Consider the following 461,373-nt stretch of genomic DNA (forward strand, 5'->3'; position numbering starts at 1 on the left):
CCTCCCCTGGGGGCGCGAGTCCAGGATCCGACGGCCTCGGCCAGCACGTCGGCGGCGGCGGGGTGCACCTGCCAGAAACCGTGGGGGTGGACGCGCCAGTCGCGACCAGCGGCGCGCTGCACGGCCACTCCGTCCCCGGCGATCCGGCGCGAGGTCGGGCGCGAGCCGCGCCCCGGCCGGAGCTCGCTGACGTGCACCTGCTCGTTGGCGTCGACGGTCACGTCGAGTTCGATACCCGGCCGCCAGCGCCGTCCCAGCAGCCCGTCGACCATGCCCGGCACGGACAACGGGCATCCGGTCGCCGCGACCACCCGGTGACTGCGGTGGGCCCGGAACCCGGCGACCCCGGCGTCGTCCACGGCCAGCCGTACCCGGCTGCGCCACCCGAGCACACCACCGGGCAGTTCCTCCACGACCACGGAACGGTCGACGCCGGCGATGCGGCGCAGCTGCTCCTCCACCACTCCGGCCTTGATCGCGCGCTGCCGCTCCGGGCGGACGTGCTGCCAGTCACAGCCGCCGCACCCGCCCGGACCGGAGAGCGGGCAGCTCGGGGTGACCCGGTCCGGGGAGGCGGAGTGCACGGTGACGGCGTCGGCGCGGCAGTAGCCGCCGCCGTTGTCCTCGGTCACGAGGGCGGTCACCCGCTCCCCGGGCAGGGCGTGCCGGACGAAGACCACTCGGCCCTCGTGCCGGGCAACGCAGAAACCACCGTGTCCGGGAGGGCCGACCTCCAGATCGATCCGATGTCCTGTCCAGTCCGGTCGCTGGCTCGGCGCAGAGGTGCTCACCGCGGGACGGGGTCCTTTCCGACATCAGGGAAACGCTCGTACCCAGCGTAGCCCCAGCCGGGCCGGAGGAACGGGCAGCGGAGGTGCCGCGCCGGCGGGGCGCCCGGTCGCCGCGGCCCCCTGGCGGGACGAGAACGGACGGACGGGCCCGCGCACCGCGAAGGGGGCCACGCCCCCACCGCCGGCACCCCGACAACGACACACCAGTCTTTCAGGGGAAATCGGCGACGGGGACCCGACAGCGGAGGATATCCCTGACCCTTTGTTCCGACAATCAGGGGAATGATCCGGAAAAAGCTCCACTTCGCGACACCAGACCCCACCTGAACAGGCATTACCCCGCATATCGCGATCGCTTTTATCATTCGGTGGTGCTCGAGCACGGAGGGTCAACGCCTTGACAGGTGATATCGGGAATGTCGAGCGGAAGGGTCCACTTTCGCAGCAAGATCCGCTGATACGGTCCGACGCGGTGAACACGGAAAACGACTCCCGGCGGCGCGGGCCGCCCACTCTCCCTTTCTGGGGAGTCCCCTCGTAACCGATGGAGAAGGGTTGTCCAGGTGAAGACTCCTGACGAGAAAACCTCCTGTTCGACCGTCCGCCGCCACGCACGCGGCGCGACGGCGGCTGTGCTCGGCGCCGCGGTCGCCGCCGGCGTCCTGCTCGTTCCCACGGCGTCGGCCGACCAGGACGAGGGCAACGCGCGGCTGCTGCCCCGACCGCTGAACTCACTGCTCGACACGACCCAGGAACGCTTCCACGCCCAGGTCGTCGTCAACGGCGAGGTGGTGTGGGAGCAGACGGGCGAAACCTCCGACTGGACGATCTCCTCCACCGAGGACAACGTCGTGGTGGGCGGGCCCGTGCACGACGCCGCGCAGTGCGACAACGAGGTGTCACCGACCAGCCGCCTCTCCCTCCTCCAGGGAGTGTGGACGCTGGCCGACTTCCTCACGGGCCTCACCACGCTGATCTGCCAGGAACTCGACTCCGGCACGGCGGAGGGGACCGACCCCGCGACGGCCGGGGAGACCACGACCCTGCCGGAGGACGCCCCCGGGCGGTGGTGGCAGAACTCGGCCGGCTGGGACCTGCCCTGGTGGGCTCGGACGCCGGACGCGGAGCGACGGCCCGAGGACACCGGCTCGTCCACCACGCCCGAACGGGACGCGGAGGAGGACCAGCGGGGAACGGCGGGTCCGGTCGAGGACGGCACGACGACGCGCGTCGGCTGAGCACCGCCGCGGACGACGAGGGGCCAGCCGTGGCTGGCCCCTCGTCGTCCACCAGGACATGACCAGGGCGGTGGGGAGCGATCCAGGGCCGGCCGCTCGGCGACGGCGATCACGCCGGGTGATCCAGCCGATCCAGCCCGACAGCGGGGCCGGGTCGGCGAACTCCGCCGCCTCGGGGACGACGGCTCAGGGACTCCCAGGTGAGCGGCTGTCCCGTGCGGAGGCGGGGGAGGCCTCCGGTTCGCTCATCGCTCCGCCGGCACCCACCTCGTCCGGAGCCGAGGACGGCCGGACGTCGGCGGTTCCCCCGGCTCCCGCCGGCGACGGGGATTCGGGCGCCGCCCGCGCCGCCTCCTCCTCGACGATCCGGTTCGCGCGGCGCACCGCCCAGATCGTGAGCAACAACGCGACCGCCGTCAGCGGGGTGCCCATGCTCAGGCGCGCCACGCCGAGCCAGCCGGCCTCGTCCGCGTCGTAGAGCCACTGCTGGACCACGAACCGGGAGAAGAAGAACACGGTCCACAGGGCGGTGGCGAGCTGGTAGGCCGCCCGCGCGCGCGGTACCGACCGCCAGGCGAAGCCGGAGCCGTTCAGCCCGGCCCAGATCACCCCGACCAGCGGCCACCGCGCCACCATCGAGACCAGGAAGGCGATGCCGAAGACGAGGCTCGCCCAGATCCCGTACAGGTAGAAGCCCCGCTCGGAACCGGTGCGATAGGCGATGAAAGCGCACAGCAGGACGCCGAGCACACCGGAGACCGCGGGTTGGAGCGCCTCCTTGCGCACCAGGCGCCAGACCGCGATCAGCACCGCGCCGCCGATGGCGGCCCACAGCGCCACCTGCCACTCGGTCAGCGCGCTGACCGAGACGAAGAGCACCACGGGGATCACCGACGCGATCAGCCCGGAGATGCCCCCCATCTGCTCGAGCAGGGTGGGTGCTGGCGGTTCCGCTGGGTCGGCGACGTGTGCCGCGGCGTCCGTCGGCGACACCGCCGGACCGGTCGGTTCCGGCTCGGGTTCCGTGTGCGTAGTTCTGGGTTCGCTCATGCCGTCGTCCGCAACTCGTCCTCGGCGTGTGGGGTCAGGACCCGGCCCGTCGACACCACCGCGTCGAGCGTTCCGCGTGGGCGCCGACCAGCCGGGAACTCGCCGTCCGCCCACGACCACTGTAGCCCCGGCACCCGTTCACCCCGAACGGTCGATCACTGAGCGGAGGCGAACGTTCTCGGAACGGTGAGGACGGGCACCCTCCGTCGTCCGTTCCCTCCCCACACCCGACGACGCCCATCCGTTCGGGGCGGATGACTGGTCGAGGAGGAGCCGTCGCCCTGACGGGAGACCGGGCAACGGCACGGACGACGGGTCAGCGCGCGGTCTGCCTGCGCTGCGTGATCGCCGCCTGGGCGTCACGCACCTTCGCCTGGCCCTCCTGCTGGGCACGAGCCTGTTCGAGGTGGGCCTCGACCTGCTTGGGGAGCTTGATGGGCAGTGGGGTGCGCACCGGCAGCGGGTTGGTACCCCGCACCACGATCGTGTCCCGGACGACGTCGCGCAGCAGGGTGGCCAGCGCCTCGCTGTGCTCACTCGGCCCGGCGGCGACGCCGCGCAGCAGCCAGCGGGGACCGTCGACGCCGAGGAAGCGCAACGTGACCTTCGGGGAGGTGGACACCAGTTCCGTGTCCCACTCCCCCGGTTCCTTCCGCACGCGGGCCCCGTCCTTGCCCAGCTGCTCGGCGAGCTCGGTGCGGATGTCAGCCCACAGGCCGCTCGACCGGGGAGCCGCGAAGGCGCTGACGGTCAGCCTCCCCACCTGGGTCACCAGGTGCACGGCCCGGACCGGCCCCGAGGGGTCCACCTCGACCTGGAGCTGGGACCCGTTGGGCACGGGCAACCGGACCGAACCGAGGTCGAGCCGGCTCAGCTTGTCGTCCGGGGCCTCGTTCTCGTCGAACGGCCCGACGACCTCACCGCCGGATGCGGCCTCCTCCTCGGTAACACGGTCCCGCTCGGAACGCTGACGTCGGCCCCATCCGAACATCCGTCACACCTCCGTCTCTGCCGCCAGCGACCCCACCGGGCCCGCCGCACCTGCTGTGTCGCCCGCCACCGTGGTCGGACCGGAGCCCACCACCGCTGCCCCCGTGTGATCCAGAGTGGCATGACCTCCGGTGGAACCGTAGCCACCGGAACCACGCTCGGACGGCGGCAACTCGGCCACCTCGTGGAATTCCGCCTTTTCGACCCGTTGGACCACCAGCTGGGCGATGCGGTCCATCCGTTCCAGTCGGACGGGCTCCCTCGGATCGTGGTTGATCAGACAGACCCGGATCTCCCCGCGATACCCGCAGTCGATCGTGCCCGGCGTGTTCACGACGCTCAGGCCCACCCTGGCCGCCAGCCCGGACCTCGGGTGGACGAAACCCGCGTACCCGGGGGGGAGGGCCACGGCGATCCCCGTTCCCACCACCACACGTTCTCCCGGAGCGAGTTCCACGTTGCTGGTCGTGACCAGATCCACTCCAGCGTCGCCCTCACGCGCGTAACTGGGAAGTGGAACCGCCGGATCCAGCCGGGTCAACAACACCTCGACGCCTACCACGAGCGGCGAGACTACTCTGACCCACGTGACTGACAGTACGGGCACGGCACCCACGCCGAACGTCACCACCGGCTCCGCCGGTCCCCAGGGCGACGTGTCGGGGCTCCCCCGCACGCGGCAACGCCTCTACGTGCCGTGGTGGGGGTGGCCGCCAGCGCTCGGCGCGGCGGTTCTGCTGGGTGTCCAGATCCACATGGGCTACCCGGGCCCCCGGGCCTGGATCCCCTACGTCGTTCTCGCCACGGTGATGGTCGCCGTGCTGGTGTGGCTCGGCCGGGCACGGGTCGAGGTCGGCGGTGGCGACCTGGTCGTGGGGCCCGCCCGGATTCCCACCCGGTTCGTGGGAGAGGTCGAGGTCGTCGACAAGGCCGACAAGGGCCGGGCGCTCGGACGGGAACTCGACCCGGCGGCCTACGTCGTCCACCGCGCCTGGGTCGGGCCGATGGTGTGGGTGGAGATCACCGACCCCCAGGACCCCACGCCCTACTGGTTGTTCAGCGCCCGCCGCCCGGAGGAGGTCAGGGACGCGTTGCTCGCCGAGAAGGAGGCGTCAGCCGACGCCTGACCCGGCTGGGCGGGTCGGTCACCCGACGTCGCGGGCACCCACTCCGAGCACGGACGCGGGGGCACGGAGCCGTCCCGAGGGTTCCGCGTCGTCGTGGCCGGAGCCGGGCACCCGTCCGGCTCCCCGGCCCACTGTCCTCGGAGCTCTCAGGCAGCGCAGTCGCGGCAGACGTAGCGCCCACCGCGCTCCTCGGCCAGCCGGCTGCGGTGGTGCACCAAGAAGCACTGCGAGCAGGTGAACTCGTCGGCCTGCTTCGGGAGCACCTTGACCGTCAGCTCCTCGCCGGACAGGTCGGCCCCGGGCAGCTCGAAGTTCTCTGCGTTCTCACCCTCGTCGACGTCGACGACCGCAGCCTGGGCCTCGTTCCGCCGTGCCTTCAGCTCCTCTAGCGAATCCTCAGCGAGGTCGTCCGCCTCGCTTCTGCGCGGAGCGTCGTAGTCGGTCGCCATCGTGTTCACCCCTGCGATCAACGGAGACTGTGTTTCGTGCCGCTGGACAACGTCCGAGCACCCGTGTTTGTGCCCATCCCCGACGTGACGGAGGTCTCGTCCGCACCTCGGGCCGCGGATCCGGCCACCAGCGGGAGCCAGTAACCGTGTCCGGGGCGGGGCGAGGGTAGCTCACGAACGCGGACCATGAGCGTCGGGTCACCCGGTCGACGTAACGGAGAGGACACGGCCGCTCGCACACGCTGTTCCCTCACCTCCACCTCAACCCACGAGTTGTGACAAACATCACAGTTAGCAACCCGGAGTGATCATTCCGACGTCTGGAGAGGTGCGGGGTACGCCGGCTGGCAGGGTTCCTCCCGGCCACCCGGAGTCCTGTTCGTCGACGCCGAGGCGAGCCAGGGCGGTCGTCCCGGCCGCCGAGGACGCCCGATCACCTCTGGCGACCCCGCCCCGGGAGCCCGGAGTGGCCGGTCGACGATCACGAAGGCGCCACCATGCCTGCCACTGCCCAGCACGAAGCTGGGTGACCGCATAGGCTAAAACAACCTGCCCGGCTGTCAACCGGGTCATCCAAAGCTTGAGTCGGGGGAGGCTTGCAGGACGTGGGTGCCCGGAAAGGAACACCACAGAACACCGTGCCGAGGTACCGGCGCCGCAAGCCCCTACCGGCGTTAATCCTGATCGCCGTGCTGGGGGGCGTGGCCGGCTGGGTGTGGACCGGCGTCTTCGACAACATCGAGACCATCGAGGAAGCCACGAGGTGCTCGCCGCCCTCGGTGCGCACCACCGCCCCGGACGAGGAACCGCCACCGGAGCCCGGTGAGGCGATGCCGAGGGACGCGCTGGACCGCACCGACCCGGCCCCGCCCTCCCAGGTGATGGTGACGGTGCTGAACGCCAACGGCGTCCGAGGCCAGGCGACGATGATCGCCGAGGAACTGTCGGCGCTGGAGTTCGAACAGGCCTACCGGCCGAACAACGACCCCGTGTACGCCGACCAGGACATGGACTGCCACGGCCAGATCCGGTTCGGACCGAACAGCGCGGCGATGGCCAGGACCCTGAGCCTGGCGGTTCCCTGCGCTGAGCTGGTCAGCGACCAGCGGCAGGAGGCGACGATCGCGCTCGCGCTCGGCTCCAAGTTCGACGAGGTCAAACCGAACGCGGCCGCCAAGGAGATCCTGGAGCAACTGGCGGCCTGGGGAACCGACCAGCCGAGCCAGCAGGGCGGCCAGCAGTCCGACGGTGGCGACACCGCCGGCCCCGCCCTCGACGAGGAGATGCTGGCGGCCGCCCGGGACGTGAGCTGCTGACCCCTCCGGGGTCGCCGCCCGCGCCGCCCCGGGGGCCGCGCCGACCACTCCCTCAGACGGATCCGAAGCCCGCCCCCGGCAACGCGGACCAGAGCGCGTCCGCGATGCCGGGGGCGGCGACGAACGTGAGGTCACTCCCGTGGCTCCCGGGAGAGCCGCCCAGGTCGGCCGCCACGCCGGGCTCCGACCCCGGCAGTCGGACGACGGCGCCAGCCTCGGCCGCGATCAGGGCACCGGCTGCCCAGTCCCACCGGTGCAGCCCGTGCTCCGCGTAGGCGTCCACCCACCCGGCGGCGACCGCGCAGAGGTCCAGTGACGCCGCTCCGGCCCGGCGCACGTCCCGGACCACCCCCAGCAGCGAGCTGACCGCGGACGCCTGCCGGCTCCGGCGGGCTGGGTCGTAGGCGAACCCGGTCGCAACCAGGGTCGTGTCCAGCTCCCTCCGGTCCGACACCGAGAGGGGCATGTCGTCCAGCGTCGCCCCCAGGCCCTGCCCCGCGCTCCACACCCGCCCGCTCGCCGGTTCGACCACCGCGCCCGCCACCGACGTGCCGCCGTACTGGACGGCCACGGAGACGCCGTACCAGGGGTAGCCGTACAGGTAGTTCACCGTCCCGTCGATCGGGTCGACGACCCAACGGGGGGCGTCCGGCCCGGCCTCCTCCTCCCCGCCGCCCTCCTCGCCGAGGACCGCGTCCCCTGGCCGGAGCTCGGCGAGGCGCTGGCGGATCAGCCTCTCCGCCGCGTGGTCGGCCTCGGTGACGACGTCCGTCCTCGTGCTCTTGGTGTCGACACCGCCCTGGTAGTCCCCCAACGAGCCCCGGCGTTCCCGTACCAGCTCGGCCGCCTCACGGGCGAGCGCCACCGCCGTCGAACGGAGTTCGGCCACCTCCTCACCGGCGAGCGCGGGTCGGGAGGACAGGGGGGACGTCGACTTGTCTGCTGCCACCCGTCCATCGGATCACAGGGTGGGAGTCCCGACCATCGCGCGGGTAACACAGCTCACGCTTTCCCACCGGGATGACCTATGGTTCTGCACACCATTAGCTGAATCGAGTAGGAAGGACCACGGGATGGGCGCTACCCGGGGCTTCGGCATCGACATTGGCGGTTCCGGCATCAAGGGGAGCCTGGTCGATCTGGGGGCCGGAGAGCTCGCCGCCGACCGGGTGCGTATTCCCACCCCCCAACCCTCCAGGCCCGACGCGGTCGCCGACGTCGTGGCCGAGATCACCAAGTCCTTCGGGTGGGACGGAGCGGTGGGCGTCACCCTGCCCTGCGTGATGAGCCAGGGCGTCGCGCACACCGCGGCCAACGTCGACGACGCGTGGATCGGCACCGACGCTCAGAACCTGTTCGCGGAAAGGTTGGGACGCCGCCGCGAGGATGTCGTGGTGCTCAACGACGCGGATGCCGCCGGCACCGCCGAGATGACCTACGGGGCCGGCGCCGGCCGTGGCGGGCTGGTGGTCGTCCTCACCTTCGGCACCGGGATCGGCAGCGCGATGTTCCTCGACGGCAAGCTGATCCCCAACTCCGAGCTGGGTCACCTGGAGGTGGACGGTCACGACGCGGAGAGCCGGGCGGCGGCGTCGGTGAAGGACGACGAGAAGCTGTCGTGGGAGGAGTGGGTGGTCCGGGTCAACCGGTACGTCCACGCGCTCGAACGAGCGTTCTGGCCGGACCTCATCATCGCGGGCGGCGGTGTCAGCAAGAAGGCCGACAAATGGCTCCCACTCCTGGACATCAGGACGGAGATCGTGGCGGCCAAGCTGCGCAACGACGCCGGGATCGTCGGTGCCGCCGCGGCCGCGCGGGCCGTCGGGAGCACATGAGGAACGGGGCGCACCGGCCGCTGACCAGGGTGAACCCCGGGCGGCGGCCGGGTACCCGCCGGGGATGGGCGGCACGTCGCACTCGGGCGGGGAACGCCGGTACCGGTGAGATCGTTCCCCCGAGAGGGCCTCGCGGGGGGTTCGCACCCACGGGCTGTCGTTACAATGGAACGCGCCCCCTCCGATCAATCGACCAAATCGGCTGGCGGGTAATTCCCCGAACACGTGGCGGCCGAGGTGTGCGACCTGCGGCTTGCCGTGATCGATCGTCGCGAAAGGGCGTACGTGGCAGCCGCAAACACAGCAACCCGACGCTCCAGCTCCGTCGCCGCGGGCGGCGCCAAGTCGACGACGGCCACCCCGGCTCAGGCGGCCGCCAAACTTGACGCAGAGACACCCGCGAAGAAACCGGCCTCGCCGCGGAAGACCTCCGCCAAGAAGCCGGCGGCCAAGGGCCGGGGCAGGAAGAGCGAGAAGGGCACGGCGGGCAAGTCTCAGACCAAGGCCAAGAAGGGCCTCGAGTTGGACGAGGCGGTGGAGCTGGAGGCCGCCGCCCCCGGTTCCGACGACCTCGCCGACGTCGCGGTCGACCTGACCGAGGAGACGCTGGCCGAGACGGACACGCAGGAGGAGGAAGCCGCCAAGGCTAGTGGCGACTTCGTCTGGGACGAGGAGGAGTCGGAGGCGCTCCGCCAGGCGCGCAAGGACGCGGAGCTGACCGCGTCGGCCGACTCCGTCCGGGCCTACCTGAAGCAGATCGGCAAGGTGGCCCTGCTCAACGCCGAGGAGGAGGTGGAGCTCGCCAAGCGGATCGAGGCGGGTCTCTACGCCGCCGAACGCGTCCGCAAGGCCGAGGACGAGGGCGAGAAGCTCTCCCCCCAGCTCGGCCGGGACCTGCGGTGGATCGTCCGGGACGGCGAGCGGGCCAAGAGCCACCTGCTGGAGGCGAACCTCCGACTCGTGGTCAGCCTGGCCAAGCGCTACACGGGCCGCGGCATGGCGTTCCTGGACCTCATCCAGGAGGGCAACCTCGGCCTGATCCGCGCCGTCGAGAAGTTCGACTACACCAAGGGCTACAAGTTCTCCACCTACGCGACCTGGTGGATCCGCCAGGCCATCACCCGTGCGATGGCCGACCAGGCGAGGACCATCCGGATTCCGGTCCACATGGTGGAGGTCATCAACAAGCTCGGTCGCATCCAGCGTGAGCTGCTCCAGGACCTGGGCCGCGAGCCCACTCCCGAGGAGCTCGCGAAGGAGATGGACATCACCCCGGAGAAGGTGCTGGAGATCCAGCAGTACGCCCGGGAGCCCATCTCGCTCGACCAGACGATCGGTGACGAGGGCGACTCCCAGCTCGGTGACTTCATCGAGGACTCGGAGGCCGTGGTGGCGGTGGACGCCGTGTCGTTCACCCTTCTCCAGGACCAGCTCCAGTCGGTGCTGGCCACCCTGTCCGAGCGGGAGGCCGGCGTCGTGCGGCTCCGCTTCGGGCTCACCGACGGCCAGCCGCGCACCCTGGACGAGATCGGCCAGGTGTACGGCGTGACCAGGGAACGGATTCGGCAGATCGAGTCCAAGACGATGTCGAAGCTCCGCCACCCCTCTCGCTCCCAGGTCCTGCGGGACTACCTGGACTGAGCCGAGCCGGCCCCGGCGGTACGACGACGCGAACGGGCGTCTCCCCTGTGGAGGCGCCCGTTCGCGCGTCCCCGCGCCTCCCCGATGAACCAGGCCCATGCCGTCCGGGGTCGGGAACAGTGGCGGGTGCGCGGTGGCACTCGTCCTCCCACCTGGTTGCCCTGCCCTGTTCGCGCCCTCCCGACCAGCCCTCCCACCGACTAGCATCCCTCCTCGGCGGCCGCCTGGGCCGACGTGGGGAGGATGGCGGGACATGAGGCGAAATGTGACGGTCATCACTGGTGGTTCCCGAGGCATCGGGGCCGCGACGGCCCGCCTGCTCGGCGCCGAGGGTCATCACCTCGTCGTGGGGTACCGGCGGGATCGGGACGCCGCCGACCGGGTCGTGGCCGACGTCGTGGCCGCCGGAGGACGGGCGGTCGCCTGCGCGGTCGACATCGCGGACGAGGACGCCGTCGACCGCCTCTTCGAGGTGGCCTCGGAGCGGTTGGGCCCGGTGACGGGCCTGGTGAACAACGCCGCGATCACCAGCAGGCTGGGTCCGCTCGCCGACTCCGACACCTCGGACCTCCGGTCGGTCGTCGAGGTCGGGGTGATCGGCTACCTGTTGTGCGCCCGCCGGGCCGTCCGCGCGATGTCCACCTCACGGGGCGGCGGGGGCGGGGTGATCGTGAACGTGTCCTCGGCGGCGGCCACTCTGGGGAGCCCGGGCGAGTACGTGCACTACGCGGCGAGCAAGGCCGCGGTGGACGCGATGACGGTGGGGCTGGCCAAGGAGGTCGCCGCCGAGGGCATCCGCGTGAACGCGGTGGCGCCCGGGACCGTGCACACCGAGATCCACGCGTCGTCGGGGGACCCGGACCGCGCGACCAGGGTGGCGACACGCATCCCGCTGGGCCGCGCCGGGCAGCCCGAGGAGATCGCGCACGCGATCAGCTGGTTCCTCTCACCCGGAGCCAGCTACGCCAGCGGGGCGGTCCTGCGGGTCGCTGGGGGCAACTGACGGGCCCGGGCGGCCAGCCTCCCTCGGCGCCGCTGGCGGGCCCGCTGGAGGCTCGCTCGGGTCTCGCGCGGACGCCAGGGGCGCGAGACCGCTTCCACACCTCGGGTGGCGCCCGGTCAGCCGGGTTCGGGTGGCGGGCCGGCCGGCTTGTCGTCCCGGGTGCGCAGCGCCACCGCTCCCACCACGCAGAGGATCCCGACGGCCTCCAGCGGTGCGGGCACCTGGGCGAGCACGACGAGGCCGGTCACCGTCGCGGTGACCGGCAGGAGCGCCAGCAGCAGCGCGAACCGCGCCTGACCGACCCTGCGCAGGACGATCTGGTCCAGCAGGTACGGCACCAGCGTCGAGAGCACCCCCACCCCGACGGCCAGCACCAGCAGCCTCGGTGAGCCCCACACCGGCCCGGTGCCCACCGCGAGCGGGCTGAGCAGCACCGCCGCGACGGTGAAGCCCACCGCCATGTCGTCGAAGCCGTTGCCCCCGGTGGCGACCCGCTTGCCCAGCACGATGTACGCCGCCCAGAACGCCGCCGCCAGCAGGGCGAAGAGCACGCCGAGGGGACTGCCGCTCAGGCGGACGTCCGCGATGAGCAGCACACCGAGCACCGCCAGGCCCAGCGCGCCCACGTCGCGCCGGGTCCTCGTCCCCAGCGCCGCGACCACCACCGGCCCCATGAACTCCACGGCCACCGCCGTGCCCATCGGGAGCCGGGCGATCGCCTCGTAGAAGGCGATGTTCATCAACGCGGTCGCCGTCCCGAACAGCCCGGCCAGCAGCAGACGGCGGCCCCGCCACGCCTCCCGTCCCGGACGCCGCCAGGCCAGCAGCACCAGCGCCGCTCCCACCACCCGTAACCAGGCCACCGCCCAGGGGGAGATCTCCTCGAACAGCCAGACGGCGATCGCGGCCCCCACGTACATGGAGAGCCCTCCCGCGACGAACAGCGCGGGCGCCGGCGGCGGGGTGAGCGGACGTGATCGGCTCAGGAACGACACCGCCCCATGGTGCCTGTGCGGGTGTCGAGCCGGTGGGGTACCCAGGGGATGAGGACGGGCGGGGACGGCACCGTCGCCGTCGGTACTCCGATGGGACGTCCGGGTCGGGACGACTGCTGCAACCGGGTGGTTGGGCGTGACGAGGCTCGCGACTCGGACCGGGAACACTGACGGATGCTCGAACGTCTGAAAGAGTGGTACCGCGGAACACCGCGGCCCGGTCCTCGACCGGACGATGGTGGACCGTGGTAGGCCCCAACGGTGTCGGATACCCCGGCCCCGGGACGGAGGGAGATGGAAGATGACCGGAACGCTCACCCGCCCCGAGCTCCGCGCTTCAGACCGCTGCGACCGCTGCGGGGCCGCCGCGAAGGTTCGTGCCGTACTCCCTTCCGGTGGAGAACTCCTCTTCTGCGCTCACCACGCCCGTGAGCATGAGGCGAGACTCCGTGAGCTGGCTGCCGACCTCCAGAGCTGATCATCTGGGCGGACAGCCTCGAGACGCACCACCACGACGTCAGTGAGACCCGCGAAGCGGGTGGCCGGGAAGTTCCCGACCACCCGCTTCCGCGTGTGTGGCGTGGTGTGGGCGGCGGGGGACCCGCCGTGTTGGCGGCTGGCTCCCCTCAGCGCCCGACCGCCGCCGCCCGGCGGCGGGAGACGGCGTCGACGCTGGCGGCGAGGAGCAGGACGACCCCGGTGACGATCGACACGACGGCCGCCGGCTGCCCCAGGAGACCTAGCCCGTTGTCGATGGTGGCGATCACGGTGCCGCCGATGACGGCGTCCCGCAGCCGGCCGCGACCTCCGAACAGGGAGGTGCCCCCGATGACGGCCGCTCCGACGGCGAAGAGGAGGGTGTTCCCGCCTCCGGCCTGGGGGTCCACCGACCCCACCTTCGAGGAGTAGATCACCGCGCCGATGGCGGCGACGGTGGAGCACACGACGAAGACGCTCATCCGGATCTTCACGACGTCGATCCCGGCGCGCCTGGCCGCCTCCCGGTTCCCGCCCACGGCGTAGATGTGACGGCCGTAGCGGGTGCGGTCCAGGACGAGGGTCCCCAGGACGAGCAGGACCAGGACGATCGGCACCACGTAGGGGACGCCGGCGATGACGGTCTGGTCGTTGGGCGAACGGTTCAGGGTGAGCAGCCAGGTGCCCACCAGGGCCAGCAGGACCACCGCCCCCAGCTTGCCCAGCACGAGCGGGGTTGGCGCGGTGACGACCCCGGCCCGCACCTGGCGCAGGTGACGTCCCCACCCGAGCGCGACGTAGCCGAGGACGGCGACCAGCGCGAACAGCCAGCTGCCCCACACGGGAAGGCTGCCGTTGGCGACGGCGAAGAGCACGTCGTCCCGCAGTCCCAGCGTCCCGCCGACGCCGACGAACTGGAGGACGACCCCGCCCCAGGCCAGGAACAGGGCGAGCGTCACCACGAACGCGGGTATCCCGACCCGGGCTACCAGGAAACCGGTCAGGCACCCGATGGCCGTACCGACGCACACGGCCAGCAGGATCTCCAGCCACGGGTTGGCCGGGACACCCAGCACCACGAGCAGCAGCCCCAGGGTCGCCAGGCCCGCGCCGATCCACAACCTGGCCATCAGGGCCAGGACGACGGCGAGGACGATGGCGCCGCAGAAGAGCAGGAAGACCGCGGTGCCCATCGCCCCGAGGAGGTTGCCGTTGTTCACCAGGTGCAGGGCGAGCACGGACGCGGCCACCCCGGAGGCCGTGCCGGCGGAGAGGTCGATGTCGCCGAGCAGCAGCACGAAGACGAGGCCCATGGCGATGACGACGATCCCCGCGCCCTGGCCCAGCAGGTTCGCGAGGTTGCCCAGGGTGAGGAAGCGATCGGAGAGGACCGTGAACACGACGAAGAGGGTGAGCAGGCCGAGGAGCGCCGGCAGCGCGCCCAGCTGCCCGCCACGCAGCCGGGCCACGTAGTCGCCGAGCGCCTCCCGGGTGGTGCGGCGGGTGGTGTCGATGGCGAACCCGTCGGTGGGTTCCGTTCGCTCCTCACCGGAGGAGGAGTTCGGGGAGAGCTGGGTCATGGCCGTCCTCGCGGGCTGGGTGAGGCTGCCCGAGGTCACCGGAGCCCCTGGGCATCGGAACTGGTGGGGGGGTCGTCGGGTTCAGAGCGCGACGTTCTCCGCTCGGGGAAGCCCGAGGTCGCCGGACCGGCCGGCGGTGATGAGCTCCACCACCTGGGCATGGGTGGTGTCGCGGGTGGGGAGTTCGGCGACGAGCCGGCCGAGGTAGAGGGTCGCGATCCGGTCGGCGACCTCGAACACGTCGTTCATGTTGTGGCTGATGAGCACCACCCCCAGGCCGCGTTCGGCGAGCCGCCGGACGAGGTCGAGGACCTGCCGGGTCTGGGCGACGCCGAGTGCGGCGGTGGGCTCGTCGAGGAGGACGACCCTGCTGTTCCACAGGACGGCCTTGGCGATCGCGACTGTCTGGCGCTGCCCGCCGGAGAGGGCGGAGACGGGGGTCCGCACCGAGGCCACGGTGCGGACCGACAGCGAGGCGAGGGTGTCCCTGGCCGCCCGCTCCATGTCCGTCTCGTCCAGCAGACCGCCCCTGGTGCGTTCGCGTCCCAGGAACATGTTCTGCACGATGTCGAGGTTGTCGGCGAGCGCAAGGTCCTGGTAGACGACCTCGATGCCGAGGTCCGCCGCGTCCTTCGGGCTGGTGATGCGGACGGGCTCCCCGTCGAAGTGGATGCTCCCACCGTCCACCGGGTGGATGCCGGCGATGCACTTGACGAGGGTGGACTTCCCCGCTCCGTTGTCGCCGACCAGCGCCGTCACCTCACCGGGGCGCACGGCGAGGTCGACGTCGTGGAGGACGTGCACCGGCCCGAAACTCTTGTTGACGCCGCTGAGCCGCAGCACGGGTCGCACCGGCTCGGTCGGGTCGGCGGGTGACCCCGCCCGCTGGTCATTCACCGGGTCCTCCTCCACCGCCGTCCTGACGGGAATCAGTTGATGCCGAGTTCCGCGCAGTGCTCAGCGACCGCCCCGTCGCAGAGCCGGTCAGCGGTGACCCAGCCGTCGTCGACCACGTCGGCGACGTTGTCCCGGGTCACGAGGACGGGTTCGAGCAGCACGGCGTTCACCTCGCGCTCGCCCACCTCGTCGGCGACGGTGCCACTGACCTGCTCCTCGGCCGCCCCCTCGTCACCTCCGGCGAGAGCGAGCGCGAGGTCCACCAGCGCCTGGGCTTCGAGGGAGACCGGCTTGTAGACGGTCATGCACTGTTCGCCCAGCAGGATCGACCGGAGAGCCTCGGGGTCGGCGTCCTGCCCGGTGACGGGCACCGTCCCCGCGAGCCCGCTCTGCCGGAGGACGTTGATCACCGCCCCGGCGAGCCCGTCGTTGGCGGCGACGACTCCGTCGACGTTCCCGCCGTTGGCGGTCAGGATCTGCTGGAAGGTCGTGCCGCCACGCTGGTTGTTCCACTGGTCGATGGGTTGGCTGTCGACCAGCTCGTACTCCCCGGAGTCGTAGAGCGGCTGGAGCACCTGCCGCTGCCCCTCCTGGAAGAGGCTGGCGTTGTTGTCGGTCGGGGAGCCCTGGATCTCGATGATCTCGGCGCCCTCGGTGTCACCGAGGCAGTCGACGAGCCCTTCGGCCTGGAGTTCGCCGACCCGCACGTTGTCGAAGGAGATGTAGTAGTCGGCCTCCCCGCCGAGGGTGAGCCGGTCGTAGTCGACCGTGGTGATGCCGGCGGCCGTCGCCTTGCGCTGGACGGTCGCGCCGCTCTCGCTGCTCAGGTTGACGGTGGCGAGGACGTCGACGCCGCGTTGGATCATCTGGTCGGCGATGGTCGAGAAGCGTTGGATGTCGCCCTGGGCGTTCTGGATGTCGGCGTCCACCCCGGCCTCCGCGAAGGCCTGTTCGAGGTAGGGCTTGTCGAAGCCCTCCCAGCGCGCGGAGCTGCGCGTGTCGGGCAGGATCACGCCGACGGACAGTCCGCTCGCTCCGTCGCCCCCGGTGGCGTTGTCCTCCTCGGGTGCGTCGGCCGCCTGGTTGGCTCCGCACGCGGAGAGGGCCAGGGCGGCCCCGGTGACCATCACGAGCAGGGTCCTGCTGCGCATTGCCGTCCCCTATCGACTTCCCGCCGGGCGTGGCCCAGCCCAGCGACCCACGTTGGTTGCTGACGGCAACAAGGTAGTCACCGGAAGGAGGGAGGTGGAACAGCGAGAACGAGGATGGCTCGAATCCTGTCCGGTGAATGACACGGATTGCGACGACCGCAGCAACCCGGTGGGCTGGTCAGCTCCGACGCGATTCGGCGATCGGCGGCAGGACGGCGCCGCCGTTCGCCGCGTCCGACAGGACGAGTCCGCTACGCCATCGACGACGTTCGACAGCGCCGGGCGGCCGGCGCCGCTCGCGGTGTCCCGGACGGGGCCGGCGGCTCCGGAGCCCTCGTCGGCGCGGGGCCGGTCACCCGCTCCCAGGTGCGACGAGCCCCGTCTCGTAGGCGACGATGACGGCCTGTGCCCGGTCCCGCAGGCCGAGTTTGGCGAAGATCCGGCCCACGTGGGTCTTGACGGTCGCCTCGGCGACGAAGAGGTCCTGGGCGATCTCCAGGTTGGACCTGCCTCGGGAGATGAGGCGGAGCACCTCCACCTCCCGCTCGGTGAGGTCGTTGAGCCTGGTCCGCGAAAGCGACCCCGGGCGGGGGTTCGCGGCGAAGCGTTCGACCAGCCGCCGGGTGACGGAGGGCGCGAGCAGCGCGTCCCCCGCAGCGACGATCCGGACGGCCGCGACGAGGTCCTCGGGTTCGGCGTCCTTGAGCAGGAAACCGCTCGCCCCGGAGTGCAGGGCCTCGTACACGTAGTCGTCGATGTCGAAGGTGGTCAGCATCAGCACCCTGGGGAGGGGCGCGGCGGCGGGGGAACCGGCCGGCGGGTCGAGGATGCGCCGGGTGGCCTCCAGGCCGTTCATCTCCGGCATCCGCACGTCCATCAGGACGACGTCGGGGCGGGTCGCCCTGGCCTCGCGGACCGCCTGCTCGCCGTTCGCCGCGACACCGACCACCTCGATGTCCTCCTCGTCGTCGAGGAGGGCGGCGAAGCCGGCGCGCACCATCGACTGGTCGTCCGCGATCAGGACCCGAATCACCTGTTCTCCCCCTCGTCGGCTCCACTACCCGGCTCCGCCAGCGGTAGGACCACGGTGACCAGGAAACCACCGGCCGGTGTCGGACCGATCATCGTCTCCCCACCGAGCAGGGCCACGCGCTCGCGGATGCCGAGCAGGCCGTAGCCGTCGCCGGACTTCGCCACCCCGGGGCGGTCGGCCGGCGGTCGATCGTTGCGCACCGACACCACGAGACCTCGGCCGTCCCCGCGCACCTCCACGCTGCTCGTCGCACCCGAGGCATGCCGCACCACGTTGCTGAGCGCCTCCTGCACGGTCCGGTAGGCGGTGAGCTGCACGAGATCCGGGACGTCCTCCGGCAGGTCACCGAGGTCGAGCGAGACCGGGGTGCCCGCGCGCCGGGTCGCGTCGACGACCTCGCCGAGCCGGTCCAGGTGCGGCTGCGGTTCCGTCTCCGGTTCGCTGTCGTCGGCGCGCAGCACCGAGAGCAGCCGCCGCATCTCACCGAGCGAGGTCCGGGCGGCGGCGGCGATGGAGTCGAACTCCTCCCGGGCCTCCTCGTTGATGCCCTTGCGCCGGCGGGACACCGTGGCCGACTGGACGGCGATCACCGACATGTGGTGGGCGACGACGTCGTGCAGCTCCCTGGCGATACGAGCCCGTTCCTCCAGCAGTTCCCGCCGGCCCCGTTCGGTCGCGCTGAGCCGCTCCTGCTGGTGGAGCTCCGCGCTCGCCTGCCGGCGCAGCCGCACGTTGTACCCGACCAGCAGGGCCACTCCCGAGAGCACGGAGAACCATCCGAGGGAGGGGACGGAGGTGCCGGTGAAGGCGCCCGCGACCGCCCAGGCGACCAGCGGCCCCACCGCGAGCATGGTCATCCAGGCCGTGATGGCCACTCTTGGGGGTCGGTGGGCGGCCACCTGGTACTGGACCACGAGGTAGACGGCGACGGCCTGCGGTAGCCACGGCCAGACGGCGTACTCGTTCACGGGTTGCGCCAGCAGGGGGACGACCACGCCCACCAGGGAGAGCGACCAGGCCGTCATGGGTCGGTAGCGGCTGACGACGAGGGGGGCGCACACGAGCGCCGCGACGAGCAGCCGGGGAAGACCGTGGAGCAGTTCGAGCGCGCCCTTGCTGTAATGGTCGGACGTGTAGAAGAACACCGTGACCCCGAGGATCCCCGCCAGGAGGGTCAACAGCGTCCAGACGACGCGCCCGGCGCGACCCGGTGGCGGTGGCCTTTCCTCGGTCCAGAACTCCCGGAACCGCGAACCCGCCGCCGTCCGCCAGCGTGCCAGCTGGTCGCGGGGGTCCTCTCGCTGCTTCATGCGACGAGGCTAGGGACCGGCGGCGGCGGCGCGCGTCCACCTCGCGGTGGGCCCGCTCCTCATCCCGTGGTCGGAGGTTGCCGGCGGCGGGCGACGCGAGGGCGAACCGGCCTGGACCGGGTCTGCGCCGGGGTGGAGGGGCGTGACCCGCGGTGATGCACAGCGGTCCCCACCGAGGATGCCTACCCGACCACCCGGCTCCGCCTGGAGGAGCACCGAGACCTGGTCCCCGGGCCTGACGACTCCCACCTCTCCCCGTGCCTAGCGTCCCGCCGGGTCGGCGTCCGGTGCCGACCAGGAGGAGGGGCGATGACGGTGGCGACGACGCGGGACGTGGTGGCGGGGCGGGGTCCTGCTTCGCTGGCTCCTGCCGGGGAGGACGCGGCGAGTGGGCGCGCCGGCGGGAGGCCGGGCTGGCTGGTCCGGGCGCGGGGCTGGGTGTGGACGGCGGTGGGGTCCCGGTGGTCGGTACCGGTCGTGTGGGGTTCGTTCGCGCTCATCGCGCTGGCCACGCTCCTGGTCACGTCGTCGCCCGCCCACCGGGTGTGGGCGGCAGGGGCGCTGCTCGGGTACGGGACGGCGGCCCTGGTCACGGCGGGCTGGACCTGGTGGTCGGCGAGCACGTACGGCGGACCCGATGGCCCGGCGGGGCCCCGGCCGGGCGTGCCGGGTGTCGCGACGGGGTGCGCCGTCCTCGGCTCGGTCGTGGCGCCGCTTCTGGTGTTGACCGTCTCGGGGGTGACGCAGCCCGAGGTCCGGGTCACCGAGGACGCGGGGCGGCTGCTGGTCACGACCGGCACGCCCTACCTGTCCGACCCCACCGAGGTGTACGACCACAACCCGCACCTGCCCGCGCTGGCTGTCTTCGGCCTGCCCCGGGTGCTGCTCGGTCCCGGTGTCGCGGGTGATCCCCGCTGGTGGTTCGCGGTGTTCCTCCTGATCGCCTGCCGACCGGAGGTCATGCGCGCGGCGCCACGGCGGCCACCCGCTCCGGCCGCCGCCCAGCTCCGAGGCACCGGGCCGCACGCGCGTCCCGGTGCGGGGACCGGCGTTCGACAGCCGCTGAGCTCGCTGGGGGGCGAGGGCTGATGGGCCGGACACTCGTCGTCACGAACGACTTCCCGCCCCGTCGGGGTGGCATCGAGACCTTCGTGTACGAGGTGGTGCGGCGGTTCCCCGGCGGGTCGGTGGTGGTGCTCACCTCCCGCGCCGAGGGTGCGGCGGAGTTCGACAGGGCACTGCCCTTCCCCGTGGTCCGCTCGCCGGCGAGGACGTTGCTGCCCACCCGGGCGGTGGCCCGACACGCGGCGGAGGTGGCCTCGTCCCACGGCTGCGACCGGGTCTGGTTCGGCGCCGCCGCTCCCCTGGGGCTGCTGGCCGGCCCGCTGCGCGCCGCGGGGATCCGCCGACTGGTCGCCTCCACCCACGGGCACGAGGTGTGGTGGGCCTCGCTGCCAGGGGCCCGCTCCGCGCTGCGGCGCGTCGGGGACGGGGTGGACGTGGTGACCTACCTCGGTGACTACACCCGGCGGCGCATCGTCCCGGTGCTCAGCGCGCGGGCCGCGGCGGCCGCCCGCCGGCTGCGGCCCGGGGTGGACACCACAGTCTTCCGCCCGTCGCCCGAGGGCCGGGTGGTGCGGGACCGCCACGGGCTGGGCGAGCGCCCGGTGGTCCTCTGCGTGTCCCGGCTGGTGCGGATCAAGAACCAGCGCGCGCTCGTCCAGGCGCTGCCGCTCGTCCGCGAACGGGTGCCCGAGGCCACCCTGCTGGTGGTGGGAGGCGGGCCGGAGGAGGCCCACCTGCGCGCGATCGCGGCGGCTCGGGGAGTGGAGGACGCCGTCGTCCTCGCCGGCTCGGTGCCCCACGGCGCGGTGGCGCCGTACTACGCCGCCGCCGACGTCTTCGCGATGCCGTGCCGCACCCGCCGGCTGGGCCTGCACCCGGAAGGTCTGGGGATCGTGTTCCTGGAGGCCGCCGCCAGTGGGCTGCCGGTGCTGGTCGGCCGTTCCGGCGGGGCGCCGGACACGCTCGAGGACGGCCGGACCGGCCACCTCGTCGACGGTGGGGACGTGTCCGAGGTGGCGGGCCGGTTGGTGGACCTGCTGGTCGACCCGGAGCGCGCCGCCGCGATGGGGCGGGCCGGCAGGGACTTCGCGCGCCGACACTGGAGTTGGGACGACTCCTTCGGGACCCTCGCCGAGCTGCTGCGGCTCTGAGGGCGGGGCGGGCCGCCGTACTCGACCGCCCGGTGACGTGTTGACCGCCGCGCCACCCGGGTACGCCTGGGAGGTCAGGCTGAACAGCACCAGTGACGAACAGAGGGAGGCCCCTGATGGTTGCCGTTCGCGAACTGATGCACCAGGGCGCCGAGTGCGTCGGTGAGAACCAGACCCTGTCCTACGCGGCGCGGCGGATGCGGGACCTCGGCGTGGGCGCGATGCCGGTGTGCGGGAACGACGACAAGCTCCACGGCATGGTGACCGACCGCGACATCGTCGTGAAGTGCGTGGCCGAGGGGCACGACCCGACGCGGGCCAGTGTGTCGGACCTGGCCGAGGGCCGGCCCTTCTGCGTGCGCGCCGAGGCCGACGTGTCGGAGGCGATCGACCTGATGGAACGGCACCAGGTGAAGCGCCTCCCCGTCATCGACGACCACCGGCTGGTGGGGATCGTCAGCGAGGCGGACCTGGTGGGCCATGTCAGCGCCGAACAGCTCGGCGAACTCATCGAGGCGCTGAAGGCGCCCTCCGCCGCCTCGGCGTGAACCCGCTCCACCGAGCTGGCCGGGCGCCGGGACGGTAGGGCCCGGCGCCCGAGGCTCACCAGGACCGCAGGGTCGCGATCCGCTCCTCCAGCTGTTCCACGGTGGCCATCGCGGTGGGCGGTCCGCCGCAGTGGCTCCGCAGCGCGTTGTGGATCGCCCCGTGGGGTTTCCTGGTCCGGTGGTGGTGGAGCGCCACGAGGGTGTTCAGCTCCTTGCGCAGCGCCGTGAGGTGTTCGGAGACGTTCCTCGGCCGTGCCTTGGGCTCGGGTGGTTTCGCCGCGGCCTCGGCGTCCGCCGCGGCCTTCCTGCGGGAGGCCTCGGCGAGTTGCTGGTCCTGCCGTTGCCGGAGCAGGGCCCGCACCTGGTCGGGTTCGAGCAGTCCCGGCAACCCCAGGTAGTCCTGTTCCTCCCCGTTCCCGGCGAAGGCGGCGGTGCCGAACGAGGAACCGTCGTAGATGAGCTGGTCGAGCTCCGCGCTGGCCTCCAGGGCGGTGAAGGCGCGTTCGTCCTCGCCCGGTTCGTCGCGCTGCCGGTTCGCCTCGGCGAGGAGTTCGTCGTCCCACCCCTCCTTCTCCCGGTGCGGCTTGCCCAGGACGTGGTCGCGTTGCGCCTCCAGCTGGCTGGCGAGCTCCAGCAGGACGGGCACGCTGGGCAGGAAGACGCTCGCCGTCTCCCCCGGTCGCCGCGACCGGACGAAACGCCCGATGGCCTGCGCGAAGAACAACGGTGTCGAGGCGCTCGTGGCGTAGACGCCCACCGCCAGCCGGGGGACGTCGACCCCCTCGCTGACCATCCGGACGGCCACCATCCACGGCTCGTCGGAGTCGGAGAACTCGGAGATCCGCTTGGAGGCCGTGGGGTCGTCGGAGAGCACCACGGTGGGCGCGCTCCCGGTGTCCCGTTCGAGGATCTTCGCGTAGGCCTTCGCGGTGACGTGGTCCGAGGCGATGACGAGCCCCCCGGCATCCGGCATCCCGGCCGCGCGGAGCTGGTGAAGTCGGGTGTTGGCGGCGGCGAGCACCGACGGTATCCACTCCCCGGACGGGTCCAGCGCCGTGCGCCACGCCCGGGTCGTCTCCTCCTTGCTGAGGGGCTGCCCCAGCCTGGCCACGTACTCGTCGCCGGCGTTGGTCCGCCAGCGGGCCTCCCCCGAGTAGGCCAGGAAGAGCACGGGCCGGACCACGCCGTCCTTCAGCGCGTCCGAGTAGCCGTAGGAGTGGTCGGCGCGGCTGTGCAGCACCCCGGCCCCGTCCGGCTCGTAGGGGATGAACGGGATGGGCGTGTCGTCGCTGCGGAAGGGCGTCCCCGTCAGGGCGAGCCGCCGGGTGGCGGGGGTGAAGGCCTCCCGCACGGCGTCCCCCCAGGACAACGCGTCCCCCGCGTGGTGCACCTCGTCCAGGATCACCAGCGTCTTGCGGCGCTCGGTCCGGACCCGGTGCAGGTTGGGGTGCGCGGCGACCTGCGCGTAGGTGACGGCGACGCCCTGGAAGTCCTGGGAGTGGGCGCCCGCCGCGTTGCGGAAGTGGGAGTCGATGGCGATGCCGGTGCGCGCCGCGGCCTCCGCCCACTGGTGCTTCAGGTGCTCGGTGGGCGCGACGATCGTCACCGCCTCCACCTTGCGGTCGGCCAGCAGTTCGGAGGCCACCCGCAGACCGAAGGTGGTCTTGCCCGCCCCGGGGGTGGCCACCACCAGGTAGTCGGCGGGCCCGGTCGCCAGGTACCGGGTCAGTGCCCGTCGCTGCCAGGTCCGCAGCGGGCGGGCGGGCGGTGGCTGCTCCGCCGCCGGTGTGGAGGCCGGAGTACCGACCCCGATCTGCGACTCGGTCACCAGTGTTTGGCACCCCTTCCGGTGGACGGGCACGAGGCCGGGCGCGGACACGCAAAAGGCCCTCACACGACGGTGCGCACCAGGGACGCGGTGAGGGCCCGGACAGCTTACCGGCCGACCCGGGCTCCGCCGTGGCGCGACGCGGTGGGCGGCGTTCGACCGGGGTCGCGACGCGGGCGGACCGTCGCATAGCGCATCCTTGACCGACGATGGGTCCTCAGAGCAGTCACGACGCCACCAGCACCCCGACCCCCCGGCGGGGGCCGTTGCGGCTGATGGGCAGAACCGTGTCACGTGCCTGGAACGACAACATCTTCTCCGAGGCGGCCGAGGCGGCCTTCTGGACGACGCTGTCGCTGCCCCCGCTGCTGCTCGGCCTGCTCGGGAGCCTGGGCTTCCTCGGTGAGTGGTTCGGCCAACAGCTCGTGGACAACATCCACGGGAAGATCATCACGTTCAGCGAGACGATCTTCAGCGACAACGTCGTGCAGCAGATCATCGCTCCCACGGTGGAGGACGTGCTCACGCGAGGCCGGGGGGAGATCGTCTCCCTGGGCTTCGTCATCTCGCTGTGGGCCGGGTCCTCGGCCATCTCCTCCTACGTGGACGCGGTCACCGTCGCCTACCGGCAGTACGACGTGCGGAACGCGGTGTGGCAGCGGTTGTTCTCGCTCCTGCTGTACCTCGCCGGCCTCGTCGTCGCCATCATCGGGCTCCCGGTCGTCGCGCTGGGCCCCGACATGCTGCCGCACCTGTTCCCGGAGAGCTGGCGGCCGACGCTCGTGGAGGTCCTCGGTTACTTCTACTACCCGGTGACCGGTGTCCTGCTGGTCATCGCGCTGGCGATGTTCTACAAGGTGGCGCTGCCGCACAAACTGCCGTGGCACCGGGGGCTGCCGGGAGCGCTGCTCGCGATGGCGGTCTTCCTGGTCTCGAGCGCCGGGCTCCGCTGGTACATCACCTGGGTCACCGGCACCGGCTACACCTACGGGGCGCTCGCGACGCCGATCGCGTTCCTGCTGTTCGCGTTCTTCATCGGGTTCGCCATCGTGTTGGGCGCCCACTTCAACGCGGCGATCCAGGAGATGTGGCCGGCGAAGATGACCCACCGCGAGCGGCGCCGGTGGCGGCGGCTCGGGATGGAACGGGTCGCCGAACAGCTGCGCCGCGAGGAGAGCCAACGCCGTTGGCAGGTCCAGCACGGGACCTCGGGCGACGCGGACGGCCCGCCGGCGGGCTCGGGCGAGGCGGGACCAGCCGCCGACCTGGTGGAACTGGAGGAGGAAGCGGGGCGGCCGGTCGACGCGGGCGGAGCCGCGCGGCCCGCCACGCCACCGGGGGAGGCGGCTGGTCAGCCCGAACGGATGGGCGGCGGACGCCACCGGCGGGTGGAGGACGACGGGGACGAAGGGCGCCGGGGCTGACCGGTCCCCACCGGAACCACCCCCGGCTCGTGGCCCGGGCCCGTCGGTGGGGCCGCGCTCAGCGGCGCGGCCGCCGCCGGATCAGCTGTCACCGCCGCCGGGCGGGAGCGACTGGTAGATCTTCTTGCAGTCCGGGCAGACCGGAGCGCCCGGCTTGGGCGACCGCGTGACGGGGAACACCTCGCCGCAGAGCGCCACCACGTGCGTGCCCATGACCGCGCTCTCGGCGATCTTGTTCTTCCGCACGTAGTGGAACATCTTCGGCTCGTCGCCACCGGTGTCCTCGGTGTGCTCCGGCCGCGTGTCAACATCAGGCAGAGTCTGGGTCGGCGTACTCACATGACCCATGATGCCCCATGGTTCGACCAGGGGTGAACGAGAACAGGAGGCGGAGCGTGGTCAGCTCCATGCGCACGCGGGCGAGCGAGGAGGTCGCCACCGCGGTCCGGGAGGGCCGGCCGGTGGTGGCGTTGGAGAGCACACTGCTCGCCCACGGGCTTCCCCCAGGTCACAACCGGAAGGTGGCGGCCAGGCTGGAGGCCGTGGTCCGGGAGCGGGGCGCCGTCCCCGCCACCATCGCGGTGCTCGACGGGGTCGCCCGGATCGGGTTGTCCGACGACGAGCTCGACCGGGTGTGCGATCCCGACGCCGGGCTCGTGAAACTGTCCCAGCGTGACCTGGGTCCCGTGCTGGGGCTGGGGCTCAGCGGGGCGACGACCGTGGCGAGCACCTGCGCCCTGGCCCACTCGGTGGGCGTGGGCGTCTTCGCCACCGGAGGTCTGGGCGGTGTCCACCGGGGGGCGGCGACCAGCTGGGACGTGTCGGCTGACCTGGGGGTCCTGGCCGGCACCCCGGTGGTGGTGGTGTGTTCCGGGGTCAAGTCGGTGCTGGACATCCCCGCCACCCTCGAGGTGCTGGAAACCTACTCCGTCCCGGTGCTGGCGTACCGGACGGACGCGTTCCCCGCCTTCTACCTGCGGGACTCCGGGCTGCCGGCCCCGTGGCGGGTGGACACCGCCGACCAGGTCGCGGCGACCGTGCTCGCCCACCGGACCGAGGTCCCGGGCGACTCCGGCGTGCTGGTGGCCAACCCGGTGCCCTCGGATGTCGAGATGGACCGGGACCTCCACGACCGGCTGCTGCGCGAGGGTCTCGACCTGCTCAGGAGCCGGGACGTGCGGGGCAAGGACGTGACACCGGTTCTCCTCGAGCACTTCCACTCGGGCAGCGGTGGCGCGAGCCTCGTCGCCAACGAGGGCCTGGTGGTGCACAACGCCGAGGTCGCCGCCGACGTCGCCGTGGCCATCTCCGAGCGGTCCGGACCGGTGCGGGCATGACGGGCACCGCGCCGCCGGGGAACGGCACCCCGACCGTGGTGGTGGTCGGCGACGCCGGTCTCGACGTCGTGGCCAGGCACCGCGACCCGCTCGTCACCGGAGGGGACACCCGGGCTCGGATCAGGATGACCGCCGGCGGTGCCGGTGCGAACACCGCCGCCTGGCTGGCCAGGGAGGGGGTTCACCCCGTGCTGGTCGCCCGCGTCGGGGATGACGCCGCGGGCCGGCAGACCGAGACGGAGTTGGAGGCCGCCGGCGTGCGCTGCGCCTTCGCCGTCGACCCCGACGAGCCCACGTGCTGCGTGATCGTCCTGGTCGATGGCACGGGGCAACGGACGATGGTGCCGGACCGGGGGGCGAACGCCCGGTTCTCCCCGTCGGACGTCGACCCGGCCGTCATCGACGGCACCGCCCTCGCCGGGACGCCCGGGTGGTCCGCGCCCCGCCACCTCCACCTCTCGGGGTACGTGCTGCTCGACGCGAGTTCCCGGGACGCGGGTCTGGCCGCGTTGCGGGGGGCCAGGGCCGCCGGGCTCACCACCTCGGTGGACCCGCAGGCGGCCGTGCTGCTCACCAGGGAGGGCTCGGAGGACTTCCTGGAGGCCGTGCGCGGGGTCGACCTCCTGCTGCCCAACCAGGACGAGCTGTTGGCCCTGACCGGTTCGGCCGACCCCTCGTCGGCCGAAGGGCTGCTGGACCTGGTGGGCGCGGTGGCGGTGACCGGCGGCGCCGAGGGCGCCTGGTGGGTCGACCGGGACGGTGTGCGGGGGGTGCCAGCGCCGCGGGTGGAGTGCGCGGACTCCACGGGGGCTGGCGACGCCTTCGACGCCGGCGTCGTCGCGGCCTGGCTGCGGGGCGCCTCGGCACGGGAGGCGTTGGCCGCCGGGGTGCTCGCGGGTACGGAGGCGGTGCGGCACGTCGGGGCGCAGCCCCCGTCGGCGACCCCGCCGGTCATCCGGTCGCTGCCCGAGGCCGTCGGTTCGGCCTGAGTCCCGCCGGGTGGGGACCGGTTCCCGCCTCCCCACCCGGAGCGCCCGCCCCGCCTGGCGCCGGACGGCCCCGGCGGGGCGGGCTCGGCGAGCTACTGGTCGATGACGGTGTGCTCCCGCGACTCGAGACGCCGGTGGTCGCGCTTGAACCGGCTCACCCGCTCCGCCTTCTTCGGCGGTCGGTCGTTGGCGATGAGCACCGCCATCCACGGCAACGGCACCGACAGCGCGACCAGCAACAACGCCAGCCACCAGATCTGGTAGCAGAGCACGCCGGCGATCACGCAGCCACCTCGGACACACATCATGATCATGTACTTGCGTTGACGCGCCGCGAGCTGGTCGTCCTGCGACGGCGCGGCCTCCGTGATGAGCACGGGCCGTGACTGCGCCGGTGAATCGGCCACGAGACCACCTCCGCTCCCATCGTCTCACTGTCGGCGACGGCGCCCCTGCCGGCGCCGGGTACGGTCCGGACATCCTCGGGGACGGTCCTCGTGGTGGGGAGGTGCCCGGATGCGAGCGGTGGTGTCCAGGGTCACCCGGGCCCGGGTGCGGGTCGCCGGGAGGACCGTCGGCGAGATCGAGCGCCCAGGACTGCTGGTGCTGGTCGGCGTGACGCACGAGGACGGCACGGACCAGGCGCGCGCGCTGGCGCGGAAGGTGCACGAACTGCGGGTGCTGCGGGACGAGGAGTCCTGTGCGACGAGCGGGGCACCCCTGCTCGTCGTCAGCCAGTTCACCCTCTACGGGGCCACCCGGAAGGGGCGCCGGCCGTCCTGGACCGCGGCGGCACCACCGGAACGCGCGCGGCCGTTGGTCGAGGAGGTGGTACGCGACCTGCGGGAGAGGGGAGCGACCGTCGCCACTGGCCAGTTCGGGGCTGACATGGCGGTCGAGAGTGTCAACGACGGCCCCTTCACGGTGCTCGTGGAGGTCTGACGTCGTCGGATGGGCCAGCCGTCCCCGTCACGAGACCCCACTCCCGAGTAACGCCACTACTCCCTTCGGGTGACAACGCCACTTCTGTGACGTGCACGACCGCGTTTTGGCAACGGAACGGGAACGAATCCGCGATCCACCGCGTTGAGCGGGTAGCAAACGTCGAAAACGGCCTGGGAACCCGGCAGCGGTGGCGCGAATCCCCGGGCCTCCGCTGACGCGTCGCGCCCGCCGACGCGGCGCTCCAGCATCCCGACAGGGAGGTAAGTCAATGACCGTCCCGCAGACCGTCCCTACTTCGGAAGCTTACGCCGAGGCGGACATCGATGCGCAGGGCCCGGCCGCTGATCTTGTTCGGGTCTACCTCAACGGGATCGGGCGTACCGCTCTGTTGACCGCTCAGCAAGAGGTCGACCTCGCCAAGCGTATCGAAGCCGGTGTGTTCGCCGAGCACGTGCTCGACACCGACCCCGAGCTGTCCCCTGGTCGTCGCTCTGACCTGCGCGCACTGGTGCGGGACGGGCACCGGGCCAAGAACCACCTCCTGGAGGCGAACCTCCGGCTCGTGGTCAGCCTGGCCAAGCGCTACACGGGCCGGGGCATGCCCCTGCTGGACCTCATCCAGGAGGGCAACCTCGGACTGATCCGCGCCGTCGAGAAGTTCGACTACACGAAGGGCTTCAAGTTCTCGACCTACGCCACCTGGTGGATCCGGCAGGCCATCACGCGGGGCATGGCCGACCAGGGGCGGACCATCCGCCTCCCGGTGCACCTCGTCGAGCAGGTGAACAAGCTCGCGCGGATCAAGCGTGACCTGCACCAGCAGCTGGGGCGGGAGGCCACGCACGAGGAGCTGGCCAACGAGTCGGGGCTCCCGGTGGGCAAGGTGTCCGACCTGCTCGACCACTCCCGTGACCCGGTGAGCCTGGACATGCCGGTGGGCGCGGAGGAGGACGCCCCACTGGGTGACTTCATCGAGGACGGCGAGGCCACCGACGCGGAGAACGCGGTGATCTCCGGCCTCCTCCAGGACGACCTCCGCCGGGTTCTCGCCACTCTTGACGAGCGCGAACAGAACGTCATCCGCCTGCGGTACGGGCTGGAGGACGGTCAGCCGCGCACGCTCGACCAGATCGGCCGCACCTTCGGGCTCTCCCGGGAACGCGTCCGCCAGATCGAGCGCGAGGTGATGGCGAAGCTGCGGCAGGGCGACCGGGCCGAGCGGCTGCGCGCCTACGCGTCCTGACGCCGAGGACCCACCCGGGGTCAGGACGAGTCGGCCTCCCACCGCCCCGGCGCCACGCCGACGGTGGACCCACCTCGGCACCGGACCAGGCCGGGCCGCTCCGGTGGCGGCCGCTACGCGGGCACGCGGCGCGAACACCGAGCCGTCCGCGCCGGGGCACCCAGGCCGACGACCGCGGGCGACATCGCGCGCGGTACCGAGTCCCGGGCCTCCCCACCTCGTCACCGGGCGTCCACGCGGTCCGGGAACTCCGCGCCCGTCCCGACGTGGGACGGGCGCGTCACCACCTCGGCGCCCGCCCGGGGACGGCGCGGGCCCCCAGCACCCAGCCCCCACGGACGAGAAAAAACCTGGCACCGAGGCAACCCGCCGGACCAGCGGGTCCGTCTCCTGAGCATGAGACGCCTTACTACCGCAGTCGGCGCCGGCGTCCTGTTCCTGGGGATCTCCGCCTGCGCCGACTCCAACGAAGACAGTGGTGTCGGGCTGGGTGGCCAACCGTCCCAGGCACCTCCGACCAGCAGCGAGCAGGAGGCCCCGCCCAGCGCGGAGGAACCCGAGACGCGCCCGGCCGAGGCGGTCGACGTCCCCGAGGAACAGGTCGACACGGCTGCCATCGACGAGGGCTACCCGGTCGAGGTCTGGACCCTCGACGAGGGAGCGGTCCTCGGGGCGATGGGCCAGGAGGGCGGATGCGGCACGGTCAGCGCCTCCGCGACCGAGGACGAGGAGTCGGTGACGCTCCTGCTCACCGAGGACATCCCGACCTCCGGCCCCTGCACGATGGACATCCGGTTCCGCGCGGTCAGCGTGGACCTGGACCAGCCCCTGGGCGACCGAACCGTCGTCCTCGAGACCGAGACCGTCGGACCGCCCTCCTCCTGACGGACTCGGCCCCACCCCGGGGACCCGGCCGGTGACCGCCGGCTCGCGGTCCCCGGGGTGTCGTGGTCCGAGGACCCCCGACGCCAGCGCGCCCGGAACGGTGTCCCCGGGGGCCACTCCGGGCCCCTCAACTCAGCGCAGCCGCCGGGGCCCGGTGTCGGTCCGGGTGGGAGGCGGCCCGATGGTGAGGGTCGCGCTGGTCACGAACGCTCCCGCCGAGGACGCCAACACGGGCTCCAACCTCAGTTCCCGGAGCTCGGGCACGTCCTCGGCCAACGCCGCCACCCGCAACACCAGGTCCTCGAGCGCGTCCAGCCGCGCCGGCTCACCCCCGCCGTAGCCGGTGAGCAGCGGGGCGGCGCGCGGGGCTCGGACCAGCTCCGACGCGTCGACGTCCGAGAGCGGCACCGCGCGGTAGGCACGGTCGCCCAACAGGTCGGTGACGATCCCCGACAGCCCGAACGAGAGCACCGCGCCGAAGGAGGGGTCGTCCTGGACCCCGACCACGCAGGAGATGCCCTTCGGCGCCATCCGCTGCACGTAGACCTCGGAGGAACCCGACAGGTCCCGCAGCGCCCGGTGCGCGGCCCGCACCGAGTCGGCGCTGTCGAGGTCGAGCCGCACCCCGACGAGGTCGTTGCGGTGCCGCAACCGCCGGTCCGGTGACTTCAGCACCACCGGGTACCCCAGTTCGGCCGCCGCCCGCACCGCCGCGCCAGAACCGCGGACCCGGCGGAAGTCGACGACGTCCACCCCGTAACAGCGCAGCAGGCGCACCGCCTCCTCGTCGGGAAGCCGCCATCCGCCGTCCGCCTCCTCGGCACTGCCCTCCGGCGGATCCGCCATCCACCCGTCCACCACCGACCTCGCCTGGTCCGTCCGGACACCGGCCGGGGTGACGAAGTCACCCTGCGGAGCCGACCGCCACCGCGCGTACCTGGCGATCCTCGCCAGGGAGCCAACGGCCCGTTCCGGGCTGGGGTAGGAGGGCACCGAACCCCAGCCGGGTGCCGTGCCGTCGGCTCCGCCCACCGCGAGCTCCTCCGGGACCCCCTCGGCGGCGAGGAAGGTCGACACCACGGGTTTCGCGGCCGCGAGCGAGTCCTCGAAGACGACCGCGCGCAGCGCGCGCGCGTACTCGGCTCCCGACACGGCCAGCGGGGGCACGAACACCGCGACCACCGCGTCGACGTCCTCCCGCCGCACCGCGTCGCGCACGGCCGCACCGAACTCCTCCGGGCCCGCCCCCGCCCCGACGTCGACGGGATCACCGGCCACCCTCATCCCCTGGGCGAGCGCGACGTCGGCGGCGAGCACCCCCAGGGCCGACGCGTTGCCGACCACCGCGACCCGGTCGCCCGAGGGGAGCGGTTGGTTGGCCAGCACGAGGGCGGTGTCGAAGAGCTGGGCTAGGGACTCCACCCTGATCACCCCGGACTGCTCGAACAGCGCCTGCACGCTGGCCTCGTCCACGGGGACCGAGGTGGCCCGCAGCGCGGGACTGACGGCGTGTCGACCCGACTTGACCGCGACGATGGGTTTGGTCCGTCCCAGCCGGCGCGCCAACCGGGCGAACTTGCGGGGGTTGCCGAACGATTCCAGGTAGAGGAGGACGACGTCGGTCGCCGGATCCGTCTGCCAGTACTGGAGGAGGTCGTTCCCGGACAGGTCGGCCCGGTTGCCCGCCGACACGAAGGTGGACAGTCCGAGTCCCCGGTTGGCGGCGGTCGCCAGGATCGCCACTCCCAGCGCCCCCGACTGGCAGAAGAACCCCACCCTCCCCCGGCCGGGCAGGCGCGGCGCCAGGGTCGCGTTCAGCCGCACCTCGGGGTCGGTGTTGACCACGCCGAGCGCGTTCGGCCCGATCACCCGCATCCCGTGCGCGCGGGCCTCGCGGACCAGGCGGCGTTCCTGCGAACGCCCGTCCTCACCGGTCTCGCCGAACCCGGAGGTGACGACGACCAACGCCTTGACGCCCTTGGCGAGGCAGGCGTCAAGCACCTCGTCGACGCGGGCCGCGGGTACGGCGATGACGGCGAGGTCGACCTCGTCGGGGATGTCCAGCACGGAGGCGTAGGCGCGGACACCCCGCACCGACCGGTGTTCGGCGTTGACGGGGTAGACCGGCCCCGCGAAGTTGGCCGCCAACAGGTTCGCCAGCACGGCGTGCCCGACCTTGGCCTGGTCCGCCGAGGCGCCCACCACCGCGACGGAACGGGGGTGCAGGACGTTGTGGACGCTCCGGGCCTCGGCGGCCTGCTCCCGCGCCCTGGCCACCGCCACCGAGCGCTCGGTGGGGTCGACGTCGAACTCCAGGTGCAGGATGCCCTCCTCCACCTCCCGCCGCACCGAGTAGCCGGCGTCGCGGAAGACGCGCAGCATCGGACCGTTCTCCGCCAACACCTCGGCCTCGAAGCGGCGCAGCCCACGCTCCCGCGCCGCGGCGGCGAGGTGTTCCAGCAGGATCGAACCCAGCCCTCGGCCCTGGTGGGCGTCCTCCACGACGAAGGCGACCTCGGCGGAGCTGGTCGACGGCAGCCGGTCGAACCGGCCGACGGCGACGATGTCGTCGCCGAGGAACGCGCCGAAGGCGACCCGGTCGTGGTGGTCGACGGTGCTGAACCGCCGCATGTCCGCCTCGGGCATCCTCGGGTAGGCCCCGAAGTACCGGAAGTACCGTGTCCGGTCGCTCATCCTGGCGTGCAGCTCGACCAGTCGTGGCCCGTCCGCCGGGCGCAGCGGCCGCAGGTGCACGGTGCCGCCGTCGGCGAGCACGACATCGGCCTGCCAGTGCCTCGGGTAGTCCGCCGCCGCGTCTGCTCCGAGGTCCTCGACCGGATCGTCGCCGCCCGCACGCTGCCCGTCGTCCACCGTCATCACTCCGCCCTGGGCCGCCTGCCTGACACGTCGCTCCGAACCGCCTCATGATTACCCGTCCCGGGCCGGGGGTGGCGCCACTCACGCACCAGGTCCGCCCCGGTCTCAGTCCCGCCGGTCATCCGCGTCGAGCCCGAGCAGGGGGAACACCGCCCGTCGCGTGGCGAGCAGCGCGTGGTCCACCGGGGTGTCGACCGTCCCGTCCCACGGCTGGTAGCCGGGGTCGACCCCGTCGCTCAGGGTGGCGGGGAGGGCGTCGCCCCCCGCGAACGGGGTGGCGTAGCGAACCCACTCCCCCGGCACGCCGGTCCCCGGGGCGAGGTCGCGGTCGAGCACCGTCGCGATCAGGTGGGTCCAGGAGCGCGGCACCACCCGGGCGAGCGCGTACCCACCCCCGCCCAGGGCGAGCCAACGCCCCTCGGCGTACGTCTCCGCCAACTCCCGCAACCGCCGGTAGAGGGCCCGATGCCCGTCGACGGTGAGCCGCAGGTCCGCCAACGGGTCCTCCCGGTGGGTGTCGGCGCCGCACTGGGTGACCAGCAGCTGGGGGCGGAAGGCCGCGAGCGCCGCGGGGACCACGGCCTCGAACGCACGCCGCCAGCCGGCATCGCCGGTACCCGGGGGCAGCGCGAGGTTCACCGACGTCCCCTCGGCCGCGCCCGTCCCCAGCTCCTCGGGACGTCCGGTGCCCGGCCACAGGGTCGCGGGGTGCTGGTGGACGGACACGGTCAACACCCGGGGGTCGTCGTAGAAGGCGGTCTGGACCCCGTCTCCGTGGTGGACGTCGACGTCGAGGTAGGCGATCCGTTCCACGCCGTGGTCGAGCAGCCAGGCGATCGCCACGGCGCAGTCGTTGTACACGCAGAACCCGGCGGCGTGCCCCGGCATGGCGTGGTGCAGGCCGCCACCGATGTTGATGGCACGGGAGGCGCCGTCCAGGATCGCGCGCGCCGCCGCCAACGATCCTCCGGCGATCAGCGCCGCGGCCTCGTGCATCCCGTCGAAGACGGGGTTGTCGACCGTCCCCAGTCCACGCAGGCCGACCGAACGACGGCCGGCGCGCACCGCCTCGACGTACCCGCTCTCGTGGACCCGGGTGAGTTGCGCGCTCGTCGCCTCGGGCGGCCGGAGGACGCTGACATCCGCCAGTAGCCCGAGCTCTCCGGCGAGGCGCATGGTCAGGTCGAGTCGACGCGGGTTGAGCGGGTGGTGCTCCCCCAGGTTGTAACCGAGATATGACTCGTCCCACACGACCACGGCGTCCATGCGGCCGACCGTACCCCGCACGGCGCTCGCCGAGTCGCCCGTTCGGGTCAGTCACGGCTGGGGCGCACCGGCCGCCAGCTGACCGACGAACCGGCACGGTCCTCGCCGGTAGGGGCGCTGGGCGCACCCGGGGCGTCGGGGATGCCACCGGCACGGGCGACGGGACCGGCGCCGCCTCCCTGGCCGACCGGCGAGTCCGCCGGCTGGGCGGCGGAACCGGCCCCTCGCCGGTGCGACCGGCGGCCAGCCGCGCGACGTCAGCTGAGATTGGCGAGCAGGCGCTGGCACGCGTCGGCGCACCGCCGGCACGCCTCCGCGCACACCCGGCAGTGCCCGTGCCGGCCGGCGTGCCGCTGGCACTCCTCGGCGCAGGAGACCGTGGTCGTCGCGCAGGCCCGCGCCAGGGTGCGGCTGATGTTCACGTCGTACCCGGTGTGCCGGGAGAGCACACGCGCGGTGGCATCGCAGACGTCGGCGCAGTCCGCGCAGGTCCGCACGCACTTCCGCAGCATCGGCAACTCGTCGTCGGGTTCGGCCAGGCAGGCGTCGGCGCACGCGGTGCAGGCCTGGGCGCAACGCTGGCACTCCTCGACGCATTCGCCCAGGGCCGTCCGGTCGACGGCGCCGAGACCGGCCGGATAGGTGTTCAGCATGTCCGTCACGGTGCTCATGGCCGCTCCTCCTGCTCCTGCCGTGGTCCTCCGCGACTTCGCCCGGCCACCCGGGCCGCCGCGCGGTTCGCGTCCTCCACCCGCTCGGGTACCCCGTCGCGGCATGACTCCTCGCCGCGAAGGTCCCGTCGAGGGGCGACGTGGAACGCCGGGTCACCGGCCCCCGAGCCCCACGGTCCGCGATGTGCGGGCCCCGCGCGTCGCCGACCACGCCCGGCCGGTCGGCGGCTCCCCCCTGGGCCACGGGGTTGGGGCGCCTGCCGGCACCCCCGCGTGGTGACGGAAACTGTTGGTGACGGCGCGCGCCTGGGGGCGGCCGGAACGTGGACGGTGGGTGACAGGGTGGCGCTGACGGACTCGGCGATCGAGAAGATCAAACAGATGATCATCGACGGGGAGCTGCGGCCGGGCGACCGGCTCCCCAGGGAGGCCGACCTCGCCGCTCACCTCGGCCTCTCCCGGAGTTCCCTGCGTGAGGCCGTGCGCGCGCTGGCCCTGATCCACGTCCTCGACGTCCGGCAGGGCGACGGCACCTACGTCACCAGCCTGGACCCGGCGTTGTTGCTCGACGCCGTGGCCTTCGTGGTCGACTTCCACCAGGACGAGAGCGTTCTCCAGCTGTTCGAGGTGCGCCGCATCCTGGAACCGGCGGCAGCGGCGATCGCGGCGCAGGTGATGCCCGACGAGGACGCCAGGGGCCTGCTGCCCCTGCTCGACGAGGTCACCGACCACACCGACATCGAGCAGCTGGTCGCCAACGACATCGAGTTCCACCGGCGGGTCGCGGAAGGCACCGGGAACCAGGTGCTCTGCTCACTCGTCGACAGCCTGTCCAGCTCCACGCACCGGGCTCGCGTGTGGCGGGGGTTGACCCAGAAGGACTCCGTCCGCCGGACTCTGGACGAACACCGGGCGATCGCGGAGGCCATCATCAGTCGCGAGGCGGAGGTCGCGCGGTCCTGGGCGACCGTTCACGTGGCGGGCGTGGAGCAGTGGCTGCGCACCGCGCTGTAGTGGCTACGGCCCGACCGGACGAGGCGACTCGGGCGGTCGGCTCCACGACGGGGTGACGGGACCGGGACCGCTCGGACAACCTCCTCCCGCAGGAGGGACACCTTCGCCTCCACCCCACCGGCACCGCCCTTCGCGTGCTCCTGACCGATTCGGATGCCGATGATCACTCCTCTGGGTTAGCCTCTGCCGTCAAGCGGACCTCGCGGGAAGCACACGGGCGTGGTGCCACGCCACGCGTGGCGAGGCCCCTCGGTCCAACCCCAGCCGTCGCCTTCGACGCCCGCCGGCGATCGTCGCGACGGCCCGTGCCGTGGAAAGGCGGGCCCTCATGACGAGGCGAACCTGGAACGCCGTCGGCGCTCTGCTGCTGGCCGCGGGGCTGAGCGCGTGCGCCACCGAGGTGTCCGGAACCGCGATCCCCCTCGGCGCGGCACCGGACCAGGGGCAGACCGGGTCGTCGGACGCACCGGCCCCGCCGGCCACCGAACCCGCGTTCCCCGGCACCGACGACGAGGCCGACCTCGGCTTCGACGGGGTCCCCCAGGTGCCCACCGGCGAGGTGAGCACCGTGAAGACCTCCGAGGGCGTCGTGGTGTGCGAGCTGCTGAGTTCTGACGAACTCCGCGAGCTGCTCGGCGCCGACGCGGTCGAGATCGAGGCGGGCGGCGACGAGTTCCCGGACGAGTGCAAGTGGGAGATCTCGCTCGACGGCGCGAGCCCGTGGACGAAGATGCAGTTCACCGGGTTCGGCCCGAGCGTGGTCGAGGACTACACCTATTCCGACGTGGCGCCGATGACCATCGCCGGCAACAGCGCCTTCAAGCTGTACAACCCCGGCCGCTGCGACATCTCCGTGCAGATCGCCACGGACGGCGCCCCGGACGCCCTCCGGTTCGACCTGGACTCCCTGGGGATGCTTGACGGGGACTACTGCGCGCAGGTGGAGAACGCGATCAGCATCGCCGTCGAGCGGCTGCCGGCGGGCTGACCGGTGTCGGGGCCTGTCCCGCTCAGCGCGGATCCGGCCCCAGCACCGCCGGCCGGGCCGGGTCGGACGACCACTCCGACCAGGACCCCGGGTAGAGCGCCGCCGGCGCGCCAGCCTCCCGGACCCCGGCGGCTTCCAGGGCCAGCACCACCGAACACGCGGTCACACCGGACCCGCAGTAGACACCCACCTCCTGGCCCGGCCGCACGCCGAGGCCGGCGAAGTGGGCGGCCAGCTCCTCCCGGCTCCGCCACCGCCCCTCCTCGGTGACGTGGGCGCCGAAGGGCGCGTTCACCGCGCCGGGCACGTGGCCTGGCCTCGGGTCGACGGGTTCCACCTCCCCCCGGTACCGCTCCGGGGCGCGCGCGTCGAGCAACAGGCCCGTCCCGGCCAACGCGCCGGCCTCGGTCGCGCCGAGCACCGGCATCGACCCGGGGACGACCTCGAAGTCGCCAGGGCGTGCCGCGGGCACCTCGGTGGTGACCGGGTGACCAGCGCCGACCCACGCGGCGTACCCCCCGTCGAGCACCGCCACCTCGGGATGGCCGGCCCAGCGGAGCAGCCACCAGGCCCTGGCGGCGGCGGACCCGTCCACCGCGTCGTACACGACCACCGGTCGACCAGCGCCGACCCCAGCCGCGCGGAGCGTCGCGCCCAGGCGCTGCGCGTCCGGCAGCGGGTGTCGTCCTCCTGCACCGGGCGGTCCCGCGAGCTCGGTGTCGAGGTCGACGAAGACAGCACCAGGCAGGTGGCCGGCGTCATACGCCTCCCGCCCGGGCGGTCCGGTCAGGCTCCACCGGACGTCCAACAGGGTCGTCGGTCCGGCGGCGCCGAGCCGTTCGGCCAGTTCGTCGGGGGTGACCAGTGGCCCCATGTCCCACCTCTCTCGTCCGCGGATCGCCGCGCGCGGGGTGAGGCGCGCGACGGTCGGGGAATGTCGTTGCCGTCCGATACGGTTCCAGACTCCGCGCGGTCCGTCCCCGGCGGCTGTCAGGGGGAACAACACTGTGTGAACAGACGACTAGAATGGCGGCGGGCTGGTTACCGTGAGTCGGGTCACCCGGAGTCCGGTCAGCATCGCCTCGCGCGATCAGGACGGTCGAGGAAGCACCTCATCGAACAGGCAGCCCCCGCTAGTCCGCCTCTGATGCCTCTGGCTCCGAAAACGTACAGGAGAGCTGGCGTGAACGACCTAATCGACACCACGGAGATGTATCTCCGGACGATCTACGAGCTCGGAGAGGAAGGCGTCGTCCCGCTGCGCGCGCGTATCGCCGAACGCCTCGGGCAGAGTGGGCCCACCGTCAGCCAGACCGTGGCGAGAATGGAGCGGGACGGCCTGTTGGTGGTGGCCGACGACCGGCACCTGGAACTGACCGAGACCGGCCGGGAACGAGCGATCGCGGTCATGCGGAAGCACCGGTTGGCGGAACGGCTGCTCGTGGACGTGATCGGCCTGGAGTGGGAGCACGTGCACAGTGAGGCGTGTCGGTGGGAGCACGTGATGAGCGAGGCCGTCGAACGCAAGCTGGTAGCGCTGTTGGACCACCCGACCACCTCCCCCTACGGGAACCCGATTCCGGGGCTGGACAAACTCGGGGTCGGCGACGCCGCCCCGCCGGCCGACGCCGACCTCCGCAGGCTCGACGAGGTCGCCCGGCAGGGCGGGGGCCTGGTCCGGGTGAGCCGGATCGCCGAGCACGTGCAGCTCGACCCGGTCCTGATGGCCGACCTGAAGGCGGCCGGCGTGATGCCGGGCAACGACGTCAGGGTGGAGGCGAGCACGTCAGGCCAGCCGGTGAAGGTGGAGGGCGTCGCCAGCGCGGAGATCGTCTCCAGCATCGCCCACGCCGTGTTGGTACGCACCCGATGACGCCGGGGAGACGGGCGGCCCGCACCTTCCAGGAGCTGCACGGGCGGGCTCCGGAGGTGGTGTGGTCCGCCCCGGGTCGGGCGAACCTCATCGGGGAGCACACGGACTACAACGGTGGTCTGGTGCTGCCGTTCGCGTTGCCCTACCGCATCGCGGTGGCCGCCTCGCCCCGCGAGGACGGGCTGGTCGGGATGACCACCGTCGATGATTCCGGGCACGCGCGAGCGGCGGCTCCGGTGCCGTTGGCCGAGGTGGAGCCCGGTGACGTCACCGGGTGGTCCGCTTACCCGGCCGGGGTCGCCTGGGTCCTCCGGGACGCGGGCCTCCAGCGGGAGGGCGTGGAACTCGTCATCGCCGGCGACGTGCCCAGCGGAGCCGGGTTGTCGTCCTCGGCCGCCCTGGAGTGCGCGGTCGCGCTGGCGCTGTTGGACCTTGCCGGCAGGCCCGTCACCGACGACTCCGACCGCGTCCAGGTGGCTCGCTGGGCGCAGCTCGCCGAGAACGACTTCGTCGGTGCCCCGACCGGCGTGTTGGACCAGATGGCGTCGCTGTGCTGCCAGGAGGCCCACCTGCTGCTGTACGACGTGTCGACGGAGGAACGGGAACAGGTGCCCTTCGATCCCGCATCGGAGGGGCTCGAGGTGCTCGTCATCGACTCGGGCACCCGCCACGAGCACAGCGAGTCGGGTTACGCCGACCGCCGCGCCGGCTGCGAGCAGGCGGTCAAGCAGCTCGGGGTGACCTCGTTGAGCGCGATCGAGCCGCGCGAGCTGCCCGAACGACTGTCCCAACTCGACCCCGCGCTGCGTCCGCTGGCACGCCACGTGGTCACGGAGAACCAGCGGGTCCGCGACACCGTGGCGTTGCTGCGGACCGGCCGGACGTGGGAGGCCGGCGCGCTGCTGACGGAATCCCACGTGAGCCTCCGCGACGACTACCGCGTGTCGTGCCCGGAACTCGACCTGGCGGTGGACGTCGCGGTGGAGGCCGGCGCCGCCGGGGCCCGCATGATGGGCGGCGGTTTCGGTGGCTCCGGCATCGCGCTCGTCGAGACCGAGCGCGGTCCGGCGGTGCGGCGCGCCGTCACCGACGCCTACCGCGCTGAGGGACTGACGGACCCCAGGTTCTTCTCGGCCGTACCGGCGGCGGGCGCGGGTCGGGACCTCGACCGCTGAGCGGGACCCCGCCCCGGCACCCGGAGCTCCGCGGCTCCGGGTGCCGGGGCCTCGGCCACCCGCCGTGACCGGGCAGAATGGGCCGCCCAGTCCCGACCGCCGTGGGCGGGACGCGGCGAAAGGGAAGACACCATCGTGAAACTGCTGGTGACGGGTGGCGCGGGCTATGTGGGAAGCGTGTGCGCCGCCCGCCTGGTCGAGGGCGGACACGAGGTCGTCGTGCTGGACGACCTGTCCACCGGTCATGCCGACGCGGTGCCGGACGGGTGCCGGTTCGTGCGAGGTGACCTCGCCGAGGTGGCCGGGGACGTGCTCTCCGAAGGCTTCGACGGGGTCCTGCACTTCGCGGCCAAGTCGCTCGTCGCCGAGTCGATGGCCGACCCGGCCAAGTACTGGGACGGCAACGTCGTCACCTCGCTCCGCCTGCTGGAGGCCATGCGGGAGCACGGCACGCCACGGCTGGTGTTCTCCTCGACCGCCGCGACCTACGGACAACCCGAGGAGGTGCCGATCCCGGAGTCCGCGCCGACCCGGCCGACCAACACCTACGGCGCCAGCAAACTCGCGATCGACTACGCCATCACCTCCTACGCGCGAGCGCACGGGCTCGCCGCCGTGAGCCTGAGGTACTTCAACGTCGCCGGGGCGCACGGCCAGTACGGCGAGCGGCACACCGTCGAGACCCATCTGATCCCGCTCGTGCTCCAGGTCGCGCAGGGCACCCGGGAGCACATCCAGATCGCCGGGGAGGACTGGCCCACCGAGGACGGCACCTGTGTGCGCGACTACATCCACGTCACCGATCTCGCCGACGCGCACGAGCTGGCCCTGAGCCACGCGGTGGGCGGTGAACACCGCATCTACAACCTGGGCAGCGGGCACGGCTTCTCGGTGCGTGAGGTGATCGACGCCTGCCGGCGGGTGACCGGCCACCCGATCCCGGCCGTGGTGGGCCCTCGCCGGCCCGGTGACCCGGACCGGCTCATCGCCTCCAGCACCTTGGCCCGCGCCGAGCTGGGGTGGACACCGGAGCGCACCGACCTGGACAGGATCGTCGCCGACGCGTGGGCCTTCGCGTCTCGCTGACCTGGTCACCAGGCGTCCTCGCCGTCCGACTCGATCGCCAGGCGGGCCTCCTCCGCTCCGTCCGCGACCACCCTTCTCACTCGGTCGGGTGGAAGTCCGGCGGCGAGCGCCCGACCGAGCAGCCGGGCCAACGCATGCTCGGGCGCCGCGGCCCGGCTGGCCTCCAGGGCGAGCCCGGCGAGCGCCCCGTCGCCACGCAGGTAGGCCGTCACCGCAAGCAGGGCGGCCGGTTCCGCACGGTGCGGCGGCGGGGTCGCCCTGGTCAGGACCAGCCACAACCGCTCGGCGGCCGCGGAACGCGGTCCCGAACTCCAGGACATGCAGGCGTCCCGCACCCGGGTTTCGGACAACGCCACGGCGATCCTCGCCACGTCCTCGTCAGTCACGACGAACGTGCCTCGCTCAACCTGTTCCAGCGCCCGGTGCACGGCGGACAGGTCAGCGCGGGCGGCACGACCGGCGTCGAGGGCCCGCTCCAGGTCCGCTGTCTCCTCCACCGGCCCGAGGAGTTCCGATCTCCGGTGGAGATCCGCCGGCGGATCGGGGTCGAGGAGCCTGGCCAGCGCCGCGCGGTCGGCGAAGGTGACGAACCCGGCGAGTGCGCTGGCCGCCGCCGTCACGGTGCCCGCCGGATCGGGAACGCGGCCGGAGCAGGCGTCCTCGTCGTAGCAGAACCACCGTTCGTCCGCCGAGGTCGCCGCCACCCACACCGAGTGCAGGCAGGCGACCCCGGCCTCCGCTGCCGCCCGCTCGACGGCCGTGACGAGGGCGCGGCGGGGCGGTCCGCCGCGCCGACCTCGGGCGCCGCCGCCGACCACGACCAGCAGCACGCCCGAGGCGCGCTGACCGCGCAGCGGCGGCAGCACGTGGTCGAGGACGGCGGTCTCGTCCTCGCGGGGTGGGAGGTCCAACCGGAGGCAGAGACCGACCCGGGACCGCCGCTCACCCGTGAGGCAGATGACCACCAGGGACTCCTGGGGATGGAAACCGAGCAGGTGTGGGACGGCGGCCACGACCTCACCGGGGTCGTGCAGGCGGACGCAGGAGGCCAGGGCGGGCGGCGGTGTCGGGGTCATGGCCGCCACTGTTCACCTCGGCATGCCCGACCAGCCATCGCCGCCCCGCTGACCTGTGGACAACCACGTGGCTGTGGACAACCGGGGCGCGGACCGGCCGCGCCCCGGCTCCGCGGGTCTCAGCGCGGCAACGCCGCCGCGACCGCGTCGGCTCCGCCCACCACGGGAAGGACCAGCCTGGTGTCCGCGAGGTCCACGGCGATCCCCGCCCCCGGGGCGGGCCGCAACGTGTAGTCGCGGTCGCTGGAGAGCACGACGAGTCCCAGGGAGTGCCCGGTGGGCAGGACGTGGTCGTGCGCCTGGAGTTGGACATCGACCCGGTAGAACTCCCCGGGGGTGATCGGAAGCGTGCTGGCGATGTCCTCCCGGTTCTGCGGGTCGACCCAGCCCCGGGTGATCGCCCGGTTCGTGCCGTCCGGCGCCCGGTCGACGAGGACGACCGTCAGGTTCGCCGCGGGACGGGCGAACGCCGCGCGCAGCTCGACGCGGGGTGTTCCGCTCAGCCGCATCGGCTCCCTGACGGGGGCGCTCGTGTAGGAAAGCCGGTTCCCGGACCTCGGCGCGTCCACGAGCTCGGCTGCCGGCCGGGTCGCGTCGTCCACCAGGCGTTCGACCGTCGGTCCGCCCGGCACCGCTCCCCGGGCGGTCACGGTCCCCACCGCGCTGCCGCCCGGCCACGGGTGCAGCTCGACCGGCTCGGTGCCGGGGGCCGGCCAGTCCGCCTCCTCCACCCAGCTCCCGTCCTCGCGTTGCAGGACGGCCCTGGGCTGGTCCGCCACCCCGTTCGGCACCTTGTGCAGGTAGTTGGTGAACCACCGGTTGAGCGCGTCCAGCCACTCCTCCCGGCGGAGGCCGAGTGGGTCGACGTGCCCGGACTGGTGCAGCCAGATCTGGCGGGGGACGTCGTGGCGGGCGAGGGCCTCGTACCACTGGGCCACGTGCCTGGTCTTCACGTTCCAGTCGTTGAGCCCGTGGACGGCGAGGACGGCGGCCTCGACCTGGTGAGCGTTGTTCACGTAGTTCCGCTCGTCCCAGAACTCGCTGTAGTCACCGGTCACCCGGTCCTGCCGTTCGGTGAGCTCCGCGATGACCTCGCGACAGATCTCCCGGTCGCTCCTCGTGTACACGTACTCGGCGAGCGAGTCCAGATCCTCGCCCTGGTAGCCGCCGGGCGCCACCACCGCGCCGTCAGCGCGGTAGTAGTCGTACCAGTTGGAGATGGCGGCGATGGGGACGATGGCGTCCAGCCCCTCGACCCCGGTCGCCGCGACCGCGTTGGGCAGGGTGCCGTTGTAGGACACGCCCATCATCCCGACGCTCCCGGTCGCCCAGTCCGCCGTCACCGCGTTCCCGTCGGCGTCGACACCCTCGGCCCGTCCGTTCAGCCAGTCGACGACCGCCCGCGCCCCCACCGTCTCGTTCTCACCCCCGCTGGTGGGGCACCCCGTCGACTGGCCCGTGCCGAGGGACTCCGCGTAGACCACGCCGTATCCCCTGGCCAACAGGAAATCCTCGTAGGCCGAGCGGATCCTCGGAGTGGTGGCCGCGGTGCGCGCGGCGCCACCGGTCCGCGGCGCCACCCCCGCCGACTCCGCGCCGTCGACGTCCGGCACGTACAGCTCCACGTCCACGTCGTGGAACTCCATCGGGTTGCCGCCGGAGAAGTAGGGGCTGACGAAGTAGACGACGGGGACCTGGAGACCGTCGGCGGTGCCAGCCGGTCGCACCACCTCGACGTACATCTCGTCGTCGACCCCGTCGCGGTCGCTGTCCACCGGAGCCCGCACGTGGAGGCTCTCCCGAAGGGCGTCCGCGGGGTCGAACACCGGCTGGGCGACGCCGTCGCGGAACACCGGGACGATCCCGTCACCCGCCGCGACCGGGACGTCCGCGTCCGGGCGCTGCCCCGCGTTGGCTGGTAACGCTCCCGCCAGGGGAAGCGCGACCGCCGTCGCGAGCAGCACGGCGCGTCCACACCGAACGAGTGTTCTCGATGTTCCCAGCCCCACGCGCGCTCCCCGTTCCCGAACCTCGGCCGGTGCGATCACGTGCGGTGTCGACGCCGGCGCTCCCTGTCAGGAGAACCTTCACCAGTGGTGTGGCCACTGTCAAGATCGGAGCGCCGGCGGCGACTCGCCCGGGAACCGGTGGGCGGCGTCAGCGCCCGGCGCGGGGACGCCGGCAGACGTAGGTGAGCGCCGGCGGGAAGTTGCGCCACACCACGCGCGTGGGCATCACCTCGTCGAAGGTGGCCTCCAGCAGGGCCCGGAACCGGCGGGCGCCCCCCAGCGGGAGGGCGTGCAGGTAGGCGAAGGTCGTGAAGACTCCGTGCTGCCCGAGGCTCTCCGCGCTGCGTCGCAGGATCGCCCGTTGCGCGGAGAGCGGGATGAGCGACCAGGGCAGTCCTCCGACGACCGCGTCCACCCGGTCGATGTCACGCTCGGCGAGCAGTTCGTCCAGTCGGGCCGCGTCCGCGTTGACCACCTCCACGCGGGGGAACCGGCGTGCGAGGTGGTCGGCGAGCTGGGTGTCGACCTCGATCGCGAGGTGGCGACCGCGGTCCCCGAGCCGCCGGCTGATCGTCTCGGTCACGGGCCCCGTTCCCGGGCCGAGCTCCACCACGACGGGCTCGCCCTGACCAGGCACGACGGCGGCCAGCCGCCGGGCGAGCAGCGGGGAGCTGGGGACGAGGGCGCCAATCACGGCCGGCCGCCGGACCACGGCGTTGAGGAAGACGGAGAGGCCACCCCGGGAAGCAGTCATCCTGACAGCTTGCACCCATCACGGCACGCAACCACCAGCGGCCGAACGAGTGTGTTCCGGCTCACTTCGCCGGGTGGGTGCTGGCACCGCGCCAAGCCCGGCGGCGCTCCCCGCCGCGCCGCACTGGATTCCCCGTTCGCCCAGCGCGGGGAGGTTCAGGCGGCATCCCGGGGGTACCACCAAGGCATCGGAGAGAGGAGGAGCTATGGCTGAGGCACACATGTCACACCAGCCGGCCGGACGGCCCGCCGGCGGCGCCGTGTTGCACCGGGACGGCCGGGAGGGCACGGGCCAGGGCTGGGTTCTCTTCGCGGGGATCTTCATGATCCTGCTCGGCGCGTTCCACGTGATCCAGGGGCTGGTGGCACTACTGCGGTCCGACTACTTCCTGGTCACCGAGAACGGCCTGCTGGTCCAGTTCAACTTCACCGCGTGGGGCTGGATCCACCTCGTGCTCGGCGTGGTGGCCGTCCTCGCCGGGCTCGGCATCATGACCGGAGCCCAGTGGGCGAGGATCACCGGCATCGTGTTGGCCGGTCTCAGCGTGCTGGTCAACCTGGCGTTCCTCGCCGCCTACCCGTTGTGGACGACGCTGATCATCGCGTTCGACATCCTCGTCATCTACGCCCTCGCGGTGCACGGGCGGGAGGCCCGGACGACGGCCTGACCTCAGGGTCGCCCGGTCGGTACCGCATCCGTCACGGCGGGGTGAACCGGGGCCGGAGGCCCCCTCCGGCCCCGGACGCGCACCGATGCCGCGGCGGCCACCTCCCGCGCGGGCGCGCGGGACAGGGCATCGACCGGGCACCGGGTGGGTCAGGAGGAGCGCCGCGACTGCCTGTTGAGCATCGCCCGGACCGACGCGGTCGTGATCCCGCCGTCCGGGTGGCGGTCGAGTACCCCCCGCAGCGCCAGGTCGTGCACCTCCCGGCGCCCCAGGCCCATCATCGCCGCGGCCACGGGGTAGGAGACGGCGAGCGCGGTCGGGTGCCCCACCGTGCGAGCCACCGCCTGCCCGAAGGGCGTCCGCCACCACGTGGCGGGCGGGTCGAAGGGGCCAGCCCCCGGGTACAGCGCGAACACCAGCCGCACCGCCGTGGACCTCGCCGTGTGCTGGTCCTCCCCGAGTAAGTCATCCGCCCACCTGTCCACCTCCTCCCGCATCCGGGGCGCCAACCGCTCGTCGACCTCCTGGCGGCCGAGGAGGGCGGCCAGCGGATCGAGAAGAGCGCTCTGCACGACCCGGGACAACTGGTCCACCAGAGCGTCCCGAACCGCGACCATGTCGGTCATCACCAGAGTCCCCTCGTCCATGCCGCCCCTCCTGATGCGTGCCGGTGGGGCCGTCAACGAGCTCGGCCCGTGTTCATCTTCCCGGCAGGGCGGCCAGCCCGACTCACCCGACCGAATGGCTGAACGGCATCCGGGTTCGTGGGCCATGTCGAGGTGGAACCGTTGACCTCCAGGTCAGCCCCGGCGGCGGAAAGCGTGCTGTCGGGGGTTGGCGGCCTCGAACCGCCGGGGCTGGCGGGTCATCGCCTGCCCCCCTCGCTGAGCGCGTTCGGTCGGGTTCTTCGCCGAACGTCGACGCTCGGCGCGGTTGCGGGGCTGGTCGGCGTCGGTCACGGGTTCCTCCGAGCTGGTGTTGGTCGTCTCCGGGGGGAGGGCCAGGGGTGCGGACGGGCGGGCGGGCAGCACCGCCCGGTCTCGGTCCGTATCGCTCAGGTCGGGTTGGTCGTGGGAAGCGGCCATGTGGGGGGCCTCCGTTCCTGGGATGTCACGGGGCGCCGGCGCGCCGGTGGGAACCGTGCGAGCGGTTCGGGGACGCGGGCGCGACGGAACCCCGTCGCACGGGAAGGTGTGCGCGGCACGGTGACCGATCCACGTTCCGGCGGGGAACGGGGTCGTCAACGGTGCGCGGGGAAGCCGCCCGTCAGAAGGGCGACCGAAGCGGCGGTACCACGCTGGAACAGCGGGTCACTCGGGTCTCGCTCTCAGATCACGAGGGTGACCGTAGCAAGGGGCGGCACCGCCCCGCACCTCCTTTTCCAGCGACCGACCACGGGAGGAGGTCCTCGGCGCTGAACCCGCCTGGAGGAGCGGTGCGGACCTCCCGGGTCGGGGGACGCGCCCGCGCCCTCAGTCCCAGGCAGCGGCGAGGCGCGCCAGCTCGTCCCGGTACTCGATGCGCCCGGCCCAGTCCGCCGGCCAGGCGTCCATCCCGAGCGCCGCACCGGCGAAGGCACCCGTCAGGCACGCGATCGAGTCGGAGTCCCCGCTGGTCGTGGCCGCCCTGGCCAACGCGTCCACCGGACTTCCCTGGTGGAGCAACAGGCAGTGCACGGCCGTCGCCAGTGCCTCCTCCGCCACCCAACCGGCCCCGGTCCGCTCACAGGGGTCACGAGACGGATCCGGCGCGGCCACCGCCTCGACGAGCCGGTCGATCGCCGAGCGGCACTCGTCCCAGCCGAGGGCCATGTACGTCGCGGGGTCGGGCACGCCCGGCCGGTCCCAGAGGTCGCCGAGCCAGTCGTGGTGGTAGACGGACCGCTGGAGACGGCAGTGTTCCCGCAGTGCCGCCGGGAGGTCGGCCGGCGCCATTCCGTCGGCCAACCAGCGCACGGCCAGCGCGGTGAGCTCACTCGCCGCCAGTGCGGTGGGGTGGCCGTGGGTCAGCGCCGCCTGGAACTGGGCGAAGGCGGCTCGCTCCTGGTCGGCCAGTCCCGGTGCGAGACCCGCGGGCACGACGCGCATGTTCGCGCCGCACCCCTTGGACCAGTCGTTGGTGGCCTCACGCCACGGGAGCCCGTCCGCCAACCTCCCGCACGCCTCCAGGCAGGTCATCCCGGGTGCCCTGTTGTTCTCGGGGCTGCGCGACCACTCCACGAACCCGGACCGCAACAGCGGTTCCACCCGCTCCGCGCTCAGGGCGGGAGGAGTCGTCACGCGCAGCAGGGCCTCCCCCACCGGCAGCGTCATCTGGGTGTCGTCGGTGACGAGGGCCGGGTCGCCCCGCAGGTCACGCGGCCCGCCGGGGCCGTGCTCCGCGACGATCTCCGCGACCGTCCTGAACTCGGTTGCCGCTCCGAGCGCGTCCCCGTACGCCAGGCCGAACAGTGCCCCACTCGCCCGTCGCCGTCCCATGCCGCCCCCAGCCTCACCCGTTCAGCGGAGCTTAGTCCTCGCCGACCAGGGCCGGCCCGGCGCGGCCAGGCAGTCGGCGAACCCCTTGCCCGGCATCTTGATTCAGGGGAACATCGTCAGACGGCCACCCTGAACGTGTGACGAGGCACAAGGATCAGCACACCGAACCACCGCCGGGCGACCGACAGACGTCTATATTGATCTTCGAAAGCCAGACCGGGGCTACTGAGCTGGCCGCATCCTGAATGAACGCAGGCGTTGTCGCCCTCCCACGACGAAGGAGGAACCCTCGTATGAGGGACAGAGCGAGAGCGAACCCATCCATCCGCGAAATCGTCGACTACTGGTCGGCACGGAAAGACGAAAGCGACCTCGCGGTGGATTGGAGTGAAGCGCACGAACGCTGTTGGCGCTGCGGCTACCGGTCGAAGTTGCAGAAATGCCATGTCATCCCCGGCGCACTCGGCGGCCCCAACACGGCTGAAAACCTGGTTCTGCTGTGCGGACGCTGCCACCACGAGGCGCCCAACCACCAGGATCCGCAGTACCTGTGGGCCTGACTCCGGGCAACCTGCGTGTCGTTCTACGACACCTACTGGACCTACCGAGCTCACGAGGAATTCGAGACGATGTTCGGGAGAAAACCCTTCTCCTGGGTCGTTGGCACCAGCACTCTCGACGAGGAAGAGTTGCACGATCAGTACCGCACCCTGTTCCGAAGCGAATACGACCGCGTTGTCACCCATTTCGGCCAAGGACGCCTCAACCCAGCCACACTCGCCTGCCTCATCGCGGAGATAGAACGGGCGATCGCGTCACAGCACGGCGTGGCGCTACCGGCCTCATCGGAGCGGCATATGAACAACCGCTTTTTCCAGCTCGTCACCACCGGCACCTGACGAGGTCGAAAAGGAGGCAGGAGGGGTGCCGTTCCTGACGACTACTTCTCCCGGCACTTCTGGGTTCCGAGTCCGCGGCGGACCGGGCTCTCCCACCTGCCGCCGACGGCCGGTGGGAGAGCCCGCTCGTGCCCTTGGTCAGCTGCAGCCGGAGGTGGAGCCGCAGCCCTCGCAGACGTAGCAGGACCCGGCGGGGCGCATCTTGGTGCCGCAGGTGAAGCACAACGGCGCGTCCGCCTCCTTGCCCTGCCGCAGTTCGAGGAGCTCGGTCGAACTGCCCGCACCGCTCGTCGGGCGCTCCGGGGCCTGCCCGGCCTCCACGGTGGAACGCATCCCCTCCAGATCGACCGGCTCGGTCCCGTCACCGCTCTCCCCGGCGACCTGCGCAGACCGCTCGGCCACGCTGAAGATGCCCAGCTCGGCGCGCTTCTCCAACGGCAGGTAGTCCAGGGCGAGGCGGCGGAACAGGTAGTCGAGGACGCTGGTGGCGATCCGCACGTCCGGGTCGTCGGTCATCCCCGCCGGTTCGAAGCGGAGGTTCTGGAACTTGGACACGTAGAACTCGAGGGGGATGCCGTACTGGAGGCCCACCGAGATGGACATGGAGAAAGCGTCCATCACGCCGGCCAGGGTCGAACCCTGCTTGCCCAGTTTCACGAAGATCTCGCCGAGGCCGTCGTCCGGGTAGGAACCGGCGTGCAGGTAGCCCTCGGCGCCTCCCACCGTGAAGGACACGGTCTGACTCGGCCGCTTCTTCGGCAGCCGCTTCCGGACGGGCCGGTACTCGACGACCGGTTCCGGGGCCTCCTCGGCGGCGGACTTCGACTTCCCCGCCGACAGCGGCTGGCCGACCTTGCAGTTGTCGCGGTAGATGGCCAGGGCCTTCAGACCCAGCCGCCAGCCCTCCCGGTAGATCTCGGCGACGTCCTCGACGGTGGCCCGTTCCGGCAGGTTGACGGTCTTGGAGATGGCACCGGAGATGAAGGGCTGGACGGCGGCCATCATCCGGACGTGGCCCATCGGGGCGATGGCCCGCTCCCCCATGGCGCAGTCGAAGACCTCGTAGTGCTCCGGGCGCAGCCCGGGAGCGTCCACCACGTGCCCGTGCTCGGCGATGTACTCGACGATCGCCTCGCTCTGCTCCTGCTGGTAGCCCAACGCCCGCAGGGCGCGGGGAACGGTCTGGTTGACGATCTGCATGGACCCGCCGCCGACCAGCTTCTTGAACTTCACCAGGGCCAGGTCGGGTTCGATGCCCGTGGTGTCGCAGTCCATCATCAGGCCGATCGTGCCGGTCGGCGCGAGGACGCTGGCCTGCGCGTTCCGCCACCCGTGGCGGGCACCGACCTCCAGGCCGCGCTGCCAGGCGGTGGTGGCGCGGGCCTGGATGGCGGAGTCGTTCTGGTTGTGGGTGCGGATCAGGTCGTTGGCCGCGGCGTGCTTGCGCATGACGCGCTGGTGGGCGTCCGCGTTGCGCGCGTACCCCTCGTAGGGGCCGACGATGCCGGCGAGCTCGGCGGACCGCCGGTAGGACACCGCGGTCATCAACGAGGTGATCGACGCGGCGAGCGAACGTCCGCCGTCGGAGTTGTACGCGTGTCCCGTCGCCATCAGCAGCGCGCCGAGGTTGGCGTAGCCGATGCCCAGCTGGCGGAACTTCCTGGTGGTGTCGCCGATCTCGGGTGTCGGGAAGTCCGCGAAGCAGATGGAGATGTCCATCGCGGTGATGACCAGCTCGACCGACCGCTCGAACAGGTCGGCGTCGAAGACACCGTCCTCGCCGAGGAAGCGCATCAGGTTCAGCGACGCCAGGTTGCAGCTGGAGTTGTCGAGGTGCATGTACTCGGAGCACGGGTTGGAGGCCGTGATGCGGCCGGACTCCGGGCAGGTGTGCCAGTCGTTGATGGTCGTGTCGTACTGGATGCCGGGGTCGGCGCACTCCCAGGCCGCCCTGGCGATGCGGTCGAAGAGCCGGCGCGCGTCGACCTCCTCCACGGTCTCGCCGGTGGTGCGGGACCGCAGGCCGAAGTTCGTGCCCGACTCCACGGCCCGCATGAACTCGTCGGAGACGCGGACCGAGTTGTTGGCGTTCTGGTACTGCACGCTGACGATGTCGTCGCCGCCCAGGTCCATGTCGAAACCGGCGTCGCGCAGCGCCCGGATCTTCTGCTCCTCCCGGGCCTTGGTCTCGACGAACTCCTCGATGTCGGGGTGGTCGACGTCGAGGACGACCATCTTCGCCGCGCGCCTGGTCGCGCCGCCGGACTTGATGGTGCCGGCGGAGGCGTCCGCGCCGCGCATGAACGAGACCGGGCCCGAGGCGGTGCCGCCGGAGGACAACAACTCCTTGGAGGACCGGATGCGGGACAGGTTCAGCCCCGCGCCGGAGCCGCCCTTGAAGATCAGCCCCTCCTCGCGGTACCAGTTCAGGATCGACTCCATCGTGTCGTCGACCGCCAGGATGAAGCACGCGCTGACCTGCTGCGGGGAGGAGGTGCCGACGTTGAACCACACCGGGGAGTTGAAGCTGAACACCTGGTGGAGCAGCATGTGGGTGAGCTCGTGCTCGAAGATCTCCGCGTCGGCGTCGGTCTCGAAGTAGCCGTGCTCGACCCCGGCCGCGACGTAGGTGCCCACGACCCGGTCGATGAGCTGGCGGAGGCTGTTCTCCCGGTGCTCCGAACCGACCGCTCCCCGGAAGTACTTGCTGGTGACGATGTTCACGGCGTTGACCGACCAGAAGTCGGGGAACTCGACGCCCCGCTGCTCGAAGTTGACCGACCCGTCCCGCCAGTTGGTCATGACCACGTCGCGGTGCTGCCAGTTCACGGCGTCGTAGGGGTGGACGCCCTCCGTGGTGTGCACTCGGCCCACCCGGAGCTTCGCTCCCGCCGACCGGGATCCGCCGGTGGTGGACTTCGCCTTGCCCCTGGCTCGTCCGGTGGCGCTCCCGACGGTTTCAGTCATGCCGCTCTCTCCTCGTCCTGCTGGTGTGGTTCGTCCGCCACTCGGGCGGTTCCGGTCGTGGTCAACCCGCGGTGGGGCTGCCCTCCGGGCAGCCGTCAGCCCCGTCACGTTGCCGGGTGTGGGTGTGGGCCGTCGTGGCCCCGAAGTCGGATCCGCTGACGCCCTCAGGGGGCCTCGGCTGGCTCCTCCCCGTCCGCCTGGACGGTCCGCAACTCGGCGATTTCCTTTTCGAAGTCCTCCACGGAGGAGAACGCCCGGTAGACGCTGGCGAAGCGCAGGTACGCGACCTCGTCGAGGTCCCGGAGTGGTCCCAGGATGGCCAGACCGACCTCGTGGCTGGCGATCTCGGCGGAGCCCGTGGACCGGACGACCTCCTCGACGCGGTGCGCGAGCTGTTGCAGCGCGTCCTCGTCCACCGGCCGTCCCTGGCAGGCGCGCTGGACGCCTCGGACGACCTTGTTCCGGCTGAACGGCTCCGTCACTCCGGAGCGTTTCACGACGGCGAGCACTGCTTCCTCAACCGTGGTGAACCGGCGACCACAGCCCGTGCACGACCTCCGACGCCGGATGGCCTGTCCCTCGTCGACCTCCCGCGAGTCGACGACGCGGGAGTCAGAGTGTCGACAGAACGGACACCGCACGATCCACCCCTTAACTCGGTACGCACTGGTGGGACCGGCATCGCCGCGCCCGGTGACCAGGATACTCGGGCATCGTTCACCAAGCTCACCCGAACCCCAATCTGTAGAGCGTTCCCGGCACTCCGACACTAGATGTTGGGGTCCAAACCTAGACACGCGGCCGAAGCGGGTGCAAGCAACGACACGGGTGAACCCCGACTTCGCCCTGACGGGTGGGCCCGACCTGGCCGTACGCCGCTCCGTCACGGCGCGCGCACCCCAGGTGACGTGCCACCCGCCCCCGCCCGAACCACCCCCACCCCGAGCGGGCACCCCACCCGACACCCGGCCCGAGCGCGCGCCGAGCGCAGCCGCCCACGGGGCGATCGGAATGGGCGGACGATGCGTGCGGTGGACGTCGAACAAGGAATTGCGACGCGATCCGAACCGAACAGACGTTCGATTTCCTTCGTCCTTTCCGGCACTCGGGGAACCGGGGCGACGGGGGGACTCGCCCATTCGAACAGGTGTTTGATCTTCACGTATGTTCGCGTTACCGTGGACATCTCGACAGTCCCGGCGGAGTGGGGCGGACGACGGTCGGCGCGATGTCGATACCGCCACTCCCTCCGCGGCAGTCCCGGGTGATCCACGCGTGGACGGCACGATGATCACGGATCATCTGGTTGCGCGGGAATCACGACGGTGACCGGAGCCGAACGTCGTCACGACGTCGGTGCGACGAGGGCGACAGCCCAGGAGGACAGGAGATGGCACGCAGGACCGAGCCGGATCTGGGCCCCGACCGCGCGGCGGCCGTGTCCGAGGTGCCCTCGACGGGCGCCGCGTCCCCTCCGAACGGCGCGCTGACCAGCCGCCAACAACGGGTGCTCGACGTCATCAGGCAGTGGTTGGACGAGCACGGCTACCCACCCAGCATCCGGGAGATCGGAGAGGCGGTCGGTCTGACCTCCACCTCCTCGGTGGCGCACCAGCTGCGCACACTGGAGCGGAAGGGGTACCTGCGCCGGGATCCCAACCGGCCGCGCGCGGTCGGCGTGCTCCCGGTCGACGTGGTCGTGCCAGCCACGGAGGAGCCCACTACCTCGGCGCCCGCCTACGTACCCCTGCTGGGCCGCATCGCGGCGGGAGGTCCCGTTCTCGCGGAGGAGGCGGTGGAGGACGTCTTCCCCCTCCCCAGGGAGATCGTCGGTGAGGGTTCCCTGTTCCTGCTCCGAGTCACGGGTGACTCGATGGTGGAGGCGGCGATCACCGACGGCGACTGGGTGGTGGTCCGGCAGCAGCCCGACGCCGAGAACGGCGACGTCGTCGCCGCGATGCTGGAGGGCGAGGCGACGGTCAAGACCTTCCGCCGGCGCGAGGACCACGTCTGGTTGATGCCGCACAACCCCGCCTTCGAACCGATCCTCGGCGATGACGCGACCATCCTCGGCAAGGTGGTGGCGGTCCTCCGCCGGCTCTGACCACCCCGCCGCCGCGCTGGGGAGGGAGGCGGGGCCGCACGTCGCCTCGGAAGGACGTGGGGGTGCCCTTCGGCTCCCGCCCCGGTCGCGGAGCTGGGACCGCCGCGCGGGGGCCCGCCACCACGTTGCCGAGCGAGGAGCGGCAGTGGCGGGAGCTGGCGCCGGCTGCGCCGGGAGTGCGGACCACCCACCCGCGCCGGTCCCCACGGCCCTCGTCCGCCCTCGGCCGGAGTTCGGCATGGCGACGGCGCCGCGGCCGGGTCACCACTCCCCGGCCAGGGTGTGGGCATCCCGCAGGAGGTGAGACCCCCGGACGCGCGGCACTGGGAACGGACGGGTCGGCTGGGGCGCCCTGTCCGTCCCGCTCCAGCGCCCCTCGGCCTCCCGCCCGGCCGCCCCGGGGTCTAGGTGGCCCGCCGCGAACGGCTCACGACCCAGGTCAGGAGCGCCGCGAGCAGGCCGGCGATCCCCAGGGCCTGCCAACCCGGCATCCCCTCGTCGTCAGCACTGAGGGCGGCGTCCTCCCCGTGGTCCCGCCCGGCTTCGCCGCGGTCCTCCTCCTCGGACGGGACCTCGCCGCTCGCCGTGGACCCCCGGGAACGTTCCGCCTCGGCGAGCAGCTCGACGGCGCCCGGGTAGGCCCGGATCGGCTGGTTCTCACCCTCCGAGGTCGAGAGCAAGGTGCCATCCGGCTCGAGGGCGACGGCCTCCCCCTGCGGCTCGTCCGGGATCGGGATGTTGACCGGTTCTCCGGCCAGGGCCTCCACCACGTCGCCGTCGGGGGCGCTGAACAGGTAGGCCTCGGTGTAGGTGCGCAGCGCGACCACGGTGCCGTCCGCGCTGACCGAGCCGCCCGTGACCGCCACCGACCCCACCATCTCCGGGATCGGCCCCCCTGGCGTGGTGGTGCTCCGGAACCGCACCGAGCCCACCTCCTCCAGGGGCACCGGCCCCGGGGTGCGCAGCGGCTCCGCCGGTCGGTACACGTAGGCGGTTCCGAAGATCTCCTTCGTCACGATGTGGGGTACGCCGTCGCGGTCCAGCAGCAGTGCCTCGGCGTCGTGCGGACCACGCGGGTAGGTCATCCGGTGCAGCGACGCCACCCCGTCCGGGGTGATGCGGACGAAGGCGACGTGCTCCCGCCGCCGGCGGTTGTCGCCGGTCTCGGCCACCCAGATCGTGCCGTCCGGGGCGACCGCGACGTCCCCGACGTCGTAGTGGTCGATGCCGGTGGTGATCACCCTCGCCACCGAGCAGTCCCGGTTGAGGACGAACACCTGGACCTGCGGATCGTGGTCGTTGACCACGTACCAGTGCGTGCCGTCCGAGGCGATGCCGGAGACCATCGTCAGCCGGGGGTCGCTCATCCTGCACAACTCCACCGGCTCCGGCGGTCGCACCTCCGCCGCCGCCGGAACCGAACCGAGGACGGTGAGCGCCACGACCCCCAGCACGGCCGACGCGACGGCCATCAGTGGCGCGCCGGCACGTCCACGGCGAACTCCCGCAGCGCGGCGGCGAGGTTCGGCCACACACGGGCCCGCAACCGGGTACCGGTGTCGGTGTGCTCCTCCTCCAGCACCTCCCCCTCCTCGTGCACGCGAGCGACCAGCTCACCACGCGAGTAGGGCACCAGGGCGTCCACCACGTCGCCCGGGCGGGGCAGGGCGTCGGAGATGCGCTGGCGCAGGTCCTCGATGCCCTCTCGGGTGTGGGCTGACACGAAGACCGCGTCGGGGAAGAGGTGCCGCAGTTCCGCCAGCACGACCTCGCTCGCCTGGTCGATCTTGTTGACGACGAGCAGCTCGGGTGGCATCGGGTTCTCGCGGTCCTCGGTGATCTCCCGCAGCACGTCCCGAACCGAGGACACCTGCCGGGTGGGCACCGCGTCGGAACCGTCCACCACGTGCACCAGGAGGTCGGCGTCGGCCACCTCCTCCAGCGTCGACCGGAAGGCCTCCACCAGCTGGTGCGGGAGGTGGCGGACGAAGCCGACGGTGTCGGTGAAGGTCAGGGGCCGGCCATCGGGCGTCACACCACGACGGGTGGCCGGGTCGAGGGTCGCGAACAGCGCGTCCTCCACCAGCACCCCGGCGTCGGTGACCGCGTTGAGCAGGCTGGACTTGCCGGCGTTGGTGTAACCGGCGATCGCCACGTTGGGGGTGGTGCTGCCCAGGCGCCTGCTCCGCTTCGTCTGCCGGGCCTGTCCCATCAGGTTGATCTCCCGGCGCAGCTTGGCGATCCGCTTGTGGATCCGTCGCCGGTCGGTCTCCAGCTTGGTCTCACCCGGCCCCCTGCCGCCGATACCGCCGCCCGCCAGCCGTCCACCGGCCTGCCGCGACATCGCCTCACCCCAGCCCCGCAGGCGGGGCAGCATGTACTGGAGCTGCGCGAGCTCGACCTGCGCCTTGCCCTCCCGCGAACTCGCGTGCTGGGCGAAGATGTCCAGGATCAGCGCGGTGCGGTCGATCACCTTGAGCTTGACGCGCTCCTCCAGCTGGCGCAGCTGGCTGGGGGACAGCTCACCGTCGCAGATGATCGTGTCGGCGCCCTGCGACACCGCCAGGTCGCGCAGTTCGCGCACCTTGCCCGAACCGATGTAGGTGGCGGGGTCGGGACGGGGGCGCCGCTGCACCAACCCGTCCAGCACCTCGGAGCCGGCTGTCTCGGCGAGCCGGGCCAGCTCGGCCAGCGAGGCCTCCGCGTAGGCGCTGTCACCGTCGGTCCACACGCCGACGAGCACCACCCGCTCCAGGCGGAGCTGCCGGTACTCCACCTCGGTGACGTCGGTGAGTTCCGTGGAGAGGCCGGCGACCCTGCGGAGGGCCACCCGGTCGGCGAGGGCCAGGTCACCCGTCGACGGAGTCTCTTCTTCGACCAGTTCTGGGTCGGACTCGAAGTTCGTCATACGCGTCCATCATCCCACGGTTGGCCACCCTTTTTCCGCTCCCGAGGAGGGTTGGTGCCACCGGGCGTGGGGGAGGACGGCTCCGGAGGGCGCGGCAGGGGCTCGGGGGCCGGCGCCCCAGGGCCGGGGACGGACGGGCGGCGGCCCAGCCGACACCAGCCCCGGCCCGGCCTCGCCGCCGCCGGTCGGTCGGTCGTCCTCGTTCCGGGCGACGCAGCCGTCGCGGCGGCGCGAACCGGGTCCCGGTCGGCGCTGGGCGAACTCGTCAACCAGTCCGAGGAGCCCCTCCCCGCAGCCCTTCGAGTGGAAGGCCGCCGACCTCGATGTCGACAGCCGCTCCCGGTCCCCAAGACCCGGCTCCGGGCCCACGACGGCCGGGCGGACGCCGGTGGGCACCGCCTCGGGCGCGCTCGCCCCCGGCCGAGGCCGGCACCAGGGAACCCGCCTTGGCGGGACTCCGGGCGGGTGGAGCAGCGAGGTCGGGTCCTCGACGGGCCGTTCCCGCCTGCTCCTCGTCGGTGAGCTCGCGCCCGTGCGGGCGGTCCGACGGTGCGGCGGCGCCGAGCGGGCGAGCGGCCGCCCGCTTCCCGCCCGCCGCGCATTCCGCGCCCACCTCGGCCGGCCCGCCCTGTCGACAGCCTGGCCGCGACCTCGCGTCCACGGAGCCGCCGCTCCGCCCAACGGACGAGGTGCCAGGCGAGGACAGGTGGTTGACCGTCACCCGGAGGAGGGGAAAGATCGCCCCGCGTGAAGGGGAGCAGCCTCTGGCACCACCACGACTTCCGGCTCCTCTGGGCCGGGGAGACCACGGCCCAGTTCGGCAAGGTCATCGGGACAGTCCTGATACCCCTGGTCGCGGCCACGGCCCTGGGAGCCAGCCCCTTCGAGATGGGCCTGCTGACGGCGGCGAGCACCAGTGCCTTCCTCGTGCTCGGTCTCCCGGCTGGTGCGATCGTGGACCGGGTACGGCGACGGCCACTGATGATCCGCTGCGACCTCGCTCGGGCCGCGCTCCTGGCCACCGTGCCGTTGGCCTGGTGGTGGGACGCGCTGACCTTCGGTCACCTGCTGGTGGTCGCGCTGCTCGTCGGGGTGTGCACGGTCTTCTTCGACGTCTCCTACCAGTCGATCCTGCCCTCGTTGGTGGGCAGGAGCAGGCTCGTGGAGGGCAACACCAAGCTCCAGGCGAGTGAGTCGGTCGCCCAGGTCTCCGGCAGACCGGCGGCCGGCGGCCTCGCCCACCTCGTGGGGGCCGGCGGCGGGGTGGTCGTGACGGCGGCCTGCTACCTGGTCTCGGCGGTCTCGCTGAGCAGGATGCGCGTCGTGGAGGAACCTCGTCCCCGGCCCCAGGGGCAACGGCTGCGCACCGAGGTCATGGAGGGGGTGCGCTTCGTGTTCGCGCATCCCGTGCTGCGCGCGCTCGCCCTGTGCACCGGGACCGCGAACCTCTTCGGCGGGGTCTTCCAGGCGGTCGTCATGCTGTTCCTGGTCCGGGAGGTCGGTCTCGCCCCTGGCCCCCTCGGACTGCTGATGGCGGCGGGCAGCCTCGGCGGTGTCCTCGGCGCGCTCAGCGCGGGCTGGTGGGTGGCACGGGTCGGACAGATCCGGACCTGCTGGCTGTCGCTGCTGCTGACCACTCCGTTCGGGCTGCTGTGCGCGTTCGCCGAGAAGGACTGGCGGCTCGGGCTCTTCGCCCTGGGCGAATTCGTCTTCAGCTTCGGCGTCATCGTCTACAACGTCGCCCAGGTGAGCCTCCGGCAGTCCATCACCCCGGACCACCTCCTCGGCCGCATGAACGCCTCGCTCCGGTTCCTCGCCTGGGGGCTCATCCCCCTCGGCGGGCTCCTCGGCGGGGTCCTCGGGGAATGGCTGGGCGTGCGGGAGGCACTCGTGGTCGCGGCGGTCGGGCAGTGCCTCGCGATCGCCTGGGTGGTCCTGTCGCCCCTCTACCGGGACCCGGCGTCGGTGCGCGCGATGGTCGAGTTGACCGCGACCGAGCCGCCTGACGGCGATCCGGGTGTGCCGTCCCGTACCTGACGCCCGCGCCGGGCATGGGCCGGCCGGGCCCTGGTCCCCAGGGGTTCCGCTGGTCCGGGCGCTGAGGCGGCCGGCCGTTCGCCACGCCGCGCCACGCCGATCGGCGGCACCGATCAGCCCAGCCGAAGCAGCCCCACCTTCCGACGTGCGATCTGACCGCTCACCGTCCTTGCGCCGCGCGAACCGTTGACCGGTGCTCGGCGGTTCGGAAAGCGTTCCCTCGTGATCGTCGAACCCGGTGCCCCGAAGCCGGCACTGTCGAGGGACTTCCGCCTGCTGTGGTCGGCGGACTTCTCCAGCCAGCTCGGCAACGCGGTGCAGTTCGTCGCCTTACCCCTGATCGCGGCGACGGTGTTCGGGGCGGGCCCACTGGAGATGGGTCTCCTCGCCGCGGCTGGCACGGTGCCCAACCTGGTCATCGGCCTGCCGGCCGGTGTCTGGGTCGATCGCCTGCGGCGCCGCCCCCTGCTGCGGTGGACCGAGCGCGGCCAGGCGCTGGTGCTCGCCTCGGTCCCCCTCGCCTGGTGGGCCGAGATGCTGACGATGGCCCAGCTGTACGTGGTGGCCGTCCTCAGCGGTACCCTGTTCACCCTGTTCGAGGTGGCCAGCCAGTCGTACCTGCCCGCTCTCGTGGGCCGACGCCTCCTGCCGGACGCCAACTCGCGACTCCAGACCACCCGCCAGGTCATCCAGTTCTCGGGTCGTCCGCTCGGCGGGCTGCTCGCCCAGATCCTCGGCGCCACCAACGCCGTGGTGGTGTGCGTGCTGGGCTTCGTGGGGTCCACCACCCTGCTCGGCAGGATCAGGGACGAGGAGGTGCCACCGGAACGTGCTCGGGGCGGCCGGTTGTCCGTCGAGGTGGCGGCCGGGCTCCGGTTCCTCTTCCAGCACTGGTTGCTCAGACCGACCTCGCTGTGCGTCACGGTGCACAACTTCTTCCTGAACGTCTACGTGGCCGTCAGCGTGCTGTTCCTCGTCCGCGACCTCCAGCTCCCCGAGGGGGTGGTGGGTCTGCTCATCAGCGTCACCGGCGCCGGTGGGATCCTCGGCGGCCTGACGGTGCGGCGCTGGGCGACCCGCTTCGGCAAGGTGCGGGCGCTGATCCTCATCATGGTGGTGACGACGCCCTTCCGCCTGCTGGTCCCCTTCGCGGACACCGGGTGGGCGCTGTCCCTGTTCGTGCTGGGTGTCCTCGGCGGCGGTTACGGCACGATCGCGTTCCAGGTCCTGGCCGTGAGCCTGCGGCAGACCGTGTGCCCGGACGACCTGCTCGGCAGGGTCAACGCGTCCGCCCGGTTCCTGACCTGGGGCGTCATCCCCCTCGGCTCCCTCGCGGGCGGGGCGCTCGGGGAGCTGGTCGGGCTGCGGCCGACGATGTGGGTCGCCGGGGTGGGGATGGTCCTGTCGACGTCGTTCCTGCTGGTGGCGCCGATGCGCCTCCTGCGGGAGGCCCCGGAGGAGTTCGTCGGTCAGGAACTGCGCCGGGACGCGGTGGAGGAGGACCGGCCAGGGACGTCGGACGACAACTCCCCCCAGGGCCCGGCCGGCAACCCCCGGCCGGTGTCCTGAGACGCGGCAGGTCTGTCTTGGGAGGCGGGTCAGGAGGAACGTGCCACTGCCGGCTCCCGGCCCGCCTCCCGCCACCAGGACTCGGCCAGGCGGCCGGACGCGACGAGCACGGTGGGGCCGGTGAGGGTGCTCGTCATCTCCTCGATGGTCACCGTGAGCAGCCCCCCGGGCGTCTCGACCAGCACCGTTCCGGTCCGCTGGTGGGACTCTCCCAGTGCCGCCGCGACGGCGGCGACGGTCCCCGTCCCGCACGAGCGGGTCTCGCCGACCCCCCGCTCGTGGACCCGCATCCGCACCCGCCCCGGAGCGAGGGTGCGGACGAACTCGACGTTCACCCCGTTGGGGAAGACCTGGGCGTCGTACCCGGGGGCGACGCCTAGGTCGAACTCGTCGAGCAGGTCGCCGGCCGACGCGTCCAGCACGCACGCCAGGTGCGGGTTGCCCATGTCCACGCAGACCCCGTCGAAGACGGCGTCGCCGACGACCGCGCTCGACCGCCCGGTCACCACCGCGCGGCCCATGTCGACCGTCACCGTCGCGTCGTCGTGCACGACGACGCGACGGCCGCCGGCGCGAGTGCCGACGACGAACTCACCGGGCGGTTGGAGGCCGTGGTGGACCAGGTAGCTCGCGAAGACTCGGACCCCGTTGCCGCACATCTCCACGGCGGACCCGTCGGCGTTGCGGTAGTCCATGAACCAGCAGGAGTCCGCGGTGTCGGCGGGGACGAGCTGGTCGGTTCGGGAGGAGCGGACGACCCGTAGCACGCCGTCGGCGCCCAGCCCTTCGCGTCGGTCGCACAGCGCGCGGACCCGGGCGGAGGTCAGTTCCAGCGCGTCACCTCGGTCGGGCAGCACGACGAAGTCGTTCTGGGTGCCGTGCCCCTTGGTGAACTCCACTCCACTCACCCATCCAGCCTAGGCCAGCGGCAGCCGGGGGCCTCGACGCGGTGCCGTCCTCGGCCGCCCCGCCAGCCATCGGAACGCCCCTCGACCTGGCGGCCCGTCGCTGGTCGACGACCGCGGTCAGCGCAGCAGGGCGAGCACCTCGGGCAGCGGGTCGGAACGCCCCGCGTCGACCCAGTGCGTGCGGCGGTCGCGGCGGAACCAGGACCGTTGACGTCGGACGAAACGCCGGGTGGCCCGTGCGGTGTCCTCGGCGGCCCTGGACAGGGCTTCCCGACCGCCGCCGGCGTCCAGCGCCGCCAGGACCTGCTGGTAGCCGAGAGCGCGCGCGGCGGTGCGCCCCTCGCGCAGGCCGACCGCGTCCAGGGCGCGGACCTCGTCGACGAGGCCGGCGGCGAACATGTGGTCCACCCGCCGGTTCACCCGCTCGTCCAGTGCGGCCGGGTCGCGGTCGAGCCCGACGAGGACCGCCCCGTACCGGGCCGGGCCCGGTACGGGCATGGACGCCGAGAAGGGGCGGCCGGTCAGTTCGATCACCTCCAGCGCGCGGACGACGCGACGGCCGTTGCTGGGCAGGATCGAGGAAGCCGCCGCCGGGTCGAGGGCGGCGAGGCGCTCGTGGAGGACCGAGGAGCCGGCCGTGGCCAGCTCGGTCTCCAGTCGACCGCGGATCGCGGGGTCGGTGCCGGGGAACTCCAGGTCGTCGATCACCGAACTGACGTAGAGCCCTGACCCCCCGACCAGGATCGGGGTGCGACCCGCCGCGAGCAGCGTCTCCACGATCGCCCTGGCCCGCCGCTGGTAGGCGGCCACCGAGGCCGTCTCCGTCACGTCCAGCACGTCGAGGAGGTGGTGGGGGACTCCGGCCCGTTCGGTGACGGGAAGTTTGGCCGTTCCGATGTCCATGCCCCGGTAGAGCTGCATCGCGTCGGCGTTGATCACCTCGCCGTCGAGGGCGGTCGCGAGCCCGAGCGCGAGATCCGACTTTCCCGTGGCGGTCGGGCCCGCCACGACGAGGAGGCGGGGCCTGGAGGTGGTCACCGGCCAACCCTAGGACGCCCGACCACCGGCTGGTGCGCCCCCACCGTTCCGCGCCGGGGCCGGGGCCGGGCCGGGGTTCGCGTCCTCCGAGCGCCACAGGGCCAGGTGGTAGCCCACGCCCAACCCACGATCCGTGTGGCTCTCCAGCACATGCCAGCGCCGCTCGGAGGCGGCCACCACCCCGGCCAGGACCTGCCAGCCGACCCTGCCGGTGGCCTGTTGCTCGTCCGCCGCCCTGGAGGTCATCCGGAGCAGCGCCTCGTGGTCGCCCGCCGCGAACGCGGCGGCGACGGTGGCGTCGAAGTCGGAGGCGGCGGGGTGGGGCGGCGCGGGCGAATGCTCACCGTGGCGGATGGAGCCGTCCCCCAGGACCACCAACCCCACCGGTCGGTCCCCCGCCGCCTCCGAGGGGGCCGGGTTCGTCGGGCGCCCGTGCCACAGGTCGACGCCGAAGGCACGGCTCCGTTCCGGGCTCAGGTCGGGCGGCAGCAGCAGGGTTTCCGCCTCCTCCGCGTCGACGGCCCCGCGCAGCCACCCGGCGATCAGCGCGGGGAGCGGCAGCATCGGGTCGGCCGGATCCCTCGGGGGTCGTGAGGAGAGCGAGACCGGGACGTCGACGCCGTAGGACGCGAAGGTCCCGGTGGCGGCGGCCGGCACCGTGCGGGGGCCGGCGGGATCAGCGGCCACCGCCCACCAGATCGGGGTGATCCCGGCGAGTCCGGCGGCGATCGACAGGCAGGTGGCCCGGAGTTCCTCCGTTCGTCGCACCGCACCACCCACCAGCTCCGGGACCAGCAACGGGGGTGTCGGCAGGACAGCGGCGGCGACGATCATCCGGCCCAGGTTAGCGCCTACCGATTGGCAGATCCTTCCGCTCAGGACGGCACTCGCGGTACCACTGGGCACGTTCACCTGTTTGAATGCGCCCACGGGTGTTCACCGTGGGGTGGACGCTCGCGTTGCTTCGGCCCCGGAAGTACCCGGGGCGCCCGTGACCTTCACGGGCATCAGGCGGGCATTCAAGGAGGAGCCGGCGATGACCGAGCACGAGACAACACCGGAGACCGTGGCAGCGGAGCGCCCCGCCGGCGAGCCGGAACCGCGCCCGCGACCTTCGGTTCCGGCGGCCTCGGCCGATCCTGGTCGGTGGGGACGGGTCGACGACGAGGGCACCGTCTACGTGGTGACGGCGGACGGCGAACGTGCCGTGGGCTCCTGGCAGGCGGGGGCCGCGCGGGACGGCCTGGCGCACTACGCCCGCCGGTTCGACGACATCGTGACCGAGGTCGAGCTGTTGGAGGCACGGGTGGCCTCCCGGGCCGGCGACCCGAGGCAGAGCCTGGGGAGTGCCACCCAGCTGCGGGACGGCCTGGCCGAGGCCGCCGTCGTCGGGGACCTGGCGGCGCTGGGCGCGCGGATCGACCACCTGGTGGAGGTCGCGGAACGGGCGGTGGAACGGTCCAAGGCCGACCGCGAGCAGGCCAGAGCGGACTCCGTGGCCAAGAAGGAGGCGCTGGCGGCCGAGGCGGAGAAGATCGCCGAGGAGTCCACCCAGTGGAAGCCGGCCGGTGACCGGCTCCGGGCCATCGTCGACGAGTGGAAGCAGATCCGTGGCGTCGACCGGAAGACGGACGAACAGCTGTGGCGACGCTTCGCCAGGGCACGGGACTCGTTCAACCGCCGGCGCGGTGCGCACTTCGCGGAGCTGGACCGGCAGCGGCTGACCGCCAAGTCGCGGAAGCAGGAGCTGGTCGCCGAGGCGGAGAAGTTGGCCGACTCGACCGACTGGTCCGGTACCGCCGAGCGGTACCGCCACCTGATGGCGGAGTGGAAGGCCGCCGGTCGTGCCCCTCGCGACGCGGACGACAAGCTGTGGCAGCAGTTCCGGGCGGCGCAGGACTCGTTCTTCGGACGTCGGTCCGAGGCCTTCGAGGAGCGGGACGCCGAGTTCGCCGAGAACGCCGTCAAGAAGGAGGAACTGCTGGCGGAGGCCGAGCAGATCGATCCAGCCACGAACCTGAAGGCGGCTCGGGCGCACCTGTCCCGCATCCAGGACCGGTGGGACGAGATCGGGAAGGTGCCCCGCAACCGCATCCGCGACCTGGAGTCGCGGCTGCGGGCCGTGGAGGAGCGGGTGCGCAACGCGGCGGACGCGAAGTGGCGGCGCACCGACCCGGAGGCGGAGGCCAGGGTCGCCCAGTTCCGGGACCGGGTCTCCCAGTTCGAGGCGCAGGCGGAGAAGGCCAGGGCCTCGGGTGACAAGCGCAAGGCGCAGGAGGCGGACCGGCAGGCGGCGCAGTGGCGGGAGTGGCTGACGGCCGCGGAGCAGGCGCTGGCCACCCGCTGAGAGGACCCGTCGGTGCGTGGCGGCCACCAGGCTGCCACGCACCGGCGTTGACCCGGATCAGGTGTCCGGCCGGCCGACGCCCCCTCGGGCGGCGCGCCCGGCCCACGTCCCCGTCCCGGGTGTTCCGCGCCCGCTGGCGGCAGCCGGGTCCAGCCACGGGAGGGGAGGATCCGTTCTGATCCGTTCCGCGCCGGGTCCCGCCACGCCCGGTCCGAACTCCGAGAGTCGCCCGTTCATCCGCCACGCGATTCGGGGCGCGGCAGCCCCCGGTCCCTCGCAGGGCACCCGGGGGTCGTGGGACGCCAGCCCTGCCGCCCGCGTCGCGGGGTCGGGCTCGATCAGTCCCTCGACCAGGCGATCTTCACCCACTGGAGGGTGATGACGAAGATCGCGAGCACGGTGATCAGCAGACCGATCCCCGGGCCGGGGGCGCCCGGCGCGGTCTGGCGGGTCCAGATCGCCAGCATCCCCTCGAAGATCGAGTGCCCGCACCCGATGAGGCTGAGCCACGCCAGCCCCCAGCGACGCACGGCCAGGGCCACACCGCTGACGACCAGGCCGAACAGCAGCACGGTCACGGCGAAGACCTGCGGCAGGATCCCGACCCCGAGCTCGGGTGGCACCCGGCTCAGCAGGACGTCGATGCCGTTGGAGTCACCGGCCCAGGGCAACACCACGCCCAGGACCAGCAGCAACATGCCGGCGCCGATCACGGCCGCCCGGTGCCCCGGCTCGAAACTGCGACGAGCCCGGTGACCGGCCTCGTCGATCTCCGTCCGGAGCGCGGCCACCTCGGGGCTCTCCTGGTCGGTCGGGCTCGACTCGCTCATCGGACCTCACATCCGCCGACCGGGGCCGGCTCGGTCGCTGGCCTGCCGAAGGACGGCAGGCCGAGGCTCACACCAGAGGTTTTGGGACGCACACCCGCTTCCCAGTGGTCACCGGCGCGAGTGCGGCGGTGCGCCAGCGGCTCACCATCGGCGACGAGGTGGTGCGGGGCCGCGTGCGTGACGAGCGTCCGCACCAGGTCGCCCGGCCGGACCTCCCCGTCCACTCCTCCCCCGACCGGGGAGAAATGGACGAGCCGGCCGTCCCTGGCCCGCCCGCTGAGGCGACGGGTCTCGGCGTCCTTGCGCCCTGCTCCCTCGGTGACCAGCACCTCGACCTCGGTGCCCACCAGCTCCTTGTTGAGGTCCCAGGAGATGTCGTCCTGGAGCCGCACCAACCGGTCGTACCGCTCCTGCACGACCTCCTTGGGCACCTGGTCGTCCATCTCCGCGGCCGGGGTACCGGGACGCTTGGAGTACTGGAAGGTGAACGCCTGGGAGAACCGGGACCGCCGCACCACCTCCAGCGTCTCCTGGAAGTCCTCCTCGGTCTCCCCGGGGAAGCCGACGATGATGTCGGTGGTGATCGCGGCGTCCGGGATGGCCGCCCGCACCCGCTCCACGATGCCCAGGAACCGCTCGGCCCGGTAGGACCGCCGCATCGCCCGCAGCACCCGGTCGGAGCCGGACTGGAGGGGCATGTGCAGCTGGGGGCAGACGTTGGGGGTCTCGGCCATCGCCTCGATGACGTCGTCGGTGAACTCCCTCGGGTGGGGTGAGGTGAAGCGCACCCGCTCCAGGCCCTCGACGGAGCCGCAGGCGCGCAGCAGCTTCCCGAAGGCGTGCCGGTCGCCGAACTCGACTCCGTAGGCGTTCACGTTCTGCCCCAGCAGCGTCACCTCGCTGACACCCTCCGCGACGAGCGCCGACACCTCCGCGAGGATCTCACCGGGACGGCGGTCCCGTTCCTTGCCTCGCAGGGCCGGGACGATGCAGAACGTGCAGGTGTTGTTGCAGCCGACCGAGATCGACACCCAGCCGGAGTGGGCGGAGTCCCGGCGGGCGGGCAGCGTCGAGGGGAAGACCTCCAGGGCCTCCTCGATCTCCACCTGGGCCTCCCGGTTGTGCCGGGACCGTTCGAGCAGCGTCGGCAACGAGCCGATGTTGTGGGTACCGAAGACGACGTCGACCCAGGGGGCCCGGCGGACGATCTCGCCCCGGTCCTTCTGCGCGAGGCACCCACCCACGGCGATCTGCATGCCCGGGTGGGAGTCCTTGACGGGACGCAGCCGGCCGAGGTTGCCGTAGAGGCGGTTGTCGGCGTTCTCCCGGACCGCGCACGTGTTGAACACGACGACGTCCGGCGTGGCCTCGGCCCCCGACCGCACGTACCCGGCGTCCTCCAGCAACCCGGCGAGCCGCTCGGAGTCGTGCACGTTCATCTGACATCCGTACGTGCGGACCTCGTAGCTTCGCTGCACCCTGCACCCCTTTCCGCTGACCAGGGTACGAGCTGGTCCGTGGCCGGTTCATCGGGGCGGGGCCACCGGCGGTGATGACCGGGTTGATACCCCCAGGTACCGGTGCGGTTACAGACCTCGCCGAGGTGGGGACGCCACTCCTCCGTGCGGTTATGGTGTGCGGCCATGAGCGCAACGTCCGGGCAGCCACCGATGATCAGGATGTCCTCGGTGGACAAGTTCTTCGGTCCGCTGCACGTGCTCAAGGACATCAATCTCGAGGTCCCCCGGGGCCAGGTGGTTGTCGTCCTCGGGCCGTCGGGTTCCGGCAAGTCGACCCTCTGCCGGACCATCAACAGGCTGGAGCCGATCAACTCCGGTGTCATCGCCATCGACGGCAAGGACCTGCCCGCCGAGGGCAAGGCCCTCGCCGGGCTGCGCGCCGACGTGGGCATGGTGTTCCAGCAGTTCAACCTGTTCGCCCACAAGACGATCCTGGAGAACGTCACGCTCGGCCCCCTCAAGGTGAGGAGGACCGAGAAGGCGGAGGCGGAGCAACGCGCCCGGCAACTGCTGGAGCGGGTTGGCATCGCCAACCAGGCAGACAAGTACCCGGCCCAGCTCTCGGGTGGTCAGCAGCAGCGCGCGGCCATCGCCCGAGCACTGGCGATGAAGCCGAAGGTCATGCTCTTCGACGAGCCGACCTCGGCGCTGGACCCGGAGATGGTCCAGGAGGTCCTGGACACGATGACGGACCTGGCCAAGGAGGGCATGACCATGCTCGTGGTCACCCACGAGATGGGCTTCGCCCGCAAGGCCGCCGACCGGGTCATCTTCATGGCGGACGGCGAGGTCGTGGAGGACTCCACGCCCGAGGACTTCTTCAAGGCTCCGAAGTCCGACCGGGCCCGGGACTTCCTCGGCAAGATCCTCACCCACTGACCGGCCCGCCGGCACCAGCCCGCGGCGCGTGCGGCGCCGCACCGAACAGAACACAGGAGACGACGATGAGGAACCGCTCCCTCGCCGCGAGTCTGCTCGTCGGCGCGCTCGCGCTGACCGCGTGTGGACGCGAGGGCGGCCCGGCCGACGAGAACGCCGAGCCGGACTCGGTCGAGCAGTCGGTGCAGGCCGACGTCGAGCTGGAGGGCTCGCCGACCTTCGACCGCATGACCGAGCGCGGCAACGTGATCATCGGGGTCAAGGACGACCAGCCCGGCCTGGGCTACCGCGACCCGACGACCGACGAGTACTCCGGCTTCGACATCGAGATCGCTCGGTTGATCGCGGCCCAGCTCGGTTTCGACCCCGCGTCGGACATCGAGTACAAGCCGATCGCCTCCGCCGCCCGCGAGCAGGAGATCGCGAACGGCAACATCGACTACTACGTCGGCACGTACACGATCAACGACGGCCGCAAGGAGCAGATCGACTTCGCCGGCCCGTACTACATCGCCGGCCAGGACCTGCTGGTGCGCGGGGACGACGACTCGATCAACGGGCCGGAGGACCTCGAGGGCAAGAAGGTCTGCTCCGCGCAGGGCTCCACCCCGATCCAGCGGGTTCGGGAGGAGGGCCTGACCGAGGAGAGCAACATCGTCGAGTTCCAGGGCTACTCCGACTGCGTGACGCAGCTGCTCCAGGGTTCCGTCGACGCGGTCACCACCGACGACGCGATCCTGCTCGGCTACGCCTCCGTCGAGGAGGAGGGCTCGCTGCGGGTCGTCGGCGAGACGTTCTCCGACGAGCCCTACGGCATCGGCCTGCCCAAGGGCGACGACGCGCTCCGCGAGCGGGTGAACGACATCCTGGACGAGGCGCGGGACAACGGCGGCTGGCAGGAGATCTACGACGCCACCCTGGGCAAGAGCGGCAACGAGGCCGAGCAGCCCGAGGTCGACCGGTACTGAGCAGGGACTGACGGCCGGCGGCACCCAGCTCCGGGGCCGCCGGCCGTCGTCACAGGCTGGTAAGGAATCGTATGGACGTCCTGCTGGACAACTCCGATCTCTACGTTCGCGGCTTCGTCACCACGCTCCAACTCTTCGCGCTCTCCGCGGTGGGGTCGCTGGTGTTGGGTGCGTTCCTGGCGATGCTGCGGGTGAGCCCCGTCCCGGTGTTCCGGTCGGCCGGGTCGCTGTACGTGACGGTCGTGCGGAACACCCCGCTGACCCTGGTGTTCCTGTTCTTCGCGTTCGCGTGGAACCTGTTGGAGATCGTGCGCATCTCCTTCTTCACGGCGGCGGTCACCGCGTTGACCGTCTACACGGCCGCCTTCGTCTGCGAGGTGTTCCGCTCCGGCATCAACACCGTTCCGGTCGGCCAGGCCGAGGCCGCGCGGGCCATCGGGCTGACCTTCGGGCAGACGCTGGGGCAGATCATCCTCCCTCAGGCGACCCGCTCGGTGTTCCCCCCGATGGTCAGCACCCTGATCGCATTGCTGAAGAACACCACGATCGCGGCCGGCTTCTCCGTCTTCGAGGCCGGTGGCATCCGGCAGAACCTGTCCGAACGGGGTGAACCGGTCCTCGAGGGCCTGCTCTGGGTGGCGGCCATCTTCGTGCTGCTGGTGATCCCGCTGACGCTGCTGCAACGCGCGTTGGAGAAGCGCTGGAGCGTGGCCCGATGAGTTCTGTCCTGTTCGACGTCCCGGGCCCGCGCGCCAGGGCCCGCAACCGCATCCTCGGCGTCGTCGGGGTGGCGGCGCTGGTCGCCGCGGTCGGGTACGTCCTGTACCGGTTCTACGACACCGGCCAGTTCGACCCGAGGCGCTGGGAGTGGCTGCTGTACAAGCAGGTCCAGCTGGACCTGTTGCAGGCCTTCCAGTTCACGATGCAGGCCTTCGCGCTGGGCGCGGTGGGCGCCCTGCTGTTCGGGGCCGTCTTCGCCGCCGGGCGGCTCTCCGAGCACGCCTGGTTGCGGGTCCCGGCGACGGTGGTCGTGGAGTTCTTCCGGGCGATCCCGCTGGTCATCCTGATGTTCGTCTTCTACTTCGGCACCGGGGTGAGCTCCCTGGTGGCGGTGGTGGTCGGCCTGACCCTCTACAACGGCTCGGTGTTGGCCGAGGTCTTCAGGGCCGGGGTGCTCGCGCTGCCCAAGGGGCAGTCGGAGGCGGCCTACGCGATCGGGATGCGCAAGACGCAGGCGATGACGAACGTGCTGCTCCCGCAGTCGTTGCGCGCGATGCTGCCGACCATCGTCAGCCAGCTCGTGGTGTTGCTGAAGGACACCTCGCTGGGCTTCCTCATCACCTACAACGAGCTGCTGCGCTACGCGCGGGTGATGGGGAGTGACCCGAACTTCGGGCGTCCGCAGATCCCGACCGCGATCGTCGTGGCGATCATCTACATCGCCCTGTGCCTGCTGCTGTCCTGGCTGGCCAACTACCTCGGCCGCCGCCAGCAGCGCAGCAAGCTGCGCCCGGAGGCCGCCATGCCGGCGGCGACCGGGAAGGCGGACGGCGAAGCGGAACCGGACGGGCTGGCTGGCCCAACCGCACCGGGTGACCGTCCAGGGAAACTCGGCGCCGTGGGCGACTGACCACGGACCGGGGACGACGAAGGGGCATCCCGCCACGCGGGGTGCCCCTTCGTCCGTTCGGCGCCGGGCACCGGCGGAGACACCGGCGGCGGGACGGCTGGATCGGGCGGCCGAGCGACTCCCGTGCCCGGCCCCGGCCACTCGCGGACGACCGACGGGACGCTCGTCGGCGGATGGCGGTCAGGAGGGGCGCACCGCGACCACCCGCAGCCGCCGGTAGTCGGCGTACCAGCGGCCCTCGCGGCCCAGGGTGCCCCGCAGGCGGCCCTGGAGGGCGTGGAGGAACGCGTCGGGATCGGGCACGCCGGCGAGCAGGTGGCCGCCGAACATGCGGACCCAGGTGGCGAGCCCGTCGTCCCCGTCGAGGGGGGTCGGTCGCTCGAAGTGCCAGGCGGCCCTGACCTCGAAGCCGGCCGTCTCCAGCACGAGGGCCCACCCCGCGAGCGTGGGGAAGTACCAGGGGGAGTCGGCGGGCGGCAGTCGTTCGTCGGCGCGGAGGCGTTCCGCCTCGGACACGATGGTGGCGACGTTGCCGGCGCCTCCGAGCTCGGCCACCAGCCGTCCCGCCGGGCGCAGCAGTCGGAACAACGCCGCCGCGGCCTGGGGGGCCTGGGGAATCCAGTGCAGGGTGGCGTTGCTCAGGATCGCGTCCGCTCCGGAGCCCGGCAGCGGGGCGAGGTCCTCGGGCCGGACGCCGAGCAGGTCCCCGGTGACGAAGTGGAGGGCCGGGTACTTGCGCCTGGCACGCCCGACCATCTCGGGGCTGCTGTCGAGACCGACCGCGTGCGCTCCCCGCCCGGTCAGCGCGGCGACATGGTCACCCGTACCGCAGCCGACGTCGAGGACGTGCTCGCCTGGCTGGGGGTCCACCAGGTCGAGCAGCTCCCTCCCGTGAGAGGAGACGAACCCGTGCCGCTCGTCGTAGAGGGCGGCGTTCCAGGCGGTGTCGGGCATTCCGCCACCCTAGGCCCCCGTCCGCCCGTCGGGATCGGGTTCCCACCGCGCGGTCCGGAGTCCGCTGGCCCCCGAAGCCCGCGAGCTACCCCGGCCGCGGCGACGTGCTCCCCGGTACGGCGTTCGTCCCCCGGTCGCCGGCTCGGGCGCCGGCACCACCACCCCAGCCGGGGTGATCCCCTCGGTAGGCGGGTGCGCGCGCGACGATCCGGACGAGACGGCGACCGAGCGCCTCGCTCACCGGGCCAGGGCGGCTGGCTCGGCACTCACCCCCTCCTGGCCTCGCGGTGGCGGGGCACGCACACCGGGCCGGGGACGAGCACCGCCACCCGGCCTGACCTGCCCGATCCCGGTTATCAACCATTCGGGTTCTGAATCGATTCCTGGATCGATAATGGATTCCCGAGCTTCTTTCGCATACGCTGCACCCGAATTCAGCGACGCGGGCGCCCACGTCGGACGGGTGGCCGTCGACTAGGAGAAGGAGCCAGCAGCGTGGACAGCGCAGCCGCCGATCGGACCACCACTCCGCATCCCGTGGTCGCCGCGGTGACCCGCCGCATCGTCGAACGCAGCAGCCAGTCCCGGGCCGCCTACCTGGCCCGAACGCGGGCGGCCGCGAGCCAGGGCCCGGTCAGGATGGGGTTGCCGTGCAGCAACCTGGCACACGGCTTCGCCGCGTGCTCGGGCTCGGACCTGCTGGCGTTGCGCGGTGCGGTCAAGCCCGGCGTGGCGATCGTGTCGGCCTACAACGACATGCTCTCGGCCCACCAGCCCCTGGACGAGTTCCCCGCGTGGATCAAGGACTCGGTGCGCCAGGCCGGCGGGGTGGCGCAGTTCGCCGGTGGGGTGCCGGCCATGTGCGACGGCATCACCCAGGGCAGGGACGGCATGGAGCTGTCGCTGTTCAGCCGGGACGTCATCGCGATGTCGACCGGCATCGCGCTCTCCCACGACATGTTCGACGCCGCTCTGCTGTTGGGGGTGTGCGACAAGATCGTCCCCGGTCTGGTCATCGGGGCGTTGTCCTTCGGACACCTGCCGGTGATCCTGGTACCGGCGGGCCCCATGCCCTCCGGGCTCCCGAACAAGGAGAAGGCACGGGTCCGCCAGCTCTACGCGGAGGGGCAGGCCAGCCGCGATGACCTGCTGGCCGCCGAGGCAGCGTCCTACCACTCGCCCGGCACCTGCACCTTCTACGGCACCGCGAACTCCAACCAGCTGCTCATGGAGGTCATGGGCCTCCACCTCCCGGGGTCCAGCTTCGTGCAGCCCGGCACCCCCCTGCGACAGGCGCTGACCGAGTACGCGGGCCGGCGCGCCGTCGCGCTCAGCGCCCTGGGCGACGAGTACACACCGATGGCCGAGGTCGTCAACGAACGCACGATCGTCAACGGCGTCGTGGCCCTGCTGGCGACGGGCGGGTCCACCAACCACACCATGCACCTGGTCGCCATGGCGGCGGCCGCGGGGATCACCCTCACCTGGGACGACTTCGACGAGCTGTCCTCCGTGGTCCCGCTGCTCGCCCGGGTCTACCCCAACGGTCCGGCCGACATCAACCACTTCAGCGCGGCGGGCGGCGTCCCCTTCCTCGTGCGCGAACTCCTCGCGGCCGGTCTGCTCCACGCCGACGTTCCCACCGTGGCCGGGCACGGCCTCGAGCGCTACCGCCAGGAACCGTTCCTCGTCGACGGCGAACTCGTCTGGCGGGACGGCACCGACACCAGCCTGGACCCCGAGGTGCTCCGCCCGGCGACGGATCCCTTCGCCGGCGACGGAGGCCTCCGCGTGCTGCGCGGCAACCTCGGTCGGGCCGTCATCAAGGTGTCCGCCGTGGCGGCCGAACACCGCACCGTCATCGCCCCGGCCAGGGTCTTCGCCAGCCAGGAGGCGTTCACCTCGGCGTTCCGCGCGGGCGAACTCAACACCGACCTGGTGGCCGTCCTGCCCAACCAGGGTCCGAGGGCCAAGGGCATGCCCGAACTGCACGGCCTGACCCCCGCGCTCGGGTCGCTGCTCGACCACGGCCACCGGGTCGCCCTGGTCACCGACGGCCGCATGTCCGGTGCCTCCGGGAAGGTCCCGGCCGCCATCCAGGTGTCCCCGGAGGCCGCCGTCGGCGGTCCGCTCGGTCGGATCCGGGACGGTGACCTGGTGCGGGTGGACAGCGAACGAGGCAGCCTCGAAGTCCTCGTCCCCGACGAGGAGCTGGCGGCCAGGGCCGTCACCGACCTGCCGCCGACCCAGGCAGAATGGGCCGGCACCGGACGGGAACTGTTCGGCGCGTTGCGGGGTTCCGTGGGCCAGGCCGAGCACGGCGCGAGCGTCTTCGCGCCGTGGGGAGCGGAGGCGGCCAGCCCCGCTCCGAGCGAAGTGGAGGCACACCAGTGAGCCAGCCCGGCACCGCGACCGACCTGCTGACCGTCGCGCCCGTCGTCCCCGTCGTGGTGCTCGAGGACGTGGAGCACGCCGTTCCCCTGGCCCGCGCGCTGCTCGCGGGCGGGTTGCCGGTCATCGAGCTGACGCTGCGCACCCCGGCGGCGCTGGAGGGCGTGCGGCGGATCGCCGACGAGGTACCCGAGATCGCCCTCGGAGTCGGCACCGTCACCACGCCGGAGCAGGCTCGGCTCGCCGCCGAGTCGGGCGCCGGGTTCCTCGTCACGCCCGGCGGCACCGAACGGTTGCTCGACGCCGTCGAGGACACCGGGCTGCCCTTCCTCGCGGGGGTGAGCACCGTGTCGGAGGCCCTCCGCCTCGCGGAACGTGGGCACCGGGCGATGAAGTTCTTCCCGGCGGAGGCGGCCGGCGGTGCCGCCTACCTGAAGTCCCTCGGTGGGCCGCTCCCGGAACTCCGCTTCTGCCCCACCGGGGGCATCACGACGCGGACGGCCGCCGACTACCTCGCCCTCCCCAACGTCGGGTGTGTCGGAGGCTCCTGGTTGACGCCCAGGGACCTGCTGGCCGCCGGCGACTGGACTGGCGTCGCCGACCTCGCCAGGGCCGCGGCCAGCCTGCGCACCGCCTAGACGGGCGACGAACGAACGGAACCGACCACCGGACCCGCACCGCCTCCGGGTCCGGTGGTACGGAGCTGGGACGCCCACGCCCCTGGTGACGCCCCGGCTCCGGCAGGACCTCGCGGGCCGTTGGGGTGGCCGCCCCGCAACGGGGGTCCGGGCGCGGAACGCGCCCGACCGTGCCGGGCCGTCCTCGCGCTCGTGGTCAGGTGCCGGACGTGCTCGCGGCGGCTGACCGTCGCCGGCGCCTCCGGGTCGGCCTCCTGGTTCGGACGCGAGGACAGGTGACGGTGCCCGCCCGCCGGAGCCCTGGTCAGTCGACTTCCGCCGCCCCCGTCCACACCCGTTCACCGTCGACGACATCCTCGGTGGGGGTGAGACCGGCCGCCATCGCCACCCGTTCGGAGGCGCGGTGGGCGGGGTGGATCGTCGCGGAGAAGCGCCGCACCCCCTGCCGGGCGAGCCAGCGGGTCATCGCGCGGGCGGCCTCGGTGGCCAGCCCCCGGCCCTGCCAGGGGACGGCGGTGGTCCAGGCGAGCAGCGCGGTCGCCGGTCCACCCGTCTCCCACCGCACCGTCGCCTGCGCCCAGCCGACGATCCGCCCGGTGCCCCGGTGGCGGGCCGCCCAGTTGCACCAGGCCTCCCCCGGTTCCTCCGGCCCGGCGTTCATCCGGAGGCACCGTTGTCGCCACCGAGCGGCGTCGGCGGGCTGTCCCCCGGTGTACTCGTGCAGCCGGTCGTCGGCGAGCGCCTCGGCCAGCTCGTCCGCGTGGCGGCCGGCGAGCGGTTCCAGGTCGAGGCGCGGGGCGCGGATCGCGCTGGCCACCGGTGCGGCTTCCACCAGGGATCACCCATCTCCTCTCGGGGACGCGTGCCGTCGGGAGACGGCTGGCGTCAGGGGTGGCACCACGGGGAGCCGGACCGGCGCTGCGCGGGGCACCCGGGCCGGTAGGACGGTAGCCGGGAGATCGCGGAACGCGCACCCGGTTTCCCGGTAGGGAGAGGTCGCGAAGGGTGCTGGCCGAGCGCTCGGCTCTCGGTGGCCTCCCCCGCCGGCTCAGCTGGGGACGAGCCGCACGCCCGGGGTACGCGCGAGCGCGGCGGCCTCCGCCAGTGTGTCGGCGACCGGGTAGCCGGTGGCCAGGAGCCGGTCGGGCGCCGTCATCCCGGTGGTCACGAGCACGCACCCCGTTCCCACCTGCCCGGCGGCCGCCGCGTCGTCCAGGACGTCGCCGACGAGCACCACCTCGGAAGGCGGCAGGTCGAGTTCCCGCAGGTGGCGTTCGAGGTGTTCGGCCTTCGAACCGCCGCCGACGTCGACCCGCAGCCCGTCGACCCGGCTGAAGTGCTCGACCAGCCCCAGCTTCGTGATCAGCGGGACCAGGTCGGTGTGGAACCACATGGACAGCAGCGACTGGCTCCGCCCGGCGTCACCCCAGGAGCGGAGCACGTCCCGGGCTCCGGCACCGAGTTCGCAGGTGTGCAGCAACTCGTCGTAGGAGCGGTGGTAGAGGGCGTCGAGTTCCGCCCACTCCACCGGCGACAGCTCACGACCGAGCAGACGCGCGTAGCACTCCTGGAGGGGCCGGGAGAAGACGTCACGCCAGTAGTCCAGTTCGATCTCGTCCCGGCCGTAGAGCCGGCAGACCGCGTTGACGCCGGCCATCACCGCGTGGTTGTCGTCGAGCAGGGTGCCGTTCCAGTCCCACACGATGTGCCGGGTGCCGGTCGTCTCCACCGTCCGCGTCACTGCCGCCCTCCTCGTGGCGTCGTCCTGCTGCTGTCCCGGAACGCGACCCGGCCGAGGCGCGTTCCAGCCGCGTTCCACGCGCCGGGCCGCACGCTACCGGGCTGGCCGGCGCCGCTGCCAGGTCGCGGGCCCTCCCCAGCAGTTCCGGTGTTCGGTCTCACAGCGCCCGCCGGCGGCCCCGACCCAGGCAGCTGGCTGCCCGCTCGTCCGGGCCGCCGGCCTGGCACGTCTCGCTGGGTCACCGGAGCTCGGCGCGTCCGGCTCCGGGGAGGGCACCGGGACGGCCGGCCGGCGGGCAGCGCCACCGGTCCGGCTCGCCGCCCCCCGGGCCGGTGTTCTCGCCGTCGCCGACTTCCGACGACGCGGAGCCGCCGGCCAGGCCGAGCCACGAGGGGGACGTCCGCCGCGTCGGCCCTGGCCGGCCCGCTGGCCGTGCCCGGAAATGCCCGGCAGCGGGGGCATGGCCTCGTGGCCCGTGCTCGGGACGACGGGAGCACCGGGCGGAGCCGGACGAGCGGCGATCAGAAGCGGTCACGCAGCTCGTCGAGCGCCTCCTCCTCCGTTCCCTCCTCAGCCAGCTCCTCGCGCACCACGCGGAAGGCCAGCCCCTGGGAGTAGCCCTTCCTGGCCAGCATCCCGACCAACCTCCGGACCCGGGCCTGGACGTCGACGCCACCCGTGGATCGCATCTTCCGACGCACCAGCTGGCGGGCGCGCTCCTCCTCCGCCTCGCCGTCCACGGTGACCAGCGCCTCCTCGGCGACCTCGGGGTTGACCCCCTTGCGCCGCAACTCGCTGAGCAGTGCCCGCCGGCCCAACCCGCGTTGGGTGTGCCGGGAGTGCACCCAGGCTTCGGCGAAGGCCGCGTCGTCCACCAGGCCAACCTCGTCGAACCTGTCCAGGACAGCGTCCGCGACCTCCTCCGGCACGGCACGCCGGAGGAGCCGGCTCCTGAGCTCGGCCTTGCTGTGCGGCCTGGACGTGAGCAACCGGAGGCAGAGTTCCCGCGCCTGGGCCTCGTCCGGGGGAGGTTCGGCCTGGCGATCGGTAGGTGGTTCGTCAGCGGCGTCGGGACCGCCGACCGTGGGGCCACCCATGCTCAGAAGTCGGCCGAGACGGGGGCTTCCTCAGGGTCGTCGAGCTTGGGACCGATCCCCAGCTTCTCCTTGATGCGCTTCTCCAGCTCGTTGGCGACGTCACCGTTCTCCCGCAGGTACCGGCGGGCGTTCTCCTTGCCCTGGCCGAGCTGGTCACCCTCGTAGGTGTACCAGGCCCCCGACTTCCGCAGGATGCCGTGCTCCACCCCCATGTCGATGAGCGAGCCCTCCCGGCTGATGCCGTGCCCGTAGAGGATGTCGAACTCGGCCTGCTTGAACGGAGGCGCGACCTTGTTCTTCACGACCTTGACCCGGGTGCGGTTGCCGACCGCGTCGGACCCGTCCTTGAGGGTCTCGATCCGCCGGACGTCCAACCGGACGGAGGAGTAGAACTTCAACGCCCGCCCACCGGTGGTGGTCTCCGGGGAGCCGAACATCACGCCGACCTTCTCCCGGAGCTGGTTGATGAAGATGGCGGTGGTCTTGGCGGTGTGCAGCGCGGAGGTCAACTTCCGCAGGGCCTGGCTCATCAGGCGCGCCTGGAGGCCGACGTGGCTGTCCCCCATCTCGCCCTCGATCTCGGCGCGGGGGACCAGGGCCGCGACCGAGTCGATGACCAGGATGTCCAACGCGCCGGAGCGGATCAGCATGTCCGCGATCTCCAGCGCCTGCTCGCCGGTGTCCGGCTGGGACACCAGCAGCGAGTCGGTGTCGACGCCGAGGGCCTTGGCGTACTCGGGGTCGAGGGCGTGCTCGGCGTCGATGAAGGCCGCGACCCCGCCGGCCCGCTGGGCGTTGGCCACCGAGTGCAGGGCGACCGTGGTCTTACCGGAGCTCTCCGGGCCGTAGATCTCGACGACCCTGCCCCGGGGCAGGCCGCCGATGCCGAGGGCGACGTCGAGGGCGATGGAACCGGTGGGGATGACCTCCATCGGGGCCCGGCCCTCGTCCCCGAGACGCATCACCGACCCCTTGCCGAACTGCTTGTCGATCTGCGCCAGGGCCAGCTCGAGCGCCTTCTCCCTGTCGGGTGCTGCTGGTGCCATCGGGAATCCACCTCGGGTCGAGTCGTGCGTGGGGTCGTCTTGGGGGCGTGCCACGGCTGCCGGAACCAACCTCCGTGCTTCCGGCTGGCGTGTCCCAGGCTGGCGCCGCCGCTGTCCGCCGGTCGGCGGCCAGGATGGGTCAGCGGTCGGCTGGACGGCTCCGCTCCGCGTCGCGCCGAGCGGCGGCCGAGCGGGTTCCACGCTAGCTCCCGGGTCCGACAACCGTGACGGTCGCGGTGGAGGCGAGCGGCCCGACCAGCACGGCCCAGCCTAGCCGAACAGGTGTTCGATCAACCACAGGAACACGCCATCGAGTGATCGTGGACCGCGCCGCCGCTCCCGAACCCGCCGGCCCGGTGCGCTCGGCCGGCCACCGCCTCCCGCTCGCGTCCCCCACGGGATGCGTCGTCACCCGGACGGGCGGACACTGGGGGCAGCCACCACTGCCTGGCGCTGTCCGCGCACGTCATGAGGAGGCCGCCGTGAGAATGAGCCAGTACCTTCCGGCCAACCACCCCCTGAGCAAGGTGTACCGGCTCGGGGCCGCGCTCGTCGGAGTGGTGATCATCGTGTTCGGTGTCCTCGGCCTGGTGAACCGACTACCGCTGTTCACCACGGAGGGCCAGGACTTCCTGGGACTGTCCAACAACGGGCTGTTGTCGCTGATCTCCCTCGTGGTGGGCGCCGTGCTCATCGGCGCCGCGGTGCGCGGCGGAGCGGTGGCGTCCACGACCACGGCGGTCATCGGGGCCCTGTTCCTGCTGTCCGGGCTGTTGAACCTGGCGGTGCTCAACACCTCGCTGAACCTGCTGGCGTTCAAGATCCCGAACGTCCTCTTCAGCGTCGTGTGCGGGATCCTGCTGCTCTCGCTCGGGCTCTACGGTCGGCTCAGCGGCGGTCTCCCCGAGGACAACCCGTACGTCCGCGCCCGCCACCACGAGCCGCCGAACGCCGACCACTCGAGCGAGATCGCGGCCGATCGCCACCGCCTCGCCCAGATCGACGAGATCGCCAGGGCCGAGGCCGCCCTGGCCAACGGGCACGCCTCCCCCGAGCAGGAGGCGATGGTGCGCGAGGACTCGCGGCACCGGGCCGAGGAGGCCCGACGGGAGGCCTACTCGCACTACCTCGAACACGAACGGGTCGAACGGCAGCGGTTGCTCCGATACGGGCCGCACCGCACCGGCCGACACCGGGCCGGGCTGACCTGACGGAGGTCCGCCGGAGCGGTCAACGGCGCTCCGGCGGCACGTCGAAGGCGTCGCACACCGCCCGCCACGCCTCACGGGGGTTGACGCCGGCTTCGAGCGCGTCGTCGACGGTGCGGCCCCCGAGGGCCGACAGGACGTGGTCGCGGGCCAGCATCTCGGCACGGATCCGGCCGAACTCCTCGGCCATCTGCCTGCGGAAGACGGTGTGTCTCATCCAGCCCAGGTTACCGCCGGGCCAGGTCCTCCCCCCGGGACCGGGTGACGGACCGGACGAACACGACGGATCTGACTTCCCGCCCGGCGGCGGCTAGCCTGGAGGCCGTGTTGGCACTGTTCCAGGGAGACCCGACCGGCCTGTCCTCTCCGGTGACGCAGTTGCTCCTCATCGGGGCGCTCGTCACCTCGATCACGCTCGCCGCCCGGTGGTGGTGGCAGCAGCGCAAGCGCTGACCCACCGCCGGGGATCCCACCCCCAACGCCGGGTGTGGCGCGCCACCGAGCCTCAGGTGTGCCGCAACGAGACGACGACGGCCGTGACCAGCAGCGGCAGCGTGGCGATCCCGACGAGGACGCCGAGCATCGCGAAGGACGCCGCGCTCACGACCAGACCCGCGACGACGGCACCCACCACCCCCGACATGTTCATCATCGTGTCGGACAGCCCCTGGAGCAGGGGGCGGAACTCGCGCCTGGTGGCCTGGGTCAGCGCGAGCGACGCCGACACCAGCAGCGCCGACCAGCCCATCCCGAGCACGGTCAGCCCCGCCGCGAGCTGGGGCGCCTCGTGGTCCGGTACCATGCCCGACAGGCCCACCCCGGCGACCAGCATCGCCGCTCCCAGCCCCAGCACCGGCACCGCGCCGTGCCGGTCCACCAGCCAGCCGAAGAGCGGGCTGAACGCGTACATCCCCAGGAAGTGGGAGCTCAACACCGCTCCGACCCCGCTCAGGGAGGCGCCGCCGTGGTAGAGGTGCACCGGGGTCATCGTCATCATCGCGGTCATCGCGCCGTGCGCCGCGACGACGGCGCCGAGGGCCAACAACCCTTCGGTGGGCAGCCTCCGGAGCTCGACCACCCAGTCCGCCGCGCGTGGCCGCGAGCTGACGCGCACCCCTCCGCTCCCCTGTCCCCCACCCTCGGGTAGGGGACGCACCCCCGCCGGGAGGGAGTCGGGCCGCAGCCAGCGGAGCACTCCGAGCCCCGCCAGGGCGAAGGTCACGGCGACCAGCAGGAAGGGGCCGGCGTCACTGGGCAGGCCGCCGGCGGCGGCCGCGTTCTCGCCGAGGACGGCGAGGTTGGGTCCCACCACCACGCCGCCCGCGGTCGCGAAGACCATGACGGACAGTCGCCGACCTCCGTTGCCGGGTGACGCGGTACCGCCGGGGTCGACGACCGCGTAGCGGGCGGCGAAGTTCGCCGCCGTTCCCGCCCCGAGCAGGAGCATGGCCCCGACCAGGAGCGGCCAACTGCCCACTCCGACGGCGAGCGCGGCCACCACCGCCCCGAGCGTTCCCACCCCGTACCCGGTGGACAGCGACCACCGGCGTCCGCGCCGCGTCGCCATCCGCCCCAACGGCAACGCGATGAGCGCTGCCCCCAGCAGGGTGGTGGCCTGCGCCAGCCCCGCCAACGCCTCGGACTCGGCGAGCCGCAGCGTGGCGACGCCACTCGTGGTCACCCCGATGGCGACCCCGACTCCGGAGAGGATCTGGGTGACCACGAGCACGACCAGAATCCGCCGATCGGCGGGCACGGCTCCTCCTTCGTCGCCGCCGAGCGAAAACCCCTGATGACAGCTCATCAGCCCGCACCACCCGCCATCGACCGACACACGACTACCGACCGCACCCGGGGGATGAGGTGGTACTACTCGATCGTGTCAGCGGCCGTGATCTGGGAACACGTCCGGCTGTGCGAAGCGGTGGGGCCAGCCGAGGGATCATCCGGAGCGGCTGCGACTACTCCGAGCGACCACGACCGTCGATGGTGGGGACCACTGCCGGCGGACCGGCGGGTCAGGGCTCCAACCCTGGTTGAACGTGGTCCTCGAAGTAGTCGGCGAGCACGTCCGCCGACAGTGTTCCCGGGTCGGCGCTGGAGGTGAGCAGCACACCGACCACCGGGCGGTCGTCGACGGTGAACACGAGCCGACCGACCGACTCCTCGACGGTGGCCCGGTAGCGCCCGCTCAGGCCGTTGCCCGTCCAGTCCGCCTGGACCAGGTCCCCGTCGGAGCCGCCGAGCCAGAGCGTGGCGGTGTTCTCGGCGTCCTCGGTGGAGGGCGCGTGGTTGTAGGCGAGGGTGTGGCTCCGCGTCCCCTCGGCGAACCGGCAGGTCACCAGGACCCCGTCCGGCTGCCCCTCGTCGGTCCCGCTCCCGGGTTCGCACCGGCCCGGGTGGTCGTCGGGTACGGAGCCCGCCAGTTGGCGCATGCACTCGGTGAACCCGTCGTCGTCAACGGGACCGGGCTGGTGGCAGTCGGCGGCCGAGGGCAGGTCCTCGCCCCGGGTGAGGACGACGGCGGCGGTGGCTCCGCCGACCACGGCCACCACGGCACCCAGCGCGAGGAGGACGGTGCCCCGGCCCCGACGTCTCGGGGGCGGTGGTGCGACCACCGGCGGGGGCGGCCCGGGGAGTCCGGGCCCGACCGGCCCGATGGGACCGGCCGGTGGGGGGACGGGGAAACCACCGGTGGGCGGGCCCAGTCCCGGGGCCGGGTGGGGAGCGGTCGGGAGACCCGTGCTGGCGGGTGGGGCGACGGGTGGGGGCGCGGGCACCTGCCCGCCGGGGCGGACGCGGAGGGCTGGTGCCTCGGTGCCCGGCACGTCCCGGGCACCGAGGGCGACGGCTGTCTCCGGCTGGTCGAGGCTGACCGGCAGGACGCCGGTCCGCTCGGTGATGAGGGTGGCGACGAGCGGGATGCGGCTGGATCCTCCGACCAGGTAGATCCCGGCGAGCTCACCGGCGGTGTGCCCGCTGGCTGTCACGGTGTCGACGAGCACGGTCGCGCTGCGCAGGAGGTTGGCCCGCATCAACGCGTCGAGTTCCGCCCTGGTGACGAGGACGTCCGGGAAGGGCTCCGGGAGCGGGACCTCGGTCTGGGAATGCCGCGACAGCGCCTCCTTCGCCGCCCGGACGTCCTCCCGGAGCATCCGCTGGGCTCGTCGGTCGGACGTCGTCCCGGGGCGCAGCAGCCGCTGCCACCGCGCCGGTTCCTGATGGGAGACCTGGCTCCCGACGTGGTCGAGCAGCACCTGGTCCACGTCGAGACCACCGAGGTTGGGCAGCCCGTTCTCGGCGAGGACAACGAACCCGTCCTCGGTCGCCGCCACCACCGCGCAGTCGAAGGTCCCCGCCCCCAGGTCGTAGACGGCGAGCGCCTGCCCCGATGCGAGCGAACGACCGGGGAACGAGGTGAAGTGCGCGGCGGCGGCCACGGGCTCCGGGACCAGCACCAGCCGGCACGTGAAGCCGGCGAGCCGGGCCGCCGAGAGCAACACCGTCCGCCGGTTGGTGCCCCACCTCGCCGGATGCGTGAGCCGCACCTCGTCGAGCTCCTCCCCGCCGAGTTGGCGGCTGGCCTCCTCCGCCACCCTGCGCAGCACCGCGGCCAACGCGTCGGTGACGGTGACGACGGTCGTGCCCAGCAGGAGGGTGCCCTCGTCGACCCGCCGTTTGGGGTTGGGTTCGAACCGGGCCGGGTCGAGCCGGGCGCGGCGCTCGGCGTCCCGTCCGACCACGAGTGCCCCGTCCTCGTCCGCGTACACGGCGGAGGGCATGGTGGCGGAACCGTCGAGTTCGACGACCCTCGGTTCCCGGCCGTGCGCCGAGAGCACGGCGACCGTGTTCGAGGTGCCGAGGTCCACGGACAGGACTCGCACTGCGACTCTCCTCGGTGTTCCAGCCGGTCCAGCGCGGGCTGGTCCGCGTCTGGTCACCCACCCCCTGAGATCACTCGACCAGGGGACGGATCGGGCTCATGCTGCCATGTCACGAGCCGTCCCCGGGGCTGGTGGCCGGGATTCGCGCTCCACGGGTGCCGTGCCCGCTCCCCGCGCCGGACCCCCGGTCCAGGGGTGCTGGTGTCGGTCGGGTCGGTCAGGATGGCAGCGTGCGCGACGGCGAGGACGGAACGACCCGGGGGGCCAGCGGCGGACCGGGCGGGAGGGCGGACGTGCTGGACGTCTTCTCCCCGGCGACGGCCGGCTGGTTCCGCGCCGCGTTCGCCACCCCCACCTCGGCGCAACGGGAAGCGTGGACGGCGATCTCCCGGGGGGAGCACACGCTCGTCGTCGCCCCGACCGGTTCCGGGAAGACCCTGGCCGCCTTCCTGTGGGCATTGGACACGCTGGCCACCTCGCCTGGCACCGCCGACGAGGGGGCGGCCTGCCGGGTGCTCTACGTGTCGCCGCTGAAGGCGCTGGCCGTGGACGTGGAACGCAACCTGCGCACCCCGCTGGCCGGGATCGGGCAGACGGCCCGCCGGTTGGGTCAGGACCCACCGGAGATCAGGGTGGGCATCCGGACCGGGGACACGCCGCAGGCGGAGCGGCGGGCCTTCGCGCGCCGTCCCCCCGACGTGCTGGTCACCACCCCGGAGTCCCTGTTCCTGCTGCTCACCTCGCAGGCCCGGGAGTCGCTGCGCGGCGTCACCACGGTCATCCTCGACGAGGTGCACGCCCTGGCTGGTTCGAAGCGCGGCGCCCACCTGGCGCTGTCCCTGGAACGCCTCGACGAGCTGCTCCCGGAACCGGCGCAGCGCATCGGCCTCTCCGCGACGGTCCGGCCCACCGAGGAGGTGGCGGCCTTCCTGGCGGGCGGGCGGCCGGTCCAGGTGGTCACGCCCGGCGACCCGAAACGGATCACGGTGACGGTCGAGGTGCCGGTCGCCGACATGACCGAGCTCGACGGCGGCGGACCAGCCCCGGCTGGCCGCTCCACCCCCGAGGCGGGGGAAGCCGGCCCGGTGGAGGGTTTTCCCGGGCTGGGGGACGACTACCCCGGCGCCGGTGACGTCCGGGCCGCAGGGCCGGTCCGCGGCACCTCCATCTGGCCCTCGGTGGAACGGCGGGTCCTGGACCTGGTGGAGGAGCACCGATCGACGATCGTGTTCACGAACTCCCGACGGCTCGCCGAGAGGTTGACGGCGCGGCTCAACGAACTCGCGGCGGACCGCGCGGCGGAGGCGGGCGGTCCGGTCGAGCCCCAGCCCACGACCCCGGTGTTCCCCGCCGAGGCGGTGGGCGGGTCCGGGATCACCGGCGGGGCACCACCGACGGTGGCCCGCGCGCACCACGGGTCGATGTCGAAGGAGCAGCGGGCCGGGGTGGAGGAGGACCTGAAGGCGGGGCGGCTGCCGTGCGTGGTGGCCACCAGCTCGTTGGAGTTGGGCATCGACATGGGCGCCGTCGATCTGGTCGTCCAGGTGGAGGCGCCGCCGAGCGTCGCGTCCGGCATGCAGCGGGTGGGGCGGGCCGGCCACCAGGTGGGGGCCGTCTCCGAGGGCGTGGTGTTCCCGAAGTTCCGGGGTGACCTGGTCTCGTGCGCGGTGGTCGCCGAGCGGATGCGGGCGGGGCTGATCGAGGCTCTGCGGTATCCGCGCAACCCGCTGGACGTGCTGGCCCAGCAGGTGGTGGCGATGGTGGCGATGGAGCCGTGGACCGTCGAGGCGCTGGCCGGTGTGGTGCGCCGTGCCGCCCCGTTCTCCGCGCTCCCGGACTCCGCCCTGCACGCCGTGCTGGACATGCTCGCCGGCCGGTACCCGAGCGAGGAGTTCGGCGAGTTGCGGCCGCGGATCGTGTGGGACCGCGTCCACGGCGAGCTCCGGGGACGGCCCGGCGCGGGGAGGCTGGCCGTGACCTCCGGCGGCACGATCCCCGATCGGGGGCTGTTCACCGTCACCACCCCGCCCAGCGAGGACGGCAGCGGGTCGAGGGTGGGCGAACTGGACGAGGAGATGGTCTACGAGTCCCGGGTGGGCGACACGTTCCTGCTCGGGACCTCCGCGTGGCGGGTGGAGGACATCACCCACGACCGGGTGATCGTGGTGCCCGCGCCGGGCCAGCCGGCCCGGATGCCGTTCTGGAAGGGCGACACGCCCGGTCGCCCCCTGGAGCTGGGGCGGGCGATCGGCTCCTTCGTCCGGGAACTCGGGGCGGCCGGAGAGGTGGGGGCCAGGCGGCGGGCCACCGAGGCGGGGCTGGACGGGTGGGCCGTGGACAACCTGCTCGCCTACCTCCGTGAACAGCGGGAGGCCACCGGGCACGTACCGGACGACCGCACCGTCGTCGTGGAACGGTTCCGCACCGAGCTCGGCGACTGGCAGCTGGTGGTGCACTCCCCCTTCGGAGGTCAGGTCAACGCGCCCTGGGCACTGGCGATCGGCGCCCGACTGCGGGAGAGGTACGGCACGGACGCCCAGATCGCGCACTCCGACGACGGCATCGTGCTCCGGGTCGTGGACGCGGTCACCGAGGACGGCGCCGAGGTCCTGCCCACCGCGGAGGACGTCCTGTTCGACCCGGCCGAGATCGACGACGTCGTCCGGACGGAGGTGAGTGGTTCGGCCCTGTTCGCCGCCCGGTTCCGGGAGTGCGCCGCGCGGTCGCTGTTGCTGCCGCGCCGTGACCCCCGTCGCCGCACCCCCTTGTGGCAGCAACGCCAGCGGGCCGCCCAGCTGCTGGGGGTGGCGTCGGCGTACGAGCGGTTCCCCGTCGTGCTGGAGACCATGCGGGAGTGCCTGCGGGACGTCTACGACCTGCCGGGGCTGACCGATCTGCTGACGGGTGTGCGCGACCGGCGGATCCGGGTCGTGGAGGTGGAGACGCCCTCGGCGTCGCCGTTCGCCCGCAGCCTCCTCTTCGGGTACGTCGGCATGTTCCTGTACGAGACGGACGCCCCGCTGGCGGACCGGCGCGCCGCCGCGTTGAGCCTGGACTCCGGTCTGCTCGCGGAGCTCCTCGGGTCGGAGGCGATCCGGGAGCTGCTGGACCCGGACGTCCTGGCCGAGGTCGAGGCGACCCTGGCGCGCACCGCGCCGGACCGCCACGTGCGCGACGTCGAGCAGACCGCCGACCTGGTGCGGGCGTTGGGCGACCTGACGGAGGCGGAGGCCGCCGCCCGGGGTGCCCGGCCCGAGTGGCTGCGGGAGTTGGAGGAGCAGCGGCGGGTGATCCGGGTGCGCCTCGCCGGGGAGGAACGGTTCGCCCCGGTGGAGGACGCGGGCCGCCTCCGGGACGGCCTGGGTGTCGCGCTTTCCGTCGGGATCCCGACCGCCTTCACCGAACCGGTGGCCGATCCGGTCGGCGACCTGTTGTCCCGCTACGCGCGGACCAGGGGTCCGTTCACCGCGCTCGCGGCCGCGACCCGGTTCGGGCTGGGGGTGGCGGTGGTGACGGGGGTGTTGGAGCGCCTGGTCGGCACGGGCCGCCTGGTGCGGGGCGAGCTGCGCCCGGTCTCGCTCGAACCGCCGGACGCGGGCGGCTACGGCCAACCAACCGAGTACTGCGACGCTGAGGTGCTCCGCCGGTTGCGCAGGGCGTCGCTGGCGCGGCTGCGCGCGGAGGTCGAGCCGGTGGAACCGGCCGCGTTGGGGCGCTTCCTCCCGCACTGGCACGGCATCTCCAGCCGACCGGGTCGGCGGCCAGCCGGCGCCGAGGACGTGCTGGCCGTCGTGGAGCAGCTGGCGGGGGTGCCGGTGCCGGCCAGCGCCGTGGAGTCCCTGATCCTGCCCGCGCGGCTGCCCGGTTACGTCCCCGCCCTGTTGGACGAGCTGACGGCCTCGGGCGAGGTCACGTGGTGTGGCGCCGGTGCGTTGGCTGGTGGTGACGGCTGGGTCGCGTTGGCACCCACTGAGATCGCGGACCTGGTGTTGCCACCGGTCGCCGAGGAACCGCCCGACGCTCCGGCGCACCGGGCGCTGCTGTCCGCCCTGTCGGGGGGCGGGTTGTTCTTCCGGCAGGTGGCGGACCGGGCGGCGGAGATCCTGCTCGCCGAGGGAGAACCGCTGCCCGACGAGGCCACCCTGGTCTCGGCCCTGTGGGACCTGGTGTGGGCGGGGTTGGTGGGCAACGACACCCTGGCGCCGGTGCGCGCCCTGGTGTCCGGTGGCGGGGCCCGGCACCGGCAGCGGCGACGGGCTCCCCGTGGCCGGTACGCCTCCCTCCGGGCCGGCCTGGCCGGCTCCTCGGTGCCGGCCAGGCCCGGACTGCCCTCCCGCTCGGGGCCCCCTTCGGTGGGGGGCCGGTGGGCACCGGTGCCGGTCAGGGAGGCCGATCCGACTCGTCGGGCCCATGCGAGGGCGGAGGTGCTGTTGGAACGCCACGGCGTCCTGACCAGGGGGGCGCTGGACACCGAGCGGATGCCGGGCGGTTTCGGGGGCATCTACCGGGTGCTGCGCGCGATGGAGGAGGCGGGCCGGTGCCGGCGGGGTTACGTGGTGGAAGGGCTGGGAGCGGCGCAGTTCGCGGTTCCCGGCGCCATCGACCGGTTGCGCTCCTTCTCCCGTCCTGCCGGGGAGGAGCCCGCCGACCGGTCCGTCGTCGTGCTCGCCGCCACGGACCCGGCGCAGCCGCACGGCGCGGCTCTTCCGTGGCCGTCCGTCGTCGGGGAGGGCAGGCACCGGCCAGGGCGCAAGGCCGGGGCCCTGGTCGTGCTCGTCGACGGGGTGGCCACGCTCTACCTGGAGCGGGGTGGGCGGTCGCTGTTGGCCTTCACCGAGGACGAGTTCCCGCTGCGGGCCGCGGCGGGTGGCCTGGCCGGGGCGGTCCGCGCCGGCTGGTTGGACCAGGTGACCGTGTCACGGGCGGGAGGTGAGGCCCCCTGGGGTACCCGGCTCGCCGATCTCCTCGGGGAGGCCGGTTTCCGGGCCACGCCCCAGGGGATGCGGTTGCGGGGCTGACCGGCGGGCGTTCCGCGCCGGGAGCGTGGTGGCCAGTGGGAGTGGCCGTTCCGGCGCTGCCACCCGGCCGGTTCCGGCCAGCGTCGGGAGCGGCGCACCACGTTGCTCCGGACGGCCCTGTCCTGCCCCCCTGCCCCCGGCGCATGGTTGATGCCGCTACCCGCGACATCCGGGACCGGCCGCCGGGCGGCCCGCGCCGGCCCGGCGGGGGCCGCCCGGCGCGACGACGCGCCCCGGCGGTCGCGGTGGTCACACAGCGCAGTTCCCGTCCCGTTCCCGTCCTGTCCGACCCAGGAGGTCACGAACGTGCCCACACAGCGGAACGCTACGCTGCACCCACGGAAACAGCAGCTCACGACACTTTTTCACGCAACGATCCAGCGCTCCCCCAGCAGGGTCGCCCCGATGACGAACCCGGGCACCGGGAGTGATCGGTCGCGGCGCGTCGCCGGCACCGGGAGCCGCATCTGGGGGAGACGATGAGCGTCATCGGCGACGACGGTTGGCACCTCGCCAGGGCGGGCACCGGAGATGCCGCCCAGGGTCCACAGGGTCAACTGCTCACGACCACGATCAGCCAGGAGATCTGCGGAGCCAGCCAGCTCGGCGCCGGCCTCGTGCACATGCCCCCCGGGCACCACTCGCGGGCCCACCTGCACCGGGACGCGGAGTTGATCGTCCACGTGATCGAGGGCAACGCCGTGACACTGCTGGGCGAACGCCTCGAACGGGTGGTCTTCCACGACCCCGGCGACACCCTGTTCATCGCTCCCGGCGTGCCCCACGCGGCCGTCAACCTGTCCCGCTCGCATCCGATCCGAGCGATCGAGGTTCGCGGGGACCAGTGCTTCAACGCGGACGTCGTTCCGCTCCCCGAGCTCGACGAGATCGTCGGCCACGCGGCCACCCGGCTCCAGGACGAGTTCGCCGGGGACGCCCGTCCCACCGAACGGTGAGCTGACCGACCACCTCGCGGGGCCACCGCCTCGGCGGCGTCCCTCGGTGGGACTCCGAGGGCGCCGCGGCGGGGTCAGACCGCCCGCACCCCGTCGAGGGCACCGTGCGGGTCCAGCACGTACTTGCGGCTGGCGCCCCGGTCGAACTCGGCGTAGCCGCGCGGTGCGTCGTCCAGCGGGATCGGGGTGGCGTTCACCGCCTTCGCGATGTGCACCCGGTCGTGCAAGATCGCCATCGCCAGTTGGCGGTGGTACCTCATGACCGGGCACTGCCCGGTGTGCAGGGTGTGGCTCTTGGCCCAGCCGAGCCCGAGGCGGATGCGCAGCGAGCCGTGCCGTGCCTCGCTGTCGACGCCGCCGGGGTCCTCGGTGACGTAGAGACCCGGGATGCCGAGGCTGCCGCCCGCCCTCGTGACCTCCATGACCGAGTTCAGCACGGTGGCCGGTGCCTCACCCGCTCCCGCTTCCTGCGCCTTCGCCTCGAAGCCCACCGCGTCGATCGCCGAGTCGACCTCGGGGACGCCGAGGAGCTCGGCGATCCTTTCGCCGAGTCCACCCTGGGTGAGGTCCACGGTCTCGCACCCGAAGCCGCGGGCCTGCGCCAGGCGCTCGGCGTTGAGGTCCCCGACGATGACGACGGCCGCGCCCAGCAACCGCGCGGACGCGGCGGCGGCGAGGCCGACCGGACCCGCACCGGCGACGTACACCGTGCTGCCCACACCCACGCCCGCGGTCACCGCTCCGTGGAAACCCGTGGGGAAGATGTCGGAGAGCATGGTCAGGTCCAGGAGCTTCGCCAGGGCCTGGTCCCGGTCGCGGAAACGCAGCAGGTTGAAGTCGGCGTAGGGCACCATCACGTACTCGGCCTGCCCCCCGACCCATCCCCCCATGTCCACGTAGCCGTAGGCGCCTCCAGGGCGGGCGGGGTTGACGTTCAGGCAGATGCCCGTCTGGCGTTCCTTGCAGTTGCGGCACCGCCCGCAGGCGATGTTGAAGGGGACCGAGACGATGTCGCCCGGTTGGACGAACTCCACGTCCCGGCCGGCCTCGATCACCTCGCCCGTGATCTCGTGACCGAGCACCAGGTCACGGGGGGCGGTGGTCCGACCTCGGACCATGTGCTGGTCGCTGCCGCAGATGTTGGTCGCCAGGACCTTGAGCACCACGCCGTGCTGGCACTGGCGGCCCACGTTCGCGGGGTCCACCCCGGGGCCGTCACGCAGTTCGAGAGCGGGGAAGTCGATGTCCTGCACCTCGACCTGGCCGGGTCCGACGTAGGCGACCGCTCTGTTCGCACTCATCGTTCTCGCCTCCAACCATGCGGTGGAAGGGGGGCGGCGGAACCACCTCCCGACCTCCAGTGTCCGCCGAGGAGCCGGGTGCGGAGGCGGGCTGGTTCGTTCGCCCGCGTCGTCGGGCCGCCACCGACGAGTCGCGAACAGCGACCCACGAGTAGTCCGAAATATCGGACACCGCGCTTGGCGACCATCTACGGTAAGCGTTTTCAGCGGACTGGTCAAGGGCGGGCCCTCGGCTGGTGAACCAGGTACGCGAGGGAGACACCGGGACGTTGACCAGGGAAACGAGCCTGATTACCGTATCCGAAATATCGTATGACGTCCGTAGAAACTCCGCATCAACTCGGATACCGACGCTCCCCGTTCCGCTCCAACACCGCCGGCGGGACCTCCCTCCCCCGGCTCCGCCAGCTCGAGGTCAACGTCGACGGAGGTGGCACCTCGCATGCCCGGCACAGCACACGGAGGCCCCACCCTCGCGGTGATCGCCAGGGAGGCAGGGGTCTCCGTACCCACGGTCTCGAAGGTCGTCAACGGGCGCGAGGACGTCGCCCCGCACACCCGGCGGCGGGTCAGCGAGGTCCTGGAACGTCGCGGCTACATGCGCCGTCCGGTGGTCCGCGCTCCCCGGGACGGGGTCGGAGGTCCCATCGACGTGGTCATCCACGGCCTGGGCGCCTCGTGGGCGACGACGATCCTGAGCGGGGTGGAGGACGCCGCCTACCGGGTGGGGCTGGACATCGTCGTCTCGGCCGCCCGGACCGGCACCGGGCATACCGGCCGGGGCTGGTTGGACCGGGTGGCCGACCGGGGGACCGCCGGTGTGCTGCTCGTCCTCGTCGAACCCACGCCCTCGCAACGGGAGTGGCTGCGCCACCACCGCATCCCCTACGTCGTGCTCGACCCCGTGTCCGTACCGCCACCGGGTGTCCCCTCCGTGGGAGCGACCAACTGGGCTGGTGGTGTCAGCGCGACCGAACACCTGCTGCGGGCCGGTCACCGGCGCATCGCCGTGGTCAGCGGGCCCGAGGACAGGCTGTGCGGCCAGGCCAGGCTGGCGGGCTACCGGTCGGCGATGGCGGCGGCGGGGTTGCCCGTCCTCCCCGAGCTGATCGCCGTGGGGGACTTCACCCTGGAGAGCGGGCGACGGCGGGCCGGCGACCTGCTCGACCTCCCCGAACCACCGACCGCCGTGTTCGCCTGCACGGACCAGATGGCGCTGGGCGTCTGCGACGCGGCCCGGGAACGGGGGCTGACCGTACCCGAGGACCTCAGCGTGGTGGGTTTCGACGACCTGCCCGAGGCCAGGTGGGCACGACCGGCGCTGACCACCGTGCGCCAGCCGCTGAACGAGATGGCCTCGGCGGCCATCGGCCTGCTGGTGCGCCTGATGCGGGGCGAGACCGCCGAGGCGGACCGCATCGAACTGTCCACCTGCCTGGTGGAACGCGCGAGCACCTCGGCCCCGTCCCTCGGTTTCCCGGCTCCTCGCCGGGGAACCCCGACGGGATGATGGTTTCGGTACTGCGGGGCGCGGCGGCCGGCGCTGCCGGGACGACCGCGCTGAACGGCGTCACGTACCTGGACATGGTCCTACGTGGACGCGGCCCCAGCTCGGCGCCTGAGGAGACGGCGGAAAGGCTGCTCGGCCACGCCGGGGTGGCCGTGCCAGGGAGGCCGGCGAACCGCCGCGACCGCCTCAGCGGTGCCGGCGCCCTGCTGGGGATCCTGACCGGAGTCGCGGTGGGTGCCGCCGCCGGCGCGGCGCGCCGGTTCGGCTGGCGACCATCCCGCACGACCGCCGTCCTGACGACCACGGCGGCGGCCATGACCGCCTCGGACGTCCCGATGGCCGCCCTCGGGGTGTCCGATCCCCGCCGCTGGCGCCCGCGCGACTGGGCGAGCGACGTGCTCCCGCACCTGGCCTTCGGCCTGGCGACCACCTGGACGCTCGACGCCACGTCCCGGGCCTGACCACCGCGCGGCGCGCGGGCCGGCACCAGACACGACCGTGACGACCCGTCAGGAGGGTGCACCCGACATGGCAGACCAGACATTCCGCCACGAACTCGCCCAACAGCTCCGGGTTGACTCGGTGCGTTCCAGCGCCGCCGCCGGGTCTGGCCACCCGACCTCGTCCATGTCGGCGGCCGACCTGATGGCCGTCCTGCTCGACGGCTACCTGCGGCTCGACTTCACCGACCCCGGCAACCCCCACAACGACCACCTCGTCTTCTCCAAGGGCCACGCGTCCCCGCTGTACTACTCGCTGCTCAAGGCCGCCGGAGCCATCGACGACGAGGAGCTGCTGTCCTTCCGGGAGTTCGGGAGCAGGCTCGAGGGCCACCCGACACCGCGCATCCCGCCGACCGACGTGGCCACCGGCTCCCTGGGCCAGGGGCTCCCGGTCGCGGTGGGACTCGCCCTGGCGGGGGCGCGGCTGGACCGGCTCCCCTACCGCGTGTGGGCGCTGTGCGGTGACTCGGAGATGGCGGAGGGCTCGGTGTGGGAGGCGTTCCAGCACGCCGCCTGGTACGGCCTCGACAACCTGACCGTGCTGGTCGACGTCAACCGGCTGGGGCAGACCGGGGAGACGATGCTCGGCTGGGACATGGACGGGTACGCGGCCCGCGCTCGCGCCTTCGGCTGGCACGCCGTCGTCGTGGACGGCCACGATCTCGCGGCCGTGGACGAGGCGTTCGCCGAGGCGGTGGCCACCACCGGGCGTCCCACCGCCGTCCTCGCGCGCACGGAGAAGGGCCACGGCGTCCGGGCGGTGGCTGACCAGCCCGGACGGCACGGCAAGCCCCTCGACGATCCGGAGGGTGCCGTGCGGGAACTGGGCGGTGAGCGGAACCTCGGCGTCCGGGTCGCGGCCCCGGAGAACACCGGGACTCCGCACCGCTTCCCCGTCGGGGAGGCGACCCCACCTCGGTGGGAGGTGGGGGAGGAGGTCGCGACGAGGCTCGCCTACGGGGAGGCGCTGACGGCTCTCGGCGCGGCCAGGGGCGACGTCGTCGCGCTCGACGGTGAGGTCTCCAACTCCACCCATTCCGAGCTGTTCGCCCGCGCGCATCCCGACCGCTACTTCGAGATGTTCATCGCCGAGCAGCAGATGATCGCCGCCGCCGTGGGGATGCAGGCTCGGAACTGGGTGCCGTTCGCCTCCACCTTCGGCGCTTTCCTCAGCCGGGCGTACGACTTCGTCCGCATGGCCGCGGTCTCGCGGGCCGACCTGCGGCTCTGCGGCTCGCACGCCGGCGTCTCCATCGGGGAGGACGGTCCCTCGCAGATGGCGCTGGAGGACATGGCCGCGCTGCGAGCCGTCCACGGGAGCGCCGTCCTCCACCCCTCCGACGCCAACCAGGCAGCCCGCCTGGTGGAGGCGATGGCCGACCGCCCCGGCATCAGCTACCTGCGCACCCTGCGTGGGAAGACACCGGTGCGGACGCCGCCGGACGAGGAGGTCAGCATCGGCGGTAGTCGGGTGGTCAGGGCCACCGACCACGACGATCTGACGATCGTCGCCTGCGGTATCACCGTCGACGAGGCCGAACGGGCCGCCGACGTGCTGGAAGCCGAGGGCGTGCTCGCCAAGGTCATCGACTGCTACTCGGTGAAGCCGATCGACACGGTCACCCTGGCCGCGGCGGCATCGGAGAGCAGGGCGGTGATCACGGTGGAGGACCACTGGCCGGAAGGCGGGCTGGGCGAGGCGGTCCTCAGCGCACTGGCGGGAGTGGCCGACCGGCCACCGGTCCGCGTTCTCGGTGTGCGCGACATGCCGGTCTCAGGCAGTCCGGCGGAGCTGACGCACGCCGCGGGCATCGACGCGGACGCCGTCGTCGCGGCGGCACGTCACCTGCTCCGCAACCCGAGCCCCACCGTCGTGGGCTGACCGCCCTGAGCGCGGGGCCCCTCAGCCGCTCCGCCTGCCGACGAGTGCCTCCGCCACGCCGATCAGCAGCACCGACGCGACGACCGCGGCGATGAAGCCGAGGATGTTGAGTTCGAAGATGTCGCCGGTGCCCAGCAGGCTGGCGATGGTGCCGCCGATGACCGAGCCCACCAGTCCGAGTCCGAGGGTGGCCAACAACCCGAGGTTCTGCCTGCCCGGCTTCACGAGCCGGGCGAGGGCTCCGATGATGAGGCCCGCCACCAGGAAACCGATCATGGTCCGCTCCGTCCCACGTCCTCGCGTCACGTGACGTGCCGCTCCTGCGGGGGCAACGGACCAGGACCACGTCTGGTTCCGCCCGGACCCCTGCTCGGACGGAACCGCGCCACCAGGAGGGGCACCCGGGAGTCGGGCGGGAGGACCACCGGGGCCCTCGGCCCGGGGCCGGCCCGCCGAGGTCGCCCCTGCCCGGCCTCGGGCGGCCCGTGACGGGCGAGGGAGGTCCCGGTGGCCACCGCCGGGGCGCGTTCCCGCCCTGGGCGGACGCCACCCCCGGTGTCCGGCGATTAGCCGGGGTGGGCGGCGGGAACCCCGAGGGCATGGGCAAACAGATGGAAGGCGACAACACCCAACGCCGGAACCGGGCCCGCCAGGCCAGGGCCGAGGGCACCACGCCGAGTCATGCCCAGGTCACCTTGGGGGCGTCCAAGGCATCGGAGCACCTGCCGCACCACACCGGGCACGCGGAGCGGCAGCGGTCCCCCGAACGGGGGAAGCAACGCAGTGAGGTGGACCGGGGCCTCCGCAAGCGCGCCCGCTGACCCGCTCCCCCGGAGGTCGCGGCGGAACCCGGGGCTGGTCGTGGTCACGGCCCGGTTCGGACTACTCGGCGGCAGGAACTGCGGCGACCGCCTCGACCTCCACGAGTTGGTCGTCGTAGCCCAGGACCGCCACCCCGAGCAGCGTGCTCGGCGGGTCGTGCTGGTGTTCGGCGAAGGAGTCCCGCACCACCTCCCAGGCGGTCACCAGGTCCTCCTGCCGAGTGGAGGCCACGTAGACGGTGGTGCGCACGACGTCGGCGAGCCCGGCTCCGGCCTCGCCGAGGGCGGTGGCGAGGTTCGCCATCACCCGCCGGGCCTGCCCGGCGTAGTCGCCGACGGCCACGGTGCGGCCCTCGGCGTCGAGCGGGCAGGCGCCCGCCGTGTAGATCAGTTCGGTTCCTGGAGCGACGGTCGTGGAGTAGGCGTACTCGGCCACGTCGGAGAGGGTGGACGAGCGGTTCAGGCGCAGGTGTGCTGGCACGGGCGAACCCTAACCGCCCCGGCGCGGCTCCCGCGACCGGATTTCGCCCGAACCGGACCTCCGACGCGGATCGGCGTCCCCCCGCGCGGCGAAGGCCACCCGGGCGGCGCCGAGGAGGCCGCCGTCGCGCGAGACCTCACCCGCACGCACCAGGAGTCCCCGGAGGAAGGGCAGGCGGGCGTAGCCCGCCAGGTGCTCGCGCAGCGGGGCGAACAGCAGCGGCCCGGCCTGGGCCACGCCGCCTCCCACCACCGCGACCCGTACCTCCGTCAACGCGGCGGCGGACACGATGCCGGCGGCGAGGGCGCGAGCGGCGCGGTCGAAGGCCGCGACCGGGATCGGCTCGCCGGACCGCGCCGCTCCGGCGAGGTCCTGGGCGGTGGCCGTCCCCGGTCCGGACCACCCCTGGTCCCGGGCCCAACGCACCATGGACGGCCCACTGGCGATCGACTCGACGCAGCCGACCGAGCCGCAGGCACAGGGGTCGCCGTCCACGTCCACCACGACGTGCCCCAGGTGGCCGGCATTGCCCGAGGGGCCGGGGAGCAGTCGCCCTCCCGAGACCAGCCCGCCGCCGACTCCGGTCGACACCACCAGGCAGATCGCGTCGTCGAACCCTCGAGCGGCCCCGAGCCAGTGCTCCGCGGCCGCGTAGGCCGGGCCGTCCCCGCACAGCAGGACCGGGCGGCGGCCGCCGAGCAGTGACCGCACCCGGTCGACCAGGGGGAACCGCCGCCAGGCCGGGATGTTGACCGGGCTGACCGCTCCCTCCGCCAGGTGGACCGGCGCGGCGCTGCCGATTCCGACGACCTCCACCCTGTCGGCGTCCGGAAGCGCGAGCAGCCGCCGCACCAGTCGCTCCACCGCCTGGAAGACGTCGTCGGCGTCGGCCCTGGCCCCCGGGGTGTCCTCCCGGTCGGTGGCGAGTACCGCGCCGTCGCCGGTCACCAGGCCACCGGCGATCTTGGTCCCTCCGACGTCGAGCGCCAGCGCCACCTCCCCGCCGCCGTGCCGGTCCCCGTCCGCGACGAGCAGCGTGTCCCCCACCGTTGTCGCCTCCTCGCTCGCGGCCTCCGGACACGCCCCGTCGCCCTCGGGAAGGCCGTTGACATCGTTGTCGGTTCCGGTTCGCCCCCTGCCCTCCGGCGACGGCCCGGGGCCGGAACGCGACCGAGCCTAGGGAGGCCCGACGGGAACCGGCAAGGCGTCCGCCGGACCCGGTGGCGGACCCGGCGGACGCTGGGGCGGCCGGCACGCCTCCCCGGGTGTGGCCCCGCCGGGCGGGGGAAGCACGCCGCGGCCCTCCGGGAGGGTCGGCGGCCGGTGGGGCGGGGGCGGTGGTCGGTCACCGTGGCGGTCACCGCCGGCGGACGGAGGGGTCACCACCACCCTCCGTGCACCGGGCACAGGGGACGGTGGCGGTCGACCAGCGTCCACCCTGGACATCCCGGTCCACCGGCACCGCCTTGACCGGCCAAGACTCGCGCCCGTACGCTGGTCGCGGGATACGGTTCCGTTCCTTGGGTGGCGCTGTCGAGCGCGACGCGGCCACAGGGGGTCATCACATGTCGCAGCGTGCCGTCGTGTCGGCAACCCTGGTCGACGTCGCGAAGGCGGCGGGCGTGTCCTTGGCGACCGCGTCCAGGGTCCTCAGCGGAAGCCCCCGCAAGGTCCGGGAGGACCTGCGGGAGAGCGTGGTGCGCGCCGCCCACGAGCTGAACTACACGGCGAACGCCCAGGCCCAGGCGATGGCCCGGGGACGCACCGACGTCGTCGGGTTGATCGTGCACGACATCGCCGACCCCTACTTCTCCTCCATCGCCGCCGGGGTGATGCGCAGCGCGGAGGAGAATCAGCTGATCGTGACGATGTCGAGCACGATGCGGCGCCCGGAACGGGAGATCCAGTACCTCTCCGCGCTCCGGGGCCAACGCGCCAGGGCGGTGGTCCTGGCCGGCAGCCGGGTGACCGACCGGGGCCTGGTGGAGCGGCTCTCCGCCGAGCTGGAGAAGTTCCAGGCCATCGGTGGGCGCGTCGCGCTGGTCAGCCAGCCCCGCCTCCAGGTCGACACCGTGGTGTTGGAGAACCGCGCGGGTGCTCGCTCGCTGGCCGGGGCGCTGCACGAACGCGGTTACCGCCGGTTTGCGGTGCTCGCCGGTCCTCGCAACCTCGTCACGGCCCGCGACAGGCTGACCGGGTTCCGGGAAGGCCTCACCAGGGTCGGGGCGCCGCTCGCTCCCGACCACGTGATCCACGGCGACTTCACCCGCGACGGCGGGTACTCGGCAGCCGAGGAACTCCTCGCCACCAGGGCAGAGGTCGACTGCGTCTTCGCGGTCAACGACGTGATGGCCGTCGGCGCGATGGTCGCGCTCCGGGACCACGGTGTGCGCCTCCCGATCGAGGTCGGGGTGGCCGGTTTCGACGACATCGCCACCCTCCGCGACGTGACCCCGGCGCTGACCACCGTCCGGGTGCCCCTGGAGCGGCTCGGCGCCACGGCCGTGGACCTGGTGCTCGACGAGCAGCAGACGGACCGGCCGCGGGTTCGACGGGTACGGGGCGAGGTCGTCCTGCGGGACAGCACCCCACCCCGGTCGGTGGGCTGACCCCTTCCCGCCACGAGGGCCCTCGCCCGGTGCCGGGACACGACCGGCGCGGTGCCACCCCACGCACCGCCCGCCGCTGGAGCCGGGGACCGGTCGGCGGCCTCGGGCCTCCCACCGGGGGCGAGGAGCGACCGGGCACTGGGCGGCCGGGCCGGTGAGCGTTGTCCGACCGTCGGCCCCGGGTTACGGTCCCCCCGTTGTCCCACTTGACGATCGAAGGGTGCCGATGAGAGCCGAAGCCGTCTCCGACCCCGTGACCCACCACGGCGAGGGGCCCGTCTGGAACCCCGCGACTGGCCGACTCCACTTCGTGGACATGCTCGCCGGCGACGTCCTGACCCTGGCGGCCGACGGCGGGATCACCCGGACGAGGGTGGGCTCGGTCGCGGCGGTGGTCCGCCCGAACCGGTCGGGTGGTCTCGTGCTGGCCATCGACCGGGGGTTCGCCGTGCTGCCCGAAGGGGCGGACGAACCGTCGCGCCTGCCCGAGCTGTGGTCGGACCCGGGAGTGCGGATGAACGAGGGGGGCTGTGACCCGCAGGGGCGTTTCTACGCCGGCTCGATGGCCTTCGACGCCACACCGGAACGGGGCACGCTGTGGCGTCTGGACCCGGACGGCGGCACGCACCGGGTGCTCACCCCGGTGACGATCTCGAACGGGTTGGTGTGGAGCCCGGACGGGCAGCTCGTGTACTACGTCGACACGCCCACCGGCCGGGTCGACGTCTTTGACTTCGACGCCGCCCGAGGTGAGTTCCTGAACCGCCGGCCGCTGGTCGAGATCCCGGAGGAGCACGGGTCGCCGGACGGCATGGCGATCGACGCCCACGGCCGGTTGTGGGTGGCGATGTGGGGCGGGTCGGCGGTGCGTTGCTACTCGCCGGAGGGCGAGCTGGAGGCCGTCGTCGAGGTCCCGGTCCGCCAGGTGACGGCCTGCGCCTTCGGCGGCCCGGACCTCGACCAGTTGTACGTCACCACCTCCCGCGACGGGCTGGCGGACCCGGAACCGGCCGCTGGCGCGCTCCACCTCGCCGACACCGGGGTCCGAGGCCTGCCCGTCCACTCCTTCGCGGGCCTCGACGAGGGTGTCCTGCCGGGCTGAGGGCGGTCGGCCCCCGGGGCGCGTGGGCGGTGGCCAGGAGGGGCACCGCCCACGCCTCCCGCTCAGCCGGCGGTGTCCCGCTTCTCCCAGCCCTCCTTGAACAGGTTGAAGTTGGCCTGCTGGCGCGGGTGTTCGGCCACCGCGTCCAGATCCAGTTCCACGCCGAGACCGGGCCCGGTGGGCAGGGCGAAGTAGCCGTCCACCACCTCGGGGTTGCCCGGCGCGACCTGCTTGACGAAGGAGTCGGCGAAGTCGTTGAAGTGTTCCTGGATCTTGAAGTTGGTGGTGCAGGCCGCCAGGTGCAGGTTCGCGGCGGTGAGCACCGCTCCACCGACGTTGTGCGGGGCGATGAGCACGTGGTGCGTCTCCGCGGTGGCGGCGAGCTTCTTGGTCTCCAGGATCCCGCCGAAGTGGGAGATGTCCGGCTGCACGATGTCGGCGGCCTGGAGCGCGAACAGCTGGCGGAACTCGTGGCGGGTGTGCAACCGCTCGCCCGTGGCCACCGGGGCGTTGGCCCGCGCGGCGAACTTGGCGAGCGACTCGATGTCGTCCGGCGGGACCGGCTCCTCCAACCAGGCCGGGTCGTAGGGCTCGAGGAGCCGGGCGAGCCGGGAGGCGGTGGCCGCCGTGAAGCGGCCGTGCATCTCGACCAGCAGTTCCACGTCCGGGCCGACTGCGTCGCGGACGGCCTCGACCAGGGAGACCGACCGCATCGTCTCGGCGTGGTCGAGTTCCATGGTCCCGGGGCCGAACGGGTCGAACTTGAGCGCCCGGTACCCGCGCTCCACCACGGTCCTCGCCGCGGCGTGGAACTCCTCGGGGGAACGCTCGACGGTGTACCAGCCGTTGGCGTAGGCCTTGATCCGGTCGCGCACGGCTCCACCCAGCAACCGGTAGACGGGCTGGCCGAGGGCCTTGCCGACGATGTCCCAGCACGCCATCTCGACGCAGGCGATACCGGACATCACGATCTCGCCGGCCCGCCCGTAGTCCAGGTTGTACATCCGGTGGACCAGGGACTCGATGTCGAAGGGGTCGGAGCCCACCACGTGGTTCGGCGCGGCCTCGGTGAGGTAGCCGATGAGCGCGTCGGTGTGGTTGAGCATCCGGGCCTCGCCGACGCCGGTGAGGCCCTCGTCGGTCTCGACCACCACGTAGGTGAGGTTCCGCCACGGCGTGCCCAGTACCACGGTGCGAATGTTGGAGATCTTCACTGTGCCGTCCCTGTCATCCTTGCCGTCCTTGTCATGGGGTTCACCCCGCCGTCCGCGCCTGATCGCGGGATCACTCGGGCGCGGGCAGACGGGTCAACGGGCCGATGTCGCGGGCGCCGCGCGGTGACGCCTCGGCCAGGAGCCCGTGGCGGTCCAGCAGGGCCATGCCGAGCTCCGCGCGTCGGACCCGTTCCCTGCCGCTGCGCACCGCCACGTCCCGCAGGTGTTCGCCAACCGGGTAGATGTCGGGCGCGTTGCGGAGCCCGAACTTCAGGTACACCGGCGCCACGGTGCGGACGAGTTCCGGCGCCTCGAAGTGGCGGACGAAGCCGCCGAGGTTGTCCGGGGACTCCACGTAGAGGTCGATGGCGGCGCGTCCGGCGGCCCGGATCGACGCCAGCTGCGCCAGGCTCAGGTCACCTGGCACGTTGATGGAGTCGGCCCCGATGCCCTCGAACAGGGCGAAGGACGCCGGGTTGGCCGGTCCGATCAGGGCGGACACCTTGAACCGGGTGTCGGCGGGGAGGCTGCCAGCCAGGCGCAGCCGGTGCAGCGTCCACAACACCCCCTCGTCGCCGACCAGGAGCGAGCGGACGCCGAGCTCCACGGCTCGCAGGGCGTCGTCCACGCAGTAGCGGAGCTGGTCGCCGCCGCGCGCCCGGGTTCCCAGCCCTCCGGCCGAGGTGTACCGGCCGGCTCCGGTGTCCCAACTGGCCCTCGGGCCGAGGAAGAGGCACAGTTCGACCTGGGCGCGGTCGCACATGTCCAGCATCTCGGTGATCTCGTTGTCGCTGAGCATCATCACGCCGCTGCCCTGGCTGACGCGGTGGACGAGCAGCCCTCGTGCCTCGATCTCGTCGAGCACGGCGGCAAGCGGCCCCGGTCCCTCCACCGAGGGAATCTCCACGCGGAACGCGCCGCCATCGGGGAACCGCACCGGGGAGGCGGGCGGTGCGGGTTCACCCGCACCGAAACCCAGCCCCGCGACCAGCGCTCGCCCCGCCGAACCGTGATCTGCCGGTTGTCCCTCGTTCGCTGCCACCACACCATCCCGTCGGTCTTGTGCCGTCCTCGCACGCCGGGTCGCGCCGCAGGATCCGGCGCCCGTCGGACCCGTCGGGGAGACCTCTTCGGGCGGCCCACACTCGACGGTTGTCCGAAATCACGTACACACTCCGTATCTACGAACAAAAACTACGGCCTCGTTATCAGTACCGTCAAGAGTGGCCCCGGTCGGGAAGTTCGCGAGTTCGAGCAGATATTTCGGCAGGAAGTGGCCGGTCGATCCCCCTCCTCCACCCCCTCTCCCGGTGTTAGGGTGAACGGAGATTCCCGATAGCGTCCAGCATTTCGGATATCGTCCGGCGGGAAACGACACGATGTGGCCAGACTCGGCAGGGAGGAAGTCCGAGGTGACCGAGGCGAGTACGGCGGAGTCGGCGACCTGGCCAGGAGGGAGGCCCCCCACCGTCGCGGTGGAGGTGCTCGGGCCCGGCCAACACCGGCTGATCGAACACGCGCCGCCCGAGCCCGGGCCGGGGGAGGCGCTCGTCGAGGTGGCGGCCGCGGGCATCTGCGGATCCGACGTGGAACTCTTCGAAGGTCGCCGACCGGCCGAGATCGTGCGTTACCCCGTCATCCCCGGCCACGAGTGGGCCGGTTCGGTGTTGGCGGTCGGCCCCGACGTGCGGCACGTCCGCCCCGGCGACCCGGTGATCGCCGAGGGGTTCAGGTCCTGCGGTGTCTGCGCCCGGTGCAGGGCGGCGGAACCCACCCTGTGCACCGCGGAGTACGCGGAGACGGGTTTCACCCACCCGGGCGCCTTCAGTCACCGGGTGCTCGTGCCCGCGCGGCTCGTCCACCGCCTGCCCGACCCCTTGCCGCCGGGAACCGAACTCGAGCACTGCGCGCTGCTGGAGCCCGCCGCCTGCGTGGCCGCCGGGCTGCTCGCCGCACCTCCGCTCGCCGGCGGCCACTTCGCCGTGCTGGGCACCGGCACCCTCAGCCTGCTGGCGGTGCAGATGCTCGCCGCCCACCGGCCGGCCTCGCTGACCGTCGTCGGCCGCCGCGCCCACCAGTTCCCCCTCGCGGAGCGGTTCGGCGCGACCCGCTGCCTCCTGGGCGAGGAGGTGTCCTCCGCCGCCGGCACCGCCGACCTCGTCTTCGAGGCCACCGGGGCCGCGAGCGTCGTCCCGACGGCCTTCGACCTCGCTCGTCGGGGCGGCACCGTGGTGTTGGAGGGCATCGCCGGCACGGGCGAGATCGCGATGGACCCGGACGTGTTCGCGTTGAAACAGCTGACGGTCCTGGGCGTGTTCGGTGCGAGCCCGGCAGCCTGGGCCCACACGATCGGCCTGTTGGCGGCGGGTGTGCTCGACCTGGCCCCCCTCGTCTCGCACCGCGTGCCGCTCAGCGGGTACGAACGCGCGCTGGACCTGCTGCAACGACGACCGCCGGGCCTGGGCAAGATCCTGCTCGTGCCGGACGCCACGGCCTGATCCGCGACCAGACGCACCGCCCCGGAGCGGAACCCCGCGCCGGGCGACTCCAGGCTGACCGGACAGCCGCCACGGAGCACCCATGTCGACAGCGCACGAACTGAGGAGGACGACGATGCCGAGCACCCGCGCGCTCACCGGTGCCAACCTCATCGCCGGTGAGGAGAGCACCGAAGGGCCGGCCGATCTGCGGCAGACCCGCCCGGCCACCGGTGAGCAGGGCCCCGCCTTCCACCAGGCGACGGTGGCCGAGGTGCGTGCCGCGACCGCAGCTGCGGCCCTGGCCGCCCCGGTGTACGCCGCGACCCCGGCGACGACCCGGGCCGAGCTGCTGCGGCGGATCGCGACCGGGATCGAGGGGGCCGCCGACGAGCTGGTCGCCGCGGCGGACGAGGAGACCGCGCTGGGCGAGACCCGGTTGCGCGGCGAACTGGCCAGGACGAACGCCCAGCTCCGCATGTTCGCTGACCTGATCGCCAGCGGCGCCCACCTGGACGCCACCATCGACACCCCTGACCCCTCCGCGATCCCGCCGCGCCCCGACCTGCGCCGCCTCCAGGTCCCGCTCGGGCCGGTGGCCGTCTTCAGCGCCAGCAACTTCCCGTTCGCCTTCTCGGTCGCCGGCGGTGACACCGCCTCGGCGTTGGCGGCGGGCTCCCCCGTCGTGCTCAAGGCGCATCCCGCGCACCCGGCGACCTCCGAGCTGACCGGGCGGATCGTCGTCGAGGCCGTCGCGGACTCGGGTCTCCCCGCCGGTGTCTTCGCCCTGCTGCACGGTGCGGGTCCCGAGGTCGGGCAGGCCCTGGTCATCGATCCGGCCGTCAAGGCCGTCGGGTTCACCGGGTCGCTCCGGGCCGGCCGGGCACTGCACGACGCGGCGGCGGCGCGACCGGAGCCGATCCCGGTGTACGCCGAGATGGGCAGCACCAACCCCGTCCTCCTCAGCGAGGCGGCCGTCGCCGCGAGGGCCGAGGAGATCGCGGCCGGGCTGGCGCAGTCCTTCACGATGGGCAACGGGCAGTTCTGCACCAAGCCGGGGATCGTGCTGCTCCCCGCCGGTGCGGCGGAGTTCGAGTCGGCCTTCACCTCCGCCGCCCAGCAGGTCAGCCCCGGCACCCTGCTCTCCCCGCAGATCCAGCGGGGGCTGGCGGCCCAGCTCGCCGAGACCCGGGACCTCGACGGGGTGGACGTGCTGACGGAGGTGGTCGCCGACGGAGGGGGCCTGCGCTCCCCGGTGGTGGTGCTGCGCACCGACGTCGCCGGCTACCTGCGCCACGAGCAGCTGCGCGAGGAGCACTTCGGGCCCGTCGTCGTCCTCGTGGAGTACGGCTCCACGGAGGACGTCCTCGCCGCGCTGGCCGAGGTGCCCGGCAGCCTCACCGCGACGGTGCACGCCGAACCCGGCGAGGAGGACCGGCTCGCCGAGCCGATCGCCCGGCTGGTGGCGCTCAGCGGTCGCCTGGTCTGGAACGGGTTCCCCACCGGAGTGGCGGTCAGCTTCGCCCAGCAGCACGGCGGGCCGTACCCGTCGACGACCGCCGCCTGGTCGACCTCGGTCGGCACCTCGGCCATCCGCCGTTTCCAACGACCGGTCGCCTACCAGGCCGCGCCGGCGGCGGTGCTCCCCTCCGCCCTGCGGAACGAGAACCCGGACGGCATCGTCCGGCTGGTCAACGGGCGGGTCACCACGGACCCGGTGACCGCCGAGTAGCCTGTCCCGCGCGAACACCGCTGGCTCCCGGCACTCGAACCGTTCCGTGCCGGGGCCGGCGGCGGCCGAGGTCCGACGGTCCGGGCACCGGACCCCCGGTCCGCCCACCGTTCGATCCCGGGTCGCCGGCGGAGCGGTCCCGCTCCGGCCCACCCCCACAGCCACGAGGAGACCAGCGGCGATGCCCCGACTCGTACCGGCGGTCATGCGCGCCGCCGATGTCCTCGAACTGTTCCTCGGAGAACGAAGCTCGCTGTCCGCGCCGGACATCGCCGCCCGGCTCGGCCTGCCGAGGTCCACCGCGCACGAACTGCTCAACACCCTGGTCAGCCGTGGCTACCTGGCCAGGCGACCGGGCAAGGACGGGGTGTACAAGCTGGGGCCCCGGCTGTTGGAACTGGGTGCCCGCTACCAACAGGACCTGGACCTGGCCGTGGAAGGCGAGGCCGTCACCCGGCGCGTGGCCGCGGAGTGCGACGAGACCGTGCACGTCGCCGTGCTGGACGGCGCGGAGGTCGTGTACGTGTGCAAGATCGACTCGACCCACTCGGTCCGGATGATCTCCGCCGTCGGGCGGCGGCTGCCCGCGCACTGCACCGCCGTCGGCAAGGTGCTGCTCGCGGGACTGCCGGCCGACCGGCTCGACCAGCTCCTGCGGGAGCAGGAGCTGGTCGCCCTGACGCCGAGGAGCATCACCTCGGCCGCCGCGCTCCGCGCCCAGCTCGGCGAGGTGCGCCGGACCGGCGTCGCCTACGAGATGTGCGAGTCCAACCCCGATGTCGGATGCGTGGCAGCGCCGGTGACCGACTACTCGGGCGAGTGGGTGGCCGCGATGAGCATGTCGGTGCCGACCATCCGCCACGGCGAGGCCGCCTGGCAGCGGTGGGAGAAGCTGATCCGCGACGGTGCGACCGAGTTGTCCCGGCGGCTGGGCAGCGCGGTCCGCTGAGGGGTCCGCTGAGGCGGGCGGCACCGGACCCGCGCCAGGGCCGACCGTGGAGCCCACCGGAGGCCGTCGGCCCCGCTCGGGTCAGCACCGAGGGCAGATCATGCCCCCGCCGCCCTGCACGGGGATCATGGGTCCACCGCAGGTGGGGCAGAGGCTGTCGCCGTGCCAGCGGCAGTGACCGCCGCCGGGGCACGGGCAGGGGGTGCGCTCAGCGGAATCCATCTCACTCCTCAGTGGTCGAAGGGGCACTGGTCCGCGGCGACCGCGTCCACGTACACCGTGGTGCGCCCGCCTCCGACCGCCGGCCAGGAGCAGATGATCGAGTCCCCCCGCTCGGCGACCTTGAGATCGCGGAACCACGCGACGTCGAGGAACTCGGTGTCGGTCGTGCGAACCCACCGTTCGCCGAACCGGACGAGTTGGGGTTCGCCCTCCGCCGCCCGATCCCGGATCCACTCGGCCACCTGCTCGGGGCTGCGGAGCACCTCCCGGGGCGGCAGGTCGGAACGGTCGAGGCACAGGGACCCCGCACCGAGGTAGGCGTGCCAGTGCAGTCCCCTCTCCTCCCATTCCGTGCCCGCGAGCATGTCCTCGAACCTCACGACGGGATACCTCCAGGTGTGCGGACACCGGTCGCCGGCGCCCGACGGGGACCCGCGTGGACCTCCCACCGGACCGGCATCACGGTCGCGGTTCGCATGGGCCCGAGCGAAACGGGCGGCGCTCGTCGTGGTGCCCACCGAACGCCCCACATCATGTGCCGTACCCCATTCCTGGTTCACATCGGGGTGAGGATTCGGCCGCGAGCGGTCACCGAAGCGCAAGTGGACAATTCAACGACAAACGTGGACGTCGTCGTCGCCCCAGCGATCGCGAGCGCGGGAGCACGGGTCGGCAAGGAGAACACGAATTCCTCTCGCCCACCGGAGCCAGCCGATCGTCACGCGGACACCCTGGAGAGCGGTTCCGCGCGACCGTTTCCGCGCGGCCCGCGAGGCCCCCGTGCCGCCTCGTCCTGGAACGCTCGGGGCCGATCCGACCCCGAGCCGGAATCCTGGAGCCCACTCCAGGGCACGAGGCCCCTGACCAGGTAGGATTCACCCCGTCGCCATGCTCGTCGCACCCCCCGGCACGCCGGACCGCCACGACCCCACCGCCCGCCGGCGACCCGGGAAACGGTGGCGCCACACCCCTCCCCCGCGGTGCGACCGGAATGCGAGGTACGGGGATGCGCCATTACCGCCGCGCGACGCGCCAATGCCCACCAGCAATCGGAGGCACTGGTTCGGAGCATTCGACACCGCCGATCGGAAACCCTCCCCGGGGCACGGCGGATCACGCCGACGAAGGACTTCCGCTGGCCGTCAGCGCCGCGCACCGCCGTCAACGGGGCATTTCGGGAGCAGCATTTTCGTCCGCTCGGGGGAAAGCCCCGAATTCACGTACGTGACTTCCCGACGACAAGGGCGCCGGCGAGAGCACCCGGCTCCAGGCAGGTCCCGCGACGGCGCCCCGGGCAACGGCCGGGACGAGGTGCCCGCGCCACCCACCACGACGACCCGAGGAGAACCGGCCAGTGACCGGATCCCGCCGTGGCGCATCACCCACGCCGCCGAGAAGCCCGGGTCATCCCGCCCCTTCCCCGCCCGAGAGTGGTGCCCTTCCCTGGCCCCGCCGGCCCGCTTCCCCGCCCACCGGCACCGCTGGACGCCTGTTCGGCGCCCCGGATCCGCAGGCCGTGGACCGCTCTGGGGACCGGTTCGGCCCTCGGCTCAGCCAGGCGCCCCGGTCGAGCCAGCCACCGGCCCCGCCGCCGGCACTTCCGCCGCCAGCCGTCCCCGCGTCGAGGCGGGGACGGTCGTCAGCGCAGCAGTCCGCTCTCCCCGATCCACGACTCGACGCGCGGATCACAGCCGGCCGTCATCGCGGCGAAGGCACGGCGGGCGAGGCAGCCGGGTGGAGCGAGGAACGTGATCATCCGCTGGCCGGACTCGGGCAGGCCCAGGACGGCGTAACTCACCCGGCCCGCCTCCGCCAGCAGCTCCCGGGGCGGTGCCGAGTCGGGAGGAGGCGGTGGGGCGTCGGGATCCTCCGGGGCCACCTCGAAGTCGTCCGCCCCCTCCTCCAGGTCCGGATCGGCGAACAGCTCGTCGGGAGCGGCCGGAGGCGGGTCGGGCCGAGCCCCCGGCTCGCCGAACTCGGACTCGGACTCGGCGAGCCTGACGACCTCGCCCACGCCACGCCGTTCCACTCCCTGGTGGCGGATCCGCACCGATCCCCACCCAGGTTCGACGAAGCGGTGGCGCGGCCAGATCTTCCGGAAGACCGCACTCGAACCCGCCAGCCGACGAATCACCCGTTCGAGGGCCGGATCGAGCCGTTCCGCGTGGGCCCGCAGACTTCCGACGAGTTCGGTGCCCATCCGGTCCGCGTCGACGGGGTCCAGGAGCTGGCGCAGACCGGGGTCGCAGAAGAGCAGCCAGAGCAGGTTGCGCTGTTCGCCGGGACGGTCGACCAACCCGCCGAAGAGCGTGTCGGCCGGCCCGTTCCACGCCAGCAGGTCGTAGCGCCGGTCGACCACGACGGCGGGAGCCCGGTCCATCGTGCCGAGCAGCAGCCGGGCGCGGTCGTCGAGGGGTTCGCTCTCCGCCGGCTCGTCGGAGGCCTTGAGGACCAGGCGGTGCAGGTAGCCGTGCTCCGCCTCCGTGAGCAGCAGCGCCCTGGCCAGCGCGGCCAGCACGGCCACGGTGGGTCGTCGTCCCCGGCCCTGTTCCAGTCGGGCGTAGTGGTCGACGGAGATGCCGGCTCGGCCGGCCACCTCCTCACGACGCAGCCCGGGCGTGCGGCGCCGAGCGCTGGAGGTCAGGCCGACGTCGGCCGGACGCAGCTGTTCCCGACGGTGCCGCAGGAAGTCCCCGAACGTGTTCTCCGGCATTCCCCGATGGTGCGCCCTCCGAGCCGGGTTAGCCAGGGATGCGACGGCAGGGGCACGGGCCGCCAGGTCAGGGCGGGACACGGGTCCGCATCGGCCTCGTGCCGAGCGGCCCGGGCCCGTCCGCTGGCGCGGCGGCGGGGAGGTCGGCGGCGGCGGCCGGTGGGTCACCTCCCGGTTGCCGCCTCGCCGCCGGGACTGGTCGGGGTGTCCGACTCCTGCCACTTCTTGGTGATCTGCGGGAGCTCACCGCGCAGGAACTCCCAGAAGCGGGCGCTCTCCCGCAACCGCCCCCCGGCTCGCGTGCCGTCCCCGACCACGTGAACGCCCTCGTTGAGGAGGTCCTCGAGCTGCCGCAGGAGGTCGGTCCGGCGCACGAGGGTCAGGTACCAGACGTTCTCGTCGACCCAGTAGCGGTCCCGGCGCTGACCGGGCTCCCGCTCGCGTTCGAGGATGCCGACCCGCCCCAGGTAGCTGACCGCGCCGGAGATCGCCGGCGCGCTGGCCCCCAGCTCCTCCCCGAGTTCCGCCGCGGTCCGGCTCCGGTCGGCCACCAGCAGGACGATCAACACCCGGGCGGCCATCCGGGGCATCCCGAGGTCCCCCATCTGGCGCGCGAACCGCTCGACGTACCGGTCGAACTCGGCGCCGCGCTCGTTGATCCGGGACATCCGCACACCCTTCCGCCACCGATGGTCGGCACAGCCTAACGACACTAAAGCACTTCATAAAATTCACGAAATTCGTGAAAATTGGGTACGATCACCCCCACGTCACCGACCCGGCACGCTCCGCCCCGAATCCACCCGTTCGGAAGGGACCGAGAGATGACCGATGCGACACCCGTCCCCCAGGGCCTCCCCATGGAACGGCAGTGCCCCTTCAGCCCACCGCGCGGCCTGGTCGAGCTGCGCGACCAACGACCGGTGAGCCGGATGACCTACCCCGACGGCCACGAGGGGTGGCTGGTCACCGGTCACGCCCAGGCGAGGGAGGTGCTGGCCAACCCCCGGTTCAGCTCCCGAGGCGACCTCGCCAGGGCCCCGATCCCCACGGGACCGATGGCCGAGGGAACGAGGCGCTTCATCCCCCGGGGAGCTCTCACCCGGATGGACCCTCCCGAGCACACCCGGTACCGCCGCTTGCTGACCGGGGAGTTCACTGTGCGCCGGATGCGCCTGTTGGAGCCGATGATCCAGGGGATCGTCGACCACCAGTTGGACCTGATGGCCGGCGGTGACCAACCAGCCGACCTGGTCGCCGACTTCGCGCTTCCCGTCCCCTCCCTCGTCATCTGCGCGCTGCTCGGGGTCCCCACCACCGACCGGCCCCTGTTCGAACGGGAGACGAGGACGCTGTTCAGCCTCGACACCCCCGTCGAGGACCGCAACGACGCGCTCCGGAGCCTGGGCGCCTACCTGGGCCGGCTCGTGGCGGACAAGCGCGCGAACCCGCGGGACGACCTGCTCAGCGGCCTGGTGGCGGGGGGCCAGCTCGACGACGAGGAGCTGGCGACGATGGGCATGGTGCTGCTGGTCGCGGGCCACGAGACGACGGCGAACATGCTGGCCCACGGCGTCTTCGCGCTGCTCCGGCACCCGGACCAGCTCGCCCTCCTCCGCTCCGACCCCGCCCTGCTGCCCGACGCGGTGGAGGAGCTGCTGCGCTACCTGAGCGTGATCCACGTGGGTCCGCTCCGAACCGCCCTGGACGACATCCAGCTGGACGGCCAGCTCATCCGAGCCGGGGACAGCGTCACCGTCTCGGTACCGGCGGCGAACTGGGACCCCACCCGGTTCCCCGAGCCGGACCGGCTCGACATCACACGGCGATCGACCAGCCACCTCGCCTTCGGCCACGGGATCCACCAGTGCCTCGGCCAGCAGCTCGCCCGGGTGGAGATGCGGATCGGTTTCGGCTCCCTGCTCGGCAGGTTCCCCGGCCTCCGGCTCGCGGTCGAACCCGACGCGGTCCCCCTGCGGTCGGACATGGGGATCTACGGCGTCCACCAGCTCCCCGTGGCCTGGTGAGCCCCGTGCGAGTGGCGGTCGACCGGGAACGGTGTTGCGCGGCGGGCATGTGCGCGCTGGTCGCGCCCGCGACCTTCTCCCAGGACGACGAGGACGGCAGGGTGGTGGTACTCGAGGAACGCCCTCCCGAGGGTGAGCGGGCCTCCGTGGCCGAGGCCGCCGCGATCTGCCCGTGCGGGGTCATCAGCCTCCTGGAGTGATCCCGCACGGAGCCGGGGATGACGAGCCCCCGGCGGCTGGCCCGCGGTAGGCCTCCGCCGCGCCCGGGTGGGCCGAGCGGGGCCGGCGGACGTGCCGCCCGGAGGACCGGGCGAACAACACCGCCCGGTCCTCTGAGGTCCCGCCACCGTTGGCGGCCCTCGCCTCCGTTCCGGCCGGGGTGGAGCGGTCAGGGCCTGCCCACCCGGTGCTCCTGACGGCGGAGCGCCAGGAGCAGAGCCACCCCGGCCAGCGCCACCACGACCGCGCCCGGCACCTGGAACGGGGCCGGCAGGTGGCTGACGAGCACCCAGCCGGACGGCTCACCACGTGCCACCAGGAACAGCGCCACCACGCCCTGGGGGAGCAGCAGCAGGAACCCCACCACCCTGGCGATCTCCCGTGCCGCCTTCCCCACGGACGACGGGGGTGCGTCGCGCGGCCCGGCCGGACTCGGCGCGTCCGGCCGGGACACCGGGGCCGTCTCCGCACCCCGTGCCCCGACAGCCGGCCGGGCCGAGGGCACGTCCTCGTCGGAGGGCTCGGACTGGAACAGGGTGGAGTACAGCGGGCCGGCGACCAGCCAGATCACGAGCACCACGGTGAACCGGATGGCCCACCCCCACAGGGCGCCGACATCGCCCCCCGGCGGGGACAGCGCGATCAGCAGGAGCAGCACCAGGCAGGAGATCCCCCAGGCGAGCACGAGCTTCCGCCACTCCCGCCACTCGTGCCGCACCCGCAGCGGGCCACGGCGCGGCGGACGCACCGGCGGGGGACCACCCGCGAAGCGGTGGGCGAAGCGCTGGTCCGCCCACCGCACCATGCTCGGACCGAAGGCGACGCTCACGCCGAGGTACACCGCCGCCAGGCCGTGCACCGCCCCGGGATCGCCGCCTCCCCGCAGGTCCACGACGGTCAGGACGAGGATCACGACGTCCACCAGCGGGACGGACGACAACATCAGCCAGCTGAGACGTCGTCGGCGCAGCACGTACCGCACCGCGAGGCCGGCCAGGATCAACAACCAGAAGAGGATCTCAGCGGCCGCGATCGCCGCGACCAGCGGATTCTCCCGCAGCGCTTGCCAGAGGTCGGTCACGGCACCCAGCCTGGCCGAGGCGGTCCCAGCCGCGCGTCGGCGATCTGGTCCGGTCCTCGTCCTCCCGGGGGAGGACTTCCGCCGCGCCGGGGTCCGTCGTCGGGATGACGTGCCGGGCGGCCCGCCGTGCTGTGATGTGGCGGTGTCCGGTCCGCTCCGTTCCCTCGCCGCCTGGGCCCGCCCGCCCTGGCGCGACCCGCTGATCGCGGTGGCGCTGTTCACCTTCGGTGCGGTGCTCTACGAACTCCAGGACCCGACGGCACTGCCGGGGGTCGTCGACCAGCCGCAGCAGTGGGCTCGCCTCCTGGTGCTGGGGGTCTGCTGCTCCGGGACCCTCCTGCGCGCCCGCCGGCCCCCGCTGGCGCTGGCCATCGGTCTGGCCGGTGCCGGAGTGGACTTCGTGCTCGGGTTCAGCGCGCCGGTCCTGTTCGTCCTCGCGGACCTGATGTTCGCCGCCGTGCACTACGGATCCCGCCGGTTGGCTCGCGCGATGGTCGCGTTGGTCCCGGTGGCGTTGGTGGGTTCCCTCGTGGTCACCGTGGCCACGACCGGGCTGCTCGCCCTCGCGTTCCTCACCGCGGTCCAGGTGGCCGCGGTCGTCCTGATCCCCGTGTGGTGGGGCATGAACGTGCGCCAACACCGGGACGCGGCCGCGGCCGAACGCGAGCGCGCGGAGCAGGCCACCAGGATCGCCGAGCTCGACCGGCGAGCGGTGATCGCGAACGAACGCGCGAGGATGGCCAGGGACCTGCACGATGTCGTCGCCGGCCACCTCTCGGCGATCGCGATCCAGTCCGAGGCCGTGCTGTCGATGGCCGGCGGGGGTGACCAGGCCACCGTGCGCACCGTGCTCGCATCGATCAGGGAGAACAGCGTCCGTTCCCTCACGGAGATGCGGGCGATGATCGACATGTTGCGCGGCGACGAGGAGGGCGTCCGCGAGGTCGCCGCCCCGCCCCGGCTGGCCGAGGTCGATGGCCTGGTGGACTCGGCGCGGGCCTCCGGTCTCCGGGTGGCGGTCCGGAACGCCCTGGGGGCCGCCGTGGGCGAGGGGGCTCCCGGGCCCCCGGCTGGACCGCCCGCGGCGGTGGAACTCGCCGCCTACCGCATCATCCAGGAGGCGTTGACCAACGCCGTCCGGCACGCCCCCGGGAGCCGGGTCGACCTGGTGCTGGAGCGGACGGTGGACGGTGTGCTGGTGACCGTCACCAACACCCTGCCCGACCGCCTCCCACCGAGTGGTGGAACCGGGCACGGCCTGACGGGCATGCGAGAACGAGCGAGGGCGACGGGCGGCACCGTGACGGCCGGGGTGGTCGACGGCCGGTGGCGGGTGCGCGCGGCGTTGCCGGTGAGGGGAGACGACAGGTGAGCATCAGGGTTCTGGTGGCCGACGACCACGCCGCCATCCGGGCGGGACTGGTCCTCATCCTCTCCGGGGCACCGGGGATCGAGGTGGTGGGAGAGGCCGGCGACGGAGCCACGGCCGTCCGCCGGGCCGTCGACCTGCGGCCCGACGTCGTGCTCATGGACATCCGGATGCCGGGCACCGACGGCATCGAGGCGACCAGGCGGCTGGTCGGCGCCGGGACCTGCGAGGTGGTGGTCCTGACCACCTTCGACCTGGACGAGTACGTCTACGGTGCGCTGCGTGCCGGCGCGGCCGGTTTCCTGCTCAAGTCGGTCGAGGCTCCGGCGCTGATCGAGGCGGTGCGCCTGGTCGCGGCGGGAGAGGCGGTGCTGGCGCCCCAGGTCACCCGCCGGTTGCTCACCGCCTTCGCCGACGCCGCCCCGGCACCGCCCCCCACCCGGAACCTGGACCAGCTCACGGACCGCGAACGGGACGTGCTGGCTTGCCTGGGCGAGGGCATGTCGAACCAGGAGATCGCGCGCCGACTTCACATCGGGGAGACCACGGTGAAGACCCACGTGTCCCGCGTCCTGGCGAAGCTCGAGCTGCGGTCCCGCGTCCAGGCCGCGATCGCCGCCCAGGAGGCGGGGCTGGCCGGCCGGTGAGACGGGCGGCCCGGCGGCCGGGGAACCGTCGGCGTTCGCTGTCAGGCTCGGCCGGTGACGACCACTGATCTCACCTTGTTGCGGCGGGCTCGGGACAGGATGGACCGCGAGTACTGGCTGCCGCTGAACGTCCCCGTGCTCGCCCGCACCGCCCTGATGTCCACGTCGCACTTCTCCCGACGCTTCCGGCAGGTCTACGGGGAAACGCCGTACCAGTACCTGATGACACGTCGTATCGAACGCGCGAAGGCGCTGCTCCGCACGGGCGCCCTGTCCGTGACCGAGGTGTGCGTGGCCGTCGGCTGCACCTCACTCGGCTCGTTCAGCAGCAGGTTCACCGAACTCGTCGGGGAGAGCCCGAGCGCCTACCGGGCACGGCCACGTCCAGCCCTCGTGCTCCCCGGCTGCCACCTCCGCGCCCTCGCCAGGCCGAGCAGAAACCGAGAAGCACGTCGGAGGCGCCTCGCCCTACCGTCCTCGGTATGAATCTGACCTTGTCCCACACCTTCCTCTTCGTCGACGACCAGGACGCGGCGCTGGCCTTCTACCGCGACGTCCTGGGCCTGGAGGTGCGCTCGGACCACACCTTCGACGACGAGTTCGACAACATGCGCTGGCTGACGGTCGGCCCGGCCGGGCAGCCCGACCTGGAGATCAACCTCTACGCCGGCAGTGCCCTCGTCTCCGAGGAGGACAACCGCGTCCTCCAGGACCTGACGGCCAAGGGAGCGATGCCGGGGGTCATCTTCCTCACCGACGACCTCGACGCCACGTTCGAGCGCGTGCGCGCCTCGGGAGCCGACGTGATGCAGGAGCCGACCGACCAGGCCTACGGCGTGCGCGACTGCGCCTTCCGGGACCCGGCCGGGAACATGGTGCGTTTCTCCGCCCGCGCCCGGGACTGATGTCGTGGGCACGGGGCTGACCCTGCTCGCGCTCCACGATCAGGGGATGATGCCGCCCTCGGCGCGCAGGTTCTGCCCCGTGACCCAGGCGGCGTCCGGTCCCACCAGGAAGGCGACGACGTTGGCGATGTCCTCGGGCCGGCCGAGCCGACCCAGCGGCGTGGAGGCGGCCAGGGCTCCCAGCGCCTCCGCCGAGTTGGCCTGGCGGAGCATGTCCGTCTCGGTGGCCCCCGGCGAGACCGTGTTGACGGTGATGCCCCGTTCGCCGAATTCCTTGGCCGCCACCACGGTGAACTGTTCGAGTGCCGCCTTGCTCCCGGCGTAGAGGGCCACGGTCGGTGATCGCACCACGGTGTTCACCGAGGACACCGTGACGATCCGCCCGCCGTCCCGCAGGCGTCGGCCGGCTTCCTGGATGGCGAAGAACGGGCCCCGCACGTTGGTGTCGAACACGTGCTCGTAGTCGTCCTCGGTCGCGTCAGCGAAGATCGGCGCGCGGATCGTCGCGGCGTTGAGCACGACGATGTCCAGTCCGCCGAGCCGTTCCTCCGCCTGTTCGAAGAGCAGGCGGACCTCGGTGACCCTGGCCTGGTCCGCGCGGAGGGCGTGGGCCAGGCCCCCCTGGGAGCGCACACCGTCGACCACGTCGGCGGCCGCGGCGGCGTCGGACCGGTAGCTGAGGACGACCTCCGCACCGTCCACCGCCAGCCGTTCCACCACGCCCCGACCGATTCCCCGGGACCCGCCCGTCACCAGCGCGGTCCTACCGTCGAGCGCGCCCACCTGTCCTCCTGGCCATCCGGGGAAGTGCCACCGACGTTAGTCAACCGACAGCGGGCTGGCACACTCCGGCCGGACGAACCCCGCCGGCGGCTGACGGCCACCCGCCCGATCTCCCGCCCCGAGGGACCGGCGGTGGAGATCCCTCTCCCTGGCCGCGGCTCCCGCTCCTCGGCCCCGCCCCGGCACGCGCGCCGCACCGCCCGTCATGCCGGGGCGGCGGCGGGTACGGACGCCCCGCCACCCGCTCACGTCGGGCGTCCCGCCGTTGTCGCCCCCGGACTCCGCCCCGAGTACCGCGCCCGCCCGGTCCGAAGCCCCCGGAAGCCCGGTCTGGGCTCCGCCCCGCCGTACGGCGCCCCTCACCCGGTGCCCGCCGCCAAATGTCCCCCGTTCGGAGGACTCAGGCGCCGCTCGTCGCAGGGGGAACACAGGTCGGCGCGAAGCCTTCCGCTCGGGCCCCCTCGCCGGAGTGACGCCGCTGCTCCTTACGTCGTCTCCCGCCGATGAGGTGGTTGTCAGCAGCGCTCCTCGGCGGGGAGCGGACCGGCGCTCCCACCCGCGAGGACCACGAACCAGGAGACACGTGATGGCCCCACCGACGACCGACCATCTCCCCGTCGCCGGAACACCGACCGCCTGCCCCCCGCAGCCGGCCTCCCCCACCAGGAACCCAACCCCCCAGCCCACCCCGACGCCCGATCGGGCCAGCCGTCTCCGGGCGGAGCGGTCATGACCGGCGAACCGGACGTCCGCGTCCACGGCAGGGAACTGCTGTGCGAACGTTCGCGACTGGTGACCGTGCGCCCCGACCGCGCGGGGAGCCGGGTGTTGCTGCACGTGGGGACCACTCCGCACGCCGGCCTCATCCAGCTCACGCCGGAACTGGCGCGGAGGGCCGCGGACGCGATCAGGTTGGGCTCCACCACCGAGCTGGAGGGCACCTGCCTCACCGGACGACGGTGGTTGACGATCGAGCACACCCGATGGCGGATGTTGACGGGCCTGGCGGTACGCGGCCCTTACACGAACGAGGAGCCGATCGGCGTCGAACGCAGCCAGGCCGGTCTGCTGGCGGACGCGCTGGAACGCGTCGCCGGCTCGATCGTCTCCCACCGCGCGCACCGGGCGGCCCCCGTGGGGGACGACCTGCTGTGGGTGCGCCGGCACGGCCGGTGGCTGCCGCCGAGGCACCACACCGAGGAACGCTGCTGGCAGCTGTGGCTGGACGCCGTACCGGCGGGCTCCCCCTTCGCGACCCTGGCACCAGGAACCCGGTACGGGGTGTGCGACGGCCACCGGGCGCGCACCCGGCGGATTCGGCAACTCGTCACGGTGAACCGGGTCCTGCGCTGCGCCGTCAGCACCCCGGAGCAGGCCGAGGCGGAGCTCGCCGCCTTCCTCGGCGCGGTGGGGCGTGACCTGACGGTGGAGAGCTGGCAGCGGGAGGCCCACGCGCACCGCTTCACGGTCGACCGGCCCTACCAGCTCTGCGCGTGGACGCACGGGGACCCCGAGACCGTGAGCCTCGCACTGCCGGAGGGGTCGCGCTTCTCGCCGAGCGGCTGGTTGCGGATCAGCGGCTCCCAGCTGACCGAGGACTGAGTGGACGGGCAGCGGGGTCACCGCTGGTGCCGGCCGCGGCCAGCCCCCGCCCGCACGCGTCCCGTCGCCGCCCTGAGGACGGCGCACCCGGTCAGAGAGGGAGCCGCGCCGTTGGCCGTGACCGTCGCCGGGGGGCGGGGCCTGGCTCGTCGCCGCGCTCGGGCCACGGGGATGCCGCCCGGCGGCGTCGACCCCCGACGACGAGAGTTCTGACCACCTCCGCCCGCGCGGCGCACCGGCTAGTGTGCGGGGGCCGAACAGAGGACGCCGCCGCCCGGCGGTGGCTTGGTCGAGAGGACTTCGCCATGAGCGCCGTCGTGGCCGTCAGCCGCAGTGCGACCCACACCTTCACCAAACCCGCGCAGCGGAGCATCCGCCTCCTCACCGGATTGGGGGTGGAGGGCGACGCGCACGCCGGAACCACCGTCCGCCACCGGTCGAGGGTCGCGAAGGACCCGACCCGGCCGAACCTGCGGCAGGTCCACCTGATCAGCCAGGAGTTGTTGGGGGAGTTGGGGGAGCTCGGCTACCGGGTCGGGCCCGGCGAGCTCGGGGAGAACGTGACCACCTCGGGGCTCGACCTGGTGGCGTTACCGACCGACACCCTGCTCGTCTTCCCAGGGGGCGCCGCCGTGCGGGTGACCGGTCTCCGCAACCCCTGCCACCAGATCAACCGCTTCCGCCCCGGTCTGCTGGGCCAGGTGATCGGCAGGGACGACCGCGGCGAGGTGGTGCGGCGGGCGGGGATCATGGGTGTGGTCATCCAGGGCGGGGAGATCAGGCCTGGGGACACCATCACCGTCGAGCTGCCCACCGCCCCGCACTCCCCGCTGGTCGTCGTCTGATCGGCTCCCTCCCGGAGGGGATCAGCCGAACTCCGCGCGCAGCGCCGGCAACAGCTCGCCCTCGGCGAACCGGAAGAACTCGTCCTGCCGGTCCGCGCCCGCCTGCACGAGCGCGACGTCGGTGAAGCCCGCCTCGACGAACGGTCGGACGGCGTCCACGTGGCGCGCGACGTCCGGCCCGCAGGGGATGGTCGCCGCGACGTCCTCGGGGCGGACGAACTGGCTCGCCGCGGCGAAGCCGGCGGTGGAGGGGATCTCCGAGTTGACCTTCCACCCACCGCCGAACCAGCGGAACAGCCGGTGCGCCCGCCGCACCGCCTCCTCGCGGTCCGGCCCGTAGGCGAGCGGCTGCTGGCCGATCTTGCGGCTCGTGGCCCGCCCGGGTCGGGCCTCGTCCCACATCCGCACCAGCTCGGCCTTGGGCTCGGTGGCCACGAGGTGGTCACCGAGCGGGCCGAAGACCGTGCACGACTGGCGGCCGGACACCGCCATCGCCAGCGGGACCCGCTCCTCGGGCAGGTCCCACAGCTTGGCCGAGTCGACCCGGTAGTGCTCGCCGACGTAGTTGACGTAACCGCCGTCGAACAGCGCCGAGATGATCTCGCAGGCCTCGGCGAGCATCTCGTGCCGCACGTTCACCGGCGGCCAGTCCAGGCCCACCACGTGCTCGTTGAGGTTCTCCCCCGCTCCCAGCCCGAGGGTGAACCGGCCCTCGGAGAGCAGTTGCAGGGTCGCGGCCTTCTGCGCGACGACCGCCGGGTGGTACCGGATGGTCGGGCAGGTCACGTACGTCATCAGCCGCATCCGCTCGGTGGCGTGCGCGACCGCCCCGAGCACGGCCCAGCAGTACGCGGAGTGCCCCAGCTCGTCCAGCCACGGGAAGTAGTGGTCACTGCTGACGGCGAAGTCGAAGCCGGCTCGTTCGGCCGCGACCGAGTCGCGGACCAACTGCCGAGGATCTGCCTGCTCGGTGAAGAGCGTGTACCCGAAGTCAACCACCCGACGACCGTGGCACGCATCGGGTGGTCCCGCAGGGTGGCGCCCCCGCGTTCACCCCGCCGATGCCGCCCTCGATCCGGTCCCGACTCGACGGGCCACGGTCACCGGCACGGTTCGGAGGGCGGGCGGCGCGCGTGCCCAGGCCCGAGGTCAGCGGGTGCAGACGCGCAGCAACGCCCACAGTTGCGCGATGGCGTCGAAGTCCCCGTCGACCGTGACCGCCCGGTCGGGGAGCCGGCCCCACAGCCAGAGCAGGACCGAGGAGGGGTCACCGGACACCGTGGCGTCCACGGCGCCTCCCGGACCAGGCCCGACCCGGCGGACCCTCGATCCTCGGGCCCCGGCCGAGGCGTGCCAGGTCCGTCCGCCGGCGCGGACCGCGACCACTGCCTCGCGGGAGGCCGTGATCGCGAGTTCGGCGAGCCGGTGACCGAAGTACAGGAAGAGGATCTCGTCGATGCCGTCCACGGCGATCGGGGACTCGACGGGCCCGACGTCGACGAGGGAGGCCGCCTCCACGTCGACCCGGTGCACCGTGGTCTCGTGGGCCATCCTCCGGTACCAGAAGCCGCAGCGCGGGTCGGCGGGCCACAGGGTGGGGCAGGGTTCCGCCGGTTCCCTGGTGGCGAGCACCGCCATCAGTTCGGCCAGGCCGCCGTGGACGTACTCGGCGAGCTCGGGACCTCGGGTGGGGACCGGATGCGCGGCGCCGTCGCCGCCGGCGCCGCGCAGGCAGCGGGCCACCTCCCGGTGCACCCTGCCGACGTGCCGCGCCGTGTCCCCCAGGGTGCGGCCCGGGCAGCCAGGGACCTCCCCGCCCGGGTCGGCGGCGGGCAGCGCGCGAACCAGCGCGGCGCCCTCCGCGCCCACGGTGGTGAACAGGTTCTCGTAGTCCACGAGTGGAGCCGTCGTCACGCTCCCACCTTCCCCGTGCCCGGCCGAAGCCGCAGTGTGGAATCGATCAGGGTGAGGAACTGGTCGGTGCGGCGGAGGAGTTCGTCGGCGACCCGTTGGTGGGCCAGGCGGTGCACGCCGGCGTCCACCGCCGCCCGCCGGTCCGAGCACGACTGGAAAAACGTGGCCCACTCCCCGAGTTCGGGGGCCGCGTCGGCGAGCAGCACCCAGACGCTGGTGGGGCCTCGTGCGGCCGACGGCCGCGCCCGAGCCGCCACCAGCGCCGCGGCGCCCTGCACCGCCGCCAGGTACGCCGAGGAATACCTGCGGTCGGCAGCGGACGCGCGGGCGGCCTCGCCCAGCGCGGACCTCGCGCGGCGCAGGAGCTGCTCCGCCGCGAGGGAGGTCGGGGCTTCGGACGGGGTCGGGGTGTCCGGGAGCGAGGCGGACCGGAGGCCCTGCTCGGACGACGTGCCCGGCGCCGATCCTGGTACGAGGTCGGTAGGCCGGTGCGGAGAGGTGGACATCGGACTCCTCCCGGGTGGTGCCGTGACGGCTTCCGAGAACGCCGTCCCGGTGGTCGGGGTGCTTCCCCCACCCCGACCACCGGGCGGACGGAGAGGGCCGGGGCGGACCCCAACCCTTGATCGAACAGATGTTCGAACAGGGCCACCCTAGCCCGCCAGATCCCCCTCGCTCAAGTCGTGGTCTGATGGTCCCCGTGAACTCGGTGACGCACCCAGGGGTCATGGCCGTGGTCGACATCCTCCGGTCCACCGGAATGAGCGGCTGCGCCGACGGGCTCCGGTTCCTGGACTCCGACGTCCGGACGGCCGCCCAGGCCGCGGCCCAGGTGGGTGTCGAGGTGGGAGCGATCGCCAACAGCCTCGTGTTCGACGCCGACGGGGCACCGCTGCTGGTGATGACCTCCGGAGCGCACCGCGCGGACGTGGCCACGTTGGCCGGTCTCGTCGGCGCCACCCGGGTGGGCCGCGCCACGCCCGACTTCGTCCGACGTCACACCGGTCAGGCCATCGGCGGGGTCGCCCCCGTCGGCCACCCGACCCGCGTCGCCACCCTCGTCGACACGTCCCTCCGCCGCCACCCGGTCGTCTGGGCCGCGGCGGGGCACCCCCGTTCGCTGTTCCCCATCACGGTCGACCAACTCGTCGCGGTCACCGGGGGGAGGGAGGTCAGCGTCACGCGGGCGAGTGCCGCCCCGACTCCCGAACAGGAGGACGCCCCGAGGTGACCGTGCTCCCGGAGGCCTCCGGGCCGGATCGGATCGTCGCCCTCGACCCGGAGGGGATGCGGGCCAGGCTGACCGAGGCCCTCGGCATCTACGTGTCCGCCATGCGGTACCCGCCCAGCGCCGTGCACCAGCGGGCGTCGACCTGGATGTCCCACATCAGCCGGCCGGGCTGGCGGGCGGTCGCCGCGCTGCGGGGCGAGGACATGGTGGGCGTCGCCTACGGCTACCTGGGTGGTTCGGGCCAGTGGTGGTACGAGCAGGTGTTGCGCGGACTCACCGGGACCGGGGAGCACCAGGCGGCCGCCGAGTGGCTGGCCGACTACTTCGAACTCACCGAACTCCACGTGTCCCCGGCGGCACAGGGGCGGGGAACCGGGGAACGTCTGTTGCGGGCACTGCTCGGCGACCTGCCCTGCTCACGCGTCCTGCTGTCCACGCCAGAGGGGCCGAGTCGCGCGTGGCGGCTCTACCGGCGGATGGGCTTCGAGGACGTGTTGCGCCACCACCGGTTCGCCGGCGACCCGCGTCCCTTCGCCGTGCTGGGACGCGCACTGCCGATCTGAGGCACCACCCGGTTCGAGGCACCGGACCCGTCGCGGGTCCGGTGCGCCCGCCGTCCGCGTCAGAACGAGCTCAGCTGCCGGCGGAGCACGTCCAGCCCCAGCCCTCCGAGCTCCAGCGCGCGGCGGTGGAAGGCCTGGAGGTCGAACTGGTCTCCCTGCCGCTGGCGGACCTCGTCCCTGGCCCGCAGCCACAGCCGCTCACCGAGCTTGTAGGCGGGCGCCTGCCCCGGCCACCCCAGGTAACGGTCGATCTCGTCCCGCACGTTCGTCGGGTCCTCGATGGTCCGGGTGAGCATGAACTCCAGGCCCAGCTCCGGGGTCCACCGCTCGCCGTCGTGGAAGCCGTGACCGGCGGGGATCTCCAGCTCCAGGTGCATCCCGATGTCGACGATGACCCGGGCGGCCCGGAACAGCTGCGCGTTGAGCATCCCCAGCAGATCCCCGTCGTCGGACAGGTAGCCGAGCTCCCGCATCAGGCGCTCCGCGTACAGCGCCCAGCCCTCCCCGTGGCCGGAGGTCCAGCACATCAACCGCTGCCACTGGTTGAGGTTCTCCGACTGGTCCACCGCCGTCGCGACCTGGAGGTGGTGGCCGGGGACGCCCTCGTGGTAGACGGTCGTCACCTCACGCCAGGTGGAGAACTCCTCCTTGTCGGCGGGAACCGACCACCACATCCGGCCTGGCCGGCTGAAGTCCTCGTTCGGACCGGTGTAGTAGGCGCCGTTCCCCCCGCCGGGGGGAGCGATCCGGCACTCGAGGTCCATCAACCGGTCCGGGATGTGGAAGTGCTTGCCCCGCAGCTCCGCGAGCGCGGCGTCCGACAGCTGCTGCATCCACCGCTGGAACGCGTCCTGCCCGTGCACCCGGTACCGGGGGTCGTTGTCCAGTGCCCCGGCCACCTCGGCGAGGGTGCCGCCCGCCTTGATGCGGCCAGCGACCTCCTTCATCTCGGACTCGATGCGGATGAACTCCTCCCAGCCCCACTGGTAGGCCTCCAGCAGGTCGAGCTCCGCTCCGATGAAGTAGCGGGACCACAACTGGTAGACGTCCCGCCCCACCGCGTCCTTCCTCGGGGCGAGCGGGGCGAGGTCCTCACGCAGGAAGCGGGCCAGCTCGCCGTAGGCCTCCGAGGCCGCGCGGGCTCCCTCGGCGAGGTCGGACCGCAGCGCGTCGCTCGTGCCCGGCACCGCGTCGGCACCCGCCACCAGCGAGCCGAAGAAGGAGGGCGTTCCCCGCTGGCCGGCCCAGGTCTCGCACTGCTCGGCGGTCCTGGTCACCTGCCGGAGCGCCGACACCCTGCCGTCCTGGGCGGCCTTCGTCAACGAGGCCCGCAACCCGGACAGCGTCTCCGGCACCGCGCTCAGCCGCGCCGAGATCATCGCCCAGTCCTCCGCCGTCGCGGTCGGCATCAGGTCGAACACCTGCCGCACGTCCTGCACCGGGCTCGCGGTGACGTTGAGGGCGGACAGGTCCAGCCCGGCGTCGTGCAGTTCGACCTGGAGGCCGACCCGCTCCTCGAACGCCTCCTTGGCGACCCGTTCCCCCGCGTCGACCGGTTCCGCCGCCCGCACCGAGGCCAGCGCCGCCCTGGCCAGCTCGCCCCGCCGCTCGTAGCCCTCGGGGGAGAAGTCCGTCAACCTGTCGTCGTGGCCGCCGACGCCCATGAAGGTCGCCTCGATCGGTTCGAGCGCGGCGTGTTCCTCGACGTACCTGTCACTGAGCCGGTGCACACCCTGCGGGCTGGAAGACATGGCTGGCACGCTACCGCGCGACCCCGGCGTTCCCCCATCCGGTTTGCACGTGACGAACACCCTCCGCGAGCGGCGAGCATCGTTCAGGCGACACCCTGGCGGGATTGGGAGACGCGCCGCCGGCACCCTGTGGGGGACGGTCCACAGCGCGCGGACCCCCGGGGGTAGCTGGCACGATGACGCAATGAACCCGGTGCCTCGATCCTCGCTTGCCCGATCGGGACGGCTGCTGACCGCCGCGGTGTTGGCGCTGGTTGGCCTGGTTCTCACCGGTTGTCTCCGGGTTGACGTGTCATTGGAGGTCTCCGAGAACGCCAGGGTCTCCGGGCACGCCGTGGTGGCCGTGCGTCCCGTGCAGGTCGGCGACGTCGGGCCGCAACTCCAGGCGCCCGCCAAGCTGGACGCCAAAGTGGAGTCGGAGCCCTACGACGCGGACGGTTACGTCGGAACCCGACTGACCTTCTCCGAGCTGACCACCGAAGAGTTCCGCCAACTGGTGGAAGGGGGCCCGTGGGCCGACCGGTACCGGCTGACCGTCCGGCAGGTGAACGAGACCCTCTCCGTGCACGGCTCCCTCGACCTGACGCAGATCCCCCGGGAGGAGGCGGACCTCGCGGTGGTCGCCGAGTTCCCCTACGAGGTGGGCCGCACCGACGGTGACGTGGAGGGCACCCGGGTCAGCTGGTCGCCGGAACCAGGTCGCGTCTACAACCTGAACGCTTCGGTGCGCTCCTCCGGCCAGGACTCGGTGTGGACCCAGGGTGTGGTGATGATCGGCGGGCTCACGGGGAGCGCGACGGTGTTCGTGCTGATGATGGCGTTGATCTCCCGGCGCCGCAGCAGGATGCTCCCGGCCGGCGAGACACCGTTCTGATCCGCCCCCGGCTCCGGGGCGTCCCTCCCGGGCCGTTCGGGTTCGCGCGTCGGCCCGCGCGCACGTCGCCTCAGACCCGGGTGGGCGCCAGTCCGAGTCGGCCGATCACCTCACGGGTGGCCGTGGACCTGTTCAGGGTGTAGAAGTGCAGACCCCGCACCCCCTCGGCCAGCAGTCGTTCGGACAGCTCCGTCACCACGTCGATCCCGGCGGCGCGGAACGCCTTCGGGTCATCCCGGTGGGGGGCCAACCGGCGTTCCAGGGACGGCGGGACTCCCGCACCGGACAGCTCCACGGTCTTGTCCAGGGTCCGGACGGTGGTCAGGGGCATGACACCCGGCAGCAGCGGGGCGTCGCAGCCCCGGCTGGCCAGCCGGTCGCGGAGCCGGAGGAAGTCGTCGGCCTCGAAGAACAACTGGGCGATGGCGAAGTCGGCGCCCGCCCTGATCTTGCCCACGAGGTGGTCGGTGTCGGTGTCGAGGTCACCCGACCTCGGGTGCCCGTAGGGGAAGGCGGCGACGCCGACGCAGAAGGGGCCGAGCGAACGCACCAGCCGCACCAGCTCCGAGGCGTAGGTGATGCCCTCCGGGTGCGCGACCCACTCGCCGAGGGGATCACCGGGCGGGTCACCTCGGACGGCGAGGACGTTGTGCACCCCCACCGCCGCGTACCAGCCGACCACGTTCCGCAACTCGGCCAGCGAGTGGTTGACGCCGGTGAGGTGCGCCATCGGGACCAGCGTCGTCTCCTGCGCGATGCGGCCGGTGGTGCGGATGGTCCGGTCCCTGCTGGACCCGCCCGCCCCGTAGGTGATGGACACGAACGCCGGGTCGAGTGGCTCCAGCTCCCGGACGGCGCGCCACAGCTGCCGCTCGCTGGCATCATCCCTTGGGGGGAAAAACTCCACCGAGAACACCGGCCTGTCCGTACGGAGCCGATCCACCACCGCCGTCATGACTCTCAGGTTACGGATTCACGACTAGGCGTGGTACCCGTCGTCGCGCTCGTCCGCATGGTGGGAGCGCCCTGTTGGCGGGCCACGAAGGCCCTGATCGGTGGAACGAGGGAACGGCCCTCGCGTACCAGTACGTGGACTCCCCTGCCCCACCGCCACCGCGCGCGGTGAACGCGCCGCCCGGGTCCACCCCCCAGGTTCGTCACCGTCGTGGCCCCTCGCGGAGGATGACCGGGTGCAGCACTTCAGAAACGGACGGGACGAGTCCGGTCGAGACCTGATCACCGCCGTCCACGGCGCGCTGGAGGAGTTCCTCCACGACAGGAGGGCCACGGTCGCGCTGGCGTCCGCGGAGTTCGCCCAGGCGGTGGACGCGCTGTCCGGGCTGGTGCTCGGAGGCGGGAAACGGGTCCGCCCCACCTTCGCCTGGTGGGGCTGGCGGGCGGCGGGCGGCGACCTCACCTCACCGGGCACCGAGGCCGTGGTGAGGGCGGTGAGCAGCCTCGAACTCATCCAGGGCTGCGCGCTGGTGCACGACGACCTGATGGACGACTCCCCCCTGCGTCGCGGCCGGCCGACCGTGCACGTGTCCTTCGCCGACCACCACCGCCGGGAGGGCTGGCGAGGGGCTCCCGAGCGGTTCGGGATGGCCAGCGCCGTGCTGCTGGGGGACGTCGCCCTCGCCTGGGCCGACGACATGTTCTTCGGATCGGGCCTGTCGGCGGAGGCCCTGGCCCGATCGCTGCCGGTGTGGCACGCGATGCGCAGCGAGATGCTGGCCGGCCAGTACCTGGACATGCTCAGCCAGGTGCGCGGCGACGAGGACGCGGAGACGGCCCTGCACGTCAACCGGCTCAAGTGCGCCGCTTACACGGTCGAGCGGCCGTTGCACCTCGGCGCGGCGATCGCGGGCGCGGAGCAGCCGGTCGTGGACGGGTTGCGGCGGTTCGGAGCCGACATCGGCATCGCCTTCCAGCTGCGGGACGACCTGCTCGGGGTCTTCGGGGACCCCGAGGTGACCGGCAAACCAGCCGGGGACGACCTCCGCGAGGGCAAGCGGACCCTGCTCGCCTCCGCCGGCCTCCGGCTGGCGGAGGAACAGGGGCGGACGGACGCGCTGGCCGAACTGCGGGGCGTCATCGGCGACCCCGAACTGGACGCGGACCGGGTCGCGGCGACCCGCGCCCTCCTCCTCGAACTCGGCGCGGTCGACGAGGTGGAGGCCCGCATCGACCAGTACACCGACTCCGCCCTGCGGGCGCTGACGGACACCTCCGTCACCGAGGAGGCCAGGGGTCGGCTGACGGAACTGGCGGTGTCGGTGACCAAACGGGACCAGTAGCCGGCCCCCGCTCCCGCTCGCTCGGCCCGCACCCGGGGGTGCCGTGGGGAACGCCACGCGGCTGGTCCTCGCCCGCACGGTTGCGGCGCCGAGGGGAGGTGCCTACCGTCGTCGCCGCACGTGAGGAGCACCCGGCACGGCTGCTGCGGCCGGCGGCACCCCTGCCGTGGTCGGCGGGCCGGCCGCCGCCGGGACGCCCTCACCGGGGACACCGCGACGGGGAGGGAGTCGATGGGCGCGGGCCGACGGCCGAGCAGGCTGGGCCAGTACGGGATCCGGCGACGTCTCCGCGCGGTGCCCACCTGGCTGGGGGCCGCGCTCCGGGGGGCGGGTCCGGAACGGGACGTGCTCGTCCAGGCGGCGAAGACCGCGCTCGCCGCCACCCTCGCCTGGGTGATCGCCGAGCACTGGCTGAACCTCCCCCAGTCGTTCCTGGCCCCGTACGCCGCGATGTTCATGGTGTCGGCCACCGTCTACCGCTCGGTGACCGGCGCGCTCCAACAGGTGGCCGCCGTGGGCCTCGGCCTGGTCCTGGCCTTCGTCGTCGTGCGGCTCGTCGGCCCCGAACTCGCGGCCCTCGCGGTGATGGTCGCCGTCGGCGTCCTGCTCGGCCGCTGGCGCGGGTTCGGGGAGAACGGCCAGTGGGTCGCGGCGACCGCGCTCCTGGTCTTCACCTACGGCATGGCCGCCGACGCGACGATGTTGGGGATCCGGCTGGCGGAGACGGCGGGCGGGGCCGCGCTGGGGGCGCTCATCAACATACTGATCCTCCCACCCGTCCACCTCAGGGACGCCAGGACCGCCATCGAGTCCCTCGCCTCCGCGATGGCCGACCTCCTGGAGGAGTTCGCCGGAACCCTCCACGAGGGCGGGTGGCGGTCCGGCCAGGTGGACGACTGGTGCCACCGGGTGGACGGCCTGGACCGCCGCATCCGCCGGGCCGAACGGGCCGTCTCCTGGCAACGGGAGAGCACCCGGTTCAACCCCCGGCCGAGGATCGGTCGGCGACGGCGCTCCGAGCCCGTCCCACCGGACCTCACCTCCGTGCTGTCCACCCTCCGCCACCTGGAGTACCCCCTGAGCGAGCTGGCGGACATCGCCCCGTCCGTCGGGGACCGGGACGCGGACCCGGGCCCCGGTTCGGCGCTCGCGGAACCGTGGGGCGACGCCGTCGCGGGTGTCGCCGAGGCGGTGCGCCACCTCGCGGACGGGGGCTCCTGCGGGACCCGGACCGAGGAGTGCGCGGTGCGGCGAGCGGTGGACCGCGCGCACGCCCTGGCCGAGCGGCTCGACGACCAGCCGCCACGGCCCCGGGTGTGGGCCGGCACCGGAGCGCTGCTGCACGCGGTGGACCGGATGATCACCCAACTGGAGCCGCACTGCCAGTGCGAACGGCCGGACGAGGCCGGCCGTTCGCCGCTCGTCACCCGGGGCTGAGCCCTTCCCGGAAGGCCGGCGCCCGCACCGCCCGGGCACCGCGCCCCGGCGGCCTGCCTCGGGGGCGTGCGTGCGAGCCGACCAGGAACGATCACATATCGGTCAGATCGCGCAACGGAGCGATACCCCGCTGTGGGAACATAAGCCGAAATGTCCACGCCATCGTTGCCCCGATCCAGCCCCGCGCCCGACACCTCCGCGGCGGCTGCCCAGCCTCCCCTACTCCGGCGCCGGAGCCCGGATCCCGAGGCCACGCGTGACTCCCCTGACCGGCCCGAACGGCGTTCGCTGGGTCGGCGGCTCCGCGCCTTCCGCAAGCTGCTGCCGCTGCGCATCGTGCTCCTGGGAGTGCTCGGCTCCGTGGCGATGGCGCTCGGCGCCGTCGGCGCGGCCGGCGTGCTGCACCACGACCCGCTGCTGGCCAACTCCGGGTGGAGCTGGGTCCGCTTCGGTCACGGCCAGGACCTGGCGAACGCCCTCCTGTACGTGGGCCTGGGCCTCGCGGTGTGGGCCTGGGTCCGGTTGGGCCGCGAGGTCCGCATCGAACGGGTCGGCTCGCACGGTGTCCTGGCGGCGGTGATCGCCTGGACACTTCCGCTGGTCTTCGCGCCACCGCTGTTCAGCCGCGACGCCTACAGCTACCTGGCGCAGGGCAACCTGGCCGCGCACGGCCTCGACCCCTACCAGGAGGGCCCCTCCGCGCTGCCGGGTCCACTCGCGGAGAACGTCAGCTGGGTCTGGCAGAACACGCCCGCGCCCTACGGTCCGCTGTTCATCCTCCTCGCGAAGATCATCGTCATCATCACGGGCGGGAACCTGATCCTGGGTGTCATCGCGACGAGGCTCGCGATGATCGTCGGCCTGGCCATGATCTGTTGGGCGGTCCCGGGGTTGTCCCGCCACCTCGGTGGGCGGACCGCCGTGGCGCTGTGGATCGTGGCGGCCAACCCGCTCATGCTGGTGCACCTGGTCGGTGGACCCCACAACGACCTGTTGATGGTGGGTCTCCTGGCGGCGGGTGTGCTGCTGGTACTCGACCGGCGCCACCTGACCGGGATCGTGGTGGTGACGCTGGCGGCCGCGGTCAAGGCCACCGCGGCGATGGCGCTGCCCTTCCTCGTCTGGGTCTGGGCCCAGCGGCTGTCGGGGTCGTTGCGGGTCAACTTCGTCAAGACCGCCCTGGCCGGCGCGAGCGCCTCGATCGCGACGTTCACGGTCTGCACCCTGGTCGCCGGGGTGGACCTGGGCTGGATCAGCGCGCTCCAGACCTCGTCGATCATCGTGAACTGGTTGTCGATCCCCACGGCGGTGGCGCAGCTCGCCCACCTGGTGACGGGGTGGTTCGTCTCGGTGCCGCTGGGACCGTTCCTGGCCGTCACCCGGACGGTGGGCATGGTGACCCTGTTGGCGGTCGTCGTGTGGCAGTGGTGGAAGGCGCGGGTCGGCGGGTCGGAGGCCATCCGCCGGGCGGCCCTGACGATGCTGGCGGTCGCGGTGCTGTCCCCGGCGACCCTGCCGTGGTACTTCAGCTGGCCACTCGTGCTGGCGGCGGGCCTGGCGTGGACCGGGGCGGGGATGGTCGCCATGGTCTGCGCCTCGGTGTGGCTGCTGCTCGTGACCTTCCCCGACGGTGACACCGCGCTGTACTCGTGGCTCTACCTGCTGGGAGCGCTGGCGGTGTCGGTGTTGGCCGCGGTGTCGCTGGTACGGCCCGACCCCCTGCGGCTGTCGACGAAGCGGCCGGACGCGATGCCCAGGACCCCCTGACCGGACCGGAGCCCCGCCAGGGTGGCGGGGCCGGTCACCGGTGCGGTGCGGACCGGTCAGAACGCCATGGCCTGCGCCCGGCGCTTGACCTCGCGGCCCCGGTTGCCGCGCAACGCCTCGATCGGGGTGCCGGGCAGGGTGTCGTCCTCGGTGAACAACCAGCGGAGGATCTCCTCCGAGGAGTAGCCGCCGTCCCGGAGCACCGTGACAGTGCCGGGCAGCCCCTTCACCACGCCCTGGTCGTCGACGAGGGCGGCGGGTACCACGGCGATCCGGTCTCGGCGCAGGGCGAGCAGGTGACCGTCGCGCAGGAGCTGGTGCACCCGGGTCACCGGTACGCCCAGCCGCTCCGCGATGTCGGGCAGCGGCAGTGCTTCGACCTCCGGCGCGAGAACGTCGGAGGCGGTGGGGAACTCACTCACGGGAGCAACCCTGCCATACCCCCACCGTGATGCCCTGCGTTGGTTGCTCCCGTCCCCTCCGTACGATCGGGAGTTGTGAACCAACGGGGGGTGGATCTCACCGGGGCGACCCTGGAGGGCCGTTACCGGGTGGAGAGCGTGCTGGCCCGCGGTGGCATGTCCGTGGTCTACCGCGGTGTGGACACCCGGCTGGAGCGGCCGGTGGCGATCAAGGTCATGGACCACCGCTTCTCGGCGGACCGGACCTTCGTCGAACGCTTCGTGCGGGAGGCGCGGGCGGCCGCGCGGCTGCACCACCCCGCCATCGTCTCGGTGCACGACCAGGGGGTGGACCACAGCCCCACCGAGGACCACGTGTTCCTCGTGATGGAACTGGTCGACGGTGGCACCCTGCGGGAACTCCTCCGCCAGGACGGGGAGCTCCCGGTCCCCCTCGCGTTGAGCGTCCTGGAACCCGTGCTGAGCGCGTTGGGAGCGGCCCACGGGGCCGGGATGGTGCACCGGGACGTCAAGCCGGAGAACATCCTCATCGGACCGAACGACGCGGTGAAGGTCGCGGACTTCGGTCTGGTGCGAGCCGTGTCGGACGCGAAGCTCACCAGCGACAGCACCATCCTCGGCACCGTCGCCTACCTCTCGCCGGAACAGGTGGAGACCGGGGTCACCGACTCCCGGGGGGATGTCTACTCGGCGGGCATCGTGCTCTACGAGATGCTGACGGGGCGGCCCCCCTACACCGGCGACAGTCCGCTGTCGGTGGCCTACCGGCACGTCAACAGCGACGTTCCACCTCCGAGCGAGGCCGTGCCCGGGATCCCGCCCGCGCTCGACGAGCTGGTCCTGCGGGCCACCAGCCGGGATCCCGCCCGCCGACCGGCGGACGCGACGGCGTTCCGGGACGAGCTGCTCCGGGTGCGGGACGCGCTGGGCGTGCGGCGGGTACCCGTGCCCGTGCCCACCGCCGTGTGGACGCCCCCGCCGACGATCTCGACGGCGACCCCCTCCTCGGACGGTGGCGCGCCCCCCTCACCCGACGGCCCGCCCACGGAACGCATCCCCGTCACCCCTCCCGCCGGTCAGCACACCCAGCCCGGCCCGCCTCCCCCGCCGCATCCCGGGCCGGCTGGCGGCGGTCCGATCGGCCCCCAGGGGACCCGGGCGCTGAGCCGGGACGAGTACGCGAGCGGCCAGTACGGCCGTCCGCACGGCGCGGAGCACGCCGGCCACCCCACCGCCCCACCGACTCCCCCCGGCGGTCAGCGCCGCGGCCCGGTCCAGGACCCGTACTCGACCCAGCGCCGCCGGTCCCGGCGGTCCTTCGTGATCTGGATGGCGATCGTCACGGTCCTGGCGCTCGTCATCGGCGTCGCGGCGTGGTGGTTCGGGAGCGGGCGGTGGACCAGCGTTCCCGACCTGCGAGGGATGTCCCACGCCGACGCGGTCGCTGCCCTGGAGGAAGCCGATCTCGTGCCCAGTCTCGACCACCAGTTCCACGACTCGGTGGAGTTGGGCCAGGTCTTCGACACCGGTCCGGAGGGCGGCGCCGAGGCGTTGCGCGGCAGCCGGGTGCGGGTGCTGGTGTCCAAGGGGCTGCCGGTGGTTCCCGAGGTGGCGGTGGGGATCTCCCTCGACGAGGCCAACGAGCTGGTGGAGGACGCCCGGCTGACACCGGTGAGGGACGAGGGCCTCGACCAGTTCAGCGAGGAGATCGCCGCCGGGGATGTCCTCGGCCTCGATCCCGAGGCGGGCACCGAGATGGCGATCGGCGGCGAGGTCCGGGTCGTGCTGAGCAAGGGTCCCCCGCCGGTGCCCGTCCCCGACGTCACCGGCCAGACCAGGGACGAAGCCGTGGACACCCTCACCTCGGCCGGTTTCGAACCGGACGTGCGGGAGGAGTTCGCCGAGGGCGTGGAGGCCGGGCGCGTCATCCGCACCAGTCCGGACCCGGGCACCGAGATGCTGTTGGGCGAGGACAACCGGGTCGAGGTGGTGGTCTCCAACGCCGTCCAGGTACCGGACGTGACCGGGCGCCGTGTCGACGAGGCACGGCGGGACCTGGAGGACGCCGACTTCGCGGTGGAGGTCGACTCGTGGTTCGGCGAGGAACGGGGCCGGGTCTTCGGGCAGTCCCCGCCCGGTGGGGCGTGGGTCGAGCCCGGGTCGACCGTCACGCTGAACAACTTCCCGATCTTCTGATCGAGACCGGATCGGTGTGGAAAACGGCAGTTGACAGGAGGTACACCCCGTATGCTCACCGAGAGCACACGGCGTTTCGAGGCAGGGAGCGCATGATCGGTAACCGTGGTCGGGTGACGGGCAGGATCGGTCCCGGACTGGTCGGTGAGGTCATGATCCACGTCCGGGGTGGCGTGGAGGCCTTCTACGCCTACCCCGCGCGGCCAGACGCGGTGATCGAGCCGGGGAACCAGGTCCTCGTGGTCGACTTCCAGCCACCACGCAACGTGTACGTGGAACCCTGGCAGTCGATCGGCTGAGGGTGACCTGCCGGCCACCCCACGATGTCGGCAACCGATCGCCGCGCCTCCACGTCTCATCCACGCCGTGCTCCGCTTGGCAGGGAATCGTCGTTCGAGACATGGGGGTGAGCCAGTCGTGCAGGAACAGGTCCTGTATTCGGTGGCCGCGGTCGTCATCGGTCTGCTGCTGCTGTTCGTGCTGTTCCGGGTGCTGTGGAAGGTGGCGGAGCCGAACGAGGCGCTGATCATCTCTGGCCTCGGGACCGGGGGGAACACCAAGTCGCGCCCGGACAGCATGGGATTCAAGATCATCACGGGCAAGGGGACCCTGGTCATCCCCGGTTTCCAGACCGCGCGCCGGTTGTCACTGGACACCCACGGCGCCAACCTCCAGGTGTCCTGCGTGACCCAGCAGGGGCTCCCGGTGACCGTGCGCGCGGTCGTCATCTACAAGGTGGGTGACGACTTCGTCTCGATCGCCAACGCGGCGCGGCGGTTCCTGGACCAGCAGAGCGGGATGAACAACACCATCCACGAGCTGTTCGCCGGTCACCTGCGTTCCATCTGCGGCGGCCTCACCATCGAGGACCTGATCCACAACCGCGACGCGCTCACCGGAGCCGTCCGCCAGTCCTCCGCGGACGAGATGAGCAAGCTCGGCCTCGTGGTCGACTCCCTCCAGATCCAGGAGATCGACGACGAGTCGGGCTACATCCTGAACCTGGGCAAGCCGCACGCCGCGGCCGTCGCGGCGTCCGCGAGGATCGCCGAGGCGCAGCGGGACCAGGAGGCCACCGAGGCGGAGCAGGCCGCCCAGGCCCGCAAGGCCGCCGCCGTGCGGGAAAGCCAGATCCAGCAGGCTGGGTACCAGGCGGAGGTCGACCAGGCGAGGGCGAAGTCGGGGCAGTCCGGCCCGCTGGCCGAGGCCACCGCCCGCCAGGAGGTCGTCGTCCAGGAGACCCGGGCGGCCGAGCTGGAGGCGAACCTCTCCGAGCAGCGGTTGCTCTCCGAGATCAGCAAGCCGGCCGACGCCAAGGCCTACGAGACCAGGACGATCGCCGACGCCGAGCGGGACGCGCGGATCGCGCGGGCCCAGGCCGAGGCGAAGGAGACCGAACTCCGCGCCGCGGCGGACGCCACCAGGGTGAAGACCGCCGCCGCCGCGCAGGCCGAGGCGACCAGGGCCCGGGGTGAGGCGGAGGCCGCCGCGACGAAGGCGACCGGTGAGGCGGAGGCGGCCGCCGCCCGCGCCAAGGGCCTCGCGGACGCCGAGGCCGCGCAGGCCAAGGGGCTCGCGGAGGCCGAGGCGATCAAGGCACGCGCCGCCGCCCTGGCGGAGAACCAGGAAGCCGTGGTCGCGCAGCAGCTCGCGGAGAACTGGCCGGAGATCGTCCAGGCCGGGGCGACCGCCTTCGGCAACGTGGACCACATGGTGGTGCTCAACGGCGCCGAGGGCGTCGGCGACATGTTCGGGAAGGCGCTGTCGCTGGGCGGCACCGGTCTCGGGCTCGCCCGCACGCTGATGCGCGCCATGCAGGACGAGGACGGCAAGGCCGAGACCCCCGTTGTCGGTTCCGACGGCGCGACGGCGGGCGGTTCGGTGCAGAACATCCCGGTGGACCGGAGCCCGGTTCGGCACACCGACTCCTGAGCACACCGGTCGTCCCGCACCGGCGGTGGCCCCAGCCACCGGCCCGAGCGGCGGGTCGGCCTCCCGGGTCGGCCGGCGCGGCCGGTCCCACCTGGGCAGCACACGCGGGCGCCCCCGGAACCTCCCGGGGGCGCCCGTCGCCGTTGTCGACGGTCCTCACTCCGACGTGTCCCGCCGGGGACGCTCGGTCCGCTGCACCTCGGTCAGGGCATCGGGGTCGTCGTCGGCGGGCGGCTCCGCCTCCAGTGCCTCCTCGGCCCTCGTCGGGCGGTTCGCCTGCATCATGCTCCTGGTCTCCGCCTTCAACTCCTCGTCCCGCTTCGGTCCGTGCCGGTCACTGCCCCGTTGCATCAGTGGTCCTCCTTGTCGGGGTCGCTCACCACGTCGGTGAGCGAGACGGGCGCTGGTCGTTCACCGCGCCGCGTAGCGAAGCAGTCCTCCCACCTCCGTCGGTACCGTCTCGTCCTCGTCGAACAGGTGCACGTGGGCGCCGGTCAACGCCGCCGCCGCGACCACCGCCGCGTCGGCGCGTTCGGTGGTGACCTCCTCCTCCGGCAGACCGAGCTCCTCCCGGTCCACCGCGACCTGGCTGTGCTCGGGGCCCACGTACACCCGCTGCTCCAGCCCGGTGGACCGGAGCAGGACCGTGTCCATCCGGCCCTCGCGCAACGCGGTGAGCACGGGACGGAGCCCGGACAGCGCCCGGCCGCTCCCCCGGCCCAGCTCGGCGCGGAACTCCTCCAGGGCGTCCCGGGTGTCCTGGGCGACCCTTTCCCGCAGCAGTGCGCGGATCTCGTCCTCCAGGGCCTCGGTGTCCGTACCCTCCGCTCGGCCGCCGACCTCGGTGCTGACGGCGCGCTGTTGGCTGTTGGGGGGCAGCGCGGCGAGGACCTCGTTCCTGGCCCGCACCTCGCCGGCGACGAGGACCAGCCCGGCGCCGCTCCGGCGCACGAGGCGGTCGATCTCCTCGGCGATCTCACCGGCGTTGCGGGCGGCGGTGTCCTCGACCCGCTGTTGGGCCCGGTGGTGCGACCACCCCAGGCCCCGCACCTTGTGCACGGGATGGGTCTCGCCCTCCACCGTGTGCTCCGCCCGCAGCGTCGCGTTGCGCTCGTAGAGCCGCAGGTCCGCGCCGATCCGGTCGACCACCGCCACCACGAGCGGGGCCCCGGGGGCGGAGTCGGCGAGCACGGGCAGCACCTGGGGCAGCGGGGACCACCGCGCGTAGGGCAACGCCGGCGGCTCACTGACCTCCTCGTCCAGCAGCACCTCGCCGTCCGCCGCCACGAGCACCCTGCCCGCGGCGCCGACCGCCGGCTGGGCGGTGCGCAGCGCCTCCTCCAACGCGTCGATCGTGGGCCTGTCGGCCAGTTGGTCCTCCAGCTCCTCCCGGGCCTCCCGCCACCGCAGTTCGATCTCCTGACGTGCGTTCTCGGTGCTCCTGGTGACGTCCAGGTACACCGACGCGACCGGCCCCTCGGCCTGTGCCAACTCGCGAACCAGGCCTGTCTCCATGTTCACAACCTCCTCGGCGCGGGCGTCCGTTCGTCCTGCCGAGTGGGGTGGTCCGTTCGCGGTGCGACACCGCGCCGGTCCGACCCACACCCCTTTCCCGACGCCTACCCCGTCCGGCCGCCACTCACACGCCCGGTTGCCGCGCCACCGGGACACCCCGCCCCGAGGGGAGGGCCCTGAGCAGGGGAGAACCGACCGAACGGCGGTGCCGAGCCCGGCCAGCCGTCGCGGAGCGTGCCAGTTCCGCCCGCTGGGTACCCCGCTGGCGAACGGGCCGACGCGGCTGGACGGGAGGACACCACTCGTCGCGCCCGGCGGACCTGACGAACCACGAGAGGGAGACATGATGAGCGCCAGCGCTTCGGAGGAGCCGTGGCAGGAGATCCCCGACGTCCACCAACCGGGCCCGGACAACGACGAGCCGCTGAGCGTCAGCGAGCAACTCGACGAGGACGACCTCGACGTCGACCCGCTGGAGGAGGGCGTGGAACCGCCGGAGGACTGGTCGGAGGCGAACCGCTTCGGCACGACGCCGAGTGAGCAGCGGGCCGGGGAGGGGTTGGACGCCCGGCTCAACGAGGAGGTGCCGGACGTCGGACCGGTCGACGCGCCCGACCGCGGCCGCGCGGAGACACCGGCGGAGGAGGTGGACGAGCTCCCCCCTGACGACGAGTTCCCGGACGAACCCGCCCAGCGGGAAGGCGTGGTGCTCCAGGGGGACGTCGTCGACGACAACGGGTTCGCCGCCGAGGACGTCACCGGACGGACCGCGCAGCGGACGGACGCCACCGAGGAGGGCGCCATCCGGGTCGAGCCCGAGGAGTAGGGCCAGGCGCGCCCCGTCCCCGGGGCCCCTGGTGTGGGTGTGGGCGCGCTGGGTACGAGGAAAGGACAAGTGGAGGAACGCATCGCGAGTGTCCCCCGGCGTGGCGGGCGCCCCCGGACGGGTGTGGCGCGCGATGCGGGTGAGGACCGGGAGGGAGTGGCAGGTGAGCCGACTCGGACAGCCAGAGCAGGAACAGGACTTCCCCGGCAGCTCGGAGGCGATGGAGCCCGGGCCGAGGGACCGCATGGCCGACTACGTGGGACGAGGCCTGCTCGCCGGGCGCAAGGCGCTGATCACCGGCGGCGACTCGGGGATCGGCCGGGCGACCGCCGTGGCCTTCGCCAAGGAGGGCGCCGACGTGGCGGTGGCCTACCTCTCGGAACACGAGGACGCCGAGGTGACCCGCCAGCTCGTCGCCGACGAGGGACGCCGCTGCGTGCTGTTCCCCGGGGATCTGGCCGACCCGGCGCACTGCCGGGAGACCGTCGAGCAGACGGTCCAGCACCTGGGTGGCCTCGACCTGCTCGTGAACAACGTGGCCGAGCAGGAGCCGGTGGACTCCCTGGAGGAGATCTCGGACGAGGCGTGGCTGCGCACCTTCGCCACGAACATGCACAGCTACTTCCACGTCACGAAGGCGGCGCTACCGCACCTGCGTGAGGGCAGCGCGATCATCAACACCGGGTCGGTCAACGGGCTGCGGGGGAACGCGACGCTCATCGACTACGCCGCCACCAAGGGGGCCATCCACGCCTGGACCCGGTCGATGGCCCAGTCCTTGGTCGACCGGGGCATCCGGGTGAACTGCGTGGCGCCCGGCCCGGTGTGGACGCCGCTGATCCCGGCCACGCTCGGTTCGGAGCGCACGGGATCCTTCGGGGGGCAGGTGCCGATGGGGCGACCCGCGCAGCCTGACGAGATCGCGCCGTCCTACGTGTTCTTCGCCGCCCCCGCGCTGTCCTCGTTCTACACGGGGGAGGTCCTGGCGCCGCTCGGTGGGGAGATCATGCCGAGCTGACGGGCTCCCCGGGCACCGGCTGGCGGCCAGCGGCCGCCAGCCGGTGTGGTGTCAGGGGTCAGTTCCGGCCCAGCACCTCGAGCAGCACCTCGGGGTGGTCGGTGATCACGCCGTCGACCCCGTGGGAGACGGCGGTGCGCATGTCCGCCTCGTCGTTGACGGTCCACACGTTGATCGCCATACCCAGTTCGTGGACCCGGTCGACCAATGCGGGATCGGTGTCCCGGAAGCGGGGGTTGGCCTGCTCGGCCCACCTGCTGGCCGCGACCAGCTCGGCCTCGCTGGGACGCGAGCCGAAGAGCAGCCCCACCGGGACGACACCGAGCCGCTGGTGGAAGGCCCGCATCTGCTCGTGGTCGAAGGACTGCACGACCAGGGTGTCCCCGCGCACCGCACTCCACAGGTAGTCGGGCATCGACCGCAGCTCGCGGGCGATGTCCGCGCCCAGCCCCTCCACTCCCTCGCAGACCTTGACCTCCAGCAGCAGGCCGGTGCCCGGGTCCAGTTCGCGGACGGCCTCCCGCAGTGTGGGCACCGGCTCCCCCGCGAACTCGGGCCCGAACCACGAGCCGGCGTCGAGCCTGGACAGCTCGGCCAGGGTGAGGTCGGCGACGGCGTAGGAGTCGCGGTCCGGGAAGACGTCCGCCGCGTCGGTGGTGCGGTCGAGCGTGCAGTCGTGCATGAGCACGATCTCCCCGTCGGCGGTGCGCTGGACGTCGATCTCCACGTGGTCGGCGCCGATCTCGTCGGCCGCGCGGATCGCGGCCAGGGTGTTCTCCGGTGCCGTCCCGGACGCTCCCCGGTGCGCGACGACCTCCGGGCCAGCCGTGCCGGGCACGGTCCCGCCGGGGAGGTGGGCCGGGTCGGCCGCCGCGGCCGAGGTGGGGGCGAGCAGTGCCGCGCCGACCAGCGCGGCGACCGCGACCAACCCGCCACGGCCCGCCGTCGAGCGGCGTGGCGCGGCGGAGTCCCGGTCCCGCCGGGTGTCGTCGCCTTCGGACAGCCAGTACGCCATGCGATCCCTCCAGGAGTGCGGTGGTCTCGGTGGATGGTCACCGTCCGGGGTAACCGGAAAGTGATCGCGACCCTACCGGCAGTTGACCATCGCCTCCCACCTCCAGTGGATGCTCGCCGAGCCGGGTGGGTGCGCCCTCCCACGGACGGCACCCGGCCGGCTGGTCCCGACGGGGACCCGGCCCCCGGCCGGGGGACCGAACTCGGCGCCGTTCGGGCGTGGTCGGGTCTGGCCGTGCCCGTCGGCGGGATCGGGCACGCCGGTCCAGGACTCGCCGGCGGGGACTCGGCGGGCGGAAGGGCGCGCCGGGCGGGAGCTCCCGCGCGGCGGTCTCAGGCCTCGGCGACCAGGCGGCGCAACTCGTCGAAGCTCGGGAGGAAGGCATCTCCCGGGCACTGCGTCACCTTCCAGTCACGGTGACCCGAGATCACCGGCATCCCGCGCACCGCGCCGGTCACCGGGTCCGTCCAGTTCGTGGTGCCCAGCGGATCCAACGAGCACCAAGAGCACAGGGCGGCGAGCACCCGCACGAGGCTGTCGACGGCGTCGCGCGCGGGAGCCGAGGCGGAGAAGTCCCCGACCAGGCAGACCCCGACGTTGCCCCTGTTGTAGCTGGCGACGTGGCCCGCCGTCACCGCCAGGGGCGCGCCGAGCTGGGGGTCCCGGTCGAAGACGGGGAAGCCGTCGGTACCGGACACCCGTCCCTCGTAGATCCGGCCCTTCGGGTCGATCAACAGGTGGTAGCCGATGTCGCCCCACCCGTTGCTGACGGCGTGCAGCCGGTAGACGTGCCGGATGTCGGCGGCGTGGTCGGCGGAGGGCGCGATGGCGGTGTGGTGCACGGTGAGCACCTGCGGGCGGGTGAACTCCTGCTGCCACAGTTCCTCCCCGCCGGCGCCGAACCGCAGGCTCTCGTCCGCTCCCCACCCGGCACGGCTGACCACGCCCAGGCTCGGGCCCGCCTCCCCGGACAGCGTCAGGTCCTCGACCGGATCGTCGCGCCCCTCGACGCCGCCCTCGAAGGCCAGCACCGTCGCGGCGTGGTGACCGGCGGGCAACCGCACCTCCACCGACCGGGTCGTCGGGGGCACCGCCACCAGCGTCGAGGTGCGGGGTGGCAGCTCGTCCCGCCCGTCCTCCACCACGGCCAGCTGGCGCCAGTCCCCCGAGGGGAGCGGGCGAACGGCCCCGGCGTCCGTGCCGGTCAGCGGCCCGTCGAAGAGCAGGCCCACCCGGCTCGTGCCCTCGGTGAGGGGCACCCGCTGCCCGTCACCCACCCCGGCCAGGGCCGTGGGTGGTGGGGCCGCGTCCCCACCGGTGGCGCCCAGGGCACGCGGTACCCCCAGCGCCATCGCGCCCGCTCCGAGCAGCACACCGGTCAGCAGATCACGTCGTGTGGCCATGACTCTCCTCAGGACGGCGTTCGTCCGGGCGAGCAGTCCCGAACCCCGGGTATCAGAGTCAACGACGAGCGGCGGGCTCCCGCAAACGCGCCACGACGGGCTTAGACACGAAAGAGGGATGGGACGTCGGTCCGTGTCGGACCGACGTCCCACCCCTCGCGGTGCCGCGCCGGCGTCCGCACCGCCGGCGCCAGGGCACGGGATCAGGCGCGCAGCATCTCGGCGATCAGGAACGCGAGTTCCAGTGACTGCTGGGTGTTCAGGCGCGGGTCGCACGCCGTCTCGTACCGGCCCGCCAGGTCGGAGTCGGAGATGTCCTGGGCACCGCCCAGGCATTCCGTCACGTCCTCGCCGGTCAGCTCGATGTGGACGCCCCCGGGGTAGGTGCCCAGCGCCCGGTGCACCTCGAAGAAGCCCTGCACCTCGTCGACCACCCGATCGAAGTGCCGGGTCTTGTACCCGGTCACGGACTCGACGGTGTTGCCGTGCATCGGGTCGCACTGCCAGATCACCTGGTGACCGGTGGCGGTGACCTTCTCCACGATCGCGGGCAGCACCTCCCGCACCTTCGTGCTGCCCATCCTGCTGATCAGGGTGAGCCGGCCGGGCTGGTTCTCCGGGTCGAGCCGCTCCACGTACTCGACCGCCATCTCCGGCGTGGTGGACGGCCCGATCTTGAGGCCGATCGGGTTCGCCAGCAGCTCGGCCAGGGCGATGTGCGCGCCGTCGAGCTGCCGGGTGCGCTCACCGATCCAGAGGAAGTGGGAGGACAGGTCGTAGAGCTTGCCGTTGTCCAGCCGGAGCAACGCCCGCTCGTAGTCCAGCAGGAGCGCCTCGTGGCTGGAGAACACCTCCACCGTGTGCAGGTTGGTGTCCCGGACGCCGCAGGCGGACATGAACCGGAGTCCCCGGTCGATCTCGCCGGCCAGCGCCTCGTAGCGCTCGCCGGCCGGGGAGTTCAGCACGAAGTCCTTGTTCCAGTCGTGCACCCGGTGCAGGTCACCCATTCCGGCGGAGGTGAGGGCGCGGACCAGGTTCATCGTCGCCCCGGCGTTGGCGTAGGCGCGGATCATCCTGGACGGGTCGGGTACCCGGGCCTCGGGCGTGGCCCGGAGCGAGTTGACGATGTCACCCCGGTAGGAGGGCAGGCCCAACGCGTCGGTCGGCGAGGACCTGGGCTTGGCGTACTGGCCGGCGATGCGGCCGACCTTCACGACCGGCAGGCTCGCGCCGTAGGTGAGGACGACGGCCATCTGCAGCAGGGTGCGGATGTTGGCCTTGATGTGTGGTTCGGTGTTGTCCGCGAAGGTCTCGGCGCAGTCGCCGCCCTGGAGCAGGAACGCCTCGCCCCTGGCCACCTCGGCCAGGCGCTGGTGCAACAGGTCGACCTCGGCGGCAACCGTGATGGGCGGCACACTCTCCAGCACCGCCCGCACCTGGCGGACGGCCTCGGGATCCGGCCACTCCGGCTGCTGGGCGGCCGGCCTGGCCAACGCGGCGTCCAGCTGGTCGCGCAGCTCGGCCGACAGCGGCGGGAGCTCGGGCAGGGTCTCCACCGGCACGTCAACGGTCCAATTCACGGCAGCCAGCTTAGCGGCTACCGACGGTGGCCCGTCCGGACCGAGACGGCGGTGGGGGGAACGGTCGGTGAGCCCGGCCACGCCCAACCGGCCCGGGAGGCACCACGAGCACGGGCGGAAGCCGGACGACCACGTCGCCTCTCCCACCCGTGCTCGGCGATACCACCCGAAAGGGCTAGTTGCCCTTCAGGATCAGCCGAAGAACACCTCGGCCTCGGCGTAGCGCTCCGAGGGCACCGTCTTCAGGCTCTCGGTCGCCTCGGACAGCTTCACCCTGACGATGTCGGTCCCGCGCAGCGCGACCATCACGCCGAACTCGCCGTCGGTGGCGGCGTCCACCGCCTGGAGGCCGAACCGGGTGGCGAGCACCCGGTCGTAGGCCGTCGGGGTGCCGCCGCGCTGGACGTGGCCCAGCACGACCGCCCGGGACTCCTTACCGGTCCTGGCCGCGATCTCGTCGGCCAACCAGGTACCGACGCCGCCGAGCCGGACGTGCCCGAAGGCGTCCTTCTCGCCGGTCTGGAGCACCTCGGCGCCGCCCTCGGGCATCGCGCCCTCGGCGACCACGATGATGGGCGCGTACTCCCGCTCGAAGCGGCGCTCGACCCAGCCCACGACCTGGTCGACGTTGAACGGCTTCTCCGGCACCAGGATGACGTTGGCCCCGCCGGCGAGCCCCGAGTGCAGGGCGATCCACCCGGCGTGCCGGCCCATCACCTCGACGACGAGCGCCCGGTGGTGGGACTCGGCCGTGGTGCGGAGCCGGTCGATCGCCTCGGTCGCGATGTGCACGGCGGTGTCGAAACCGAAGGTGTAATCCGTGGCGTTCAGGTCGTTGTCGATCGTCTTCGGCACGCCGACCACGCCCACACCGTCGTCGGTGAGCTTCTTGGCGACCCCGAGGGTGTCCTCGCCCCCGATGGCGATCAACGCGTCCACCCCCTCCTCGGCCAGGGTGCGCTTGATCGCCTCGACGCCGCCGTCGACCTTGTAGGGGTTGGTCCTGGACGACCCGAGGATGGTGCCGCCCCTCGTGAGGATGTCCTCGACCTCGTCCAGCCCGAGCGGTTTGGTCAGCCCCTCGATCGGACCCTTCCACCCGTTGCGGAAGCCCACGAAGTCGTGCCCGTGGACCTCGACGCCCTTGCGGACGACGGCCCGGATGACCGCGTTCAGGCCCGGACAGTCGCCGCCTCCGGTGAGCACCCCGATGCGCATTTGCTCGACTCGCCTCCCTTGAAGACCCGGCGACGGGCCCGCCCGGTCTCCTGCTCGAACGCCCGTCGCCGGAAGCTGTGCGGCCACGCTGCTACCGCGTGGCTGACATCACTACGGGAGAGAGACTGCCATGCGCTGGATCGGTGCAGCAACGGGGCTTGGGGATCTTCCCGGTCCCCGCCGACGTCCTCGGGGCCCACCGGGGCCGCAACGGGGACACCGCCCGCTCCCGGGCGGCGAGCCGGGACGCCCGCCTCCCAGGGCGGGGACGGCGGTGTCGGGCGGTGCCTGGTCGGTTTCGGACCGTCAGGGGTGGGCCGGGGCTCGGTCAGCTCGCGCGGCGGCCCACGAACGAACGCCACCGCTCGTCGATGACCCGCCACCGCTCCCGGTTGTGCCGGGCGTCGGCGAGGGCGTCGTGCGCGTCGTCCGGGGGTGCGGGCAGCCGGGGACGGCCGACGTCCTCCCACCGCTGCCGCAGGTCCCTCGTGAAACGGGGGAGCTGAGGGGGCAGGGCCGGCATCGCACCCCAGAGCTGGGCGAGGACGACGTGGTCGTAGGCCGCGTACCAGGCCCACAGCTCCACCTCACCCGGCCCGGACTCCGGGCCGGTCAGGAACTCCAGCAGCTCGGCCCGGATGCGGGAGCGGTCGCGCCACACCGGGCTGGCGGGAGGCGGCAGCTTCGACAGGACGTTGTTCCGGACCCAGGTACCGGCCCGTCCTGGGTCGAACTCGGTGGAGACGGCGTAGAACTCACGACCGTTCTCATCGACCACCCCGATCGACACCAGGTCGATGGTGACCCCGTCCTCGATGAACTCGCAGTCGTAGAAGTACCGCACCCGCCCACCCTAGGCGGGCCCTTACCCGATCGGGGCGAGGGGGCGGAGACGCCCGGGCCCCCTCGAACGCCGGGTTCGGGGTCCACCCCGAGGCGTGGAGGGGGCCGGGGACGTCCGCCCGCGCACCAGCGGCGGGCTGGTCAGCTCGCCTTCGACTGGGGGAGCCTGTCGACCTCGGTCGCGGGGACGCGGGGCGGGACCGGGAGCGTGCCGCTGGCCAGCTCCTCCTTCGCCTTGGTCGCGTAGATGTCCACGTACTCCTGCCCCGACAGCTCCATGAGCGCGTACATGATCTCGTCGGTGATGGCCCGTTCGACGAACCGGTCACCCGCCAGTCCGTCGTACCGGGAGAAGTCGAGGGGCTTCCCGACCTTGATGCGGATCGGGTGCGGCCGCCACATCTTGGAGCCGATGGGGTTGGCCTTGTCGGTGCCGAAGACCACGACCGGGATGACCGGGACCTTCGCCTCCAACGCCATCCTGGCCACACCGGTCTTGCCCTTGTACAGGCGCCCGTCGGGTGACCGGGTGCCCTCCGGGTAGACCCCGAGCAACTTCCCCTCGTTGAGCAGGCGCACCGCGGTGTCCAGGGCCGCCTGCGCGGCCGAACCACCGGAACGGTCGACGGGCACCTGGCCGACTCCGGTGAAGAACACCTTCTTCAGCCACCCCTTGACGCCCTTCCCCGTGAAGTACTCCCGCTTGGCGAGGAAGGTGACCCGTCTCGGTACCCGGAGGGGCATGAAGAAGGAGTCGGCCACCGCGACGTGGTTGCCGGCCAGGATGGCGCCGCCGGTGCGGGGGATGTTCTCCGCGCCCTCGATGCGCGGCCAGAAGAACAACCGCATCAGCGGGCCCATGAAGATATTCTTCATCAGCCAGTACATCACTGTGGCTTGCGCCTCCCTCAGCTACGAACCCGGAACCCCCTCGGCGACCGGGAACCGGCGGCCGGAGCAAGCACCAGCGTAGCCAGTCGGGCCGCGACGCACCCCCCGCCAGTGGCCCGTCCCGCGTGCGACGATGTGCCGGGTGCGCCCGTGACCGATCTCCCGGAGGAGGCCGCAGTGCCCGTGCTGCCCGGCGCCGAACCGTTCGAACACGACGGCTCGGCCGACGTCGGTGTCCTGCTGTGCCACGGCCTGACCGGTTCCCCGCACAGCCTCCGCCCCTGGGGCGAACGGTTGGCGGCGGAGGACTACTCGGTGCGCTGCCCCCGGTTGCCCGGTCACGGCACCCACTGGCGGGAGGTCGCCAGGACGCGCTGGCAGGACTGGTACGAGTGCGTCGAACGGTCCCTGGACGAGTTGCGGGATCGCTGCCGCACCGTGTTCGTGGCCGGCCTGTCGATGGGCGGCACGCTGGCCCTGCGGCTGGCGGAGCTCCGCCAGTCCGACATCGCGGGGCTCATGCTGGTCAACCCGTCGGTGATGACCCGGCGCCGGCTCGCGGCCCTCACCCCCTGGTTGGCCCACGTCATGCCCACGACCCGGGGTATCGCGGGCGGCATCGCCAAACCGGGGGTGCGCGAGGTGGGCTACGACCGCCTGCCGCTGCGGTCGGTGGCCACCCTCGCCGAGCTGTGGCGGCTCGTCCGCGCGGACCTCGGCAGAGTTCGGCAACCCGTCCTACTGTTCCACTCAGTGGTCGACGAGGTCGTCGAACCGGTCAACTCGCGAATCGTGCTTGACTCGGTGCGGAGCACCGACGTCACCGACGTCGTGCTGACCGACAGCGGCCACGTGGCCACCCTCGACTACGACGCGGACATCATCTTCAACCGGAGTGTCGACTTCGTGCGGCGGGTGCACGCAGCTCAGGCAGGAGACCGGCCATGACCCGAAGCCCGGGTGGGGCGGACAACCCGGAGGACATCGACGCGGCGTTCGCCGAGATCATCGAGGGGCTGCGCCGGGACACCGGTGGCAGCCCACCCTGGCCAGGGGAGGAGGACGGCCGCCAGCGCCGCCGGGACGCCACCTCGGACGAGGAGGAGCGGGAACGCGAACGCCGCGACCGGGAGGACCGGGAGGAGTCCGCCGCGGCAGCGCTCGCCGAGGAGGAACGGGAACGGGCCGCTCGCCAGGCGGCGGAGGAGGACGAGGGGCACTTCGAGCCCCCCGAACCGCCGCCGCTGCCCCGCCCGAAGCGGAGCACGGTGGGGGCGCTCGCCCTGATGGGCCTGGGCCTGTTGCTGCTGATCTTCCCCTCGCTGCTCGGTCTGAGCCGGGATGTGGCGCTGCCCCTCGGGCTGCTGGTGATCAGCGGAGCGGTCGGGCTGCTCCTGCTCAAACTGCGGCAGGGACCGCCCCCGGACTCGGGCTGGGACGACGGGGCCCGGCTCTGAGGCTCCGGGCTCCACGACCACGGAGCCGGTCGACCACGGAGCCGGTCGTCGGTAGGCCGCATGCCGAGATCATCGGGCGCCCTCGGCTCACGCCTCCCGTGCCGCGCTGACCGACCTGCCGAACCGGGCCCTCCAGGGGCGCGCCTCCGGCCGGGACGACGGTGGCACCCGGCACGTTCCGGTCCGGCCGGGTGCGGCTGCCCGGCGGAGGTGCGCACGGGGACCACGCCCGGACCCGCCCGGCTCACCGGGTCGGAGTCGCCCTGAGGGTGCTCTCCCGCCCCACCAGGTCGTCACGGGCCAGCTCGGCCGCTCCCACGATGCCTCCCCGACCACCCAGGGCGCTCACCCCGACGCTGGCCAGCGGGCGGTGCCCGGTCCCGGTCGCCGCGCGGGTGTAGTGGTCGACCGCCGAGGCCAGGTACAGCTCGGACGACGCGGCGACACCCCCGCCGAGGACGATCAGTTCCGGGTCGAGGACGTCCGACACCAGGGCGAGGCCTCGTCCGAGCCACCCGGCGAACTCGTCGAGCCCGGCCGCCCCCAACGGGTCACCGGCGACGGCGGCCTCGGCCACCCCCTCGCCGGTCAGTTCCCGCCCGGCCGCGAGTTCGGCCGCGAGACCGGAACCGGGCCACGACCGGTCGGTGGCCAGCTCGACGACGGTGTCCACGAGTGCGGTACCGCTGCAGTAGCGCTCCCAGCACCCGGTCTTGCCGCACGGGCAGGGGCGCCCACCCGGCACCAGGGAGAGGTGCCCGAGCTCGGGGGCGACGCCGTGCGCTCCCCGGTAGAGCCGCCCGTCGACCAGCAGCGCGGCCCCGATACCCGTGCCGACCGCGACCATCGCGACGACCCCTCGGTCCCGGGCCGAGCCGAAGCGGTACTCGGCCAGTGCCGCCGCGTTGACGTCGTGCTCCAACACGACGGGGGTCCCCAGGGCGACGGACAGCCGGTCCCCCACCGCCGCCCCCTGCCACGGGAGGTGCGGGGAGAAGCGCACGAGGCGGCGGTCCTCGCTGATGAACCCGGCCACGGCGAGTCCCACGGCGGAGACGGGGTGCCGTTCGCCCAGCTCGCGCACCACCCGGACCACCGCGGCGTCCAGCTCCGCCTCGGTCCGGGGAGTCGGGGTGGTCGCGAGGTCCACCACCCGGCCCGTCGGGTTGACCACGCCCGCGCGGATGCTGGTACCCCCGATGTCGATACCGACGGTCAGCACCCGTCCTCCCAGCGGACGGCGATGGGGCGCACGCGTGGCGCGTCCGCCGGCGGGGAGGGGCTGGGAGCGACCGGGTCGCCCGCCGTCGCCTCGTCGGGACGCGGAACGGCGCCACTGGTCGACGCCGACTCGGGCACCGGGTCGGCGTGGTCGACGTCCAGGACGTCCTCGTGCCCGTCCGGTGCCGCTGGCGGGTCCTCGCGGTCCCGCCCGCCCGTCGACGGTTCCTGGGCGGTTCGGTCCCCGGTCCGGTTCTCCCGGGCACCGGCCGTCGCGCCCGGGGCCGGGCTGGTCTCGTCCAGCGCGCTCCGCACCACCGCGAGCAGACCGAGCAGCTGGTCGGCCACCTTCACCCCGAGATCGGGGCGGTCCCCGCGCACCAGCCCGGAAACGGCGCAGACCGGGCACCCCACGCAGGAGGGGCCGTGCCGCTCCCCCTCCTCCGCGCGCCCGCGCAGCTGGGCGGCCCAGGGTTCCGCCCGCCGGTGGACGGTGTCGAGGAGCTGCCCGAGCTCGTCGAGGAGCCGCCTGCCAGCCTCCGGAAGACCGTCGTCCGGCCGTGGGTCACTCATCTCTCACCGCATCCACAGTCGGGGGTCGGGGCGGAAACGCACGGTCAGCCCACCGGGCCCCGCCGAGGCCGACACCACCTGGCAGCGCCGCAGCACCGATGGCAGGTCGACGAGCCGACGACGACCGTCGACGGTGACCACCAGCTCGTCTCCGACCCTCGCGAGGTCCAGCGCCGCCTCGGCGGCGAGGGGAACGGCGAGGCGGAGCAGGTAGTCCCCCTCGTCATCCTCGCGCCACACCGAGATCAGCCTGGTCGGTGGAGCGCCGGCCAGCGGGTCGTCCGCCCCGTACAGGGCGAGCGCCAGCTCACCCAGTCTGGGCAGGCCGACCGGCTCGTCGGCGACGTGCGGCACCACCCGCACCGGTACGTCGGTCGACTCGCGCACCTCGGTCAGGACCGCCTCCTGCTCGGCACGCCGCCGCCGCAACCAGTCGGCGGCCGTTCCGGTCTCGTCGCCGACGTCGGGCACGAGCCGGTTCACGACGACACCGTCGACGCGCACCCCCTGGAGGGCCAGCGCCGTCAGTGTCCGACGGGTCTCGGCCGCGACCACCCGCTCCGGGGTGAGCACGAGCCGTACGCTCGTCCGTTCCTGGTCGAGCAGCAACTCCCGCAGTTCGGCGAGCCGGTCGGCCAGCGCCCCCAGCTCGCGCCCGAGGCTGTCCCAGCGCTCCAGGCCGCCACCCGCGAGTCCGCCGAGCAGCCCCCGGACGGCTCGGCGGTGCGCCGGGAACAGCCGCTCGAGGTACCCGGCCAGCGCCTCCGGCAGGGCGACCAGCCGGAGGGTCTCCGCCGTCGGCGCGCAGTCCACCACGACGGTGTCCCACGGACCGGAGGCGGCCAGCCTCGCGACCTCGGTCAACGCCAGGATCTCCTCCACCCCGGGCAGGACGGTCAGCTCCTCGGCGTCGAACTCGTCGAGGCCGGCACCGGAGAGCAGGGTCCGCAGGTGCTCGCGCAGTCCGGCCCACGCACCGTCGACCAGCGAGCGGGTCTCGATGTGGGCGGCGGAGAGGCCGTCGTCGAGTTCGGCCACCCCGTCCCCGACCGGGACGCCCAGCGCGTCACCGAGCGAGTGGGCCGGGTCGGTCGACACCACCAGCACCTTGCCGCCGAGCGCGGCGAGGCGGGCGGCGCTGGCCGCGGCGAGGGTGGTCTTGCCCACCCCGCCCTTGCCGGTGAACAGCAGGAGTCGCACGGGGACCTCGTCAGGGAAGAAGGAGCGGGTGGGTGCCGGGGGGCCGGGCCAGCGGTCAGTCCCGGCCCTCCACGCGGCGCCTGAGCCCCTTGAGGGCGGTGTCCATCACGACACGTTCGGCCTTCCGCTTGAACAGCCCGATCATGGGGATGGTCAGGTCGACGGCGAGCGTGTAGACGACCTCCGTCCCACCGGGCACCGCCCGCAGCTGGTAGCTCCCGCGCTGCGACTTCTGGGTCTGCCCCTCCACCAGCTCCCAGCTGACGGACAGGCCGTCGGCCGCCCAGTCGTACTGGAGGACGTAGGTGTCCTTCACGATCCCGGCGTCCAGGGTGAACCGGACCCGCTCGGCTCGCCCGTCGTCCCGGGCGGCCAGGACACTGGTCTCCTTCAGCCCACCGGCCCACTCCGGGTACGCCGCGAAGTCGGCGATCACCGCCATGACCTCGGCTGGCGCCGCCTCGATGTGGATGGACTGGGTGGACTGGTCGGCCATGCTCGGCAGGTTACCGTGCCAGCCGAGGTCACCAGTGCAAGACGTAGGGGCTGGCCGTGCGCTGGAAGTGCCCCACGTTGACGCAGTCGGTGACGCCGATGCGCGCCCTGGCGGACCACGGTTGGTGCACGTGGCCGAACAGCGCCCACCGGGCCCGCTGGGCGCGGATCCGGTCCAGCAGCCCCTCCGAACCGATCTCGACGCGGCGCGCCACGACGTCGTAGCAGAGTTCGTCGAGCGCGGGGGGCACGTGGGTGCACCAGACGTCCACCTCGCCCAGGGCGTCGAGGGCGAGGGCGAAGTCCTCGGGGGTGCGCAGGTAGGCACGCCAGGGGGCCGGCCCCGTCAGTGGCGGGACCCCGGGGGGCAGCACCGCGCCGCCGGCGAACCCGAACCGCAGTCCGCCGAGGTCCACGCTCTGCCCGTCGAGCATCACCAGGCCCTCCCTGGCGTACTCGGGCCAGAGACGGGGGGAGTCGACGTTGCCCGGGGTCGCGTAGGTGGGCGCGTCCAGCGCGCCGAAGAGCACGTCGTACTGCTCCCGGACCAGCTCGTCGACCGACCCCGCCGGGTCGGCCAGCTCCCCCCACAGCGAACGGACGTAGGCGGCGGCCCGGCGCCCGTCCTCACGCCGCAGGCGCGCGAACGTCCGGACCCGGTCCGGTCCGAAGAGGCGGCCCAGCACGCCACGCTCGTGGTCGTGGTAGTCGACGATGTCGAGCAGATCACCGAGCACGACCACCGCGTCGGCCCCCGCACTCGCCCTGGCGAGTGCCTCGGCGTTGCCGTGTACGTCCGAAACCACGTGAACCCGCACGCCCCGAAGGTACCCACTGGCTGGTCGGGTGACCCCGGGATGTCGTCGACCCTCGGTGTCCCGGCGGTGGGAACGCCCCCGCGTTCAGCCCCGCTCCCGCTGGGCGCCGCCCCCGGTCCGGCGGGCCGGGTCGACCCCGGGCGGCCGGGTGCCGTCGAGCTCACCGCGTACGGCGAGGGCCACCGCGCGCCCCCGGGTCCGCCACCGGTTCCGGGCGACGGCGTGCGCCAGTGGGAGCAGTGCGGTGGGCCACCAGGACGGCACCACCGGGTCGGCCCGCAGGAAGTAGTGCAGCACGGTGCCGTCGAGCACGGGTTCCAGCCACACCTCCATCGTGCCGACCAACGGCCCGTCGACCCGCCACCGCACCCCCTCCGCCCCCCTGTCCTCCTCCACCCGCAGCAGGAGACCGGGCCACCAACCGGCCCAGCGCCGCTCGTCACCGAGCGTCGAGGCGGCCACCTCGGGCGGCACGGCGAGGAAGGTGTCGTCGGCGATGTCGACCACGGGCATAGTCGGACAGCGTGGCAGAAGCGGGCCCGGTGCGGGGTTCGCCCCGGCATCGGCCCTCCTCGGCGGAACGGCAGAATGGCCGTGCGGCCCACCCGCCGGACGAGGTGACCTCGGTCGGAGCGGGGAACCGGGCGAGCCGACTCCCGTCGGGTCGCGGTTGACGGGCGAGAGCACGAGCCCGCGAGGAGGCACCTGTGCGTGAGTTCACCGTCCCCGCCAGCTCCACCGTGCAGGAGGAGGAGAACCTCACCGACGTGGTGTGGGCCAACGCGGACCGGTTCGCCGGCGCGGTCAGCCTGCGCCGCAGGGTGCGGGGGGCGTGGGTGGACGTGACCGCCGCCGAGTTCGCGGCCGAGGTGCTCGCCGCCGCGAGGGGGCTGGTCGCCACCGGCATCCAGCCCGGTGACCGGGTCGCGCTGATGTCCCGCACCCGGTACGAGTGGACCCTCTTCGACTTCGCGGTGTGGGCTGCCGGGGGCGTGGTGGTCCCCGTGTACGAGACCTCGTCCCCCGAGCAGATCCGGTGGATCCTCTCCGACTCGGGGGCTCGACTGGTGGTGGTCGAGTCCGACGACCACCTGGACCGGTTGGAGGAGGTACGGGCCGACCTGCCCCAGCTGGTGTCCGTGTGGCGGTTCGATGACCCGGCGGCGGCCGGCGACGCCCCCGCCCCGCCATCTCCGACGGCCGCGGTCGGCGTGGACGGCCTCGTCACCGCCCTCGTCGACGGCGGCGGGGCGGTCCCCGAGGCGGAGGTCCACGCCCGCGCTCGGGCGGTGCGGGCCGACGACCCGGCCACCGTGATCTACACCTCGGGCACGACCGGGCGGCCGAAGGGGGCCGTGCTCTCGCACCGCAACCTGTTGGCCCAGGCCAGGGCCGAGATGGCCTGCGCTCCCGAACTGCTGCGGCCGGGCAATTCGCTGCTGATGTTCCTCCCCCTCGCCCATGTCCTGGCCCGGGCGACCTCGATCGCCGCCATCCACTCCAGGACCACGCTCGGGCACAGCCCGGACACCAGGGACCTCATGAGCGACCTGCGCACCTTCCGCCCGACGGTGATGGTCGGGGTCCCCCGTGTCTTCGAGAAGATCTACCAGGGCGCCCGCGAGCGGGCCAGGGCGGCGGGCCGCACCAGGATCTTCGACCTGGCCGCGGAGACGGCCGTCGCCCACAGTCGGGCCCGGGACCGCGCGGGGGTCCCGCTGGGGCTCCGGCTGCGGCACGCGGTGTTCGACCGGCTGGTGTACCGGAGGCTGCGCGCCGCCCCCGGGGGGCGGTGCCTGGCCGCGATCTCGGGAGGAGCCCCCCTCAACGAGCGGCTGGTCCACTTCTTCCGGGGTGTCGGCCTTCCCGTGTTGGAGGGTTACGGGCTGACGGAGACCTCGGCCGCGGCCAGCGTCAACACCTTCGGGGCGACCCGGGTCGGCTCGGTGGGCCGCCCGCTTCCTGGCACGACCATCCGGGTGGACGACTCCGGCGAGATCCTGGTGCGCGGCGAGATCGTCGCCGAGCGCTACTGGAACGACCCCGAGGCGACGCGGACGGCGTTCGGCGACGGCTGGTTCCACACCGGGGATCTCGGCGAACTGGACCAGGACGGGTTCCTGCGGATCACCGACCGCAAGAAGGACATCATCGTCACCGCCGCGGGCAAGAACGTGGCCCCCGCCGTCCTGGAGGACCGGTTGCGCGCCCACCCGCTCATCGCGGAGGCGCTGGTGGTCGGGGAGGGACGCCCGTTCGTCGGAGCGCTGCTCACCCTGGACGTCGAGGCGCTCCGCGCCTGGTGCGAGGAGCACGGCGTGGCCGGGGAGGACCGGGCCGGGCTCATCACCGACCCGAAGGTGCGGGCGGAGGTGGGACGCGCGGTGGACGAGGCGAACCGCGCGGTCTCGGCCGCGGAGTCCGTCAAGAAGTTCACGCTGCTCGACGTCGACTTCTCCGAGGCGGGCGGTGAGCTCACCCCGAGCCTCAAGGTCCGGCGGGCCGTGGTGGCGGAACGCTACGCGGCCGAGATCGAGGAGCTGTACCGGCGCTGACACCCACCGCGGGTCGACGCCCGGCGCTCCCCCGGCCGGCGGTGCCCGTCCGCGCACCGCGCCCGCCGCGCCACGACAGCTCGGCGACCGCCTCGGTCACGGTCGATCACCCCCGGATGAGCGAGGTCAGCCGTCCCGCCAGGGCCTCCCACCGCCAGTGGGTGACCGTCCACCGCCTACCGGCCTCCCCCATCGCCCTGGCCCGCTCCGGGTCGGCGAGCAGGTCCCCGACCCTGCCCTCGACGGCCGCCAGGTCGCGCCCGTCGACGACGTGCCCGGTGACTCCGTCCCGCACGGTCTCGGGCGCGCCGCCGGAGTCGCCGGCCACCACGGGCAGCCCGGTCGCCGACGCCTCCAGGTACACGATGCCCAGCCCCTCGACGTCCAGGCCGCGACCTCGGGTGCGGCAGGGCATGGCGAAGACGTCGCCGGCCGCGTAGTGCGCGGGCAGTTCCGCCCAGGGCACCGAACCGGTCAGCACCACGTGCTCGTCCACCCCGTGCCGCGCGGCGAGCCCGCGCAGCCGGGCCTCGTCGGGGCCACCCCCGACGATCAGCAACGCCGCACCGGGAACGCGCCGCCGGATTCCGCGCAGCGCGCCGACGAGCACGTCCTGCCCCTTGCGCCGCACCAGGCGGGAGACGCAGACGACGACCGGGCGGTCCCCCAGGCCGTAACGGGAGCGGATCTCGGCCCGGGCCGCCGGGTCGGGGCGGAACACCGTCGAGTCCACACCGGACGGGAGGTGTTCGAGCGCGGCCCACCTCCCGAACGCGGCGGCGAACCGGGACCTGGTGTACCGGCTGACATAGGTGATCACGTCCGCGCCGTCGCCGATGCGGCGGAGCGCCTGCCGGCTCCCCGGGAGCATGGACCAGCCGACCTCGTGCCCGTGCGTGCTGGCCAGGACACGGTGCACCCCGGCCTCCCGCAACGACGGCCCCAACAGGGCGAGCGGGGCCGCCGCTCCGAACCAGGCCACCTCGCAGCCCCGCGCACGAGCGATGTCCCTGGCCCGACGCGACACGTCCGGCGTGGGCAACATCAGCCCGCCGGGGTGGCGCACCACCTCGAAGGGCTGGCGGGCGTCGAACTCGGTGGCGGACTCCCCCGGGCCGCGCCACGCCGGTGCGTAGACGACGAGGTCGTCCGGGGGGAGCGCGCTGGCGAGGGCGTGCAGGTAGGCCTGGATGCCACCGGGGCGGGGCGGGAAGTCGTTGGTGACCAGCAACGTGCGGCGCACCGGGCGAGGGTACACGGCGGGCCGGGCGGCCAGGGCCGGCGCGCGGAAGGCGGGCGGGACGTCCGGGAGCGGCCCGGGCCACGCCACGTTCGCGCGCTCCCACCCCTCACCCGCGTGACAACGCCAGGCCACGCCGCGAAGATCGGCTACCGTTGGTGCATGGGAGCGCTTCGGAGGCTGTGGGGGAAGCCGGAGCGGACCGCCCCGAGCCGAACCAGGCGGGAGTACCCGCTGTGGTGGCTACGGCCGCACGACCGCCCGGTGCGGCACGGGATCCTGCCACACCACATCGGACGCCCGACCGAGCCAGAGGGCTACCGCGCGATGTGCGGCGACGTGGTCTGGCCCGCCCCATCGGACGCCAGTCCCCACGTCCCCCGCTGCGCCGCCTGCGTGCGGTGGGCACTGGCCCACGCGGACGAGACGCCGCCGCAGGCCCCGTACCTCGGTGACGACGCGGACGACGACTGAGTCCTCGCGGCTCGCCCGGCGGGACGTCCCGGGCTCACCGGTCGCCGTCACCCTTGCACCAGGGACACGTGACCGCGCCCTCCCTGGTGTGGATCACGCCGGAACCGTTGCACGGACCGCACATGATCGCGAGCAGCATCGACATCAGCATCAGCGCCCCTCCCTACCCCCGGTCGCGCTGCCGCCGGGGAACGCTCCGACCACGCCGAGGCCGCCCCGAGAGTAGCGACTCTCAGTGACACTGAGGTACCTCTGCGCTGTCACTTCGGCCCGGTTGTCGGTGGGCGGCCGATCTGGCGCGACGAAGTGCTTCCCCAGTCGATCAGTAGGACCAAACCCTGCTCCGTTCGGCTCCGAATCATCAGGGGTTCGGCCGCGCGCCAGGGACGGCGTGGGGGCGCACGACGCGGGAGCGAACCGACCCGTGGGCGGGCGGGCACGGCGCCGGAGGAGGGACGGCCCGGCGGGAGCGCCGGCCCCGGCCGGCACGACTCCCTACCGACCCAGCGGTTCGAGGGCGGCCAGGACCACCTCACCCCGGATGCCCAGCCCCCGCACGGCGGTGGGGCGCGGGAGGAAGACCTCCCGCGCCCCACCGGACTCCACCGCCGCTCCGCCGGGAGCGGCTCGCGCTCAGGCGACCCGTCGCATCGCGGTGACGGGACTGCTCGACGCGCGGTCGATCGGCACGACCTTCACCACGTCGCCCGTGGTGGGGGCGTGCACGACGTTGCCGCCGCCCACGTACATGGAGACGTGGTGCACGGGGCTGCCGTAGGCGATGATGTCGCCCGGGGCCAGCTGGGCCCGCGACACCGGAACACCGGCCGCCGCCTGCGCCCTGCTGTTGCGGGGGACGCCGATGCCCACCTGGGCGTAGGCCCACTGGACGAGACCGGAGCAGTCGAAGGTGCCCGGGCCGGTCGCGCCGTACACGTACGGCGTGCCCTGCTTGCCCAGCGCGACGTTCGCCGCCTGCGCCCCGGTGCCGCTTCCCGGCGGCACCTGCCCGTAGTCGGTCTGGCCCTCGCCGACGCCAGGCATCTGGACCTGGAGCTCCTCGGCTTCCTTCTGGTCGATGAAGGACTGGACCTCGGCGATCTTGGCGTCCATCGCCTCCTGCTTGGCGCCCAGCTCGGACTCGATCCGGACCGCCTCGGCCTCGGCCTCCTCCGCGGCGGCCCTGGCTTCGTCGGCCGCCTGCTCGGCGTCGCTGGCCTGGGTCACCACGGCGGAGAGGCGGTCCATCGCCCTGCGGTTGCCGTTGGCGAGGACGTCGAGCGCGGAGAGCTGCTGGAGGAAGACCTCCGGGTCGTCGGCCACCAGCAGGGCCGACAGCTTGTTGAACCGGGCGCCCTGGTAGGAGGCGCTCGCCAGCTGGTCCACCTCGTCGCGGAAGGTCTCCTGTTCGGCCAGCGCCTGCTCGGCCGTCCGGGTCGCCTGCTCGGCGTCCTCGGTCGCCTCACGCAGCTCCTCGCGCCGGGCCTCCAACTCGTCGTTGGCCTGGTGCAGCTCCTCCGTGACGGCGACCGCTTCCTCGTGGAGTTCCTGGAGCCTGGCTACCGCCTCGTCCTTGGTGTCGAAGTCCTGGGCGAGAGCGGGCGTGGGGAAGAGGCTCAGAGCCACCGCGACCGCGGTGGCGGCTAAGGCACCGCGCATCGTGCGGTTCCGTCGATGCGAAGCCACGTCGCACGCAACTCCTTTACGTTGTCTGACCGCCGACCGGAGATGTCCGCGGCATCGGTCCTCATCCGGCCCGGACCGGCACTCGATGCCCGGTCGGACCCGCCGACGCGCGAGACCGGCTCAGCTCCCCGACTCGCTGATGTGGCGGTGACCAGCAGAGCCGCCCTTCTGGGCGGCTGCCCGCCGCTAGGTCTCGGATAGGCTACGAGGCCCCGCGCCCTGAGTCCACCATCGGACAAGGGAAATCGTGAAAACATGCACAAGATCCGGAACGGGTGAAGATCGACCACGGTCCGTTCCGATGATCTTGGAAGTGTGACCTGGGCGTCCGCGTCGCTCCACACATCAGGCGACGACCACGACGAATCGCCCTGTGTGCATTGTCACCGGCACGCAACCCGCGCGCCCGACACGGACCGTGGCGAGCGTGGTGACCACGGGTACGGCGAGTGTGGTGACCACGCCGGCCACCTCACGGCACCGGCCCCCGCGTCCACGCACGACAGCTCCGGACACGTCGACCCGATCGCCGGAACCCGGTGCCGGTCGACCGGCCCACCCCCGCCGGGTGCCGAACCCTCGGTCGGTCGGTCCACCTGGGACGGGTGGGCGGAGCGGGCGGGTCAGATCCGGTTCAACCGGGCCAGCAGGACCGAGGAGGGCACCGGGTGGGCGCCCCGACGCCGCACCGAGTCGGCGACGGCCCGGTCGGAGGTGACCACGACCACCGGGCGCCCCTCCGGCTCAGCCGCCACCAGTGCCCGGATCACGTCATCGGCCAGGACACCGGGGTCGCTGAAGAGGACCCGCACCCCGCGCGCCGAGGCGACCGGCACCGCCACCACACCCGCGCCGTCGAAGACGACGGTGACCTCCGCTCCCGTCCTGGCCGCCAGCGCCCCCAGCTGGCCGTTGAGCCGATCCCGTTGTTGCGCCAGGGAGATGTCGGGGTAGCCGGTCTTGGTCACGTTGTAGCCGTCGACCACGACGTGCACGCTCGGCAACGCCAGGAGCCGGTCCAGGGCGGCGGGGTTCTCGACCCGGCCGACGCCCTGGGCCTGGCTCGCGCCGCCGACCAGGTCAGCGGGGCGAGGCCCGCTGCCACCCAACGCGAGTTCCCTGCGCAACCCGGTGACCGCACCGTCCAGGGTGTCCACCAGGAGCGCCAGTCGGACCTCGTCGGCCTGGCGGGCCTCCCGCGCGGCCTGACGAGCGGTCTCCGCGTCGGTCACCGCCCGGTCGGCGCGGACCCGTTCCGCCGCCGTCCGTTCCCGTTCCCGTTCCAGCTCCGCGGACATCCGCTCCACGGCCGCGGAGGCGTCCCGGCGGGCCTGGTCGGCCTCCTCCCGCGCCACGAGGGCCTCGTCCCTCGCCGCGCGCAGGTGCGTTCCCTGCTCCCGCAGCCGCCGACGCAGCCGGTCCAGATCCGACTCGCTCGTCGCCCGCGCCGAGCGAACCGCTTCCTCCGCCTCGTCGAGAGCCGCCCGCACCCTCTCCAGTTCGGCGGTGAGACGTTCGATCTGGTTCAACGCCGCGTCGCGTTCGGTCCGCAGCTGGGCATCCTCGACCCGCCGCGCGACCTCCTCGACATGCCTGGTCGCCGAGGGATCCCCCACCAGCAGGCCGGCCGCGGCCGCGGCCGCTGGTTCCTCCGGGCCCACGTCCAACAACTCGGGTTGGTTGCGGCGGGCCCAGTTCGCGACCGCCGCCCGGAACGCGGGGCTGGCCCGCACCGTCGCGAGCAGGGGCACGGCGCCCAGCCGCGCCCGTTTGGCCGGGGTGAACCTCGCCACCGGACGGAGCTGGTGGGGGACATCGGCGAGGGAGAGCCCGCCGAGCGCCGATGCGGAGATCTCGGCGAGGCGGAGCCGCACCGGTTCGGGCAGACCCTCCCAGTCGACCTCCGGCTCCCCGTTCTCCTCGGCGGCTGTCCCGTCACCGTCCTCGTGCTGACGCGCGCCGGCCTCGGCGGGCTGCTCGGGGTCGGACGGATCGCGTGGATCGGTCCCTGCGGTGTCGGCCGGCATCACACCAGGCTAAGGCGTCCGGCCAGTCACCCCAATTCCACGGCCCCCTTGTGACCGGCCGTACGGCGGGTCGCGCCTCCCGGGGTGTCGCGGCGGGCTCCGGGTGCGCCGGACCTCGGTCAGGTCCGCCGGAATCCCGAGGAGGTGGTGGGGAACTCCTGACCGGACCGCCGCGCCCTATCAGGGGCGGCGGTTAGCCTCCTGCCGGTGAGCACCAGGCACCCGCTCCTCGGCGCACCCCCCACCGGTCCCGGGGCGAACACCGCCCCGCAACTGTCCTTCGACGAACTGGGGACGCCGCTGCGCGAGGTCACCTTCGTCGTCCTCGACTTCGAGACGACCGGGGGGAACGCGGAGGCCGACCACGTCACCGAGATCGGGGCCGTGAAGGTGCGGGGCGGCGAGGTGCTCGGTGAGTTCGGGACGCTGGTCGACCCCGGACATCCCATCCCGCCCGCCATCACGGTGTTGACCGGCATCACCCAGGCCATGGTGACCGGCGCGCCGAGCCTGGGAACGGTGCTGCCCGCGTTCCTCGAGTTCGCGTCGGGGGCCGTCCTGGTCGCCCACAACGCCTCCTTCGACGTCGGCTTCCTGCGGGCGGCGTGCCGCCGCCAGGGCTACGACTGGCCGAGGCACACCGTCGTGTGCACCCTGCGCCTGGCTCGACGGGTGCTCACCCGAGGCGAGACCCGCGACCACAGGCTCGGCACGCTCGCCGCGCACTTCCACGCCGCCACCACACCCACGCACCGCGCCCTGGACGACGCGCGGGCCACCGTGGACGTGTTGCACGGACTCCTGGAGCGGGTCGGGGGACTGGGGGTGCGGTCCCTGGAGGAACTGCTCGACTACACCCCCGAGGTGAGCCCGGCGCGACGGCGGAACCGGGAACTCGCCGCCCACCTGCCGCACGCGCCCGGTGTCTACCTCTTCCGGGGCCCCCGCGACGAGGTCCTGTACGTCGGGACCGCGAGCGACCTGCGCCGGCGGGTCCGGCAGTACTTCACCGCGTCCGAGACCAGGACCCCGATCCGGGAGATGGCGGCACTCGCGACCAGGGTGGACCACGTGGAGTGCTCCCACCCCCTCGAGGCCAGGGTCCGGGAACTCCGGCTGCTCGCGGCACACCGCCCCCGGTACAACCGGAGGTCCACCAGGCCGGACAGCACATGGTGGTTGGCGCTGACCGACGAGGCCTACCCCCGGCTCAGCGTCGTCCGACAGCCGAGGCCCCTGGCGTTCGGCCCGTTCCCCTCGCGCCGGGCCGCCGTCACGGCGGTCGAGACCCTGTGGCGGGTGTCCCCCGTGCGGCAGTGCACCCGACGCATCCCCGCCGGTGGGCAACCAGGAGGACAGGCCTGCCCGCTCCTCGACCTCGGCCGGTGCGCGGCACCCTGCGTCGGCCGCCAGGACGTCGACGCCTACCGCCCCGCCGTCGACGAGCTGCGGGAGCTCTTCGCCGGCCGGGACCGGCGGCTCCTCGACACCCTCTCCGAACGCATCGACCACCTCGCCGGGGAACGGCGCTTCGAGGACGCCGCACGCGCCCGGGACCTCACCGCGCGGTTGGCGGAGTCACTGGACCGGGGCCAGCGGTTCGCCGCGCTGGCCGAGGTCGAGGAGCTCGTCGCGGCGGCGCCGGACGGAGCGGGCGGGTGGCACTTCGCCGTCGTGCGCCACGGTCGGCTCGCCTCGGCCGGCTCCGCACCGCGGGGCGTGCCACCGATGCCGGTGGTCGACCTGCTCGTCCGCTCGGCTGAGACGGTCATCCCGGAGGACGGCCCGCTGCGGGGAGCACCCGCGGAGGAGGTCGCCGCCCTCTGGCGGTGGTTGTCCACCCCGGGAACCCGGATGGTGCGCTGCTCCCGGCCGTGGACCGAACCGGCCTGGTCAGCGGGGGCGTGGCGCGAGTGGGTCGGCAGGGCCGCCGCCGGCCGGGCCGCCCAGGCGCAGCCCGACTGACCAGGCCAGGGCGCGAGCCTCCCTCAGTCGCCGTTCTCGAGGCCGAGGGAGAAGGTGGCCTCGATGTCCTGGCGCGAGTAGCTGCGGAACGCGATGTGCGTGTCCGTGTCGACCACGCCAGGAACCCGGCCGATCCCACCCGGGATGATCTCGGCGAGCCGCTCGTGCTCCCCGACGCGGATCATGGCGATCAGGTCCACGTCCCCGGCGCACGAGTACACCTCGGTCACCCCGTCGAGGTCCGCGATGGCCTGCGCGGCCTCGGGGATCCGGTCGGCCTCGGCCTGGATGAGCACGATCGCGGTAATCACGGAACCTCCCGGAGACACACCCCACTGCTGTCCCGCAGTCTAGGAGCCGCCAACCCACCGGACCGCGCCGGTGCCCCACCCCCGGCTCCCCCGCCAGCCCGGAGACGACGACGGGGGCGGTCACCCGTGGGTGACCGCCCCCGTCCGACGTGGTGCCACGTCGTCACCGCTTCTTCGGCGACTCCTCGTTCGTGGCGCCGCCGATGCCCTCGTCGTCGCCCTCGCCCTGGCCCGACTCGTCGGCCCGACGGTTCTCCCCGCCGAGCAGGTTGACGTTCTCGCCGTGCGCGTCCCGCAACGACCGGGTCTCCTCCGGCGGGTCCGGGGTCAGCAGGCTCCCCTCGACCGGGTGGCCCGCCGAGCCCAGCTGGTTCATCCGCTTCGGAACCGCGGCGCCCTGGTAGGGCAGCGGGACCGCGTGACCGTGGTCGTCCACCCCACCCAGGGGCTGGTGGACCTCGATGAACTCACCGTGCGGCAGCCGCCGGATGATGCCGGTCTCGATGCCGTGCTCCAACACCTCGCGGTCGTGGTGCTGCAGGCCGAGGCAGACCCGGTAGGTGATCAGGTAGGCCAGCGGCGGCAGCAGCAGCAACCCGATCCGACCGGCCCAGGTCATCGCGTTCAACGAGATGTCGAACTGCTCGGCGACGATGTCGTTGGCACCGGAGATGAGCAGCACCATGAAGAAGGTGATGGCCATCATCCCGAGCCCGGTGCGGACCGGGGCGTCCCTCGGACGCTGCAACAGGTTGTGGTGCGCGTCGTCCTTGGTGAACTTCTTCTCGATCCAGGGATAGGCCCCGGCCACCGTGAAGATCAGCCCCATGCCCACGACCGTCGGCCAGAACACCGCCGGGATCATGTAGTTCCCGAGGTAGATCTCCCACGACGGCCATAGTCGCGTCATGCCGTCGGTCCAGATCATGTACCAGTCCGGTTGGGACCCCGCGGACACCTGCGACGCGTTGTACGGACCGATGTTCCAGATCGCGTTGATCTGGAAGATGCCGCCCATCAGCGCCAGCACACCGAAGACCACCGCGAAGAAGCCACCGGCCTTGACCGCGAACACCGGCATGATGCGGACGCCGACGACGTTGGTCTCCTTGCGCCCCACGCCCGGGAACTGGGTGTGCTTCTGGTACCAGACCAGACCGAGGTGGATGGCGATCAACGCGAGGATGATGCCGGGCAGCACCAGGATGTGGATGGTGTAGAAGCGCGGGATGATCTCGTAGCCGGGGAACTCCCCGCCGAACAGCGCCCAGTGGACCCAGGTACCGATCACAGGGATCGACAGCACGATCCCGGAGGCGATCCGGAGGCCGGTGCCGGAGAGCAGGTCGTCCGGCAGCGAGTAGCCGGTGAAGCCCTCGAACATGCCGAGGACGAACAGCAGGATGCCGATCACCCAGTTCAGCTCACGCGGCTTCCGGAACGCCCCGGTGAAGAACACGCGGAGCATGTGCACCACGATCGCCGCCATGAACAGCAGGGCCGCCCAGTGGTGGACCTGCCGGGCGAAGAGGCCACCGCGCACCTCGAACGAGATGTCCAGCGACGAGGCGTAGGCGCGGGACATCTCGATGCCCCGCATGTTCTCCAGCACGCCCTGGTACTCGACGTGCTCCATCGACGGGTCGAAGAACAGCGCCAGGTAGGTGCCCGTCAGCAGCAGCACGATGAAGCTGTAGAGGGCGATCTCACCGAGCATGAACGACCAGTGCGTCGGGAAGACCTTGTTCAGCTGCCGCCGCATGCCCTTGGCCATGTGGAAGCGGTCGTCCGCCCAGGTGGCGCCCGCTGCCGCCGCCCGAGCCGCTGCCCCCTGGGGACGGGTCGGCTTGGTGTTCAGCGTCGTCATGACTTGCGCTCCCAGAAGCCGGGGCCGACGGGTTCGATGAAGTCGCCCTGGTTGGACGTGTCCTGGTTGGTCACCAGGAACCCGTCCTCGTCGACCATGATCGGCAGCTGGGGCAACGACCGGGTCGCGGGGCCGAAGATGGGCTTGGCGTAGCTGTGCACCACGTCGAACTGCGACTGGTGGCAGGGGCACAGCAGCCGGCCGGTCTGCTGCTCGAACAGCGAGGTCGGGCAGCCGAGGTGGGTGCAGATCTTCGAGTAGGCGTAGTAGTCGCCGTAGTTGAAGGTCTCCTGGCCCTTGCGCTTGGTCGGTTCCGAGCCCGGCCGCAGCCGGATCAGCATGACCGGGTTGTCCGACTTGCGCAGCGCCTTGAAGAGCGCGTGGTCGTCACCCCGCTCGGACTCGCGGAACGGGAAGACCGTCTCGAAACCACCGGCCTTGAGGTCCTCGGGGCGGACCAGCGAGATCTCGTGCGGATCTCCGGTGTCCCGGCGGAGGTAGACCTTCTCGCCGTCGTAGGAGCGCCACCCGGTGTGCCAGAGGGAGTCGGGGCTGTCGCTGTGCGCCCACGGGTTCCTGACCAGCCCGCCGAGGGCGAAGACCCCCAGTCCGACGCCGAACACGCCGGCCCCGGCAAGCCCGGTGCGCTTGATCAGCGAACGCCGGGCGAGGCCGCTGCGCTGACCGGAGTCCGCGAGCAGGGCGGCGGTCGTCCGCTTGTCGACCTCCGAGGACCCGCCGTCGTGGCGCTGCTGCACCGCCATCTCCTCGGGCACGAACTTCTTGGCGTAGGAGATGACGCCGATGCCGACCGCGAGGATGGACAGGCCGAGGGTGATGCCGATCAGGGGCGTGTACAGCGAGTACAGGAAGTGCCCTTCGGAGAAGGGGCTCTCGTACTGCCACGGCCAGACGACGTACAGGACGATGAAGGCCAGGCCCGAGACCGCGGCGAGGATGAACCACGCCGCCACCTGCCGCTCGGCGCGCTTCTCCGCCCTGGTCCCCTTGACCGGCCACCGGTCCTTGTACTTGACCAGCTCGACGTCGTCCAGTTGGACGCCGAGGCGCACCAGCTCGTCCTGGCTCATGTCCGCGAGCTCGGCGTCGCTCGGGACGCCCTTCTCCTGCCCGCTCATTGCTTGGCTCCGATCCACATGGTGATGCCCACCAACGCGCCGATTCCGACGACGAAGATGATGACGCCCTCCACCGCCGGGCCGAAGCCGCCGAGCGCGGTGAGTCCGCCCGGGCTGTTGTTGCCGTCCGACACGGACTTGACGTACGCGATGATGTCCTGCTTCTCCTCCGGGGTGAGCTGCCGGTCGGAGAAGACCGGCATGTTCTGCGGCCCCGTGAGCATCGCGGTGTAGATCTCGTCCTCGGTCACCCCGTCCAACGCGGGGGCGAACTTGCCCGAGGACAGCGCTCCACCACGACCGGTGAAGTTGTGGCAGGACGCGCAGTTCAGGCGGAACAGCTCGCCACCGCGAGCCGGGTTCTCACCTCGCAGCGCCTCGCCGGTGGCCTCCGGCGTCTCGGGGCCGCCCCCGTTCGCCTGGATGTACGCGCCGAGGGCGTCGACCTCCTGCGGGGAGTACTTCGACGGCTTGCGCTGGGCCTGCGCCTCCTGGCGCGCCATCGGCATCCGGCCGGTGGAGACCTGGAAGTGGACGGCGGCCTCACCGACGCCGATCAGGCTCGGCCCCCGGTCGGTGACGCCCTCCAGGTTGCTCCCGTGGCAGGTGATGCACGCGTTGTTGTACAGCCGCTCGCCTTCGGCCACCAGTGAGGCCTGCTCGCTGGCGGTCGCGACGTGCGGAGTGGGCACGAGGGCGCTGTAGAGCGCACCCGCTCCGAACAGCGCGGCGCCCAGCACGAGTACGCCGGAGATCCGGCGGCGCAGCTTGGAACGGAACCCGCTCCGCCGCTTAGCGGTGGTGGTCATGTGTGCGGCAACCCTTGCTGTCGAGTTCAGGCACGGACGGAAGAGATCAGGGGACCAGGTAGATGCAGGCGAACAGCCCGATCCACACGATGTCCACGAAGTGCCAGTAGTACGACACGACGATCGCCGAGGTCGCCTGGGCAGGCGTGAACTTGCTCATCCTCGTCCGCATGAGCAGGTACACGAACGCCACGAGTCCACCGATCACGTGCAGCCCGTGGAAGCCGGTCGTCATGTAGAAGACCGTGCCGTAGGCCGAGGAGGCGATCGTGGTGTCGTGGTGGACGATCATCGTGTAGTACTCGCCGGCCTGACCCGCGACGAAGATGGCGCCCATGATCAGGGTCACCATGTACCACCGACGCAGTCCGAAGACGTCGCCCCGCTCCGCCGCGAACACACCGAGCTGGCATGTCACCGACGACAGGATCAGGATGATGGTGAACGGCGCCGCGTAGGCGAGGTTCAACTCCGCCGGAGGCGGCGGCCACGGCCCATCGTTCTGTGCCTTCACCGTGAAGAACATGGCGAAGAGCCCAGCGAAGAACATCAGCTCGCTGGACAACCAGACGATGGTGCCGACACTGACCATGTTGGGTCGGTTCAGCGTGTGCACGCGTTGGCTGATGGAGGGCGATGCCGTTGTCACGCGACGCATTATTACTTGGAGGAACTCCGCTCGCCCGGTCGGGTCCCGGGTCCGGCGCGGCGACGGGTCGCCATCGTGGACGGCCGAGCCGCTCGGGCGGCCCCGTTCGGGTCATGCGGTTGCCGCGAGCGGACCAGGTTCACGCCCGTCGCCCCCCGGGGAGACGATCTCGGGCGTGACCTGCCGAAGGGCCAGCACCTGCCACGGCCACCGGCCGGGGTCGGCGGGGGGAGAGGACACCGGGACATGACCACCGAACGCGGCGGGTTCTGGCGGCGGTTGGGGTTCGGCCGCCGTCGTCCGAGCCCTGACCTCGATCCCGACGACCCCCGGCTCGTGGTGGTCGTCACGGCTTTCGACGACACCGAGGCCGCCTCGGCGAGCCTCGCCAGGGGGACGAGGTGGCGGCCCACCGAGCCCGCGTTGCTCCGGCACCACCTCGTGCTGCCACCCGATCGCGTCGCGCGCGCGGTGGAGTCGGTGACGGCCGAGGGCTACGCGGCGCGCACGGGGACCGAGGCCGGTCCGGACGGGCGGGTCACGCTCACCGCCACGCGCACCCAGCTGCTCGACGCGCTGCACTGCTCCCAGGAGCGGTCGCGGATGGCGGGCCTCGCGCAGCGGCTCGGCGGCGACGCCCGGGGCTGGGAGGCCCTCCAACCCGAGGTCGGTTAACGGATAGCATCAGCGGGCATCGCTCGCGATCCCGCTGGAGGTTCAGGCGCAGATGAGCACGAACATCACCAACGTCCTGGTGTTCAGCCACCGCCCCGAGGTGCGGGACGCGATCATGACCGCCGTCGGCCGGCGCCCCGCCCCGGACCTGGGCCGGGTCAGGTACGTGGAGGCGGCCACCATCGACGAGGTCGTGTCCGTCGTCGACGAGGGTGGCGCCGACCTGCTGATCCTCGACGGTGAGGCCCAGCCGACCGGTGGGATGGGCATCTCGCGGCAGCTCAAGAACGAGATCGCGGCCTGTCCCCCTGTCGTGATCGTGGTCCGCCGGCGGGACGACCGGTGGTTGGCCACCTGGTCCCAGGCTGACGCGGTGCTGGTGCACCCGCTCGACCCGCTGGCGGCGGCCGAGACGGTCGCCGAAGTCCTCCGCACGACGGCGTTGCCGGTCGTGCACGGCTGAACGGAGCCGCCGTGTCCGACACCGTCCAGACCTGGCCCGGTCTGCTGTCGAGGCTGACCGCGCGCGTCGACCTGTCCCGAGCGGACACCGCGTGGGCGATGGACCAGATCATGAGCGGCACGGCAACCGGAGCGCAGATCGGCGGCTTCGTCGCCGCGTTGCGCGCCAAGGGCGAGGTCGCCGAGGAGATCGAGGGGCTGGCCGAGGCCATGCTCGGGCACGCCCGCCGGATCGAGGTCGGTGCCGGGGCGGTCGACGTCGTCGGCACCGGCGGGGACGGCGCGCACACCGTCAACATCTCCACCATGACCTCGATCGTGGTGGCCGCGGCCGGGCTCCGCGTGGTCAAGCACGGCAACCGGGCGGCCTCGTCCAAGTGCGGGACCGCCGACGTGCTGGAGAGGCTCGGCGTCGCGATCGACCTCACACCCGAGGCCGTCGAGCAGTGCGTCCGCGACCTGGGCATCGGCTTCTGCTTCGCGCCGACCTTCCACCCGGCGATGCGGTACACCGGCGCGGCCCGTCGGGAACTGGGCATCCCCACCGCCTTCAACGTCCTCGGTCCGTTGACCAACCCCGCCCAGCCGTCGGCCGGGCTCATCGGCTGCGCCGACCCGAGGATGGCGCCGGTGATCGCCCGTGTGCTGGCGGGCCGGGGGAACTCGGTGCTGCTGGTCAGGGGTGACGACGGTCTCGACGAGTTGACCACGACCACCACCTCGACGGTGTGGGTCATCCACGACGGCCAGGTCCGGCAGGACGTCGTCGACCCGGACGCGCTCGGCGTGCCACTGGGCACGGCCGAGGCGCTGCGCGGCGGTGAGGCCGACTTCAACGCCGAGGTGGTGCGTGAACTGGTCGCGGGGCGCGCCGGGCCGGTGCGCGACGCCGTCCTGCTGAACGCCGCCGGCGCGCTGACCGCGCACGACGGCTTCCGGGGGCCGTTGGCGTCCGGCATCCGGGGCAATCTCGAGCGCGCGGCCGCGGCGATCGACTCCGGTGCCGCCGCCGAACTGCTGTCCCGGTGGATCGACCACTCGACCGCGCTGCGCTCCCGGTTCCGGTGACGGCCGGACGCTGACGGCCCGCCATCCCGGCGACGGCTCCCGACCGGGGGCGGCGCACAGGGGGCCCGCCGGGCGGCGCCCATCGAGACCTCACGCGTTCCTCACCGACCCCGTACCGCCGCTGAGCTGATCGCTGCGCGCCGCGCGGGCCGGCCCCCGGGGGATCTCACCCCCGTCGGGATCCGCGTCGCGAGGGAGCCGCGCCGGCGCCGAGCGAACCGACCTCGGCCCCCGTCCCCTGGCATCCCCCACCGCGCCGGTGGGACCGGCACCGCCGCGTCGTCCCCGGCGCGGCCCGAGGTCCGCGCTCGGCCCGTGTCCGTCGAGGTGGTGCCGAGGACGGGCGAGGCACCTCGGGCTGGACCCCAGGGGGCTTCGCGCGCCGCTCGGTTCCCGTGGCCCGACCATCCCGCCGTGGGAGGCGGGAGGACGGACCGGCACCGAGAACACGACGAAGGCCCGGATCGGTGATCCGGGCCTCCATCGACTACCTGGGCCCGCGCGTCGCGGGCGGTACCGTCACTCGTGCTCGGGACCCCGGTGGTACTCGAAGAGCAGACCGCCCACCGTCAGCAGCACCGCGACGGTCCCGGCCACGATCAGGTACATGTGGAACATCGCCAGCCCGACGCCGGTCAGGGCGCACGCCCCGGCCAGGCCGAGCGGCCAGTAGCTCCCGGGGCTGAAGAAGCCCAGCTCGCCGGCGCCGTCGCTGATCTCGCCGTCCGGGTTGTCCTCGGGGCGCTCGTCCAGCCGCCGCGCGATGAACCGGAAGTAGACGCCGATCATCAGCGACAGCAGTCCGGTCAGGAACAACGCCGTGACGCCGACGGGCTCGCCCGCCCAGAACAGGTAGACAACCGCCACGACGATGCAGAACACCGCCGTCAGCTCGAAGATCCTGGCTTCGACCTTCATCGAGTCCTCGCTCCCAAACTCCGCTGCGCCGACGCGGTCAGTTGCCGTCCCGCGTGCTGGCCTCGCGGGCCGTGCGGTCGGTCTCGAACGGGTAGGTGGTGACTGCCTGCGGGGCGCAGAGCTCACCGCAGTCCATCTCGGTCAGCGCCTCGGCGGCCGTGTAGGGCGCACCCGTGGTCGGGTTGTCCTGCGTCCGCAGACCCATGTACTGGTCGAAGAGGTCGGTCGGCAGCGCGCGGACCTCGAAGTTCATCATCGCGTGGTACGAGCCGCACAGCTCCGCGCACCGCCCGACGAACGAACCGGAGCGGTCGATGGTGTTCTGGAAGACGTTGTCCTGGTTGTTCGCCTCGGGGTTCGGGATGTTGTCCCTCTTGAAGAGGAACTCGGGAACCCAGAAGGAGTGGATCACGTCGTTCGAGTACAGCTCGTACTGGATCACCTGGTCGGTGGGCAACACCAGCAGCGGGATCTCGTCGCTCGTGCCGATCGTGCTGACCTCGTCGCCGTCCGGGGTGGTGTAGCCCTGGTAGCGGAACTCCCAGTTCCACTGGAAGGCCACCACGTCGACGGTGACGTCCGGATCATCCTCGGTGTTGGTGACGTAGTTCTGCGTCACCGCCGTGAAGTAGAAGAGCACGGAGATCATGACCACCGGGATGACCGTGTAGACGATCTCCAGCGGAACGTTGTACTGCGTCTGCCTCGGCATCTCGTCACCGCGCTTGCGGTGGAAGATGACGGGCCACAGGATCAGGGCCCAGACGATGACACCGACGACCAGGGCGGCGATCACCGACCAGGTCCAGAGCTGGCGCATGTCGGTCGCCTGCGGGGTGATGCCCTCGGGCCACCCGAAACGAAGTACGTCCCCGGCTGAGCATCCGGTGGTCGCGATGGCGACCAGGCCGAACAAACCGCTCAGCTTGGTCAGCCGTGCTGCCTTCGGACCCACTACTCGACGCCTCCTCGCTCAGACTTTCCGCCGTGGCGGTACCGCGTCGCCGCCACGTCCAGCGCGCGAGCAACGCCGCCGGATCTCGTGCGGAAGCGTAGCCCAGCAACTTGTGCACCGCCGTCCCGGGGTGAGCCGCGACGGACGGCCGCCGCCCCCGGCATACTGGCCAGACGTCCCGACGGACGTCAGAACTGCAACCCGATGCGGGAAGGTGCGGAACGGCGTGTGTGGCCTACTGGGTCTGGTCTGCCCCACTGAGAACGACGCCACGGCGGCTCGCGCCTCCGTCGCGGAAGCGATGCGCTGCCAGCGTCACCGCGGTCCCGATGAGACCGCGACGCTCCAGCGGGACGAGGTGGTCTTCGGCTTCAACCGGCTGTCGATCATCGACGTCGAGCGCTCACACCAACCGCTCACCTGGGGGCCACCCGAGTCCCCCGAGCGCTACACCATCATCTTCAACGGCGAGATCTACAACTACCTCGAGCTCCGCGCGGAGCTGGTCGAGCAGTTCGGTGCCCGGTTCGGCACGGACGGCGACACCGAGTCGATCGTGGCCGCCTACCACTACCTCGGCCCGTCGGCGGTGGGTCGCCTGCGCGGCATGTTCGCCTTCCTGATCTGGGACTCCGAACGGCAGGTCGTGTTCGGTGGCCGTGACCCGTTCGGGATCAAGCCGCTGTACTACATCACCGGGCCGCACGGGGTGGCCTTCTCCAGTGAGAAGAAGAGCCTGCTGCACCTGGCGCCGTCCCTGGGCCTCCAGCCCGCGCTGAACCAGAGCGCGCTGCAGTACTACCTGACGCTCCAGTACGTCCCCGAGCCCGCGTCACTGCACCACGGCATCCGGCGGATCGAGTCCGGCACCTCGTTCACGATCGAGCCGGGCAGCCAGCCGGTGACCGAGCGGTACTTCACCCCCACCTTCGCCCCCCGCCCGACGAAGGGGCCGGCGGACTCGAACCGGCTGTACAACGAGATCGCCGACGTGATGCGCGACTCGGTGGCCAAGCACATGCGGGCGGACGTGACGGTGGGTTCCTTCCTTTCGGGGGGCATCGACTCCACCGCCATCGCGGCGCTGGCCAAGCAGCACAACCCCCAGCTGATCACCTTCACGACGGGCTTCGAGCGGCAGGGCTACTCGGAGGTCGACGTGGCGGCCGAGTCCGCGGCGGCGATCGGCGTCAAGCACGTCGTCCGCACGGTGTCGGCGGACGAGATGATGGAGCACCTGCCCTCGGTCGTCTGGTACCTCGACGACCCGGTGGCCGACCCGGCGCTCGTCCCGCTGTGGTTCATCGCCAGGGAGGCTCGCCAGCACGTGAAGGTCGTGCTGTCCGGCGAGGGCAGCGACGAGCTCTTCGGCGGCTACACGATCTACCGGGAGCCGCTGTCGCTGGCGCCGTTCGAGAAGGTGCCCGGCACGCTGCGCAAGGTCATGGGCCGGGTCTCGGCGAAGATCCCGGAGGGCGTCCGGGGCAAGGACCTGCTGCGCCGGGGTGCCCTGTCGTTGGAGGAGCGCTACTACGGCAACGCCCGGATCTTCCGCGACGACCAGTTGCGGCGGGTGCTGCGCACCTTCGACCCGGTGCTCTCCCATCGTGACATCACCGCGCGTGCCTACCGGGAGTCCGAGAGCTGGGACCCGGTCACGAGGATGCAGTACGTCGACATGTTCACCTGGCTGCGGGGCGACATCCTGGTCAAGGCCGACAAGGTGACGATGGCCAACTCGCTGGAGCTGCGGGTGCCCTTCCTCGACCCCGAGGTGTTCCGGGTGGCCTCCCGCATCCCGCTGGAGGAGAAGATCACCCGCGAGACCACGAAGCACGCGCTGCGGCAGGCCCTGCGGGACATCGTCCCGGCGCACGTGCTCAACCGGCGCAAGCTGGGCTTCCCGGTGCCCCTCCGGCACTGGCTGCGGGACGAGATGTACGCCTGGTCGCGGGATGTCGTCCAGCGTTCGGACACCGACAAGCTGATCGACAAGAACGCGGTGCTCGCCATGATGGAGGAGCACCGGAACGGCTCCATCGACCACAGCAGGCGGATCTGGGCGCTGGTCGTGTTCATGCTGTGGCACGGCATCTTCGTGGAGGGGCGGATCAACCCCGAGATCCCCGAGCCGCACTACCCCGTCCGGGTGTAGGGCGACCCCGGCCGCGAGCGGGGTGTCGGTCACGCTCCATAACCGGCACCCCACCCAGTCGAGTGAAACCCGGTCAGGGGGGCCTCGCGGGCGATGTTACTGGCCAGTAGCAGTGGGAACGGCCCGTGCGGCTGCCTACCGTCTGCGGTGTGGACACACCAGGCAGGATTGATCCGGCCTCGCTGCGCGAACTCATCGTCGACGGCGGCCAGGTCCCCGTTGACCTGCTGAGATCCGAGGCGGAGGTGCCCGCTCCACGGCCCGCCCCCGTCTGGGAGGTCGACGACGAGTGCGTTGACCAGGTCGGTGGGTTCCCCAGCGTGGGCGACTGCGGCTGACCGAAGGCGGTGGCGGGCCGGCTGCGACCACGCAGCGGCACGCCTTCACCGCCCGGATGAGGAACACCACGCCCGGCAGGGGCCCCACGGGCACCACCTGGTCCCGCCCAGCCACCCGTACGCGCGGCCCCCACCACCACGACGAGGGGCCACCGGCCGGGCGGCGGACGGCACCGCCGGTGGGGTGGTCGGGCGCGCTCCACCCGTCCCTCGTGCTCCGGGTGCCACCGCGCGGCGACCCGCGCCGCTCCCCAGCCGAGCCGCCACCGGCCCCGGCCGGGTGGCAGGGACGGTCCCGTCCGCGAGCACGACCCGACCGGCGCTCCGGCACGAACTCACGACCTGGTTCCCGTGTCCCCCGTGGCGCTGGGGCCTGCCACGCTCCGCTGGTGCCGCCTCGCTGGCACCCGGAAGCCAGCGGCCGCCCCACCGGGCGCCCTGACCCACCACGCCAGCCCGCCGCCCCCGAGGGGCGGAACCGCCCCGGTCGGGCGGGGAGCTTCGCTCGCGTTCCCGCGCCCCTCGCGACCGTCGCCGTCCGGCCACCGACCGGACGCGGTCGGGCGCTCCGGGGCACCGGAGGTGGCGGTGGACGTCGGCGCGCCTGCCGGAGCGGCTGGTTCACCTACCCCTTCGTGCGACTTCCTTGGTCATTTTCCGCGCCCTACGGTGGTGAAACGACGAGAAAGTGCGACCGCAGACCCGTGTCAGCCGACGCCCGCCTCGCACGGAAGGTCAAGGCCATGTGGAGTAACCCGTTGTCGATCATGACTGTGCTGGGCGTCCTCGGGGTGGTCAGCGGCGGCTGGACGATGTGGAACACCAGGCGGTCCCCCCGACCACGGCACCCCTCGGCCAGGGAGATGGACCGGATGCGGGCGAGTCGGGTCCGGCTCCGCCGCGAGCGCTACTCGGTGCAGGCGATCCTGGACCGGTGCCAGGAGGTACGACCGGTGGGCAGCGCGCCGCCGAGGAGCGCCCGGGAGCGGGCGGCGGGTCCGCTCGGCCTGACGGGGTGGCCTCCGCTGCTGGCCGGGATCACGGATGCCGCGGCGCCGCTGGGCGGGGAGTTGGGCAGGGTTCGGGTTGACCTGGCATCGCGCCCGGTGGCCCGGGCCCGCCGGCTGGCGGGAACGGCTGGTTCGACGCGGCGGGCCGGCTGATGGCCGGTGATGACGAGCCTTCGGCGCGGCGGGCGTGCCGGGCGTGGTGACGATGACCGATCCCTCCCGCCGACCGGTGCGCCGGTACTGGGCCTTCGGCCTGACCTTCCGCTGGGTCGAGAACGACGGCTTCGTCGTGGTCAAGAGGGGGTATGTCGACGAGGGGAGCACCGTGATCCAGGTGCACTCCCGCCAGTTCCCCGTGCAGGACCGACCGGGCGAGACGGCGGGGCACGACCAGGCCAGTTGGTTGGCGACGATTCCCACGCCGGCCGCGCGCTGGTACGAACCCACCGCGCTGTCGGAACTGGCGGCGGCCTGGGCGGCGGCGCACTCCCGTTCCGGTGCCACCGGCACCTCACGAGCGCTGGGGTGAGGCCCCCGACCGGACGAGGACGGGCCGGGCAGAGGCGGGACGTCAGGCGGGGTGGCGGTCAGGTGTCGCGGAGCCGCACCCCCGGCCCGACGCCGGGGGACCGCGCCAGGGGACAACGAACGGCCCGTGCCCGGTCGAGCCGGACACGGGCCGAATCCTCCCGCTACCTGGGTGCCCCGCGCTGGCGCCCGTCAGTGGAACGAGTCGCCGCAGGCGCAGGAACCGGTCGCGTTCGGGTTGTCGATGGTGAAGCCCTGCTTCTCGATGGTGTCGACGAAGTCGATCACCGCCTCCTGCACGTAGGGCGCGCTCATCCTGTCGACGACCACCTTGAGCCCGTCGAAGTCGCGGCTCGCGTCGCCGTCGAGCATCCGCTCGTCGAAGAACAGCTGGTAGCGCAACCCTGCGCAGCCACCCGGCTGGACGGCGATCCGCAGGTGCATGTCATCGCGGCCCTCCTGGGCCAGCAGCGCCTTGGCCTTCGTGGCTGCCGAGTCGCTCAGCGTGACGCCGTGGGTGGCGGGCTCCTGGGTGGCAGTCTCCTGGGCGGTCATGGCTCTCCCTCAAAGTCCTGCTGGTCGGGGCGAGCTCGGCCCCGTGTCTCGTGCGGGAGCCGATCGGGCTCCCGCGTCCATACTGACACAGGAGGGCGGGAGGGGGACACGTGCGCGCACCCGCTCGGGGCGTCAGCGCCCTCCCCACTGGCGGGCGACGTCGGCGGCCAGCGCCGTGAGGGTGGGCGCCGGCTCGGCGAGGGCGGCGTCGACCGATCCGGCGTGCTCGGCGACGGAGAAGGCGCGTTCCACTCCCACGGCCGCCGCCTCACGGCGGCCGACGGCCACCTGGCCGGCGAGGACGAGGCAGGGGACGCCCCGGTCGGCGGCGGCCCGGGCGACGACGGTGACCAGCTTGCCGCGCAGGGACTGCCAGTCGAAGCTCCCCTCGCCGGTGAGCACCAGGTCGGCGGTGTCGAGGGCCTCGTCGAGGCCCGTGAGCGTTCGGACCAGACCGGCGCCAGACTCGGTCGTCCCACCGAGCGCCAGCAGCCCGGCTCCCAACCCGCCGGCGGCACCCGAGCCGGGGACATCGCGGACGTCCAGCCCGGTGGCGGCGGTGAGGGCGTCGGCCCAGCGGGTCAGCGCGGTGTCCAGGGCGGTGACGGTCCCGGCGTCGGCGCCCTTCTGCGGGCCGAAGACGGCGGCGGCGCCGTGCTCGCCGACCAGCGTGTGCTCGACGTCCGAGGCGAGGACCACGCGCATCCCGTCCAGGTCCGCGGTGCCCCTGATCCCGGCGCAGCCGGTGAGGGCGAGCCCACCGGGTTCGAGGGGAGCGCCGTCGTCCCCCACCGGGACGGCGCCGAGGGCGGACAGCATCCCGGCGCCGCCGTCGGTGCTCCCCGAACCTCCGAGGCCGACCACGGCCGTGGCCACGCCGGCGTCCCTCGCGGCCGCGAGGAGCTCCCCGACTCCTCTCGTACCGGCGCGTCCCGCGTTCTCCGGGGTGCGCCGCGGCACCAGGTGCAGGCCGCAGGCCTGGGCCGACTCCAGGTAGGCGGTGCCGGAGCGGCGGCCGGTGGTCGCCCGCTCCGAGCGCACCTCGAGCCACTCCGCCTCGACCGGGTCGCCGAGTGGCCCGCTCACCCGCCTCCGGTGCACGGTGCCGCCGAGCGCGGCGCGCAGGACGTCGACGAAGCCGGGGCCGCCGTCCGCGACCGGGCGGGCCACCAGCTCGTCGCCGGGGCTGCCGCGCCGCCATCCCTCGGCGATCGCCTCGGCGGCCTCCGGGGCGGTGAGGGTGCCGCCGAAGCAGTCAGGTGCAACCAGGATCCGCATGGCGGCCAGCCTACGAAGGTCGACGGGGCCGGGGAGCGCCGGCGACGGCGGATGGCCCGTTCCGGCAGGATGCGGACGGGACCGACACTCCCGTCCGCGACATCGCGGCCTCATTTAGGCTGGTGTGTGTGAGGTTCCTTCGCCGCAAGACGAACGCTGACAGCCCCACCGAGGACAGCCAGACGGTTCTGGTGGCGGAGGAGGCTGCCGAGACGACGCCCGCCGGCTACACGCCGGGCAAGGGGCGGCCCACTCCCAAGCGCCGGGAGGCGGAGGCACGCCGCCGGGGTCCGGTGGCCCCTCCCCCGAAGACCCAGCGCGAGGCGATCCGCAGGATGCGGGGCAACAAGGAGGAACGGCGTCGCGCCACCGCCGAGCGGCGGGAGCGGATGATGTCGGGGGACGACCGCTACCTGCTGCCCCGGGACCGGGGGCCGGTGCGCGCCTACGTGCGCGACCTGGTCGACTCGCGCCGCAACCTGATGGGCCTGTTCATGCCACTGGCCCTGCTGGTGTTCGTCTCCCTGGTCGCGATGCCGATGGAGGTCCAGCAGTACTCCGGCCTGGTCACCTCCGCCATGCTGATCGTGATGATCGTCGAGGGCGTGAGCCTGGGCCGGATGATCGTCAAGCGGGTCCGGCTGAAGTTCCCCGACTCCACCGCCCGCGGGTTCGGCCTCGGTTGGTACGCCTTCACCCGGGCGACCCAGATCCGCAAGCTGCGCGTGCCCCGCCCTCGGGTCACGCCCAAGGACGCCAAGCGCATCTGGAGCTGACGACGCGGCCGCCGGTCGAGGGCGACCGACACCGGCCAGCCGTTGCGACCACGAACTCGTTAACGAGGCAAAAGACCCGGGTACGATCCCGGCATGGAGTTCCGTCGCCTGGGCCGAAGCGGCCTGTCCGTCAGTGAGATCTCGTACGGCAACTGGCTGACCCACGGCTCGCAGATCGAGGAGGAGCAGGCCAAGGCCTGCGTGCACGCGGCGCTGGACGCCGGGATCACGACATTCGACACCGCCGACGTCTACGCCGGCACCAAGGCCGAGTCCGTCCTGGGGCGCGCGCTGGCCGGGCAGCGCCGCGAGGGCCTGGAGATCTTCACCAAGGTCTTCTGGCCGACCGGGGACGGCCCCAACGACCGCGGCCTCGGCCGCAAGCACATCATCGAGTCGGCGAACGCGTCGCTCCGCCGGTTGCGGGTGGACTACGTCGACCTGTACCAGGCCCACCGCTTCGACCGGACGGTGCCGCTGGAGGAGACCTTCCTCGCGTTCGCGGACCTGGTCCGCCAGGGCAAGGTCCTCTACGTCGGGGTGTCCGAGTGGACCGCGGAGCAGATCGCCAGGGGTGCCGAGCTCGCCCGCGAGCTCGGGGTCCCGCTCATCTCCAACCAGCCCCAGTACTCGGCGCTCTACCGGGTCATCGAGTCGCAGGTCGTGCCGACCTGCGAGCGGGAGGGCATCAGCCAGATCGTCTGGTCCCCGATCGCGCAGGGCGTGCTGACCGGCAAGTACCTGCCGGGGCAGCAGCCGCCCGCCGACTCGCGCGGGTCGCACGAGTCGACCAAGAGCATGGTCTCCCGCTGGCTGCGGGACGACGTGTTGGAGCGGGTGCAGCGGCTCAGGCCGGTGGCCGAGGAGGCGGGGCTGTCCCTCGCCCAGCTGGCCGTGGCCTGGGTGTTGCAGAACACGAACGTGGCCTCGGCCATCATCGGCGCTTCCCGTCCCGAGCAGGTGACGGAGAACGTCAAGGCGGCCGGCGTGACCCTCGAGCGGGAACTGCTCGACCGGATCGACGAGATCCTGGGTGACGTCGTCGAGCGCGACCCGATGCTGACCGTCTCCCCCTGATCAGCCGCGCGGTTCACCCGCCCCCGGCCTGGCGCCACGGCGGGGGCGAGTGGACCGCCTCAGACGCAGGACGCCGCCTCCTGCCAGCCGTCGTCCCCCTCCCTGGGGTCCTCCGGCCCCCAGCTCACCGAACTGAGCCTGGCGGCGACCTCGCCGGCCGCCGTCAGCGTTCCGCGGCCGTCGAGGCTGGTGGTGGCCCACATCCCCGTCTCGTTGCCCACACCGCGAACCCCGATCGGCACCGCGACCAGGTAGACGTGCCGGTAGGAGGAGGACTTCACCGCGGCTCCCGGCCCGGCGACGAAGGCCTCCTCGGTGAGGACGGACCGGATGCGGTCCATCACCCCGTCCGGCACCTCCTGGCACCGGTCGGACGGCTCGGCACACGCGCCGGTGAGCGAGCTGGCGAGCACGCTGATCATTCCGGTCACGAACATCATTCGGGCCGCGCGCACGGACGTGTCCCCTCCCCAGGAGTCAGCTTCGGCCGACGGGCGGAGCGGCGGACGCGCCGCGCGGGGCGGCGTGGTCGCGCTCTGGGCGCCCTGACCAGTCGCCGGGTTCCCCCGATCCCGCTCGGCTAATCCGGCGGGCCGGCCCGCCGTCAACCAGACGAGTTATCGGCCGCCGCCGGGACCGCGTTGAGGCCCGGCCCCACCCGCACGGCGCGGCCCCCGAGGCCAGTCCCGTCGGAACGTCAGCCCCGGCGGCGACGCAGCAGCACGGCCGCGCTGATCCCGGTGATCGCCATGATCGCGACGCCGATGGCCGAGGTCACCGACATCCCGTGCACGAAGGCCGCCCTCGCGTTGTCCATCAGCGTGGTGGCCAGCTCGGTGGGCAGGCCGGCCGCGGCGCTCTGGGCACCGGCGATGGTCTCGCGGGCGGACTCGGCATCCTCCCCCGGCACACCGGTCGGCACGACGAGGTCGCGTTGGTAGACGGCGATGAGCACGCTGCCCAACACCGCCGTGCCGAGGGCGGCACCGAGTTCGTAGGCCGTCTCCGAGATCGCCGCCGCGCCGCCCGCCCTGGCGGGCGGTACCGCGCCGACGATGGCGTCGTTGGTCAGCGTCTCGGCCAGGCCGACACCGGCGCCCAGCACCGCGAAGGCGAGCACCAGCCGGGCGGCTCCGCCGTCGACCGGCAGCCCGACGGCGATGACGTAGCCGAACGCGGCGGCGAGGAGTCCGGCGCTGATCAGGATCGGCACCCGGATGTGGCGGGCGAGCAGGACGGCCAGCAGGGCCGCCGCCACCTGGGCCAGCAGCCCTGGCAGCAGGCGGACGCCGGCCTCGACCGGGCTCAGACCGAGCACCAGCTGGAGGTACTGCGAGACGAAGAACAGGAATCCGACCAGCGCGAAGACGCTGAGGAGGTTGCTGGCCACCGCGACGCTGAACATCCGGTCCCGGAACAGCCTCAGGTCGAGCAGCGGGGTGGGCCGCCGCAGCTGCCGCCGCGTGAACAGCACCGCGAAGAGCACACCCGCCACGAGGCAGAGCAGGGCCTCCGGCGAGGCGCCGGACTTGGCCAGTGCCTTGACGCCGTAGACGACCGGCAGCATCGCCGCGAGGGAGAGCCCCACGCTGACGAGGTCGAAGGGACCGGGCGCGGGATCGCGGGACTCGGGGAGCAGCAGCGGGCCGAACACGAGCAGCAGGACCATGACCGGCACGTTGACCAGGAACACCGAGCCCCACCAGAAGTGCTCGAGCAGCCAGCCGCCGAGGATCGGGCCGAGCGCGGCGCCGCCGGCGAAGGCGGAGGACCAGACCGCGATGGCCAGCCTGCGCTGGCCGGGGTCGAGGAAGATGCTCCGCAGCAGGGAGAGGGTCGAGGGCATCAGCATCGCCCCGAACACACCGAGCAGGGCCCTGGCCGCCACCAGCAGTTCCGGGCTGGTCGCGTAGGCGGCGAGGATCGACACCAGGCCGAAGCCCGCGCCGCCGACGAGCAGGAGCCGGCGACGGCCGAGCCGGTCGCCGAGCCCGCCCATCGTGACCAGGAGCCCGGCCAGCATGAGGGAGTAGATGTCGACGATCCAGAGCAACTGGGTGCCCGAGGGGGCGAGTTCCAGGCTGAGCGCGGGCACCGCGAAGCTGAGAACGGTGTTGTCCACCGCGACGAGCAGAACGGGCAGCATCAGCACCGCCAGTGCCGCCCACTGGCGGGTCCCCGCCCTGGGGGCGGGTCCGCCCTCGCGGATCGCCGGCTCCACCGCGCCTGACATGATTCCCTCCTCATCAACTGTACCGTCCGGACGGTACACCCCGAAGGGGGAGCCGTGCCACTGAGTAAGGTGCTGCCCATGAGCGCCGCCCGCGACCGCATCCTCGACGCCCTGGAGAGCCTCCTCATCGACAAGGGGGTGCTGGCCGCGACGCTCGACGCGGTCGCTTCGGAGGCCGGGGTGTCCAAGGGCGGGCTGCTGTACCACTTCGGCAGCAAGGAGGCCCTGTTCACCGGGATGTTGGAGCGGCTGCGGGCGCGGGGCGTCGAGGACGTCCAGCTCATGCTCCAGGCCCCGGGCGGCCCCACCCGCTACCACCTGGAGACCTCGATGGTGGAGCGGGGCGATCCGCTGCACCGCTCCTTCGTCGCGGCCACCCTCCTCGCCCAGTCCACCGGGGGGCAGGCCAGGGATGTCATCGTCGAACTGAACGAGCGCTACCTGCGGGCGCTCCTCACCGAGATCGACGACCCGGAGCTGGCCAGGATCGTCCAGCTGGTCGGGGACGGCCTCTACTTCAACCTGGCGATCGACGCCCAGCACCCCTCGGAGGTCGCCCCGGTGCTCGAGCGGGTCCGGCGGCTGGTCAGCGAGGCGGACCGCCGCTGACCAGCCGTGGGCGCCGTCAGTTCCTGGCGTCCTCGAGTTCCCGTTCCGGCGTGGGCCGCCGGACGAACGGTGCCCGGAGGGTGGCCACCAGGTGCGCCCGGTTGCGGACCACGGCGATGGTCGCGAGGACCGCGTACACCCCGGAGATCACGTACCTGGCCTCCTGGCCGGGGAAGAGGAACTGCACCAGGAAGAGCCCGAGCAGCGTCCACGCCGCCCACCGGGGGAAGCGGAGGGCCAACAGCACCGCGACACCGAGCATCGTCTGCGTCGCGGTGAGCACGAACTCCTCGATCTGGCGCCCGTCGAGCTGGAGCGCGGCGGGACCGCCGCCGATCAGGTAGGCGATGGGCAGGCTCCCCACCAGGAGGGTCCACTGGTTGACCTTCGCCGAGACCAGGGTGCCGATCGCGATCGCCCCCTTGCCCCGGAGCGCGAAGAGGATGGCGACGATGAACTCCGGCGCCTCCGAGGCCAGGGGGGCGAGCCACTGCACCAGGAGGAACTCGTCGATCCCCAGAACGGAACCGGTCGCGACCAGGGCGTTCGCGAAGGGTTCCGCGCACAGCAGGATGACGGCCGCCGACACGACGAACAGGCTGACCACCAGCGGACGGCGTCGACGGGCCGGGAGCGCGCCGATGACCGCGGCCGGCCCGACCAGCTCCGCCTCCGGGGTGTCCACCCGGGACACCCGCCAGAGGTAGAAGAGGAAGAACGCCAGGAGCGCGATCCCCAGCACGAGGTGGATCTGCCCGGTCAGCGGGATCACGAGGGCGACGACCGAGGCGATCGCGAGGAAACCCAGCTCCACCCGGTAGCCGGGGTGGAGGACGAGTTCCCGGATCGGCTTCCCGGACCTGCGGCGCGCGACGAACAGGGCCACCAGCACCACCACCGACCACCCGAGCCCGAGCAGCAGCCGGTTGGACCCGGTCATGTTCGCCGCCGCGTAGGCGACGTGCTCGGGGTTCTCGGCCGCGGTGTAGGCGAAGTAGAGGTCGACGGCGTACTCCGGGAGCACCGCGATGAGCGCCAGCAGGGCGATCGCGAGACCACCGGAGATGTCGACCTCGGCGGCCTCGGCGGCCCAGGCGAGCACGAAGGCCGACGCGACGACCGCGGCGCCGAACACCGCGAGGGACAGCACCGGGGGTGTCTCGACACCACCGAAACGCACCACGAGCGCGGGCAGCGCCAGCAACAGGCAGATCCCCAGCGGCCGGAACAACCTGGCAAACATCGAACCCTTCCCCTCAGCGGGTCCGGCCGGTTCGCCACGGGGACAGAACTCCGGCCAGACGTGAGTCATGGCCGAAGGTCTCGTTCACCCTGACCTGGTCAGGGCCTCGCCGCCGGAGGCCTGGGCCCCAGTGTGTCGACGACGAGCTTGCGAACTACTCCCCTTCGGAGGCCCACAGCCTGGCACACGTTTAGACGTTTTCGCAAGTGTGGAAGTTTTGATCCGGCATCGATCCGAAACCGGACACGACCGGCCCAGGCGCCGCCACCTCGCGACGAGGACAATGGGAAGGACCATGAACGACAAGACCGCGGCGCGCACGAGACCGCCAGAAGCGTCCACCGGACCCACGACGGCTCAGCTCGCGTCGGCGGCCGGCACCTTCGACCTGCTGTCCACGCCGACCAGGCTCCACCTGGTGTGGCTGATGTCCCAGGGAGAACACGACGTCGGGACCCTCGCGGCGCGCGTCGGGGTGAACATCGCCACGGTCAGCCAGCAGCTCGGCAAACTCCGGCTGGCCGGCATCGTCACCTCACGACGCGAGGGCCGCCGGCACATCTACACCGTGGAGGACCCGCACGTCCTCACCCTGGTCGAACAGATCTTCGAACACATCGCACCGGACGGCTCGCTGGCGCCCGACCCGCCCCGCCAGCCCTGAGGCACCGGCAGCCCGCCGGACGGTCGGGCGCTCCGGCCAGGCCGCCCGGCCACCGACCGAGGAACGACCGGCGCCGTCCGGGGCGCCGGCCGGCCCGCCCGCTCAGGACTCCGGGCTCAGGCTCATCGGGCCGTAGACCTCGGCGTCGTCCCGGAGCAGCGTGACCGAGGCGACCCCGGCCGCGCGCAGCGCCGGCCACTCGTCCTGGAACCACTCCTCGGCGTCCTCCTGCTCGCCGAAGACCATCTCCGGGCCCGCCACCTCGGAGCCCGTCGCATCCTGGTAGCGCCAGCGGTAGCTCACTCTCGTCTCCCTCACTCGCCCGTGCGAACGGTGCGACCGTAGCCAGGACACCCCCGGCCGGACCAGGTCGTCCCGCCGTCCGGACGCCGGGAGGAGTTCCCGCCCGCTACTCCGCGCCGGCCGGCCGCCCGGCGAGGTGGTGGCCGTCCCCGTTGGTCCGGGCCCGCCCGCCCCTCTGGCAGGCTTGGCGCGGACAGGTCAGCCGACGCGTCGAGGCCAACGGAGGAAACACGTGTCCAGTGCGGAGCCCAGCATGCGGGACGTCGAGTTCCCGGAGGTCCCCCGGCCCGACGAGCAGGCCCGGCGACAGGCGGTCGCACGACAGGAGAGCCTGACCAAGCCCGTCGGTTCCCTCGGCCGTCTCGAGGAGCTGGGAGTGTGGATCGCCGCCTGCCAGGGCACCTGCCCGACACGGCCGTTCGCCCGCCCCCGCCTCGTGGTCTTCGCCGCCGACCACGGCGTGGCCGCCAACGGGGTCTCCGCCTACCCGCCGGAGGTCACCGCGCAGATGGTCACCAACCTCCTCACCGGCGGAGCCGCGGCCAACGTGGCGGCGGCCAACGCCGGCGTCGGGGTCCGGGTGGCCGACATCGCCGTCGACGCCGACACGCCGGGCCCCATCGCCGGCCACAAGGTCCGTCGCGGCTCCGGGGTGATCGGGCGGGAGGACGCGCTGACCGAAGCCGAGGTCGTGGCGGCGGTCCAGGCGGGGCGGACCATCGCCGACGAGGAGGTGGACGGCGGCGCCGACCTGCTGGTCGTCGGCGACATGGGGATCGCCAACACCACCGTCGCCGCCACCCTGGCCGCCGCGCTCACCGGCATCGAGCCCGTCGCGGCCGTCGGCCGGGGCAGCGGCGTCGACGACCGGGGATGGATGCGCAAGACCACCTCGATCCGCGACGCGCTCCGCCGGGGTCGCCCGGCGGCGCACGATCCGCTCAACCTGCTGCGCGTCTCCGGCGGGGCCGATGTCGCGGCCCTGACCGGATTCCTCGCCCAGGCCGCCGTCCGCCGCACCCCCGTGGTGCTGGACGGCCTGCTCACCGGCGTGGCCGCCCTGCTCGCCGAGGACCTCGCTCCCGGCGCGGCCCGGTGGTGGGTCGCCGGGCACCGGTCGGCCGAACCGGCGCACGACGCCGTCCTCCGACAGCTCGGCAAGGAACCGCTGGTCGACCTGGGTCTCCGGCTGGGTGAGGGCACCGGCGCGTTGGCCGCGTTACCCCTGCTGACCCTCGCCGGGCGGGCGCTCGGCGAGATGGCGACCTACGAGGAGGCCGGGGTGTCCGGTCCCGTCATCGCTCCCCCGCCACTGCCGGGGGCCGTCCGCGACTGAGGTCGTCAAGGCGTTCCTCCCCGTGACCGCGCGGGGCCGGCCCAGCCGGACCCCGCGCCGCGCGCTCACAGCCCGTCGACGGTCGACAGGAGCAGCACCGCCGCCACCAACCACCCGAGGCCGCAGAGGACCAGCAGCGGATGCCACCGCCGCCGAGGCCGCTGGTCGACCAGCAACCAGCCACCCGTCCCCAGGGCGGCCGCGGTAGCGAGAACGAGACCGGTGATCGCCAACCACTGTCCAGAGTCCACCGCGTCATGGTGCGGGTCGCGGGGCGAGGACCGCACGGCGCGGGGCCGGCCGCGCCGGGAACGTCCCCGCAGCCGGCGTCGCCGTGGCGGCGACGCCCCCTCGACCGGCGGGAGGGCGGCACCGCGCACGGTCCGGCGGGATCGCCGGGACCGGCCACGACAGGACCACACCGGCGGAGAACGCGTCGACGAGGTACCCGCCGTCAGCCGGTCGTCCGCGCGCCACCCGTCCAAGGCCGACCGTTCCCGAGCCGTCCTCGTGGCCGGCCGGCGCACGAGGACCGCTGCCCGGGAACGGCGGGGCCGAAGCCTGGCTCCCCGGAGTCAGGCCAGCGTGCGCATCCAGCCGTGCGGGTCGGGCGACAACCCCCGCTGCAACGACGTCAGCCGGTCCCGCAGGCGAGCCGTCACCGGACCGGTCCCCCCGTCACCGACCACGAACTCACCGCCAGCGTGCCGCACCCGGCCCACCGGGGTGATCACGGCGGCGGTGCCGCACGCGAAGACCTCGGTGATCTCCCCCGACGCCGCCCCTGCCTCCCACTCCTCGGTGGAGATCCGCCGCTCCTCGACGGGAAGGCCCAGGTCGGAGGCGAGTTCGAGGAGCGAGCGGCGGGTGATCCCCGGCAGCAGGGTGCCGGTCAGCGCCGGCGTCACGAGTCGCGCCCCCGCCCCCTCGCCGAAGACGAAGGCGAGGTTCATGCCGCCCATCTCCTCGATCCAGCGGCGCTCCACGGCGTCCAACCAGACGACCTGGTCGCAGCCCTGCGCGGCCGCCTCGGCCTGCGCGAGCAGCGAGGCCGCGTAGTTCCCCGCGAACTTCGCGGCGCCCGTCCCCCCGGGGGCGGCCCGCACGTACTCGGTGGACAACCAGACGCTGACCGGTTTCACCCCACCCGTGAAGTACGCCCCCGCCGGCGAGGCGATCAGCAGGTAGGAGTAGCGGTTCGCCGGTCGCACGCCGAGCCCCACCTCGGTGGAGATCATGAACGGCCGCAGGTACAGCGACTCCTCCCCGCCGAGGGGAACCCAGTCGCGGTCCACGGTGACGAGTTCGGTGAGCGACCCGAGGAACAGCTCGTCGGGGAGTTCGGGCATCGCGAGCCGGCGGGCCGAGGCCCGGAACCGCTCGGCGTTCAACCCGGGGCGGAAGGTGGCGACCGAACCGTCGGGCTGGTGGTAGGCCTTGAGCCCCTCGAAGACCGCCTGCCCGTAGTGCAGCACCATGCTCGCGGGGTCCAGGGCCAGGTCCTGGTAGGGCAGCAGCGCCGCGTCGTGCCACCCGAGGTCCTCGTCCCAGTCGACGCGCACCATGTGATCGGTGAAGAACCGACCGAAACCCGGGTTCTCCAGTACCTTCGCCCGCTCCGCGGCAGAGGCCGGTCGGTCGGTGAGGGTCCTGGTGAAGGGCGTCTCGGGCGTCATGGCGTGCAGACTAGTACTTTCTCCCCTCTCCGAGAATCGAGTCTCGGAGTGTCGGAGGTCCGAGTATCCCGTCGTGCCCCGAAGGCGCTGGTCACCGCCCTGGTGCGGCTCAACTCGGCAGCGGGTCCACCTCCGGGGGGCACGTCCACGCCGGCAGCTCGGGACGGGGCCAGTCCGGGTCGGGCGGATCGAGGTGGCTGCCGTCGAAGGGGAACGCACCGGCCTCGGCGAGCGCGATCATGCGTTCGCCCTCCGCCCGCAGCAGCACCGCCTGCTCCTCGGTCACCCGCCCCGCCGCGAGGGCGGCGACCAGTTCGTCCTCGTCCTTCCACTCCCACGTCCGATCCGGTCGGACGAAGACGTCGAGCACCCCGTCGAGGCGGTCCACGCCGAACGGCGTCCGACCACACGGGATCTCCAGGTTCACGTACCAGCCGAGGAAGTCGCCGTCAGGGCCGAAGAACCACCACACCGAGGCCCACTGGCCCTCCGGTACCCAGCGGAGGGTGGAACTGCCCGTCCAGTGCGACCGGCAGGGACGCCGACCCAACACGAAGCGCTGCTCGAGCGGCGCCTCCCGCACCAGCCGGCCGTCCGGCAGGCGGGTCGCGACGATCTCGGTGCCGCCGAGGACCCAGCAGAGCACGGCGGCACCGTCGTCGGAGACGACCCGGGCCGGGTGCACCGCGCTGACGGTGCCGTCGGGGCGCAGGAAACGGAACAGGATCTCCGCGCCGGCGGCCCAGCGCGTACCCGGCCCCGGTCGTCCCTCGTTCGTCCTCATCGGACGTGGGACGGCACGAACGGAGGCTTGACCACCTCACACGGCAGCGGGCGGCCCCGAACGTCGACCACGACCTCGGCACCGAGGTCGACACCGGCGGCGGAGTCCACCAACGCCAGGGCGATACCGACCCGCAGGGACGGGGAGAAGGTCCCCGACGTCGTGCGGCCGATCACCGCGCCCTGCCCGTCCAGCACCGGCATCCCCGAGCGGGGGATGCCCCGACCGGTGGCCCGGAGTGCCCGCAGCCGGCGCCTCGGCCCCTCGGCCTTCTCCCCGAGCAACGCCTCCCGCCCCCAGAACGCGTCCTTCCGCCAGCCCACCGCCCACCGGGCACCGCCCTGCAGCGGGCTGATCTCCCGGGACAGGTCCTGGCCGTGCAGCGGGTAGCCCATCTCGGTCCGCAGCGTGTCCCGCGCGCCCAACCCGCAGGCCCGGCCGCCCTCCTCGCCGGCGGCGGCCAGCAGGGCCTCGAAGAGGTCGGAGGCCCCGTCGCTGTCGACGACCAGCTCGTAGCCGTGCTCCCCGGTGTAGCCGGTGCGGCAGATCCGCAGTCGCCGGCCCCCGTGCTCGACGTCGACGAAGGCCATGTAGTCCAGGTCGGCCGGCAGGCCGGTCGCCTCCAGCACCGCCCGCGAACGGGGCCCCTGCACCGCGAGGACGGCGAGGTCGGTGTGCTGGTCGGTCACGCTGATCCCGTCGGGGGCGACCCGGCGCAGCCGGTCGGCGACCTCGGCGGTGTTGGCGGCGTTGGGCACCAGGAACACCTCGTCGTCGTTCACCAGGTAGGCGATCAGGTCGTCGACGACCCCGCCGTCCTCGGCGCAGCACAGGGTGTACTGGGCCTGCCCCGGTCCGATCCGGCCGAGGTCGTTGGTCAGGCACGCGTTGACGAAATCCGAGGCCCCCGCGCCGGCCACGGTGGCCTTGCCCAGGTGGGAGACGTCGAACACGCCCACCGCCTCGCGGACCGCCGTGTGTTCGGCGACCACCCCGCCGTCGGCGTACTGGATGGGCATCTCCCATCCGCCGAACGGGGCGAAGGTCGCGCCCCGCCGCTCGTGGTTGGCGTGCAGCGGCCCCCTCCTGGGCCCCCGCGCTGAGTGCGTCCCGGCGGGCTGGCCGGTGTCGTCGGAACGGGACTCGGGCGATGGTGTTGGCGAAGTCACGGGCCGAACGCTACCCGTGGCGCGCCACGCGGCGCCTCCCCCGGAAAGTCGAAGGTCGTGTGACCGCGGAGGTGCGTCACGGGCTCCGGTGCCGCCACCTCGCCCACAGGGCGAGGACGGCCGATCCCCCCAGCAGCACCAGCCCGCTCGTCACCAGCGCCACCACCGGAAGGCTCAGCGCGAGGATGACCGAACCGAACATGCCAGTGCAGGCGAGACGCATCGGCCAGTTCCGCTCATCGGCCATGAGCACCCGTGCCGCGGCGTTGACGAAGGCGTAGTGGACGAGCAGGAGGCACGCGGCCACCGCCATCGAGATGGCCGGGTCAAGGACCAGCAGCGGCGGTAACACCAGGACCGCCACGGCGAGTTCGGGAGGCCGAGCGGCGCCACCCCGCCCCCGCCCCGCCAGGACCAGGGGGAGGTCCCGTTCGATGGCCAGCACCCGCACCCCGTCCCGGAGCCGGCGCAGCACCGGGACCAGGACGGCCAGTGCCGCCAACGCGGCGGCCAACCGCACGAGACGGGACAGGGGCGTGGCGTCGGACGCGACCAGCAGGTCGAGCAGCGGAGCGGGCGCCAACGCCAACCGGTCCGCGCCGAGCTGGTGCAGCGCCCCGGCCAGCACCGCCGCCTGGACCAGCCCGACCACCCCCAACCCGAGGGCGACCGCGCCCCTGCCCGGCATCCCGCCGCCGAGGACGGATCCCTCGTCCTCGGGGCCGGACGGGCCGTCGTCCCGCCGCTCGGTGGAGGGAACCACCCGGTCGAAGCCGGCGATGGCGAAGAACCACAGCCCCGCCGCGCCCGCCACCCCGCCGAGCAGCGAGTCGTAGTCCCTCCCGACCACCGTGGCCGAACCGGACGCCACCGGGTCCACCCCCACGGCGGCGGCCACCACCAGGCCGAGGACGCCGACCACGAACAGCGGGAGACCCCAACGCACCCCCCGGGGCCGTTCGAGCCGGGCCGCGACTCCCGACAGGGCCGCCACCACGAGGCCCGCCGACGCGATCAGCGGCCGCTCCGGCCAGACGTACCGGCCCGCCGCGCCGGCCACCGCGGCTCCGGCGAGGCCGTACCCGACCAGGAAGGCGACGTTGCCCAGCCGGGACGGCACCTCCCCCAGCTGGTCCCGGGTCGACAGGTAGTCCCCCGAGGAGTGGGCCACCGAGGCCCGCATGACCAGGGCGGAGGAAGCGCAGCACAGGGCCACCAGGAACGCGACGGGCAGACCGGCCAGCGCCCACCACCCGGCCGCGCCGGCCAGCGAGGCGACACCGAGCAGGGCACCGGCCCCGACCGACGCCGCCACGAGGTCGGCGACCACTCCGGGCGAGCCCCACCGCCGGCCGGAGCGACGCCGCGACCTCGTCCCCGCGTCCACGGCCCCACCCCCTCGCGCCTCGCGGTCCATGATCCCCACTCCCCCACCGTTCTCGTCGGCAACGGTCTCACCAGCTCACGGCTGGTCCGGCGCTAACATTCGCAGATCCGCCGGCCGGCGCCCACGGCGCCGACGGCGGATGACCAAGACGACAAGCGAAGGAGCCGCCGTGACCGCACCCACGCTCGCCATCACCGACAGTGACCCTATCGGTGCCAGTGCCGACGCCCTGATCATCGGGACGCTCGCCGGACCGGACGGGCTCACGCTCGCCCCGGGTTCCGCCGAGGTGGACTCGGCCTTCGGCGGTGGACTGGTGGACCTGTTGGCCGCGGTCGGCGCCAAGGGCAAGGCCGACGAGGTCGTCAAGATCCCCGCGCGCGGCGCGGTGCCGGCCACGGTGGTGGTGGCGACCGGTCTCGGGTCGTCGTCGGGGCCCGAGGAGCAGGTCACCGCCGAGCAGGTGCGGCGGGCGGCCGGGGCGGCCGCCCGCGCGCTGGCCGGCACCGGCCACGCGGTCAGCCTGCTGTCGCTGCTGGACCTCGGGGCGGCGGCGCAGGGCACGCTGCTCGGCGCCTACCGCTTCACCCGGTACCGCACCGAACCGGGTGATGGCCCGGTCGGGCGGGTGGAGTTCGCGCTCCCCCCGGGCGTCGAGGGTGACCCGCAGGCCACGCTGAAGGCGGCCACCGCCATCGCCTCCGCCGTGAACACCGCCAGGGACCTGGTGAACACCCCGCCGAACGACCTGTTCCCCGAGTCGTTCGCCGAGCGGGCCGCCGACCTGGCCAAGGAAGCCGGGGTCGACATCGAGGTCCTCGACGAGAAGGGCCTGCGCAAGGGCGGGTACGGCGGCATCCTCGGCGTGGGCGGCGGCTCGACGCGCGGGCCGAGGCTGCTGCGCCTGCGCTACGCCCACCCTCGGGCCGTGAAGAAGGTCGCGCTGGTCGGGAAGGGCATCACCTTCGACAGCGGCGGCATCTCCCTCAAGCCGCCGGCGGACATGGACCAGATGACCTCGGACATGTCCGGCGCCGCCGCCGTGGTGGCCAGCGTCGTGCTCGCGGCGCGGTTGAGGTACCCGCTGGAGGTCATCGCGCACGTCCCGCTCGCCGAGAACCTCCCCTCCGGCACCGCCTACCGGCCCGGTGACGTGCTCACCATGTACGGCGGCAAGACCGTCGAGGTGCTCAACACCGACGCGGAGGGACGCCTTGTCCTCGCCGACGCCATCACCCGGGCCGCCGAGGACGACCCCGACTACCTGATCGAGACCTCCACCCTGACCGGCGCGCAGGTCGTGGCCCTCGGCAAGCGCACCCCGGGCGTCATGGGCGAGGACGAGTTCCGCGACCGGGTCGCGGAGATCGCCAGGGCCACCGGTGAGGGCGGGTGGGCGATGCCGCTGCCGGAGGAGCTGCGCGGGGACCTCGACTCCAAGCTCGCGGACCTGGCGAACGTCACCGGCCACCGCTGGGGCGGGATGCTGTCCGCCGGCCACTTCCTCCGGGAGTTCGTGAAGGACGGCCTGCCCTGGGCGCACATCGACATCGCCGGCCCGGCCTTCAACGACAAGGGCCCCTGGGGCTACACGCCCAAGGGCGGCACCGGGCTGCCGGTGCGCACCATCGCCGCCGTGCTCGCCGACATCGCCGAACACGGCTGACCCGACCCGCCGGCGGCACGCCCGGGGTCGCGAAGTTGAGCCAGATCACTTCGCGACCCCCGCCACCCGCCGCGTGGTCGTCCCCTCGGGGTTCGGGAGGGCGGACCGGGCGTTCAGTCGGTCCGCCCCTCCCGCTCGGATCGCTTGCGTAAGGCGCGCTGCCGGGCCGTGTAGTCGCGCATCCGCTGCGGATACCCGACGAGGGCCACGTCGTAGACCGGCATGCTCAGCTTCCTGGCGAACTGCTTCGCGCCCTCGGGGCCGTCGATGCGTCTCCGCGTCCACTCCCCGTCGTGCGCGATCAGGACCACGGTCGTCTCGGTCACCGCCGTCCTCGGCTCCACGTACGCCTCGACGCCGCGCCGGGACGCCGCCCACTCCTCCAGGTGGCTGGTGTCGGCTTTGGACGAGGTACGCAGCGTCCCGGGACGCTGGCGACGACGTCGGAACCGATCGAAAAGACCCACAACGGACACCTCCTGTTCGCTTGTCCCGATCCTGCCAGCAGGGCTCGGGCCACGGGTCCCTCCTCCGCAACGGTTTCGGCGGACGGCCCGTTCCCGTCGACCACCACGCGCACGACCCGGCGCGTGCACCCTGGGTGATCTGATCCCGCCGAGGGGGGCCGCCCAGCCGGACCCCTTCGCCAACTGGCGATACGTGGTGACAAGATGGCACCGGGTACCCCGCCGACCGGCCTAGGGTGTATCCGTAAGCGATTCGCCAACCTGCCTGTCAAGGAGATCCCGTGACTGACACCTCCGCCGATCTGGTGATCCTCGGCGGCGGCTCCGGCGGCTACGCGTGCGCGCTGCGCGCGGCAGAGCTGGGTCTGTCCGTTGTCCTGGTCGAGAAGGACAAACTCGGAGGAACCTGCCTGCACCGCGGCTGCATCCCGACCAAGGCGCTGCTGCACGCCGCCGAGGTGGCCGACTCGGCCCGGGATGGTGATCAGTTCGGCGTGAAGAGCTCCCTGGAGGGCATCGACATCGCCGGGGTCAACTCGTACAAGGACGGTGTCGTCAACCGCCTCTTCAAGGGCCTCCAGGGCCTGGTGAAGTCGAGGGGCATCACCTACGTCAACGCCGCCGGCACGCTGACCTCCCCGACCACCGTCGAGGCGGAGGGCGTCACCTACACCGGCCGCCACGTCGTGCTCGCCACCGGTTCCTACGCGCGCAGCCTGCCCGGCCTGGACATCGGCGGCCGCGTGGTCACCAGCGACCAGGCGCTGAACCTGGACTTCGTGCCGGAGCGGGTCGTCGTGCTCGGTGGCGGGGTCATCGGCGTGGAGTTCGCCAGCGTGTGGCGGTCCTTCGGCGCCGAGGTCACCGTGGTCGAGGCCCTGCCCCGCCTGGTGCCCAACGAGGACGAGTACCTCTCCAAGCAGTTGGAGCGCGCGTTCCGCCGCCGGGGGATCACCTTCAAGACCGGGGTGCGCTTCACCGGGGTCACCCAGGACGACACCTCGGTGTCGGTGAACCTGGAGTCCGGGGAGCAGCTGGACGCGGACCTGCTGCTGGTCGCCGTGGGGCGTGGCCCCAACAGCGCGGGTCACGGCTTCGAGGAGGTCGGCGTCGCGACCGACCGGGGCTTCGTGGTGACCGACGAGCGCCTGCGGACCAGCGTGCCGGGCGTCTTCGCCGTCGGCGACCTGGTCCCCGGTCTCCAGCTCGCGCACCGGGGCTTCCAGCAGGGCATCTTCGTCGCGGAGGAGATCGCCGGGCTGAACCCGTCCACCATCGACGAGGCCGGTATCCCCCGGGTCACCTACTGCGAGCCCGAGGTCGCGTCCGTCGGGCTGACCGAGACCGCCGCGAAGGAGAAGTACGGCGAGGTCCAGACCCTCGTCTACGACCTCGGCGGCAACGGCAAGAGCCAGATCCTGAAGACCTCCGGGGCCGTGAAGCTGGTCAAGGCCGGCGCCAAGGGCCAGGACGGTCCCGTGGTCGGCGTGCACATGATCGGCGCCCGGGTCGGCGAACTGATCGGCGAGGCACAACTGATCTACAACTGGGAGGCGTTCCCCGGCGAGGTCGCCGAGCTGGTGCACGCCCACCCCACCCAGAACGAGGCTCTCGGGGAGGCACATCTCGCCTTGGCCGGTAAGCCCCTGCACGCGCACGGCTGAAGCCGGAGCGAGGAACTAAGTCCCACGAGCGACTAGCACGAGGAGTCAGCGAAAAGATGGCCTTCTCCGTCCAGATGCCGGCGCTCGGTGAGAGTGTCACCGAGGGCACCGTCACACGGTGGTTGAAGAAGGAAGGCGACCGGGTCGAGGTCGACGAGCCCCTGCTCGAGGTCTCCACCGACAAGGTCGACACCGAGATCCCCTCCCCCGCCGCCGGAGTACTGCGGCGGATCATCGCCCAGGAGGACGAGACCGTCGAGGTCGGCGCCGAACTGGCCCAGCTCGACGACGGTTCGGGTGAGGAGCCGGCTTCCGCCCCCGCCGCCCAGGAGCAGCCGGCCGAGTCCCCAGCGCCGACTCCCCAGCCCGCCGAGCAGCCCGCCCCGGCCCCGCAGCCGGCGGCGTCCGGGGCCGGCAACGGCGGCGGCTCCGCCGAGGGCACATCGGTGGAGATGCCCGCACTGGGTGAGAGCGTCACCGAGGGCACCGTCACCCGGTGGCTGAAGAACGTCGGGGACAGCGTCGAGGTCGACGAGCCCCTGCTCGAGGTCTCCACCGACAAGGTCGACACCGAGATCCCCTCCCCGGTCGCCGGCACGCTGCTGGAGATCGTGGCGGGCGAGGACGAGACCGTCGAGGTGGGCGGACGACTCGCGGTCATCGGGTCCGGCGCGCCGGCCCAGGCCGCCGCCCCGGAGCCCGCCCCGGCGCCCGTTCAGGAGGCCCCCGCCCAGGAGGCCCCCGCCGAGGCACCGGCTCCCGCCCCTCGGCCCTCGGCCCCGTCGGAGGAACCCGCTCCGGCGCCCGCTCCGGCCGCGCCGCAGCAGGCGCAGCCGAGCGCGGACGGCGGGGGGAACCCCTACGTCACCCCGCTGGTGCGCAAGCTCGCCAACGAGAACGGCATCGACCTGAACACCCTCCAGGGCTCGGGTGTCGGTGGCCGGATCCGCAAGCAGGACGTGCTCGCCGCCGTCGAGGCCAAGAAGGCCCCCGCGCAGCAGGCGCCCGCTCCGGCCACGGGCTCCGCGCCCACGCCGGAGCCCGTGCGGGAGAGCGAGCTCCGGGGCCGGACCGAGAAGCTGTCGCGGCTGCGGCAGGTGCTCGCCACCCGCATGGTCGAGTCGTTGCAGACCGCCGCGCAGCTCACCACCGTCGTCGAGGTCGACGTCACCCGGATCGCCCGGCTGCGGGCCAGGGCCAAGGCGGCCTTCGCCGCCCGTGAGGGCGTGGGCCTGTCCTTCCTCCCGTTCTTCGCCAAGGCCACGGTGGAGGCGCTCAAGCAGCACCCGCAGCTGAACGCCTCCATGAACCTGGAGAAGAAGGAGGTCACCTACCACGGTGCCGAGCACCTGGTGATCGCGGTGGACACCGATCGCGGCCTGATGGTCCCGGTGGTGCACAACGCTGGTGACCTGAACCTCGCCGGGCTCGCCCGCAAGATCGCGGACGTCGCCGAGCGGACCAGGACGAACAAGATCACGCCCGACGAGCTCAGCGGTGGCACCTTCACGCTGACCAACACGGGCAGCCGGGGCGCGCTGTTCGACACGCCGATCTTCGCCCAGCCGCAGGTCGGCATCCTCGGCACCGGGGCCGTCGTGAAGCGGCCCGTCGTGGTGAGCGACGAGTCCGGCGGCGACACCATCGCCATCCGGTCGATGGTCTACCTCGCGCTGTCCTACGACCACCGCCTGGTGGACGGCGCCGACGCCGCCCGGTTCCTGGCGACCATCAAGCAGCGGCTGGAGGAGGGCGCGTTCGAGTCCGACCTCGGTCTCTGACGCCGCCACCCCCGCTGACCCCGGGCCCCGCCACCACCGGTGGCGGGGCCCGGCGCCGTTCGATGCCGGGACGGCGGGAGGGCCACCCCGACGCTGTGCTCCGACAGCGGTCGACCGGTTCGCCTGCCCACCACGATCCCGTCGCTCCCTCCGTGCCCGCCGGCGGGGCGACCGACCGGAGCGGGACGGAGTCGCGTCGACGACGCCGATGCGTCACGATCAAGGAATGCGCGTCGTGGTCGCTGGTTCCTCAGGTCTTGTCGGCTCCGCCCTGGTCTCCGCTCTCGAGGACACCGGTCACGAGGTGGTGCGCCTCGTCCGCCGACCGGCGAGGGCGGCCAGCGAACGGAGTTGGGACCCGCCCGCCGGCCACGTGCCCCACGACGCGCTGGAGGGCGCCGACGCGGTGGTGAACCTGTGCGGGGCGTCGATCTTCGGGCGCCGGTGGAACCACGCCAGGAAACAGGTGCTGCGTGACAGCCGGCTCGTGCCCACCGAGGTCCTCAGCACCGCCGTCGCCGAACACCGGATCCCGGTGCTCGTCAACGCCTCCGCCGTGGGCTACTACGGCGACACCGGGGACCGCGCCGTGGACGAGACCGCCCCGCTCGGGTCGGGGTTCCTCGCGGAGCTGTGCCGCGACTGGGAGGACGCGGTGCGCCCCGCGCGGGAGGCCGGCGCCCGCGTCGTCCTGGCCAGGAACGGCATCGTGCTCAGCTCCGGAGGTGGACTGCTCGGCACGCTGCGGCCGCTCTTCTCCCTGATGCTGGGGGGCCGGCTGGGCAGCGGCGGCCAGTACCTGTCGTGGATCGGCATGGACGACGAGCTGGCGGCGCTCCGGTTCGTACTGGAGACCGACGGCCTCGACGGCCCCGTGAACCTCACCGCGCCCGCGCCGGTGACCAACGCCGAGTTCACCCGCGTGATGTCGACCGCGTTGGGGCGCCCGGCGCCCTGGGTCGTTCCCGGGGTGGCGCTGCGCGCCCTCCTGGGCCAGATCGCCGACGAGTTGGTGCTCACCGGCCAGCGAGCCGTGCCGAAGGCCCTCTCCGAACACGGGTTCCACTTCCACCACCCCGCGCTGAACTCCGCCCTCGTGGCCGCGTTGAACGACTGAGCCGGGAACGCGGTCGCACGTCCTCGCCTGTGGCGTCGCGCGCACCACGCCGGCCACGCCGGCGACCCGCGCGCGGCCGGGCGTAGGGTCAGGTCCGTGCGCAGCAACGACGAACCCCTCCGCTCCGCCCCGTCCACCTCGTGCCGGTCGGCGAGCGACCAGGTGGTCGTGCGGCATCTCGGGCTCATCGAGTACCAGCGGGCCTGGGACCTCCAGCGCGAACTGGTCGCTGCCAGGCAGGCCGGTGACGGGCCCGACACCCTCCTCCTGCTCGAACACCCCTCCGTGTACACGGCGGGCAAGCGGACCCGGCCGGCGGACAAACCGCAGGACGGCACCCCGGTCATCGACGTCGACCGGGGCGGGATGATCACCTGGCACGGCCCCGGTCAGCTGGTCGGCTACCCGATCGTCGAACTCGCCGAACCGGTCGACGTCGTGGACTACGTCCGGAGGTTGGAGCAGGCGCTGATCTCGGTGTGCGACCAGCTGGGCGTGCGCACCGGGCGGGTCGAGGGCCGCAGCGGCGTCTGGGTGCCCGCCGACGAGCGGGGTGGCGAACGCAAGATCGCCGCGCTCGGCATCCGGGTGCAGCGGGGCGTGACCATGCACGGCCTGGAGATCAACTGCGATCCCGACATGTCGGCGTGGGACCGCATCGTGCCCTGCGGGATCAGCGACGCGGGCACCACGTCCCTGACCGCGGAGCTCGGGCGGACCGTGACCGTCGCCGAGGTCCTGCCGCTCGTCGAGCGGGCGGTGCTCGACGCGCTGGAGGGCGCGCTGCCGGTGACCCACCGACCCGCCCGGCCGGAGCCGGCGGAACCGGCCGGGGCCGGAGCGGTCACCTTCGCCCTCGACTCCCGGATCCAGTCCGCCGGCTGAGGCGGGCCATCACCCGAGCTGGGGCGCCACCTCCGAGGCGACCACCTCCAGGTGGTCGAGGTCAGCCAGGTCGAGCACCTGGAGGTAGAGCCGACGGACACCGGTCCGCTCCCGCCACTGCCCGATCCGGTCGACGATCTCGCCCGGCGTGCCGGCGAGCCCGTTCTCCCGCAGTTCCGGCACCTCCCGGCCGATCGCGGCGGCGCGGCGGGCCACCTCCGGCTCGTCCCGGCCGACGCACAGCACCAGCGCGGCCGACCGGAGGATGTCGCCCGCGCGCCGCCCGGCCGCGACGGCGGCCCGGTCCACCCGTTCGAACTGCTCCGCCGCCGTCTCCATGTCGACGAAGGGCAGGTTGAACTCGTCGGCGAACCGGGCGGCCAGCTCCGGCGTGCGCTTCTTGCCCTTCCCGCCGAGCACGAGTGGCGGCCGTGGCCGCTGCACCGGCTTGGGCAGCGCCGGCGAGTCGCTGATCTGGTAGTGCCGTCCCTCGTAGTCGAAGGTCTCACCCTCCGGCGTGCCCCAGAGACCGGTGATGATCTCCAGCTGCTCCTCGAAGCGGTCGAACCGTTCGGCCAGCGGCGGGAACGGAACACCGTAGGCGGCGTGCTCCTCGGCGTACCAGCCGGTGCCCAGGCCCAGGTCCACCCGGCCGCCGGACATCTCGTCGACCTGGGCGACGGTGATGGCGAGCGGACCGGGCAGGCGGAAGGTCCCGGCGGTCACGAGGGTGCCCAGCCGGATCGTGCTGGTCTCCCGCGCGATGCCGCCCAGGGTCACCCAGGCGTCGGTGGGGCCGGGCAGGCCGGAGACCGAGCCCATCTTCAGGTAGTGGTCGGAACGGAAGAAGGCGCCGTAACCGGCCGACTCGGCGCACCGCGCGACGCGGAGCAGGTCGGTGTAGGTGGCGCCCTGCTGGGGTTCGGTGAACACCCGGAGTTCGATGCGATCGTTCACGGGCTCCAAGGGTGCAGGGCGACCGGAGCGAGGGCCAACCGGGGGCCTCGACACGGCGGAGGGCGCGGTCCCGGCACGGCGGTGGTCTCCGGTGCCGGGCCGCCGTGGCACCACGGATCGCCACACGGTAGTTGTGAGCTATGTCCAGATGGAGCGCAACCCAGATCCCCGACCAGACCGGCCGCAACGTCCTGATCACCGGAGCGAACTCCGGGTTGGGGCGCTACTCGGCGGTCACCCTCGCCAGCCGTGGCGCACGAGTGTTGTTGGCCTGCCGCTCGGCCGAACGCGGGCGGCCGGTGGTGGACGAGATCCGCGCCGCCGGCGGTGAGGCCGAACTGGTCGAGCTAGACCTCGCGGACCTGTCCTCGGTGCGGCAGGCCGCCAGCACGGCCAGGGCGCTCTGCCCGGAGGGCATCGACATCCTGATGAACAACGCGGGCGTGATGGCGCCGCCGTTGACGCGGACCCTCGACGGGTTCGAACTCCAGATGGGGGTGAACCACCTGGGCCACGCCGCGTTGACCTGGTTGCTGATGCCCAGCCTCATGCGGCCGGGGGCGCGGGTCGTGACCCTCAGCTCCATCGCCCACCGCGCCGGTTCCCTCGATCTGAGCGACCTGAACTACGAGTACCGCAAGTACAACGCGGGCCGGGCCTACGGGCAGTCGAAGCTCGCCAACCTCCTCTTCGCCTTCGAGCTGGACCGCCGTGCCAGGGCGGCTGGCCTGGACCTGCTCAGCGTGGCCGCGCACCCCGGCATGACGGCCACCGAGCTCGGCGGGAACATGGCCAGGGCCCGGGGCAGCTCCTGGATGGAGAAGGGGTGGGGGCTGGTCAACCGCGTGATGACCCAGCCCGTCGCCGACGGGGCCAGCCCGCAGCTGTACGCGGCGACGATGCCGGACGTGCGGTCCGGTGACTACTACGGGCCCGACGGCCCCGGCGAGGCCAGGGGCGGTCCGAAGAAGGTGTCCTCCACGGCGGCGGCCCAGGACACTCGGGTCGCGGCCGAGTTGTGGGACCTCACGGCGACGCTCACCGGAGTGACGCCCGATCCACGCTGAGCGCACGCCTGGTGCCGGGTCCACGTCCTCCGCCGGGATGCCCGACCGGATGGCGTGGACCACAGCACGACGACGCGTAGGGTGGGCGTGTGACGGTCGCACCGGAGGGGCGCAAGCTGTTGCGACTTGAGGTCCGCAACAGCCAGACGCCCATCGAGAAGAAGCCATCCTGGATCAAGACGCGCGCGCGCATGGGTCCGGAGTACCGCGAACTGAAGGGCCTGGTGCGGCGCGAGGGCCTGCACACGGTCTGCGAGGAGGCCGGCTGTCCCAACATCTACGAGTGCTGGGAGGACAGGGAGGCCACGTTCCTCATCGGCGGTGACCAGTGCACCCGCCGATGTGACTTCTGCCAGATCGACACCGGGCGGCCGGCGGCGCTGGACCGCACCGAACCGCGCAAGGTCGCCGAGTCGGTCCAGGCGATGGGCCTGCGGTACTCCACGGTCACCGGAGTGGCCAGGGACGACCTGCCCGACGGCGGCGCCTGGCTGTACGCCGAGACCGTGCGCCAGATCCACGAGCTCAACCCGGGGACGGGTGTCGAGCTGTTGATCCCGGACTTCAACGCCGACCCGGACCAACTCGCCGAGGTCTTCTCCAGTCGTCCGGAGGTCCTCGCGCACAACGTGGAGACCGTTCCTCGGATCTTCAAGCGCATCCGGCCGGGCTTCCGCTACGAGCGGTCGCTGCGGGTCATCACGGAGGCGAGGAACGCGGGTCTGGTGACCAAGTCGAACCTGATCCTCGGCATGGGCGAGGAGCCCGACGAGGTGACCGAGGCGCTCCAGTCGCTGTACGACGCGGGTTGCGAGATCATCACCATCACGCAGTACCTGCGTCCCAGCGTCCGCCACCACCCCGTGGAGCGGTGGGTCAAGCCCGAGGAGTTCGTGGCGCACAGCAGGACCGCCGAGGAGATCGGCTTCACCGGGGTCATGGCCGGCCCGCTGGTCCGCTCCTCCTACCGCGCCGGTCGGCTGTACGCGGGCGCGGTGCGCCGCCGAGGCGAGGAACTGCCCGAGAACCTGAGCCACCTGCTCAGTGAGAGCCCCGCCGCGCAGGAGGCCAGCGCCCTGCTGGCGCGGTGAGAACCCTGGCCGCCCCCGTGCCGCACGGGGGCGGCCCGTTCCGGGCCGGCTGAGGGCGAGGCTCCGGTCCCGGCTCGGCCGTCTCCCCACGGGCGGCCGGCCGCGACCTCCCCCGTATCCTGGTCGTATGGCCCCCAAGCAGGAGAAAGCGGCTGGAAAGCCGGACAAGGCGGCCGCCAAGGAAGCGTCCAAGGCGGCGAAGAGCGCCCGGCGGCAGGCATCGAGGGAACGCCGCAAGCAGATCTTCGAGGCGTTCAAGATGCAGCGCCGCGAGGACAAGCGGCTCATCCCGTGGATGCTGGTCGCCTTCCTCGGCACCGCGCTCGTCGTCTTCGGCCTGGGCTTGCTGCTGGGGCTGCAATGGTTCTTCCTGCCGGTCGGCATCGCCTTCGGCGCCCTCGCCGCGGTCATCGTGTTCGGCCGCCGCGTCCAGCGCACCGTCTACCAGCGCGCGGACGGGCAGCCGGGTGCCGCCGGCTGGGCGCTGGAGAACATCCGCGGCCGCTGGCGAGTGACGAACGCCGTCGCCGGCACCACCCACCTCGACGCCGTGCACCGGGTCATCGGGCGCCCCGGCATCATCCTGGTCGCGGAGGGCGCCCCGCACCGCGTGCGGGGACTCATCGCACAGGAGAAGAAGCGCGTCGCCCGGGTGGTGGGCAGCACTCCGATCTACGACTTCACGGTCGGTAACGGGGAGGGGGAGGTCCCGCTCAAGAAGCTCCAGCGCCACCTCATGAAACTCCCCCGTAACATCAGCGTCGCGCAGATGGACGTGTTGGAGACGAGGCTCGCCGCGCTGGCCAGCAAGGGCAACGCCATGCCCAAGGGGCCGATGCCCCAGGGGGCGCGGATGCGGAACATGCAGCGGGCCATCCGCCGCCGCTGAGCTCCTCCAGCGGGCCAGGGCCACGCATCGAGGCGGGGAACGCCCTCCGGACCAGGTTCCGGGGGGCGTTCGACCGTCTGGAGGGGCCGACGTCCCTCGCGCGCGGGAGAGGGACCCGGCGACGAACCGGGGCGGCCTCCTCGGACGGCCTACGCGGGCACGTGCGGAACCGACCCGTGGAGCGCGATCGGCGCGGCCTCCTCGACGGCCCGCCTCCGAACGACTCGACCGAGCCGGCGCGTCAGCGAGCCCGCGGTCGCGGGGACGGACGATGTGACAGGTGCGCGGCGGTCGGCACCACCGGTCCCCCGGACCCGGTCCAGGACGCCCCAGGGGAGGCGGGACGCTCCGTCGGCGCCCGGGTCACGACCACAATGACATCGGCCGGACGACCAGGTCAGCGGGTGTTCACCACGACCGTGCCCAGTGCCCGGTCGTGCAGACCCCGGTAGTCGAGGTCCCACACCACGGCGGGGATCAGGAAGAAGATCATCACGGTGCGACCGGCGGCTCGGGGCAAGCCCACCCGGGCGGCCCCACCGAGCCGAGCGACCCGGATGCCCAGCAGCGCCATGCCCGGCGTGAAACCGGCGACGGCGACCGGGACCACGGTCAGCAGCACCCAGGCCAACAGGCTCCAGTTCCGGGGCAGTTCGGGGGCGGTGAACAGACCGGCCACGAGGGCTGCCATGATCAGGTCGACGAGCAGCGCCGCGAGCTTGCGCCGGGGTCGGGCGACGGAGCCCGGACCCGTCTCGGGTAGGCCGAGGCGCTCGCCGCGCCACCGCTGGTTCTCTGCCTCCGCCGCGGCCCGCCGACCCTCCGGGTCGAGCGCCGCGCTGGGGCCGGACAGCCACGAGCCGGTCCACCTGTTCACGGACCCCAGCGTAACGACCGATTCGCGGCGTTTCGGTCCGGGGCCAGGTCAGACGGCCGCACATATCATGTCAGTCACATCCTGCTGTGTTAACAGCCGCGAAACATGCGGTTGATGGCAGGGCAATACGTCCCACTTAGCGTCGCTGGCGCACTGCTGCTAGCGACCGGTGATGGCTTCCGCCAACTGGGGGCCACTCGATGTGTCTGACCCGTGTAAGGAGCCAGCGAGGGTGTTCAAAAACTCCGACGAGGTCCTGAAGTACCTCTCCGACGAGGACGTGAAGTTCGTCGACATCAGGTTCTGCGACCTGCCCGGCATCATGCAGCACTTCACCGTGCCCGCCGCGGCGTTCGACGCGGACACCTTCGCTGACGGCCTCGCCTTCGACGGTTCGTCCGTCCGCGGCTTCCAGTCCATCCACGAGTCGGACATGCTGCTGCTCCCCGACCCGTACACCGCGCGCCTGGACCCCTTCCGCGCCGAGAAGACCCTCATCGTCAACTTCTTCGTGCACGACCCGCTGACCCGCGAGCCCTACAGCCGGGACCCGCGCAACGTCGCCCGCAAGGCCGAGGAGTTCCTCGCGGCGTCCGGCATCGCCGACACCGCCTTCTTCGGCCCCGAGGCGGAGTTCTACGTCTTCGACTCGGTGCGGTTCGACACCACCGCGAACGCCTCCTTCCACGAGATCGACTCGGAGGCCGGCTGGTGGAACACCGGCGCCGACGAGGAGGGGGGCAACAAGGGCTACAAGGTCCGGTACAAGGGCGGCTACTTCCCGGTGTCACCCACCGACCACTTCGCCGACCTGCGCGACCGGATCTCCCTCCAGCTCATGGAGTCCGGTTTCACGGTGGAGCGCGCGCACCACGAGGTCGGTACCGCCGGCCAGGCCGAGATCAACTACAAGTTCAACACCCTGCTCCACGCGGCCGACGACCTGCAGCTCTTCAAGTACATCGTCAAGAACGTCGCCTGGCAGGCCGGCCGCAGCGCGACCTTCATGCCCAAGCCGCTGTTCGGCGACAACGGCTCCGGCATGCACTGCCACCAGTCGCTGTGGGCCGGCGGCAAGCCGCTGTTCCACGACGAGTCCGGGTACGGCGGCCTGTCGGACACCGCGCGGCACTACATCGGCGGGCTGCTCCACCACGCGCCGAGCCTGCTGGCCTTCACGAACCCGACGGTGAACTCCTACCACCGCCTGGTCCCCGGCTACGAGGCCCCGGTCAACCTGGTCTACTCGCAGCGCAACCGGTCGGCGTGCATCCGCATCCCGATCACCGGCAGCAACCCGAAGGCCAAGCGGGTCGAGTTCCGCTGCCCGGACTCCTCGGGCAACCCCTACCTCGCCTTCGCCGCCATGCTGATGGCCGGCCTCGACGGCATCAAGAACAAGATCGAGCCGCCGGCCCCGATCGACAAGGACCTCTACGAGCTGCCGCCCGAGGAGGCCAAGAACGTCCCGCAGGTGCCGGCGACGTTGTCCGAGGTCATCGACAACCTGGAGCGGGACCACGAGTACCTGCTCGCCGGCGGGGTCTTCACGCCCGACCTGATCGAGACCTGGATCTCGCTGAAGCGGGAGCAGGAGATCGACCCGATCCGCCTGCGGCCGCACCCCTACGAGTTCTCGCTGTACTACGACGTGTGACGGGAGGGGGTGTCCACCACCCGCGTGGTCGACACCCCGTCCCGTGGATCGCCGGCTGAGGGCCGGGTGACCGCCGTGGTCACCCGGCCCTCGCTGTCGTCGGCCCCGGGCCGGCTCCCTGGTGACCGAGCTCCACCTCGGTCCCCGTGGCGGAACCGAGAGACGTGCCTTCCTCCTAGGCGAGACGATCGGACATCGCACCAAGACCTTGAACGGTTCCGAGTCTCGGTACGTTCGGATTGACTCGTCCCATGACAGCGAAAACGATCCTGGTGCTCGGCGGTACGGGGAAGACCGGCCGCCGGGTCGCCGCGCAGCTGACCGAACGGGGCCACACCGCGCGCGTGGCGTCCCGCGGCGCCCCCACCCGATTCGACTGGAACGACGACACCACCTGGCCGGCAGCGCTGCGCGGCGCCGACGGCGTGTACGTCGTCCCCGACGACGCCGGGCCGCTCAGCCACTTCGAGTCCTTCATCAGCCTCGCCACCCGGGAGGGGGTGCGCCGCCTCGTGCTGCTGTCGGCGCGGGAGGGGATCGAGACGTCCAACCCAGCGGTGATCAGCCGGGAGGACACCGTGCGCGGGTCCGGCGTCGAGTGGACGCTGTTGCGCCCGGTCTGGTTCGCCCAGAACTTCAGCGAGGAACCGTTCCTGGCCGAGGGCGTGCGCGAAGGTGAGGTCCGCTACGGCACCGAGGACGGTCGGCACCCGTTCATCGACGCCGAGGACATCGCTGCCGTCGCCGTCGCCGCCCTCACGGAGGACGGGCACGCCGGCCGGGTGTACACGATGTCCGGTCCTCGGGCCCTCAGCATCCCCGAGGCGCTGGACACGATCGCGGCGGCGACCGGGCGCACGATCCGGCGCGTCCCCCTCCCCCTCGACGAGTACGAACGCCACCTCACCGACCGCTACTACCCGGCCGGCGCGGCGCGGGCGGTCACCGGTCTCAGCGAGCTGGTCCGCCGGCATGCGGACGACCACCTCTCCGACGGAGTGCGGGAGGCGCTCGGCCGGGAGCCCCGCGACTTCGCCGACTACGTCGCCACGACCGCCGACGCCGGCGGCTGGGGATGATCACGGCCCGTCCCCCCGCCACGGCGGGGGGACACCCGTGCCCATCCGGCGCCCCGCCGCTCCCCACCGAGGCGAACTCCCGTAAAACGCCGACCCACCATTCCTGGACGACGGTCGTGTGCTTCTCCCAACCGGTCCGGAAACGGTTCAACGGTGGTTCACGCCAATCAGTGCACTAGTGGTTCACCATTTTATCGACGCGTTTTCCCCCGCGTTCTCCAGTAAGCTGGCGTCCCGTTCACGTGCACGGGACAACGGGGGATGCATGGCGCTTCGCGACCGGGTCCGCGCGGTGGTGGAAGCCAGGAGATTCAACCAGTTCATCATCACCGTCATCCTCGTGAACGCGGCCGTGCTCGGGATGGAGACATCCCCGTGGCTGACCAGCCGGTACGGCGAGACGATGCTGCTCATCGACCACACGGCGGTCGCCGTCTTCACCGTCGAGCTCCTGGCCAGGCTCTACGTGTACCGGACCGGCTTCTTCCGCAGCGCGTGGAACTGGTTCGACCTGATCGTGGTGAGTGTGGCCCTCGTCCCCACCACGACGTCCTTCAGCGTCTTGCGGGTGCTGCGCGGTCTGCGACTGATCTCCGCGGTCCCCGCCATTCGTCGGATCGTCTCCGCGTTGTTCAGCGCCGTCCCCGGCCTGCTTTCCGTCCTCTCCCTGCTGTTGCTGGTCCTCTACATCAGTGCCGTGATCAGCGTCCACCTCTTCGGCGATATCGCCCCCGAACTCTTCGGGCACCTCGGTATCGCCCTGTTCTCGTTGTTCAAGGTGCTGACCACCGAGAACTGGCCGGACATCGCGGACACCGTCATGGTGGACCAACCGATGGCGTGGATCTTCTTCGTCTGCTACATCGTGTCCACCACCTTCGTCGTGCTCAACCTGCTGATCGCGGTCCTCGTCAGCGCGGTGGAGATGCAGCTGTCGGCCGCCAGGTGGGCGGAGGACCAGAGCCTGGAGGCGGTCCAGCACGCGGCGGTCATGGCGGAGCTCCGCGCGCTGCGCGGCGAGCTGGCCACCCTGCGGGCCAGCACCGGCCCCGGGACCGCTGCTGGCACCAGCGCTCCCGCCCAGGGCGCACCGGACGGCGAGCCCCCGCCCGCGCCACCCGCGCCACGACGGCCGGAAGGGGACGGGACCCGCGCCGACGAGCCCGGGGGCCCGGGTCAGCCCGTTCCGTAGAAGACCCGTTCCATCACGGCCCTGGCCCGCCGCGTCACCCGCCGGTAGTCGTCGACGAACACCCCGGGGTCCTCGGAGACCGAATATCCCAGCGTCCTGGCTACCGCCGCGAGGTCCCGACCGTGCCCCGGCAGCTGGTCCGACGCCTTGCCCCGGACCAGCGTTGTCGCGTTCCGCGCCTGGCTGGCCATCGTCCACGCGGCCCGCAGCGCCTCGGCGTCGGCCTCGTCCAGCAGTCCAGCCGCCGCGGCGCTCCGCACGGCTCCCAGGGTCGAGGTCGTGCGGAGCCCCGGCACCTCGTGCGCGTGGCCGAGCTGGATCAGCTGCGCGGTCCACTCCACGTCGGACAGCCCGCCCCGGCCGAGTTTGGTGTTCGTGGTCGGGTCGATCCCCCTGGGCAGGCGTTCGTGCTCCACCCGAGCCTTGATCCTGCGGATCTCGATGGTCGAGGCCTCGTCGAGACCGCCGGCCGGATACCGCACGGGGTCGATCAACTCGGTGAACCGGCGGCCGAGCTCCTCGTCCCCGGCCACCCGTCGTGCCCGCAGCAGCGCCTGCGCCTCCCAGGTGTCCGACCACTTCTCGTAGTACATGCGGTACGACTCCAGCGTCCGCACCAACGGGCCACTCCGGCCCTCGGGACGCAGGTCGGTGTCGACGTGCAACGGGGGGTCCTGGCTGGGTGCGCTGAGGAGCCGGCGCAGCGTCTCGGCCACGGCGGTCGCGTAACGCACGGCGTCGTGGTCCTCGACGCCCTCCACGGCCTCGCACACGAACAGGACGTCCGCGTCCGAGCCGTACCCGAGCTCGTCACCCCCCAACCTGCCCATGCCGATGACTGCGACCCTGGCCAGCGGCTCGGGACCGAAGCGGGGCGCGACGGCGCCCGCCGCGGCCCGCAACGCCGCCTCCAGGACGGCGGACCAGATCCGGGACAGGGCGTGGGACACCGACGGGAGTTCCATCAGCCCCAGCAGGTCCGCGCACCCCACCCGCAGCAGCTCGTGCCTGCGCAGCGACCGGGCGGCCAGCACCGCCTGTTCGGGGTCGCCGTGCCTGGCGACGGCGCTGCCCAGCGAGTGCGCCACCTCCTCGGGGTCCCGCCCCACCAGCTCCGGGGTGTCGACCAGCAGCCGCAGCACCTCGGGCGCGCGGACCAACAACTCGGGGACCATCCTGGACGTCCCCAGCAGGAAGGCCAGGCGTTCCGCGACCGCGCCCCTGTCCCGCAGCAGCCGCAGGTACCAAGGAGTGTCCGTCAACGCCTCGGACACCCGGCGGTAGGCGAGCAGGCCGCCGTCGGGGTCGGTGGTGTCGGCGAACAGGTCGAGCAGCACCGGCAGGAGCGCCCGCTGGATCGACGCGCGGCGCGACACCCCCTCGGTGAGCGCCCCGATGTGGCGCAACGCGCCCTCCGGGGAGGTGAACCCGAGGGCGGCCAGCCGGGCGGTCGCCTCGTTCGGGGTGAGCCGCAGCGCCTCCGACGGCACCCGGGCCACCGCCTCCAGCAGCGGGCGGTAGAACAGCTTCTCGTGGAGTCGGCGGACCCGGGCGGCGTGCCGGCGGAACTCCGACAACAACACCTCCCCCGGACCTCGCCGACCGTCCGAGCGCAGGCCGGCCGCCCTGGCCAGCCAGCGCAGGCCGGCGACGTCGTCGAACGCGGGGAACAGGTGGGTGCGCAGCAGGCGCTGGAGCTGGAGCCGGTGTTCGAGCAGCCGGAGGAAGCAGTACGACTCGGTGAGTTCGGCGGCGTCGACCCGCCCCACGTACCCGCCGGACCCCAACGCGCCCAGCGCCGGCACCGTCCCGGGAACCCGCAGTTCCTCGTCCGAACGACCGTGCACCAGCTGGAGGAGCTGGACGGCGAACTCCACGTCGCGCAACCCGCCGCGCCCCAGCTTCAGCTCCCGCTCGGTGAGCTCGGCCGGCAGGTTGTCCTCCACCCGCCGGCGCATCTCCTGGACGTCGGAGACGAAGTCGTCCCGGTCCGCCGCCGTCCACACCATCGGCGTGACGGCGTCGAGGTACGCCTTGCCCAGCGCGGCGTCACCGGCCACCGGCCGAGCCTTGAGCAACGCCTGGAACTCCCAGGTGCGCGCCCACCTCCGGTAGTAGCTGAGATGCCCTTCCAGGGTCCGCACCAGGGCACCGGCCTTCCCCTCCGGGCGCAGCGCGGCGTCGACCTGGAAACATGCCTCACCGGCGATCCGCATCGCCTCGGCGGCGACCCTGGTGGCGGTGGCGAGCGCCCGGTGCGGCGCTGCATCCCCCTCGTCCCCCGCACTCCCGGCGTCCACGTCCTCCGCCGGGGGGCGCGGTTCCGCGACGAAGACGACGTCGACGTCGCTGACGTAGTTCAACTCGCCCGCTCCGCACTTGCCCATCGCGATGACGGCCAGGCGGAACGGCAGCTCGGCGTCCGACGGGTCCTCGTCCTCGGAGGGTGGGCCCAGCACCTCCGTCACCGCGACCGCGAGCGCGGCACGCAGCGCCGCGACCGCCAGGTTGGACAGCGCGCCGGCGACCAGGCGGTACCGCTCGGGTTCCCAACCGGTGCCGCGCTGGCTCAGGTCGGTGGCCGCGATGTCGAGCATCATGCCCCGGTAGGCGGTGCGGAGGGCGCGGACCGCCTCGATCCCGACCAGGGTGGAACGTACGGCCCCGGCACCCGCTCCCCACGCGGGTGCCGGGTCCCCCGGGTCCTCCGAGCGGGTTCCCGGCCCCACCGCCCCGACGGAGGACCACAACTCGGTGGTCAACTCGCGCTCGCTGGGTGGGTCGTCGAGCAGTTCACCGTCGAGGCGCCGCCACTCCGCCGGGTGAGCCACCAGGTGGTCGGTCAGGGCGGTGCTGGCGCCCAGCACCGCGAACAGCCGCACGGCCAGGTCGTGGTCCGTGCGCAACGCCTCGTCCAGCTCGGGCCAGTCCGCGCCGAGGGACTCCCGCAGCCGGTCCAGACCGCGCAGCGCGAGGTCGGGGTCGGCGGAGGCGGACAACGCGCCCAGCACGGGCTCCAGCCCGGGGGGAACGCGGTCGGCCTCCCACCACCCCGCCGCCGCGAGCATCGGGTGGGTTCGGGCGTCGGTCAGCCCGAAACGGCCCAACCAGGGTGCTGGTCGCGATTCCTCCGCCATCACAGGTCCTCCAGACTGCCGTCCCGCCGGATGCCACGTCCCGGGGCTCCGCCGGTTGTCCTGCACTCGGGATCGGGCGGCCTCGGTGTGCCGGCGGCCCCGCCGACACCGGCGCGCGGCCGGGAGCACCGAGGCCCGCTGTCCTCCGCCACCTCCGGGTCCGCCGTCAGACCAGCGGGAGGCGACGCGGGCCCGGCTCCCGGGGTTCCAGTCCGGCGCGTCGCGCGGCGATGCGGACGAACCGGGTGACGATCGGCTTCCAGGTGGCCTCGATCTCCTCGTGCGCCTCGGCGAGCGCGGCGGTGGAGTGCGCCCGGGCCGGCGCCGCGGCGGCCAACTCCGGGTCGGCGTCGAACCAGTCGCGGATCATCTCCGGGGTCGTCTCGATGTGGAACTGCGTGCCCCAGGCCGCCGTTCCCACCCGGAACGCCTGGTGTGGGCAGTTCGGTGAAGCGGCGAGCAGCGTCGCCCCGGGAGGGAGGCGGGTGACGATGTCGCGGTGCGCCTGCACGACCAGGGGCATCAGGACGAGGTCCTCGAACAACTCGTCCTCGACGGCGGCGTCCCGCTTCGCGACGAGCGTCGGCCCAGCCGCCGGGCCGGTGGGGCTCGCCTCCACCCGGCCACCGGCGGCAGCCGCCAGGAGCTGAGCGCCCAGGCAGACCGCGAACGTCGGTAGCCCCTTCCCGACCGCGGTGGTCAGCCGGGCCCGCACGTCCAGCAACCACGGGTGCGCGATGACGTCCTCGGCCTGAACCCGCCCTCCCAGGCACACGAGGGCGTGGTACTCGCCGAGTTCGGGCACTTCCTGCTGATCCGGGTGGATGATGTCGAGTTCGGCACCCGCGGAGCGCAGCCACTCACCCAGGCGGGCGGGCGGATCGGACGGGTCGGGTTGCAGAACAAGAACTCGCACACTCGTCACGACGACGATGCTATGCCCGACGGCCCCGAGAACGCCGCTGCCCCCGACGCCCTCCACCACATCGAATTCAGAACGTTGCCGTCGTGGGACGAGCGAGCGGTCCAACCGCCCGCCGAAAGCCCGTCGAGAAGCCGCACCCGCCGCGAACGAGGGACCACCGCGTTCCCGGCCCCGGTCGGTGGCGGGTGCCCTGGGCGCACAAAAAAAGTGGGTGGAGGAGAACCGGGAGCACCCACCAGGTGCTCAACCACATTCCCCTCCACCCACCGGTGAAAGAAAGTTCGGCGGCGTCCTACTCTCCCACACCCCCACAGGTGCAGTACCATCGGCGCTGAAAGGCTTAGCTTCCGGGTTCGGAATGGGACCGGGCGTTTCCCTCTCGCTATCACCACCGAAACACTCTAACCAACACCCCACCCCAACCAACCCCAGGGCAGGGAGCCAGTTGCACTCCCAGAATCACACAGTGGATGCGTAACACCTTCGTAGACAAGCCCTCGGCCTATTAGTACCGGTCAACTCCACACGTTACCGTGCTTCCATCTCCAGCCTATCAACCCAGTCGTCTACTGGGGGCCTTACCCCAACAAAGTGGGTGGGAGACCTCATCTTGGAACAGGCTTCCCGCTTAGATGCTTTCAGCGGTTATCCCTTCCGAACGTAGCCAACCAGCCATGCACCTGGCGGTACAACTGGCACACCAGAGGTTCGTCCGTCCCGGTCCTCTCGTACTAGGGACAGCCTTCCACAAGTCTCCAACGCGCGCGGCGGATAGGGACCGAACTGTCTCACGACGTTCTAAACCCAGCTCGCGTGCCGCTTTAATGGGCGAACAGCCCAACCCTTGGGACCTACTCCAGCCCCAGGATGCGACGAGCCGACATCGAGGTGCCAAACCATGCCGTCGATATGGACTCTTGGGCAAGATCAGCCTGTTATCCCCGGGGTACCTTTTATCCGTTGAGCGACACCGCTTCCACCAGCCAGTGCCGGATCACTAGTCCCGACTTTCGTCCCTGCTCGACCCGTCAGTCTCACAGTCAAGCTCCCTTGTGCACTTACACTCAACACCTGATTGCCAACCAGGCTGAGGGAACCTTTGGGCGCCTCCGTTACCCTTTGGGAGGCAACCGCCCCAGTTAAACTACCCACCAGGCACTGTCCCTGAACCAGATCATGGTCCGAGGTTAGACACCCAGTACGACCAGAGTGGTATTTCAAGATTGACTCCACGACCACTAGCGTGACCGCTTCCCAGTCTCCCACCTATCCTACACAAGCCGAACCGAGCACCAATACCAAGCTATAGTAAAGGTCCCGGGGTCTTTCCGTCCTGCCGCGCGTAACGAGCATCTTTACTCGTAGTGCAATTTCGCCGGGCCTGTGGTTGAGACAGCGGAGAAGTCGTTACGCCATTCGTGCAGGTCGGAACTTACCCGACAAGGAATTTCGCTACCTTAGGATGGTTATAGTTACCACCGCCGTTTACTGGCGCTTAAGTTCTCAGCTTCGCCCCGAAGGACTAACCGGTCCCCTTAACGTTCCAGCACCGGGCAGGCGTCAGTCCGTATACATCGTCTTACGACTTCGCACGGACCTGTGTTTTTAATAAACAGTCGCTTCTCCCTGGTCTCTGCGGCCACACAACGCTAGCCCGCGAAGGGCTTCACGCCACACGGCCCCCCTTCTCCCGAAGTTACGGGGGCATTTTGCCGAGTTCCTTAACCACAGTTCACCCGATCGCCTTGGTATTCTCTACCTGACCACCTGTGTCGGTTTGGGGTACGGGCCGCGTAGACACTCGCTAGAGGCTTTTCTCGGCAGCATGGGATCACCCTACTTCGCCTCATTCGGCTATGCATCACGTCTCACCATTAACAGAGAAGCGGATTTGCCTACCTCTCCTGGCTACACGCTTACACCAGTACTACCACTCACTGGCGGGGCTACCCTCCTGCGTCACCCCATCACTTGGCTACTACCAGCTCAGATCCCGCGCATGGCCACCACCCCACCCGAAAGCAGGACAGCACCACGGGCGGTTAGTATCACCAGCCTCGCCAGGGACGCATCCACACGGGTACGGGAATATCAACCCGTTGTCCATCGACTACGCCTGTCGGCCTCGCCTTAGGTCCCGACTTACCCTGGGCGGAATAACCTGGCCCAGGAACCCTTGGTCATCCGGCGGCAGAGTTTCTCACTCTGCTTTCGCTACTCATGCCTGCATTCTCACTCCCACACCGTCCACACCCGCTCACGCGACTGCTTCACCCAGTGCAGGACGCTCCCCTACCCATCCACACACCTACACCCACCCCCCAAAAGGAGACAGATGGAGCTCAACATGTGAATGACACGGCTTCGGCGGTGCGCTTAAGCCCCGCTACATTATCGGCGCAGGACCACTTGACCAGTGAGCTATTACGCACTCTTTCAAGGATGGCTGCTTCTAAGCCAACCTCCTGGTTGTCTGGGCGACCCCACATCCTTTTCCACTTAGCGCACACTTAGGGGCCTTAGCCGGCGTTCTGGGCTGTTTCCCTCTCGACTACGAAGCTTATCCCCCGCAGTCTCACTGCCGCGCTCTCACACACCCGCATTCGGAGTTTGGCTGACGTCAGTAACCTTGTCGGGCCCATCGGCCATCCAGTGCTCTACCTCGGATGAGAAACACACGACGCTGCACCTAAATGCATTTCGGGGAGAACCAGCTATCACGGAGTTTGATTGGCCTTTCACCCCTACCCACAGCTCATCCCCCAGGTTTTCAACCCTGGTGGGTTCGGGCCTCCACGCGGTCTTACCCGCGCTTCACCCTGGCCATGGGTAGATCACTCCGCTTCGGGTCTAGGACACGCGACTCTGACGCCCTGTTCAGACTCGCTTTCGCTACGGCTACCCCACCCGGGTTAACCTCGCCACGTATCACTAACTCGCAGGCTCATTCTTCAAAAGGCACGCCATCACCCCACAACGGAGGCTCTGACGGATTGTAGGCACATGGTTTCAGGTACTATTTCACTCCCCTCCCGGGGTACTTTTCACCTTTCCCTCACGGTACTAGTCCGCTATCGGTCATCAGGGAGTATTTAGGCTTAGCGGGTGGTCCCGCCAGATTCACAGCAAATTCCACGAGCTCGCTGCTACTTGGGATCCCCTCCAGGAGACACAGTGCTTTCACGTACGGGAGTATCACCCTCTACGCTGACGCTTTCCAGACGTCTTCCGCTAACACCATGTTTTCTGACTCCTCGCCGAGATGGCAGCCTCGACCGGTGGGTCCCACAACCCCGCATACGCAACCCCTGCCAGGTATCACACGTACACGGTTTAGCCTCATCCGCTTTCGCTCGCCACTACTCACGGAATCACGGTTGTTTTCTCTTCCTACGGGTACTGAGATGTTTCACTTCCCCGCGTTCCCTCCACACACCCTATATATTCAGGTGTAGGTGACCAGACATGACTCTGGCCGGGTTTCCCCATTCGGAAATCCTCGGATCACAGCTTGGTTGACAGCTCCCCGAGGCCTATCGCGGCCTCCCACGTCCTTCATCGGCTCCTGATGCCCAGGCATCCACCATGTGCCCTTACTTACTTGACCACAAAGATGCTCGCATCCACTGTGTAATTCTCAAAGAACAACCGGCCACCACCCCCACACCAGCACCACCAACCCCGCACACCCACCAGGGGCACGCCAGACGGTATGGCACTCGGGGACAGCACCACCAGAAGACCCACGCACCACGCGTGTTCCCTCAGGACCCAACAGTGCACCGACCACACCACCACCCCACCACACAGCAGCTTTCCCCACCCCCACCCGAAAGCAGGAGCCGTACTCACCACCACACAGCAGAACAGCCATGCGGGTAACCAGCAGTCCACAATTCCACTGAGCAGTCACCCCCAGAACACACGCCTGAGACAGTGACCACCCCACCACCGAAGCAGTGGGATACATGCTCCTTAGAAAGGAGGTGATCCAGCCGCACCTTCCGGTACGGCTACCTTGTTACGACTTCGTCCCAATCGCCAGTCCCACCTTCGACCGCTCCCCCCACAAGGGTTGGGCCACGGGCTTCGGGTGTTACCGACTTTCATGACGTGACGGGCGGTGTGTACAAGGCCCGGGAACGTATTCACCGCAGCGTTGCTGATCTGCGATTACTAGCGACTCCGACTTCACGGGGTCGAGTTGCAGACCCCGATCCGAACTGAGACCGGCTTTAAGAGATTCGCTCCACCTTGCGATTTCGCAGCCCTCTGTACCGGCCATTGTAGCATGTGTGAAGCCCTGGACATAAGGGGCATGATGACTTGACCTCATCCCCACCTTCCTCCGAGTTGACCCCGGCAGTCTCCCATGAGTCCCCACCATTACGTGCTGGCAACATGGAACAAGGGTTGCGCTCGTTGCGGGACTTAACCCAACATCTCACGACACGAGCTGACGACAGCCATGCACCACCTGCACACTGACCTTACGGAAACCCCATCTCTGAGGCGATCCAGTGCATGTCAAACCCAGGTAAGGTTCTTCGCGTTGCATCGAATTAATCCACATGCTCCGCCGCTTGTGCGGGCCCCCGTCAATTCCTTTGAGTTTTAGCCTTGCGGCCGTACTCCCCAGGCGGGGCGCTTAATGCGTTAGCTACGGCACGGAGGACGTGGAAATCCCCCACACCTAGCGCCCACCGTTTACGGCGTGGACTACCAGGGTATCTAATCCTGTTCGCTCCCCACGCTTTCGCTCCTCAGCGTCAGTATCGGCCCAGAGACCCGCCTTCGCCACCGGTGTTCCTCCTGATATCTGCGCATTCCACCGCTACACCAGGAATTCCAGTCTCCCCTACCGAACTCAAGTCTGCCCGTATCGACTGCACGCCCACAGTTAAGCTGTAGGTTTTCACAGTCGACGCGACAAACCGCCTACGAGCTCTTTACGCCCAATAATTCCGGACAACGCTCGCACCCTACGTATTACCGCGGCTGCTGGCACGTAGTTAGCCGGTGCTTCTTCTGCGCCTACCGTCACTTTCGCTTCTTCGGCGCTGAAAGAGGTTTACAACCCGAAGGCCGTCATCCCTCACGCGGCGTCGCTGCGTCAGGCTTTCGCCCATTGCGCAATATTCCCCACTGCTGCCTCCCGTAGGAGTCTGGGCCGTATCTCAGTCCCAGTGTGGCCGGTCGCCCTCTCAGGCCGGCTACCCGTCGTCGCCTTGGTAGGCCATTACCCCACCAACAAGCTGATAGGCCGCGGGCCCATCCTGCACCGCCGGAACTTTCCACCCACCCCCATGCGGGGGAAGGTCGTATCCGGTATTAGCCCCGGTTTCCCGAGGTTATCCCAGAGTGCAGGGCAGGTTGCCCACGTGTTACTCACCCGTTCGCCGCTCGTGTACCCCGAAGGGCCTTACCGCTCGACTTGCATGTGTTAAGCACGCCGCCAGCGTTCGTCCTGAGCCAGGATCAAACTCTCCATAAAGGTTTGATTCTGTTACATTCGACGCATGACACTCACACCCACCCCGGAGGGCAGGGAATGCCACCGTCACTCAAAGGAACTCCTCTAACGAGGGTTCATATTTAGCTCTACTGGCTATTATATCGGTACACTGTTGAGTTCTCAAAGAACACACGCCACACCAGAACCCCACACCCACATCGTGGGCCCGTCGTCCTGGGACGCACTCTTCTCGTATCTGAAGCTTGTGTCCGGTAACCCCCACCACCACGTTCCCGTGATGTCCCATCCGGTGTTTCAGGGAGTTCCCGTTTTTCGCTGGAACCAGCTTAGCATTTCCGTTTCCACCGGGTCAAATCCGGGGTTTCCGTGGAAACCGCCGTTTTCTCAGCGGAACCGGAATCACCGTTGACCACCCTTCCGGGAAGCCGTCGCTGTTTCCGTCGTGTTGTGTTGTCAACGCTACCAGACCGTGTTTCCGGTGTTTCCCGGGGGGTGTCGGTGTCACCGTGGTGAACCGTGCACCGTTTCCGGTGGACCGGTGTTTCTTTCCGGTCTGGCCGTTCCACCGTATCGGTCGGTGTTTCCTGGTGTCAAATCCGGTGTTCACCGGGTTTGGCCTGGTCACGACCGTTTCCGAATATCGTGGAACTGTGTTGTCAATGTGTGGTTCCGGGCAGCACCGTGTGTGCGGTGTTTTCCGGTTCCGGGTCAACGTAACCGATCTTCGTTCGTTCCGTCAACTCGGCGCTTTCGACCGGTTGGCGGTGAACTCCTGGCTTTGTTGTTGTCAATGTGGAGCGTACTGGGCTGCTTTTCCCTGTCGCGTTCGGGGGCCGCGTCTTGGCCTCGCCAGATCCGTGTCAGGTCCGAGCTGCTCAGTGGTGTTGCTGTTTTCAACGCCCGGGAACGCTACCAGGCGGAGATCCTCACCCCCGATGGGGGTGGCCCCTCCTCCGAGTACCGCACCCGACGAGTAGCACCGCTCACGCGATGTCCTCGCACTGGACGAGATACGCCAGTCAGGTGGACCACGCATGACGATCCCGTCCCTGTCGAACCTTGGGAGTGGGAGTCGCCAGTCCGTGCTCATCCCACGACTACCGTCGTGGTCCCTGCCTGGCTGCCGCGCAACAATACCGGGTCCGTGATCGCGATGTCAACCCGCTCGGCCCCAGTCGCTCGTCGCCGTCCTCGCCAGGCTCCGAAGTCCTGTTCCGTCCGACGCGTTCGCGGCGTGGGCAAGACTAGCCAGCCAGCCCACTCCCCGTCAAACCGACCGCCGCTCCGACCGCCTCCCGGCCGGTCGGAGCGGGTCCCGGGGCAGCGCGTGCCCCGGGACCCGCTCCCCCTCACACGCCTGGTGCCCGCGTCTCCCGGGGACGCAGCAACAGGCGAACCCGGCCGCCGGCCTCCCGCCCCCAGCGGAGCACCTCCGCCGGTTCCAGCGCCGGGCCACCGTCCAACCGGGCCAGCTCGTACCCCCAGGACCGCATCTCGTCCAGGGCGGCTGCCGGGTCGTCTCCCAGCTCGCTCCCGTCCACGACCGACATCGAGCAGACGACCGAGGGGTGGTCCCGCCGGAGCAACCGCGACAGCCCGCGCAGCGCGCGCCAGGTGCTGCCCGGGGTGTCGACCCGCACCACCGACAACCGGCCGTGTTCGAAGGCCTGGAGACCGACCAACTCCTCGTCGAGCCGCACCCCGCGCACGGTCTCGGGGACTGGCACCGCACCGGGAGCCGTGGTCCCGGTTCCGTCCGGAGTGGACGCGGGGCCTTCGGCGGGGAACCCGTTCTCGTCCCGCTCCGGGTCGCCCGGTGAGGTGGTCGGCACCCCGTCCGCCCCGGAGCGCACGCGCAGCCCCCCGCCCGGGTCGGGCTCGGCGACCAGCCGCGTCGCCTGGTCCCACGCCGCCGCCTCGACGACCGTCAGCCTCCCCGCGTTCTCCGGCACGATGTTCAGCTCCACGTTGTGCCGCAGGAGCGCGCCCGCCTCCGGGCAGGGCTCGACCGCCACCACCCTCCCGTTCGCGCCGAGCCTGCTCAGCACCCTCGTCGTCTGGTACCCGACGTGCGCTCCCACGTCGAGGAACACCCCGTCGGGTTCGAGCAGCCCGTCCAAGGCGGTGGAGACGTCCGGTTCCCACACGCCGTGGCTGGACAGCCACGGCAGCATCACGCCGTCGTGGGCGGGCAACCGGAACAGCCCGGCGTCGCAGAGCACCATCGAGGTGGCGCCCTCGACGGGTGCGGGGTGTTGCCGCTGGTGCTCGCGCACCACCACGCGCCGCAACGCGTCCGAGGTGCGCACGGCGTGGTCGACGTGGCGCATCCGGGACTCGAGGCGACCGTCCCGGTCCCGCATGGCCTCGGTCAACCGCGCCTCGACGGCGTCGATCCGGTCCAAGGTCCGGTCGAGGACCCCGGCCAGCCCGTCGAGGCGTTCGGCGAGCAGCTCCACCTGGCGATCGCGGCGCTCCGAGTCGGTGGTCACCGCCTCCTCCACGACACGCAGCCGCTGCTGCTGGGCGGCGAGGTCGGCCCGCGCGCGCACCACCGCGTCGTCGGCGCCGACGAGGTGCTCCGCGAGGTCGCCCTGCCGGCCGACGACGGTGGCGAGCTCGGCGCGCAACGCCTCGACGTCGACGGCGTTGGTGTCCCGGTCGGCGTCGTCCTGCCGGGCGACGAGGTCGCGGGCCGTTCGCTCCACCCCGTCCACCAGCGCCGTGAGCAACTCCCGCATGTGGGTGTCGTAGTGGTGGAGCACCCGGAGGACCGCCTTGCGGAGGGCCGGGGCGATCGGGACCTTGCTCGTGGTCCCCCCGACGTCGACGGGACGCAGCAGCGCGTGGCGCGCGACCACCAGCGCCCGCAGCGGGTCCTCCGCCACGACCGGCGCCTGTGCCCGGCCCGCCCGCCACGCCCGGTAGGTCTGCTCGACCATTCCCCGCACGGCCTCCCCCGTCGGGTGAGCCCCGTACCGGGCGGTGACGTCGGAGCGCCCAGCCTGGCCCAGTTCCACCCGGACCTCGGGGCTGTCCGCGAGGTGCCGGAGCAGGTCGGCGGCCGACCGGCCGTCCGGCTCGGCCCCGCCGTCCAGGCAGGGCACGAACGCCGCGCTCCGCCGGCCCAGCTGCTCGGTGGTCGCGCCCTGGTCGGTGCAGACCACGGGCACTCCTCGGGCCGCGACCCCCAGGAGCCAGGCGGCGACCGCGTCGCCAGCCCCGTCGCCACCGCCCCGGTGCAGGGAGACGACGCAGTCGGCGATGTCGACGAGGTCGTCCGCGGTCAGGTCCGCCGCCGCGAAGAGGAGGACCCTGGGATCGTTGGCGGTGGCCAGCCGGAGCCGTTCGGCGGACTCGGGGAAGTCGGCCGCGCCGGACACCCGGAGCACCAGACGGACGTCCCTGCGGTCCGGGAAGGCCGCGAGGAAGGCCGCGACCACGCCGAGCGGGTTGGTCCGCCGTTCGTCGGCGTGGTCGGCCGACGAGCAGAACACGGTCCCCTCGGGGATGCCCCACCGTGCCCGGGCCGCGGCGCGGGCCGTCTCGTCGATCTCCCCCCGGTCGGCGACGGGGAGCACGACCGTGCGGACGGGCCGGTTCGTCCCCCGGGCGGCCAGCCGGCGGGAGGCTTCGGAGAGCACCCACAGCTCGGACACCCCAGGGGCGAAGGGCGCCCCGTCCGCACTGATCCGGATGACCGAACGGTCCGAGGGGACCGGGGCGTCCGGCCCGCAGGCCAGCACCACCGGGTACAGGGGTTCGTCGGCGGTCGGCAGGCCGGAGTGCTCGACCGCCAGCCGCACGCGGTCGGCGAGTTCCCCCGCACCGAGGACGCACACCCCGAGCTGGTCGAGCAGCGTCGGACTGGCGCCGGCCCCCGACGCGGGCAACACCTCGGGGTGGATCCGCCCGGCCGCGACTCCCGGCCCGGCGCACCAGTCCCGGTAGGCGGCGCGGTCCGTTCCGCAGGGGTCGGGGAAGTCAACCTGGAGTCGGCGGTCGGCGAGCCAGACCGCCCAGGTCCACCGGCTGACGCCCGAGGTGTCGCGGCGTCCCGTCCGGTCGTCCGGCTCGGGGGGCTGGGCGGCCCACCGCAGGAACGCGGTGGCAGCGGCCACTCCGCCGCTGGGAGCGCCGAACGCGGGTGGTGGGGCCTCACCGCCGGTGGCCAGTGCCCGTCGCCAGCACTCGTGGAACTGCTGTCGCAGGTGTGGCGGGATCTCCAGCCCGCTGCCGTCCGGCACCTCCCGGAACCCGAGGTGCGCCTCGGCGGGATCGGCCGCGCGCACCAGGCGAGCGCGGTAGGTGGCGCACAGCGCCGCGAGTTCCGGGTGTTCGGAGAGGAGGACCCGGGGCCGGTCGCCGAAGACCGTGGACAGCAGCCAGGGGCGGTGCGGGTCGAACCCTCCGAAGTGGATGGTCCGCAGTGGTCGCCCGTCCACCGTCACCCGGCCGTCGATGTCCCGTCCCAGCGGTCGACGGTCCGCGTTCCACACCGACAACCCGATGCCCCGGTCGCGCAGTACCCGGTGTTCGACGAGTCCGGGTGCCGCGTCGAGGGCGCTGGACGCGCCCGGCACCGCCCGAAGCTGCGCGGCCCAGTCGGTCAGGAACCGTTCGGCGCCGGGACCGACGGCCACCAACCCCGGGTCGAAGGTGCCCGCGGAGGCGAACTCAGCCGGGGTGGGACGGAGTCCGTCCGAGGGCACTGGGTCCAGGGTCCTGGGCACGAGCACCACCGGGCGCTCCGCGACCGCCTCGGCCACCGCGTCGAGCACCGGGCCCACGACCAGCACCCAGGGGTCGAGGCACAGCACCGGTTCGCCGCCGCGCACCAGGTGGGCGAGCAGGCGGGGCCGGAGCACGGCTCGCAGCTGCTCGGGATCGCAGGACGTGGCGAGGCGGTGGAACTCCTCCACGCCGAGTCCGATGTCGGTGGGGGTGAGCACGGGGTCGTCGCCGGTCTCCGGTGGGGCCGTGGAGATCGTGAGGGTGACGAACCGGGCCTCTGGGTGGTGGTCCCGAAGGGAGTCCCGGAGCACGCTGGCCGCCGCCCGCTCACCGGGGAGCGCGACCGTGCACACGGTGACGGGACGTCGTGGCGTGTCCCGGGGGCGGTCCGCGGGTTGCTCGGCCAGTTCGAGGCTGTCCTCCGTGGAGTCGTCCTGGGAGTCGTCCAGGGAGTCGACGTCCGCCGGCGGCCACCGGCGCAGCATCTCGGTGCGGGGTTCCGGTTCGGAGCTCACCTGCTCCGGCTCGGGCGGCCGGGTGTCCTCGGTGGGCACCGGTCCGGCCGCTGCGCCGGCCGAGGGCTGGGCGGGCTGGGCGTCCCGCCCCTGCCCGTTGCCCGTCGTCCCCTCCCGGGGCGCGGGGGGTGGGGCCGGCTCGGCCTGGTGCGGCGCGGTGGCGCTCGGTCGCGGTGCCGCCGGGGGCGGCGGGGTGGGCGGCACCGCCCCGGTGTGCGGTGGGGTGGCGGGTGCCGCCGTCGCGTTCGTCGGAGCTGCCGGTGGAGCCGCCGGCGGCGCGTTCGTCGGAGCGGCGGCGTCCGTCGTCGCCGCGGGTGGCGCGGCCGACGCTGCCGGTGGCGGTCCAGGCACTGCCGGTGGCGCGGCGGGGCGCGCAGTGGGCTGGGCGCCCGGGGTGGCCGGCGTGGCGCCGCCGGGACCAGGGCGCGGTTCGGTGTTCCTCGGCGCGGGAGGGGCGTGTTCCTCCCTGGACGGTGGGGGGACCACCGGCGTCGGGGGGAAGGCGGGCAACGGCTCGGTGGGAGCCGTTCCGGTCGCCAGCGGTGGCTCCGGGCGCCGCGCACCCCGTTTGGGCAGCGGCGAGGTGACGGCGTCGGGCGGCGGTTCCACGGGGGTGGGCGGCCGGGACGGCGGACCGGCCGGGGCTGGCCCCGGTGGCCGACCCGCCGCGCGGGCCGGTGGGGCCTGCTGGGGCGCGGGACCGGGTGGGGCGGGCAGCCCAGGCCCCGGAACGGTGCCGGGCGGCGGGGGCATGGGCGGTCCGTCGACGGGCATCGCCGGGGTGAACAGCGAGGACGTCCGCTGCTCCTGCCTGGGATCACCGCCCTGCTGGTCGGCGGGTGGGCGCGGTGGCAGGGTTCGTCGCAACGCGCCGAAGGCGTTGGGCGGTGTCCCTGCCGGCCCCCGGTGCGCTCGGTCGGCTGCGGGTTCCCCGTTCGGAGCGGTCGAGTGGTCGAACCAGGCCGCCGACTCGTCGTCCGTGGTCGGCTGGTCGGCGGGCACGGGTGACGCCGAGGGCGACGCCCCGGCGGGATTCTTGCCGTTGGCAGGGAGCTCGCTCACGGCGCCGAATCTATCGTCCGCGCGGGACCGTTGGTCGTGCTGAGCCGGTTTCCCCTGGTCCGCCCCTCACAGCACCGGCAACAACGTCCTCAGCTCGTAGGGGGTGACGTGGCTGCGGTAGGCGTCCCACTCGGCGCGCTTGTTCCGGAGGAAGAAGTCGAACACGTGCTCGCCGAGCGTCTCCGCGAGGAGTTCGGAGGACTCCAGCTCGCCCAGGGCCTCGTTCAGGTTCTGCGGCAGGCTGGCGTAACCGGCCGCCCGGCGCTCCGACTCCGTCAACGACCACACGTCGTCCTCGGTGGCCGGTGGGAGCTCGTAACCCTCCTGGATGCCCTTGAGCCCGGCGGCGAGCGTCACCGCGTAGGCGAGGTACGGGTTGCACGCCGAGTCGAGGCTGCGGATCTCCACCCGCCGGGACGAGGCCTTCCCCGGGGAGTACATGGGGACGCGGACCAGCGCGGAGCGGTTCGCGTGCCCCCAGCAGACGGCGGTCGGGGCCTCTCCCCCGGCGACGAGCCGCTTGTAGGAGTTCACCCACTGGTTGGTGACGGCGGTGATCTCCCTCGCGTGGCGGAGCAGCCCGGCGACGAACGCCTTGCCGGTGCCCGACAGTTCGTAGGGGTCCTCGCTGTCGTAGAAGGCGTTCCGGTCACCCTCGAACAGGCTCATGTGGGTGTGCATCCCCGAGCCCGGGTGCGCGGTGAACGGTTTGGGCATGAAGGAGGCGCGGACCTGCTGTTTGATCGCGACCTCCTTCACCACGTAGCGGAAGGTCATCACGTTGTCGGCCATGGTGAGCGCGTCGGCGTAGCGCAGGTCGATCTCCTGCTGGCCGGGTGCCGCCTCGTGGTGGCTGAACTCGACGGAGATGCCCATGTCCTCCAAGGCCTCGATGGCGTGACGCCGGAAGTGGGGGGCCGCGTTGTGGCTCGCCTGGTCGAAGTAGCCGCCCGAGTCGGCGGGGACGGGCTCGTTGCCGTCGTCGGGCAGGTCCTTGAGCAGGTAGAACTCGATCTCGGGGTGGACGTAGCAGGTGAAGCCGGACTCGGTGGCCCGGGACAGCGTCCGGCGCAGGACGTGCCGGGGGTCGGCCCAGCAGGGGGAGCCGTCCGGCATCGTGATGTCGCAGAACATCCGCGCCGAGTAGTGCTGGCCGTCGGCCGTCTCCCAGGGCAACACCTGGAAGGTCGAGGGGTCCGGCCTGGCGACCATGTCGGACTCGTACACCCGGGCGAAGCCCTCGATGGCCGATCCGTCGAAGCCGATGCCCTCGGCGAAGGCTCCCTCGAGCTCGGCCGGCGCGATCGCGACGGACTTGAGGAAGCCCAGCACGTCGGTGAACCAGAGCCGCACGAAGCGGATGTCGCGCTCCTCGAGCGTCCGCAGCACGAAGTCCTGCTGGCGATCCATGGGGGCAGCCTAGGCAATGGCGGTTACCCGGGTGTTGCGCCCCGCCGAGTCCGGCGGGGCGGCACCCGGGTCAGCAGGTGACGTCCTCGGCGGGCGCGTCGAGGTCGACCAGGTAGTCGGTGGCGATCTCGTCGACGCAGTCCGACCCCTGGAGGACGACGCCGTGCTGGTTGCCCTCGTAGGTGAGCAGTCGTCCGCCCAGGGCGTCGGCGAGTTCGACCCCGGCCTCGTAGGGGGTCGCCGGGTCACCGGTGACCGAGACGACGAGCGTGGTCGGGAGCCGCTCGGCGTCCGGGGCGGGCGGGGCCTCGTTCGGGGGCACCGGCCAGAACGCGCAGGCGTCCCGCAGCGGGCCCGGCTCGCCACCGTCGTCGAGGAACGGGGCCGCCTCCCGAGCGCGCCGGTCGAGTTCGGTGAGGACCTCGTCGTCGATGATCGGCGGGTCGTCCACGCACCGCACGGCGGTGAACCCGTCCATCATGGTGCTGTAGGAGCCGTCCGTCGGCGATCGCCCGTTGTAGACGTCGGCGAGCAGCAGCAGGGTGCTGCCGTCACCGACGGAGAGCTGCATCAGCCCCTGGTTCAGCACCGGCCAGAAGTCCTGGGCGTACAGGCTCTGGATGGTGCCGGTGATCGCGTCGGGGTAGGACAGCAGCCGCTCGCCGGCGGCCGCGGGTTGGTCGGCGAGCGGGTCCACCAGCTCCCGGAACACCTCGACCGCCTGGTCGGGGTCGGAACCGAGCACGCACGGGCTCTGCTCGGCGCACCAGTCGGCGAAGGCCTCGAAGGCCAGTTGGAAGCCGGCCTGCTGGTCCACGCGCTGTTCGACCGGGTCCGCGTCGGGGTCGAGGGCGCCGTCGAGGACCAGGGCGCGCACGTTGTCCGGGAAGAGGGCGGCGTAGGTGCTGCCCAGCCGGGTCCCGTAGGAGTAGCCGAGGTAGGTCAGCCCCTCGTCTCCGAGGGCGGAACGCAGGACGTCCAGGTCGCGGGCGACCGTGGTGGTTCCGAGGGAGGCGAGGAACTCGGCGCCGTTGCGCTGCTCGCAGGCCTCGGCGTAGGCGCGTTGGTCGGCGTCGTTGCGGGCGACGGCCTCCGGGGAGGCGTCGGCCACCTGGTCGACCCGGTAGGCGTCCCGTTCCTCGGTGGTCCAGCACTGGAGGGCGGGTTCGCTGGTGCCGAGGCCTCGCGGGTCGAACCCGACGAGGTCGAAGCGGCGTCCGAGTTCGGTGTCCGCGATCTCGGGGGCCAGTGCGGCCGCCGTCGGGACCCCGCCCGCGCCGGGGCCGCCGGGGTTGACCAGGAGCGACCCGATGCGGGTGCCGGGGTCCTCGGCCGGCCGCCGCAGCACCCCGAGGCGGATCTCCTCGCCCTCGGGGTCGTCGTAGTCCAACGGCACCCGCAGGTGGGCGCACTCGAGACCGTCCGCGCCGACGGCGGTCTCCTCCTCCGGGCTGGTGGCGAAGTCCTCGCAGCCCCGCCACTCGACCGGCTGGCCGTAGTAGTCCTCGAGGCCGTCGGGCACCGCTCCCGCCGGGCCCGGCTGCGCGGCCGAGGGCTCCGGCGTCTGGTCGTCTGTCGGCTGGCTGGTGCACGCGACGCACACCGCCGCCAGGGCTATCGCGCCCCATGTCCGGATCTTCCCCACCCGGCTCATCCTGCCAGGGTGGCACGCACGTCCACTGGCGCGGCGAAAGGTCCACTGGCCCCCGATGTGACGACGACGGACCGTGGGACCGTCGAACGGACGAGCCGGCCATGAGGTGGGCCACTCCTCGCCGCCCGGTAGGCCGGCCGTCCCCCGACTGGCGGAAGATGAACGCATGGCGCAGCTCCGGATAGCCCTGGCTCAGGTGAACGCTCAGGTCGGCGACGTGACGGGTAACGCGGAATTGGTCCTCGACTGGTCCCGCCGGGCGGTGGCGGCCGGCGCCCACCTCGTGGCCTTCCCGGAGATGGTCCTCACCGGGTACCCGGTGGAGGACCTGGCGTTGCGGTCCTCCTTCGCCGCCCGCTCCCGGGGCGAGCTGGACCGGCTGGCCGTCCGGCTGCGGGAGGCCGGCTGCGGCGAAGCCCTGGTGGTCGTCGGCTACCTGGACCGCGACGAGGAGGGGCCGAGGAACGCGGCGGCACTACTGCACGGTGGTGAGGTCGTGGCCCGCTACGCGAAGCACCACCTGCCCAACTACGGCGTGTTCGACGAGTTCCGGTACTTCCGCCCAGGCCGCCGACTGCCGGTGGTGCGCTTCCACGGGGTCGACCTCGGCGTCGTGATCTGCGAGGACATCTGGCAGCGCCCCGGACCGGCCGACGCCCTGGCGGCCGAGGGCGCGGACCTGGTTGTCTGCGTCAACGGCTCGCCCTACGAACGCGCCAAGGGGGACGCGCGGGGGGACCTGGTCTCGGGCTACGCGAGCAGGACCGGCGTCCCGATGGCCTACGTCAACCTCGTGGGCGGTCAGGACGAACTGGTCTTCGACGGTGACTCCCTGGTGTGCGGTGGGGACGGCGCCGTGCTCGCCCGGTCCCCCCGCTTCGAGGAGGACCTGCTGGTGGTGGACCTCGACCTGGCCAGCAACCCCGGAGGGGGGCCGGACGGGGAGGGCTTCGAGGTCGTTCGCCGGGTGATCGGCGACGACCCGCTCCCCCCGTACCCGGCGGCGGCCGCCCCCACCCCCGCGGCGCCCCTCTCGGAGTCCGCCGAGGTGTGGGGCGCGCTGGTGACGGGCCTGCGGGACTACGTGGAGAAGAACGGGTTCCGCACCGTCCTGATGGGGCTCTCCGGCGGGATCGACTCCGCGGTGTGCGCGGCGCTGGCGGTCGACGCGCTCGGCGCCGACCGCGTGCACGGCGTCTCCATGCCCTCCAGGTACTCCTCCGGCCACTCGAGGGACGATGCCGCCGACCTGGCTGAGCGCACCGGCCTGCACTACTCGTCGCAGCCCATCGTCGACAGCGTCGCCGTCTTCGTCGACCAGCTCGGCCTGACCGGGCTCGCCGAGGAGAACGTGCAGGCCCGCTGCCGAGGGGTCACGCTGATGGGGCTGTCCAACCAGGACGGCCACCTTGTGCTCGCGACGGGCAACAAGTCCGAGCTGGCGGTCGGCTTCTCGACCATCTACGGGGACGCGGTCGGCGGCTTCGCCCCGATCAAGGACGTCCCCAAGACGATGGTGCGGCGGCTGGCGCTGTGGCGGAACGAGGAGGCGGAGCGCCGGGGGGAGACCCCGCCGATCCCGCCGAACTCGATCAGCAAGCCGCCGTCGGCGGAGTTGCGCCCCGGCCAGGTCGACACCGACTCGCTGCCCGACTACGAGCTGCTGGACGCGGTCCTGGAGGGCTACATCGAGGGCGATCGGGGGCTGGCCGAGCTGGTGGCCGACGGGTTCGACGCCGAGCTCGTGGAGCGGGTGGTCCGGTTGGTGGACCGGGCGGAGTACAAGCGGCGCCAGTACCCGCCGGGGACGAAGACGACCTTCCGGGCCTTCGGTCGGGACCGGCGGCTACCGATCACCAGCGGCTGGCGGGAGCCGCTGCCGAACGGGTCCTGACCCGGATCGGCCCCCTGCACGGGTGGTGGGTGGGGAGGGCGGGCGGCTGCCCGGTGGCCGCCAGTCACTCCCCGACCGTGCCGTCCAGGGCCTCGCGGAGCAGGTCGGCGTGGCCGTTGTGCCGGGCGTACTCCTCCACCACGTGGACCAGGATCCAGCGCAACGAGACCTGGCGGCCGTCCCCGGGCGGGCACTGACGGAGCGCGTCGAGATCGGTCGCCTCGACCAGGGACCTGGCGTGGTCGACCTCCTCCCGCTAGGCGGCCCACGCGCGCTCCACCTCGGCCTCGGTGACGTTCTCCGGGGTGATGTCGAGGAAGTCCCCGTCGCGGTTGGCGGTGGAATAGAAGCGCGCGGGCAGGTCCTGCTGGCCGAGGACGCGGCGGAACCAGTACCGCTCGACGTCGGCGAGGTGGCGGACCAGGCCCAGCAGGGACAGCACCGAGGGCGGGGCCGAGCGGGTGGCCAGCCGATCCGGGCTCAGCCCGTCGCACTTGAGCCGCAGGGTCGCCCGGTGGAAGTCGAGGAACTGCGTCAACAGCTCCCGGTCGGTACCCGATTCGGCGGGGTCCTGCCGGTCGAGGGTCACGTGTCCTCCTCTGACGTGCGCGGAGGGGCCCGCCCCGCCGCCGGGGACACGAGGCTAGTCGCACGGACCGTCCCCGGACGAGGCTTTTTCCCCTCCCCTTCCTGCCCGGGTCGACCCGTGCTGTGAGGTCCCTCGCAACCCGGGCGTAGGGGGCGCGCGCCCGTGCCACCCTTCGGGGGAACCACTTCGCGACGACCCAGGGACCCGTGGTGGCCTTGAGGGAGGACGGTCGACGATGACTGCTGTTCGTGATTCGGCGGAGCGGGAGCAGCCCGCTCCGTACGGGACGGGCGCCGGCGCCAGGAGCAGGCCCCACCGCCGGGTGCGCATCCACCACCTGCGGGAGATGAAGGAGCGCGGCGAGACCTGGCCGATGCTCACCTCCTACGACATGTACACCGCCCGGATCTTCGACGAGGCGGGTATCCCGGTGCTGTTGGTGGGTGACTCCGCGGCCAACAACGTGTACGGGTACGAGAGCTCCCTCCCGGTGAGCATGGAGGAGATGCTGCCCCTGGTCCGGGCCGTCACCCGCTCGGTGAGCAGGAGCCTGGTGGTGGCGGACCTGCCGTTCGGGACCTACCAGGCCTCGCCGGAGCAGGCGATGTCCAACGCGACCCGCCTGATGAAGGAGGGCCTCGCCCACGCCGTCAAGCTGGAGGGCGGCCGGCCGTTCGTCCGCCAGGTCGAGGCGCTCGTGGCGGCCGGCATCCCCGTGATGGGACACCTGGGCTTCACGCCGCAGAGCGAGCACGGCCTGGGCGGCTACCGGGTGCAGGGCAGGGGCGACGGCGCGGAGGAGCTGCTGGCCGACGCGCTGGCCCTCCAGGAGGCCGGGGCTTTCGCGGTCGTCCTCGAGATGGTGCCGGCCGACGTCGCGCAGCGGATCACCAAGGAGCTGGCCGTGCCCACCGTCGGCATCGGCGCCGGACCGCACTGCGACGGCCAGGTGCTGGTGTGGCAGGACATGGCCGGCCTCAACCAGGGCCGGAAACCCCGTTTCGTGAAGCGGTACGCGGACGTGGCCGGGGTGCTGGGTGGCGCGGCGGCCGAGTTCGCCGAGGAGGTGCGCTCGGGGCGGTTCCCGGCGGAGGAGCACTCCTTCTGACGTCACGTCCCGGTCCTCGGGCCTGGCCCCCGTCCGGGCCCGGGGACGGCACCGCCGTCCCCGGCTGGCCGAGGCGGCCAGCGGCGGGCGCACCGGGGCCAGGGGCGCCAGGTCACGGCCGAACCGCCGTCAGATCAGCGAGAGCCCGGTCGGCGGGGTGCCCTCCCCGAAGGGCGTGCCGCCGAGGGAGGCGCGGCCGTGGGGGTCGTGCCAGCGGGTGAGGTCGGGCCCGGCCGGCACGATGCGGTTCGGGTTGAGCTGCTCGTGGGTCTGGTAGTAGTGCCGCTTGATGTGGTCGAAGTTCACCGTCTCGCCGAACCCGGGGGTCTGGAACAGGTCCCTGGCGTAGGCCCAGAGCACCGGGAGCTCGCTGAGCTTCTGCCGGTTGCACTTGAAGTGGCCGTGGTAGACGGCGTCGAACCTGACCAGGGTGGTGAACAGCCGGATGTCGGCCTCGCTGATCGAGTCACCCACGAGGTAGCGCTGGCCGAGCAGCCGGTTGGACAGCCGGTCGAGCTCGCCGAAGAGGTCGTGGAAGGCGGCCTCGTACGCCTCCTGCGAGGTGGCGAACCCGCAGCGGTACACCCCGTTGTTCACGTTCCGGAAGATCGGCTCGCTCACCTGGTCGATCTCCGCGCGGAACGGCGCGGGGTAGAGGTCGGGCGCGCCGGGCCGGTGCAGGTCCCGCCACTCGGTGGCGAGGTCCAGGGTGATGCGCGGGTAGTCGTTGGTGACGACCTGGCCGCTGCGCACGTCGACCAGGCAGGGCACGGTCACCCGCCCCTGGAATTCCGGGTCGGTGGCCAGGTAGGCCTCGGAGAGGTACTCGATGCCCAGCACGGGGTCGCGGCCCCCCTCGTCCAGGCTGAAGCGCCAGCCCCGCTCGTCCCGGATCGGGTCCACCACCCCGAGCGAGATCGCCTGTTCGAGGCCGAGCAGGCGACGCACGATCAGTGCCCGGTGGGCCCAGGGGCAGGCCAGGGACACGATGAGCCGGTACCGCCCCGCCTCGACCGGCCAGGGGGACGAACCGTCCGACGTGATCCGGTGGGTGAACCTGTTCGGCTGACGGACGAACTCGCCCCCGGTCGAGGTCTCCGCACCGAATTGCGCACGCGCCATGTCCTCACCTTACGTTCGCGCCGGTGGGAACGCTGGCGGCAGCTCCGGTCGCACCCCCGCGACCAGGAGCTCATCACCACTGGTCAGCAGCGGTCACTCTCCGTTCGCGGGGTGGCGCTGCGCCGGCCGGGCGCGGCGACCACCACCGCTCGGAGCAGCGCGCCCGCGCGATCGACGGTCGTCGGCCCGCCAGCCGGAGCAACCGGGTCGCCCGCACCGCGCTCGTCCGGTTCGCTCGGGGACGCCGTCGCGACCCCGGCGCGGCGGCGCGCCAGCCAACGGCCGGCTCCCGATCGCGGACCTCGGCGGGGCCGGCGGACCCCGGGGGCGTCCGCGACGGCTGGCACCCCGGGGCGTCGTCCGGCGGCTGGACCCCGGCCGTGCCCTCCGGCAGAGCCCCCAGCACGCCCGTCGCCGTCCCGAGAACGGCGTCGCGACCTGGCGGCCTCCTCTGACCGCCACGCCAGGGGTCGGCGGCGAGCCACGCCGTCCTCGCGGGCGACCGCGACCAGGAGGCCCGGCTGCGGGAGGAGCGCGGGGGCAGGTGCCGCGGGTCGCCAGGCCGCGTTCGGTGCGCGAGCCGAGGGGACTCGGCCACGACGACGCGGAGCGGGCCACCGAGGCCACCACCCACGAACCGTCGTCCCGGCCACGGGGACCCCGTCCCGGCGGAGCGCCAGCTCCTCAGCGGCCGGCGGCGGCGAGCTGGTCGAGCAGGACGTCCGGTGCCTCGACCAGCGAGGGCCCGTACCAGGTCAGGTGGCGTCCCGACACCAGGGCGCTCGGCACCCCGGGGAAGGCCTCCGGGCCGTCCGTTCCGGTGAACCGGTAGGGCTCGTCGGGCAGCACCAGCAGGTCGGCGGCACCGCTGTCGAACCGGGCGACCAGCTCGGGCAGCTTCGGCCGGGGATAGCGGTCGGCCAGGTCCGCGTAGGCGTTGGCGACGCCGAGCCGCCGGAGCACGTCGGTGGCGAAGGTGCGACCGCCCAGCACCACCCAGGGACGTCGCCACACCGGTATGACGGCGGTCCAGCGGCGGACGAGCGTGCCCTCCCAGCGGGACGCCGCCTTCCACCACCAGTCCGGCACCCCGAGCCCGAGGCAGTCCACCAGGACCCGGCGGAGGGACTCCAGTCCGGCGGGCACGCTCTCCGGCGCGGCGGTCACGAAGACGGGCACACCCCGCTCGCGGAGGCGCGCGACGTCGTCGGGGCGGTTCTCCTCGGCGTTGGCGAGGACCAGGTCGGGGGCCAGGGCCAGCACCGACTCCACCACCGGGTACTTCGACCCACCGACCCTGCTCACGTCGAGGTCGGCCGGGTGCGCGCAGTACTCGGTGGCCCCGACCAGCCGTCCCGGCGCGCTGACGGCGACCGCCTCGGTGATCGAGGGGACCAGTGACACGACTCGGCGGGGCGGGCCGGTCAACGGCACCTCGGCCCCCAGTTCGTCACGCACCCGCCGCCCCCTCCGCGCCACCCGTCGGCGTACCGGAGCCGGGCGGCTCAGTCCTCGTCCTCGTTCCAGGCCCGGTCCGCCTCGTCCGCCTCCTCGGTCCGGCGGCGCGCGATCTCCAGGGCGTTCGCGGCGCTCGCCGCGTCGGGGTACGGACCGAGTCGGTCCAACGCGCGACACCCGGCGCCGCGCTCCACGTCACGGTGCTTCAGGCAGTAGTACCAGCCCTGCGGATCCACCACGCGCTCCAGCGTGGCACGGGCGGAGCCGGTTGTCAGCCGACGCACGGCCGCCCGCCGGGCAGCGGGCGGCTGGACGGGCGCCCCGCGTCGCGGCGGGGCGCCGGTCACCAACCCGCGGCGGGGGCGTGGTCGCCCTGTTCCGGGATGCCCCCGGCCGGCGTGGCGGCCCCTCGCCCGGGGGCCGGTCGGCCGGAGGTCAGGGGGTCCGGGCAGGCGACGAGGACCTGCTGCTGCTCCGGCTCCTCGATGCGACGCCCGTTCCGCTCGCGGTAGACGATCTCACCGACGGCGTCGATCTCGACCAGGGCACCGATCTCGGCCAGTTGCTCCTCGTCGAGATCCACCAGCCGCTCCGACCGGGACGGCACGACCCGGTAGAGCGGCCAGGGGCGGTGCCCGGTGGCCTGGTGGAACTCGGCGAGCAGGTGGACCATCTGTTGTTGCCAGGGCAGGGGCATCGACTCCACCAGGACCCGGGGCAGCACGGCGTAGGCCGGGTCGACCCCGGTGTTGGCCCGGGCCTGCGTCGAGGCCAGGTAGTCCCGGAGCGGTGAGCTCGACGCCGGCGGGCTCGGCGGCCGGGACAGGGGATCGGACGGGAACATGCGCCTCCTCCAGTCAGGTGCGATTACACAAGGGACACGTTCGGCCCGGGACGGATGGCGGTCGCGACGAGCTTGCCGCCGTCCCAGATCTTGGCCCGCTTCACCACGTCACCCGGCTGCGGGGCGTGGATCACCTCGTCGTTGCCGATGTAGAGGGCGACGTGGTCGATGCTGGAGGGCTGCCGACCACCGCCCCAGAAGATGAGATCGCCCGGTCTGGCCTGGTCCAGCGGGATCTTGGTGCCGCCCTGGAAGTACTGGCTCTGCGAGTACTTGGGGATGGTGACCCCGGCGGCCTCCCAGGCCCGCATGGTGAGCCCGGAGCAGTCGAAGGTGTTGGGGCCGGCGGCACCCCACACGTAGGGCTTGCCGATCTGGTCGACCGCGTACTGGATGGCCAGCGTGGCCCGCTCGTCGGCGGGCGGGAGTTCCTCGCAGGTGGAGATGTCGTCCACGCCGCCGAGCTGGTCGATCAGGAAGACGGCCATCGACTCCCAGCGGTGGTACTTGTCCGGGTAGGCGGATCGTTCGACGGCCTGCGCGGCGTCACCGGGGCGCATCGCCTCCCACCGCTCGACCCGCTCCAGGGTGTCGTAGAACCAGGTGATCTGCCAGGCGATGTCGAGCCGGTCCTCCAGCGACCCGTGCATGCCCCGGATCTGGAAGATGCCGACCGAGTCGCGGTCGCCGTAGGTCAGGTTGCGCAGCCGCGACTCCTGCATCCCGGCCTGGATCGCGATCTGCCAGGCCCGGGGGGAGAGGTCGCGCTGCTTGCCCATCGTGATGATCTGACCGGTGATCGTCAGCGACTCCTCGGTGAGACCGGCGGCGTCCCGCTCACCGAGGCCGGCGTCGGTCCCGCCCCAGGTGCCGAGCGCGGGACCGCAGTAACCGTAGGTGCCGGCCTGGGCTGCGATGTTCTGCCGCATCACCGTGTTCAGGCCGTACACGACGACACCGGCCGCGATGACGACGACGGCCAGCAGGGAGATGATCGCGGTCTTCATGTCACTCCACCGGGTTGTGGCCGGACACCCGCCACCCCTGGTCCGTGGTCATCAACAACAGTTCGACCTCCCCGGCGTCGGTCGGCACCCGCACCCGCATCGAGGTGGTCGTGGACTCCACCGGCACCGGGTCCCCGGTGACGGCGTCCGCGGGCACGCTGTCCGGATCGGACAGACCGACGATGGTGAGGTACTCGTCGGTGGTGTACTCCTCCATCCCGGCCAGCCACTGCTCGGTGGTGTCCCCGGGTGCGTGGGTGACCCAGGCCCGCATCCACGCCTCGGCGACCGCCAGCCCCTCGGGGTCGGGAGCGGCTGACTCCGGGGGCAGGTCCGGCACGGAGATGCTGGGGGGCTCGGCGCTCTCCCACGGCGTGGTGGTCGTCGTGGCGGGGGGCTCGGCGGTCCCGATGCGGGTCGGGAACGGCCCAGCGCCCGGTTCCTCCCCGGCCGGCGGGGTCGGGCTGGCTGAGGGGCCGGCCTGCCCCTGGTCGGCGTCGCCGGCGAAGGGCATCCCGTCGGAGACGACCACCCCGACACCGACGACGGCGGCCAGCAGCAGGACGACGGTCGCCGTCAGGTGGCGGGGTGACCGCAGCGGCCACCCCCACAGCTTGCGGTAGACGGCGGCGCGGCCGCGGTTGGTGCGGATGGGCACGGTCGCTCCTTCCTCAACTCGGGTGACTGCCGCCGTCGTCCCTGACCTCCAGTCCTCTGGACGGGCGGTAGACGACGAACACCGGGCGCCCCGCGACCATCTCCATCTCCGCCCGGCGGGGCTGGCGGGCGGCGGGCGAGGTCGGGTGGGTGGGTCCGGGGCTGGTCGGGACCTGCGAGGGGATGATCACCGCGTCCTCGCCGACCCGGTCCCAGCCGCGGTCGGTGACCGGGGAGGTGTCGGTGATCCGGCTGCGCCGCCCCGGTGGCAGCGCCGGTGAGCTGGTACTGGCCCGGACTCCTCCCTCGGGGGGGACGTTCGGGTCCGCGCGCGCCGCCGTGGCACCCACGGGCAGGGCCGCGGCAGCCGCCCGGCGGTCCAGCCGTTCGACGGCGGCGTTGACCGGGGGCACGGTCCCCTCGGGACGCACCCGTCCACGGCCCTGGACTGGCCCCGGCGTGGCGTCGTCCTCGCCTTCCCTGACCTGTTCCCAGAACCGGTCCTGCGGAGTGGTGTCCGGACGTTTGCGCCACCGGGAGAGGAGCCCCTGGGGGGCGCCGGGGACACCGGCGCCCACGGCCCCGGCGGAGAGCTCGATCATCTGCCAGATCCGCCGGACGGGTTTGGCGATCATGAACAGGACCAGGGTGATCAGGCCGGCCAGCAGCATCTGGGTGAGCAGGTCGAACCCTCGGGCCGGGCTGAACAGCCAGTTGAGCACCATGGTGTGCAGGCCGGCCAGCGCGGCCACGACCACCACGTTGAGCAGGGTGGCGCCGGCGGCGCGTCCGATCCGCCGGAGGATGTCGTGGTGGATCATGGCGACGAGACCGATGATCGGCCCGGCGAGGATGAGCACCCGCAACAGCACCTGGGCGAGGAGGATCGCCGCCTTGGCCAGCAGTTGGAACAGGGCGTAGGCGACGGACTGCACCATCGCCAGGAACCCGGCGCCCATCCGGCTGCCGTCCACGCCCTGGAAGTAGCCGTAGGTGCTGCCCATCTGGGTGGCCAGTTCGTGGAACTCGGCCTTCTTCTCGTCGGGCGAGCCCGCGTCGAGGTTCTGGGCGACCTCGTCCTTGGTCCAGGCCTGGGCCCGCACCAGGTCCCTTCCGAGCTCCTCCGCCTGCGGCGCGTCGTTCGCCCCGAACTCCCCGCGTAGCCAGTTGTCGTAGATGACGTGTTGGTGCAGCACGCTGGGCAGCGCGTTGCGCTCGTCGACCCCGACCTCCTCCAGGAAGCCGCCCTGGATGGCGGAGGTGCCCTTGATGAGCAGGTCGTCGAGCAGGTGGGTGTAGATCAGCGGGGTCAGGTAGGTGGCGGCGGCCAGCCACATGCCGGCCAGCGCCCAGAGCCCCCGTTTGCTGATCGTGGCCAGTTCGCCCCGCCAGATGTACCGGAACAGCAGCACGCCCAGCACGACGGCGACCAGGCCGAACCAGGGGGTGTAGACGGTGTTGTAGAGGGCGTTGGTCCCGGTGACCACGAGGTCGTCCAGGGGGGCCATCATGGTGCCGGTGAGCAGGGCGTAGTGCAGGCCGATGGTGGCGCCGACGATGTTCTTGCCCACGTTGAAGAGCTGGTTGCCCGCCCAGGTGTCGATGACCGCGTTCGGGTTGCGCATCCCCTCCGGGCCGCAGCCGAGGTCGTAGGTGTGCCAGACCAGACCGGCGTAGCCGACCTCGTCGTAGACCGTCCCGGGAACGCCTCGCCCGATCGGCGCCGGGTCGAGGGCGCCCACCATGCCGGCCCCGGGCCGCTCCGGGTTGGGGGCGATCCGGCAGCCGCTGTCCTGGGCGTGGGCCTGGCCACCCAGCACGACCTGCCCGGCGAGGATGAGGACGACGACGCCGAGCACCCCCCGACGGCGTCGTCCGGTGCGCCGTGCCAGCACTTCCTCCGGGGCCGGTGCGGTCGTGCCCGGCGGCGGGGCCTCCGCCCGCCGCGTGTCCCGTGCCCGCGTCCGCAGGGCCGCGAGGGCGACCAGCGCCCCCACGACCGCCAGCACGAGAACCGCCGTCACGTCGGATCCCCCCGGTTGTCCCGGCGGGGCCGGCTGCCGGTGGACGGGGAGCCACCCGCGCCGACTCCGTTGAAGTACATGCTGTCCAGGCTGTCGTCCGCTCCGCCCGGCACGGTCGGGTCCAGGCCGTCCGTCTCGACCGGGTCCACCGCGGGTCGCGCCGCCTTCGGTTCCGCGGTGTGCCCCGGCGTGGTGTCCAGGGCGTCCCGCAGGTGCGCGAGGTGGGGGCCGGAGAAGTCGATGCGGATGCGCTCGACGCCGCCGGCACCGTCACCGAAGATGAACTGCCGGGGCGCCTGGTCCCGTTCGGTCGCCATCCGCTCGCCGCCGGGCCGGCGGCCCAGGCTGGCGACCACCTGCTCGTAGCCGGCTCCCACCGGCACCTTGAGCAGTCGCAGGGCGTCGGCCTGGGCGTCCTCGTCGTCGAGCCGTCCGATGAAGACGGAGTCCAACAGCGAGACGAATCCCTGGATCTTGAGGAAGTCGCCGGGGATCTGGCTGGACAGCAGCACCCGGACGTTCCACTTGCGGGAGTCCCGGGCGAAGCGGTTCATCAGCACGCGCCCGGTGGGCACCTCGGAGAGGAAGAAGGCCTCGTCGATCCAGACGCCCTTCCGTTCGGCCTTGGGGCGGTCGTAGATCGAACGCTGGGTGAGCCAGGCCGCGAGGTTGAGCAGCTCGACGCCGAGTGCCTCGGCGTCGGTCCAGTGCTCCCGGCCGACCCCGTCCTTCGGCATGGTCAGCCCGGCCATCGTCAACACGGTGAGCCGGTCGTCGCGCTGGTGGGAGTAGGGGTCGTCGTCGTACTCCGGGATCAGCAGCGACATGCGCTCACGCATCTCGTCCAGGAAGTCCGCCACGGCGAGGGCGTGTTCGCGGTGTTCGGTGGCGTCCCGCCGCAGGGCCTCGAAGACCAGGCCGGGGTGGGCGTCCGGCCGGCCGCCCACGTTCCGGACCGCGCGCAGCAGCACGATCCTGGTCTGGGCCAGGCGGGACACCTCGTAGGGCAGCAGTCCGGTAAGGACGTCCAGGACGAGGCGCCGCCTGGTCGCGGCGGACAGCGCGCGTTCCCTGCGCCAGGCCCGCTCCGGGTCGTCCTCGTCCGCGAAGTGTTCGAGCTGCGGCTCCGCGACCACCCGGTAGGGGTTCAGGATGCCGGGCTGGGCGTTGAGCAGGTTGATCGGCCGGGCGTACGGGCGCAGCTCGGGGAGTTCGCAGAGCGCCGCCAGCGGCCCGGACGGGTCCAGCAGGGTCCAGTGCGCGCCGGCGCGGAGCGTCTTGTAGACGACGCCGCCGCCCAGGAAGGACTTGCCGCCGCCGAGCCCGGCGACCAGGGCGGACAGCCCGGAGCCGTCCCGCACCTCCTGGGCCATCCAGGGGTCCCAGGCGACGGGGCGGCGGGTCGCCGTGCAGGTCTCGCCGAGCAGGATGCCCCGGCGGTCGCCGACGTCGGCGGTGGCGGCCGGGACCGCCGAGGCCGCCCAGATGACCGAGCCCCGGCGGAGGTAGGCGCTGGAGGCCAGCGGTTCCCCGGGGATGAACTCCCTGGCGAGGGCGTACTGCCCCTCCGGGTGCTCGATGGCGATCTTGGGCTTGTAGAGGTCGAGGATCTGCTGGGCCAGCCGCAGCGCGTCCCGTTCGGTCGGTCCGGACACCGCGAGCCGCCACCAGGACCGCACCCGGGTGGCCAGGGCGGTGAACCCGGTGGTCATCTCGTCGTCGATCTCCAGCACCCTCGACGCCTGCCGGGCCAGCGACTGGGGCGGCTCCAGCTCGTGCTCGTCGGTGTAGTGCCGGACCTGCGACCGCACCTTGTTCATCTGGCGCTGGAGTTCACCGGAGACGTCCTCCGGGCGCCGCACGTAGATCCGCGCCGACCACTCCACCGGGGCGGGCAGCCGGTCGGAGCGCTGCATCCACGGGTCGTCGACCTCGGGGATCTGGAGGCCGTGGGTCATCCCCACCGTCAGGACGGCGACGTGCCGGGTCATCCCCGCGTTGGACCCGGTGCGGCCGCGCACGGTCACCGTCGGGGAGTAGGGCTCCTGGTGCAGGTCGGCGGCGTCGGTGAAGGAGGCGAGGTCCTCCGGTTCCCAGGTGGAGCCCGGCACCGCGGGCATGTTGCGCGGTGCCGGCAGCCCCAGCGAGCAGGAGCGGTGCATCAGCCAGGACATCTCCTCGGCCGTGACGGGAGCGCCCTCCAGCCCGCTGCCGCCGATCACCTGGTCGAGGTGTTCGATCTCGCTGTCGAGTGCGACGAGCTCGGCGTCCACGGCCTCGGGGAAGATCCGGCGGAGCACGGGGGCGGCGCGTTCGACGGCCCGGTCGAGGGCGTTGCGGGTCTGCACCTGGACTCCGATGTAGACCTCCTTCTCCGCCATCGACCGGCCCATCAGCTGCTGCTGCTCGCCGACCATGTAGTCGTCGAAGGACATCGCGCCGGGGCTGTCCGGCGGCCGGCCCACCGCGTTGTGGACGTGCGCCTCGGCCCACATCCGGATGGGGTAGGGCCGGGTGGTGACGCGCAGGTGCAGCCACCGGCCCTGGAGTTCGGAGTACTGGCCGGCGATGGCCTGGATCAGGTCCTGCCGCTGCGAGTCGGAGCGGAAGGACCACCGCTGCGGGGCGAGCCGGTACCACGCGTAGACGTCCTGCCCGGTGCGCAGCAGGTGGCCGTCGATGCTGCGCGCGTTGATGGACGGCGTGTAGCTGGGGATCACCGTTTCCCCGGGCAGCCGGCGCGCCTTCTTGCCCGAGGGGCGGCCGCGCTGCTGCTCCACCGGTGGCAGCGGTGGCTCCGCGTGCCGTCTCGCGGTGTTGCCGCCGCGAGCGGTCTGCCGCTGGGCGGCGCCCCCTCGGGAACCTCGGTTCCTATCGCGCCGACGTCGGAACACCACGAACCTCCTTGGTCCGGGAGCGGCCGCGCGCCTGGCGCCGGCGGGCCGACTTCCTGGTGGCCCGCTTCGGTCGCGGGCGGCCGTTCCTGACCCTCACCCGCGACGCGCTCACCGCGCCGCCCCTTCCGGAATGTCGTTGTCTGGGTGCGGTCAGTTCTCGCGCCCACAGCGCCATGACCGAGCCGAACGGCCGTTCGTGGCTGATCCGCGAACAGATGATCTTGGTGAGCACGATCGTGATCACCACGGCCCAGGCCGTGGAGAAGAACCCGAACCCGATCCCCATCTGCCGTTCGACGGTCAACACCGCGAGGAAGACGAACAGGCCGACTCCCCACGCGACGTACCGCGCGCGCCAGGGGAAGGTCGCGCGGGGCGGGCCGAGCCAGACGGCATCGACCCGGTAGATCTCGTCGTCAGTGCGGATGCGCACGGCTCACCCTGGGCTGGCGGCGAACAGGCCCGCGATCCACTCACCGATGCTCACACCGGCTCCCGTCACGGCGAGCCCGATGACGCCGAGCGCGATCAGGACACCGCCGACCCGGCGCATGACACCGGCGTTGTCACCCTGCCCGCCGCCCAACCACAGCATCAGGATGGCCACGGTGAGCAGCAGGAGCGGAACGATGTTGCCGATGATCCAGTCGGTGAGCCCGGTGGTCTCCAGGCTGGTGGCGATCATCGTGGAAGCCGTGGCGGTCATGGTCCTAACTCCTGAAGGCGAGGAGCGCTGTCGGCGTCACCGGGACTGGTGGCCTCGGCGACTGTGGGCACTGTCGAGTACAACACGCCACTGTGACAAGGGGTAGTGGCGCCAGTGCCGGCTGTCGGCCCAACGGCGTCCCCTCCGACCCAGGTCACATGCATTTCTGGCTCCACCCATCATCGGCACGGCGGACGGCGACGTCACTGCTCGGCCCGGGATTCTCCCGACTGCCGGGCGGTTTCACTCACTTGCGAGCTGGTGGTGACCCACCGTGGTAGGACCGGGTGGCTCGTGGTGTGGCGGCCAGAACGCCGCCGCATCCCCTGCCACCGCCAGTCGTCCACAACGGCCTGGTCGCGGACGCGCGCGGTTGTTTCGGGCACCCCGAAGCCGTGGAACGATCGGGGTCCCCGTGCGTCCCACTGGTTCCGGATCCCCTGCCGGGCAACGACGGGAGGCCGTTCCTCCGGCCGGGAACGGTTCCAGGCTACCTGAGACGATCTTCACACCGCACGACTCCAACCAGGGCTACCTGGTCCCGATGGGACGGTCACGGCGGGCGATGTCCGGCGGCGGTGGGGGTATCCGCGCAGTTCCCGGGCATGCCGGCGCTCGCTCGGCGGCGGATCGTCCCGAGTTCGGCTTTGAGCCAGCCCACACTCAACCACCCGGATGGCCCAGTACACCGGGCCGGACAGCGCATTCGGTGCTGATCCACCGCACCCGGGGGAGCTCGTGGTCGTCGGGAGCCTCGGGTGGGACGGCCCAGCCGCCCGCTCCCGGTGGGACGCGGAGACCGGGGGAACCGGCGGGCGGTGTCCTCTGGGGCCGAACCCGGGCCCGGGAGACCCGGCCGTCACCGCGCCGGGCACGCACGGCCCCGAGGAGGAACCGGCTTCGGTGGGCCGGGGACGGCGTCCGCCAACCGGGATGCCGAGGGGGCGACCACCGTGGTCGCTCCCTTGTGCCTCGGTAGGAAAGCGGTGCTTCGAGGGCCGCGTGACCGGAACCGCCTCCGCCTCGACGCACGTCCCCGGGATGGCGGGTGCCGGCGGGCGGCGGGCGAGAGGTCCCGGCACGTGGCCGACCCCTCGACCCGGGCCCTGACGGCCCCGGACCGCGTCATCGGGAACCGCTGGACCCGGTCCTCGGGGGTTCGGCCCGGCACACCGGCCCGGCACACCGGCCCGGCACACCGGCGCCGATCCCGGGGCTGGGCCGCGCGGCGGCGGGCCTCCTCGTCGGGGTGCGCCGTCTCCCCCGGTGGGCACGGTTCTCGCGCTCCCTCCCCGGGCGGCGGTGCGTCTCGTCGGCGGGGACCGAGCCCGGCGGGGAGGGGACGACGCGGACTCCAGCGCGGAGTTCCCGGGGCGCGAGGAACGAGCTGCCGGTCAGAGCGCGAGTCGCCGGGCGTGCCACCACGACCACTGGTGGTGCGCCGGTCTCTCCTCCCTGTCCCTCGTCGCTCGGGGAGTGCGACCGGGGCCGCCGTGCCCACCGCGCGCGTGCGCGTCGCTCATGGGCCGGTGGTGCCGGCTCGTGGTGGCGTCGATCAGGGCGAGTTCCGTCCAGGCGTCCATGGTTCTCTCCGGTTTCTCCGGTGTGGGGTGGCCCCGAGTGGGTGCCACGGTGGGCAGGGGTGTCGAGGGGGCGCGGTTCAGCCGCCGTTGGGCGGCGACGGCTCCGGCCCGACACCGGGCCGGCGCGTCATACCGAGGACGAGGCGCACCTGGCTGGCGCCATCGGGGCGGGCGTCGCGGTTCTCCAGCCGGTCGGTGAAGCGTTCGAGGACCCGCATCAGGTCCCGGCGGAGCTCGCGCATCTCCTCGAGGGTGACGAAGGTGGTGGCGCTGACGACGCCCGTCGCCTCCCGCCACCCCTCCGGCTCGCGGGCCCGGGTGCGGATGCCCTGCCGGAGGATGTCGAAGTCGTGTTCGAGGAACGCCTCGGTGGCCGCCTCGCTCGCCAGGTCGGACTCGTCGTCGGCTCCGTCGATCACCAGGGTCTGGTGGAAGCTGGCGAGCCGCCAGGGCTTCTCCCTGCCGCCGTCACCGGCCTGCTCGACGTAACCGTGCCTGGCGAGCGTGCGGAGGTGGTACGAGCAGTTCGCCACGCTCTCCCCCAGCACGACCGAGCACTGGGTGGCGGTCCGATCGCGTTCCGCCAACAGGTCCATCAGCGCGATGCGGACGGGGTGCGCCAGTGCCCGGAGCGCCTTCGGGTCTCGGCGACCCTCCCTGTTCTCTGCCATGACCACAGACTACTTCTCGCAACACTTGTTGCGCAACACTTCTTTCGCAACAGGTGTTGTTCATGCCGGTTCCTCTCCCCAGGAGGGCACGGAGGGGAGCGCACCGGGGACCGGCCAGGAGACGCGACCACTGCTCACCACCACCCGACGCGCGGTGGGACGTCCGGCGGACCGGCGGAGGGTGGGACACGGGGGCGACGGGGGCGGGCGATCCGCGGCCGCGGTCGACCCGCCGCCGCCCGAGGGGCCGCGCCGCCAGCTCCCGCACGGCACGGGAGGACGACGGGGGGAGCACGGGGGGTCGACGGGCACACGGCTCACGGCGGGGCCGGGAACACTCCCCTCGGCACCAGGCCGGCCGCCACCCGGCGACCGACGACGGCGGGCGGTCGCCCGCCGCTGGCGGGCGCACGGACCGAGAAGGGGGGACGAGTCGACCTGTAAGCCGGATTCTGTGACCACCGGACCTCTCGGTCCGACGGCCGGCGACCATCCATCTAGACCTGCCGTCACCGACAGGCTCCAGCGGCCTACCCGCGAACTCGGGCGGGCAGCCCTCGAACGTTCGCGCAGGCGGTCTCCCGCCCTCTTGGCCTTGCTCCGGGTGGGGTTTACCGAGCCACCCCGGTCACCCGGGGTGCTGGTGGTCTCTTACACCACCGTTTCACCCTTACCCGGTCCGCCGAGGCGGACCGGGCGGTCTGTTTTCTGTGGCACTGTCCCGCGGGTCGCCCCGGGTTGCCGTTAACAACCACCCTGCCCTGTGGAGTCCGGACTTTCCTCGACGACGCGGCGCGCCGTCGCGGCCGCCCGGCCGACTCATCCCCCCGTTCAGTCTAGTGGCCGGGCGTCGAGCGAGCGGCACGCGGCCGACCGGCCCACCCCGCCGGGAGATCCCACGCGGAGCGGCGGACCGCGTCACAAGGCCGCTGCGATCCGACCGTTCACCCTGTGGATGGTCCGACCCGGTGCGGCAGGATGACCACCATGAGGCGAATCGTGATCTGGGTCACCGATTCGGGGTGGCGATCGTGTCTGTCCGCCGCCACCCACTTCACCCACGACGCGGAGTCCGTGGTGCTCCTGCACGTGATTCCCCCCGACGGGGACACCCCGGCCGGTGGGTTGCGCGGGTTCCTCGGCCGGGGACAGGAACGCGTGCCGACCCAGCAGGTCAACGAGCTCGCCCAGGCAGCCGCGCACCGCCTGCTCGCCAGGGGGCGCCGCCTGCTCGGACGCGGCTGCGAGACGGTGTCCAGGGTCGGCCGCCCCGAACGGGAGGTCCTGTCGGTCTGCGCCGGAGCGGACCTCCTCGTGTGCGGACGGGACGGGCGGTTGCGGCTCACCGGCCCCAAGAGCCTCGCACCGGCCACCCGCTTCGTCGTGGGTCACGCGCCCTGCGCGGTGTTGCTGGTGTGGCCGGACGAGGAGGTCCCGGCCGCCCGCCCCGGGCGCTGCGGATGAGCGGCGGGGCGGACCGGCGGCGGTCAGCCGAGGGCCGGGTGGAAGGTCGTGTCGTTGACCAAGGTCACCGAGGCGTGCCCGTCGGGGTAGAAGTTGGCGACGGAGATCGAGGCGACGTCGAGGTGCAGGCGGTACATCAGGCTCGGCCCCACGTCCAGTGCCATCCGCAGCAGCGCCTTGATCGGTGACACGTGGCTGACCACGACCACGGTGCGCCCACCGTGCTCGGCGATCAACTCGTCCCTGGCCCGCCGCACCCGGCGGTGCACCTCGTCCAGGCTCTCCCCGCCGGGCGGTGCGACGCTCGCGTCCCGCAACCACCTCGCGTGGAGGTCCGGGTCCCGCTCGGCCGCCTCACCGAAGGTGAGGCCGTCCCACTCCCCGAAGTCGCACTCGACGAGCCGCTCGGACACCGTGACCTGCCCGCTAACCGCGTCCGCCACGAGCTTCGCGGTGTCCAGGGTCCTGCTGAGCGGGGAACTGACCACCGGGACCGGCGCCGAGTCCCCGTCAGCCACCAGCCGCGCGACGCGGCGACCGGCCGCGGCGGCCTGCTCGTGACCGAAGTCGGTGAGGGGGACATCCCCTCGTCCCGCGTACCGCCGCTGGCGGGAGTACTCGGTCTCCCCGTGCCGCACCAACACCAGGCGGGTGGGCACCCCGGTGGCCCCCGACCACCGCGCGGCGGTCGGCGCCGCCCGGGCGCTCCCTCGGTGGGCCTCGTCGTCCCGACTGGACGGTGGGCGATCCCGGGCGGGGGCACCGCCGCCGGCCGACTCCCTCGCCGCGCCCCGACCGTTCCCGGCCTGGGCGTCCATCGCCTGGTTGGCCAACCGGTCGGCGTGCGCGTTGCGGGCCCGGGGGATCCACTCGTAGCTCACCCGGTCGAACCGGCGGGCGAGGTCCCGCGCGGTGAGCGCGAGCGGCTGGAGCTGCGGATGTTTGATCTTCCAGCGACCCGACATCTGCTCGACCACGAGCTTGGAGTCCATCCGCACCGCCACCTCGGCGGCCCCCAGCTCGTCGGCGGCCCGCAACCCGGCGATCAGGCCCTGGTACTCGGCCACGTTGTTCGTCGCGACACCCAGCGCCTCGGCCCGCTCCACGAGCACGGCACCCGTGTCGGCGTCGAAGACGACGGCACCGTAGCCGGCGGGCCCCGGGTTGCCCCGTGAACCACCGTCGGCCTCGACGACCACCCTCGAGGTCACAGCCCGGACTCCCCGGTGCGCACCAGGATCACACCGCACTCCTCGCAGCGGACCACGTCGTCGGGGGCCGCCTTGCGCAGTTCCGACAACGCGGTGCGGTCCAGTTCCAACCGGCAGGCGCCGCAGCGGCGGGCCCGGAGCAGCGCGGCCCCGGTTCCCTTCTGGGCGCGCAACCGCTCGTACAGCGCCAGCAGGCCCTCGGGAACGGACCCGACCACCGCCTCACGGGCCTCGGTCCGCCGCGTCTCGACCGTGCCGAGGTCGGCGAGGGCCTCGTCGCGGCGGCGTTCGGCGTCACCCAACCGTTGGCGGACCTCCGCCAACTCGCCCTCGGCCACCGAGACCTGCGTCTCGGCCGCCTCGATGCGTTCCATCAGCTCCAGCAGCTCGTCCTCCAGCAGGGCCTGCCGGCGGCGCACCGACTCCAGTTCGTGCTCCAGGTCGGCGACCTGCCGGGCGGAGACGTTCCCCCCCTTGAGCAGGTCCTCGTCCCGCTTGCCCCTGGCCCGGACCTGGTCGACCTCCTTCTCCAGCCGGTCGGCGTCCCGGCGGAGGTCGGCGAGCACGGTCGCGGCGGCGGTCACCGCGTCCCGGCTGGTCGCCGCCTCGGCCTCGATCCCGGTGATCTCGGTGAGCTCGGGGAGTGACCCCCTGCGGTGGGCGACCCGGTTGAGTTCGATGTCGATCTCGGCGAGATCGAGCAGTGTGCGTTGGACCGCGGGGGCTGCTTTCACGCGACGTCCTCCCTGGTTCGAAAGCGGGCTGGGGCGACCGGACGGAGGAGTCAGCCTGTCACATCCCGGACGTCGGGCTCCCGGGACGGTTCGGCGCGCAGCGTCCACGGATCGGTGCGCAGCAGGGAGACCTCCACCTCGACGTCCGAGGGCAGTCCGGCGCTGATCACCTCGGCCGCCTGATTACACCAGGGCCACTCGCTGGCCCAGTGCGCGACGTCGACCAGCGCGGGCGCCCGCCCACCCGGCACCGTGCCGGCCGCGAGGTGGTCGGAGGCGGGGTGGTGCCGCAGGTCGGCGGTGACGTAGGCGTCGACGCCGGACGCGGCGGCCAGGCCCAGCATCGAGTCGCCCGCGCCGCCGGAGACCGCGACCGTGCGGATCACCCGCTCGGCGTCGCCGGCGGCCCGCACTCCCCAGGCGGTCGTGGGCAGGGACTCCGCCACCAGTTCCACGAAGCGGGCGAAGGGCAGCGGCTCGGGCAGTTCACCCACCCGGCCGATGCCCAGGGGCCGGGGCGCGCCAGGGTCGCCGACCGGCCGCAGCGCCGAGGTGACGCGCAGCCCCAGGGCCGCCGCCAAGGCGTCGGACACGCCGGGGTTGGCCGCGTCGGCGTTGGTGTGGGCGCAGAACAGGGCGACGTGGTGGCGGATGAGGCGGTGCACGAGGGAGCCCTTGACGGTGTCGGCGGGAACGCCGTGCACGCCCCGGAGGAGCAGGGGGTGGTGGGCGACCACCAGGTCGACGCCGCTGTCGACCGCCTGCCGCACCGTCTCCGGGGTGACGTCCACGACGACCAGCACCCGCCGGACCGGTTCCGCCGGGTCACCGCAGACGAGACCGACCGCGTCCCAGTCCTCGGCGAGTTCCGGCGGGTAGGCCGCCTCCAACACCTCGACGACGTCCGCGACCCTGACCGTCACCCGTCGACCTCCTCCGGCGGCGCGTGCCGCCTGCCGTTCTCTCCTGCCCGGCTCCGAACCGGCTCCGGTGCGCCAGCCTAGGCCGGAACGCGCCGGCCCCGGCGTGCCGACCGCTCCCGTCGAGGCGTTCGGCCGGTGTCGGTGGCCGTCGGGCCGGCCCGCACCCGCCGGCCGGCCCTTCCCGGCGCTGCCCCTGCCTAGGGTGGTGGGCGTGGTGCACGTGTGCTTCGTCTGCAGCGGGAACATCTGCCGGTCGCCGATCGCCGGTCTCGTCCTCGAGGAACGGCTCAGGCGGGCCGGCCTCGCCGACCAGGTCCGGGTGAGCAGCGCCGGCACCGGGTCCTGGCACGTCGGGGAACCCGCCCAGCCCCACGCGAGGGCTGTGCTGGCGCGCGCCGGCTACCCCACGGCGCACTCGGCCCGCCAGATCGGGGGCGAGCAGTGGGACGCCGACCTCCTCGTGGCGCTGGACTCCGGCCACCAGCGGGCCCTGCTCCGGCGCGTGCCACCCGAGCGGGTCCGGCTGCTCCGGTCCTTCGACCCGTCCGCCGACGGCCCGGACGTCCCGGACCCCTACGGCGGGCCGGTGGAGGACTTCGAGGAGGTGCTGGCCATGGTGGAGGCGGCCGTTCCCGGCCTGCTGGACTGGATCCGGGAGCGGACGTGACCTCGGCCGAGGCGGCCAGGAGGGCCGTCTCGCACCTGCTCGGCGCCGACGCGGTGACCGCTCGGTCACTGCCCGGCGGGGACATCGGCGCGGTCTTCGTCGTCGACCTGGTGGACGGCGCCCGCGTCGTCGCGAAGCTCCCGGTCCGCCCTGGCTCCGAGGCGCCGGGCGAGGCCCCGGAGGTCCACCGGGACCGGGCCGGTCGGGCGGTGGCGGCCGAGGACGCGGGGCTGCGGTGGATCGCCGACGCCGTGCCTGGCCTCGCGCCAGGGGTGGTGGCGGCCGGCGAGGGGTGGTTGGTGCTCGACTTCGTCCCACCCGGTGCGCCCAGCGCGGCGGCCGCCGAGGAGCTGGGCCGTGGGCTGGCGGCCCTGCACGCGGCCGGCGCTCCCGCCTTCGGCGCCGCCCCACCCGGCGGGCCGGGGCGGGCGGTGGTCGGCGCCCTGGACATGACGAACGAGCCGGCCCCCGACTGGCCGACGTTCTACCGGGAACAGCGCCTCGAGCCCTACCTGCGCCGCGCCGTCGATCTCGGTCGGCTCGACGCCTCCCAGCGGGCGGTGCTGAGCCAGGTCCAGGAGCGGTTGCCCGACCTGGCCGGCCCCACCGAGCCGCCCGCGCGGCTGCACGGCGACCTGTGGAGCGGCAACCTCCTCTGGACGGAGCGGCGGCGCCGTCCTGGTGCCGTGCTGCTGGACCCGGCCGCCCACGGAGGCCACCGGGAGACCGACCTGGCGATGCTCCGCCTCTTCGGCGCTCCCCACCTCGACCGGCTGGTGGACGCGTACGCGGAGGTGCGCCCGCTGGCGCCCGGGTGGCGGGACCGCGTCGGCCTGCACCAGGTGTTCCCACTGCTGGTGCACGCGGTGCTCTTCGGTGGCGGGTACGGGGCGCGGGCGGCCGAGGCCGGCCGGTCCGCGCTGGGCGGGAGCCGGCACTGACCGCACCGCCACCCGTGCCCACGTGGTGGGGTCGCGGCTCCCGGCGGGGTGTCGTCCCGGCCCGGGATGACCCGGGCCTCGGAGGTCGGCGATCTCCGGAGCGCCGGTCGGGGCGCGCCTCCGACGCGGCCCCCGGCGCGCGTGTCCCGCTCACCGCGTGGTCCGCCGTGACGCGACCGCCTCGGGTCGCGGCGGGGTGGCCGGGCGGGCCGGGGGCGTGCCGCGCGCCTCATCTGGCGGGACGCGGTTCGGGCCGGTCCTGGCGGTGACCTACCGTAGGGGCGTGCGTTTCCGGTTCATGCTGCGGCCGGGGTGGCTCGGGCTGACAGCCGGGGTCCTCATCTTCGCCGCGCTCTCCTTCGCGCTTCTCGCGCCGTGGCAGTTCGGGCGGCACGCGGACAAGCGGGCCCAGAACCAGGCGATCGAGTCCTCCCTGCACGGTGCCCCGGTGCCGGTGGAGGACGTCCTGCCGGGGGGTTCCGCCCCGGGGCCGGAGGAGGAGTGGCGCCGGGTCGTCCTGACCGGCACCTACCTGCCCGAGCACGAAGGCGTGGCCAGGCTGCGCACCGTGCACGGCGAGCCCGCCTACGAGGTGCTGACGCCGTTCCGGCTCTCCGGCGGTGACGTGGTGCTCGTGAACCGGGGCTATGTCCGTCCCGTGGAGGGGACGGACGTCCCCGACTACGCACCGGCGCCCGGTGGGGAGGTGAGCCTGACGACCCGCGTCCGCCTGGACGAACGGGACGGGCGGGGCCGCCCCGGGTTCGAGGAGGACGGCCACCTCCAGCTGTACTCGGTCAACGCCACGACCCTCGCGGCCTCGACCGGCGTGGACATCCGGCCGGGCTACTTCATGCTCGCCGCCGAGCAGCCGGGCGTTCTCGGCGCCCTCCCGCTGCCCCGCCTGAACTCCGGCCTGAACCTGGCCTACGGCTGGCAGTGGTTGGCCTTCGGGGCGATGGCCCTGGGCGGGCTCGTGTACTACGTGTGGCGGGAGGCCTACCCGGACCGCCAGCGGGCGGGCGGCCGCCGCTCCGCCCGCGAGGAGCTGACGCTAGCCCTGCGGGAGGACGAGGCCGCGCCGGCGGCGCAGCTGGCCCAACGCTACGGCCGCGGCCGCTGACCCCGCCGCCGCGACGATCCCGACCACGCGGGAGAGCTCGACGCCCCGGGTGACGTCACCCGCGTCGGGGGTCCGGCCGTCGCCCAGCATCGGTCGTTCCTCCGCCCCTTCGTGGTAGGCGGCGCCGCCACCCAGCCGGACCTCCAGGGCGCCGGCGAAGGCGGCCTCCGCCTGTCCGGCGTTCGGGCTGGGGTGCGCCACGGCGTCCCGCCGCCACGTCCGCCACGCTCCAGGCCCCGAGCCGCCGACGACCGGCGCGCACACCGCCGTCAACGCGGCGGTCAACCGTGACGGAACGAAGTTGGCGAAATCATCCGAACGAGCGGCAGCCCACCCGAAGTTGCGAAAACGCGCCGTCCGGTGGCCCACGCGCTCGTCGAGCAGGGTGACCACGCGGTGGCCGAGCAGTCCCGGCACGCCGGCGAGCGCGCCCCACCACAACGGGGCCACCGAGGACTCGGAGGCCTGGCGGGCCACGGTCTCCACCGCCGCCCTGGCCAGCGCCGGGCCGTCCAGCTGGCCGGGCGGGCGTCCCCACAGCGCGGCCAGGCGCGCGCGGGCCTCCGGCAACCGGCCGGCGTCGAGGTGCCGGGCGATGGACGTCCCCTCGTCGGTCACCGCCGTGGCGCCGAGCACGGCCCAGGTGGCGGCGGCGGTGGCGGTGGCCTGCACCAGTGGACGTGACCGACCGACGCGTTCCACGGCGATGCCGAGGGTGACGGCCCCACCGGCGAGCAGACCGACGTAGGCGAGGCCCCGTCCCCTGTCGTCGGCGTGCAGCCGGCGCTCCGCACCGGCGGCGAGCCTGCGGAGGGCCGAGTTCACCCCGTGCTTCCTGGCATCCGCGAACGCCGCGTCGGCGGCGACTCCCAACAACAGTCCGATGGCGCGCGCCGCGCTCAACCCTGCCCCCATTTCCCGGTCCGCCGACGGGGTGGCCGGCCCCGGCCCCCGGCCTACGGGCGAACCCCACTCGGCGCACCGCTCCCAAGCCGACGGGGACGCGGCGCGTCGCCGCATCACCCCAGGCGTCCTCGCAGTGCGTCACCGTAGCGTGGCGTCGTCAGCCGATCGGTGGGGAGGTCCGGCGGGCCGACGCCCCCGGTGGGGCGATCGTCTAGGGTGACCTGCCGTGCCGGGTCCGGGCCCGTCACCTCTAGATTGTCCTGACAGCGGGCCTCGGCGCGGTGGGCGGCCGGCGCGGTGTCCGGGAACGGGCCGCTGGTTCCACGGTGGCCGCGCCGGACGGCGGGGACGTGCCCCGGAGTGCGATCAGCGAGCCGGGTCACCGCACGGCGACCCCACGGGCAGGACGACGACGAGATTCCAGGACGGCGTGATGGATCAGGCGGTGCCCCCCGCGACCCCGGTCGACGCGTCTCCGGGGGCGGCACCGGTCGCGCCCCCCGCCGCCGAGGTCAGCGCGTCCCCGTCACCACCCGAGACCACCGACGCCACGTCCGAACCGGGCGCGCGGACGACCGGGCGGCGGGCACCGGGCGGGCAGGCCGCCCGGCTCCAGCTCTACGCGTACCTGACCGCCCGCGACTACCGGCGCACCTACCTGGCCATCATGCGGCTGTTCTCCTCCACCCTCCTCGCCGACCTCTCCGCCGGCGAGGTCGCCGGGGCCCTGGCACCGGCCGAGCGGGCCGGGCTGATCGACGAGGGCGAGCACCGCATCGACAACGTCATCGTGCGGCTGCGCCAGCTGGTGGAGTGGGGCAACCTCGTGCACGGCCGGCGCGAGATGGTGGCGGCGAGCATCGCGGAGTTCCAGCACGGCAGCGTCCGCTACCAGATCAGCAAGCTGGCCCTCCGGGTCCAGCGGGAGGCCGACGCGTTGCTCCAGGTCCCCGAGGGGGCCCGGGAGGTGTCGCGCGAACTGCTGCCGGCGATCGAACGCGGACTGGACCAGCTCGGCTCCACCCTGGCGCGGACCCTGCTCGCCGAGACCGAGGACCCCTCCAGCCGGGCTGCCAGGCAGGGGCGGGAGGAACTCGCGGAGCAGGTCACCACCCTGTTCCTCCAGCACGCCGAACTCGCCGACACGGTCCGCGACTTCTACGCCTACCTGGGGCAGATGGTCGCGCGCCACCAGTTGGAGCCGGCGGACATCTCCGGGTTCCGCTCCGTCCTCGTCGAGTACATCCAGATGGTGGTGGAGGACGTCCTTCGCTACACGCCCGGCATCGCCGACGCCCTGGCCGGGCTGCGGCAGGCCAGGAGCGAGCTGTTGCGGCTGGTGGGCCCGGCGCGGAGCTGGACCGAGCAGTGGGGCGACACCGTCGAGCGGGGCCGCGGGCGCACCGAGGCCGACTGGCGGGAGTTGACGGACTGGTTCGTCGACGGCCCCGGGCGTCCCAGCCAGGTGACGGCGCTGCGGGAGGCGACGACCCGCGCCATCGGCGCCCTGCTGGCCAACGTCAAGCGGGCGACCACGGGCAGCGCCGGGCTGCCGGGCCGGCGGTCCGACCTCCTCCGGCTGGCGAGCTGGTTCGACGGCGCGGACCAGGCGGGGGCGGACACGCTGTACGCGGCGGCCTTCGGCCTGTACCCGTCGCGGAACCTGCTGCCCTCGCCGGAACTGGACGGGGACGACGAGCACACGCCGTGGCGGGACGGGCCGGTCATCGACGTGACGGTCAGCGTGCGGTCCAGGGGCGACCGGGGGGCGCGGGGGCGCACCTCCCGGGTCGTGTTCGACCCGATCACCGAGCAGACGTTGCTCGCGCAGGCGAGGACCCAGGCACGGGAGCAGGAGGACGCCGTGGCGGAACTGGTCGCGGCGGCTCCCCGGCTGACCGAGGTGCCGCTGTCCCCGCCGGCGCTGGGCGTGCTGTGCGAGCTGTTGACCCTGGCGATGGCGCAGCGGGAACGCGACGGCGACCCCGGGTCGGTGCGGGACCCGGTGCGGGGTCTGCGGCTCACCGTGACGCCGGAGGCCGACGCCCGCACCACGATCACCAGCACCAGCGGCTCGTTGACCCTGCACGGTTCCACCGTCAGCCTGTGCGCGGAACCGGCGGTCAGGGGCGGTTCCCACGGGGCGGGGGGACACCGGTGAGCGCGCCGAGGGGGGACCGCACCCGGCGGTCGACCAGCGGGCGGCACGCGGGTCTCGCCCTGTTGGACGAGTTGCCCGACATCGACGCGGCGGACGTGGCGCGCTGCGCGCGGGTGCTGCTGCGCCGCCCGCTGCTGCGGGCGGACGGCCCCGACGGCGACCTGCTCCCGCTCGTCTACCGGCACCGGGCGGTGCTGGTGGAGCTGTTCACGACCGTGCTGGGGTACCGGCTGGTGGTGGAGCGCCGGTTCGCCCGCCTGTACAAGACGGGGCCCGGCCAGGACGCCACCCGCGGTGAACCCGGCCTGACGCCCCGGGCGTACGCGTACTTCGCCCTCGCGGTGGCCTGCCTCACCGGCGCGGGTCGGCAGATCCTGCTGTCCCGGCTGGTCGCCGACATCAGGGCCGCCGCCGTCGAGGCGGGCATCGCCGTCGTCGACGACTACGCCGACCGGCGGGCGCTCACGGCGGGTCTGCGGCACCTCGTGGCGCTCGGCGTCATCACGGAGACCGAGGGCACGGTGGGCCCGTGGAGCAACGAGGCCCCCACCGAGGCGCTGATCACCGTGGACACCGACCTGCTCGCGCTCCTGGTCGCGGGCCCGCTGCGGGAGGCCGAGGACGGCGCGGACCTGGTCGTGCTGGCGGCCCGGCCGGGAGCACGGGGAGTCGAGCACACCCTGCGACGTCGGCTCGTGGAGGACCCGGTGATCACCCACGCGGAGCTCACCGACGCCGAGTCGACGTGGCTGCGCCGCAACCAGCGCCGGGAGTCGGTGCTGCTCGACCGGGCCTTCGGCCTGATGACCGAGACCAGGGTCGAGGGGGTGGCGGTCACCGACCCCGAGGAGTACCTGACCGACGTCGTGTTCCCCGGCACCGGAACGGTGGCCCGCATCGCGCTGCTCGCGCTGCCCGAGCTGCTCGGCCTGCGGGAGCCGGACGCCGACGGCACCCACGCGGTGACCACCGCCGAGGTCTTCCAGACCTGTGACGACCTGGTCAACGCCTACCCGGCGGCCTGGTCGCGCCAGGCGACCGAGGACCCGCACCAGCTGTGCCGCGAGGTGCTGGCGCTGCTGGAACGGCTGGGGCTGGCGACGAGCGACGGCCGAGGTGGGTGGTCGCTGAGCCCGGCGGCGCACCGCTGGGCTCCGACGGCGGACGACCAACCCCTCTCCTCGGGTGCCGGCCGGGCGCTCCGGGAGCCAGCCGAACCACCGTCCGCCCCACCGGTCTGGTCGCTCTTCGACGAGGGGTGAGCACCGTGCGGCAGCAGCTTCCCATCAGCACCAGCACGCCTCGCGGCGTGTCGAGGCCGGCGAGCACCGCGCCGGCGGCAGGAGGTCAACAGTGAGCGAGCCCGACCGCTGGCGGCTCAACCGAGGCGGGATCGTCAACATCTGGCAGTACGCCGAGCAGACCTTCGACTTCTCCGGTGGCCGCGCCATCTTCCAGGGCACCAACGGGTCGGGGAAGTCGCGGACGCTGGAGCTGCTGCTGCCGCTCTGCCTCGACGGTGATCTCCGGCAACTGGGGTCGAAGGGTTTCGACACCGTCAGCATGCGGCGGCTGATGCTCGACGACTACCAGGGCGGGCCGAACCGGATCGGCTACGCGTGGGTGGAGCTGGTTCGCCGCACTCCCGTCGGCCCCGAGTTCCTGACCTGCGGCCTGGGGGTCAAGGCGTCGAAGGCCGCGCAGCAGATCACCGACTCGTGGCGGTTCATCACCCCCCGTCGGGTGGGTTTCGAGCTGCGGCTGGTGGGCGCCGACGAGGTCCCGCTCGGCCCGGCGCAGCTGCGGGAGACCCTCGGGGCGGACCGGGTGCTGGACGATGCCGGGTTCCGGGCCCGCGTCGCCGACCTCGTCTACCAGGTGCCCGCCGCTCGGTACGCGGACCTCCTGCACCTCCAGCGCACCCTGCGCAACCCCGACGTCGGGCTGAAGGTGTTGGAGGGGCAGCTGGAGCAGATCCTGTCCGACGCGCTCCCCCCGCTCGACCCGGCCGTGATCGACAACCTCGCCACCTCCTTCGACGACCTGGAGTCGATCCGGGAGAACATCGCGCGGCTGAGCACCGCGGACGACGCGCTGGGAGCGTTCGTCACCACCTACGCCAGCTACGTGCGGGGTGCCCTGCTGGGCCTGGGCCAGCGGATGACCTCGGCCGACCGCGCCCTGGCGTCGCTGCGTTCCGAGATCAGGCGGCTCACCGAGCAGCGGAACGAGGCCGACCAGGAGTGTTCCCTCGCCACGGCCAGGGTGGCCTCGGCCGAGGACCGGGAACGCGAGCTGGAGTCGGCGATCGCGACCCAGATGGCGTTGCCCGGCTACCAGGGCCTGCGTGATCTCCGCGACCGGGAGGCACTGGTGACCTCGGCGGGTCGGGCCGCCGAGGCCGCGTTGGAGGGTGCCGCTCGGCAGCGCGCCCAGGAGGACCGGGCGGTCGACGCGGTGCTGGCCGCGACACGTCGGCTCACCCAGAACCGGGACGCGGCGGCCGAGCTGGCCAGCGCGGCCCGGACCGGCCTGCGGCACGCCGGCCTCGACCCCGAGATGTGCCCCCGGGTGCCCGGCCTGCCCTCGGCACGCGTCACGGTGCGCCAGGAGTCCGTCCTGGCCAAGCCCGACCCGGACGCGGAGCCGGTGGTGGTGGAACGCCGGCTGCCGCCCGTCGTCGACGCCGAGGAGCTGGCGGCCGGGTTCCGCTCGGCGGCCGGGGGCGCCGATGAGGTCGCTGGTGCGGGTCGCCGCCGGGCCGCGCTGGTGTCGACGCTGCACCGGCAGGCCGTGGCCCTCGACCAGGAGGCGTCCCGGGTCGAGCACGCGGCCCGGGACGCCCGCGCCGCCCAGGTGGCGGCGACCGAGGCCGCCGGCCGCCGCAACGAGGCCGAGCAACGGCTGGTGGAGTCGGCGGAGCTGTGGCGGGAACGGGCGCTGAGCTGGTTCTCCGAGTCCGTCCCGCTCTCTGGTGCTCGACAGCCGGACGCGGCCGTGCTCGAACTGGTGGAGGTCGAGCACCTGCGGGCGGTGCGGGACGGGGCGAGGTCGGCGGCGGAACGCGCCCGCCTCTGGCTCACGCCGTCGCGGCAGGCCGCGTCGCAGTCGACCGTCGAGGCGGAGCACGCGGTGGCCGAGGTCAGGCGCGAGGTCGACAGGCGCGACGCCGAGCTGGCGGCGCTGCGGAGTGGGGAGCAGCGGAGGCCGGCGGGATCCCCGGATCCGGACACCGCCCCGCCGGGTGCCTCCTTCGCGGAACTGGTCGACTTCCGGCCGGAGGTGGCTCCCCCGGCCCGCGCCGGCGTGGAGGCCGCCCTCGCCTCCTGCGGGTTGCTCACCGCGTGGGTTCCCGTGGACGCCCGTGCGGCGGACCCGGTGGTGCGGACCCTGCTGGCGACGGCGTGGTCCGACCCCGCACCGGAGGAACCGGCGGCCGACGGCCGCCGCACCCTGGCCGAGGTGCTGGTCCCGGCCGTCGATCCGAACGGCCCGGTGCCCGAGGAGCTGGTGCGGCGCCTCCTGTCGTCCGTACCGCTGACCGACCGGGCGCCGACGGGGCCGACCCCGCTGAGCGTGTCCGAGGACGGCAGGTGGTGGTCGGGGGTGCTGTACGGGGCGGGCGCGAAGGACACCGCCGAGTTCGTCGGCGCCGGCGCCAGGCAGGCGGCCAGGACTCGACGCATCGGTGCGCTGGAGGAGGAGCTGCACGAGCTCCGGGGGGCGTTGGCCGCCGCCGAACGCACCGAGTCCGAGGCACGGGCGAAGGTGGAGCTGCTGGACCGGCAGCTGGCGGCGTTCCCCGACTACGGTGAGCTCGTCGCGGCGCACGCGGCCCTCGCGGGGGCGGCGGGCGCCGCCTCGGACGCCGAGGACAGGGCGCGGCGGCTCCGCGAGGAGCACCGCCGCGCCGAGGAGCGGTGGGGCGCGGCCGAGACCGAACTCCGGCAGCGGGCCACCGAGGCGGGGCTGCCCTCGGACGCCGCCGGTCTCGACGCGGCGCACCGGCACGCCACCGAGGCCAGGGATCGGGTCGAGCAGTTGCGGGACGTGCTGGTCGGTCGGTGCGTCGGCGCCGTGGACGACCTGGCGGAGGCGGGCACGCACCACCAGGCGGCCGTCGCGGACCGCGCCGAGGCCGAGGAGCTGGCGCTGCGCGCCTGCCGGTCCTACGGGGAGCAGCGGCGGTCACTGACCGAGTTGACCAGCAGCGTGGGTGGCGAGGCTGAGAACGCCGCCCGCCGGATGTCCGATCTGGAGCGGCGGCGGGCCGAGGTCCGGGAGGAGCTGCCGGCGGCGCGGGAGGCGGTGATGACCGCCAGGGAACGGCTGGCCACGTTGGCCACCCTGTTGGAGACGAAGCAGGGCCAGCTCGGGGAACGGGAGACCGAGGCGGACCGCGCGTCGACGGCCTTCACGGCCGCGCTGCGTTCCCCCGGCACCTGGGCTGCCGCCCTCACGACGACCTCGCGGACCCGAGGGGACGCGCCGGTCGGCGCCCCGGGCACGGAGCGGGCCGGGGCCGCCCCGGCCGAACCGCCGCCCGACCCCCGCGCCGCGCTGGCGCTGGTGTCCGAACTCGCCGAGAGCCGCCCGGCGAGCGAGACCACCGTCATCACCCGGCTCCAGACCCTCCAGGTGGCGTTGGCCGGGACCCACGACATCACGGCGGCGGAGAACGCGGGCGTCCTGGGCATCACCGTCAGCGGGGAGGACGGGCCCCGGCCGGTGGCGGTGGCCGCGCGGCAGGTCCGCGACCGGTTGGCCACCCAGCGCGGCTACCTGAACGAGCGGTACCAGACGGTGTTCGCTGACTACCTGATCCGGGACCTCGCGGAACGGCTGCGCGGGCAGATCGCGGTCGCCGAGGACCTGTGCGCGCGGATGAACGCGGTGTTGGACCGCGCTCGTTCGTCGCAGGGGGTGCACGTCCAGCTGGAGTGGCGCCCCTCCCCCGCCCTGGACGACGCCACCCGTCAGGCGCTCGACCTGGTGCGCACGCCGTTGGGTGAACGGGACTCCGACCAGGACGCGCTCCTCCGCAGGGTGGTGACCGAGCGGATCGAGTCGGAACGGGACGCCCACGCCAGGGGGTACGCGGAGATCCTGACCCGCGCGCTGGACTACCGGGGGTGGCACTCCTTCACCGTGCGGGTCCGGGACGACGGGCCGGACGGCCGGCCCCGGGTGCGCCGGCTGCGGCAGTTGTCCTCCGGGGAGACCCGGCTGGTGTCCTATGTCGCCCTCTTCGCCGCCGCCGCGTCCTTCTACGACGCGGTGGACGTCGGCGAGGGTGACGGTGCGGGAGCCGGCGGCGCGGGTGCGCCGCTGCGGCTGGTGCTGCTCGACGAGGCGTTCGAGCGGCTGGACGATCCGACGATCGCCCGGATGCTCGGGCTGCTGGTGGACCTGGACATGGACTGGTTGATCACCTGGCCCAGCGGCTGGGGTGTCTCCCCCAAGATCCCCCGCATGCACATCTACGACGTGCTGCGCCCGAAGAGCGGCGCTGGCGTCGCCTGCACGCACACCACCTGGGACGGCGCGGACCTCACCCAGCACGACGCCTGAGCCCCCGGTGGCGGGTCCGCCCCGTCTCCGCGGGGTCCTCGCCGTGCGTGGCGGGGCCGCCGGGGGCGGGACGTGTAGGAAACGTGTAGCCGGGTTTGCGAGGCTGGGCCCGGCTCGGTGGTGATGGGGGTCATCGCCGCGTCATGGCCGGTGGGCCAGCGGAGACGGCGGGCCGCCCCCGGCCCGCCCATCCGGACGCCCTACCGAGCCGGGGTTGGCCGGTCCGGCCCCCTGTGGACGGTCGTGCGAGGCCACCGGTCCCTGGGGGCGCGGTGGTGTCGGGCCGGTCATCGGTTCGCCCGGCCCGTTGCCGGTGCACCGGCGACGGCGCGCGCGGCGTGGTCGCCAGCCACATCCGCGCGACGCCGTGGCCGTCGGTGGTGCTCAGTCCTCCGCCACCAGGTGGCGGGTGAGGTCGAACAGGCGCCGGGCGTCGTCGGGGTCGAGGGTGCGCAGGCCGAGGTCGACGGGTGTGGTCCGGTCCCAGGCGATCAGCCGTTGGTCGGAGGGTTCGTCGATCAGCCTGATGATGGGGACGATGCTCCTGGACACGGACCGGGCGAAGAGCGCGCCCATCACCGCCATCAGGGCCTTGGTCGGCTGCGGGACGCCGTTGAGCCCGCTGTTGGTGTACCCGGGGTGGACGAGGACGAAGCGCGTGCGACCGTCCGGGTGGTTGAGCGGGTAGCCGACGCCGAGGAGGTCGTTGGCGCGGCCGCCCTGGAGGGTGGCGCGCAGGATGCCCCAGCCGTTCCGCAGCGCGAGGTCGTCCCAGTGCAGTCGTCCCTTGGTCATTCCCGTGCCGCCGATGCTGACGATCGCCGGGTTGTCGCCCTTCTCGAGCAGGTTGGTCAGGCCGTAGCTGAGCAGGAAGCGGCTGACGTAGTAGAGGGAGAAGGCGCCCTCGTACCCGTCCGGCGTCTCGACGCGGCGCTGGAACGGCACCATCGCCGACAGGACGAGGGCGTCCAGCGAGTCGTGCCGTTCCCGGATCTCGCTGATCACCCGCCGGTTCTCGGCCACCGAGGTGAGGTCGGCCCTGATGGCGTGCGCCCGCTCGCCCGCCCCCATGCTCGCGGCCTCCTCGAGGAACCGCCGGCCGCGTTCGGGGTTCCGGCCCACCACGGTCACCCGCGCGCCGGCCGCCAGGTAGTGCCTCGCCAGTGCCGCGCCCATGCCGGTGGTGCCGCCGGACACGACTAGATCCTTGACCATTTCCACCCCAAAAGTCATCGGTCGATGACTTTGTACGCTAGTCAGAACCAGCCACATTTGTCAACGCTTGATGACTTATGGGAGGACGCCGTGGCCGAGCCGCGCAGAAGGAACCGTTCCGCGACCCGGCAACGCCTCCTGGAGGCCGCTCGGCACCGGTTCGCCAAGGAGGGCTACGAAGCGGCCAGCGTTCGGGACATCGCGGGGGACGCCGGGGTCGACGCCGCACTCGTCTTCCGCTACTTCGGCTCGAAGAAGGGGCTCTTCGAGGAGGCCGCCGCCGCCAGGACGCCCACGACCCCGCTCGACGGGCCACCGGAGGAGCTGCCCGCCCGGCTGCTGCACTCACTGCTCTTCGAGGACTGGTCCGCGTACGCCGGCGAGCACCCCCTGGTGGCGATGCTGCGCTCCTCCGCGCACGACGAGGCGCGGGACCACCTGCGGGAGGAGCTGTGCGGCACCTACGTGCGCGCCCTCGAACGGCTCTCGGACGCGCCGGACGCGGCACTGCGGGCGGAGCTGTTCAGCGCCTGGATGCTCGGCATCGGCGTCCTGCGGTCCGTGGTGGGCACCCCCGCCATCAGCGCCGCGACTCCGCAGGACCTCGCCCCGCACCTCGCAGCCGTGGCGTCCGCCCTGTTCGACCGACCCGTCCTCGGCACACCACCCCCACCACCGGAGGCCACCGACCACCCCGGGTCTCCTGGCTGAGCGACCAGGGCCGTCCCGGTTCCGGTGGGATCGCGGCCCGCGCCGTTCCACCGTCGTCAGGTGCCCGGTCCCGCCCCGGCACCGGCGGCCGGGGTGGTGCCCTCCCGCCGCTCACTGACCCGGAAGGAACGCAGCTCCCGGTTGCGCAGCCCGATCCACAGCACGCCGACGACGCAGAGCAGGCCGCCGGACACCAGCGCGAACGAGGCCGAGGTCAGCCCCGTGACCACGCCGGCCCTGGCGTTGCCGAGGTCCGGGCCGGCCGCGCCCACCACGTGCTCCGCCGAGGAGACCCGACCCCGGAGGCCGTCGGGGGTCGCCAGCTGGACCAGCGCCGCCCGCGAGACCACCGAGACGGTGTCGGCGGCACCGGCGACGGCGAGCATGGCCAACGCGAGCCACAGCGGATCGGCCAGCCCGAAGCACGCGAGGGCCACCCCCCACGTGCCGGCCGCCCACGACTGGACAAGGCCGGGCCGGTCCGCCCTGGTGACCAACCCCGACACCAGGCCGGCCGCGACTCCCCCGACCGCCACGGCGGACAGGAACAGCCCGAGCGTCTCCGGGGCTCCCCCGAAACGGGCCTCGTTCACGACCGGGAAGAGCGCGATCGGCATCGCCAGCAAGGTGGCGAAGAGGTCGGTGCCGAACGCGCCGCGCACGACCGGCGTTCGCGTGATGTGGCGCACACCCTCGACGATGGACCGGATCCCCGGCCGGTGCTCCTCCGCTCCCCTCGGCGGCAGCGACGGCAGCCGCAGGACGGCGTACAGGGAGACGAGGAAGGCGACCGCCTCGACGGCGTAGCAGGCCGTCAGCCCCCACCGGCCGATGACGAACCCGGCCACGGCGGGCCCGAGGAGCATCGCGGCCTGGAAAGTGAGGTGCTGGAGGGCGATCCCGGCGGAGACGAGGTCACGGGGCAGCAGCCGCACCGGGAACGTGCGGCGGGCGGGGGCCCCGAGCGCGGCGGCGGCCGACTGCGCGGCGACCAGGCCCAGCAGGACGGGCAGGCTCTCCAGCTCGACGAGCGCCTGCCCCGTGAGACCGAGGACGACCACCACCTGGGCGAGGGTCGTCCAGCGCACCAGGGTGCGGCGGTCGAGCGAGTCGGCGAGGGAGCCGCCGACCACGCCGAACAGGACGAGCGGAATGGCGGAGGCGAGCCCCACGACGCCGGTCCACACCGGGCTCCCCGTCATCCGCCACACCTGGAAGAGCACGGCGACCACCGTCATCTGGTGACCGAGCGAGGTCAGCGACGTCCCCACCCAGAGCCGGCGGTAGGCGGCGCTGGCGGCGAGGGGGCGGAGGTCGACCAGTCCGGACCTCCGATTCATCGCCCGACGCCGTCGCCGTCGGTCCGGGACGTCTCGCCGGCCTCGGAGCGCCAGTCCAGGTGGTCGAGCAGGCGGGCGTGGAACCCGCGTTCGGTGAGCCGCGCCCGCATCGCCGCCACGTACTCGGCCAGGCCCGAGGCAAGCTCCGCGTCGAGCTCGGCGCAGGCGTCCTCGGTGGCGTTCCACTCCGCTTCGAGGAAGGGCAGCAGGTCACGGGCGCGGTCGGTGAGGTGGATGACCCGGGTGCGGGCATCGGGCCCCGGCTCGGTGGTCACCAACCCCTCGCCCCGCAGCGCGGTCACGGTCTGACTGACCGCCGAATGGGTCCGGCCCAGGCTCCGAGCCAGGTCGCGGATGGTCATCGGGCCCTGGTGGGCCAGTCGGATGAGCGGGTAGGCGAAGCGGGGGCGCACCCCGGCGAGGCCGTGCTCGGCGTAGAGACGCGCGATCTCCTCGTCCATGTCCTGCTGGAGGGCGATGAGATCGCGCCAGTAGCCGCGAGTGGTCGGGTCAGGTGATGTCACAGCGCTAACATAACAGCACTGTTGTTTTTGTGGACCAGCCTCGCCGAGACCGAGGACCGAGGACCAGTCCACACCGACGAAGCCGGCCGCCGCCGAGAACCCCGCGCGGCCGCGCGAGCGGGCCCTGGCGGTGCGGCCGTGGGGCGGGCGCGTGCTCGTGTGCGAGCGGACCGAGCCCGAGCGGTCCGCTCGTGGGCACCGCTGGCCGGCCGAACCCCGGTGCCGGCACTCTCCGTACTGGGTCACCCGGCTTGGACCGGGAACGGTCGCGGCGGGCTGCGAACGCCACGGGCCAACGAGACCCGGTCAGGCGGCCGGCACCAGGCGGCGCGCCCTCGATGATCCGCGTGGCGAGGTGCCCACGGCGCCGCAGCGATCGCCAGCCGGCGGATCCGAGCCGCGTTCGCGCTGGTCAGAAGCTGGTGGTGGGCGCAGTAGGGTTCGAACCTACGACCCCTCGCTTGTAAGGCGAGTGCTCTCCCACTGAGCTATGCGCCCGATCGACGCTGGACAGGTTACCGCCCGCCCAGCGCCAGTCGGTCATCAGGCCGGCAGCGCCGCGATGGCCTTCTTCCAGGCTTCCTGGTCCCGGGGCTCGCCCGGCTGGTTCACCTCGGCGAAGCGGATGACACCGGCCTTGTCGATCAGGAAGGTGCCCCGGTTGGCCAGGCCACCGGCCTCGTTGAAGACGCCGTAGGCCTTGGCGACCTCGCCGTGCGGCCAGAAGTCCGAGAGCAGCGGGAAGGTGTAGCCCTGCTGCTCGGCCCACACCTTCAGGCTGAAGGTGGTGTCCACCGACACACCGAGGACGGTCACGTCGGCGTTCTGGTACTCCTGGAACTCGTCCCGCACCTGGCACAGCTCGCCCTGGCAGAGGCCGCTGAACGCGAACGGGTAGAAGACCAGCAGCACGTTGCTCTGGCCGCGGAACGACGACAGGGTGACCTGCTGCTTGTTGTAGTCGTTGAGCGTGAAGTCCGGGGCTTCCGAACCGACGTCGAGCGCCATGAGGCCGCCTTCCGAGGTCTAGGGGGTGCGGTGGGGCACGTCGACCCGACGTGCCCCAACCACCCTAGTCATCGCCCCCGGCGGCTGATGTTCACCGCTTCGGGCGTACCAGGCGCGTCGCCGACCATTCGCCCGGCAGGCTGACCGTCGAGGTCTGCGACAGACCGGCCGTCGTCACCGCCTCGGCGACGACGGAGGGCTCCACGTGCCCGTCACGGCCCGTCTTGGGTGTCAGCACCCAGATGAAGCCGTTGTCGGCGAGGGGGGACGTCGCGTCGACGAGCGCGTCGTCGACGAGATCCCCGTCACCATCCCGCCACCACAGCAGGATGACGTCCACCACTTCCTGGGCGTCCTCGTCGAGCAGCTCACTGCCACTGCGTTCCTCGACCGCCGCACGAAGCGCGTCGTCGACGTCCTCGTCCCAACCGATCTCCTGGACGACCATGTCGGGCTCGATACCGAGCTTTTCGGCGACACCGACCTTTGCGGCGTCTCCCGCGGCGACCACGGCTTCCTCACTCCTCCAAGTCGTGTGGTTGCGACGGCCGGCAGGCCCCCGCACACGTGCTGTTGCGATCGTTGCGATCCCTGGCCACTTTTTCAAGCGGCGGGTCCAACCTAGTGCGGTTACTTCACCACAACTACCCACCGGTAGTAGTGACGCCACGCGCGGGTAACGAGGAAGATGGTGGAGGATGGGACAGTTGGGTGAATCCCAATGACCAGGACTGTCGACGTTGGCGAGGAGATCCCTTGGCCCCGCAGAGCAACGGCAAAGGTGCCGCGGACGCCCCCCAGCGGGTACGTGTCATCCGTGACGGCCTTGCCGCACACCTTCCGGACATCGACCCGGAGGAGACCACCGAGTGGCTCGAAAGCTTCGACTCGGTGCTCTCCGCCGCTGGTAAGCAGCGTGCCAGGTATGTGATGTTGCGGCTACTCGAGCGGGCTCGGGAGAGCGGCGTCGGGGTGCCGCCGCTGACGAGCACCGACTACGTGAACACGATCCCGACCGAGGTCGAGCCGTGGTTCCCGGGTGACGAGGAGACCGAACGCCGCTACCGGGCCTGGCTGCGCTGGAACGCCGCCATGACCGTGCACCGCGCCCAGCGACCAGGGGTGGGTGTCGGAGGACACATTTCGACGTACGCCTCATCGGCGACGCTGTACGAGGTCGGCTTCAACTGGTTCTTCCGAGGGAAGAACCACCCCGGAGGCGGCGACCACATCTTCATCCAGGGCCACGCCTCGCCCGGCATCTACGCCAGGGCGTTCCTGGAGGGCCGCCTGTCCGAGGACCAGCTCGACGGCTTCCGGCAGGAGTTCTCGCACGCCGGCCCCGGCGGCGGACTGCCCTCGTACCCGCACCCCCGGCTGATGCCGGACTTCTGGGAGTTCCCCACGGTCTCGATGGGCCTAGGTCCCATGAACGCCATCTACCAGGCGCGGTTCAACCGCTACCTGCAGGCCCGGGGCATCAAGGACACCTCGGAGCAGCAGGTCTGGGCGTTCCTCGGCGACGGCGAGATGGACGAGCCGGAGTCGCGGGGCCTGATCCACGTCGCCGCGAACGAGGGCCTGGACAACCTGAACTTCGTCATCAACTGCAACCTGCAGCGGTTGGACGGGCCGGTCCGGGGCAACGGCAAGATCATCCAGGAACTGGAGTCGTTCTTCCGGGGCGCCGGCTGGAACGTCATCAAGGTCATCTGGGGTCGCGAGTGGGACGGCCTGCTGCACGCCGACAAGGACGGCGCGCTGGTCAACCTCATGAACACCACCCCCGACGGTGACTACCAGACGTACAAGGCCAACGACGGCGCGTACGTCCGGGAGCACTTCTTCGGCCGGGACCCGAGGACGAAGGAGCTGGTCAACGACTTCTCCGACCAGCAGATCTGGAACCTCAAGCGCGGTGGGCACGACTACCGGAAGGTCTTCGCGGCCTACCAGGCGGCGGCCAACCACCACGGCCAGCCGACGGTGATCCTGGCCAAGACCATCAAGGGCTACGGCCTCGGCCCGTCCTTCGCCGGTCGCAACGCCACGCACCAGATGAAGAAGATGACTCTGGACGACCTCAAGCAGTTCAGGGACAGCCTGCGGATCCCGATCAGCGACGAGCAGCTCGAGGCCGACCCGTACCGCCCGCCGTACTACCACCCGGGCAAGGACTCGGCGGAGATCCAGTACCTGCTCAAGCGCCGCCAGGAGCTGGGCGGGTTCCTGCCGGAGCGCCAGGTCAAGGCCAAGCCGCTGGTGCTGCCGGGCGACAAGGTCTACGACGTGCTCAAGCGGGGTTCGGGCAAGCAGGAGGTCGCCACGACGATGGCGTTCGTCCGGCTGCTGCGCGACCTGGCCAAGGACAGCGAGATCGGCCCGCGCCTGGTGCCGATCATCCCGGACGAGGCCAGGACCTTCGGGATGGACTCGATGTTCCCGACCCAGCGGATCTACAACCCGCAGGGCCAGATGTACACGTCCGTGGACGCCAAGCTGATGCTCGCCTACCGCGAGAGCGAGCAGGGCCAGATCCTGCACGAGGGCATCAACGAGGCCGGGTCCACCGCGTCGTTCACCGCCGCCGGCACGTCGTACGCGACGCACGGCGAGAACATGATCCCGATCTACATCTTCTACTCGATGTTCGGGTTCCAGCGGACCGGCGACGGGCTGTGGGCGGCGGCCGACCAGATGGCCAAGGGCTTCGTGCTCGGCGCCACCGCCGGCCGCACCACGCTGACCGGTGAGGGCCTCCAGCACAACGACGGACACTCGCTGCTGCTGGCCGCGACCAACCCGGCCGTGGTCGCCTACGACGCGGCCTGGTCCTTCGAGCTGGCGCACATCGTCAAGAACGCGTTGCAGCGGATGTACGGGGAGAGCGAGGACTACCCGAACGGGGAGGCCATCTTCTACTACCTCACCGTCTACAACGAGCCGTACCAGCAGCCGGCCGAGCCGGAGAACCTGGACATCGACGGCCTGCTCCGGGGTCTGTACCGCTACGCGGACGCCCCGGCCGGGGAGGGCCTGCCCGCGCAGATCCTCGTCTCCGGTGTGGCGATGCCCTGGGCGCTGCGCGCCCAGGAGATCCTCGCCGAGGAGTACGGCGTGCGGGCCGCGGTGTGGTCGGCCACCTCGTGGTCGGAGCTGCGCCGCGAGGCCGTGGAGACCGAGAAGGCCGCCCTGCGCGACCCGGGTTCCAGCCGGCACGTGCCGTACGTGACCAAGGCCCTCCAGGGGGCCTCGGGTGGCCCGGTCGTGGCGGTGTCCGACTGGATGCGTGCCGTGCCGGACCTGATCCGCCCCTGGGTGCCGACGGACATGCTGACCCTGGGCACCGACGGGTTCGGCTTCTCCGACACCAGGCCGGCCGCGCGTCGCTTCTTCAACGTCGACGCCGAGTCGATCGTGGTGGGAACGCTGTTGGCGCTGGCCAGGCGCGGCGACCTGGACTACTCGGTGGCGGCGGAGGCCGCGCGCCGGTTCCAGATCGACGACGTGCAGGCCGCCGGTCCGCAGACCTCGGACCCGGGGTCCGCCTGATCACACCCACTGATCGCGCTGTGTGATCAGTGCGCTACACTGTGCAGCAGAAGCCCCCTCGGGCGCACGGAGTCCGAGGGGGTTTCGCCATGTTCGGGCCCGGACGCGCCGCCCCGCGGGCGGACCGGCGCGTTCGTCCCAGTAGCCGGGAGAACCGTGTCCGGTGCCGGCCACTCCCGGCGACCGACCGAAGTGGACCGCAGCGCGGACCAGGACCTCCGGCCCCAGCTCCAGGGCCAGGCCCCGTAGCCGGGAAGCAGCCGCCGGCCGGAGACCCAGGGGCACCGGCGCGACCCGCCCGCCCAACTCCAGGGAACGGTCGTCGGCGACCGCGTGGCCCTCGGGCCAGGGCATCGTGCCGCGACCGCGACGGACCGCACCACCCGAACGGCCGGCCGCGCACGGGCGGAGCCTGGCTCGCACCCGCCCCGCCCGTGCCGCCGTGTCAGGAGTGCGGCCAGACGAGCCGGGTGGGCCGCACGATCGCGGCGAGCCGGCGGGCTTCCTCCGGTGTCCCACTGGAGGCGAAGAGATTTCCGTTGGGGAAGGCCAGCAGCGAGGAGTCGCCCAGCGACATCCCCCAGTACCGGACCGAGGACGGGTCGGGGTCGACCGTGGAGCGGTCCGCGTCGCACAACGCGAACACCCGAGGCGCACAGGCCGCGAGTTGCCGAGCCGTGGGGACATCCCCGCCGAACCAGCGACGACCCAGCCAGGCCAACGAGCGGTGAGGTGGCAGATCCGACATGACAGGAACCCTTCCAGTCGTGGATGTGCTACTCCGATCAAGCATGGCGAACCTATCGCGAAACGTTTCGTGGAACGATCACCCAAACGAGCGGTGGTGTGATCCGCATCCCGCACGCCAGGCTGAGTGCGCCAGCCACGTCGGCTGCGCGAAGATCTGGTGATGCGCGAAGGGGAGATCCGACCCATGGCTGACCGCACCGACCCGTCGGCACTGCGTTGGTTGATCGGCGTGGAACTCGCCAACTACCGGCGGCAGACGGGACTCTCGCTGTCGAAGGTGGCCGCTCAGCTTCCGTTCACGAAGTCGAAGCTCGCGCACATGGAGAGCGGCAACCACCAGCAGTACCCGGACGACGTGGCCACGGTCCTCGCCTTCTACGGGGTGCCGCAACGGGACATCGACCGCTTGTGCTCGCTCGCGGGCAGCTCGGACAGCCGCGCCTGGTGGGCCCCTTGGTCCCATGTCATGCCCGACTGGCTTCGGACCTTCATTGGCCTGGAAGGACTTGCCGAGTCCGAGTTCGTCTACGAGCCGACGGTCATCCCCGGACTGCTGCAGACTGAGGAGTACGCGCAGGAACTCACGCGCGCGACCGGCTTCGTCCGGGCCGACCACAACGAACGCTTCTCCGGGTTCCGACTCGCCAGGGCTCAGCGGCTCACCGGGCCGGCTCCGCTGAAACTGCAAGCGGTTGTTGGCGAGGCCGCCCTCCGCCTTGCCGTTGGCACCGAGCAGACGAGGCAGGACCAGTACAAACACCTGCTCGAACTCGCTCGACTCCCCAACGTGACGCTCCAGTTCGTGACACCCGAGCGCGGACCACACGCGGCCCTCCTGGGGCCGTACTACACCTTCGACTTCACCCTGGCCCGATCGATCGCCTACGCGGAGCTGCTCGACGGCGCCGTCTACGTGCAGGATTTCGACCAGGTCACGTCCTATAAGATGGCTGCGGAGAGCGCACGGTCCGTCGCGCTCTCCCCGGACGAGTCCATCACTCTCCTCCAGGACATGATCGAGGCAAGTGAGCCAGGAGGCCACCATGAATAGCACCAACCTTGCTGATGCTTTCTGGCGCAAGTCCTCCCGCAGCACCAATAACGGAACATGCGTCGAAGTTGCTGGTGGGGTTGGCTGGGCGGCCATCCGGGACTCCAAGAACCCGGAGGGTGGCGCACTCATCCTCCGCCCCGCCCAGTACCGGAGCTTCATCCACTCCGTCAAGCGGGGCTGACCGAGTCCACCTACGACATCCGCCGGGAAGCTGTTGCCCGCGTATCAGGGGCAGGAGCGCGACCGAGAACGCACGATACGGGCTTCCCGGCGGCGGTCCTGCTGCCGCACACTGGGATGTGCCCTGCCCGCACCGCGCCCCGAACGGCGAAGCCACGGTCGCGTTAGCGGCATCCCGCTGACGAGGCCGGTCTCGCAGCAGGAAGGACGGCAGCCGACATGCATCCCCTCCAGCTCCCCACCGCACGCTGGCGGAAGTCCAGCCACAGCGCCAACAACGGAGTCTGCGTCGAGATCGCCACCGGCACCGACTGGGCCGCCATCCGCGACTCCAAGAACCCGGAGGGTGGCATGCTCCTCCTCGACCATGCCCGCTACCAGGACTTCGTCCGCTCCCTCCAGAACATCTGACCAAGGCCTGGCTTCAGCAGCGGCGGGAAAGCCCGCCCGCACCGCTCCTGACCCCAACCCGCGCGGGGGCGCTGGAGACTGAGTCTCGTGCTACTCCCCCAGCGTCGCCGGCCGAACCGCCCTCGCGTCGGGAGCCGCCCGCTCGCGATCCCTCGCAGCCGCGAAAGCAGCAGCAGGGGCGAGCGTTCCTCGCCAACGACACACCGCAGCGCGTCGCCATTCCCCGCAGGAAGGACGGCAGCCCCATGACCACTCCCCAGCTCCCCACCGCACGCTGGCGGAAGTCCAGCCACAGCACCAACAACGGGAACTGCGTCGAGATCGCCACCGGCACCGGCTGGGCCGCCATCCGCGACTCCAAGAACCCGGACGGCGGCGCACTCCTTCTCGGCCCCACCCAGTACCGGAACTTCCTCCGCTCCCTCAAGAACAGCTGACCGAAGCTCGGCGTCGACAACAGCAGGAAAGCGGCCCACACTGCCCGCCCCGCCGACAGCGGCGCGGGTCATGAGCTTTCCTCCTGCCTCCCCAGCACCGGGAGCCGTCCCGTCCTGCCCACCCGGCGACGCCGCCCACTCGCGATCGCCCGAAGCCGGGGAGGCACCGGTAGGGGCGAGCCTTCGTCGCCGACGACATCCCGCAGCCGCGTCCCCATCCACACCAGGAAGGGCGGCAGCCCACATGAACCCTCCCCACCTCCTCACCGCCCGCTGGCGGAAGTCCAGCCACAGCGCCAACAACGGCGCGTGCGTGGAGATCGCCACCGGCACCGACTGGGCCGCCATCCGAGACTCCAAGAACCCCGGCGGCCCCGCCCTCCTGCTCACCCACACCCAGTTCCGGAGCTTCCTCGCCGCCCTCCGACGCTGACGGGGAAAGGCGAGCACCCGGCAGGCGAACGGCGGCCGCCCGCGTGCGCGGACGTGGTGGCCACGGCCGGGCCCGCCTCCCCGCTCTGCCGCCCCCGCGCCTCCTCGGCTCCCGCCGCGAACGAGCGGCAACGCGACGCCTCCGGCGCCGCATCCTCCCCGCTCGTCCGTCCTCAATGGACTCTCTATGTGCGCGACGGCACCCTGGCAGGCCAGACTGGCCGCCGGCTCGCCCCTGGGCCACGAGCGGAAGGCGGACGAGAGTGACCGAGACGACGACACGACCCACCGAGACGATGGTGCCGACACTGCCCTGCGTCTCCGTGGACGAGACGGCGGACTTCTACGAGGCGATCGGCTTCACCGTCACCTTCCGGCAGACCAAGCCCTACGTCTACCTGGCGATGAACTGGGGCGGCGTGGTGGTGCACTTCGGTTCCGCGCCGCCCGGCACCGACCCCGCCCGGGAGGACGCCGGCGGTTGCCTGGTCATGGTCGACTCGGTGGCCCCGTACCACGCGGCCATCACCCAGGCCATGCGCCAGGCCTACGGGAAGGTGCTCGCGAAGGGGCGGCCGAGGATCACCCGCTACCGGCCGGGCGCGACCCGGTTCACCCTGGTCGACCCCACCGGGAACTCGCTCATCTTCATCCAGCGCGACGAGCCGGAGGAACTGGAGTACGGCGGCTCGAAGAAGCTGACCGGGCTGGCCAGGGTGTTGGACAACGTGCGGAACTTCCGCGAGTTCAAGAACGACGACCAGGCCGCCGTGCGGGCCCTGCGGTCCTGGCTTCGCCGGCACGGCGACCAGGCCCCGCCGGTGGAGCGGGCGCTCGCCCTGGCCACCCTGGTGGAAGCACTGGTCGCGTTGGAGTCGCGCGAGGAGGCGGAGGACGCGATGGCGACGCTGCGGACGATCCCGCTCGGCGAGGAGGAACGTCGCCGGGTGGAGGCGGAGTTGGCCCACGTGGCGAACCTGAACCGCTGGCTCGACGGTGACGAGCCGACCTCCGGCCCGGACACCGGGAAAGACTGACCCCGATCACGGGCCAGGGCCGCCCGCCGGGGCACCCGCGCCCGGCACCGACTCGTCGTCGACCTCCGTGCCGGCGGCGGGGTGGTGGGAGTAGCGGCCCTGACCGGGTTCCCGGCTCCGCCGGCACTGCGACCACGTCCCGTGCCGGCGGAACGGGTCACCTCGTCGCCGCTCCGCTGGGCGTGGCCACGGGGTCGGTGGTCGAGGAGTCGAACGACAGCCGCTCCACCCGACCCGCGTCCCCAGGGATGACGCGGGCCGTCGGACGACGATCTCACTCTATAGATACTGGTAACTGGCGGTAACACTCTGGTAACACAGAGGGTGTTAAAATCCCTGCCCCCTGCTGACGGCGTTGTCAGCAGGAAACCGATCAGGAGCCCGCCATGGCCGTCCTCTCCGCCGCCACCACCCGCCCCCTGTCCGCCACCGCCGAGCAGACATCCCGGACGACCGACGGCCACCACTGGCGGAAATCCTCCCGGAGCACCAACAAGAGCGCGTGCGTGGAGATCGCGACCGATCCACGCGGAGCGGCCATCCGGGACTCCAAGAACCCCTCCGGCGGCATCCTGACCCTCACCGCCACCCAGTACGGCCAGTTCCTGGCCGCCGTGAAGGCGGGCCACGCACTGCGCTGATCGAGCCGTCCTCGGGGCCGCCGCGCTTCGGCGGCGGCCCCACGCCGTGTCGACCTCGCCCGAGTCCTCAACGACCACCCCCCTCAACGACCCCTTCGACCACCCGACCCTCGACCGCCCGGGGCTCGGCGGGCCGGTAGCGGGAACGCAGTCAGCGCTGTCCGGCCCCCACCCCGGTTGGCCGGGTGCCGCGCACCAGCTGGTCCGGCGCGAGGCCGCTCGGAGCACCTCCCCGACTCCCACGAGTCCCGTCCACCCCGGGCTCCGGAGGGCCGCCGCACCCGATTCCCGGCCCGGACGCCCAGCGGTGGGGCGGGAGCGCCCTCCGGGCGGCGGCCCGGCCTCCACCCCCTGGTCCCGTGATCGCCGCCGGGAGCCGGCCAGCGGGGCACCGCCCCCGGCCGACGTCCGAGGCAGACCGGGCCGGGTCGCCGGCCGCCGACCCGACGCGGAAGGCGATCACGACGATGCGACCGACCCCGGACCGCCCCATGCCCCACCGGCGGTGGCGCCCGCTCCGCGACCCGCCCCGCCCCGATCGGCACGCGGCCCAGCCACCCGCGCGCTCGACCACCCCGTCCGAACGGCGGACGCCCTCCGCGCCTCGGCGGTACCGGTACTACTGTTCGCCTGGCGACGAGGAACGGGGAGAACGTGGTCGAGCTGAAGACACCCGGCGAACTGGAGGCCATGCGGGAGGCCGGCCGGGTGGTGGCCAGGGCGCTCGCCGCCGTCCGCCAGCACGTCCAGCCGGGGGTGCACCTGCTGGAACTCGACGCGATCGCGCACACCATGATCAGGGACGCCGGCGCCCAGCCGTCCTTCCTCGGCTACCGCCCGCACTTCGCCCCCACCCCGTTCCCCGGCTCCATCTGCACCTCGGTGAACGACGTCATCGTGCACGGCATCCCGGACCGCTCCCGGCTCGCCGAGGGCGACCTGCTCAGCGTCGACTGCGGGGCGGTGCTCGACGGCTGGCACGGTGACTCGGCGATCAGCCTCGTCGTCGGCGAGGCCCGCCCCGAGGACCTCGAACTCATCGACAACACCACCCGTGCGATGGAGGCCGGGATCCTGGCGGCCCGGGTGGACGGGCGGCTCGGCGACATCTCGGCCGCGATCGGGGCGATCGGTCGGAAGGCCGGGTACGGCATCCTGCGGGACTTCGGCGGGCACGGCGTCGGTCGCGCGTTGCACGAGGCCCCGCACCTGCCGAACGACGGGACGCGCGGGCACGGTCCCCTGCTGCGGCCCGGTCTGGTGCTGGCGATCGAACCGATGTTCACCGCCGGTGGTTCCCACGACCACACCACGGACGCGGACGGGTGGGCGCTGCGCACCGCCGACGGTTCCCGCGCCGCCCACGTCGAACACACCGTCGCGGTGACCGACGACGGGCCCGTCGTCCTCACTCTCCCGTGAGGACGATCAGAGCCCGAGCACCACGCGCGCGGTCATGAAGTAGATGATCAGCCCGGTGGCGTCGACCAGGGTGGTGACCATCGGGGCGCTGACCACCGCCGGGTCCACCCCGAGCTTCTTCGCGAGCAGGGGCATGCTCCCGCCCACGATCGCCGCCCAGGTGCACACCACCACCAGGGACACCGCGACGACCGCGGCGAGGTCGAAGCCCACGAGCAACCCGCCGATCAGCAGACCGATGAGGGCGAGCGCGACACCGAGGAGCAGGCCCACCCGGCCCTCCCGCCACACCACCTTGGGCAGGTCGCCCAGCCGCACGTCGCCGACGGCGATCGCCCGGACGATCGAGGTCGCCGACTGGGAGCCGGCGTTGCCGCCGCTGCCGGTGATGAGCGGGATGAACAGGGCCAGCGCGGTGACCTCGGCGAGGTTGTCCTCGAAGTACTGGAGGACGTTGACGGTGAGGGTCGCCGCGACGATGAGCAACAGCAGCCACACGACCCGGGACCGGGCGAGCTTGACGACGCTGGCCGACAGGTAGGGCTGGCCCAGCGGGCTGGCACCGGCCTGCCGTTCGACGTCCTCGGTGTCGGCCGCCTCGATGACCTCCAACGCGTCGTCGAAGGTGAGCAGCCCCAGCAGCCGGTTCTCGCTGTCCACCACCGGCAGGGCCAGCAGGTTCGCCTCCTGCATCAGCCGGGCGGCGGCCTCGGCCTCATCGGTGGCCGCGGCGGTGGGCACCTCCACGTCGGTGAGGTCGTCGATCCGTTGCTCGGGGTGCCCGGTGACCAGGCTCCGCAGTGAGATGACGCCGATGAGGTAACGGCCGTCGTCCACCACGGGCAGCGTGTAGACGGTCTCCGCCGAGCGGCCCTTGGTCCGGACTACGCGCAGCGCCTCGGAGACGTCGAGGGTGCGGTGCAGCGCGACGACCTCGGGCGTCATCACCCGGCCGACGGAGTTCTCCGGGTAGCCGAGCAGGGCCGCCGTCATCTGCCGCTCGCGGAAGCTCAGCCCGGCGAGCACCTTCTTCGCGACCTTCGCCGGCACCTCGTCGATCAGGCGGGCGCGGTCGTCGGGGTCCATCCCCTCCACCAGCTCGCGGGCAGCGCTGTCCCGGAGCCCGGTCAGCACCTCCTGCTGGTGGACCGGATCGAGTTCCTCGAAGACGTCGAGGGCACGTTCCTTGTCCAGCAGCCGGAACGGGACCGCCATCTCGGCGGTGTCCAGCCTGGACAGTTCGGCCGCGATCTCGTGCGGGGGTTGCTCCCGCAACCAGCGCTGGAGTCCGACCAGGTCCTGTCGGTCGAGAAAGTCACGCAGCTGCTCGTCGGTCACGATCTCGCCTCCCGTGTGCCCCAGGGCCAGTCTCCTGCCGTACTGGCCGTCGTCCCGCCAACCGGGCCGCGAGGCGTGGCGCACCGGTCGGGAGCTCGTCAGTGCTCCCGACCGGCAGGCGTCGTCGTCCGCCGAGGTGGTGCCGTCAGCAGCGGCTCAGGGGTTCTCCCACGGTGAGAGAGAAGTCGGCACGCTCGTCGAGCAGCAGCGGAACGAGATTCCGGAGTTGCTGTGCGAGCGGAACCACCGCGCCGTCCGAGTCCTGCCGGACCCGGAGGCCGTGGAGTTGGAGCACCTCACCGTGTTCAGCGAGCTGTTCCGAGGTGAGCCGGTACCCACAGATGCGGTCGCGCTCGATCTCCTCCGGCGCGGGTTCCTCGTTGTCCGCACCACCGAAGTAGACCGGGCCTCGGTTGGCGATGCCCAGGTTACGCGCCATGCCCACCGTCGCGGCCGCTCGGGCACCCCGTTCGAGGACGAACTCGAACGCGCCGTCGATCCCGGACAGCTGGGAGTCGACGCGCCGGCGGTTGTTCAGGGCGGGGTCGGCCAGCTCCTCCTCGGTCAACGCCCTGGTCCGGGTCTCCACGAGCAGCCCGACGGCGTTCTTCACCCCCGCCGCGTTGCGGAGGATCCGCTCCTGGCCGTCGCCGGCGACCTGCCGGATCGGCTCGCCGGTCTCCGGGTCGGTCCACAGGCCGTAGACGCCGCTGGAGAAGCCGTCGGTCTCCACCCGGGGGCGGACGTAGTCCTCGGACAGCTCCTCGGCGAGCGCCCGCACGTCCGGGTGGGCGTTGAGGTTGCGGGGCCAGAGGGAGAGGAAGTCCCGGTCGTAGTAGGGCGGGGTGGGGCCGTACTCGTGGAGGTCGTAGACGATGTCGGGCTGGTGGTCCCGCAGGACGGCCGCGATGGTGCGCGCCTCCCCCGTCTCCAGGGCCAGGTGGTCGCGGTTGATGTCGACGCCGTCGCCGTTCCCCCGGGTGTTGGCGGCACGTCCGTCGGGGTTCGCGGTGGGCATCACCAGGACGGAGGCGGTGCTCAGCAGCCGTTCGACGGCCGGGTCGTCGCTGAGCGCGAGGTCTCGGACCGTCGTCAGGCAGGCCTCCCGTCCGGAGGGCTCGTTGCCGTGCTGGAGGCAGAGCAGGAGGACGGACACCCGCCCCTGGGTGCCGCCCCGGCCCGCCTCCGGCACCGGGTCCCCGATGCGGACGAGGCGGATCGGCCGGCCCTGCTCGGTCGTGGCCAGGACGTCCAGCTCGGCGCGGTCGCTGGTGGCGACGACGGTGTCGAGGAAGGCGGTCTCCTCGTCGAGGGTGGTCCACCGCTCACCACCGGACAGCTCGAAGCCGGTGCGGGGCGTGCCGTCCACACCGGTGTCGCCGCCGGTGTCCTGGGCCGCGGCCGGACTGACTCCGGCCAGGGCGAGGGTGGCCGCCACCGCCACGGTGGCGCTGAGGGAACGGACCTGGGTTCTCCGTGTCGGGATCCGCACGATGTGCTCTCCTCTCCGTGACCGCGCGCTGGGACGATCACGGAGCAAAGCCACCAAACCACGGGGTTCGGGTCAAGACTTGACGCGCACCACACGCTGTGCCCGACCCGCCACCCACCACTCAGGTGAGACCGGCATCACATCTCGGGTTGGGTCGGTGGGGTGCCGCCGGCGGGCGGGCGGCACCGCCGAGCACACGCGCCCGCGCACCCTCGGAGGACGTCACTCCGGACCCCAGCCCGGTCCGCCAGGGTGGGGTCCGCGCGCATCACCCGCGGCGGCGGGACGCTCAGCCGGACGCCGCCGGGGAGGCCGCGCTCCGCTCGATCGCGGACGCGCTGCGCCGCCAGCTCAGCCAACCGCGCACGACCAACACCGCGAAGACCACGTAGACCAGTGCGCTGAACCAGAGCCCCGACGCGAACTGGAGCGGGACACCGACCGCGTCGACCGCCAACCAGACCAGCCAGAACTCGGTGAGCCCTCGGCCCTGCGCGGCGAAGGCGACCACGGTGCCGACGAAGATCCAGGCGTCGGGCCAGGGCGCCCACGAGGCGTCGAGCGCGTCGAGCAGCAACGCGACGGCCGCCGTGCCGCCGACCATGGCGAGGGCCAGCACGACCCGTTCCACACCGGTGGCCGAGCGGACCGTCACCCCGTAGACCGGGTCCCGGCGCCTGGTCCACGCCCACCAGCCGTAGACCGAGATCAGCAGGATCACCACCTGGCGGACGGCCAGGCCACCGAGCTGCGCCGACAGGTAGACGCTGAAGAGCAGCACCGTGGCCGCCACCTGGACCGGCCAGGTCCACAACGTCCGCCGCTGCGCCAGGTACACCACCGCCAGCGCGCACAGCTGCCCGATCAGCTCCGCCCACGAGACCTGCTGCCCGAACAGCGTCAGCTGGTGCTCCACCAGAACGTTCACGCGTCCTCCTACGGCCGTCCCCGGCGGTCGGCACGACGCGACTCGGGCACGCCGATGGCACGACGACACCCGCCCGCGTGCGCTGCCTCCCATCCGGACTGTCACCGTCGGTTCCGGAATCCCACCGGATCAACCGGCATCCCGTGCTGGTCGCACGGCGACGCCGGGTCGCGGACTCTCACCGCCGGTTCGGAATTCCACCGAGCCCCGGAGCGCACTCTGCTCGGCATCTCGAACCCGTGCCGCGCCTCCGATATTCCACGGTCCCCCGTGACCGCGGCCACGGGTCGACGTGCGCGCCGCGACGGGGACGCGAGGACGGCGGCCATCCTCCGTCCCTGCCACCAGGACGGGGACGAGTGGACCAGGCCGGGCCAGCCGCCGGGCGCGCCGCGGAACACCAGGATCGGGAGCGGGACCATCGGGCACGACGGGAGAAGTCCACCACCACCCGGTCAGCGCGCCACCAGGGGCGGGAGGTGGGTCGGCGACGACGCGACAGGGCACTCCCCCTGGGTGAACCGTCCTCCCGCCGCCCGCTCAGCCAGCGGCCCCGGCACCGCCCCACCGCTCGGTCCACTCCTCCCGGAGCACACCCGTGATCACCGCGTCGTGCACCCAGCCCGCCCACCGCCGGGCCCGCCACGGGCGGCGCTCCTCCCGGTAGCCCCAACCGCTGGCCCACCCGGATCGTGCCGGGGTTGCCCGAGTAGGTGGCGTAGTCGAGGCGGAGCGCGTCGGTCGCGGCGAAGAGGTAGTCGGTCCACAGCCGCAGGGCGGTCGTACCGCACCCCCGGACCCAGCTCGTCTCGTCGAAGAGCAGCGGACCGAGCCGACGCCAGTCCGTCAACTCGCGCTCCCGGTACCAGCTGACCTGGCCGAGGAGCTGGTCGGTGCCGCCACCGGCCACCACGAGACCGCTCCGGGGCGTCGGTCTCGCCGCCGGGTCCGCTCGGCCACCCGGCGCGCCGGTCGACCCACCGCTCGGCGTCCCCCGGCGTCGGCGGACCGCCACCCCCGCGACGCCGGGAGGTCGTCGATCCGCCAGCCACGCAGCACGACGCCGTCGGTGTCGGCACCGAGTCGAAGGTCCATCGCGTCATCGTCACCCCGGCCCCACCTCGGGGAGGACCGGGTCCGCGATGCCCCTGCCGCAGCGGTCACCGGCGACGTGGGATTCTGGCCGTTATGCGCACGGCCGACGACCCCGGGCACTCCGCGTCCGGAATGTCCGGGAAGACGATGCGGAGCCTGGAGTACGCCTCCGGGGAACTGGCCACCGCCAGCGTCACCGCCATGGAGCGGAAGCTCCCGTGGTTCCGACGGCTGCCCGCCGACCAACGCGCCAGCGTGCTCCTGATCACCCAGATCGGGGTGTCCGGTTTCCTCGAGTGGCTCCGCAGCCCCGACGCGGCCCTCCGACTGAGCACCGAGGCGTTCCGCGCGGCTCCCCGCGACCTGTCCCGCTGGATGAGCCTGCGGCAGACGGTGGAGCTGGTGCGCACCGCGATCGACACCTTCGAGAAGCGGTTGCCGGAGTTCGCCGGCAACGCCGAGGAGAAGGCCGTCCTCACCGACGCGATCCTCCGCTTCGGCCGCGAGATCGCGTTCTCCGCCGCGACCTCCTACGCGGCCGCCGCCGAGGCCAGGGGCGCCTGGGACGCCCGGCTGGAGGCGTTGATCGTGGACGGCATCGTCCGGGGCGACGCCGAGGAGTCGCTGCTCTCCCGGGCGTCCGCGCTGGGCTGGGACCAGCCGGTCGCGGCGACCGTGCTCGTCGGCAACCCGCCGTCCACCGATCCGCAGGAGGTCCTGTACGAGGTGCGGAGCCGGGCGGCCCGGTTGGGGCGGCCGGCCCTGCTGGGCGTGCAGGGCTCCCGCCTCGTCGTGGTCCTGGGTGGGACGATCGACGAGGCCGACGCCGACGCGGTGCTGCCCCGGATCAGTGAGGCCTTCGGTGAGGGTCCGGTGGTGGCCGGCCCGACGACCGACAGCCTCGCCGAGGCGCACCGGTCGGCCGACGACGCGCTGTCCGGGCTGCGCGCCGTGGTGGCCTGGCCCTCAGCTCCCCGCCCCGTCCGGTCGATCGAGCTGCTGCCGGAACGGGCCCTCGCCGGCGATCCGGAGGCCGAACGGCAGCTGGTCGAACAGGTGATGCTGCCGCTCGTGGACAGCAGCGGCGGGCTCCTCGACACCGTGGAGGCGTACCTGGAGGTCGGTGGCGTGCTGGAGAGCTGCGCACGCGCGCTGTTCGTCCACCCCAACACGGTCCGCTACCGGCTCCGCCGGATCAGCGAGGTCACCGGCTACAACCCGGCGGACCCCCGCGACTCGCTCGTGCTCCAGGTCGCGTTGAAGGTGGGACGGCTGGCCCAGGCGCGGGGGCTCTGGTGACCCGACCCCGAGGCGCGGACGGCCGCACCAGCCGCGCGACGGGACCACGGACGGCTGATCGACGTCCTCCACCCGGCCAGCCCGGCCCCCGCGCGAACCGCTGACACGAACGCCGGGGTGACCTGGTGCCTCGCCGACGCCCCGCACCGGCACCGGGCCGGGAACCGCGCTCCACGACGAGCCGCGCTCCACGACGAGCCTCCCGTCGCTCCGACGCGGCGCCCGACCGGGCGCCCGGGCCGGGGCGGTGGGGCACCCGGGCGACCGCCCCCACCGGCCGCTACCCCGGTCGGTGCGCGAACCTGGACGGCGGCACAACCCCGGCAGCCAGCCCGAACCGGGCTCAGGACGAGGCGCTGGTGAGCGCGGCCACCTCGTCCTCGCTCAGCTCGACGTCGGCCAACGGCAGCAGCTCGGCGAGCTGCCCGGCCGTCCGGGCACTGGCCAACGCCGAGGTGACGGTGGGTTGGGCCACCAACCACGCCAAGGACACTGCTGCGACGGGGACACCCCGGTCCGCGGCGACGCGGTCCAGCTCGGCCAGGACCCGCTCCCCCCGTTCGTCGAGGTAGGCGAGCGCCCCGGACGCCCTCGGGCTGGAGTGCTCCTGCCCCGACGCGGACCGGTACCGGCCGGTGAGGAAACCCTTGGCGAGGGAGAAGTAGGGGAACACCGCCAGCCCCTCCCGCCGCGCCAGCGCCTCCAGCTCCCCCTCGAAACCCGACCGCTCCACCAGGTTGTAGTGCGGCTGGAGCGCGACGTACCGGGCGAGTCCCGACTCGTCGGAGATCCGCAGCGCCTCCGAGAGCCGGTCCGCCGTGTGGTTGGACGCGGCGATGTGGCGCACCTTGCCGGCCCGGACGAGCTCGTCGAACGCGGTCAGCGTCTCCTCCAGCGGCGTCTCCTGGTCGTCGACATGCGCGTAGTAGAGGTCGATCCGGTCGGTGCCCAGCCGGCGGAGCGAGTCCTCCGCCGCCGCGCGGATGTTCGCCGCCGAGAGGCCGGGACGTTCCGACCACATGCCCACCTTGGTGGCGATGACCAGGTCGTCGCGGTTGCCCCGGGACGTCATCCAGCTACCGAGGACCCGCTCCGACTCTCCCCCCTCGTGACCGGGTATCCACGCCGAGTACACGTCGGCGGTGTCCACGAAGTTCCCGCCCGCCGCCGCGTAGGCGTCGAGCACCTCGAACGAACGCCGCTCGTCGGCCGTCCAGCCGAACACGTTCCCGCCCAGGTTCAGCGGGTGCACCACCAGGTCCGTGTCACCGATTCTCCGCATGCCGTCACCCTACGGACGGAGATCACGACCAGAGCCGTGCCCGCCGGCCGGCCCACCCGACCCCGCCGTTCGCCCGCCCGTCCGAGGCGCCACGCCGGGTGGGGACCAGAAGCCCTGGTGCCGCTGGCCGTCGCGCGCGGAGCCGGCGCACCGGGCCGGGGGCGGCCGGGATCCCCTGGCGCGCTGCCGTGGTGGCGCGGACGCCCGGCGGCGGTCCGAACCGACCCCAGCCCAGGACCCCAGGGCGTGACCCCTGTCACCCCTGAGTCACCTCCCCCGGTTCCCCTCCCAGGGAGGACGGAGGGGTTGTAGGTATTCCACAACATCGCGGGACGGACTTCGTCTCCCCCGGCATCCCAGCCGCCCGGGCGTGCCGTGTTCAGTGAATGACGTGATCGCGCTCCTCGCTCCGGGACAGGGCTCCCAGGCCCCCGGCATGCTCTCGCCGTGGCTGGAACTGGACGGTGCCCGTGACCGGATCGAGGCCTGGTCGGAGGCGACCGGCCTCGACCTCGTCCGGCTGGGCACGGAGGCGGACGCCGACGAGATCAAGGACACGGCCATCACCCAGCCGCTGATCGTGGCGTTGTCACTGCTGGCGCTGGAGGAGCTGCGGCGTCGCGTGGACCTGCCGCCCGGCGTGCCCGTCGCCGGCCACTCGGTGGGCGAACTCGCGGCGGCGGCCGCCGCCGGGGTGCTCTCGCCGGCGGACGCCGTCGAGCTGGCCGCCGTGCGGGGCCGGGAGATGGCCGGTGCGTGCGCCCTGGAACCCACCGGGATGTCCGCCGTGCTCGGCGGGGACCGCGACGAGGTCCTCTCCGCCCTGGCCGAACTCAGCCTCGACGCGGCGAACCACAACGCGACCGGCCAGATCGTGGCGGCGGGCAAGATCTCCGCGTTGCAGGAACTGGCCTCCGAACCCCCTTCGGGTGCCCGGGTCCGCCCGCTGGCCGTCGCCGGCGCCTTCCACACCCGCTTCATGGCGCCCGCCGAGGAGGCCCTGCGGCTCCGGGTCGAGGCCCTGTCGGTGTCCGACCCGGTGACGCCCCTGTTGTCGAACGCCGACGGCCGCCCGGTGGAGAGCGGCGCGGACATGATGTCCCGGCTCGTCGCGCAGGTGACCCGTCCGGTGGACTGGTACTCGTGCATGGCCACGCTGGTGGACCTGGGAGTGGCGGCGGTGGTGGAGCTGCCGCCGGCCGGCACGCTCGCCGGGCTGGTCAAGCGGGAACACAAGCTCCCCACCCTGCCGTTGAAGACGCCGGACCACCTGGACCGGGTGGCCGCCTTCATCCACGACCATCACACCGACCTCTCTGGTGGTAACGCGTGACCAAACAACGTCCACGGCTGAGTCTGCGCACCGGACCGGTCGGCACCCGCCTCCTCGGCTTCGGCAGCAGCACCGGGAACCGGGTCGTCACCAACCACGATCTGACGAAACGACTCGACACCTCCGACGAGTGGATCCGCGAACGGGTCGGCATCGTCAGCCGAAAGCTGGCGGACCCGGACCAGTCGTTGGTGACGATGGCGATCGAGGCGGGTTCCAAGGCGATCGCCGACGCCGGTCTGTCGCCCTCCGACCTCGACGCCGTCGTCTTCGCGACCTGCACGATGCCCGGTCCGATCCCGAACGCCGCCGCCCAGACCGCCGACGCGATCGGCATCAAGGCGGGAGCGGCCTTCGACCTGAACGCGGCCTGCGCCGGCTTCAGCTACGCCGTGAACACGGCCTCCGACCTCGTCCGCGGCGGCTCCGCCCGCCGGGTGCTGGTCATCGGCGCCGAGCGGTTCACGGACTGGGTCGACTGGGACGACCGCGCGAACGCCATCATCTTCGCCGACGGCGCGGGCGCGGCCGTGGTGGGCCCGGCGGACGAGCCGATGATCGGCCCGGTGTCCTGGGGCAGCGCGGGTGACCTGTCGCACCTGATCTACCTGCGTGAGGGCCGGTACATCTTCCAGGAGGGGCAGTCGGTGTTCCGCTGGGCGACCACCCAGGTGGCGCCGGTCGCCGAGCGCGCGGTCGAGGCGGCGGGGCTCCAGCTGTCCGACATCGATGCGCTGGTCCCGCACCAGGCGAACGCGCGCATCGTCGACGCGATCGCCAAGCGCCTGCGGTCGAAGGGCGCACGGGAGGACCTGGTGGTGGCCAAGGACATCCAGCACACCGGGAACACCTCCGCCGCCTCCATCCCCATCGCGATCGACCACATGCGGTCCGCGGGGGAACTGAGCAAGGGCGACGTCATGTTGCTCGTCGGCTTCGGCGCGGGCCTGTCCTACGCCAGCCAGGTGGTGGTCTGCCCGTGAGGCGGGTTCCTCCGACGACGCGCCGGGCGCCCCGCGGCCGGTGAGTCCCGCCGGGGCGCACCGCCCCGTTCTCCGTGCGGGTCACCGCACACCACGGACAGCCGAGTCGGGCCACCCGAGCGCCCGACCAGCGGAAAAGCAAGCAGGAAGGACAACGCCAGTGGCGAACGAGGACATCCAGAAGGGTCTCGTCGACATCCTCGTCGAGGTTGCGGGTGTGGAGGCCAACGACGTCGACTTGGACAAGTCGTTCGTCGACGACCTGGACGTCGACTCGCTGTCGATGGTCGAGGTGGCCGTCCAGGCCGAGGACAAGTTCGGGGTGAAGATCCCGGATGACGAGCTGGCCAACCTGAAGACCGTCGGCGATGCGGTGAACTACATCGCCAACAACGCATGACCTCTCCCGAGGTGGTCGTGACCGGGCTCGGCGCGACGACCCCGCTCGGCGGGGACGTCGCGTCGACCTGGGACGCCCTGCTGGCCGGCCGCAGCGGGGTGGGACCCATCAACGCGGACTGGCCGGAGCGGTTCGACCTGCCGGTTCGGATCGCGGCCTCGCTGGCCGTCGAGCCGACCGACGTGCTCGCCAGGGTGGAGGCCCGCCGCTGGGACCGCTGTGAGCAGGTTGCCGTCGTCGCGGCCCGCGAGGCGTGGTCCGACGCCGGCGCCCCCGAGCTGGACCCCGAGCGCCTCGGCGTGGTCGTGGGCACCGGGATCGGCGGGGCCAGCACCCTGCTCGCGCAGGACGACCTGCTGGAGACGGCGGGGCTGCGCAAGGTGTCCCCGCTGACCGTCCCGATGCTCATGCCGAACGGCCCGGCCGCCTGGGTTGGCCTGGAGCTCGGTTCCAAGGGCGGCGTGCACGCCCCGGTGTCGGCCTGCGCCTCCGGCGCCGAGGCCATCGCCTGGGCGTACCGGATGCTGGTGGCCGGTGAGGTGGACGTCGTCGTCGCCGGTGGCGCGGAGGCCGTGATCACGGCACTGCCGGTCGCGGGCTTCGCCCAGGCGCGGACGATGAGCACCCGCAACGACGAGCCGGAGCGGGCGTCGCGGCCCTTCGACACCGGTCGGGACGGGTTCGTGCTCGGTGAGGGCGCCGGGATGATGGTCCTCGAGCGGGCCGAGTTCGCGGCCGCGAGGGGCGCGAAGGTCTACGGGCGGCTGGCCGGCATCGGTACCAGCGCCGACGCCCACCACATCACCGGCCCGGAACCCACGGGTGAGGGCGCTGCCAGGGCGATCCGCAAGGCGATCCGCACCGCCGGTCTCAGCCCGGAGGACGTGGGGCACGTCAACGCCCACGCGACCTCCACCCCGGTCGGCGACGTGGCCGAGGCCGCCGCGATCCGGTCGGCGATCGGCGAACACCCCGTGGTCACCGCCCCGAAGTCCGCGCTCGGGCACATGTTGGGCGCGGCGGGTGCCGTCGAGGCGATCGTGACCGTGCTGTCGCTGCACCACGAGGTCATCCCCCAGACGCTCAACCTCGAGGACCTCGACCCCAAGGTCCAGCTCGACGTCGTGGCCGACGAACCGAGGAAGGCGGGCCTGACGGCCGCCGTGAACGACTCCTTCGGGTTCGGCGGGCACAACGTGGCACTCGCGTTCACCCCGTGATCACCCGTCGTGTCGGGGCGTCGAGCCCCAACACCTGTCGCGAGGAGATTCGATGACCGCCCTGGCAGCTCGTCCGGAGCCGGTGGTTCCCGCCGCCGACTCGGACCCGAGGGACCCGGAACTGCGGTTGTCGCAGCTCCTCGACGCCGGCACGCTGGCACCGATCACGACCCGCGACGCCAGCGGCGTGTTCACCGCCCGCGGTCGGATCGACGGGGTCGAGGTGATCACCTACTGCACCGACGCGGCCAGGATGGGCGGCGCGATGGGCACCGAGGGGTGCCAGCGCATCGTGGACGCCATCGACACCGCGCTCGAGGAGGGGTGCCCCGTCATCGGGCTGTGGCACTCCGGCGGAGCGCGGCTGGCCGAGGGTGTCGAGGCCCTCGACGCCGTTGGGCAGGTGTTCGCGGCGATGATCCGCGCCTCCGGCAAGGTGCCGCAGATCTCGGTCGTGCTCGGCCCGGCGGCGGGCGGCGCCGCCTACGGCCCGGCCCTGACCGACGTGGTGATCATGGCGCCGGCCGGCCGCGTGTTCGTCACCGGCCCGGACGTGGTCCGCAGCGTGACCGGCGAGCGGATCGACATGGAGGCGCTCGGCGGTCCGGAGGCGCACGGGAAGAAGTCCGGCGTGGTGCACGTCGTCGCGAACGACGAGCCGGACGCCTACCGGCGGGCCCGGCGCCTGACCGGCCTGTTCTCCCGCCCGGGGGTGCACGACCCGGAGTCGGTGCGGGAGGAGGCCGACCTCCGGGCGCTGCTGCCCGAGCAGGCGAAGCGGGCTTACGACGTGCGTCCCCTGGTCCGCGCCATCCTCGACACCGAGGAGGACGACGAGGGCGTGGTGGGCACCTCCTTCGAGGAGCTCCAGGCCAAGTGGGCGCCCAACATCGTCGTCGGGCTGGGCCGGTTGGGTCAGCGGTCGGTCGGCGTCATCGCCAACAACCCGCTGCGGCGGGGCGGCTGCCTGGACTCGCTGAGCGCGGAGAAGGCGTCCCGTTTCGTGCGGATGTGCGACTCGTTCGGCATCCCGCTGCTGGTGCTGGTCGACGTGCCCGGCTACCTGCCCGGCGTGGGCCAGGAGTGGGACGGCGTGGTGCGGCGCGGCGCGAAGCTGCTGCACGCCTTCGGGGAGGCGGTCGTCCCCCGGGTGACCCTGGTGACCAGGAAGGCGTACGGGGGTGCCTACATCGCGATGAACGCCCGGTCGCTGGGCGCCAACACCGTCTTCGCCTGGCCGGAGGCCGAGGTCGCGGTGATGGGCGCGAAGGCGGCGGTGGGCATCCTCCACCGCAAGGCGCTGGCCGCCGCGGCGGAGGAGGACCGCGAGGAGCTGCACGAGCGGCTCGCCGTGGAACACGAGCGGATCGCCGGCGGCGTGAACCGCGCGATGGCGATCGGGGTCGTCGACGAGGTGATCGAGCCCTCCCAGACCCGACGTCGGGTCGCCGAGGCGTTGGCGGCGGCACCCGCCGCACGCGGCCGGCACGGGAACATCCCGCTCTGACCGCCGCGCGGGGTTCGTCGGCCCCGGTACGGCCGTGCCGGTGAGCCGCCCTCCGCGTTCGTGGGTGGGTGGGCGTTGCCCGGGCCGTCCCGGTGCGCGCCCGCCCGCCGCATGGCCGTCCCGCGCGCGCGGCCGTGGGGTGTCGGGGAACTCGGCCGACCACGCCCCCGTCTCGGCGCGCTCACGGGGGTCAGCGCACCGGGATCCCCCGCCGGACCCATCTCCTTGCCGTGGGGATCCCCTTCCACCGTCCGCCGCGAGCGGCGGGACCACGACCGCGCCCGTCCGCCTCGTCGCCGTGCTCAGCCGCAGGCGCCCGGGCTCGAACTCCCCGGGCGGCCGCTGTCGAGGCGCAGCTCGCCGCCCTCCACGACCAGCGGGTACACCACCCGCCAGTGGACGCACTCGGCGGGCATCTCGGGTGGGGCGTCGGCGAGGTCCTGACCGCTGACGAAGGTCATCAGAACCCGCAGGCTGTCCTCGGGGCCCTGTTCGACGCGGTGGACGACGACGTGGTCGTCCCGGGTCGACCGGTACCTGCTGAGCCAGTCCTCCTCGGAGGTGTCGCGGACCCGGCGTTCCACCACCGTTGTCGCCCACGAGCCGTAGTCACGCGCGTTGATGGACTCGAAGTGGGCGCTCACGAGAGCGAGGATCGCCTCGTGATCCGGATGTGCCCGCGCGTCGGGGGTCAGCTCGACCCGGACCGGGCCGTCCGGTGCGGGGGGTTCGACCGGCGAGGTGGCCTCGCCCGCTGGCGCCTCGCCCTCGTCGTCCCCCGCGTACCAGCTCCGCCCGAGAGCGCCGACGAGCGCTCCGAGCACCACGGCGATCACCGCGAGCGACACGATCAGCAGGGGAAAGCCGCTGGTCCTCGGGCCGGCTGACTGTCTGGGTGCCACCGGCAAAGGGTGTCACACGTGGCGGGCCCCCTCGATGGACGAGTCGGGGTCCGGTGGATCGTCCGCCCGCCTCGCGGCGTGGGGCGGCCTGCGTCGGCGTCGCGCGGCTGGACCGTGCCGGGTGCCTCCGTTCCTTCCGCGTCGGGCGGACCCGGACGAGGGAGTGGCGGGACGGGAACCGCTGTCGTGCTGGGGAATCCCCCGCTCGGGTGGTCCCGGGCCATCCCCGGTCGGGGGGCGTCCACATCGGGTTCTGGCGCGCTCGCGTCGGCAGGACCGGAGTAGGGAGGTGAGGTCCGCGCCGGGGAACGCGGGCAGCGTCGGACGGGACGGTCGGCGATGGCGGGGCCGCCGGCCGCCGGGGCGGCACGGGAACGGGCACCTGGGTCCTTTCCCGCGCCACCACCGTGCGGGGCAGGACGAGGTGGCGGGGCCGGCGGTGCCAGGACGGGGACCGGTCGCGGCTCGGGCCGGTTGCCCGGTGAGGGCCGCCGGGCTCGCGCCGCCCGTGCGGACCGACGGGACGGGAGCACGCTCGGCGACGGGAGACTTGGTCGGTCACGGGGGACTGATCGGTCACGGGAGCCCGCTCGCTCCCCGCGCGGGGAGTGGGGCTCAGCCGACCCGGTGCAGCCAGCGCACGCCGGCGCCGTCGGCGGCCCGGCGGAACGGCTCCAGGGCGTCGTCCCATGCGGTGCCCAGCACCTCGCCCACCCGGTGGTTGAAGCGCTCCGGGGAATCGCTGAGCGCCGTCATGGACCTCAGCTGGTCCTCGGTGACCATGATGTCGCCGTTGGCGCTGGTCCGGGCGCGCCACAGGCCGAGGCCGGGGACGTAGCAGAACCGTTCGCCGTCCACGTGCCGACTGGGGTCCTCGGTGACCTCGAACCGGAGCATCGGCCACGCGCGCAGCGCGGTGACCAGGCGACCGGCCGTGCCGGCTGTCCCGGTCCACTCGTGCTCGGCGCGCAGCTGACCCGCGACGGCCGGCTGCGCCGTCCACCGCAGTTCCACCCGCCCACCGAGCGCGCCCGACAGCGCCCACTCGACGTGCGGGCAGACCGCGGACGGCGACGAGTGGACGTAGATGACGCCACTGGTGCTGCCACTGGTGCTCACTGCTGACCTCCGCTGCTCGACGAGGGACGTCTTCCCCTACGACCTCTTCGAGCGGGCGTTGGACCACACCGATGGCCTAACCGCTCGGTCATTCTGCACCGGACGGCGCAGTGCCCGCCACACGAACGCGATCGAGGGGCGGCGCGACAACCCCGAACCGTCCCCCGGTCGCTTCACCCTCTGCTGGCCCGTGTACCCCGGTGGTTCACTGTCGAACCAGTGATCACGAGCACAGAGATCGGTATACCGGGCAGTAACATGAACCGTCCTCATGTCAGCGCTACCGTGAGACGGCCCGCGCGAGGTCGGGGCGGGAAAACGACGTCCGAGGAGGTGGCCGCGTGAGGCTGGTCAGACTGGGCGAACCCGTCAGCGCCGTCGGCAACGACCTGCGAGCGGCGCTCGTCGCGTGTGGAACGGGGCGCGCCCTGCTCGGCGGCGTCGGAGTCCTCGGCGGACGCCCGGCCGGTTCGGCCGGCCAGGTCGACGCCGTGCTGGTGCTGCCCAGGGCGGTCCTGGTGGTCGTCGGTGTCGACCTGCCCGAACCGGTGCGGGCACTGCGAGCCCCCCTGGACGCCCCGTGGAACCTGGACGGCACTCCCCTGCCCACCCAGGCAGGAGGACCACATCCGGCGGCCGCCGCGCGGACGCTCACCGCCGAGATCCAGTCCCGCCTGAACCGGCTACCCGGCACCGTGCCGCCCGTCCGGACCCTGATCGCGGTTGGACCGTTCGTCGAGCGGGTGGAGCAGGCCCCCGGCGACCGCGACGCGGGCGTCCGGGTGTTCCACCCCAGCCCCGCCACGGTTCTCGGAGCGGCCCGGGAGCTGGCCGACCACCCCGCGCCGTGCCAGCCAGCCGACGCCAGACGCGTCCTCGACCTGCTCTTCCCACCCGGGTCGGGTCTGGCCGCCGGCATGACCGACCTGGCCGGCCTCACGGAGGAGGACCTGGCACGCGAGGGTTTCGGGTCCGACGCGACCACGACGGGAACGACGTCGACCGGCCGGTCGGAGGTGGGGCCGACTGGCACCACGCGAGAACCCCCGCCGAGCAGCGGCCCGCACCGCCCCACCACCGGCCGCACCAGGCTGACCTGGCAGGGCTGGGCCGCCGCCGTCGTCGGGGTCGGGGTCCTCGCTGCTGGCGGAGTGGTCCTCGCCCTGTCCGGCTCGGACCAGGACGTGAACGCCGACCAGCCCGAGAGTTCGGCCGGCGAGAACACCGCCGAGTACCGCGAGGTCGCCGCCGACTCGGGCACCGGGTGCGCCGACAACGCCTTCGGGGACGTGCGGACCTGGTTGCGGGAACACGACTGCTCGACGCTCTCCCGAGGTCTCCTCGACCTCTCGGTGAACGGTCGAGCCGTCGGGGTCTCCCTCGCCGTGGCCACCTTCGCCGACGAGGACACCGCCGGTGCGTTCCAGGACCTCGTCGAGTCCCCCGGCCGAGGCGGGGTGGACGACCTGCTGCGCGACGGGCACGAGTGGCCGACCGGGCCCGACGACTTCCACGGCGCGGCCTTCGTCACCTCGCGGGAGGGGGCCGAGGTCAGGATCGCGCAGGCCGTGTGGTCCGAGGGCGGGGCGGATCCGCAGGACGCCACCCTCCAGGCCGCCGCCAGGAACGCGTTGCGGGTGAACCTCCGCTGAGCCCGCCCCCCTTCGTCCTCGGAACCCTGATCTCCGTGCCGTGCCGCCCGCTGGCCCGGCATGCCGCTCGCCGGGTCGCGCGGCGTCCACGAGAGGCGGACCCGGGTTCGGCTGCCCGGGTCAGAGACCGTAGCTCTCCAACAACCGCAGCCACACCTCGCTGATCGTGGGGTAGGCGGGAACCGCGTGCCACAGCCGGTCCAGCGGGATCTCGCCCACCACGGCCACCGTGGCGGCGTGCAGCAGCTCCGCCACGTCGTAGCCCGCGAAGGTGACCCCGACCAGCACCCGCCGCTCCTCGTCGACCACGATCTTCGCGGTGCCCCGGTAGTTCGCCGCGTGCAGTGCCGAACCACCGACGGCGATGTCCAGTTCCACCACCCGAACCGGCAGGCCCGCTCTCCGCGCCTCCTCCTCGGTGCGGCCCACGCTCGCCACCTCGGGGTCGGTGAAGACCACCTGCGGTACCGCGACGTGGTCGGCCGACGCCCGGTACCGCGTCCACGGCTCCGGCTGGTCGGCCTCGCCCACCCCGGAGGCGCGGGCGGCCACCACGTCCCCCACCACCCGGGCGTCGTACTTCCCCTGGTGGGTCAGCGGAGCTCGCCCCGTCACGTCACCGGCCGCGTACAACCACCGGCCCGGCACGCCGTGCACGAGCCCGCTGTCGTCGACGGTCAGCGCGCCGCCCTCGGTGAGCCCCACCGAGTCCAGGCCGAGGTCCGAGGTGGCCGGCCGTCGTCCCGTCGCCACGAGCAACTGGTCGGCCGCGACCTCGCGGCCGTCCGAGAGGTGCAGGAGGATCCCTCCCCCGCTACCGCTGACCCGGTCGAGCTCCGTCCCCAGCAGCAGTTCCACCCCCGACGCCCGCAGACCCTCCGCCACCAGCTCACCGGCGAAGGGCTCGAAACGGTTCAGCACCCGCTCGCCCTTGACCACCATCACCACCTGCGAGCCCAGCGAGGCGAAGGCCTGCGCCAGTTCCGCACCGGCCACACCGCCTCCCAGCACCGCGAGGCGGTCGGGAACGGTACGGGCGCTCGTCGCGTCGCGGGTGGTCCAGGTGGGGACATCGGCCAGCCCGGGGACGGGCGGCGTGACCGGCTGGCTGCCGGTGCACAGGATCACCGCGTGGCGCGCCGACACCTCACGTCGCTCCCCACCGGTGACGACCTCCAGTTCTCGCTCACCCACCAGCCGGGCCCGTCCGCGCAGGACGGTGAGCCCGACGCCCTCCGCCCACTCGACCTGCCCCCCGTCGTCCCAGTGCGAGGTGAAGGAATCCCGGTTGGCCAGGACCTCGGCGACGTTCAGCCCGTCCCCCGCGGCCTCACGCGCTCCGGGGACCCGACGCGCCGCCGCCAACGCCTGTCCGGGGCGGAGCAACGCCTTGCTGGGCATGCACGCCCAGTAGGAGCACTCCCCGCCCAGGAGCTCCGCCTCCACGATGGCGGTGCGAAGACCACCGGCCGACGCCCGAGCGGCGGCGTTCTCCCCGACCGCCCCACCGCCGACGACCACCACGTCGAACTCGTCCCTGCCCGCTGCCATGCCCAGCACCTCTCCCCTCGACAGCCCGGCGTCGCGCGCTGGGCCTCGTCGTCGCTCGCCGGCCCCGAACGGCCGGCGCGGTCCCTCAGCCCGGCTCGCCACGCCGCTTCCGGTGCAGGACCCAGCCGAAGTCGACGACCGCGACGACCGCGAGAACGACGAGGACGACCCCGAACGCCACGAACCCGTTGAGGAGGAGCAGCACTCCCACGACCCCGCAGAACAGCACGCCGAACCCGGCCAGCCACAACCTGAGGGTCAACGCGCTGCGAGCGGGAGCCGCCCCGCCGAACCCCCCGGTCGGGTCGTGGTAGTCGTACAACCCGCGCTCGTACTCCTCCCGCGTCCGGCGCTTCCTCGAACCGTCGTCGTCCCGGTGTGTCATGGTCCTCGGCTACCCGGGAGCACGGCGGTCGATACCTCCCGTAGCTCCTGGCCCCGACGCGCCGCTCCCCCGGCCGGCCGGCACGACCTGACAAGGGCACGGGGTGCGGCCCCGACCGCACGGAGGTGTGGGAGTTCGCGGAGGAACCGCCCCCTGCCCGTGACGCGGGCACCAGGAACTCGACTCACCTGTCCGGGGAGTGGGGAGCGCCCTCGGCGGCCCCGTCCGGGAAAACCGCCACGATCTCGCCGGACCCCGGGTCCCGGGGCCGGACGAACCCCTCGTTCGCCGTCACCGGCGGTGACGGATCGACGGGGATGGGCTCCTCCGCCGGCGGACGTGGCGTGGGGACCACGGGAGGCAGGTCGGCCGACCGCAGGCGAGGTGGCAACGTCAGGTAGGGGCGGAGCACCCGGCGCAGGACGGCGGCGGGGAGCAACAGGGGAACGACAGCGGCCAGTGCGGCGGCGAGCGACCCCGCCGACAGGACGTCCGGGGGGAGCAACCGGGCGGTGCGGTCGACCACGGCACGCCGGAAGGGGAGCGCCGCCAGGTAGAGCACGGTCATGAACAGCAGCATCCCGAGCACCGCTCGGTGCACCGCCGCGTGGTAGCCCAGTCCCTCGGCGGACACCATCACCGCGACCCACCCGAGCAAGGCGGAGAACTGCGCCCGCCGGGTCGTCGCGGCCCAGGCCACCCCCGCCAACCAGCCCAGGGTTCGCAGCAGCGGCGCCCTGGAGTCCTCCGCCAGCCACCCGCGCACCGCCGAGGACACCCCACCCAGATCGGCGCCCAGACCGGCCAGGGCAGCCTCCGGCACCCGCAGCGGACTCCAGCCGTCGCCGACGAGGTAGTGACCCACGATCCAGGCCAGGGTCCAGGCCGAGATCAGCAGGGCGAGGGCGAGGTGCCAGGGCGGGCGGCGCAGGGCGATGCGGAACAGTCGAAGGACATCCTGCCGGCTCGACCACATGGCTTTCCTCCCCCTCACCCCGCCCGTCGGTCACCTGGGCGCTGTGATCGATAGTGGCCCTGCGGGGCGAGGTTGGGAAGGCACTCAGCCGACCGGCGGCGCGGCCGCCAACATGGTCACCGAGAGTGATCGCGGGCGTGGGTGGGAAGCCGTCGCACGGCATCCGGGGCCGGCGGCACGCGCTCGCGACACGCGCGCGGAACAGCGATCACGGGCCGGCCTCACCGCTCCCGGGCGCGCGGCCCGGGTGGGCTCGGCGTCCGAGTCCCCGGCCGCGTCCCCACCACCGGGTGGGTGTCGGGAGGAGGCCCGGCGTCCCCGGCCCCGGAGAACCCCTGTCACGGCAGGAGGACGAGGTCCCCCGGAACCACCGACGGCTGCTCACACCTTCGGGTATTTCGCCTGGCAGAACCACCCCGCGGGTACTCCAATCAGAGTAGTCGTCTGGAGGTGGCAAACATGACCAGTGACGTGCAGGACATCAGGGAGCTTCCCGGCCGGACCGTCTACGGGGCGGACGGTCAGAAGATCGGCAAGGTCGCGCAGGTCTGGTTGGACGGCCCATCCGGCGAACCTTCCTGGCTGACGGTGCACACCGGCCTGTTCGGCATGCACGAGATCTTCGTGCCGATGGCCGGGATGCACATGACCGAGAACGGCGGCATCGAGGTGCGCTACAGCAAGAACCAGGTCAAGGACGCGCCCCATGTCTCCCCGGAGCGCGGCGAGCTGCCCTTCGAGGAGGAGCGCAGGCTGTACGACTACTACGGCCTGCCGCGACAGCGGGAGAGCGGCGAGCAGCTGTCCGGCGCCGAGGAACGGACCGCGACGTCGCAGGACACGGCCACCGAGCCGCCAGGACCCGTCCACGCGCCCACCCCGCCCCAGCAACGCTCCGAGAGCGGCGAGGTCGCCGCAACACCCCCCGTCGGGCCGCCGCCCCCTGGGGAGGCCACCGCCGGCGAACCGCTCCAGACGCCGAGCCAGCGGCCAGCCGAGGCGTCCCCGGCTGGAGCGACCACCCCACCACCGCCGCCCGCCGCCGACGCCATGGCGCAGGCCGCTGACATGCCGCTGGCCACGAACCGGGCCGAGACGTGGCCGGAGCGCAGCACCGAACGGACCGCACCCACCCCGACCGTCGCCCCGCCACCGCCGGTCACTGCCGACGCCCCCGGCACGCCCGTCGACCCGGGGGCCGTCACGGCACCCGTGCCGGTCGAGGAGGCGACCGGTAGGGAACAGGCACCGTTGACCACCGACGAGGAAAGCACCATGACCCGCTTCGAGGAGCGGCTCCTGGTGCGGACCGAACGGGTACGGGTCGGACGCGCCCGGCTGCGCAAGTACGTGGTCAACGAGACCGTGCAGGTCAACGTGTCGCTCAAACGGGAACGCGCCCGCCTGCGGACCGAGGCCGTGTCGGAGACCGAGCGAGCGGCCTACGGAGAGCACCTGGACCTCGGGGAGGAGGAACAGGAGATCGTGCTCTACGAGGAGCGGCCGGTCATCTCCCGCGAGATCGTGCCCGTCGAGCGCGTGCGGTTGGCCAGTGAGGTCTACCTGGAGGAGGAGACCATCACCGAACGCGTGCGCGCCGAGCGGATCGAGGTGGAGGAGGAGACCACGGAGACCCGCCCACGCTGACCCCGGGACGGGGCCCGTCCGCCTGATGCTGGGACGGGTCCCGCAAAGGCCAGTCGGAACGGCTCCTCCACCCGAGGGCGCGAGGAACACGAGGCGCGAGCTGGCTCCGGTCGCTGTTCAGGGGATCACCCGCCCGTCGGCACTGGCCGAGCGGGAACCAGCAGCCGAACACAGCGGTCTCGGGTGCCTGTCACACCTCGCCGATGCCCCCGCTCACCTCCTGCGCCAGCGCGGAAGGCAGGCTTCGGTTCGCACCCGCGTCCCACCCCTACCGTGAGCCCCCGGCCTCGTCACCGAAGTGGACCAGCCTCCCAGGGCGGTGAGGCTCGCCAACCACCGCCCGCGAGGTCACCTCCGCCCGCCCCGCTCCACTCCTGCGCACGCGCGTCGCGCACCCCGTACGGGACATCGACCAGCGACCGCGCCGCAACCACCGGAACAACGGGGCAGTGGCACCGTTACCCCTCGCGCCGCGGACGGCGCCACCCCCACCAGTCTCGGACAAGCCGCCGATCGGCGGGACTACCGCGCCTCACGCGGCAGTTCTGGTTCGAGGACTCCGGCCACCCGCTCAGCGGACTCACACGCCTCCTCCCGAGACTCCGTGAAGCTGACTATTACAGTAGCGTGGGCTGATTCCCCGAGTTCCATCGAGATCTGGCACTTGTTCGGCTCACGGTCATCCGTGATCAACAACGCGCGTAGCGGACCAACCTGGTGTTCCACAGTGTTGAAGTTGGTTAAGTTAAGATCGTCCATCGGCCAGTCACGGTCGACATTGATCGACAACAGTGGGGTCTCCACCGGGGACACAGTATACTGACACATGTATACCACTCCCACGTCATCAAATTCGGCAGTTGAAGGGTCGAACCCCAGCTCGATAATTTGGTCGTCGTCAAGGAGTTCACAGGGCAGCACGCCCGCCAACTCATCTTCGAAGGACAACCCGTCCTCGACAGGAGACATACCTGTCATATCAGAACTACCTGGATCAGACGTGGGTGCGTTTAGAGCTTGACCAGGAGTCTGCGAGGTGCAGGCTGTCACGATAGTGAGCAGGGCAACTCCTGCAATAGCCGCAACACCACATTGACGGGATTTCCAAACGATCACGAGAGGTCGTCTCCGGAGTTGTTGAGCAAGGTGGCGTTCTCAGTATCCCGATCCCGGGTATTCCTGGCGAAAGCTCGGATAGCTGCGGCCAAATCCTCAAGCGCCTGAATGTAGAGTAGGAGATTCTCCTTGGCCGAGGTAGGCGTGCCATCGCCGCCACCAGGTCCTGCTCGGCCATAGTTATCGCGACTGGGCTGGAACCTAAACGAACGTCCTGCTCCAAAAAGTCGAAGTGCCTGAGCCGCTTGCGGGCTCGGACGGCGATGGCGTCAATCTTGGCGGCCATGCTCTCGGCGCTCTCCGGGTCGATCGAGACCTTGCCCGCCGCAGCGGCCGCGCCGAACGCCGCGATGCTGCCCGTCATCTTCGCCGTCGAGGGGACCGCGGAACCAGCACCGCCGCCGTCGCTCTCGATGTGCACGCTGCCTCCCACATCCTCCGCCACGGACCGACCTCAGCCGGTACGCCGCACCGGCCAACGCTACCAACGGCGGTACCACGAACCGGAGAAAATCGGTTCACCTCCGCCGAACGGAGCAGGGACGGGCGAACAGCGCACCCAGATCAAGCGCAATCCTCCCGGCCACCCGGACCGAGAGACCGCCCCCACCAGCCGGCATCACCGTCGCGGTGATGACGTGGCTCTCCAGCACCACAAGGAGCACGCACCCGAAAGGAGCGGAGACGCCGAACCGTGTGCCGCGATGACCCGGGCCCGCAGGAGGCACGGCCGCCCTTGGCCGACATCCGACAACAGTCATGCCCCCACAGCACAGGGGTAGCCCGGTTCGAACACCCCGTTGCCTTGCGTGTCCTTACCCTCAGTGCCGCCCACGACTCCACCAGCCCGACGGGGAATCACGGCGTCTCGCGGGGCAGTTCGGGCTCCACGGCAGCAGCCAGCCGCTCTACTGCCTCACACGCCGCTTCCCGCGAGTCGGTGAACATCACGCGAACCGTGGCGTGGGCGTTTTCCCCGAGTTCCATCGAAATCTGACACTTGTTCGGATCACGGTCGTCCGTGATCAACAGTGCTCGCAGTGGGCCGACCTGGTGATCAATCGCGTTGAAGTTGGTCAGATTCAGCTCATCCAAGGGCTGGTCCACGCCGATGTTGATAGACATCAAAGGGGTCTCCACTGGCCCCACCGTGTACTGGCATACGTTGAGAATCCCGGCGTCATCAAAATCGGCGGTGAAGGGATCGAACCCCAGGTTAGCGACCTGGTCGTCATCGAGTACCTCACACGGCAGCACACTCGCCAACTCATCCTCAAAAGAGGGTTCACCCTCGGCCGCAGACGTACCCGCTACTGCAGAGCTACCCGGTTCTTCGACGGTGGCGGAAGAAGCCTGCCCAGGGGTTTCCGAGGTGCAACCCGCCACAACCAGGAGCATGGCAACAACTCCCATAACACCCGCAGCTGAATTCTGACGGCGTGTCCAACCGGTCATACGAGGTCGTCTCCGATTTCGGTAAGCCGGGTGGCGTTCTCAGCATCCCGACCTTGGGTGTTACGGGCGGAAGCCCTGATGGCCGCGGCGAGATCCTCAAGTGCCTTGATGTAGAGTACGAGGTTCTCCTTAGCCGAGGTGGGCGTGCCCACTGCCGTCGCCAGGTCCTGCTCGGCCATAGTCAAAGCTACCGGACTGGAACCGAGACGAACGCCCTGCTCCAAGAGTTCAAACTTGTCGAGTCGCTTGTTCGCACGGACGGCGATAGCGTCGATTTTGGCGGCCATGCTCTCGGCGCTCTCGGGGTCGATCGAGACCTTTCCCGCCGCGGCCGCCGCGCCGAACGCCGCGACACTGCCCGTCATCTTCGCCGTCGAGGGAAACGCGGAACCGGCACCGCCGCCGTCGCTCTCGATGTGCACGCTGCCTCCCACATCCTCCCCACGGACCGACCTCAGCCGGCGCCGCACCGGCCAACGCTACCAACGGCGGTACCACGAACCGGAGAAAATCGGTTCACCTCCGCCGAACGGAGCAGGGACGGGCGAACAGCGCACCCAGATCAAGCGCAATCCTCCCGGCCACCCGAACCGAGAGACCGCCCCCCACCAGCCGGCATCACCGTCGCGGTGATGACGTGGCTCTCCAGCACCACAAGGAGCACGCACCCGAAAGGAGCGGAGACGCCGAACCGTGTGCCGCGAAGACCCGGGCCCGCAGGAGGCACGGCCGCCCTTGGCCCGCACGGGTGTGCCGACGGACGGTTCCCCCTTTCGCACCATCCGTCGGCCCCTTCCCACACCCTCACCCCTCGCCCCGACGCCTTTCCGTTGTCGGGGCCGTGATCGTGTCGGACGTCCCGTCGCCGCCCACCCCCCGGTGGGACAGCGGGTCCGCCGGCACGACCGGGGCCCGGCACCCCGGGGTGACCGACCCCTCGTACGGCCACCCCGGAAGCAGACGCCGGTTCGACAGGGCGGTGGTCCTCCTCCCCCGGAGGACCCGCCCGGTCACCGCGCCGTCAGGCCGCGACCGGTGCCGTGCGGGTTTCGCCCCACCCCCTGTGGGGGCGAAACCCTCGGCTCCCTCGCAGGCCCGGCTTCCCGGCCTGACGTGATCAATGGTGGCGTCCGCGATCTTCTGGGGGCAGCGTGAAGGCCCTTCATTCGGGCTGTGTAGTCCTACGCATCCGGGTCTGGGGGCGGTCACCGGGGTCGCCGTGCGGAGTCCGGGCGGTGTTGTCACCGTAGACCGCCGAACGGCGGAACGGGGCCAGGCGCGCGGGCTCGTCCAGGAGGACGCACCGCCGGGACGTGGAGGACGGCGGACGTGGCAGGGCCCCGTTCCCTGGACGGGAACGGGGCCCTTCGGGTCTCCTGGCGGCGGTGGTCGTCGCGCGACGGTCTAGATCGCCTCGGAGTCGCGTTCGCCGGTGCGGACCCGCACGACGGTCTCCACGGGTGTCACCCAGACCTTGCCGTCGCCGACCTCACCGGTGCGTGCCGCTTCGACCACGGTCCTGATGACGTCCTCGGTCCTGGTCTCGTCGACCAGCACCTCCACCCGGAGCTTGGTGATGTAGTCGACGGCGTACCCCGCACCCCGGTACACCTCGGTGCGGCCCTTCTGCCGGCCGTAGCCGCGCGCCTCGCTCACGGTCATGCCGAGCACGCCGAGGCGGTCGAGGCCCGCCCTGATGTCGTCCAGCGCGGCCGAGCGGACGATGGCGGTGACCAGCCTCATCGGGAACTCCTCTCGGCGATCACCGGGCCGTCGGTGGAGCCCGAGGGTGCTGCTCCAGGGGACTCGGTCCGGCTCGCGGTCGCGGGTCCGGCCAGCGCGTACGCGCTCTCGGCGTGTTCGGTGCGGTCGACGCCGAGGTCCTCGTCCTCCGGCTTGGCGCGGAACCCGATCGTCGCCTTGATGGCGAGTGCGAGCAGGAGGCTCACGACGAACGAGAAGGCCAGGACCGCGAGGGCGCCGACGGTCTGCCGCCAGAGCAGGTCGAGGCCACCGCCGTAGAACAGCCCGGCGACTCCGCCCGCCTCCTCCGAGGCGAGGAGGCCGATCATGACGGTGCCGATCATGCCGCCGACCAGGTGGACGCCGACGACGTCGAGCGAGTCGTCGTACCCCAGCCGGTACTTCAGACCGATGGCGAGCGCGCACACGGCGCCGGCGAGGACACCCAGGGCCACCGCGCCCACCGGGCTGACCGAGGCGCCGGCTGGGGTGATCGCCACCAGACCGGCGACGATGCCCGAGGCGGCGCCGAGGGTGGTGGCGTGGCCGTCGCGAATCCGTTCGACCAGCAGCCAACCGAGGATCGCGGCTCCCGTGGCGACCAGCGTGTTCACCATGACGAGTCCGGCGGTGGCGTCGGCGGCCAACGCGGAACCCGCGTTGAAGCCGAACCAGCCGAACCAGAGCAGGGCGGCGCCGAGGACGACGAACGGCAGGTTGTGCGGTCGCCCGGGGTCCTGCGGCCAGTTGCGGCGGCGGCCGAGCACGAGCGCCAGGGCGAGTGCGGCGGCCCCGGCGTTGATGTGGACGGCGGTCCCACCGGCGAAGTCGATCGCCTCCAGGCTGTTGGCGATCCACCCGCCGACGTAGCCGGTCTCCTCGTCGTCGAAGGAGAAGACCCAGTGCGCGGCCGGGAAGTAGACCAGGGTCGCCCACAGGCCGGCGAAGACCAGCCAGGGGCCGAACCGGGCGCGGTCGGCGATGGCGCCGGAGATCAACGCCACCGTGATGATCGCGAACATCGCCTGGAAGGCGACGAACACGATGGTGGGGATCGAGCCGGACATGGCCGATCCGTCGATGAGACCACGGAGCCCGAGGAACTCGGTGGGGTCACCGAGCAGGCCACCGCCGACGTCCTGCCCGAACGCGATGGAGTAGCCGTAGAGAACCCACAGCACGCCAACGACGGCCATGCTCCCCAGGCTCATCATGATCATGTTGAGCACGCTCTTCGCGCGGACCATCCCGCCGTAGAAGAACGCCAGGCCGGGCGTCATCAGCATTACCAGGGCAGCGCTGGTGAGCACCCACGCGGCATCGCCACTATCCATGTCGCCTCCATTAGACCGAACTGGCGCGAGCATTGATGCCGGCTATTTCCGTCGTCGTCCCTGGAGGTTTCGGCGCCGTGAAGTGTGAATGTTCCTCGTTACGACGGCGTGTCCCCTGATCGTCTTCCTCCGGGCGTCGATCTCCGCCGCGCGGGGGCGGGCCACGCGACGGGGCGGGAGCGCCCCGCGCTCCCGCCCCGCGACCTGGTACCCGGTTTCACCTGGGGATCCCCGTGGGTCAGACGGCCCAGTAGTACCCGCCACCGCCGTAGGAGTACTCCACCCTGCTGTCCACGTGGGTGAAGGTCGAGTACCGGATGATTCCGGAGAAACCGGACGTCTGCGCGTAGCCGATGACCTGGCTGACGGAGCGTCCGCTCACCACGATGTCCGCGGCGATGCCGTAGGTGTGCTGGCTGTTGGCCGCGCCACCGACGGCCGAGTTGTGCGACCGGCTGCGGAAACCGGAATTGATCGTGATGGGCCGGTCACCCGCCTTCTTGCGGATCGCTTCCAGCTTGTACATCAGCCGCCGGACGTTCTCCCGAACGGTGGATGCCCCGACGTTCCCGCCGCTGAACCCGGCCCCGTCCTTCGAGTGGAACTCGGAGAAGTTGAAGTGCCGGGTGGAGCCGTCCGAGGCCTCGAGCCAGTTCAGCTGGGCCTGGGTCGCCGGGCCGACGATGCCGTCCGACGCGAGGCCGTATGCCGACTGGAAGCGGCGGACCGCCCCCTCCGTCGCCGGGCCGAACTGACCGTCGATCGCGATGTGGGTGCGGGAGGAGCTGCCCGCGGCCCATCCCGCGACGCGGATCTGGAGTTCGCGGACGTCGGCGCCGCTGTCCCCCACCCGCAGTGTTCTCGTCCAGTTGTAGGCGTGCGCCTCCGGCGCCGTGGCCACCGACACGGTGCCGGTGAACAGGGTCAACGCCAGCAGCGCGACCGCGACCCGCCCCAGTATTCGCAACATTCGTCCGTCCTCCGTCGTGAGGTTGGACCGCCGTCACCCAGCCGGTGCCGGCGGGTGGACCAACACTGCACACCTGTTCCCGGTAAGGACAGACCGGACGGCGAGAATTCACGGTGAGATCACCGATTCGGCGGAGTAGTCACCACGGACGGAGTAGGGACACCCGGCAGATGACGGAACGCCGTGCCACCGCACGGCGTCAGCGGTTCACCGGAGGATGACGCGCTGCTCCTCAGCCACTCGCTGGAGGGCGACACCGGTGGAGGGGCCCGCGACCGCCTCCACCGGTGTCGTCATCGCTCAGTCGAGCAGCGCACGCACGAAAGCGCCGGGTTCGAAGGGCGCGAGGTCGTCCGGCCCCTCACCGAGGCCGACCAACTTGACCGGGACGCCCAACTCCCGCTGGACCTGGAAGACGATCCCGCCCTTCGCCGTGCCGTCGAGTTTGGTGAGCACGATCCCGGTGACGTCGACGACCTCGGAGAACACCCTGGCCTGCACCAGCCCGTTCTGACCGGTGGTCGCGTCGAGCACCAACAGCACCTCGTCGACCTCGGCCTGCTTCTCCACGACCCGCTTGACCTTGCCCAGCTCGTCCATCAGCCCGGTCTTGGTGTGCAACCGGCCCGCGGTGTCGACGAGGACGGCGTCGGCCTCCCGCTCGATGCCCTGGCGCACGGCGTCGTAGGCCACGCTGGCGGGATCGGCTCCCTCACGTCCCCGGACGACGACGGACCCGACCCGTTCCGCCCAGGTGGCGAGCTGGTCCGCCGCGGCGGCCCGGAAGGTGTCCGCCGCGCCGAGCAGGACCTGACGCCCGTCGGCGACGAGGACCCTGGCGAGCTTGCCTGTCGTGGTGGTCTTGCCCGTGCCGTTGACCCCCACCACGAGGACCACGGCCGGCCGCCCGCTGTGCGGCAGCGCGCGAACGGACCGTTCCCAGCCCGGCTGGAGGGCCTCGACCAGCACCTCGGACAGCATTCGCCGCACCTGGTCGGCGTCGCGCACCCCGCTGGTCGCGATCCTGGCGCGCAGCTTCTCCACGATCTCGGCGGTGGCGGAGGCCCCCAGGTCGGCCAGCAGCAGCGTGTCCTCGACGTCGGTCCAGGAGTCCTCGTCGAGATCACCGGCGCCGAGCAGGCCGAGCAGGCTCTGCCCGAGGGTGGACCGCGACCGGGACAGGCGTCCTCGGAGCCGCTCCAGTCGGCCCGTGGTGGGTGCGATGGGCTCGGTGGGAGCCGAGGGCTCCTCCGGCTCGGTGACGGAGGTCTCGGCCGGGGGGACCGGGGGGGACGGCGGCTCGACCGCCGGTGGCGTCGTGCTCGGCGGTTCGGGGGCACGGCGCGGTGGGATGTCCGTGGTGGTCCCGGGGTCGGTGGTCGCCTGGTCACCGTCCTCCGGGAGCTCGACGTCCACCACGTCCCGGCGGGCGGTGTCGCGGGGAACCGAGGCGTCGTCGCCGACCCCGGGCTGGCCGTCGGTCTCCGTCCGCTCGGTCACCGGGTGCTCGGCGGCCTCGCTGGGCGCCTCCGCCGTGGGCGGTGGCGTCGGCGGCCGTTCCTGGTCGGTGGCGGGAGCCGTGGCCGGGCGGTCCGGGGACTCCGTCGTCGGCGGGGCCGCCGAGCCCGAGGACAGGCTCACTCCCCCGCCGGCCTGGTACCCGCCGCCCCGCGCGCCCGGGCGGCCCTGATCGAGCTCCTCGGAACGCCGGGCTTCCTCGCGCAGGCTGATGCGCCTTCGGCGTGCCAGGAGCAGACCGGTCACCAGCGCGACGACCAGCACCACGGCAACAGCGGCAATGATCCAGATCAGGGTGGTTGACACCGCCCCATCCTCGCACTGGACGCACGTCACCCGCCGCACGGTCGGGGGCGGGGTGGGTGTGGTGGGCCGGGGGCCGGGGGCCATCAGGCCGGAAGCCCCGCCCGGGGTTCACCTACCGCGATCAACCACTTGCGCGAAGCAGCGAAGTGCTCTAGACCACATCAGGTGAAGAGTTCTCGGGTGGTCGGGTTGATCTCGGGGACGTCGATGGACGCCGTCGACGTCGCGGTGGTCGACCTCGCCCTGTCCGGGGACGCGGTGCGGCTGGACACCCTGGGGACCGACGCGGTCGAGTACCCCCCGCGGCTTCGAGCGCGCCTGGCTGCGGCCCTCCCGCCCGGCCGGTGCGACACGGCCGAACTCTGCCAGCTGGACACGGAGGTCGGGCAGGCCTTCGCCGCCGCCGCGCGACATGGCCTCGCCCGGTGGGGAGGCGGCGCGGCCGGGCTGGTCGGCTCACTCGGGCAGACGATCTACCACTGGGTGGACGGGGGCCGCTGTCGCGGGACGTTGCAGATCGGGCAGCCAGCCTGGATCGCCGAGGCCACGGGCCTTCCGGTGATCTCCGACCTCCGTGCCAGGGATGTCGCGGCAGGGGGGCACGGTGCGCCGCTGGCGGCCCTGCTGGACTCGTGGTGGTTGGCGGCCGTGTCGGCCGGCTCCGACCAGCCACCCAGCCGAGGGACCACGGTCGCGCTGAACCTCGGTGGGATCGCCAACATCACCGTGGCCTCGGGCCCGGACGTCGTCGCCTACGACACCGGCCCGGCGAACGCACTGCTGGACGCGGCGTGCCTCGAGTTGACGCGGGGCCGGCACGACCACGACCCGGGGGGAACCCTGGCGGCGGACGGCAGGGTGCTGGACGGGCTGCTCGACCGGCTGCTGGCCGATCCCTACTACGCGGCCCCGCCGCCGAAGTCGACCGGCAAGGAGTACTTCAACGGCGACTACCTGCGCACCGCGCTCGCCTCGTGGTGGGGGGACCGCCCTGATGACGGGCGGCCCGGGACCGCTGACCTGCTGGCCACCCTGGTCGAGCTGACGGCTCGCACCGTCGCGGACGCGTGCGCGCGGCACCGGGCGGACCGGGTGGTGGTCTCGGGCGGCGGCGTCGGCAACCGCACCCTGATGTCCGCCCTGGCCAGGGCCGTCGCACCCGCCGAGGTGGTCACCGCCGAGGCTCTCGGTCTCCCCTCCGACGGCAAGGAAGCCTGCCTCGCGGCGCTTCTCGGGTTCCTCGGCTGGCACGGCCTCCCAGCCAACCTGCCGTCGGCCACCGGTGCCTCCGGTCCGAGGCTGCTCGGGTCCATCACCCCGGGTGCGGACCCGTTGACCCTGCCCCAACCACACCCCCAGCGGCCCCGACGCCTCCTACTCGGTGAGGTCGACCGGCAGCTCCCCACCGCGATCTGATCGGGAGGCACCGTGCACACCCTGGACCTTGCCGTCATCGTCGGATACCTGCTGCTGATGCCGGTGCTCGGCGTCCTGTTGGCGGGCAGGCAACGCTCATCCTCCGACTACTTCGTGGGTGGCCGGAACCTGCCCTGGTGGGCCGTGTGCTTCTCGGTGGTGGCCACCGAGACGTCCGCGCTGACGGTCATCAGCGTGCCGACCGTCGCGTACCTGGGGTCCTTTACCTACCTGCAGTTGGCGATCGGTTATCTGATCGGTCGCATCGTGGTGGCCTTCGTGCTGCTGCCCCGCTACTTCCGGGGGAACCTGGTCAGCGCCTACGCCTTCCTGGGGAAGCGCTTCGGCGGCGGGCTCCAGGGCGCGACCTCGGTGACCTTCCTGGTGACCCGGCTGCTGGCGGACGGGGTGCGCCTGTTCGCCACCGCGATCCCGGTCAAGATCCTCCTGGCGACCTTCGGCGTGGAGGCCGAGTTCTGGCAGATCATCCTCGGCCTGTCCCTGTTCACCGTCGTCTACACCTACCTCGGCGGGATCAGGGCCGTGATCTGGGTGGACCTCGTGCAGATGGCCCTCTACACGGCGGGCGGGTTCGTCGCGGTGGCGCTGCTCGCCGGTCGGCTGCCGGACGGGTGGTTCTCGGGGCTGGTGGAGGCGGGCAAGCTCCAGTTCCTCGACTTCGGCTCGCACGTCCTGACCAACCAGTACGCCTTCGTCACCGCGGTCCTGGGCGGGGCGGTGTTCGCGATGGCCTCCCACGGCGCGGACCAGTTGATGGTGCAGCGGCTGCTCGCCTGCCGCGACGTCCGCGACTCCCAGCGCGCCCTGATCGTCAGCGGCGTCGTGGTGTTCTTCCAGTTCGCCCTGTTCCTGCTGGTCGGGGCCATGATGTGGATGTTCTACCGTGGCGCGGCGCCGGCCGAGCTCGGCATGGCCACCAACGACGACCTGTTCCCCACCTTCGTCATCACCGAGTTCCCGCCCGGCCTGTCGGGGTTGTTCGTCGCCGGCATCCTCGCCGCCGCGATGAGCACCCTGTCCTCGTCGCTGAACTCGTTGTCCACCTCGACGGTGAGCGATCTCTACCAACGGTTCAGCCGGCGACCGCTGGCGGACTCCGTGATCCTGCGGCACGGCAGGATCTGGACGCTGGTGTGGGCGCTGGTCTTCGTCGTCTTCGCCTCGCTGTTCACGGGAACGGACAACCCCGTGGTCGAGATGGGCCTGAGCATCGCGAGCTACACCTACGGGGCGCTCCTCGGCGCCTTCCTGCTGGGGCTGCTGGTGAAGCGGGCCCGTCAGGGCGACGCGCTGGTCGCCTTCGGTTGCACTGTCGTGGGGGTACTGCTGATCGCCTTCGGGGTGAAGATCCCGGTCGGGGGAGAGGACCTGGCGCTGGCCTTCCCGTGGTACACGCCGCTGGGCGTGCTCATCACCCTGGTGGTGGGTGGCCTGCTGTCGTTGCGGCACCGCGACGACGTCCCCGCTCCCGCCTCCGGCGACGACGACCCAGTCTCGCCCGACGGCGGAACGGGGACCCGCCCCCGGGTGTCGGACGCCGACACGGCGGGTACCTCCTCCTGACGGGACGATCGGGGTGGGGCCGCGCGGGAGCGACGGGAAGGGGTGGCACGGCGTGGACATCGAGGTGCGGGACGTGTGGGAACGATCGCGTTACGAGGTCCTCGTGGACGGGAGGCCCGGCGGCTTCCTCGACTACCAGCGGGAACCCGGGTTGTTGGTCCTCACCCACGCCGAGGTGCGACCGGAACTCGGCGGCCGAGGCGTCGGTGGGGAGCTGACCAGGCGCGCGCTCGACGACATCCGGGGCCGGGGCCTCGCCGTGCGCCCGCGGTGCCCCTTCGTGGAGCAGTGGATCCGTCGGCACCCCGAGTACGGGGACCTGGTCGCGGGCGGGTGAGGTCTGGCGGCTCTCACGGGCCGCGCAGCAGGTCCAGGCCGCCGCGCAGGTGCCCGAGCAGTTCCTCCCGCTGGTGGGAGGTGAACACCACGCTGATCTCGTCGTCGCCCGGTGCGAGGGTGAGCGTGACCGCGCGGCCGTCGGCCGGGCGCGTGACCCGCATCCGCATGACGCCGTGAAGATCGTGCGTGCCCGTGACATCGCTCGGTGCGGGTCCGGCGGTGTCCGCCACCGCGTCGATCAGTCCAGTGACACCTGATCGGTTCAGTAGGATGGAGAATCGCGCGGTGGATGCCAAACGTAAGAACAGTCCACGTCTGTCCTCACTCAACTCCACCTGATTGGTGCAAGGACCACTGCGAATATCACTGCCTGTCACACGTCGGTAGAAAGTGAAGGTGCGCGTCTCAGCCATTCGCATGATGCCTGTCACCTCTTCTGGTTACTGACCTAGTCAGTACCGCGAGCCGCGCAGCCGACCCTCTAATGTGGTGGCGCGTCGAACGGGACCGACGGGTGACGCGCAACGCGGGATCGCGGTTGTCGACCACCCCGCGAATGCGGCGCACCCGGCACCGACCTACCATCCCGTGAAATTTTCAACCAGACAAGAGCCCAACGGACACTTTCGATGGTTTCACCCGAACGAGTAACGCGATGGGGTCCCACCCCTCCGTAGAGTCCAGTAGGAGCGGGGCTTGATCATTCGTAGGGGTGACAAAGGAGGCACGGGTGACCCAACGTGGCAACCCGACCGCACGGAGGCGCCAACTCGCCCGGGAGTTACGGCGACTCCGCGAGCAGGCCAGGCTCACCCTGGAGGCCGCGTCGCCGCTGCTGAACTTCTCCCCGGCGAAGCTGTCCAAACTGGAACGCGCCCAGCAGGCGGCCCACCCCAACGACGTCACGGTGATGCTCGCGGCTTACGGCGTGACGGGCGACCGCGCCATCTCCCTGGTCGAGCTCGCGAAGGAGGGCCGGCGGAAAGGGTGGTGGGAGATCTACGGCGACGCCGTGATCGACTGGTTCGAATCGTACATCGGGCTGGAATCCGACGCGTCCGAGATCCGCACCTTCGAGATCGACCTCATCCCCGGGCTGCTCCAGGCCGAGGACTACGCGCGGGAGGTGATCCAGGCCTGGCGCTCGGACATCGACGTGGACACCATCGAGCGCCGGGCCAAGCTCCGCGCCGCACGGCAGTCCCGGCTCAGCGAGGAGGACCCGCTCGCGCTGCACGCGATCGTCGGGGAGGCCGCGTTGCGGCAGCTGATCGGCGGTGCGAAGGTGATGGCGCGTCAGCTGGAAGGGCTCCTGGAGAAGGCTGAGCTGGACAACGTCACCATCCAGGTGCTGCCGTTCAGCGCCGGAGTGCACTCCTCCCTCGGCACGGCCTTCACCACTCTGTCCTTCCCCGACGACGAAGGCGATGTCGTGTACCTGGAGACCCTGAGCAAGGGGCTCTACATCGAGGTCGCCGAGGACGTGGCGCGGTACAACGAGATCTTCGACCACCTTCGCGACACGGCGCTGTCGCCCGGGGACTCCGCGAGCCTGATCCAACGTCTGATCGACGAGTTCCTGGAAGGCTAGCTCGTGTGGCGGGGCGGCCTCGGACGGTGGTCCGAGGCCCGTTCTCTGCTGCCGCCCGCGGACGAGGGATAGCAAGGAGGAGAGTGAGTGAGCACACAGTTGCCCGGTGTGCGCTGGCGGAAGAGCAGCCGAAGCAACGGGGGCGGGAACTGCGTCGAGATCGCACGACGGCCCGACGTCATCGACGTCCGGGATTCCAAGAACCCAGCTGGGCCGGTGCTGACCTTCGAGTCGGCGGAGTGGCGTCGCTTCCTCAGCGGCATCGCCACCACCCGCTGCCTCGGCTGAACCGAGGGACCCACCGGAGCGGAGCCGGAACGACCCTCACCCGCCAGGCGTCCCCACGCCGGTCTCCTCCCCACCCGAGTCGAGTGTCGCCGCCACCGCGGCGAGCGCGCCCGCCCGGTCGGTGGCATCCCGCAGCCGCTGCGAGATCACCGTCGTGATGCCGTCGCCCCGCATGCTCACCCCGTAGAGCGCGTCAGCGATCTCCATGGTCGGCTTCTGGTGCGTGATGATGATCAGCTGCGAGGTCTCCCTGAGCTGTTCCAGCAGGCCGATGAGCCGGCGCAGGTTCGTGTCGTCCAGGGCCGCCTCAACCTCGTCCATGACGTAGAAGGGCGAGGGCCGGGCCCGGAAGATCGCGACCAGCATCGCCACGGCGGTCAGGGACTTCTCCCCGCCGGAGAGCAACGAGAGCCGTTTGACCTTCTTCCCCGGGGGGCGGGCCTCGACGTCGACCCCGGTGGTGAGCAGGTCGTCGGGGTCGGTGAGCACCAGTCTGCCCTCGCCACCGGGGAACAACGTGGCGAAGACGACCTCGAACTCCCGGGCCACATCGGTGTAGGCGGTGGAGAAGACCTCCAGGATCTTCTCGTCCACCTCCTTCACCACGGTCAGCAGATCGCGGCGGGTGGCCTTGAGGTCCTCCAGCTGCGTCGACAGGAAGCGGTACCGCTCCTCCAACGCGGCGAACTCCTCGAGGGCGAGCGGGTTGACCCGGCCCAGCAGGGAGAGGTCCCGTTCCGCCCGCTTGGCGCGCCGCTGCTGGGTCGCCCGCTCGTAGGGCACCGGGGCCGGCGCGACCACCTGCTCACCGCGCTCGCGCGCGGTCTCGAACTCGGCCAGTTCCGCCGGGCTCGGCGGAACCGGGACCGTCGGGCCGTACTCGGCGACCAGCTCGTCCAGCCCGATGCCGAAGTCCTCGGCGATCTTCGCCTCGAGCTGCTCGATCCGCAGACGGCGCTCGGCCCGCACCACCTCGTCCCGATGAGCGGCGTCGATCAGCTTCTCCAGCACCGTCCCGAGTTCCCGCGCCCTGTTGCGGACGGCGGTCAGCGCCTCCTCGCGTTCGGCGCGCCTGGCCTGGGCGACGTCCCTGGCGTGCGCGGCGGCGGTCACGGACACCGCGAGCCTTCCCAGGGCGCTCTCACCCGCCCTGGCGACCACCCTGGCCACCTCCGCGGCCCGCGCCCTGGCCGCCCGGGCGGCCTCGGCCCGAGCCCGGGCCTCCCGCTCGGCGTGGGCGGCGCGCCGCAGCTGGTCGGCCTTGCCCTGGACGGAACGGGCTCGCTCCTCCGCCGTGCGCACGGCGAGCCGCGCGTCCAGCTCGACCTCGCGCGCCTCGGCCAGGCGCCGGGCCGCCGCGTCGCGTTCCTCGGTGTCCGGCTCCTCGGCCTCGGGTTCGCCCTGCGCCGAGGACAGCCGCCGTTCCAACTCCTCCAGGTCGCGCACCGCGTCCCGGCGCGCCTGGTCGGTCTTGTCCCGCTGCGTCGTCAACCGGCCGACCTCCGCCTGCGCGGAGGACGCCGCCTGGCGCAGCCGGTTCAGCCGCTCCCCACCCCGGGCCCGGTGCACGCGGGCCTCGTTGACCGCCTCCTGGGTGCTCCTGACCAGGTCGCGGGCCGCCTGTTCCGCCTCCCTCGCCTCCGCGACGGCGGCGGTGGCCCGGTCCACCCGCTCGACCGCCGCGTCCCGCTCCCGGCGTGCCTCGTCGAGCGCCGCCTGCACCTCGATGACGCTCTGGTCCCGTTCCGAGCCACCACTCGCCCAGTCGCCCCCCAGGACGTCGCCCTCGGAGGTGACGGCGGTCAGCCCGGGCAGCGCGTCGAGCACCGCACGGGCGGCGGGCAGGTCCGCGACCACCACCACGTCACGCAACGCGCGTTCCACCGCGGGCCGCAGCGACGCCGGGCCGCTGATCCGGTCGGCCGCCCAGGTCGCCCCGGCGGGCAGGGGTGGTCGCGGCGACGACCCGGTGGGTGGTCCGCCGGCCAGCAGGAGCCCGGCCCGTCCGGCGTCCTCCTCCTTGAGCAGTCGCAACGCCTCGAGTGCCTCCTCGCGGCCGGCCACGGCGACCGCGTCGGCCACCGGGCCGAGCGCCGCGGCCAACGCGACCTCGGCGCCGCTGTCCACGGTGAGCAGCGATGCCACCGACCCGAGCAGCCCGGGGACCCGGTCGGCCGCGGCCAGCAGGGCCCCGGCGCCGTCCTTCCGGCGGAGCCCGAGGGACAGCGCCTCGACCCTGGCCCGCCACGAGGCGACCTCGCGTTCGGCTGTCCTCTCCTCGGCCACGAGTTCGGCCACCCGGTCCCTGGCCAGCTGGCGTGCCCGGGCGGCCTCGGTGGCCCGGTCGGCGAGCTCCCGCTGGTCCAGGGCGGCGCCGTCCTCGGAGGACTCGTGTTCGGCGTGCTCGGCGGCGGCGAGCTCGGCGCGCTCGACGGCCTCCTCCAGGGCCTCGGAGAGCCGCCCGAGCTCCTCGGTCGTGTCCCCGACCTTCCCCCGGAGCGCGTCCACCCGACCGCTGAGTCGCGCCAACCCCTCCCTGCGGTCGGACACGGCTCGGACGGCGGCGAGGTGCGCGCGTTCGGCCGCCTTCACCTCGGCCTCCAGGTCGGACCGGACGAGTTCGGTCTCGGCCATCCTGGTCCGCGCCTCGACGACCTCCTCACGCAGCTGTTCCTCGAGCTCCGCGGTCCGCTCTGCCTCGGCCTCCAGTTCCTCCGGGTCCCGTCCCGGGCGCTGGTCGGCGCTGGCGGAGGACAGGTGCCGCAGCCGCTCCTGGGCGAGCCGGACGGTGCCGCGCAGTCGTTCGTCGAGTGCGGAGAGCTGGTACCAGGTGTCCTGTGCCCTGGTGAGGCGCGGGACGTCGGCCGCCAGCCGTTCCTCCAGCTGGGTCTGCTCCGCCTGCGCGTCCTGGAGCATCCGCTCCACCTCGGACCGGCGGTCGCGGACGGCGGCCTCGTCCTGCTCGTCCCTGGCAAGCTCGGCGCGGGCGGTGACGAGGTCGTCGGCGACCAGCCTGAGCCGGGCGTCCCGGAGCTCGGCCTGAACGGTCTGGGCCCGGCGGGCGATCTCGGCCTGCTTCCCCAGCGGCTTCAGCTGCCGGCGGAGTTCGCTGGTCAGGTCGGTGAGCCGGGTGAGGTTGGCCTGCATGGCGTCGAGTTTCCGCAGCGCCTTCTCCTTGCGCTTGCGGTGTTTCAGTACGCCCGCCGCCTCCTCGATGAAACCCCGCCGCTCCTCCGGTTTGGACTCCAGGATCGACGACAGCTGCCCCTGTCCGACGATCACGTGCATCTCCCGCCCGATCCCGGAGTCGGAGAGCAGCTCCTGGATGTCGAGCAGCCGGCAGGAGTCTCCGTTGATCTCGTACTCGGTGGCGCCCTCGCGGAACATCCGGCGGGTGATGGACACCTCGGTGTACTCGATCGGCAGCGCGCCGTCGGAGTTGTCGATCGTGAGCGTCACCTCGGCGCGACCGAGCGGGGGGCGCCCGGAGGTCCCGGCGAAGATGACGTCCTGCATCGTCGCCCCGCGCAGGGCCTTCGCGCCCTTCTCCCCCATCACCCAGGTCAACGCGTCGAGCACGTTGGACTTCCCGGAGCCGTTGGGACCGACCACGCAGGTGATCCCGGGTTCGAACCGCAGGGTGGTGGCCGAGGCGAAGGACTTGAAGCCCTTCAGCGTCAGGCTCTTCAGATGCACGGGGAAACGGACCTCTCGATCGCCACCGGGGGCGTCGGCGCGCCCTGCTCGTCACGGAGCCGGCTGCACGCCGGTCCCGGTGGACGGGAGCGGCGGGCCGGTCGTCGACGGCCGCCGCGGGAGTGCCCTTGCCGGGCGCCTCACCCACGCTGACCTGGCGGAGCGACCACGCCTCTTCGGCCGTGGCGCGGGTCGGCACCGCGCTGCGAGCATACCCATTGAGCCCGAGGTGAGCGTCGTCGAACGGGCTCCGCGCCGCTCGGCGTCGGCTGTCAGAGGACCCACTCCCACGGTCAGGCGTCCTTCGGACCGGTGAGCGGGTACACGGCCCGCAGTCGCCACCGGGTACCCCCCGCCGTCGCGCACCCGGTCCGGGCGCACCGGTCGGACGGCGGTGGTCCCGGTGTGCGCGGATTCCTCCGGCCCGTCTCGGCTCAGTCCCGCTCCGCCCGCTCCTCGAAACCGGTGAGCCCGCCCGCCGCCTCGGCCCAGCGCACCACCACCGTGTCCACCGCCCCGGGTGTCGTGCCGGATCGCAGCGACTCGAGCAGTCGGACGGCGGCGGCCCGGTCCCCCTCGGCGACGACGGCCACCCGACCGTCCGCGAGGTTCGTCGCATGACCGGTCAGCCCCAGTTCCAGGGCCCGGCACCTCGTCCACCACCGGAAACCGACGCCCTGCACCCGTCCGGCCACCCACGCGTTCAGCCGGACGGCGTCCTCCCTGTCCCGCGTACTGTCCACACCCGACATGCTGCCTGATCGAGTCCACTCGAACCGGGTGGAGTACGCGACGCTGAGTCACTGCATGGTCGCCTCATCCGTGGTACCGTCCCTGCCCGTGATCGGGCCACCGAGCAGACGCGGCGCCAGCACCACCGCCGGTCTGGTCGCTCTCACGATCGGCGCACTCACCGCGGGAGCGCTGTCCCTCCCCTCGCTGTTGACCGGTGAGGGGGACGGTGAGGCAGCCGGACCCGACGTCGCCGCCTTAGCCACGGTCGAGCCACCGGCTCACACCACCTCCCCCGCACCTGTCTCCTCGACGGGGAACGAGCCCAGCGGAGAGCCGTCGGCCCCGGCCAGCGGCATTCCGGCGAGCCAGGAGCCGGAGGAGACGACGGGAGCGGCGGAGGACGGGGAGACCACCGAGGTGACGCCCGAACCCCCGGCGGCTCCCCCCGTGCGCGAGCCCGCCGACCCGCCGGTGACCGAGCGGCCGCCGGAGCCGGAGCGACCGGCGCCCCCTGGTGGCGGCCCTCAGGTGGCCACCGTGGTCGACCTGGTCAACGAGGCCCGGCGGGAGGCCGGCTGCGCCACCGTGCAGGTGGACCACCGGCTCGTCGTCGCGGCGCAGCGGCACAGCGAGGACATGGCCAGTCAGAGCTACTTCTCGCACTCCTCCCCGGACGGCCGCGGTTTCGTGGAGCGGGCGAACGAGGCGGGGTACCCGCGCGCGGCGGGCGAGAACATCGCCATGGGGGCTCGCGACGCGAGACAGGTCATGGACATGTGGATGGAGTCGCCGGGCCACCGGCAGAACATCCTCAACTGCTCGGTGGTCGCCATCGGAGTCGGCCTGGACACCGACGGTTGGTACTGGACCCAGGTTTTCGGAGGATGACGCTTGTCCACTCCCACTGAGGACGAGGAGCGGCCGACCGCCGCTCCCAAAGTGCTCCTGGCCGCGGTCGGCGTGGTCACCGCGACCGCCTTCGCGACCATCGCCGCGCTCGGTTCGAACTCCGGCCAGCTGGCCGAGCCCGAGCCGGTCAACCGGCACGACGTCGTCGTGCGCAGCGACTTCCCCCAGCCGTCCTCGCCGCCCTCGGCGACGCCGAGCCGGAGCGCCGCTCCCTCGGCGCCACCGTCGTCGCAGCCGAGCGGCTCCGCCGTCCCCTCCACGGTGGAGGCTCCGGCGAACACCCAGGACGAGACGGGGGTGGGCGAACCCGGCGGCGGGGAGGCCGACACCGGCCGCCAGCCGGGTTCCCCCCACCAGCCGCCGCCCGACCCGCCCCCGAACACCGGCGGTCCCGGCGGCGGTTCGACCAACCCGGGCCCGACGAACCCGGGGCCGAGCAACCCCGACACGAGTGACCCCGAGCCGGACCCCGACCCGGAGGAGCCGCCCGGCGGCGACGACGGGGGTGGTGGCGGGGACGACAGCGGGGCGCCCCCACCGCCCGACCCGGGTGCGCCCAGCAGCAGTGGGGCCAGCCTCCCCTCCGTGAGCACCGGTCCGGGAGCGCCGGAGACCGACGGCGCCGACGAGCGCTGACCCGGGCGTTGCCCCTGGCGGGGACACCTCCGGGGTCGAGGCCCGGTGCCACCCACCCTCGACCCCGGCCGCGTCCCCACCGACCGCTCGCCCGGCGGGGCACCCCGAACCGCACGGTGCCCGACCACGCCCCTCGGACCGGTACCGCGCCGAGGGGATCGGTCCTCGCGCACGCCTCCCACCGCGGGGAGGCCCGGGTGCCCGCGTGCCAGTCTGGTCAGTCCTGGGGTGTGGCGGCGGCTCCCAGCACCGCCAGCAGCTCGGCCACCGCGAAGGGTTTCACCAGGCAGCCCACCGCCCCGGCGTCGAGGATCCGCGCCTCGTCGCGAACACCGGGTGGCCCGGTGAGCACGACCACCGGGCAGTCCACGGCGGACCGCAGGGACCGCACCGCCTCCGACCCCGAGTCGCCCGGCAGACCGATGTCCAGCAAGGCGGCGTCCGGCGGGTCCTCGTCGGCTAGGTCCCGGACTCCTCCCAGGTCAGCGGTGCTGACGACCCGCAGGCCGTGCGCGTCGAGGGTGATGCGCAGCGCACGGACCAGGAGTGGCTCGTCCACGACGAGCAGGACCGTGGTCATCGCTCGTCACCCACCTCGGCTCGTCGCTGGGTCCGTGGTGTCCCCCGCACCGGCGGGCGTGGGCCCGGAGCCGCCGCGTCCCACGTCCCCGGGCCCCGCTTCCGGCGCCGCCTGGGCCACGGGCAGGACGATCACCACGGTGAGACCACCTCCGGGGGTGTCCTCGGCGCGGATCGACCCGCCCATCGCCTCGACGAAACCCCTCGCCACGGTCAGCCCCAGGCCAGCCCCGATCGGGCGACGAGCGCCGTCGGGGTGCGGCAGCCGCCGGAACGGCGCGAACACGGTGTCCACCGCCTCCGGGGGCAGGCCGGGACCCGTGTCGACGATCCGCAGCTCCACCCGGTCAGCCAGCCGGCTGGCGCGGACCGCGGCGTCGGGAGGCGGTCCGCCCCGGCCGTGGCGGAGCGCGTTGTCCAGCACGTTCGCGACCACCCGGCGGAGCAGGTCGGGATCGGCCGACACGGCGGGCAGGTCGTCGGTCAACTCCACGGACACCCGGTCCGCTCCGGCGATGCCGGCCGTGGCCCGGTCGAGCACCTGGCCGAGCCGCACGGGACGGGACACGGGGTGGACTCCGCCCACCGAGAGCCGGGCGGTGTCGAGCAGGTTGTCCGCCATCCCCACCAGCTGGTCGGTCGCGGCGACGGCGGTGTCGAGCAGTTCGGCGCGGTCCGCGTCCGACAAGCCGCGGCGGTCGCCGGAGAGCGTGTCGAGCACGGTGCGCACCGTCGTCAGCGGGGTGCGCAGGTCGTAGCCGAACGCGGCGAACAGTGAGGCGCGGAGCTCGGCCGCCGCCGCCTCCTGCCGCGCCTCGGTGGCCGCCGCCTCCGTGCGGCGCTGGCGGAGCGCGCCGAGGGCCTGCCCCGCGGCGGCCTCCAGCACCTGTTGGTCCTCGGCCGGCAGCGGGCGGCCCCGCAGCACGAGGCGGACGGTGTCGGTGAGGGCGAGTGTGGCGTCCACGTCCTCGGGGTGGCCACGCAGCTCCTCCCCCGACGCGGCGACCTCGACCCACTCGCCGTCCACCCGCTCCACCAGCGCCGCGGAGGAGAGGCCGAAGCTCTCCCTGATCCTGCCCAGCAGCAGCTCCGGGGAGTCGGGTCTGGAGAGGACCGTGCGGGCGTAGGAGGCCAGCAGGGTCGCCTCGGTACGAGCGCGGGCCGCCTGCCTCGCCAGCCGTGCGGCTTGGTTCACGACGGCGGCGACGAGCACCGCGAGGACGACCATCGCGAGCAGGACGACGAGCTGTTCCTGGCCGTTGAGGGACGAGGGGCCGCCACCGGGCCGGACCCCGACCAGGACCCCGCCGAGCACCGCCGCCAGCAGAGCGGGGGCCACGCCGCCCACGAGGGCGACGACCGTGACGGCGAGCAGGTGCCCGACGACGTCGGAGACCAGGCCGACCCTGCCCGCGACCACCGACGCGAGGACGCTCACGACCACCGGCAACCCGGCGGCGAGCACCCACCCGGCGAGGCGCTGGTGGTGGGAGACCAGCCCGTCACGCCGGTCGCGCCGTCCCCGTCGTTCCTCCCGGTGGGGCACCAGGTGCACGTCGATCGTTCCCGAGCGGGAGACGACGGCCCGCCCGACGCCCTCCCGGAGCAGCCGTGCGAGCCGGGACCGACGGGAGGCACCGAGGACCAGCTGGGTGGCGTTCGCGCCCCCGGCGAAGTCCAGCAGCGCGTCCGTCACGTCGTCTCCCACGACGGTGTGGAACGTGCCGCCCAGGTCGGCGGTGAGCTGGCGGTAGCGGTGCAGCCGTTCCATCGGCGGATGGACGAGACCGTCCCCCCGCAGCACGTGGACGACGAGCAGGTCCGCGCCGGCCCGGCTGGCGACCCGGCGGCCGCGCCGGATCAGCGTCTCGCTCTCGGGCCCGCCGCTGACGGCGGCGACAACTCGTTCCCGTGCCTCCCAGGTGTCGGTGATGTGCTGGTCGGAGCGGTAGCGGAGCAGCGCGACGTCGACCTGGTCGGCCAACCACAGCAGGGCCAGTTCCCGCAACGCCCCGAGGTTCCCGGGCCGGAAGAAGTGGGAGAGCGCCGCATCCACCCTGCTCGCCGGGTAGATGTCGCCCTGGGCCATGCGCCGCCGCAGTGCCTCGGGGGTGAGGTCGACCAGTTCGATCTGCTCGGCCTGGCGCACGACCGAGTCTGGCACGGTCTCCCGCTGCCGGACCCCGGTGATGGTCTGGACGACGTCGTTGACGCTCTCCAGGTGTTGGATGTTGACGGTGGAGAGCACGTCGATGCCCTCGGACAACAGGGTCTCGACGTCCTGCCACCGCTTGGGGTGGGGGCTCCCCGGCTCGTTGGTGTGCGCGAGTTCGTCGACCAGGACGAGTTCCGGCCGGCGCCGCAGGACCGCGGCCACGTCGAGTTCCGCGAATCCCTGTTCCGGCCCTCGGGGCAGCCGGACCGGGAGTGCCTCGAGGCCGGCGGCGAGGCGCCGCACCGCCGGGCGGTCGTGCGTCACCGCCAGGCCGACGACGACGTCCACCCCCTGGTCCCGCCGCCGGTGTCCCTCGGCGAGCATGGCCGTCGTCTTGCCCACGCCCGGCGCCGCGCCGAGGTAGATGCGGAGCTCCCCTCGACGGGTGTCGCCGTTCCGCCGTCCGTCCACGTGTCCAGTCTGCTCCCTCCTGGGGTGTTCGCCGCTGGTCAGCGGCCCCCGACCTCGTCGTGGCCGCCCCGTCGTCCGCCCTGGTCCGCGGCCAGCTGGACGGCCAGGTTCAACAGCGGGACGTTCACCGTCGGCTCCCCGAGGAAGCCCAGCCGGCGGCCCCGGGTGTGCTGGGCCACCAGCTCGTGGACTCGGGCTTCGGGTAGCCCGTTCGTCCTGGCGACCCGGGGGACCTGGAGGGTGGCGTACTCGGGCGAGACGTGGGGGTCGAGCCCCGAGGCGGAGGCCGTCACGGCGTCGGCGGGCACCTCCTCGACGGGGACCCCCTCGCGGTCCGCGACGAGTCGGCGGCGTTCCTCGACGAGCGAGACGAGTTCCGGCGCGGTGATCGAGTAGGGCGTCGCCCCCGAGCCGTCGGGTCCTCCTGGGCCCAGGGGCGTGGCGGCGTTGCCGGCGGGCCGCGTGTGGAAGTACCGGTCGGCGGTCGGTTCGGCTGCGAGCGGGTCGACCGGGTCGACCCCGAGCAGCGCGGAACCCACCACCGTCCCGTCGTCGGTCACGGTGGGGGAGCCCTCCGCGGCGGCGCGCAGCGGAGGCAAGCGGCTGACCGCCCACACCGCCGCCGGGTAGCACAGGCCGGTCAGCGCGGTGAGCACGAGCAGCAGCCGCAGGGCCGCCACTGCCGGACGCGGTAGCCAGGCGGGCACGGTGTTCACCCCAGCCCTGGGAGGTGCCTGACGGCCAGGTCGAGCGCCCAGATGCCGAGGAAGGGAGCGACCAACCCGCCCACGCCGAACAGGAGCAGGTTCCTGCGCAGGAGGGTGGCGGCACCGAGCGGCCGGTACCGCACGCCGTGCAGGGCCAGGGGGATGAGAGCGACGATCACGAGGGCGTTGAAGACGACAGCCGACAGCACGGCCGAGTTCGCGGAGGCCAACCCCATGACGTTGAGCGCCCCCAGCCCGGGGTGCACGGCGGTGAACATGGCGGGGAGGATCGCGAAGTACTTGGCGAGGTCGTTGGCGATGCTGAAGGTCGTCAACGCCCCCCGGGTGATCAGCAGCTGCTTGCCCACGCCGATCACGGCGATCAGCTTGCTGGGGTCGGAGTCGAGGTCGACGAGGTTCCCGGCCTCCTTCGCGGCGGTGGTGCCGCTGTTCATCGCCAGCCCCACATCGGCGGCGGCCAGTGCCGGTGCGTCGTTGGTGCCGTCGCCGGCCATCGCCACCAGCCGTCCGCCACGCCGCTCCTCCCGGATCAACCGCATCTTGTCCTCCGGGGTGGCTTCGGCGAGGTGGTCGTCCACGCCGGCCTGCTCGGCGATGGCCGCCGCCGTGACCGGGTTGTCCCCGGTGATCATCACGGTGCGAACCCCCATGCGCCGCAGTTCGGCGAACCGCGCCGGCATGTGCGGTTTGACGACGTCCGCGAGCCGCACGACTCCGAGGATCTCGGCGTGTCCCCCCTCGGCTCGTGCGCACACCAGGGGCGTGCCCCCCTGCCTGGCCACGGCGTCCACGATCCCCGGGAGGCCGGCCGGCGGGTGCCCGCCGCGGTCCCGCACCCACTGGACGACCTCGGCGGCGGCGCCCTTGCGGATGAGGACCGGTTGGTCCACCGCACCGGAGGGCAGGTCGAGGCCGCTCATCCTGGTCCTGGCGGTGAAGGGCACCCGGACGGCCGCCCGCTCGTCGGAGGTGGTGTCCGCGCTCAACCCGTGCTCCCGGGCGCACAGCTCCACGACGCTGCGCCCCTCGGGGGTGGGGTCGGCGAGGCTCGCGAGACGAGCCGCGGCCGCGAGCCGCTCCACCCCGACGCCGTCGACCGGGACCAGTTCGGTAGCCATGCGGTTGCCGAAGGTGATGGTTCCGGTCTTGTCGAGCAGCAGCGTCGCCACATCGCCGGCGGCCTCCACCGCCCTCCCCGAGGTCGCCAGCACGTTCCGCCGCACGAGCCGGTTCATCCCGGCGATCCCGACGGCGGGCAGCAGCGCTCCCACCGTGGTGGGGAGCAGGCACACCGCGAGGGCGACCAGGACGAGCACCGGCTGGCGGGCACCCGAGTAGGCCGCGATCGGCTGGAGCGCGGTGACCGCGGCCACCAGCAGCACGGACAGGGTGGCCAGCAGGACGGTGATCGCCACCTCGTTCGGGGTTGGTTGGCGGCGGGCTCCCTCGACCAGGCGAATCATCCGGTCCACCACGGACTGGCCGGGAGCCGCCGTGATACGTACCAGCAGGCTGTCGGAGAGCACGGTGGTGCCGCCGGTGACCGAGGACCGGTCGCCACCCGCCTCCCGCACCACCGGGGTGGACTCGCCGGTGATGGCCGATTCGTCCACTGAGGCCAGACCGCTGAGGATCTCGCCGTCACCGGGGACGACCTCGCCGGGGCCCACGACGACCAGGTCGCCCGGGACCAGGTCCCCGGCGGGAACGCGATCACCGGAACCGGCGGGCGGGACTTCCTCCACGTCCGGGGAGACCCGCCGGGCGACGGTCTCGGTGCGGGAACGCCGCATCGCATCCGCCTGGGCACGACCCCGACGCTCGGCGACCGCCTCGGCGAGGTTGGCGAAAAACGCCGTGAGCCACAGCCAGGCGGTGACGAGCACCCCGAAGACGTTGGGGGCGAGTGCGACGAGGACCGTGACCAGCACCGAGGCCACCCAGACCACGAACATCACCGGGCGACGCACCGCCGACCTGGGGTCGAGCCGCCGCACCGCGTCGGGGACCGCTCCGAGGACCTGACCGGCGGTGATGGCGGTACCCGGCGGGGTGTGCGGGCGCACGTCGGTGTTCATCCCAGCGCCCCGGCCAGCGGGCCGAGCGCGAGCGCCGGCAGGAAGGTGAGCGCCGCGACGAGGACCGCGACTCCGGCGAGGAGTGCCCCGAAGAGCGGGCCCGTGGTGGGAAGGGTTCCAGCGGTGACCGGGCTCCGGCCCTGTTCCGCGAAGGCGCCGGCGAGGCGGAGCACGGCCAGTGCGGGCAGGAACCGGCCGAACGCCATGACGAGTCCGACCGTCACCTGGACGTAGCCGCCCCCGACGTCCAGACCGCCGAAGGCGCCGCCGTTGTTGTTGGCGGCCGAGGCGTAGGTGTAGAGGACGGCGGTGACACCCGCCGGCCCGTCCTCCGCGAGGGCGTCCCGCGTGGTGGGGAGCGCGAGGGCGGCGGCGGTGCCGGTGAGGACCAGCAGTGGCATGGTCAGGACGGCGACCGAGACCGCGCTCAGCTCCACCCTGCCGATCTTCTTCCCCAGGTACTCGGGCGTGCGCCCGACCATCAGGCTGGCGAGGAACACCGCGAGCAGGGCCACCACGAGCAGCGCGTGGAGGCCGTTGCCGACGCCACCCGGCGCGATCTCGCCGAGCACCATGTTCACCAGCAGCCCGGCGACGGCCAGGCCGCCGAAGGTGTTGTGCGCCGCGTTCTCGGCCCCGGTGGAGGTCCCGGTGGCCGCGACCGCGAACAGGGCGCTCCCGAAGACGCCGAAACGGCTCTCCCTCCCCTCCAGAGCGGCCCCGGCCACCTGGGCGGCGCCCCGCGGTACGCGGGACTCGACCGCCCAGACCAGGCAGAGCACCGCGGCGGCCACGACCGCCACCACGGACACCAGCGGCCGGCTCTGCCGGTGGTCCCCGACCATCACGCCGAAGGTGCGCAGCAGCGCGACCGGGACGAGCAGCATGAGGTAGACCTGCACGAGGCTGGTCAACGCCGAAGGGTTCTCGAAAGGGTGGGCCGAGTTGGCTCCGTAGAGGCCGCCCCCGTTGCTGCCGAGCAGCTTGACCGACTCGATCGCCGCCACGGGTGCCAGTGGCACCCTGTGTTGGGCGCCGTCCAGCGCGGTCACCACCACCGGCCCGGCGAAGCTCATCACGACGCCGCCGACCAGGAGCACGACCGCCCCGAGGAACGCCAGAGGGAGGAAGACCCGCACGACGCCCCGGGTGACGTCGACCCAGACGTTGCCGATCCGGTCGGTACGTTCCCGCGCCAACCCGCGAACGAGGGCCACGGCGACAGCCACCCCGACGGCGGCGGACAGGAAGTTCTGCACCGTCAGCCCCGCGAGCAGCAGGGTGTTCCCGGTGGTGACCTCGGGAGGCTGGGACTGCCAGTCGGTGTTGGTGGCGTAGCCGATCGCCGTGGTGAAGGCCGTGTCGGGTGGTACCGCCGGACGTCCCTGCCCTCCAGGCAGGACGCCCTGCGCCCGCTGGAGGGCGTAGAGGAGGAATGCCGAGACGCCGAACAGGCACAGCACCCCGGTTGCGTACCCGGTCCACCGCTGCTGGGCCTCGGGGTCGACACCGCAGATCCGGTACACGACCCGCTCCGCCCGGTTGTGCACCGGGCTGTCGTACACCCGGGCCAGGTAGGAGCCGAGGGGCCGGTAGGACAGCGCCAACGCCACCAGCAGCAGCGCGATCTGGAGCAGACCGGCGGTCGCGGGGTTCATCGGAAGCGGTCTGGTCGCAGGAGCACCCGGACCAGGTAGGCGATGAGCGCCAGCGCGAGCAGCCCACCCACGACGTTGGCCGGGGTCCCGGCTGCGATCCCGCTCACAGCCGGTCCAACCCCCGGAGGGCGGCGAACAACGCCACCTGCACCGCTCCGAGGATCAGGAGGTAGGCCACGTCCCCCATCGCCCGGACTCCCTTCTCCGCCCCGTCCCCTCTATGGAGGGGGTGGAGGAGGGAGTCCGCAGCGCGAGTCACCCCAACGGGCGGGTGGGGATCCTGGTGACGATGTCACTGGTCCCGGTGGACGGACAGGCGAGCGTCCACCGGCACGTCCCTCGGGGGCCCGCTCGCGGTGCGCCTGGCGTCAGCCGGGAGAAGGGGACCGAACGGACCACCCGCCGGAGGTCAGGGCGCCTCGACGTCCCCCGTCCCGGGCTCCCCGGAGGACGGCGACCGGCGGTCGTCCTCGGGTCGTGCGTCTCGCCCGGAGCCCTCGTCGTCCTCGGGCCGCGCACCACTCCCCGACCCCCCGTCCTCCTCGGCCGGGTCGTCGGTGGCCAGGGGGCCGTCCTCGGGGTCGCCGTCCACCGCGGTCCCCTCGTCGCTGGTTCCCACCGGTTCGTCCCCGTCCTCGTCGGCGGAGGGAGCGTCCTCCGACGCCCCCGGCCCGCCGGTCGCCCCGGCGCCCTGTTCCTCCCGGTCGTCGTCGGCCCCGCTCACCTCGGAGTTCGCGGGCGCGTGGGGCACGTCGGGGATGATGGCGGCGGGCCGGTCGACGGGCCGTTCCACGCACTCCCCGTGGAGCAGGATCTCCACCTCGGGACGGGGGAAGAGGTTGTCCCACGACCGCTCCGACCACCCGTACCTGGTGCAGTACTCCCTGGCGAGCTCGATCGGGTTCCCGCTCCCGTCGAACAGGTACACCTCGTCGAGCAGCTCACCGTTCCGGTCGAAGGGCAGGATGTTGCCCGACTCCGGGAGAACCCACCCGGCGCTCTGCTGGTGGCTGGCGTGCTGGATCGGCGTGCTCGGCGACGGGTTCACCGCCACGGCCAGCAGGCCGCAGAACAGCCCGACCGCCAGCCCGTTCAGCGGAGCCGCCACCCAGCACAGCCGCCGGTCGCGCTTCGACCGTTCGCCCAGCACGACCGAGAGCGGCAACAGCAGCGCGGTCGCGACCAGGACGCCGAGCACACCGGACCCGGTCAGTACCGCTCCCGCCCAGCCCAGGAGCACCGCACGGATCAGCCACCACCCCGGCTGCAGCCTCACGGCGAAGGCGGCCACGGGGGAGAAGGAGGAGGAGGCCGCGGCGGCGAGCAGGAGCGCTCCCCGCCGGGCGGCGGGGGTGTCACGGGCCGAGGGCACCTCGGGTTCCTGCCTGGCCAGCCAGCGAACCGGGAGCGCCCCCAGCAGGGCGCCCACCGCGGTCAGGACGCCCATCAGTTCCGGTTCGGTCGGTCCCGCGACCCCGGCACCGACGAACACCAGGGTGGCGAGGGCTCCGGACAACAGGGCGAGCGACGCCGGGGACGGCCCCCGCCGCGACTCGTCCGGCCCCCTGGCCGCCGCGCGGGCACGGTACGCGACGACGAGGCGACCGGCCGCGATCCCCAGCCCCGCCAGCAGGACCACGACGAGGAAGATGGCGGTCCACTGGCGGAGGGTGTACCTGTCGAGGAAGAAGGGGATGTCGTGGATGGAGAGGACATCGGTGAGGAACAGGACCAGCACGGTCGCGGCGATCCCGCAGGTCACCAGCGCGAGCCCAGCGGACACCGGCAGCCTCCGCCGTGGGGCGTCCTGGCCGGCGGCGGAGTACCCGCCGGCGGCGAGCAACTCCCGCGCGTAGCGCTCGGGTGGCCCCATCCGGGACTCCAGGCGCTCGGCGTCCACGTCCGGGCCCAGTTCCGCCACGACCTCGGCCAGGTTGAGCTCGACGTCCTCCAGGACCTCCTCGCGTTCGGGCTCCCCCAAGCCGCGCAATCCGGCCGCGACCCGATCCCGGTAGTCGACCGCCGCGGCCGGTAGCTGTGTCCTCGCTGGCACGCTCATTCCTCCTCGACCAGTCGCGCCATGATCCCGGCGAACCGCCGCCAGGTGTCGCCCGACTCCTTCAGCCGGGCCCGCCCGGCGGTGTTCAGGCTGTAGTACTTCCGATGCGGCCCCTCGTCGCTGGGCACGACGTACGAGGTCAACAGACCGGCCTGGTAGAGCCGGCGCAACGTCCCGTAGACCGAGGCGTCCCCCAGCTCGGTCAATCCGGCCGTCCGCAGACGACGCAGGACCTCGTAGCCATAGCCGTCCTCCTCGCGGAGCACCGCGAGCACCGCGAGGTCAAGGACACCCCGTAGCAGCTGACTCGTATCCACGACCGCACCTCCGCTCCGGACACTACCACGCACCGCGCAGTAGTTCGGGCCGGAGAATCGACGGACGGGTTCCCGCGCCACCACGAGGGACGCGAGCACGACGGAGTGCGGGGCAGGGAAGGGAGCGCCGAGCTGGGCCGCGCTCAGCTCACCTCGGGAACCGCGCGGTCACAGCCGGGGCCCCGTCCACGCGGGGGCGAGCGAGGCACGGTGAACCACGGGCGCCGCGCGACACCGGAGAGCGCAAGGCCGGCAACTTCGCTGGGGACCCGCGTCAGAAGTGGGCGTCGGCCGGCACCGGTTGGCAGGCCGGGCAGGAGAAGGAGGAGCGGTTCATGAACGGGTCGCGGCGGACGGCGGCCCCACACCGGCGGCAGGGGCGGTCCTCCTGCCCGTACACCGCCAAGGTCCGGTCGAAGTAGCCGGACTGACCGTTGACGTTGACGTACAGCGCGTCGAAGGAGGTTCCGCCGGCGGCGAGCGCCGCCCGCATCACCCGCGCCGCCTCGTCCAACACCCGACGGCAGTCGGCGGCGGACAGCACCGAGGTCGGGTACGCCCAGTGCAGCCCGGCCCGCCACAGCGCCTCGTCCGCGTAGATGTTGCCCACACCCGACACCAGCGTCTGGTCGAGCAGGGCGCGTTTGATCCCGGTACGACGCCGTTGGATCGCCGACACGGCGGCGTCCAGGTCGAAACGGGGGTCCATCGGGTCACGCCCGATGTGGGACAACGGCACCGGGAGCGACTCGCCGTCCACGGCCACCGTCTCGGCGAGGAAGAGACCGCCGAAGGTCCGCTGGTCGACGAAACGCAGTTCCGGCCCGCCATCGGCGAAACGGAACCGGACACGCAGGTGCTTCTCGTCCGGGGCGGCCCCGTCCTTGACCAACAGCTGCCCGCTCATCCCGAGGTGGACCAGCATGGCCGTGGTCGCGTCGGCCCGGACGGCGGTACCCGCGAGCTCCGACCCGGTCACGGAGTCGGCCTCGTCCAGTTCCAGCCACAGGTACTTGCCACGCCGCCTCGCGGCGGCCAGCACGGCCCCGGTGAGCCGCCCCTCGAAGTCCGCTGGCCCCGGCAGGTGCCGGCGGACCGCCCTGGGGTGCAGCACCTCGACCTCGGACACCCGGCGGCCGACCGCGTGCTCGGCGACACCCCGCCGGACGACCTCCACCTCGGGCAGCTCTGGCACGCGACACGTCTCCCGGTCCTGGGCGGCGACCCCGCCGGACCAGCGGGTCAGTCCCCGTCGGTCGGCTCGGCGCCGGCGCCCTCGTCCTCGCCGCGCAGCTGGTCCGAGAGCAGCCGCCACGCGGCCTCGGCCGAGCGCTGCTCGGCTTCCTTCTTCGTGCGGCCCACACCACTGCCGGAGGGTTTCCCAGCCACCAGAACAGTGGCCGTGAACTCCTTGCGGTGGTCCGGACCTTCCTCCTCGACGCGGTACTCGGGCACCCCGAGACCCGCGGCGGCGGTCAGCTCCTGAAGGCTGGTCTTCCAGTCCAGGCCGGCGCCACGCAGCGGCGCCTCCTCGAGGAGCTGGTCGAACATGCGGTGCACGGTCTGCCTGGCGATCTCGATGCCGTGTTGCAGGTACACCGCGCCCAGCACCGCCTCCAGGCCGTCGGCCAGGATGCTCGCCTTGTCGCGCCCGCCGGTCAGCTCCTCACCCCGGCCGAGCAACAGGTGGGCACCCAGCCCACCCTCGCCCAGCTGCCGGGCCACGCTGGCCAGGGCCTGCATGTTGACCACGCTCGCGCGCAGCTTCGCGAGCTGCCCCTCGGGCAGCTCCGGATGCCTGCGGTAGAGGTGATCGGTGATCACCAACCCGAGCACCGCGTCGCCCAGGAACTCCAGCCGCTCGTTCGGCGGCAGCCCCCCGTTCTCGTAGGCGTACGACCGGTGCGTCAGAGCCAGCGTCAACAGCTCGGCGTCGAGCTCGACGCCGAGCGCGTTCAACAGCAGGGCTGGGTCCACCGACCGGCCCCTGTCTGCCTTTCCCCCCACGAACTACTCGTCGGCTGACAGCGGTCAGGCCGGACGAGCGACCTGACGGCCGTCGTAGGTGCCGCACTCGGGGCAGACGACATGCGGCAGCTTCGGCTGGCGGCAGGTGCGGTTGGAGCAGGCGACCAGGGTCGGCGCGGTGGTCTTCCACTGGGCGCGACGGGAGCGCGTGTTGGACCGCGACATCTTGCGCTTCGGGACGGCCACGGCTAGTTCTCCTCTGGTTTGTCTTCTTGGCCGCTGGTCCGCTCCAGCAGAGCGGCCCAGCGAGGGTCAATCGTCTCATGGCGGTGGCCGGGCTCGAGTTCGGCCCATCTCCGACCGCATTCCACGCACAGACCCTGGCAGGTCTCCGCGCACAGCGGAGAGGATGGTAGCGAAAGCAGCAGCGCGTCCCGGACGACGGGTTCCAGGTCGACGAGTTCGTCCACCATCCGCGAGACCTCGTCGGGGTCCGTGCTCTGTTCGGTGGCGCTGTCCGGGTAGGCGAACAGTTCGGTGATCTCCACCTCGACCGAGTCCTCGATGGGCTCCAGGCACCGCGAGCACTCACCGGTCAGCGGCGCGCTCGCCGTCCCCGCGACGAGGACGCCCTCCATCACGGAGTCGACGCGCACGTCGAGGGTGATCTCCTCGCCCCTCGGAACCCCGATCATGTCGAGCGAGAAGCTGTCCGGCGCGGGGATGGAGCGGTGGTAGCGCCGGCTCATGCCAGGGCGTCGACCGACATCACGGGTGTCGATCACCCAGGGCCCGGTCGGCAGCGCGCCGCCACCGGAGGAGGAACGGGATACGGGTTTCTGCGACATAGTGGTTGCCATCATGCACGTAGTCGGGTCGGGTCGGTTGCCGACCGTCCAGCGTACCGCCGCCGAGGGTGCCAGGGCCAGGTCCCGGCGCGGGCGAACGACCTGGTGGCCGGGGCCGTCGGGCCCGCAGACGAGCGGACCGGGCTCCCGTGGGGGCGCGCCGAGGAGCGGCGGGGGTGCTCAGTTCGAGACCGTGGGTGTGTTCTGCTCCCAGTCGGAGGGCCCCCGGTCCCAGTCCCCGTAGTCGAAGCTGGTGCGCGAGGGAGCCCGCAGCTGCTGGCGCCCCTTGCCCACCGTCCGCAGGGTCCGGTTGAGGAGTTCCTCGAAGTCGGCGAGCTTGGCGTCGACGTAGGCGTCGCACTCCGACCGCAGGCGTTCCGCCTCGGTGTTGGCGCGGTCCACGATCTGCGTCGACTCCACGTGCGCCGCGTGCACGACCTCGGTCTGGGAGACCAGCCGGGACTGCTCGGCCTGCCCCTCGGACACCGCCTGCTCATAGGCGGCCCGGCCGGCCTGGATCATCCGGTCGGCCTCCGAGCGGGCCCTGGCCACGTACTCCTCGTACTCGTGGTTGCCGGCCTTGACGACCATGTCCGACTCGGAGTGGGCCTCGGCGAGCATCCGTTCCGCCCGCATCCGGGCCTCGGTGACGAGGCGGTCGGCCTCGGCGCGAGCCTCGGCGAGGGTCTGCTCGGCCTCGGCCCTGGCGGTCTCCACCGACTGCTGGGCGCCCTGGGTGGCCTCGTTGACGATCTGGTCGCGGTGGTCGAGGACGTCCTGCGCGTCGTCGAGCTCGTTCGGCAGGGCATCCCTGACCTCGTCGAGCAGCTCCAGGACATCGCCACGGGGGACGACACATCCCGAGGTCATGGGGACACCGCGAGCGTCCTCGACGATCGTCACCAACTCGTCGAGCGACTCGAACACCCGGTACACGTCTGTCTTCTCCCCAGCGACCCAGTCTGTGATCCAGCGTCCAGTCTGCCCTGACAGGACGCGGATGTCAGGGATGTGGTGGGAATGCGCGTGTCCGATACCGTCCTACCCCCCGAACGGAGCAGTCAGGCGAGTTCGGAGCACCCCGTCGTCGATGAGGAGCAGGAGGACGCCATGTCGTCGTCATCACCGGCCCGGACCCCGGCCACGTCACCGCCGGTGTTCCGCCGAGCCAGGAGCGAGGACCTGCGGCGATCATCGGCCTCCTGGCCGACGACGAACTCGGCGCGGGGAGGGAGGCGCCGGGGGACCCGGTCTACCGAGCCGCGTTCGAGGCCATCGACGCCGACCCCAGGCAGCTCCTGGTGGTCGCCGACCTCGGGGGCGAGGTGGTCGGCACCCTCCAGCTCACCCTCATCAGCGGGCTGTCGCGGCGAGCGGCGACGCGAGCGCAGATCGAGGCGGTGCGCGTGCGGGAGGACCAGCGGGGCGGCGGGTTGGGCAGGGCGCTGCTGGAATGGGCTCTCGACCAGGCGCGGCAGCGGGGGGCCGTCCTGGCCCAGCTCACCACGGATGTCCGGCGGGTGGACGCGCTGCGCTTCTACGAACGGCTGGGTTTCCAGGCCAGCCACCACGGGCTGAAGCTCCCCCTGATCTGACCCGAGGTCCGGGTGCCAGGAACGACCGCTCGCCGGGGCGGCACCTGGTCGTCGCCGCGTCGGGACCGTCGCCGGCACCTCCCGGTGGGCGGTGTCGCCCACGACCGCCGTCGCGGTGGGGCGGCGCCGTTCCGGGGGCAGCGCCTCGGCGTCGCCCCGCACGGCGCACCGGTGGTCAGTCGCGCTGCGCCGCCCGCTCGGCGAACCGTGCCCGCAGCCGGCGGTCCACCTTCGGCGGCACCAGCGGGGAGACGTCCCCGCCGTAGGCGGCGACCTCCTTGACCAGCGAGCTGGCCAGGAAGCTGTAGAGGGGGTTCGTCGGCATGAACAGGGTGTCGACCCCGGAGAGCCGCTGGTTCATCTGAGCCATCTGGAGCTCGTAGTCGAAGTCGCTGACCGCGCGCAGTCCCTTCACGATGGCCTTGATGTCGTGCTCCTTGCAGTAGTCGACCAGCAGGCCGGGCCAGGAGTCGATCCTCACGTTCGGCCAGCGCGCGGTCTCCTCGCGGAGCATCTCCATCCGCTCCTCGACGCTGAACAGGCGGTGCTTGCTCGTGTTGTAGAGGACCGCGACATGGACCTCGTCGAACAGCCCGGCGGCCCGTTCCACGATGTCCAGGTGGCCGTTGGTCACCGGGTCGTACGAGCCTGGGCAGACGGCACGTCTCATGGGCCGGACGCTAGCAGCAGGAACCGGGGAAACCCCGGTTCCCGACCGCAGGGTGATCGGCATCACCTCCGCCGAGGACGGGCCGCCCGGGCCGCCGGGCGACGCGGGGGCGCCCCGACCCCCTCGGCGCCCTCAGCCGTCCCGTTCGGCCCAGTACAGCACCGTGTCGCCGTACTTCGCGGCGCGGAGGGCGCGGTGGTCGGCCGGCCACTCCGGTTCGGGCGAACGCGCCGCGCGCTCGATGACGAGCAGCCCCTCGGGGACCAGCCAGCCGCCGGCCGCGAGCGCGGCCAGGGTCGCGTTCAGGTCGCCGGGCGGGAGGTCGTAGGGCGGGTCGGCCAGGACCAGGTCGTAGCCCTCGGCAGGTGGACCGGCCAAGGCCGCCGGCACGGTGCCCAGCACCACCTCCGACCTCGCCCGCAACCCGAGGTCGGCGACGTTCCGCCGGAGCACGTCCGCCGCACGCCGGTTGGCCTCCACGAAGGTCACGTGCTCGGCGCCCCGGGACAACGCCTCGAGCCCCAGCGCTCCACTGCCCGCGTAGAGGTCGAGGACCCGGGCTCCCTCCAGTTCCATCCGAGCGGCGAGCGCGCTGAAGAGCGCCTCCCGCACCCGTTCCGAGGTGGGTCGGGTCCCCCTGGGCGGAACCGCGATCCGCCTACCTCCGACTGTTCCGGCGACGATCCTGGTCACCGGCCCATCATCGCCGGCCGGGCTCGCCGCTCCCGGCCGGGGCCGGCCCGGGTGCGCCGGGTCCGGCCCCGCCGCCGGTCACGACAGCTCGATCAGCAGGTCGCCCCCTTCGACCTGCTGCACCCCGCCGATGGCGAGCCGACGGACCGTTCCGCCCTTCGGGGCGGTGATGCCAGCCTCCATCTTCATCGCCTCGATGGTCGCGACGGTCTGACCGGCCTCGACGGTGTCGCCCTCGACGACCGAGACCGTCACGACCCCGGAGAACGGCGCCGCGACGTGACCGGGGTTCCCCCGGTCCGCCTTCTCCGCGGCGGGCATGTCCGAGGCGATGGACCGGTCCCGGACCTGGATGGGCCGCAGCTGCCCGTTGAGGGTGGCCATCACGGTCCGCATGCCGCGCTCGTCGGCCTCGCCGATCGCCTCCAGGTGGATGAACAGCCGGACACCGCGTTCCAGGTCGACCGAGTACTCCTCGCCCGGGCGCAGGCCGTACAGGAAGTCCTTGGTCCGCAGGACGCTGGTGTCACCGAACGCCTCGCGGTGCTGGGCGAACTCCTTCGCCGGCCCGGGGAACAGCAGCCGGTTCAACGTCGTCCTCGGGTCCGAGTCCAACCCGGCCCGGTCCTCCTCGGTGAGATCCACCACCGGGCGGGGCTCGGCGCGGCCCGCCAGCGCCTTGGTCCGGAAGGGCTCCGGCCACCCGCCGGGCGGATCGCCCAGCTCTCCGCGCAGGAACCCGACGACCGAGTCCGGGATGTCGAACCGCTGCGGGTCGGCCTCGAACTCGGCCGGGTCGACACCCGCCCCCACCAGGTGCAGGGCGAGGTCCCCGACCACCTTGGAGGAGGGGGTGACCTTGACCAGGTGGCCCAGGATCCGGTCGGCGGCCGCGTAGGTGGCCTCGATCTCCTCGAACCGGTCGCCGAGCCCGAGGGCGATGGCCTGTTGCCGCAGGTTCGACAGCTGCCCACCCGGGATCTCGTGCCGGTACACCCGCCCGGTCGGGGACGGGAGCCCCGACTCGAACGGCTGGTAGACGCGGCGCACGGCCTCCCAGTAGGGCTCGAGGTCGCAGACCGCCCGCAGGTCGAGGCCGGTCGACCGCTCGGTGTGGTCTGTCGCGGCGACGATGGCGGACAACGGGGGTTGGGAGGTCGTGCCAGCCATCGAGGCCGCGGCCCCGTCCACCGCGTCGACCCCGGCGTGGACGGCCGCCAGCAGGGTGGCGAGCTGCCCGCCCGGGGTGTCGTGGGTGTGCAGGTGCACCGGCAGGTCGAACTCGCGTCGCAGCGCCGAGACCAGGGTCGCCGCCGCCGGTGGGCGCAACAGCCCCGCCATGTCCTTGACCGCCAGGACGTGCGCCCCCGCCGCCACGATCTGCTCGGCGAGCCGGAGGTAGTAGTCCAGCGTGTAGAGGCGCTCACCCGGGTCCGAGAGGTCACCGGTGTAGCAGAGTGCGACCTCGGCCACGGCGGAACCGGTCTCCCGCACCGCGTCGATCGCCGGCCGCATCTGGCCCACGTCGTTGAGCGCGTCGAACACCCGGAAGATGTCGATGCCGGTGGCGGCGGCCTCCCGGACGAAGGCGTTGGTCACGTCCGTCGGGTACGGCGTGTACCCCACGGTGTTCCGTCCCCGCAGCAGCATCTGGAGGCAGACGTTGGGCACGGCCTCCCGCAGCGCGGCCAGCCGCTCCCAGGGGTCCTCGGAGAGGAACCGCAGGGCCACGTCGTAGGTGGCTCCGCCCCAGGCCTCCAGGGAGAGCAGCCGCGGGGTCATCCTGGCCACGTGGGGAGCGACGGCGACCAGGTCCCGGGTCCGGACCCGGGTGGCCAGCAGCGACTGGTGCGCGTCCCGGAAGGTCGTGTCGGTGACCGCGACCGCGTCGGAGGACCGCAGCCACCGGGCGAACCCGACCGGCCCCAACTCGGCCAGCCGCTGCCGGGAACCCGGCGGGGCCGGTTCGGAGAGGTCGGTCTCGGGCAGCTTGTGCGCGGGGTCCAACAGGGACGGCCGCTCCCCGTGCGGACGGTTCACGGTGACGTCGGCGAGGTAGGTCAACAGCCTGGTGCCCCGGTCCGCCGAGTGGCGGGCGGTCAGCAGGTGGGGGCGTTCCTCGATGAAGGAGGTGGTGACCCGGCCCGCCCGGAAGTCCGGGTCGTCGAGGACGGCCTGGAGGAACGGGATGTTGGTCGCGACGCCCCTGATCCGGAACTCGGCGACGGCCCGGCGGGCCCGGGAGACGGCCGTGGGGAAGTCGCGTCCCCGGCAGGAGAGCTTCACCAGCATCGAGTCGAAGTGGGCGCTGATGTTGGTGCCGGCGAAGGTCGTTCCCCCGTCGAGGCGGATGCCCGACCCACCGGGCGAACGGTAGGCGCTGATCAGGCCGGTGTCGGGGCGGAAACCGTTGGTCGGGTCCTCCGTCGTGATCCGGCACTGCAGGGCCGCGCCGCGCAGGCTGACCGTCTCCTGGCTGAGCCCCAGGTCCGCCAGGGTCTCGCCGGAGGCGATCCGGAGCTGGGACTGGACGAGGTCGACGTCGGTGACCTCCTCGGTCACGGTGTGCTCGACCTGGATCCTCGGGTTCATCTCGATGAACACGTGCTCGCCGCGTTCGTCGAGCAGGAACTCCACCGTGCCGGCGTTGACGTAGCCGATCTGCCTGGCGAAGGCGACCGCGTCGGCGCAGATGCGCTCCCGCAGCGCCGGGTCGAGGTTCGGGGCCGGCGCGATCTCGATGACCTTCTGGTGCCGTCGCTGCACCGAGCAGTCCCGCTCGAACAGGTGCATGACCTCACCGGTAGCGTCGGCGAGGATCTGGACCTCGATGTGCCTCGGGTTGACCACCGCCCGCTCCAGGAAGACGGTGGGATCACCGAAGGCGGACTCGGCCTCCCGCATGGCGGCCTCCAGCGCGTCGCGCAGCGCCTCCGGCCGTTCCACCCGGCGCATACCCCGCCCGCCACCGCCCGCCACCGCCTTGACGAACACCGGGAACGTCATGTCCTCCGCCGCGCGGAGGAGGTCCTCGGTGCGCGAGGAGGGCTCCGACGACGCGAGCACCGGCAGGCCGGCGGCGCGGGCCGCCGCGACCGCCCTCGCCTTGTTCCCCGTCAGCTCCAGCACCTGCTGGGTGGGGCCGACGAAGGTGATCCCCGCCTCGGCGCAGGCCCGCGCGAGTTCCGGGTTCTCCGAGAGGAACCCGTAGCCGGGGTAGACGGCGTCGGCGCCCGCCCGGCGCGCGGCCTGCACGATCTCCGGCACGGACAGGTAGGCGCGCACCGGATGGCCGGGCTCGCCGATCTCGTAGGCTTCGTCGGCTTTCAACCGGTGCAGGGAGTTGCGGTCCTCGTGCGGGAAGACGGCCACCGTCTTCGCTCCGAGCTCGTAGCCGGCTCGGAATGCCCGGATCGCGATCTCCCCGCGGTTGGCGACGAGGACCTTCCGAAACATGCGCGCTCCCTCCGATGGGCCAGTGTCGCGAGCAGGGACGTTACCCGCTTCGTCCTACTTTTCGGGAGTGCCGTTCCAGTGGCCAGACGCGGCCGGAGTGGTGCGCCCCCGGCCACCGGCGCGTCGGGGGAACCGGGTGGCGGCGGAGGCGCGTGGTCGGGGACCGTGCTGGTCCCACCTCCCGTGACGCCCTGGTCAGGGCCCCGGTCGGCGGGCGGCGTCCCGCCCGGTCTGGCGGGCTCGTCGCCCGGGTGGTGGGGCGGTCGCCCACCCGAGGTCGGGGTGCGGCGAGCTCAGGTCTTCTGGAGGTACTCGGCCCGTTCGTCGTCGACCATCGCCGCGACCAGCCGGGCCAGCCCGGGGTGGTGGGTGAGGTGCGGGTCCTCCCCCACCAGCCGTTCCGCCTCGCCCCGCGCCTCGGCGATGAGGTCCTCGTCCGAGATCAGGGACAGCAACCGCAGGGTCGAACGGCGGCCGGACTGGGAGACGCCGAGGATGTCGCCCTCCCGACGCAGTTCCAGGTCCAGGCGGGCGAGTTCGAACCCGTCGGTGGTGGAGGCGACCGCGTCCAGTCGCTGCATGGTCGAGGTGCCGGACGGTGCCTCGCTGACCAGCAGGCACAGTCCCGGCGCCGAGCCTCGGCCGACGCGGCCCCGCAGCTGGTGCAGCTGGCTGACGCCGAAGCGGTCGGCGTCGAGGATGACCATGACCGTGGCGTTCGGGACGTTGACGCCCACCTCCACGACCGTCGTCGCCACCAGCACGTCGAGCTCGCCGGCGGCGAAGGCCCGCATCGCGGTGTCCTTCTCCTCGGCGGGCAACCTGCCGTGCAGGACCCCGATCCGCAGGCCCAGCAACGGCCCCTCCGCGAGGCGGGGGGCGACGTCGAGCACGGCGACCGGTGGTCGCCGCGCGCCTCCGCCCTCGTCCGGCGGGGCGAGCTCGTCGAGGTCCTCCTCGGCGTCCCCGCCGCGTCTGCCGCCCTGTCCCGCCGTTCCCGCCGCTCCGTCCTCGCCGATGCGGGGGCAGACGACGTAGACCTGGTGGCCGGCGGCGACCTCCTCCCGCACCCGCTGCCACGCCCGGTCCAGCCAGGACGGTTTCTCCGCCACCGGCACGACCGAGGTGCTGATCGGGGAGCGCCCGCTGGGGAGTTCCCGCAACGCGGACACCTCCAGGTCGCCGTACACGGTCATCGCGACCGTCCGGGGGATCGGGGTGGCGGTCATCACCAGCAGGTGCGGGCTGGTCCCGCTGTCGTCCCTGCTGCGCAGCGCGTCACGCTGTTCCACCCCGAACCGGTGCTGCTCGTCGACCACCAGCAACCCGAGGTCGGCGAACCGCACGCGGTCCTGGATGAGGGCGTGGGTCCCGACGACGATGCCGGCGGCGCCGGACACCGCGTCCAGGAGGGCCTGCCTGCGCTTCGCGGCGGGCAGGGAACCGGTGAGCAGGGTGAGCCGGGTGGCGTGCTCAGGGGCGCCCAGCTCGCCCTCGGACGCCAGGTCTCCGAGCAGTTCCGCCAGCGACCTGGCGTGTTGGGCGGCGAGCACCTCGGTCGGGGCCAGCAGCGCCGCCTGCCGACCGGCGTCCACCGCCTGGAGCATCGCCCGCAGGGCCACCACCGTCTTGCCCGACCCCACCTCGCCCTGGATCAGCCGGTTCATGGGGTGCCGGGCGGCGAGGTCCTGGGCGACCGCGCCACCCACCTCCCGCTGCCCCGCCGTCAGCGTGAACGGGAGCCGCTCGTCGAAGGCGGCCAGCAGGCCGTCGCCGACCGGGGGGCACGGCGGGGCGGGCCGCTCCTCGACGAGGTGCCGACGTCCCACCAGCGCGAGCTGGACGGCCAGGGCCTCGTCCCACTTGAGCCGCTTCCTGGCGACCGCCAGCTCCCGGTGGTCGGCGGGCCGGTGGATGCGCCGGATGGCCTCCTCGAAGCCCAGCAGGTGGTGCCGGCGGCGGAGGTCGGCGGGCAACGCGTCCTCGCTCCCCTCCCACACGTCCAGCACCTGGCGGACGCAGCGGGCGATGGACCAGGAGGGGAGCCCCTGGGCCGCCGGGTAGACGGGGATCAGCGCGGCGGCGAACTCCTCGGCCGCCGCCTGTTCGTCGCCGTCGGCTCCCCCGGCCTCGGGAACCCCGATCAGCTGGTACTCGGGGTTGGCGAGTTGGAGCGCCCCCCGATAGCTGGTGACCTTCCCCGCGAAGAGCCCGCGCCGGCCCGGGAGCAGCTCGCGTTCGCGCCAGGCCTGGTTGAAGAAGGTGCAGTTCAGGGTGCGTTGCCCGTCGGTGATCCTGACCTCGAGGATCGTCCCGCGCCGCGAGCGCATGGTGCGCCTGTTGACCCGGTCGACCTGGGCCAGGACGGTGGCGTGCTCGTCGGTCTCCAGCCCGGCGATGCGCGTCAGCTCGCCGCGCTCGGCGTACCGCCGAGGGAAGTGGTAGAGCAGGTCACCGACGGTGCCGATCCCCAGCGCCGTCTCCAGGGCCTTGGCGGTCTTGGCCCCGAGCAGGGGCTCCAGCGGGGCGTCCATCGAGGTCACTGTCCCACCTCCCGCCGACACCACCGTGACGAGGTGCCCGGTGGTCGCCGCCGCGTCCGACCAGCGCCGGCGACCTCGGCGGAACGCCGTCCCGGCGGCCGGCGGGCGCCGGGGACCCGTGCTGCCCGGGGACGCCCGAAGGCGCCGGCAGCGGAGGCCGAGCCGGTGGTGGTCGGGCGGGCCGGGGTCATTCGACACCCACCAGGAGGATCGCGTCCGGGACCCGCACGTCGTACCCGGTCAACTCCACCTCCGGGTGGTCCGCCCGCAGCCGCCCGGTGATCGAACCGAGCAGCGTGGGGGGCGCGTCCTGTCCGGTCAGGGCGGTCACGATCTCCGCTCCGTTGGTCAACATGCGGTCCAGCAGCCGGGCGGCGGCGGAGGGGACATCGTCGGCGATGAGCACGACCTCGCCGTCCACCAATCCCAGCACGTCTCCCGGTTCGCAGCGACCGACCCAGGTCAGGGCGGCACGCCTGGCCACCATGAGTTCTCCCCTCCTGGTCGCGGCGGCGGCCTCGGCCATGCTGACCGCGTCATCGGCGGGACGTCGACCGGGGTCGTGGACCGCGAGCGCCGCGAGGCCCTGCACCGGGGAGGCGGTGGGTACGACCACCACCTCCCGGCCCCGTTCCCAGGCCCGGCCGGCCGCCTGCTCCACGGTTGCCGTCAACCCCCGGCCGTTGGGCAGCAGCACGACGTGCCGGGCGCCCGCCTCGAGCAGCGCGTCATCCAGTGCGGCGTCCAGCTCGGGCCCCGCGCTGTTCCCCGGCACCACGACAGCCCCCTCCGCCCGGAAGAGCTCAGCCAGCCCCTCACCGGCCACGACCGCGACCACCGCCCTGCCCTCGGTGACGCCGGACGTCGACGTCGGCGCGCCGGCCCCGGCGGCCGCCGCCCCGGAGGCCGTCACCAGACGACGGACCCGCACCCGGTGTGGTCGACCCAGCTCGATGCCACGCTCGACGGCGGCGCCGACGTCCGCGCAGTGCACGTGCACCGCCCAGTGGCCCGCGCCGTCCCCGGCCACCGACACGCAGTCCCCGATCGCGGTGAGCGCCACGCGCAGCTCGGCCACGCGGTCCTCGTCGGAGTCCGCCAGCAGGTACATCACCTCGTGGTCGTAGTCATCCCCGAGCTCGTCCGCGTCGGGAGCGGCCCCTCGGGTCGTGGAGTCGCCGGAGCCGGTGCGCAGCGGAACGCGGGACAACGCGTCCCGCCTGGCGCCGTCCGCGCTCGGTGGCCGGTCCTCGACCAGCGCCAACAGGGCGTCGAGGATCACCAGGACACCGCAGCCACCGGCGTCCACCACTCCGGTGGCGGCGAGCGCGTCCTGCTGCCCGGGGGTCGCCAGCAGCGCCCGTTCCGCTCCCGCCACCGCCGCCGCGAGCACGTCGAGCAGGGTGTTCCCCGAGGAGGTCTCCACGGCCTCGACGCACCCGGCCAGCACGGTGAGCATCGTGCCAAAAGCGGGTTCGGTCACGGCTGTCCTCGCGACCCTCTCCACGCCGGCCAGGGCGCGCGCCATCCGAGGCGCGTCGACCAGGTCGAGGTCCCGAACCGCCTCGGCGAGCCCTCGCAGCATCTGGGACAGGATGACGCCGGAGTTGCCCCGCGCGCCGAGCAACGCGCCGGTGGCCAGGGCGGACGCCACCTCGCCGAGGGTGGCCCCGCCGGGCAGGGGGGCGACCCGCTCCGAGGCGGCGCGCATCGTGTTCAGCAGGTTGGTGCCGGTGTCGGCGTCCGGGACGGGGAACACGTTGATGCCGTCGATCCGCTCCCGGTGGATCTCCAACGCGGCGACACAGTCCTCCGCCCACCTCCGGAGTAACAGCACGTCCAGGTTCCGCACCGAGGAGCTCCTCCGCTTCCACCGTCCCGGCCCGTCGCGGGGACCGGGAAACTGGGCTCGGTCTTACACCATCCTCGCCGGCTCCTCACCTCCGCGCCCCCGCCCGGCCGGCGGGCGTTTCCCCGGGGTGCCCCAGCTTCGGTGCTGGCCACCCGGCCCTGGTGCGGCGGGGTCCCGGTTTGGAGCCGCTCGCGGACAGCGGTTAACCTGTTGTGGTTGCCCGGCCCGGCCCGGGTTCTCATATCGCCTCCGGCGGCACGACCGCCGGGAGCGCGCGTACCCAACGTAAGGAGTGTCTGACGTGGCTGCCGTCTGCGACGTCTGTGGCAAGGGGCCGGGCTTCGGCAAGTCGGTCTCGCACTCGCACCGCCGTACCAACCGTCGGTGGAACCCGAACATCCAGACCGTGCACGCGAAGGTGGGCGTCTCCCAGCGCCAGCGCCTGAACGTGTGCACCGGCTGCCTGAAGGCAGGCAAGGTCGTTCGCGGCTGACAGGCCGAGTGCTCGACGGGAGCCCGGAACTCGGACGTGCCAACGTCGGAGTTCCGGGCTCCCGCGCGTCCGGGGGGTGGGTGGGGGCCGGCGCGCTCCGCCTCCAGCGCCCGCCCAGGCCAGGCGGTCCCAGGTCCCCGGCTCCGGCCCTGCGCCGTCGTCGCTTCGCTGTTACACAGGTGGGCAGCGGTCCCGACCGGTCGGAGGGCAGGCCATGCGGTTCGAGAACAGGGTCGTGTTCGTCACGGGCGGGGCCTCGGGCCTCGGGCTCGCCATCGCCAGCCGGTTCGGCGCGGAGGGCGCCCGGGTCGTCATCGCCGACATCGCGCTGGACGCGGCCAGGGAGGCCGCGCGGAGCGTGGGTGACGCGACCGCCGTCCGGGTGGACGTGTCCGACCCGGAGTCGGTGCGGCAGGGGTTCGAGCACGTGCTCGCCGAGGAGTTGCGGGTGGACGTGGTCGTCAACAACGCCGGCATCGACGGGGAACAACGCATCACGCACGAACACCCGCTGGAGAACTGGCGCCGGGTGATGGCGATCAACGCGGACGGGGCGTTCCACACCCTGCGCTACGGGCTGGACGCCCTGCTGCGCTCCGGCGGTGGCTCGGTGGTGAACATGGCCTCGACCGCCGGGCTGACGGCGTTCCCGAACATCCCCGCGTACACGGTCGCCAAGGCCGGGTTGGTGGGCCTCACCAGGGCGACGGCGATCGAGTACGCGGACCGGCACATCCGGGTGAACGCGGTCGCGCCGACGATGGTGCTCACGGCCCTGGTGGAGAACTTCATCGAGAACGCGGAGGACCCGGCGGCGATGCGGGCCCAGCTGACGGGGATGAACCCGCTCCCGGGTGCGCCGGAGCCGGCCGACGTCGCGGCGGCGGTCGCGTTCCTCGCCTCGGAGGAGGCCCGGTTCATCACGGGCGTGACCCTGCCCGTCGACGGCGGTTACACCGCCCGCTGAGCGCCGGCAGCCGGCGAGGACGCCGGCCGGCGGGCCGCACCGCCGTCCCGCGCACCCGGTCTCGGACCGCGCCGGGAACGCCCGGTCAGGGCAGCTTCCAGTCCACCGGCTGCGCCCCCTGCTGCTCCAACAGCGCGTTGACCCGGCTGAAGGGACGGGATCCGAAGAAGCCGTAGTGGGCGGAGTTCGGGCTGGGGTGCGGCGACTCCACGCAGGGCACGTCGCCGAGCAGCGGCGCGAGGCTGCGGGCGTCGCGCCCCCACAGCACGGCGACCAGTGGGCCACCCCGCGCGGCCAGGGCGCGGATCGCCTGCTCGGTCACCTGCTCCCAGCCCTTGCCTCGGTGGGAACCGATCCGGCCCGCCTCCACGGTGAGCACCCGGTTCAACAGCAGGACGCCCTGCTGCGTCCACGGGGTCAGGTCTCCGTGGGACGGCTTGGGGTGGCCGAGGTCCGAGACGTACTCCTTGAAGATGTTGTTCAGGCTCGGGGGGAGGGGGCGGGTGTCCTCCGCGACCGAGAAGCTGAGGCCCACGGCGTGGCCGGGACGCGGGTAGGGGTCCTGGCCGACGATGAGCACCCGCACCTCGTCGAAGGGCTGCTGGAAGGCGCGCAGCACGTTCGGCCCCGGCGGGAAGTAGCCCCGTCCGGCGGCGACCTCCTCACGCAGGAAGTTCCCCATTCGGGCGATCTGCTCGGCGACGGGTTCGAGAGCGGCGCTCCACCCGGCTTCGACAACCTCGTTCAACGGACGTCCAACCACGGCCGGGACTCTAGCGATCAGGGCCGACGGCTCCGCGCACCGCCCGGGTGCCCGCCGCCGGAGCGGGGGCGTCGGTCAGTCGAGGCGTCGAAGGCCCTTCCGGTAGCGGGCGGCGTTGCGGACGTACTTCTCCACGACGTGCCGCCACGCCCCGGGGGGAACCTCGCGCTCCGGGCAGATCTTGGCGGGCACGCCGAGCACCATCGCCCGAGGCGGCACGACCATGCCGAAGGGCAGGACGGCGCCCGCTCCCACCACGGCACCGGCTCCGACCTGGGAGCCGTTGAGCACCACCGCGCCGGAGGCCACGAGGGCACCCTCCTCGACCACGGCGCCCTCGATGTGGGCGTTGTGCCCGAGAACGCAGTCCTGCCCGACCAGCGCCGGGTGTTCCTCGGTGCAGTGCACCACCGTGCCGTCCTGCACGTTGCTGCGGTCTCCGATCTCGATCCGGCCGTAGTCGCCGCGCAGGACGGCGCCCGGCCACACGGAGGTCTGCGCGCCGAGCCGGACCTGTCCGATCACGGTCGCGTCGGGGTGGACGAAGGCGGTGGGGTGGATCTCGGGCACGGCGTCGTCCAGGGCGTACACGGTCATCCGGTCGTCCTCCTCGGACTGGCTTCTCGGTCGGCCCCGGGACCGACCCGACCGCTGCTGGCGGTCAGCCGACGGCGGGCAGACCGGCCACGTCGAGGAGGGACTTGGCGAAGCAGCGACTCAGCGGGTGTTCCCGGTAGGTGCCGAAGTTCGGGATGGGCTCGTACCCTTCCGAACGATAGAGGGCCATCGCCTCCGGCTGCTCGGTTCCGGTCTCCAGCACCATCCGGTGGCAGCCGGCGTCGCGTGCGGACACCTCCAGGTAGACCAACAACGACCTGGCGAGACCGCGCCCCCTGGCGTCGGGGAGGACGAACATCCGCTTCAGTTCCGCGTCGTCGGGCCCGACCCCGTCCTCCGCCTCGGCCACCCGCCGCCACCCACCGCAGGCGACCGGTCGGTCGTCGAGGTACCCGACGGCGAACAGCCCGTTGGGCGGGGCGAACTGCGCCGGTTCGACCGGCGTGACGTCCTCCTCCCCGTACCGGACCACGTACTCCCGTTGCACGGCGGCGGTCAGCGTCAGGGAGTCGGGGTGGTCGAAGGCCAGGAGACGAAGCTGCATGCATGTCAGCCTACGTATTTCGACACGCCGTCCACCACGGGCGTTCGGTTGGGCGTGTCCAACCTCCGGCGCCGGTCGTGGTCAGCGCCAGTGCTCCCAGCCGACGGGCCGTTCGTAGGCCCGTCCGTTCACGGTCACCCCGCTGCCCTCCTTGACCGTGCCGACCACGCGCCACCCCGGGGGCAGCGCGGCCGCCGACGGGAAGGTCGCGGCCAGCGCGTGGTCCTCGCCGCCGGTCAGCACCCAGTGCAGGGGATCCGACCCCAGGGCGGAGGCCACGTCGACGAGGCGCTGGTGGACCTCCATCCGCTCCGCCCAGACGTCGATGGCGACCGACGAGCTGACCGCGATGTGCCCGAGGTCGGCCAGGAGCCCGTCGGACACGTCGATCATCGCGGTCGCGCCGGCCAGGGCCGCCTCGGGGCCTGCCTGGTAGGGGGGCTGCGGGCACCGGTGCGCACCGACGACCGTTCCCGGCGAGCGGAAGCCTCGGCTGAGCACGGCCAGGCCGGCGGCCGACCAGCCGAGTCGCCCTCGGACGGCGACCACGTCACCGACCCGGGCGCCCGACCTCGTGACCGGCTCCCTGCCCTGCAGACTCCCTAAGGCGGTGACCGAGATCACAATGCTCCCGGCGGAGACGACGTCACCGCCGACGACACCCACACCCGCCCTGGACGCCTCCTGCCACATGCCCTCGGTCATGCGGTCGGCGATCTCGGCGGTGAGCGTGGGCGGGCAGGCCAGCCCGACGAGCAGCCCGGTGGGAACGGCTCCCATCGCGGCCACGTCGGCGACGTTGACGGCGACCGCCTTGGCCCCGACCTGCTCGGGGCTGGACCAGTCCAGCCGGAAGTGCACCCCCTCGACCAGGACGTCCGTCGACGTCACCACCCGCCCGTCCGGCGCGGCGACCACGGCGGCGTCATCGCCGGGGCCGAGCAGGGTGGTGGACGGTTGCGGCCGACCGCCGGTGATGCGCTCGATGAACCCGAACTCTCCGAGCCCGGCGACCGTGTCCGGGTTCTGCGCCGGTTCCGGCTGCACGCGGACCTCCAAAGTCTCCAAGCCCCGACCGCGTCGGCGGCTGGGGTACCTTGCTGCTCACGTTCCTACCCCGAGCACACTGACGACACGAAGGGGCACGCCGTGGTCAAGGCATACATCCTCATCCAGACCGAGGTCGGCAAGGCAGCCGCGGTGGCTGAGCAGATCTCCGGTATCCCCGGTGTCACGACCGCCGAGGACGTGACCGGCCCCTACGACGTCGTCGTCCGGGCGGAGGCGCCGAACGTGGACGAGCTGGGGCAGCTCGTGGTGGCCAACATCCAGAACGTCCAGGGGATCACCCGCACGCTGACGTGCCCGGTGGTCCGCCTCTGACCCTCCCCCGCCGTGGTCGCGACCCACTCGGCGTGCTGTCATGGATCCCATGTCGGACAAGCCGTCGAGTGGGTTCCCCCGTGCGGTGGTGGTCGTGGCCATCGCGCTGCCCGTCGCGCTGGGTGTCGGCGCCGCCGGCATCGCGATGTCCTCGCCCCCCGTCGAGGAGGCCACCGACGAGTACGACGGACAGGGCCAGCGCCGGACGGGCCCGCTACCGCTCTCCAGCGTTCCCGCTCCCGACGCCGAGTCGGCCGAGTGCGCCGCCCTGCTGGCCGAGCTCCCCGAGGAGACCGTCTCGGCCGGGCAGACCCTGACCGTCCGGGAGCTGATGGATCCCGCCCCGGCCGGCGCGATGGCCTGGGGCAACGCCGACCACGACCCGGTGGTCGTGCGGTGCGGGCTGGGGGCACCGGCCGATCTGGAACCGACCTCCGAGCTGGTGGAGGTCTCGGGTGTCCAGTGGCTGGAGATGCCGGGTGAGGGGATGACGACCTGGGCTGCGGTGGACCGGCCGGTCGGGGTGGCCCTCACGGTGCCGGACGACACGGGAAGCGGCCCCATCCAGGACGTCTCCGAGGCCATCTCCGCCGTGCTGGAAGCGGTCGACGTCGAGGTGGGGTGACCCCGACCTCGGGTGCGGTCCCCCGGGCGGCGGAGCGCCACCGGTGGCGGGCGGCTTGTCCGGGAGGTCCTCGTCCACCGGCCAGCGCGGTTCGCCGGCTCGTCCCGCGCCGCCACGCGCCGTTCCAACTCCCCCGACCCGCCCGGTGCCAGCCGCACCGTGGTCAGACCCCGGCCAGCCGGGCGAGCACCGGCGCGACCGCCATCGCCGACCGACCGCCCGCCGGGTCGCCGTGCGCGGCGCTCCACAACGCACCCTCCACCGTCCTGGCCAGCGCCCACGCCGCCACCCGGGCGGGATCCAAGCCCAGGACGTCGGCGAGCAGTCGGAACCGGCTGGCCAACACCGACGGCCGGTCACGTGGGTCGTCGACCTGCTCGACCAACGGCCAGAGCTCGTAGGCCGGGTCGCCGAGCACCGGCTTGGGGTCGATCGCCAGCCAGGGCCGGCGGCGCGCGGCGAGCAGGTTCCCGGGATTGAGGTCGCCGTGCAGGAGCACCGCGCGATCCGCGCTGGACGGGAGCTCCCGGAGCAGTTCGACTCCCCGGCGCACCAGCCCGGCGTCCAGGTCCGCTCCCGGCGTGCCAGCCCTGGCCGCGGTGACCTCGGCCCAGCCCGCGCACACGGCCGCCAGCCCGGGTACCGCCACTCCTCCACCAACGGGCACCGACCAGAGCTCAGCGACGACCTCCGCCGCGAGTTCCAGCCGGCGTGCGGGAGGGATCTCCTCCGCCGCGGCGAGGGGAGTGGCGGGACGGACCCGTTCGAGGAGCAACGCGTTGTCGTCGCCGGCCACGTCGAGCAGCCGAACGGCCGCCCGGCCCGCCCAACGCCGCAACGCGTCGGGTTCGGCGGAGGCCTCCGGGTGCGGCCAGGTCACCTTGAGCACCGCCTCGGTGCCGTCCGGGCGGCGGGCGGGCGCTACCCAGGAACTCGTCCCGCCCCGCAGCGGGGCGCCCAGCACCAGGCCCCACCGCCTCCGCAGCCGGTCCACCCGATCCGGTAGCCCCGCGAGCCAGGAGTGCCCGGCGGGCAGCCCAGCCAGGTGGGAGAACACCGGCAGGGAGCGGGGAAAGAGTTCGGGGGCCACGGGACACCAACCTCTCCCCGCCAGGGTCGGATGCCGGCGGGGCTGTGGAGCACCGGCGAATGGGACGGGCTCGGGCTCGCCGGGATGCCACCACCGGACTCGGGTCGGCAGGAGGCCACCGCGCCACGGTCCCCACCGCCCGGGACGGTACCTCGGCTGGCAGAGGACGGGACCCGGTCCCCGGCCAGCACGCGGACGCGGGTGGGTGGGTGGGTGGGGCGGCACCGTCCCGACCCGGGTGAGGCGATGTCCCCGGAACGAGCAGCGCCGGGCGGCCCCACGTCCGCGGGGGCGGGTTCGGCCGAGGGTGGTGGCCCCGGTCCCGAGGCCCGGTGCCCCGGACACGGCGCACCGACCGTCGAGCACGTCCCGGTACCACGAGCCGCCAGGGACCGACGGCGGGCGCGCCCCTCGCCGGCTCGCCCCGACCGAGTGAGGACACGGTTCGGGAAGGGCGCGAGCGGGCACTTCTCATCACAGGACGGGGTGCCACGGTCATCTCGCCCCGGTGGTGTGAGGAGGCGGGTATGACGACGCGGCCGATGGTGGACGAGGCGGACGGGGACACCTGGGATCTGCGGCTCCGCCACGGACTTCGGTACGGCTGGGTCGTCGTCGAGGTCGTCGGCGAGCTCGACACGACCAATGCCGAGATGTTCTGGGGATTCCTCGCCGACTGCCTGCGGACCGGGGCGACCCGCATGGTGGTCGACCTGGGCAACGTCGACTTCGTGGGCCGGGCGGGCGTGTACGCCCTCGTGTCCACCTACCAACGGCTCCGGCGGCGCGGCGGGGAGCTGAACGTCATCTCCGACGACGCCAACACCCTGCGCCGCTTCCACCAGGCGGGGCTCGGCACCCTGATCACGGTGTTGCCGAGCGTGCCGTGGCCGTCCGACGCGCCCGCCGGCCCACCCTCACCGTAGGCCGGTCCCCCTGGCCAGGGCGGTGTCCACGAGGATGTTGGTGAGCGTGCCGATGTCGATGCCGGTGTGCTGCCACATCTTCGGGTACATCGAGATCGGCGTGAAACCGGGCATGGTGTTGAGCTCGTTGACGATCAGCTCGCCCTCGTCGCTGACGAAGAAGTCGACACGGGCCAGTCCCTGGCAGTCCAGGGCGGTGAACGCCGTCACCGCCTGGTCCCGAAGCCGTTCGACGACCGCGTCGTCGAGCTTGGCGGGGATGTCGAACTCGCACACGTCGTCGAGGTACTTCGCCTCGAAGTCGTACCAGTCGACACCCTCGGCCACCATCCGGATCTCGGCCGGCAGCGAGGCACGGACCTCCCCGTCGGGGAACTCCAGCACCCCGCACTCGACCTCACGGCCCCGGACCGCGGCCTCGATGATGACCTTCGGGTCGGTGCGCCGGGCCTCCGCGATGGCCTCGTCCAACGCGGACCAGTCGGTGACCCGCGAGATGCCCAGCGACGAACCGGCCCTGGCGGGCTTCACGAAGACGGGGAGACCGAGGTCCGCCCGCTGGTCCTCGGTCAGCGTCGCCTGGTCGCGGCGGAGCACGACGTACCGCCCGACCGACAGCCCGGCAGCCGCCAGCAGCTTCTTGGTGAACTCCTTGTCCATCGCGGCGGAGCTGGCGAAGACACCCGGTCCGACGTAGGGGACCCCGGCCATCTCCAGCAGCCCCTGGATGGTCCCGTCCTCGCCGTAGGCGCCGTGCAGCACGGGGAACACCACGTCCACCCCGGAGAGCAGCTCCCCCTCGCGCCCCGGGTCGAGTCGGACGAGGTCACCACCGGCTCCTCCAGGCAGGACCAGGGACGCGCTGGTCCCGTCCACCTCGGGCAGCGCCCGGTCCCGGATCGCCAGCTGCTCCGGATCGTCCCCACCCAGCACCCAGCCACCCTCGCGGGTGATGCCGACGGGGACGACCTCGAAGCGTTCCCGGTCCAGGTGCGCGAGCACGCTGCCCGCCGACACGCAGGAGATGGCGTGCTCGTTGCTCTGGCCGCCGAAGACGACCGCGACCCGGATCTTGCGCTGCGTCATGGCTCTGGACCCTACCGGCCGGTCGCTCCACCCACTCGGCGCAATCCGGTATTCCGCGTCACCACGCCCTGGCGACGAGGTGGGTCAGAACGGGGATGGCCGAGGCCAGTTCCCGGGGGGAGCAGGCCGCGTATCCGAGGGCGATTCCGTAGTGCCCGGCGGGGCCCTGGTGGTGCCGGCCGAGCCCGTCCAGGGCGAGGCCCGCGCGCCGCGCCGAACCGATCACCCGTTGTTCCTCGGCGGCCGAGGGCAGCGGGAGCACGAGGTGGGCACCCGCCTCGTCCCCGAGCACCGGAAGGCCGGCCGAGGTGAACGCCTCCACGAGAGCGCCGCGGCGGCGGGCGAACTCCCGCCGCGTGCGGCGCAGGTGCCGGCCCAGGTCTCCGTGCCTGGCGAGCTCGACCAGCACCCGTTGGCCCGCCGCAGCGGGGCCCACGCCCGACCGGTCGCGCGCGTCCAGCACCGCCCGGCGCACCGATCCGGGGGCCACCATCCACCCCACCCCCAGCGTCGGCGTGAGGATCTTGCTGGTGGTGCCGAGGTGGACGACGTGTTCCGGGGCGAGCGCGGCCAACAGGGGCAGCGGCGCGACGTCGTAGCGCAGCTCGCCGTCGTAGTCGTCCTCGATGACCAGGAAACCGTCGTGCCGCGCCCGTTCGACCAGGGCGACCCGGCGCGCGGCCGGGAGCCGCCCCCCGAGCGGGTACTGGTGTGCCGGCGAGCAGTACACGGCCCGCACGCCGGCGGGGACGCGGTCGACGAGCAGGCCGTCCCCGTCGACCGGCGCGGGCACGACGCGCAGACCCGCCGCGAGGAGCGCGCTGACCGCCCGCTGGTACCCGGGCTCCTCGACGGCGACGACGTCCCCGGGCCGCAGGACGGCGCGGACGGTCTCGACCAGGCCGGCGGTCGTTCCCGCGGTCGCGATCACCGGGCTGTCGACCTCGTGAGCCCTCGGGACCGCCAGGCCCCGGTGCCGCAGCAGGTGTTCGGCGACGGCGGCCCGGTACTCGGGCAGCCCGGCCCGCCGGGGCCGGGTCATCGGCGGGACCTCCGCCGCCGCGCGCCAGGCCCGCCGCCACGCGGCCCGGTCGATGCCCTCCGACCACGGGGCTCCCGGGGTGAGGTCGACCAGCTCCCCCACTTCCGGCTCGGCGGCGTCCACGGTGGTCTCCTGGGCCGCGCCGCTCGGGGGGCTGGTGGTGACGTAGGTGCCCGAACCGTGCCGCCCGGTCAGCCAGCCCTCGGCGTGCAACTGTTCGTAGGCGGCCGTGGTCACCGTCCGGCTCACCCCGAGGTGGGCGGCCAGCCTCCTGGTCGCCGGCAACCGGTCCCCGGCCCGCAACAGGCCGTCCACCGCGGCCGCCCGGAGCGCGTCGGCCAGCTGCACCGCCAGCGGCGTTCCCGCCCCTCGGTCGAGGCTCACCGGGATCTCGGTCGCGGGTTCACCACGCGTCATCGACGAAGTGGCCTTTCCAAATCGCTGTTCTGTGGCCCTTCCAGAATGCCATTCGGGGTCAGCACACTCGTGCCATGACCACACAGCCGCTGTCCCCCACCCCCCGCAGCACCGTACGACGCGGCCGGCGGCGGTCCGTCACCGACCGCGAGACCCTGTACTCGATCCTGGACGCCGGCCTGGTCTGCCAGCTCTCACTCGTCCTCGACGGGAGCCCGGTGGTGCTCCCGACCTGTTACGGACGGGTGGGGGACACCCTCTACCTGCACGGATCCACGGGCGCGGCGAGCCTGCGCGCCCTGGCGGAGGGCGCGCGGGCCTGCGTCGCGGTCACCCTGCTCGACGGCGTGGTGTACGCGCGTTCGGTGTTCCACCACTCCGTGAACTACCGGTCGGCCGTCATCCACGGCACGCCCGCGCTGGTGGACGACCCGGGCACGAAGCTGGCGGGGTTGCGCGCGGTGACCGAGCGGCTGGCTCCGGGCTCGTGGGACCACGCCAGACCTCCCACGCAACGGGAACTGGCCGCGACGGCGGTCCTCGCGCTGGATCTGGCGGAGGCGGCGGTCAAGGTCCGGGCCGCTCCTCCCGGCGACGACGAGGAGGACGTCGCGGACGGCACCCGGTGGGCCGGGGTGCTGCCCCTGGACCAGCGGTGGGGCGAGCCCGAGCCCTGTCCGCTGCTCCCCGGGGACAGCGATGTGCCCGACCACGTCCGGCGGCGAGCCGGCCAGGCCCTGGGCTGAGGGCCGCGTCACGGCGGGCACGGGGGAACGGAACGCCACCACCAGCCCGGACCCCTCCCTCGGGCGTCCGCTCCTCCCCCACGGCGGGTCCCGCCCGCCGCCGAGGGGCCGGGCGGCCGTTCCCACCCCGGGCCGCCCGGGTCCCGGTGGTCAGGCGGGCGGCGCCGGGCGGTGGTGGCGGGTGCTCACCAGTTCCGCCGACCGGTCGGGACGAGCCCCGCGACCGGGTCGAGGCGGTACTCCGACATCGGCTGCCGGGCCCGCCGGTAGACGTGCACCGACACCGCGGGGTCCGGTCCCTCGTTGACGACCTGGTGCACGTAGTGCGGACCGAACACCCGGGACTGGCCGGCGACCAGCGGGGAGATCACCTCCAGGTGGTTGTCACCCGGCTGTTCCCGGACCACCCGTTCGGTGAGGACACCGTTGACCACGGTGAACGCGCCGACCGCGCCCCCGTGGTCGTGCAGCTCGGTCCGCTGCCCCGGGAGCCAGGACAGCAGCCAGATCTCCTGGTCGTCGGTGCGTTCCAGCAGGTCCGACCAGCGGCGTTCCGGGTCGTAGCGCAGGCGGTGCGCCCAGTGCGCGCGGTTGGCGACGGTCTCGAGTGCGACGCGGACGGGGTGCGCGGCCGACCGCTGTGCGGGCGGCGCGATGGTGTTTGCAGGCACGGCGAACAACAGAAGTCCTCTGCTCGGTAGGGAAGTCTCATCCCCGGTGGCCCCGGGGGCGGGCGAAACGGTCCGGCCCTGCGCCGGCGGACGAACGTCAGCCCTGACGACACAGCGCGCTGGCGGCACGGCCGAGGTCAAGGGGACCTCTCCGCTCACGACCACCGCGCTGGTGCATGTTCCTCCTCGGATGCGGCCCGAAGCCCCGTCGACCGCACGGGGGCGGGGTCCTGGTGACGCCGTCCGTGACCGGGCGGGCTCCTGGGCCGTGACTAAGAAAACCAAGACCGGGGTTGGGCGTCAACCTGGCACACGCCAACCTGGTCAAGAATCCTCCACTTTGGTGACTAAACCTCGAACGGGCGAGAAACTGATCACCGGGAGTATCGATGGCCGACGCGGGTGACCCGCCCGCTCGGCCCCCCGGGATCGCACCGCCGGCCACCCGGCGGGCACGCCCGTCGTCGCTGGTGGAACCACCGCACAGCCTGTCCCCGCACCTCTCGCGCGTCCGCCCTGTCACTCGCGCGGTCATACCCGTCGAGGACCGAGCCCAAACCACCCCGAGGCCAGGAAGATCACCCTTCCGGCAGCGGCACGCGCGAACCGGCCTCCCGCCAGGTGGGACAGGACGGCCGCCACCGCTGCCGGCGGGTCGCGGGCGCACCCGGGGCACCCTGCGCCTCGGCCCCACCACCAGCGCCCCGGAGCCCCTTGGCAGGCCGGGTCGGACCCCGGGCCCGCCGGGCGGTCAGTCCCGCGCCACCCCGTCGAGCGCGGCCACCACGTCCCGGACGAGGTCGTCCGAATCCTCGCAGCCGGCGGAGAACCGGACGAACCCCGGCGCGACGGCGTCGCCCCACTGGGCTCGTCGGTCCACCGTCGAGTGCACGCCGCCGAAACTGGTCGCCTCGGCGAGCAGCGAGCTGCGCCGGACCAGCTGGGAGACGCAGGAGGCGTCCGGCAGTTCGAAGCGGAACACGCCGCCGAACCGGCGCATCTGCGCCCTGGCCACCGCGTGGGACGGGTCGCCGGGAAGCCCTGGCCACCGCAGGTTCGTGACGAGCGGATGTCCCTCGAGCGCCGCGCACAGCGCCGCCGCGTTCTCCGCCTGCCGGGCCAGCCGGAGGTCGAGCGTGCTCAGGCTGCGGTGGGCGAGCCACGCCTCGAAGGGGCCGGGCAGGGAACCGTCCCGCCCGCGCCCGGCCCGGAGCCGGTCGGCCAACTCGGGATCGGCGGTCGACACGTGCCCCAGGAGCAGGTCGCTGTGCCCCGTCAACGCCTTGGTGTCACTGGCGACGACCACGTCCGCCCCCAGTTCGAGCGGCCGCTGGCCCAGTGGCGTCGCGGTCGTGTTGTCGACGGCGACCAGGGCACCGACCCGCCGCGCCATCGCGGACAGCGCGGCGATGTCGCACACGTCGAGACCGGGGTTCGCCGGAGTCTCCAACAGCACCAGGCACGCGCCGGCCAGGACCTCGTCCGACCAGGGTCCCCTGGCCGGTACCTCCCGGACCGTGACGCCGGTCCTGGCCAGGTCGGCCGCGGCGAAGTTCCTCGTCCCGTAGTACCCGTCGGCTGGCAGCACGACCGTGTCCCCTGGCCGGGGGACCGCGCGGAGCAGGGCGCTGATCGCGGCCATCCCCGACGGGAACAGCACGCACTGCCCACCGTCGAGCGAGCCGATGGACTCCTCAAGAGCGGTCCAGCTGGGGTTTCCCGACCGGCCGTACTCCACCGCACCGGGGACGGCGGGCATGTCCTCCGCTCCCGCCAGGTGGTACGGGGCCGCGAAGACCGGCCCGGGGCGCAACGGCGCGCCCGTCCTCGGTGGTTCGTGCCCGGCGTGCACGCACCGGGTCCCGTCGCCCCACTCCGCTGCCCCTGAACTCACGACCACTCCGCCTTCCTCGCCCTACCGAGCAGGGCGGACGCCATCGCCCGAGGAGCGAGCCCCTCGTGGCAGACCCGGTGCACCGCGTCGGTGATGGGCATCTCGACGCCGTGGCGCATCGCGAGTTCCCGGATCGACGAGCACGACTTCACACCCTCGGCGACCTGTCCGTTGCCGGCGGCGGTGGCCTCGGTCAGCGTGGCGCCGCCGCCCAACCGGCCCCCGAAGGTGCGGTTCCGCGACAGCGGGGAGGAACAGGTCGCGACGAGATCCCCCATGCCGGCCAGGCCCGCGAAGGTCTGCGGGTCGGCGCCCAGCGCGGCACCGAGGCGGGCGATCTCGGCGAGACCCCGGGTGATCAGCGTCGCCGCCGTGTTCTCCCCGAAGCCGAGGCCGCCGGCGATCCCGCAGGCGAGGGCGATCACGTTCTTGCAGGCGCCACCGAGCTCGCAACCGACGACGTCGCTGTTGGTGTAGGGCCGGAAGTAGCCGGTGGAGCTGGCGCGCTGGAGCGCGAGCGCCAACGCCGGGTCCTCGGCCGCGACCACGCTGGCCGTGGGCTGCTCGTCGGCGATCTCCTTCGCCAGGTTCGGCCCCGTGACGACGGCCACCCGGTCACCACCCACCCCGGCGACCTCGCTGATGACCTCACTCATGCGTTTCAGGCTGCCCAGTTCGACGCCCTTGGCCAGGCTGACCAACGGAGCCGCCGGCGGCAGCAGGGAGCGCCACGACTCGAGGTTGGCCCGCAGCGTCTGGCTCGGCACGGCGAGCACCACCGCCTCGGCGCCCCGGAGCGCGGCCTCCGGGTCCGCGGTGGCCGTCAGGTTCGCCGGCAGCGGGACCCCGGGGAGGTAGTCGGGATTGGAACGGCTGGTGGTGACCGCCTCCGCGACCTCGGTGCGGCGCGCGCACAGCACGACCTCCCGACCGGCGTCGGCCAGCACCTTCGCGAACGCGGTACCCCAGGACCCGGCGCCGAGCACCGCGACGCGGTGCGGGACGGGGGCGTTCACGCCCGCTCCACCGGGGAGTCCCCGTCCTTCCCCGGCCGTCGTTCGGCGTCGGTGGCCGCGTCGGCCGCGCCGTCCACCGGGTCGGTGGCGCTCCCGGCGGCGTCCCCGTCGGAGGCGGCGGAGTCGGTGCCGCTCCGGCCGCCGGGCCGGTGGAAGGCCACCGGGGGTGTCTCGTTCCGCACGGACCCCAACAGGTCGCGCACCCCGCTCATCACGGCGTCGGTCACCTCGCGGAGCAGCGCCGCGTCCCGGGGGCGTCCCCGGTAGGCATCGAGGTCAACGGGTTCCCCGAACTCGACGACCACCCGACGACGGCGCGGGGAGGGGCGGAACTTCTTGGTCTGGTAGTCGTGCACCTCGTGCGTGCCCCAGTTCACGGCCGGGATCACCGGGACGTCGGTGTCCAGCGCGAGCCGCGCGACACCGGTCTTGGAGTACATCGGCCATCGTTCGGGGTCCCGCCCGACGGTCCCCTCCGGGTAGATGACGACCACCTTCCCGGCACCCAGTCCCTCGACCGCCGCGCGCAGGCTCCGCTGGGCGTCCCCGGAACCCCGGTACACCGGGATCTGGCCGGCACCGCGCAGGAGCGATCCCACCACGGGCACCTTCCACAGGCTGTGCTTGGCCATGAACCGCGGAACCCGGCCGGCGGAGTGCACGGCGACGGCGTCGTACACCGGGTCGATCTCGGAGATGTGGTTGCACACCACCAGGGCGCCGCCCTCACGGGGGAGACGATCACCACCACGGAATTCGTTGCGGGAGAACAACCGGATCGCCGGGTAGAACACGGCTGCGGCGAACCCGACCCAGAACCCCCCCTTTTCCCTGGTCACCTTGGTGGTCACCCAGCCCTCCCTCGTCCTCGGCCGGCGGTGGGTCGCGCATCGGCCTGCCGCGAGTGTGCCCACCGCCTGTCCGACAGGTTAGGCGGGGGTCTCGCCAGAACACCACGACGTCGGTCAGGATGGTGTGGTGGATGGCGGTGTGGACCTGTTGATCCCGGTCAAGATGCTGCATGCGGCCAAGTCGCGGCTGCTCGGCGCGCTCGATGGCGGCGCGCGGGACCCGCGCCTGCACTCCTCCCTGGTCATCGCGTTGGCGTTGGACACGGCGACAGCGGCCAGGGAGGCGGTGGGCGTGCGGCGAGTGCACGTGTTGACCGCGGACTCGACCACGGCGGCGGCGGTGCGGGCGGACGGGTTCTCCGTCGTGACCGATCACCACGACGCCGGGCTGAACGCGGCGCTCAGGCACGGGTCGGAGTGGCTGCGCAACCACGTCGGGGCGGACCGGATCGGCGCGTTGCAGGCCGACCTGCCGGCCCTGACGGCGCTCGAACTCGGTGCCGCCATCGCGGCGGCCGGCCAGAGCCGGGGGTTCTGCCCCGACCGACAAGGCACGGGCACGACCTTCCTGCTGGCCGCGCGGGGTGAGGCCCTGGACCCCCGGTTCGGGGTCGGTTCGGCCCGCCGGCACCGGGAGGCGGGAGCGGTGGAGCTGCGCGGGAGCTGGCCGACGCTGCGCTGCGACGTGGACACCGCCGCCGACCTGGGTGAGGCGGCGAGCCTCGGGCTGGGCCCCAGGACGGCGGAGCTGTTCGAGCGGGCGGACCAGGTGGGCGCGCGTCGGCCGGCGCGCCGGGGGGCATGACCGGCCCGGCGCCCACCGGACGGCGGGGCGAGCGGCCACGGCCGCCCCTCGCCGCCACCCGGAGCGGTGCGCACCGGGGCTGGCTACGGTGGCGCGGTGGCCACCTCACCCACCCCGCCGCCGGGAACCTCGCCCACCGGTGGGACGACCTCGCCCCACCACCCCGACGGCACCGGGTCCCCGTCACCGCCGCCGAGGCGGGCCGAGCAGGCCACGGTGTGCGACATCCTCGACGACGGTTCGCTGACGGTGCTGCGGGACGACGGACTCCTGGTGGACATGCCGGCGGTCGCGGTGACCTCGGGCGGCTGGATCGCGCCGCGGAGCGGCCAACGCGTCACGGTGTGGCGCGCCGCCGACGGCACGGTCGCCCTCGTTCTCCCACCCGCCGTGCCGCCGTCGCCGGATGTTCACCCCAATGCGCGTATCTCCTGGCCCGTTGGGGGTCGTTGAGGAGGACAATGGGGACTCGTGGAAGCGGAGCGTGGGACGGGTCGACGGGATCGGGCGGACGAGCGGACGGACATCGGCGCGGGCGCCGAGGGGCGGTCGGAGCGGACCGGTCCATCGGGTTCCCCGGCTCCGGGGGCCGACCTGGCGGCGGTGGTCGCGCCACGCCCCGTCGCCGCCGGAGCGGAGCGACCGCGTCCCGCCGGTGACGCCCAGAGCGCCGCGATCTCCCACGGCGGCCACTCCGGTCGCGCCTTCCCCCCGGCTCCCCCCGCGGCGACCCCGACCGAGCCGACCTCGACCGGGCTGCCGGAGGACCGCTACCTGAACCGGGAGCTGTCCTGGCTCGACTTCAACGCGCGAGTGCTGGCGCTGGCCGAGGACGACTCCCAGCCGCTGCTGGAACGCGCGAAGTTCCTGGCGATCTTCGCCGAGAACCTCGACGAGTTCTACATGGTGCGGGTCGCCGGCCTGAAACGCCGCGACGAGACGGGGCTCTCCGTCCGCAGCTCCGACGGGCTGTCACCCCGCGAACAGCTCGCCAGGATCTCCGCCCGGACGCAGGAACTGGCCGAGCAGCACGCCAACGCCTTCCTCGACGACATCCGCCCCGCGTTGGAGACCCACGGGTTGCGCATCGTCCGGTGGAGCGACCTCAGCAGGGCCGAGCAGCACCTCATGTCGATCTACTTCGGCGAGCAGGTGTTCCCGGTGCTGACGCCCCTCGCGGTCGACCCCGCCCACCCGTTCCCCTACATCTCCGGGCTGTCGCTGAACCTCGCCGTCATCGTCCGGGACTCCTCCAGCGGCGCTCCCCGCTTCGCCCGGGTCAAGGTGCCGAACAACGTGCCCCGGCTGATCCAGGTGCAGCCCAGCGGCGAGACGACCGCGATCACCTTCCTCCCGCTGGAGGAGCTGATCGCCGCTCACCTCGACCGGCTCTTCGCCGGCATGGAGGTGATGGAGCACCACGTGTTCCGGGTGACCCGCAACGCCGACCTGGAGGTGGAGGAGGACCGCGACGAGGACCTCCTCCAGGCCCTGGAACGGGAACTCGCCCGTCGCCGGTTCGGACCGCCGGTGCGGCTGGAGGTCTCCGACGCCATGAGCCCGCACACCCTGGAGCTGCTGCTGCGCGAACTGGACGTCGACCCGAACGACGTCGTCCGGGTCCCGGGGCCGCTCGACCTGTCCTGCCTGTCGTTGCTCCACCGGGTCGACCTCCCCCAGCTCAAGGACCGCCCCTTCGTCCCCGCGACCAACCCCGCCTTCGGCGAGGGTGAGACGCCCAAGGACGTCTTCGCGATGCTGCGCCGCCGGGACATCCTGGTGCACCACCCCTACGAGTCGTTCTCGACGAGCGTGCAGCGCTTCGTCGAACAGGCCGCGGCCGACCCGAAGGTGCTGGCGATCAAGCAGACGCTGTACCGCACCTCGGGCGACTCCCCGATCGTCGACGCCCTGATCGACGCGGCCGAGGCGGGCAAGCAGGTCGTGGCGCTGGTCGAGATCAAGGCGCGCTTCGACGAACAGGCCAACATCCGGTGGGCCCGGGCGTTGGAGCGGGCCGGGGTGCACGTGGTGTACGGGCTCGTCGGCCTGAAGACCCACTGCAAGGTGGCGTTGGTGGTGCGGCAGGAGGGCACCACGATCCGCCGGTACTGCCACATCGGCACCGGGAACTACAACCCGAAGACGGCGAGGACCTACGAGGACATCGGGCTGCTCACCTCGGAACCCGACCTCGGCGCCGACCTCACGGACCTGTTCAACTCCCTCACCGGCTACGCCAGCCAGACCGCCTACCGCAGCATCCTGGTCGCGCCGCACGGTGTCCGGCGCGGCATCATCGAACGGATCGACGGGGAGATCGAGCGGGCCAGGGCCGGTGAGCTCAGCGGAGTCCGCATCAAGGTGAACGCCCTGGTGGACGAGCAGGTCATCGATGCCCTGTACCGCGCGTCCCAGGCGGGCGTCCCGGTGGAGGTCGTGGTGCGCGGCATCTGCGCGCTCCGGCCGGGGATCCCCGGGTTGTCCGACCGGATCCACGTCCGATCCATCCTGGGCCGGTTCCTGGAGCACTCCCGCATCTACCACTTCGTGGGCGCGGGTGAGCGCTGGATCGGCAGCGCGGACATGATGCACCGCAACCTGGACCGGCGGATCGAGATCCAGGTGCGCATCACCGACCCGGACCTCGTCGACCAACTCGACTCGGTCATGCGTTCGGCGTTGCACCCGTCCGTCCGCTGCTGGGTGCTGGGGCCGGACGGGGAGTGGGACCCCTCACCCACCGAGGGCGAGCGGGTCCGGGACCACCAGTACGAACTGCTGCGCCGGTACCAGGCCACCGGGTGAGACGCGCGCTCCCCAGGTAGGTTCTCGTCGGCGCGGAGGAGCGCGCCGGACGGGTTGGCGCACACGGGCTGGTGGGGGCAGTGGCGAGCAGCAGGGATACGCGAACGGTGCGGGCGGCCGGCGCGGTGGTGTGGCGCTGGCGGTCGACCGGGCACGGGGCGGAGGTCGCCGTGGTGCACCGCTCCCGCTACGACGACTGGTCGTTGCCCAAGGGGAAGCGGAACCCCCGCGAGACCCGGCAGGCCACCGCCGTCCGGGAGGTCGCCGAGGAGACGGGTATGGCGGTCGCCCTGGGCAGGTCGCTCGGCTCGGTCCGCTACCGGGTCCTCTCGCCGGACGGCGCGGGGCGCAAGGTGGTCGAGTACTTCAGCGCCCACGCCCTCGGTGGGGACTTCGGGCCGGGGGACGAGGTCGACGACCTGCGGTGGCTTCCCGTCCACGAGGCGAGGGCCGTCCTGACCAGGGAGGCCGACCGGCAGGTGCTGGACCGCTTCGCCGCCGCGCCACCAGACCTGCGGACGGTGCTGCTGGTCCGGCACGCCAGGGCGGGGAGCCGGGAGGAGTGGGCGGGCGCCGACGAGTTCCGGCCGCTCAGCGGACGTGGCCGGAAACAGGCCGAGGCGCTGGCGGACCTGTTGCCGGTGTTCGGGCCGACCCGGGTGCACTCGGCACCGATGACGCGGTGCCTCGACACGGTGTCGCCGGTGGCGAGGGCGCTGGGCGCGGCGGTGGTCGCGGAACCCGCGCTGACCGAGGAGGCGTTCGCTCGGGAGCCGGCTGCGGCCGAGGACCGCCTGTTGGCGTTGGTCGGGCTGCCGGAGACCGTGGTGGTGTGCAGCCAGGGCGGGGCGATTCCCAGCCTGCTGTCCCGGCTGGCGGCCAACGGCGGGGTGGAACTCCCGGCCCCGCGCAGCCGCAAGGCGAGCACCTGGGTGTTGTCGTTCCTGCCCTCGCGGCCGGTGCTGGTGGCGGCCGACTACATCTCCAACCCGAGGGGCTGGTGACGGGCCGACCGGCCGCGAGGGCGCCGAACGCTCAGCCGCCGCTGCGCGAGGTGGTGCGCCGGCTGGAACCCCCCGTGCGGGACTTGGTGCCCCCGGAGGTGGACCGGCTGCCCGACGTGCTCCTCGTCGACGTCGACGTGCTCCGGGTGGTGCCGGACGAACCGGAACGTCCGCTGCCGCTCTTCGTGGAGGACGAGCGGGGCTGGGGCACGCTGGACCGGGTACCGGTGCTCGTCTTGCGCCCCGTGGTCGACGTGGTGGACCGGCTCGAACCGCTGGTCCTGGTCGTCCCGGTTCGCCCCGTCGTCTGCCGGCTGGTGGTGGACTTCGTGGCCGTGGAGCGGCCGGTGCTCGTCCGCCCGGGCCCGGTCTTGCCGGTTCCCGTGGTCTTCGTGGGGGTGGTCCCACCACGGCCCCGGCCCGTGGTGGTCGTGGTGGTCGTGGTCGCCCTGGCGGCGGGCACCCTGGGCAGTTTCCGCTGCCCGCCCACGACCTCCCGGAAGTTGGTGCCGGGCCGGAACGCGGGAACGTTGGTGCGCTTCACGCGCACCGCCTCCCCGGTCCGGGGGTTGCGGGCGGTGCGTGCCGCCCTGGCCCGCTTCTCGAAGACCCCGAAACCGGAGATGTTGACCTTCTCGCCCTTCTGCACGCGGCGGACGATGAGGTCGAGGACTCCGTCGACCGCCGCGGTGGCGGTCTTGCGGTCGCCGATACGCTCGGCGAGTGCGTCGATGAGTTCGGCCTTGTTCATCTTCAGTCCCTCTCCCGAGACAAACACAGCGCCCTCGGCGATGCGCCGATTCTGTGCCTGTCAGGACAGGCACCTGCGCCACGGTAAGCCGAGGTCGCGGGGGTCGCCATTCTGCGACAGGGGAAAACCGCGGTCATCGGGGCGGGAGTTGGCCCTGGCAGCGGGGAGTTCCGCCTCGCCTCGGCCGTGATCGGGACGCCCGGTGGACGCCGGTTCCCGTTGCGGCACAACGAGAACCGGCGCCAGGCCCTCAGGAACCGGCGACGGGGGTGGTGGTCGGCAGCCAGCCGGGCCGACTCCCCTCGAAAGTGTCGATCGTGCCGACCTCGCGCAGGGTCAGCGCGATGTCGTCGAGACCTTCCAGCAGCCGCCACCTCGTGTAGTCGTCGATGGTGAACGGCAGCACGAGTTCCCCGGCGGTGACGGTCCGCTCCCGCAGGTCCACGGTCACCTCCGTCCCCGGCTCCTGCTCCAGCAGCTTCCAGAGCAGTTCCACGTCCGACTGGGCGCACTGGGCCGCCAGCAGGCCCTGCTTTCCGGCGTTGCCCCGGAAGATGTCGGCGAAACGGCTGGAGATGACGACCCGGAACCCGTAGTCCCCCAGCGCCCAGACGGCGTGCTCCCGGGAGGAACCCGTGCCGAAGTCGGGGCCCGCCACGAGGACGCTCCCGGCGGAGAACCTCGGGTCGTTGAGGACGAACCCCTCGTCGGACCGCCAGGCGGCGAAGAGGCCGTCAGCGAATCCGGTGCGGGTCACCCGCTTCAGGTAGACGGCGGGGATGATCTGGTCGGTGTCGACGTTGGAACGGCGCAGCGGCACGCCGACCCCGGTGTGCGTGGTGAATGCTTCCATGTTCGGTCACCTCTCCTGGGAAGTGGTCGGGTGCGCTCAGCTCGCCGCGGCCAGGTCGGCTGCCGGCAGGTCCTCCGGCGAGGACAGCGTTCCCCGGACCGCGGTCGCGGCGGCGACCAGGGGTGACACCAGGTGGGTGCGACCGCCCTTGCCCTGGCGGCCCTCGAAGTTCCGGTTGGACGTCGAGGCGCTGCGCTCGCCGGGGGCCAACTGGTCCGGGTTCATCCCCAGGCACATCGAGCACCCGGCGGACCGCCACTCGGCCCCCGCCTCCAGGAACACCTCGTGCAGTCCCTCCGCCTCGGCCTGGCCCCGCACCCGCATGGAACCGGGTACGACGAGCATGCGCACCCCACCCGCGACCTTCCTGCCCCGCAGCACCTCCGCGGCGGCGCGGAGGTCCTCGATCCGGCCGTTGGTGCAGGAGCCGAGGAAGACGGTGTCCACCGCGACCTCCCGGAGCGGGGTGCCCGGCGTGAGGTCCATGTAGCTGAGGGCCTTCTCCGCCGCGAAGCGCTCGTTCTCGTCCGCGATGCCGGCGGGGTCTGGCACCCGCTCGCCCAGCGGGAGGCCCTGCCCGGGATTGGTGCCCCAGGTGACGAAAGGGGTGAGGGCGTCGGCGTCGATGGTCACCTCGGCGTCGAACTCGGCGTCCGGGTCGGTCCGCAGCCCGCTCCAGTACTCGACCGCCGCGTCCCAGTCCGCTCCGGTGGGCGCGTGCGGCCGCCCCCTGAGGTACTCGAAGGTGGTGGCGTCCGGGGCGATCATGCCCGCCCGCGCGCCCGCCTCGATCGACATGTTGCAGACGGTCATCCTGGCCTCCATGGACAGCGCCTCGATGGCGCTTCCCCGGTACTCCAGGATGTAGCCCTGCCCGCCGCCCGTTCCGATCCTGGCGATGACGGCGAGGATGATGTCCTTGCTCGTCACTCCGGGCCGGAGCGTTCCCTCCACGTTGACCGCCATCGTCCTGAACGGCTTCAGCGGCAGCGTCTGCGTCGCGAGGACGTGTTCCACCTCGGAGGTGCCGATACCGAAGGCGATGGACCCGAACGCACCGTGGGTCGAGGTGTGGCTGTCCCCGCACACCACGGTCATCCCGGGCTGGGTCAACCCGAGCTGCGGCCCCACGACGTGCACGATCCCCTGGTCGACGTCGCCCATCGGGTGCAGGCGAACCCCGAACTCGGCGCAGTTCCGGCGCAGGGTGTCCACCTGGGTGCGGGACACCGGGTCCGCGATGGGCAGGTCGATCCCGGTCGTGGGGACGTTGTGGTCCTCCGTGGCGATGGTCAGGTCGGGTCGGCGCACCGGCCGACCGGCCAGCCGAAGACCGTCGAAGGCCTGGGGGCTGGTGACCTCGTGCACCAGGTGGAGGTCGATGTAGAGGAGGTCTGGCTCGTCACCGCTCCCCCGACGCACCACATGGGCGTCCCAGACCTTCTCCGCGAGCGTGCGGCCCATTGCTCCTCCCAGCACGAGATGTCGACGTGGTGATCCCAACATCTGGACATCCCAGATAACGAGATATTAGTATCGGGACGTGGGACAGCATAGCGGCATCGGCGTGCTTGACAAGGCGGTGGCCGTCCTGAGGGCGGTCGCCCAGGATCCGTGCGGGCTCGCGGAACTCTGCACCAGGACGGGCCTGCCCAGGGCCACCGCGCACCGCCTGGCGGTGGGCCTGGAGGTGCACCGCCTCCTCCGACGGGGAGCGGACGGCCGCTGGCGGCCGGGAGCGGCGCTCACGGAACTGGCCGGGGCGACCAGCGACCCGCTCATCGAGGCCTCCGCCACGGTACTTCCCAGGCTTCGGGACATCACCGGCGAGAGCGTGCAGTTGTACCGGCGCGACGGGATGCAGCGGATCTGCATCGCGACCGCCGAACCGCCCAGCGGGCTCCGCGACACCGTTCCGGTCGGCAGCCGGCTACCGATGACCGCCGGCTCGGGAGCGAAGGTCCTGGCGGCGTGGTCCGACCCCGGAACCCAGCGGGCCATCCTCGTCGACGCGGTCTTCGGCGAGCGCACGCTCCTGGAGGTGAGACGTCGCGGGTGGGCCCAGAGCATCGCCGAACGCGAGGCGGGGGTGGCGAGCGTCTCCGCTCCCGTCCGGGACGCCAACGGCGTGGTGACCGCGGCCATCTCGGTGTCCGGCCCGGTGGAACGGATCGGGCGCAAACCCGGCGCACGGTGGGCCGCCGACCTCCTCGGGGCGGCCGAGGCCCTGCACGTGAAGCTTTGAGGCGACCGGGGAAGGGCGCGGACGAGGTCCCGGTTGCGCCAGGGCGGACGCCGGAGACCGGCGGGACCTCCCCGAACGGCGAAAAACCCGGGGCTCCGTCACGGAGTCCCGGGTCCTTCGTCCTGTAGCCCCGACGGGATTTGAACCCGCGCTACCGCCTTGAGAGGGCGGCGTCCTAGGCCGCTAGACGACGGGGCCTCGAACCAGGTGGAAGCCTAACAGAGCGGTTCCTCCGCCCTACACCGGCCCCCTCGGCTCGCCGCGACCGGGGAAGGGGCGCGGGGACCGGTCCGGATCGGGAGTGGTCCTCGCACGGGGATCACCAGCTCGACAGCGCGGGCCGGGGTACGTCCGGCGGGCCAACGGTGCGGCGGGGGAGGTCGACCAGTGAGCCGGTCCGCCCACGGTCCGGCCGGAGCCCCGCACCCGCGCGACGAGTGGCGGACCACACCCGCGAGAGCGGGGAACGGGTGAGGGCGTTCGGCCGCACGACGCCGTCGCGGGCCGTCACGTCCTCTCCTGGCGAGCCGATCGACGAATAGCGATCGGGAAATCGTCGTACCGGCGGCGTGCGTCGCGCGGCGAAGCGGAGGGGAACGACGAAAAACCGGGGATTCCGAAAACGGAATCCCCGGTCATCACCGTAGCCCCGACGGGATTTGAACCCGCGCTACCGCCTTGAGAGGGCGGCGTCCTAGGCCGCTAGACGACGGGGCCGTAGAACCGAGAGCGATCCACACGGTATCGCGTGGAACTCTCTCCGCTGGGGTACCAGGACTCGAACCTAGACTAACAGGGCCAGAACCTGTCGTGCTGCCGATTACACCATACCCCATTGCCCGGAGGACAATTGCTTCGAACTCCGGCCTGCCTCAGCATACCAAAACGTTCGGAGCTTCTTCCGGTCAGACTCTCTCGACTCTCACCGGGGGACTCGCCCTGCCGTTGGTGAAGATATTAGACCACCCGCCAGAGCGAACGAGAACCGGGTCCCCCCAAGCGGGGAAGGTGCCGTCAGGAGGCCGGGGTTTCGAGCCGAAACAGCAGGTCGGGCAGCTCGGCCAACCCGGAGATCACCGAGATGCCCGACGGCACCGGGTCGCCCAGGGAACGCCGGTCCAGCCACACCCCGTGCAGACCGGCGTCGCGCGCGCCGAGGGCGTCGAGCGTCACCTTGTCCCCGACATGCACCGCCTCCTCCGGTCGGACCCCGAGCTCGGCGCAGGCGGTGTGGAAGATGAGGGGGTCGGGCTTGGCCACTCCCAGCTCACCGGAGATCACCAGGCGGTCGAAGGCGTCGCCGAGACCCACCGCCGCGAGTTTGCGGCGCTGGTACGCCCCAGCGGCGTTGGTGATGGCGGCCACCCGCAGACCCGCGCTCCGCAACCAGCGCAGGCAGGGCACCGCGTCGTCGAAGAGGGTCCAGGTGCGTTCCGTGGCGGTGAGGCGCCGCTGCTCCCATGCCGCGGCCTCCTCCTCGTCGACCTGGCGCCCCAGGTCGGTCAGGAAGGCGCGGGTGCGCTGACGGCGCATCGTGTCGAAGTCCACCTCGCCGGCGGCGTACCTGGCGTGGTGCCGTTCCGAGGTTCGTTGCCACATGGGCCAGGACTGGTCGTCGCCCAGCAGTTCGACCAGACCGGTCCGCGCGGACGTGCAGTAGTCGACCAGGGTGTCATCGATGTCGAGGCAGACCGCCCGAACGCGGTGCAGCCGAGTGCCCGAGGAAGTCGCAAGCGCGGATGTCACCCCGTGAGACTAGGTACTGGCGCAGCGTGCGAATGCCCCCCAGCGGAGTGATTTGGCCGCGACCTGCATCGATCCAGGGAATCACCGCCCGTGACCGGCCTTCCGGCCGGTCACGGGGTGGTTCACGCGGCGAGGGCGCGGACCCGCCGCAACACCTCGTCCGACCCGAGCGCACGGGCCACCGAGGCCAGGTCCGGGCTCCTGGTGGACCCGGTCAGCGCGACCCGCACCAGCTGGGAGGCTTCCCTGATCGAGCCGGGGTAGGCGTCCGGGTCCTTCTTGAACTCCTTGGCGTTCCTCGCGAAGCCGTGCCGGGCGGCCAGCTCCCTGATCTGCCCGAACCACTCCTGGGGATCCTCAAGGGGCTGGTACCCGTCCGCGAAGTCGGCCGCCAGCGTGCGCACCAGTTCGGGGTCGAGGCCGCCGAGGCGCTCGTCGGCCGGGTCGTCCACCACCGCGAACAGCTGGGGGAAGAAGAAGCCGTACACGGGGCGGAAGTCCGACCACTTGCGGAGGTCCTTGCGCGGGTTCTCCACGCCGTCCCGCTCGACGGAGAGCGCCCGCAGCGCGAGGTCCCGGTCAGCGTCGAGCACCGCGACCAGGTCGGGGTCGTGGGTGGCGGCCCACGCCGACACCGCCTCGACGATGGTCTCGCCGGACAACGTCGCGATGTGGTCCGCGCTGATGTCCTCCAGTTTGACGAGGTCCACCAGCGGGCCGGCGACCCCGCACTCGGCCAGCCTGATGGGCTCGGCCAGCGCCTGCTCCAGCGGCAGCTCCGCGAGGCGCCCGTTGGCGAGTCCGCGCAGGTAGTAGCGGACCGCTTCGGACGGGTACCCGGCCTCGACGTAGAAGTCGACAGACGCCTCCGGGTCCTTGCGCTTGGACAGCTTCCGCCTGCTCCCCCCCTGCTGCTTCATCAGGGGAGCGATGTGGGCGTACTCGACCTGGTCGAAACCGAGGGCCTCGAAGAGCTGGAGGTGCAGTGGCACCGAGGAGATCCACTCCTCGCCGCGGATGACGAGGTTGACCCGCATCAGGTGGTCGTCCACCGCGTGCGCGAAGTGGTAGGTCGGCAGCCGGAGGGGCTGGTCCGAGGACTTGAGGATGACCGCGTCGTTCCTGTTGGCCTCGTGTTCGAGCTCACCGCGGATGGCGTCGGTGTAGTGGACCCGGTCCTGGGGGCCGGCCTCGGCGCGGAACCGCACCACGTACGGCTCACCGGCGTCGAGCTTGGCCTGGACCTCGGCCGGGTCGGCGTCCCGCCAGATCGCCCACCGCCCGTAGTACCCGGTGGGGAGCTTCGCCGCCTGCTGGGCCGAGGTGATCTCGGCAAGTTCGTCCTTCGTGGCGAAGCACGGGTAGGCGCGGCCCCGGCGGAGCATCTCCCGCACGTAGGTGAGGTAGATCTCCGAGCGCTGGGACTGGTGGTAGGGGCCGTAGGCGCCCGAGTCACCGGCCTCGTCGGGCTGGATGGCGAAGTACTCGAAGGCGCGGTCGAACTGCTCGACCGCCCCGGCGACCTCCCGGGACTGGTCGGTGTCCTCCACCCGCACCAGGTAGGTCCCCCCGCTGTGCTGGGCGACGTCACTGTCGATGATGCCGACGTACACGCCGCCGATGTGCATGAAACCCGTGGGCGAGGGACCGATCCGGGTGACCTTGGCCCCCTCCGGGAGGGCACGGGGCGGGTAGCGCCGCTCCCAGTGCTCCGGCTCGGGCAGATCGGACGGGAACAACGCGTCGACGGTGGCTCGATCGAGCATCAGCGGAGATCTCCAACACACACCTGCGGAACGGACACGTGAGGCTATCAACTCCGCTGGTGGGACGGGCGGACGCTCGCGCGGTCCCGCCCCGCGACCCCGCCCCGACCGGTGGGATGGGCTGGCTACCCATCCGACGATGAATTGACGGTCCTCGCGACCGCTCAGGACACTGGTAGGTCCGAGGGGCGGCGGAGGCGGGGGGCCGGATGCGGACCACGGACTGCGTGGTGATCGGCGGCGGGCCGGCGGGGATGGTGCTCGGGCTGCTCCTGGCCCGGGCGGGCGTGGAGGTCACCGTCGTGGAGAAGCACGGCGACTTCCTCCGCGACTTCCGGGGCGACACCGTGCACGCCTCGACCCTCCGGCTGCTGGACGAACTCGGTCTCGGACCCGCGTTCGAGGCGGTGCCCCACCGGTTGGTCGAACGCTTCCAGCTCCTGACCGACTCGGGTCCCGTCGTGCTGGCGGACCTGCGCCGGCTGCCGGGGCCGCACAAGCACATCGCCTTCGTGCCGCAGTGGGACTTCCTCGACATGCTGGCCGCCTCGGCCTCTCGGGAGCCCACGTTCGAGCTGCGGATGAGCACCGAGGCCGTCGGCCTGGTCCGACGGGGCCGGCAGGTCACCGGAGTGCGGGTGCGGGAGGCGGACGGTCGGGTGCGGGAGATCGCGGCCCGGCTCGTGGTGGGCTGCGACGGGCGGGACTCCCGCCTCCGCGAGCAGGCCGGCCTCCGGGCCCGTTCCTTCGGTGTCCCCCTCGACGTGCTGTGGTTCCGGCTCCCCCGACGACCCGGCGACGTCGAGGGAGCGACCGGTCGGTTCGGGCGGGGCCGCGCGATGGTCCTGATCGACCGGGGCGACTACTTCCAGTGCGCGTTCCTCATCCGCAAGGGCGAGCACGACCGCGTCCTCGCGGAGGGGCTGCCGGCCTTCCGAGGACGGGTGAGCGATCTGCTGCCCTGGCTCGCCGACCGGATGGACTCGCTGACGTCGCTGGAGGAGGTGCGGCTGTTGTCGGTCCGCCTGGACCGGCTGCGCACCTGGGAGGCGCCCGGCGTGCTCTTCATCGGGGACGCGGCGCACGCCATGTCGCCGGTGGGCGGGGTCGGCATCAACCTCGCAGTCCAGGACGCGGTGGCCGCCGCGCGGTACCTGGCCGCCCCCCTGCTGACCGGGCGGCCGCGCACCGCCGACCTCCGCAGGGTCCGACGCCGTCGGTGGTTGCCCACGGCGGTGACCCAGGGCATGCAACGGGCGCTGCACGCCGGGTTCCTCCAGGACGCGCTGGACAGCGACCCCCGCGCCCCCTCGACACCCCCGCCGCTCCTGGTGAGGGCGCTCCGCCGGTTCCCCCTGTTGCGGGCCGTCCCCGCCTACCTGGTGGCCGTCGGCCTCGTGCCGGAACACGCGCCACCGTTCGCCCGCAGATCACCCGCGCGGCGGGACGGGGCGGTGGACCGAACGGCCACCAGACCCGTCAACGGGAGACGACCGGGTTGGTCAGTGTTCCGATTCCCTCGACGGTGATCGACACCGACTGCCCATCTCGGATCTGACCGACCCCGGCCGGCGTTCCGGTGAGGATCACGTCGCCCGGCAGCAGCGTCATCACGCGGGACACCCACTCGACGAGCGCCGGAACGTCGTGCAGCAGCTGCGAGGTGCGGCCGTCCTGGCGCAGCTCGCCGTCGAGCTCGGTCCGGACGGCGAGGTCGGAGGGGTCGATCTCCGTCTCGATCCACGGGCCCAGCGGGCAGAAGGTGTCGTGCCCCTTGCCCCGCGTCCACTGCCCGTCCGCCCGCTGCTGGTCCCGCGCGGTGACGTCGTTGGCCACGGTGTAGCCGAGGATGACGTCCTTCGCCTTCGCTCGGGGGACGTCACGGCACGGCTGCCCGATGACGACGGCGAGCTCGCCCTCGAAGTCGACGTGCGTCGAGTCGGCTGGCAGCCGGATCGGCAGCGCGGGGCCGACGACGGAGGTGGACGGCTTGAGGAACATCACCGGGTCGGCCGGGGGCTCGCCCCCCATCTCCCTGGCGTGCTCGGCGTAGTTCTTCCCGATGCACACCACCTTGCTCGGCAGGATGGGCGCGAGCAGGCGAACGTCGGCGAGCGGCCACTGCCGGCCGGTGAAGTCGGGCGTGCCGAAGGGGTGCTCCCTGATCTCGGCCGCGACCTCGTCGCCTTCGTCGTTCCGCTGGATTGCGACGAAGGGAAACCCGGTCCCCTCGGGATGAGCGATCCGCCCCAAACGCACGTGTCGTCCTCCTGTTCCAAGTGCTGGCACGACCTGCACACCGTAGGACAGCGCGCCGGCGCCGCCCACGGCCGCCACGTCTAGCCCACCGGCTGGCGCGTCGACCGGTAGACGAGCGCGTCGCACAGCGCGAGCCAGCTGGCCTCGACGATGTTCCCGTGCACCCCGACCGTCGTCCACTCCCGCTCGCCGTCGGTGGAGTTCACCAACACCCTGGTGACGGCGCCGGCGCCCCCCTCGGCGACCGCGTCCTCGGTGAGAATGCGGACCTTGTAGTCCACGAGTTCCACCTCGTCCACCCAGGGCAGTCGGCCGGCGAGTGCCTTGCGGAGCGCGGCGTCGAGCGCCTGGACCGGGCCGGTGCCCTCGGCGGTCGCGATCACCCGCTCGCCCTCGACGTGCATGCGCACCGTCGCCTCGGCCACCACGGTCCCGTCCGAGTGGTGGTCGAGGACGACCCGGTAGGACTCGAGGCGGAACGGCTGTTCCAGCGGGGCAGTGGCGCGCTCGGCGCCGCCGGCCAGCTCCTCGTGCTGGTCCCGGTCCAGTTCGCCCCGGAGCAGCAGTTCGAGCGAGGCGTCGGCCGACTCGAAGGACCAGCCCCTGGCCTCCAGCTCCTTGACCCGGCGCACGGTGCGCCCCACCGCGTCGGAGCGGCCGGCCAGCGACAGCCCGAACTCGCGTCCCTTGAGTTCGATGCTGGACCGGCCGGCCATCTCCGTGACCAGGACCCGCATCCGGTTGCCGACCACCTCGGGGTCGAGGTGGTTGTACAGCTCGGGATCCACCTTGATCGCGCTCGCGTGCAGCCCCGCCTTGTGGGCGAAGGCCGAGGACCCGACGTAGGCCTGGTGGGTGTCGGGCACGAGGTTGGCGATCTCGGCGATGGCGTGCGAGACCCTGGACAGCTCCGCCAGCCGGCCCGGGGGCAGGGCGGGGACGTCCATCTTGGTGACGAGGTTGCCGAGGACGGCGAAGAGGTCCGCGTTGCCGGCGCGTTCCCCGTAGCCGTTCGCCGTGCACTGCACGTGGCTGGCGCCGGACCGGACGGCGGCCAGCGAGTTGGCCACCGCGCAGGAGGTGTCGTCCTGGCAGTGGATGCCGACCCGGAACCCGGTGCGGTCCACCACCTCGGCCACCGCCTCCCCGATCCGACCGGGCAGCCAGCCGCCGTTGGTGTCGCAGAGCACCGCCACGTCCGCGCCGGCCTCCACGGCGGCGGTGAGCACGCCGAGGGCGCAGTCGGGGTCGTGGGCGTAGCCGTCGAAGAAGTGCTCGGCGTCCACGAAGACCCGCCGGCCCTCGGAGACCAGGTGCCGCACCGTGTCGGCGACCATCGCCTCGTTCTCGGCGACATCCGTGCGCAGCGCCCGTTCGATGTGGCGGCGGTCGGCCTTGGCCACGAGGGTGACCACCGGCGTCCGCGCGTCGAGCAACGCGGCGACCTGCTGGTCCTCCGCGACCGGCACCCCGGGGCGCCGGGTGGCCCCGAAGGCGACGAGCACCGCGTGCCGCAGCGGCAGTTCGCCCGAGGCCGCCCTGGCGAAGAACTCGGTGTCCTTGGGGAGGGCGCCCGGCCAGCCGCCCTCGATGAAGCCCACTCCGAGCGAGTCCAGCAGGCGAGCGACCGCCAGTTTGTCGTTCACCGAGTAGGAGATGCCCTCGCGCTGCGCGCCGTCACGCAGCGTCGTGTCGTAGACGTGGAACGAGTCACCGAGGGGCGTTGCTGCCGGGGCGAAGCGGGTCACGGGGAACTCCTGCCGTGCTCATCAGGGATCGCGGTTCGGGTTCTGCTGCGGTCAGGGCCGGGAAAAACAAAAGACCCCTCGCCGGAATGCGAGAGGTCTGCGCGCCGAGGTGCTTGTGCAAGCACTTACTCGGCGCGCCGGGGAATAATGATCACGCTGCGGTGAGACATGCGCAGCATGATGTCACACGGAGTGCTCGGGGTCCACATGGGGGTCACGAGTTCCCAGTATCCGGGAGGCGGGTCGCGTCGGTCCCGGCGGAGGTGGCGGGGGTGCCTCTCTCGGCGGGCGAACGCGTCCGGTGCCCGCGCGCCCACGGGACGAGAACCACCGGGGCCGCCGGCCGGCGGCCACCTCGAACGGAGCTGCTCGCTCGACGGGCGGGTGTCGGCCCGGCTCCGCGGCTGGCCGGCGTGAGCGGGTTGGCCGTGGTCGACGACGGGCGGTCGGGCTGGTCGCCACGACGGGGATTCCCGGGGACGCCGCCGGGGTGCCGAACGCGGTGATCCGGTCATGGTGGTCACGTCGGACGAGCCGGGTGGCGTGGCGTGGGGCCGGCGACGACCAGCCCCGGCATCACGGCCGGGGCGCGGTCCGTCCCCGGCGGCGCCGGGGACGGACCCGCCGATCACGCGCTCGGCGGCAGCTCGACCGAGCGCGAGACCCGGTCGTTGGACGAGACCAGCGCGGCCAACCGGTCACCGATGGCGTAGGTGGCACCGGGGGACGCGTGGTCGCGGGTGGCGAGGTCGAAGGCCACCGAGGCCTCGATGCGCTTCGCCGACTCGCGGTAGCCGAGGTGGTCGAGCATCAGCGCGACCGAGAGCACCGCGGCGGTGGGGTCGGCCACGCCCTGGCCCGCGATGTCCGGAGCGCTGCCGTGCACCGGCTCGAACATGCTGGGGTTGCGCCGGGTGACGTCGAGGTTCCCGCTCGCGGCCAGGCCGATGCCCCCGGTGACCGCCGCCGCGAGGTCGGTGAGGATGTCCCCGAAGAGGTTGTCCGTCACGATGACGTCGTACCGGCTCGGGTCGGTCACCATGTGGATGGTCACCGAGTCGACGTGCTGGTAGCTGACCGACACCTCGGGGTGCTGGAGGGAGATCTCCTCCACCACCCGGGACCACAGCGAACCGGCGTGGGTCAGGACGTTGGTCTTGTGCACGAGGGTGAGGTGCTTGCGCGGCCGACCAGCGGCACGCGCGAAGGCGTCCCGCACCACACGCTCCACGCCGAAGGAGGTGTTGATGCTCACCTCGGTGGCCACCTCGTGCGGCGTGTCCTTGCGCAGGAGCCCGCCGTTGCCGGCGTAGAGTCCCTCCGTCCCCTCGCGCACCACCACCATGTCGATGTCGGACGGATCCGCCAACGGCGACCGCACGCCCGGGTACAGGCGGGCCGGTCGCAGGTTGACGTGGTGGTCGAGCTCGAAGCGGAGGCGCAGCAACAGGCCGCGCTCGAGGATGCCACTGGGTACCGACGGGTCGCCGACCGCGCCGAGCAGGATCGCGTCGTGCTGCCGCAGTTCGGTGAGCACCGACTCGGGTAGCAGTTCCCCGGTGGAGTGCCAGCGCGCCGCCCCGAGATCGTAACGAACGATCTCGGCATCCGGAACAACCTCGCCGAGCACCTTCAACGCCTCGGCGACGACCTCGGGCCCGATCCCGTCGCCTGGGATCACAGCGAGCCGCATCCACACACCTCCTGGGTCGCGATCCCATTTCACGGGACCATTTCGCACCGCGCAGGCTACCTGCCCGGCAATTGCCACTCACATACCGGACACCCGTTCGAGGTGATCTTTCCCGCGCCGCGGGCGATCACTCGACCAACAATCCCCCTTCCGAGTTAACACAGCAAGGGTGCTCGGGCCCGCGACCGGACCCGAGCACCCCCGCCGGGTGAGAGTGGCGGCCGCTGGGGGACCGTCCACTCGGTCAGGTGATCAGGACACGATCGGCGGGGTGCTGCCGACCGTCACGACCTGTGCCCGCTGGCCACTCGCGTTGTGCTGGTGCAGCAGGAGGAGGCTGGCGTCCCCGGCCACCTCCGCGTCCCGGTTGACCACCAGGGCGGTTCCGGGCCTCGCGTGGTAGGACACCGCCGCGTCGCCGCCACCCTGCACCCACAGGCCCGGGTTGAGCGGGTCGAAGGCCATCGGCTCGTCGATGAGGTCGATCAGGGTGGACCCCGCCTCGTACTGGCCGTACCGCCCGGAGACCCCCGCCGTGTAGGACAGCGGGGCGGCCTCGGCGGTGGGGTCGATCCCCAACGCCGCCAGCGACACCGGCAGCACCAGCACGTTGGTGTCGAAGACGTTGGTGTCCACGTCACCGAACCGCGTGTTGACCGGCTGGACGTCGACCACCGGGTGGTTGGGGGCGTTGAGGTCGACGGTCGCCGCGACCAGCACGTCGCTGCTGGTGTACTTGGTCACGTAGGTCTCGAAGTCCGGCACCCCGTCACCGTCGACGTCGATGTCCACGAAGGGCGTCGTGTTGCTCCCGACGTTGTACCAGTTGCTCCACGTCGTGATGCCGAAGGCGAGCATCGCCGACTCCGGCCGCCCCTGGGCCACGGCGAGCGGAGCGGTGGAGGTCGCGCCCACGTACCGGAGGTCACCGCCCTTGGCGGTCTCGTTGACCGTGCAGCCGACGACGACCTCCTCGGTGCACTCGGGGAGCCGAGGGCTCTCCCCGTGGAGCTCGAGCGCGGTGACCAGCGAGCGGTAGGCCTCGCTGCCCTCACCCTGGTCGAGGCCCGTGCCGGTCAGGTTCAGCACCCCCTGGTCGGCGCCCTCGGGCACGCGGACCCAGGACGAGGCCTGGATCTCGGCGACCGGCTTCGGCGCCGCGTACACCGGCACCCGCAGGTCGACGCCGTTGCGGCTCTTGGGCGTCAGCAGCAACCGACCCGAGGCGTCGGAGACGTACTGGCGGGCCTCGCCGGCCTGCTCCAGGGCGATGGTCGGATCGGCGGTCCTGGTCAGGGCCGAGGGATCGTCGATCCTCAGGGTCACGTCCAGCCGGACCTGGCCCCCGGGCGGGACCGTGACGTTGCGGCGGGACAGCTCGTAGCGGACGCCGGGGATCTCGGTGGCGGCCTCGTAGGACACGTCGTAGCTCTCGGCCCGGCCGCCCTTGTTCTCGATCTTGACGGTCTTGCTCCGCGCGATGGGGCCGGCGACCTCGACCACGCCGAACGACACGCTCACCGCGCCGGGGTCGTCCTCGACGTAGGCGAGGACCTGGTTGTCCAGGGCGGCGGCCGCGTCGATGCGCCCGGAACCGACACGGTTGGGCCCGTAGACGGTCCCCTCCGCGCCACCGGTGGTGATGTCCGCGCCGGCGGTGTTCATCAGCGCGGCCTTGATCTCCTCGGGCGTCCAGTCCGGACGGGTCTCGCGGAGCATCGCGGCGACACCGGTGGTGTGCGGCGCGGCCATCGACGTTCCGCTGAGGACTGCGGGCTTGTCGCCGCTGCCCGAGAGCGCGGAGGCGATGGTGTCACCGGGGGCGGCGATGTCCGGCTTGACGACCGGACCACGTGTCCCCCGCGAGGTGCTGGGGCTCGGGGTGTCGGTGAGGGCCTCGTCGTAGGTCTTCACCGAGGTGCGCAGCTCCTCGGCGAACCGCATCTCCAGCTCGCCGCTCTCCAGCGCCGGCCGCAGCCGCTCGGTCGCGGTCCCGGTGAACTGGATGACGGGGATCCCGGCGTTGCCGGCGATGCCGGCCGAGAAGTGCTCCTCGGTGGAGGAGAAGATGGCCCCGGCGGCCCCGGCGGCCTCCGCGTTGTCCGTGCGGCCGGCGGACCCGCAGCGCCGGGTGCTGTCGTCGTCGTCCCACTCCAGCCAGGCGATCTTGCCCGCGACCTCGGCCGCGTCGGCCTCGGAGAACGGCTGGCAGCCGTCGAGGTTGGACTCGGTGGTCAACGCCACGACCGGCGCGGTCAGGTCGAGGCCGGCGTAACCGGCGTAGTCCTGGCTGTACTGGCCCGCGTAGTCGCCGGCCACCGACTCGGGGGCCGTGGCGCGCGCGCCGTCCCGCAGGACGTAGGAGTCACGCGTGTTGGCGACGGTGATCGCCTCGGCGGTGTTCCCGGGCGAGCCACCGATGTCGTAGAGGTCGGAGCCGTTGCCGGCCGAGAAGACCGTGACGACGCCGTGCTGGTTCAGCTTGCGGACGAACAGGCTGTTGGGGTCGTCCGGCGCGCCGTAGTTGCTCCCCAGCGAGAGGTTGACGATGTCCAGCCGGTCGCCGAAGTCGCCGTCCTGGTCGGGGTCCAGCGCCCAGTCCAGGGCCTGGGCGGTGACCGCGGTCGATCCGGCGCAGCCGAAGACCTTGATCGAGTAGATCAGCGCCTCGGGCGCGGTGCCCGGTCCGATGCGCATCTCGTCGAGTGCCTCGGGAGTCAGCTCGGAGTAGTCGCCGTCGAAGGTGCTCCCGTCGGCGTTGACCCCGAAACCGGCGGCGCTACCGGCCACGTGGGTGCCGTGCCGGCCGCAGGAGATCGGGTTGTCGTCCGGTTTCGGCGTGTTCAGCGCCGGATCGGCGCTGCTCGCGTCGTAGTCGTCCCCGACGAGGTCGATACCACCGACGACCTTGTCCGTGGGGTAGTACGCGGGGTCGGCGACGTCCCGGTCGACGGCCTCGTAGGCCTCGCGGGTACCCGGCCCGCCGAACATGGCGTGGGTGTAGTCCACGCCGTCGTCGATGATGCCGATCCGGATGCCCTCACCGAAGCGCCCGGTGTTCTGCCAGGCCTTGACGGTGTTGGTGAGGGCGGTGGCGGTGGAGTTGGTGCGTTCCTCCGGCGTGATCTGCCGGATCGACCGGACGTCCTCCCGTTCGGCGAGCTGGCGAACCCGCTCGGCGTCGGCGGTGACCGCCACCCCCGGGACGGCGTTCGAGGTCGTGTAGAGCACCTGGGCGCCCTGGTCGCGGGCGGCCAGGTCGTCCACCACGATGTCCGCGGTGCGCTCGGTGCGGGTCCTGGCGCGGACGGCGGCGTCCTGCGCCGCGTCGTCCCCCGCCCCCGCCTGCTGCTGCTCGACGAAGACGTCGACGGCGGCCCGGCTCTCCAGCTCGATGAAGACCGAGATGTCGCCGGCCGCGGCGGCCACGGCGGGCGCCACCTTGTCCAGCGGCGTGTCCGTCGAGCCGCCGGCTGCGGCGGCGAGGCCGTCGGCCAGCGGCAGGTCGGTCTCCACCGAGTCCTGCGCGACCGCGGTTCCACTCAGGCCGGTCACCGCCAGGACGGCGGTGAGCGCCACGGCGGACCGCGCCCCCCGCCGTGGTCCGGCGGCGGCGGAACCCGTCCGGGCTCTCAGCCCTGTTCTTCGGGTACGACTCACTCTGGATACCCCTAGCGAGGCCTTCTCCGACCATCGCCAGTTCGCGACGTGTTACGACGTCGTTCCCGAACGGACGCCCTCGTCAGCGGGAACTGGCCCGGCGTCGCGCCCTCTACGACACCTGGTCCTGCCTCAAGGAGGGAACTTAACGCGATTGCCAGGCCCTTCAGCTACGCCGAAAGGGTGAATACTCCACACTGATTTGAACAGAATTGTCACGGCTTGAGGCAGAATCCGTGGCACAGCCGGCCACCGGGTGATCACGGTAGTGGGAGCGAGGACGACCGGAACTGGTCGAGCGCCGGACCGCCCCTCACCCGGTGGTGGGGCCGCTCTCGGGGCACGCGCCGAAGGGGGGCCACCCGGTCGGCCGAGCCGGCGACGACCGCGCAGCTCACGGCGGGCGGCGCGACGACCGCGCCGCGCCGCGCCCAGGAGCGGGCGCAGCCGAGGCTGGCGTGGTGGGCGACGACCTCCACCGGCCGCTCGACCGAAGAGGACACCGCGCTGACCGGGGCGGGGCGAGCGGGAACCCGCCATCTCGTCACACCGACCCGGCGCGGGCGGTCCCGGGCGGGCGGCCGTGACCGCCGCCGCGCGGTCCGACTAAACCGCGCCCGCGACGGCATGGCGGCGCCGGCGACGGACCGGCCCTGGGTGCCGGGGCCACGCGTCGCCGGAGAAGGTGCCCGGGCGGGGGACGCGTCCACTCGCGGACCGCGAGTCCCGGCCGGGACGGCAGTCCCGCCCCCGCCCAGGCGGCCCGGTCTCAGTCGAAGGACACCGCGTGCACGGTGCGGGCGCCGATGGCGGCGCCGGTGGGCTCCAGGACGTTGCCGGTCACGGGGCGGTCCACCCGGAGGAGCATCGTGGCGTCGGTGCCCTCCGTGGTCTGCGAGATCTGCGCGGCCTCGATGTTCACCCCGGCCTCGCCGAGCAGCGTGCCCACGGTGCCCATCACGCCGGGCCGGTCGCTGTACTCCAGCAACACGATGTTGCCCTCGGCGCGGAGGTCGAAGTGGCGGCCGTTGATCTCCACGAGCTTCTCCACCTGCCCCCGGCCGGTCAGCGTGCCCGAGACGCTCAGGGAGGAGCCGTCGGGCAGCGCGGCCCGGAGGGTCACCAGGCTGCGGTGGTTCGCGCTCTCGCTCTCCTTGCGCACGTCCACGGCCACGCCCAGTTCGGCGGCGAGCCGAGGCGCGTTCACGAAGGTGACCTGGCTCTCGACCACCTTGGAGAACACGCCCCGCAGGGCCGCGAGCGGCAGGACGCTGACGTCCTCGGCCGCGAGCTCGCCCCGCACCTCGACGGTCACCGAGGCGGGGGAGGCGGCGGCCAACGCCGTCAGCACGACCCCGAGCTTCTGGGTCAGCGGCAGGTAGGGCCGGACCTCCTCCCCCACCGCGCCCTCGGTCTGCACGTTCACCGCGTCCGGCACGAAGTCGCCGCGCAGGGCGAGCAGCACCGAGCGCGCCACGTCCGTCCCGGCGCGGTCCTGCGCCTCGGCGGTCGAGGCGCCCAGGTGCGGGGTCACCACGACCTGGGGCAGCTCGAAGAGGGGGCTCCGCGTGATCGGCTCCGTCGAGAAGACGTCGACGCCCGCGCCACCCACCTGACCGGACCGCACGGCCTCGGCCAGGGCGTCCTCGTCGACCAGGCCGCCCCTGGCGGCGTTGACCAGCAGCACGCCCTTCTTGGTCCGGGCCAGTTGCTCCGCACCGATCAACCCCTTGGTCTCGGGGGTCTTGGGCAGGTGGATCGAGATCGCTTCGGCGCGGGAGAGCAACTCGTCGAGGCTCACCAGCTCGATACCGAGCTGCGCGGCCCTGGCCGCCGAGACGTAGGGGTCGTAGGCGATCAGCTCGGTGTCGAAGGCGGCCAGCCGCTGCGCGACGAGCTGACCGATCTTGCCGAGGCCGACGACACCGACGGTCTTGCCCCGCAGCTCCACCCCGGAGAAGGAGCTGCGCTTCCAGGCGCCACCACGAAGGCTGGCATCGGCCGCCGGGATCCGGCGCGCGACGGAGAGCAGCAGCGCCACGGCGTGCTCCGCGGCCGAGACGATGTTGGAGGTCGGGGCGTTGACGACCATGACGCCACGCTCGGTGGCGGCGGGGACGTCGACGTTGTCGAGACCGACGCCCGCCCTGGCCACCACCTTCAGCCTGGTGCTCGCGGACAGCACCTCCGCGTCGACCTTGGTCGCGGAACGCACGAGCAACGCGTCCGCCTCGGCCACCGCGGACAGCAGCGCCGGCCGGTCGGTCCCGTCGACGTGACGGACCTCGACCTCGTCACCAAGCGCTTCCACCGCCGAAGGAGCCAGCTTCTCGGCGATCAGGGCAACAGGACGGCTGGGGGTGCTCACAGACATGCTCCAGGGTTGCGATCCTCGGCCACCCCGTCGGTGGAGCGGCACGGGCAGCTTAGCCCGAGCTTGTGAAAGGATTCTCAAAGGGTGACGGAGCTGACTGCCCACAACCACGACCCGTCCACATGCCGGGACGAACGACGGGGAGAACCGGACTCCCAACCGGAAACGGGACGGACCACGCCCTCCCACTCCCTGGGAAACCCGGCCGGCCGCCGATCACGGTTCGTCGAACTCGCCGTCCTTGGCGCCCTCCACGAAGGCGTCCCACTCGGCCTGGGTGAACACGAGCACGGGCCCCTCCGGGTCGGCTCCGTTGCGCATGAGGATGTACTCCTCGACGAAGGCGATCTCCACGCCCTTCTGGTCGTCGTCCTCCGTGCTGGTGATCCACTCCGCGTTGGAGATGTCCAGCTTGCCCCGGACATGCGCCTTGTCGTCGTAGATCGGGACCTCGTTGCCCTCGCGCTGGATCTCGTGACTCACCGGGCACTCTCCCTGCGTTGGCGGTGGAGGACGTCCTCGGGACGGCCCACCGGAGCTGTCACCTTGCGCGACGAACCGTATACCCGCAGGAGATGGCTCCCGCACGAGGTGCCGGCGGTCCGGGGGTGACCACCCGTCCGGACCGCCGGCTGATGACCACGACCGGGGTCAGTTGGTCTCGGTGATCGGGCGGTCCACCCAGGACATCAGGCCGCGCAGCTTCTTGCCGACCTCCTCGATCGGGTGAGCTTCGCCCTCGGCCCGCAGGCGCTTGAAGTTCGGGCGCCCGGCCTCCTCCTCCGCGACCAGTTCCTTCGCGAAGGTCCCGTCCTGGATCTCCCCCAGGATGCGGCGCATCTCCTCCTTGACCGCCGGCGAGATGACCCGGGGACCCCGCGTCAGGTCGCCGTACTCGGCGGTGTCGGAGATCGAGTACCGCATCCGGGAGAGGCCACCCTCGTAGAGCAGGTCGACGATGAGCTTCAGCTCGTGCAGGACCTCGAAGTAGGCGATCTCCGGCTGGTAACCGGCCTCGGTCAGCGTCTCGAACCCGGCCTGGATCAGCGCCGTGGTCCCCCCGCAGAGGACGACCTGCTCACCGAAGAGGTCGGTCTCGGTCTCCTCCTTGAAGGTCGTCTTGATGACACCGGCGCGGGTGCCGCCGACGCCCTTCGCCCAGGCGAGGGCGAGGGCCTGCGCGTTGCCGGTGGCGTCCTGCTCCACGGCGATGAGCGCGGGCACGCCCTTGCCGTCGACGAACTGCCGGCGCACCAGGTGACCGGGGCCCTTCGGCGCGACCATCGCCACGTCCACGTCCGCCGGGGGGGTGATGAGCCCGTAGCGGATGGACAGGCCGTGCCCGAAGAACAACGCGTCGCCGGGCTTGAGGTTGGGAGCGATGTCCTTCTCGTAGATCCCGGCCTGGAGGTGGTCGGGAGCCAGGATCATGATCACGTCGGCCTCGGCGGCGGCCTCCGAGGTCGTCACGACCCGGAGCCCCTCCTCCTCGGCCTTCACCCGCGACTTCGAGCCCTCGGCGAGGCCGATGCGGACGTCGACGCCGGAGTCGCGCAGGCTCAACGCGTGGGCGTGGCCCTGGCTGCCGTAGCCGATGACGGCGACCTTCCTGGCCTGGAGCACCCCGAGGTCGGCGGCGTCGTCATAGAAAATCTCGGCACTCATTCCTGGTTCCTTCTCTGTGGTGTTCTGTGGTGTGCTTCCACGAGCGCGAGCGGTCGGCTCAGCGCACCGCGGAGGCGGTGATGGACCGCGCCCCCCGACCGAGCGCGACCATGCCCGACCGGACCATCTCGCGGACGCCGTAGGGTTCGAGCATCCGCAGCAGCGCGTCCAGTTTGTCCGCCGTCCCGGTGGCCTCCACCGTCACGGCCTCCGGCGCGACGTCGACGACCTTGGCGCGGAAGAGCTGCACGGTCTCGAGGACCTGCGTGCGCACCGTGGCGTCGGCGCGGACCTTGACCAGCAGCAGTTCACGCTGCACCGAGGCCACCGGATCCAGTTCGACGATCTTGATCACGTTGACCAGCTTGTTGAGCTGCTTCGTGACCTGTTCGAGCGGCAACTCGTCCACCGCGACGACGATCGTCATCCGGGAGATGTGCGGGTACTCGGTCTCCCCCACGGCGAGCGACTCGATGTTGAAGCCCCGTCGGGAGAACAGGCCGGCCACCCTGGCCAGCACACCCGGCTTGTTCTCCACCAGCACGCTGAGCGTGTGCCGACTCATCTGCCCTGCTCCTGTTCCTCGGAATCCCGTCCGGCTGTCCGACCGTGGCGCGTGTGCCGGCTCATACGTCCGACTCGTCGAAGTCCGGCCGGATGCCCCGGGCCGCCTGGACCTCGTCGTTGCCCGCGCCAGGGCCGATCATCGGCCACACCTGGGCGTCCTTGCCGACGACGAAGTCGAGCACGACGGGGCGGTCGTTGATCTCCAGCGCGCTGGTGATCGTCGCGTCGACCTCCTCCCGGGACTCGCAGCGGAACGCGGCGCAGCCCAGTGCCTCCCCGAGCTGGACGAAGTCCGGGATGCGGTGCTTGTGGGTGCCCAGGTCGGTGTTGGAGTAGCGCTCCGAGTAGAACAGGCTCTGCCACTGGCGGACCATGCCCAGGTTCCCGTTGTTGATGACGGCGACCTTGATCGGGATCCCCTCGATCGCGCAGGTCGCCAGTTCCTGGTTGGTCATCTGGAAACAACCGTCGCCGTCGATCGCCCACACCTCGGTGTCCGGCCGGCCCATCTTGGCGCCCATCGCCGCCGGCACCGCGTACCCCATCGTGCCGAGGCCGCCCGAGTTGATCCAGCTGCGGGGCGACTCGTACCGGATGAACTGCGCCGCCCACATCTGGTGCTGCCCGACGCCGGCCGTGTACACGGCGTCGGGCCCCACGAGCGCACCGATCCGCTCGATCACGTACTGCGGCGACAGGGTCCCGTCGGCCGGCCACTCGTAGCCGAGCGGGAACCGCTGCTGCCAGTTCGCGACCTGGGCGCGCCACGGGGCGAGGTCCGCCCGTCCGCCGTGGTCGAACTCGTCCCGCAGCGCGTCGAGGAGGTCGACGATCACCTCCCGGCAGTCACCGACGATGGGCACGTCGGCACGGCGGTTCTTCGAGATCTCGGCCGGATCGATGTCGGCGTGGATGACCTGCGCCTCGGGCGCGAAGGAGGAGAGCCGGCCGGTGACCCGGTCGTCGAAACGGGCTCCGAGCGCGATCAACAGGTCCGCCCGCTGCATGGCGGTGACCGCCGAGACCGTGCCGTGCATCCCGGGCATGCCCAGGTGCAGGGGGTGCGAGTCCGGGAAGGCCCCCCGGGCCATCAGGGTGGTGACGACCGGGATCCCGGTCAGGTCGACCAGGTCGCGCAGCTGCGCGACGGCCTCGGCCTTGAGCACGCCACCGCCCACGTACAGCACAGGTCGGCGGGCGGCGCTGATCATCCTGGCCGCCTCGCGCACCTGCTTGCCGTGCGGACGCGAGGTGGGGCGGTAGCCGGGCAGCTTCATCTCCGGCGGCCACGCGAAGGAGGTGGTCTCCTGGAGGACGTCCTTCGGGATGTCCACGAGGACCGGCCCCGGGCGTCCCGTGGAGGCGAGGTGGAACGCCTCCGCGATCGTCCTGGGGATGTCGGCGGGGTCGGTGACCAGGAAGTTGTGCTTGGTCACGGGCTGCGTGATCCCGCAGATGTCCGCCTCCTGGAAGGCGTCGGTGCCGATCAGGCCGCGCGTCTGCTGGCCGGTGATCGCCACGACCGGGACGGAGTCCATGTTCGCGTCCGCGAGGGGCGTGACGAGGTTGGTGGCGCCGGGACCCGAGGTGGCCATGCACACCCCGACCCGCCCGGTGGCCTGCGCGTAACCGGTCGCGGCGTGACCGGCGCCCTGCTCGTGGCGCACGAGCACGTGGCGCACCTTCCGCGAGTCCAGCAGCGGGTCGTAGGCCGGGAGGATGGTGCCGCCGGGGATTCCGAAGACGACCTCGCAGCCCACCTCCTCCAGGGACCGGACGAGCGACTGGGCGCCCGTCACCTGCACGGGCGCGCCGGTGGGCGGCGCCGGCTTGGGCCTGGCCGGACCGGCGGGGGCCGGAGCCGGGGCTGGTCGTGCGTTGGCGCTGGTCATGTGCTCTGCCTCGTTGATCTCGAGAGTGCGGGGCCGTCAAACAAAAAACCCCCGGTAGCCCCGGAGGGCCACGCGAGGGTTGGCGCGTCGACGCTGCGATTCCCTAAGCGTCGACGCGCCAGGGAAGTACGAGAACGTCAATCAGTCGCAGCACGGGTCGTAGGTTGCCACAGTCGGTCAGTGGCGTCAACTCTGCGGGACACCGTCCCGAATGGTGGACACCACGGGCGGGAGGCGACTCGCCGACCTGCGCAAACTCCCCTCACCGGCAGTGAGGACGCTCCGCTGACCGGGCGACCCACTCATCCCCGGAAGGCCGAACCCGCTGCTGGACCAGTCGTGCGCCCCCGGGCGCACGCGGCACGTCGTCACCGCCCCCGGTGGTGTGCGTCGCGCAGGGGCGGGACGGGAGCACCGGGCGGGTCGGGACCAGGCCGTTCCCGGGCCCGGCACCGGTGGGAGTATCGGGGCATGAGCGCGGTGGACGAGAAGCAGCCAGCCGAGACGGACGTCGAGCGGAGGCCGGTGACGTTCCGCCTCTCCCCCGTGGCCTACCTCGGCATCGGATTCCTCGCGCTGTGCGCGACGCCGGTCGCCTTCGGGGCACCCGGCCTCCAGGTGGTCTACCTGGTCCCCCTGGCCCTGGCCTTCGCCCTGCACCGGTGGCGGACGGTCGCCACGACCTCCGGGCTGACGGTGTTCCGGATGATGGGCACCATCGAACTGCCCTGGTCCGAGGTGACCTCGCTGCGCATCGTCGGGGAGTCCACGGTGCGGGCGGTCCGGTCCGATGACTCGGAACTCCCACTGCCGGCCGTCCGGCCACGGGACCTCCCGCTGCTCTCCCTCGCCAGCGGCGGCCAGGTTCCCGACCCCCTCGCCGCCGCCGACACCGACACGAACACGTCCCCGGCGGGCGAGAACGCGGAGACCCCCGAGGCTCCGGCCGGCGACGCCGAGGCCTCCCCCACCGAGGGCGGCTCGGGCGAGGCCGACCCGGACTCCGCCGGGACCGCCCCGACCTCGAGGACCGGGGACTCCGGACGCTGAGAGCCCGCACCGGGCGCGACCGGCCAGGACGCCCCGCGCCCCGACCGGAGTAGTGTCGGGGACACCGCCCATCCACCACTGGGCTGTCGGTGACCGGCCGGTCGCCCCGGGTCACCACCCGGGCACGGGTCGGTGCGCGGCGGAAGAGCGACCCCCGGAGGGATCGCCGGTCACCGCGTCCGCTCATGGGTACCGCCCCGGCGGCGCGCCTGGCCCCACCCCCGCCCGGGGAGCCACCGCCCCAGTCCGACAGTTCGACACCGAGCCCACCTCCGGGCTCCCGGGCCGGCGAACACGTCGACCCGGACCACGACAGACGCTGGTTCCTGGGAGGAGCTGTGCCCCAACTCCGCTCCCGCACCACCACCCACGGCCGCAACGCCGCGGGGGCTCGTGCGCTGTGGCGTGCCACCGGCATGACCGACACCGACTTCGGCAAGCCGATCGTCGCCATCGCCAACTCGTACACCCAGTTCGTGCCCGGCCACGTGCACCTCAAGGACATGGGCGACCTGGTGGCCGGCGCCGTACGGGAGGCCGGCGGGGTCGCCAGGGAGTTCCACACCATCGCCGTCGACGACGGCATCGCGATGGGCCACAGCGGCATGCTCTACTCGCTGCCCTCCCGCGAGGTCATCGCCGACGCCGTCGAGTACATGGTCGAGGGACACCAGGCCGACGCGCTCGTCTGCATCTCCAACTGCGACAAGATCACGCCGGGCATGCTCAACGCGGCGATGCGGCTGAACATCCCCACCGTGTTCGTCTCCGGTGGTCCGATGGAGGCCGGCAAGGCCGTCGCCGTCGACGGTGTCACCCGGGCACCCACCGACCTGATCACGGCGATCTCGGCGTCGGCGAGCTCCGAGGTCGACGACGCCGGCCTCTCCGAGGTGGAACGCTCGGCCTGCCCGACCTGCGGCTCCTGCTCCGGCATGTTCACCGCGAACTCCATGAACTGCCTCACCGAGGCGCTGGGCCTCGCCCTGCCTGGCAACGGGTCGACCCTGGCCACCCACGCGGCCCGCCGGGAGCTGTTCCTGGCCGCCGGTCGCACCGTGGTCGAGATCTCCCGACGCTGGTACGAGCAGGACGACGACTCCGTCCTGCCCAGGTCGGTGGCCAGCAGGAAGGCCTTCGAGAACGCGATGGCCCTGGACATGGCGATGGGCGGCTCGACGAACACCGTGCTGCACATCCTGGCCGCCGCCCAGGAGGGCGAGGTCGACTTCGACCTCGCCGACATCGAGGCGATCAGCAGGCGGGTGCCCTGCCTGTCGAAGGTCAGCCCCAACTCCGACTACCACATGGAGGACGTGCACCGGGCGGGCGGCATCCCCGCCATCCTCGGTGAGCTGGACCGGGGTGGGATGCTCCACCGGGACGTGCGCTCGGTGCACTCGCCCACCCTGGCGAGCTGGCTCGCCGAGTGGGACATCCGCTCCGGCGAGGCGTCGGACCGCGCCGTCGAGCTCTTCCACGCCGCACCAGGCGGCGTGCGCACCACCAGGGCCTTCTCCACCGAGAACCGGTGGGTCTCCCTGGACACCGACGCCGAGGGCGGCTGCATCCGCGACGTCGAGCACGCCTACACCGCCGACGGTGGCCTCGCCGTGCTGCGCGGCAACCTCGCCGAGGACGGCGCCGTCATCAAGACCGCCGGGATCGACGAGGAGCTGTGGCGGTTCCAGGGGCCGGCCCGGGTGGTCGAGAGCCAGGAACAGGCGGTGTCGGCGATCCTGTCCCGTGAGATCCAGCCGGGAGAGGTGCTGGTCGTCCGGTACGAGGGGCCGGCCGGCGGCCCGGGGATGCAGGAGATGCTGCACCCGACCGCCTTCCTCAAGGGTTCCGGGCTCGGCAAGAAGTGCGCCCTGATCACCGATGGCCGCTTCTCCGGTGGTTCCTCGGGCATCTCCGTCGGCCACATCTCCCCGGAGGCCGCCGGTGGCGGGTTGATCGGCCTGGTGGAGAACGGTGACCAGGTCCTGATCGACGTGCGGGAACGCAGGTTGGACCTGCTCGTGGACGAGGCCGTCCTCGCCGAACGACGCGCCAAGATGGAGGCGTCCGAACGTCCGTGGCAGCCGGTGGACCGGCAGCGGAAGGTGTCCACGGCGCTGCGCGCGTACGCGCGGCTCGCGACGCCCGCCTCGATGGGCGCCGTGCGCGACCCGCGACTCTGAGCCCCCGCACCGGGCGAGGACCTGGAACGGCCCGGTCACCCATGATGGGTGACCGGGCCGTTCCTCGTGGTGGGGGGTGGACGGCGGCCGGGGCCGCCGACGGCGTCACCGGAAGACGAACAGCACGACGGCCGTGGCGATACCACCGAGCACCAGGAAGATCAGGGCCGTGCGGAACGGGAACCGGAAGTAGGGCCGCCCGCTGTCCAGGGAGAACCGCCCCGGCCCCGTGAAGACCAACGCGGCCGCGGCGGCGGCCAGCAGCAGCTTGTACTCGAAGCCCCCGGCCTGGGTCAGGAAGAAGCCCTCGTCGAAGGTGAACACCACCGACGCCACCGCGAGCCCGAGCAGCGGCACCGAGGCCAGCGAGGCCAGCAGACCGATGACCAGCAGCCCGCCGGCCACGATCTCGGTGATCGCCGTCGTCATGGCGAGCGCGTCGGTGTTGGTGAAGCCCATGTCGGCCAGGCTGTCCGCGAAGCCGTCGAGCCCCGGGGTGCCGGCCCAGGTGAAGAACTTCTCCAGTCCGTGCGCGATGAAGATTCCCCCCACCACCAGGCGGAGCAGGAGCAGACCGAAGGCCGGCCCCGGATCCGCGCCCGCGTGGTCCGCCGCGCCGGGAGCCCGCATCGGAGTGGTGTTACCGGAATCGCCATCGTTGTAGTGCACGAGGCCAGGGTAGACACCGGTGATCGGCGGTGGCGCGGAGAACCACCAGATCGCCATGAACCCGTGACGCCCCTCCGCCGGCCGGGCGAGGGGTCAGTAGGCGCCCCGCACGACGTTCGTCGGCTCCTCACCCGCCACGAAGAGCTCGATCTGCCGGGCGGCCACCGCCCAGCTCCGCTCCCGCGACCCGCTCACGCTGCCACCGACGTGGGGTGTCAGCACCAGCCCCGGTACCTCCCACAACGGGTGCCCCGCCGGCAGCGGCTCGGGGTCGGTCACGTCCAGGGCGGCGCGCAGCCGCCCCGAGGACAGCTCGGCGACCAACGCGTCGGTGTCCACCACCGGGCCCCTGGCGGCGTTGACCAGCACGGCGCCGTCCGGCATCGCGGCGAGGAACGCGGCGTCGACCAGCCCGGTGGTCTCGGGTGTCAGCGGCACCATCAGCACCACCGCGTCGTGCCGGGGGAGTTCCGCCGGCAGGGCGTCCAACCCGAGGACTCCCGCCCGTGGGGTGCGCGCCACGAAGGTGCAGCTGGCGTCGAAGGCGAGGAGCCGGCGTTCCAACTGCCTGCCGAGGTCCCCCGCACCCACGACGAGGACCCGCTTCCCCTGCACGGTCTCCGTCGGGTGGTAGTCCCACTCTCCCCGGGCCCGCGCGTCCTGGAACCGGGGCAGGTCGCGGTAGGTGGCCAGCAGCACCGCCATCGCCCACTCCGCGGTGCTCCCCCCGTGGGCGCCCCGACCGCTGGAGAGCGTGACCCCGGAGGGCAGTCGACCAGCCAGCGGCTCGACCCCCGCCGTCAACAGCTGCACCAACCGGAGCCTCGGTAGCCTCCCGACGAGGTCCAGCACCCCCTCCGCCGCGAGGAAACCGGGCACCAACACCTCCGCCTCGGCGGCCTCCGCCGGCAGCTCGGTGGACTTCGGGTCGAAGAGCACGGGGACGACACCGGGAACCCGGCCGAGGACCTCGGCGCCGAACGCGGTGGGAACCAGCACGGTCACAGTCACCCGAGCACCCTAACGAGTGAGCGGCGGGCTGACACCTCCGAGGATCGGCCGGGTTCAACGGGCGACCGCCGGGAGCACGCTCACCACGCGCTCACCGTCCAACGCCTAGGCTGCGTACCTATGCTCCGCAGCTCACGACCACCGCGTCCACGCCGCCAGGCGACGTGGGGCCTGCTGTGCGCACTGCTGGTGACCGCCGGCTGCGCCGACTTCTCGGAGCAGGACCAGCGAGGCGCCGAATGGTCGGAGCCGAGGACGCCGACCCCGGTGCAGCCCACCCCGTTCGACTCCACCCCGGAACGCCAGCGGCGGGACCAGCCGGACGAGTCGACTCCCGTGCCACCACCGGAGGGGTGCGTCGACCACCACGTCGCGGTCGTCGCCACCTGCCTCGACCCGGTCGGCGGCATCGCCGTGCTCCCCGACGGGGAGCACGCGCTCGTGGGTGAGGCCACCACCGGCCGGATCGTGCGGGTCGCCATCCAGGACGACCCGGAGCGCAAGGACCGGTACGAGGAGTTCGCCACCGTCGACGTCGACCCCTCCGGGGGCGGCCTGCTCGGGATCGCCCTCTCCCCGGACTACCTGGAGGACGAGCTCGTCTACGCCTACGTCAGCACCCCGGAGGACAACAGGGTGGTGCGCGTCGCGCGCGGGGACAGCCCGAGACCGGTTCTCACCGGGATCCCCCGCGGCGGGCCGGAGACCGGTGGGGCGCTCGCCCTCGACCCGGCTGGCGCGCTGCTCATCGCCACCGGGGCCCCCTCGGGTTCGGAAGCCACCGACCCCAGCTCCCCCGCCGGCAAACTGCTGCGCTTCACCCCGGGCACGGACACGCCCGAGGGAACGGCGGGCACGGCATCGCTGGCCGTCGCCAGCGGCCTGAGCTCCCCGCGCGGGATCTGCGTCGCACCCGAGACCGGTCAGACCTGGGTGACGGACCGGGCCGACGGGCTGGACCTGCTGCACCGGGTGGAGTTCGACGGCCCGCTCGGGGAGGCGGCGTGGAACTGGCCGGAGCGGCCCGGGGTCGCCGGGTGCGCGGCCTGGGAGGACATGGTGGTGGTCCTGCTCACCGAGGACTCGGCGGCGGCGAACTTCCCACTGGGCCCGGAGGGCGACTTCCTCGGTGCCCCCGAGCCGAACATGGTCGACCTCTTCGGCCGACTGGGGCCACTGGTGAGGAGCGGTCAGGACGAGATGTGGCTGGGCACCCGCAACAAGGAGGGTGGGGAACCGGAGTCGTCCGACGACCGCGTCCTGGTCACGATCCGGCCGGAGACCGCCGTGGGCGGTCAGGACTGATCGGACCCGGCAGCGGCCGGGGTCGCCCCCCTCGCCCGGGGCGGGACCACCCGGCCGGCCGGAGCCCTCGGGTGGCGGCCGGCCCCGAGATGCCGGCACCAGCCGGCTCGTCCACCGACGCCGCGCGGACGAACACCGGGCCGCGCCCCGGGCCACCGATCTCGGCGGTCGGGGCACGACCCGGCGACCGGCTCAGGTGGACACGGCCTCGACGACCAGCTCACGAACGCGTTTGGCATCAGCCTGGCCCTTGGTGGCCTTCATCACCGCGCCGACGATGGCCCCGGCGGCCTGGACCTTCCCGCCCCGGATCTTCTCGGCCACGTCCGGGTTGGCCGCCAACGCCGCCTCGACGGCGGTGCGCAGCGCCGACTCGTCCGAGACCACCTTCAGGCCACGGGCGGCGACGACCTCGTCGGGCTCGCCCTCACCGGCGAGGACACCGTCCACCGCCTGCCTGGCGAGTTTGTTGGTCAGGGTGCCCGTGGCGACCAGTTCGATGACCCTGGCCACCTGGACCGGCGTGATGGGCAACGCCGCCAGCTCCTCGCCCCGCAGGTTCGCCTGCTGGAGCAGGTAGGACACCCACCAGGACCGGGCCTCCGCCGAGGACGCGCCCGCCTCGACGGTCGCGGCGATGAGGTCGACGGCCCCCGCGTTCAGCAGGTCCCGCATCTCGGCGTCGGACAGGTCCCACTCCTGTTGGATGCGCCGACGGCGCTCCCACGGCAGCTCGGGCAGCGTGCCCCGCAGCTCCTCCACCCACTCCCGGGACGGCGCCACCGGCACCAGGTCGGGTTCGGGGAAGTAGCGGTAGTCCTCCGAGGTCTCCTTGCGACGGCCGGCCGAGGTGCTGCCACTGGACTCGTCGAAGTGGCGGGTCTCCTGCACGATCGATCCGCCACCCGAGAGCACGGCGCCCTGCCGGGACATCTCGAACCGCACCGCCCGCTCCACGCTGCGCAGCGAGTTCACGTTCTTCGTCTCGGTGCGGGTCCCGAAGGTGTCGCCACCCTTGGGCATCAGGGAGACGTTCGCGTCACACCGCAGCGAGCCCTGGTCCATGCGCACGTCGGAGACGTCGAGCGCGCGGAGCAGGTCACGCAGCGCGCTCACGTACGCCCTGGCGACCTCGGGTGCCCGCTCGCCGGCGCCGACGATCGGCTTGGTGACGATCTCGATGAGCGGAACACCGGCCCGGTTGTAGTCCAGCAGCGAGTGCGCCGCGCCGTGGATACGACCGGTGGCACCGCCGACGTGCAGCGACTTGCCGGTGTCCTCCTCCATGTGGGCCCGCTCGATGTCCACCCGGAAGGTCTCACCGTCCTCCAGCACGACGTCGAGGTAGCCGTCGAAGGCGATCGGCTCGTCGTACTGGGAGGTCTGGAAGTTCTTCGGCTGGTCCGGGTAGAAGTAGTTCTTCCTGGCGAACCGGCACCACTCGGCGATCTGGCAGTTCAACGCCAACCCGATGCGGATGGCCGACTCCACCGCCTTGCCGTTGACCACCGGCAGCGCGCCGGGGAGGCCGAGGCAGGTCGGGCACACCTGCGTGTTGGGCTCGCCACCGAAGTCGGTGGGGCAGCCGCAGAACATCTTGGTGTTCGTGGACAGCTCGACGTGCACCTCGAGCCCGAGGACCGGGTCGTAGGTGGCCAGGACGTCGTCGTAGTCCATCAGGTCAACGAGAGCGCTCACTTCTTCCTGCCCCTCCGCACGCTCCGGAACAGCAGGCCGGCGGAGGTCACCAGCGCCGCCAGGTGCAGCACGGCGTTGACCAGCGACAGCCGGTCCGACTCCTGCCGGGCCTTGCGCAGTTCCGACAGCGAACCCACCGCGCCGAACACCAGACCCCCGAGGTTGAACAGGATCTTGATCAGGCTCTGCCGCTCGTCGTCGTCCAGCTTGTCGGTTATCTCGCGGTCACCCGCCACTTGTGCGTCTCCTCATCCCATTCGGTCCGACTGTCGACCCTTCACGACTTCACCGGAGAAAGCCCAGGTCGCGGAGCTTGTCGGCGGTACGTCGCCGCCACCTATCGTAGGAGGGAACCCGGCTGAGCTCAGTGTGGCGGGCCCGCTCCGCCAGCAACGGCAGGTACGCCTCGACGTCCCGCCTGCGACGACGCCCGCGCCCGGCGTTCATCGCCTCGGTGAGGGTCTTCTTGGGGTCGCTGAGCCGCTCGACATCCCGAAGCCGGTCCGCCTCGAAGACATCACCGGCGCTCGGCGCGCGGCGGGCGAGCCGGTTGACCAGCTCGGTGTCGGCGAGCGCCCACGCCTCCATCTCCCGCACCGGGGCCAACTCCACCAGCGGCGGCAGCCCGGGACCTCCGCCGCGCCCCGCCGTCTCCCAGCACGACAGCATCGGGACCCAGCTCCGCTTACGTTCGTCGCCGTTCTTGTCGTCGTAGTGGAAGAACACCAGGTCGGGGCGGGGAGTGAGCTCGGCCACCTGCTCGGTGAACCGCTGCCAGGGCCTGTCCTGCCTCCGACGGAAGGTGAGGGGTTCGGCCAGGTCGAAACCAGCGCTGGTCCCGGTGTTCCCGATGTCACGCAGGGCGCGGAACACGATCACGCGGAAGAACGTCTCGTCCGTGGGCCCCTCCACGAGGATCGCCGTGTTGAGCGGGCGCACTCAGTCATCCTCCAGCAACTGCCGAGCGTGCTCCCGGTCGATCCCGGGCAGCGCGCGTCGCTCGTGCCGCGACACCGCATGAACTTCGAGGTCGAGCTCGGCCTGACCGGCCCGGCCGCCACCCCGGCTCCTACTCACCCGGGAGGGTTCGTCCAGCGGACGGGCCCGCGAGACCCGGCTGCTCCCGCCGCCGGGCTCGACCCTGCTCACCCAGTCCATGACGATGATGTCCGAGGGGTCGACCACGAACAGCACCAGCGGCGAGTGACTGGACAGCACCAGTTGCGCGAGGGGCTCCTCCCCCGCGTCCGCCTGCGCCGGGTGCGTGACGAGCTTCCGGAGCAGCTGCACCAGCGCCCTGAACCGCTGCGGGAAGATGCCGTTCTCTGGCTCCTCGAAGCAGATCAGGCCCCGGTACTTCGGGTCGTGCAGCGCGGCGAGCAGGGCCAGCACCCGCATGGTGCCGTCCGAGGCGATGCGCGCGCTCACCCTGCCCTCGTCGCTGGTGTCGAGGTGGATCTCCCACTGGCCGGTCGCCGGGTTCTCCTCCACCTCCACCCCGCTGAACCCGCGCACGACCCGGGCGAGGTCCACGGTGATGTCGTCCAGCACGCTGCCCTGGTCGAGGGTGGTCTCCCGTTCGATCCTCCGGAGCACCTTGGCGAGGTTCCCGCCGGCTGGTTCGAGCTGGTCGCCCCGTTGCTCCGGCGTGCTGGGGCTGCGCAGGGCGACCGGGTCGAGCTGGAGGAAACGCCACGACTCCATCTCGCGGCGCAGCGCGTAGAGCAGGGGGAACTCCACCGTGGAGGTGATGCTGGAGAGCACGGTGGCCTCCGCCGCGTGCGCCGGCAACTGCCGGGCCCGTCCCTGGTTTCCCTCCTGCCGGATGGAGAAGACCGCGTCCCCCGCGCTGTTGGTCTCGGTGACGAGGAGGGCCGAGGTCCGCCGGTACGCGAGGTTGGCGTCGCGGAACTCCCGGCTGACCCGCTGGTCCCGGACCCAGTCGTCATCCTTGCGGCGGATGGGTCGCGCCTCCTCGGAGACGACGAACAGGCGGGGAGAGCCGTCCTCGACGGTGCGGCGCTCGATCTCCAGCTCGTACCGCAGCCGGGTGTGCGTGACCCGCACCTGCCGGCCGAAGGGGTCGACGACCGTGGGCTCCAGCAGCACCTCGACGGCGAAGCGCATCTGGTTGACGGCCGTCCCGTCGCCCTTCCAGCGGAACAGCTCGGAGAGGTCCCCCCTGGCCCCGGTACAGGCGTCGTAGAGGGACGGGGAGCTGGCGAGCCGCCCCAACAGCTGGATCGCGTCGAACAGGTTGGACTTCCCGCTGGCGTTCTGGCCGAGGATGGCCAGGAACGGCGGGATGTCCAACCCGAAGTCGGCGAACGACTTGAAGCCGTCGACCTCGATCCGGGTCAGCACGGCGGCCGTCCCGGAACCGGAGCCATCAGGCGGTCACCGCCAGGTCGGGGACCCGGTGGATCAGCGGCCCGCCCTGCGCGGCGTCCCGCGCCACCTCGAAGGCGGCGCTGACCCGGTACATCCGGTCGTCGGCCTGCGCGGGAGCCATGACCTGGAGGCCCACCGGCAGCCCGTCCTCGTCCGAGAGCCCGGAGGGCACGCTCATGGCGGCGTTCCCGGCGAGGTTCGCCGGGATGGTGCACAGGTCCGCCAGGTACATGGCCAACGGGTCGTCCACCCGCTCCCCGATCCGGAACGCGGTGGTCGGGGTGGTCGGCGACACCAGCACGTCGACCTTCTCGTAGGCGGCGGCGAAGTCGCGCGCGATGAGGGTGCGAACCTTCTGCGCCTGCCCGTAGTAGGCGTCGTAGTAGCCCGAGGACAGCGCGTGCGTCCCGATCATGATGCGGCGTTTGACCTCCGGGCCGAAGCCGGCCTCCCGGGTCAGGGACATGACCTCCTCGGCGGAGAGCCTGGCCCCGTCGTCGCCGACCCGCAGGCCGTAGCGCATCGCGTCGAACCGGGCGAGGTTCGACGAGCACTCGCTGGGCGCGATCAGGTAGTAGGCGCCCATCGCGTAGTCGAAGTGCGGGCAGGAGACCTCGACGATCTCGGCGCCGAGTTCGGCGAGCAGCTGCACGGCGGCGTCGAAGGACCGCAGCACTCCGGGCTGGTAGCCCTCCCCCGCGAACTGGGTGACCACGCCGACGCGGACGCCGGTGAGGTCGCCGCTGGCGCCCTGCCGGGCGGCCGCCACCACGGGCGGCACGGGCGCGTCGATGGAGGTGGAGTCCAGCGGGTCGTGGCCGCCGATGACCTCGTGCAGGAGCGCGGCGTCCAGGACCGTCCGCGCGCAGGGGCCGGCCTGGTCCAGGGAGGACGAGAAGGCCACCAGCCCGTAGCGGGACACGCCCCCGTAGGTGGGCTTGACGCCGACGGTGCCGGTGACCGCGCCGGGCTGGCGGATCGAGCCGCCGGTGTCGGTCCCGATGGCCAGCGGGGCCTCGAACGCGGCCAGTGAGGCCGAGGAGCCGCCGCCGGAGCCGCCGGGGATCCGGTCCCGGTCCCAGGGGTTCCTGGTCACGCCGTACGCGGAGTTCTCGGTGGAGGAGCCCATCGCGAACTCGTCCATGTTCGTCTTCCCGAGGACGACGACGCCCGCCTCGCGCAGCCGGCGGGTGACGGTCGCGTCGTAGGGCGGCAGCCAGCCCTCGAGCATCCGGGAGCCGCAGGTGGTCGGCACTCCCTTGGTGGTGAGGATGTCCTTCAGCGCCAGGGGGACGCCGGCCAGCGGGGACGCCGGCGCCTCACCCGAGGCGAGCGCCGCGTCCACGGCCTCCGCCGCCGCGAGGGCGCCCGTCCCGTCGACGTGGAGGAACGCGTTGATCTCGGGGTCCACCGCCGCGATGCGGTCCAGGTGGGCCTGGGTCACCTCGACGGCGCTCACCTCGCGGCGGTGGATGCGCTCGGCCAGCTCGGCGGCCGTGGACCGGGTGATCTCGTCGGACACGGGGTTGCTCACTGCTCCTCCCCGAGGATGCGCGGAACGCGGAAACGGTTCTCCTCCACGGCGGGGGCGGCGGCGAGCGCCTCCCGCTGCGTCAGGCCCGGGCGGACCTCGTCGGCGCGGAAGACGTTGGTGAGGGGCACCGCGTGCGAGGTGGGGGGGATGTCCCCGGCCGCCACCTCACCGACCTTGGCCACCGACTCCAGGATCACGCCGAGCTGGGAGGCGAAGGTGTCCAGTTCCTCCTCGGTCACGGCCAGCCTGGCCAGCCGGGCGAGGTGCGCGACCTCGTCACGGGAAATGGCGGGCAAAACGAGAACCCCCTGATCGTGGTTCGCGATGGTGGACAGGGAATGACCTCGCCATTCTATGGGTGGGCGGGTCCCACCCCGTACCGGCCCGCGTCCACCGCCACGAGCGTCGGGAAGGGGGCTGACCGGCCGGCCCCGCCATCACCCGTCCTCGTCGAGCTGCCAGACTGGACGGGTGGACGGCCCCGCCCGAACACGCGCCCGAACAACGGGTCACGGCGATTTCACACGAATTCGCGGCGGGGGCCTTTTCCGCGTTGACGGCGAGTGGGATGCTTGATCGACAGCGCGGGCGGCGATCCCGTCCCAGGGCGCTGATCTGTCACCATTCGGCGGCGACGTGCCGTGCACCGCGCGGGCGGCGAGGTTCCGCGCACAGTAGCAGGAGGCTGTGGATTCAGTGTCCTTCCTGATCCGCGTACAGCTGCCGGACGAGCCCGGCAAGCTGGGCGCGGTGGCCACCGCTCTGGGAGAGGCGGGGGCCGACATCCTCAGCGTCGACGTGGTGGAGCGCGGCTCCGGCGTCGCCATCGACGACCTGGTGGTCGAACTGCCCTCGGGTCGGCTGCCGGACGTGCTGATCACCGCCGCCGAGTCCATCGACGGCGTCGAGGTCGACGCGGTCCGCCCCTACGCGGGGGTGCTCGACACCTTCCGCGAACTGGAACTCGTCGAGGACATCGCCTCCGATCCCAGCACCGGTCTTGACGTCTTCGTGCAGGGCGTGCCACGGATCGTCCGCTCCGGGTGGGCGATGATCGTGGGCGACAACGGCGAGGGCGCGTTCCGCCTCGCCGCGAGCGCCGCCGCACCGGAGACCAGGGCGCTGCGGCTGCCGTGGTTACCACTGGACCACGCCGCCATCCTGGACGGTGAGGAGGAGTGGGTGCCGGCGACCTGGCGGGAGCTGGGCACCGAGCTGGCGGCCACCCCGCTGGGCAAGCCGGACCGGGTCCTGCTCGTCGGGCGGCCCGGCGGGCCGATGTTCCGGGCCTCGGAGCTGGCGCGGCTGGCCCACCTCACCGGCATCGTCGCGACGATCCTCGTGGACGGGCGCTAGCCCGGCCGGAACCCAGACGGGCGGCCGCTGGCCGCCCGCTGGTCGTCCGACGTCCCGAACGCTGCTCAGTTCCCCCCGCCGAGCGGGTGTTCGAAGGACAGCAGCCGGATTCCGTCGACCGACCAGTCCCGTGCCGGCAGGCGGCGGAAGCCGAGGCGTTCGTACACCCGGTGCGCGGTGGTCATGCGCTCCTGGGAGCAGCACACCACCCGTTCCACGCCCAGCTCACCAGCCCTGACCAGCACCGCCCTGGTCAGGGCCGCTCCCACCCCGCGCCCCCTCGCCTCGGGGCGCACGGCGAGCATCCGGAACTCGAGCTCTCCGTCGCGGGCCATCTCGGCGAAGGGGGTGCCGGCGGCGGCGACGGTGACGGTGCCGAACACCCGGCCGTCGACGACGGCGACGAGGAGTTCCGCCTCCCGGTCACGGCGGCCGGTGTCCCGGAGCTCCTCCGCGTACTCCTCGTTGCCGACGAGGAACCGCTCCTCGTCGTAGGCGGCGACGGTGAGCTCGCCCACCTCCGCCAGTTCGGTCGCCAGAGGGCGACGGATCACGGGTAAGCCGCTGTGCACCATGCTCCGCATCATCGTTGTCCTCGTTCCGTGCCTACCGGCAGGTGTGGGGTCGGCCGGCGCCGGACCCGTGTCCGGCCGGTCCTGGTCCTCAGCCGCCCGGGAACGACCCGGGCGGTACGGGCCCGGGTCAGTCGGCGGCGTCCCCCGACTCGTCGGCGCGCTCGGCCAGGGCCGCTGCCGCGTCCGGCCCGTCGTCGAGCAGCACCCGGAAACCGGGTTCCCGCAGCACGGGCACGCCCAGCTGAACCGCCTTGTCGTACTTCGACCCCGGGGAGTCACCGACGACCACGAAGGCCGTCTTCTTGGACACCGATCCCGCCGCCCGGCCGCCCCGGGCCATGATGGCCTCCTTGGCCTCGTCCCGCGACAGGGTTTCCAACGAGCCCGTGACCACGATGGACAGCCCCTCCAGATGGCGGGGGACGCTCTCGTCGCGCTCGTCCTCCATGCGCACCCCGGCCCGCCGCCACCGGGCGACGACCTCGCGGTGCCAGTCGACCGCGAACCACTCGCGGACGGAACGCGCGATCGCGGGGCCGACGCCGTCGACGGCGGCGAGTTCCTCCTCGGAGGCGTGCTCGATGCGGTCCACCGTGACGAACTCGCGCGCCAACGCCTGCGCGGCGGTGGGTCCGACGTGCCGGATCGACAGGCCGACCAGGACCCGCCACAGCGGCTGTTCCTTGGCCGTCTGAAGGTTGCGCAGCAGTTTGTGCCCGTTCGCGGACAACTCGCCGGCCTTGGTGCGGAACAGGTCGACCCGGAGCAGGGTGTCGGCGGTGAGGTCGAACACCTCACCCTCGTCCTCCAGGACGCCGGAGGCCAGCAACGCGGTGGCCGCCTCGTAGCCGAGCACCTCGATGTCGAAGGCCCCGCGCCCGGCGAGGTGGTGGAGCCGTTCCCTCAGCTGCGCCGGGCAGGAGCGGGCGTTGGGACAGCGGATGTCGACATCGCCCTCCTTCTCGTACCGCAGTTCCGTACCGCACTCGGGGCAGTGGGTGGGCATCGTGAACTCGCGCTCCGTGCCGTCGCGGGCCTCGACGACCGGGCCGAGCACCTCCGGGATGACGTCCCCGGCCTTGCGGATCACCACGCGGTCCCCGATGAGCACCCCCTTGCGGCGGACCTCGTCTCCGTTGTGGAGGGTCGCGAGGCTGACCGTCGACCCGGCGACCTTCACCGGTTCCATGAGCGCGAACGGGGTCACCCGGCCGGTGCGGCCGACGTTGACCCGGATGTCCACCAGCTTGGTGGTGGCCTCCTCCGGCGGGTACTTGTAGGCGATCGCCCAGCGGGGCGCCCGGGAGGTGCTGCCGAGGCGCCGTTGAAGGGCGACCTCGTCGACCTTGATCACCACGCCGTCGATCTCGTGCTCGGCGTCGTGGCGGTGTTCGCCCCAGTAGGCGATCTCCGCGCGGACCTGCTCCACGGTGTCGAGGACCTTCGCGTTCGCCGAGGTGGGCAGGCCCCAGGCCTCCAGCGCCGCGTAGGCCTCGGACTGGCGGGTGGGCTCGAAACCCTGCCGGCGGCCCATCCCGTGGCTGATCATGCGCAGCGGGCGGGTGGCCGTGACCCGGGGGTCCTTCTGCCGGAGGGAGCCCGCCGCCGCGTTGCGGGGGTTGGCGAAGGGCGCCTTGCCCGCCTCGACGAGCCGGGCGTTGAGCTCCGCGAACTCGGACACGGCGAAGAAGACCTCGCCCCGGACCTCGACGAGGGCGGGCACGGGGAACTCGTCGCTCGGGCTGAGCCGTTCGGGGACGTCCCGCATGGTGCGCACGTTCAGGGTGACGTCCTCACCGGTGCGGCCGTCACCCCTGGTCAACGCCCTGACCAGCACGCCGTCCCGGTAGAGCAGGTTGATGGCCAGCCCGTCGATCTTCAGTTCGCACAGGTAGTGCGCCTGGTCCCCGACCTCGCGGCCGACGCGGTCCGACCAGGCGGAGAGCTCCTCGTCGTCGAAGGCGTTGTCGAGGCTCATCATCCGTTCGAGGTGGTCGACGGCGGTGAAGTCCGTGGAGAACCCTCCCCCGACGGCCTGCGTCGGCGAGTCCGGGGTCGCCAGGCCCGGGTGGTCCTCCTCCAGGCGGAGCAGTTCCTGCCAGAGCCGGTCGAACTCGCCGTCGGCGATGGTGGGCGCGTCGAGGACGTAGTAGCGGAACTGGTGCCCTCTGATCTCCTCGGCAAGCCGCTGGTGGTGCTCACGCACCTCGGTGGGAACGTCCTCGACGCCCTGCCGCTCGGCGACCTCCGGCTGGTCGACGGTCGTCGGCGAGGCCGGGTCGGCGGCGGCCGGGCTGGACGTCGCCGGGTTCACGGGTTCCTGGGGCAGCTCGCTGGTCACGCGAAGAGGCTAGAACGAGCACCTGACACCGGCTGGGTGACGTCGGGGCGAGCCGCCGCGCGGGTCGACGCGAGCGGGGTCCGCCGGGTCTCGGGTCGGGCCCGTCCCGGCCCGGGGAGGGGTGGGGGCGGCGCGGCCCGACGGGGCTCTCGACGAACCGCTCACCGGCACACCCGGGCCGGCCACCCGGGTTCGGCCGGCCGTGGGGCGGGGCGGGTGACGCGGATCAGGTGGGTCGGCGCTGGCTCTCGTCCAGCTCACGCACCATCTCGCGGAACTCGAGCAACCCGATCGCTCCGTGCGGCTCGCGCTCGGCGGTCTCGACCCGGCCGAGGCGGTCGGCCGCCAGCCGCTCCCCGAGCGTGGCGTCCAGGGGGAGGAAGGTCATGGCCGCCTTCGCGGCGTCGGCGAGCTCGGCCATCAGGGGGTGGAACACCGCGACGTCGACCAGCCCCGCGGACTCGTCGACCAGCGGAGCGACCCGGACGTCGGCGAGTTCGATGCGGTGGGCGCCGAAGTTGACGGTGACACCCGTCGGGTCGGGGACCGGCGGAACCGCGTCGTGGTACTCCCAGATCGCGCTCTGCGGCGGCGCGGCGGCCATCCAGGCGTCGGTGTAGGTGCGCAACGCGGGGTCGCCCTGGCCGCTGATCACCAGCGCGTAGATGGCGTGGACGCCCCGCTCGACCGAGAAGTGCAGGTCGGGGTGCAGCAGTTCGACGGCGGAGCAGAGTTCGTGCTCCACGCGGTGGGGTTCGCCGTCACCGAGTGCGGAGCTCAGGACCGGCAGCAGTTCCTCCCAGCGTCGCCAGAAGGCCGCGGCCGCCACCTCGGGTTCGGCGCCCGTACTGGACGGATCACCGTCGGACAGTTGGTCGCCTGGGTCGGGTTCGGAGGACCAGACCCGGCGGAGGAACCTCTTCACAGCGCCCATTGTGCGCGACCTCGGCGCCGATGGCACCACCCTGTCGTGCGGCCCGCCCAACTCGTCGGCCGTGTCACCCGTTCCGGTCGCCGCGCCCTGGTCCCGTCGCGGGCCTCACCCGCCCCAGCTCTCCGGCGGCTCGACGAAGGCACGTCCGAGGTCCCGCACCAGGGTGAGGGCCGTCCGCGCCCAGTCCCGCGTCGCGCCGGCCAGCCCGCAGGCGGTGGCGGGGACCAGCAGGTCAGCCAGCCGTGGCCGGGCGAAGCCGAGGCGGTCGGCCACGGCCAACGCCGGTGCCGCGGCGGACCGGAGGTCGAGCGGACCGGTGGGCGGGGTGCCCGGGACCAGGCCGAGGGCCAGCCTCGTCCCGCCGTCCCAGGTCTCGCCGAGCTCGTCCCAGAACGCGGTGTCCGCGCCCTCGAGGGAGGCCGCGTCGAAGGACACGACGTCCACCCCGGCCTCGGCGAACAGGCGCACGGGAGGACGCCGGGCGCAGCAGTGGGCGAACACCGGCGCGCCGGTCGCCTCCCGGGTCGTCTCGACCACCTCGTGGAGGAGTCGGACGGCGTCCGGCTCGGAGACGGCGGACACGGTCCCGTACCCGGAGGGGGTGGGCAGGCTCCCCCGCAGGACCGCCGGCAGCGTGGGCTCGTCGAACTGGACGACCAGGTCCGCGCCGGTGCGGGACCGCAGCTCGCCGAGGTGATCCCGCAGTCCCTCCAACAACGACTCGGTGAGGTCCCGCAGTGCCCCCTGGTCGGTGAGGACCCGGTGGCCCCGGGGGAGTTCCAGCCCGGCTGCGAGCGTCCACGGGCCCGCCACCTGGACCTTCAGCAGGGGCGGGCGGTGCCCGGCCTCCTGGAGAGCCTGGTCCAGCCCGTCGAGGTCCCGGTGGTGGAGGTCGACGGCGCGCCGGTGGTCCGCCCCGGGGCGTCCGGTGAGGCGGTAGCCGGAGGGCACCGATTCGAAGGGCATGCTGACGAGGAGCCCGGCCGCGCGGCCGATCAGGTCGGCGCCGAGTCCCCTGGCCGGCAGTTCCGGGAGGTGGGGGAGGTCGGGCAGTTCCCCCAGGACCGTTCTCGCGGCCTCCACGGGGTCGGTGCCGGGCATCGACCCGACGGCGGTGGCCGTGCCGGCGGGCCAGGGGGCGGTGCGAGCTGCCGAGTTCACGATCGCACTACCTACCATCCGGCGGGAACCACCGGAAGGGCGGCCCCCGCCCCCGGTTGCCGTTTCCCGGCGGCGCGCCTGGCAGAGTGTGCCGATGAGCACCAGCCAGTCCGCCGGTCATCGCGCCTCCGCGTCCCGTCCCGCCCGGTCCGGGCCGGTCCCCACCAGGGAGATGGTGTGGGCCGCGGCCAGCCGCATGCGCCCGTACCTGCGCCGCACCCCGTTGTTCCGGGTGGAGGTCGACGGGCGTCCCCTGGTGTTGAAGTTGGAGCACCAGCAGCTGACCGGCTCGTTCAAGCTGAGAGGCGCGCTGAACGCGCTGCTCGCGGGCGACCGGCCGCGCCGGGTGGTCACGGCCTCGGGCGGCAACCACGGCCTGGGCGTGGCGACGGCGGCCCGGCTGCTCGGGGTGCCGGCCGAGGTGTACGTGCCCACGACCGTTCCCGACGGGAAGGCGCGGCGGATCGAGGCGACCGGGGCGACCCTGGTCCGGCACGGGGACCGGTACGCGGAGGCCGCTGCGGCGGCCGTGCTGGCCGCCAGCGGCGAGGGCGTGCGGTACGTGCCGGCCTACGACGACCCGGAGGTGGTCGTGGGCCAGGGGACGGTCGCCGCCGAGGTCGTGGCGGACCTCCCCGAGGTGGACACGGTGGCGGTGGCCGCCGGAGGTGGTGGGCTCGCGGCGGGGACGGTGCTCGCCGTCGGGCCGGAGCGGACGGTGGTGGCGGCGGAGCCGGTCGGCTGCGCGTCGCTGGGCCACGCGTTGGAGGCCGGCGAGCCGGTGGACGCCCCGGTGAACTCCGTCGCCTCGTCAGCGCTTGGGGCGACCCGCGTCGGGGACCACCCCTTCGCGGTGCTCGGGTCGGCCGAGAACCTGCGGTCGGCGCTCGTGGAGGACGCGCGGCTGTTGGCGGCGCGGGACCGGCTCTGGGAGGAGTTCCGCATCGCCGCCGAGCCGGCGGCGGCAGTTCCCTTCGCGGCCTGGCTCGACGGGGACGTCCCCGGCCGGCTGCCGTGCGTGGTGGTCTGCGGCGCCAACACCGACTGGGCCCCGGCCTGACGGTCCGCGCGCCGCGCCGTGGGCGGTGGGCCGGCTCCGAGGGGTCCCGTCCCAGCGCCCGGCGGGGTGACCTCAGGAAGTGGCGCTGATGCGGCCCGCCCCCAGCACCAGGTCACCGGCGTCCGCGTCCGGCCGGTACAGGACGGCGACCTGCCCGGGAGCCACCCCCCGGACGCTGTCCCGCAGCCTGATCCGCACGCGGTCCCCGTCCCGTTCGGCCACCGCCGGGGCGACGCCGCCGTGCGCCCGGATCTGCACGACGCACTCGACCAGCCCGTCCAGCGGCCGCCCCGTCGGCCACACCGCGTCGTCGGCGACGATCTCCGTCACGGCCAGCCGTTCGGAGGCGCCGACCCGGACGGTGCCGGACACGGGTTCGAGCGAGAGCACGTAACGCGGGCGCCCGTCGGCCGAGGGGCGGTCGAGCCCCAGGCCCTTGCGCTGCCCGACGGTGAAGCCGTGCACCCCGCCGTGCTGGCCCAGCACCTCCCCCGTCTCGTCGTCCACGAGGTCACCCGAGCGGTTGCCGACCCGGGCGTCGAGGAACGCCCGGGTGTCGCCGTCGGGGATGAAGCAGATGTCGTGGCTGTCCGGTTTCCTGGCCACGGCGAGGTCCTGCCGTTCGGCCTCGGCGCGGATGTCCGGCTTCCGCGTGTCCCCGACCGGGAACAGCGCGTGCCGCAGCTGGTCGGGGCGGAGGGAGGCCAGGACGTACGACTGGTCCTTGTCCGGGTCCACCGCCCGGCGCAGCTCGACGCCCGCCCCGTCGGCGGTGGGCGCGATCCTGGCGTAGTGGCCGGTGCAGACCGCGTCGAAACCGAGGGCCAACGCCTTCTCCAGCAGGGCCTCGAACTTGATGCGTTCGTTGCACCGCATGCACGGGTTCGGGGTCCGCCCGGCCTCGTACTCGGCGACGAAGTCGTCGATGACGTCCTCGCGGAACCGCTCGGCGAAGTCCCAGACGTAGAAGGGGATGCCGAGGAGGTCAGCCGCGCGGCGCGCGTCGCGGGAGTCCTCGATGGTGCAGCACCCCCTGGCCCCGGTGCGGAGGGTGCCGGGTTTGGCGGAGAGCGCCAGGTGCACGCCGACCACGTCGTGGCCGGCCGCGACCGCCCTCGCCGCGGCCACCGCCGAGTCCACTCCCCCACTCATCGCCGCCAGGACTCGCAAGGTTCACACCTCCGCCGAAGTTCGCAGTGTCCGTCCGCCGCGCCGCCGCGCCCCGGCCAGGCCCGCGCTGCGCGCCCGGGCCACCACGGGCCCGATCGCCTCCCGCACCGCGGCGATGTCCTCGGCCGTGGAGGTGTGCCCCAGCGAGAAGCGCAGGGAGCCCCGCGCGGTGGCCGGGTCGGCGCCCACGGCGAGCAGCACGTGGCTGGCCTGGGCGACGCCGGCCGTGCAGGCCGAGCCCGTGGAGCACTCGATGCCCTTCGCGTCGAGGAGCATCAGGAGGCTGTCGCCCTCGCAGCCCGGGAAGGTGAAGTGTGCCAGCCCCGGCAGCCGCCCCGGGTGGGGCCCGGTGGCGGGGCCGTCGCCGTCCCCGTTGAGCACCGCGTCGGGGACGGCGACGCGCACGGCGGCGACCAGGTCGTCCCGCAGGGCGGCGAGCCGGGCGGCCTGTTCCCGCTGTTCGCCGACCGCCTCCCGGACCGCCACGGCCAGGGCGCTGATCGCCGGGACGTCGAGGGTCCCGGAGCGGACGTCCCGTTCCTGCCCTCCTCCGTGCAACAGCGGGGTACACGAGGTCTGCCGGTCGAGGAGGAGCACGCCCACGCCGGCGGGGCCCCCGACCTTGTGCCCGGTCAGGGTGAGGGCGTTCGCCCCGCTGGCCGTGAAGTCGACCGGGACGGCTCCGACCGCCTGCACGGCGTCGGTGTGCAGCGGGATCCCGTGCGCGGCGGCGGTCCTGGCGAGGTCGGGGACGGGGTTGACCGTGCCGATCTCGTTGTTGGCCCACATGACGGTGGCCAGGGCCACCGCGTCCGGGTCCTCGGCGATGGCCTCGGCCAGGACCTCGGCGTGCACCCGCCCGGTCGGGTCGACGGGCAGCCAGGTGACGTCGGCGCCCTCGTGGTCGGCCAACCACTGCACGGCGTCGAGCACGGCGTGGTGTTCGACGGCGGAGGCCAGGATGCGGCGCCGGCGGGGGTCCGCCGCGCGGCGCGCGTGGAAGATCCCCTTGACCGCGAGGTTGTCGCTCTCCGTCCCACCGCCGGTGAAGATCACCTCGGAGGGGCGGGCGCCGAGGGCGTCCGCGATCGCCTCCCGGGACTCCTCCACGGTGCGGCGGGCCCGACGACCGGAGGCGTGCAGCGACGAGGCGTTGCCCAGGGTCAGCAGCGCCGCGCTCATGGTGGACACCGCGCCCGGTCGCATCGGGGTCGTCGCGGCGTGGTCGAGGTAGGCCATCGTTGACCCAGCCTAACGGGGGTCGCGGGCCGCTCGGCAGGCACGCGACGGCCGACGGGGGCGAGGCGGGTCACCCACCGAGGGTGGGACGGCCCCCGCCCGACGCGGAACCGGACTGGGGCCGCCGACTGGGTTGGGGGAAACAACGTTGCTCGGGCGTGATGATTCATCTTCCGAGTCTGTCGGGCACCTCACCCTCTCGGTCGGCAGACACCGCTCCTCGATGTCGCCGGATGCGGCGAGGCAACCCGCACCCCCGAGGAGGGGGACAACCCGTGGCCGGCCGAGCGTGTGACCTCACCCGACCCGGCCTCCGCTCGCCCGCCGGCCCGTTACCGCAGTCGGCCGAACTGACCGGCTGCGCGGACTGGCACCGGCGGGCGTGAACAAGGGCGGAGCACGAACGGAGCACGAGCGGAACGCCCGCCCGAGCCATCAGGAACGGCAAGAGTCGAAGTCCGGCCTGCTTCATGAACCGCGCGATGGAACCTGGACGAGCTTCTTTCGCTCCGCTCCCCCGTGGGTAGCCTGTTCGCGAATCCCCGCCCAACGTGACCGCTACACGCGACCAGGTGGAGGCACCGGCGGGGACGATTCCGGGGAGAAGAGGGAATCATGCCCGACTTCGGACGGATGTTGCGGCGCCTGCGCCAAGAACGAGGCTGGACACAGACCGAACTAGCACGCCGTGTGCACGTCGGGCAATCCGCTCTCAGTCGTTACGAATCCGGGCGCTCGCAGCCAAGTCCTGATGTCGTGGAAGCACTCGCCGAAGTCCTGGGAGACGCACTACGCACCGCCGCACCCGCAATGGCCCTCAACCAGGTCGACGGTGGCGCTGGTGATGCGCTCGCCGCGATCGAACTCGCCCGCCGCGTCGAAGCCTCCGATGTTGGCGACAGCACTCTCCAGCAGTTGGAGGAGGGGTTCGACCAGATGGCCATCGCCTATTCGTCCGCCGCTCCGTCGCTGCTGCTACCTCAGGTCACCAGTCACCTCGGGTACGTGTCCGAACTGCTGGACGGCCCCAAACTCTCGCTGTCCGCACACCGGCGGCTGGTCGTTGCCGGGGCCTGGTACTCCCTGCTGGCCGCGACGATCCACATCGACCTGAACCAACACGACGCGGCCACGGCCAGACTCCGTGCGGCAGCGTCACTGGCGAGACACGCTGGTCATGACGAGATCCGGGCATGGGCGGCGGAGACCGAGGCCTGGCGTCAGCTCACTGCCGGCCAACTACGTCGCGCCTACGACCTCACGAAGGCCGCGCGGTACCTCGCTCCGGTCGGTTCGTCGATTCATGTCCAGGCCACCGCCCAGCAGGGCCGCGTGCTCGCGCGCCTCGGTGATTCCGAGAGTACCTACCACGCCGTCGACTCCGTGAACTCCCTAGCTGCTGATCTGCCGACGCTCGACGCGGACGAACGGGAACACCATTACCGGTACGACGGAACGAAACGCCGCGCCTACACCGCGACCACCCTGTCGTGGCTGGGAGATCCGGCAGCAGCGGGACACGCTGAGCATGTGATCGACCAGTTGACACCGAAAGCTGGTGAGTCAGGCCGATGGCCCAGGAGACTCGCCAGTGCCTACCTGGATCTGGCTTTGGTGCAGGTGAAGACTGGAGAGGTCGACTCGGCGGCCGACTCCGCGCTGACCGCGATGCGTACGGGCAGCGTCGTGCCCTCCAACTTCTGGCGGGCTGCCGAAGTCGTGCGCGCGGCCGAGGCTCGCCGGATGCCGCAGGCTCGGGAACTTCAGGCCGCCTACAGACTGATGACCCAGAGCTGACGGCACTATGCGCGCTATGCGACCACGACGCCCTTAGGCCTATTACAAGGTTAATCGTCCGCTGGGCTCACCTCCTCCTACGCGCCCGCCCGGATCAGCCGACACCGACACCGGAGCCGCGAAAGGCGCCCACCCGTCCCCGGTCAGTACGGACTCGATGACATCCGTGGCAGGACGAGCCGAGGGGCGTTCGCCCGGCTCGGGGTGGGCTCACGTCGTGAGCGCCCGTTCCCCGGCGAGCGGGGCGGGAGCGGGAAGCACCGACCGCGTGCGCACGACGTGGCCCCGGGCGGCGGGACGCCGACCGGGGCCACCGGGGTGCTCGTCACCGAGCGGCGGGCGTCAGCCGCGCCGCTTGGCGACCTCCTGCGACAGCTGCGGCGCCACGGTGAACAGGTCGCCGACCACGCCGAAGTCGGCGATCTCGAAGATCGGCGCCTCCGGGTCCTTGTTCACGGCCACGATCGTCTTGGAGGTCTGCATGCCGGCCCGGTGCTGGATGGCCCCGGAGATGCCGAGCGCCACGTACAGCTGGGGCGACACGGTCTTCCCGGTCTGGCCGACCTGGAACTGGCCGGGGTAGTAGCCCGAGTCGACCGCCGCCCGGGAGGCTCCGACGGCGCCGCCGAGGGCGTCGGCGAGTTCCTCGACCACCGAGAAGCTGTCGGCGCTGCCCACACCGCGCCCACCCGAGACGACGACCGACGCCTCGGAGAGTTCGGGGCGGTCACCGGCGACCACGGGTTCGCGTCCGGTCACCCGGACCGGCTTGGAGGCCTCCGCCACGGGCACCTCGACCGCTTCCTCGGTCGCCGCCCCCTCGGCCGCCTCGGCGTCGATCGCGCCGGGTCGCACGGTGATGACCGGCGTGCCGGTGGTCACCTTCGACTTCACCACGTAGGCGCCGCCGAACACCGACTGGGTGGCGACGCCGTCGGCCGCGATGTCGTCGACGTCGACCAACCACCCCGATCCGGTGCGCAGCGCGACCCGGCCGGCGATCTCCTTGCCCTCGGCGGTGGCGCTGACGAGCACCGCCGCCGGGGAGGTCCGCTCGGCCAGCAGGGCGAGCGCGTCGACCTGCGGCGTGACGAGCAGGTCGGTGGCGGTGTCCGACTCGACGACGTACACCTTGGCGGCGCCGTGGCCGGCCAGGCTCTCCCTGATCTTCGCCGAGGTGCCGGGGGCGCCGACCACCACGGCCGAGGGCTCACCGAGCCGGCGGGCGGCGGTGAGCAGTTCCAGGGTGGACTTCCTCACGGCACCGTCGACGTGGTCCACGAGGACCAGGACTTCGGACATGACTGCCTTCCTCTCCTCGTTGGGTCAGACGAGCTTCTGCGCTGCCAGGTACTCGACGATGCGCACGCCACCGTCGCCCTGGTCCTCGACGCGCTCTCCGGCGCCGCGCGGGGGCTTGGGTGCCGACTCGACCACCGAGGTGAACGCGGCGGCCAGCCCGACCTCGGAGGGGTCGATGCCGAGGTCGCCGAGACCGAGGGTGGTCACCGGCTTCTTCTTGGCCGCCATGATCCCCTTGAACGAGGGGTAGCGCGGTTCGTTGATCTTCTCGCCGACGCTGACCACGGCGGGCAGTTCGGCGGCGAGGTGGGTGATGCCGTCCTCGGTCTCCCGCTCCACCCGGACCTCGGTGCCCTCGACCTCGACCCGGCGGGCGTGGGTGAGCTGCGGCAGCCCGAGGAGTTCGGCGAGCATGGCGGGGATGGCGCCGGCCCGGCCGTCGGTGGCCTCGTTGCCCGCGACGACGAGGTCCACGCCCTCGATCGTCCGGATCGCCGAGGCGAGCACCTTGGCCGTCTGGATGGTGTCCGAGCCGTGGAGGGCGGCGTCACTGATGTGGACGGCCTCGTCGGCGCCCATCGACAGCGCCTTGCGGATGGCATCTGTCGCCCGGTCGGGGCCCATGGAGACGACGGTGACCTTGCCGCCGTGGGCCTCCTTGAGCAGCAGCGCCTCCTCGACGGCACGCTCGTTGATCTCGTCGATGACGGCGTCCGCCGCGTCGCGGTCGAGGGTGTGGTCGGTGTCCGTCAGCTTCCGCTCGGACCAGGTGTCGGGCACCTGCTTGATCAACACGACGATGTTCATGGTCTCCATCGACCTCCTGCGGGTCACGGGGTGTTCGCGCACGGCGGATCAGTTGGCATGACCCTGCCAGGTCGGCACCCCCCTGGCACAGTGGCACTGTCCGTCACCTGGTGGACATCAACACCACTCATGTTACTCACCGGTAGCTTCTCGCGGTGACGAGCGGCACGCCACCAGACGTGACGGTGCTCACTGCCTCGTTCCGGGTGCCGTCACCACCCCGCCGGTCGACCGGGCCGGGCCGGTGATCTTCTGCCGGTACGGTGACCCGATGAGTACGACCGCGCGGCAGCCGATCGGCAGTGTCTGCCTGGTCCTGCACAGCCACCTCCCGTGGCTGGCCCACCACGGGCGCTGGCCCGTGGGCGAGGAGTGGCTGCACCAGGCCTGGGCCGCCAGCTACCTCCCCGTGCTCGACGTCGTCACGCGCCTCGCCGAGGAGGGGCGGCGCGGCCTGCTCTCGCTCGGGGTCACCCCCGTGCTCGCCGCGCAGCTCGACGACCCGCACTGCCTCCGCGAGTTCCACTCCTGGCTGGGGAACTGGCAACTCCGCGCCCAGTACGCCGCCGGCCGCTGGCGCGGCCACGACCCGGCGCTGCGGGAGGTGGCCGCCGCCGAGTACCGGCGCTCGGCGTGGGCGCTGGACCGCTTCGAGTCGCGGTGGCGGCACGGCGCCAGCCCGGTCCTGGCCGGGTTGCGCTCGGCCGGGGCGCTGGAGGTGCTGGGCGGGCCGGCCACCCACCCCTTCCAACCGTTGCTGGGTCGCCGGCTGCGACGTCACGCGCTGCGGGTGGGGTTGGCCGACGGCCGGCACCGGCTGGGCGGGACGCCGGGCGGGATCTGGGCGCCCGAGTGCGGTTACGCGCCGGGCATGGAGCACGACTACGCCGCCGAGGGCGTCACCCACCTCGTGGTAGAGGGCGCCGCGCTGCCGGACCTCGCGGGGGACGACATCCCGGTGCGGCTGCTCGGGGACTCCGAGGTCGTCGCCTTCGCCAGGGACACCGAGCTGTCGCTGCGGGTGTGGTCGGACGACGGCTACCCCGGGCACGCCGACTACCGGGACTTCCACACCTTCGACCACCCGTCCGGTCTGAAACCGGCCAGGGTCACCGGGCGGGACGTCGCCCCGGAGGACAAGCTCCCCTACGACCCGGCGCGCGCCCTCCACCGGGTCGGCGAGCACGTCGACGACTTCGTGACCTCGGTGCGGGACCGGCTGCTCCGCCAGGCCGAGGCCACGGGTCGGCCCGCGACCCTGGTGGCGGCGTTCGACACCGAACTGTTCGGGCACTGGTGGCACGAGGGCCCCCAGTGGTTGGAGGGGGTGCTGCGGGCGCTGCCGGAGGCGGGGGTGCGGGTGCGCACGCTGGGCGAGGTGGTGGCCGAGGACGAACCGGGGCCGGCCATCCAGCCGCCGCCCTGCTCCTGGGGCGTCGGCCGGGACTGGCGGGTGTGGAACGGCGACCGCGTCGCCGACCTGGCCGCCGCCAACCGGGAGGTCGAACGGCGGCTGGTCGACCTCAGCGACCGGCACCGCACCCCCTACCGCGACCCGGTGCTGGACCAACTGGACAGGGAGGCGCTGCTGGCGGTCTCCAGCGACTGGGCCTTCATGGTCACCGGCGACTCCGCAGCCGACTACGCCCTCCACCGGGCCCACGAACACGCCGGGCACTTCCACCGGCTGGCCGACCTCGTCGAGCGCGGCGACCGGGCCGAGGCGACGCGCCTCGCCGAGCGGCTGCGGGGACACGACGGCCCCTTCGGCCACCTCGACGCCCGCGACCTGGGCGCCGCCGACCGTTCCGTGAGGTCGTTCCCGCCGTCGGTGGTGGGCCTGACGGGCTGATCCACCACCCTGACCGGGCGTCGGCCGACCAGACGACCCTCCACGCGGTCCGCGACGGACCGGACGCCGGTGGGAGGATCAGCGGGTGCGGGTCTTGATGCTGTCGTGGGAGTACCCCCCGGTCGTGGTCGGCGGTCTGGGGCGGCACGTGCACGCGCTGGCCACCCGCCTGGCCCGGCAGGGACACGAGGTGGTGGTGCTCGCCCGGCATCCGGCGGGCAGCGACGCGACCACCCACCCCACCGTCGAGGAGCGGCGGGAGGGGGTGCGGGTGCTGCGCGTCGCGGAGGACCCACCCCACCTGACCTTCGAACGGGACCTGGTCGCCTGGACCCTGGCGATGGGCCACTCGATGGTCCGGGAGGGCATGCGCCTGCTCCGGGACTGGCGGCCGAGGGTCGTGCACGCCCACGACTGGCTCGTGGCGCACGCCGCCACCGCACTGGCCGACGCCGCCGACGTCCCGCTGGTGGCGACCCTGCACGCCACCGAGGCCGGCCGGCACAGCGGCTGGCTCTCGCACAGCCTGAACCAGCAGGTGCACTCGGTCGAGTGGTGGCTGGCGAACAGGGCGGACCTGCTGATCACCTGCTCGGCCGCGATGCGCCGCGAGGTCACCCACCTGTTCGACGTGGACGCCGAGCGGGTCGTGGTCCTGCACAACGGCATCGACTCGCACCGCTGGACCGGGCGGCCGGGAACGGCGGCCCTCGCGGCTGCCCCGCCTCCGGTCCCCGCGACCGGCGGTGCTGGCGCGTCGCGTGACGACGCCGGCGGCCAGCGGCCCTCCGCCACCCGAGTCGCCCCCGGCACCCGAACCGCCCTCCCCGCGCCCGACGGCGCCGGTTCCCCGGTCCGGACGGCCGCCGGGCGGGCGCGACCGGCCACCCTGGTCTTCTTCGGACGGCTGGAGTGGGAGAAGGGCGTGCAGGACCTCATCGCCGCGCTGCCCGAGATCCGCCGCCACCACCCGGGCACCACGCTCGTCGTGGCGGGCAGCGGCCGGCACGCGACCGAGCTCGTGGCCGACTCCCAGCGGCACGAGGTGGCCGAGGCCGTCCGGTTCGTCGGGCACCTCCCCGACGAACAGCTGGCGGCCGTGCTGTCCACCGCCGACGCCGCCGTCTTCCCCAGCCGGTACGAGCCCTTCGGGATCGTCGCCCTCGAAGCGGCGGCCGCCCGCGTGCCGCTGGTCACCTCCACCGCCGGCGGCCTCGCCGAGGTGGTCCGGGACGGGAGCACCGGCGTCTCCTTCCCACCCGGGGACATCCCCCGGCTGGCCGAGGCGGTCCGCCAGGTCCTCGACGACCCGGCCGCCGCGCGCCAGCGAGCGGACGCCGCGTTCGCCCGCCTGGCCACCGACTTCGACTGGGACCGCATCGCGGCGGACACCGCCCGCGAGTACGAGGGCGCCAGCCGGCGCCCCGCCACCGTGCTGGGACGTCCGAAGATCCCCTCGGGCAACGTGTTCGGCGCCGGGGCCTGACCGGCCCGGGACGGGGCAGGCCGGGCGCGCCCCGCCACACGCCGCCTGGGGCCAGCGCGGACGCCCACCTCGACGGAGTGGTGCGGCGTCGGCCACCAGCCGGCGGGCCCGCCCTCGGGGAGCCCGGTCCGGTCGGTCAGCCCGCGACCGGTGTCCCCGCGACGCCCTCGGCCCCGGCCCCGCCGGCGGCCGAACCGCCAGTGCCCTCGGCGCCACCACCGGCCGAACCGCCAGTGCCCTCGTCGCCACCGCCGGCCGGCCCGTCCGGGACCCGGCGACGCACCACCCGGGCGGGGATCCCGGCGGCGACCGCGTAGGGCGGGAGCTCACCCCGGACGACCGCGTTGGCCCCCACCACCGACCCCCGGCCGATCCGGCTGCCCCGCAGGACGGTGGCCTTCGTCCCCAGCCAGCAGTCCTCCCCCACCCGTACCGGGGTCTTCACGATGCCCTGGTCCTTGATGGGGCGGTGCGGGTCGGTGGTGACGTGGTCGAAGTCGCAGACGTACACCCCGTCGGCGACCAGCGAGGCGGCCCCGATCTCCACGTCGAGGTAGCAGTTCACCGTCACCCGCTGGGCGAGGACGGCCTTGTCCCCGATCCGCAGGGATCCCTCGTGGCACCGCACGGCCGTCCCCGCGCCGACGTGCACCCAGCGCCCGAGCTCCAACCGCCCGTGGCCCGCGCGGCACTCGATGCTGACCCCCCGGTCGAGGAACACCATGCCGCGCAGGACGACCTGCGGTCGGCTCACCCGGAGGCGGAGGAGCCGCAGGTAGCGCACCAGGTACCACGGGGTGAAGGCCCGGTTCCGGATCACCCAGCGGAGGGATTCCCGGGTCAGGAACCTCGCCTGCTCCGGGTCGCGGCGGAACCACGACCGGATCGACACCAGGGACTCCCAGAGCGCGCTCACCCAGCGGAAGATACGCGCCGGCCTCCGCCGCCCCAACCTCCCCAGGGGGCCACGAGCCCGGCGGGGCGAGCACCGGGGGCGGGTCGGAGGACTTGATCGGCTCCTCCGGGGCACTCCCCAACCGGCGGACGTGCCCGGACACGGGTCCCCCCGGGGCCGCCCCGGGTGGAGGTCTCCGGGACCACCGAGTCACGACCAGCGGAAAGGGGTCCAGGATGCGTATCGGCCCTCGGGGGCTCGCCCGGTGCCAGGGCGCGTTCACCCTGCTCGGCGGCCTGTGGCCGCTGGTGAGCATCAGGAGCTTCGAGAGTGTCTTCGGCCCGAGGAAGGTCGACGACTGGTTGCAGTACACCACCGGTGGGCTGCTGGTCGTCGCGGGACTCGGGCAGCTGCGGACGGGGCGGAGCCGGGAGAGCCACCGCCAGGCGCGGATCCTCGGGGTGGGCACCGCCGCGACCCTGCTCGCCGTGGACCTCGTCTACGTGCGCCGCGGTCGCATCTCCCCCGTCTACCTGCTGGACGCCGTTGCCGAGACGGGCTGGCTGGTGGCCTGGGCCTGCCAGCGCCGGCGGGAACGGTAGGAGGGCCGGTCGACCGGGAGCGGCGTCAGGTGCGTTCGGCCTCGCACAGGAAGGCCACCGGGGTATCCCCGATCCGGGTGAGCACCGCCGTCGCCTCCGCCGGGCCTCGGAGCCGCAACCGCTTCCGCAGGGCGTCGGGGTCCACGGACACCCCTCTGGTGAGGATCTCCAACCGCCCGACCTCCCGTTCGCGCAGCCGGGCGCGCAGGGTCCGCTCGCCGTAGCGGCCGTGCTCCAGCACCCGGAACGCCCGCACCCCCTGGGGCGGCCGGTCCCCGGTCAGGTAGGCGATCCGGGGGTCGAGTTGGCCGAGGCCGTGCCGGGCGGCGTAGTGGCGGACCAGTCCGGCCCGCACCACCGCGCCGTCCGGGTCGACCAGCCACTCCCCCGGTTCCCGGACGGGGCATTCGTCCGGATCGGCGTCGGTCAGCTCCCAGGCGCTCCCGTCGCCGCCGAGGACGCTCGCGCGGCGGCGCACGCCCGGTGTCGCCAGCCCTTCGGACCACAGGGCGGCCTCCCGCACCCCGCCGTCGAGGGAGACGAGCTCCACCTCCCTGGCCCACGGCACCAGGTCGGGGTCCAGCCCCGGGGCCGCCTTGACCACGAGGTCGCGGCCCCGGGCCGCGGCGACCAGCTCCGGGAGCGGCGGTGCCAGCTCCTCGGGGCGCCAGGTGCGGCGGCCACCGGCCTCCCGCCTCGCCGGGTCGGCGAGCAGCACCGCGTTCCGGCTGACCGGGCGCACGGCGTCGGCCCTGACGAGCAGCGGTGCCACCCCGGCCACGGCCGCGTTGTGGGCGGCCATCGCCAGGCGCACCGGGTCGAGGTCACTGCCGAGGCAGCGGCGCGCCGACGTGGCCAGGGGCACGAGGTCCGCACCGACCGAACAGGTCAGGTCGTGCACGTCGCGGTCGGCGAGCCGGCGGGCGCGGTGTTCGGCCACGACGGTGGCGGTGGCCTGTTGGACGGCGTCCTCGGTGAACAGCCAGTCGTCCGCCCACCGCAGCCGCCCGGCGGCCCGGCGGCGCAGCACGGCGGTCTCGAGCAGCGCGGCGGCCCGGTCGTCCCCGACCAGCGACCTGGCCGCGGCGACGTCCGCCAGCCGGGTGGCCGCCGTGAGCGGGCGGTCGGCGAGCGCGGCGAGCGCGGCCCGCCCCCGTTCGCAGGCCAGGAACCGCACGTCGTCGAGGGTGAACGTGTAACCCATCAGCGTTCGGTGCCCCACCGGCGGTGGAACGGGTGCGGCGGGCGGCGGGCGGTGCCGCGCCGGGGGGCGCTCACCCGCGCAACCGGACGGGCCGGTCCGGCTTCACCCCCGTCACGGACACGTTGTAGAAGAGTTCCCGGGGCAGGACCCTCGCGAGCACCCGTTCGTCGAAGCGGCTGAGCCGCTGCCAGGTCCGGTAGGCGAACATCGCCCAGTCCCACCCGAGTTTGCCGGGGGGCACGGCGGCCTCGAAGGTCCGCACCGGCCACCCGAAGAGGGCGGCGGTGAACTCGTCGGTGCTGGCGCGGACGTCGACCGCGCCCGCCGCCAGCGCGGTCCGCTCCAACTCGGTGGGATCGAAGGTGTGGAGGTCCACGACCGCCTCCAGCGCGGCGGCGCGGGAGGACTCGTCGAGCTCCCGCTGCGGCCGGCGCCAGTCCCGCAACGCGGGCAGCCGGGTCAGGTTGGTGGTCAGCCACCAGGTGGCCCGTCCCAGCCTCCGCGCGTAGAAGTCGCCGATGCGGGTCGGGTCGCCGGCGAACACGAAACGGCCGCCAGGGCGGAGCACCCGCAGGACCTCCCGCATGGCCGCCCGGACGTCCGGGATGTGGTGCAGGACGGCGTGGCCGACGACGAGGTCGACGCTGTCGTCGGGGTAGGGGATGCGTTCGGCGTCCCCCACCCGGCCGTCGACGTCCAGCCCCAGCCGGTCGGCGTTGGCCAGCGCCGCCTCGACCATCCCCGGGGACAGGTCGGTGACCGAGCCGCGTTCGATGACGCCGCCCTGCATCAGGTTGAGCAGGAAGAAGCCGGTGCCGCTCCCCAGTTCCAGCGCCGTCGGGTAGGGGCGGCCGGTGTCACCGGCCACGGCCCGGAAGCGGGAGACCGCGTAGTCGATGCAGCGCTGGTCGTAGGAGATCGACCACTTGTCGTCGTAGCTGGCCGCCTCCCAGTCGTGGTACAGCACGTTGGCGAGCTTCGGGTCGTTCCAGGCCGCGTCGACCTCCTCCGCGCTGGCGTGCGGGTGGGGACGGGGTTGCTGGGCGTCCGGTTCGCCGGTGAGCTGATCGGTCACGTCGACCTCCCTGGTCGTCCCGCGCGGGCGGGTCACTTGCCGTCGAAGACGGCCTTGCCCGGCCCGTTCTCGACGAAGGAACGCATTCCGGTCTTCTGGTCCTCCGTCGTGAAGAGCCCGGCGAACAACTGGCCCTCCAGGCGGAGCCCGCTGTCGAGGTCGCCGTCGAGGCCACCGTCGATCGCGGCCTTGGCGGCGGCGAGGGCGACGGCCGGCCCGGTCGCGAACTGGCCGGCCCACTCCACCGCCCGCGCGTGGACCTCGTCGGCCCCGACGACCCGGTCGACCAGTCCCATCTCCCTGGCCTCCGTCGCGTCGACGTAGCGGCCGGTGTAGATCAGGTCCTTGGCGCGGGCCGGGCCGACGAGGCGCGCCAGCCGCTGGGTCCCGCCCCCACCGGGGATGACCCCGAGCAGGACCTCGGGCAGGCCGACCCTCACGTTGTCGCCGGCGATGCGGTGGTCGCAGCACAGCGCCAGTTCCAGCCCGCCGCCCAGCGCGTACCCGGTGACGGCGGCGACCGTGGGCTTGGGGATGGCGGCCACCGCGTCGAGCGCGGCGGCGAGGTTCCGCTGCCCAGCCAACGCCTCCGCGTACCCGGAGTCGATCATCTCCTTGATGTCCGCGCCGGCGGCGAAGACCTTCTCCCCGCCGTACACGACCACGGCCCGGACGTCGGAGCGTTCCGAGGCGTCCTCGGCGGCGGTGCGCAACTCCCGCTGGAGCACCCTGTTCAGGGCGTTGAGCGGTGGGCGGTGCAGCCGGATGGTCCCCACCCCGGCAGTGGCCTCCAGTGTGACGAACTCACCCACGCCAGTGTCCTCCTCACGAGCCCTGGGCCGTCCGATCTCCGGCCCCCGCCGGGACGAAGGTTACCGTGCGGTAGAGCGTTCGTGGCCCCCGGCGACCACCGGGTGGAGGGGCGGCACGGTCGGGGCCGGCGGGCGCGGGACGCGGTGGCGGGCGACTCGGGATTCCGGGCCGACGCCCGGGGATTCGGCGGTCCCCCCTCGATCGGCGGTCCGGCGAATCCGTCGGGCGTCGGTCCCCACCGCCGGACCGCCCCCGTTATCCCCGTGTCGAGCGCACGTCCCCCACGGAACCGCAATTCCCCGGCCCGAACGGTCGAATTCCGCCGCTCACTCACGCGTGCTCCGGCGTGGCGCGCGGAACACGCTGCTCGCAGACTGGTTGACGCGGAATTCCAGCACAGCCGACTGGCGCCATATCGACTTCCTGCACGGCACCTCCTGCTGAGAAGGACTGATCGATGAACCCAGAAAACTGTTCGGGCCGTGGGAGCACGAGAAGACGGATGGGAATCCTGGCGGCCTCCGCCGCCGTCGTCGCCGGCCTCGCGACGGCACCCACCGCACCGGCCGTCGACGGCGGGGCACGCGCCGTGTCCGCCCCCCACCCGCTCTTCCACCTCCCCTTCCCGTGCGGGGAGACCTGGCGGGCCTACACCCACACCGGGCACGCCTACCCGGACGCGCAACTGGACTTCGGTCAGGGCAGCCCGCCGGACGGCCGGCAGGTCGTGGCCGCCAGGGCCGGGACGGTCGCCGAGAACGGCGTGTACGGCGACGGGTCCTCGTACCTGGTCCTGGACCACGGGGACGGGTGGTCCACCCGGTACGTCCACATGCGGACGGCCTCGATGGCGCGGACCGGCAGCGTCGTGCGGTCCGGCGATCCGATCGGCGAGGTGGGTGATGTGGGCTCCGCCGGCCAGTTCCACCTGCATTTCGAACAACGGCACGACGGCGTCCCGGTTCCGATCCGCTTCGACGACGAACCGGTGACCTACAAGTACTTCCCGGAGTACGTGACCCTGGTGAGCGGGAACTGCGGCGGAGAACCCTCGGAACCGGAGCCGGTGGCCCCGCCGGAACCGGCTCCGCAACCGCCGGCCCCGGAACCGGTCGCCCCGCCCCGGCCGGCGGACGACCAGGTCCAGGACGCCCGTCCTCCCGCCCCGGCGGCCCCGCTCCCCGCCCACCGCCCGACGTCCGCTCCCGAACCCGACGTGCCCAGCGGGGCCGGAGCCGGTGGCGACACGGCCCCACCGGCCGCCCCGGCCCGGCCGGCCCTCGACCACCTGCTGGGCCAGCGCGACGCCTACCGCTTCACACCGACGATGCCCGAGTTCGCGCGCCCCTGGGAGGGGACGGAGGGCTGACCGGCCGACCGGGGTGGGACGGCGGCGCGCCGTCGTCCCACCGGCTCGTCCTCGCTCAGCCCCGGCGGCGGGCGAAGAACCGGTCGCCGGACCGTTCGAGGCTCAGGTCCTGCCCGAAGGTCGCGCTCAGGTTCTCCTCGGTGAGGACCTCGTCGAGCAGGCCCTGCGCGACCACCGCGCCGTCCCGCAGCAGCATCGCGTGGGTGAACCCGGGCGGGATCTCCTCCACGTGGTGGGTGACGAGCACCATCGCGGGGGCGTCCGGGTCGAGGGCGAGCTGGCTCAGCCGCGCGACCAGGTCCTCCCGGCCGCCCAGGTCGAGGCCGGCCGCCGGCTCGTCGAGCAGCAACAGCTCCGGGTCGGCCATCAACGCCCTGGCGATCAGGGTCCGCTTGCGCTCCCCCTCCGAGAGGGTGCCGAACGGGCGGTCGGCGAGGTGCCCGACGCCGAGCGCGGCCAACAGCTCCTCCGCCCGACCGGTGTCGAGCTCGTCGTACCGCTCGCGCCACCGCCCGATGACGGCGTAGCTGGCGCTCACGACCACGTCCCGGACGATCTCCTCGCCGGGAACCCGCTGCGCGGTCGCCGCCGAGCACACGCCGATCCTCGGCCGCAGCTCGAAGACGTCCACTCCGCCCAGCCGCTCCTCCAACAGGTGGACCGTGCCGCTGGACGGGTGCATCTCCGCCCCGGCCAGCCTGATCAGCGTGGTCTTGCCCGCGCCGTTCGGCCCGAGGACCACCCACCGCTCGTCGAGTTCGACGCTCCAGTCCACCCCGGACAGCAGGTCGTTGCGGTTGCGCCGCACCCCGACCCCGTCCATCCGGATCACGAGGTCGGTCACGTCCACCGCCTCGGCGTCGCTGTCCTCGCCGCGCTGCCGCGGCCCTACGTTCGTCGCGCCCTGCAAGCCCCGGTCGGTCACCCACCCATTGTGACGGCCGGGGCCAGCGCACTTCCCGATCGGGTGCCCCACTGCTCCAGGTAGCCGCCCCGACACGCCGCCGCACCGGCGCGGCCCCCGGTGCCCCCGCCGGGCCAGGCGCGCGGGCCCGACGGCACCGGACCGCTCCACCCCCGCGCCAGGAGCCGGCGACGGCCAGCGACGGGGACGCCGCACCAGCACGCCTCCCCCGCCCTCCCCACGAAGAGCGGCCACCCGCCACGGGGTGGCACCCGGAGTCGCGGTCACGGAACGGAGCCGGGCGACCGCGCCGCGAGAAATGGGAACAACGCGGAACGGGTGTCGGACGAACCACGTCCCACCCGAGAACGACCGCCGCGAAACACGACCCCGGAAAAAAACGGCCACCGCACCGGACACGTCGTCGACTCGACGCACGGAGCGCTGGATTCCGGCACACGAACAGGATCACCGGACCAGCAGGTCACGGGCCAGGAACAGGCACGACCTGCCCACCAGGTCACCACGAACGACGGAAAGGACGCCGTGTGGAAAACCACGGGAACAACATCGCGAACCTGGAGGCGCGCAATTCCGCGATGCGTCAGACGATGGATTCCCTCCTGAGCACTTTCCGCCAAAAACAGGAGGAGATCAGGGAGGTCCAGGAACAGGCCGCCCAGGCGAACGCGGAGGTCACCTCGCGGGACGGGCTGGTGACGGTGCGGGTCGGCTCGACCGGGACCGTGGAACAGATCGTCCTGGCCCCGACCGCCTTCGGCAGGAGCACACCCGAGAAGCTCTCCCGCACGCTGACCGAGGTGATCCAGCAGGCCGGCGACCAGGTGCGGCAGCAGGTGAGCGACCTGTTCGCGCCGCTGCACCGGGGTGTCCCCGACCTGCCGGACCTGGTGGAGGGGGCCCCGTCCCTGCGGACCCCCGGGACGCTGCCCGAACCACCGCCGGAGCGCGCCGAGCGGGCCGAGGGCGGCCCCGCGCCCAGCCCCTCGACCAGCCGAGGAGGAGTTCCACCGAACGTCGGCGGCGCGCCCCTCACCTCGCGCGGCAGGCCCGAGGACGATGACGAGGACGACACCGGCGGCTCCGTCATGCGGGGAGGCCGCTGGTGAGCGGCGGGTACGAGGTCCGGACCGCCGAGATCCGGACGGAGAACACGAAGTTCGAAAGCACGGCAGCGCAGCTGGAGGACGTCCTCACCACCCTGCGAGCCGCGATCGACGCCGAGGACGACTGCTGGGGCGCCGACGAGTCCGGCCAGGCCTTCGCCCAGGAGTACGCCCCGACCGCCCCGGCCGTCGTCGAGTACTTCGGGACGCTCGTCGAGGGGATCCGGGAGATGCGGACGCAGATCGACGCGTCCGCCGACACCTGGGACCAGATGGACGAGGAATCAGCCGACCACTTCGACCGGATGGCCTAGGAGTTCGACATGTCCAAGTGGGACAACCTGATCCCCGAGGAGTGCCGGTGGCTGCTGCCGATCGTGGTCGGCTCCAACTGGCCGGAGGGTGACGAGGAGGCGCTGCGCCGGCTGTCGCAGGCGTGGATGACGGCAGCCGACGGTGTCGCGGAGGTGGCCGCGAGCGGGGACGCCGCCGCGACCGCCGTGCTCGCGCAGATGGAGGGCGAGACCGCCGAGGCGATCCGCGCGGCCTGGACGGAGTACACCGGTGGCGGCGAGGAGCGGCTGCCGACGCTGGAGGAGATCTGCCGGGCACTGGCGGAGAAGTGCGACGCGGGCGCGCTCAACGTCGAGTACACCAAGATGATGATCATCGCCCAGCTGGTCATCCTCGCGATCGAGATCGCGATCATGATCGCTGCGGCGGCCGGGACCTTCGGCGGCAGCACCGCCGGTATCCCCCTCGCGCAGATGGCGACCCGCGAGATCGTCAAACAGCTGTTCATCCTGCTGGTCAAGGAGCTGACGAAGGCATACCTGAAGAAGGTGCTGCCCGACGTCGTCATCCAGTCGATCCAGATGGCCGAGGGCAACCGGCAGGAGTGGGACTGGGGGCGGACCGGGACCGCGGCCGCCGAGGCGACGGCCGACGGGGTCGTGAACGCCGTCAGCGGTGGCGCCGGGCAGCTCACCGGCGGCGGGGGCGGCGCCACGGACGGGGTGGCCAACCAGCTCCTGGACGCGGCGGGCAAGCCGATCACCGAGGGCATCAAGGCCGGTGCGAAGACCGCGCTCGGCGACGCCCTCCAGGGCAACTTCGACGCGGACCGGATCACCGAGTCGGCGGCGGGGGGCGTCGTCAGCGGCGCGGTCAGCTCGGCCAGCGGGTCCCTCTTCCCGAAGGGCGACACCCCCGCGCCCGGCGGCTTCGACGCGATGGCCGAGGGAATGGCCCGGGGCGCGGCCGAGAAGGTCGCCTCCAACGCGCTGAACGAGGTCCGCCAGGGCAACAACCCGTTCAGCATGGACTCCCTCAGCGGTGCCGGGGGATCGGCGGTGAGCGGTGGCACGTCGGCGGCGAACAGCTGGCACCAGACGGCCAACGAAGCGCGGTCCACCCCGGTGCCGGCGGTCACCAACCTCACCCCGGACGCCGGGTCCAACGAGACGCACACGTTCCAGCGCGGCGGTGAGGCGCCCTCCCAGGTCCCGCACGTGCAGAACCTGACCCCGAACGCGGGGGCCAACGAGACGCACACCTTCCACCGGTACGAACCGTCCGCGCCGTCGGTCAGCCCGCAGGGCGCCTCCGACGCCCCATCGGTCAGCCCGCAGGGAGCGGGCTCCGGTGCCCCTGGGGTCAGCCCGCAGGGCGCGGGAGCGGCTGGGCCTGGCGTCGGGGCACCGGCCGCCGCACCAGCGTCGACCGGCCCGGCGGGGGGCGCGGCCGGCGGGATGGGCTCGTCGTTCGGGTCCGCCCCTCCCGGGCAGGGGCCTGCCCGGCGGATCCCCCAGCCCGGGAGCGGCGTGCCCGCCGGCCCACCGGTGCGCGCGCCTCGCCCGAGCGGGCCTCCCGGAACGATCCCCGGCGCGCCTCCCGGTTGGCGCGGCGCGGAGCCGGCGGCACCCGCCGCGCCCCCGGGCCAGGCCGGCGGGCCGCCACCGGGTTCGTGGTCACCGGCTCCCGCGCCACCGCCGGCCGGGTGGGCGGCCCCCGCCCCGCACACCTCGCCGCCGGCCGCTCATCCCTCCACTGCTCCGGGTCCCGTTCCCGGCGCCAGCCCGGCGGCCGGATTCGAGCCGGGCGGGTTCGGGCCGGGTGGGTTCGGGCCGACCGGCGTGGGGCCGGGCGAGTTCGGACCTGGTGGTCCGGAGGACGTCGGGCCCGCGGGTGCCCCGCTCGACTTCGGCCCTCTCGGCTCAGAGCCCGACTCCGGGCACGGCACCCGGCGGTAGTCCACGTGGGGCGGAGGTCCTCCTCCGCCCCACGCACCCGTGTGCCGCTCCGGCGTTGTCCGCCGGTGCCGGGCACGGTGGCGACATGTGGGGGTTGGGGTGCCCTCTCCGTGCGACCGCGCCGCACGCCGTGTTCCTACGGATGGGACGAGAACCCCTCGGCGCACCAGCACAGCCCCCGGCCCGGAGTCGGGGGGCTGCTGGGACTGTCAGCGCAGACGATCGGCCTTGACGGCGTCGACCAACGCGGCGAAGGCAGTCCGGGGGAGGAGGAGTGTTCCGCCGTCCCGGTTCTTGGTGTCCCGGATGCCGACGACCACGCTCGCTGCCGTACCGATCTCGACGCAGTTGGCCTGCACGCCGCTGCGCGTGCTCGTCCGCCACATGAACACGGTTACTCCTCCGCGTCCCTGGCACCAAGGGGACCGGAGGCCTCGTACAACCTGCTGGTTGGGGACTGCCTCCGCGCAACGACTGGTCGGCCTGCGGCGTGTCGGGGTCGCGGTGCGGATGAGGGATCGCGGCGTGGTGAGCCTGACAGCAACGTTCTCCTGAACAGGTCAGATCGAGAGCTGGTAGACGGCACGGTCCTTGCCGGGTCCCTTGAAGTTGGCGATGACGACCCCGTTGACGATGCGATCGCCGCCGGCGTTGGAGAAGCCCATCGATTCCCACGTGGCCTGTGCGGCCGTGTTCTCGGGTTCGGAGGTGAGGTAGATCCGTGTGCAGTTCCAGGCGGTTGCCTGGTCGCGGACGTGGCCGATCAGGGACTGGGCGATGCCGGCTCGGCGGTGGCCGGGATGGGTCATGACGTCCTGGATGTAGACCTCACTCGGGGCGTCCTGGCTGCGAAAAGCGATGACCGCTCCGACGAGTTCATCGTTGATGAGGGCGGTGGGGCATGTGGAGGAGAACAGGGTGGCGTAGAGCCAGTAGTCGGAGGCAGTGCGCGCCCTGACGTAGGGCGCCCCGCGGTCCATGAGCGCGAGGATCTGTGGGATGAGGTCTACGCGCAGCGGCGTGATCTTCATGGTGCTCCTGGTGTCGTATCGCTTCCGCCACGTGAACACCGTTGTTCCTCTGCGTGCCTGGCAAGGCACTTCTCGACTGAGCCGAGGCCGACGGATCGAGAGTCGCAGTCACGGCACTACCGCCGCGACCCCACAAGCCGACCCGATGCAGGGGACGTTCTCACGGATGGGTGGCCGGGAGACAGAGCTGCGCGCGGAGTCGGGGGCTGCTGGGACTGTCAGCGAAGACGATCAGCCTTGACGGCATCGACCAACGCCGCGAAGACCGGCCGGTCGACGACGAGGGTGCCACCCGCGCGGTTCTTGGTGTCACGGATGCCAACGACGTCAGGCGCGCTGCCGATCTCAACGCAATTGGAGTTTGCGTCGCTGCGGCGTGACTTCCGCCAGCCTGCCCAGTGTGGTCGTGGTCATGATGCTCCTCTGTGAGTGTTCGCATGACTTGTGATCAGATCCCGCGACGAGTTGGGGGGGTCCAGCGCGCCGACAGAATCCGCTCGCATAGATGCTCGAAACTCGCAGTCACGACACTAGCCGTCGCGACCTCGTAAGCCGATCGTGCTGCTGCACGCCGCATCCTCACGGGTGGAGTAGAACGCCTCGGAACACAGCACAGCCCCCGGCACGGAGTCGAGGGCTGGTAGGACTTCAGCGCAGGCGGTCCGCCTTGACGGCGTCGACCAAGGCCGCGAAGACGGCCCGGTGCACGAGGAGTGTTCCGCCGTCCCGGTTCTTGGTGTCGCGGATGCCGACGACCGCGCTCGCTCCCGTGCCGATCTCGACACAGGATGTCTGCTGGCCGGACCGCCTCGACTTCTGCCAATTGCTGATCATGGCTGCTCCTCTGCTGCGTGTCGGGCTGCGTACTCCCGCACCATCCCCAGTGAGGCGGCGGGGTCGGCGCACGCGGAGATCAGGTTATCCGTCGCAGCGACGTAGGCCGCCACGTCGCCCTCCGCAAGGACGAAGACCGCAGCACGGTAGTGCTCAAGGTGCACGACGAGGCGGCCGTTGCGCGGGGTGATGAGGAACCAGCCGCCGTTCTGCGCGACAGTCAGCCCCGCTGTGTACGGCAGCACGTGCACGGCGGCCCGACCTGCCTCGGCTACCTCCGCTATGTGCGTCAGCTGCTCAGCCATGATTGCGGGTCCCGCCGGCCGTGCGAGAACGCTTTCGTCGAGGACGAACGTGCAGCGCGCGGTCTCCAACACACGTTGTCGGGCTAGCCGGATCTGTACCCAGGACTCGGCCTGGGACGGCGGCGTGAGCATGGCGCGCATCACTGCTTCCGCGTAACCGCGCGTTTGCAACAGTCCGGGGAGATGCGATAGGCGACGACCCGCCACGACACCGAGGTGCTCGCCGGGCCGTCCACCACGACCGGCGGGCCGCTCGCCATCCCCAGAACCCGCCTTCGGACCGGAACGGGTGAGCGCGGTGGGCGTCGTGCCGGCAGTGCGATGCCCGGCGCGGACGCGGAGACCGCACCCCGTCCCCCGCTCGCCGGGTGCGAGTTCCGGCAACGCGGCCTGGTCTCTTAACGAATACGCGCCACACGCAGTGGTTCCGCGCGCCCGATCCGACGACACGACCGCAGCACTGCCCACCCGTTCGACCAGGACGAGGCGAGCATGGCGCGACGTCCGGTAGGCAACATCCCCCTTTCCAGCGGATATTCGCCTGTTCAGGGGAAGATTTCCCGCCTGGTGGGCGCCGTGGCGCGACCACTGTTCCGAGTCCACGCCCGCTGGAAGACTGCGGGCGTGACCGGCGCCAAGCTGATGTGGCGGGACCGCCCCGTCGACCTGCTCCTGGTCGCGTCCGCGGTGTGTAGGGGGACGCGCCCCACCGGCTGACGTCCACCGCCCGACTCGTCGCTCGGGCGTCCGGGTTCCTCATCCCACCCGCGCCGGGTGGTCCACCCCGGACCGCGCCTCCTCCCGTTCCCGAGGTCAGCACCAGGGTTCGTCGGCTGCCGCGCGGACAGCGCGGCCGGTGTGTCGCGTCTGCCTCGCGCCCCGTCCACGCCCAGCCCCAGGAGTACCGCCATGTCCGCTCCGACCACCACGACAGCCGCCGCGCCCTCCCCGACCAATGCGGGGGGCACCAGCGCGAACCGGCCGCATCCGTCCCCCACCGACCCCGCCACCACCCGGGTCATCGACGCCACCAGCCCAGACGCCACCAGCCCGAACGGCACCGGCACGGCCGACCCGGCCGCCGCACCACCCGCACCCGGCGAGGTCGACGTCCACGAGGCGTTGGACGTCCCGGCGTTCCGGCGACTCCTGCGCCCGGACCGCCTCCGGTGGTCGGCGGGGGAACTCCGCGACCTCACCCGCTCGACGGCCCTCGACCTGGCCGCCCCACTGCTGCGCCTCGCCAGGTACGTGCCGGCCCAACGCTGGTGGGCGCGGCTCGCGCTGACCGAGGGCGTGGAGGTGTGGCTGCTGACCTGGATGCCGGGCCAGGGCACCGAACCCCACGACCACGGCGGGGCGGCGGGCTCCTTCACCGTGCTCGCCGGGGAGGTGCGGGAGGACTACCGGTACCCGAGGGGGCCGGTACGGGCCGCGACCCGCCGTGTCGGGGACGCCCTCGGCTTCGGGGCCGGGCGCGCGCACCAGGTGCGCAACACGGGCGCCCGTGACGCGGTCACCGTCCACGCCTACTCACCGCCGCTCGTCCCCACCCGCGAGTACCGGAGCCTGGCCGACATCCCCGACCGGATCGCGGCCCTCCCCGCGCCGGCACGACGGTCGACGGCCTCGGAGGAGCCGAGCCGCTCCCCCGGCGTCCTCGCGCCCGCGCCCCTCCGCGCCGTCCATGCCAGCGTGCTCGGGAAATGAGCCGGCGTTGAGCGTCGAGGAGTTCCTGAAGGCGGCCCGGGCCGGGCTGGACCGGTTGGAACCGGCGCGGGTCGAGCGCCTGCGCACGGGAGGCGGGTTGCTGGTGGACATCCGGCCGATGGCCAACCGCCGGGCGGAGGGCGAGATCCCGGGGGCCGTCGTGGTGGAACGCATCGTGCTGGAGTGGCGGCTGGACCCCGAGGGCCAGCACCGGCTCCCCGGGGTGGTGGCCGACCGCCCGGTCGTCGTCTTCTGCAACGAGGGCTACGCCTCCAGCCTCGCCGCCCGCGACCTGCGAACACTGGGGCTGCGGGCCGCCACCGACATGGTGGGCGGCTTCCGCGCGTGGAAGGCCGCCGGCCTGCCCGTGGTGCCCGGCGGTTCCCCAGCCGTGCCGTGACACCCCGCGCCGCGCGCCCGACCCGGGCGTGCGGCGCGAACGCGGGGCTCGGTCGGCCCCTCCGCGCGTGCCCCCGGGCCCCGCGCGGAGCCACCGGAGCCCTGGGACGGCGGGGACGGCGGCGTCCTCGGCGAACCGCCCGCCGTGGTCGTACCGCGCTCGGGAACCGTCCTCGGCGCACCACCTCCGGCCGGTTGGCCGGTTCAGGGCCGGAAGACCGGGTTCGGGAGCACCGTGAACGTGGCGCCATCCCAGTAGTCGCAGTCGTCGGCCTCGACCGCCAGGGTGATCCGGAACCCGGCGGAGACGTCGACGGTCACCTCGGACAGCACTCCCGGGACGACCTTCGTCCGTTCGACCGGCCCGTCATCCACCTGGGTCAACAGGGTGCGGCTGGTGTTGGGCGAACTGTCCGAGAGGGCCACCTCGGTGTGGAACTCCCCCACGTCCGCCGGGATGTTGTAGGTGATCGCGGCCTCGCACGGTCCGCTCTGCACCAGCGCGTCCGGGTACTCCTGCCGCAGCACCGTCGCGGACCCGATGTCGAAGTCGTACCCGCCATCCACTGCGGTCTGGTCCACCAACCGGATCTCGCCCACCGCCGCGACCGCCGTGTTCCGGCCCTGCTCGTCTCCGGCCGCGTCCGTTCCCCCGGCACCGGTGTCCGTGACCGCCGGCGGGTCGGGGGCGGCCGTCTCGGTGACCGTGACGGTGGCCGCCTCGTTCCCCCCGACCTCCCGACCGGCGAAGTACGCCGTGAACACCCCGGCCACCGCCGTGATCAGCGTGGTGACGATCGCGCCGACGAGTCCGATCCTGGCCACCCGGACCTTCGGGTCGTGCTGGCCTCCGCCCCCGCCAGCACCCGGCGGAGGCGTGGGATATCCGCCGGAAGTGCCGCCTCCCCCCGGAGGTCCTCCCCTCCCGGGTCCACCCGGAACCACCATCGCGAATCCCCCAGTGCCTACGGTGTGACCGACAGTTCACCCTCTGGCACTGTATCCAGCTTGTGGTCCGCACCACAGGGATTCCGCCAGTCCCCCTGCTCCGCCCCGCGCGCGGCCACCCCACGACCTGCCGGTTCCGCGACGAGGTCGTGGCTTCCCGGGCCTGCCGGAGAACCCGTGACCACCGACCTCGTGTGTGTGCGACGGCTCGACCGTCACCCCCGGTCGGCGCGGCGGCGCTCGTCCCCGGGGGTCGGGGGCGGTGGCGGTCGTGCTCCCGGCCCGGGAGTAGGGCGAAAACGCACCACCGGGGCGGCGGGCCCGGCTAGCGTGCCGGTCCTGTGAGACCGTTCACCGCGCTGCGCCGCCCAGGGGTCCTGCTGGCCGTCCTCGTCCCGCTGGCGCTGCTGCCGATGACCCTGGCCGACGGGGTGCTCGCCGTCCTGCTGGCCTGGTCCGGCGCGCTGCTGGGCCTGTTGGGGGTCTCCCTCGCGCTCCAGCTGGGCATGTTGCTCGGGGCGGCGCTCGGCGGCGGGCGGGTGACCCGCGTCGGTGTCGGCGTCGGCCGGCTGGTCCGGGAGTGGAGCACGCCGCGCCGGGTGGTCGCGGTGCGGGCCGTCCCCGTCTCGCTGTCGGTCTCGATCAGCCCGGACCGGCTCCCGGTGCGCCTCCGGTTGTGGGCGACGGGTCTGTGCTCCGCCCTGGCCGGAGCGACGGCCGCCGCCCTCCCGCTGCTCGGTGTGCCCGATCCGTTGTGGACCGGGGCTCTCCTCGGCGGGGTGGCGCGGATCGTCCACGCGCTGCTCCCCCGCGACACGGCCGGCAGCACCTCCACCGGGTGGCTGCTGTTCCGCCTGCCCCGGGTCTCCGGTGCCCGGCTCGCCGAGATGGAGGCGGCCCCGCTCGCCCGGGAGGTCACCGAGGCGGTGCTGGCCGGTCAGCTGACCGAGGCCGCCGCGGCCGCCGACCGGCTGGCGCGGGCGCGGCCGGGGACGTGGTCGACCTCCGCCTGCCAGGTCAGCGTCCTGGAGGCCACCGGCCGGTACGCCAAGGCGGTGGCGGTGACGATGGGCATGGTCCAGCGCGGTGGGGACGACCCCCGCCGGATGTCCTTCGCCCTGGCCGGGCTGGCCGGCCTCGCGGTGTCCGCGGTGGAGGTCGGCCAGGTGGAACCGGACACCGGGCTGCCGGTGGCGCGCAGGGCCATGTCGGACGCCGTGCGGCTCGGCTACCCGGAACACCGGCTGAACGGGACCCGTGCCGCGCTCGCCCTGCTCGACGGGGACGTGGCGGCCTCGGCGCGGCTCGCCGCGCTGGCCGCCGACCAGAGCCAGGGCCCGTTGTCCCGCGCGGACGACCTGGCCACCCTCGCCCGGGCCCGGATGGCGGCCGGCGACAACGCGGGGGCCCGCGAGGCGCTCGGCCGGGCCGAGGAACTCGCCGCCTGGTGGCCCCGGGTCGCGGCCGTGCGGGAACGCCTCGACGTGGGGGCGGTCCGCTGAGGGCGGCCGCGCCCCCGGACTGGCGGGGAACCCGCGAGCCGACCACGCGCTGGGCCGCCGCGTGCCGTGGGTCGCCGCACGGCGACGGGACGTCAGCCGGCCAGCACCACCAGGCCCAGTTCGGCCGGTTCGGTGAGCAGACCGTGGCGGGGCAGGACCCGGACCGTGTAGCCGGTGGCCCCGGCGTGCGGCAACACCACCTCGCCCCGGAAGGAACCGTCCTCCGTCCTGCGCATGTCGGCGGTGACCACCTCGTGCAGCTCGCCGTCCTCGTCCACCCGACCCACGACGGCCTGCACCATGACGTCCTCGTCGGTCAGCCCGGCCAGCTCGACGCGGCTGGTCACCGTCACCTCGGCCCCCAGCAGCGGCACGGACTCGCCGTCGTAGGACAGGTCGCTGTCCAGCACCCGCACCTCCGGCCACGCGGCCTCCACGCGGGAGCGGAACCCCGCCACCTCCCGGGCACCCCGGTAGTCGTCGGCCGACATGGTGCCCGCCGACCGGGCCGCCGGCAGGTAGCAGCCCTCGACGTACTCGCGCACCATCCGGCTGGCCTGCACCCTGGGCCCCAGCGTGGTCAGGGTGTGGCGCACCATCGACATCCACCGCGTCGGCACGCCGTCCTCCCGCCGCTCGTAGAACAACGGGGTCACCTCGTCGGTGAGCAAGCGGTAGAGCGCGGAGGCCTCCAGGTCGTCCCGCCGCCGGGGGTCGGTGACCCCGTCGGCGGTGGGGATGGACCAGCCGTTGCGACCGTCCTGGAACTCGTCCCACCACCCGTCCCGCACGGACAGGTTCAGGCCGCCGTTGAGCGCCGCCTTCATCCCGGACGTGCCGCAGGCCTCCAGCGGGCGCAGCGGGTTGTTCAACCACACGTCGCAGCCCCAGTAGAGGTACCGGGCGAGGGACATGTCGTAGCCGGGCAGGAAGACGATCCGGTGCCGCACCTCGGGGTCGTCGGCGAAGCGCACCACCTGTTGGATCAGTGCCTTGCCGCCCTCGTCGGCGGGGTGGGACTTGCCGGCCACCACGAGCTGCACCGGCCGGTCCGGGTCGAGCAGGATGGACCGCAGCCGGTCCGGGTCGCGCAGCATCAGCGTCAGCCGCTTGTAGGTGGGGACGCGGCGGGCGAAGCCGATGGTGAGGACGTCCGGGTCGAACACCGACTCGGTCCAGTCCAGTTCCAGTTCGGACGCTCCCCGGTGCAGCCAGGCGTCCCGCAGCCTCCGCCGCACCTCGGCGACGAGCCGTTCCCGCAGGGTGCAGCGGATCTCCCACAACAACGCGTCGGTGATCGGTTCGACCCCGCGCAGCCTGCTGGCGTGTTCCAACGCCGAGTCGGCGTCCCCGAAGAGCCGGTTGATCTCCCGGGCCGACCAGGTCGGGCCGTGCACACCGTTGGTGACGGAGGTGATCGGCACCTCCTCGGCGTCGAACCCGGGCCACCGCCCCCGGAACATGTCCCGCAGGACCCGGCCGTGGAGCTGGGACACCCCGTTGGCCCGCTGCGCGAGCCGCAGCCCCATGTTGGCCATGTTGAACATGTTCGGGTTGTCCTCGGCGCCCAGCGCGAGGACCCGCCGGGTGCTGACACCGGGCAGCAGGTCGTGGTCGCCGCCGTCGCCGAAGTAGTGGCGGACCATGTCGACCCGGTACCGGTCGATGCCGGCCGGGACGGGGGTGTGGGTGGTGAAGACCGTTCCGGCGCGGACGGCGGCGAGGGTCTGGTCGAAGTCCAGACCCTCCTGTTCGGTGAGTTCCCGGATGCGTTCCAGGCCGAGGAAACCGGCGTGCCCCTCGTTGGTGTGGAACACCTCGGGTTGGGGGTGGCCGGTGAGCTGGCAGTAGGCGCGGACCGCCCGCATCCCGCCGATCCCGGCCAGGATCTCCTGCTGGATGCGGTGGTCCTGGTCGCCCCCGTAGAGCCGGTCGGTGATGCCGCGCAGCTCCGGCTCGTTCTCGGGCAGGTCGGTGTCCAGCAGCAGCAGCGGCACCCGCCCGACCCTCGCCTGCCAGATCCGGGCGCGCAACACGCGGCCCCGGGGCATCGCCACCCGCACCAGGACAGGAGCGCCCTCGGCGTCGGTGAGCTGTTCGAGGGGCAGCGCGCGGGGGTCGATCAGCGGGTAGTGCTCGACCTGCCACCCGTCCGGCGACAGCGACTGGCGGAAGTAGCCGGACCGGTAGAGCAGGCCCACGGCCACCAGGGGGACGCCCAGGTCGGAGCAGGCCTTCAGGTGGTCGCCGGCGAGCACGCCGAGCCCACCGGAGTAGTTCGGCAGCGCCTCGGTGACGCCGAACTCCATCGAGAAGTAGGCGACGGCGGCCGGCAGGTCACCCAGCTCCTCCTGGCGGCGCTGGTACCAGCGCTGCTCGGTGAGGTACCGGCGCAGGTCGTCGTCGAGGGCGCGGGTCTGGGAGAGGAAGTTCTCGTCGCGGGCCAACTGCTCCAGGCGTTCCGCCCGCACCTCGCCGAGCAGCCGCAGCGGGTCGCCCTTCACCGTCGCCCAGGCCCGGGGGGAGATCGAGGCGAACAGGTCCTGGGTCGGCGGGTGCCAGGTCCAGCGCAGGTTCGTGGCCAGGGTGCCCAGGGCGCGCAGGGGCTCGGGCAGGTGAGCTCGGACGGTGAAGCGACGCACAGCTTTCACGAATGCGGACCCTATCTGTCCGGTAGCGGACGTGGTGGTGACGCGGGAGTGACGGGCGCCGCCTTTCCCGGGCTGGTGTGGCGACCCGGGTGGAGCGCGGCCCGGGGTGGGCGGTCGGCGCGCTGGTGCGGCGGGGCGGCGCCTGCCACGACGTCGCGACCGTCCACCCGGCGCACCATCCGCCCCAGGCGCCCGTTCCGTCTCACTCCGCTGCCTACCAGATGGGCAGAGTGCCACCACCGGGTTCACCCGTCCGACGCGATGCCCCCTTTCGTGTTCTCGGGGAGTGATCGGCGGCCGGGTGGGTACGGGTTCCGCCGCACCCGGCGCGGCGGACGCGGCGCCGCCGGCGGAGGCCGGCGTCTCCCCCTGCGTGGGCGCGGTGGATGCGCTCGCGGGCCCCCAGCGCGGGGTGACGGTCGGCGACCAGCCCTTCCAGCAGGACGTTTGCGGGTGACCCACCCGGGGGTAGTCGCGGATTCGAGTAGCCATCGCCGCCTGACGGGGTGACGATGTCTTACCTAGAGCGACCGCACGGTCACCGGAACTCACTGGGGAGGTCGGGCATGGGTCTACGTTTCTACGTGATCAGCGCTGCGGCGCTCATCACCTCCGCGGTCGTGGGAATCCTGCTGGGGGCGGTGGTGACCACGCTGCACTCGGACGTGACCCGCATCGAGACGTCCGTGATCACCCCGGCCGCCGACCACGACGTCCCCAGTCAGGAGAACGCCCCGGAGCCCCGACTGGCCACCGTGCCGGAACGCTGACCCGCCCCCGGCCGCACCGCCGCCCGCCCCGGCGTCCGCCCCAGGGCACTGGGCTCCCCCGTTCCCGCGTCGTCGGGCTCCCGCGCTGGCCCACCCGGTGCCACCGGTGGGCCGCGATCGCCCACCACCCCGGCTGACCCGAACCCGCGCTGCCGCCGCACCGACCGCGACCACAGGCCTCGACCCACTCCCGCGTCGCCGAGCCCCCGGTTCCCGGCTCCGACACGGTGCCGTTTCCGGGCGCCGGCCTCCCGATCGTGAAACCGAGGCGTGCGGTCCTCCGCCGACCGCGAGCGGGCGCACGACGGAGCCAGCGGAGTGGGCCACGAGTCGGGGCGTGCGTGCTCCCGAATCCAGCGCCCCTCCCCGAGCCCCCGCCCTCTCCGCGCTCGTTGGCGCTGGCCGACCCGAAGCCTCCGGAGGACGACGGTCGGGTCACCGGAAACCCTCGGACGCCCCGAATTTCCCCGGACCGAATTCTCGCCGAGGCCTGGTGGATAACCTGTGGGAAATCCAGGGAAAGGCATTTTCGACAATGTTGACGGCACACGGGATAACCTTCTCCTACGACGGGAGGAAATCGACCCTGACCGATGTGAGCATTCACGTGCGCTCCGGACGAACCATTCTTCTTGGGCCGAACGGCGCAGGGAAGACGACGTTGTTGAACGTCCTCGCGGGCAACGTGAGCGCACGTGCGGGCAGCGTCGCGCTGTCCGTCGGCGACGGTGTTCCACCGGTCCAGCCCCGCGACCGCGCCCGGTACGCCCGCGCGGTGGGGTGGTTGCCGCAACGGGCCACCCCGGTGCGGGGCCTCCGCGTGCGCGAACAGGTCGCCTACTCGGGCTGGCTGAAGGGCATGTCCAGGACCACCGCCTGGGAGGCGGCGCTGCCCGCGCTGGACCAGGTGGGGATGGCCGCGCACGCCCAGGACAGGGCCAACCGGCTCTCCGGCGGGCAGCTCCGCCGGGTCACCCTCGCCCAGTGCCTGGTGCACGGGTCCCGGGTGCTGCTCCTGGACGAACCGACCGCCGGGCTCGACCCGCGAGAACGGGACCGGTTCGCCGAGATCCTCCTCGGGTTGCCCGCCGAGGTCGCGGTCGTCGTGTCCACCCACGATGTCGTCGACCTCGTGGAAGTCGTCGGCCAGGTGGTGGTGCTGAACGGGGGTCGGGTCGTGTTCACCGGATCTCCGGCCGAGTTCCTCGACCACGGCGACCCGTCGCTGCCGGTATCCCGCCAGGCGGCCTCCGCCTATTCGGCGCTGGTCGAGGAGCGGACCCATGCCTAGGACCCCGGTGCTCTGGCGCGGCTCGCTGTTCCCGCTGGCCGCCCCGGCCCTCGCGCTCTTCTCCTGGCTCTGGGTCAACTCCCAGCTGGCGACCGAGGACCGGTACTGGGCGGCTGGCTCGGCCACCGCCACCTCGGCCGCCTTCCTCCTCGGCCCGCTGACCGCCGCGCTCGCGGCCCGCGAGGTGGGGCGGGTCCGAGATGCCAGCGCGGTGTTCGGGCGCCCGGTCCGGTCCCCGGCCCGGGTCGTGGTGGACGCCGTCGCGCCCGCCACCGCCGCGGGCCTGGTCGGGGTGCTCGCCGCCTACCTGACCGCCGGCTGGCACCTGCTGGGAGTTCCCGGCGGGCCCGACGGACGGTTCGTCCTGCTCGCCGTGCTGGTGGTCGTCGCGCACACGGCCGTCGGCGCCGCGTTCGGTTGGTGGTCGCGGCCCCTCATCGCCATCCCCTCCTGCTTCATCCTGCTGTACTGCTGGATGGCGCTCCCGATCGGCGTGGAGCCGATGTGGCTCCGCCACCTCACGGGTTTCACCGACTGGGGGCTCGCCGTCTACCTGGAGGTGGATCCCGCCGGGGTGTGGGCTCCGATCCTCGTCAACGGTGGCGTCCTCGTCGCGTTCGCCCTCGCCCTCGCCTGCTCCGCCCCCGACCGGAGCCCGAGGTCCACCGCCACGGGTGCCGTCCTCTGCGCGGCTGTCCTCGTTCCCGCCCTCGCGGGCGGGATCTCCACCGCGAGGCACCTCGGCCCGGACCCGGTCGTTCTCCGGGCGGCTCCCGACGAGTGCTTCGACGGTCCCGTCACCCTCTGCGTCTACCCCGAGGACCTCGACAGGGTCGAGGAGATCCGGGCGGGCGTGGATCTCGCCGTGGCCGAGCTGACCTCGCGGGGTTTCCCGGCACCCACCCGCGCGATCCACGGCGTGGGTGCCGACGACGAGGAGACCTGGACGTTCACCATGAACGCCTTCTCGTCCCCGGAGAGCCTGGCCAGTTCGATCGTCGCCGCTCAGGTCCCCTCCATGCCGGAAGGCTGCGGCGGCATGGGCACGTACCTCACCTACTACCTGGCCCTGGACTGGCTGACCACCGCTGAGGACGAGTTCGACGATCCGGAGCTGAACGAGCACTGGGCGGCGCTGCACCGGCTCCCCGAGGAGGACCAGCTCGCGTGGTTCCACGGTGCCCGGGACGCGGTGGCCGCCTGCGGGTCCCACCTGGACGCGCTCGGGCCGGAGGTGTCGTGAGGTTCTGGGCGACCAACCGGGCCCTGCCCGTCGTCACCGGGATGTGGTTGGTGACGCTCGTCCTCGTGGCGCCCTTCGGGTCCACCCTCGTCCCCACGCCCAACGTCCTGGGCGGCATCGCCCTCGCGCTCCCGGCGGCGGTCCTGATCCCCCTGCTCTGCTCGGGGTCCGTCGCCTACCTGCTGTCGAGGGCACCCCGGGACTGGGAGGCGAACGCGGTGCGTCCGGTTCGGGTGTACGACAGCGCCTTCCTGGTGGCGCTCGGCGGCCTGTACGGGGTCCTGTGCCTGGCCCTCCACGTCACGGACCTCCAACCGACGGCGGTGATCGCCGCCCGCAACGCCCTCGGGTTCACCGGGCTGGCCCTGCTGGTGTCCCGGTTCTCCACCGCCGTCTCGGCGGCCACGGTGCCCACCCTGTACGCGGTGGCCGCCATGGTGTTGGGCGACCGGGGGCGGTCCTGGTGGGCGTGGCCGGTGTCCGACGTGTTCTCGGTGCGGGCGCTGGGCCTGGCGGTGCTGGTGTTCGTCCTCGGGGTGGTGGCGCACGCCTGGCTCCCCGATTGGCTCCGGCGCCGCCAGGTCGCCCGCTGACCCGGCCCGTCAGCGCGGGGGCGCACGCGGTCCGACGCGTGCGCCCCCGCCGGGTGGCACGACCGCCCGGTGGCACGACCGCCGGGTGGCACGACCGCCGGGTGGCCCGCCACCGCGCATGCCCGGGGCGCGGGTCGAACGCCAGGTGTCCCGGGGCCGGAGGCCGTGGAGACCCGCACACCCGCGTGGCACGAGTCGCTGACCGACCGCCGCGAGGGGAGCCCAGGAGGCGGGTGGGCCGGCCGGGGCACCCGCCCTCTACGGTGGCCGGCATGAGCGAGCAGCAGCGGCTGGCCGACGGCGACGTCGCGCCCGACTTCACCCTCACCTCGGCCGACGGCGACCAGGTCTCCCTCTCCGACTACCGGGGCCAGCGGGTGCTGGTGTACTTCTACCCCGCCGCCGGCACCCCCGGCTGCACGAAGCAGGCCTGCGACTTCCGGGACAACCTCGCCGAGCTGTCCGAGGCCGGCCTGTCGGTGATCGGGATCTCCCCGGACAAGCCGGAGAAGCTCGCGAAGTTCCGGGACGCCGAGAACCTGACCTTCCCGTTGCTCTCCGACCCGGAGAAGGCGGTGCTCACCGCCTGGGGCGCCTTCGGGGAGAAGCAGATGTACGGGAAGACGGTCACCGGGGTCATCCGCTCCACCTTCGTGGTGGACGAGGAGGGCCGGATCGCGACCGCCCTGTACAACGTGCGCGCCACCGGCCACGTCGCCAAGCTCCGGCGGGACCTGAGGATCTGAGGGCGAGCACGCCGGAGGCGGGCCGCCACCACCCGGTGCGCGGTCCCGCCGGCCAGGCCTCCCGTTCCCGATCAGGGATCTCGACCGCCGACCTCGCCGGCCGGGCCTGCCGAGGAACGCGGCCGCCCACGTCGGCGGGCGCAGCCCGGGCGGGAGCGCCGACCCGGCCGGCGAGGCGCGCGGGCGGTCAGCGGGAAGCACCCGGCGGTCACCGCCGGCGCGGCGCTCGGCACGAGCGGCCGAAGATCCCCTGCCGACCGGGACGCCGCTGGTCGAGCCCGGGCCGGGCACCGCCGGCGCCCCCAGGACCGACCGGGCTGGACCCGCCCACTCCCCTCGGGGCGTGCCGGGCGAGCGCGAGATCCGGTGATCCGGCGCCAGCGTCGTGGTTCCCCGATCAGCTCTCGGCGAGGGCGAGCAGGGCTGGCAGCATCGCGCGCAGGGCGCGCCCCCGGTGGGAATGGGCGTCCTTCTCCTCGGCGGTGAGCTCCGCCGAGGTCCGCCCCTCACCCTCCGGCTGGAAGATCGGGTCGTAACCGAACCCGTTCCCGCCCCGGGGCTCCCGGGTGAGGCGGCCCCGCCACTCCCCGCGCACCACGATCTCCGAGTCGGTGCCCTCCGGCCCGCCACCGGGAACGACCAGGGCGGCGGCGGACACGAAGGCCGCCCCCCGGCGTTCCTCCGGCACGTCGGCGGTCTGCGCGAGCACGAGTTCCAGGTTCGCCAGGTCGTCGCCGTGCCGCCCCGCCCAGCGGGCCGACAACACCCCCGGCATCCCGTTCAGCGCGTCCACCGCGAGCCCGGAGTCGTCGGCGACCGAGGGGAGCCCGGAGGCCCGCGCGGCGGCCCGCGCCTTGATCAGCGCGTTCTCCTCGAAGGTCGCGCCCGTCTCCGGTTCCTCCGGGAACTCGGGCACGTCGCCGAGGCCGACGACCACCAGGTCCCGCACGTGCGCGGTGAGGAGGATACGCCGCAGTTCGTCGAGCTTCTTCGTGTTGCGGGACGCCACCAGCAGCCGGTGCGCCGACCCCGGGTCGCGCCCCGTCACTTCGCCGCCCCCGGCAGCTCGCCCGGGTAGGGCAGGGCCAGCGCCTCGGCCTGGATCTCGGTCAACCGCGCGCAACCCGCGATCGCGTAGTCGAGCATGGTGTCCATCGTGGACCGGGTGAAGGTCGCGCCCTCGCCGGTGCCCTGCACCTCGATGAGCGTCCCGGTGTCGGAGGCGACCACGTTCATGTCGACCTCGGCGCGGGAGTCCTCCTCGTAGGGCAGGTCGAGCCGGACCCGGCCGTCGACCACGCCGACGCTCACGGCGGCCACCGCGCAGGACAGCGGCTTGGGGTCGGCGAGCCGTTTCGCCGCGCCCAGCCAGGTGATCGCGTCGGCCAGCGCGACGTAGGCGCCGGTGATCGCGGCGGTCCGGGTGCCGCCGTCGGCCTGGATGACGTCGCAGTCGATCGCGATCGTGTTCTCCCCGATCGCGGACATGTCGAGGCAGGCGCGCAACGCGCGGCCGACGAGCCGGCTGATCTCGTGGGTCCGGCCGCCGACCCGACCCTTGACCGACTCCCGGGAACTCCGGGTGTGGGTCGCCGAGGGCAACATGGCGTACTCGGCCGTCACCCAGCCCAGCCCGGAACCGGCACGCCACCTCGGCACGCCCTCCTGCACGCTGGCGGCGCACAGCACCCGGGTCCGCCCGAACTCCACGAGCACGGAACCGGCGGGCCACTGCTGGTATCCCCTGGTGATCCGAACATCCCGGAGAGCGTCGTCCTGTCGACCATCCGCACGAGCCATTCGGTCACCCTAGGACATCGGCGGCCCGCGACCGGAGTCGACTCGACGGGCCGGCACGCGCCCCCGCGCCCCGACCACCAGGCCCGGGGACCACCCACCGCCACGCCGGCGGGAGCGACGTCGAGCGAGCCAGCCGGGGTCGCCGGCCTCGGCGTCGCACCACACCGGAGGGGGGCCACCCCGGTGACACACCCGCTGCCACGGTCCGCGTCGATCCGGTCACCGGGGGCTAGCATCCGCTGTCGTGGCCGCGAACCGGGTGTACCGGGACGGGGTCCTGGCTGGGGAGGACGTCGCCGAGGACGAACTGGCGGCCCTCCTCCGCGAGGGCTCCGCCCTCGTCTGGCTCGACCTGCCAGCCCCCAGCCGTTCGACCCTGGAGCGGCTGGCGGACAAGCTCGGCCTGCACGAGCTGGCGGTGGAGGACGCCGGGCAGGAGCGGCAGCGCCCGAAGCTCGACCGCTACGACAACCACCTGTTCCTCGTCGTCTTCGCGACGAGCCTTCGAACGGCGGTCAGCGGACCGGCCGGGGCCGCCGGCGACCGCACCGGGATGGACACCGCCCCCGTGGCGCGGAGCGGGCCGGGCGGGACGACCCCGGCACCGGGCCAGCAGGGCGATGACGCGGAGGGCCGCGTCCACCTCTCGGAGGTGGACGTGTTCGTGACGGCGAACGCGCTCATCACGGTCCGCCGGTCCCCCGGGCTGGACCTGGATCGGCTGCGGGACCGGTGGGACACCGGCCCGGGGCGTGACGCGCAGACCGTCGACTCCCTGCTGTACGGGTTGCTCGACGTCGTCGTCGACGGGCACTTCGACGTGGTCCAGTCCTTCGACGACCAGCTGGAGGACCTGGAGACGATGCTCTTCGAGGAGCACACCGACATGCGCCGCGCGCAGCGCGTCTCGTTCCGCACGCGGAAGGACATGCTGGCGGTACGGCGGGTGGTGCTGCCCATGCGCGAGGTGCTCGGCGGCCTGATGCGGGACTCGACCGGGCTCGTCGGGGACCGGATGACGCCCTACTACCAGGACGTCCACGACCACGTGCTCCGGGCCACCGAGTGGTTGGAGGGGGTGCGGGAACTGGCCAGCACGCTGCGGGAGACCCAGTTGGCGCTCCAGGGCAACCGGCTCAACGTCGTCATGAAGAAGGTGACGAGCTGGGCGGCGATCATCGCCGTGCCGACCGCCATCACCGGCTTCTACGGGCAGAACCTGCCCTACCCCGGGTACCTGGACCACGGCGGCGTCGTCACGTCCTCGATCCTCATCGTGGTCACCTCCGTCGCGCTGTACCTGCTGTTCACCCGGCGGGGCTGGCTCTGACGGAGCCGAGAGGGCCGGCGCGGCCCGCCGGTCGTTCCCACCGGTCGTTCCCACCGGGTGTCGGAGCGGGGACCCGACCACCTCCGCCCGGCTCGGCGCCGCTCCGCCGCGCCGGGGAGCGCTCCGCCGGTCGCTCCTCGCGGTGGTGGCGCGGCGGCTCGGCCGGCGGGCTCCCTCACACCTCGTGGCGCGCGCCCGGCTCCGCCAGTTCGGTGGGCCCGCCGAAGGCCAGCGAGGCCTCGGCGGCGACCTCCGAGGCGTCCTCCCAGGGGGCGACGTGGGTGACCAGCAGCCGACGCGCCCCCGCCCGCCTCGCGAGTTCCCCGGCCTGCCGGCCCGACAGGTGCAGGCCGGGCGGGGCGCCCTGGCGGTGCGGCCAGGTCGCCTCGGCGAGCAGCAGGTCGGCGTGTTCCGCGAGACGTCGGACGGTCGGACCACCGCCCGTGTCCCCCGTGTAGGCGAGGACCCGGTCGCCGTGCCGGACGCGGAACCCGAACGCCGGGCAGGAGTGGGGAACGGGGAACGCGCTGACCTCCAGGTCACCGATCACGGCCGGGGTCGCGGTGAGGTCCTCCAGGTCATGGAAGTCGAGGACGTCGGTCAGGTCCGTGGTCGCGGCCGACCCGGGTTCGGCGGCGTAGAGGCCGGCGAGCCGCCGCGCGGCGCCGCGCGGCGCGTGGACGGGCAGGCGCCGCGCGGGCCGGGGACGGCGCGGCTGGTGGCGGAGGGCGACGACCAACGCGGCCAGGTCGGCGCAGTGGTCGACGTGCAGGTGGGAGAGCAGGACCGCGTCCAGCTCGAACGGGTCGACGTGGCCGGTCAGCGGGCCGAGGGTGCCGTTGCCCAGGTCGAGGGCGATCCGGGTCCGCCCGGTCGTCACCAGGTAGCCGGAGGCGGGCGAGGTGGGTGAGGGCACGCTGCCGGCGCAGCCGAGGACCGTCAACAACATGCCCCCAGCCTGCCGGAACCGGGCGGCCCGAGCCGCACGACCCGACCCGCGTCCGACGCGGGCTGCCGTCGTGGGGGACGGGGTCCTGCCGAGCGGCGGTTCAGCCGGCGGCGGCCGGCACGGCCGTGCCGGCACCCGCGAAGTGGGGGCCGAGGAACCGGCGGGCCAGCCGCGCGAAGGGTTCCGCCGGGCCGGTGGCCGAGTAGGACCGCACGGCGGAGTCCACCAGCTCCGAGGGGCGGAGGAGGTCCCGTTCGGTGAGCACCCGGACGACGTCCTTCGCCGTCTCCTCCGCGCTGGACACCAGGGTGACGTCCGGTCCCATCGCGATCTGGATGACGCCGGTCAGCAGCGGGTAGTGGGTGCAGCCGAGCACCACGGTGTCGACGTCGGCGGCCTGGAGGGGTTCCAGGTAGCCCTGCGCCAGACCGAGGACCTGCCGGCCGGAGGTGACGCCCCGCTCCACGAAGTCGACGAACCGGGGGCAGGCCGCGCTGGTCACGGTGACCCTCGGGTTCGCGGCGAAGGCGTCCGGGTAGGCCCGGGACCGCACGGTCGCCTCGGTGCCGATGACGCCGACCCGGCCGGACCTGGTGGCGGAGACGGCGCGGCGGACGGCGGGGACGACCACCTCCACCACCGGGACCGGGTAGCGTTCCCTCGCGTCGCGCAGGCAGGCCGCCGAGGCGCTGTTGCAGGCGATCACCAGCAACTTCACCCCCTGGTCTACCAGGGTGTCTGCGACGGAGAGCGCGTGCTCCCTGATCTCCTCGATGCGCAGCGGACCGTAGGGGCCGTTGGCGGTGTCACCGACGTAGCGGACGTGCTCGGCGGGCAGCTGGTCGGTGATGGCCCTGGCGACGGTGAGCCCACCCACCCCGGAGTCGAAGACGCCGATGGGCGCGTGCGGGTCGGTGATCTCCCGCCACCCCCGGTCGCCGGGTGGTCGGGGCGTCACGGGGACCCGCCGTGGACCCTCGGGCGCGCAGTCCCGGCGCCGGCGCCGCGGCTGTTCGCCCTGGCGACGAACCAGGCGGCCAACAGCCCGCCGATCGCGCCGAAGAGGTGGCCCTGCCAGGAGATCCCCGGCGTGGTGGGCAACACGCCCCACAGCATCCCGCCCCAGACGAAGAAGAGCACCAGGGACACCAGGACCTGGCCGAGCGCCCGGTTCAGGATCCCCCGGACCAGCAGGAACGCCAACCAGCCGAAGATGAGGCCGGACGCGCCGACGTGGGCGGTCCCCACGCCGCCCGTGACCCAGGTGCCGAGCCCGCCCACCAGCCAGATCACGCCGGTGACGGCCGCGAACTGCCCGAACCCGCCGGACATCGCCAGGAACGCCAACACCAGCACCGGCACCGTGTTGCCGAGGAGGTGCGGCCAGCTGCCGTGCAGCAGTGGCGCCCACAGCACCCCGTCGAGGCCGGCGAGCGACAGCGGGAGGATGCCGTGCCGCACCAGCCCACCCCCGGTGAGGCTGTTGACGAGCTGCACCACGTAGAGGAGCGCGACGAACGCGCCGACCACGACGGCGGCCTGTCGGGGATTGGGGGGCAGCACGCGTTTCGCGGGCGGGCGGGGAGAGCTCACCACAGGATCCACACCTCGAGGGTACGCACCGGACCGACTTCGCCCCTCCGGGACGACCCGGGTGCCACCCTGGTTTCCTGGCCGCTCCCCGGTCCGACCGGCGAGGAACGACCCCGTGCGGCGTCGACCTCCGCCCGCACCGCCGCTCCGGTGGAAAACCCCTGAGCAGGGCGCCTGGGCCACCGGGTTGGCGGCAGGTCGACGGCGGACCGTTCACCGCTCGCGACCCTTCCGTCATGATCAGCCGATAGGCTCAGCCGGGTTGACAGGGCTGGTTGACCGCGCGGGGGCGGAGGGTCTGGGCGTGACGGAAACGACGACGTGCGAGGTGGCGGTGGCCGCCCAGGCGGTGCTGGGCGCCGCTCCGACCTGGGACGCGAGCGCCGACTCGCTGTTGTGGGTCGACTCCTTCAGCCAGGAGGTCCACCGGTACCAGCCGGCGAGGGACCAGGACGACGTCCTGTCCGTGCCGCAGATCGTCAGCGCGGCCCGCCCCCGGTCCCGGGGTGGCATCGTCACGAACCTGCGGGACGGGGTCGCGTTGATCGACACCGACAACACCCGAACCTGGCTCGTGTACTGGGCCAGGGACGGGGTGCGTGGCGGCGAGGCGGCGGTGGACCCCTCGGGGCGGCTCTGGGCGACGACGACCCGCGCGGACGGCGGCGGCACCGACGGCTGGCTGGTCAGCGTCGAACCGGACGGGGCGGCGCGGGTCGCCCTGCACGGGGTCGGCCTCGGAGCCGGCCTGGGCTGGAGCCCGGACTGGCGGCTCATGTACTTCGTGGACGCCACCAGCCGTCGCATCGACGTCTTCGACTTCGACGCGTCCACCGGCGCCTTGGGGAACCGCCGGGAGTTCCGGGCCTTCGACCGGTCCGAGGGGCTCCCCGGTGGGATCGCGGTGGACGCCGAGGGCTGCGTCTGGGTGACGATGTACGGCGCGGGCTCGGTGCGGCGCCACACGCCGGACGGGGCGTTCGACCGGGAGTTCCGCCTGCCGGTGAGCCGGCCGACGGCCTGCGCGTTCGGCGGTATCGGGTTCACCGACCTCTACGTCACCTCCGCCCGGCACGGGATGGGCGACCAGCAGCTGGCCGACGAGCCGGAGGCGGGGTCGTTGCTGGTCCTGCCCGACGTGGGTGCCGGACAACCGTCGACGGTGTTCCCGGGCTGAACCGTCCCGGCCTCCGGTCGACGCCGTCCCGGCGGGCGGCCGCGGAGGACCGGCGGGCGCGCGAGCCCTCGTCGACGCGGGTGCCACGCTGAGCGCCGCCCCGGGGGCGTCGCCCCGGCGGGCTGTCGGTCGAACCCCGGCCCAGCGATCGCCCCATCCGGCGGCCGGTGAACCAGGGCGGCCCGAGGACACCGTGTGATGGAGGGCGCCGCGGGGAGGACGCGAACGCGTCTCCCCGCTCACCGACCTGCCAAGGGGGCGGCGGAACAGCTCGGTCACGTCGCCGGGACCCGCCTCCCGGGGAACCGACATGGGTCCGGCTCCAGGGGCCGTCCCGCGAGGACGCCGCCCCCCTCCGGACGGACCCGACCGCCACCACGACCCACCCTCCGCGTGCTGCCGGGCGGACCGCCGCCGCCCCGGACCGCCGGTGGGGCCGGTCCACGGCTGAAGGAGCAGCGGGCGGTCACGCCCAGAGCTGGGTGTCCAGGCGTTGGGCCGCGTCGGTCAGGTCACCGCTGTAGGCACCGGTGGACAGGTACTTCCAGCCGCCGTCGGCCACCACGAACGCCACGTCACCGGACTCACCCGCGCCGGCGACCTTCTCGGCCACGCCCAGCGCGGCGTGCAGGACGGCGCCGGTGGAGATGCCGGCGAAGATGCCCTCCTCCGTCAGCAACTGCCGGGTGCGGCGGAGCGCGTCGTAGGAGCCGACGGAGTAGCGGCCGGTGAGGACCTCGGGGTCGTACAGTTCGGGGACGAACCCCTCGTCGAGGTTCCGCAGGCCGTAGACCAGTTCCCCGTAGCGGGGCTCCGCGGCGACGACCTGCACGCCGGGACGGTGTTCCCGCAGGTAGCGGCCCACGCCGACGAGGGTCCCCGTGGTGCCGAGCCCCCCGACGAAGTGGGTGATCTCCGGCAGGTCGCGCAGGATCTCCGGCCCCGTCGTCGAGTAGTGGGCCTCGGCGTTCGCCGGGTTCCCGTACTGGTAGAGCATGACCCAGTCCGGGTGTTCCTCGGCGAGTTCCTTGGCCACCGCGACGGCCTGGTTCGAACCGCCGGCCGCCGGGGAGAACCTGATCTCCGCGCCGTAGGCGGCCAACAGTTGCCGACGCTCCACCGAGGTGTTCTCCGGCATGACGCAGATGATCCGGTAGCCCCGGAGACGAGCGGCCATCGCCAGCGCGATCCCGGTGTTGCCCGAGGTGGGCTCCAGGATCGTCGCGCCGGGAGTGAGCCGACCGTCCCGTTCGGCCGCCTCCAGCATGGCCAGGGCCGGCCGGTCCTTGATCGAACCCGTCGGGTTGCGGTCCTCCAGCTTCGCCCACAACCGGACGTCCTCGCTGGGGGAGAGGCGGGCGAGCCGCACCAACGGCGTGTCGCCCAGCGCGTCGAGCAGGGAGTCGTATCTGGCCACGGACTGCTCCTTCGTGGGTTCGCCCCGGGGAGGGCGGCGGCGGCCGGCGGGAGGCGACCCCGTCAGCCGCCGGCGACCGCGGGAAGGATGGTGACGTTGTCGCCGTCCTTGACCTCGGCGTTCAGCCCGCCCGCGAACCGCACGTCCTCGTCGTTGACGTAGACGTTGATGAAGCGGTGCAGCGCGTCCTCCTTCACCAGCCGGGCCTTCAGGCCGGCGTGCCGGGACTCCAGGTCGTCGATGACCTGTCCCAGCGTGCCGCCACTGGCCTCGACGGACTTCTCACCGCTGGTGTGCGTGCGCAGGATGGTGGGGATCGAGACCTTGACTGCCATGGTGGTACCTCCTGATCGGTGCCGTGTTCGGGGAGGGGACGCCGATCCGCACGACGTCCGGCCGGGTCGCCTCAGTCGGCGTCGGGCACGTCGTCCGCTCCCGTGTGGGAGAACATGTACGACTCGACGACGTCGACCTGTTCCTCGGTGACCACCCCGTCGACGATGCGGTAGGAACGCAGTTCGACGTCATGGGCGTCCCGAGTGGACACCAGCACGTAGTGCGCGTCCGGTTCGGACGCGAAGGACACGTCCGTCCGCGACGGGTAGGCCTCGGTGGCGGTGTGCGAGTGGTAGATGACGACGGGGACCTCGTCGGCCTCGTCCATCGCCCGCCAGACCCGCAGCTGTTCCATCGAGTCGAAGCGGTAGAAGGTGGGCGAGCGTTCGGCGTTGACCATCTCCACGAGGCGCTCGGGACGATCCGAGCCCTCCGGTCCGGCGATGACGCCGCACGCCTCGTCGGGGTGGTCCCGGCGGGCGTGGGCCACCATCGCGTCCACGAGGTCGCGTCGGATCACCAGCACAGGTCAATCCTACGGCCGCTGTCGAGGCGATCCCAGATCGTGGGCAGGGGGCCGGCGGTCGTCGACCGGACCTCGCGCGGCCGCTTCGGCAGCCAGTTTCCGCAGCTCGCCGGCCAGGCTGGGGAACACCGTGGTCACCAGGAGACCCCGCACGAAGGCCAACCAGGTGACCGCGACGGCGTCCGGGCGACCCCGGCGGGCGCGGGCCGCGACCCGGAGGTCATCCCGCCGGGCCAGGCGGAGTTGCGCGTGGCCGAGCACGGAGATCCAGTCGGGCACCTCGGCCGGGTCGATCCGCACCTCGGCGAAACCGCCGGCCGCCAACACCCTGCGGGCGGCGGCCAACACCTCGGCGCGCAGCCCGGCCCGCCGCTCGTCCCCGTACCGGGCCTCCACCACCGGGTCCGGGTGGACGGCGGGGAACAACCGGCGGTCCAGGTCCTGGTCGTCGCGGTGCTGCCACCATCGGCGCGCGGGAGCGGCCGGCCGGCTCGGCCCGGCGAGTTCGGCGGCCAGTTCCACCACGAGGTGCCGCAGGACCTCGGCGGTGTCCTCGGACATCGTGAGGACCACCCGGCCGTCGTGCAGGGCCGCCGCCGCGTGTCCGCCCGCCTCCCGCGAGGGAACCGGTGGGGTCATCGCGGGAGTGCTCACCCTCATGCCTCCTGGAGCAGAGTCGGGGACAGCCCGAGGAACTGGAGGCGGGAGGCGATCGCCTCGGCCTCCTCGACGTCCTCGGCACTGGCGATCTCGGCGGAACCGAGCCCTCGGACGGCGAGGGTGCGGCGCAGGGCCTCGTCCGCGCTGACGTGCAGGGTCAGCATCAGCGCCGAGGCAACGGTGGCGATGTCGTTCCTGGCATCGTCGCGAAGCAGCACGGACCACCTGGCCCCTGGTGCGTTCATGATCGGATCATCGGTCGGGTGCCACGGAGTGTTAGCGGCCTCGACGGTGAACTTCCGCCACACGTGGGAGGGAACGGCACCGACTCCTCCGGACGGCCCAGTGGTTCCGTGCCCGGCGTCAACGCGTGCCTCGCGCCCGTCGCCCCGGCGCCGGTACCCAGGCCCCGGCCGGTCGCGTCGGGCGGGGGCGTCCTTGCCGACATCCAGGCCAAGGAGCACCCCGGAACCGCTGTTCGTCCACCTGCCGTTCACTCGCCGCGGGTGGTCACCGGGCAGGGCGTCGACGGCCGGCACCCCCGTGACGACGAGACCTCCCGAGCCGGTGGCCGTGTCCCCATCAGCGGTCTCGACGCCACCAGACCCGGTGACACCACCCCCGGATCATGCGCTCGACTGGGGGCGCCAGTCATGCCGGGCCTGGCGACGACGACTCCTTGACCAGGAGCTCCGACAACGGTGGCGGGGAGGCGTGGCACCGGGTGGGTGCTGGGGAGCCCGGCGAGCGGGGAGACCAGGCGGACCCCGAAGCCGGCGGGAGCGCCCCCGGACCCCGACCCCGCCCCGGCCTCAGCCGAGGGCCGAGGGGTAGAGCTCCCGGTAGCTGGGCACCACACCCCCCGGCGCGGCGGCGAGCACCGCGTGCACCACGGCCCGGGCCACGACGTCCGCCGCGGCCTGCGCGAGTTCGTCCACCAGGGCGGTGCGGGCCGGTCCGGTGGGCGGCAGCGGCCGGCGTCCGGTCGCCAGGGTGAAGAGGGTGTCCCCGTCGAACACCGAGTGCGCGGGGCGGACACTCCTGGCGATGCCGTCGTGGGCGACGGCCGCGACCCTGCCGCACTCGGCGCGGGTCAGGTCGGCGTCCGTGACGACCGCGCCGATCAGGGTGTTGAGGGAGCGGGCCGGTGCGCGCCGGGCCGCGGCGCGGCGGATCTCGTCCGCCGACGGGGGGACCAGGCCGAACTCGCCGGGGAAGCCGAGGGGCCAGCCGAACGGGAGGCCGGTGGCCGGGTCGACCACCTCACCCGCCGGGTTCGCCACCGTCAACGCTCCCACCGTCCACCCCGTGGGGAGCAGGACGCTGGCGGTACCGACGCCGCCCCGCAGCGAGCCGGCGGCCGCGCCGGCACCGGCGCCGACCGACCCGGTGGCCGGTGGTTCCCCGCTGGCGTCCTCGCAGGCGTGGTGGCCGAACCCGGCGTCGGGGACCCGGCCCCACGCGGTCTCCTCCAGGTCGAAGAGCACGGCGGCCGGCACGATGGGCACGACGTTGGGCACCGGCCCGTCGACGGCGCCGCCGGTGTTCCCCGGTTCGGGGCCCACCCGGAACCCGTGTCCCCGCGCGCCCAGCCAGCGCATCACCCCGTCGGCGGCGGCGAGCCCGTAGGCGCTCCCGCCGGCCAGGCAGATCGCGTTGACGCGTTCCACCAGGCGACCCGGGGCCAGCAGGTCGGTTTCGCGGGTGCCCGGGGCGCCGCCCCGCACGTCCACACCGGCGGTGACGCCCTCCGGGGTCAGCAGCACCGTGCAGCCGGTCGCCCAGCCGGCGTCGAGGCGGTGGTGGTGGCCGACCAGGACGCCGGGCACGTCGGTGACGGCGTTCCCGGGCCCCGGGGTCGGCGGCGTGACGTCGGCGGTCCCGGCCCCGGTCACGAGGTCAACGCCTCCACGAGCGTTTCCTGGACCACCGTGAGCCAGTGGTAGACACCCAGGTGCGGGGCCCGGGGGTCGTCCTGCGCGACCTCCTCGGGGCCGTCCTCCCTGATGTCCAGGGCGGTGCCCAGGGCGAGCCGCACGTCGTTCAGCGCGGCCAGCCAGGCGTCGGCCTGCTCGTCCGCCAGCTCGATGCGACCGCCGGACTCCGGGCAGGTGTCCAGCACCACCTGGGCCACCCCGGTCTTGTGCTCCAACAACTCGGGTTCGTGCACCGACCGCAGGGCCGCCGCCGAGTCGCTGTCCCGCTCGCTGAGCTCGCCGTCCTCCTCCTCGGCCCGGTGGAAGTCCGGCAGCAGCCGGCGGAGCACCGGGTCGTCGGGGGCGGTCGAGTGCCCGGTCCGGATCCCGGTGAGCTCGGCCAGCTCGTCCCTGGGACCGTCGTCGGCCCGCCCGGACAGCATCTCGTGGACCTGCCCCACCAGGCCGCGCAGCACGGCGGCCTCCTGCCTGGAGAAGTCGGTGACCAGGACCGTTCCCCGTCGGCTCCACCCGTTCATCGCGCTGTTCCGGCGCACCGCCGACGACCGCCGGCCGCGCCGATCCCCCTTCTCTCCGTGCTCAGTGATCCTGGAAACGCGGTGGTCGCGTGCCGACCCGCGCCGGTCGCCGCGCGCCCGCCGCTGGCGGCCCTGGCGCGGGACGGTGCGCCTGGACGGGTCCGACCGGCACCGCCGGGACAGGCGGGTGGGTCAGGAGTCGCGTTGCATCGTGGCCCACAGGCCCGCGGCGTGCAGCTTCGCCACGTCGGCCTCCACCTTGTCCTTGCCCCCGGAGGACACCACCGCTCTGCCCTTCTGGTGGACGTCCAGCATGAGCTTCGTGGCGTGGTCCTTGCTGTACCCGAACAGCTTCTGGAACACGTAGGTCACGTACGACATGAGGTTCACGGGGTCGTTCCAGACCACGGTCATCCACGGCCGGTCCTCGGAGCCGACCTCGCGACCCAACGGATCGACCTGGGCGCGCTCCAGCTCGACTGGGCTGTTCATGCCTCCATGGTGACATGAGCCATTCGTCCGACCTGTCACGCACCTCACCTCGCGGTGCGGACGCGAGCAGGGCACGCGGTCAGGTCCCCGACGTAGGCTCCTGCCTTATGTCGACGGGACTGCCCTCCGCGAGCACCGCGCTGTTCACCGACCGCTACGAGCTGACGATGCTCTCCGCGTCGCTCGGCGACGGCACCGCCGCCCGGGACTGCGTGTTCGAGGTCTTCGCCAGGAACCTCCCGCTGGGCCGGCGCTACGGCGTGGTCGCCGGACTCGGGCGCCTGGTGGAGGCGCTGCGCGACTTCCGCTTCGGCGAGCGGGAACTGGCCTGGCTGTCCGACGGTGGCGTGGTCGACGAGGCGACGCTGTCGTGGCTGGCGGACTACCGCTTCAGCGGCGAGATCGACGCCTACCCGGAGGGGGAGCTGTACTTCCCGGGTTCGCCGATCATGACGGTGCGCGCCCCCTTCGGGGAGGGGGTGCTGTTGGAGACCCTGGTGCTGTCGGTGCTCAACCACGACAGCGCGGTGGCGTCCGCGGCGGCCCGGATGGTGAGCGCCGCCAACGGGCGCCGGCTGATCGAGATGGGCTCGCGGCGCACGCACGAGGAGTCGGCCCTGGCGGCGAGCCGCGCCGCCTACCTCGCCGGCTTCCACTCGACCTCCAACCTCGAGTGCGGCCGGCGGTACGGAATACCCACGACCGGCACCTCGGCGCACGCGTTCACCCTGCTGCACGACGACGAGGCGACGGCGTTCCGTTCCCAGCTCGCCGTGCTCGGCACCGGCACCACCCTGTTGGTCGACACCTACGACATCGCCCGGGGCATCGAGACCGCCGTGGCGGTCGCCGGACCGGAGCTCGGCGCGATCCGCATCGACTCGGGAGACGTCGGAGTACTGGCCAGGCAGGCCAGGGACCAGCTCGACCGGTTGGGCGCCACCGGCACCAAGATCGTGGTGTCCGGGGACCTCGACGAGTACTCCATCGCCGCGCTGCGCGCGGAGCCGGTGGACGCCTACGGGGTCGGGACCTCCGTGGTGACCGGATCCGGTGCGCCGGCGGCCGGCATGGTCTACAAGCTGGTGGAGGTGGAGGGCAGGCCGGTGGAGAAGAGGAGCGCGCACAAGACCTCGCGGGGCGGGGGGAAGGCGGCGCTGCGCCGGCACCGGCCGACCGGGACCGCCACCGAGGAGGTCGTGTTCCCCACCGCCGGGCCGGTACCGGAACTCGGCCCGCACGACCGGTTGCTCCAACGGCCGGTGTGGCGGGACGGCGGCCCCGTGGCGGACGCGCCCACGCTGGAGGACGGTCGGGAACGGCTGCGCAGGGCGTTGGTGAGCGTCCCGTGGGAGGGACTGACCCTCTCCCGGGGAGAGCCGGCCATCCCGACGGTCTTCGCCTGACCGCGAACGCGCCACCGGACCGGGTGGGACACGCGGCCGGGTGGGAACCCCACAGACGGGCGAGGAGAACGAGGTGAGGACATGACCAGCGCGCTGATCGTCGTCGACGTGCAGATCGACTTCTGCGAGGGGGGAGCGCTCGCCGTCGCCGGCGGGGCCTCGGTGGCCAGGGCGGTCTCGGACCTGATCCGGGGTGGCGAGTACGACCACGTGGTCGCCACCCGGGACTACCACGTGGACCCCGGCGGCCACTTCAGCGGGGACCCCGACTTCGTCGACACCTGGCCGGTGCACTGCGTGGCGGGGACGGCCGGCGCCGCGTTCCACCCCGAACTGGACGTGAGCCGGATCGAGGCGGTGTTCTCCAAGGGCGCCTACTCGGCCGCCTACTCGGGGTTCGAGGGCACGACCGAGCAGGGCACGCCGCTGGCGGACTGGCTGCGCGGCCACCAGGTCGACCGGGTCGACGTGGTGGGGCTGGCCACCGGCCACTGCGTCCGGGCGACCGCCCTGGACGCCGTCGCCTCGGGGTTCCCGACCCGGGTGTTGTTGGGCCTGACCGCCGGGGTCTCCCCGGAGTCCGTCGCCCAGGCCAGGGAGGACCTTTCCACCGCCGGGGCGGAACTGGTGGGGGATCCGCTGACCGTGTGACTCCGCGTGAGGACCCCCGCCCCGACCTACTCGCTGGTAGGGGCGGTGAGGGAGCTCGTGCGTCTGACCACAGCACTACCGGGGGTCGAGCCGTCCCGGTTAGGCTCGCGCCGACAGGCTTGTTCGTGCCAGGGAGGTTTCCGTGTCCGTTGCCGCTTCACCGACGACTACGCCTCGTTACCGAGTGCTCGCCGACGTCGTGCCGGGAGCACTGGCGAGGGACATCGTCCTCGTTCTCGCCGCCGCCGGTCTGGTCGGGCTGACCGCTCAGGTGGTGTTGCCGGTTCCGGGCAGCCCGGTCCCGATCACGGGCCAGACCTTCGGTGTCCTGCTGGTGGGATCCGCGCTGGGGTGGCGGCGCGCGGCGGCGGCGATGGGCGTGTACCTGGCGGTCGGCGCGATGGGCGTGCCGTGGTTCCAGGGCGGCACCGCCTACCTGACCGGTGCCACCGTCGGCTACCTGCTGGGCATGTTGCTCGCCGGCGCCCTGGTGGGGGCCCTCGCGAGCCGTGGCGGCGACCGCACCGTGCTCCGCACGGTGGGGACGATGGCCCTGGGAAACCTGGTGATCTACGCGGTCGGCGTGCCGGGGCTGATGATCGCCGGTGGTCTGAGCCTGGGTGCGGCGCTGACCGTCGGCGTGGTCCCGTTCCTGGTGGGTGACGCGCTGAAGACCGCGCTGGCCGCCGGCGTGCTGCCCGGCGCCTGGTCGTTGGTGAACCGGGGCCGCAAGTCCTGACCTGGCCGCACACGGGCTTCCGGGGGCCGCCGTCGCGACGTCGACGGCGGCCCCCGGCATGTTCGGCCCACCCGGGGCCGCCCAGCACCTGGCCGACCGAGGGGCGGGGGTCCACGACTGGCCGGGAGGTCCCCACCGCTCGGATGCGGGGGACACGGACCGGCTCGCCGTCCGAGCTCGTCAGGGCGGGGTGCGGCGCGCCCCGCTCGTACCCACCCGGGGCCGCCCAACACCCGGCCGACCGAGGGGCGGGGGTCCACGACTGGCCGCCAGGTCCCCACCGCTGTCAGCCCGAGGGCACCTCAAAGCACGCCGCCCCGGCCCCCCGGAGTCGCCCCACCGCACACACACCGGAACACGAGCCCGAACGCGGGCATGACCGCGCCCCCGATCCGCCCGGTCGCGGCGCGGCCCGGCGGGACGCGCGGGGTGGACGGCGCGGTTCGGGGACACTCCGACCGGGCTGACGGCACCACCGGGTAGCGTCTCCCGCTGTGTCCGACGCGCCCGCCAGCATGACCTCGGCCGGGGAGGCCGGCACCGCCACCCTCGACGATCCGGAGCGGGAGCCAACCCCCCGGTCCTCCGACGACGGCGGGCTCCCACCCGTCGACGAGCTGCTCACGGCGGCCGTGGCCGCGCTGGGCGGCGCGCCCCGCCCTGGCCAGCAGCGGATGGCCCAGGCGGTCGCGCGGGCCGTCGACACCGGGGAACACCTGGCCGTGCAGGCGGGCACCGGGACGGGGAAGTCGCTCGCCTACCTGGTTCCCGCGCTCCGCCACGCGGTGGCGCACTCGACGACCGTGGTCGTGTCCACGGCCACCATCGCCCTGCAACGGCAGCTGGTGGACCGCGACCTGCCCCGGCTGGCGAAGGCGCTCGCCCCGCTGCTGGGCAGGGAACCGACCGTCGCGATCCTCAAGGGACGGCGGAACTACCTGTGCCTGAACCGGGTCCACGGCGACGCCCCGGAGGAACCCGAGGGCACGGCGCTCTTCGACGCCTTCGAACTGTCGGCGCTGAGCAGGCAGGTCCGCCGACTCCACGAGTGGTCGTCGGACACGGAGACCGGGGACCGCGACGAACTGGTCCCCGGCGTTCCCGAGCAGGCGTGGCGCCAGGTGTCGGTGACCGCCAAGGAGTGCCTGGGCATGTCGAAGTGCCCGGTGGGGTCGGACTGCTTCGCCGAACGCGCCCGCGCCGAGGCCTCCCGCGCCGACATCGTCGTGACCAACCACGCCCTCCTGGCGATCGACGCGATGGGAGACGCCCCCGTCCTCCCCGAACACGAGGTCGTGATCGTCGACGAGGCGCACGACCTGGTGGACCGGGTGACCTCCGTGGCCACCGTGCAACTGACGGCCGCCGAGATCGCCACCGCCGTCCGGCGGTGCGGCCGGCTGATCCCCGAGGACATCGCGGATCGGCTCGCCGAAGCCGGTGACGGCCTTGCGCTCACCTTCGAGGACCTCTCCCCCGGCGAGCTGTTGGCGTTGCCGCCCGCGTTGGGCGGGGCCGTCGCGGCGGTCCGCGACGCCGCGCACGCCTGCCTGTCCGCGTTCGGTCCGAACCGCCGGGAGGACGCCGAGGCCAGCGCGGCCAGGAAGATGGCGGTGTCCGGTCTCGACGAGCTCCACGACACGGCCGTCCGGCTGCTCGACGCCTTCGAACCCGAACTCACCGAACGACGGGACGTGGTCTGGCTGACGCGTCCGTGGGGCGACGGCCCGGCCACCCCACCCGCGCTGCGGGTCGCTCCGATCGGGGTCGGCGGTCTGCTGCGGGAGAAGCTGTTCGGCCCCCGCACGGTGGTCCTGACCTCCGCGACCCTGACGCTGGGCGGGTCCTTCGACACCCTGGGCCGGCAGTGGGGGCTTCCCGCCGGGCCGCGCCCGGCCGCCCCGGTGGACGGCGTGGCCACCGAGGAGGAACCACCCCGGTCCGACGGGCCGGCGTGGAGCGGCCTCGACGTCGGGTCGCCCTTCGACCACCCCCGCAGCGGCATCCTCTACGTCGCCAGGCACCTCCCCAAACCAGGCCGGGACGGGCTGCCCCCGGAGTACCTGGACGAGCTGGCCGAACTCGTCACCGCAGCCGGCGGCCGCACCCTGGGCCTGTTCTCCTCCACCCGGGCGGCGAAGCAGGCCGCCGAGGTGTTGCGGGAACGGGTCGACGTCCCACTGCTGTGCCAGGGCGACGACAGCACACCCCTGCTCGTCCGCGAGTTCAGCGAGGACCCCGCCGCCTGCCTGTTCGGCACGCTCTCGCTGTGGCAGGGGGTGGACGTGCCGGGGCCGTCCCTGCAACTCGTGGTCATGGACCGCATCCCGTTCCCCCGTCCGGACGACCCGTTGGCCACGGCACGGCAGCGCGCGGTGGCGGCCAGGGGCGGGAACGGGTTCCTCTCCGTCGCGGGTACCCACGCCGCGCTGCTGCTCGCCCAGGGAGCCGGCCGGTTGCTGCGGTCCGTGCACGACCGGGGCGTGGTCGCGGTCCTGGACCCCCGGCTGATGACGGCCGGCTACGGGGGATTCCTGCGGGCGTCCCTGCCACCGTTCTGGCCCACCACCGACCCCGGGGTGGTGCGGGGCGCCCTGGAGCGGCTGCGCCGGGCCGCCGAGGACTGACACCGCGGCGACGTCACCGGGCCGCCTCCGGGGCGGGCCTGGCGCCCGGCCGGCCGCGTCAACCGGGGAGGCTTCCCGGGGACTGGGCTCCGAAGATCTCCGCGAGCAGCTGGTCCGAGCGCCGCAGGGCGTCCCGGTCGTAGGTGCTGGTCGAGGCGAGCAGCTCGTCCGCCCCCGTCACCGCCAGCAGCCGGCCGAGGTGCTCGGCGACCTCGGTCCGGTCGCCGTGGATCGCCCCGGAGCGGGTCTCCTCCAGGTAGCGGCGTTCACGGTCGGTCAGGTCGCGGGCCTGGACGTCGGACACCGGTTCCAGCGGTGGGAACTCGCCGCGCGTCCGGGCGGCCGCCATCGCCCACGCCTCCGGCAGCAGCAGGTCGGCGGCCTCCGCCGCCGAGTCGGCGACCATGACGTCCAGGGACACCACGACGTGGGGCCGGGGCTGGCTCGGGGACGGCCGGAACGCTTCCCGGTAGCCGTCCAGGACCGCTCGGGTCCGGCCCGGATCGCGGTCGATGTCCAGCAGTGGCCCGGCGACCACCACGGGCAGGCCCGCCTCGGCCGCCAGCCCCACCCCGCCGCCGCCGGTGAGCACGAAGAGCGGCACGGTTTCCTCGGGCGCCGGCCGCAGCGTCACCGCGCCCGTCCCGGACAGGTAACCGGCGAGTTCCGCCACGTCGTCGGCGAAGGTGTCGGGGGCGTCCCTGTCCCGCCGCAGGGCCCGCCGGACGGGAGGCGTGAAACCCAGCGAGCGCCCGAGCCCGAGGTCCACCCGGCCCGGGTACAACGCGGAGAGCGTGGAGAACTGTTCGGCCACCACCAGTGGTGGGTGGTTGGGCAGCATCACCCCACCCGCGCCGACCCGGATGCGCGAGGTCCTGGCCGCCACCGCACCGACCAGCACGGCCGGGCTCGCCCCCGCCACCCCGGGCACGGCGTGGTGTTCGGCCACCCAGAAGCGGTGGTACCCGAACCGCTCCGCCCAGTTCGCGCGCTCCACGGTGTTCCACACCGCCCGCGAGTCGGGCGAGCCCGCGCGCGTGCGGGAGCGGTCCAGCAGGGACAGCCTCACCGTGTCGAACCCCATACCGGGTACAACCCGGGGCGCCGGTGATTCCTGCCGGGTGCTCGTGTCGCCTGGGTCACGTCGAGAGCGGGGAGCGCTCCGCTCGTGGCATCCGGGCTACCCGGCCACGGATGGCGTCGATCCTGGCTGCCATGCTCTCGGCGCTCTCCGGGTCGATCGAGACCCTCCCGGCGGCGGCCTCGGCCCTGAAACGGGCGATGCCGCCCACCATCCTGCCGGTCGCGGCGTCACCGCCGCCGGCTCCACCCGTCTCGACGTGCACGGCGAACCGCCCCCTCCTCAGCACGGTTCGGACCCGATCAACCCAGCATGCCGGCAGGCTCTCCGCCCCGGATTCCCACCGGCGAGGACCTGCCGGCTCCGGGGCTGGCCGAGCCGGCACCTCCGCCGGACGGCACCGGGTCACCGCCACTCGGCGATGACGGTGACCGTGCCCGGCGCGATCTCGGTGAACCCGGCGTCCCGGACCGCCACGACCCCCCGGTCGCGCCAGGCCGACGCCGGGTCCGCGCCCGGTGACACCCGTCGCCAGGTCGCGTGGTCGGCCTGGCGCACCGCGCAGCGGAAGTCCCGGTCCGCCCATTCCCGCAGCCGGGTCACCCCACCCGTGTCCTGCTCGGTCAGTGCCGCCAGCAGCATGGAGGCGTGGCCCACCTGGGCCGCCGCCTTGCCGGCCGTCATCGTCGTCTCCGGCGTCAGCCAGAGCACCGGGACTCCGGGTTCCGGCGGGCCGGGTTCGTCGACCGGCACCTCGCTCCCGGAGATCTGGAGGCGGGTCAGTTCCCGTGGCATGTCCGCGACCCGGCTCGGCAGCAGCGCCCTCGCCGACCCGGTGGGCAGTTCCACCGTGTGCCCCGGGAGCTGCTGGACCGCCTGCCAGTGCGCCCCCCTCGCCCGGCGGGACACCTTCCTGATGCGCCCCGACACCCAGGTGGCGACCGCCTCGTGCCACTCCCCGCCCGGCGCGGCGCGGTCGTCCAGGGTGACGGCGAGGGCGGCCGAGGCGGCCGCCTCCAGCAACGCGGTGCGCGTCGGGGGGTCGCCGCGTTCGATGCGCAGCACCACCGGCATCAGGACGACCCGATCGGGGTCCTCCTCCGTGGTGTCTCCGGTCGACTCGGCCGGCAGGCCGAGCCAGTGCGCGTACCTGGCGGCCAGGGGTGCGAGGACGGACATGCCCCAATCCTGCCAACTCACGCCACGTCACCGGTCAGGCGCGTCCGCTCCTCGGCCTGGCGGCGCCCGCACCCGGTGCGACTTGGCGCGGCTGGCAGTAGCGACCCGGCGGGCGGGCCGGCTGGCACCGCCCCCCGGTCGCACGTCCTCGCGGCGGGCCCGGCCGGCTCAGGGCTGGAGCGGGACTCGGCTGACGACGCCGTCCTCGCTGTCGGCCGCCTCGATCTCCGACCGGGTCACGCCGAGCACGAACAGCACCGCGTCCAGGAACGGCGCGGACAGCGAGGTGTCCGCCACCTCCCGCAGGGCCGGTTTGGCGTTGAAGGCGACCCCGAGGCCGGCCGTCGTGAGCATGTCGATGTCGTTCGCGCCGTCACCGACCGCCACGCACTGCGACAGGGGGACGTCGAACTCGGCGGCGAACCGGCGCAACGCCGCCGCCTTCTCCGCGCGGTCGACGACGGGACCCACCACCCGCCCGGTGAGACGTCCGTCGACCGCCTCCAACTGGTTGGCCATGCTGAAGTCCAGGGAGAGGTCGTCGACCAGGTGTGCCACCACCTGGGCGAAGCCACCGGACACCACCCCGCAGCGGTAGCCGAGCCGTTTCAGGGTCCGGACGGTCGTGCGGGCACCGGGTGTCAGTTCGAGGGCGCCGGCGACCTCGTCGAGCACGGACACGGGCAAACCCGCCAACACGGCCACCCTGCGGTGCAGCGACTCGGCGAAGTCCAGTTCGCCCCGCATCGCCGCCTCGGTGACGGCCCGCACCTCCGCCTCCCGACCGGCGTGCGCGGCGAGCATCTCGATGACCTCGCCCTGGATGAGCGTCGAGTCCACGTCGAAGACGACGAGCCGCTTGGCGCGCCTGGCGAGCCCGGTCCGTTCCACGGCGATGTCCACCCCGACCCGCGCGGACACCTCCGTCATCGCCGACAGCAGCCGGGCGTCGGTGTCCTCGCCGGTGTCCTCCGCGCTGACCATCAACTCCAGGCCGGTGACCGGGTAGTCGGCGACGCGGCGGATGGCGTCGATGTTCACGTCCAGCACGGCGAGCGTCCTGGCGACGGAGGTGAAGGCGCGGGCGGACAGCGGGCTGCCCAGCACCACGACGACATGGGTGGAGTCCGGCCCGGTGGCCGTGCTGGCCCGCTCCCCGATGACCACGTCGATGCGCATGCCCACCGACGCCATCGCCTGCTCGACGGCCTCCTGGAGACCCTCGGGGTCGTGCGTCGTGGACACCGACACCCCGAGGACGAGTTGCCCCCTGATGACGACCTGGTCCACGTCGAGCAGGTCCACCCCGTGCCGGGTGAGCGCGGCGAACAGCACGGAGCTGACTCCGGGCCGGTCGGGTCCCGTCACGGTCATCAGCACGGTGGTGTCGGCTGCGCTCACTGCTCCGGTGCTCCTCGTTCGCTCGTCCACCCGCCGGCCGTGCGGGACGGCGGGGACCTCCGGTCCGGCCGGGTCCGGATCGACCGTACTCACCGTCCCGGTCCACGAGAAGAGCCCCGCGCCTCCCTGTGGCGGGAGTCGCGGGGCTCGTCTCGGATGGTGGATCGTGGGTCACTTCTCGCGGGGGTCCTCCGACCGCTCCTCCGGCGGGACCACCTTGTTGGCGGTCCGCTCGGACGGCGCCGCCGGGCCGTCCTCGTGGCGCCCGTGCCTGCCGCCGGTGTGCGCCTCCAACCGCATCCGCTCCAACATGTGCGGGTAGTGCAGCTCGAAGGCGGGCCGCTCGGAGCGGATCCTGGGCAGCTCGGTGAAGTTGTGCCGGGGCGGCGGGCAGCTGGTGGCCCACTCCAGGGAGTTCCCGTAGCCCCACGGGTCGTCCACGGTCACCCGCTCGCCGTACCGGTAGCTCTTGAAGACGTTCCAGATGAACGGCAGCGTCGAGGCACCGAGGATGAACGCCGCGATCGTCGAGATCACGTTGAGCGTGGTGAACCCGTCGGTCGGCAGGTAGTCGGCGTAGCGGCGGGGCATGCCCTCGTTGCCCAGCCAGTGCTGCACCAGGAAGGTGCCGTGGAAGCCGATGAACGTCGTCCAGAAGTGGAACTTCGCCAGCCGCTCGTCCATCATCCGGCCCGTCATCTTCGGGAACCAGAAGTAGATGCCGGCGAACACGGCGAAGACGATGGTGCCGTAGAGCACGTAGTGGAAGTGCGCCACCACGAAGTAGCTGTCCGACACGTGGAAGTCGATCGGCGGGGAGGCCAGCAGCACGCCGGACAGACCACCGAAGAGGAAGGTCACCAGGAAGCCGACGCTGAACAGCATCGGGGACTCGAAGGTGAGTTGGCCCTTCCACATGGTGCCGATCCAGTTGAAGAACTTCACACCTGTCGGTACCGCGATGAGGAACGTCGTGAAGGCGAAGAAGGGCAGCAGCACCGCGCCGGTCGCGTACATGTGGTGCGCCCACACCGTCACCGACAGCGCCGCGATGCCCAGGGTCGCGAAGACCAGGCCCTTGTAACCGAACAGCGGCTTGCGGCTGAAGACCGGGAAGATCTCACTGACGATGCCGAAGAACGGCAGGGCGACGATGTAGACCTCGGGGTGGCCGAAGAACCAGAACAGGTGCTGCCACAGGATCACGCCGCCGTTGGCGGGGTCGAAGACGTGCGCGCCGAGGTGCCGGTCCGCCATCAGGCCGAACAGCGCGGCCGTCAGGATCGGGAACGCCATCAGCACCAGCAGGCTGGTGACCAGGATGTTCCACGTGAAGATCGGCATCCGGAACATCGTCATGCCCGGCGCCCGCAGGCACACGATCGTCGTGATCATGTTGACCGCGCCGAGGATGGTGCCCAGACCGCTGACCAGCAGACCCGCGATCCACAGGTCGGCGCCGAGGCCCGGGGAGTGGATGGCGTTGGACAGCGGGGTGTAGGCGAACCAGCCGAAGTCGGCCGCGCCACCCGGCGTCAGGAAGCCCGCGACGACGGTGAGACCGCCGAACAGGTAGAGCCAGTAGGACAGCGAGTTCAACCGGGGGAACGCGACGTCCGGCGAGCCGATCTGGATCGGCATCAGGTAGTTGGCGAAGCCGAACAGCACGGGTGTCGCGAACAGCAGCAGCATGACGGTGCCGTGCATCGTGAACAGCTGGTTGTACTGCTCCTGGGACAGGTACTGCATCCCGGGCAGCGCCAGCTCGGCGCGCATCAGCATCGCCATCGCACCGCCGATCAGGAAGAACCCGAACGCGGTGACCAGGTACATGATGCCCAGCTGCTTGTGATCCGTGGTGCGCATCATCCGGAGCAGGACGGAACCTTTCGGCTCCCTCCGCGCCTTGTACGGGCGCGTGGCTATCGGCTGTGGAGCGACGGCCGTCACGGTGCCTCCTGCACTGGCATGTAGACCCTTCTCACCTGCGCGGGCGACCCACTGACGGGCGCTCACGACACCACGGATCGTAAACCGGAGCCTCGTTCACCTCTCACTTGGGCTGTAGGCGTACTAGACATCGCCAGCCGGTCGGGTACCAGAACCGCAGGTGGCGGGAGGACGTCACCGTTCCGGCGGGTGAGGGACGCACCGGATGGCTCGCGGGGCGCGGTCCGTGCCCCGGAGTAGCCGTCGGCGGCGGCACCCACCACGCCGGCGCGGGCGGCGCCCGCGGTCTGGTCGTCGCCCCACGGGGTCGGGTCCGCCGCCCCTAAGGTGGGCGCCGTCAGGGCACGGGAGGTGGAGCGGCCGTGGAGCGACCCAGGGTGGACCTCAACAGCGACCTCGGTGAGGGCTTCGGTGTGTGGCGCCTCGGCGACGACACCGCGCTGCTGGACGTCGTGAGCAGCGCGAACGTCGCATGCGGCTTCCACGCCGGGGACCCCTCCACCATGCGCCGGGTGTGCGCGGCGGCCGCCGACCGGGGCGTGACGATCGGCGCGCAGGTCTCCTACCGGGATCTGGCGGGCTTCGGGCGCCGCTTCGTCGACGTCGAACCCCGGGAACTCGCCGACGAGGTCGTCTACCAGCTCGCGGCCCTCGACGGGTTCGCTCGGATCGCCGGAACCCGCGTCCGCTACGTCAAACCGCACGGCGCGCTCTACAACGCCGTGGTGACCCACACCGGGCAGGCGGAGGCGCTGGTCGCGGCCGCGCGGGACTACGACCCGGACCTGGCCGCCCTGGGGCTGCCCGGCTCGGAGTGGTTGCGCCTCGCCGAGGAGGCTGGGCTGCGCACGGTGCGGGAGGCCTTCGCCGACCGCGCCTACCGCCCGGACGGCTCGCTGGTCCCGCGTCGCGAACCCGGTGCGGTGGTGCGGGACGGGGACGAGGTCGTCCACCGCGGCCTGCGCATGGTCACCGAGGGCGTGGTCCGGGCCGTGGACGGCACCGACGTGGCGGTACGTCCCGCCTCGCTGTGCGTGCACGGGGACACTCCCGGCGCGGTGGCCCTGGCGACGCGCGTCCGGGACGCCCTGCGGGACGCCGGGGTCGAGGTCCGCGCGTTCGGCTGACCGGCGGCGCGCTGGCCCGCCGCCCGGCCCTGGGCCGACGCGCGGCCGGTGTGCCCGACCGACGGTCCCACCCGCGCGGAACCCGTCCGCGCCGGACCGCCCGGTGGCGGGGCGCCGCCCCACCCACGCCTGCCCGCACGACGCGCTGAGCGCGCCCCGTCACCCGGCACAGCCAGCACCCGCTTCCGTTGTGCGGCCGCACGACCTCCGGCCCCGGGCCGCGCCCTCCCGCTGGCGGGGGACTCCTCGGAGGCGACGGCGAGCGCGACATGGGGGACGATGGGAACGGACACCCAGCGACGACGCCGAGCCGGGCCTGATCCCGGTCCTCGCGGACGAACGGGAGGGCCATGCCACCATCCCCCACGTCGACGGCACGAGATCTGGTGCGCGCCACCCGAGCGGTGGGTGACAGGGCGTTCCTCGTGGAGGTCGACTCGCTCGACGAGGTGGAACGGCTGCGGCGGGCACTCGCCGACCGCCCGCCCACCGGGATGACCGAGTGCGTCCCGGCGGCGCGCACCCTGCTGCTCCGCTACGTCGACGCGGGCACCGGCCGGGCGGCCCTGCTGTCCGAACTCGACGAGATCGAGGTTCCCGCGCCCTCCCCGGCCAGCGAGGGCGAGGAACTGCGGGTGCCCGTCCGGTACGACGGCGCCGACCTCGACGAGGTGGCGGAACTGACCGGTCTCACCAGCGCGGAGGTCGTCGCCAGGCACACCGCCGCCCGCTACCGCGTCGCGTTCTGCGGCTTCGCCCCTGGTTTCGGCTACCTGGTCGGCGGCGACCCGGTGCTGCGCGTGCCCCGGCTGCCCTCACCCCGCGTCCGGGTTCCCGCCGGAGCGGTGGCGGTGGCCGACGAGTTCTCCGCCGTCTACCCGAGGGAGTCCCCCGGTGGTTGGCGGCTGCTCGGCCACACCCAGCTGCCCCTGTGGGACGCGCAGCGCGACCCGCCGGCCCTGCTGACGCCGGGCACGGTGGTCCGCTTCGAGGAGGTGGCGTCGTGACCGCACCGGAGTTCGGTCGTGGGAGTCCCACCACCGAGGACACCGGGGAGGGGGCGGTGCCGGTCCCACGCGTCCCCGCGTCCCGGCGAGGGGAGACCGAGGCCGCCGGGTTCGACGTCCTGGTGGCCGGCCCGTTGACGACCGTGCAGGACCAGGGCCGCCCCGGCTACGCGGCGATGGGCGTTCCCCGGTCGGGTGCCGCCGACCAGCCGAGCCTGGAGCTGGCGAACCGGCTGGTGGGCAACCCCGCGTCGGCCGCGGCGCTCGAACTGACCTTCGGCAGCCTGGCGGTGCGGTTCCGCCAGGCGGGGCTGGTCGCGCTGACCGGTGCGTCCTGCCCGATGTGGCTGGACGGCAGGCCCGTCGGCATCCACTGCGCGGTCCCGGTGCTCGCCGGGCAGGTGCTCAGGGTGGGCGCCCCGGTCGCGGGGCTGCGCGCGTACCTGGCCGTGCGGGGAGGGGTGGCCGTCGAACCGGTGCTCGGCTCCCGGTCCACCGACCTGCTCTCCGGGCTGGGGCCACCGCCCCTCTCGACGGGCCAGGTCCTGCCGGTGGGCAGTGCGGGCGGCGCGTGGCCGGCCGACGTCGTCGCCCCGGTGCGGTGGCTGCCGTCGCCGACGGACCTCGTCGCCCTCCGAGTGAGGCTGGGTCCCCGCGACGACTGGTTCCCGCCCGAGGCGCTCACGCGCCTGGCGCACGAGGAGTTCCGGGTCACCGGGGAGTCCGACCGGGTCGGCATGCGCCTGTCCGGCCCAGAACTACGGCGCTCCGACGGTCGCGAACTGCCGTCCGAGGGCATGGTGGCGGGAGCGGTCCAGGTTCCTCCCGACGGCCAACCCGTGCTGTTCCTGGCCGACCACCCGGTGACCGGCGGCTATCCGGTGGTCGCGGTCGTCGTGTCCGAGGACGTGCCGCTGGCCGCGCAGTGCGTTCCCGGTCAACGGGTGCGGTTCCGACCGGTCCGCTGAACGGGGCCGGCCCGCCCCGACGCCCTCCCCACCGCCCCGGCCCTCGACCGGGCGCGGTCGTCCTCGGCCGTCCCGCCCAGTCGTCGACCCCACCGGGGCTCCCGGAGCAGCACCCGTTCCACGCCCCATAACCGGGGCCGTCCCGCGCCGCCAGCGGACACCGGAGGTTGTCACCGATCAGGTGGCTGGCCGCCCGGATCGGTCCTCCCGATCACTCCGTGATCGACGAGGGGCCGTGCCCACCGCTTCGGGGGCGGCGAACACCGGGACCGAGGAGACGAACGACACATGACGCTGCGGCGGTGGTTGCTGGTCGGGTCCACCCTGTTCTTCGTGTTCGGGGTGGTCGCCGGCATCACGTGGACCGACCCGGACGGGCTTTCCCAGGGAACGGGCGCCCCGCCGGCCGGCCGAGGCGTGCCGTCGGCGGCCGATCCGAGCGGCGACCCGGGGGCGCTCCCCGACGAGCGACCGGAGGCGCTCTCCTCGGGGAGCGCCGGGTGGCCGCGGCCGCTGGCCCCCGCCGAGCGGGCGCCCCAGCTCGTCCTGCTCGCGGTCGAGGGCACCCCCTCGCCGGCGGAGTGGCGGCGGATGACCGAGGTGGCGACCACCACGGGTGCCGGTCTCACCGTGTTCCTCCCCGCCTCGGCGATCGACGACGCGCACGCGGAGCGGCGCGCGGGTAGGGCGCCGAGCAGCGACTCCCCGGTGTTCCGCGCGCTGGGTGAGGGACACGAAGTGGGGCTGCTGGTGCGGGGCGCGGACTGCGCGAGCCCCCGGCACCCCGCCAACCCGGAGGCGACGATCCGGCGCGCCGTCTCCCAACTCGCCGAACTCGGCGGGCAGGACTCGCCGTTGCCCGCGCGCACCGGTGTCCTCCTGCGGTGCGCGGAGCCGACCTCGCCCACCCCGGGACTACCGGCCCGAGTCGACTACACCACCTGGGGCCGCACGTCGCTCCCCCAGTGGCCGGAACGGGAGGACGGACGGTGGGTGCTGCGGGCCCTCGACCTCGGCCACGACGGTGACGGCGCGACCGGGGCCCGTCGGGACAGCGCGACCGCCCCCGTGGCCACCGTGCCGGCCCGAACCCGCATCAGGGACCTGCACGACTCGACCCGGGGCTCCAACCGGGCGCCCCTCGTCCTGACCACGCGGTCCACGCGGTGGTCGGACGAGCTGTTCGTCTCCGCTCTGCGGGAGGAACTGCTCGGTGTCTGCCCGGCCGAGGAGACGGTGTGCGCCACCCACGCCCAGGCCGTGGAATGGCTGGACCTCCAGAACCGGGACACCCTGCTGGCCTACCAGCGGATGGTCGTCCCGCACGCCGACCAGGCACCGGGGACGCCTGCCGGGGACGAGGCGGAGGACCGAGGGCGTCCCGGCGGAGCGGGAACCTGGTGAGGCGGGTGCGGCCGCGAGTGTCATCGGCCGCACCCGCCGTGGACGCCGACGGTCGCGGATCGGCTCCCAGTGTCACGCGACCCGGCGCCGGCCCCGTCAGGCCGCGTAACGCGGTGCGGGGAGCTCGCCCACCAGCGTGCCCGGCTGGTCCTCGCCGATCACTCCGATGACCTGCGTCGGCCAGTCCGAACCCCGGTGGGACCGAACCGCCGGCCGCACCCGAACCTCACTCGCCCGACAGGAATCACAGCACGCGCATTCGTAACGACGAAGGGTGGCGCTCGCGAAACGCGCCACGGAAACCACCGCGAACTCGTGGCTCCCGACCACGCAGGAACAACCGTTCCCCAGGACAGCGCGATCACGCGCCGAGCGGACTTCATCGCCCAAGGTAACGTCCATGCCCTCTCCTACCGGTCCCGGAGGACCGAAATCGTGACGTCGCCGCCCGGACGTGCCGCGAGAACGGCACACGGAGCGGTTTCACCGCCCCGCCGCACGGAGACCTGGAATGGAAACTTCCCCTCAACGCCCTGACCAGAGCACCTGGCGAGCGATTCGACGGTTCACCGGAGCCGCGCCGGGCCACCACACCACCGAACAAAGAGGACTCCGCCGCAGAATATCCCACCAACCAAGAAGCACACAAGACATCGGGAATCACTTGCGTTCACATCTACTTCACGTCGACGAACCAAGCACGTGACCTGCGCAATTCGAAGGAAACCGCGCGGACCACCCCGACCACAACCCGCATCCGCGCCGAGGTTTCCCGTTCTCGACCACCGCCACCGAAGGGCGAACCCCAGAAAACGAGAAAACCAGGTGATTCACTTCACAACGGAGCAACAATCGGGCTCGACGCTTATCGGGGGACGAATCCACTGCGGACGGCGATCACCCTGTTCCGCTCCGTTCCCGAGAAGCCCGAGGGGCACCGGCGCGAAGGTGCTCCGGACCGCGACCGTCCCGATCTGGGACGGGACCCGGGAACGCGACCCCGACACTCCTGACTCCCGAACGGGCCACCGGCTCCCGGAGAGGACACCGCGCCGGCGACGGCACGGAGCCTCGGATCAGCGCCCCCGGACGGCGCCCGGAGCGCCCACCTCG

At 72.7% G+C, this 461,373-nt stretch carries 407 protein-coding genes, 4 tRNA genes, 3 rRNA genes, 1 other RNA gene, 1 pseudogene and 1 riboswitch (1 of these 417 running past the window's edge); of the genes and pseudogenes, 173 read left to right on the top strand and 243 right to left on the bottom strand.

Going from position 1 to position 461,373, the window contains the following annotated elements; all coding sequences use genetic code 11:
• Positions 1-791, bottom strand: the 5' portion of a protein-coding gene (locus C1701_RS04780; protein WP_051313810.1) for a class I SAM-dependent RNA methyltransferase. Its footprint begins 490 nt before the window's first position; the window shows 791 of its 1,281 coding nt (coding positions 1-791); it begins with the start codon at positions 789-791; its stop codon lies beyond the left edge, outside the window.
• A 563-nt stretch (positions 792-1,354) separates the two neighbouring features.
• On the opposite strand from C1701_RS04780, the gene C1701_RS04785 reads away from it, so the two are divergent.
• Positions 1,355-2,029 (top strand): hypothetical protein, encoded by a 675-nt coding sequence (locus C1701_RS04785; RefSeq protein WP_155886087.1) that lies wholly within the window; start codon positions 1,355-1,357, stop codon positions 2,027-2,029.
• Between the two features lie 186 nt (positions 2,030-2,215).
• On the opposite strand, the gene C1701_RS04790 is transcribed toward C1701_RS04785, so the two are convergent.
• The 3 genes from C1701_RS04790 to dut all read right to left on the bottom strand — a co-directional run bounded on the left by C1701_RS04790 (position 2,216) and on the right by dut (position 4,631).
• Positions 2,216-3,079 carry a DUF3159 domain-containing protein gene (locus tag C1701_RS04790; RefSeq protein WP_026418344.1) on the bottom strand — a complete coding sequence of 288 codons (864 nt, stop codon included), beginning with the start codon at positions 3,077-3,079 and terminating at the stop codon, positions 2,216-2,218.
• Positions 3,080-3,395: 316 nt separating this feature from the next.
• Complete coding sequence (locus C1701_RS04795) at positions 3,396-4,070, bottom strand: DUF3710 domain-containing protein (protein WP_026418343.1); 675 nt, start codon at positions 4,068-4,070, stop codon at positions 3,396-3,398.
• Between the two features lie 3 nt (positions 4,071-4,073).
• Complete coding sequence (gene dut, locus C1701_RS04800; protein ID WP_162147293.1) at positions 4,074-4,631, bottom strand: dUTP diphosphatase; 558 nt, start codon at positions 4,629-4,631, stop codon at positions 4,074-4,076.
• Positions 4,632-4,656: 25 nt separating this feature from the next.
• On the opposite strand from dut, the gene C1701_RS04805 reads away from it, so the two are divergent.
• Complete coding sequence (locus tag C1701_RS04805; RefSeq protein ID WP_103055606.1) at positions 4,657-5,196, top strand: DUF3093 domain-containing protein; 540 nt, start codon at positions 4,657-4,659, stop codon at positions 5,194-5,196.
• Between the two features lie 146 nt (positions 5,197-5,342).
• Here C1701_RS04805 and C1701_RS04810 read toward each other — a convergent pair whose 3' ends face one another.
• Positions 5,343-5,645: a DUF4193 domain-containing protein gene (locus C1701_RS04810; RefSeq protein ID WP_026065628.1), complete on the bottom strand. Its 303-nt coding sequence runs from the start codon at positions 5,643-5,645 to the stop codon at positions 5,343-5,345.
• Between the two features lie 638 nt (positions 5,646-6,283).
• On the opposite strand from C1701_RS04810, the gene cei reads away from it, so the two are divergent.
• On the top strand, positions 6,284-6,961 hold the full coding sequence (cei, locus tag C1701_RS04815; RefSeq protein WP_026418341.1) for an envelope integrity protein Cei: 678 nt from the start codon (positions 6,284-6,286) through the stop codon (positions 6,959-6,961).
• Positions 6,962-7,013: 52 nt separating this feature from the next.
• Here cei and C1701_RS04820 read toward each other — a convergent pair whose 3' ends face one another.
• Positions 7,014-7,910: an inositol monophosphatase family protein gene (locus tag C1701_RS04820; protein ID WP_372492968.1), complete on the bottom strand. Its 897-nt coding sequence runs from the start codon at positions 7,908-7,910 to the stop codon at positions 7,014-7,016.
• 124 nt (positions 7,911-8,034) lie between these two features.
• Here C1701_RS04820 and ppgK point away from each other — a divergent pair, with 124 nt between their 5' ends.
• The 3 genes from ppgK to C1701_RS04835 all read left to right on the top strand — a co-directional run bounded on the left by ppgK (position 8,035) and on the right by C1701_RS04835 (position 11,440).
• The gene (gene ppgK / locus C1701_RS04825; RefSeq protein ID WP_026418339.1) at positions 8,035-8,796 is read left to right on the top strand and encodes a polyphosphate--glucose phosphotransferase; all 762 of its coding nucleotides are present in this window, start codon (positions 8,035-8,037) and stop codon (positions 8,794-8,796) included.
• A 285-nt stretch (positions 8,797-9,081) separates the two neighbouring features.
• Entirely contained in the window at positions 9,082-10,437 is a 1,356-nt protein-coding gene (locus C1701_RS04830) for an RNA polymerase sigma factor (protein ID WP_026065630.1), read from the top strand.
• Positions 10,438-10,690: 253 nt separating this feature from the next.
• Positions 10,691-11,440, top strand: a complete 750-nt coding sequence (locus C1701_RS04835; RefSeq protein WP_030103929.1) for an SDR family oxidoreductase — start codon at positions 10,691-10,693, stop codon at positions 11,438-11,440.
• 116 nt (positions 11,441-11,556) lie between these two features.
• Here C1701_RS04835 and C1701_RS04840 read toward each other — a convergent pair whose 3' ends face one another.
• Positions 11,557-12,360 carry an EamA family transporter gene (locus tag C1701_RS04840; protein ID WP_035272908.1) on the bottom strand — a complete coding sequence of 268 codons (804 nt, stop codon included), beginning with the start codon at positions 12,358-12,360 and terminating at the stop codon, positions 11,557-11,559.
• A 376-nt stretch (positions 12,361-12,736) separates the two neighbouring features.
• Between C1701_RS04840 and C1701_RS28095 the strand changes: the two genes are divergently transcribed.
• Entirely contained in the window at positions 12,737-12,913 is a 177-nt protein-coding gene (locus tag C1701_RS28095) for a DUF7455 domain-containing protein (protein ID WP_085944855.1), read from the top strand.
• Positions 12,914-13,061: 148 nt separating this feature from the next.
• Here C1701_RS28095 and C1701_RS04850 read toward each other — a convergent pair whose 3' ends face one another.
• The 5 genes from C1701_RS04850 to C1701_RS04870 all read right to left on the bottom strand — a co-directional run bounded on the left by C1701_RS04850 (position 13,062) and on the right by C1701_RS04870 (position 18,883).
• Positions 13,062-14,492, bottom strand: coding sequence for a sugar ABC transporter permease (locus C1701_RS04850; RefSeq protein ID WP_026418337.1), 1,431 nt, complete (start codon positions 14,490-14,492; stop codon positions 13,062-13,064).
• A gap of 81 nt (positions 14,493-14,573) precedes the next feature.
• Entirely contained in the window at positions 14,574-15,344 is a 771-nt protein-coding gene (locus C1701_RS04855; protein WP_026418336.1) for an ATP-binding cassette domain-containing protein, read from the bottom strand.
• Between the two features lie 77 nt (positions 15,345-15,421).
• Positions 15,422-16,540, bottom strand: coding sequence for a sugar ABC transporter substrate-binding protein (locus tag C1701_RS04860; RefSeq protein ID WP_026418335.1), 1,119 nt, complete (start codon positions 16,538-16,540; stop codon positions 15,422-15,424).
• Between the two features lie 352 nt (positions 16,541-16,892).
• Positions 16,893-17,573, bottom strand: coding sequence for a response regulator (locus tag C1701_RS04865; protein ID WP_026418334.1), 681 nt, complete (start codon positions 17,571-17,573; stop codon positions 16,893-16,895).
• A complete protein-coding gene (locus C1701_RS04870) occupies positions 17,570-18,883 on the bottom strand; it encodes a sensor histidine kinase (protein WP_051313809.1) in 1,314 nt (437 codons plus the stop codon). Before C1701_RS04870 ends, C1701_RS04865 begins: the two co-directional genes overlap by 4 nt.
• A 309-nt stretch (positions 18,884-19,192) precedes the next feature.
• On the opposite strand from C1701_RS04870, the gene C1701_RS04875 reads away from it, so the two are divergent.
• The 3 genes from C1701_RS04875 to C1701_RS04885 all read left to right on the top strand — a co-directional run bounded on the left by C1701_RS04875 (position 19,193) and on the right by C1701_RS04885 (position 21,647).
• Positions 19,193-19,972, top strand: coding sequence for a hypothetical protein (locus C1701_RS04875; protein ID WP_103055607.1), 780 nt, complete (start codon positions 19,193-19,195; stop codon positions 19,970-19,972).
• A complete protein-coding gene (locus tag C1701_RS04880; protein WP_016699383.1) occupies positions 19,972-21,099 on the top strand; it encodes a glycosyltransferase family 4 protein in 1,128 nt (375 codons plus the stop codon). Before C1701_RS04875 ends, C1701_RS04880 begins: the two co-directional genes overlap by 1 nt.
• A 116-nt stretch (positions 21,100-21,215) precedes the next feature.
• A complete protein-coding gene (locus C1701_RS04885) occupies positions 21,216-21,647 on the top strand; it encodes a CBS domain-containing protein (protein WP_026418332.1) in 432 nt (143 codons plus the stop codon).
• A 55-nt stretch (positions 21,648-21,702) separates the two neighbouring features.
• Here C1701_RS04885 and C1701_RS04890 read toward each other — a convergent pair whose 3' ends face one another.
• Entirely contained in the window at positions 21,703-23,460 is a 1,758-nt protein-coding gene (locus C1701_RS04890) for a DEAD/DEAH box helicase (protein ID WP_443098156.1), read from the bottom strand.
• A 224-nt stretch (positions 23,461-23,684) separates the two neighbouring features.
• Between C1701_RS04890 and C1701_RS04895 the strand changes: the two genes are divergently transcribed.
• Positions 23,685-24,899 (top strand): YihY/virulence factor BrkB family protein, encoded by a 1,215-nt coding sequence (locus C1701_RS04895; RefSeq protein WP_026418330.1) that lies wholly within the window; start codon positions 23,685-23,687, stop codon positions 24,897-24,899.
• Between the two features lie 81 nt (positions 24,900-24,980).
• On the opposite strand, the gene C1701_RS04900 is transcribed toward C1701_RS04895, so the two are convergent.
• Entirely contained in the window at positions 24,981-25,247 is a 267-nt protein-coding gene (locus C1701_RS04900; protein ID WP_026066095.1) for a DUF3039 domain-containing protein, read from the bottom strand.
• A gap of 59 nt (positions 25,248-25,306) precedes the next feature.
• Between C1701_RS04900 and C1701_RS04905 the strand changes: the two genes are divergently transcribed.
• Complete coding sequence (locus C1701_RS04905) at positions 25,307-26,236, top strand: pseudouridine-5'-phosphate glycosidase (protein ID WP_026418329.1); 930 nt, start codon at positions 25,307-25,309, stop codon at positions 26,234-26,236.
• Positions 26,233-27,225 carry a carbohydrate kinase family protein gene (locus tag C1701_RS04910; RefSeq protein WP_051712801.1) on the top strand — a complete coding sequence of 331 codons (993 nt, stop codon included), beginning with the start codon at positions 26,233-26,235 and terminating at the stop codon, positions 27,223-27,225. The genes C1701_RS04905 and C1701_RS04910 overlap by 4 nt, the downstream gene beginning before the upstream one ends.
• Positions 27,226-27,317: 92 nt before the next feature.
• On the opposite strand, the gene C1701_RS04915 is transcribed toward C1701_RS04910, so the two are convergent.
• The gene (locus C1701_RS04915; RefSeq protein WP_026418328.1) at positions 27,318-27,632 is read right to left on the bottom strand and encodes a DUF3099 domain-containing protein; all 315 of its coding nucleotides are present in this window, start codon (positions 27,630-27,632) and stop codon (positions 27,318-27,320) included.
• 109 nt (positions 27,633-27,741) lie between these two features.
• Here C1701_RS04915 and dtd point away from each other — a divergent pair, with 109 nt between their 5' ends.
• The 3 genes from dtd to C1701_RS04930 all read left to right on the top strand — a co-directional run bounded on the left by dtd (position 27,742) and on the right by C1701_RS04930 (position 30,298).
• Complete coding sequence (dtd, locus tag C1701_RS04920; protein ID WP_026418327.1) at positions 27,742-28,167, top strand: D-aminoacyl-tRNA deacylase; 426 nt, start codon at positions 27,742-27,744, stop codon at positions 28,165-28,167.
• Positions 28,168-28,438: 271 nt separating this feature from the next.
• Positions 28,439-29,413 carry a sigma-70 family RNA polymerase sigma factor gene (locus C1701_RS04925; RefSeq protein WP_026418326.1) on the top strand — a complete coding sequence of 325 codons (975 nt, stop codon included), beginning with the start codon at positions 28,439-28,441 and terminating at the stop codon, positions 29,411-29,413.
• Between the two features lie 396 nt (positions 29,414-29,809).
• Entirely contained in the window at positions 29,810-30,298 is a 489-nt protein-coding gene (locus C1701_RS04930; RefSeq protein ID WP_026418325.1) for a hypothetical protein, read from the top strand.
• A gap of 132 nt (positions 30,299-30,430) precedes the next feature.
• On the opposite strand, the gene C1701_RS04935 is transcribed toward C1701_RS04930, so the two are convergent.
• The 3 genes from C1701_RS04935 to C1701_RS04945 all read right to left on the bottom strand — a co-directional run bounded on the left by C1701_RS04935 (position 30,431) and on the right by C1701_RS04945 (position 35,112).
• Positions 30,431-33,175, bottom strand: coding sequence for a bifunctional acetate--CoA ligase family protein/GNAT family N-acetyltransferase (locus tag C1701_RS04935; protein WP_103055609.1), 2,745 nt, complete (start codon positions 33,173-33,175; stop codon positions 30,431-30,433).
• Between the two features lie 105 nt (positions 33,176-33,280).
• Positions 33,281-34,441 carry an acetoin utilization protein AcuC gene (locus C1701_RS04940; RefSeq protein ID WP_103055610.1) on the bottom strand — a complete coding sequence of 387 codons (1,161 nt, stop codon included), beginning with the start codon at positions 34,439-34,441 and terminating at the stop codon, positions 33,281-33,283.
• A gap of 257 nt (positions 34,442-34,698) precedes the next feature.
• Positions 34,699-35,112 carry a four-helix bundle copper-binding protein gene (locus C1701_RS04945; protein ID WP_103055611.1) on the bottom strand — a complete coding sequence of 138 codons (414 nt, stop codon included), beginning with the start codon at positions 35,110-35,112 and terminating at the stop codon, positions 34,699-34,701.
• 342 nt (positions 35,113-35,454) lie between these two features.
• Between C1701_RS04945 and C1701_RS04950 the strand changes: the two genes are divergently transcribed.
• On the top strand, positions 35,455-36,126 hold the full coding sequence (locus tag C1701_RS04950) for a FadR/GntR family transcriptional regulator (protein WP_026418320.1): 672 nt from the start codon (positions 35,455-35,457) through the stop codon (positions 36,124-36,126).
• Positions 36,127-36,454: 328 nt separating this feature from the next.
• Positions 36,455-37,114 carry a DUF3558 family protein gene (locus C1701_RS04955; protein WP_026418319.1) on the top strand — a complete coding sequence of 220 codons (660 nt, stop codon included), beginning with the start codon at positions 36,455-36,457 and terminating at the stop codon, positions 37,112-37,114.
• A gap of 22 nt (positions 37,115-37,136) precedes the next feature.
• Here C1701_RS04955 and C1701_RS04960 read toward each other — a convergent pair whose 3' ends face one another.
• Positions 37,137-37,988, bottom strand: a complete 852-nt coding sequence (locus C1701_RS04960) for a sulfurtransferase (RefSeq protein WP_103055612.1) — start codon at positions 37,986-37,988, stop codon at positions 37,137-37,139.
• 309 nt (positions 37,989-38,297) lie between these two features.
• On the opposite strand from C1701_RS04960, the gene C1701_RS04965 reads away from it, so the two are divergent.
• From C1701_RS04965 to galE, 3 genes are all read left to right on the top strand, one after another.
• Entirely contained in the window at positions 38,298-38,987 is a 690-nt protein-coding gene (locus C1701_RS04965; RefSeq protein WP_026418317.1) for a metal-dependent transcriptional regulator, read from the top strand.
• A complete protein-coding gene (galK, locus tag C1701_RS04970; RefSeq protein ID WP_103055613.1) occupies positions 38,984-40,162 on the top strand; it encodes a galactokinase in 1,179 nt (392 codons plus the stop codon). The genes C1701_RS04965 and galK overlap by 4 nt, the downstream gene beginning before the upstream one ends.
• A gap of 135 nt (positions 40,163-40,297) precedes the next feature.
• A complete protein-coding gene (gene galE, locus C1701_RS04975; RefSeq protein WP_030103914.1) occupies positions 40,298-41,248 on the top strand; it encodes a UDP-glucose 4-epimerase GalE in 951 nt (316 codons plus the stop codon).
• A 5-nt stretch (positions 41,249-41,253) separates the two neighbouring features.
• Here galE and C1701_RS04980 read toward each other — a convergent pair whose 3' ends face one another.
• From C1701_RS04980 to C1701_RS04990, 3 genes are all read right to left on the bottom strand, one after another.
• On the bottom strand, positions 41,254-42,324 hold the full coding sequence (locus tag C1701_RS04980; RefSeq protein WP_035272898.1) for a DUF4192 family protein: 1,071 nt from the start codon (positions 42,322-42,324) through the stop codon (positions 41,254-41,256).
• Positions 42,325-42,443: 119 nt separating this feature from the next.
• Positions 42,444-44,288 (bottom strand): Xaa-Pro dipeptidyl-peptidase, encoded by a 1,845-nt coding sequence (locus C1701_RS04985; RefSeq protein WP_103055615.1) that lies wholly within the window; start codon positions 44,286-44,288, stop codon positions 42,444-42,446.
• A 193-nt stretch (positions 44,289-44,481) separates the two neighbouring features.
• Complete coding sequence (locus C1701_RS04990; protein WP_026418313.1) at positions 44,482-45,087, bottom strand: class I SAM-dependent methyltransferase; 606 nt, start codon at positions 45,085-45,087, stop codon at positions 44,482-44,484.
• Between the two features lie 205 nt (positions 45,088-45,292).
• Between C1701_RS04990 and C1701_RS04995 the strand changes: the two genes are divergently transcribed.
• Positions 45,293-45,754 (top strand): DUF7144 family membrane protein, encoded by a 462-nt coding sequence (locus tag C1701_RS04995; protein WP_245588745.1) that lies wholly within the window; start codon positions 45,293-45,295, stop codon positions 45,752-45,754.
• 149 nt (positions 45,755-45,903) lie between these two features.
• Here the strand turns inward: C1701_RS04995 and C1701_RS05000 are convergent, their stop codons facing one another.
• From C1701_RS05000 to C1701_RS05010, 3 genes are all read right to left on the bottom strand, one after another.
• Complete coding sequence (locus C1701_RS05000) at positions 45,904-46,401, bottom strand: hypothetical protein (protein WP_026418311.1); 498 nt, start codon at positions 46,399-46,401, stop codon at positions 45,904-45,906.
• 153 nt (positions 46,402-46,554) lie between these two features.
• Positions 46,555-46,839 (bottom strand): hypothetical protein, encoded by a 285-nt coding sequence (locus tag C1701_RS05005; RefSeq protein ID WP_030103911.1) that lies wholly within the window; start codon positions 46,837-46,839, stop codon positions 46,555-46,557.
• A 387-nt stretch (positions 46,840-47,226) separates the two neighbouring features.
• Entirely contained in the window at positions 47,227-48,231 is a 1,005-nt protein-coding gene (locus C1701_RS05010; RefSeq protein ID WP_103055616.1) for an ADP-ribosylglycohydrolase family protein, read from the bottom strand.
• Positions 48,232-48,524: 293 nt separating this feature from the next.
• Here C1701_RS05010 and C1701_RS05015 point away from each other — a divergent pair, with 293 nt between their 5' ends.
• Positions 48,525-48,791 carry an HNH endonuclease signature motif containing protein gene (locus tag C1701_RS05015; RefSeq protein WP_162147292.1) on the top strand — a complete coding sequence of 89 codons (267 nt, stop codon included), beginning with the start codon at positions 48,525-48,527 and terminating at the stop codon, positions 48,789-48,791.
• Positions 48,792-48,806: 15 nt separating this feature from the next.
• Positions 48,807-49,130, top strand: coding sequence for a hypothetical protein (locus C1701_RS05020; protein WP_103055617.1), 324 nt, complete (start codon positions 48,807-48,809; stop codon positions 49,128-49,130).
• Positions 49,131-49,268: 138 nt separating this feature from the next.
• Here the strand turns inward: C1701_RS05020 and C1701_RS05025 are convergent, their stop codons facing one another.
• Positions 49,269-52,097 carry a vitamin B12-dependent ribonucleotide reductase gene (locus C1701_RS05025; RefSeq protein ID WP_026418308.1) on the bottom strand — a complete coding sequence of 943 codons (2,829 nt, stop codon included), beginning with the start codon at positions 52,095-52,097 and terminating at the stop codon, positions 49,269-49,271.
• A gap of 164 nt (positions 52,098-52,261) precedes the next feature.
• Positions 52,262-52,738, bottom strand: coding sequence for a transcriptional regulator NrdR (gene nrdR / locus C1701_RS05030; protein WP_026418307.1), 477 nt, complete (start codon positions 52,736-52,738; stop codon positions 52,262-52,264).
• A 749-nt stretch (positions 52,739-53,487) separates the two neighbouring features.
• Between nrdR and lexA the strand changes: the two genes are divergently transcribed.
• The gene (lexA, locus tag C1701_RS05035; protein WP_103055618.1) at positions 53,488-54,201 is read left to right on the top strand and encodes a transcriptional repressor LexA; all 714 of its coding nucleotides are present in this window, start codon (positions 53,488-53,490) and stop codon (positions 54,199-54,201) included.
• Positions 54,202-54,605: 404 nt separating this feature from the next.
• Here the strand turns inward: lexA and C1701_RS05040 are convergent, their stop codons facing one another.
• Both C1701_RS05040 and hflX read right to left on the bottom strand, forming a co-directional pair.
• Complete coding sequence (locus C1701_RS05040; protein ID WP_103055619.1) at positions 54,606-55,673, bottom strand: hypothetical protein; 1,068 nt, start codon at positions 55,671-55,673, stop codon at positions 54,606-54,608.
• Positions 55,673-57,109: a GTPase HflX gene (gene hflX / locus C1701_RS05045; protein WP_026418304.1), complete on the bottom strand. Its 1,437-nt coding sequence runs from the start codon at positions 57,107-57,109 to the stop codon at positions 55,673-55,675. The genes C1701_RS05040 and hflX overlap by 1 nt, the downstream gene beginning before the upstream one ends.
• Before the next feature lie 747 nt (positions 57,110-57,856).
• Here hflX and C1701_RS05050 point away from each other — a divergent pair.
• Together C1701_RS05050 and C1701_RS05055 are read left to right on the top strand one after the other, a co-directional pair.
• Entirely contained in the window at positions 57,857-59,146 is a 1,290-nt protein-coding gene (locus C1701_RS05050; protein WP_030225663.1) for an MFS transporter, read from the top strand.
• Between the two features lie 222 nt (positions 59,147-59,368).
• Positions 59,369-60,715, top strand: coding sequence for an MFS transporter (locus tag C1701_RS05055; RefSeq protein ID WP_337662150.1), 1,347 nt, complete (start codon positions 59,369-59,371; stop codon positions 60,713-60,715).
• 29 nt (positions 60,716-60,744) lie between these two features.
• On the opposite strand, the gene dapF is transcribed toward C1701_RS05055, so the two are convergent.
• The 3 genes from dapF to C1701_RS27155 form a co-directional block, all read right to left on the bottom strand.
• On the bottom strand, positions 60,745-61,623 hold the full coding sequence (dapF, locus tag C1701_RS05060; protein WP_081715345.1) for a diaminopimelate epimerase: 879 nt from the start codon (positions 61,621-61,623) through the stop codon (positions 60,745-60,747).
• Between the two features lie 117 nt (positions 61,624-61,740).
• Positions 61,741-62,661 carry a tRNA (adenosine(37)-N6)-dimethylallyltransferase MiaA gene (miaA, locus tag C1701_RS05065; protein WP_026418300.1) on the bottom strand — a complete coding sequence of 307 codons (921 nt, stop codon included), beginning with the start codon at positions 62,659-62,661 and terminating at the stop codon, positions 61,741-61,743.
• A 9-nt stretch (positions 62,662-62,670) separates the two neighbouring features.
• Positions 62,671-63,495 (bottom strand): hypothetical protein, encoded by an 825-nt coding sequence (locus C1701_RS27155; protein ID WP_337662151.1) that lies wholly within the window; start codon positions 63,493-63,495, stop codon positions 62,671-62,673.
• A gap of 202 nt (positions 63,496-63,697) precedes the next feature.
• Between C1701_RS27155 and C1701_RS05080 the strand changes: the two genes are divergently transcribed.
• On the top strand, positions 63,698-65,008 hold the full coding sequence (locus C1701_RS05080) for a DUF349 domain-containing protein (protein ID WP_026418299.1): 1,311 nt from the start codon (positions 63,698-63,700) through the stop codon (positions 65,006-65,008).
• A 338-nt stretch (positions 65,009-65,346) separates the two neighbouring features.
• Here the strand turns inward: C1701_RS05080 and C1701_RS05085 are convergent, their stop codons facing one another.
• Positions 65,347-65,838: an Rv2732c family membrane protein gene (locus C1701_RS05085; RefSeq protein WP_030103900.1), complete on the bottom strand. Its 492-nt coding sequence runs from the start codon at positions 65,836-65,838 to the stop codon at positions 65,347-65,349.
• A complete protein-coding gene (gene miaB, locus C1701_RS05090; protein WP_026418297.1) occupies positions 65,835-67,316 on the bottom strand; it encodes a tRNA (N6-isopentenyl adenosine(37)-C2)-methylthiotransferase MiaB in 1,482 nt (493 codons plus the stop codon). The genes C1701_RS05085 and miaB overlap by 4 nt, the downstream gene beginning before the upstream one ends.
• A gap of 192 nt (positions 67,317-67,508) precedes the next feature.
• Between miaB and C1701_RS05095 the strand changes: the two genes are divergently transcribed.
• From C1701_RS05095 to C1701_RS05110, 4 genes are all read left to right on the top strand, one after another.
• Positions 67,509-68,237, top strand: coding sequence for an amino acid ABC transporter ATP-binding protein (locus C1701_RS05095; RefSeq protein ID WP_162147296.1), 729 nt, complete (start codon positions 67,509-67,511; stop codon positions 68,235-68,237).
• A 65-nt stretch (positions 68,238-68,302) separates the two neighbouring features.
• Positions 68,303-69,205: a glutamate ABC transporter substrate-binding protein gene (locus tag C1701_RS05100; RefSeq protein ID WP_026418295.1), complete on the top strand. Its 903-nt coding sequence runs from the start codon at positions 68,303-68,305 to the stop codon at positions 69,203-69,205.
• A gap of 71 nt (positions 69,206-69,276) precedes the next feature.
• Positions 69,277-69,924, top strand: coding sequence for an amino acid ABC transporter permease (locus tag C1701_RS05105; protein WP_026418294.1), 648 nt, complete (start codon positions 69,277-69,279; stop codon positions 69,922-69,924).
• Complete coding sequence (locus tag C1701_RS05110; RefSeq protein WP_026418293.1) at positions 69,921-70,835, top strand: amino acid ABC transporter permease; 915 nt, start codon at positions 69,921-69,923, stop codon at positions 70,833-70,835. The genes C1701_RS05105 and C1701_RS05110 overlap by 4 nt, the downstream gene beginning before the upstream one ends.
• Positions 70,836-71,015: 180 nt before the next feature.
• Here the strand turns inward: C1701_RS05110 and C1701_RS05115 are convergent, their stop codons facing one another.
• Positions 71,016-71,789: a class I SAM-dependent methyltransferase gene (locus tag C1701_RS05115; RefSeq protein ID WP_103055623.1), complete on the bottom strand. Its 774-nt coding sequence runs from the start codon at positions 71,787-71,789 to the stop codon at positions 71,016-71,018.
• A 495-nt stretch (positions 71,790-72,284) separates the two neighbouring features.
• Here C1701_RS05115 and edd point away from each other — a divergent pair, with 495 nt between their 5' ends.
• Both edd and eda read left to right on the top strand, forming a co-directional pair.
• Positions 72,285-74,183, top strand: a complete 1,899-nt coding sequence (edd, locus tag C1701_RS05120) for a phosphogluconate dehydratase (RefSeq protein WP_030103896.1) — start codon at positions 72,285-72,287, stop codon at positions 74,181-74,183.
• Positions 74,180-74,818 (top strand): bifunctional 4-hydroxy-2-oxoglutarate aldolase/2-dehydro-3-deoxy-phosphogluconate aldolase, encoded by a 639-nt coding sequence (gene eda / locus C1701_RS05125; protein WP_026418290.1) that lies wholly within the window; start codon positions 74,180-74,182, stop codon positions 74,816-74,818. The genes edd and eda overlap by 4 nt, the downstream gene beginning before the upstream one ends.
• Positions 74,819-75,122: 304 nt before the next feature.
• On the opposite strand, the gene C1701_RS05130 is transcribed toward eda, so the two are convergent.
• The 4 genes from C1701_RS05130 to recA all read right to left on the bottom strand — a co-directional run bounded on the left by C1701_RS05130 (position 75,123) and on the right by recA (position 78,702).
• Entirely contained in the window at positions 75,123-75,650 is a 528-nt protein-coding gene (locus C1701_RS05130) for a GNAT family N-acetyltransferase (protein ID WP_103055624.1), read from the bottom strand.
• Between the two features lie 216 nt (positions 75,651-75,866).
• Entirely contained in the window at positions 75,867-76,559 is a 693-nt protein-coding gene (locus C1701_RS05135; protein ID WP_026418289.1) for an HAD family hydrolase, read from the bottom strand.
• 521 nt (positions 76,560-77,080) lie between these two features.
• Positions 77,081-77,656, bottom strand: a complete 576-nt coding sequence (recX, locus tag C1701_RS05140; RefSeq protein WP_026418288.1) for a recombination regulator RecX — start codon at positions 77,654-77,656, stop codon at positions 77,081-77,083.
• A 2-nt stretch (positions 77,657-77,658) separates the two neighbouring features.
• Positions 77,659-78,702, bottom strand: coding sequence for a recombinase RecA (gene recA / locus C1701_RS05145; RefSeq protein WP_026418287.1), 1,044 nt, complete (start codon positions 78,700-78,702; stop codon positions 77,659-77,661).
• A 488-nt stretch (positions 78,703-79,190) separates the two neighbouring features.
• On the opposite strand from recA, the gene C1701_RS05150 reads away from it, so the two are divergent.
• The gene (locus C1701_RS05150) at positions 79,191-79,913 is read left to right on the top strand and encodes a DUF4383 domain-containing protein (protein ID WP_026418286.1); all 723 of its coding nucleotides are present in this window, start codon (positions 79,191-79,193) and stop codon (positions 79,911-79,913) included.
• Positions 79,914-79,932: 19 nt separating this feature from the next.
• Here the strand turns inward: C1701_RS05150 and C1701_RS05155 are convergent, their stop codons facing one another.
• Complete coding sequence (locus tag C1701_RS05155) at positions 79,933-80,127, bottom strand: DUF3046 domain-containing protein (protein WP_026418285.1); 195 nt, start codon at positions 80,125-80,127, stop codon at positions 79,933-79,935.
• Positions 80,128-80,234: 107 nt separating this feature from the next.
• On the opposite strand from C1701_RS05155, the gene C1701_RS05160 reads away from it, so the two are divergent.
• Positions 80,235-80,363, top strand: a complete 129-nt coding sequence (locus C1701_RS05160; protein WP_269808353.1) for a hypothetical protein — start codon at positions 80,235-80,237, stop codon at positions 80,361-80,363.
• Between the two features lie 52 nt (positions 80,364-80,415).
• Here C1701_RS05160 and C1701_RS05165 read toward each other — a convergent pair whose 3' ends face one another.
• Entirely contained in the window at positions 80,416-81,666 is a 1,251-nt protein-coding gene (locus tag C1701_RS05165) for an MFS transporter (protein WP_337662152.1), read from the bottom strand.
• 262 nt (positions 81,667-81,928) lie between these two features.
• Positions 81,929-83,794 carry an Hsp70 family protein gene (locus C1701_RS05170; RefSeq protein WP_103055626.1) on the bottom strand — a complete coding sequence of 622 codons (1,866 nt, stop codon included), beginning with the start codon at positions 83,792-83,794 and terminating at the stop codon, positions 81,929-81,931.
• Between the two features lie 293 nt (positions 83,795-84,087).
• Here C1701_RS05170 and C1701_RS05175 point away from each other — a divergent pair, with 293 nt between their 5' ends.
• Entirely contained in the window at positions 84,088-88,812 is a 4,725-nt protein-coding gene (locus C1701_RS05175) for an Lhr family helicase (protein ID WP_443098157.1), read from the top strand.
• Positions 88,813-89,291: 479 nt separating this feature from the next.
• Positions 89,292-89,768, top strand: coding sequence for a cupin domain-containing protein (locus C1701_RS05180; protein ID WP_051313802.1), 477 nt, complete (start codon positions 89,292-89,294; stop codon positions 89,766-89,768).
• 74 nt (positions 89,769-89,842) lie between these two features.
• Here the strand turns inward: C1701_RS05180 and fdhA are convergent, their stop codons facing one another.
• Positions 89,843-91,069: a formaldehyde dehydrogenase, glutathione-independent gene (gene fdhA, locus C1701_RS05185; protein WP_026418281.1), complete on the bottom strand. Its 1,227-nt coding sequence runs from the start codon at positions 91,067-91,069 to the stop codon at positions 89,843-89,845.
• A 442-nt stretch (positions 91,070-91,511) separates the two neighbouring features.
• On the opposite strand from fdhA, the gene C1701_RS05190 reads away from it, so the two are divergent.
• From C1701_RS05190 to C1701_RS05200, 3 genes are all read left to right on the top strand, one after another.
• Positions 91,512-92,579, top strand: coding sequence for a LacI family DNA-binding transcriptional regulator (locus C1701_RS05190; RefSeq protein ID WP_103055628.1), 1,068 nt, complete (start codon positions 91,512-91,514; stop codon positions 92,577-92,579).
• Positions 92,576-93,040 (top strand): hypothetical protein, encoded by a 465-nt coding sequence (locus tag C1701_RS05195; protein ID WP_026418280.1) that lies wholly within the window; start codon positions 92,576-92,578, stop codon positions 93,038-93,040. Before C1701_RS05190 ends, C1701_RS05195 begins: the two co-directional genes overlap by 4 nt.
• Before the next feature lie 67 nt (positions 93,041-93,107).
• A complete protein-coding gene (locus C1701_RS05200; RefSeq protein WP_026418279.1) occupies positions 93,108-94,964 on the top strand; it encodes a transketolase in 1,857 nt (618 codons plus the stop codon).
• A 21-nt stretch (positions 94,965-94,985) separates the two neighbouring features.
• Here C1701_RS05200 and C1701_RS05205 read toward each other — a convergent pair whose 3' ends face one another.
• Positions 94,986-95,240 carry a GlsB/YeaQ/YmgE family stress response membrane protein gene (locus tag C1701_RS05205; protein WP_026418278.1) on the bottom strand — a complete coding sequence of 85 codons (255 nt, stop codon included), beginning with the start codon at positions 95,238-95,240 and terminating at the stop codon, positions 94,986-94,988.
• A 323-nt stretch (positions 95,241-95,563) separates the two neighbouring features.
• Between C1701_RS05205 and C1701_RS05210 the strand changes: the two genes are divergently transcribed.
• Positions 95,564-95,785: a hypothetical protein gene (locus C1701_RS05210; RefSeq protein WP_155886085.1), complete on the top strand. Its 222-nt coding sequence runs from the start codon at positions 95,564-95,566 to the stop codon at positions 95,783-95,785.
• A gap of 61 nt (positions 95,786-95,846) precedes the next feature.
• Here C1701_RS05210 and C1701_RS05215 read toward each other — a convergent pair whose 3' ends face one another.
• On the bottom strand, positions 95,847-96,266 hold the full coding sequence (locus C1701_RS05215) for a RidA family protein (protein ID WP_026418277.1): 420 nt from the start codon (positions 96,264-96,266) through the stop codon (positions 95,847-95,849).
• Between the two features lie 9 nt (positions 96,267-96,275).
• Entirely contained in the window at positions 96,276-97,313 is a 1,038-nt protein-coding gene (locus C1701_RS05220) for an ROK family protein (RefSeq protein ID WP_081715343.1), read from the bottom strand.
• A gap of 518 nt (positions 97,314-97,831) precedes the next feature.
• Between C1701_RS05220 and C1701_RS05225 the strand changes: the two genes are divergently transcribed.
• Positions 97,832-98,875: a LacI family DNA-binding transcriptional regulator gene (locus C1701_RS05225; RefSeq protein ID WP_026418276.1), complete on the top strand. Its 1,044-nt coding sequence runs from the start codon at positions 97,832-97,834 to the stop codon at positions 98,873-98,875.
• Between the two features lie 226 nt (positions 98,876-99,101).
• Complete coding sequence (locus C1701_RS05230; protein WP_030103883.1) at positions 99,102-99,977, top strand: SMP-30/gluconolactonase/LRE family protein; 876 nt, start codon at positions 99,102-99,104, stop codon at positions 99,975-99,977.
• A 62-nt stretch (positions 99,978-100,039) separates the two neighbouring features.
• Here C1701_RS05230 and C1701_RS05235 read toward each other — a convergent pair whose 3' ends face one another.
• Both C1701_RS05235 and C1701_RS05240 read right to left on the bottom strand, forming a co-directional pair.
• On the bottom strand, positions 100,040-101,191 hold the full coding sequence (locus C1701_RS05235; RefSeq protein WP_026418274.1) for a mandelate racemase/muconate lactonizing enzyme family protein: 1,152 nt from the start codon (positions 101,189-101,191) through the stop codon (positions 100,040-100,042).
• Positions 101,192-101,261: 70 nt separating this feature from the next.
• The gene (locus C1701_RS05240; RefSeq protein ID WP_026418273.1) at positions 101,262-102,236 is read right to left on the bottom strand and encodes a hypothetical protein; all 975 of its coding nucleotides are present in this window, start codon (positions 102,234-102,236) and stop codon (positions 101,262-101,264) included.
• Between the two features lie 367 nt (positions 102,237-102,603).
• Between C1701_RS05240 and C1701_RS05245 the strand changes: the two genes are divergently transcribed.
• The 3 genes from C1701_RS05245 (at position 102,604) to C1701_RS05255 (ending at position 106,349) form a co-directional block, all read left to right on the top strand.
• Positions 102,604-103,689 carry a zinc-dependent alcohol dehydrogenase gene (locus C1701_RS05245; RefSeq protein WP_051313800.1) on the top strand — a complete coding sequence of 362 codons (1,086 nt, stop codon included), beginning with the start codon at positions 102,604-102,606 and terminating at the stop codon, positions 103,687-103,689.
• An 82-nt stretch (positions 103,690-103,771) separates the two neighbouring features.
• Entirely contained in the window at positions 103,772-105,400 is a 1,629-nt protein-coding gene (locus C1701_RS05250) for an aldehyde dehydrogenase (NADP(+)) (RefSeq protein WP_211237494.1), read from the top strand.
• Between the two features lie 181 nt (positions 105,401-105,581).
• Entirely contained in the window at positions 105,582-106,349 is a 768-nt protein-coding gene (locus C1701_RS05255) for an IclR family transcriptional regulator (protein ID WP_026418270.1), read from the top strand.
• Between the two features lie 230 nt (positions 106,350-106,579).
• On the opposite strand, the gene C1701_RS05260 is transcribed toward C1701_RS05255, so the two are convergent.
• The 3 genes from C1701_RS05260 to C1701_RS05270 form a co-directional block, all read right to left on the bottom strand.
• Positions 106,580-106,951: a hypothetical protein gene (locus C1701_RS05260; protein WP_030103879.1), complete on the bottom strand. Its 372-nt coding sequence runs from the start codon at positions 106,949-106,951 to the stop codon at positions 106,580-106,582.
• A 1,259-nt stretch (positions 106,952-108,210) separates the two neighbouring features.
• Positions 108,211-109,284, bottom strand: coding sequence for a helix-turn-helix domain-containing protein (locus C1701_RS05265; protein WP_103055629.1), 1,074 nt, complete (start codon positions 109,282-109,284; stop codon positions 108,211-108,213).
• 164 nt (positions 109,285-109,448) lie between these two features.
• The gene (locus tag C1701_RS05270) at positions 109,449-109,952 is read right to left on the bottom strand and encodes a GbsR/MarR family transcriptional regulator (protein ID WP_030103877.1); all 504 of its coding nucleotides are present in this window, start codon (positions 109,950-109,952) and stop codon (positions 109,449-109,451) included.
• A 156-nt stretch (positions 109,953-110,108) separates the two neighbouring features.
• On the opposite strand from C1701_RS05270, the gene C1701_RS05275 reads away from it, so the two are divergent.
• Positions 110,109-111,311, top strand: coding sequence for a cytochrome P450 (locus C1701_RS05275; protein ID WP_103055630.1), 1,203 nt, complete (start codon positions 110,109-110,111; stop codon positions 111,309-111,311).
• Positions 111,308-111,511, top strand: a complete 204-nt coding sequence (locus C1701_RS05280) for a ferredoxin (protein ID WP_337662154.1) — start codon at positions 111,308-111,310, stop codon at positions 111,509-111,511. The genes C1701_RS05275 and C1701_RS05280 overlap by 4 nt, the downstream gene beginning before the upstream one ends.
• 188 nt (positions 111,512-111,699) lie before the next feature.
• On the opposite strand, the gene C1701_RS27160 is transcribed toward C1701_RS05280, so the two are convergent.
• On the bottom strand, positions 111,700-112,611 hold the full coding sequence (locus tag C1701_RS27160) for a hypothetical protein (protein ID WP_337662155.1): 912 nt from the start codon (positions 112,609-112,611) through the stop codon (positions 111,700-111,702).
• A gap of 142 nt (positions 112,612-112,753) precedes the next feature.
• On the opposite strand from C1701_RS27160, the gene C1701_RS05290 reads away from it, so the two are divergent.
• Genes C1701_RS05290 through C1701_RS05305 form a run of 4 tightly spaced genes read left to right on the top strand, consistent with a single transcriptional unit; the run spans position 112,754 to position 115,532 of the window.
• Entirely contained in the window at positions 112,754-113,983 is a 1,230-nt protein-coding gene (locus tag C1701_RS05290) for a sensor histidine kinase (RefSeq protein WP_103056975.1), read from the top strand.
• Positions 113,980-114,627 (top strand): response regulator, encoded by a 648-nt coding sequence (locus C1701_RS05295; RefSeq protein ID WP_026418265.1) that lies wholly within the window; start codon positions 113,980-113,982, stop codon positions 114,625-114,627. The genes C1701_RS05290 and C1701_RS05295 overlap by 4 nt, the downstream gene beginning before the upstream one ends.
• A gap of 54 nt (positions 114,628-114,681) precedes the next feature.
• Entirely contained in the window at positions 114,682-115,113 is a 432-nt protein-coding gene (locus C1701_RS05300) for a helix-turn-helix transcriptional regulator (protein WP_026418264.1), read from the top strand.
• A complete protein-coding gene (locus tag C1701_RS05305) occupies positions 115,110-115,532 on the top strand; it encodes a VOC family protein (RefSeq protein WP_026418263.1) in 423 nt (140 codons plus the stop codon). The genes C1701_RS05300 and C1701_RS05305 overlap by 4 nt, the downstream gene beginning before the upstream one ends.
• 39 nt (positions 115,533-115,571) lie before the next feature.
• On the opposite strand, the gene C1701_RS05310 is transcribed toward C1701_RS05305, so the two are convergent.
• Positions 115,572-116,315, bottom strand: a complete 744-nt coding sequence (locus C1701_RS05310; protein ID WP_026418262.1) for an SDR family oxidoreductase — start codon at positions 116,313-116,315, stop codon at positions 115,572-115,574.
• 729 nt (positions 116,316-117,044) lie between these two features.
• On the opposite strand from C1701_RS05310, the gene C1701_RS05315 reads away from it, so the two are divergent.
• Both C1701_RS05315 and C1701_RS05320 read left to right on the top strand, forming a co-directional pair.
• Positions 117,045-117,917 carry a hypothetical protein gene (locus C1701_RS05315; RefSeq protein ID WP_030103872.1) on the top strand — a complete coding sequence of 291 codons (873 nt, stop codon included), beginning with the start codon at positions 117,045-117,047 and terminating at the stop codon, positions 117,915-117,917.
• Between the two features lie 305 nt (positions 117,918-118,222).
• Positions 118,223-118,762, top strand: a complete 540-nt coding sequence (locus C1701_RS05320; RefSeq protein ID WP_103055631.1) for an MOSC domain-containing protein — start codon at positions 118,223-118,225, stop codon at positions 118,760-118,762.
• Between the two features lie 21 nt (positions 118,763-118,783).
• Here the strand turns inward: C1701_RS05320 and C1701_RS05325 are convergent, their stop codons facing one another.
• From C1701_RS05325 to C1701_RS27170, 3 genes are all read right to left on the bottom strand, one after another.
• On the bottom strand, positions 118,784-119,761 hold the full coding sequence (locus C1701_RS05325; RefSeq protein ID WP_030103871.1) for a TIGR03557 family F420-dependent LLM class oxidoreductase: 978 nt from the start codon (positions 119,759-119,761) through the stop codon (positions 118,784-118,786).
• A 150-nt stretch (positions 119,762-119,911) separates the two neighbouring features.
• On the bottom strand, positions 119,912-120,676 hold the full coding sequence (locus C1701_RS27165; RefSeq protein ID WP_026418258.1) for a maleylpyruvate isomerase N-terminal domain-containing protein: 765 nt from the start codon (positions 120,674-120,676) through the stop codon (positions 119,912-119,914).
• Entirely contained in the window at positions 120,673-121,182 is a 510-nt protein-coding gene (locus C1701_RS27170) for an SAV_6107 family HEPN domain-containing protein (RefSeq protein WP_337662156.1), read from the bottom strand. Before C1701_RS27170 ends, C1701_RS27165 begins: the two co-directional genes overlap by 4 nt.
• Positions 121,183-121,367: 185 nt before the next feature.
• On the opposite strand from C1701_RS27170, the gene C1701_RS05335 reads away from it, so the two are divergent.
• Both C1701_RS05335 and C1701_RS05340 read left to right on the top strand, forming a co-directional pair.
• Complete coding sequence (locus C1701_RS05335; RefSeq protein WP_026418257.1) at positions 121,368-121,907, top strand: YbaK/EbsC family protein; 540 nt, start codon at positions 121,368-121,370, stop codon at positions 121,905-121,907.
• Positions 121,904-122,470 (top strand): GNAT family N-acetyltransferase, encoded by a 567-nt coding sequence (locus C1701_RS05340; RefSeq protein WP_026418256.1) that lies wholly within the window; start codon positions 121,904-121,906, stop codon positions 122,468-122,470. Before C1701_RS05335 ends, C1701_RS05340 begins: the two co-directional genes overlap by 4 nt.
• A 59-nt stretch (positions 122,471-122,529) precedes the next feature.
• On the opposite strand, the gene C1701_RS05345 is transcribed toward C1701_RS05340, so the two are convergent.
• A complete protein-coding gene (locus C1701_RS05345; RefSeq protein ID WP_030225630.1) occupies positions 122,530-124,221 on the bottom strand; it encodes a DUF885 domain-containing protein in 1,692 nt (563 codons plus the stop codon).
• A 184-nt stretch (positions 124,222-124,405) separates the two neighbouring features.
• On the opposite strand from C1701_RS05345, the gene C1701_RS05350 reads away from it, so the two are divergent.
• The gene (locus C1701_RS05350; RefSeq protein WP_051313796.1) at positions 124,406-125,095 is read left to right on the top strand and encodes an LppM family (lipo)protein; all 690 of its coding nucleotides are present in this window, start codon (positions 124,406-124,408) and stop codon (positions 125,093-125,095) included.
• 70 nt (positions 125,096-125,165) lie between these two features.
• Here C1701_RS05350 and C1701_RS05355 read toward each other — a convergent pair whose 3' ends face one another.
• Positions 125,166-126,050 (bottom strand): methylenetetrahydrofolate reductase, encoded by an 885-nt coding sequence (locus tag C1701_RS05355; RefSeq protein WP_026418254.1) that lies wholly within the window; start codon positions 126,048-126,050, stop codon positions 125,166-125,168.
• Positions 126,051-126,285: 235 nt separating this feature from the next.
• On the opposite strand from C1701_RS05355, the gene C1701_RS05360 reads away from it, so the two are divergent.
• The 3 genes from C1701_RS05360 to mptB all read left to right on the top strand — a co-directional run bounded on the left by C1701_RS05360 (position 126,286) and on the right by mptB (position 130,596).
• Positions 126,286-127,392: a polyprenyl synthetase family protein gene (locus C1701_RS05360; protein WP_051313795.1), complete on the top strand. Its 1,107-nt coding sequence runs from the start codon at positions 126,286-126,288 to the stop codon at positions 127,390-127,392.
• A gap of 231 nt (positions 127,393-127,623) precedes the next feature.
• On the top strand, positions 127,624-128,829 hold the full coding sequence (locus C1701_RS05365; RefSeq protein WP_337662157.1) for an FUSC family protein: 1,206 nt from the start codon (positions 127,624-127,626) through the stop codon (positions 128,827-128,829).
• A 150-nt stretch (positions 128,830-128,979) separates the two neighbouring features.
• The gene (gene mptB / locus C1701_RS05370) at positions 128,980-130,596 is read left to right on the top strand and encodes a polyprenol phosphomannose-dependent alpha 1,6 mannosyltransferase MptB (protein WP_026418252.1); all 1,617 of its coding nucleotides are present in this window, start codon (positions 128,980-128,982) and stop codon (positions 130,594-130,596) included.
• A 56-nt stretch (positions 130,597-130,652) separates the two neighbouring features.
• On the opposite strand, the gene C1701_RS05375 is transcribed toward mptB, so the two are convergent.
• Positions 130,653-131,018, bottom strand: a complete 366-nt coding sequence (locus C1701_RS05375; RefSeq protein WP_026418251.1) for an Rv2175c family DNA-binding protein — start codon at positions 131,016-131,018, stop codon at positions 130,653-130,655.
• Positions 131,019-131,093: 75 nt separating this feature from the next.
• Here C1701_RS05375 and C1701_RS05380 point away from each other — a divergent pair, with 75 nt between their 5' ends.
• From C1701_RS05380 to C1701_RS05390, 3 genes are all read left to right on the top strand, one after another.
• Entirely contained in the window at positions 131,094-133,214 is a 2,121-nt protein-coding gene (locus tag C1701_RS05380; protein ID WP_337662158.1) for a Stk1 family PASTA domain-containing Ser/Thr kinase, read from the top strand.
• Between the two features lie 92 nt (positions 133,215-133,306).
• Positions 133,307-133,513: a hypothetical protein gene (locus C1701_RS05385; protein ID WP_026418249.1), complete on the top strand. Its 207-nt coding sequence runs from the start codon at positions 133,307-133,309 to the stop codon at positions 133,511-133,513.
• Between the two features lie 118 nt (positions 133,514-133,631).
• Complete coding sequence (locus tag C1701_RS05390) at positions 133,632-135,146, top strand: SPFH domain-containing protein (protein ID WP_026418248.1); 1,515 nt, start codon at positions 133,632-133,634, stop codon at positions 135,144-135,146.
• A gap of 156 nt (positions 135,147-135,302) precedes the next feature.
• Here the strand turns inward: C1701_RS05390 and C1701_RS05395 are convergent, their stop codons facing one another.
• Positions 135,303-135,497 (bottom strand): hypothetical protein, encoded by a 195-nt coding sequence (locus tag C1701_RS05395; protein WP_035272859.1) that lies wholly within the window; start codon positions 135,495-135,497, stop codon positions 135,303-135,305.
• 60 nt (positions 135,498-135,557) lie between these two features.
• Positions 135,558-136,661: an Rv2629 family ribosome hibernation factor gene (locus C1701_RS05400; RefSeq protein WP_103055634.1), complete on the bottom strand. Its 1,104-nt coding sequence runs from the start codon at positions 136,659-136,661 to the stop codon at positions 135,558-135,560.
• A 343-nt stretch (positions 136,662-137,004) separates the two neighbouring features.
• Here C1701_RS05400 and C1701_RS05405 point away from each other — a divergent pair, with 343 nt between their 5' ends.
• Both C1701_RS05405 and C1701_RS05410 read left to right on the top strand, forming a co-directional pair.
• A complete protein-coding gene (locus tag C1701_RS05405; protein WP_103055635.1) occupies positions 137,005-137,487 on the top strand; it encodes a hypothetical protein in 483 nt (160 codons plus the stop codon).
• Positions 137,488-137,620: 133 nt separating this feature from the next.
• Positions 137,621-138,505, top strand: coding sequence for an SDR family oxidoreductase (locus C1701_RS05410; protein WP_051313832.1), 885 nt, complete (start codon positions 137,621-137,623; stop codon positions 138,503-138,505).
• Positions 138,506-138,563: 58 nt separating this feature from the next.
• Here C1701_RS05410 and C1701_RS05415 read toward each other — a convergent pair whose 3' ends face one another.
• The 6 genes from C1701_RS05415 to C1701_RS05445 all read right to left on the bottom strand — a co-directional run bounded on the left by C1701_RS05415 (position 138,564) and on the right by C1701_RS05445 (position 145,455).
• Complete coding sequence (locus C1701_RS05415) at positions 138,564-139,520, bottom strand: glycerophosphodiester phosphodiesterase (RefSeq protein WP_051313790.1); 957 nt, start codon at positions 139,518-139,520, stop codon at positions 138,564-138,566.
• 332 nt (positions 139,521-139,852) lie between these two features.
• Entirely contained in the window at positions 139,853-140,923 is a 1,071-nt protein-coding gene (locus C1701_RS05425) for a peptidoglycan recognition protein family protein (RefSeq protein WP_103055637.1), read from the bottom strand.
• Positions 140,924-141,126: 203 nt separating this feature from the next.
• Entirely contained in the window at positions 141,127-142,503 is a 1,377-nt protein-coding gene (locus tag C1701_RS05430) for a class II 3-deoxy-7-phosphoheptulonate synthase (protein ID WP_026418243.1), read from the bottom strand.
• Positions 142,504-142,695: 192 nt separating this feature from the next.
• A complete protein-coding gene (locus C1701_RS05435; RefSeq protein WP_026418242.1) occupies positions 142,696-143,721 on the bottom strand; it encodes a 6-phosphofructokinase in 1,026 nt (341 codons plus the stop codon).
• Between the two features lie 328 nt (positions 143,722-144,049).
• Positions 144,050-144,565: a polyadenylate-specific 3'-exoribonuclease AS gene (locus C1701_RS05440; RefSeq protein WP_026418241.1), complete on the bottom strand. Its 516-nt coding sequence runs from the start codon at positions 144,563-144,565 to the stop codon at positions 144,050-144,052.
• Between the two features lie 140 nt (positions 144,566-144,705).
• Positions 144,706-145,455: a lysophospholipid acyltransferase family protein gene (locus tag C1701_RS05445; protein ID WP_026418240.1), complete on the bottom strand. Its 750-nt coding sequence runs from the start codon at positions 145,453-145,455 to the stop codon at positions 144,706-144,708.
• A 177-nt stretch (positions 145,456-145,632) separates the two neighbouring features.
• Between C1701_RS05445 and C1701_RS05450 the strand changes: the two genes are divergently transcribed.
• Positions 145,633-146,403 carry an alpha/beta hydrolase gene (locus C1701_RS05450; protein WP_026418239.1) on the top strand — a complete coding sequence of 257 codons (771 nt, stop codon included), beginning with the start codon at positions 145,633-145,635 and terminating at the stop codon, positions 146,401-146,403.
• Positions 146,400-146,912: a hypothetical protein gene (locus C1701_RS05455; protein WP_026418238.1), complete on the top strand. Its 513-nt coding sequence runs from the start codon at positions 146,400-146,402 to the stop codon at positions 146,910-146,912. The genes C1701_RS05450 and C1701_RS05455 overlap by 4 nt, the downstream gene beginning before the upstream one ends.
• Positions 146,913-147,156: 244 nt before the next feature.
• Here the strand turns inward: C1701_RS05455 and C1701_RS05460 are convergent, their stop codons facing one another.
• From C1701_RS05460 to C1701_RS05485, 6 genes are all read right to left on the bottom strand, one after another.
• The gene (locus C1701_RS05460; RefSeq protein WP_103055638.1) at positions 147,157-148,134 is read right to left on the bottom strand and encodes an ROK family protein; all 978 of its coding nucleotides are present in this window, start codon (positions 148,132-148,134) and stop codon (positions 147,157-147,159) included.
• Complete coding sequence (locus C1701_RS05465; protein ID WP_103055639.1) at positions 148,128-148,706, bottom strand: hypothetical protein; 579 nt, start codon at positions 148,704-148,706, stop codon at positions 148,128-148,130. The genes C1701_RS05460 and C1701_RS05465 overlap by 7 nt, the downstream gene beginning before the upstream one ends.
• A 3-nt stretch (positions 148,707-148,709) precedes the next feature.
• Positions 148,710-149,906 carry an ArsA family ATPase gene (locus tag C1701_RS05470; RefSeq protein ID WP_026418237.1) on the bottom strand — a complete coding sequence of 399 codons (1,197 nt, stop codon included), beginning with the start codon at positions 149,904-149,906 and terminating at the stop codon, positions 148,710-148,712.
• A 55-nt stretch (positions 149,907-149,961) separates the two neighbouring features.
• The gene (locus C1701_RS05475) at positions 149,962-150,402 is read right to left on the bottom strand and encodes an SRPBCC family protein (protein WP_026418236.1); all 441 of its coding nucleotides are present in this window, start codon (positions 150,400-150,402) and stop codon (positions 149,962-149,964) included.
• 28 nt (positions 150,403-150,430) lie between these two features.
• Complete coding sequence (locus C1701_RS05480) at positions 150,431-151,219, bottom strand: metallophosphoesterase family protein (RefSeq protein WP_026418235.1); 789 nt, start codon at positions 151,217-151,219, stop codon at positions 150,431-150,433.
• A gap of 84 nt (positions 151,220-151,303) precedes the next feature.
• Positions 151,304-151,732 (bottom strand): hypothetical protein, encoded by a 429-nt coding sequence (locus C1701_RS05485; protein ID WP_035291800.1) that lies wholly within the window; start codon positions 151,730-151,732, stop codon positions 151,304-151,306.
• Between the two features lie 194 nt (positions 151,733-151,926).
• On the opposite strand from C1701_RS05485, the gene C1701_RS05490 reads away from it, so the two are divergent.
• Positions 151,927-153,774, top strand: a complete 1,848-nt coding sequence (locus C1701_RS05490) for an AMP-dependent synthetase/ligase (RefSeq protein ID WP_103055640.1) — start codon at positions 151,927-151,929, stop codon at positions 153,772-153,774.
• 106 nt (positions 153,775-153,880) lie between these two features.
• Here the strand turns inward: C1701_RS05490 and C1701_RS05495 are convergent, their stop codons facing one another.
• Complete coding sequence (locus C1701_RS05495) at positions 153,881-155,017, bottom strand: glycosyltransferase family 4 protein (protein WP_026418233.1); 1,137 nt, start codon at positions 155,015-155,017, stop codon at positions 153,881-153,883.
• Between the two features lie 159 nt (positions 155,018-155,176).
• Between C1701_RS05495 and C1701_RS05500 the strand changes: the two genes are divergently transcribed.
• The gene (locus tag C1701_RS05500) at positions 155,177-155,488 is read left to right on the top strand and encodes a hypothetical protein (RefSeq protein ID WP_155886081.1); all 312 of its coding nucleotides are present in this window, start codon (positions 155,177-155,179) and stop codon (positions 155,486-155,488) included.
• 633 nt (positions 155,489-156,121) lie between these two features.
• Here C1701_RS05500 and C1701_RS05505 read toward each other — a convergent pair.
• Positions 156,122-157,174 (bottom strand): C40 family peptidase, encoded by a 1,053-nt coding sequence (locus C1701_RS05505; RefSeq protein ID WP_026418231.1) that lies wholly within the window; start codon positions 157,172-157,174, stop codon positions 156,122-156,124.
• Positions 157,175-157,797: 623 nt separating this feature from the next.
• A complete protein-coding gene (locus C1701_RS05510) occupies positions 157,798-159,201 on the bottom strand; it encodes an NYN domain-containing protein (protein ID WP_337662159.1) in 1,404 nt (467 codons plus the stop codon).
• Between the two features lie 207 nt (positions 159,202-159,408).
• Here C1701_RS05510 and C1701_RS05515 point away from each other — a divergent pair, with 207 nt between their 5' ends.
• Positions 159,409-161,166, top strand: coding sequence for a DEDD exonuclease domain-containing protein (locus tag C1701_RS05515; RefSeq protein WP_030103843.1), 1,758 nt, complete (start codon positions 159,409-159,411; stop codon positions 161,164-161,166).
• A gap of 23 nt (positions 161,167-161,189) precedes the next feature.
• Here C1701_RS05515 and C1701_RS05520 read toward each other — a convergent pair whose 3' ends face one another.
• The 5 genes from C1701_RS05520 to ctaE all read right to left on the bottom strand — a co-directional run bounded on the left by C1701_RS05520 (position 161,190) and on the right by ctaE (position 165,950).
• Positions 161,190-161,477 (bottom strand): Lrp/AsnC family transcriptional regulator, encoded by a 288-nt coding sequence (locus C1701_RS05520; RefSeq protein WP_026418228.1) that lies wholly within the window; start codon positions 161,475-161,477, stop codon positions 161,190-161,192.
• 163 nt (positions 161,478-161,640) lie between these two features.
• Complete coding sequence (gene qcrB, locus C1701_RS05525; RefSeq protein WP_026418227.1) at positions 161,641-163,344, bottom strand: cytochrome bc1 complex cytochrome b subunit; 1,704 nt, start codon at positions 163,342-163,344, stop codon at positions 161,641-161,643.
• Complete coding sequence (gene qcrA / locus C1701_RS05530; protein ID WP_026418226.1) at positions 163,341-164,483, bottom strand: cytochrome bc1 complex Rieske iron-sulfur subunit; 1,143 nt, start codon at positions 164,481-164,483, stop codon at positions 163,341-163,343. Before qcrA ends, qcrB begins: the two co-directional genes overlap by 4 nt.
• Entirely contained in the window at positions 164,480-165,292 is an 813-nt protein-coding gene (qcrC, locus tag C1701_RS05535; protein ID WP_026418225.1) for a cytochrome bc1 complex diheme cytochrome c subunit, read from the bottom strand. Before qcrC ends, qcrA begins: the two co-directional genes overlap by 4 nt.
• 46 nt (positions 165,293-165,338) lie before the next feature.
• Positions 165,339-165,950, bottom strand: coding sequence for an aa3-type cytochrome oxidase subunit III (gene ctaE, locus C1701_RS05540; protein ID WP_081715338.1), 612 nt, complete (start codon positions 165,948-165,950; stop codon positions 165,339-165,341).
• 237 nt (positions 165,951-166,187) lie between these two features.
• Between ctaE and C1701_RS05545 the strand changes: the two genes are divergently transcribed.
• The 3 genes from C1701_RS05545 to trpD are packed head-to-tail and all read left to right on the top strand — an operon-like array spanning position 166,188 to position 168,146.
• Positions 166,188-166,616 carry a ribonuclease E inhibitor RraB gene (locus C1701_RS05545; RefSeq protein WP_051313783.1) on the top strand — a complete coding sequence of 143 codons (429 nt, stop codon included), beginning with the start codon at positions 166,188-166,190 and terminating at the stop codon, positions 166,614-166,616.
• Positions 166,617-166,668: 52 nt separating this feature from the next.
• Entirely contained in the window at positions 166,669-167,079 is a 411-nt protein-coding gene (locus tag C1701_RS05550) for a hypothetical protein (RefSeq protein WP_026418222.1), read from the top strand.
• Between the two features lie 11 nt (positions 167,080-167,090).
• Positions 167,091-168,146, top strand: coding sequence for an anthranilate phosphoribosyltransferase (gene trpD / locus C1701_RS05555; protein WP_026418221.1), 1,056 nt, complete (start codon positions 167,091-167,093; stop codon positions 168,144-168,146).
• A 519-nt stretch (positions 168,147-168,665) separates the two neighbouring features.
• On the opposite strand, the gene C1701_RS05560 is transcribed toward trpD, so the two are convergent.
• Both C1701_RS05560 and ctaC read right to left on the bottom strand, forming a co-directional pair.
• The gene (locus C1701_RS05560) at positions 168,666-169,064 is read right to left on the bottom strand and encodes a cytochrome c oxidase subunit 4 (protein WP_026418220.1); all 399 of its coding nucleotides are present in this window, start codon (positions 169,062-169,064) and stop codon (positions 168,666-168,668) included.
• 37 nt (positions 169,065-169,101) lie between these two features.
• The gene (gene ctaC / locus C1701_RS05565) at positions 169,102-170,019 is read right to left on the bottom strand and encodes an aa3-type cytochrome oxidase subunit II (protein ID WP_026418219.1); all 918 of its coding nucleotides are present in this window, start codon (positions 170,017-170,019) and stop codon (positions 169,102-169,104) included.
• A 226-nt stretch (positions 170,020-170,245) separates the two neighbouring features.
• Here ctaC and asnB point away from each other — a divergent pair, with 226 nt between their 5' ends.
• From asnB to C1701_RS05585, 4 genes are all read left to right on the top strand, one after another.
• On the top strand, positions 170,246-172,174 hold the full coding sequence (gene asnB / locus C1701_RS05570; protein WP_026418218.1) for an asparagine synthase (glutamine-hydrolyzing): 1,929 nt from the start codon (positions 170,246-170,248) through the stop codon (positions 172,172-172,174).
• A 149-nt stretch (positions 172,175-172,323) separates the two neighbouring features.
• Entirely contained in the window at positions 172,324-172,512 is a 189-nt protein-coding gene (locus tag C1701_RS05575) for a hypothetical protein (protein ID WP_026418217.1), read from the top strand.
• A 743-nt stretch (positions 172,513-173,255) separates the two neighbouring features.
• Positions 173,256-173,675, top strand: coding sequence for a hypothetical protein (locus tag C1701_RS05580; RefSeq protein WP_337662160.1), 420 nt, complete (start codon positions 173,256-173,258; stop codon positions 173,673-173,675).
• A 52-nt stretch (positions 173,676-173,727) separates the two neighbouring features.
• Positions 173,728-174,051 carry a hypothetical protein gene (locus tag C1701_RS05585; RefSeq protein ID WP_030103837.1) on the top strand — a complete coding sequence of 108 codons (324 nt, stop codon included), beginning with the start codon at positions 173,728-173,730 and terminating at the stop codon, positions 174,049-174,051.
• A 191-nt stretch (positions 174,052-174,242) separates the two neighbouring features.
• Here the strand turns inward: C1701_RS05585 and C1701_RS05590 are convergent, their stop codons facing one another.
• Together C1701_RS05590 and C1701_RS05595 are read right to left on the bottom strand one after the other, a co-directional pair.
• A complete protein-coding gene (locus tag C1701_RS05590; protein WP_026418214.1) occupies positions 174,243-174,605 on the bottom strand; it encodes a HesB/IscA family protein in 363 nt (120 codons plus the stop codon).
• A 132-nt stretch (positions 174,606-174,737) separates the two neighbouring features.
• Positions 174,738-175,883 carry a glycerate kinase family protein gene (locus C1701_RS05595; RefSeq protein WP_026418213.1) on the bottom strand — a complete coding sequence of 382 codons (1,146 nt, stop codon included), beginning with the start codon at positions 175,881-175,883 and terminating at the stop codon, positions 174,738-174,740.
• Positions 175,884-176,011: 128 nt separating this feature from the next.
• Between C1701_RS05595 and C1701_RS05600 the strand changes: the two genes are divergently transcribed.
• Both C1701_RS05600 and C1701_RS05605 read left to right on the top strand, forming a co-directional pair.
• Positions 176,012-176,659, top strand: a complete 648-nt coding sequence (locus tag C1701_RS05600) for a DUF3043 domain-containing protein (protein ID WP_026418212.1) — start codon at positions 176,012-176,014, stop codon at positions 176,657-176,659.
• Positions 176,660-176,752: 93 nt separating this feature from the next.
• Entirely contained in the window at positions 176,753-177,736 is a 984-nt protein-coding gene (locus C1701_RS05605; protein ID WP_026418211.1) for an aldo/keto reductase family protein, read from the top strand.
• A 59-nt stretch (positions 177,737-177,795) separates the two neighbouring features.
• Here the strand turns inward: C1701_RS05605 and C1701_RS05610 are convergent, their stop codons facing one another.
• Together C1701_RS05610 and C1701_RS05615 are read right to left on the bottom strand one after the other, a co-directional pair.
• Complete coding sequence (locus C1701_RS05610) at positions 177,796-178,191, bottom strand: hypothetical protein (protein WP_155886079.1); 396 nt, start codon at positions 178,189-178,191, stop codon at positions 177,796-177,798.
• Between the two features lie 242 nt (positions 178,192-178,433).
• A complete protein-coding gene (locus C1701_RS05615) occupies positions 178,434-179,969 on the bottom strand; it encodes an MFS transporter (protein ID WP_103055642.1) in 1,536 nt (511 codons plus the stop codon).
• Between the two features lie 54 nt (positions 179,970-180,023).
• Between C1701_RS05615 and C1701_RS05620 the strand changes: the two genes are divergently transcribed.
• Positions 180,024-180,578 carry a TetR/AcrR family transcriptional regulator gene (locus C1701_RS05620; protein ID WP_211257292.1) on the top strand — a complete coding sequence of 185 codons (555 nt, stop codon included), beginning with the start codon at positions 180,024-180,026 and terminating at the stop codon, positions 180,576-180,578.
• Positions 180,579-180,594: 16 nt separating this feature from the next.
• Here the strand turns inward: C1701_RS05620 and C1701_RS05625 are convergent, their stop codons facing one another.
• Positions 180,595-181,821, bottom strand: a complete 1,227-nt coding sequence (locus C1701_RS05625; RefSeq protein WP_035272957.1) for a sodium:calcium antiporter — start codon at positions 181,819-181,821, stop codon at positions 180,595-180,597.
• Between the two features lie 295 nt (positions 181,822-182,116).
• Here C1701_RS05625 and C1701_RS05630 point away from each other — a divergent pair, with 295 nt between their 5' ends.
• Positions 182,117-182,485, top strand: coding sequence for an ArsR/SmtB family transcription factor (locus C1701_RS05630; RefSeq protein ID WP_026418206.1), 369 nt, complete (start codon positions 182,117-182,119; stop codon positions 182,483-182,485).
• A gap of 102 nt (positions 182,486-182,587) precedes the next feature.
• On the opposite strand, the gene C1701_RS05635 is transcribed toward C1701_RS05630, so the two are convergent.
• Positions 182,588-182,788 carry a hypothetical protein gene (locus C1701_RS05635; RefSeq protein ID WP_030103834.1) on the bottom strand — a complete coding sequence of 67 codons (201 nt, stop codon included), beginning with the start codon at positions 182,786-182,788 and terminating at the stop codon, positions 182,588-182,590.
• A gap of 253 nt (positions 182,789-183,041) precedes the next feature.
• Between C1701_RS05635 and cobT the strand changes: the two genes are divergently transcribed.
• The gene (gene cobT, locus C1701_RS05640; protein WP_030103833.1) at positions 183,042-184,124 is read left to right on the top strand and encodes a nicotinate-nucleotide--dimethylbenzimidazole phosphoribosyltransferase; all 1,083 of its coding nucleotides are present in this window, start codon (positions 183,042-183,044) and stop codon (positions 184,122-184,124) included.
• A 65-nt stretch (positions 184,125-184,189) separates the two neighbouring features.
• On the opposite strand, the gene C1701_RS27175 is transcribed toward cobT, so the two are convergent.
• From C1701_RS27175 to C1701_RS05660, 5 genes are all read right to left on the bottom strand, one after another.
• Complete coding sequence (locus tag C1701_RS27175; RefSeq protein ID WP_156038255.1) at positions 184,190-184,375, bottom strand: hypothetical protein; 186 nt, start codon at positions 184,373-184,375, stop codon at positions 184,190-184,192.
• A 324-nt stretch (positions 184,376-184,699) separates the two neighbouring features.
• Positions 184,700-185,800, bottom strand: coding sequence for a branched-chain amino acid aminotransferase (locus C1701_RS05645; protein WP_103055643.1), 1,101 nt, complete (start codon positions 185,798-185,800; stop codon positions 184,700-184,702).
• A gap of 109 nt (positions 185,801-185,909) precedes the next feature.
• A complete protein-coding gene (locus C1701_RS05650; protein WP_026418202.1) occupies positions 185,910-186,584 on the bottom strand; it encodes a DUF402 domain-containing protein in 675 nt (224 codons plus the stop codon).
• On the bottom strand, positions 186,581-187,753 hold the full coding sequence (gcvT, locus tag C1701_RS05655; RefSeq protein WP_081715337.1) for a glycine cleavage system aminomethyltransferase GcvT: 1,173 nt from the start codon (positions 187,751-187,753) through the stop codon (positions 186,581-186,583). The genes C1701_RS05650 and gcvT overlap by 4 nt, the downstream gene beginning before the upstream one ends.
• 76 nt (positions 187,754-187,829) lie before the next feature.
• The gene (locus C1701_RS05660) at positions 187,830-189,170 is read right to left on the bottom strand and encodes a hypothetical protein (protein ID WP_155886077.1); all 1,341 of its coding nucleotides are present in this window, start codon (positions 189,168-189,170) and stop codon (positions 187,830-187,832) included.
• A gap of 139 nt (positions 189,171-189,309) precedes the next feature.
• Here C1701_RS05660 and C1701_RS05665 point away from each other — a divergent pair, with 139 nt between their 5' ends.
• The gene (locus C1701_RS05665) at positions 189,310-190,806 is read left to right on the top strand and encodes a leucyl aminopeptidase (protein WP_026418200.1); all 1,497 of its coding nucleotides are present in this window, start codon (positions 189,310-189,312) and stop codon (positions 190,804-190,806) included.
• A 113-nt stretch (positions 190,807-190,919) separates the two neighbouring features.
• Here C1701_RS05665 and C1701_RS05670 read toward each other — a convergent pair whose 3' ends face one another.
• Entirely contained in the window at positions 190,920-191,273 is a 354-nt protein-coding gene (locus C1701_RS05670; protein ID WP_026418199.1) for an oxidoreductase, read from the bottom strand.
• A 281-nt stretch (positions 191,274-191,554) separates the two neighbouring features.
• Here C1701_RS05670 and lpdA point away from each other — a divergent pair, with 281 nt between their 5' ends.
• The 4 genes from lpdA (at position 191,555) to lipB (ending at position 196,720) form a co-directional block, all read left to right on the top strand.
• Positions 191,555-192,937, top strand: a complete 1,383-nt coding sequence (lpdA, locus tag C1701_RS05675; RefSeq protein WP_026418198.1) for a dihydrolipoyl dehydrogenase — start codon at positions 191,555-191,557, stop codon at positions 192,935-192,937.
• Between the two features lie 56 nt (positions 192,938-192,993).
• A complete protein-coding gene (sucB, locus tag C1701_RS05680; protein WP_026418197.1) occupies positions 192,994-194,718 on the top strand; it encodes a 2-oxoglutarate dehydrogenase, E2 component, dihydrolipoamide succinyltransferase in 1,725 nt (574 codons plus the stop codon).
• 226 nt (positions 194,719-194,944) lie between these two features.
• Positions 194,945-195,835, top strand: a complete 891-nt coding sequence (locus tag C1701_RS05685) for a TIGR01777 family oxidoreductase (protein WP_026418196.1) — start codon at positions 194,945-194,947, stop codon at positions 195,833-195,835.
• A 96-nt stretch (positions 195,836-195,931) separates the two neighbouring features.
• Entirely contained in the window at positions 195,932-196,720 is a 789-nt protein-coding gene (gene lipB / locus C1701_RS05690) for a lipoyl(octanoyl) transferase LipB (RefSeq protein WP_026418195.1), read from the top strand.
• A 9-nt stretch (positions 196,721-196,729) separates the two neighbouring features.
• Here lipB and C1701_RS05695 read toward each other — a convergent pair whose 3' ends face one another.
• On the bottom strand, positions 196,730-197,665 hold the full coding sequence (locus C1701_RS05695; RefSeq protein WP_103056977.1) for an LLM class F420-dependent oxidoreductase: 936 nt from the start codon (positions 197,663-197,665) through the stop codon (positions 196,730-196,732).
• A 152-nt stretch (positions 197,666-197,817) separates the two neighbouring features.
• On the opposite strand from C1701_RS05695, the gene C1701_RS05700 reads away from it, so the two are divergent.
• From C1701_RS05700 to C1701_RS05710, 3 genes are all read left to right on the top strand, one after another.
• Positions 197,818-198,744: an oxidoreductase gene (locus C1701_RS05700; RefSeq protein WP_026418193.1), complete on the top strand. Its 927-nt coding sequence runs from the start codon at positions 197,818-197,820 to the stop codon at positions 198,742-198,744.
• An 89-nt stretch (positions 198,745-198,833) separates the two neighbouring features.
• Positions 198,834-199,835: a lipoyl synthase gene (lipA, locus tag C1701_RS05705; protein WP_026418192.1), complete on the top strand. Its 1,002-nt coding sequence runs from the start codon at positions 198,834-198,836 to the stop codon at positions 199,833-199,835.
• 127 nt (positions 199,836-199,962) lie between these two features.
• Positions 199,963-200,724: a DUF4191 domain-containing protein gene (locus C1701_RS05710; RefSeq protein WP_026418191.1), complete on the top strand. Its 762-nt coding sequence runs from the start codon at positions 199,963-199,965 to the stop codon at positions 200,722-200,724.
• Positions 200,725-201,121: 397 nt separating this feature from the next.
• Here the strand turns inward: C1701_RS05710 and C1701_RS05715 are convergent, their stop codons facing one another.
• Positions 201,122-201,601 (bottom strand): RDD family protein, encoded by a 480-nt coding sequence (locus C1701_RS05715; RefSeq protein WP_026418190.1) that lies wholly within the window; start codon positions 201,599-201,601, stop codon positions 201,122-201,124.
• A 232-nt stretch (positions 201,602-201,833) separates the two neighbouring features.
• Here C1701_RS05715 and glnA point away from each other — a divergent pair, with 232 nt between their 5' ends.
• The 3 genes from glnA (at position 201,834) to C1701_RS05730 (ending at position 205,529) form a co-directional block, all read left to right on the top strand.
• Positions 201,834-203,258 (top strand): type I glutamate--ammonia ligase, encoded by a 1,425-nt coding sequence (glnA, locus tag C1701_RS05720; protein ID WP_026418189.1) that lies wholly within the window; start codon positions 201,834-201,836, stop codon positions 203,256-203,258.
• A 251-nt stretch (positions 203,259-203,509) separates the two neighbouring features.
• On the top strand, positions 203,510-204,337 hold the full coding sequence (locus C1701_RS05725; RefSeq protein WP_337662161.1) for an NAD(P)H-binding protein: 828 nt from the start codon (positions 203,510-203,512) through the stop codon (positions 204,335-204,337).
• Positions 204,338-204,602: 265 nt separating this feature from the next.
• Positions 204,603-205,529 carry an ion transporter gene (locus tag C1701_RS05730; RefSeq protein WP_103055645.1) on the top strand — a complete coding sequence of 309 codons (927 nt, stop codon included), beginning with the start codon at positions 204,603-204,605 and terminating at the stop codon, positions 205,527-205,529.
• Here C1701_RS05730 and C1701_RS05735 read toward each other — a convergent pair.
• The 8 genes from C1701_RS05735 to C1701_RS05775 form a co-directional block, all read right to left on the bottom strand.
• On the bottom strand, positions 205,514-208,666 hold the full coding sequence (locus tag C1701_RS05735) for a bifunctional [glutamine synthetase] adenylyltransferase/[glutamine synthetase]-adenylyl-L-tyrosine phosphorylase (protein ID WP_103055646.1): 3,153 nt from the start codon (positions 208,664-208,666) through the stop codon (positions 205,514-205,516). The two genes, C1701_RS05730 and C1701_RS05735, sit on opposite strands and share 16 nt — an antisense overlap.
• A 166-nt stretch (positions 208,667-208,832) precedes the next feature.
• Positions 208,833-209,591 (bottom strand): type 1 glutamine amidotransferase, encoded by a 759-nt coding sequence (locus tag C1701_RS05740; protein ID WP_026418186.1) that lies wholly within the window; start codon positions 209,589-209,591, stop codon positions 208,833-208,835.
• A gap of 279 nt (positions 209,592-209,870) precedes the next feature.
• Positions 209,871-209,987, bottom strand: a 5S ribosomal RNA gene (rrf, locus tag C1701_RS05745).
• A gap of 89 nt (positions 209,988-210,076) precedes the next feature.
• A 23S ribosomal RNA gene (locus C1701_RS05750) occupies positions 210,077-213,198 on the bottom strand.
• A 372-nt stretch (positions 213,199-213,570) separates the two neighbouring features.
• Positions 213,571-215,085, bottom strand: a 16S ribosomal RNA gene (locus tag C1701_RS05755).
• The 16S, 23S and 5S rRNA genes sit together here, the layout of an rRNA operon.
• Before the next feature lie 1,331 nt (positions 215,086-216,416).
• Complete coding sequence (locus tag C1701_RS05760) at positions 216,417-221,378, bottom strand: FkbM family methyltransferase (RefSeq protein WP_337662162.1); 4,962 nt, start codon at positions 221,376-221,378, stop codon at positions 216,417-216,419.
• A gap of 66 nt (positions 221,379-221,444) precedes the next feature.
• Complete coding sequence (locus tag C1701_RS05770; RefSeq protein WP_026417037.1) at positions 221,445-222,788, bottom strand: glutamine synthetase family protein; 1,344 nt, start codon at positions 222,786-222,788, stop codon at positions 221,445-221,447.
• A 70-nt stretch (positions 222,789-222,858) separates the two neighbouring features.
• Entirely contained in the window at positions 222,859-224,442 is a 1,584-nt protein-coding gene (locus tag C1701_RS05775) for an alpha/beta hydrolase (RefSeq protein ID WP_103055649.1), read from the bottom strand.
• A 166-nt stretch (positions 224,443-224,608) separates the two neighbouring features.
• Here C1701_RS05775 and C1701_RS05780 point away from each other — a divergent pair, with 166 nt between their 5' ends.
• Positions 224,609-226,336, top strand: a complete 1,728-nt coding sequence (locus tag C1701_RS05780; RefSeq protein ID WP_103055650.1) for an NAD+ synthase — start codon at positions 224,609-224,611, stop codon at positions 226,334-226,336.
• A gap of 64 nt (positions 226,337-226,400) precedes the next feature.
• Here C1701_RS05780 and C1701_RS05785 read toward each other — a convergent pair.
• A pseudogene (locus C1701_RS05785) lies at positions 226,401-226,925 on the bottom strand (DinB family protein).
• A gap of 235 nt (positions 226,926-227,160) precedes the next feature.
• Between C1701_RS05785 and panB the strand changes: the two are divergent.
• The gene (gene panB / locus C1701_RS05790; protein ID WP_026417041.1) at positions 227,161-228,033 is read left to right on the top strand and encodes a 3-methyl-2-oxobutanoate hydroxymethyltransferase; all 873 of its coding nucleotides are present in this window, start codon (positions 227,161-227,163) and stop codon (positions 228,031-228,033) included.
• A gap of 129 nt (positions 228,034-228,162) precedes the next feature.
• Here panB and C1701_RS05795 read toward each other — a convergent pair whose 3' ends face one another.
• From C1701_RS05795 to rnpB, 13 genes are all read right to left on the bottom strand, one after another.
• Positions 228,163-229,155 (bottom strand): glutathione S-transferase family protein, encoded by a 993-nt coding sequence (locus tag C1701_RS05795; protein ID WP_026417042.1) that lies wholly within the window; start codon positions 229,153-229,155, stop codon positions 228,163-228,165.
• A 684-nt stretch (positions 229,156-229,839) separates the two neighbouring features.
• Positions 229,840-230,613: a helical backbone metal receptor gene (locus C1701_RS05800; protein ID WP_026417043.1), complete on the bottom strand. Its 774-nt coding sequence runs from the start codon at positions 230,611-230,613 to the stop codon at positions 229,840-229,842.
• A 47-nt stretch (positions 230,614-230,660) separates the two neighbouring features.
• Positions 230,661-230,852: a hypothetical protein gene (locus tag C1701_RS05805; RefSeq protein WP_026417044.1), complete on the bottom strand. Its 192-nt coding sequence runs from the start codon at positions 230,850-230,852 to the stop codon at positions 230,661-230,663.
• A gap of 104 nt (positions 230,853-230,956) precedes the next feature.
• Positions 230,957-231,457 (bottom strand): hypothetical protein, encoded by a 501-nt coding sequence (locus C1701_RS05810; RefSeq protein WP_026417045.1) that lies wholly within the window; start codon positions 231,455-231,457, stop codon positions 230,957-230,959.
• A gap of 23 nt (positions 231,458-231,480) precedes the next feature.
• Complete coding sequence (locus C1701_RS05815; RefSeq protein ID WP_026417046.1) at positions 231,481-232,464, bottom strand: C40 family peptidase; 984 nt, start codon at positions 232,462-232,464, stop codon at positions 231,481-231,483.
• 1 nt (position 232,465) lies between these two features.
• Positions 232,466-233,122, bottom strand: a complete 657-nt coding sequence (locus tag C1701_RS05820; protein WP_103055651.1) for a hypothetical protein — start codon at positions 233,120-233,122, stop codon at positions 232,466-232,468.
• Positions 233,123-233,135: 13 nt separating this feature from the next.
• Positions 233,136-235,145, bottom strand: coding sequence for a hypothetical protein (locus tag C1701_RS05825; RefSeq protein WP_081715170.1), 2,010 nt, complete (start codon positions 235,143-235,145; stop codon positions 233,136-233,138).
• Positions 235,142-237,925: an ATP-binding protein gene (locus C1701_RS05830; protein WP_245588656.1), complete on the bottom strand. Its 2,784-nt coding sequence runs from the start codon at positions 237,923-237,925 to the stop codon at positions 235,142-235,144. Before C1701_RS05830 ends, C1701_RS05825 begins: the two co-directional genes overlap by 4 nt.
• A 91-nt stretch (positions 237,926-238,016) precedes the next feature.
• Positions 238,017-238,475: a hypothetical protein gene (locus C1701_RS05835; protein WP_026417048.1), complete on the bottom strand. Its 459-nt coding sequence runs from the start codon at positions 238,473-238,475 to the stop codon at positions 238,017-238,019.
• 3 nt (positions 238,476-238,478) lie between these two features.
• Positions 238,479-238,748, bottom strand: coding sequence for a hypothetical protein (locus C1701_RS05840; protein WP_026417049.1), 270 nt, complete (start codon positions 238,746-238,748; stop codon positions 238,479-238,481).
• Between the two features lie 1,394 nt (positions 238,749-240,142).
• Entirely contained in the window at positions 240,143-240,331 is a 189-nt protein-coding gene (locus C1701_RS05845) for a hypothetical protein (RefSeq protein ID WP_030107235.1), read from the bottom strand.
• 77 nt (positions 240,332-240,408) lie between these two features.
• Positions 240,409-241,002: an ArsR/SmtB family transcription factor gene (locus C1701_RS05850; protein WP_103055652.1), complete on the bottom strand. Its 594-nt coding sequence runs from the start codon at positions 241,000-241,002 to the stop codon at positions 240,409-240,411.
• 425 nt (positions 241,003-241,427) lie between these two features.
• Positions 241,428-241,824: RNase P RNA component class A (gene rnpB, locus C1701_RS05855), an RNA gene on the bottom strand.
• Positions 241,825-241,989: 165 nt separating this feature from the next.
• Between rnpB and C1701_RS05860 the strand changes: the two genes are divergently transcribed.
• Positions 241,990-242,466 carry a universal stress protein gene (locus C1701_RS05860; RefSeq protein WP_035291326.1) on the top strand — a complete coding sequence of 159 codons (477 nt, stop codon included), beginning with the start codon at positions 241,990-241,992 and terminating at the stop codon, positions 242,464-242,466.
• A gap of 23 nt (positions 242,467-242,489) precedes the next feature.
• On the opposite strand, the gene C1701_RS05865 is transcribed toward C1701_RS05860, so the two are convergent.
• Genes C1701_RS05865 through C1701_RS05875 form a run of 3 tightly spaced genes read right to left on the bottom strand, consistent with a single transcriptional unit; the run spans position 242,490 to position 245,334 of the window.
• Positions 242,490-243,677 carry a bifunctional RNase H/acid phosphatase gene (locus C1701_RS05865; protein ID WP_103055653.1) on the bottom strand — a complete coding sequence of 396 codons (1,188 nt, stop codon included), beginning with the start codon at positions 243,675-243,677 and terminating at the stop codon, positions 242,490-242,492.
• Positions 243,674-244,411 carry a zinc ribbon domain-containing protein gene (locus C1701_RS05870; RefSeq protein ID WP_026417052.1) on the bottom strand — a complete coding sequence of 246 codons (738 nt, stop codon included), beginning with the start codon at positions 244,409-244,411 and terminating at the stop codon, positions 243,674-243,676. The genes C1701_RS05865 and C1701_RS05870 overlap by 4 nt, the downstream gene beginning before the upstream one ends.
• 50 nt (positions 244,412-244,461) lie before the next feature.
• Positions 244,462-245,334 carry a Nif3-like dinuclear metal center hexameric protein gene (locus tag C1701_RS05875; RefSeq protein WP_030107240.1) on the bottom strand — a complete coding sequence of 291 codons (873 nt, stop codon included), beginning with the start codon at positions 245,332-245,334 and terminating at the stop codon, positions 244,462-244,464.
• Positions 245,335-245,548: 214 nt separating this feature from the next.
• On the opposite strand from C1701_RS05875, the gene C1701_RS05880 reads away from it, so the two are divergent.
• The 3 genes from C1701_RS05880 to C1701_RS05890 all read left to right on the top strand — a co-directional run bounded on the left by C1701_RS05880 (position 245,549) and on the right by C1701_RS05890 (position 248,065).
• Positions 245,549-246,001 carry a low molecular weight protein-tyrosine-phosphatase gene (locus C1701_RS05880; protein ID WP_026417054.1) on the top strand — a complete coding sequence of 151 codons (453 nt, stop codon included), beginning with the start codon at positions 245,549-245,551 and terminating at the stop codon, positions 245,999-246,001.
• Complete coding sequence (locus C1701_RS05885) at positions 245,998-246,942, top strand: fructosamine kinase family protein (RefSeq protein ID WP_103055654.1); 945 nt, start codon at positions 245,998-246,000, stop codon at positions 246,940-246,942. Before C1701_RS05880 ends, C1701_RS05885 begins: the two co-directional genes overlap by 4 nt.
• A 283-nt stretch (positions 246,943-247,225) precedes the next feature.
• Complete coding sequence (locus tag C1701_RS05890) at positions 247,226-248,065, top strand: SURF1 family cytochrome oxidase biogenesis protein (protein WP_043509563.1); 840 nt, start codon at positions 247,226-247,228, stop codon at positions 248,063-248,065.
• Here the strand turns inward: C1701_RS05890 and C1701_RS05895 are convergent.
• Positions 247,997-248,980 carry a cobalamin biosynthesis protein gene (locus C1701_RS05895; protein WP_026417056.1) on the bottom strand — a complete coding sequence of 328 codons (984 nt, stop codon included), beginning with the start codon at positions 248,978-248,980 and terminating at the stop codon, positions 247,997-247,999. The two genes, C1701_RS05890 and C1701_RS05895, sit on opposite strands and share 69 nt — an antisense overlap.
• Before the next feature lie 424 nt (positions 248,981-249,404).
• On the opposite strand from C1701_RS05895, the gene C1701_RS05900 reads away from it, so the two are divergent.
• The 3 genes from C1701_RS05900 to C1701_RS05910 all read left to right on the top strand — a co-directional run bounded on the left by C1701_RS05900 (position 249,405) and on the right by C1701_RS05910 (position 256,703).
• Positions 249,405-251,132 (top strand): DUF2397 family protein, encoded by a 1,728-nt coding sequence (locus C1701_RS05900; RefSeq protein ID WP_030146965.1) that lies wholly within the window; start codon positions 249,405-249,407, stop codon positions 251,130-251,132.
• Positions 251,129-252,394 (top strand): TIGR02678 family protein, encoded by a 1,266-nt coding sequence (locus C1701_RS05905; protein WP_248783984.1) that lies wholly within the window; start codon positions 251,129-251,131, stop codon positions 252,392-252,394. Before C1701_RS05900 ends, C1701_RS05905 begins: the two co-directional genes overlap by 4 nt.
• A 91-nt stretch (positions 252,395-252,485) precedes the next feature.
• Complete coding sequence (locus C1701_RS05910; RefSeq protein WP_026417059.1) at positions 252,486-256,703, top strand: TIGR02680 family protein; 4,218 nt, start codon at positions 252,486-252,488, stop codon at positions 256,701-256,703.
• A gap of 384 nt (positions 256,704-257,087) precedes the next feature.
• On the opposite strand, the gene C1701_RS05915 is transcribed toward C1701_RS05910, so the two are convergent.
• The gene (locus tag C1701_RS05915) at positions 257,088-257,900 is read right to left on the bottom strand and encodes an SDR family NAD(P)-dependent oxidoreductase (RefSeq protein ID WP_248784444.1); all 813 of its coding nucleotides are present in this window, start codon (positions 257,898-257,900) and stop codon (positions 257,088-257,090) included.
• 108 nt (positions 257,901-258,008) lie between these two features.
• Between C1701_RS05915 and C1701_RS05920 the strand changes: the two genes are divergently transcribed.
• The gene (locus C1701_RS05920; RefSeq protein WP_035276052.1) at positions 258,009-258,629 is read left to right on the top strand and encodes a TetR/AcrR family transcriptional regulator; all 621 of its coding nucleotides are present in this window, start codon (positions 258,009-258,011) and stop codon (positions 258,627-258,629) included.
• Positions 258,630-258,685: 56 nt separating this feature from the next.
• Here the strand turns inward: C1701_RS05920 and C1701_RS05925 are convergent, their stop codons facing one another.
• The 5 genes from C1701_RS05925 to C1701_RS05945 all read right to left on the bottom strand — a co-directional run bounded on the left by C1701_RS05925 (position 258,686) and on the right by C1701_RS05945 (position 262,012).
• Positions 258,686-259,969, bottom strand: a complete 1,284-nt coding sequence (locus C1701_RS05925; RefSeq protein ID WP_051712612.1) for an MFS transporter — start codon at positions 259,967-259,969, stop codon at positions 258,686-258,688.
• Positions 259,966-260,493 carry a MarR family transcriptional regulator gene (locus tag C1701_RS05930; protein ID WP_035276053.1) on the bottom strand — a complete coding sequence of 176 codons (528 nt, stop codon included), beginning with the start codon at positions 260,491-260,493 and terminating at the stop codon, positions 259,966-259,968. The genes C1701_RS05925 and C1701_RS05930 overlap by 4 nt, the downstream gene beginning before the upstream one ends.
• 423 nt (positions 260,494-260,916) lie before the next feature.
• Positions 260,917-260,991, bottom strand: a tRNA-Val gene (locus C1701_RS05935).
• A gap of 45 nt (positions 260,992-261,036) precedes the next feature.
• Positions 261,037-261,501, bottom strand: coding sequence for a peroxiredoxin (locus C1701_RS05940; RefSeq protein ID WP_026417062.1), 465 nt, complete (start codon positions 261,499-261,501; stop codon positions 261,037-261,039).
• Positions 261,502-261,592: 91 nt separating this feature from the next.
• Positions 261,593-262,012 (bottom strand): DUF3052 domain-containing protein, encoded by a 420-nt coding sequence (locus C1701_RS05945; protein ID WP_026417063.1) that lies wholly within the window; start codon positions 262,010-262,012, stop codon positions 261,593-261,595.
• A 245-nt stretch (positions 262,013-262,257) separates the two neighbouring features.
• Here C1701_RS05945 and aceE point away from each other — a divergent pair, with 245 nt between their 5' ends.
• On the top strand, positions 262,258-265,053 hold the full coding sequence (gene aceE, locus C1701_RS05950) for a pyruvate dehydrogenase (acetyl-transferring), homodimeric type (RefSeq protein WP_026417064.1): 2,796 nt from the start codon (positions 262,258-262,260) through the stop codon (positions 265,051-265,053).
• A gap of 445 nt (positions 265,054-265,498) precedes the next feature.
• Here the strand turns inward: aceE and C1701_RS05960 are convergent, their stop codons facing one another.
• Positions 265,499-265,801, bottom strand: coding sequence for a hypothetical protein (locus tag C1701_RS05960; RefSeq protein WP_155886001.1), 303 nt, complete (start codon positions 265,799-265,801; stop codon positions 265,499-265,501).
• A gap of 186 nt (positions 265,802-265,987) precedes the next feature.
• Between C1701_RS05960 and C1701_RS05965 the strand changes: the two genes are divergently transcribed.
• The 8 genes from C1701_RS05965 to map all read left to right on the top strand — a co-directional run bounded on the left by C1701_RS05965 (position 265,988) and on the right by map (position 271,417).
• Positions 265,988-266,854: a helix-turn-helix domain-containing protein gene (locus tag C1701_RS05965; RefSeq protein ID WP_026417065.1), complete on the top strand. Its 867-nt coding sequence runs from the start codon at positions 265,988-265,990 to the stop codon at positions 266,852-266,854.
• Positions 266,847-267,038, top strand: coding sequence for a DUF397 domain-containing protein (locus C1701_RS05970; RefSeq protein ID WP_026417066.1), 192 nt, complete (start codon positions 266,847-266,849; stop codon positions 267,036-267,038). Before C1701_RS05965 ends, C1701_RS05970 begins: the two co-directional genes overlap by 8 nt.
• A gap of 218 nt (positions 267,039-267,256) precedes the next feature.
• Positions 267,257-267,448, top strand: coding sequence for a DUF397 domain-containing protein (locus tag C1701_RS05975; protein ID WP_103055656.1), 192 nt, complete (start codon positions 267,257-267,259; stop codon positions 267,446-267,448).
• A gap of 245 nt (positions 267,449-267,693) precedes the next feature.
• Positions 267,694-267,885, top strand: coding sequence for a DUF397 domain-containing protein (locus C1701_RS05980; protein ID WP_103055657.1), 192 nt, complete (start codon positions 267,694-267,696; stop codon positions 267,883-267,885).
• Positions 267,886-268,129: 244 nt separating this feature from the next.
• A complete protein-coding gene (locus C1701_RS05985; protein WP_026417069.1) occupies positions 268,130-268,318 on the top strand; it encodes a DUF397 domain-containing protein in 189 nt (62 codons plus the stop codon).
• Positions 268,319-268,580: 262 nt separating this feature from the next.
• The gene (locus C1701_RS05990; RefSeq protein WP_035291244.1) at positions 268,581-269,354 is read left to right on the top strand and encodes a glyoxalase; all 774 of its coding nucleotides are present in this window, start codon (positions 268,581-268,583) and stop codon (positions 269,352-269,354) included.
• Between the two features lie 386 nt (positions 269,355-269,740).
• Positions 269,741-269,995: a DUF397 domain-containing protein gene (locus C1701_RS05995; RefSeq protein ID WP_081715172.1), complete on the top strand. Its 255-nt coding sequence runs from the start codon at positions 269,741-269,743 to the stop codon at positions 269,993-269,995.
• A 654-nt stretch (positions 269,996-270,649) separates the two neighbouring features.
• A complete protein-coding gene (gene map, locus C1701_RS06000; protein ID WP_026417071.1) occupies positions 270,650-271,417 on the top strand; it encodes a type I methionyl aminopeptidase in 768 nt (255 codons plus the stop codon).
• A gap of 6 nt (positions 271,418-271,423) precedes the next feature.
• Here map and mgtE read toward each other — a convergent pair whose 3' ends face one another.
• From mgtE to C1701_RS06020, 5 genes are all read right to left on the bottom strand, one after another.
• Complete coding sequence (gene mgtE, locus C1701_RS06005) at positions 271,424-272,755, bottom strand: magnesium transporter (RefSeq protein WP_026417072.1); 1,332 nt, start codon at positions 272,753-272,755, stop codon at positions 271,424-271,426.
• A gap of 145 nt (positions 272,756-272,900) precedes the next feature.
• Positions 272,901-274,247, bottom strand: a complete 1,347-nt coding sequence (locus C1701_RS06010; RefSeq protein ID WP_026417073.1) for a M14 family metallopeptidase — start codon at positions 274,245-274,247, stop codon at positions 272,901-272,903.
• Between the two features lie 289 nt (positions 274,248-274,536).
• On the bottom strand, positions 274,537-275,175 hold the full coding sequence (locus C1701_RS06015) for a nicotinamide mononucleotide transporter family protein (protein ID WP_103055658.1): 639 nt from the start codon (positions 275,173-275,175) through the stop codon (positions 274,537-274,539).
• A 76-nt stretch (positions 275,176-275,251) separates the two neighbouring features.
• Positions 275,252-275,394: riboswitch (FMN riboswitch) on the bottom strand.
• Positions 275,354-276,088 carry a GNAT family N-acetyltransferase gene (locus C1701_RS28100; protein WP_443098145.1) on the bottom strand — a complete coding sequence of 245 codons (735 nt, stop codon included), beginning with the start codon at positions 276,086-276,088 and terminating at the stop codon, positions 275,354-275,356. Its footprint overlaps the riboswitch before it by 41 nt.
• Positions 276,022-276,270, bottom strand: coding sequence for a hypothetical protein (locus tag C1701_RS06020; protein ID WP_030107264.1), 249 nt, complete (start codon positions 276,268-276,270; stop codon positions 276,022-276,024). The genes C1701_RS28100 and C1701_RS06020 overlap by 67 nt, the downstream gene beginning before the upstream one ends.
• 93 nt (positions 276,271-276,363) lie before the next feature.
• On the opposite strand from C1701_RS06020, the gene C1701_RS06025 reads away from it, so the two are divergent.
• The gene (locus C1701_RS06025; RefSeq protein ID WP_051313240.1) at positions 276,364-277,569 is read left to right on the top strand and encodes a PucR family transcriptional regulator; all 1,206 of its coding nucleotides are present in this window, start codon (positions 276,364-276,366) and stop codon (positions 277,567-277,569) included.
• Between the two features lie 343 nt (positions 277,570-277,912).
• Here C1701_RS06025 and C1701_RS06030 read toward each other — a convergent pair whose 3' ends face one another.
• Positions 277,913-278,851: an aldo/keto reductase gene (locus C1701_RS06030; protein WP_103055659.1), complete on the bottom strand. Its 939-nt coding sequence runs from the start codon at positions 278,849-278,851 to the stop codon at positions 277,913-277,915.
• Between the two features lie 382 nt (positions 278,852-279,233).
• Here C1701_RS06030 and C1701_RS06035 point away from each other — a divergent pair, with 382 nt between their 5' ends.
• The 5 genes from C1701_RS06035 (at position 279,234) to C1701_RS06055 (ending at position 284,294) form a co-directional block, all read left to right on the top strand.
• A complete protein-coding gene (locus tag C1701_RS06035) occupies positions 279,234-280,184 on the top strand; it encodes an ACP S-malonyltransferase (protein ID WP_026417077.1) in 951 nt (316 codons plus the stop codon).
• The gene (locus tag C1701_RS06040; protein WP_026417078.1) at positions 280,181-281,167 is read left to right on the top strand and encodes a beta-ketoacyl-ACP synthase III; all 987 of its coding nucleotides are present in this window, start codon (positions 280,181-280,183) and stop codon (positions 281,165-281,167) included. The genes C1701_RS06035 and C1701_RS06040 overlap by 4 nt, the downstream gene beginning before the upstream one ends.
• Before the next feature lie 160 nt (positions 281,168-281,327).
• Positions 281,328-281,567, top strand: coding sequence for an acyl carrier protein (locus C1701_RS06045; RefSeq protein ID WP_026417079.1), 240 nt, complete (start codon positions 281,328-281,330; stop codon positions 281,565-281,567).
• The gene (locus C1701_RS06050) at positions 281,564-282,787 is read left to right on the top strand and encodes a beta-ketoacyl-[acyl-carrier-protein] synthase family protein (protein WP_026417080.1); all 1,224 of its coding nucleotides are present in this window, start codon (positions 281,564-281,566) and stop codon (positions 282,785-282,787) included. Before C1701_RS06045 ends, C1701_RS06050 begins: the two co-directional genes overlap by 4 nt.
• Before the next feature lie 52 nt (positions 282,788-282,839).
• Positions 282,840-284,294, top strand: coding sequence for an acyl-CoA carboxylase subunit beta (locus C1701_RS06055; protein ID WP_030107269.1), 1,455 nt, complete (start codon positions 282,840-282,842; stop codon positions 284,292-284,294).
• A 302-nt stretch (positions 284,295-284,596) separates the two neighbouring features.
• Here C1701_RS06055 and C1701_RS06060 read toward each other — a convergent pair whose 3' ends face one another.
• The gene (locus C1701_RS06060; protein ID WP_156038738.1) at positions 284,597-285,196 is read right to left on the bottom strand and encodes a hypothetical protein; all 600 of its coding nucleotides are present in this window, start codon (positions 285,194-285,196) and stop codon (positions 284,597-284,599) included.
• A gap of 615 nt (positions 285,197-285,811) precedes the next feature.
• On the bottom strand, positions 285,812-286,315 hold the full coding sequence (locus C1701_RS06065) for a DUF3145 domain-containing protein (RefSeq protein WP_026417083.1): 504 nt from the start codon (positions 286,313-286,315) through the stop codon (positions 285,812-285,814).
• On the opposite strand from C1701_RS06065, the gene C1701_RS27180 reads away from it, so the two are divergent.
• Both C1701_RS27180 and C1701_RS06070 read left to right on the top strand, forming a co-directional pair.
• A complete protein-coding gene (locus tag C1701_RS27180) occupies positions 286,308-286,538 on the top strand; it encodes a hypothetical protein (protein ID WP_156038739.1) in 231 nt (76 codons plus the stop codon). The two genes, C1701_RS06065 and C1701_RS27180, sit on opposite strands and share 8 nt — an antisense overlap.
• A 118-nt stretch (positions 286,539-286,656) precedes the next feature.
• Positions 286,657-287,967 (top strand): hypothetical protein, encoded by a 1,311-nt coding sequence (locus tag C1701_RS06070; protein ID WP_103055660.1) that lies wholly within the window; start codon positions 286,657-286,659, stop codon positions 287,965-287,967.
• A gap of 120 nt (positions 287,968-288,087) precedes the next feature.
• Here C1701_RS06070 and C1701_RS06075 read toward each other — a convergent pair whose 3' ends face one another.
• The 3 genes from C1701_RS06075 to C1701_RS06085 all read right to left on the bottom strand — a co-directional run bounded on the left by C1701_RS06075 (position 288,088) and on the right by C1701_RS06085 (position 290,879).
• Entirely contained in the window at positions 288,088-289,518 is a 1,431-nt protein-coding gene (locus C1701_RS06075) for a dihydrolipoyl dehydrogenase family protein (RefSeq protein WP_030146969.1), read from the bottom strand.
• An 85-nt stretch (positions 289,519-289,603) separates the two neighbouring features.
• Positions 289,604-289,903 carry a DUF6343 family protein gene (locus C1701_RS06080; protein WP_026417086.1) on the bottom strand — a complete coding sequence of 100 codons (300 nt, stop codon included), beginning with the start codon at positions 289,901-289,903 and terminating at the stop codon, positions 289,604-289,606.
• Between the two features lie 184 nt (positions 289,904-290,087).
• A complete protein-coding gene (locus C1701_RS06085) occupies positions 290,088-290,879 on the bottom strand; it encodes a hypothetical protein (RefSeq protein ID WP_051313244.1) in 792 nt (263 codons plus the stop codon).
• 459 nt (positions 290,880-291,338) lie between these two features.
• On the opposite strand from C1701_RS06085, the gene C1701_RS06090 reads away from it, so the two are divergent.
• The gene (locus C1701_RS06090; RefSeq protein ID WP_103055661.1) at positions 291,339-292,526 is read left to right on the top strand and encodes a DUF2382 domain-containing protein; all 1,188 of its coding nucleotides are present in this window, start codon (positions 291,339-291,341) and stop codon (positions 292,524-292,526) included.
• A 522-nt stretch (positions 292,527-293,048) separates the two neighbouring features.
• Here C1701_RS06090 and C1701_RS06095 read toward each other — a convergent pair.
• From C1701_RS06095 to ftsY, 7 genes are all read right to left on the bottom strand, one after another.
• A complete protein-coding gene (locus C1701_RS06095; protein WP_337662163.1) occupies positions 293,049-293,642 on the bottom strand; it encodes a DUF3558 domain-containing protein in 594 nt (197 codons plus the stop codon).
• A gap of 858 nt (positions 293,643-294,500) precedes the next feature.
• Entirely contained in the window at positions 294,501-295,040 is a 540-nt protein-coding gene (locus C1701_RS06105; RefSeq protein WP_081893322.1) for a DUF3558 domain-containing protein, read from the bottom strand.
• Positions 295,041-295,093: 53 nt separating this feature from the next.
• Entirely contained in the window at positions 295,094-295,519 is a 426-nt protein-coding gene (locus tag C1701_RS06110) for a hypothetical protein (protein WP_081895289.1), read from the bottom strand.
• Between the two features lie 982 nt (positions 295,520-296,501).
• Complete coding sequence (locus C1701_RS06115) at positions 296,502-296,840, bottom strand: P-II family nitrogen regulator (protein WP_026417092.1); 339 nt, start codon at positions 296,838-296,840, stop codon at positions 296,502-296,504.
• Positions 296,837-298,174, bottom strand: coding sequence for an ammonium transporter (locus tag C1701_RS06120; RefSeq protein ID WP_081715176.1), 1,338 nt, complete (start codon positions 298,172-298,174; stop codon positions 296,837-296,839). The genes C1701_RS06115 and C1701_RS06120 overlap by 4 nt, the downstream gene beginning before the upstream one ends.
• Positions 298,175-298,412: 238 nt before the next feature.
• Positions 298,413-299,144, bottom strand: a complete 732-nt coding sequence (locus C1701_RS06125; protein WP_026417093.1) for a D-Ala-D-Ala carboxypeptidase family metallohydrolase — start codon at positions 299,142-299,144, stop codon at positions 298,413-298,415.
• A gap of 300 nt (positions 299,145-299,444) precedes the next feature.
• Positions 299,445-300,968: a signal recognition particle-docking protein FtsY gene (gene ftsY / locus C1701_RS06130; RefSeq protein WP_026417094.1), complete on the bottom strand. Its 1,524-nt coding sequence runs from the start codon at positions 300,966-300,968 to the stop codon at positions 299,445-299,447.
• 207 nt (positions 300,969-301,175) lie between these two features.
• Here ftsY and C1701_RS06135 point away from each other — a divergent pair, with 207 nt between their 5' ends.
• The 3 genes from C1701_RS06135 to C1701_RS06145 are packed head-to-tail and all read left to right on the top strand — an operon-like array spanning position 301,176 to position 304,305.
• Positions 301,176-302,384, top strand: a complete 1,209-nt coding sequence (locus C1701_RS06135) for an anhydro-N-acetylmuramic acid kinase (RefSeq protein ID WP_051313410.1) — start codon at positions 301,176-301,178, stop codon at positions 302,382-302,384.
• A 12-nt stretch (positions 302,385-302,396) separates the two neighbouring features.
• Positions 302,397-303,968, top strand: coding sequence for a sodium:solute symporter (locus C1701_RS06140; protein ID WP_016699529.1), 1,572 nt, complete (start codon positions 302,397-302,399; stop codon positions 303,966-303,968).
• A gap of 52 nt (positions 303,969-304,020) precedes the next feature.
• Positions 304,021-304,305: a GNAT family N-acetyltransferase gene (locus C1701_RS06145; RefSeq protein ID WP_026417096.1), complete on the top strand. Its 285-nt coding sequence runs from the start codon at positions 304,021-304,023 to the stop codon at positions 304,303-304,305.
• Between the two features lie 13 nt (positions 304,306-304,318).
• On the opposite strand, the gene C1701_RS27185 is transcribed toward C1701_RS06145, so the two are convergent.
• Entirely contained in the window at positions 304,319-304,738 is a 420-nt protein-coding gene (locus tag C1701_RS27185; protein WP_155886005.1) for a hypothetical protein, read from the bottom strand.
• 299 nt (positions 304,739-305,037) lie between these two features.
• On the opposite strand from C1701_RS27185, the gene C1701_RS06155 reads away from it, so the two are divergent.
• A complete protein-coding gene (locus tag C1701_RS06155) occupies positions 305,038-305,898 on the top strand; it encodes a helix-turn-helix domain-containing protein (protein ID WP_026417098.1) in 861 nt (286 codons plus the stop codon).
• Positions 305,899-305,985: 87 nt separating this feature from the next.
• Positions 305,986-306,186: a DUF397 domain-containing protein gene (locus C1701_RS06160; RefSeq protein ID WP_026417099.1), complete on the top strand. Its 201-nt coding sequence runs from the start codon at positions 305,986-305,988 to the stop codon at positions 306,184-306,186.
• Between the two features lie 36 nt (positions 306,187-306,222).
• Here C1701_RS06160 and smc read toward each other — a convergent pair whose 3' ends face one another.
• Entirely contained in the window at positions 306,223-309,882 is a 3,660-nt protein-coding gene (gene smc / locus C1701_RS06165) for a chromosome segregation protein SMC (protein ID WP_103055663.1), read from the bottom strand.
• Between the two features lie 434 nt (positions 309,883-310,316).
• Positions 310,317-310,634 carry an acylphosphatase gene (locus C1701_RS06170; protein ID WP_030103974.1) on the bottom strand — a complete coding sequence of 106 codons (318 nt, stop codon included), beginning with the start codon at positions 310,632-310,634 and terminating at the stop codon, positions 310,317-310,319.
• An 88-nt stretch (positions 310,635-310,722) separates the two neighbouring features.
• Here C1701_RS06170 and C1701_RS06175 point away from each other — a divergent pair, with 88 nt between their 5' ends.
• Entirely contained in the window at positions 310,723-311,505 is a 783-nt protein-coding gene (locus C1701_RS06175) for a CAP domain-containing protein (RefSeq protein WP_337662164.1), read from the top strand.
• Positions 311,506-311,508: 3 nt separating this feature from the next.
• Positions 311,509-312,162: a hypothetical protein gene (locus C1701_RS06180; RefSeq protein ID WP_155886006.1), complete on the top strand. Its 654-nt coding sequence runs from the start codon at positions 311,509-311,511 to the stop codon at positions 312,160-312,162.
• Between the two features lie 217 nt (positions 312,163-312,379).
• On the opposite strand, the gene C1701_RS06185 is transcribed toward C1701_RS06180, so the two are convergent.
• The 13 genes from C1701_RS06185 to C1701_RS06245 all read right to left on the bottom strand — a co-directional run bounded on the left by C1701_RS06185 (position 312,380) and on the right by C1701_RS06245 (position 325,959).
• Positions 312,380-312,742 carry a response regulator transcription factor gene (locus C1701_RS06185; protein WP_051313253.1) on the bottom strand — a complete coding sequence of 121 codons (363 nt, stop codon included), beginning with the start codon at positions 312,740-312,742 and terminating at the stop codon, positions 312,380-312,382.
• 6 nt (positions 312,743-312,748) lie between these two features.
• Positions 312,749-315,367 carry a sensor histidine kinase gene (locus C1701_RS06190; protein WP_030146972.1) on the bottom strand — a complete coding sequence of 873 codons (2,619 nt, stop codon included), beginning with the start codon at positions 315,365-315,367 and terminating at the stop codon, positions 312,749-312,751.
• A gap of 38 nt (positions 315,368-315,405) precedes the next feature.
• Positions 315,406-316,074, bottom strand: coding sequence for a potassium-transporting ATPase subunit C (locus C1701_RS06195; RefSeq protein ID WP_026417103.1), 669 nt, complete (start codon positions 316,072-316,074; stop codon positions 315,406-315,408).
• Between the two features lie 5 nt (positions 316,075-316,079).
• Entirely contained in the window at positions 316,080-318,173 is a 2,094-nt protein-coding gene (gene kdpB, locus C1701_RS06200) for a potassium-transporting ATPase subunit KdpB (protein WP_103055665.1), read from the bottom strand.
• A complete protein-coding gene (gene kdpA / locus C1701_RS06205; protein WP_103055666.1) occupies positions 318,170-319,831 on the bottom strand; it encodes a potassium-transporting ATPase subunit KdpA in 1,662 nt (553 codons plus the stop codon). Before kdpA ends, kdpB begins: the two co-directional genes overlap by 4 nt.
• Positions 319,828-319,938 (bottom strand): K(+)-transporting ATPase subunit F, encoded by a 111-nt coding sequence (gene kdpF, locus C1701_RS06210; protein WP_026417106.1) that lies wholly within the window; start codon positions 319,936-319,938, stop codon positions 319,828-319,830. The genes kdpA and kdpF overlap by 4 nt, the downstream gene beginning before the upstream one ends.
• Positions 319,939-320,240: 302 nt before the next feature.
• Positions 320,241-321,884 (bottom strand): HAAS signaling domain-containing protein, encoded by a 1,644-nt coding sequence (locus C1701_RS06215; RefSeq protein ID WP_103055667.1) that lies wholly within the window; start codon positions 321,882-321,884, stop codon positions 320,241-320,243.
• A 2-nt stretch (positions 321,885-321,886) separates the two neighbouring features.
• A complete protein-coding gene (locus C1701_RS06220; protein ID WP_026417108.1) occupies positions 321,887-322,207 on the bottom strand; it encodes a PadR family transcriptional regulator in 321 nt (106 codons plus the stop codon).
• A gap of 274 nt (positions 322,208-322,481) precedes the next feature.
• On the bottom strand, positions 322,482-323,402 hold the full coding sequence (mutM, locus tag C1701_RS06225) for a bifunctional DNA-formamidopyrimidine glycosylase/DNA-(apurinic or apyrimidinic site) lyase (RefSeq protein ID WP_103055668.1): 921 nt from the start codon (positions 323,400-323,402) through the stop codon (positions 322,482-322,484).
• A 47-nt stretch (positions 323,403-323,449) separates the two neighbouring features.
• Positions 323,450-324,214: a ribonuclease III gene (rnc, locus tag C1701_RS06230; protein ID WP_026417110.1), complete on the bottom strand. Its 765-nt coding sequence runs from the start codon at positions 324,212-324,214 to the stop codon at positions 323,450-323,452.
• A gap of 24 nt (positions 324,215-324,238) precedes the next feature.
• Positions 324,239-324,421 carry a 50S ribosomal protein L32 gene (gene rpmF / locus C1701_RS06235; protein ID WP_016698863.1) on the bottom strand — a complete coding sequence of 61 codons (183 nt, stop codon included), beginning with the start codon at positions 324,419-324,421 and terminating at the stop codon, positions 324,239-324,241.
• Positions 324,422-324,423: 2 nt separating this feature from the next.
• Positions 324,424-325,023 (bottom strand): YceD family protein, encoded by a 600-nt coding sequence (locus C1701_RS06240; protein WP_035273127.1) that lies wholly within the window; start codon positions 325,021-325,023, stop codon positions 324,424-324,426.
• 180 nt (positions 325,024-325,203) lie between these two features.
• The gene (locus tag C1701_RS06245) at positions 325,204-325,959 is read right to left on the bottom strand and encodes a DivIVA domain-containing protein (RefSeq protein WP_026417112.1); all 756 of its coding nucleotides are present in this window, start codon (positions 325,957-325,959) and stop codon (positions 325,204-325,206) included.
• A gap of 365 nt (positions 325,960-326,324) precedes the next feature.
• Here C1701_RS06245 and C1701_RS06250 point away from each other — a divergent pair, with 365 nt between their 5' ends.
• On the top strand, positions 326,325-326,618 hold the full coding sequence (locus C1701_RS06250) for a GNAT family N-acetyltransferase (protein ID WP_337662165.1): 294 nt from the start codon (positions 326,325-326,327) through the stop codon (positions 326,616-326,618).
• Between the two features lie 175 nt (positions 326,619-326,793).
• On the opposite strand, the gene coaD is transcribed toward C1701_RS06250, so the two are convergent.
• The 5 genes from coaD to C1701_RS06275 all read right to left on the bottom strand — a co-directional run bounded on the left by coaD (position 326,794) and on the right by C1701_RS06275 (position 335,832).
• Positions 326,794-327,288 carry a pantetheine-phosphate adenylyltransferase gene (gene coaD, locus C1701_RS06255; RefSeq protein ID WP_026417114.1) on the bottom strand — a complete coding sequence of 165 codons (495 nt, stop codon included), beginning with the start codon at positions 327,286-327,288 and terminating at the stop codon, positions 326,794-326,796.
• A 132-nt stretch (positions 327,289-327,420) separates the two neighbouring features.
• Positions 327,421-327,981: a 16S rRNA (guanine(966)-N(2))-methyltransferase RsmD gene (rsmD, locus tag C1701_RS06260; RefSeq protein ID WP_030103989.1), complete on the bottom strand. Its 561-nt coding sequence runs from the start codon at positions 327,979-327,981 to the stop codon at positions 327,421-327,423.
• 78 nt (positions 327,982-328,059) lie between these two features.
• Positions 328,060-331,437, bottom strand: a complete 3,378-nt coding sequence (locus C1701_RS06265) for a pyruvate carboxylase (RefSeq protein ID WP_103055670.1) — start codon at positions 331,435-331,437, stop codon at positions 328,060-328,062.
• Positions 331,438-331,730: 293 nt separating this feature from the next.
• Positions 331,731-333,980, bottom strand: coding sequence for an ATP-dependent DNA helicase RecG (recG, locus tag C1701_RS06270; protein ID WP_026417117.1), 2,250 nt, complete (start codon positions 333,978-333,980; stop codon positions 331,731-331,733).
• Between the two features lie 187 nt (positions 333,981-334,167).
• Complete coding sequence (locus tag C1701_RS06275) at positions 334,168-335,832, bottom strand: DAK2 domain-containing protein (protein ID WP_103055671.1); 1,665 nt, start codon at positions 335,830-335,832, stop codon at positions 334,168-334,170.
• A 301-nt stretch (positions 335,833-336,133) separates the two neighbouring features.
• Between C1701_RS06275 and rpmB the strand changes: the two genes are divergently transcribed.
• Complete coding sequence (gene rpmB / locus C1701_RS06280) at positions 336,134-336,325, top strand: 50S ribosomal protein L28 (RefSeq protein WP_016698642.1); 192 nt, start codon at positions 336,134-336,136, stop codon at positions 336,323-336,325.
• A gap of 214 nt (positions 336,326-336,539) precedes the next feature.
• Positions 336,540-337,292, top strand: coding sequence for an SDR family NAD(P)-dependent oxidoreductase (locus C1701_RS06285; protein ID WP_026417119.1), 753 nt, complete (start codon positions 336,540-336,542; stop codon positions 337,290-337,292).
• 85 nt (positions 337,293-337,377) lie between these two features.
• On the opposite strand, the gene C1701_RS06290 is transcribed toward C1701_RS06285, so the two are convergent.
• The 4 genes from C1701_RS06290 to C1701_RS06305 form a co-directional block, all read right to left on the bottom strand.
• A complete protein-coding gene (locus C1701_RS06290; protein WP_081715181.1) occupies positions 337,378-338,055 on the bottom strand; it encodes a uracil-DNA glycosylase in 678 nt (225 codons plus the stop codon).
• Positions 338,056-338,130: 75 nt separating this feature from the next.
• Complete coding sequence (locus C1701_RS06295) at positions 338,131-338,652, bottom strand: gamma carbonic anhydrase family protein (RefSeq protein ID WP_103055672.1); 522 nt, start codon at positions 338,650-338,652, stop codon at positions 338,131-338,133.
• 64 nt (positions 338,653-338,716) lie between these two features.
• Positions 338,717-339,217, bottom strand: a complete 501-nt coding sequence (locus tag C1701_RS06300; RefSeq protein WP_026417123.1) for a GNAT family N-acetyltransferase — start codon at positions 339,215-339,217, stop codon at positions 338,717-338,719.
• 81 nt (positions 339,218-339,298) lie between these two features.
• Positions 339,299-340,264 carry a thiamine-phosphate kinase gene (locus C1701_RS06305; protein ID WP_026417124.1) on the bottom strand — a complete coding sequence of 322 codons (966 nt, stop codon included), beginning with the start codon at positions 340,262-340,264 and terminating at the stop codon, positions 339,299-339,301.
• 102 nt (positions 340,265-340,366) lie between these two features.
• Here C1701_RS06305 and C1701_RS06310 point away from each other — a divergent pair, with 102 nt between their 5' ends.
• Positions 340,367-340,600: an Lrp/AsnC family transcriptional regulator gene (locus C1701_RS06310; protein WP_026417125.1), complete on the top strand. Its 234-nt coding sequence runs from the start codon at positions 340,367-340,369 to the stop codon at positions 340,598-340,600.
• Between the two features lie 49 nt (positions 340,601-340,649).
• Positions 340,650-341,225 (top strand): DUF3515 domain-containing protein, encoded by a 576-nt coding sequence (locus tag C1701_RS06315; protein ID WP_337662166.1) that lies wholly within the window; start codon positions 340,650-340,652, stop codon positions 341,223-341,225.
• Between the two features lie 163 nt (positions 341,226-341,388).
• On the opposite strand, the gene C1701_RS06320 is transcribed toward C1701_RS06315, so the two are convergent.
• Positions 341,389-342,315: an aminoglycoside phosphotransferase family protein gene (locus C1701_RS06320; RefSeq protein ID WP_035291256.1), complete on the bottom strand. Its 927-nt coding sequence runs from the start codon at positions 342,313-342,315 to the stop codon at positions 341,389-341,391.
• A 527-nt stretch (positions 342,316-342,842) separates the two neighbouring features.
• Here C1701_RS06320 and C1701_RS06325 point away from each other — a divergent pair.
• Positions 342,843-343,241, top strand: coding sequence for an STAS domain-containing protein (locus C1701_RS06325; RefSeq protein WP_026417128.1), 399 nt, complete (start codon positions 342,843-342,845; stop codon positions 343,239-343,241).
• On the opposite strand, the gene C1701_RS06330 is transcribed toward C1701_RS06325, so the two are convergent.
• On the bottom strand, positions 343,233-344,327 hold the full coding sequence (locus C1701_RS06330; protein WP_103055673.1) for a D-alanine--D-alanine ligase family protein: 1,095 nt from the start codon (positions 344,325-344,327) through the stop codon (positions 343,233-343,235). The two genes, C1701_RS06325 and C1701_RS06330, sit on opposite strands and share 9 nt — an antisense overlap.
• Positions 344,328-344,385: 58 nt before the next feature.
• Positions 344,386-345,786 carry a MocR-like pyridoxine biosynthesis transcription factor PdxR gene (gene pdxR, locus C1701_RS06335; RefSeq protein ID WP_026417130.1) on the bottom strand — a complete coding sequence of 467 codons (1,401 nt, stop codon included), beginning with the start codon at positions 345,784-345,786 and terminating at the stop codon, positions 344,386-344,388.
• Between the two features lie 74 nt (positions 345,787-345,860).
• Between pdxR and C1701_RS06340 the strand changes: the two genes are divergently transcribed.
• A complete protein-coding gene (locus C1701_RS06340) occupies positions 345,861-346,532 on the top strand; it encodes a pyridoxamine 5'-phosphate oxidase family protein (protein ID WP_103055674.1) in 672 nt (223 codons plus the stop codon).
• 185 nt (positions 346,533-346,717) lie between these two features.
• On the opposite strand, the gene C1701_RS06345 is transcribed toward C1701_RS06340, so the two are convergent.
• The 4 genes from C1701_RS06345 to C1701_RS06360 all read right to left on the bottom strand — a co-directional run bounded on the left by C1701_RS06345 (position 346,718) and on the right by C1701_RS06360 (position 350,964).
• Positions 346,718-347,212: a cysteine dioxygenase gene (locus tag C1701_RS06345; protein WP_026417132.1), complete on the bottom strand. Its 495-nt coding sequence runs from the start codon at positions 347,210-347,212 to the stop codon at positions 346,718-346,720.
• Positions 347,213-347,954: 742 nt separating this feature from the next.
• Positions 347,955-349,103, bottom strand: a complete 1,149-nt coding sequence (locus C1701_RS06350; protein WP_026417133.1) for a cystathionine gamma-lyase — start codon at positions 349,101-349,103, stop codon at positions 347,955-347,957.
• Positions 349,094-350,113: an NAD(P)H-dependent glycerol-3-phosphate dehydrogenase gene (locus tag C1701_RS06355; RefSeq protein ID WP_026417134.1), complete on the bottom strand. Its 1,020-nt coding sequence runs from the start codon at positions 350,111-350,113 to the stop codon at positions 349,094-349,096. Before C1701_RS06355 ends, C1701_RS06350 begins: the two co-directional genes overlap by 10 nt.
• Positions 350,110-350,964: a lysophospholipid acyltransferase family protein gene (locus tag C1701_RS06360; protein ID WP_030104004.1), complete on the bottom strand. Its 855-nt coding sequence runs from the start codon at positions 350,962-350,964 to the stop codon at positions 350,110-350,112. Before C1701_RS06360 ends, C1701_RS06355 begins: the two co-directional genes overlap by 4 nt.
• A gap of 124 nt (positions 350,965-351,088) precedes the next feature.
• Here C1701_RS06360 and cofC point away from each other — a divergent pair, with 124 nt between their 5' ends.
• From cofC to C1701_RS06380, 4 genes are all read left to right on the top strand, one after another.
• Positions 351,089-351,769: a 2-phospho-L-lactate guanylyltransferase gene (gene cofC, locus C1701_RS06365; protein WP_081715182.1), complete on the top strand. Its 681-nt coding sequence runs from the start codon at positions 351,089-351,091 to the stop codon at positions 351,767-351,769.
• A 96-nt stretch (positions 351,770-351,865) separates the two neighbouring features.
• A complete protein-coding gene (locus C1701_RS27190) occupies positions 351,866-352,222 on the top strand; it encodes a hypothetical protein (RefSeq protein WP_337662167.1) in 357 nt (118 codons plus the stop codon).
• An 18-nt stretch (positions 352,223-352,240) separates the two neighbouring features.
• Positions 352,241-354,577, top strand: coding sequence for an RNA degradosome polyphosphate kinase (locus C1701_RS06375; RefSeq protein WP_372492971.1), 2,337 nt, complete (start codon positions 352,241-352,243; stop codon positions 354,575-354,577).
• 80 nt (positions 354,578-354,657) lie between these two features.
• Positions 354,658-355,581 carry an NUDIX hydrolase gene (locus C1701_RS06380; protein ID WP_103056980.1) on the top strand — a complete coding sequence of 308 codons (924 nt, stop codon included), beginning with the start codon at positions 354,658-354,660 and terminating at the stop codon, positions 355,579-355,581.
• Between the two features lie 31 nt (positions 355,582-355,612).
• Here the strand turns inward: C1701_RS06380 and C1701_RS06385 are convergent, their stop codons facing one another.
• From C1701_RS06385 to leuC, 3 genes are all read right to left on the bottom strand, one after another.
• Positions 355,613-356,332 (bottom strand): HU family DNA-binding protein, encoded by a 720-nt coding sequence (locus tag C1701_RS06385; RefSeq protein WP_026417139.1) that lies wholly within the window; start codon positions 356,330-356,332, stop codon positions 355,613-355,615.
• A gap of 250 nt (positions 356,333-356,582) precedes the next feature.
• Complete coding sequence (gene leuD / locus C1701_RS06390) at positions 356,583-357,185, bottom strand: 3-isopropylmalate dehydratase small subunit (protein ID WP_026417140.1); 603 nt, start codon at positions 357,183-357,185, stop codon at positions 356,583-356,585.
• 36 nt (positions 357,186-357,221) lie between these two features.
• A complete protein-coding gene (gene leuC / locus C1701_RS06395; RefSeq protein WP_026417141.1) occupies positions 357,222-358,649 on the bottom strand; it encodes a 3-isopropylmalate dehydratase large subunit in 1,428 nt (475 codons plus the stop codon).
• Between the two features lie 79 nt (positions 358,650-358,728).
• Between leuC and C1701_RS06400 the strand changes: the two genes are divergently transcribed.
• Complete coding sequence (locus C1701_RS06400; RefSeq protein ID WP_051313255.1) at positions 358,729-359,430, top strand: IclR family transcriptional regulator; 702 nt, start codon at positions 358,729-358,731, stop codon at positions 359,428-359,430.
• 125 nt (positions 359,431-359,555) lie between these two features.
• Here C1701_RS06400 and C1701_RS06405 read toward each other — a convergent pair.
• From C1701_RS06405 to C1701_RS06430, 5 genes are all read right to left on the bottom strand, one after another.
• Positions 359,556-359,628: transfer RNA gene (locus C1701_RS06405), tRNA-Glu, on the bottom strand.
• Between the two features lie 446 nt (positions 359,629-360,074).
• Positions 360,075-360,147 (bottom strand) — tRNA-Glu (locus C1701_RS06415).
• 46 nt (positions 360,148-360,193) lie between these two features.
• Positions 360,194-360,265: transfer RNA gene (locus C1701_RS06420), tRNA-Gln, on the bottom strand.
• Positions 360,266-360,444: 179 nt separating this feature from the next.
• Positions 360,445-361,176, bottom strand: a complete 732-nt coding sequence (locus tag C1701_RS06425) for an HAD family hydrolase (protein WP_081715183.1) — start codon at positions 361,174-361,176, stop codon at positions 360,445-360,447.
• A gap of 122 nt (positions 361,177-361,298) precedes the next feature.
• Entirely contained in the window at positions 361,299-362,942 is a 1,644-nt protein-coding gene (locus C1701_RS06430) for a glutamate--tRNA ligase (RefSeq protein ID WP_026417144.1), read from the bottom strand.
• Between the two features lie 209 nt (positions 362,943-363,151).
• Between C1701_RS06430 and C1701_RS06435 the strand changes: the two genes are divergently transcribed.
• Entirely contained in the window at positions 363,152-364,471 is a 1,320-nt protein-coding gene (locus tag C1701_RS06435) for an FAD-dependent oxidoreductase (RefSeq protein WP_026417145.1), read from the top strand.
• On the opposite strand, the gene C1701_RS06440 is transcribed toward C1701_RS06435, so the two are convergent.
• From C1701_RS06440 to C1701_RS06485, 9 genes are all read right to left on the bottom strand, one after another.
• A complete protein-coding gene (locus C1701_RS06440; RefSeq protein WP_026417146.1) occupies positions 364,422-365,201 on the bottom strand; it encodes a fumarylacetoacetate hydrolase family protein in 780 nt (259 codons plus the stop codon). The genes C1701_RS06435 and C1701_RS06440 overlap by 50 nt on opposite strands.
• A gap of 80 nt (positions 365,202-365,281) precedes the next feature.
• Positions 365,282-366,949, bottom strand: a complete 1,668-nt coding sequence (gene cimA, locus C1701_RS06445; RefSeq protein ID WP_103055677.1) for a citramalate synthase — start codon at positions 366,947-366,949, stop codon at positions 365,282-365,284.
• Between the two features lie 628 nt (positions 366,950-367,577).
• Positions 367,578-368,642 carry a 3-isopropylmalate dehydrogenase gene (locus C1701_RS06450; protein ID WP_026417148.1) on the bottom strand — a complete coding sequence of 355 codons (1,065 nt, stop codon included), beginning with the start codon at positions 368,640-368,642 and terminating at the stop codon, positions 367,578-367,580.
• 252 nt (positions 368,643-368,894) lie between these two features.
• The gene (locus tag C1701_RS06455) at positions 368,895-372,197 is read right to left on the bottom strand and encodes a S8 family serine peptidase (RefSeq protein WP_337662168.1); all 3,303 of its coding nucleotides are present in this window, start codon (positions 372,195-372,197) and stop codon (positions 368,895-368,897) included.
• Between the two features lie 874 nt (positions 372,198-373,071).
• Positions 373,072-374,676, bottom strand: a complete 1,605-nt coding sequence (serA, locus tag C1701_RS06465) for a phosphoglycerate dehydrogenase (RefSeq protein ID WP_443098146.1) — start codon at positions 374,674-374,676, stop codon at positions 373,072-373,074.
• Between the two features lie 216 nt (positions 374,677-374,892).
• Positions 374,893-375,159 carry a DUF397 domain-containing protein gene (locus C1701_RS06470; RefSeq protein ID WP_081715185.1) on the bottom strand — a complete coding sequence of 89 codons (267 nt, stop codon included), beginning with the start codon at positions 375,157-375,159 and terminating at the stop codon, positions 374,893-374,895.
• A gap of 168 nt (positions 375,160-375,327) precedes the next feature.
• Positions 375,328-376,341, bottom strand: a complete 1,014-nt coding sequence (gene ilvC, locus C1701_RS06475; protein WP_026417153.1) for a ketol-acid reductoisomerase — start codon at positions 376,339-376,341, stop codon at positions 375,328-375,330.
• A 58-nt stretch (positions 376,342-376,399) separates the two neighbouring features.
• A complete protein-coding gene (gene ilvN, locus C1701_RS06480) occupies positions 376,400-376,906 on the bottom strand; it encodes an acetolactate synthase small subunit (RefSeq protein ID WP_016697868.1) in 507 nt (168 codons plus the stop codon).
• A 61-nt stretch (positions 376,907-376,967) separates the two neighbouring features.
• Positions 376,968-378,713, bottom strand: coding sequence for an acetolactate synthase large subunit (locus C1701_RS06485; protein WP_051313418.1), 1,746 nt, complete (start codon positions 378,711-378,713; stop codon positions 376,968-376,970).
• 558 nt (positions 378,714-379,271) lie between these two features.
• Between C1701_RS06485 and C1701_RS06490 the strand changes: the two genes are divergently transcribed.
• On the top strand, positions 379,272-379,850 hold the full coding sequence (locus C1701_RS06490) for a PH domain-containing protein (RefSeq protein ID WP_030146978.1): 579 nt from the start codon (positions 379,272-379,274) through the stop codon (positions 379,848-379,850).
• Positions 379,851-380,188: 338 nt separating this feature from the next.
• Complete coding sequence (gene ilvD, locus C1701_RS06495) at positions 380,189-382,033, top strand: dihydroxy-acid dehydratase (protein WP_030104017.1); 1,845 nt, start codon at positions 380,189-380,191, stop codon at positions 382,031-382,033.
• Positions 382,034-382,138: 105 nt separating this feature from the next.
• Here the strand turns inward: ilvD and C1701_RS06500 are convergent, their stop codons facing one another.
• Together C1701_RS06500 and C1701_RS06505 are read right to left on the bottom strand one after the other, a co-directional pair.
• Positions 382,139-382,759, bottom strand: a complete 621-nt coding sequence (locus C1701_RS06500) for a DoxX family protein (protein WP_051313257.1) — start codon at positions 382,757-382,759, stop codon at positions 382,139-382,141.
• 36 nt (positions 382,760-382,795) lie between these two features.
• Positions 382,796-383,707, bottom strand: coding sequence for a 2-hydroxyacid dehydrogenase (locus C1701_RS06505; RefSeq protein WP_081715187.1), 912 nt, complete (start codon positions 383,705-383,707; stop codon positions 382,796-382,798).
• 126 nt (positions 383,708-383,833) lie between these two features.
• On the opposite strand from C1701_RS06505, the gene C1701_RS06510 reads away from it, so the two are divergent.
• Positions 383,834-385,018: a PQQ-dependent sugar dehydrogenase gene (locus C1701_RS06510; RefSeq protein ID WP_035273159.1), complete on the top strand. Its 1,185-nt coding sequence runs from the start codon at positions 383,834-383,836 to the stop codon at positions 385,016-385,018.
• 192 nt (positions 385,019-385,210) lie between these two features.
• Here C1701_RS06510 and gatB read toward each other — a convergent pair whose 3' ends face one another.
• The 6 genes from gatB to gatC are packed head-to-tail and all read right to left on the bottom strand — an operon-like array spanning position 385,211 to position 390,937.
• Positions 385,211-386,716: an Asp-tRNA(Asn)/Glu-tRNA(Gln) amidotransferase subunit GatB gene (gatB, locus tag C1701_RS06515; RefSeq protein ID WP_103055681.1), complete on the bottom strand. Its 1,506-nt coding sequence runs from the start codon at positions 386,714-386,716 to the stop codon at positions 385,211-385,213.
• Positions 386,713-386,952 carry a hypothetical protein gene (locus C1701_RS06520; RefSeq protein WP_030104022.1) on the bottom strand — a complete coding sequence of 80 codons (240 nt, stop codon included), beginning with the start codon at positions 386,950-386,952 and terminating at the stop codon, positions 386,713-386,715. Before C1701_RS06520 ends, gatB begins: the two co-directional genes overlap by 4 nt.
• Positions 386,953-387,001: 49 nt before the next feature.
• Complete coding sequence (locus C1701_RS06525) at positions 387,002-387,655, bottom strand: DUF4276 family protein (protein ID WP_026417159.1); 654 nt, start codon at positions 387,653-387,655, stop codon at positions 387,002-387,004.
• Entirely contained in the window at positions 387,656-389,080 is a 1,425-nt protein-coding gene (locus tag C1701_RS06530; protein ID WP_103055682.1) for an AAA family ATPase, read from the bottom strand.
• Positions 389,081-389,105: 25 nt separating this feature from the next.
• The gene (gene gatA / locus C1701_RS06535) at positions 389,106-390,641 is read right to left on the bottom strand and encodes an Asp-tRNA(Asn)/Glu-tRNA(Gln) amidotransferase subunit GatA (RefSeq protein ID WP_030146979.1); all 1,536 of its coding nucleotides are present in this window, start codon (positions 390,639-390,641) and stop codon (positions 389,106-389,108) included.
• Positions 390,638-390,937, bottom strand: coding sequence for an Asp-tRNA(Asn)/Glu-tRNA(Gln) amidotransferase subunit GatC (gene gatC, locus C1701_RS06540; protein ID WP_026417162.1), 300 nt, complete (start codon positions 390,935-390,937; stop codon positions 390,638-390,640). The genes gatA and gatC overlap by 4 nt, the downstream gene beginning before the upstream one ends.
• Positions 390,938-391,337: 400 nt before the next feature.
• Here gatC and C1701_RS06545 point away from each other — a divergent pair, with 400 nt between their 5' ends.
• Positions 391,338-391,997 carry an amino acid-binding protein gene (locus C1701_RS06545; protein ID WP_026417163.1) on the top strand — a complete coding sequence of 220 codons (660 nt, stop codon included), beginning with the start codon at positions 391,338-391,340 and terminating at the stop codon, positions 391,995-391,997.
• Positions 391,998-392,062: 65 nt separating this feature from the next.
• Here C1701_RS06545 and C1701_RS06550 read toward each other — a convergent pair whose 3' ends face one another.
• The 4 genes from C1701_RS06550 to C1701_RS06565 all read right to left on the bottom strand — a co-directional run bounded on the left by C1701_RS06550 (position 392,063) and on the right by C1701_RS06565 (position 397,026).
• Positions 392,063-392,584, bottom strand: a complete 522-nt coding sequence (locus tag C1701_RS06550) for a GNAT family N-acetyltransferase (protein ID WP_030104029.1) — start codon at positions 392,582-392,584, stop codon at positions 392,063-392,065.
• Between the two features lie 115 nt (positions 392,585-392,699).
• Positions 392,700-394,778 (bottom strand): NAD-dependent DNA ligase LigA, encoded by a 2,079-nt coding sequence (ligA, locus tag C1701_RS06555; RefSeq protein WP_051313420.1) that lies wholly within the window; start codon positions 394,776-394,778, stop codon positions 392,700-392,702.
• Between the two features lie 361 nt (positions 394,779-395,139).
• Positions 395,140-395,847, bottom strand: coding sequence for a hypothetical protein (locus tag C1701_RS06560; protein WP_035291263.1), 708 nt, complete (start codon positions 395,845-395,847; stop codon positions 395,140-395,142).
• A 105-nt stretch (positions 395,848-395,952) separates the two neighbouring features.
• Complete coding sequence (locus tag C1701_RS06565) at positions 395,953-397,026, bottom strand: methionine synthase (RefSeq protein ID WP_443098147.1); 1,074 nt, start codon at positions 397,024-397,026, stop codon at positions 395,953-395,955.
• Positions 397,027-397,180: 154 nt separating this feature from the next.
• Here C1701_RS06565 and C1701_RS06570 point away from each other — a divergent pair, with 154 nt between their 5' ends.
• Complete coding sequence (locus C1701_RS06570; RefSeq protein WP_103056981.1) at positions 397,181-398,068, top strand: serine/threonine dehydratase; 888 nt, start codon at positions 397,181-397,183, stop codon at positions 398,066-398,068.
• Between the two features lie 72 nt (positions 398,069-398,140).
• Here the strand turns inward: C1701_RS06570 and mnmA are convergent, their stop codons facing one another.
• Entirely contained in the window at positions 398,141-399,238 is a 1,098-nt protein-coding gene (mnmA, locus tag C1701_RS06575; protein ID WP_026417168.1) for a tRNA 2-thiouridine(34) synthase MnmA, read from the bottom strand.
• 3 nt (positions 399,239-399,241) lie between these two features.
• Positions 399,242-400,477, bottom strand: a complete 1,236-nt coding sequence (locus tag C1701_RS06580; protein WP_030104036.1) for a cysteine desulfurase family protein — start codon at positions 400,475-400,477, stop codon at positions 399,242-399,244.
• 633 nt (positions 400,478-401,110) lie between these two features.
• Between C1701_RS06580 and C1701_RS06585 the strand changes: the two genes are divergently transcribed.
• Entirely contained in the window at positions 401,111-402,274 is a 1,164-nt protein-coding gene (locus C1701_RS06585) for a helix-turn-helix domain-containing protein (protein ID WP_245588687.1), read from the top strand.
• Positions 402,275-402,616: 342 nt separating this feature from the next.
• On the opposite strand, the gene C1701_RS06590 is transcribed toward C1701_RS06585, so the two are convergent.
• Positions 402,617-403,576: an electron transfer flavoprotein subunit alpha/FixB family protein gene (locus C1701_RS06590; protein WP_026417171.1), complete on the bottom strand. Its 960-nt coding sequence runs from the start codon at positions 403,574-403,576 to the stop codon at positions 402,617-402,619.
• A 24-nt stretch (positions 403,577-403,600) separates the two neighbouring features.
• Positions 403,601-404,383, bottom strand: a complete 783-nt coding sequence (locus C1701_RS06595) for an electron transfer flavoprotein subunit beta/FixA family protein (protein ID WP_026417172.1) — start codon at positions 404,381-404,383, stop codon at positions 403,601-403,603.
• Positions 404,384-404,654: 271 nt separating this feature from the next.
• On the opposite strand from C1701_RS06595, the gene C1701_RS06600 reads away from it, so the two are divergent.
• Positions 404,655-406,235 (top strand): 1,4-alpha-glucan branching protein domain-containing protein, encoded by a 1,581-nt coding sequence (locus C1701_RS06600; RefSeq protein ID WP_051313425.1) that lies wholly within the window; start codon positions 404,655-404,657, stop codon positions 406,233-406,235.
• Between the two features lie 85 nt (positions 406,236-406,320).
• Positions 406,321-407,721 (top strand): glycosyltransferase family 4 protein, encoded by a 1,401-nt coding sequence (locus tag C1701_RS06605; RefSeq protein ID WP_030104040.1) that lies wholly within the window; start codon positions 406,321-406,323, stop codon positions 407,719-407,721.
• A 136-nt stretch (positions 407,722-407,857) separates the two neighbouring features.
• On the opposite strand, the gene C1701_RS06610 is transcribed toward C1701_RS06605, so the two are convergent.
• Complete coding sequence (locus C1701_RS06610; RefSeq protein ID WP_337662169.1) at positions 407,858-408,637, bottom strand: acyltransferase; 780 nt, start codon at positions 408,635-408,637, stop codon at positions 407,858-407,860.
• 215 nt (positions 408,638-408,852) lie between these two features.
• Here C1701_RS06610 and C1701_RS06615 point away from each other — a divergent pair, with 215 nt between their 5' ends.
• Complete coding sequence (locus C1701_RS06615) at positions 408,853-409,218, top strand: hypothetical protein (protein ID WP_103055686.1); 366 nt, start codon at positions 408,853-408,855, stop codon at positions 409,216-409,218.
• 25 nt (positions 409,219-409,243) lie between these two features.
• Here the strand turns inward: C1701_RS06615 and C1701_RS06620 are convergent, their stop codons facing one another.
• The 3 genes from C1701_RS06620 to C1701_RS06630 form a co-directional block, all read right to left on the bottom strand.
• The gene (locus tag C1701_RS06620; protein ID WP_103055687.1) at positions 409,244-410,422 is read right to left on the bottom strand and encodes a THUMP-like domain-containing protein; all 1,179 of its coding nucleotides are present in this window, start codon (positions 410,420-410,422) and stop codon (positions 409,244-409,246) included.
• A 70-nt stretch (positions 410,423-410,492) separates the two neighbouring features.
• On the bottom strand, positions 410,493-411,497 hold the full coding sequence (locus tag C1701_RS06625; RefSeq protein WP_103056982.1) for a class I SAM-dependent methyltransferase: 1,005 nt from the start codon (positions 411,495-411,497) through the stop codon (positions 410,493-410,495).
• Between the two features lie 32 nt (positions 411,498-411,529).
• Positions 411,530-412,309 carry an enoyl-CoA hydratase/isomerase family protein gene (locus C1701_RS06630; protein WP_026417177.1) on the bottom strand — a complete coding sequence of 260 codons (780 nt, stop codon included), beginning with the start codon at positions 412,307-412,309 and terminating at the stop codon, positions 411,530-411,532.
• Positions 412,310-412,812: 503 nt separating this feature from the next.
• On the opposite strand from C1701_RS06630, the gene C1701_RS06635 reads away from it, so the two are divergent.
• Positions 412,813-413,679 (top strand): murein hydrolase activator EnvC family protein, encoded by an 867-nt coding sequence (locus tag C1701_RS06635; RefSeq protein WP_026417178.1) that lies wholly within the window; start codon positions 412,813-412,815, stop codon positions 413,677-413,679.
• A 55-nt stretch (positions 413,680-413,734) separates the two neighbouring features.
• Here C1701_RS06635 and C1701_RS06640 read toward each other — a convergent pair whose 3' ends face one another.
• Entirely contained in the window at positions 413,735-414,502 is a 768-nt protein-coding gene (locus C1701_RS06640) for an ABC transporter ATP-binding protein (protein WP_051313430.1), read from the bottom strand.
• Between the two features lie 629 nt (positions 414,503-415,131).
• Between C1701_RS06640 and C1701_RS06645 the strand changes: the two genes are divergently transcribed.
• From C1701_RS06645 to C1701_RS06655, 3 genes are read left to right on the top strand one after another with little or no spacing between them, the layout of a single operon-like run.
• On the top strand, positions 415,132-415,713 hold the full coding sequence (locus tag C1701_RS06645; RefSeq protein ID WP_103055689.1) for a YbaB/EbfC family nucleoid-associated protein: 582 nt from the start codon (positions 415,132-415,134) through the stop codon (positions 415,711-415,713).
• Entirely contained in the window at positions 415,710-416,024 is a 315-nt protein-coding gene (locus C1701_RS06650) for a WXG100 family type VII secretion target (protein ID WP_103055690.1), read from the top strand. The genes C1701_RS06645 and C1701_RS06650 overlap by 4 nt, the downstream gene beginning before the upstream one ends.
• Positions 416,025-416,033: 9 nt before the next feature.
• The gene (locus C1701_RS06655) at positions 416,034-417,962 is read left to right on the top strand and encodes a WXG100-like domain-containing protein (protein WP_103055691.1); all 1,929 of its coding nucleotides are present in this window, start codon (positions 416,034-416,036) and stop codon (positions 417,960-417,962) included.
• Between the two features lie 209 nt (positions 417,963-418,171).
• On the opposite strand, the gene C1701_RS06660 is transcribed toward C1701_RS06655, so the two are convergent.
• From C1701_RS06660 to C1701_RS06680, 5 genes are all read right to left on the bottom strand, one after another.
• The gene (locus C1701_RS06660) at positions 418,172-418,348 is read right to left on the bottom strand and encodes a DUF397 domain-containing protein (RefSeq protein ID WP_085944817.1); all 177 of its coding nucleotides are present in this window, start codon (positions 418,346-418,348) and stop codon (positions 418,172-418,174) included.
• Positions 418,349-418,522: 174 nt separating this feature from the next.
• On the bottom strand, positions 418,523-419,032 hold the full coding sequence (locus tag C1701_RS06665) for a GNAT family N-acetyltransferase (RefSeq protein WP_103055692.1): 510 nt from the start codon (positions 419,030-419,032) through the stop codon (positions 418,523-418,525).
• Positions 419,033-419,211: 179 nt separating this feature from the next.
• Positions 419,212-419,337 carry a DUF397 domain-containing protein gene (locus C1701_RS06670; protein WP_248783766.1) on the bottom strand — a complete coding sequence of 42 codons (126 nt, stop codon included), beginning with the start codon at positions 419,335-419,337 and terminating at the stop codon, positions 419,212-419,214.
• Between the two features lie 304 nt (positions 419,338-419,641).
• Positions 419,642-419,827, bottom strand: a complete 186-nt coding sequence (locus C1701_RS06675) for a DUF397 domain-containing protein (RefSeq protein WP_103055693.1) — start codon at positions 419,825-419,827, stop codon at positions 419,642-419,644.
• The gene (locus C1701_RS06680) at positions 419,824-420,273 is read right to left on the bottom strand and encodes a DUF5753 domain-containing protein (protein WP_103055694.1); all 450 of its coding nucleotides are present in this window, start codon (positions 420,271-420,273) and stop codon (positions 419,824-419,826) included. Before C1701_RS06680 ends, C1701_RS06675 begins: the two co-directional genes overlap by 4 nt.
• 768 nt (positions 420,274-421,041) lie before the next feature.
• On the opposite strand from C1701_RS06680, the gene C1701_RS06685 reads away from it, so the two are divergent.
• Both C1701_RS06685 and C1701_RS06690 read left to right on the top strand, forming a co-directional pair.
• Positions 421,042-421,842: a cysteine dioxygenase gene (locus tag C1701_RS06685; protein ID WP_103055695.1), complete on the top strand. Its 801-nt coding sequence runs from the start codon at positions 421,042-421,044 to the stop codon at positions 421,840-421,842.
• Between the two features lie 7 nt (positions 421,843-421,849).
• Complete coding sequence (locus C1701_RS06690; protein ID WP_026417180.1) at positions 421,850-422,242, top strand: rhodanese-like domain-containing protein; 393 nt, start codon at positions 421,850-421,852, stop codon at positions 422,240-422,242.
• A 203-nt stretch (positions 422,243-422,445) separates the two neighbouring features.
• On the opposite strand, the gene C1701_RS06695 is transcribed toward C1701_RS06690, so the two are convergent.
• Entirely contained in the window at positions 422,446-423,066 is a 621-nt protein-coding gene (locus tag C1701_RS06695; protein ID WP_016700191.1) for a hypothetical protein, read from the bottom strand.
• A 464-nt stretch (positions 423,067-423,530) separates the two neighbouring features.
• Between C1701_RS06695 and C1701_RS06700 the strand changes: the two genes are divergently transcribed.
• Positions 423,531-424,691 carry a hypothetical protein gene (locus C1701_RS06700; protein WP_103055696.1) on the top strand — a complete coding sequence of 387 codons (1,161 nt, stop codon included), beginning with the start codon at positions 423,531-423,533 and terminating at the stop codon, positions 424,689-424,691.
• Between the two features lie 92 nt (positions 424,692-424,783).
• On the opposite strand, the gene glgP is transcribed toward C1701_RS06700, so the two are convergent.
• Positions 424,784-427,342, bottom strand: coding sequence for an alpha-glucan family phosphorylase (gene glgP, locus C1701_RS06705; protein ID WP_026066244.1), 2,559 nt, complete (start codon positions 427,340-427,342; stop codon positions 424,784-424,786).
• Positions 427,343-427,908: 566 nt separating this feature from the next.
• Between glgP and C1701_RS06710 the strand changes: the two genes are divergently transcribed.
• The 5 genes from C1701_RS06710 (at position 427,909) to bcp (ending at position 431,985) form a co-directional block, all read left to right on the top strand.
• On the top strand, positions 427,909-428,112 hold the full coding sequence (locus C1701_RS06710) for a hypothetical protein (protein ID WP_026417182.1): 204 nt from the start codon (positions 427,909-427,911) through the stop codon (positions 428,110-428,112).
• A gap of 535 nt (positions 428,113-428,647) precedes the next feature.
• Positions 428,648-429,403, top strand: coding sequence for an ATP-binding cassette domain-containing protein (locus C1701_RS06715; RefSeq protein ID WP_039789568.1), 756 nt, complete (start codon positions 428,648-428,650; stop codon positions 429,401-429,403).
• Positions 429,396-430,646 (top strand): DUF7224 domain-containing protein, encoded by a 1,251-nt coding sequence (locus tag C1701_RS06720; RefSeq protein ID WP_156038274.1) that lies wholly within the window; start codon positions 429,396-429,398, stop codon positions 430,644-430,646. The genes C1701_RS06715 and C1701_RS06720 overlap by 8 nt, the downstream gene beginning before the upstream one ends.
• Positions 430,643-431,239, top strand: coding sequence for a hypothetical protein (locus C1701_RS06725; protein ID WP_026417185.1), 597 nt, complete (start codon positions 430,643-430,645; stop codon positions 431,237-431,239). Before C1701_RS06720 ends, C1701_RS06725 begins: the two co-directional genes overlap by 4 nt.
• 272 nt (positions 431,240-431,511) lie before the next feature.
• Positions 431,512-431,985: a thioredoxin-dependent thiol peroxidase gene (bcp, locus tag C1701_RS06730; RefSeq protein ID WP_026417186.1), complete on the top strand. Its 474-nt coding sequence runs from the start codon at positions 431,512-431,514 to the stop codon at positions 431,983-431,985.
• A gap of 397 nt (positions 431,986-432,382) precedes the next feature.
• On the opposite strand, the gene rdgB is transcribed toward bcp, so the two are convergent.
• The gene (rdgB, locus tag C1701_RS06735) at positions 432,383-433,033 is read right to left on the bottom strand and encodes an RdgB/HAM1 family non-canonical purine NTP pyrophosphatase (protein ID WP_026417187.1); all 651 of its coding nucleotides are present in this window, start codon (positions 433,031-433,033) and stop codon (positions 432,383-432,385) included.
• The gene (gene rph, locus C1701_RS06740; protein ID WP_026417188.1) at positions 433,030-433,785 is read right to left on the bottom strand and encodes a ribonuclease PH; all 756 of its coding nucleotides are present in this window, start codon (positions 433,783-433,785) and stop codon (positions 433,030-433,032) included. The genes rdgB and rph overlap by 4 nt, the downstream gene beginning before the upstream one ends.
• 244 nt (positions 433,786-434,029) lie before the next feature.
• Here rph and C1701_RS06745 point away from each other — a divergent pair, with 244 nt between their 5' ends.
• Positions 434,030-435,115: a magnesium transporter CorA family protein gene (locus tag C1701_RS06745; protein WP_026417189.1), complete on the top strand. Its 1,086-nt coding sequence runs from the start codon at positions 434,030-434,032 to the stop codon at positions 435,113-435,115.
• Between the two features lie 175 nt (positions 435,116-435,290).
• Here C1701_RS06745 and C1701_RS06750 read toward each other — a convergent pair whose 3' ends face one another.
• From C1701_RS06750 to C1701_RS06760, 3 genes are all read right to left on the bottom strand, one after another.
• Entirely contained in the window at positions 435,291-436,064 is a 774-nt protein-coding gene (locus C1701_RS06750; RefSeq protein ID WP_026417190.1) for an MBL fold metallo-hydrolase, read from the bottom strand.
• A gap of 100 nt (positions 436,065-436,164) precedes the next feature.
• The gene (gene murI / locus C1701_RS06755) at positions 436,165-436,983 is read right to left on the bottom strand and encodes a glutamate racemase (RefSeq protein ID WP_103056983.1); all 819 of its coding nucleotides are present in this window, start codon (positions 436,981-436,983) and stop codon (positions 436,165-436,167) included.
• A 35-nt stretch (positions 436,984-437,018) separates the two neighbouring features.
• Positions 437,019-437,660 carry a rhomboid family intramembrane serine protease gene (locus C1701_RS06760; protein WP_443098158.1) on the bottom strand — a complete coding sequence of 214 codons (642 nt, stop codon included), beginning with the start codon at positions 437,658-437,660 and terminating at the stop codon, positions 437,019-437,021.
• Positions 437,661-437,961: 301 nt separating this feature from the next.
• Between C1701_RS06760 and C1701_RS06765 the strand changes: the two genes are divergently transcribed.
• Positions 437,962-438,834 (top strand): SMP-30/gluconolactonase/LRE family protein, encoded by an 873-nt coding sequence (locus tag C1701_RS06765; RefSeq protein WP_026417192.1) that lies wholly within the window; start codon positions 437,962-437,964, stop codon positions 438,832-438,834.
• Positions 438,835-439,300: 466 nt separating this feature from the next.
• Here C1701_RS06765 and C1701_RS06770 read toward each other — a convergent pair whose 3' ends face one another.
• The 8 genes from C1701_RS06770 to clpS form a co-directional block, all read right to left on the bottom strand.
• Positions 439,301-440,251, bottom strand: coding sequence for a PLP-dependent cysteine synthase family protein (locus tag C1701_RS06770; RefSeq protein WP_026417193.1), 951 nt, complete (start codon positions 440,249-440,251; stop codon positions 439,301-439,303).
• 62 nt (positions 440,252-440,313) lie between these two features.
• Positions 440,314-440,586, bottom strand: a complete 273-nt coding sequence (locus tag C1701_RS06775; protein WP_103055698.1) for a MoaD/ThiS family protein — start codon at positions 440,584-440,586, stop codon at positions 440,314-440,316.
• A 71-nt stretch (positions 440,587-440,657) separates the two neighbouring features.
• Positions 440,658-441,113: a Mov34/MPN/PAD-1 family protein gene (locus C1701_RS06780; RefSeq protein WP_026417195.1), complete on the bottom strand. Its 456-nt coding sequence runs from the start codon at positions 441,111-441,113 to the stop codon at positions 440,658-440,660.
• Between the two features lie 9 nt (positions 441,114-441,122).
• Entirely contained in the window at positions 441,123-441,767 is a 645-nt protein-coding gene (locus C1701_RS06785) for a DUF2017 family protein (protein ID WP_030104066.1), read from the bottom strand.
• A 2-nt stretch (positions 441,768-441,769) separates the two neighbouring features.
• Positions 441,770-442,018, bottom strand: a complete 249-nt coding sequence (locus C1701_RS27195; RefSeq protein WP_030146987.1) for a hypothetical protein — start codon at positions 442,016-442,018, stop codon at positions 441,770-441,772.
• A gap of 567 nt (positions 442,019-442,585) precedes the next feature.
• The gene (locus tag C1701_RS06795) at positions 442,586-443,668 is read right to left on the bottom strand and encodes a P1 family peptidase (protein WP_026417198.1); all 1,083 of its coding nucleotides are present in this window, start codon (positions 443,666-443,668) and stop codon (positions 442,586-442,588) included.
• On the bottom strand, positions 443,665-444,228 hold the full coding sequence (locus C1701_RS06800) for a DUF2017 domain-containing protein (RefSeq protein ID WP_026417199.1): 564 nt from the start codon (positions 444,226-444,228) through the stop codon (positions 443,665-443,667). The genes C1701_RS06795 and C1701_RS06800 overlap by 4 nt, the downstream gene beginning before the upstream one ends.
• Before the next feature lie 192 nt (positions 444,229-444,420).
• The gene (gene clpS / locus C1701_RS06805) at positions 444,421-444,720 is read right to left on the bottom strand and encodes an ATP-dependent Clp protease adapter ClpS (RefSeq protein WP_026417200.1); all 300 of its coding nucleotides are present in this window, start codon (positions 444,718-444,720) and stop codon (positions 444,421-444,423) included.
• A 107-nt stretch (positions 444,721-444,827) separates the two neighbouring features.
• On the opposite strand from clpS, the gene C1701_RS06810 reads away from it, so the two are divergent.
• The 4 genes from C1701_RS06810 (at position 444,828) to C1701_RS06825 (ending at position 450,143) form a co-directional block, all read left to right on the top strand.
• A complete protein-coding gene (locus tag C1701_RS06810) occupies positions 444,828-446,126 on the top strand; it encodes a nicotinate phosphoribosyltransferase (RefSeq protein WP_026417201.1) in 1,299 nt (432 codons plus the stop codon).
• An 81-nt stretch (positions 446,127-446,207) separates the two neighbouring features.
• Positions 446,208-446,777 carry an isochorismatase family protein gene (locus C1701_RS06815; RefSeq protein WP_026417202.1) on the top strand — a complete coding sequence of 190 codons (570 nt, stop codon included), beginning with the start codon at positions 446,208-446,210 and terminating at the stop codon, positions 446,775-446,777.
• Between the two features lie 142 nt (positions 446,778-446,919).
• Positions 446,920-447,516 (top strand): biotin transporter BioY, encoded by a 597-nt coding sequence (locus C1701_RS06820; RefSeq protein ID WP_026417203.1) that lies wholly within the window; start codon positions 446,920-446,922, stop codon positions 447,514-447,516.
• A 494-nt stretch (positions 447,517-448,010) separates the two neighbouring features.
• The gene (locus tag C1701_RS06825) at positions 448,011-450,143 is read left to right on the top strand and encodes an ATP-dependent DNA helicase (RefSeq protein ID WP_337662170.1); all 2,133 of its coding nucleotides are present in this window, start codon (positions 448,011-448,013) and stop codon (positions 450,141-450,143) included.
• Positions 450,144-450,201: 58 nt separating this feature from the next.
• On the opposite strand, the gene C1701_RS06830 is transcribed toward C1701_RS06825, so the two are convergent.
• From C1701_RS06830 to ctaD, 5 genes are all read right to left on the bottom strand, one after another.
• Complete coding sequence (locus C1701_RS06830; protein WP_337662171.1) at positions 450,202-451,212, bottom strand: MsnO8 family LLM class oxidoreductase; 1,011 nt, start codon at positions 451,210-451,212, stop codon at positions 450,202-450,204.
• Between the two features lie 70 nt (positions 451,213-451,282).
• A complete protein-coding gene (locus tag C1701_RS06835; protein WP_337662172.1) occupies positions 451,283-451,513 on the bottom strand; it encodes a hypothetical protein in 231 nt (76 codons plus the stop codon).
• A gap of 116 nt (positions 451,514-451,629) precedes the next feature.
• Positions 451,630-452,403 carry a peptidyl-tRNA hydrolase gene (locus C1701_RS06840; RefSeq protein ID WP_103055703.1) on the bottom strand — a complete coding sequence of 258 codons (774 nt, stop codon included), beginning with the start codon at positions 452,401-452,403 and terminating at the stop codon, positions 451,630-451,632.
• A gap of 168 nt (positions 452,404-452,571) precedes the next feature.
• Complete coding sequence (serB, locus tag C1701_RS06845) at positions 452,572-453,777, bottom strand: phosphoserine phosphatase SerB (RefSeq protein WP_103056985.1); 1,206 nt, start codon at positions 453,775-453,777, stop codon at positions 452,572-452,574.
• Between the two features lie 198 nt (positions 453,778-453,975).
• Positions 453,976-455,754: an aa3-type cytochrome oxidase subunit I gene (gene ctaD, locus C1701_RS06850; protein WP_026417209.1), complete on the bottom strand. Its 1,779-nt coding sequence runs from the start codon at positions 455,752-455,754 to the stop codon at positions 453,976-453,978.
• Between the two features lie 362 nt (positions 455,755-456,116).
• On the opposite strand from ctaD, the gene C1701_RS06855 reads away from it, so the two are divergent.
• The 4 genes from C1701_RS06855 (at position 456,117) to C1701_RS06870 (ending at position 460,260) form a co-directional block, all read left to right on the top strand.
• Positions 456,117-456,881, top strand: a complete 765-nt coding sequence (locus C1701_RS06855; protein WP_248783750.1) for a LamB/YcsF family protein — start codon at positions 456,117-456,119, stop codon at positions 456,879-456,881.
• 386 nt (positions 456,882-457,267) lie between these two features.
• A complete protein-coding gene (locus C1701_RS06860) occupies positions 457,268-457,888 on the top strand; it encodes a 5-oxoprolinase subunit B family protein (protein ID WP_337662173.1) in 621 nt (206 codons plus the stop codon).
• Positions 457,885-458,856, top strand: a complete 972-nt coding sequence (locus tag C1701_RS06865; RefSeq protein WP_103055706.1) for a biotin-dependent carboxyltransferase family protein — start codon at positions 457,885-457,887, stop codon at positions 458,854-458,856. The genes C1701_RS06860 and C1701_RS06865 overlap by 4 nt, the downstream gene beginning before the upstream one ends.
• 288 nt (positions 458,857-459,144) lie before the next feature.
• Positions 459,145-460,260, top strand: a complete 1,116-nt coding sequence (locus C1701_RS06870) for a hypothetical protein (protein WP_103055707.1) — start codon at positions 459,145-459,147, stop codon at positions 460,258-460,260.
• Positions 460,261-461,373: the final 1,113 nt, after the last annotated feature.

This window comes from Actinoalloteichus sp. AHMU CJ021 (assembly GCF_002895405.1).
Lineage (GTDB): Bacteria > Actinomycetota > Actinomycetes > Mycobacteriales > Pseudonocardiaceae > Actinoalloteichus_B > Actinoalloteichus_B caeruleus.

Bases quoted from the DNA above. Each gene is read 5' to 3' on its own strand.
- C1701_RS04790 (WP_026418344.1), bottom strand. From the start codon at position 3,079: ATGAGCGAACCCAGAACTACGCACACGGAACCCGAGCCGGAACCGACC.
- C1701_RS04795 (WP_026418343.1), bottom strand. From the start codon at position 4,070: ATGTTCGGATGGGGCCGACGTCAGCGTTCCGAGCGGGACCGTGTTACC.
- C1701_RS04810 (WP_026065628.1), bottom strand. From the start codon at position 5,645: ATGGCGACCGACTACGACGCTCCGCGCAGAAGCGAGGCGGACGACCTC.
- ppgK (WP_026418339.1), top strand. From the start codon at position 8,035: ATGGGCGCTACCCGGGGCTTCGGCATCGACATTGGCGGTTCCGGCATC.
- C1701_RS04835 (WP_030103929.1), top strand. From the start codon at position 10,691: ATGAGGCGAAATGTGACGGTCATCACTGGTGGTTCCCGAGGCATCGGG.
- C1701_RS04840 (WP_035272908.1), bottom strand. From the start codon at position 12,360: ATGTACGTGGGGGCCGCGATCGCCGTCTGGCTGTTCGAGGAGATCTCC.
- C1701_RS28095 (WP_085944855.1), top strand. From the start codon at position 12,737: ATGACCGGAACGCTCACCCGCCCCGAGCTCCGCGCTTCAGACCGCTGC.
- C1701_RS04850 (WP_026418337.1), bottom strand. From the start codon at position 14,492: ATGACCCAGCTCTCCCCGAACTCCTCCTCCGGTGAGGAGCGAACGGAA.
- C1701_RS04860 (WP_026418335.1), bottom strand. From the start codon at position 16,540: ATGCGCAGCAGGACCCTGCTCGTGATGGTCACCGGGGCCGCCCTGGCC.
- C1701_RS04870 (WP_051313809.1), bottom strand. From the start codon at position 18,883: ATGAAGCAGCGAGAGGACCCCCGCGACCAGCTGGCACGCTGGCGGACG.
- C1701_RS04875 (WP_103055607.1), top strand. From the start codon at position 19,193: ATGACGGTGGCGACGACGCGGGACGTGGTGGCGGGGCGGGGTCCTGCT.
- C1701_RS04880 (WP_016699383.1), top strand. From the start codon at position 19,972: ATGGGCCGGACACTCGTCGTCACGAACGACTTCCCGCCCCGTCGGGGT.
- C1701_RS04885 (WP_026418332.1), top strand. From the start codon at position 21,216: ATGGTTGCCGTTCGCGAACTGATGCACCAGGGCGCCGAGTGCGTCGGT.
- C1701_RS04895 (WP_026418330.1), top strand. From the start codon at position 23,685: ATGGGTCCTCAGAGCAGTCACGACGCCACCAGCACCCCGACCCCCCGG.
- C1701_RS04900 (WP_026066095.1), bottom strand. From the start codon at position 25,247: ATGGGTCATGTGAGTACGCCGACCCAGACTCTGCCTGATGTTGACACG.
- C1701_RS04905 (WP_026418329.1), top strand. From the start codon at position 25,307: ATGCGCACGCGGGCGAGCGAGGAGGTCGCCACCGCGGTCCGGGAGGGC.
- C1701_RS04910 (WP_051712801.1), top strand. From the start codon at position 26,233: ATGACGGGCACCGCGCCGCCGGGGAACGGCACCCCGACCGTGGTGGTG.
- dtd (WP_026418327.1), top strand. From the start codon at position 27,742: ATGCGAGCGGTGGTGTCCAGGGTCACCCGGGCCCGGGTGCGGGTCGCC.
- C1701_RS04925 (WP_026418326.1), top strand. From the start codon at position 28,439: ATGACCGTCCCGCAGACCGTCCCTACTTCGGAAGCTTACGCCGAGGCG.
- C1701_RS04930 (WP_026418325.1), top strand. From the start codon at position 29,810: ATGAGACGCCTTACTACCGCAGTCGGCGCCGGCGTCCTGTTCCTGGGG.
- C1701_RS04935 (WP_103055609.1), bottom strand. From the start codon at position 33,175: ATGACGGTGGACGACGGGCAGCGTGCGGGCGGCGACGATCCGGTCGAG.
- C1701_RS04940 (WP_103055610.1), bottom strand. From the start codon at position 34,441: ATGGACGCCGTGGTCGTGTGGGACGAGTCATATCTCGGTTACAACCTG.
- C1701_RS04945 (WP_103055611.1), bottom strand. From the start codon at position 35,112: ATGAGCACCGTGACGGACATGCTGAACACCTATCCGGCCGGTCTCGGC.
- C1701_RS04955 (WP_026418319.1), top strand. From the start codon at position 36,455: ATGACGAGGCGAACCTGGAACGCCGTCGGCGCTCTGCTGCTGGCCGCG.
- C1701_RS04960 (WP_103055612.1), bottom strand. From the start codon at position 37,988: ATGGGGCCACTGGTCACCCCCGACGAACTGGCCGAACGGCTCGGCGCC.
- galK (WP_103055613.1), top strand. From the start codon at position 38,984: ATGACGCCGGGGAGACGGGCGGCCCGCACCTTCCAGGAGCTGCACGGG.
- C1701_RS04980 (WP_035272898.1), bottom strand. From the start codon at position 42,324: ATGACCCCGACACCGCCGCCCGCCCTGGCCTCCTGCGTCCGCCTGCAC.
- C1701_RS04990 (WP_026418313.1), bottom strand. From the start codon at position 45,087: ATGACTGCTTCCCGGGGTGGCCTCTCCGTCTTCCTCAACGCCGTGGTC.
- C1701_RS04995 (WP_245588745.1), top strand. From the start codon at position 45,293: ATGGCTGAGGCACACATGTCACACCAGCCGGCCGGACGGCCCGCCGGC.
- C1701_RS05000 (WP_026418311.1), bottom strand. From the start codon at position 46,401: ATGGACGAGGGGACTCTGGTGATGACCGACATGGTCGCGGTTCGGGAC.
- C1701_RS05005 (WP_030103911.1), bottom strand. From the start codon at position 46,839: ATGGCCGCTTCCCACGACCAACCCGACCTGAGCGATACGGACCGAGAC.
- C1701_RS05010 (WP_103055616.1), bottom strand. From the start codon at position 48,231: ATGGGACGGCGACGGGCGAGTGGGGCACTGTTCGGCCTGGCGTACGGG.
- C1701_RS05015 (WP_162147292.1), top strand. From the start codon at position 48,525: ATGAGGGACAGAGCGAGAGCGAACCCATCCATCCGCGAAATCGTCGAC.
- C1701_RS05025 (WP_026418308.1), bottom strand. From the start codon at position 52,097: ATGACTGAAACCGTCGGGAGCGCCACCGGACGAGCCAGGGGCAAGGCG.
- lexA (WP_103055618.1), top strand. From the start codon at position 53,488: ATGGCACGCAGGACCGAGCCGGATCTGGGCCCCGACCGCGCGGCGGCC.
- C1701_RS05040 (WP_103055619.1), bottom strand. From the start codon at position 55,673: ATGGCCGTCGCGTCGGCCGTGCTGGGGGTCGTGGCGCTCACCGTCCTC.
- hflX (WP_026418304.1), bottom strand. From the start codon at position 57,109: ATGACGAACTTCGAGTCCGACCCAGAACTGGTCGAAGAAGAGACTCCG.
- C1701_RS27155 (WP_337662151.1), bottom strand. From the start codon at position 63,495: ATGATCGTCGCCGCCGCTGTCCTGCCGACACCCCCGTTGCTGGTCCCG.
- C1701_RS05080 (WP_026418299.1), top strand. From the start codon at position 63,698: ATGACCGAGCACGAGACAACACCGGAGACCGTGGCAGCGGAGCGCCCC.
- C1701_RS05085 (WP_030103900.1), bottom strand. From the start codon at position 65,838: ATGAGCGAGTCGAGCCCGACCGACCAGGAGAGCCCCGAGGTGGCCGCG.
- C1701_RS05095 (WP_162147296.1), top strand. From the start codon at position 67,509: ATGATCAGGATGTCCTCGGTGGACAAGTTCTTCGGTCCGCTGCACGTG.
- C1701_RS05100 (WP_026418295.1), top strand. From the start codon at position 68,303: ATGAGGAACCGCTCCCTCGCCGCGAGTCTGCTCGTCGGCGCGCTCGCG.
- C1701_RS05105 (WP_026418294.1), top strand. From the start codon at position 69,277: ATGGACGTCCTGCTGGACAACTCCGATCTCTACGTTCGCGGCTTCGTC.
- C1701_RS05110 (WP_026418293.1), top strand. From the start codon at position 69,921: ATGAGTTCTGTCCTGTTCGACGTCCCGGGCCCGCGCGCCAGGGCCCGC.
- C1701_RS05115 (WP_103055623.1), bottom strand. From the start codon at position 71,789: ATGCCCGACACCGCCTGGAACGCCGCCCTCTACGACGAGCGGCACGGG.
- recX (WP_026418288.1), bottom strand. From the start codon at position 77,656: ATGGGTGGCCCCACGGTCGGCGGTCCCGACGCCGCTGACGAACCACCT.
- recA (WP_026418287.1), bottom strand. From the start codon at position 78,702: ATGGCACCAGCAGCACCCGACAGGGAGAAGGCGCTCGAGCTGGCCCTG.
- C1701_RS05150 (WP_026418286.1), top strand. From the start codon at position 79,191: ATGAGCCAGTACCTTCCGGCCAACCACCCCCTGAGCAAGGTGTACCGG.
- C1701_RS05155 (WP_026418285.1), bottom strand. From the start codon at position 80,127: ATGAGACACACCGTCTTCCGCAGGCAGATGGCCGAGGAGTTCGGCCGG.
- C1701_RS05180 (WP_051313802.1), top strand. From the start codon at position 89,292: ATGAGCGTCATCGGCGACGACGGTTGGCACCTCGCCAGGGCGGGCACC.
- fdhA (WP_026418281.1), bottom strand. From the start codon at position 91,069: ATGAGTGCGAACAGAGCGGTCGCCTACGTCGGACCCGGCCAGGTCGAG.
- C1701_RS05190 (WP_103055628.1), top strand. From the start codon at position 91,512: ATGCCCGGCACAGCACACGGAGGCCCCACCCTCGCGGTGATCGCCAGG.
- C1701_RS05195 (WP_026418280.1), top strand. From the start codon at position 92,576: ATGATGGTTTCGGTACTGCGGGGCGCGGCGGCCGGCGCTGCCGGGACG.
- C1701_RS05200 (WP_026418279.1), top strand. From the start codon at position 93,108: ATGGCAGACCAGACATTCCGCCACGAACTCGCCCAACAGCTCCGGGTT.
- C1701_RS05205 (WP_026418278.1), bottom strand. From the start codon at position 95,240: ATGATCGGTTTCCTGGTGGCGGGCCTCATCATCGGAGCCCTCGCCCGG.
- C1701_RS05210 (WP_155886085.1), top strand. From the start codon at position 95,564: ATGGGCAAACAGATGGAAGGCGACAACACCCAACGCCGGAACCGGGCC.
- C1701_RS05225 (WP_026418276.1), top strand. From the start codon at position 97,832: ATGTCGCAGCGTGCCGTCGTGTCGGCAACCCTGGTCGACGTCGCGAAG.
- C1701_RS05230 (WP_030103883.1), top strand. From the start codon at position 99,102: ATGAGAGCCGAAGCCGTCTCCGACCCCGTGACCCACCACGGCGAGGGG.
- C1701_RS05250 (WP_211237494.1), top strand. From the start codon at position 103,772: ATGTCGACAGCGCACGAACTGAGGAGGACGACGATGCCGAGCACCCGC.
- C1701_RS05255 (WP_026418270.1), top strand. From the start codon at position 105,582: ATGCCCCGACTCGTACCGGCGGTCATGCGCGCCGCCGATGTCCTCGAA.
- C1701_RS05265 (WP_103055629.1), bottom strand. From the start codon at position 109,284: ATGCCGGAGAACACGTTCGGGGACTTCCTGCGGCACCGTCGGGAACAG.
- C1701_RS05270 (WP_030103877.1), bottom strand. From the start codon at position 109,952: ATGTCCCGGATCAACGAGCGCGGCGCCGAGTTCGACCGGTACGTCGAG.
- C1701_RS05275 (WP_103055630.1), top strand. From the start codon at position 110,109: ATGACCGATGCGACACCCGTCCCCCAGGGCCTCCCCATGGAACGGCAG.
- C1701_RS05305 (WP_026418263.1), top strand. From the start codon at position 115,110: ATGAATCTGACCTTGTCCCACACCTTCCTCTTCGTCGACGACCAGGAC.
- C1701_RS05315 (WP_030103872.1), top strand. From the start codon at position 117,045: ATGACCGGCGAACCGGACGTCCGCGTCCACGGCAGGGAACTGCTGTGC.
- C1701_RS05320 (WP_103055631.1), top strand. From the start codon at position 118,223: ATGAGCGCCGTCGTGGCCGTCAGCCGCAGTGCGACCCACACCTTCACC.
- C1701_RS27170 (WP_337662156.1), bottom strand. From the start codon at position 121,182: ATGTCCACCTCTCCGCACCGGCCTACCGACCTCGTACCAGGATCGGCG.
- C1701_RS05335 (WP_026418257.1), top strand. From the start codon at position 121,368: ATGGTCCCCGTGAACTCGGTGACGCACCCAGGGGTCATGGCCGTGGTC.
- C1701_RS05345 (WP_030225630.1), bottom strand. From the start codon at position 124,221: ATGTCTTCCAGCCCGCAGGGTGTGCACCGGCTCAGTGACAGGTACGTC.
- C1701_RS05350 (WP_051313796.1), top strand. From the start codon at position 124,406: ATGAACCCGGTGCCTCGATCCTCGCTTGCCCGATCGGGACGGCTGCTG.
- C1701_RS05355 (WP_026418254.1), bottom strand. From the start codon at position 126,050: ATGACGGCGGTGGTGGATCGGCTCCGTACGGACAGGCCGGTGTTCTCG.
- C1701_RS05365 (WP_337662157.1), top strand. From the start codon at position 127,624: ATGGGCGCGGGCCGACGGCCGAGCAGGCTGGGCCAGTACGGGATCCGG.
- mptB (WP_026418252.1), top strand. From the start codon at position 128,980: ATGTCCACGCCATCGTTGCCCCGATCCAGCCCCGCGCCCGACACCTCC.
- C1701_RS05385 (WP_026418249.1), top strand. From the start codon at position 133,307: ATGATCGGTAACCGTGGTCGGGTGACGGGCAGGATCGGTCCCGGACTG.
- C1701_RS05395 (WP_035272859.1), bottom strand. From the start codon at position 135,497: ATGCAACGGGGCAGTGACCGGCACGGACCGAAGCGGGACGAGGAGTTG.
- C1701_RS05400 (WP_103055634.1), bottom strand. From the start codon at position 136,661: ATGGAGACAGGCCTGGTTCGCGAGTTGGCACAGGCCGAGGGGCCGGTC.
- C1701_RS05405 (WP_103055635.1), top strand. From the start codon at position 137,005: ATGATGAGCGCCAGCGCTTCGGAGGAGCCGTGGCAGGAGATCCCCGAC.
- C1701_RS05410 (WP_051313832.1), top strand. From the start codon at position 137,621: ATGCGGGTGAGGACCGGGAGGGAGTGGCAGGTGAGCCGACTCGGACAG.
- C1701_RS05415 (WP_051313790.1), bottom strand. From the start codon at position 139,520: ATGGCGTACTGGCTGTCCGAAGGCGACGACACCCGGCGGGACCGGGAC.
- C1701_RS05425 (WP_103055637.1), bottom strand. From the start codon at position 140,923: ATGGCCACACGACGTGATCTGCTGACCGGTGTGCTGCTCGGAGCGGGC.
- C1701_RS05435 (WP_026418242.1), bottom strand. From the start codon at position 143,721: ATGCGCATCGGGGTGCTCACCGGAGGCGGCGACTGTCCGGGCCTGAAC.
- C1701_RS05455 (WP_026418238.1), top strand. From the start codon at position 146,400: ATGACCCGAAGCCCGGGTGGGGCGGACAACCCGGAGGACATCGACGCG.
- C1701_RS05465 (WP_103055639.1), bottom strand. From the start codon at position 148,706: ATGAGTGACCCACGGCCGGACGACGGTCTTCCGGAGGCTGGCAGGCGG.
- C1701_RS05475 (WP_026418236.1), bottom strand. From the start codon at position 150,402: ATGGCCGACCAGTCCACCCAGTCCATCCACATCGAGGCGGCGCCAGCC.
- C1701_RS05485 (WP_035291800.1), bottom strand. From the start codon at position 151,732: ATGCCCGTGGTCGACATCGCCGACGACACCTTCCTCGCCGTGCCGCCC.
- C1701_RS05500 (WP_155886081.1), top strand. From the start codon at position 155,177: ATGGGAGCGCTTCGGAGGCTGTGGGGGAAGCCGGAGCGGACCGCCCCG.
- C1701_RS05510 (WP_337662159.1), bottom strand. From the start codon at position 159,201: ATGCCGGCCGACACCGCAGGGACCGATCCACGCGATCCGTCCGACCCC.
- qcrB (WP_026418227.1), bottom strand. From the start codon at position 163,344: ATGACGACGCTGAACACCAAGCCGACCCGTCCCCAGGGGGCAGCGGCT.
- qcrA (WP_026418226.1), bottom strand. From the start codon at position 164,483: ATGAGCGGGCAGGAGAAGGGCGTCCCGAGCGACGCCGAGCTCGCGGAC.
- qcrC (WP_026418225.1), bottom strand. From the start codon at position 165,292: ATGACCACCACCGCTAAGCGGCGGAGCGGGTTCCGTTCCAAGCTGCGC.
- ctaE (WP_081715338.1), bottom strand. From the start codon at position 165,950: ATGCGTCGCGTGACAACGGCATCGCCCTCCATCAGCCAACGCGTGCAC.
- C1701_RS05545 (WP_051313783.1), top strand. From the start codon at position 166,188: ATGACCACCGAACGCGGCGGGTTCTGGCGGCGGTTGGGGTTCGGCCGC.
- C1701_RS05550 (WP_026418222.1), top strand. From the start codon at position 166,669: ATGAGCACGAACATCACCAACGTCCTGGTGTTCAGCCACCGCCCCGAG.
- C1701_RS05560 (WP_026418220.1), bottom strand. From the start codon at position 169,064: ATGAAGGTCGAAGCCAGGATCTTCGAGCTGACGGCGGTGTTCTGCATC.
- C1701_RS05580 (WP_337662160.1), top strand. From the start codon at position 173,256: ATGTGGAGTAACCCGTTGTCGATCATGACTGTGCTGGGCGTCCTCGGG.
- C1701_RS05585 (WP_030103837.1), top strand. From the start codon at position 173,728: ATGACCGATCCCTCCCGCCGACCGGTGCGCCGGTACTGGGCCTTCGGC.
- C1701_RS05590 (WP_026418214.1), bottom strand. From the start codon at position 174,605: ATGACCGCCCAGGAGACTGCCACCCAGGAGCCCGCCACCCACGGCGTC.
- C1701_RS05595 (WP_026418213.1), bottom strand. From the start codon at position 175,883: ATGCGGATCCTGGTTGCACCTGACTGCTTCGGCGGCACCCTCACCGCC.
- C1701_RS05605 (WP_026418211.1), top strand. From the start codon at position 176,753: ATGGAGTTCCGTCGCCTGGGCCGAAGCGGCCTGTCCGTCAGTGAGATC.
- C1701_RS05615 (WP_103055642.1), bottom strand. From the start codon at position 179,969: ATGTCAGGCGCGGTGGAGCCGGCGATCCGCGAGGGCGGACCCGCCCCC.
- C1701_RS05625 (WP_035272957.1), bottom strand. From the start codon at position 181,821: ATGTTTGCCAGGTTGTTCCGGCCGCTGGGGATCTGCCTGTTGCTGGCG.
- C1701_RS05630 (WP_026418206.1), top strand. From the start codon at position 182,117: ATGAACGACAAGACCGCGGCGCGCACGAGACCGCCAGAAGCGTCCACC.
- cobT (WP_030103833.1), top strand. From the start codon at position 183,042: ATGCGGGACGTCGAGTTCCCGGAGGTCCCCCGGCCCGACGAGCAGGCC.
- C1701_RS05645 (WP_103055643.1), bottom strand. From the start codon at position 185,800: ATGACGCCCGAGACGCCCTTCACCAGGACCCTCACCGACCGACCGGCC.
- C1701_RS05650 (WP_026418202.1), bottom strand. From the start codon at position 186,584: ATGAGGACGAACGAGGGACGACCGGGGCCGGGTACGCGCTGGGCCGCC.
- C1701_RS05660 (WP_155886077.1), bottom strand. From the start codon at position 189,170: ATGGACCGCGAGGCGCGAGGGGGTGGGGCCGTGGACGCGGGGACGAGG.
- sucB (WP_026418197.1), top strand. From the start codon at position 192,994: ATGGCCTTCTCCGTCCAGATGCCGGCGCTCGGTGAGAGTGTCACCGAG.
- C1701_RS05685 (WP_026418196.1), top strand. From the start codon at position 194,945: ATGCGCGTCGTGGTCGCTGGTTCCTCAGGTCTTGTCGGCTCCGCCCTG.
- C1701_RS05700 (WP_026418193.1), top strand. From the start codon at position 197,818: ATGTCCAGATGGAGCGCAACCCAGATCCCCGACCAGACCGGCCGCAAC.
- C1701_RS05710 (WP_026418191.1), top strand. From the start codon at position 199,963: ATGGCCCCCAAGCAGGAGAAAGCGGCTGGAAAGCCGGACAAGGCGGCC.
- C1701_RS05725 (WP_337662161.1), top strand. From the start codon at position 203,510: ATGACAGCGAAAACGATCCTGGTGCTCGGCGGTACGGGGAAGACCGGC.
- C1701_RS05730 (WP_103055645.1), top strand. From the start codon at position 204,603: ATGGCGCTTCGCGACCGGGTCCGCGCGGTGGTGGAAGCCAGGAGATTC.
- C1701_RS05735 (WP_103055646.1), bottom strand. From the start codon at position 208,666: ATGGCGGAGGAATCGCGACCAGCACCCTGGTTGGGCCGTTTCGGGCTG.
- C1701_RS05770 (WP_026417037.1), bottom strand. From the start codon at position 222,788: ATGGATCGCCAGCAGGACTTCGTGCTGCGGACGCTCGAGGAGCGCGAC.
- C1701_RS05775 (WP_103055649.1), bottom strand. From the start codon at position 224,442: ATGAGCCGGGTGGGGAAGATCCGGACATGGGGCGCGATAGCCCTGGCG.
- C1701_RS05780 (WP_103055650.1), top strand. From the start codon at position 224,609: ATGGCGCAGCTCCGGATAGCCCTGGCTCAGGTGAACGCTCAGGTCGGC.
- panB (WP_026417041.1), top strand. From the start codon at position 227,161: ATGACTGCTGTTCGTGATTCGGCGGAGCGGGAGCAGCCCGCTCCGTAC.
- C1701_RS05795 (WP_026417042.1), bottom strand. From the start codon at position 229,155: ATGGCGCGTGCGCAATTCGGTGCGGAGACCTCGACCGGGGGCGAGTTC.
- C1701_RS05810 (WP_026417045.1), bottom strand. From the start codon at position 231,457: ATGTTCCCGTCCGATCCCCTGTCCCGGCCGCCGAGCCCGCCGGCGTCG.
- C1701_RS05815 (WP_026417046.1), bottom strand. From the start codon at position 232,464: ATGAAGACCGCGATCATCTCCCTGCTGGCCGTCGTCGTCATCGCGGCC.
- C1701_RS05840 (WP_026417049.1), bottom strand. From the start codon at position 238,748: ATGACCGCCACGGCTTCCACGATGATCGCCACCAGCCTGGAGACCACC.
- C1701_RS05845 (WP_030107235.1), bottom strand. From the start codon at position 240,331: ATGGACGCCTGGACGGAACTCGCCCTGATCGACGCCACCACGAGCCGG.
- C1701_RS05850 (WP_103055652.1), bottom strand. From the start codon at position 241,002: ATGGCAGAGAACAGGGAGGGTCGCCGAGACCCGAAGGCGCTCCGGGCA.
- C1701_RS05860 (WP_035291326.1), top strand. From the start codon at position 241,990: ATGAGGCGAATCGTGATCTGGGTCACCGATTCGGGGTGGCGATCGTGT.
- C1701_RS05895 (WP_026417056.1), bottom strand. From the start codon at position 248,980: ATGGGGGCAGGGTTGAGCGCGGCGCGCGCCATCGGACTGTTGTTGGGA.
- C1701_RS05900 (WP_030146965.1), top strand. From the start codon at position 249,405: ATGGATCAGGCGGTGCCCCCCGCGACCCCGGTCGACGCGTCTCCGGGG.
- C1701_RS05925 (WP_051712612.1), bottom strand. From the start codon at position 259,969: ATGAATCGGAGGTCCGGACTGGTCGACCTCCGCCCCCTCGCCGCCAGC.
- C1701_RS05940 (WP_026417062.1), bottom strand. From the start codon at position 261,501: ATGGCGCTCGACGTCGGTTCGGAAGCCCCGGACTTCACGCTCAACGAC.
- C1701_RS05960 (WP_155886001.1), bottom strand. From the start codon at position 265,801: ATGTCGGATCTGCCACCTCACCGCTCGTTGGCCTGGCTGGGTCGTCGC.
- C1701_RS05965 (WP_026417065.1), top strand. From the start codon at position 265,988: ATGGCTGACCGCACCGACCCGTCGGCACTGCGTTGGTTGATCGGCGTG.
- C1701_RS05970 (WP_026417066.1), top strand. From the start codon at position 266,847: ATGAATAGCACCAACCTTGCTGATGCTTTCTGGCGCAAGTCCTCCCGC.
- C1701_RS05975 (WP_103055656.1), top strand. From the start codon at position 267,257: ATGCATCCCCTCCAGCTCCCCACCGCACGCTGGCGGAAGTCCAGCCAC.
- C1701_RS05980 (WP_103055657.1), top strand. From the start codon at position 267,694: ATGACCACTCCCCAGCTCCCCACCGCACGCTGGCGGAAGTCCAGCCAC.
- C1701_RS05985 (WP_026417069.1), top strand. From the start codon at position 268,130: ATGAACCCTCCCCACCTCCTCACCGCCCGCTGGCGGAAGTCCAGCCAC.
- C1701_RS05995 (WP_081715172.1), top strand. From the start codon at position 269,741: ATGGCCGTCCTCTCCGCCGCCACCACCCGCCCCCTGTCCGCCACCGCC.
- C1701_RS06020 (WP_030107264.1), bottom strand. From the start codon at position 276,270: ATGGACCTTCGACTCGGTGCCGACACCGACGGCGTCGTGCTGCGTGGC.
- C1701_RS06025 (WP_051313240.1), top strand. From the start codon at position 276,364: ATGCGCACGGCCGACGACCCCGGGCACTCCGCGTCCGGAATGTCCGGG.
- C1701_RS06030 (WP_103055659.1), bottom strand. From the start codon at position 278,851: ATGCGGAGAATCGGTGACACGGACCTGGTGGTGCACCCGCTGAACCTG.
- C1701_RS06050 (WP_026417080.1), top strand. From the start codon at position 281,564: ATGACCTCTCCCGAGGTGGTCGTGACCGGGCTCGGCGCGACGACCCCG.
- C1701_RS06055 (WP_030107269.1), top strand. From the start codon at position 282,840: ATGACCGCCCTGGCAGCTCGTCCGGAGCCGGTGGTTCCCGCCGCCGAC.
- C1701_RS06075 (WP_030146969.1), bottom strand. From the start codon at position 289,518: ATGGCAGCGGGCAGGGACGAGTTCGACGTGGTGGTCGTCGGCGGTGGG.
- C1701_RS06080 (WP_026417086.1), bottom strand. From the start codon at position 289,903: ATGACACACCGGGACGACGACGGTTCGAGGAAGCGCCGGACGCGGGAG.
- C1701_RS06085 (WP_051313244.1), bottom strand. From the start codon at position 290,879: ATGTGGTCGAGCCGGCAGGATGTCCTTCGACTGTTCCGCATCGCCCTG.
- C1701_RS06090 (WP_103055661.1), top strand. From the start codon at position 291,339: ATGACCAGTGACGTGCAGGACATCAGGGAGCTTCCCGGCCGGACCGTC.
- C1701_RS06105 (WP_081893322.1), bottom strand. From the start codon at position 295,040: ATGCTCCTGGTTGTGGCGGGTTGCACCTCGGAAACCCCTGGGCAGGCT.
- C1701_RS06115 (WP_026417092.1), bottom strand. From the start codon at position 296,840: ATGAGGCTGGTCACCGCCATCGTCCGCTCGGCCGCGCTGGACGACATC.
- C1701_RS06120 (WP_081715176.1), bottom strand. From the start codon at position 298,174: ATGGATAGTGGCGATGCCGCGTGGGTGCTCACCAGCGCTGCCCTGGTA.
- C1701_RS06125 (WP_026417093.1), bottom strand. From the start codon at position 299,144: ATGTTGCGAATACTGGGGCGGGTCGCGGTCGCGCTGCTGGCGTTGACC.
- C1701_RS06135 (WP_051313410.1), top strand. From the start codon at position 301,176: ATGGACGCCGTCGACGTCGCGGTGGTCGACCTCGCCCTGTCCGGGGAC.
- C1701_RS06170 (WP_030103974.1), bottom strand. From the start codon at position 310,634: ATGTCGGGTGTGGACAGTACGCGGGACAGGGAGGACGCCGTCCGGCTG.
- C1701_RS06185 (WP_051313253.1), bottom strand. From the start codon at position 312,742: ATGACCACGGTCCTGCTCGTCGTGGACGAGCCACTCCTGGTCCGTGCG.
- kdpB (WP_103055665.1), bottom strand. From the start codon at position 318,173: ATGAACACCGACGTGCGCCCGCACACCCCGCCGGGTACCGCCATCACC.
- kdpA (WP_103055666.1), bottom strand. From the start codon at position 319,831: ATGAACCCCGCGACCGCCGGTCTGCTCCAGATCGCGCTGCTGCTGGTG.
- C1701_RS06240 (WP_035273127.1), bottom strand. From the start codon at position 325,023: ATGTCGCAGAAACCCGTATCCCGTTCCTCCTCCGGTGGCGGCGCGCTG.
- coaD (WP_026417114.1), bottom strand. From the start codon at position 327,288: ATGAGACGTGCCGTCTGCCCAGGCTCGTACGACCCGGTGACCAACGGC.
- C1701_RS06265 (WP_103055670.1), bottom strand. From the start codon at position 331,437: ATGTTTCGGAAGGTCCTCGTCGCCAACCGCGGGGAGATCGCGATCCGG.
- C1701_RS06285 (WP_026417119.1), top strand. From the start codon at position 336,540: ATGCGGTTCGAGAACAGGGTCGTGTTCGTCACGGGCGGGGCCTCGGGC.
- C1701_RS06295 (WP_103055672.1), bottom strand. From the start codon at position 338,652: ATGACCGTGTACGCCCTGGACGACGCCGTGCCCGAGATCCACCCCACC.
- C1701_RS06300 (WP_026417123.1), bottom strand. From the start codon at position 339,217: ATGCAGCTTCGTCTCCTGGCCTTCGACCACCCCGACTCCCTGACGCTG.
- C1701_RS06315 (WP_337662166.1), top strand. From the start codon at position 340,650: ATGTCGGACAAGCCGTCGAGTGGGTTCCCCCGTGCGGTGGTGGTCGTG.
- C1701_RS06325 (WP_026417128.1), top strand. From the start codon at position 342,843: ATGACGACGCGGCCGATGGTGGACGAGGCGGACGGGGACACCTGGGAT.
- C1701_RS06330 (WP_103055673.1), bottom strand. From the start codon at position 344,327: ATGACGCAGCGCAAGATCCGGGTCGCGGTCGTCTTCGGCGGCCAGAGC.
- pdxR (WP_026417130.1), bottom strand. From the start codon at position 345,786: ATGACGCGTGGTGAACCCGCGACCGAGATCCCGGTGAGCCTCGACCGA.
- C1701_RS06340 (WP_103055674.1), top strand. From the start codon at position 345,861: ATGACCACACAGCCGCTGTCCCCCACCCCCCGCAGCACCGTACGACGC.
- C1701_RS06385 (WP_026417139.1), bottom strand. From the start codon at position 356,332: ATGAACAAGGCCGAACTCATCGACGCACTCGCCGAGCGTATCGGCGAC.
- leuD (WP_026417140.1), bottom strand. From the start codon at position 357,185: ATGGAAGCATTCACCACGCACACCGGGGTCGGCGTGCCGCTGCGCCGT.
- leuC (WP_026417141.1), bottom strand. From the start codon at position 358,649: ATGGGCCGCACGCTCGCGGAGAAGGTCTGGGACGCCCATGTGGTGCGT.
- C1701_RS06430 (WP_026417144.1), bottom strand. From the start codon at position 362,942: ATGCTCGATCGAGCCACCGTCGACGCGTTGTTCCCGTCCGATCTGCCC.
- C1701_RS06435 (WP_026417145.1), top strand. From the start codon at position 363,152: ATGCGGACCACGGACTGCGTGGTGATCGGCGGCGGGCCGGCGGGGATG.
- C1701_RS06450 (WP_026417148.1), bottom strand. From the start codon at position 368,642: ATGCGGCTCGCTGTGATCCCAGGCGACGGGATCGGGCCCGAGGTCGTC.
- serA (WP_443098146.1), bottom strand. From the start codon at position 374,676: ATGTCTGTGAGCACCCCCAGCCGTCCTGTTGCCCTGATCGCCGAGAAG.
- ilvC (WP_026417153.1), bottom strand. From the start codon at position 376,341: ATGAGTGCCGAGATTTTCTATGACGACGCCGCCGACCTCGGGGTGCTC.
- ilvN (WP_016697868.1), bottom strand. From the start codon at position 376,906: ATGAGTCGGCACACGCTCAGCGTGCTGGTGGAGAACAAGCCGGGTGTG.
- C1701_RS06490 (WP_030146978.1), top strand. From the start codon at position 379,272: ATGAGCGCGGTGGACGAGAAGCAGCCAGCCGAGACGGACGTCGAGCGG.
- C1701_RS06500 (WP_051313257.1), bottom strand. From the start codon at position 382,759: ATGGCGATCTGGTGGTTCTCCGCGCCACCGCCGATCACCGGTGTCTAC.
- C1701_RS06510 (WP_035273159.1), top strand. From the start codon at position 383,834: ATGCTCCGCAGCTCACGACCACCGCGTCCACGCCGCCAGGCGACGTGG.
- C1701_RS06550 (WP_030104029.1), bottom strand. From the start codon at position 392,584: ATGATGCGGAGCATGGTGCACAGCGGCTTACCCGTGATCCGTCGCCCT.
- C1701_RS06560 (WP_035291263.1), bottom strand. From the start codon at position 395,847: ATGGGCGCTGTGAAGAGGTTCCTCCGCCGGGTCTGGTCCTCCGAACCC.
- C1701_RS06565 (WP_443098147.1), bottom strand. From the start codon at position 397,026: ATGGTAGGTAGTGCGATCGTGAACTCGGCAGCTCGCACCGCCCCCTGG.
- C1701_RS06570 (WP_103056981.1), top strand. From the start codon at position 397,181: ATGGTGTGGGCCGCGGCCAGCCGCATGCGCCCGTACCTGCGCCGCACC.
- C1701_RS06580 (WP_030104036.1), bottom strand. From the start codon at position 400,477: ATGGCCTACCTCGACCACGCCGCGACGACCCCGATGCGACCGGGCGCG.
- C1701_RS06585 (WP_245588687.1), top strand. From the start codon at position 401,111: ATGTTGCGGCGCCTGCGCCAAGAACGAGGCTGGACACAGACCGAACTA.
- C1701_RS06590 (WP_026417171.1), bottom strand. From the start codon at position 403,576: ATGTCCGAAGTCCTGGTCCTCGTGGACCACGTCGACGGTGCCGTGAGG.
- C1701_RS06595 (WP_026417172.1), bottom strand. From the start codon at position 404,383: ATGAACATCGTCGTGTTGATCAAGCAGGTGCCCGACACCTGGTCCGAG.
- C1701_RS06600 (WP_051313425.1), top strand. From the start codon at position 404,655: ATGAGTACGACCGCGCGGCAGCCGATCGGCAGTGTCTGCCTGGTCCTG.
- C1701_RS06615 (WP_103055686.1), top strand. From the start codon at position 408,853: ATGCGTATCGGCCCTCGGGGGCTCGCCCGGTGCCAGGGCGCGTTCACC.
- C1701_RS06620 (WP_103055687.1), bottom strand. From the start codon at position 410,422: ATGGGTTACACGTTCACCCTCGACGACGTGCGGTTCCTGGCCTGCGAA.
- C1701_RS06635 (WP_026417178.1), top strand. From the start codon at position 412,813: ATGGGAATCCTGGCGGCCTCCGCCGCCGTCGTCGCCGGCCTCGCGACG.
- C1701_RS06640 (WP_051313430.1), bottom strand. From the start codon at position 414,502: ATGGACGGGGTCGGGGTGCGGCGCAACCGCAACGACCTGCTGTCCGGG.
- C1701_RS06655 (WP_103055691.1), top strand. From the start codon at position 416,034: ATGTCCAAGTGGGACAACCTGATCCCCGAGGAGTGCCGGTGGCTGCTG.
- C1701_RS06660 (WP_085944817.1), bottom strand. From the start codon at position 418,348: ATGTGGCGGACGAGCACGCGCAGCGGCGTGCAGGCCAACTGCGTCGAG.
- C1701_RS06675 (WP_103055693.1), bottom strand. From the start codon at position 419,827: ATGATCAGCAATTGGCAGAAGTCGAGGCGGTCCGGCCAGCAGACATCC.
- C1701_RS06680 (WP_103055694.1), bottom strand. From the start codon at position 420,273: ATGCGCGCCATGCTCACGCCGCCGTCCCAGGCCGAGTCCTGGGTACAG.
- C1701_RS06685 (WP_103055695.1), top strand. From the start codon at position 421,042: ATGTCCGCTCCGACCACCACGACAGCCGCCGCGCCCTCCCCGACCAAT.
- C1701_RS06710 (WP_026417182.1), top strand. From the start codon at position 427,909: ATGGGTCTACGTTTCTACGTGATCAGCGCTGCGGCGCTCATCACCTCC.
- C1701_RS06715 (WP_039789568.1), top strand. From the start codon at position 428,648: ATGTTGACGGCACACGGGATAACCTTCTCCTACGACGGGAGGAAATCG.
- C1701_RS06720 (WP_156038274.1), top strand. From the start codon at position 429,396: ATGCCTAGGACCCCGGTGCTCTGGCGCGGCTCGCTGTTCCCGCTGGCC.
- bcp (WP_026417186.1), top strand. From the start codon at position 431,512: ATGAGCGAGCAGCAGCGGCTGGCCGACGGCGACGTCGCGCCCGACTTC.
- rph (WP_026417188.1), bottom strand. From the start codon at position 433,785: ATGGCTCGTGCGGATGGTCGACAGGACGACGCTCTCCGGGATGTTCGG.
- C1701_RS06750 (WP_026417190.1), bottom strand. From the start codon at position 436,064: ATGTTGTTGACGGTCCTCGGCTGCGCCGGCAGCGTGCCCTCACCCACC.
- C1701_RS06775 (WP_103055698.1), bottom strand. From the start codon at position 440,586: ATGGCAGTCAAGGTCTCGATCCCCACCATCCTGCGCACGCACACCAGC.
- C1701_RS27195 (WP_030146987.1), bottom strand. From the start codon at position 442,018: ATGAACGCACCAGGGGCCAGGTGGTCCGTGCTGCTTCGCGACGATGCC.
- C1701_RS06800 (WP_026417199.1), bottom strand. From the start codon at position 444,228: ATGAACGGGTGGAGCCGACGGGGAACGGTCCTGGTCACCGACTTCTCC.
- clpS (WP_026417200.1), bottom strand. From the start codon at position 444,720: ATGAACAGCCCAGTCGAGCTGGAGCGCGCCCAGGTCGATCCGTTGGGT.
- C1701_RS06810 (WP_026417201.1), top strand. From the start codon at position 444,828: ATGTCGACGGGACTGCCCTCCGCGAGCACCGCGCTGTTCACCGACCGC.
- C1701_RS06815 (WP_026417202.1), top strand. From the start codon at position 446,208: ATGACCAGCGCGCTGATCGTCGTCGACGTGCAGATCGACTTCTGCGAG.
- C1701_RS06840 (WP_103055703.1), bottom strand. From the start codon at position 452,403: ATGTCCGTCCTCGCACCCCTGGCCGCCAGGTACGCGCACTGGCTCGGC.
- serB (WP_103056985.1), bottom strand. From the start codon at position 453,777: ATGACCGTGACGGGACCCGACCGGCCCGGAGTCAGCTCCGTGCTGTTC.
- C1701_RS06870 (WP_103055707.1), top strand. From the start codon at position 459,145: ATGACGCTGCGGCGGTGGTTGCTGGTCGGGTCCACCCTGTTCTTCGTG.